Origin of the sequence: Sphingopyxis italica, from assembly GCF_011926545.1 — a bacterium.
Lineage (GTDB): Bacteria > Pseudomonadota > Alphaproteobacteria > Sphingomonadales > Sphingomonadaceae > Sphingopyxis > Sphingopyxis italica.
The window spans coordinates 1-405,870 of sequence record NZ_JAATIT010000001.1; the positions used below are offsets into that span (position 1 = coordinate 1).

Genomic DNA, 405,870 nt, shown 5'->3' on the forward strand with positions numbered 1-405,870 from the left:
TCGAATTGAAGACTAAGCGTTCGCTCGCACGCGATTCAGGGGCATCATAGTCGCCAGCCAACGACGAGGACAACGTCCGCTCCCCACCCCAAAGCGGCCATGCCTTCCGCGTGGAGGGCATGGCTTGGGCGACGCCAACAGATTCTGATACCGTAACCGATAACGACGGCCCACGGATCAGGGCTGCAACAGCGCCGGAATGATCCATACGGCCGACAGCACGATGATCACAGCGATCAGCGAAATAGCCAGTACATAGCGGACATTATGTCCTTTTACCCCGCTGCTTGCCTCGGTCTCGGTCACTTCGACATGGTCATCGACGACTTTCATGGGTTCGCTCCCTTTCTGGTTCCTTCAGAACGCGGCCCGTGCACGGGCGTTCCCGCACGCGGGGCTGGAGAGAGTTGCCAGAGGGTCTGTAAGCCGGGTTCTGTCCACCCCGTTGCCGGGGATAGGCGATCATTCCTCTAGGCGAACGGTTACCCGAACGCTCGAGCAGTCAACCCGGACGGCGGGGCCGGAACCGACCCTGGATTTCTCCGTGCCATCCCTATTCGACCTTGCTCCCGGTGGGGTTTGCCATGCCGCGTCCGTTACCGTCCGCGCGGTGCGCTCTTACCGCACCCTTTCACCTTTCGCCGGGCCGAAGCCTTTGGCGGTCTGCTCTCTGTGGCACTTTCCCTGAACCGGTCCGAGGACCGGCCCGCCGGACGTTATCCGGCACCGTAGTTTCCGTGGAGCCCGGACTTTCCTCCCCCGCTTGCGCGGCGGCGATCGCCCGACCCTCTGGCAAGGATGATTATAAGCCTTCCGGCCGGGTTTGACGAGTCAATTGCCCTCGGGCTGCGGCAGCAGCAGCGCGAGCAGGATCGCGCGGCATTCGCCGTCGATCGTGCCGTCGATCAGTTCGGGGCGGAAACGCCGCTGAAAGGCCACCGTCGCGGCGAAGCCGTCGGTCACGTCATAGCCGAAACGTTCGAGCGCGAGCAGGAAGCCCGCGTCGGTCCACAAGGGGTCGGTGAGCTTCCGGGTCGGGCGCGGCAACGCGAGGCGGCGGCGCGCGAGTTCTTCCCACGGAAAAAGCTCGCCCGGATCCTGCTTGCGTGTCGGGGCGATATCCGAATGGCCGACGACGTTGCCGCGGGTGATCGCGTGGGCGTCCTTGATCATGTGGACGAGGCGGACGACCGAGGCGACCTGCGGGTCGGGAAAGGGGACATAGCCCCATTCATGCCCCGGATTGACGATCTCGATCCCGACGCTCGCGGAATTGATGTCGCTGACCCCGCGCCAATGCGATTTGCCCGCGTGCCAGGCGCGCTTGTCCTCGGGCACCATATGGGTGATCTGGCCGTCCTCGCTGACGACATAGTGTGCCGACACCTTCGCCTCGGGATCGGCAAGCCGATCAATGGCTTCGGCACCGGTCTTCATACCGGTATAGTGGAGAATGATCATCGAAACGGGCAGCGAACGCTCGTCGAAATTGGGAGACCAGCGTTCGATAAAATCGCTCATGCGCTTTGCGGGCCCGTCCTGTTCTTGCCAGTCCGTCGATTGCGCCAGCGGGGCGCAAAAAGCAAGGCGGAGCCTGTTCTCTAGGACGGATCGACATTCAGGAGATGGCGAGTCGAAAATGGTGGTTTTCCGTGACCCGGAGCGCAGCGTGCTTTCTGCACGTGAGCACCGGAAGCGCGGAAGGCCGCCATTTGCAGGCCGCCAGAACTGAATGTCGATCCGTCCTAGGCCGCGGCTGCGCTGCGCACCTGCTGATCGGCGGGTTCGTAAAGGCCGCGCAGGCGCGGGCTGGCAACGAACTGGTCGGTCTGCCCAAGCACCGTTTCGCCCGCGCCGAGCACGAGGAAGCTTTGCGGCGCAGCCATCGCGCGCAGCCGCGCGAACGCCTTCTGCCGCATCGGCGCCGAAAAATAGAGAAGCAGGTTGCGGCAGAAGATGAGGTCGGCGGGGCTTGCCAGCGGCGGCCGGTCGATAAGCATATTCTGCACCGAAAAATCGATCCGGCGCCTGATGTCCGCCTTGGCAAGCCAGCCGCCCTCGGTCTGGTCGAACCAGCGCACCATGCGCTGCACGGGCAGCCCGCGCTGGATCTCGAACTGGGTGTAGAGGCCGACGCGCGCGCGGCCGATCGCATGATGGCTGACGTCGGTGCCGACGATGTCGACCTGCCACCCTGCCCATTTCGCGCCCTGTTCGGCGATCAGCATCGCCATCGAATAGGCTTCCTGCCCCGTCGACACGCCGCAATGCCAGATCGTCAGCCGCCGGCGCAGCTTGTTGATCTCGCGAATTCGTTCGAGCGCGGTCGCAGCTATCTCGTCGAAAACGCTGTATTCGCGATAGAAATAGGTTTCGTTATTGAGCATCGCATCGACCGTGTCGTCGAGCAATTGCCGGCTGTTCGACGTGACGAGCGCGGCGACCAGCGCGTCGAGATCGGCGATGCCGTGACGCTGCATCACGGGTTTGAGCGACATTTCGATCCGCCATATGCGGCTGGGCGAAAGCGTCTGGCCGGTGCGCGATTCGAGCACGCCCATCAGGACGCGATACGCCGATTCGCTGGCGCTGCTCCCCATCATGGCTTGCGTCGCCCCGGCCCGCGACCTTGCAGGAAACTGCCGAGCATCAGCGCGATCGCATCGGGGTTGAGCGTCGCCGCGGCGATGCCCGACTTCGCCACCGCGCCCGGCATCCCCCAGATCACACAGCTTTCGGGCGCCTGCGCGAAGATCGTGCCGCCCGCCTGCTTCAGCCGCGCCGCGCCGATCGCGCCGTCGCGGCCCATGCCGCTGAGGACCACCGCAATGCCGCCCTTGCCATAGACGTCGGCGACCGAATCGAGCATCGGGTCGGCCGACGGGCAGCAGCCATTGTCGACCGCGCGGCGGTCGAGCGCGATTTCGCGGCGCCGTCGGCCCTCGACGACGATCAGATGCGCGTCGCCGGGGGCGAGATAGATGGCGTTCGGTTCGATCGCCATCCCCGCTTCGGCGACGCGCACGCGGCGCGTGGTCATCGTCCCGATCTGCTTGGCGTAAAATTCCATGAACGCGCCGGGCAGATGCTGGGTCAGCAGGATCGGCGCGCTGATCCTGGGATCGAGGTGGGCGAGGAAGTTGGTGAAGGCGGGAATGCCGCCGGTCGAGGCCGCGACCGCGATACACTCGATCGGCTGGTCGGTGTCGATCGCGAGCGCGGCGGGCGCCGGTACGCGGCGTTCGGCGACCGGCAGCGGCACCGGATGATCCTGCTGATGGCCGAGCGACATGATCCGCTCGGTCAGCACCTCGGCAAAGCGCCCCGAAAAGCTGCCGCGTCCCGGCTTGGCGAGCGTGTCGCTGGCACCGAGCGCGAGGGCTTCGATCGCCGCGGGGCCGCCCTCGACGCAGTTGGACGAGAGGATGAGGACGCGGGCCTTTTCGGCGCGTTCCAATATATGCGGCAACGCGTCGAGGCCGTTCATGCCCGGCATCTCGACGTCGAGCACGACGACATCGACGGGCTCGCGCGAGAGATAGTCGAGCGCATCCTGCGCCGAGGCGACCGAGGCGCAGATCTTGAGCCCCGCGCGCTGGTCGACGATCCGTTCGAGGATGCTGCGAACGACGAGGCTGTCGTCGACGAGCATCACGCGCAGCGTGCGCGCGGTTGGCTCGCTGTCCGGTATCAGAGGCTGCGGCTGGGCCACGGAAAGAACCTCAGGCGATGCCGACGAGCTGCAATTTTCCTTCGAGCGTCTCGCGGTCGAACGGCTTCATCACATATTCGTCGGCGCCCGCCTCGATCGCGGCGCGGATATGGTCGATGCTGTTTTCGGTGGTGCAGAAAACGACGCGCGGCCGTTCCTGATGCCCATAATCGAGATCGTTGAACGCGCCGAGAAACTCCATGCCGCTCATCACCGGCATGTTCCAGTCGAGCAGGATGACGTCGGGACGATTGGCGCGGCAGAAGGTTAGCGCCTCCTGCCCGTCGGCCGCTTCATCGACGGCAAAGGCCATGCTTTCAAGGATATGGCGCGCGACCTTACGAATGACTTTGCTGTCATCGACGACCAGACAAGATTTCGACATGCAATTAACTCCGACCCCCGGGAATTTGGGATACTTACCGCCAAGGCGTGTGCAGCCCGTTAATAGACGGCCAGATTCATGCCGCCTTTAAGGGTCGGGACCGATTAAATGCGCGATCGAGGCGTCGAAATGGCGAAGATATCGGGTGCGGGTGGCCGCCGCAGGTAGCATCGCTACCCGCAAGGTCACGCGGGCCCGAGATCGAAGCCATTTCGGCGTCCCTTCGGGATTTGATCGATTTTGCCCATGGCGTCGTCAGCAAGTCTTGAAATATCGACATATTCCTACGCCTTGCTTCCTCGCCCTGAGCAAAATCGCTTCAAACCTCGACCGCGCATTTAATCGGTCCCGACCCTGAGGCTGGCAGCATGATAAAGTTGGACGGGTCGACGACGAGCAGCGAGGCGCCCCGATATTCGATCATCGCATCGGCGACGCGCGCCCAGCCGGGAAGCAGCTTTCCGGCGATGCGCGTCTCGGGCGCCTCGATGAAGCAGACATCCTCGATCTCGTCGGCGATCAGCGCATAGCCATGCTCGGCGACCTCGACGACGATCACCCGCTGGCCGGGCGCGACGGGCACATCGGAAAGGCCGATGACGACATGCGGGTCGATGAGGGTGAAGACGCGGCTGCGCAGCGCGAAGAGCCCCGCGACATGCGGCGGCGCGCCTGGCACCTCGACCGGCGTTCCGACGGTGACCACCGAATGGATCGCGCGGCTGCGCAGCGCGACCCGCGTATCGGCGATGCGCGCGACGAGATAGAGGTTTTCCATCATGCGGCTTCTCCCCCGACGCTGCGGCGCATCGCGTCGAGCAGCGCCTGGCGATCGTAACGATAGACGCTTTCGTCCTCCGGCCCCGTCGCTGCGATCGCTGCGCGCAGCCGGATCACCGGCACCCCGCCGCCGATATGCGAGCAAGCCTCGCCGTCACCCGTAAGGCAGAGCAAGACGTCGGGCGCCTCGTCGGACGGATCACCGTCCGCGATCACCCGGTAGCCGGCACCGCGCAGGATCGGCGCCAGGAAATTGTCGCCCCAGCCGTCGCGATCGTCGGCGAGGCGGCAGATCGGCTGGCGCTGTGCCGGCGCAGCGACCGCGGCATATTGCTCCATCAACCAGAAGGGATCGAGGAGCTCGACCGGCTCGCCGCCGACGAGCACGACACCCGCGATCAGCCCGGGCGCGGCCGAAGGCTGCACCGCGTCGGGCAGGCGCACGATGTCGATCACCTCGGCGATCGGATAGCAGAGCACCGCCTGGCCGTCGTAGAGGCGAAGGAGCTTCAGCGTTCCCTCGCCCCCCGGCAGCGCCGCGGCGTGAACGGGGAAGATATCCTCACCGACCCGGACCTGTATCCGTCCCGCGCTTTCGAACAGGCTCGATACCGGCACCTCCTCGACCCGCTCGATCACCGACAGGCGGACGCCGCGAATGCGGGCGTTCGTGTCGCGGAAGAGGAGCAACTGCGCGGCATTGCGCGCCGCCACCGTCTCGGCTTCGGCCTCGGCGGCTTGGCCCTGGCTGCGGCCCGCTTCGTTCGCGTCGATCGCCGCGGCGGCGAGCAGGCCCTGAACGTCGAGCAGCAGCACCGGGCGGCCGTTATCGGGAAGCGTCGTGCCCGCATAAAGCCCCGTCGCCATGATCATCGGCGCGGCGGGCTTGATCACCAATTCCTCCTGATCGTGGATCGCGGAGACGCTCAGCGCATAGCTTTGCCCCTGCCCCGGCCGGACGATGACGAGCGCGCGGTCGTCGACGTCGTCGTCCTGATGGCGCTCGCGACCGAGCACCGCTTCGAGGCGAAGCAGCGGATATTGCTTGCCGCGCACCGTGGCCAACTCGCCGCCGCCGACCCGGTCGATCCGCACCGTATCGGCGCCCTCGAGCAGGATTTCGCGCACGGCGCCACGCGGCACCGCGAAATATTGTCCCGCCGCGCGCACCATCAGGCCCGATATGATCGTCAGCGTCATCGGCACGCGCAGCAGGATCGCCAGCCCCCGACCCTCATCATTGCGCAGTTCGACGACCCCGCCGATCTTTTCGACATTCGCCTTGACGATATCCATGCCGACGCCGCGGCCCGAGATGGCGGTAACCTTTGCAGCGGTGGAAAATCCGGGCCGGAAGATCAGCTCGAGCTTTTCCTTCGGCCCCAGCGCCCGCGCTTCGGCCGCGGTCACAAGGCGCGCCGCAACGGCTTTCGCGACGAGCGCATCGGGAGAGAGCCCGCGGCCGTCATCGCGGATTTCGATTTCGATCTGATTGCCCGACTGGCGCGCCGACACCGAAATCGTCGCGGTAATCTCCTTGCCCGCCGCGACGCGATCCTCGAGCGGCTCGACGCCGTGATCGATCGCGTTGCGGACGATATGGATCAGCGGATCGCGGATATTCTCCATCATTTCGCGGTCGAGTTCGACCTCGCCGCCGCTCGTCTGAAAGGCGATCTTTTTGCCCATGTCCTGCGCGAGGTCGCGGACGACGCGCGGCAGCGGCGCGAACAGCTTGTCGATCCGCTGCATCCGCATCTGGCTGACCGACTGGCGCATGCCGGCGATCGAATCGGACAGGCGGTCGAACGAGGCGATCAGCGACAGGTCCGCACCCGATTCGCGGAGCATCCGGGCGAATTCGTTGCGCGCGAGCACGATGTCGGTGACACCCGTCATCACGCTGTCGAGCAGCGGCAGCGGCACGCGGATCGAACGCCAGCCCTGCAGATCGGCGCCGAGATCATCCTCCCGGCGCAGCGGAACCCCCGCGATTTCGAGCGACGCATTCTCCTCGCCCGCGCGTTCGGCAAGCGCGCCGATCACGTCGCGGTCGTCACCCGCCGGCTCGGTGCCATCGCGGCCCAGCGCGGCGCACAACTCGTTCAGCCGGTCGACGATGCCGAGCACCCCGGTGACGAGCGCGGCGTTGGCGACGCGGTTGCCGCGGCGCACCTGATCGAGCGCGTCTTCGGCGGCGTGCGACAGCGCCGTCACCCGCGGCAAGGCGAGGAATCCCGAGCTGCCCTTGATCGTGTGCACGAAGCGGAAAATGGCGTCGAGCTGCGCGCGGTCGGCGGGATCGGCCTCCCACGCCACGATCGCCCCGCCCGCTTCGGCGAGGATTTCCGCCGTTTCGGCCAAAAAGTCGTTCAGCAGATCGTCCATCGCCGTATCGGTGCGCCCCAAAAAACAGAGGCTCCACCATGGCCGACAATGGTTAAGTTTGGCTTTACTTGCGCCAGTCCGGCGGCGGGAAAGCGGGGCAAACCCTTCTTTCGCGGCCGCTTGGCGCGGCGGGCTGGCCGCGTGCGGAACCCTGCCCGCGGCCGCGCGTATTCGGCAGGAGCTGATCGGGAGGAATTTCATGCAATCGAAGATGTTTACGCTGGCGGGCGCGGCGGCTTTGGCGCTGGCTGCATGCACGGCGAAGGAAAAGCCGACGCAAGACAGCACCGCAGACGCCCCCACCGGCGGCGTGACGCGCGAGGAGGCCAAAGCCGAACCCGATGCGCCGCCGGTCACCCCGATGCCCGCCGCGACAGTGATCCAGTCCCAGCCTGGACCGGACGGATCGCAGGTCGACCTGCTTTCGGTCAAGGTCACCGGCGACATCCTGACCGTCGCCATGCGCTGTTCGAGCCCCGAGCGATATAATCGGGAATCGATCCGGGTCGCCCAGATCAGCGTGATCGACGATGCCACGTCGCAGCGCATCGGCGTGCTGAAAGACAATGAAGGCAATGCGATGGTGTCGAACCTCGTCCGCAGCAGCAGTCCGGACAACGACAATATGATGGTCGATTGCACATCCAAACCCGGGGTGATGTGGGCCAAATTCCCCGCACCGCCGGCCACCAGCGCGACCGTTTCGATCAACCTTCCCGGGGTCGCGCCCTTCGACGGCATTCCCGTCCAGCGATGAGGTGGTCGCTCCTGTCCGTCGCCGCGGCCGCTGCGATCGGCGGCTGTTCGGCGGACGCGCCGACCGACGCCGCCAACCAGGATGCCGCCAACCGGGACGAGAGCCCGATCGCGCCGTCACGCTCCGCGGGCGACACCGCCTCGCCGCCCGCCGCCGCCGGTATGAGCGCAAAGGTCAGTTCGCTCACGGGCGCAGTCAGCGGACTCAATACGCGGGTCACCGACATGGGCACGATCATCGACCTGCCCGCCGACGCCTTGTTCGAATATGACAAGGCGGTGCTCACGCAGGCGGCCGAGGTGGAACTGCGCAAGGCGGCCGAGATGATCCGCAGCGGCCCTCCCGGCGCGATCCGGGTGATCGGGCATACCGACAGCAAGGGCGACGACGCCTATAACCAGACGCTTTCCGAAGCGCGCGCGAACAGCGTCGCGGACTGGCTCCGCGAGCAAGTCGGCGTTCGTCAGCGCGAATTGCTGGTGTCGGGCCGGGGCGAAGCCGCGCCGATCGCGCCCAACGAAAATGCCGCGGGCGACGACGATCCCGCGGGGCGCGCAAAGAACCGGCGGGTGGAACTGGTTGTCCCGACGACGGACGGCCAATCGTCGGCTTCCGCCGGCTGACAGCTATCGCCGTCGCGGGAAACGCCGGTCAGCGCCCTCTCAGCACCGCACCGACGAGCAGCGAGGTCGGCGTCTCGCGCGCCAGCATCACCGTGCCGTCGCTTTGCCGCGCCACGGCTTGCACGAGCACGGCGGGCGCGGTGCGCGAGGTCATCGGGCTTGCGCCTTCGCCTTCGGCGAGGATGCGTTCGACATCGGCATCGAGGAAAATCCGCTCCGCCTCGACGTGCAGCGCGATTTCGACGCCTTCCGCCTGCTTCTCGCAGCCGATATCGAGCCGGCCGCCGCGCACCAGCGCATCGACGAGCAGCAGCGCGAGGTTGAGGATGATCTTCACCGCCGGCTTCGGCAGCGGTTCGGCCCCGATCATCCAGTTGAGGGTGATCGCGCGGTCGCCGATAATGCCCTGGATCGCCGATTTGGCTTCGTCGGCGGGCACAAGCTCGCCGAAACCGCCCGCCGATCCGAAGGCGAGGCGAAAGAATTTGAGCTTGTTCGCCGAGGTCCGCGCGCTCTGTTCGAGCAGGTCGATGCAGCGCGCCCGCATTTCCGGGTCTTTTTCGTCGGCGAGCAGTTCGAGGCCGTTGGCGAAGGCGCCGACCGGGCTCAAGAGGTCGTGACACAGGCGCGAGGCCAGCATCGAGGCGAAATCGACGCGATCGTCGGACATTTACAAACAGGCTCCCCAGCGCAGTGGCCAGATATTTCCGGCGTGGGTCGCTCCTAGGGCAGGCATGGGTCGAAGAGCAAGCGCGATCCCCTTTTCCCAGAGCCCGCTTCTTGAAATTGCGCGCTACAGAACCATATCCCCGTCAATGTTGGGGGACGACGAGATACTGACCGTGACGCTTCAGGACAGCGCGGCCGGGCTGCGGCTCGACCGGGCGCTGGCCGAGGCGCTTCCATCCCTTTCGCGCGAACGGTTGAAGACGCTGATCAAGGGCGGACGCGTCGCCGATGCGAGTGGTGCGGTCTTGTGGGATCCGTCGGCGAAGGCCGCGGCGCCCGCGACGATCGAGGTTCGCCTGCCCGCCGCTGCGCCCGCGCATAATGTCGCGCAGGACATGGACCTCGTCATCGCGTTCGAGGACGAGCATCTGATCGTCGTCGACAAGCCTGCCGGGATGGTCGTTCACCCCGCCGCTGGCAATCTCGACGGCACAATGGTCAATGCCCTACTCCACCATTGCGCGGGTCAGCTTTCTGGGATCGGCGGCGTCGCGCGCCCCGGGATCGTCCACCGCATCGACAAGGACACCAGCGGGCTGATCGTCGCCGCCAAGCACGACAAGGCGCATGAAGGGCTCGCGAAGCAGTTCGCCGCGCACAGTATCGACCGCCGCTATCTCGCGATCGCGACCGGACGCCCGCTGCCCGCGAACGGCACCGTCGACGCCGCGCTCGGCCGGTCGAGTACCAATCGCAAGAAAATGGCGGTCGTCGCCGAAGGACGCGGCAAGCGTGCGGTCACCCATTACCGGACGATCGAGCCGCTGAAAAATGCGGCTTTGGTCGAATGCCGGCTCGAAACCGGACGCACCCACCAGGTCCGCGTCCATATGGCGCATATCGGTCATCCGCTCGCCGGCGATCCGGTCTATGGCCGCGCCAGAAAACCGCTGTCGGACGTGCTGAAAGCGCGGAATTTCGCGCGGCAGGCATTGCACGCGGCCCATTTGGGCTTTATTCATCCGGTGACCGGTAACAGGATCGCGCTCGACAGCGAACTCCCCCAGGATATGCGGGAACTGATCGATGAACTGCGCGTTTAGGTTTCGAATGAAAATCTATTTTGACCGTGGATGTCAACCGCGGCATATCTCTCCTCTGGAATTTTAGGGAAGACGCTATGGCTAACAAAAGCAACGTTCCGGCAGTGGTGCCCGCGCTCGGCGGTGAGGCGAGCCTGAACCGCTATCTGGCCGAAATCCGCAAGTTTCCGCTTCTGACGCCCGAGCAGGAATATATGCTCGCGAAACGTTTTCAGGAGCATGAAGACAGCGAGGCGGCGGCGCAGCTCGTCACCTCCCACCTCCGCCTCGTCGCGAAGATCGCGATGGGTTATCGCGGCTATGGCCTGCCGGTCAGCGAGCTGATCAGCGAAGGCAATATCGGATTGATGCAGGGCGTGAAGAAGTTCGACCCCGAACGCGGCTTCCGCCTCGCAACCTATGCGATGTGGTGGATCCGCGCCTCGATCCAGGAATTCATCCTGCGGTCGTGGAGCCTCGTCAAGATGGGCACCACCGCGGCGCAGAAGAAGCTGTTCTTCAACCTCCGCCGGATGAAGAACAACCTCGAAGCCTTCGAGGACGGCGACCTGACGCCCGAACATCTCACCAAGATCGCGACCGACCTCGGCGTCACCGAGGAAGAGGTTACCAGCATGAACCGCCGCATGGCGATGGGCGGCGACACGTCGCTCAACGTCCCGATGGGCGAGGACGGCGACAGCCAGTGGCAGGATTTGCTCGGCGACGAAGGCCCGTTGCAGGACGAGCGCGTTGCCGAGGCGCAGGAACGCGACGTGCGGCATTCGCTGCTCAACGAGGCGCTCGAAACGCTCAACGACCGCGAGCGCCACATCCTGACCGAGCGCCGCCTGACCGACGATCCGAAAACGCTCGAGGATCTGAGCCAGGTTTACGACGTCAGCCGCGAGCGTGTGCGCCAGATCGAAGTGCGCGCGTTCGAAAAGCTGCAAAAGGCGATGCTGAAGCTGGCCGGCGAACGGCGGCTGATCAACGCCTGAATCACGGGCAGCGCGGCTGTTTCTGTCGCATAATCCCCGCGCATGGAGCGCGGCCATCGTAGCTGGCTGGGCGCTCGTCGCGCTGGCGCAGGCGATGCAGGGCTATTTTGTCGCCACGTATCGCGGGGTTCCGCAAGAATGGTGGCCGACGTTCGGCTACACTGCGGCGATCTATTCGATCTGGGCGATACTGAGTTGGCCGATTATCGGCGCGGTGATCGCGATCGAGCGGCGCATCCGATCGGGCTGGCGCCGCGTCGCCGCCTATATCCTGCTATGGCCGGTCGTGGTCAGCGCCCATGTGCTGCTGTTCGCCATCATCTATTGGCCGTTCTATCGGAGCGAGAATGTCGCGACGCGATGGGACATGACGTCGATCATGTTCGTCCGCAATCTCGACACCAACAGCCTTTTCTACCTCGCTGTCGCCGCGCTGACGATCGCCTGGATACGCTGGCCGCGGCGCCAGACGAAGCGCGCAGAGGTCATGCGGCCTGCCGACGACGATGCGGTGATCGTTCGCAGTCGCGGGACGATCCACCGCCTTCCCTTTGATATGATCGACTGGATCGGCGCTGCGGGCGATTATGCCGAAATCCACAGCGCGGGGCGCACCCATCTGATCGAGCAATCGCTGACCGCGTTGGCGCAGCGGCTGCCCGCCGAAGATTTCGCGCGCATCCATCGCGGCGCGCTGATCCGCATCGACCGCGTTCGCGAAATCGAACCGATCGGGCGCGGCGACGCCCATGTCCGGCTGATCGGCGGTCAGGAGTTACGGCTGAGCCGTCGCTATCGCACGAATTTGGCCGCGCTGCTCGCGCCGTCACCGCGGCCCGCCGAACCGGCGCCATAGTCCCGCCCACAGATCGGCGCTCGATCGCAGGCACCCTTTGGCGGAAAAGCGCGGCCCCTTTTCCGCTTTTTTGAGGTGCGCCGATGTTTTTCGCGATTCTTGCCCTTCTCGCCCCCGTCACCGCCACCGTTCCCGCGCCTGCCGCCGGAGTACGTCCCTATCAGTCGCTCCACCTTGAGCTTCCCTATACGCCGACGATCGCGCGGATCGATGGCGAGGACCGGCTGGTTTACGAACTGCATGCGACCAATTTTGCCCGCGAGCCTCTGTCGGTCACGGCCATCGACCTCTGCGACGCGGTGAGCGGCGCGCAGGTGGCGCGGATCGACCCCGCCGGCCCGATGCGCCGGATCGGCGCGCAGGCGGGCGGCGCCACCGAAATCGCGCCGGGTGGCCGGGCGATCTTTTATCTATCCATCTCGTGGACAGGGGGTGATCCCAAGCCGCTCGTTCACCGCATCACGTTGACCCCGGCGCGATCGGGCCAAAGACCCGCGAGCGCGGTGATCGCGGGCGGGGAATTTACCGCCACCCGGCCCTTCGTCGCCGCGCTCGGCGCACCGCTGCGCGGCGGTCCGTGGACGGCGGTGGCGCTGCCCGACATCGATAACGGCCATCGCCGCTTTCCCTATGCGGTCAGCGGCCGCGTTCGCCTGCCGGGTCGCCACGCGATCGACTGGATGCCGGCACGTGGCTTTGTCCCCGGCACCGCGGGGCGCGACGTCGCCGCCGATGGATCGGGCGCCGACGTCCTCGCGGTTGCCGATGGCGAGGTGGTTACGGTCAAAAACGCCCCCGCCCCCGGCGCCCCCGCCAGCGTCGAGGACGAAACGGGGGCGATGATCGTGCTGCGCCTGCCCGATGGCCGCTTCGCCTTTTACCAGCATCTGGCGCCCGGCATCGACATTCGCGTCGGCACGCGGGTGCGCCGCGGGCAGGTGATCGGGCGCGTCGGATCGTCGGGGCATGTCACCCAACCGCACCTGCATTTCCACGTCGCCGACCGCGCGGCGCCGCTCGATGGTGAAGGCCTGCCCTATCGCTTTGGCGCCGGACGCATCGTCGGACGCTATGCAAGCCATGCCGATTTCAAGGGGAATGAAGGCTGGCAATCCGCGGTCCCCCGGCCGATCGACGGCTTGCCCCCCGCCCACGCGGTCGTCCTTTTTGCCGCGGCGCCGATTTGACTCGGCACCGCAATCGACTAGCCTTCGGGCGGGTTGACCGAAGGGGGGAAATCTTATGTGGAAATGGATCCGTATTCCCAAGGGTATCGCGCTGCTGGCGTTCCTGTTGCCGTGGATGACCATCAGCTGTTCCAACCAGAAAATCGCCGAAGCGAGCGGTTTCGGCCTCGCCTTTGGGCGTATCTCCGCGATGGGTCAGGCCGCCAGCGCCAGCGACGGGGCATCGATGAACCTCTGGCTGATCCTGGCACTGGTCGCGATCGCGGGCGGGTTGTTTCTGCTGTTCACCAAGGGCCGCGAGGCGGCGAAGCTGGTGCTCGGCACCTCGGTCGCGGCGCTCGTGCTGATCCTCGTCGGCACCTGGCGCTACAGTAAGGATGCAATCATGGCCGAGGCGGCCAAGGACGGATCGAACGGCGGCATGGATCAGGCGGCGCTCGCGATGATTCAGGTCAATTGGCATTTCGGCTATTGGCTCGTACTGCTGGCGCTGATCGCCGCCGCGGTGATGGCGTGGCTGGTGATGAGCGGCAAAGAGGCCGAGGCCGAAGCCAGGATGCGGTCGCTTGCCGCCGACGCCGCCGATGCTGCGAAGGGCGCCGCGGCCAAAGCCAGCGAAGCGATCGACACCGCCACCGACAAGAAGGACGACGAGCCGCCCAAAGCGCCGTGAGACGGCTTTACATGACAATCAGCCGCTTGCCGACCGGCGGCAAGCGGCTATGAAACCTGCATGAGTAGAGCCGCAACGAAACGCCTCGAACGCCGCAAGCTCGCCTGGTATCTGCGGCCGTTCAAATGGCTGCTATGGTTCATCACGATCTCGGTGCTGTGGGTGCTGGTTTACGTCGTCGTCCCGCCGCCGGTGACCTTTACGATGCTGGCCGACAGCAAGGGGATTACCAAGGACTGGACCGGCCTGTCCGGGATCGATCGCAACATGGTGCGCGCGGTGATCGCGGCCGAGGACGGCAAATTCTGTAGCCACGACGGTTTCGACCGCGAGGCGATCGAAGAGGCGATCGAGCGCAACGCCAAGGGCAAGAAGCTGCGCGGCGGATCGACGGTCAGCCAGCAGACCGCGAAGAATGTCTTTCTGTGGCAGGGCAGCGGCTGGACGCGTTATGTCCGCAAGGTGCCCGAAGTGTGGTTCACTTTCCTGATCGAGACGATCTGGGGCAAAAGACGGATCATGGAAGTGTATCTCAACGTCGCCGAAACCGGCATCGGCACCTATGGCGTCGAGGCGGGAGCGCAGCGTTATTTCAAGCATGGTGCGGCCCAGCTGACCCCGCGCGAAGCGGCGCGCATCGCCGCGATTCTGCCGTTGCCGAAGAAGCGCGAAGCGATCAGCCCGTCGGGCTTCACGCGCCGTTACGGCCGCACGATCACCGCGCGCATCGGCGTGGTGAGGCGCGACGGGCTGGATGCGTGTGTTTATGAATAGCGGCAGCTTTGGGGTGGGGAGCGGTCGTATATTTTTCGTCATGCTGAACTTGTTTCAGCATCCATGGCCTGGCCTCCAATCCCGCGCGGCGCCAAAGGAAACGGCTGGGCCATGGACCCTGAAACAAGTTCAGGGTGACGAGATATAAAATGTCGTGTTCCGGCCGGAACCGGCCCAGCCCCCGACCGGATCGCCGCTAAGCCGGCTTCCAGCTCTTCCGCTCCTCGGCCTGCTTCAGCACCTCGAATGCCGCCTGCCCTGCGGCGAAGCGCTTTGCGGCCTCGGCGTCGCCGGGCTTGACGTCAGGGTGGCACTCCTTCGCCAGATTGCGCCACGCCTTTTTCGTCGCCTCGAAATCGGCGTCGGGTTCGAGGTCGAGCACTTCGAGCGCGCGCATTTCATCGGCGCTGCGGCTGCCATCGCCCGACCCGCCCCAGGCATAATGTTGCGCGCGGGCGTAACTGTTCGCGCCGCGGGCTTCCTCGGCGGCGCGTTCGGCGGCGTCCTCGGCGCTGAGGCCCTCGAAATAGTCCCAGCCGCGATTATATTCGGCCGCGTGGGTTTCACAGAAATACCAGCGTTCGGGGCTGTTCGGCGACTTGGGCGCCGGGCAATTTCCGGGATTGGTGCAGCCGTGCCGGTCGCAGAGGCGCATCTTCTGCGTCTCGCGCGACGAGCCATAGGGGCGCCAGCGGGGAAAACCCCAGTCATCGGATCTCTTGGCGCGGCTCATTCCGTCCCATCTAGCGGCTGGAGGCCGAAATTGCTAGCCGAGCGAGCCGAAAAACCTAGTCCTTGGGCTTGTAGCCGAACGCTTTGCCCGCGAGTTTGACCACGGCGGGATCGAGATCGGGCGGGGTCATCGGCACCGCGGCCTCGAGCGTTTCGACGATATGGGTCAGCGCCGCGATGCGTGCGGTCTTCTTGTGGTTGCCATCGACCACCTTCCACGGCGCCCAGCGCGTGTTCGTCTGCGCGAACATCTCCTCCATCGCCGCGAGATACTCCTTGCGCTTCGAGCGGTTGCGGTAATCCTCGGGCCCTGTCTTCCAGCGTTTCCAGGGATCGTCGAGCCGCGCGGCGAAACGCTCGTCCTGCTCGTCCTGCGTGATATGGACGAACAGCTTGACGAGGTTCGTGCGGCTGCCGGTCAGCTGCGCCTCGAACTCGTTGATCTCGTCATAGCCCTTGCGCCATTCGGCCTCGCTCGCATAGCCCTCGACGCGCTCGACGAGGACGCGGCCGTACCAGCTGCGATCGAAGACCGAGATTTCGCGGTTGCCGGGCAGGCGTTTCCAGAAACGCCAGAGGAAATGGCGCGCCTTTTCCTCCTCGGTCGGCGCGCTGATCGGCCACACCTCGAAAAAGCGCGGGTCGAGCGACGCGGTCAGCCGCCGGATGATCCCGCCCTTCCCCGCCGCGTCCCAGCCTTCGAACATGATGACGCTGCGCTGGCCGTGGATGATATGCGCCGCCTGCAGCCGTTCGAGCCGGTCCTCCAGCACCGCGAGATCGTCGGAATAGTCGCCGTCATATTTGGCGCCGGTTTCATAGTCGGAAAGCGAGATCGTCATCGGTCCACCCTAGCGCAAGCCGGGGGGTCCTACCAAGGCCGATGCGCCGATGTCATTATCTGGCACAGCGCGCGCAAGCTTTCTTACCCATGGGCGATTTCAAAGCAGCCCGGCAAGCAGCGCGGCAACGCGCGCGGGCGCTTCCATCGGGATGAAATGACTATGTTCCGCCCAAAGTTCGTCGCGCTCGGCGCCGATCGCAGGACCCAGCCCGATCCACGTCGGGCTCAGCGAAAAGTCGAGCGCGCTGCCACGCTCGCCGGTCGGCGCGCGGATGACGGTCGAGGGAGTTGCAAGATAGTGCAACCACTCGTGCGGGCTGGTGCGCAGCGCATTCTGATAGACCGATGCTTCGAGCGCCGGGGGGCAGGCAAGCTCCAGTCCCGCCCCGTCGGCGGGGGGAAGCAGGCCATGCGTGCAATAGTCGGCGAGCACGCGCGGATCCCAGTTCGCATAGGGCGGCCGGTCGGCGAAGCGCGCGCGCATCTCCTCGACGTCGGTCCAGACGTTGCGCCGCCGCGCAACGGGATGGTCGGCAGGGTCGGGAATCACTTTCGCAGCCTCGCCCTCGTAAAAGGCCGGGTCCATGATCACCGGGTCGATCAGCACGAGGTGGCGAAAGGCCGCGGGCCGCTGCGACGCGAGACGCGTCAGGATATAGGCGCCCATGCTGTGGCCGCAACCGACGATCGGATGCCCGCCGAGCCCGTCGAGCAGCGGCAGCAACACATCGGCGGTCGCCGTCCAGTTAGCGAGCGTCGCAGGGCGGAAGCTTCGCCCATGGCCGCGGTGGTCGGGTGCGATGACGTGCGTTCCCGCGGGAAGCGCCGCGACGACCTGATCCCAGAGCCGCGCGTGAAAGCCGGTCGCGTGGAGCAGGAGTAGCGAGGGTCGCTCACCCCGCTCACCCCATTCGAACCAGCAGATGTCGCCGTCCGGCGTTTCCAGCCGGTGCTCCCGGGGTTCGCTCACGCCTTAGCTCTTCGGACCGTCGACGATACGGATGCCGAGTTCCTTGAGCTGCTTGTCGCTGACCGGCGCCGGGGCGCCCATCATCAAATCCTCGGCCTTCTGATTCATCGGAAAGACGACGACCTCGCGGATGTTCGGCTCGTCGGCGAGCAGCATCACGATGCGGTCGACACCCGGCGCCGAACCGCCATGCGGCGGCGCGCCGAACTTGAACGCGTTGATCATGCCGCTGAAGTTCGAGTCGACTTCGGCTTGGGAATAGCCAGCAATTTCGAACGCCTTGTACATGATGTCCGGGCGGTGGTTCCGGATCGCGCCCGACGACAGTTCGACGCCGTTGCAAACGATGTCGTACTGCCAGGCGAGGATGTCGAGCGGATCCTTGGTTTCCAAGGCTTCGAGCTCGCCCTGCGGCATCGAGAAGGGGTTGTGGCTGAAGTCGATCTTGCCGGTGTCCTCGTCGGCCTCGAACATCGGGAAGTCGACGATCCAGCACATCTCGAACTTGTTCGGATCGATCAGATCGAGCTGCTCGGCGACGCGGGTGCGCGCCAGCCCCGCGAGCTTCGCGGCGACCGCTTCTTTGCCCGCCGCGAAAAACAGCCCGTCGTCGGGACCGATGCCGAGTTCGGCGGCGAGCGCGTCCATCTTCTCCGGCCCATGGTTCTTGGCGATCGGACCGCCCCATTCGCCGCCCTTGCGCGTCGCATAGCCGAGGCCGGCAAAGCCCTCGCCCTGCGCCCAGCTGTTCATGTCGTCGAAGAATTTGCGGCTCTTCTCGGCGGTCGCGGGCGCGGGGATCGCGCGCACCACGTCGCCCGCGGCGACGATGTCGGCGAAGCGGCCGAAGCCCGAGCCGGTGAAGTGCGACGAGACGTCGGTGATGATCAGCGGGTTGCGAAGGTCGGGCTTGTCGTTGCCGTATTTCAGCATCGATTCGCGGTAGGGGATGCGCGGGAACGAGCCGGCCGGGGTCACCGACTTGCCGTTCGCAAACTCCTCGAACACGCCCGCGAGCACGGGTTCGATCGCGTTGAAGACGTCATCTTGCGTGACGAAGCTCATCTCGAAGTCGAGCTGGTAGAATTCGCCGGGCGAACGGTCGGCGCGCGCGTCTTCGTCGCGGAAACAGGGCGCGATCTGGAAATAGCGGTCGAAACCCGCGACCATCAGCAACTGCTTGAACATCTGCGGCGCCTGCGGCAGCGCATAGAATTTGCCGGGGTGGACGCGGCTCGGTACCAGATAGTCGCGTGCGCCTTCGGGCGACGAGGCGGTGAGGATCGGCGTCTGATATTCGGTGAAGCCCTGATCGACCATGCGGCGACGCAGGCTGGCGATCACGTTCGAGCGCAGCAGAATGTTCGCGTGCAGGCGGTCACGGCGGAGGTCGAGGAAGCGGTATTTAAGACGGATATCCTCGGGATATTCCTGCTCGCCCGCGACCGGCATCGGCAGCTCGATCGCCGCCGACTGAACGGATACGTCACGCGCGCGGACTTCGATCGCGCCGGTCGGCAGGTTGACGTTGGTTGTCTCCGCCGAACGCGCGACGACGTCGCCGGTGATCGTCACGACGCTTTCGGCGCGCAGGCCGTCGAGCGTGGCGAACGCCGCGTCGCTGCTGTCGGCCACGATCTGGGTCAGGCCATAATGATCGCGCAGATCAACGAAGAGCAGTCCGCCATGGTCGCGCTTGCGATGGACCCAGCCCGAAACGCGGACATTCTGGCCGACATCCTCGGCGCGAAGCTGGCCACAATTATGGGTGCGATAGGCGTGCATTTCGTCGTCTTTCGATGAATGAGGAAATCAACTTTAACGTGATTTGTGGCCGCGCCTAAGGCAGGTCGGCGCGCCATTTGTCAAGAGTCGAGGCGGTTTCAGCAGGTCAATCCCAGCCCATCGAGTACCTCGCTGCCGAACAGCGCGCGGTGGACGGGATCGGGCATCAACCGGTCGCGCGCAGCACACCAGCGGCGGAAATCCTCGCTATAGTCGGACGCGACGCGCGCGGCATCGAGACGGCAGCTTTTCGCCCAGTGGCGGGTAAAGACAATCCCCTCTGCATCGAGGCATTCGACGACGCGCGCATAGGCATCGGCGGTACGCTGGCTGCGCGGGCCGTCGAAATCGATCACCGCATTGTGCGGAAAACGCGCGGGAGCGAGAAGGCCCTGCGCCCGCTCCATGAAGCGCACGGTAACGACGGTCGAACCGCCGTGGCGCGCATAGACGGCGCAGATGCGTTCGAAGGCGCGCGCAAGGTCGGCGCGGTCGATGGTGACCGAGGCGTTGAACAGGTCCGCCATGGGGCGGTGCGTGTCGAGCCCTTCGCCCCAGCTGCCGTAGACGGGCGGATCTTCGATGTCGGGGCCGGCGGCGTAGCCGAGCTTCATGGCGAATTGCAGCAGCGCGCCCCGCGCCCACGGATAATCGTCGAGCAGCCGGCCGAGCAGGCTGAGCGCATCATAGCCCGCGCCGAGCTGGCCGGGCGTCGCGCGCGGATAATCGTCGCGCCACGGCTCGCAATAAAGGAAGCGCAGCATCGCGGGCCGCTTGAACGGCTTGTAGGGATTGACGATCATCTGGACGAAATCGGGGTCGCGGTCGAGCGCATAGGTAGCGGAGAAGCGCCGGAAATCGCCCGAGGCAAGCCAGTCGAGCGCGGCGCGGTCGACCTTGCGCAGATTCTGGATCGGGCGAACGAGGAATTTGGGCACGCTGTCGACGACAAGCGCGGTGACGATGCCAAGCGAGCCGACGGGAAGCTGCGCCGCGGCGAAAACATCATCGTCGCGCAGCGGCGCCGAGCCCGTCGCGGCGATGAAGGCGTCGCTCATCACGCCCGCGCCCGGCTCGATCCAGTGGATGCCGCCGGGCGTGACGATCTGCACCGCGCGGATATGATCCTGAACGCCGCCGCGCGCGATCATCGAACCGTGGGTTCCCGTCGCGGCGGCGCCCGCAAAGGTCTGACCGTTGCCCGCGCCGCTGGTCCACAGCGAGCGGCCCTGCGCCTCGAACTTGTCGGAGACCTCATCGACGAGCGCCCCGGCTTCGACGAGCATCAACGCGCTCGCATCGACGCCGGGACGGACATCTTCGGCGCCGAGCCGGAAACAGCGGTTGAAGCGGCGCGTGTGAAGCAGCCAGCTTTGCGAAGCGATGTTGACGTTCGACGGCGACCAGCCCGCGCCGAGCGGACGGACGCGGCGCTGGGCCGTTTGTGCCTGCACAAGCCAGTCCTGCACGGATTTCGCGGCAATCGCGATCTCGTCGCGCCCGCGTTCCGCGTCGCCGCTGCGCAAGGCAAAGCGCGTCGCCGCCTCGCACGTCCCGGTGCCGTGATAATTGGTCCAGCGGCCTTCCTCGCGGAGCTTGACGATCGGCATCACGCCTCTCCCAACGGCAGGATGCCGGCATGCGCGCGCCACGCCACAGTCACCGGGCGCAGGAATCCGGCGCTCACGATCGCGACGAGCATCTGGCGCCGCGTCGCGAATACGCGCACGTCGCACAGGCCATGGTCGGAATCGGGCGTCACGAACGGCTGCGCGGCCTCGGCGGCGAAGCCCCAGCCCTTCAGCGTCACGACGATCGATTCTTCGTCGAGCGGCCGCGGATTGGCGATCGAGACGAAAATATCCGCCTGCCCCGCGAGATATTGGCCGAAAAGCAACGCAAAACCGAGCGCGGCGAGCACCCAACCGAGCCACATCATGCCCCAAATCCCTTCGTCTTTTTCTCCGGCCGGTGTTCCGGCTCCGCGACCCGAAGAGCTACGGGAAGGCCTGTTCAATTTTTCCTGCCCGTTCCCCTCAACTAGCTGTATAGGCGCGCTATGCAAGTCCATCCGTTGATCGAAACCAACGCCGCGCTCGTCGAATTCTGCGACCTTATCGGGAACAGCGATTTCATCGCGGTCGATACCGAATTCATGCGCGAAAACACCTTCTGGCCAGAGCTTTGCCTGATCCAGGTGGCCGACCGCGAGCATGCCGCGGCGATCGACCCGATGGCGCCGGGCATCGACCTCAAGCCATTGCTCGACCTGCTCGTCGATAACGAGGACATGCTGAAAGTCTTTCACGCGGGCGGACAGGATGTCGAAATCATCTTCAACCTGACCGGCAAGACCCCGCACCCGATCTTCGACACCCAGATCGGCCAGATGGCGCTGGGTCAGGCCGAACAGGTCGGCTATTCGAACCTCGTCGAAGCGTGGATCGGGCTGCAACTCGACAAGGGCGCGCGCTTTACCGACTGGAGCCGCCGTCCGCTCGACAAGCGCCAGATCGACTATGCGATCGGCGACGTCACGCACCTCGCAAAGATTTTCCCGATGATGCTCGACAAGCTGATCAAGACCAGCCGTGGCCACTGGCTCGACGAGGAAATGGAAAAGCTTGCCGATCCGGCCAACTACAGCGTCGACCCCGACAAGGCGTGGCAACGGATCAAGATTCCGACGCGCAAGACCGACGTGCTCGGCCGGCTGCAGGCGCTCGCCGCCTGGCGCGAGCGCGAGGCGCGGAACAAGAATCTGCCCCGCGGCCGGATCGTCAAGGACGAGACGCTCGCCGACCTTGCCGCGCATCCGCCGAAGGATCAGGACGGGCTCGGCCGCGTCCGCGGATTGTCGGCGACATGGCGCACCAACGACATCGGCGGCCGGCTGATGGACGCGATCGCGAACGCCAAGCCGATGTCGAAGGACGACATGCCGGAACGCGCGCCGCGCGGCCCGGGGCTCGGCAAGGAAGGCACGTTGGTGGCCGACCTTTTGAAGCTGCTGCTCAAGATCCGGGCGCGCGAGCTCAATGTCGCGGCGCGGCTGATCGCGCGCAGCGACGATCTCGAGGCGCTGGCCGCCGGGGCGCGGAACGGCATCCAGATGATGGAGGGCTGGCGCTACGACGTGTTCGGCCACGCCGCGCTCGATCTTGTCGAGGGACGCATGGGCTTTGCCGTCGTCAACGGCAAGCTGGTGATGAGCGAGATCGACGCGGCGACCGCGGCCGCGGTTTAAACCAGCACCAGTTCCGGTTTCGCATCGAGTGCCTGCGCGAGGACGCGGAGGCGGCGCTCGACCGATTCGCCCGCCAGATGATGCCAGCCGGCGTCGAGGGACAGCCGCAACCTGCCATCGACGAGCGCGATCCCGCTCGCCTTGAGCGGCGCCTCGACCCCGCCGGTCAGCCGCTGGGCGAGGCGGATCGCGAGACCCCATTGCCGCGCGCGCGCCAGTCTTTCCGGCGAAACGAGCGTGCCCATCGCGGGAAATTCGGCGTCGGCGCCGCCGAAGCCGGCGTAAAGCGCGCGCGCGAGGAGGATACGTCCCGGAATGTCGATGCTGCGCCAGTTGCCGTGCAGGCCGATCTCGGTGCCGCGTTCGGCGCGGAAATCGGGGTTCGCCGACCAGGCGACGTCGCTGAGCAGGCTCGCCGCGAGGCGGACGCGGCTGTCGGCCGGCGCTTCATCGGCAAAGAGCGGCGCGATCCAGTCGGCGATCGCGCGGCCGTGCGGCGCGAAACGCGCAAGGCGGCGACCCTCGAATTCGGCGGCGACGATCAGAGGATCCTGCGCGCGCGTCTCGGCATCGAGCGCTTGATAGAGCAATCCTTCGCGAAGGCCCGATGACGAAACGGTCATTTCGGGGACCTCGAGGATGTTGACGAGCGCCGCAAGCAGCGCCGCGGCATCGGGCAAGGCGGCCGCGCGGTTCGACGCCATGCCGGGAATCGCGCGCAATTCCTCGAAATTCAGCCTTTTGGTCGCGCGGATCAGGCGGCGGAGCGCGCTGCGTGGCAGCGTGTGCTGGTCGAGCACCGCGAGCGGGTCCTTGGTGAGTTCGAGGTCGAGGCGCGAGAGCGCACGCCACGAACCGCCAACGAGGTAGAGCGGCAGCCCGGTCAGCCCCTCGCCGGGCCAGCCGGCGGTGCGGAGCATCTTGCGGATCGCGCGCTCGAACGCCTGCTCGCCACCCTGGCGCAGCGCCGGCAAGCGGAGCACGCCGAGCGGAAAGGACGCGCAGCGGCCGACCCGGCCATCCGACACTTCGGCCAGTTCGAGGCTGCCGCCCCCCAAATCGACCGCGATGCCATGCGCGTCGGGAATCGCCGAAAGCACGCCATGCCCGGCGGCTTCGGCCTCCTCCTCGCCCGAGAGCAGCCGGATGTCGAGCCCGGCCTCGGCCGCGGCGGCGATGAAGTCGGGGCCGTTCGCCGCGTCGCGCACAGCAGCGGTGGCGACGCACTGGACCGACTTCACGTCCATATGCTGCGCGAGCAGCGCGTAGCGGCGGAGCGCGACGAGGCCGCGTGTCGCATCCTCGGGCGCGATGCGGCCGTCGATCGCGAGGCCGCGGCCGAGGCCGGCGGCGACCTTTTCGTTGAAGATCACCGCGGGCGCGCGCGCCGGGCCTTCATAGACGACAATCCGCACCGAGTTGGAGCCGATGTCGATGACGGCGGATCGGCTGACCGCTTGTTTGGTGCGCAGGAAATTCAACCTCTTCTCAATCTTCACGCATATCGAAGGCGAGCGTGGGGACGTCCTGGCGCTTGTGGAGCGCGGTGCCGCGGCCCGACAGCGACGGGTTGTTCATAAAATAATGGTGTAAATTGAAAGGCTTGTCTCCAGGTTCCACACGCTCGGAGGTGCCGTCGGGCTGCAGGATCCAGCTTTGTTCATTGTCGATGAGGTTCGCGACGAGCACCTGATCCAATATCTGATCGTGGACGGTCGGATTGTCGATCGGGATCATATATTCGACGCGGCGGTCGAAGTTGCGTGGCATCCAGTCCGCGCTTGAGATATAGAGCTTCGCCGCGCGGTGCGGCAATAGCGCGCCGTTGGCGAAAGCCCAGACGCGGCTATGTTCGAGGAAGCGGCCGACGACCGATTTGACGCGGATCGTTTCGGAAAGCCCGGCCACGCCGGGGCGCAGGCAGCAGATGCCGCGCACGATCAGCTCGATCGGCACCCCCGCCGCGCTGGCTTCGTACAGCTTGTCGATGATGTCGGGATCGACGAGGCTGTTCATCTTGGCCCAGACGCCCGACGGCCGCCCCGACCTCGCCGCCGCGGTTTCGGCGTCGATCAGATCGCAAAGATGCGCGCGCATGTTGAGCGGCGACATGGTGACGAGGTCGAGCCGTTCGGGTTCGACATAGCCGGTGATATAGTTGAAGAGCTGCGCCGCATCGCGCCCCGCACGCGGATCGGCGGTGAAGAAGCTGAGATCGGTATAGATGCGCGCGGTGACCGGGTGATAATTGCCCGTGCCGAAGTGGCAATAGGTGCGATAGCCCTGCCCTTCGCGGCGCACGACCATCGAAATCTTGGCGTGCGTCTTCCACTCGATGAAGCCGTAGACGACCTGCACGCCCGCGCGTTCGAGCTGGTTCGCCCAGAGGAGATTCTGCTCCTCGTCGAAACGCGCCTTGAGTTCGACGACCGCGGTCACCGACTTGCCCGCTTCGGCCGCCTCGATCAGCGCGCGGATTACGGGCGACTGGTCGCCGGCGCGATAGAGCGTCTGCTTGATCGCGACGACTTCGGGATCGGCCGCGGCCTGGCGGAGGAAGGAGAGAACGACGTCGAAGCTCTCATAGGGGTGATGGACGAGGATGTCCTTCGAGCGGATCGCCGCGAAACAATCGCCGCCATGTTCGCGGATTCGTTCGGGGAAGCGCGGCGAGTAAGCGGGGAATTTGAGGTCGGGGCGGTCGACGTCGACGAGCGCCGACAGCGCCGCGAGGCCGATGAAACCGCCGATCTTGGCAACGATCGCCTCATGCCCCTGAATATCGGAGCCCAGCACCTCGGCGATTTCGGCCGGCATATCGGCTTCGAGTTCCATCAGGATCACGCGGCCGCGGCGGCGACGGCGGATCGCGGTGCGGAACAGGCGGACGAGATCCTCGGCCTCTTCCTCAAGCTCGATGTCGCTGTCGCGGATGATGCGGAACACGCCGAGCGAGCGAATCGTGAAACCAGGGAACAGCAGGTCGCCGAACAGTTCGATCAGATATTCGATCGGCACGAAGGCGCGCGGCTCGCCGGGAACCGGCACGAAGCGCGCCAGCGAGGCCGGGATCATCACCAGTTCGCGCACCGTGTCCCCGCTCGCCTTGCGCTGAAGGTCGAAGATAACGCCAAGGCCGCGGTTGGGGATGAAGGGAAAGGGGTGCGCCGGATCGAGCACCTGCGGGGTCAGGATCGGAAAAATCTGATCGATGAAATATTGGCGCAGCGCCCTGCGAAGCGCCTCCTTGTCCGACCCCGCGCCGTGAACGACGATGCCCTGTTCGGCGAGCTGACGGTGGAGCAGCTGCCATTCGCTCTGCTGCTGGTCGACGAGGCGGTGCACCTCGGCCTCGATCTCGGCAAGCTGCTGTCCCGGCGAGCGGCCGTCGGCCGAGGGATCGTCGATCCCCTGCAACTGCTGGCCCTTCAGACCCGCGACGCGGACCATGAAGAATTCGTCGAGGTTGCTGCCCGAAATCGACAGGAAGCGGAGGCGTTCGAGCAGCGGATGCGCGGGATTGCGCGCTTCCTCCATCACCCGCCGGTTGAAGGCGAGCCACGAGAGTTCGCGGTTGAAGAAGCGTTCGGGACCGAAGGAAGGGGCCGTCGTATCGGCGTCATTATCTGCGCGTAAGGAGCCGCCGGCTATCGACATTGTGCTTCATCCTGCCTTTCGAGCAAATCGGGATCGATCAGCCCCTGTGACAGTAATGTTTCACGCGTAAGACGAATGGTGATGCCGCCCTTTTTTTCGAGCGAGGCGGCGTCGAGCGCCGCGACGACGCGATGGATCATCGCATAGCTGCGTTCCATCCGCGGTACGATATAGGCGGCAACGCCCGGTGCCAATGCCACGCCGCGCTGCGCGAACAGTGCCTCGATCAGGTCGCGGGCAAGGCAGTCGTCGGGCTCGCCGATCGCGAGCACGGGGACGGCGGCGAGGCGCGAACGGAGGTCGGGAAGCGCGACATTCCAGTCGGACGGCGGGGCATCGGCGATGATCAGCAGCGGCGTGCCGCTCGCCTGCGCAGCATTCCAGGCGTGGAAAATCTCTTCTTCGGAAACGCTGTCGTGCCCGTCGATGACGCGGCCGCCGGTTTCGCGCGCGAAAAGGCGGCCCATCAGGCTGCGCCCCGAGCCGCGTGGCCCGGTGAGCACCGCCGTGCGAACGGGCCACGTCGCGACGTGGCGCAAATAGCGCACGGCGTCGGCGTTGCTGGTGCCGACGATCAGCGGGCCGTCGTTCGAGCCGCCCGCACTCCAGTCGAGCGGTAGCGCGATCTGTCCCATCAGCGGCTGATCCTGAGCTGACCGCCGCCTTCCTGCACGTTGAACCCGCGCGCCGCGAGCGCCGCGCTCAGCGCCGCGATGTCACCGCGGAAGGTCACGCGCATCACCGACATGCCGCCGAGCGCGAGGCTGGTGGTCGAAGCCGACTGGACGCCCGCGGCGCCGGCGACGGCGCGTTCGGTCGCGGTGACCGAATCGACGTCGGGCGAGCTGTATTGAATGGTGAAGCTTTGCACGCCTGCGGCGAGGGTGACCGGCACGCTGCCGTCGATCTCGCTGGGCAGTATCTCTTCTTCGGTCGCAACCTCTTCGGGCAAATCTTCCCTTTCGACCGGTTTTTCGAGGACGAGATAGGTATCGGTCTTGAGGACGCCGGCGGTGAGCGCGTCGGTATAGATGCGGTCCATCCGCGCGACCGCCTTTTCCATCATGTCGGGCAGCGCCGCAGGGCTCGGCCCCGTCATGGTGAAGCTGGAAATCAGCTTGCTGTCGGGGCCGAAGCGCGCGGTGAAAATGCCTTTGATCGGCCCGCCGGGATAGGAATATTCGACGCGCGCCATCGGCACGAGCACGTCGGCGGCGCCATATTGATCGAGGATCACGCGCCACCAGACGCGGCCGCGGCGGCCGGTCTGTCCCGCGTTGATCAGCAGCGTGTCGGCGCCGGTGCCCGCGGTGCGGACATAGTCGATCGCGCTCTGCCCCGTATTATATTCGGCCCAGGCGCGCTGCCAGGCGCTGCGCTGTTCGAACACCTGCCGGATGCCGTCGATCGAATAGACCGGAATCACGAGCAAGGGCGGCGAACGGAGCGTGCGGCCGCTGACCCCCAATATCTGCCCCGCACGAACGCGGTCGAACTGGATACCGAGCCTGGCGACATAGCGGCGCGGGCCGATCTGTTCTTCCTCGATGACGATCGAGGTGACGATGCCGTCGAGCACCGAATCGGTGAGCGCGGGGCCGTCGGTGCCGTTCAGCCTGCGATAGAGCTGCGCCCAGCCCTTGCGCTGCGCCTCGCGCCAGCCCTTTGAGCGCGCGTCGTCGGCATTGTCGCCGGTGACGTCGACGAGGATACCGCTGGCGAGGAAATCGCCGCTGCTGTTGATCGGAGTGATGCCGCGGTCGCCGCGGGTGATCTGTCCGTCGACGATGCCGGCGAGCAGGATGGCGAAGAAAAGGCCGAAGAGCGCGGCCCAGCGCCAATCGCGCGGGCGAAAGGCATCGAGGGTCAGACGGGGCGCGAAGCGGGGGAAAGCAGCCGAAATCATATCTTCTCTATGCTTTGCCCAAAAGCGCGGGCCCCGACAAGGAAATCATGGCATTTGTCGGCCGGAAGCGTTAGTCGCGCGGGCCATGGATTCCAAGCACAACCAACCCGGCTCCTACACTTATGCGCAGGCCGGCGTATCGATCGAGACCGGCAACGCGCTGGTCCGTGCCATTGCCCCGCTCGCCCGTGCGACGCGCCGCCCCGGCGCCGACGCCGATCTGGGCGGGTTCGGCGGCTTTTTCGACCTGAAGGCGGCGGGGTTCAACGATCCCCTGCTCGTCGCGGCGAATGACGGCGTCGGCACCAAGCTCAAACTCGCGATCGAATCGGGCAAGCATGACGGGGTCGGCATCGATCTTGTCGCGATGTGCGCGAACGATCTGATCGTGCAGGGTGCCGAGCCTTTGTTCTTCCTCGATTATTATGCGACGGGCAAGCTCGACAACGACGTCGCGACCGAAGTCGTCGCGAGCATCGCCGAGGGATGCAAGCAAGCCGGCTGCGCATTGATCGGCGGCGAGACCGCCGAGATGCCGGGCATGTATTCGGACGGCGATTACGATCTTGCCGGATTCTGCGTCGGTGCGGTCGAGCGCGATCAGGTGCTGACCGCCGACAAACTCGCGGCGGGCGACGTGATTCTCGGCCTCGCCTCGTCGGGGGTGCATTCGAACGGCTTTTCGCTCGTGCGCCGGCTCGCGGCCGACAAAGGGTGGAAGCTCGATCGCCCCGCCCTGTTCGACCAGACTATCCTGCTGATCGACGCGCTGATGGCGCCGACGCGTATCTATGTGAAGAGCCTGCTGCCGCTGGTGAAGACCGGCCAGATCCATGCGCTGGCGCATATCACCGGCGGCGGGCTGCTCGAGAATATTCCGCGCATCCTGCCGAAGACCTTGCACGCGCATGTCGATGCCGACGCGTGGGAGCAGCCGCGGCTGATGGCGTATCTGCAGGCGCAGGGGAATATCGAGCCCGAGGAAATGGCGCGCACGTTCAATTGCGGGATCGGCATGGCGGTGGTGGTTGCCGAGGGCGATGTCGCCGAGGTTACGGCGGCGCTCGAAGCCGCGGGCGAGACGGTGTTCCGCATCGGCCATATCGCCGAGGGCGAAAAGGGCTGCACCGTGACCGGCAGCGCCGAAACGTGGAGCGCGATGGGCGCATGGAGCGCGACGCATGCGGGGTGAGCTAAAAATAGGGACAGTCCCTATTTATTGGGCATGTGCCGTTTTCGAGAATCGCCGACGGACGACAATAAATAGGGACTGTCCCTATTTTTCGGCGGCGTCTCTGTGAAAGCCAAGGTCGCCGTCCTGGTTTCGGGTGCCGGCACCAATATGGCGGCGCTGCTTTATGCGGCGAAGGCCGAAACCTGCCCCTATGAACTGGTGCTCGTCGCGAGCAACGACCCCGACGCGGCGGGGCTGAAGATCGCCGAGGCCGAGGGCATCGCGACGTGGGCGCGCACGCACAAGGGCATTAACCGCGACGCGTTCGACATGCTGGTCGATGAGCAGTTGCGCGCGGCGGGCGCCGAGTTCATCGCGCTCGCCGGCTATATGCGTATTCTTTCGGATGATTTCGTCGGCCGCTGGACGGGCAAGATGATCAATATCCACCCGAGCCTGCTGCCGCTCTACAAAGGGCTGAACACGCACAGCCAAGCCATCGAGGCGGGCGACCGCTTCGGCGGGTGCAGCGTGCACATCGTGACGCCGGGCGTCGATGAAGGGCCGGTTCTCGCCCAGACGCCGGTCGCGATCATCCCCGGCGATACGGTCGAGAGCCTCGCGCGGCGGGTGCAGTTCGCCGAGCATCAGCTTTATCCCGCCACGCTCGCGGCGTTCGTGATGCGCGAGCGGTCGCCCGAGTTCTTGCGCGGCCGGGTGCGCGAACTCGCGATGGCATTGCCCGAGGCCGATGAGGTGGTGTCGCACGGCATGCCCTGCTTCGGGATCGCGAAGGGAAAGAAATTCGCCTATTTCACCGAGGATCATCATGGCCCAAATAGTAAAGAGGGGGGCAAGGTCGCAATCCTCGTCAAGATCAGCGGCGCCGACGAGCAGGCGGCGCTGATCGAGCTCGACGAAGATCGCTATTACCGGCCGGCCTATTTCGGCGACGGCTGGATCGGCATCCGCCTCGATCTGGGCGACACCGACTGGGACGCGGTCGGCGAATGGCTGCGCAAGAGCTGGCTCGCGGTCGCGCCGAAGAAGCTCGCGGGGCTGATGGGCGTGGCGGACGAGTTTTGACAAAAAAAGGCCGCCGGATCGCTCCGGCGGCCTCTTCTTTTCGGTTTTGCCTATTGGCTTAGCCGACGATTTCTTCGGGCTTGAAGAAATAGGCGATTTCGATCGCGGCATTCTCGTCGCTGTCCGAACCGTGGACGCTGTTCGCTTCGATGCTTTCGGCGAGTTCCTTGCGGATCGTGCCGGGAGCTGCGTCCTTGGGGTTGGTCGCGCCCATGATGTCGCGGTTCGCCTGCATCGCGTTTTCGCCTTCCAGGACCTGGACGACGACGGGGCCGCTGATCATGAAATCGACGAGTTCGCCGAAGAAGGGGCGTTCCTTGTGAACCGCGTAGAAGCCTTCGGCCTGCTCGCGGGTCATGTGGATGCGCTTCGACGCGACGACGCGAAGGCCGGCGTCCTCGAGCATCTTGGTGACCGCGCCGGTCAGGTTGCGACGCGTGGCGTCGGGCTTGATGATCGAGAAGGTGCGGGTAACCGCCATGGGAAAGCTCCTGTGTGCTATGTTATATGATGCGCGCGCCTCTAGCCGCGCTTTCGCCGTATCGCAAGGATAGAGCGCGCGGGCGCTACGGCCCTTCGGACCAGCGGCCGCTTTCGTCCTGTTTCCAGAAGCGGTTGTCGACATCCTCGCGCGCGGCGAGCGCGCGCCACAAGGCGCGGGCGTCGTCGATGCGGCTGTTGTCGAAAAGCAGGAAGGTGCGCTCGAACCCCAGCGCCTCGTCGCGCCATTCGCCGTCGGCGAGGGCGAGGAGGCTGGCGCGGTTCGGCGGCGAGGGGTCGAGCGTGCCCGAAATCAGGATCGGCTCGATCGCCTCGTCGGGCGAGCCCGCGTGGCCGTGCGGCAGGAAGCTCGCGCGGTTCAGCGTCCACAGCGCCTCGTCGATCGCCTGCCGCCGCATCGCCGAGGCGGCGACCACCAGCAGGCGGTCGCCGTTCGCAAGGATGCGCGTCGCGAGCGCGGGGAGCACCCGTTCGACCGGGTCGCGGGTCAGCCGGTAGAAGTCGATGCGCGGCATCGTTTAATCGACCTTCGTCATTGCGAGCGGAGCGAAGCAATCCAGAGCGGGTTCATGCCGCCCCTGGATCGCCGCGTCGCTTCGCTCCTCGCAATGACGAGCATTGGAAAACATCATCCCTCGTGATTGGCGGCGATATAGCGGTCGAGCAGGCGGACGCCGTAGCCCGTCGCGCCCTTGGCATAGACCGGGCCGTCCTTGTCGCCCCACGCCATGCCCGCGATGTCGAGATGCGCCCAGGCGACGCCGTCCTCGACATAGCGCTTGAGGAACTGTGCCGCAGTGATCGAACCGCCTTCGCGCGGGCCGATATTCTTCATGTCGGCGATCGGGCTGTCGATCAGCTTGTCGTAGGCGGGCGAGAGCGGGAAGCGCCAGAGCTTGTTATCGCTCGCGTCGCCCGCGGCGAGCAGGTCGGCGGCGAGCTTGTCGTCGTTGGCGAAGATGCCCGCATATTCGTGGCCGAGCGAGATCACCATCGCGCCGGTCAGCGTCGCGAGATCGACGATCACCTTGGGATCATAGGCCTTTTGCGCCCAGCTGATCGCGTCGCAAAGGACAAGGCGGCCCTCGGCGTCGGTGTTGAGCACCTCGACCGTCTGGCCCGACATGGTGGTGACGATGTCGCCCGGGCGCATCGCATTGCCGTCGGGCATATTCTCGACGAGGCCGACGACGCCGACGACATTCGCCTTCGCCTTGCGGCCGGCGATCGCCTTGATCGCGCCCGCGACGGCGCCCGCGCCGCCCATGTCCCACTTCATCATGTCCATGCCCGCGCCGGGCTTGAGGCTGATGCCGCCGGTGTCGAAGGTGACGCCCTTGCCGATGAAGACGACGGGCGCGTCGCCCGGATTGCCGCCGTTCCAGCGCATCGCGAGCAGCCGCGGCGGGCGCGTCGAGCCCTGCGCGACGCCGAGCAGCGCGCCCATGCCGAGCGCCTTCATCTGGCGTTCGTCGAGTATTTCCAATTCGACGCCGAGGTCGGCGAGGTGCTGGCAGCGTTCGACGAAACTTTCGGGATAGAGGATGTTCGGCGGCTCGGCGACGAGCGTCTGAGTGAGGGCCACGCCCTCGGCGATCGCTTCGTTCGCCGCCCAGCGATCCGAAAGGTCGCCGTGCGGCGAGGCGATCGTCACCGTCTTGAGGCTCGGCTTCGCCTTGTCGGCGAGGCGCGTGCGATAGGTGTCGAGGCGCCAGTTGCGCAGCCGCGCGCCCATCGCGAAGGCGAGGACATCGTCGGGGTCGCTCTGCCCCGTGCTCGCGAAATCGACATGGACCTCGGCAACGCCGCTCGTCTGGAGCTTCGCCGTCAGCGCCGCGCCGCCGCGTTCGAGATCCTGCTCGCCACCCTCGCCGATGCCGACGAGCAGCAGGCGTTTCGCCTGCGCGCCGTCGATCGCCGCGGTCTCCGCGATCGTGCCCGCCGCGCCGTCGAAGCGCGCTTGCGCCGCGGCCGCACCGAGCAGTGCGCCGAGCGCCCCGGCTTCGCCCTTGCGGACCGGAAATGCGACGACGTCGGCAGACGCATCGATTTGCGCGACAAACTGAATGTCCATGCCTTAACTTTCTTATGCGATGATTGATTGGAACGTGGCGGACCGATAGGGGTTTCGCCTGCGAGTTGCAAAAACAAAGCGGCCGGTCCAAGCCGGGACGCATCAATTCAAGGTTCGGGACAAAGGGATTAAATGAGCTGGGCTTTGTTCCAACAAACGGCGCGTGCGCGGCCGTTCTGGCTCGCGACTGCGAGCGGCGTCGCGCTGGCCACCTGTCCGGTGATGGCCCAGACCAGCGAAGAATCGACCCCGACCGAAGAGGCGGCGGGAACGCCCGACCTCCAGACCCCCGACGTCGTCCCGACGACATCCGACGCGCCCGATACCGCGAGCGAGCAGCAAATCGGTTTTGCCGCGGACAACCTCAATTACGACGGCGACAGCGAGGTCGTCGTCGCCGAGGGCAATGTCCAGATGAACCGCGAAGCGATCGAGATGCGCGCGGACAAGGTGACGTGGAACCGGCAGACGGGGCAAGTGTTCGCCGAGGGTAATGTCATGATCAAGAACCCCGAAGGCGACATCGCCTATGGGGACAAGATCGAACTGACTGATACTCTGCGCGACGGCGTCGTCGAAAATCTGCTCGTCGTGCTCGACAACGGATCGCGCCTCGCCGCGGTCAAGGGCACGCGCTTCGACAACGGCAATATCGAGCTGGAGAATGCCGCCTATACCCCCTGCCCGGTCGAGGACGACGAAGGCTGCCCGAAGAATCCGAGCTGGCAGGTCCGCGCCGTTCGCGTGCTTTACGACAGGGCGAAAAACAAGGTTCGCTACAAGGGCGCGCGGATCGAGATTTTCGGCCTGCCGCTGATCCCGCTGCCCGGCCTCAGCCATTCGATCAACAACGAACCGAGCAGCGGCATCCTGGTCCCCGAAATCCGGCTCGACCGCAGCAACGGCTTCGAGATCGCGGTCCCCTATTATCTGCGCATCGCCCCCGATCGCGATATGACGATCACGCCGCACGTCTACACCGACGCGGCGCCGATGCTGGAAGGCGAGTTCCGCGCGCTGACCGATATCGGGTCGTTCCGGATCAACGGCTATGCGACCTATGGCTCGCTCGTCCCGTTGGTCGGCGAGGCCCCCGATACACAGAAACGGTTTCGCGGCTATCTGGAGAGCGCGGGCAAGTTCCAGTTCGACCCGCGCTGGAGCCTTACCTATTCGGGGCGCGTCGCGACCGACCGCACTTTCATGCGCCGCTATGACATCAGCCGCGACGACCGGCTGCGCTCGACCTTCGAGCTCGAACGGATCGGCAGCAATTCCTATCTCTCGATCGCCGGCTGGGCGACGCAGACGCTGCGCGTCAACGATATTCAGGGCCAGCAGCCGATCGCGCTGCCGATCATCGATTACCGCCAGCGGCTCGACGATCCGATCTTCGGCGGCCAGTTCGAACTGCAACTGAACACGCTCGCGATCGGCCGCACCGCGGGGCAGGATACGCAGCGCGCCTTTGCCGGCGCGCAATGGAATTTGCGCGGGCTGACCGGGCTGGGGCAAGAAGTCACCCTGACCGCGCTGGTGCGCGGCGACGTCTATCACAGCGACGAGAATCTGCTGACCGCGATCCCCGGCTATCGCGGCAAGTCGGGCTGGCAGGCGCGCGCGATCGCCGCGGTGGCCGCCGATATGCGCTGGCCGTTCATCGGCGAATTCGCCGGCGGCACGCAGACGCTGACCCCGCGCGTCCAGGTGGTGGCGACCCCGCCGATCAAGAATCTCGACATTCCGAACGAGGATTCGCGCGCCTTCGACCTCGAGGACAGCAACCTCTTCGCGATCAACCGCTTTAACGGTCACGACCGGTTCGAGGATGGCGCGCGCATCACCTATGGCCTCGAATGGAATTACAGCCGGCCGGGGTTCAACATCAACAGCATCGTCGGGCAAAGCTATCGCCTGACCGACAAGCCCAGCCTGTTCCCCGACGGCACCGGCCTGACCGACCGCTCGTCGGACATCGTCGGGCGAACGACGATCGCCTACAGGGATTTCCTGCGCCTCACCCACCGCTACCGGCTCGACAAGGATAATCTCGCGGTCCGCCGCAACGAATTCGACGCGACGATCGGCAGCCGATCGACCTATGCCGTGGTCGGCTATTCGCGGCTGAACCGCGACATCTTGCTGCTCGGCGAAGATTTGCAGGACCGCGAGGAAGTGCGGGCGGGCGGGCGCGTCGCGTTCGCGAAACATTGGTCGCTGTTCGGCTCGGCGATCGTCGATCTGACGCAGCAGCGCGACGATCCGCTGAGCGGTGCCGACGGGTTCGAGCCGATTCGACACCGGCTCGGCCTCGCCTATGACGACGATTGCCTGTCGATCGCGCTGACCTGGCGCCGCGACTATGCCGACACCGGCGACGCGCGGCGGGGGAACAGCTTTTCGTTCCGGATCGCGTTCCGGAATCTGGGGTTCTGAGGGCGGGGACCGGCCGATATTTGCCCTTGCGAAATATGCGTCGGCCCCTCCTCTTCAGAGGAGGGGTAGCGAGCCTTGCGAACTTGCTCGCTAGTCGCAGCGGGGTGGTGCGCGCGGCCAGGCGTGCGCGTGCCGCCACCACCACCCCGTTCGACTAAAGGCCCGGCTGCGCTGGACCAAGTCTCACTACCCCTCCTCTGAAGAGGAGGGGTTAGCGTTCGCCCGCTCCACCCCAAAGCCTCGCATTCGCTCACCCTAGGTTCAGCGTCCGCGACGTATCTACGGGCATCAAATGGCTCCGATGGCGGATTGCGCTGGACCATCGGGCGTGTCCGCTGATACGGAGCGTCCGGACTTTCTCGAATAGGGTAAAGATGACCAAATTTTCGACCATGACCGGCCTGATCGCCTTGGCCGCCGTCGGCGCCGTGCCCGTGCTGGCGCAGACCGTCCCCGACAGCGAAGTGCCGACGACCAGCCTCAACATTCCCGGCAATGTACAGCTTTACGGCGATGCGACACCGAACGTCTATCGCCCGTCGGCGACGGTGAACGGCGAAATCATCACGTCGACCGACATCGCACAGCGCATGGCGCTGATCCGCATCGCGAACAACAACGTCGAGCTGCCGCCCGAGGAAATCGAGCGGCTGCGCAATCAGGTGTTCAGCAACCTGATCGACGAGAAGTTGCAGATTCAGGAAGCCAAGGCGGCCGAGATCACGATCGACGAGAATGTCGTCAACGACCAGTTCGCCCGGCTCGCGACGCGCTTCAAGCAGACGCCCGAACAGTTTTCGGAGTATCTGGCGTCGAAAGGCTCGTCCGCCGCGGCGGTGAAGCAGCAGATCCGCGGCGAATTCGCGTGGGACCGCCTGTTGTCGCGCAATATCCAGTCGACGACCAACGTGTCGACCGACGAGGTCGACCTGATCGTCAAGCAGCTGGAAGCGTCCAAGGGGCAGGATGAATTCCACCTTGGCGAAATCTATCTGTCGGCGACCCCCGACAATATCGCCGCGGTCACCGAAAACGCCAGGAAGATCATCCAGGCGTTGCAGGCGGGCGGCAGCTTTGCCGCCTATGCGCGCCAGTTTTCCGAAGCGTCGACCGCGGTCGTCGGCGGCGACCTCGGCTGGGTGAAGGCCGCGCAACTGCCAGGGTCGATGGGCGAGGCGGCGACGCAGATGCAGCCCGGCCAGCTCGTCGGCCCGGTCGAGGTGCCCGGCGGCATTTCGATCATGCTGATGATCGACCGGCGCCAGGTGCTCACCGCCGACCCGCGCGACGCGGTGCTCAGCCTGAAGCAGATTTCACTCGATTTCCCGGCCGGGACGACGCAGGAAAAGGCATCCGAGCTCGCCGGCAAGTTCGCCGAAGCGACACGCGCCATCGCCGGCTGCGGCGGCGCCGACGCGGTGGCGCAGCAATTGGGGGCGAGCGTCGTGTCGCGCGACAATATCGAGATGCGCGCGCTGCCCGCGCCGCTTCAGGCGACGCTCGTCAACCTCCAGGTCGGCCAGACGACGCAGCCGTTCGGCGCCGCGAACGAAGGCGTCAGCGTCCTTGTCCTTTGCGGCCGCGACATGCCGCAGACCGCGACGGCACCGAACCTCGAACAGATCGAGCAGAAACTGCTGGAGGAAAAGGTCAACAAGCGGGCCCAGCGCTATCTGCGCGACCTGCGCCGGGATGCCGTGATCGAATATAGCTGATGTCCGAGTTGAGCATTCGGCGTCCGATCACGGTTACCATGGGTGACCCGGCCGGGGTCGGCCCCGAAGTCACGGCACGCGCATGGGCCGCGCGCCGCGAAAATAACCTGCCACCCTTTGTCGCGATCGGCGACATCGCCGCGATCGAAGCGGTATGGGACGGGCCCGTGGCGCGCGTCGGCGATATGGACGAGGTCGTGCGGACCTTTGGCGAGGCGCTGCCGGTATGGCACCTCGAGGACAGCGGCCCGCTGACCCCCGGATCGCCGACGCCGGCCGGTGCGACCTGCGCGCTCCACGCGCTGGAGACTGGCATCGGGCTGACGCGCAATCAGGCGAGTTCGGCGCTGGTCACCGGATCGGTATCGAAACATGCGTTGCACGGCATCGGCTACACCCATCCCGGGCAGACCGAATTCATCGCCGAACGCTGCGGCGTGACCGCGACCAATGCGGTGATGATGCTTGCCGGGCCGTCGCTGCGCGTCGTGCCGCTGACCGTGCATATCCCGCTCGCCGAGGTGCCCGAGCGGCTGACGAGCGAGCTCATCGTCGCCAAGACGCGGATCGTCGTGCGCGGGCTGCGCCGCAATTTCGGCATCGATACGCCGCGCATCGCGCTTGCCGGGCTCAACCCGCACGCGGGCGAGAGCGGCCAGCTCGGCAGCGAGGAGGAGCGGATCATGAAACCCGCGATCGCCCAGCTGGCCGAGGACGGGATCATCGTCGATGGTCCGCTCGCCGCCGACGCGCTGTTCGCCCCCGGCATCCGCGACCAATATGACGCGCTGCTCTGCGGCTATCACGATCAGGCGCTGGCGCCGTTCAAGGCGCTGCATTTCCACGACGGGGTCAATCTGACGCTCGGGCTGCCGATCATCCGTACCTCCCCCGACCATGGCACCGCCTTCAATATCGCGGGCACCGGCCGGGCCGACGCCGGGCCGACGATCGCGGCGATTGCGATGGCCGAGCGCATGGCGACGGCGCGCGAGCGCAACTGCGCGCCGGCGAAGTGACGGTTCAGCCGCGCACGCCGCTGCCGCCGCTGCGCGAGACGGTGCGCGCCCACGGCCTGTCGGCGAGCAAGGCGCTGGGGCAGAATTTCCTGTTCGACGAGCAATTGCTCGGCCGGATCGCGGCGCTGCCGGGCGATCTGGACGGCGCGACGGTGTTCGAGGTCGGGCCGGGGCCAGGCGGACTGACGCGCGCGCTGCTGCGCGCCGGGGCGAAGGTGATCGCGGTCGAGCGCGACGATCGCTGCCTGCCGCTGCTCGCCGAGCTGGCGGAGGCGTTTCCGGGGCAGCTGACGGTGATCGCCGACGATGCGATGGCGGTCGACGTCGACGCGCTGACCGGCGGCGCGCCCTATCATATCGTCGCCAACCTGCCCTATAATGTCGGCACCGCGCTGTTCACGCGCTGGCTCGAGCCCGCGGCGTGGCCGCCGCGCTGGCTGTCGCTGACCCTGATGTTCCAGCTCGAGGTCGCCGAACGCATCGTCGCGCCGGTGGGGACGAACGCCTATGGCCGGCTCGCGGTGCTCGCGCAGTGGCGGTCGCACGCGAAGATCGCGATGAAGGTGCATCGCTCGGCCTTCACCCCGCCGCCCAAGGTGATGTCGGCGATCGTCCATGTGACGCCGGGCGATCAGCCCGCGGGCGTCGAGCCGAAATTACTGTCGAAGCTCACCGAGAAAGGTTTCGGGCAGCGGCGCAAGATGCTGCGGCAGAGTCTGAAGGGTGTCGAGGGCGCGGTCGTTGCGGCGGAGGCGTTGGGGATCGACCCGACGCGGCGCGCGGAGACGGTCGGCGTCGGCGAATGGGTCGCGCTGGCGCGCGCGCTCGGCGCGTAGCTTCTCAGTTCTGGCCGGTGGCGGGCTTGACCGTCGCGACGACCGGCGTCGGCACCAGCGCCTCGGCGGCGACGACGCGTTTCGAGGCGCTCAATGCGATCGTCTTTTCGAGCGCGGCGACCTGCGGGCATTTGGCGCCGCAAACGCGCTCGGCCTCGGCGAGCTTTTCGCGCGCCAGTTCGAACGCGCCCTTGTCGGCGAGCGCCGCGCCCTGCCCGGTCAGCGCGACAATGTCCTTGGGCTCGAGGATCAGCGCCTCGCGATAGAGGCCGATCGCCTTGCCAGGCAGCCCCTGTGCGCGCGCGACCTGCGCCAGTGCGATGATCGCCGACCGGTTGCGAGGATCGGCGGCGAGCGCCGATTCATAGAAATCGATCGCAAGGTCGAGGTCGCCGGCTTCCTGCGCCTGATGTCCTTCCTGCTGGAGCGCGATCGAGCGGGGGAAGATGTCGTTGTCGGCGCGCTGGGCATCGGAGGCGGTCGGCAGGCTGGCCAGAACAAGACCGGCGCCAACGGCCAGAAAACTGATGCGCATCGCATTCTCCCATCGCTTCATCGGAGGGGATGCTAACATGGCGATGTCAACCGTGCGAGAAAAAATCCGTCGGAATGGTCGTGCGCCGGGGTCAGCAGGAAACCCGCGCCCGCGGCGCGTCCGATACCATCGGGGAGATAGCCGGCGTCGGCCGTCCAGCCCGGATGCCGGTTGAGAAAATCGTCCACCTGTGCCCGCCCCTCGCGCGTGATGATCGAGCAGACAGCATAGAGAAGTTTGCCGCCGGGCGCCACCAGATCGGCGGCTATGTCCAACAGCTTGGCCTGATCGGCGCGATGGCGTTCAAGGCGCGCGGGGGTGAGCCGCCAGCGCAGTTCAGGACTGCGGCGCCAGGTGCCGCTGCCCGAACAAGGCGCATCGACGAAGACGCGCGCCGCCCTGCCCCGCCAGTCGGCGAGCATGTCGGTTTCCTGCCCGGGATTGAGCAGCCGCGTTTCGATGCGCGTCGCGCCGGCGCGTTCGGCGCGCGGGGCGAGTTGCTGGAGGCGGGCGCGGTTGGTGTCGCAGGCGAGGATGTCGGCGTCGTTTCCGGTGAGCGAAGCGATGGCGAGCGTCTTGCCGCCCCCGCCCGCGCAGAGATCGACGATCGGCTGCCCAAGCGCGGCGTCCAAAGCGGCCGAGGCAAATTGGCTCGCGGCGTCCTGCACCTCGAAGCGGCCTTCGGCGTAAGCCGGATGCTGGATGGCCGGTGTTTCGGGCGGCAGCCGCCAGCCATCGGGCGCGCCGGGAATCGCCTCGCCCTCGGGAAACAGCGTAGCGAAATCGGCGCCTTCCGCCTTGATCCGGTTGGCGCGGAGATCGAGCGGCGCGCGCGTCAGCATCGCGCCATATTCGCCATCGCCTACCAGCGGATCGAAAAGGTCGATCAGCGCCTGCGCGGCGAGGCCGGTTTCGGCGCGCGGTTCGTCGGCGGCGATCGGTGCGGGGCCGTAGGGCGAGCCATCGAAAAGCGCCGCGAGTTCGGGCTGCGGGTCGGCGAGCGCGAGCATCGCCGCGCGGCCCGAGACAGGCGCCGAGCGCACCGCACGGATCGCGTCATAGACGTGGGAGCGGATCGCGCGGCGGTCCTTCGACCCCGCGTAGCGGCGCGCGCGCATCGCCTCGGCGAAGATCGCGTCGGCCGGCGCCCCGCCCTCGCGCGCGGCGGCGGCGATGGCGTCGAGGATTTCGATCGCGGTCTGGATGCGGGCGGCGGGGGTCACCGGCCGGCCTCAACCCGCCGGATAGTTCGGGGCCTCGCGGGTGATCGCGACGTCGTGGACATGGCTTTCGCGCAGCCCCGCATTGGTGATGCGCACGAATTTGGCGCGCTCGCGGAAATCCTTGAGGGTGCGGCTGCCGGTATAGCCCATCGCGGCCTTCACGCCGCCGACCATCTGGTGGATGACGTCCTTCGCCGGCCCCTTGAAGGGGACCTGGCCCTCGATGCCCTCGGGGACCAGCTTCATCTGGTCCTTGATGTCCTGCTGGAAATAGCGGTCGGCGCTGCCGCGCGCCATCGCGCCGACGCTGCCCATGCCGCGATAGCTTTTGTAGGTGCGTCCCTGATAGAGGAAGGTCTCGCCCGGCGCCTCGGCGGTGCCCGCGAGCATCGAGCCGACCATGACGCTCGACGCGCCCGCCGCGAGCGCCTTGGCGACGTCGCCCGAGGTACGGAGGCCGCCGTCGGCGATCACGGGAACACCGAGTTTCGAGGCGGCCTCGACGCTGTCGAGGATCGCGGTGAGCTGCGGCACGCCGACGCCCGCGACGATGCGCGTCGTGCAGATCGAGCCGGGACCGATGCCGACCTTCACGCCGTCGGCGCCCGCGTCGATCAACGCGCGCGTCGCATCGCCGGTCGCGACGTTGCCCGCGAGCACCTGGACACGGTTCGACAATTTCTTGATCCGGGCGACGGTCTCGCCGACGCCCTTGCTGTGGCCGTGCGCGGTATCGACGACGATCAGGTCGCATTCGGCCTCGAGCAATGCTTCGGCGCGCTCGACACCGCTATCGCCGGTGTTCGTCGCCGCCGCGACGCGCAGGCGGCCGTTCCCGTCCTTGGTGGCGTCGGGGAAATTGACCGCCTTTTCCATGTCCTTGACGGTGATCAGGCCGGTGCAGTGATAATCGTCATCGACGACGAGCAATTTTTCGATGCGGCGCTGATGGAGCAATTTGCGCGCTTCATCCTGCCCGACCCCGGCGCGCACCGTCGCCAGATTTTCGGCGGTCATCAGCTCGCGCACCGGCTGCCCCGGATTGTCGGCGAAGCGCACGTCGCGGTGCGTCAGGATGCCGACGAGCTTGCCGCCGGGCTCCACCACCGGAATGCCCGAAATCCGGTGCTGGTCCATCAGCGCGGTCGCAAAGGATAGCGGCGCGTCGGGGGTGATGGTGATCGGGTTGACGATCATGCCACTTTCGAAACGCTTGACCTGCCGCACCGCGGCCGCCTGTTCCTCGACGGTCAGGTTGCGGTGAAGCACGCCGATGCCGCCGATCTGCGCCATCAATATCGCCATGTCGGCCTCGGTCACCGTGTCCATCGCCGACGACAGGACCGGGATGTTGAGGCTGATCTCGCTGGTCAGCTGGGTCGACAGATTGGCATCCGAGGGCAGGATGTCCGATGGACCGGGCACCAGCAGCACGTCGTCGAAGGTCAGGCCGGTGATGATTTCCATGGGTGCCACTTTCTGGTGCGGGCGGCGCCTGCCCCGGATTTCGGGGCGGCACACGCGAATCATTTGGTGGCGGCCCATGTAACCAGTCGCGCCCGCGCGCGCCAGTGGGGGACGAACGATTATTTCACGCGATTCCGAAGGGCAGTCGGTGAGCCGCGAGGACGCTTACCACCGGCACCGGTGTAACCGGTTGCGTTGCCTCCGGCCGCTCGTTAGACCGCTGCGCATAACATAGTTCCGGCGAAGAGGATATTCCGAATGAACCTGCCCAGCCAGGCGGCCGCCAACCCCGGCGGCCGGTCGAATGCCATGGCGGCCTTCGCCGCGGTGACCGTGCTGTTCTTCGCCTGGGGCTTCATCACCTCGCTGATCGACCCGCTCGTTGCCGCGGTGAAGGGAATCTTCACGTTGAGCGATGCCGAGGCGCAGTTGTCGGCATCGGCCTTCTTCATCGCCTATGGCCTGATGTCCTTTCCCGCCGCGGCGCTGATCGCGCGCTTTCATTCGGTGCCGTCGATCCTGACCGCGCTGTCGACGATGGTCGCCGGCTGCCTCGTCATGCTCGCGGCGGCGAACCTCGCCGTCTATCCGCTCGTGCTCGCGGGCCTGTTCATCCTCGCGAGCGGCATCACCATCTTGCAGGTCGCGGCGAACCCGCTCGCGGCGGCCCTCGGCGACCCGAAACGCAGCCATTTCCGCCTGACCTTCAGCCAGACCTTCAACAGCTTCGGCACCTTCCTCGGCCCCCTGATCGGCGCGCACCTGTTCCTTGAAGGCGTCGAGGTCAAGGAAGGCACGGTGGTGACCGAGGCGGTGCGCGCGCAGGCGCTCGGCGGGATCGACGCGGCCTATTTCTGGATCTGCGGCCTCATCATCGCGCTGCTGTTCTTCTTCTGGTTCAGCCGGCGCATCGTCAACGAAGCGGTGCCGCCCGCGCCGATCGGCGAGCGCGCCGGGATGGGCGAGCTGATCCGCGAGGCCTTTTCGTCGCGCTGGGCGCTGCTCGGCGGGCTCGCCATCTTCCTCTATGTCGGCGCCGAGGTCGCGATCGGGACGCAGATGGCGCTGTTCCTCAACAGCGATGCGATCTGGGGCCAGTCGGACGCCGCCTTCGGCACGTTCGGCTGGATCATGGGCAATGACGGCGTGCCCGGCGTGTCGTTGCAGGAAGCCGGCAAAGCCGTCGCGCTTTACTGGGGCGGCGCGATGATCGGCCGCGCGATCGGGTCGGTGCTGCTCGCGCGTTTCTCGGCATCGAAGCTGCTCGTCATCTTCACCGCCGTCGCGGCGCTGCTCTGCCTCTATATCATATTCGTCGGCGGGGTGAGCGCGGGCTTCGTCGCGCTGTCGATCGGCCTGTTCAATTCGATCATGTTCCCGGTGATCTTCACCCTGACGCTCGAGCGTTCGACCGCACGCGCCGAAGCGACGTCGGGGCTGCTGTGTACCGCGATCGTCGGCGGCGCGGCGATCCCCTATCTCGCGGGGCAATTGTCCGACGCGGTCGGCTATACCGCCGCGCTGGCCCTGCCCGCCGCCTGCTATGTCGCGCTGTGCATCTTCGCGGTCGCCGCGGGGCGCGCGCCCGCGCGGCAGGCGAGCACAGGCGTGACGGTCCACTGAGGAGCCGGAAACGCGGGCGGGGGATCATGGCCGGATTGTCGATCAAGGACGCGCGCAAGCACTTCGGGACGACCGAGGTCCTGAAGGGCGTGTCGATCGACGTCGCCGACGGCGAGTTCACGGTGATCGTCGGCCCGTCGGGATGCGGTAAATCGACGCTTTTGCGGTCGGTCGCCGGGCTTGAGGAACTGACGAACGGCCGCATCCGCATCGGCGACCGCGACGTCACCGGCCTCGCGCCGTCGGAACGCGGGATCGCGATGGTGTTCCAATCCTATGCGCTCTACCCGCACCTGACTGTCTATGAGAATATGGCGTTCGCCCTGCGCATCGCGAAGGCCGACAAGGTCGCGATCGATGCGGCGGTGCGGCGGGCGGCGGCGATTTTGAACATCGAGCCGCTGCTCGATCGCAAGCCGGCGGCGCTGTCGGGCGGACAGCGCCAGCGCGTCGCGATCGGTCGCGCGATCGTGCGCCAGCCGCAAATCTTCCTGTTCGACGAACCGCTGTCGAACCTCGACGCCGACCTGCGCGTGCGGATGCGGTATGAATTTGCCGAGCTTCACCGCCAGCTCGGCACGACGACGCTCTATGTGACGCACGATCAGGTCGAGGCGATGACATTGGCCGATCGCATCATCGTGATGCGCGACGGGCGGATCGAACAGGTCGGCACCCCGCGCGAACTCTATGCGCGGCCGGCGAATATCTTTGTCGCGCAATTCCTCGGCACGCCGCGGATGAACATTCTGGCGGCGACGATGGCCGAAAACGGCCGCGCGACGCTGGCGGGCGGGCGCAGCATCGCCCTGCCCTCGCTTACGACGCCACAGCCGGCCGGAACGCCGCTGTCGATCGGTATCCGGCCCGAGGATATCGCGATCGGGGAGGCGCCGGGCGCGCTGCCCTTCACCATCAGCTTTATCGAGCGGCTCGGCGGGCTGGCGACGCTGCATCTGGGCGGCCGCGAAGGCGAGGAACCCGTCGCGTGCCAGTTGCGCGACGACGGCAGCCTTGAGGAAGGCGACACGGTCGCCGCGTCCTTCGCGTCCGGACATCTGCACCTGTTCGACTCCACCGGCGAAGTGTTGGAGACGACAGGCAAATGACCTTGCATTTCGCCATTGTAACCGGTTACGCTGTCGCCGTTTCCGCGCCCGGCGAGAGAGGAACGGAGTCGCGAAAGCGGCCCGTCGCCATATGAGGGAAAGGGGGCCAGCGGCATGGCAACATTGAGGGACGTCGCCCGCGAAGCGGGGGTTTCGGTCGCGACGGCATCGCGCGCGATCAACGGGCTCGGCAATGTCACCGCGCCGACGCGGGCGGCGGTGATGGCGGCGGTCAAGAAGCTGAATTTCGTCCCCCACAGCGGCGCGCGGAGCCTGACGCGGCGCAAGACCGACACCGTCGGGGTCATCCTGCCCGACCTGTTCGGCGAATTCTTCTCCGAAATCATTCGCGGCATCGACCTGGTCGCGCATGAATCGGGGATGCACCTGCTGCTGGGCAATATGCACGGCAGCACGCACGAGACCGCGGCGGCGATCGCCGCGATGCGCGGGCGCGTCGACGGGCTGCTCGTCATGCCGCCCGATCTGAAGCCCGAACTGCTGGCGGACTATCTCGACCCGGCGCTGCCCACGGTGCTGCTCAATTACGACGCCGGACCGCTCGACCTGCCTTTCGTCGCGGTCGACAATTATCGCGGCGCCTATGCGATGACCGAAGCGCTGCTGACGGCCGGCGCGCGGCAGGTGGTCCATATCGCGGGACCCAAGCACAACCGCGACGCGCGCGACCGCCAGCGCGGCTTCGTCGAGGCGATGGCGAAGATCGCGGGGGAACGCAGCCCGGTGATCCTGCCCGGCGACTTTTCGGAGGAAAGCGGCGAAAAGGCGGCGCGCCTGTTCGTCGAGGGACAGCTTCCCGCCGACGCGGTCTTCGCCGCGAACGACCAGATGGCGGTCGGGCTGATCGCCGAGCTGGCGCGCGCGGGCGTATCGGTGCCCGGCGACGTGATGGTCGCGGGCTTCGACGACATCCCGCTCGCGCGGCATCTGAGCCCGGGGTTGACGACGATGCAGGTCAATATCGACCGGCTGGGGTCGACGGGCATGATGCTGCTGCTCCGCCTGCTGCGCGGCGACGCGCTGGGCGCGGCGAGCGCAACGATCCTGAACCCCAACCTCATCGCGCGCGGCACCACCGCGAGCCTGCCCGGCGCCGCACGAGCGAGTGCCGCAGCGGGAGCGTCGCCGACGTGAGCCGACTGGCGCGCCTTTGCCGATGCAGCTGACGCGCCGCCATATGACCGGCGCGCTCGCCGCGCTGCCCCTCGCCCCGCTGCTCGGCGGCTGCGGCGCGCGCGCGGACGATACGCTGACGATCTGGGCGATGGGCAATGAGGCGGCGAGCCTGCCCGCGCTGCTGGGGGGCATCGCCTGGCCCGCTGACGCGCCGCCGATCGCGGTCCAGCCGCTGCCGTGGACCGCGGCGCACGAGAAATTGCTCACAGGCTTTGCGGGCGGATCGCTGCCGAGCGTCGGGCAGGTCGGCAACAGCTGGATCGCCGAATTGGCCGCCATCGGGGCGATCGAGCCGGTTCCTCCATATGCGAGGCGGTTGCTCGCCGACCAGTTCGGCGCGGTGATCGACACCAATCGTATTGCTGGCAAGACGTGGGGCGTCCCCTGGTATGTCGACACGCGGCTGCAATTTTATCGCAAGGATCTGTTCGCGCGCGCGGGTTATGGTGCGCCACCGCCCGAGTGGACCGAGTGGAAGGCGGCGCTGCATAAGGTGAAAAAGCAGGCGGGCGACGGCAATTATGCGCTGCTCTATCCGCTCAACGAATATGAGCAGTTGACGACGCTGGCGCTGTCGGCCGGGGCGCGGATGCTGCGCGACGAGGGCGGCCGCGGCGCCTTTTCGGAACCCGAGTTCAAGGCCGCACTCGCTTTTTACAAATCGCTATTCGATGAGGAGCTCGCGCCCAAGGTCTCGATGGCGCAGATTTCCAATGTCTGGACCGAATTCGGGCGCGGCCATTTCAGCCTGTTCCTGTCGGGCCCGTGGACGATCGGCGACATGAAGAAGCGCCTCGCGCCGGCATTGCAGGACGATTGGGGCACCGCCGTGAACCCGGGGCCCGACGGGATCGGGTCGGCGGCGCCGGGCGGGTCGAGCCTCGTCGTTTTTGCGGGCGGCGCGCATGACAAGGCATCGTGGGATCTGGTGGCGCGGCTGACGGCGTCGGTCGCGCAGCTCGCGCTCCACGAAGCGACGGGCGATCTGCCCGCGCGGCGCTCGGTGTGGACCGCGGCGGGGTTGATGCACGACCCGGCGGTTGCGCCGTTCCGCGTCCAGCTCGAGCGCGCGACCGCGCTGCCCAAAGTGCCCGAATGGGAGCGCATCGTCACCGAGATGCAAGTCGTCGCCGAACGCATGGTGCGCGGGCAATATAGCGTCGATGCGGCCGCGAAGGAGATCGACGCGCGCGCGGACCGCCTGCTCGAAAAGCGGCGCTGGATGCTGAGCCAAGGACGCGCGCTTTGAGTGCGGTCGGCCGGGTGGGCGAGGCGCGCGCGGGCTGGGCGATGTCGTCGCCGGCGCTCGCGGCGATCCTGCTTTTCTTCGTCCTTCCCGCGATCGCGTCGCTGTTTCTGAGCTTCACCGATTTCGACATTTATGCGCTCGCCGACATCGGAAATTTACGCTTCGTCGGCCTGCAAAATTACGAACGCCTGCTCGAGAACCCGCTGTTCTGGAAGGCTATCACGAACAGCTTGCTGTTCGTCGCGGTGGGCACGCCCTTCATCGTCGCGCTGTCGCTGTTGGCGGCGATGCTCGTCAATTCGCGCTGGCTGACATGGCGGCCGGTGTGGCGCGTCGCCTTGTTCGCGCCCTATGTGACGACGCTCGTCGCGACCGCGGTCGTCTGGCGCTATCTGCTCCACACGCGCTACGGGTTGCTCAACTATCTCCTCTCCTTCTTCGGGATGCCGCCGATCGACTGGCTCGGCAGCCCGACCGCGTCGCTGCCCGCGATCCTGCTCTTCGTCGGGTGGAAGACCTTCGGCTATAATATGATCATCTTCCTCGCCGCGTTGCAGACGGTGCCGCGCGAGCTCGACGAGGCGGCGCGGATCGACGGCGCGGGTTGGTTCACGCGGCTGCGCCACGTCACCCTGCCCGCGATCGCGCCGACGCTGCTGCTCGTCTCGGTGCTCACCGTCGCGGGCATGTTCCAGCTCTTCGCCGAACCCTATGTGATGACGCAGGGCGGCCCCGCGCAGTCGACCGTCACCATCCTCTATTTCATGTATGAGGAGGGGTTCAAATGGTGGAACCTCGGTTCGGGGGCGGCGGTCGCCTTCCTGCTCTTCCTCTGCATCCTCGCGGTGACGCTGGTGCAGCTCAGGCTCGCCAAGCGGAGCGGCGCGATATGAGCCTGCGCCGCTGGTCCGTCACCCTGCTCGCCGCGCTCGTCGCGCTGGTCACGATCGCGCCCCTCATCTGGATGGTGTCGGTCAGCTTGATGGCGCGCGGCGAAGCGGCGCAATTCCCGCCGCCGCTGTGGCCCACGAGCCCGACACTCGAAAATTACCGCCTGCTCTTCGGCAGTTTCGGCGTCGGTCGCTTCCTGCTCAACAGCATTCTCATCTCGACGCTCGCGACGGGGCTCGCGCTGCTCTTCACGATTCCGGCGGGCTATGCCTTCGCCAAGCTGCGCTTCAAAGGCCGCGACGCGACCTTCCGCCTGCTCGTCGCGGCGCTCGTCGTGCCGGGGCAGATCGGGATGCTGCCGCTGTTCCTCGAACTCAAGGCGATGGGGCTCGTCAACAGCTATGCCGGCGCGCTCGTGCCGTGGCTTGCGGGGATTTTCGGCATCTTCCTCGTCCGCCAATATTGCCTGTCGATCCCCGACGAGATGCTCGAAGCGGCGCGCATCGACGGCGCGAGCGAGGGGCAGATATTGCGCCGTATCGTGCTGCCGGTCCTGGCGCCGATCATCGTCACGCTGGCGCTCTATGTCTTCCTGTCGAGCTGGAACGATTTCATGTGGCCGCTGATCATTCTCGCCGATCAGGATCTCTACACGCTGCCCGTCGCGCTCGCCGCCCACAGCCGCCAGAATGTCCAGGATTATGAGATAATGATGGCCGGCGCGGTCGTCACCACCCTCCCCGTCCTCATCCTCTTCCTCGCGCTCCAGCGTTACTATCTGAGCGAGCTTCTGACCGGGAGCGTGAAGGGATGATCCGATTTCTCTCCCCAGTCCAAGGAACGATCATGTCGCCACCTTCCACTCCGTTCGCCCTGAGCTTGTCGAAAGGCTGTCCTTTATTTTGGGCCCAGCGAAGAAAGAACGGTGCTTCGACAAGCTCAGCACGAACGGGGCGCGGGTCGGCGAACGCAGTGCTCACGGCACTCGCGCTCGCCTTTTCCTTTCCCGCCACGGCCCAAGCGGCCGACGGACAAACTCCGCAACCCGCGATCGCGGTGGACAATTACCCCTATCAGCTCTTCCTGCCGCGCGGCTACAATGCCGATTCCAAGGTGAACTGGCCGCTGCTGATCTTCCTCCACGGATCGGGCGAGCGCGGCGACGATGTCGCCAAGGTCAAGGTCCACGGCCCGCCGAAGATCGCCGACCGCAGCCCCGATTTCCCCTTCGTCACCGTCTCGCCGCTGCTCGGCGCCGATCAGGACTGGGACGTCGCGAAGCTCGACCGGTTGCTTGATCATGTGACGAAGACGCTGCGCATCGACCCCACGCGCATCTATCTGACCGGGCTCAGCCGCGGCGGCCATGCGAGCTGGCGCTGGGCCGCGGCCGAGCCGCACCGCTTCGCGGCGGTCGCGCCGGTCGCGGGGCGCGGCGAGACGGCGACCGCTTGCGCACTCAAAGACACGCCGATCTGGGCCTTTCACGGAGACCGCGACGATGTCGTCGTGCCCGAGGGCAGCTTCGATATGGCGCGCGCGATCCGCGCCTGCGGCGGACGACTCTCGCGGCTGACCATCTACCCCGACCTCGGACATAATAGTTGGGACCCGGCCTATGACGATCCCGCGCTTTATCTCTGGCTGCTCTCTCACCGCCTCCCCACGCCGCCCGACGCGGCGACAAACAAGAAAACCAAGGAAAGAAAATGACGCAGACGATTTTCCCCGACGATTTCCTGTGGGGCGCGGCGACCGCCGCCTATCAGATCGAGGGGTCGCCGCTCGCCGACGGCGCGGGGGCGAGCATCTGGCAACGCTTCAGCCACGATCCGCGGCTGATGGCGGCGAAGGGCGACACCGGTGACGTCGCGTGCGACCATTATAACCGCATGCCCGCCGACGTCGCCTTGATGAAGGAATTGGGGCTGAAAGCCTATCGCTTCAGCGTCAATTGGGGCCGCGTGCTGCCCGAGGGGATCGGGCGCGTGAACGAGCCCGGACTCGACTTCTACGAGCGCCTTGTCGACGAGCTGCTCAAGCACGACATCGAACCGCTCTTGACGCTCCACCATTGGGACCTGCCCGCCGCGCTCGACGACAAGGGCGGCTGGCTGAACCGGGATAGTGCGGACTGGTTCGCCGAATATGGATCGGTGATGTACCGCCGCCTCGATGGGCAGGTGAAGAAATGGGTGACGCTGAACGAGCCCTGGGTGATCACCGACGGCGGCTATCTCCACGGCGCGCTGGCGCCCGGTCACCGCAATCTGTTCGAGACGCCGATCGCGAGCCACAATCTGATGCGCGCGCACGGCGCCGCGGTGCGGGCCTATCGCAGCGAGGGCGCGCACGAAATCGGCCTCGTCGTCAACATCGAGCCCAAATATCCAGCGAGCGACAGCCCCGACGATGTCGCCGCGACCGCGCGCGCGCACGCCTATATGAACCGCCAATATCTCGACCCGGCGCTCAAAGGCGCTTATCCCGAAGAACTGGCCGAGATATTCGGCGAAGCCTGGCCCAAATGGTCCGCCGAGGACCTTCAGGACATCTGCCAGCCGGTCGATTTCATCGGCATCAACTATTACACGCGCAACGTCGTGAAGGCCGACCCACACCAGTGGCCCGTCGGCGCGTCCCCGGTGCGGCAGGTCGCGACGCACACCACGACCGACTGGGAAGTCTATCCGCCCGCGCTCACCGACATGCTGGTCTGGTTCCGCGACACCTATGGCGATATTCCCGTCTATATCACCGAAAATGGCGCCGCCTTTTACGATCCGCCCAAGGCCGGTCCCGACGGGATCGACGACCCGCTGCGCTGCGATTACCTGCGCACCCATATCTCGGCGATCGGCGACGCGATCCGGCAGGGGGTCGATGTGCGCGGCTATATGGCCTGGTCGCTGCTCGACAATCTCGAATGGTCCTTGGGCTTTTCGAAGCGGTTCGGTATCGTCCATGTCGATTATGAAACGCAGGCGCGCACGCCGAAACGCAGCGCGCGTTTCTATAGCGGCGTGATCGCCGCCAATGGAGGAAATCTCGGATGACCCGCAAAGTCCTGCTGCTCGCCGCGGCGCTGCTCGCGCTGCCCGCCGCCGCGAAAGAGCGCGCCGATCATTATGAAGCGATGACCTATAATATCCGGCTCGACGTCGCGTCGGATGGGGACAATGCCTGGCCGCACCGGCGGAGCGCACTGACCGCGCTCGTCGCCTATCAGGCGCCCGACCTCGTCGGAATGCAGGAGGTGCTGCAGCATCAGAAACAGGCGGTCGAGGCCGATCTGCCCGCCTATCAATTCGTTGGCGTCGCGCGCGACGACGGCAAGGCGAAGGGCGAATATTCGATGCTGGGGTTCCGCCGCGACCGCTTCGCTCTCGTCGGATCGGGCACCTTCTGGCTGTCGCCGACGCCCGATGTGCCGAGCAAGGGCTGGGACGCCGCGCTGCCGCGGATCGCGACCTGGGCGCGGCTGCACGACCGGACGGCGAAGCGCGATTTGCTCGTCGTGAACACCCATTTCGACCATATCGGCGAGGTCGCGCGGCAGGAAAGCGCGCGCCAGATCCGCCGCTGGATCGACGGCGAGCGCAAGCCGGGCGAGAGTGCGGTGCTGATGGGCGATTTCAACAGCCCGGCGACGAGCAAGGGCTATGCCGCGATCGTCGCGCCGGGCCAGGGCGCACTGCGCGACAGCCGCACGGTCAGCCGCACGCCGCATTATGGCCCGCTCGGCACCTTCACCGGATTCGACATCGCGCGGACGGACGCGAGCCCGATCGATCATATCTTCGTCAGCGACGATGTGGCGGTGCTGAGCCACGCGACGCTGACCGACCAGAATGGCGGCAAGCTGCCGTCGGATCATTATCCGGTGGTTGCTGATCTGTGCATTGGCGAGGCTTGTTAAGCGCGATCGGATTGGACTGAAAACACCGCCTCCCTAATGCCGTCATCCCGGCGAAGGCCGGGATCTCACCCTCTCGTCCTAACGCACCGGCGAGATCCCGGCCTTCGCCGGGATGACGGAGTTGTTCACTCTGGCCTGGCCCGATCCAGCCAGCCGCCGGTGAAGCCGATGCGCTTCAAGCCGCGGACGATATGCGGATTCTTGCGCATCACCTTCCACACCAGCCCGCTGCGGTGATTCTCGATCATCGCGAGGATTGGTCCCTGATCGATGCCGAGATAGTCGTTCGCGACCCAGCCGTGGACGGGATCGACGGCGCCCGATTTCGATCCGAAATCGGAGAAGGTGAAGCTGGGATTGAACGCGTCCTTGAAACCATAGCGCGTATAGAGCCTGGGCCCATATTGCGCGCGCATCGCCATCAGCGCGGGGATCGCCACTTCGGGCGCGAAGGCGACCGAGCCGCCCGCCGCGGTCGGGACGATCGTGCCGTCGTCGACGACGCGGACCGCGCTGACGCCGCGCGCCATATAACCGTTGAAGCTGCGCGGCGTGCCGTTGACACTATATTTGCCCTTCGAATAGCCCGGCCCGTCGGACGCGGTCCAGCCCCAGATGTCGGCGCTGTAACCCGACCATTTGTTCGGATTGTCGGTGCCATAGGCGCGCTGCGCCAGCGTCGCGCGGCGGCTGTTCTCGAAATAGTCGATGCCCTTGCCGCGCATGAAATCGTCGCGGATGCCGCGGAAATCGACCCAGACATGGCTGTATTGGTGCCCGAACATCGGTTCGAACTGCAGATGCTCTTGCCCGTAGTAGCTGCCCCAATCCTTTTCGAGGTCGGCTGCCCAGCCCTTGTCCCACGCATCCTTGCCGACGGGGTGCGTCGGCGAACCGAGCGCGAGGATGTAAACGAGCATCCCCTCATTATAACCGACCCAATCGTGCGTGCCGAAATCGCCGCCTTCGCCGCGTTCGGGATACCAGCCCATCGCGATCGCCTTTTGCCCGCCGCCATTGGCCGACGGAATCCGGCTGTTTTCGCGCTGGACGAAGGTCCAATCGACCCGGGCGTAAATTTTCTCCGCGAGGTCGCGAATCTCGGCCTCGACGGGCGTGTCGGCGTCGTAATAGCTTTGCGCGAACAGCACGCCGCCGAGCAGCAGCGAGGTGTCGACGGTCGACAGCTCGGTCTTGCCGCGGCGCGTCCCGTCCTCATTGTTCAGGAAATGGTAGAAGAAGCCCTTGTGGCCCGCCATCCCGGTCAGGGCCGGCCCCTGCGGCGCGGTCCAGTAGAAGCGCAGGCAATCGCGCGTGCGCTCCGCCGCCTCGGCGCGCGTGACATAGCCGCGCTCGGCGCCGATGCCATAAGCGGTGAGCGCGAAGCCGGTCGCGGCGATCGACGAAAAGGGATTGCTCGGCCAGCGATCGGGCGCAAGGCATTTTTCGGTATCGGTGGTGTCCCAGAAATAGCGGAACGTGCGCTCGGTCAGCTCTTCCGAAAAGGCGGCCTCGGTCATCGGGGCCAGCGTGGGCGCAGGGGCGGCGGCGGTGGGCGCCGGACCGGGGGTGCAGGCGGTGGCCAGCGCGATCAGGGGCAGAAAAAGGACCCCGCTGCGAAACGACATGAACTACTCCAGAAAAAATGAGACGCCCGGCCCGCGGGAGGGGGTGCGAAGCCGGGCGCCTGGTCAGCCGGTCAGAAAGAGAAACCGGCCGAAAGCTTTACCGTTCGCGGCGGGTTTCCGCCAACGCCATTGCCCGAAATGCTCAGATAGTCAGGCGACGTCGGATCATTGTTATAATCGACATAATTGCGGTCGTTGAACAGGTTCAGAATGTCGACGCGAAGCCGCAGACGCGATTCCTCGCTGATGAAGCGGAACGGGATATATTTGGTGATCGCGATGTCCATCTGGCGGAAACCCCAGCGATCGCCGTTGCCGTCGGCCTCGTTCGAAATGACGTTGCGCGACGGATTGGCGCCGCCGACGTCGATGAAGCGTTTCAGGTACGGCGGCGACGCGATCTGGAATTTGCCCGACAGCGTGACGCCGATCGGCAGATCGACCGACCCCGTCGCGACGAGGCGATGCTTGCGCACCCCGCTCGACCGCGTGATCGGATAATCGTCGAGCGACGGGAAATCGAGGCTGAAAACCTCGCCAAAGTTCCGATTCTCCTCGGCCTCGGTATAGGTATAGGTCGCCGCAAAGCTCCACGGCGACGCCGCCGTGTAATTTTTCACGAGCTTGAGATAGCCCGAATCCGCGCTTGTTTTGAGGCCATTCGTCCCGATGATGATCGACCCGAAACCCGGAGGGGCGAAGCCGAAGGGTGAACCCGGCGACGCCGGCGCGGGCGGGAAGAAGGTGCCGTCGGGGCGGCGGTTGCCGAGCAAATAGGCGAAACCATCCTTGCTTTCGATGTGGCTATAGCCGACTTCGGCTTCGAACAGCGGGGTCACGCGAGCACGGAAACCCAAGCTGAACTGGTCCGAATAGGGCACCTTGAGGTCGTTGTCGATGAAACGCAGTTCGCGCCCGCCGCCCGGCCCGGCACCCGCGAGCAATTGCTGGCGACCCGCCTCGGTCAGGTAGATCGGATCCCAGGCAACACAGGTCGGGCCGGGCACGCAGCTGTTCTCGGGATCGCCGGTAATGAAGTTGAATGTGCGGGTAGTATAGGAACCGACGCTGATTTCCTGTTGCAGGAAGTCGAACTGGTTGCGGTCGTACGAGCGGCCGAAGCCGCCGAACAGGACATAGCGCGCCTCGTCGTCGAGTTCGTAGCTGAAGCCGATGCGCGGTTGCCAAGCCCCCATGAACGCCTTGCGCTCCGATCCCGTGGAGATGAAATCGTTGATGCTGTAATTGGCGTTGATCAGGTTCGGATAATTGGCCGGTGACACCGCATTCACCGCATCGGTGGGGTGGACGAAATCGAGATAGGCCGGAGTCCGCTCATAATCCCAGCGCACGCCAAGGTTGAGCGTCAGCCGGTCGGTAACCTCCCAGTCATCCTGGATATAGATGCCGAACTGGAAATTCTTCGAATTGACGATCGGGCTGCCGTTGCCGGTCTGGGCGCCGAACTGAAGGCGATACGGGACATCGTCGTTGAAGCCGCCGCCGGGGTCGAATGCGGTATTATAGGTATAGAGCGGGTTGAAATTGCCGAGCTGGAGTGTGTTGAGCTCCACCCATTTGGCCTTTGCGCCGACCTTGATCGTATGGCCTTCGAACCCGGTCCAGGTGAAATCGTTCTGGACGCCCCAGCCTTTCTGGCCCTTGTTCTGATAGTTGCCGCCGCCGCCGATGCGCAGCAAATCGCCGCGGACGACCACGCCGGGCTGCGGATTGGTCGGCGACGGGCCCGCATAGGCGAAGAGGAAGGCATTACCGAATTCGACCGGTGTGGGCGCCCATTTGACGTCCTCATAGGTCAGTTTGAAATCATTGATCCAATTGTCCGCCGTATGCTCCCAGCGGCCGGTCACGCGCAGTTCCTCGACATCCTGCGCGCTGATCGTGCTGCGCGCATTGATGCCGCTCGACAGAAATTCGCCGCTTTCCTTGCGATATTTGCCCGACACCTCGATCAGGTCGCTGTTCGACGGCTGGAAACTGAGCTTGCCGAAATAGAGATCCTCATTGAAGGTCGCGTTGGTCGGCCCGAAAACCCCCTGATATTCCGACGGGAAATAGCTGACCGGCAGGTTGAGGCCCGGCCGGACATCGACCGGATTTTCCTGCCGCTTGCCTTCATAGGTCACGAAGAAGTGCAGCATATCCTTGATGATCGGACCGCCGAGCGCGCCGCCGAACTGGAAATCCTTGGTCTTGACCTTCGACGTTGTCAGTTCGTTCGGTCGCGCGTCGCGCAGGCTCTGGTCGGTATAGTCGATGAAGGCTTCGCCGTGGAATTCGTTGGTGCCCGATTTGGTCACCGCGGTGATCGCCACCGAGCTCACCTGGTCGAATTCGGCCTTGTAGTTCGACGAGAGAACCCGGTACTCGCCGACCGCGAGTTGGGGAAAGGGGTTGCCCTGCGTCGAATCCTGGCCGGTGACGCCGTTCTTCAGGACATAGTCTTTTTGCCCGACGCCATCGATGAAGATGTTGACGCTGCGGCTGTCCTGCGCGCCGCCCTGCAGGCGCGACTGCCCATTACCGCCGGTGACGAACTGCACGCCGGGCGCGAGGTCGGCGAAGGCGAGGAAGTTGCGGTTGTTCTGCGGCAGCACCTCGATCTGGCGCTGGGTGATGTTGGAGCCGACCTCGCCGCCTTCCAGCGACCGGATGCGCGTGCCGGTGACGATGATCGCGTCGCTTTCGGCCGAGGCGATGTCGGGCTGAGAGAAGTCGAAATCGAGCACCGCGCTCTGCCCCACCGATAGCGTGAACTCATCGGTCCGCCGCACGCCGTCCGGCGTCGTCAGTTCGAGGCGATAGGTGCCGACCGGAAGCGACGCGATATTGTAGCTGCCGTTCGCGCTCACCGCGACGCTACGCGTCAGGCCGGTGTTGACGTTGATCGCGGTGACTTGGGACACGCCGCCTTCGGCTTTCACCGTGCCGCGAAGCGAGGCGTTCGAAACCTGGGCGTGCGCAGGAGTTGCGACACCGATCGCCAGCGCGGCGCCGGCACTGCTCCATGCGAGCGCCGCGGCGAGCCGGCGCGTGCGCGACCGGCGCGTGGTCATGGTCTCAAATTCATGCGAAAGCTTCACGGCATCCTCCCTTTTTGTGCCCCCGACTGTTTCCGCCCTCGCCTGATTCGCCGACCGGCCTTGCCTCCGGTGCAGCGACGAGTCGCGGGAAATCGCGTCGTTGTTTTTTGATTTGTAACCGGTTTCACGATAGCTGTATAGGGGGAAGCGACACAGATGGATATGATCGGGGACCGGCCGGTTTTCAGTCGAAATTCGGCCAATCCGCGTGACAATGTATAAGCAAACCCGACCGGGAAGGACGAATCATGCCGCCGATGCCGCGCAACCTCACATCCCTTACACTCGCCACCCTGATGGTGGCCGGGCAGCTTGCCCCCGCGCCGCTGCTCGCGAAGCCGGCGGCGAGCGCGAGCGCGCAGGCGCCGGTCGATGCCGCGGGATGGATGCGCCCCGATCCGAAGATGGACCGCTTCATCGCCGAGCTGATCGCGAAGATGACGCTCGACGAGAAGGTGGGGCAGCTCAACCTGCTCACCAGCGACTGGGAATCGACCGGTCCGACGATGCGCGAAGGCTATAAGGACGATATTGCCGCCGGCCGGGTCGGCGCGATCTTCAACGCCTATACCGCCAAATATACGCGCGAGTTGCAGCGCATGGCGGTCGAGGGCACGCGGCTCAAAATCCCGCTGATCTTCGGCTATGACGTCATTCACGGCCACCGCACCATATTCCCCATCTCGCTAGGCGAAGCGGCAAGCTGGGACCTTCAGGCAATTGAAAAGGCGGCACGAATATCGGCAGCCGAAGCGTCGGCCGAGGGCATTCACTGGACCTTTTCGCCGATGGTCGACATCGCTCGCGACGCGCGCTGGGGCCGCGTGTCGGAGGGCGCCGGCGAGGATGTCTATCTGGGCAGCCTGATCGCCGCGGCGCGCGTGCGCGGATATCAGGGCGACGATCTGTCGCGCCCCGACACGATCCTGGCGACCGCCAAGCATTTCGCCGCCTATGGCGCGGCGCAGGCCGGGCGCGATTATCACACGGTCGATATTTCGGAACGCACGCTGCGCGACGTCTATCTGCCGCCGTTCAAGGCCGCGGCCGATGCGGGCGCCGCGACCTTCATGACCAGCTTCAACGAATATGACGGGATCCCGGCATCGGGCAACCGCTACCTGCTTACCGAGGTGTTGCGCGACAAATGGGGGTTCAAGGGCTTTGTCGTAACCGATTACACGTCGATCAACGAAATGGTCCCGCACGGTTATTCGAAGGATCTGAAACAGGCGGGCGAGCAGGCGATCAACGCCGGGGTCGATATGGACATGCAGGGCGCGGTCTATATGGAAAATCTCGCCAAATCGGTCACCGAGGGCAAGGTCGACATCAAGAAGATCGACGCCGCGGTCAAGGCGATCCTCGAGATGAAATACCGCCTCGGCCTGTTCGAGGACCCCTATCGCTATTCCAACGAGGCGCGCGAGAAGGCGACGGTCTACAAGCCCGAGTTCCTCGAGGCCGCGCGCGACGTCGCGCGCAAGTCGATCGTTCTCCTGAAGAATAAGGACAATGTTCTTCCCCTCGCCGCGGGGGCGAAGTCGATCGCGGTGATCGGCCCGCTCGGCAACAGCAAGGAGGATATGATCGGCAGCTGGTCGGCGGCGGGCGACCGCAAGACGCGGCCGGCGACCCTGCTCGAGGGGCTGCAGGCGGGCGCGCCAAAGGGGACGAGCGTCACCTATGCCAAGGGCGCGAGCTATGCGTTCGCGGACGCGGGCAAGACCGAGGGGTTCGCCGAAGCGATCGCGCTGGCGCAGAAATCGGACGTGATCATCGCGGCGATGGGGGAACGCTGGGACATGACGGGCGAGGCGGCGAGCCGCACATCGCTCGACCTGCCCGGCAACCAGCAGGCGCTGCTTGAGGAACTCGAGAAGACCGGCAAGCCGATCATCCTCGTGCTGATGAGCGGGCGGCCGAACAGCATCGAATGGGCCGACGCCCATGTCGATGCGATATTGGAGGCCTGGTATCCCGGCACGATGGGCGGCCACGCGATCGCCGATGTCCTCTATGGCCGCTATAATCCGTCGGGCAAGCTGCCCGTCACCTTCCCGCGCACCGTCGGGCAGGTGCCGATCCATTACGACATGAAGAACACCGGGCGGCCGATCAATCCGGCGGACCCCAATGCGAAATATGTATCGCGCTACCTCAATACGCCTAACACGCCGCTCTATCCGTTCGGCTATGGCCTCAGCTATACGAGCTTTTCCTATTCGCCGGTGACGCTCGACAGAGCGAAGATCCGCCCCGGCGAGACACTGACGGCGAGCGTTACCGTGACGAACAGCGGCGCGCGCGACGGCGAGGAGGTCGTACAGCTCTATGTCCGCGATCTCGTCGGATCGGTGACGCGGCCGGTCAAGGAACTGAAAGGGTTCGAGAAGATCAGCCTCAAGAAGGGCGAAAAGCGGACGGTCCGCTTCACGCTGACCGACGCCGACCTCGCCTTCACGCGCGCCGACATGAGCCGGGGCAGCGAGCCCGGCCAGTTCAAGCTGTGGATCGGGCCGTCGTCGGCCGAGGGGCACGAAGCCAGCTTCGAGCTGACCGAATGACGATACGGTTTCGCCTTCCCGTCGCGCTCGCGCTCCCGCTCGCCTATGTCGCCGCAGCGGGCGCGCAGCCGGCCGCACGCCCGAACATCGTCTACATCATGTCGGACGACCACGCCTATCAGGCGATCTCGGCCTATGGCTCGCCGCTGTCGAAGCTCGCGCCGACGCCCAATATCGACCGCATCGCGAAAAATGGCGCGATTTTCACGCAGAGCTTCGTCGGCAATTCGCTTTGCGGCCCCAGCCGCGCGACGCTGCTGACCGGGCGCCAGAGCCACGCGCACGGCTTTACGCAGAACGGCCAGCGGTTCGACAACAAGGTCTGGGTCTGGCCGCGCGCGCTCGGCCAAGCGGGCTATGCGACCGCGATGTTCGGCAAATGGCACATCAACCGCTCGCCCGAAGGCATCGGCTTCGACGACTGGAAGGTCCTCGACGATCAGGGCGAATATTATAACCCCGACATCATCACGCCGAAGGGGCGCAGCATCGCCCAAGGCTATGCGACCGACCTGATCACGCAGTACAGCCTCGACTGGCTGAAGACCGGGCGCGACAAATCGAAGCCCTTCGCGATCCTGATCCACCACAAGGCGCCGCACCGCAATTTCATGCCCGCGCTGCGCCATGTGCGGAAATATCAGGGCGTGACCTTTCCCGTGCCGGGCAATTATTTCGACGATTACCGCGGCCGCATCGCCGCCGGCACGCAGGAAATGAATATCTATCGCGACATGTATGAGGGGCACGACCTCAAGATGACGGTCGCGAAAGGGTCGGCGCAGCTGCGTTATAATCGCTGGCCCGGCGCGTTCGACCGGATGACGCACGCGCAGCAGGCCGAGTGGGACGCGGCGATGCAGGCCGACAACGACCGGCTGAACGACGCAAAGCTTTCGGATCGCGACCTCGCGCTGTGGAAATATCAGCGTTACATGCAGCAATATCTGGGCACGATCGCGGCGGTCGACGAAGGCGTCGGCGCGGTGCTCGACTATCTGGAGGAAAGCGGCCTCGATCGGAACACGATCGTCGTCTACACCTCCGACCAGGGCTTTTACCTGGGCGAGCATGGCTGGTTCGACAAGCGCTTCATCTATGAAGAATCGATGCGCACGCCGTTCCTGATCCAGTATCCGGGGCATATCCGCCCGGGCACGCGCGTCGCGGCGCCGATCCAGAATATCGATTATGCGCCGACCTTCCTCGACTATGCCGGCGTGAAGGGCCCGGCGACGATCCAGGGCCGTTCGATGACGCCGCTGCTCGCCGGCCGCACCCCGCGCGACTGGCGCACGGACGTTTATTATCATTATTACGAGTTTCCGGGATTCCACTCGGTGCGCGCGCATTACGGCGTGCGCGGCGAGCGGTACAAACTTGTGCGCTTCTATGGCGAGGGGCTCGACGCGTGGGAGTTTTACGACCTCAAGAGTGATCCGCACGAGATGGACAACCGGATCGGCGACCCGGCGATGAAGGCGCCGATCGCGGCGATGAAGCGGCGGCTCGTCGAGCTGCGCCGCGAATATGAAGATACGAGCGGGCCCGCCATCTCCTGACCCGGTTGCGATGAGGACTGATGGGCGGTAGGCGGAACGGAGTGAGCCCCGAACCGCCATCCGCGTTTACGCCCTTTCGCTACCCGGCATTTCGCGCGATCTGGATCGCCAACCTCGCGTCGAACATGGGATCGATGATCCAGTCGGTCGCGGCGGCGTGGCTGATGACCGAGCTGACCAGCTCGCACCTCCTGATCGCGCTGGTGGCGGCGAGCACGACGATTCCGGTGATGCTGCTCGGCATCTTCGCGGGGGCGATCGCCGACAATTTCGACCGGCGGCGCGTGATGCTCGCGGCGCAGACGGGGATGCTGATCGTCTCGGCGGCGCTGACGCTTACGACCTATATGGATGCGATCACGCCGCTCACCCTGCTCTTCTTCACGCTGGCGGTCGGGTGCGGCACCGCGCTCAACGGCCCGGCTTGGCAGGCGTCGGTGCGCTTGCAGGTCGGGCCTAGGGATTTGCCGCAGGCGATCGCGCTCAACACCATCGCGTTCAACCTCGCGCGCAGCGTCGGGCCCGCGCTCGGCGGGATGCTGGTCGCGATCGTCGGCACCGCGGCGGCCTTCGGGCTCAACGCGCTGAGCTATGTCGCGCTGATCGTCGTGCTGCTGCGCTGGCATCCCGAAACGGCGCCGCCACGCCGGACGCCGATGCTGACCGCGATCGCGGCGGGCATAAGTTTCTGCGCGCATTCGAACCCGGTGCGCCGCGTGTTGATCCGCGGCTTCGCTTTCGGCTTCGGCGCGGCGGGGTTTCAGGCGCTGCTTCCATCGCTCGTCCGCGACCGGCTGCACGGGACCGAAATCGTCTATGGCCTGTGCCTCGCCGCTTTCGGGGCGGGATCGATTTTTGCCGCGCTGTGGGTCGGTTCGTCGCGGCGGCGCTGGGGCAGCGACCGCGTGGTGACCACCGCCTCGCTGATCTTCGCCGCCGCGATGCTGCCGGTCGCGGTCGCGACCGGCCTCCCCGCGCTGATGATCGCCGCCTTCGTGGCGGGCGGCGCATGGGTGTCGACGCTGACGACGCTCAACGTCGCGATGCAGCTCCGCTCACCCGAGGAGATCCTCGGGCGCTGCCTGTCGATCTATCAGGCGGTGACCTTCGGCGCGATGGCGCTCGGCGCCTATACGCTCGGGCTGGTCGCCGACCTCAGCAGCTTGCCCGCGGCGATCCTCGGCTCCGCCGGCTGGCTTCTGCTCTCCGCGCTCGTGCTGCGCTTCGTCGCGCCCATGCCGCGCCGCGACGAGGGCCGCTTGCTGCCCTGAGCGTCATCCCGCCCCTTCGATCGTGAAGCGGCTGTTCGACAGCTCGAGTTCGTCGCCGCAATGGCTGCACGCCGCGACCATGTGGAGGTCGTGGCCGCACGGGCGATGCGTCAGCAACACCGGCGGCCCGCGCTCGTCGGAAAACCATTTATCGCCCCATTGCAACAGCGCGAGCAGGACGGGATAAAGATCGCGGCCCTTGGCGGTCAGGCGATATTCGACCCGGTCGGCGTGGCTCGAATAGGGCACGGTTTTCAAAATGCCCTGTCGCACGAGCCGTTCGAGGCGGCCGGTCAATATGTTCGTCGCCATCAGCGTATCGCGCTGGATGTCGTCGAAGCGATTGATGTGCGTGAACATCGCGCGGACGACGAGCGTCGCCCAGCGATCGCCGAACAGCTCGATCATCGTATCGACGAGCGGGCGGCCGCCGGGACGGCCTGCGCCGACCTCGCCGTTGAAGCGGCGGCGCTCGTAATGCGGAACGACCTGCGCGAGCCCCGGCCCCTCGCGCCAGTCGACGTCGCGCGGGTCGATCTCGGCGTGGCAATGCGCACATGCGGGCACCGGTTCGGTCGCATGGCCGCAGGTGGCGTGGTGGAGCCGGACCTGGAAATCACGGCTGTCGGCTTCCCACTCATGCTGCCAGCGCAGCATCATCAGGCCGTTCGGGAACTGGTCGCGACCCTTTTGGGTGAGCACATAATGAAAGCCGCGCCCACCCTTCTTGGGCACCTTGGCGAGACAGTCCTCTTCGACGAGCTTCTTGAGCCGGCCGTTGACCACCGAGCGCGCGAGGCCGGTGCGCGCGACGAATTCGTCGAAGCTGTGAATGCCAAGGAATGCCTGTTCCATGAGCAAGAGGACGGGCACGTCGCCGACGATATCGAGCGCGCGCCAGATCGAGCAGGCTCTGATGGTGCGGTCGTGTTTCAAAGGCTACCCCGGCTCCATACGGTCATCCCGGCTTTCGCCGGGATGACGTCTTTAGGACAAAGCCCGCCGGAATTGAAACGGCATTCGACGCGCTCGGTCCGTCAGAAACGGCCCGTCAACTGCACCGCGATCGTACGCGGGCGGTCGACGATGCCATTATAGGCGTTGCCCGCATTGCCGGTGATCGTGGTCGCGAGCGGCATCGAGCTCCCCGTTTGCAGGATGCGCTGGTTGGTAAGGTTGCGGCCGATCAGCGCGACCTCCCAGCGATCGTCGACCTCGGCCAGTGCGAGGCGCGCGCCGAGCTTCACATAGCCGTCCTGGTGCGTACGCGGGTCGAGGTTCGCCGCGGCGATATAGGAGGAGGAGAAGTCGGCATTGACGTTGAACGCGACCTTCATGTCGCTCGTCACCGGCGTGGTGTAATCGACATTGAGGTTGCCCGACCATTTGGGGCTCAATGCGTTGCGCTTGCCCGAATAGTCGCAGAAGCCGTTCGCGCCCGGCGTCTGCAGATAATAGCATTGCCCGTCGGTGAAGTTGCTGAACTTGAAGTCGAGATAGGCGACCGCGCCGCTGACCGTCAGCCCGGGCGCGAGCGCGGCGCGGAAGTCGGCCTCGACCCCCTGCGTGCGCGCTTCGGCGGCGTTGCGGACGTTGAAGTTGAGCGTGCCGTCGAAGATATTGACCTGAAGATCCTTGTAATCGGTGCGATAGACCGAGAGGTTGAACGCGACGTTGCGGCCCTTGTATTTGAGGCCGGCCTCGAAATTGTCGGCGCTTTCATCTTCGAATTCGAACGCGCCCGGCTTGGCGACGGTGGTCGAGGTCGGCAGCGAGTTCGACCGGATGTCGAAGCCGCCCGCCTTGGTGCCTTTGGCGTAGGAAGCGTAGAGCATCAGGTCATCGGTCGCGTCATATTGGATGTTGACCATCGGATTGAAGCTGTCCTCGCTGATCTTGCCCGATATGCTGTGCGCTTCGATATTGAGCGCGCGGAACACCGCCGCGACGACCGGCGCGGGCGCGGTGCTGAGCGGTCCCTGCACGATCGCGAGGCTACGACTGCCGCTCTTCTTCTCATGGTTGAAGCGCGCGCCCGCCGTAACGCGAAGCTGGTCGGTGACCGACAATTCGCCCTGCGCGAAAGCCGAGACCAGGTCCGATTTCTGCGCATAATCGCGGTCGTTGCTGGTATCGCCGAGCGCACTGAACGGCGGTCCCAGCGCGAGAAAGGTCGGGTTGAACAGGGTGAAGTCCTGAACGTCGAGCTTGGCGTGCTGATAATAGACACCCGCGATATAATTGAACGCCTCGCCGCCGGGCGACGCCAGCCGCAGTTCCTGACTGAACTGGCGATAATCTTCGCGCAAATTGGTGCCGTCGAGAAAGCTGATCCCCGAAAAATCGACGTCGACGATCTCGCGCGTCTTGTAATCGAGCAGCGACGAGACCGAGGTCAGCGTGTGCTCGCCGATTTCGAGGTCGGCGTTGAGCGTCGCGCCGAACACCTTGTTCTTGCTCTCATACCCATTGTCCTCGCGGACATAATCGGGGTCGGTGCTGACGAAGAAGGGCCCCTGGAAGACGGCGTTATAATTGCCGACCGCGCCGAACACGTCGCGCGGCTGCCCCTTCATTTCGAAGTCGGCATATTCGAGTTTCAATTCGGCCGCGAACGGTCCCCCGCGATCGAGTTCGAGCTTGCCGCGAAAATAATATTCATCGACGTTCGGCTCGTTGCGATCGAGTTCCTGGTTGTAGAAATAGCCGTCCATCGAGCGGTGATAGCCGACGACGCGCGCCTCGATGCCGTCGCTGAGCGGTCCCGACAGCACGCCGGTGAGCTGGAATTCCTTGTGGTTGAATTCATAGAGGCCCGACACCGAGCCTTCGAACTCGTCGGTCGGGCTGCGCGTCGTGATGTTGACCGCGCCCGCGATCGCATTTTTGCCGAACAAGGTCGGCTGGGGCCCGCGCAGCACTTCAACGCGCTCCATGTCGACGAGCGGCAGGCGCGACAGCTGGTCGCGGCCGTAATAGACGCCGTCGACGAACATCGCGACCGACTGTTCGAAACCCTTGTTGTCGCCCGAGGCGATGCCGCGGATCGCGATGCGGTTGGCGATCGCGGTCTGAGTGATCTTGAGGTTCGGCACCGACGAGGAGATTTGTTCGAGATTGGTCTGGCCATAGCTTTCGACCTGCTTGCCGCTGACCGCCGAGATCGAGATCGGCACGTCGGAGAGACCCTCGGCGCGTTTTTGCGCGGTGACGATGATTTCTTCGAGCCCGCCCTGATCCTTGTTAGCACTCTCGGCGGACGCGGCATCCTGTGCGGAAGCAATTCCCGGCGTAGCGAGCGCACTCGCGGCGAACAGCACGGCAAAGCTGGTCTTCATAATCTCTCTCCCTCCCACCATCGTCGGGTTTGCCCCGCGATGTTTTTCTGGCCTTGCGACTCTTATCGTCTTTAAGTATCGTTATGCAAGTGAGATAATTCAGGAGAGCACAACAGTGCCGAAAAACGGCCTTCCACGAGCGTTGACGCGCAATTTGCGGCTGCCGGCAATCGCCGCGCCGATGTTCCTCGTCTCGGGTCCCGAAATGGTGATCGCCGCATCGCGCTCGGGCGTGATCGGCAGCTTTCCATCGCCCAATGCGCGGACGTCGGCCGACCTCGATGATTGGGTGAGCCGGATCGACGCGGCGCTGTCGAACGATCCCGAAGCTGCGGCGTGGGCGGTCAACCTTGTCGTCCATCCGTCGAATAGCCGCCTGCCAGAAGACCTCGCCTGCGTCGTGCGCCACAAGGTGCCGCTGGTGATTACCGCGCTCGGCAGTCCGGCGCGCGTCGTCGAGGAAATCCATGCCTATGGCGGACTGGTGTTCGCCGACGTCAATTCGGTCGGCTTCGCGCGCAAGGCAGCTACCGCCGGGGTCGACGGGCTCGTGCTCGTCGCTGCGGGCGCGGGCGGGCATACCGGCGCAACCGCAGGTTTCGCCTTCGTGGAAGAAGTACGGCAGTTCTGGGACGGGCCGCTCGTTCTCGGCGGCGCGATCTCGACCGGCCATGCGGTCCGCGCCGCCGAAATTCTGGGAGCCGATCTCGCTTATCTTGGAACCTCGCTGATCGCCTGCGCCGAAAGCATGGCCGTGCCGGCGTATAAGGCGATGGTCGTCGCGGCGGGCGCCGAGGACATTGTGCCTTCAAAAGGTATCACCGGTGTGACCGCCAACTGGTTGAAATCGAGCCTGATCGCCGCGGGCTATAACCCCGCAAACATGCCCGAGGACAAGCGGCCGAATTTCTCGGACGCGCAGGACGATGCGAAGGCGTGGAAAAATGTCTGGTCCGCCGGACAGGGCGTCGGCGCGGTTCGCGGCATCGAGCCTGTTGCGGATATCGTTTCCCGACTCGTTAGAGAATATGATGCGGCCGCAACGCGGCCGCGCTTTGCCCCCACCGAAGGAGTCATCGCATGACCGCCGAACTCGTCGAAACGATCCGGACCACGATCGAGCCGAATGACCACCCCTATATGAAGGACGCGTGGCGTCCGACGTACAATGAGTGGAACGCGATCTTCGCCGATGGCGATGCCGAGGTCATCGGCAATATCCCGACCGACATCGACGGTGTTTATGTACGCACCGGCGAAAACCAAATCCACGAGCCGATCGGCCGCTATCATCCTTTCGACGGCGACGGTTTCATCCATGCGATAAGCTTCAAGGACGGCCGCGCGAGCTATCGCAGCCGCTTCGTTCGCACCAAGGGGTTCGAGGCCGAAAAGGAAGCAGGCCGCTCGCTGTGGGCGGGGCTAATGGAGCCGCCGCACAAATCGACGCGCCACGGCTGGGGCGCGCAGGAGTGGCTGAAGGATTCAAGCTCGACCGACGTCGCGATCCATGCGGGCAAGATCATCTCGACCTTCTACCAGTGCGGCGAGGCGTACCGGCTCGACCCCTTCACACTCGAACAGTTCGGCACCGAAAGCTGGGTACCGCTCGACGGGATTTCGGCGCATTGCAAGGTCGACCTCGCGACCGGCGAGCTGATGTTCTTCAACTATTCGAAGCACGCGCCCTACATGCACTATGGCGTCGTGGGCGCGGACAACCGGCTGAAGCATTATATCCCCGTCCCGCTCGCCGGCCCGCGGCTGCCGCACGACATGGCGTTCACCGAAAATTACACGATCCTCAACGACATGCCGCTCTACTGGAACGAGGAGCTGCTCGAGCGGAACCTGCACGTCGTCCAGTTCCATCCCGACGAAAAGACGCGCTTCGCGATCATCCCGCGGCACGGCCAGCCCGAGGACATCCGCTGGTTTACGGCCGAGGCGACTTACACGCTGCACTGGCTCAACGCGTGGGAGGAAGGAGACGAGATCATCCTCGACGGCTATTATCAGGAAGAGCCGATGCCGAAGTCCTATCCCAATGCCCCAGAGGGCTTGGAGCGGATGATGGCCTATCTCGACCAAGGGCTGCTCAAGCCGCGCCTTCACCGCTGGCGCTTCAATTTGAAGACCGGCGAGACGAGAGAAGAGCGGCTCGACGACCGCGACCTCGAATTCGGCATGTTCAACCACCGCTATGCGGGCAAGCCCTATCGCTACGCGTACAGCGCGATCCCCGAGCCGGGCTGGTTCCTGTTCCGCGGGCTGGTCAAACACGACCTGAATGCTGGCACCAGCGAATCCTATGAATTCGGTCCCGGCCGCTTCGGCAGCGAGGCGCCCTTCGCGCCGCGCATCGACGCCAAGGACGAGGACGACGGCTATCTCGTCTCCTTCATCGCCGACCTCGAAACCGACCGCTCCGAATGCGTGCTGATCGACGCGAAGAATGTTGCGGCAGGACCGGTGTGCCGGATCATCCTGCCCGAACGCATCTGCTCGGGCACGCACACGGTCTGGGCGAACGGCGACGATATCGGCATGGGTGCAAACTGCGTGCTGGCCACCTGAGATGATCGTCGCGGGAGAGGATAAAAGGCGGCGACATCGGGAGAGCGGCTGGTGGGGCGACGAGACGTTCGCCAGCCTGTTCGCGGCCAATGCGACGGCGCATCCCGAACGGCTCTCGCTGGTAGATGCGCCGAACCGCGATGACTTCGCCTTCGGCGAACCGCAGCGGCTGAGCTATGCCGAGCTGGCGGCCGAGATCGACCGGCTCGCGGGGGCGCTCGTGAAGGCGGGGATCGGCAAGGACGATGTGATGCTCGTCCAGCTTCCCAACATCAGCGAGTTCGTCGCGCTCTATTTCGCCGCCGCGAAGATCGGCGCGGTCCTTAGCCCCGCGGCGGTGCAGTATCGCAGCCATGAATTGAAGGGCATGATCGGCGTCGTCGAACCTAAGGCGTTCGTATGCGCGACCGCGGTCAAGGGCTGCGACCATGTCGGCGTCGCGGCGCCCCTGCTCGATGGCATCGCTCTAATGACCTTCGGCCCCGATGCGCCCGCAGATTCGCTCGATCTCTCGACAGCGGAGGGCGACGCCGATGCGCTCGCCGCGCATGTCGCGGCCAACCCGGTCGATGCCGACGATCTCTTCACCATCTGCTGGACCTCAGGCACCACCGGCGTTCCCAAGGGCGTGCCGCGCAGCCATAACCACTGGATCGCTGTGGCCGGCGCGGGTTACGAGGCGATGAAGGTCGGGCCGGGCGATGTTCTGCTCAACCCCTTCCCGCTGATCAACATGGCGAGCATCGGCGGCATCACCATGTGCTGGCTGACCAGCGCGGGGACGATGGTGCTCCACCATCCGTTCGACCCCGGCGTCTACCTCAAGCAAATCGCGACCGAACGGCCGAGCCTGACGATCGCGCCCCCCGCGGTGCTCAACATGCTGCTGCAGAATGAGGCGCTGCTCGCGTCGGTCGACCTTTCGAGCCTGCGCGTCATCGCGTCGGGCTCGGCGCCGCTCGCGCCTGCGATGGTGCGCGATTTCCAGGAAAAACTCGGCATCATCATCGTCAACGTCTTCGGATCGAACGAGGGGATGAGCTTCATCACCGGCGAGGGCGACATGCCCGACCCCGACAAACGCGCGAACCTCTTCCCGCGCCGCGGCACCTATCGGCGCCCCTATGGCGAAGGCCGCGCGCCCAACATCGAAAGCCGGCTCGTCCCGCCCGGCGGCGGCGATCCGATCGAAGCCGACGGCGTATCGGGCGAACTCCAGATTCGCGGGCCGACCTTGTTCGAGGGCTATCGCAACGCCCCCGACCGCACCGCCGAGGCCTTCACCGACGATGGCTGGTTCCGCACCGGCGACCTGTTCGAAATCGCCGAAGACGGCGACTTCTACCGCTTCGTCGGGCGCTGCAAGGATCTGATCATCCGCGGCGGGGTGAATATCTCACCCGAGGAGATCGACCAGTTGCTCGGCGGCCATCCGCTGCTCGCCGAGGCCTGCACCTTCTCGCTCCCCGACCCGACGATGGGCGAGCGCATCGGCCTCGCCTATGTCCCGCGCGGCGCGGAGGATGTGGGGATCGGTGAGGTCACCGACTATCTACGCGGGCACGATCTCGCGGTGTTCAAACTGCCCGAGCGCCTGTTCCGCTTCGACGCGCTGCCGCGCAACGTTACCAACAAGGTCATGCGCAGCGAAGCGCGCGAACGGGCGCTCGCAACCCTCGAAAAGGAAGCCTGATATGGCAAAGGACGTCTTCATCCTCGGCGGCGCGCAGAGCGACTTTGCGCGCAATATGGAACGCGAGGGCGGCGGGCTGTTCGAGCTGTTCCGCGACGTCGCTGAAGCCGCCTTCGCCGCGACGGGCATCGAACCCAAGGAGGTCGAAACCGCCCACGTCGGCAATTTCGTCGGCGAGCTGTTTGCGGGGCAAGGCCAGCTCGGCGGCTTCTTCGGTCATGTCCACCCCGACCTCGCGGGCATCCCAGCCGCGCGCCACGAGGCCGCGTGCGCGTCGGGCAGCATCGCGATCCTCGCCGCCGCTGCCGAGATCGAGGCCGAACGCTACGGCCTCGCGCTCGTGCTCGGGATCGAGCTGATGCGCAACGTCCCCGGGCAGCGCGCCGCCGAATATCTCGGCGCCGCGGCGTGGGCGGGGCGCGAGGCGCAGGAGGCGCGCTACCTCTGGCCATACATGTTCGCGCGCGTTGCCGAGGAATATGAGGAGCGCTTCGGGCTCGACCGCGCGCATCTGCGCGGGATTTCGGCGAATAATTTCGCCAACGCCAGGAAAAACCCCAACTCGCAGACGCGCGGCTGGGCGGTGACCGACGATCATCTGGGCGAGAATGACGAGGTCAATCCGTTGATCGAAGGGAGTTTGCGCAAGTCCGACTGCGGACAGGTCACCGACGGCGCCGCCGCGATCTTCCTCGCCTCGCGCGAGGTCGCCGAAGCCTATGCCAAGCGGCGCGGCATTTCGATCGACTCCATTCCGCGCATAAAAGGCTGGGGCCACGCCACCGCGCCGCTGCTCTATTCGACCAAGGTTCGGGACAGCCGCGGCGGCGATTATGTCTTCCCGAGCGTGCGCAAGGCGATGATGGACGCCCTGCGCCGGGCGGAGATGCCCGACATCTATGCCTGCGACGGGGTCGAGGTGCATGACTGTTTTTCGATCACCGAATATATGGCGATCGATCATTTCGGGATCACCAAACCGGGCGAAAGCTGGCGCGCGGTCGAGGACGGGACGATTGCCCTCGGCGGCAAGCTGCCGGTCAATCCGTCGGGCGGGCTGATCGGGCTCGGCCATCCCGTAGGTGCCACGGGGGTGCGGATGCTGCTCGACGGCTGGCGGCAGGTCACCGGAAATGCGGGAGACTATCAGGTCGAAGGCGCGCGAAACTTCGCGACCTTCAACGTCGGGGGCAGCGCGACGACGGCGGTCAGCTTCGTCGTCGGCACCTGATTTGACCGAAGTCTATCTTTACGACGCGGTGCGCACGCCGCGCGGCAAGGCGCGCGAAGGCGGTGGGCTCGCGGCGCTGAGCCCGCAGGAATTGGTGCGCAGCCAAGCGGCAGCGCTGGCGGACCGGTGCGGCGACGCGGCGCGAAACCCCGACGCACTGCTGCTGGGCTGCGTCACGCAGGCCGGCGCGCAGGGTGGACATATCGCACTGGTATCGAAGCTGTACGCGCAGCTGCCCGACACGACGGCGGCGCACAGCATCAACAATTATTGCGCATCGGGGCTGTCGGCGATCGGACAGGCGGTCGCGAAGGTCGCGAGCGGCGAAGCGTCGCATATCCTTGCGGGCGGGGTCGAGTCGATGAGCGCGAGCCAATTCCTGAGCGACCGCGCGGGTTTCTACATCAATGATGAATTGCCGCCCCGTGCGCGCTTCGTGCCGCCCGTGCTCGGCGCCGACCGGCTCGCGCACGCCGAAGGCATCACACGCGCCGAGCTCGACGCGGTCGCGCTTGCTTCGCAGCAGAAAGCGGCAGCGGCGGAAGGCGACCCGGTCCTGCAAGCCTCGCGCATCGCAACCGGCGCGCTCGACGGTGAGGAATGTATCCGGCCGCAGACGAGCGCGGAATCGCTCGCCGCCGCGCCCGCGGCGTTCGGCGATTTGCAGACGCAATATGCGGACGCGCTGGGGGGTGCGACCTTCGCGCCGCTGCACAGCATCGCGCATGCGCCGCCGATCTGCGACGGCGCGGGGCTGGCGCTCGTCGGCGGCGAAGGGCTCGATATCGCGCCGCGCGCGCGGGTCGTCGCCTTTGCCGAAAGCGGCGGCGATCCGGCGGCGTCGTTGACCGCGGGGTTCGCGGCGATGGACAAGGTGCTGACGCGCGCCGGGCTGACGCTCGGCGATATCGACCGGATCGAATTCATGGAGGCGTTCGCCGTCACCATCGCCAAATTCCTGCGTGACCGCGATCCCGACCCGACGCGCGTCAATGTGTCGGGCGGGCATGTCGCCAAGGGGCACCCGATGGGCGCGAGCGGCGCGATCCTGACCTCGACCTTGCTCGATGCGCTCGATGCGTGCGGCGGGCGATACGGGCTGGTCGTGCTGACCGGCGCGATGGGGGTCGGTGCGGCGATGATCGTCGAGCGGCAATAAGCATTGCGAAAAAGCGCGGCTGCGCTATGGGCGGCGGGTGCGGGGCGTGCCCCGCGCATGATCGCGCCGGTGCCCGAAAGGGCTTAAAATGGGAACGCGGTAACGGGGTTCGTCCTGAACCCCCGAAGCCGAGGCTGTCCCTGCAACTGTAAGCGGCGAGCAAGATGCACCGGTCCGGATTTGCGGATCAGCCACTGGGGTCACCTGGGAAGGCGTGCATCGAGCCCTGACCCGCGAGCCAGGAGACCTGCCGGCGTGGGTCGCTCAATGCCATGGCCCAGGGAGAGGCCGCGGCACGGAGGTTTCCGTCGAGCGACGACCAGGCGGCTGGAGCCGCCTCGGTGCCGGGGTCGCGGGCTTTACGCCGCTTGCGCCGCCGGCATCGGCCGGTCGCGTCCGCGCATCGGCAGGCTCCGCCTTCGTTGCCGGCGTGCGGGGACCTTCCCATGTTGAAGTTTGCAAGCATCTCCCTTTTGGCACTGGCTACGGCAACGCCGGCCTTTGCAGAGGCCATCGACGGCGAGCCTGGCGACGATATTGTCGTCACCGCGTCGGGCATCGAGCAATCGCGCGACGAGGTCGGTCAGGCGATCACCATCATCGATGCCGACACGATCGGGCGGCGCCAGGCGGTCGATGTCGTCGACCTGCTCGCCACCACCCCCGGCGTGCGCTTCAGCCGGTCGGGCAGCATCGGCTCGGTAGCCAGCCTGTCCTTGCGCGGCGCCGAGACGACGCAGACTTTGGTGCTGATCGACGGGGTGAAGGTCAACGATCCGAGCGGCATCGGCGACGGATATGATTTCGGTCATCTGCTGACGGGCAATATCAGCCGGATCGAGGTGCTGCGCGGATCGAACTCGGTCGTGCATGGCAGCCAGGCGATCGGCGGCGTGGTGAGCCTGATGACCGCGACCCCGGCCGAAGGTTTCGCGGCCAATGCGTCGGCCGACTATGGCTATAGTGACAGTTTGACCGCCAAGGCCGATGTGTCGGGCACTGCCGGGGCGATTTCCGGCGGGATCGGCGGCGTTTATTTTCGCACCGACGGCATTTCTTCGGCGGCGGTCGGCACCGAGAAGGACGGATACAAGAATATCGCGGGCAATGCGCGGCTGAAGGTCGTGTTCAGCGACGCCCTCAGCCTCGACCTGCGCGGTTATTATATCAACGCCGACCTCGATTATGACAGCTTCTTCGGCACGCCCGCCGACAGCGCCGATGCTGCCAAGCTCGACCAATATATCGGCTATGCCGGGCTGAACCTGGGGCTGTTCGACGACAATTTCACCAGCCGCGCGGCGGTGACGTGGATGCGCAACGAGCGCGATTACTATTTCGTGCGCGGGACCGCGCCCGATTACGGCTATTCGGGCACCAATTTGCGCTTCGAATATCAGGGCGTTGTGACGCCGGCGCGGCAGGCGAAGTTGATCTTCGGTTACGAGCATGAGCGCCCCGATTATGACTTCTTCGGTTTTGGATCGACCGACAGCCAGCGCGCGAACATCGACAGCGTCTATGCGCTGGGGATCGTCCAGCCGTTCACGGGACTGTCGCTGACCGGCGGCGTCCGCCACGACGATCACAGCCAGTTCGGCGGCGCGACGACGCTTGGCGCCAATGCCAATTATTCGCCGAACGATGGCGCGACCAATTTCCGGCTGAGCTATGGCGAAGGCTTCAAGGCACCGTCGCTCTATCAACTGTACGATGCGTTCAGCGGCAATGCGGCGCTGCGCCCCGAACGGTCGAAAAGCTATGACATCGGCATCGACCAGAACCTCGCGGACGGCCGCGCGCTGATCTCGCTCACGGCGTTCCTGCGCAACACGGTCGACCAGATCAATTACGACAATGCCACTTTCACCTATGGCAATATCGACCGCACCCGCGCCAAGGGGATCGAGGCGACGCTGGCGCTGAGGCCAGTCGACGCGCTCAACGTCACCGCGTCCTACAGCTATATCGACGCGCGCGACCGGTCGGGACGGCCCGCGTTCGACAGCAAGCGCCTGCCCCGCCGCGCCGCGCACGCGGTCAGCCTGTCGGCTGACTATGACTGGTCGTTCGGGCTGTCGACGGGCGCGACGCTGACGATGGTCGGCGACAGTTTCGACGATGCGGCGAATGCGGTGCCGCTCGACGGCTATGCGCTCGCCGGCATCCGCGCCTCCTTCCCGGTCGGCAGCAATTTCGAGATTACCGGCCGCGTCGACAATCTGTTCGGCGCCGATTATGCGACCGTCTCGGGCTATGGCACCTATGGCCGCGCGGCCTATGGCGGCGTGCGGGCGCGCTTCTGATGAAGGCGCGCAGCGACGCCGAACATGCGGCGAAGATGAAGAAGATCCAGGCGGCGCAGGCGAAGAAGGTCGCGGCGAAGACGGTCGAAAAGGGGCTGGTCATCGTCCACACCGGCCCCGGCAAGGGCAAGACGTCGGCGGCGCTCGGTATGGCGGTGCGCGCGATCGGGCACGGGATGAAGGTCGGCGTCGTCCAGTTCGTCAAGGGCGCGATGGCCACAGGCGAGAAAGTGGTGTTCGACCGCTTTCCCGAGCTGATCGAATTCAAGCCGATGGGCGAAGGCTTCACCTGGGACACGCAGGACCGCAGCCGCGACATCGCGGTGGCGCGCGCGGCGTGGGACGAGGTGAAACGTATGATCGCCGATCCGTCTTATGCGATGGTGATCGCTGACGAACTCAATATCGTGCTGCGCTATGACTATCTGCCGGTCGATGAAGTGCTGGAGGTTCTGGGGGACAAGCCGCACATGACGCATGTCATCATCACCGGCCGCAATGCGCCCGAGGCGCTGATCGACGCCGCCGATCTGGTCACCGAGATGGCGCAGGTGAAGCATCCGTTCCGCGAGCAGAATGTGAAGGCGCAGCGGGGGATCGAGTTCTGATGCGGCCACGCGTTCTTTTGGCGGCGGCCGCTCTGCTTGGCGGTGCCGGCCTGCTGTGGGCGGCCTCCCCTGCCCCGCCGGTCAAAGCGCCGGCGGTCCCGCAGCGTATCGTTTCGATCAACCTGTGCGCCGACCAGCTCGTGCTCGCGCTCGCCGACCGGGGGCAGATTGCGGGGTTGACGAAGAATGCAACCGATCCCGAAATGTCGGGCGAGGCGGCAAAAGCGCATGGAATAGCGTTGCTGAGCAATTCGGCCGAGCAGATTCTGGCGATCGAACCCGACCTGATCGTCGGGATGCCCGCGAGCCGCAGCGCGGCGCTGGCGGCCTTGCCCGGGCAGACCTACCCGCTGCTCGACCTCGCTACCGCGAACAGGCTCGACGAGATATATGCGTCGATCCGCGAGACCGCCGCGGCGGTCGGCCACCCCGAGCGCGGCGCGGCGTTGATCGCGCGAATGGAAGGCGAACTCGCCGGGCTTCCCAAGCCCGGCAAAGGCCGCGTTGCCGCCTATTATCAACGGCGCGGCTATATGACCGGCACGGGAACGCTGATCGACGAGTTGATGACGCGCGTCGGGCTGGTCAACCTCGCCGGCCAGCTCGACAAGCCGCCGCTGTCGCAATTGAGCCTTGAGGAGATGGTCGCGGCCGAGCCCGATTTCCTGATCGTCGAGAGCGCGACCGACGTGGTGACCGACCAGGGGAGCGAAATGCTGCACCATCCGGCGATCGCCGGTATTCCGCGCATCAGCATTCCGCAGGCGTGGACGGTGTGCGGCAGCCCCGCCTATACGACGGCGGCGCGCAGCATGGCGGCGCAGATCGCGCGCATCGACAGAGGCCGTTCGTGAGCCGCCTTGCCCTGCCCCGCTGGTCGCTGATCGCGGCGCTGTCGCTGTTGACGCTCGCCGCCGCGGTCGGGTCGCTACTGTTCGGCGCGGTCGACCTGTCGGTCGCGCGGCTGTTCGGCGCGGCAATCGGAGAGGGCGACAGGGTCGCGTCGATCATCCTCCTCGACCTGCGCCTGCCGCGCACCTTGCTGGCGCTGGCGGTGGGCGCGATGCTCGGGCTCGCGGGGGCGGCGCTGCAAGGCTATCTGCGCAACCCGCTCGCCGAACCGTCGGTGCTCGGCACGTCGAACGCCGCCGCGCTCGGCGGGGTCGCGGCGCTCTATTTCGGGATCGCCGAGCTGCATCCGGTGATGCTGCCTTTGCTCGCGACGGGCGGTGCGCTGCTCTCGCTCGCGCTGCTGTTCATCTTGTCGGGCAAGGCCGAAAGCCCGCTGACCTTGATCCTCGCGGGGATCGCCGTGGGCACGCTGGCGGTCGCGGGGACGAGCCTCGCGCTCAACCTGTCGCCCAATCCGTTCGCGGCGATGGAGATCATGACCTGGCTGCTCGGCAGCCTCGAGAACCGGTCGTTCGATCATGTGTGGATCGCGCTGCCGTGCATCGCGGCCGGGGCCATGATGCTGCTGTGGAACGGGCGGGCACTCGACGCGCTGACGCTCGGCGAGGATGCGGCGCAGGCGCTGGGCACCGACCTGCGGCGGACGCGATTGCGGCTGCTGGTGGGCACCGCGATCGGGGTCGGCGGCGCGGTCGCGGTGTCGGGGGCGATCGGCTTCGTCGGACTGATCGTCCCGCATCTGATCCGCCCGCTCACTGACCGCAGCCCGTCGGCGATCCTGCTGCCCTCGGCGATCGGCGGCGCTGCCTTGCTGACGCTCGCCGATCTGGGCGTGCGGATTGTCCCGACGACGACCGAACTGAAGCTGGGCGTCGTCACCGCCTTTCTCGGCGTCCCGGTCTTCCTCCTCCACCTGATGCGGGAGCGGCGGTTATGGTGAACATCACGCTCAACGACGTCGACGTCACGCTCGGTCGTCGGACGGTCGTGCAAGGCGTGAACGCGGCCTTCGGCGCGGGCACGCTGACCGGGATCGTCGGCCCCAATGGTGCGGGCAAATCGACGCTGGCGCGCGCGATGCTGGCGCTGGTGCCCGCGCACGGGATGGTCGAAGTCGATGGCGTCGATGCGGCGGCGATGCCGCGCGGCGAGCTGGCGCGGCGCATCGCCTATGTGCCGCAGGGGCAGACCTTGCATTGGCCGCTGACCGTCGAGCGGCTCGTCGGGCTGGGGCGGTTGCCGCACCTCGCGCCGATGTCGCGGGTTGCCGATGTCGACACGGCGGCGATCGAGCGTGCGATGGCGCGCGCCGATGTGCTCGAATTGCGCGACCGGATCGCGACCGAGCTGTCGGGCGGCGAACGCGCGCGGGTGCTGTTCGCGCGGGCGCTGGCGGTCGAAGCGCCGGCGCTGATTGCCGACGAGCCGCTCGCAAGCCTCGATCCCGGGCACCAGATCGATGTCATGGACATGCTGCGCGCCGAGGCGGCGGGCGGCGCGCTGGTGATCGCGGTGCTGCACGATCTGACGCTCGCGGCGCGATACTGCGACCGGCTGCTGCTGATCGACGGCGGGCGGATCGTCGCCGACGGCACGCCCGCCGAGGTGCTGACCGCCGAGCGGCTGCGCGCGGTCTATGGCATCGATGCGCGGATCGAGACGAGCGGCGAATGGCCGACGATCACGCTGTTCGGGCGGGCGTCGGCCTAGCCGCTGCCGCCGCTGCGGCAGAAGCCGACGACATAGTCGATGACCATCCGGTCGCGCTGCGGCGACGGCGGGCCGAGCACGCCTTGCGCGTGCGGCGGGAGATGGTCGACGGCGTGCACCGCGCCGTCGCCGAAGACATAATGGTCGAACCAGGTCCGCCACGCCCCACGCTCGCTGTCGGGCAACTCGCGGATCGAGTGCATCGCCAGCATCAGCGCCGCGAAAGGAAAACGGTCCTGCCGCTGGCCAAACCAGTAATTGACGAGAACATTCAGCGCGCCGTCCGATCGCACATGATGCCACCACATCGGCGGCATATAGATCGCATCGCCGGGGGCGAGATCGGCGACGAGCTTGTGCCGCTCGGCCTCGGCATAGAGCGGGTAACGCGCGTGATCGGGATGATCGGGATCGACCATGCTCGTCGGCTGGCCCGCGATCGTGCGCTCGACGGGGCCAACGTAGAGGTTCGCGATCTGTGCGGGCGGGAAGAGGGTGAAGCGACGGCGACCCGCGACGACGACCGCGATGTTCGCCGCCATGTCGTAATGCGGGGCGATACGGCTGGCGTTGCCGACCCAGATGCGGGGGTCGACGCCGGTATCGACGGGGAGCGGGTTTTCGGTCGCGAAGCTCGCGACGCTTTCGGGAGTCGGGGTCGACCCGGCGTAGAGGCTCGGCGCGTCGGCCGCGCCGCGCAGCGCCAGTAATCGCTCGACGAGCGCCGCCATCGGCATCTTTTCGCTACGGAAATTCACCCCGCGCATATCGTCGGTGTAGAAATAGCGCCCGCCGGTTTCGGGCGGGCCGACGAGCACGGTGAGCGGGTTGCCATTGTCGCGCGCCGAAAGATAGGCGGCGATCGCTTCGTCGCCCGCGCGGGCGGCGGCGACGGCGGGCCAGTCGGCCGCGATGCCGCGGACGATCGCGGGGCGCTCGGCGGCTTCGACCCAGCGCGCGAGCGCGGCATGATCGCTGCCGGCGATTTCTTCCAACGTCCCGCTCACTTCGTCTCCCCTGCCCCTTAGCGGGCCGGTTCGACCCGCACCGTCCGGCTGGCGCGCTTGCCGTCGGCCGAGCGGCTGCGCAGCTCTGCCGCGCCGCTGACCGCGACCGGCCCGGCATAGCGCGTCCACGCGCCTTCGCCGACCCGATATTCGATCGCGGTGCCGGGGAACATGCTGTTCGCCTCGAGCTTGCCGTTCCTAATGCGCGCGCCCGGCGGCGCGACGCGGTAGGCAACGCCGATCCGTTCGAGCACCGGCCATTGCGCGGCGACGCGCCCGGCGAAATCCTGCCAGCCGGCCTTCAGCTTCGCGGCATCGACGCGGCTGTCGCCCCATTCATAGCTGACGCCCGCCCGATAGGCGGGGGTCCACGGCGCGGGGGCCCAGGCCCGCTCGGAGAGCGCGAGCAGGCGCGGGAAGAGCATATAATCGACCTGCGCGTCGGTGCGGATCGTCTCGCTCCACAGCTGCGCCTGAAGCCCTGCGACGCGGTGCCCGGCCTCAAGGACCGGCTTGTCCTCGATCGGCTTGCCCTCGGCATGGATGTTGCGGATCGTCGCGGCGTTGGCGGGCAGATTGTCGGGCATGAAGCCGTAGACCTGATATGGATCGACGCCGCGCGAGGCCCAGTCGTAGCCGCCCTCTTCGGGATGCGGGGCATAGGGCATGTCGAAATAGCCGAGGTCGGGGATCGACAGCACGACGTCCCAGCCGCGACCCAGCTGATCGTGCGCCTCGCGGATCGCGCCGGTGTGGAGCACGCCCCAGATGTTGGTTTGCACCAGATGCGGCTGTTTCGGCATGTTCGCGGTTTCGGTATGCCCCATGCCGTCGCTCCAGCCGCCGGTGCGTAGCCCCTTCGCGGCAAGGCTCGCCGTCACGCGCTCGATGAAGCGCGGGGTGAGCTTGCCGGCGTCGCCGCCATTCTCGGCTATCATCGCCTGGCACGCGGGCGACTTGACCCACGCGCCCGCGGTCTCGTCGGCGCCGAGGTGGAAGGTTTTGAGCGGTACGCCCGCCTGTTTGTGCATCGCTGCGAGCGCATCGACGACGGTATCGACGAAGCGATAGGTCGCGGGGATGCAGACGTTGAGCGTATTGTCGTCGTAATTCTGGATGCTGCGATATTCGGTCGTGTCGGCGGGATCGATCAGGCGATATTGCTCGGCTTCGGCCGTCTTGCCCGCGGCCGTCAGGCGCGCGTGGCGGACCTCCATCGCCTTGATCGCCGCGCGGCTGTGGCCGGGCATGTCGATCGAGGGGATGACCTCGATCTGGCGCGCGGCGGCCGCCTTGACGATCGCAATATAGTCGGCGGTGGTGAGGTAGCCGTTGACCCCGCTCGTCCCGTCCGGCCCGGCGCCGAGCTGCGGCAGGAGGCACGTCCGCTCGGACGGATCGTGGCAGCGTTTCGAGCCGATTTCGGCGAGTTCGGGAAGCGCCGGGATTTCGATGCGCCAGCCCTCATCCTCGGCGAGGTGGAGGTGGAGCTTGTTGAGCTTGTACGCCGCCATCGCCTCGACGAGCTTCAAAATTTCGTCGCGGCCGTGAAAGTTGCGCCCGAGGTCGATGTGGAGGCCGCGAAAACCATATTCGGGGGCGTCCTCGACGTGCAGCGGCGTCAGCTTGCCCTTTTCGAATGCCGCCTGCTGCGCGAGCGAGCGCAGGGCATGGCTCGCGCCCGCGGCATCGTGCGCGGTGATCGCGATTCCCGACGCCTTGGCGTCGAGAATATAGGATTCGGGCTTTGCCGTGGCAGCGGGATCGATGCGGATCGTCAGCGGCAGCGCGCCCTCGGGAGCGCCGAGCGCCGCGAGCGCGGGTGCGACCGTGCCGCGATCGATGCCGGTCAGCGCCAGCGCGACGCCGCGGCCGAGGTCGACCGGCTGGCCCTTGCCCTGCACCGCCTTTGCGGGCTTGGGCAGGATTACGATGCCGGTGGCTTCGGGCGCGAGCCGGCCGGCCTGAAGGTCGAAGGCGCGTTCGGCGGTCAGCCAGCGCGTCTTGTCGGCCTCGCTCTTGGTCGCGAGCTTCGCCTCGTCGGTCATCGGCGCGACGAAGGGCAAGGTTTCGAGGCCCGTTTCGGGGTCGATCACCGGGCGCGTCGCGGCGATCGTGCGCGGTTCGAGCCCGTCGGCGACGAGATAGGCGTTGGGCATGCCGAACGCCTTCGAGAAATTCGAACCGACGCCCCACAGCTTGATCTCGTGCTTCGCGCCGGGGCGCAGCGTGGCGCCGGGCTTGAGCGTCAGTTGCTGGAGGTCGCCGTTGATCAGCCGGTGGGTGAAGATGTCGCTCTCGACGAGCGGCAGGCGGTTGACGAAGCTGAAATAGAGCGAGAGCCCCTTGGTCGGCACGTCGGCCGGCAGCGTTTCGGGCATGGTCAGCGTGATCGTCGAAAGGAAACAGCCGTCGATCCCGGCGGGACATTCGGGACCATTATCGACCATTGCATATTGGTAGCCGAGCGTGTCGGCGAGGCCGTCGAGCGACGCCTGCGATCCCGTCTCCGCCGCCAGCGCCTGCGGCGCGGCGAGCGCCATCATGGTCATCGTGATCCACCCCGCAGCCCGCATCATTTTTCTCCCGTCGACAATTTGTATCTAATTTGTCATGTAGTCGCGGACGGGTCAACGCCTTTCGGATCGGGCGGAATTAAGGGGGAAACTGATAAAATGGCAAATATTCACGCTTTTCGCCTCATCGCCTCGATCCTGATTGGTTTTACATTGATATTGTCGTTGTCCGCCCGAGCGGACGAGCGACGCCCCGTTGTGGTCGGCTATCTCGCGGCGTTCAAGGGGCTCGACCTGTCGATCGCGCGCACCGACCTTGCGGCCTTCACGCATTACAACCTGTCCTTCGCCAACCCCGACGCCGAGGGGCGCTTCGTCCGCGACGGGCGGATGACGTGCATGGAGGACGAGACGGGCGCGAACCTGTCGGTCGCGGCGTTGCGAGGGACGGTCGCGCGGCTGCAAGCGAGCGGCGGCAAGGTGCTGATCTCGACCGCCGGCGGCGTGATCCCCGGCTGCTCGGGCGACTGGAAGGCCTTGCTGACGCCCGAGCGGCGCGCGGCCACCGTCGCGGCGCTGGTCGAGCTTGCCGATACGCTCGGGCTCGACGGGATCGATATCGACATCGAAGGGGCGCTGCTCACCGAAATAGACCGCGCGGGCGACTATACGCCCTTCATCGCGGCGCTGTCGGACGCGATGAAGGCGCGCGGCAAGCTGCTGACCTGCGCCACCGCGTCGTACGAGGGCGGGATGATCCCGGTCGCCTCGATCCCCTATTTCGACCTCGTCAACGTCATGTCCTATGACGCGATCGGACCGAGCTGGGGCGAAGCGGGCGCCGAGCACAGCAGCTATGCGATGGCGGCGCGCGACCTCGACCTGTGGCTCGCGCGCGGGGTGGCGCGCGAGCGACTCGTCCTCGGCGTGCCCTTTTACGGCTATGGTTTCGGCGGCGAGAAGGCGAATTGGTCCTATCGCGAGCTTGCCGCCGCACATGGCCTAAATGCGACCAAAGCCGATGTCATCGGCGAGTTGTGCGCGGGATGCCGCTACATCACCCACAACAGCCCCGCGACGATCGCGAAGAAAGCACGGCTTGCGGCCGAAAAGGCGGGCGGGGTGATGGTGTGGGAATTGTCGCAGGACAGCCCCGACCATGCCCTGACGAAGGCGATCACGCGCGGGCTTTTGCGCGAATAATTCGCAACAAGGTTGACGCGACGATACCAATGCAACACATGGGAAGCTGGCGCTGGTCCTATCCGGCCGGTGTGCCGGGCAATCAGGTGGAGCATCGTCCTTGTCACTGATCGAACGCGTGGGTCCGCTCCAGAAGGACGATCCGACACCGCTTTACCTGCAACTGCAGAAAATCCTGCGCGACGCGATCGAGGGACAGGTCGTGAAGGCCGAGGAAGCGATCCCGACCGAACGCGACCTCGCCGAGGAATTCGAAGTGTCGCGCATCACGGTGCGCAAGGCGATCGACGGGCTGGTCGCCGACGGCATCGTCACGCGCCGCCGCGGCGCCGGCACCTTCGTCACCCGGCCGCGCGTCGAGAAAAGCTTTTCGAAGCTCACCTCCTTTTCGGAGGATATGGTGTCGCGCGGACGCAAGCCGCACAGCCGATGGGTGAGCAAGACCGCGGGCGCGGTGACGCCCGAGGAGGCGCTGTCGCTGGGGCTGTCGCCGGGGTCGCTCGTCTATCGTTTCCACCGCATCCGCTATGCCGACGACACGTCGATGGCGCTCGAGATCGCGACGATCCCCGCCTATTGCCTGCCGTCGGTCGAGGCCGTCGGCGCGTCGCTTTATGAAGCACTGGAGGCGGCGGGGCATTTGCCCGTTCGCGCGCTCCAGCGGCTGCGCGCGATCGCGGCGACGGCGGACCAGGCCGAGATGCTCGAGATCGAGCCTGGCACGCCAGGGCTGTTCATCGAACGCCGCGGCTTCCTCGCCGACGGGCGCACGGCGGAGTTCACGCAGAGCTTTTATCGCGGCGATGCCTATGATGTGGTGGCGGAGCTCAACGGGTAGCCGCCCTCCCTCCGTCCGTTTGTGCTGAGCTTGTCGAAGCACCGTTCTTCTTGCGGCGTCAAAAGAAAGAGCGGCCCTTCGACAAGCTCAGGGCGAACGGAATCGGAAGACGAGGACGTTAGAGCTTTCGCAGAAATTCGACGTGCGGCGGTAGCTCCGCGAGTTGTTCCGCCACCCGTCCGCGCAGCGTCGCGAGGCGTGAAGCCAGTTCGGCGTCGGACAGACCATCGGCGATCGGGTGCCAGCTTTTCGGGCGAACCCCCTGCCCCGTCAGCACCGCATACCAGTTCGTCGGGCCGAACAGGTCGCCGGGTTCGAAGAGGATATTGCCGGTGGCGCGGAACGCCTCGATCCGCTCGGCGAGGCTGTCGGGCATGCCCGCCGCGGCGACGTCGCGCCAGAAGGACGTGTCGTCGCGGCCCGCGAGCGCATAATGCGCGATCACGAAATCGCGGATCACCTCATATTCGCGGAGCGCGTCGCGGTTGAAGCGTGCGACGACGTTCGGATCGATCGCATCGCGCGGCAGCAGCGCGAGCAGGCGGACGATCGTCGTCTGGATCAGATGGATCGAGGTCGATTCGAGCGGTTCGAGGAAGCCGCCCGCGAGCCCGATCGCGACGCAATTGCGGTTCCAGATCGCCTTGCGATGCCCCGCGACGAAGCGCAGCCGGTTGGCGTCCGCGAGCGGCGCGCCGGGCAGCCGCGCGCGCAGCAAAGCCTCGGCTTCGTCATGCTCCAGATGCGCGCTCGAATAGACATGGCCGTTGCCGGTGCGGTGCTGGAGCGGGATGCGCCATTGCCACCCCGCCTCGCGCGCGGTTGCACGCGTGAAGGGGGCCGGGTCGCCCGCGCTTTCGCACGGCATCGCGACCGCGCTGTCGCACGGGAGCCAGTGGCTCCATTCACAATAGCCGGTGCGGAGCGCGCCTTCGATGAGCAGGCCGCGAAAGCCCGAGCAGTCGACGAAGAGGTCGCCTTCGATGACGCGGCCGTCGTCGAGCGCGAGCGAGGTGATGAAGCCGTCTTCGGGATCGAGGCGGACGTCGGCGACCCTGCCCTCGAGGCGGCTCACGCCCTTTTCCTCGGCGTAACCGCGCAGGAGACGCGCGTAGGCGGCGGCGTCGAAATGGACCGCATGATGCACCGGACCATGGCGGGTTGCGGGCGCGAAACGGCCTTCGCGCGCGGCCATCGTTTCGAGATTATAGGGGCCGTGATCGGCGTCGCCGCCCGCCGCGAGATGGCGCAACCAATGATGGTGGAAATGGATGCCCGACATTTCGATGCCGAGATAGCCGAAGGGGTGAAAATAGCGGTGGTCGGCGCCGCCCCAGCCCTCGAATTCGATGCCGAGCTTGATCGTGCCGTGCGTCGCGCGGAGGAACTCGGCCGGATCGAGGCGGAGGTAACGGTTGAAATCGTGAATCGGCGGCACGGTCGCTTCGCCGACGCCGATCGTGCCGATCGCGTCGGATTCGACGAGGGTGATGCTGTGCGGCTGTCCGGCGAGCGCGCGGCCGAGCGCCGCGGCGGTCATCCAGCCTGCGGTGCCGCCGCCGACGATGACGATGCGCCGCACGGGGCGCGCCCGCGCGCTCATCCGCGCATCCGCCGCAGCGCGTCGGCGTGGCTTTCCATCGCGTGGACGTCGCTCGCGACGGCGCGCAGCTGGCGCTGGAATTCGGCCATCAGCGCCTGGTCTTCGGTCAGCAGCGCCTGCGGGTCGAAGCTGCGCGGCGTCACGCCGTGGCCCGCCATGACGAGCGCCCAGCTGTCCTCGACATGCGCCTCGTGATTATAATGCGCGAACATGCCGCGCGCGGCGAAGAGATCGATCTTGGCGGCGAGTTCGGCCGAGACCGGCGCGGCGCGCGCGGCGTCCCAATAGAGCTCGCCGGTGCGGGCGTTGAGGCGGAAATGCTGCGCGGTGAAGTCGGCGACGCGCGCGCGGGTTCCGGCCATTTCCTCATTATAGATGTCGGCCTCGGGCATCGCGGCGCGGTCGATCGGCCAGAGCAGGACAAGCTGCGCGATGCCAAGCTGGAGCAGGAGCAGTTCGGCGCCGTCGAGCGGCGGCGCGGCGCCCGCCGCGGGGCCGACCGCGACGACATTGCCGACCCACGGGCGCGGGCGGGCGGCGGCGGCGAGCGGTGCGGGCGGCGCGGCGTCGACGGCGCGTCCTAGGGCCGATGCGAGCGCGGCGGGGGCGTCGGCGTCGGCCAAGGATGCGCTGTCGTAGGCGAACTCGATCGCGGTGCGGTTCGCGAGCGGGATCATCGTCAGCCACCCCGCCGGGTGCGCGGCGACGCGGCTGTAGAGCGGCAGCGGGTCGAAGGCGGGCGCCGACGCGCGGATGATGCGGTCGCAGAAGGCGGGGCGCGCGGCGGTGCCGGGGTCGAGCGCGGCGATCAGCGTGCCGTCGGTGTCGATGAACAGGTCGGCGGCGAGTTGCTCGCCGTCCGCGAGGTCGATGCGGTCGAGGCCTGCGCCCCCTCGGTGCGGAACGGCGCCCGCGCCCGGGACGATGCGGATGTCGGCCTGCTCGCACGCGGCGCGGAGCAGCCGGGCATAGCCGGCGGCGTCGAGGTGCCAGCCCGCCTTGACCGCCTGCCGCGTCGCCGCCTCGCGCGGCGCGCCGGTGCGGCCCTGCTTGGCGGCGGCGGCGGCGAGGCAGAAATCCTCGAGCGCGACGCCGAGACCCGCTGCGCGCGCGCGCGTCCAGTGCTGGACGAAGGGCAGCGAGGCGAAGGCGCTGCCCGCGTCGCCATAAGCGTGTAGGAAAGCATCGTCGCCGCCCGACCAGCCGGCGAATTGCTGGCCCATGTTGATCGTTGCGGCGGCGTGGCGAACGAGCGTGGCCTCGTCGATGCCGAGTAGGCGGTGGAAGGTCGAAAGGTCGGGTGGCGCGATGAGCGCGGCGTGCGGCGCGAACGCTTCGCCGGTATCGACCCAGACGACGTCGGTCCCGAGCCGCGCATAGGCGCGGCTGACCGCGAGCGCCGCCATCGCCGCCGCGACGCCGCCGCCGTGGACGACGACCCGCTGCACCGAGTTCGTCACGGCGCGGGCGCCGGGCAATAGCGCGCGATGAAATCGGCGTGCGAGGGCGCGGTTGCCGCCGCGTCGGCGATCGTCGCGGCGAGGCTCGCCAGCCGCTCCTCCACCGTCGCGGCGGGCAGCACGTCGGCGAGGCGGTCGGCGGCTTGCGGCTCGATGCCCTGCCCGACGAACACCGCCTGCCAACTCGGCGGGCCGAACAGCCCGTCGCGATAGGCCTGGACATGGCCGCGGTGGCGGAATCGATCGATCTTGTCGGCGAGCGTATCGGGCACAGCCATCGTCGTCACGCGCTCCCAGAGCGGCGCGTCGGGCTCGTTCGCGATATAATGGAGGATCAGGAAATCGCGGATGCGGTCATATTCCACGTCCATCACACGATTGAGTTCGGCAGGTAGCGCCGGGTCGATCCCGGGCCCCGACGGCAGCAGCGTCAGCATGTGCATGATCGCCATCTGGACGAGATAGATGCTGGTCGATTCAAGCGGTTCGAGGAAGCCGCTCGCCAGCCCCATGGCGATGCAATTATGCGCCCAGGCCTTCTCGCGCTTGCACGCCTTGAAACGCAGCACGCGCGGTTCGGCCATCGCTTCGCCGTCGAGGTTGGCGAGCAAGGTCGCCGCCGCCTCGTCGTCCGAAATATCGGCGCCGGAATAGACATAGCCGTTGCCGGTGCGGTGCTGAAGCGGGATGCGCCATTGCCAACCCGCCGTGCGCCGCGTCGATCGCGTATAGGGATGAAAGTCCGCCGAGCGCGCCGACGGCACCGCCGCCGCGCTGTCGCACGGCAGCCAGTGCGACCAGTCCTCGATCCCTACCCCCAGCGTCTGCGCCATCAGCAGCCCGCGAAAGCCCGAGCAGTCGACGAACAGGTCGCCGGCGATACGCGCGCCCGACGCGAGCTTCACCGCGGCGATATCGCCGGTCCCGCCATCCTGCTCGACCTCGACGATCCGCCCTTCGACGCGCTCGATCCCGCGCGCTTCGGCCCATTGCCGAAGGTAACGGGCATAAAGGAAGGCGTCGAATTGATAGGCGTAGGCGAAGGCGTTGCGCACATCGTTCGCATCGCCGCTGGGCAGCATGAAGCGGTTTTGCAGCGCGGCGACGATCGGGAAGCAATAGTCGGAGAGCGATGCTGCTGTGCCGGCGCGATGCGCGCGGATCCAGTAGCTGAAGAAATCGGCCTCGCCGATCGGGCGGCCGAAGGTGCCGAAAGGGTGGACGTAGCGGTCGCCCTGACGCCCCCAGTTGATGAATTCGATGCCGAGTTTGAAGGTCGCCTGTGTCGCCTGCATGAACTCGGCTTCGTCGAGCCCGAGGAAGTCGTTGAAATCCTTCATCTGCGGCAGCGTCGCCTCGCCGACGCCGACGGTGCCGATCTCTTCGGATTCGACGAGGCGGACGCGGAAGCGCGCGGGGTCGAGCTTGGCGGCGCAGGCGGCGGCGCACATCCACCCCGCGGTCCCGCCGCCGACGATTACGATTTCGAATTTATCCCCCATCGCGGTCCAGCTTAACGTGGAAGAAAGCGGGCGCCAGCCCCAAAGGGCCGACGCCCCTTCCCCCTTTTAGAAGTTGAGCCGCACGCCGAGCTGGTAGCGGCGGTCGTTCCTGAACCAGGCGTTCGGCTTGAGCGTACCGTCGCCGTCGACCTGCTGCATCAGCACGGTGTCGGTGCCGAGCAGGTTGGTGCCCTCCAGAACGAACTCGATATTCGCCGTCGCGCGCAGGCGAAGCGAGGCATCGAGATAGCCCGTGCTCTTTTGCCAGATCGGAAAGCCGACACAGCAATCGATCGCGGTCACCAGATATTTGGAGCGCCAGTTATAGGCGACGCGCGCCGATACCGGGCCTTTCTCATACATGCCGACAAGGTTGTAGCTGTGCTTCGAAATGCCCTCGAGCGCTTTGGCCTTTACCGTGCTGTCCTCATAGGTCAGGCCGCCGCCCGCCGTTCCGCCCGCGGTTTCGTTGGTCAAATTGACCGTCTCGATCCCGTCGTTCTTCACATAGGTGTAGTTCGCCTGCACCCCGAAGCCGTCGAACGGGGCCGGCAGGAAGTCGAAGAAGGTCTGGAAAGCGAATTCGGCGCCATAGATGCTCGCGCCATCGCCATTGACCGGCCGGTTGACGCGGACGTCCTCGGTCACCCCGTTGTTCGTCACCTCGAGGTTGAATTGGCCCGCCTGAATATAATCGTAGAATTTCTTGTAGAAGCCTGTCGCGGTGAACGAACTCGACCGGCCGAAATAATATTCAAGCGTGAGGTCGAACTGGTCGGCCGTCATCGGCTTGAGCCCCGGATTGCCCGATTGGCCGGTATATTGCCAGTCATAGGCGATCGCATTGCCATCCTCGTCGCGCGTGACATTCGGGTCCGAAAAATCATTGAGGTTCGGCGTCAGCCGGTTCACCGTCAGGAAGTTGCGGAGCAAGCCGAAATCGGGGCGCGACATCGCTCGCGAATAAGCGAAGCGCGATACCAGCTTGTCGGTCAGGTCGAACTTGATGTTGAAGCTGGGCAAAGCGTGGAAATGGTTGACCTTGGTCGTGTCGGCAACGGTCGCGCCGTTGCCGAAATCAATCTCCTGCTGCGTGACGACGCAGCCCGATGATGCCGTTGGGCGCGGCGGCGGGCCGGGATCGGTCCCTTCCTCGCAAAGAAGCCCGGTCGGCGTGAAGGGAACGGGCAAGGTGGTCGCGCCCACCGTATCGTCGCGCGTCCAGATCAGGCGGACGCCGACGTTGCCCGAGACGGGGATACCCCCGATGGCGAGGCTGTCGCCGCCGAACTTCGCCATCGCATAGGTGGCGATGGTGCGCTCGCTGACCCGGTGGACTTCGCTCGGGAAATAGCAGCCGAAGGCCTTTTCGATCGTTTCAGCGCCGCGATAGCCCTCGCCCGAACAGACGGGATAATAATCGCCGACACCGATCGACGGACGCCCGAGCGCCGCCGCAAGCTGTTCGCGGTTCGACAGCATGTCCATGTTGAAAAAGGCGAAGCTGTTGTGATTGATCTGGTTGCCGGCGAAAAAATCGCCGCCGAAGGTGTGGAGCCCGTTGGTGCCCGGCGCATAGGCGGGGCTGTCGATGTTGAAATAGGGCGCCTGCGTATAGGTCCAGTTGTTCGAAATATTCGCCCAGTTATAGGCGCCCCAGCGCACCGTCTGGTCACGGTCGGCGTAGCGTGCGCCGACCTTGATCGCGTCGAGCCAGCCCGAATCGACGTCATATTCGACGTCGGCGCGGAAGGCGACTTCCTGACCGTCGCTGTCCTCGGTGTGATCGGTGACCGCGTAATAATGGTAGTTGTTGGGGTTGTTCAGCCCGCCGTCCGACAGATTGATATTTTCGGCCTGGTTGGGCAGGAATTCGAGGCGCGGATATTTGCCCGTCAGGTCGACAAAGGTGTCGGCATAGGTGCGCGAAGTGACCGACGCGTTGTAGTTGCTGACGCTGGCGTCGACATATTGACCGTCGAGCGTGACGCGCAGCCGGTCCGAAACATCCCAGCGGAAATTGAGGCCGAAATCCTGTGTGATCTGCTTGTTCTTGAGCGCGTTCGCGGCGGTGTCGACCTGCGGCGCGCGTTGTTGCGGGACGCAGCCCTCCCACCCGTAGCAGCGATTGAAGAAGGCCTCGCCATCCTCGTTGACGCCCAACCCCAGATTGGCGTCGCCTTCGCCGACATAGGGACGCGGCGCCGACCACCAGCCGCTGAGGAAATTGCCGTCGTCGTCGAACTGGAAGGGCGCGGTGCCGGTCAACGGGTTCACAAGCGTCGGGTCGGTGACCTGATAGTCGCTCGGCTGGCCGTAGATGCTGAACGCGCTCGAGTAGATCGCATGTTCGCGCCAGCTGTTGTTATATTGCGAGCGCAGATACTGGCCGGTCAGTTCCATGTCGCCATCGTTCGAGCGCCACTGGAAGGCGGCCGAGACGCCGTAGCGTTTGCGGTCATATTCATTGTCGCGCATGTAGATGCCGCTGGGGATATATTGCTTCCCCGGGCCGAACACGCCGTCGAAGATCGCCATACGGTCGAACTGGATGCCCTGGCTCGCGGTGACCGCGTGCGAATAGGCGCCGCTGAGCATCAGCCCGATCTCGCCGATCCCGGTCTGCCAGCGATCCGAAATGATCCCCGAGATTTCGGGCGTCGATTTCTCGGCGATGTCGCCATAGGTGTTCTTGATCGAGATCGAAATGAGGCGGCCGTCCTGATCGAAGGGCACGCGCGTGCGAAGATTGACCGTGCCGGCGATGCCACCCTCGATCATGTCGGCGGTCTGGTTCTTGTAGGTGTCGATGCCGCCCAAGAGTTCGGGCGAGATGTCCTGCCACGACAGGCCGCGCGAGCTGTTCGCGCTGAAGGTATCGCGGCCGTTGAATTCGGAACGCACCTGGTTGAGGCCGCGGATGACGACCCCCGACGGCTCGGCGGAAAAGTGCGACGTGTCGTCGGTGCCCGCGAAGCGGATGACGGTGATGCCGGGAACGCGCTGCAGCGCTTCGGCGACCGACTTGTCGGGGAAGGAGCCGATATCCTCCGCCGTGATCGAATCGACGACGGTGTCGGCGTTGCGTTTACGGTTCTGCGCCGATTCGAGGTTGGCGCGGATGCCGGTGACGACGATGTCATCGGGTTTTTCCTCATCCGCCGATACCGGCACGGTGCTTTCCTGCGCCGCGGCGGGAAGGATCATCGCGCTCGCCAATGCCGCCCCGCAGATCCCCTGGAGCAGGCTATGGCGAATCCGATATGTCTTGGCAGGCCCCTTAAGCATTTTATTTTTCCCCCATCCCAATCCGGTCCAGATTGCCTTCCCACAATCTTTATAAGACCAATTGCGTCCTTAGACTATTACCAATAGACTACAAATCCAACGCGCTGTCCATGGCGAATTTATGGCAGCGCCCAAATGTTGCCCGAGGGGGCGATGGCGACCGGGGAGGAAAAGCCATGCGATTGATTTCACTCGACGTGCTGCGGGGGCTGACCGTCGCCGGGATGATTTTGGTGAATTCGGCCGCAGCGATGAAATATGGCGCCGAAGCCGATGTCGCGCCGATCCTGCTGCATGTGAGCTGGGACGGGCTCACTCTCGCCGACCTGGTTTTTCCGGGCTTTTTGACGATGGTCGGCATCGCCATCCCCTTTTCGATGCGTGATGCGAAATTCGATTCGGCGCAGCGCAGCCACATCTTTGGCCGCACCGGCCGTCTGCTGCTGCTGGGCTTCATCCTCAGCAATCTTTACTGGTTCACCAGCTTCGCCTCGGGCGACTGGCGCCTGTTCGGCGTGCTCCAGCGGATCGGGCTCGTCTATTGCGCGTGCGCACTGCTGTTCCTGCTCGCGGGGCCGCGCGCGCGGCTGATCCTCGCGGCGGCGATCCTCGCGCTCTATTGGCCGCTCGCGCTGCTCCCGTCGCTTGACGGGCTCGCGACCGACATCTGGGTGCGCGGGCATAATTTCGTCGCCTCGGTCGACCGGCTGATGCTCGGCAACCATCTCTATGTGAAGGGGCCCGAAGGCTATGATCCGGAGGGGATTTTGGGCACCTTGCCAGCAATCGCCCAAGGCCTGATCGGGGTCGCGATCGGCGAGTTGCTGATCCGCCGACAAGGGCCGGCGGCGCGGCAACTCGCGATGATCGGCGCGGCGATGCTGATCATCGGCGGCATCTGGAGCCTTGCCTTCCCGATCGTGAAGGACATCTGGTCGAGCAGCTTCGTGCTCGTCACCAGCGGCATCACCGTCCTCGCGCTCGCGCTGCTGCATCACTGGCTCGACCGCGAAGGCCGCAAGGCCGGGATCGCCGCGACCGCGATGCTGGCGTTCGGCGCCAATGCGATCGCGGCCTATACGCTGCATCAGGTGACGGCGGGCGTGGTGACGTGGGATCTGCTGCTCCTGCCCTTTCGCGCGCTGCGCGAGACGCTGGGCGATCCGGTCGCCTCGCTGTTGCCCATCCTCCTTTATATGCTGTTGATCTGGGGCGCGATGGAATGGCTGCGCCGCAAGGGCTGGATCATCAAAATCTGATCCGCCCAAACATACCTCTTGATGAGACATATATAACCTATATAATACCAATGACCGGATGGCTTCACGTCGTCCGATCCGGAGACAGATCGACGATGCCGAACGCCGCAATAGACGGACGAACGACGCTGATGGAGCGGGAAGCCGGAGAGGCGGCGGCGGCGGTCGCCGCGATGCTGGCGGCGAATCGCGACGCGTTCATCGCCATCGGACGGCGCCTGCGCGCCTCGCCCCCCGTCGCGGTCGTGACCTGCGCGCGCGGGTCGTCGGACCATGCGGCGACCTATGCCAAATATCTGATCGAGACGATGACGGGGACGCCGACCGCGTCGGCCGCGCTGTCGATCGCGTCGCTTTACGATGCGCCCGCGGTCGCCGGGAATCGCCTGTGCCTCGCCGTATCACAGTCGGGGAAAAGCCCCGACCTGCTAGCGGCGGTCGAACAGCAGCGCGATGCCGGCGCCTTTGTCGTCGCGCTCGTCAATGCCGAGGGTTCGCCGCTCGCGGCCCTCGCCGATGTGGTGATCCCGCTCTCCGCCGGCGTCGAACGCTCGGTCGCTGCAACCAAATCCTATATCGCCTCTCTGGCGGCAATCGCCGCGCTCGTCGCCGCATGGGCCGAGGACGACGCGCTCGAAGCGGCGCTGACCGCCCTGCCCGGCCAGCTCGAGCAGGCGTTCGCACTCGACTGGTTGCCGGCGGTCGCGGCGTTTCGGGGCGCGACCAATTTGTTCGTGCTCGGCCGGGGCTATGGGCTCGGCGTCGCGCAGGAGGCCGCGCTCAAGTTCAAGGAAACCTCGGCGCTGCATGCCGAAAGCTTCAGCGCCGCCGAAGTGCGCCACGGGCCGATGGCGATCGTCGGCGACGCCTTTCACGTGCTGGCGTTCGGCGGCACCGACCGCGCGGCCGCCAGCGTGCGCGAAGCGGCGGCCGAGTTTCGCGGGCGCGGCGCGACGGTGCTGCTCGCCGATGGCGACGGCGACCTGCCCGTCATCGCCGCGCACCCCGCGATCGAACCCGTGCTGATGATCCAGAGCTTTTATCGCATGGCGAGCGCGCTGGCGCTCGCGCGCGGCCAGGACCCCGACTCGCCACCGCACCTCAACAAGGTTACCGAGACTTTATGATCGTTCGTTTCCACAACGGCCGGATCGCGCTGCCGGGCGGCGCCGTCGAGGCTGCGGATCTGACCGTGACCGACGGCGTTCTCGCTGCGGTCTCGGATGCCGGCGGTGCGCCCGCCGACCGCGAGGTCGACCTGGAGGGCGGCTGGTTGCTGCCCGGCTTCGTCGATACGCAGGTCAACGGCGGCGGCGGGGTGCTGTTCAACGATCAGGTCGATGTCGCAGCCATCGCGGCGATCGGCGCTGCGCACGCGCGCTTCGGCACCACCGCCTTCCTGCCGACGCTGATCAGCGACACGCCCATGCAGATCGCCGCCGCGCTCGCCGCGGTCGACGCGGCGATCGAACAAGGCGTGCCGGGGGTCGTCGGCATCCATATCGAAGGCCCGTTCATCAACGAGGTGAAGCGCGGCATTCACGAAGCGCATCGCATCCGGCGGCTCGATACCGAGATATTGGCGACGCTCACCGCGCCGCATCGCGGGCGCGTGATGCTGACGCTCGCGCCCGAATTGTGCGACGAGGAGGATATTCGCACCCTCGTCCGGCACGGCGTGATCGTCAGCGCGGGGCATAGCGACGCCACCTATGACGAAGCGCAGCGCGCGATCGGCGCGGGGCTGACCGGTTTCACGCACCTGTTCAATGCGATGTCGCCGCTGCACCACCGCAATCCCGGCGCGGTCGGCGCGGCGTTCGATTCGGACAGCTATTGCGGGCTGATCGTCGACGACGTCCATCTGCATCCCGCCGTCGTGCGGCTCGCGGTGCACGCCAAGGGCAAGGACCGCATCATGCTGGTCACCGACGCGATGCCGAGCGTCGGCACCGACGTCAGCGAATTCACGCTGCAGGGCAAGCGCATCGCGGTGAAGGACGGCGTCTGCATATTCGAGGACGGCACGCTCGCGGGCACGCATCTCGACATGGCGTCGGCGCTGCGCAAGACGGTCGAAGTGACCGGTCTGCCGGTAACCGACGTGTCGGCGATGGCGAGCGCGACACCCGCCGCCTTCCTGTCGCTGCACGACCGCATCGGGTCGATCGCGCCGGGACAGCGCGCCGACTGGGTATGGCTGGATGCCGGCCTCGCCCCGCGCGCGACGTGGATTGGCGGCGGGATTGTTTCGGAATCGGCGCGGGATATGATCCAAGCCGCACAATGACAAAGAAGCCGCGGGGAAGCGGCGGAAGTTTTGGGGATTAAATCGATGAGCCTGATCATCACCTCTCCGCTCAGAGGGTGGGCGACGACGCTGGACGACGTTCCCGATCCGGTCTTTGCCCAGCGGATGATGGGCGACGGGGTCGCGATCCAGCCGCTCGGCGATACCGTCGTCGCGCCGTTCGACGGCGAGGTGGTGACGCTGCACGAAGCCGGCCACGCGGTTTCGCTGCGCAGCGCCGAGGGCGCCGAAGTGCTGATCCATGTCGGGCTCGATACGGTGATGCTGAAGGGCGAAGGCTTTACCCCGCTCGTCGTCGCCGGCGACACGGTATCGCGCGGCGACCCGCTGATCCGTTTCGACCTCGATGCCGTAGCCCTCGCCGCGACCAGTCTGATCACCCCGGTGATCGTCACCAATGCCGAAGCCTTTGCAATCAGCCGCCGCACGACCGACGCCGCGATCGGCGCGTGCGAGGCGTTGATGACGCTGGTGCCGGTGCAGGCCGAAGCGCGCCGCCGGTCGGATGACGGGACGCTGGTCGAGCAGGCGGTAACGCTGTCGTTGCCGCACGGCATCCACGCGCGGCCGGCCGCGCGGATCGGCGAAGCGGCGCGCGGTTTCGAGGCCGACGTGCATCTGGTGAAGGGCGACAAGCGCGGCGATGCGCGGAGCACCGTCGCGCTGCTCGCGCTTGGCACCGCTTTCGGCGACGAGGTGGTCGTGCAAGCGCGCGGCGACGATGCCGAAGCGGCACTGGCGGCGATCGTCGCGCTGCTCGCGACCGACATGGGTGAGGCGCCGGCTGCGGCGACACCCGCCCCCTTGGCCGCGACCAATCCGCTGCGCGCGGGACAGATCGGCGGCGTGATCGCTTCGCCCGGCCTTGCCATGGGGCCGGCGGCGCGGCTGCGGCAAGCGGAGATTTCCGTCGTGCGCGAGGGCAACGGAGCTGCCGAAGAGCGCGCGGCGCTACTCGCGGCACGAAACGCGGTTCGCGCGCGGATCGCCGCGCGTGCCGACAGCGCGAGCGGCAGCATTGCGTCGGTGATGCAGGCGCATCTGGCGCTGATCGACGATCCCGAACTGCTCGCAGGCGCGGAGAAGCGCATCGCCGAGGGATGCAGCGCCGGTTTCGCGTGGCGCGGCGCGATCCACAACCAGATCGACGCGATCCGCGCAACGGGCAACGCCCATCTGATCGAACGCACCGACGACCTGATCGACATCGAGCGGCAGATGCTCGCGACGCTGACCGGCACGGCGCTGGGCGAAGCGGCGGTTCCGGCGGGCGCGATCGTCGTGGCCGAGGATTTGTTGCCGTCGCAGCTCGTGACGCTGGCGGCGGCGAAGCCCGCAGGGCTGTGCCTCGCGCGCGGCGGTCCGACGTCGCATGTCGCGATCCTCTGCGCGGGGATGGGCTTGCCTGCGCTCGTCGCGATGGGCGATGCGCTCGACGGCGTCGAAGACGGCACGCCGCTGCTGCTCGATGCTGAACTGGGCAACGCCACGGTGGCGCCCTCGCCCGCCGACACCGACGCTTTCGCGGCGCGGCTCGCGAAGCGCGACGCGCGGCGCGAAGCGGCGCGGGCGGCGGCGAAGGACGCGTGTCACAGCGCCGACGGCACGCGCATCGAAATTTTCGCCAACATCGGCAGCGTCGACGAAGCGCAGGCCGCCACCGCGCAGGGCGCCGAAGGATCGGGCCTCGTGCGCAGCGAGTTCCTGTTTCTGGGGCGCGAGACCGCGCCGTCGGAGGAGGAGCAGCACGCCGCCTACCAAGGGATCGCCGACGCGCTGGCGGAGAGGCCGGTGATCGTCCGGCTGCTCGACATCGGCGGCGACAAGCCCGCCGCCTATATTCCGATCGACGCCGAGGAAAATCCGGCGCTCGGCCAGCGCGGCGTTCGCATCGCGCTCGCCCGGCCCGACCTCCTCGAAACGCAGCTTCGCGCGATCCTGCGCGTCGAACCCGCCGGGCAATGCAAGATCATGATCCCGATGGTCGCCAGCGTCGACGAGCTGCGGCAAGTGCGCGCCGTGGTCGAGCGGCTGCGCGGCGCGATGGGGATCGCGACGCCGGTCGAGGTCGGAGTAATGGTCGAAACCCCCGCCGCGGCGATGACCGCCGACCTGCTCGCCGCCGAGGCCGATTTCCTGTCGATCGGCACCAACGACCTGACCCAATATGTGCTGGCGATGGATCGCGGCAATCCGACGGTCGCCGCCGGGGTCGACGCGATGCACCCCGCGGTGCTGCGGATGATCGGCGAGACCTGCCGCCTCGCCGCCGTTCACGGGCGCTGGGTGGGCGTCTGCGGCGGCCTTGCCTCCGACCCCGCGGCGCTGCCGATCCTGATCGGGCTGGGCGTCACCGAATTGTCGGCGGTGCCCGGATTCGTCGCCGAGGCGAAGCAGATCGTGCGCGGCCTGACCCTGGTCGAGGCGCGCGCGCACGCCGAGTTGGCGCTGCAATGCAAGTCGGCGGCGGAGGTTCGCGCGCTCGCCCGCGCGTTCGAGGAGACACGATGATGCGGAAGATTCTCGAAACGCTCCAGCCATTGGGCCGCGCGCTGATGCTGCCGATCGCGGTGCTGCCGATCGCCGGCCTGCTGCTGCGCATCGGGCAGCCCGACCTGCTCGACATCGCCTTCATCTCGGCGGCGGGCGCCGCGATCTTCGACAATCTCGGCATCCTGTTCGCGATCGGCGTCGCGGTCGGCTTCGCGCGCGACGGCAATGGCGCCGCGGCGCTCGCGGGGGTCGTCTGTTATCTCGTGACGACGACGGGAGCGCAGACCTTTCTGACCGCCCCGGCCGACGTCGGCGCCGGATGGCCGGAGGCGGCGGCGGCATTGGCGGGCAAGAATTGGGCGCTGGCGCAGATCGACAAGCTCGAGGTGCCGATCGGCATATTGTCGGGGCTGATCGGCGGCAATTTCTATAACCGGTTCGCGGCGATCGCCCTGCCCGAATATCTCGCTTTCTTCGGCGGGCGGCGTTTCGTGCCGATCGCGAGCGGGGTCGCGGGGCTGCTGCTCGCGGCGGTGATCGGTTACGGTTATGCGCATATCAGCGGCGCGATCGACGCCGCGAGCCGCACCGTGGTCGAAAGCGGCGGCGCGGGCCTGTTCGTCTATGGCGTGCTCAACCGGCTGCTGATCGTCACCGGGCTGCATCATATCATCAACAATGCGGCGTGGTTCGTCGTCGGCGATTTCGCGGGCGCAACGGGCGACCTTCGCCGTTTCTTCGCGGGCGACCCCAATGCCGGGGCGTTCATGTCGGGTTTCTTCCCGGTGATGATGTTCGGCCTGCCCGCCGCGTGCCTCGCCATGTATCACGAGGCGCGGCCCGAACGGAAGAAGGCGGTCGGGGGAATGCTTTTCAGCCTCGCCTTCACCAGCTTCCTCACCGGGGTGACCGAGCCGATCGAGTTCACCTTCATGTTCGTCGCGCCGCTCCTCTATGCGATCCACGCGCTGCTCACCGGCGTGTCGATGGCGTTGATGAACGCGCTCGATGTGAAGCTCGGTTTCGGCTTTTCGGCGGGGCTGTTCGATTATGTGCTCAACTTCAGCCTCGCGACGCGGCCGTGGCTGCTGCTGCCGATCGGGGCCGTCTATGCGCTGCTCTATTACGGGCTGTTCCGCTTCTTCATCCGCCGCTTCGATCTGACAACGCCGGGGCGCGAAAGGGGCGAGGTCGCCGAGGCCGCATCCGCTTCGGCCGGCGGCACACGCGGCGAAGCCTTTGTCGCGGCGCTCGGCGGGGCCGCCAATTTGGTGAGCGTCGATGCCTGCACGACGCGCCTGCGCCTGATCGTCGCCGATCAGGGCGCGGTCGACGACGCCGCGCTGTCGGCGCTGGGTGCGCGCGGCATCATCCGCCCGTCGGAAAATGCGGCGCAGGTCGTGCTCGGGCCGGTCGCCGATCTGGTCGCCGAGGAAATTCGCGGCGCGTTGGCGGGCGGCGGCGGCGTGGTCGCGCTGGCCCCGCAAGCGAACCGAGCCAGCGAAGATGCGACGCTGCCGGGCGACATTGCGGGCGCGCTCGGGGGCGCCGCGAACCTCCGTTCGGTCCGCGCGCTCCACGGCCGCTACCGGGTCGAACTCGCCGATGCGGCAAAAGTCGACGAAGGCGCGCTCGCGCGGCTGACGCGTGGGCTCGTCCGGCCGCAGCCCGATGTCTGCCATATCCTGATCTGAACAGGGCGGCGGTCTTCCCGCCGTTTGCCCTTGGCGCTCGCCGTGGCTTCTTCGCGAACCCGGCGAGCGCCGCTCAGGCGGGCGACGACAGCTTCATCAGGATGAGCCCGCTGACGATCAGCAGCGCGGCGGCGATCCGCATCGCGTTCGCCTGTTCGCCGAGAATGAAGATACCGACGAGGAAGGCGCCGACCGCGCCGATGCCGGTCCAGATCGTATAGGCGGTGCCGAGCGGGAGCGATCTCATCGCCAGCGCGAGCAGCGCGAAGCTCACGATCATCGCCACGATGGTGATGGCGGTCGAGCCGGGGCGCGTGAAGCCGTCCGACTGCTTCATCGCGAAAGCCCACACCACTTCGAAAATTCCGGCGATCGTCAGGTAAATCCAGGCCATGGCAGCCCTCCTTCAAGTGCCGCCGGGCCGTCCCGGACTTGAAGACCCGCAATAACGGGCGAGGACGTGGCCCCTAGCGCGAAATATCCTGCGCGGCGCTGGACACGCGGTCAAGCATCGAACGCGAAAAGGGCGCGAAATCGCCGTGGATGCCGTGCTTGAGCGCCGCCAGCGCAAGGCCGTGCTTCGCCGCATCGGTCAGGTTCTTGCCACTCCACAAGCCGTCGAGAACGCCCGCCGCGAAAGCATCGCCGGTCCCCACGCGATCGATCACCGGGGTGACGAGGGTGGGATCGCTCGCGCCCCGCTCGTCGCGGGTATCGACGCGCGCGGTAATGCGGTGGGCGTCGGGGCCGATGATTTCGCGCGCGGTCGAGGCGATATGTTCGAGCGCGGGGAAATGATCGAACAGCGCCAGCGCCGCCTCACGCCGCCGGTCTTCGCCTTCCCCCGAAAAATCGCGGCCGAGAAGCAGCCCCGCATCGCGATGATTGCCGAAGAGCAAGGTCGCCTGCGCGACGATCGGTTTCAGGATCGCCGCCGGATCGGGCTGCCACCTGTCCCACAAGCGTCCGCGCCAATTGCCGTCGAACGACACGCCGATCCCGGCCGCGCGGGCGCGCGTGACGGCTTCGAGCGTGGCGGCGGCGCTGTCCGGCCCGAGCGCGGGGGTGACGCCCGAAACGTGCAGCCAGCCGGCGCCATCAAGCAAGTGGTCCCAATCCCATTCCTCGGGCCCCGCCAGGGCAAAGGCCGATCCGGCGCGGTCATAGACGACCTCGGCGGGGCGCATCGAACCGCCGGGGATGTGATAATAGAGGCCCATGCGGCCGGCGGGGCGGCGCACCGAGGCGGTATCGACGCCGTGGCGGCGCAGTTCGCCCATAACGCCGTCGCCGATCGGGCCTTCGGGAACCGCGCTGATCATGGCCGTGCGGCGGCCGAGCGCGGCGAGCGCGACGGCGACATTCGCCTCGGCGCCGCCGGCATGCGCGCCGAACCCCGCCGACTGCAACGGCAACTCGCCTTCGGGGATGGAGACGCGCATGACGATTTCGCCGAAACAGGCGATGGTTCGGGGCGGAGCGATCATATGCTAGACTCTAAATCCGGTTTCCGCGGCGGCGGTGCAGGAAATGACGGCGCCGGAGCCGAAGCGGGCCGTCGCGGTCTGGCCGATCGCGATCGGGTGGACTCCAGTGATCGCGCCGGCCGAAATCCACTGCCCCGGCTTCAGCTCGATCACGCCGCGGCGATGAAGATCGACGAGGAAATCGAGCGCGCCCCACGGACCGTCGAGGACGTCGATCGCACGTCCGCTGCCGACCGGCGCGCCGTCGATCGACGTTTCGACCGCGAGCGCAGCGAAATCGCCGATGGCGAGCCGCGGGCCGAGCAAAAGACCGTTGTTGATGCCGATGTCGGCGACGATGCCATAGGGGGCATGGTCGTGGACGTCGGGCGCGGGCGAGCTTGCGACCTCGAACCCCGCGCGAATCTCGTCGATCCAGCGAGCGCCGTTGTCCGCCGTCACGCGGTCGTCCGGCACCGCGCGCAGGCGCAGCATCACCTCGGACTCGATCGCGCCCGCGCCGTCGCTGAAGACCAGGGCGTCGCCCGGCGCATCGCCGTCGAGTTCGGCGACCCGCAGCACCGGCCCCGCGACGCGCTCGGCGCCGAGCGTCTCGATCAGCGCGGGCGGAATCCGACCGACCTTCCAGCCGAGCACCGGCGCGCCGAGCGCGGCGGTCAGGCGCCGTTGCACATCATAAGCATCCGCCAGCGTCGTGGGCACGGGCGCGGGAAAGGCCGGAAGCGCCCGCCCCGAAAGGCGCGCGGCAAGCAGCGCCGCGACCGGATCGGGCGCATCGCGCATCAAGCGAGCTTTACGCTCAGCAAATAACGCTCGCGGCTTTCGGCCGACTGGCGGCGCAGTTCGACCATCGCGCGTTCCTCGGTCTCGTCGAGCATCGATTCGAGCAGGCGGTTGAAATGGCGGCGCATCGCGAGCCGCGCGGCGGAGGCGTCGCGATTGCGCAGCGCGGCGACGACGTCGGCATGTTCGGCCTGACGCGCGGCGCCATCCTTGCGGCAGACGAGCGAGTGGCTGCTCCGCACCTCGGGCAATTCCATGCGCATCCGCCACAGGCTCTCGATCACATGGATGATCGCCTTGTTGCTCGATGCGGCGGCGATCGTCATGTGAAATTCGCGGTCGATCGCGCTGATTTCCTCCTCGCTCTTGCTGTCGTCGGCCATCAGGGCGAGCAATTCGTTGAGTTTGGCGAGCGTTTCGGCCGAGATCGTCGGCGCGGCGAGCGCCGCGGCCTCGGCCTCGAACAGCGAGCGCGCCTCGGTCAGTTCGAACGCGCTGACCTTGGGCAATATCGCATTGTCGCCGGGCAGCACCGCCTCGACATAGGCGCCCGCACCGGTGCGGATGTGAATCCACCCCGTCGCCTGCAGCGCGATCTCGGCCTCGCGGATCGTCACCCGGCTGACCTCGAACCGTTCGGACAGCTCGCGCTCGCCGGGCAGCCGGGTTCCGGGCGGATAGGTTCCGTCCAGAATCAGGCGCCGGATCGTGTCGACGACATCCTCGAAAAGGCGGCGTTCGGCCATGGTCAGTCTTCTCCCCACATAGGCGTATGGAAGTCCATACAATCAGGTAGGACAAGTTTGAAGCCCATGACCGAAGTTAGTTTCCGTTCCGCCTAAATTCGCGCCCGCAGGCCGACGAAATATTTGGCGCCATAGTAATGATATTGGCGGCTGCTGCCATAGACCGGCATGTAGGTCGCCTTGGGCTCGTTGAAGAGGTTGAGCGCCTCGAACCGCAGCGACACGCCAGGCATCAGCGCGAGCGAGGCGCGGAAATCGACGGTTTCGCTGGGCCCGACGTAGCGCAGCTGGCTGTTGCCGCCGACGAAGTCCTGGAAATATTTGCTGCGGTAATTGTAGATCGCCTGCAGCGATACCGGGCCGAGTTCGTAATAGGCCTGCGCCGACAGCACATGTTTCGAATAGCCCGACAGGCCGGCGGGCGCGATGAGGCCTTCGCGAACATCTTCGGTTACCGGATCATATTCGTCGCCGAGACGGATGTCCTGCGTCTCGAAGTTCGAATCGGCATAATTGTAGCTGACCTTGGCGCCGAGGCCGTCCAGCGGCTTGGGCAGGAAGCTGAAGCGCGTCGCGGCGGTCAATTCGAGGCCGTAGATGCGCGACTTGTCGGGGCTGTTGCGCGTCTGGGTGACCGGAACGGTGACCTGTTCGCCGTTGATCGTGAAAGTCTCGTCATAGACGACCGGCTGGAAGCCGCCGTTGAACTGTTTGTAGTAGACGGTCGCCGAGAGGAGGCTGTCCTTGTTCGGATACCATTCGATCGCGGCGTCCGCGTTCCACGACATCAAAGGCTTGAGGCCCGGGCTGCCGTTGGCGCGAACATTGTCGATCGCCTCTTCGATCGAGGTGAAGCCGCCGTCGTCGCCGTCGCCGAGCGTGAAGGTGCGCCCGGCGCCGAGCGCGCTGGGATTGGGGCGCGACATTGCGCGATAGCCCGCGATGCGCACCAACGTGTCGGGCGCGACCTCGAAGATCGCGTTGACGCTCGGCAGGATGCGCGTGCTGCTGCTCTCGATCCGCACCGTCTGGAAATCGCTGGTCTCTTCGAGCGTAAACCGGCCGGGGTCGGTGTCGTCGGGGACGAGGATGAGGTCGCTGCGCAGCCCGTTCGAGGTGACGTCGGTCTTGACGACGCGAACGCCGAAATTGCCGCGGACCGGCATGGCGCCGAGATCGGCGTCATATTCGGCCATCACATAGCCCGCGAGCGTGCGTTCGGTGACATCGCGGTTCGCGGCCGCGCGCAGCTCGTCGGGCAGGCCCGGATCGACCGTGCCCAGATACCCCCCGAATATGCAATCGACGTCGAAGGTCGCCCAGCTGTGGATGCTGTTGCCCTCGGCCGCCGACAGATAGCCGGTCTGCGGAAAGGCCTGGCGGCACTGGTTGTTGATCGCCCGTTCTTCGTCGATATCCGACGTCAGTTCGAAAGCCTCGTTGCGCAGGTCATAGTCGCGAAAGGTGAGTTCGGACCAGCGCGCGCCCGCCGAAATCCGGCTGAGGAAGCCGTCGAGTTCGTATGCGGCGTCGAAGCGGCCCGCGATGATCTCGTTGCGGCGCTTGCTCTCGTCGCGGCGCAGGCGGGCGTCGTCCCAGAAGAGATCGTGGTTGCCCAAGTCGAAGCGCGGGTCGATCGTGATCGTCGGGACGAAGCTGCCCGGCGCGAGTTCGTAGATATAGGGAACGCGCTGGTTGCCCACTTCGGTGCGGTCCCCGTTGATGTCGTCCCGGTCGGTGCGCAGGCGGAAATTGCGTTCGATTTCCTTGCGGATCGTGCGCGAATAGCTGCCGTCGACGGTCAGCGTCAGCCGGTCGGTCGGCATCCATTCGACCGACAGGCCGCCGCCCAGATATTCCTCCGAGCGCGACAGTTCGGAGCCGTTCGATTCGAGCGAGCTTGATCCTTCGAGATAGCGGACGATGCCGTTCTCGTCATATTCGACGTTGGTCAGGCCGCGCCGCGCTTCCGAAATCGTGAGGTCGCGGCGGCTTTCGACGAAGGTGCGGTCCGAATATTGGACGTCGAGGTTGATGTTGAGCCGGTCCGAAGGGCGCCACTGGATCGCGCCGAACGCCGCATCGCGCTTGTCGGTCTCGCTGATCTGGCGGAAAATATAGGAGTTGGGGACGAGGTAATAGGGATCCTGGCCGTAATCCTCGCGCTGGAGTTCGTCGCAATTGCCGCTGGCTGCGTTATCGGCGCGGCACGCGACCCAGGTGCTGCTCGCGGCGTAGGTTTCCTCGGGATTATTGGTGTCGTTGCGCTGGACGCCGATCGCGATGCCGATCGTGTCGTTCGCGAACTGGTCGACATAGCTGAGCGTCCCGCGCCAGCCGATGCCCCCCGACCCGACGATGCGGTCGCCATAGGGATTATATTGCGCTTTGACCTCGCCCTGGATGCGGCGCTTGCCGAAATCGAGCGGGCGCAGCGTCCCGATCTCGATCGTGCCGGCGACGCCGCCTTCGACGAGGTCCGCCTGCTGGCTCTTGTAGATCTTGATATTGTTCACGAGTTCGGACGGGAACTGGTTGAAGTTCACCGAACGGTCGCCGCTGCCGTTCGTCGCGTCGCGGCCGTTGAACGTGGCGTTCGACAGGAAGGGGCCGAGGCCGCGCAGCGCGATTTCGGAGGCGTCGCCCTTTTCGCGGTGCGTCGTCGCGCCGGTGATCGTCTGGATCGCCTGACCGACCGACAGCGCGGGGAGGTCGCCGATGTCGTCGGCCGACAGCGCGTCGACGATCGCGGTCTCTTCGCGCTTGGTGTTGATCGAATTCTGGATCGTCTCGCGGATCCCGGTGACGACGATCGCGTCTTCCTCTTCCCGCGCGGCGGGCGCGGCGGCGTCCTGCGCGATCGCGGGCACCGCGGCGACCAGCAGCGTCGTGCCGGCGCCGGCCAGCAAGGCGGCGCGGAGCGTGCGCGCGCGGAACTGATTACGAGAATTCACTTCGTCTCTCCCAATATCGATTCTGTTCTGACCAATGCTGTCGAACATCGCAGCATGATTGTCAACCAATGTGTATGGCAGATTGGTCACACCACTTTGCCATACATTGCTTCAGCGGAGCAACTGGCTCCGGAGGCTGGGCACCGCGCGGGCGAGCGCCTGCGTGACGAGCTTCGCGGTAACCTCGGCGCCGACATTACCCAGATGCGTGTAGTCGAACTTGCGCGTGACCTGCCCGCGCGCGCCGTTGCCCTCGATCGGCGGCGGGGGCGGTGGTGCCGGGCGCGCCGGCAGCGTCGTACCGGTCCTCGCCGCGGCGAGCTCCTCGGCCGTCGGCGGTTCCTGCGCGAGCTTGGTCGCCGTCTCGGCGCCCATTTCCTGCGTCTGCGCGGCGCTGAGCGCGTTCAGATCGACAAGCGGCACGTCCATTGCCTTCGCGACACCGCGGATCTGGTCGGACCAGCTCGCGAGCGTGTTCTTAAGCTTGCCGTCGCGGAACTCGCGCCGCGTCAGCGGGGTGACGAGCACCGGGGTGGCGCCCGCCGCCCTCACCTCTTCGACGAAGCGGCGGAGGTTGGCGGGAAACTCGGTCGTCTCGTCGGTCCAGCGTTCGGATTTGCTCGACTGGTCGTTGTGCGCGAACTGGATCAATACCCAGGTGCCGCGATAGCCCGGCACCTTCGCCTCGGCGAGCGCGATGTCCCAGCTGCCTTCCTGCCGATAGCTGCGCGTCGAGCGCCCGCCCCGCCCCGCGTTGAGGCACGCGACCGACGATTTGACGTGGTGCGCGCAAAACGCCCCGCCCCAGCCGCTGTGCGGCGCCATCGTCGAATCGCCGACGAGGATGATCTTGTAGGGATCGAGCGGCGGGGCATCGGTGCGTTCGCGCGGCGCGGCCTGCGCCCCGCTCGCGAGCAGGGCGCAGGCGGCAATGGCGACAAGCCGGCGCATCAGGAGAAGCCTAGTCCGCCGTTGATGTCGAGGCAGACGCCGGCGAGGAAGCTCGCGGCGGGCGACGCGAGATAGACGATCGTGTCGGCGACCTCGTCGGGATGACCTTCGCGGCGCAGCGGCGTGTTGCCGGCGGTCGCGGCGCGCCCTTCGGGCTTCGAGAAGATGTCGTGGAAGCTCGTGCCGATCAGGCCCGGGCAGACGGCGTTGACGCGGATGCCCTGCGGCCCGAGTTCCTTTGCCATCGCGCGGGTGTAGGTCATCAGCGCGCCCTTTGCGGTCGCATAGACCGAGGCGCCGGGACCGCCGCCGTCGCGGCCGGCGAGCGACGACACGTTCACCACCGCCGATCCCTCGCCGAGGAAGGGCTGCGACGCCTGGAGAACGAGGAAGGCCGATTTGAGGTTGAGCGTCATCACATGGTCGAAGAAATCCTCGTCCATCTCGCTCAGCGTCTTGCGCGCGATCATGCCGCCCGCGAGGTTGACGAGGATGTCGAGCCGGCCGCTGAACGCGACGCCGACCTCGTCGAGCATCGCCCTGACGGCACCGCTGTCGGTGACGTCGGCCTGGACCAGAAAGGCGTCGCCGCCGGCATCCTTGATCGTCTTCAGCGTCTCTTCGGCGGCTTCGCGGCCGCTGTTATAGTTGATCGCGACGCGAACGCCGGCGCGCGCGAGCGCGATCGAGACCGATCGGCCGATGTCGCGTCCGCCGCCGGTGACGAGCGCGGTTTTGCCCTGGAGAGTCATGTGATGCAGTTCCTTATTCTTGATTGTTGGTGGGTTTGGTGACGACCGGTTCGACGCGTCCGCCGATCAGCCAGAAACAGAGGAAGGAGACCGGCACGATCGCCGCGCTGAGCGCGAAAATCGGCGCGTAGCTCGTCTTGGTGAGCACGGGGACGAGCCAGGTGGTGATCAGCGTGCCCGCGACCGCGGCGGTGCCGCTGATCCCCGCGAGGCTGCCGACCGCGCCGCCGCCGAAATAGTCGCTCGGCAGCGTCTGGATATTACCGATCGCCATCTGGAAGCCGAACAGGATGCAGGCGATCAGCAGCACGGCGGTCAAGGGATCGCCCGCGCCGATCGTCAGCAGCAACGCGGGCAGCATGATCGCGCAGCCGATCGCGATGGTCAGCGTGCGCGCCTTGTGAACGCCGCCGCCCTTGCTGATGATCCGCCCCGCGAACCAGCCGCCGAACAGGCTGCCGAGCATCGCGCCGACGAAGGGCACCCAGGCGAAAAGCCCGATCTGCTTGACGTCGAAGCCGAAGGTTTCGGCGAGATAGATCGGCAGCCACGACACGAAGAGCCACCAGACGGGATCGAGGAAGAAGCGCGACAGGATGACGCCCCAGCTCTGCCGATAGCGCAGCAGTTCGCCGAGCGGCACGCGGCGGCTGTCGTCACGGCCGGCCTCGGTGCGGCCAGTCAGGATATAGTCGCGCTCTTCTTCGCTGAGACCGGGATGCTTTTCGGGATCGGCCTTGTAGAACCAGAGCCAGGGGACGAGCCAGATGAAGCCGAGCACGCCGATGAGCAGGAAGGTGCCGTGCCAGCCGAACTGGACGAAGAGCAGCGCGATCAGCGGCGCCGAGATGATCCCGCCGAGCGAGGCGCCGGCGTTGAAGATGCCCTGCGCCAGCGCGCGTTCGCGCGAGGGGAACCAGAGCGCGTTCGCCTTTGCGGCGCCGGGCCAATTGCCCGCCTCGCTGACCCCGAGCGTCGCGCGCAGCACCATTAGCAGCGGCATCGTACGCACCAGCGCGTGCGCGGCGATCGACAGCGACCAGACGACGATCGAGATGGTGAAACCCATCCGCGTGCCGATCGCGTCGAAAATGCGCCCGAAGAGCGACTGGCCGAAGGCGTAGAAGATCATGAAGATCGTCACGAGCAGCGCGTAATCTTCCTTGGTGGCGCCGATTTCCTTCGACACCTCGGGCCACATCACCGCGAGCGCGTTGCGGTCGATATAGTTGATCACGGTGGCGAGCGCGATCAGCGAGATCACGCCCCAGCGGAAGCGGCCTTTGATATTGCTCATTTCTTCGCTCCGGTCTTGGCGAGGTCGAGACGGCCGACGGGGCCGGTCCATGTCATGGTGCGGCCGTCGACGGTGAGGCTGTGCTTCGCATCTGCGGTCGTATCGTCGGCGACCGCGAGTGCGACGCGGCGACCGTCGACGAGGGTGATGAGGACGAGATCGGCGCCCTTTTCCTGGCGATGCTCGAGCGCCGCGACGCGCGCGCTGCTCGCGACCACCGTCTCGGCCGCGGCGTCATAGGCACCGTGCGGTTCGAGCAGGCTGACGAAGGTTGCGTCCGCCGCACCCTCGACGCGCTGGATCAGCGCGGGTTCGCGGCGCAGGTTGAACTCGGGATCGTTCGCGCCGCTTTCGGCGACGATGAAGCGCGCACCGGCGGGCGGCAGCATATGGTAGCTATAGAAGCGGCTGCCCTGCATCCACGTCAGCCGCGCCTTGCCGGCCTTGGTCCCGGTGCCGTCGACCCACAGATGCTGGTAGCCGTTCGCCTTGCCGAGCACCGGCCGCTCGGCGAGGTTGCGGTCGAACGCGATGTCGCTGTCGATGATATGCCCGGAAAAATGCAGCGGCAGGTCATAGATATGCCTGCCGCTGCCAGTTCCGTGGAGGATATCGAGCGTCAGAGGATTGGCGAGGCCGTCGACCTCGACCAGCAGCAGCGCGCGCCGGATTTTCACGTCCTTATACGCGCTGTCGATTTCGGCGATCGTGTAACGGGTCGGACCTTCGAGCGACGCGGCGAGCTGGCGCGTTCCGTGTTTTTCACCGGCTTTCCAGTCACCTGCGAAGTGGCTTTGCTCATCGACGACAAGCGTGTTGTGCGCGATCGTCGCGCTGGCCCAGCTGTCGTTTTCGGGCAGGTAACGCCCGCCGTGCTTCGCCTCGACATTGAGGAAGCGCGCCGCGCCATAGTCGGTCACGACCGCGCCGGTCTCGTCATAATAGAGCCAGCCGAGCCGGTCGAAATGGCCGTGGCCCATGCCTTGCACGGTGTTCTTGGCGACGAGCAGCGGGCCTGCCGGATCGGCGTTGGTGCGCAGCAGGACGAGCGCGCCGCCCTTGCCGTCGGGACCGTCGGAGAGGAGCCGCGAGCCGAACGGCCAGGGCTTTGCCTTGCCCGCCGCGAGGTCGGCGGCCATCGCCTGCCCTGCCGGGGTCAGCACGGTGCGCCCCTGCCAGTCGGCGATCGACAGGAAGGCCGGGTCCTTGGTGGCGCCATAGGCGATGGCGACCGCGTGATAGAGTTCCTCGGTGCGCAGGCTCTTGTCGGGCATCGCGTCGTTGATCGGCAGGAAATAGCCGTCGTGTGTCAGGTCGATCGCGGTGCGGATCGCCTTGAGCACGATGCCGTCACGATATTCGAAAATCTTGCGGCCCGGATCATTCGCGGCGATCGCGGCTGCGAAGACGACGAAAGGTTGCAGCGCATAGCGTTGATAATAGGGCCCTTCGGCATAATAGCCGTCGGGCGAGAAGAGCAGATCGAGCTGGCGGAGGAAGCCGGCCTTGCCGCTCTTGTCGAGCCCGAGCAGCGCCTTGTCGACGAGGTCGCGGTCGCCGAGCAGATAGCCCGAGAGGCCGACGCCGGCGGCCGCCCAGGTCGCGTGATTGTGGATGCGGTTGATGACCTGGGGCGAACCGTCCGACAGGAAGCGCGCCATCAGGCGGATCACATTGTCGTCGATCCGCTTGCGGTCGGCGGCGGGCAGCGCGTCGCGGATCTGGGCATAGCCCTGCACCGCGTTGACGAGGAAGACGCTGTCGTTGAGGCTCTGCCAGAACAGGCGGCCCGCGTTCTGGTTGGCCTTTGCGGGATGCGGCCCGAGCCCCGGATAAAGATCGGCATAGGCGAGCAGCATGTCGCGGACATGGTCGCGGTAGCGCGCTTCGCCGGTGAGGCGGAAAAGCTGGCCGCCCTCGAAAATGATGCGGTAATTGCGCTTGTGCTGTTCGTGGGTGAAGCCGCCGCCGGGATCCTTCGGCACCGGGACATTGATGCCCGCCTTGATCGACGCATCGACGTCACGCCGCGCGCGCTCGACCTCGGCAGCGAAGAGCGGCGCGAACGTCTGCGATGAAGCGGCGGGCGGGGTCTGCGCCGCGGTTGGGACGGCGGGCAGCGTGGCGGCGGCGAGCAGGAGCGCGATCGTGCGGGTCATGGGCGCGCCTCCACGACATTGCCGACAAGCTGCCCACGCGGCGGGCCTTTCCACGCCAGTTCCTCGATGCGCGGCGCGGGGGTCGCGGCAAAGGCGTTCGACGCGATGCGCGTTTCGGGCGCGCCGACCGAATGGATGACGAGGATGCCGTCCGACTTGGCGAAGCTGTTCCGCGCGATGTCGGTATGCTGGGCGCCCGAGATGCGCAGCGACGCGCCGCCCGCCCCGCTGTCGGCGACACTCGATCCGGCCATCGCGAACCAGGGGCCGAAGGTGCTTTCGTCGGTGCCCTTGCGCAAGATGTCGGCGACCATCGCGACGCCGGCGAAGCGGCTGCCGCTGATCGTCAGCCGTTCCATCGGATACCAGCCCTTCGGTTGCTGCTCGCCGGTCGCGGCGACGACGACGCCCATGGAAGAAAAATCGCTGTTGGTGATCGTCACATCGTCGGCGAAGGTGCCGGGCGCCATCGTAATGCCGTCGAGACGGCCCTTGCCCGGGCCGCGCACCGATACGCGGTCGAGCGCGATGCTGTAGTTGGGCGCGACTCCGGCGCCGACCGCGATCAGCGCGCCGTTGCCGGGCGATGCACTTGCGTCGATTGCCAGATTTTCGAGCCGCAGCCCGCCGCCCCCCTCGATCCGCGCAAGGCTCGACGCGACGCGCAGCACGGGCTTCGCATCCTTCGCCCCGGCGATGGTCAGCCGGCGTTGCACCGTCAGCGGCGCGGCGATGTCATAGGTGCCGGTGGCGAGCGCCAGCGTGTCGCCGGCCTTCGCATCGGCGACCGCCTGTGTGAGCGAGGCGTTCGCCGCGATCGGTCGCGTGACGCCGGTGCCGAACGCCGCCTCCGGCGTATCGCCGCGATACCAGCTCGCGCCGACCTCTTCGCGGGTAACGGGTTTGAGGTCGCGCGGCGCGCCGACGGCGGCGAGCGCGGCGTCGGCCGGATAGAGCAGGCCGTTGGCGGCGCGTTCGAGCTTGACCTCGCGCTGCTCGACGCCCGCGCCCAGAAGCGGTTTTGCGACCTTCGCTTGAACATTGCCCGCGAAGGCGATGCCGCCGATTTCGCCCTCCGCGCGGAACGGGTCCTGCCCTTTCGCGCCGACGATCAGATTGCGTTCGAACTTGCTGCCCACGGGGGGTGCCGAACGTTCGGCGTCGGCGCCCGCCGCAAGGGTGATGCGCGCGACGTCGATGAGGCTGTTGCCCTCGATCCGCGCGTTCGCGACCTGATGATAGCGGTTGATCACCGAATTGGGCACGCCGTTCATCACGGTGATCGCGCTTTTGAACGAGCTGCCCGCGAGCCCTTCGAAATAATTGTCGCGCACGATCTGGTCGCGGTTGATGATGCGCACGCCGCCGGTGTCGGGCACGCCCTTGCCGAAGAAGATGTTGCGTTCGACGAGGTTGCCGTTGCCGTGACGCAGCACGAAGGCGCCTTGCGATGCCAGCACCAGATTTTCGCGGACGATATTGCCGCCCGATTTGACCGAGACGATCTCGACCTCGCCGCTCGTCCGGTCGAAAATGTTGCGCTCGACGATCGTGTGACTGTCGGACAGCGATTCCTCGCTGGTCCCGATGCGGATCGTCTCGCCGCCGTTCGAGCCCAAGGGCGGGCGCGGGCCGAAATAATTGTGATCGATGCGATGGCCGTTATCGAGCGGATCGCCGGCGCGGCGGATCACCGCGAGCGTCACGCCGGCGTTAGTCTTGCCCTCGAAATGCGAATGATCGACGCGGTTGCCGGTGCCGTAAAGCGCGACCCAGATATCCTCGGCGCGGCGGTCGGTCTTGCTATAGCCGTCGATGACCACCTCGGTGACACGGCTGTCGCTCGCGAGCGTTCTGGAATCGCGGCGGAAGCTGATCACCTGATCGGTCGGGCTGGCGCCGTCCTTGAAGACAAGGCCTGAAACGAGCAGAAACTTTCCGGCGATGCGCAAGTTCGACTGGCCGGTTACGAGCACCTTGCCCTTGGTCTGCGCGGTCAGCGCGATCGGCTTGGCGGCGGTGCCGGCTCCGGTGAAGACGATCTGGAAATCGCGCCATTCGCCGTCGGCGAGGATGATCGTGTCGCCCGGCTGCGCCTTTTTCACCGCGGCCTTATATTGCGCCTGATCGGTCACGAGCAGGTCGCGCGCCAGCGCCGGATGCGCGGCCGAGACCAGCATCGCTACCATTAGAATCGCCTTTTTCTGCACCGCGCCTCACCCTTTTTATGATTCTTGGCCATTGGACTATACAAGAGGTAGGACAATATCAACCCGCTTATGGTATGAATCATGGGTTGACATATTGGTGTGACAAGAGGAATTTCTCTCCAAACAAAGGCAAACAGGGAGAGTGGGATGATTCGGGGCAGCCTCGTGCGCGTTTCGCGCGGTAAAATGAATTTCGCGGCGACGCTGCTGGGCACGACGGCCATCGCGATGCTCGCCGTTCCCGTATTCGCGCAGGATACGGCGTCGGCCGATGCTGCCGCCGACGATGCGGGCGATGATGCGATCGTCGTCACCGGTATCCGCAGCTCCCTTGCCACAGCGCTGGGCGAAAAGCGCACCTCCGACAATATCGTCGAAGTCATCCAGGCCGAAGATATCGGCAAGCTGCCCGACCAGAACCTCGCCGAAGTGCTGGAGAATGTCACCGGGGTTCAGATCACGCGGCAGGCCGGCGTCGGCAATGCGGTGCAGATCCGCGGCACCGACGCCAACCGCACCGAAATCAACGGCGTGTCGACCATCGGGTCGGGCGCGGGCCGATCGGGCATCAGTTTCGAGGATTTGCCCGCCGCCTTGATCGCATCGGTCGAGGTGACCAAGGTGCCGACCGCGCAGACGATCGAGGGATCGGTCGGCGGCACGATCAACCTGCGGACGATCCGCCCGCTCGACCTCAAGGAACCGCTGATCGCCGCGCGCGCGCAGATGGAAAACAGCGACCTGTCGAAGTCCACCCTGCCCCGGCTGTCGGCGACGCTCGGCAACAATTGGGATACCGGCATCGGCGAAATCGGCATCGTGATGAGCGGGAGTTATGCCCGCCAGGACGTCGCCGCGTTCAAGCCGCGCGTCGATCGCGACGCGGTCGTCCTCCCCGGCTCGGGCCCGAGCGCCGAGGCCTTTCCTTTCCTGCGCATCCAGTTCCTTCAGCAGGGATTGGAGAATTACGAATATGAAACCTACAACGGCACCGCCGCGCTGGAGTGGAAGCCGAACGACGATCTGAAATTCTATTTCGACGCGACGCTCAACAACCAGACGCGCGGGCAGCAGAGCCACCGCGTGCAGATTTCGGGCACGGCGACACCGTCGGTCGTCGACGCGACGGACAATACAGCATTCGAAACGGTCGACTGGGGCACGCTCGACGGTCCCGACGGCCCGATCGACCTTGGCAGCGTCGACGCCACCGTTGCCGGCACGCTCGGCATCGGCGGCGCCACCGGAACGGTGATCGACCCGAATATGCGCACGTCGAGCGACACCGGCGCGCGCGTCACGAAGAGCCGGGTGTTCGACCTTGGCAGCGAATGGCAGGTGACCGACAAGCTGAGGATGCGTGCGGAAGTGGCGCTGTCGACCTCGAAATCGGACTTCCCGAACTTCTCGACGACGCTCGATTTCATCAACCCCAACGGGCCGCAGCCGCAAATCGGGCGCAGCATCGACAATGGCGTGCCGATCGAATTCGATCTGCGCGGCGGCACGCTGCAGTTCGGCATCGATCAGGCGAACCCCTTTGCCCCGACCGCGGCGCAATTGCTCGATCCCGCGAACTACCAGCTGCAACAGGTCGCTCAGGGCGCCAACACGACCGACAATCAGGAACGGGCGGCGCGGCTCGATTTTTCCTATGACACGACCGATCTCAACCCTTTCGTCACCTCGGTCGACTTCGGCTACCGCTGGAACCGGACGTCGGCGGAAAACAGCGAATTTTCACGGAATGTCAGCCTGACCAACACGACGAATGCGTGGAACCGGCCGTCGGGCGACCTGTTTTCCGACATATTGATCCCGGGGCCGAACAACTTCAACGCGGCCGACGGGCGCCGGCTCTATTTCTCCGACTTCCTGCTGATCGACGGCGGGCTGGCGTTCGACGATCCGGCAAAGGTGCTGGACGCGCTCAATGCCGCGATCGACGCGAGCAACGCCGCGGCGACCGAGGGTCCGCCGGTCGCCTCGCTGGTGACGCCAACCGAATCCTTCGCGGGATTCTTCAAGATCAAGGAAACGACGAACGCCGCCTATTTCCAGGCGAATATGGAGGGCGAAATCGCCGGCATGCCGGTGCGCGGCAACGCCGGTGTGCGCTGGCTGCACACCAGCCTGTCCTCGACCGGCAACAATATCGCGAACGGCGAGGTCACGGGGCAGACGGTTGCCAAAAGCTCGTATAATTTCCTGCTGCCGCGCTTCAACCTGGTGCTCGAACCCGCCGACCGCTTCCTCCTCCGCGCCGGGATCGCGCGCGACATCCGCCGCCCGGATTTCGACACGCTGTCGACCTCCTTTTCCTTCGGCACCGGCGCGAACACGCCCGTCGCGGTGGGCAATCCCGGCCTCGTTCCGGAAGCGGTGTGGTCGTTCGACCTGTCCGGCGAATATTATTTCGCGCCGTCGAGCCTGATCAGCATCGGTTTCTTCCACAAGAGCCGCACCAATTTGTTCGCGCAGCGGCAGGAAGACCCAGCGCCCAATCTCGACGCCGACGGCAACCTCAATATCTCGATCGACCCGTCATGCCCCGACGGCGGCATCTATAATCCGATCGCCAACCGCAACATCAACAACCCGATCCAGGGCGTCGGCATCTGCGTCCCGCGCAGTTCGACCTTCAACGTTCCCGGAACGACGACGCAGACGGGTGTCGAGATCGCGTTCCAGCACGACCTGTCGGCTTGGGAAGATGTGCTCGGCTTCGCTTCGGGTTTCGGCTTTATCGGCAATTTCACCTATCAGAAGGCGGGCGGTTCGGCGCGCGAATATCGGGACGCCGACGGGCCGCGGACGGTGTTCACCCAGCTCGGCTATCCGGGTTCGCAGGACCTGATCTCGCTGACCAACCTGTCGAAATATTCTTATAATACAACGCTGTTCTACGACAAATACGGGCTCAACGCGCGCGTGCGCTATACGTGGCGGTCGAGCTATGTGTCGGACGACCCCTTCTTCTTTGGCCTGCCGCTGATCAACGGCGCACGGGGACAGCTCAACGCCAGCATCAATTACGACATCAACGATCATATCAATGTCGGTGTCGAGGGCATCAACCTGCTGCGCGGCGACCAGAACCAATATTGCGTGAACAACAAGGCGCTGCTGTGCTTCCAGGGCCTGACCGATCGCCGGATCACCGCGGGATTGAGCGTGAAATTCTAGTGAGCGGAACAGACTGAAACACCGTCGTTATTAGGCCCGTCATCCCGGCGAAGCCTGTCCTGAGCGCCTGCAAGGCAGTCGAAGGGGCCGGGATCTCGCCGGTGCGTCAGGTCGAGAGGGTGAGATCCCGGCCTTCGCCGGGATGACGATTCAATCAGAATGAGGCCGAGGCAACATGTGTTGCCTCGGCCTCAAACTGCGCACGCATTACTTCCGACCGGGTCGCTGTCAGAAGGCGATGCGCGCGGTCACCCGTGCACCATGGGCGCTGCGATCCGACGCCAGCGTGCCGGTGTAGGCAGCGCCGAGGCGGAAGGCCCCCGTGGTGAATTCGAAGCCGGCTTCGACCTCCGCCGAATTTTTGGGGATCGCGATGCCGACGATGTCGAACGCCGGCCCGCCCGCGACGAAGCGCGAGACGATCGGGGCGCCGCGATCACCCATCGCGCGGTTCCACGCCGCCGACAGATAGGGCTGGAAGCCCGGCTGTCCGGCGTTGAACTGCGCCCGCGCGCCCAGGCTGAGGAAGGTCGTCTTCTGGTCGGCCTTGCCCACCGCCAGCGCCGCGGTGCCGCCGGTTTCGGTGAAGGCGTCGCTGCCGGTGTCGACATGCGCCAGCCGGGCAAAGGGCGTGACCGCCGTGTTGCCGGCGGCGATGTCATAGCCGATCTCGCCGAAGATCTGCATCGTGTCGGCGTCGCGCTTCGACGTCAGCGTCTGGGCCAGCGGCGCGCCGCCGATACCGCGGCGGGTGTCGATGTCGTGCCAAGCATAGCTGACGCCGACCGTGCCGCGCAGCCCCTCGCCGCCGCCATAGGTGGCGTGCGCGGCGAGATATTTGCTGTCGACCTCGGCGCGATCGTTACGTCCGTCGAAGCGGAAGTCCGAACTGCCGATCCCCGCCGAGAGCGCCGCGGCGAAGCCGTTGCCGCCGAAGCCGACTCCGGCGACCAGCCCCTTGTTGTCGGTATCCATCGCGAAATTGCCGCGATTGGCGTCGAAATCGCCCCAGCCGCCAAAGGCCGAGCCCCAGACGAACGCGCCGCTTTCCTCGGGCGCCTTCATCCCCATCAGGCTGTTACGCAGATGCCGGCTGTCGTCGGTCAGACCGCTCAGCGCGCTTGCGAGGATTTCGCCCGACAGGTCGCCGAAGCTCGCCTGCGCGGTCGCCGCATTCTGTACCAGCACCGCTTCGTAAAGCGGGTTGTCGACCCCGAGCGCCTGCACCGCGGTCGCGACGCTCGCCTGGTTGAAGCCGACCGCGATGTCGGCGAAGTCGATGTCGTTGCGATAGAGCGACAGGATCACCGAATTGACGTCGTAGCGCAGCAGCGGATCCAGGAAGGCGAGATCGCTCGTCACCGTCCCGAAGGTGCCGGTGATGCCGCCCGCGCCGGTCAGGATCACATAGTCGGTCCGGCCGTCGTATTCGCCGTCTTCGGCGAGGACGGCGACGCTCGCGGTGCTGTCGATCGTCACCGCGCCGGTGGCGTCGAGGCGGTCGGCTTCGCCCGCGGCGTTGACTTCGACCTCATAGGTCGAGCCGGCAGCGAAGGCGAGGTCGCCGTTGACGGTCAGCCGCCCGATCGAGTTGCCCGGCGCGAGCGTGCCGCCGCCGCCGACCGTGGTCGAACCGACGCTGCCGTTGCCGCCGAGGGTGCCGCCGCTATTGACGGTGACCGGCGAGACGATCGAGCCGTTGACCGCGAGGGTGCCGCCGTTGACCGAGGTCGGGCCGGTGTAGCTGCTGTCGCCGGTCAGGTTGAGCGTGCCCTCGCCTTGCTTGACGAAGCTGCCGGTGCCCGAGAGTTCGCCGCCGAAGGAGCTATTCTCCGGCTGGTCGACCGTCAGCTCGCTGTCGCCGAGTTCGACGTTCGAACCTTCCTCGCCCTCGAGGCCGCCGATCGTCTGGTCCTTGCCCGTGATGTCGAGCGAGCCGCCGTCGCCGAGGTTGAAATCGGTCGTTGGGTCGATCGTCCCGCCGATACGCACCGAACCGCCGAGGATGTTCGTCACGCCGTCAAAGGCATAATCGCCCATGAAGGTCAGCGCGCCCTCGCCCTTCTTGTCGAGCACGCCATTGCCCGAGAAGTCGCCGAGGAAGTCGTAATCGTCCGAACGATTGAAGACGAAGCGCCCGTCGTTGACGATATTGCCGGCAAAGCTGCCCTCGGTCCCGCCCGCGCCGAGTTCGAAAGTGCCGTCGCCCTCGGTCCGCACGTCGCCCTGCAGCACGCCGGTCAGCACCAGCCCGCCGTTCGAGATGATCGTGCCGCCGGTGTGCGCGATATTCGCGGTATCGACGGTGAACACCGCATCGCCGATCAGCTGGAGCTGTCCGGCCCCGTCGATCGTCAGATCGTCGAGCGCCGAGACGGTTTCGTCCTCACCGAAGTTGAGCACGAGCAGGCCGTCGGTCCGCACCGCCGAGGTAAGGATCGGCGACGAAGTGCCTTCCTCGCCCAAGTCGACCTCGTTGACCTGGAGCGACGCGCCTTCGCCCACCGTCACGTTGCCGAATTCGCCGACGAAGCCCGAGGTCGACCAATAGCCCGCCGCGACGTCGAGCGCCTCGAAGCCGTTGGCGGCAGTGAGCTGCTGCGCCTCGGTCAGTTCGAGGACGTCGCCGTCGAGCGTCAGCGTGTCGATCCCCGCGCCCGCATCGACCACGCCGGTGATCGCGCTGCCGGTGCGCAGTGTCACGCCGTCGTCGAACGCGCCGAGCTGTACCGCCACACCCGATCCACCCGACAGGACGCCCGAATTGTCGAGGCTGGTCTGGGTCAGCGCGGTGAAGGCCGCGCCGGTCTCACCCGAAATCGTCCCGCTGTTCACCAGCGTCACCGAACCGCCCGCGTCGCTTTCCACGCCGGTCACCCCGCCGGCGATCGTGCCGCTGTTGGTCAGCGCCATCGTGCCGGTCGTGCCATGGCCAAGGCCGATGGTCGCGCCATCGATCGCGCCGCTGTTGTCGACGACGACCGATGCCAGGCCGGCGCTGAACTGGACCCCGGCTTCGACGCCGCCGCTGATCGTGCCGCTGTTCGTCAGTGTCCCGGTCAAGCCGGCGTCCTCGCCGTCGAACTGGCTCTGGATGACGACGCCGCCAAGCTCGCCGCCGATCGCGCCAGCGTTATCGACGCTGCCGCCGCCCGACAGGATGATGCCGAAGCGCGCGCCGTCGATCGTGCCCTCGGCGCCGTTCGCCACCGTCGCCGCATAGCCTTCGGCCAGTTGCCCTTCGCCGCGGAACATCGAAATACCGTCCGCCGACGGCGCACCGCTGCCCGAAATCGCGCCGCTGTTGGTGACGCTGCCGCCGCCGATCAATCGCACGCCGTCGTTCGATTCGCCCGCGATCGTGCCGCTGTTTTCGACCGTGGTCCCGACGGCGAGAAGCACGAGTTGGTTGATCTCTTCATCGAACAGATAGGCGGTGGTGATCCCGGCGCCCGCGCCACTGATCGTGCCGCTGTTGGTCACGCTCGAACTGGCGGTGCCGATCGTGATGCCCGCGTCGGGCGGCGCGTCGAAGCCGTCATAGGCGCCGTTGCCACGGATCGTTCCGGCATTGTCGATGGTCAGCGTGCCGTTCGCGTAGGAATAGATGCCCGACGTCGCGCCGGTAATCATCCCGTCCGCGGCATTGGTCACGACGACATCGGCCAGCGTTCCCAAGCTGACGCCGGCGCCGAATTCACTGTCGATCGTGCCGCTGTTATCGAGCGTCGCCGATTCGAGGTCGCTGCCGAACCCGACGCCATAACCGTCGCCGCCGCTGCCGCCGAAGTCGCCGGTGCCGCGGATGCTTCCCGAATTGACGACGCTGGCGGTCAGCCCGCTGCGCTCCTCGCTGTCGAGGCCCGTGCCCTGAAGATAGACGCCGCCCGAAACGCCGGTGATCGTGCCCGCGTTGGCGACATCGCCGCCGCCCGACAGGATGACGCCGAAACGGTTGCCGTCGATCTGCCCTTCGACCTCGTTGGTGACCAGCGCGCTGTAACTTTCGTTCGCCTGATCGGTGAAGGCGAACATCGACACGCCGTCGGCAAAGGCTTCGGTCCGGCCGGAGATGATCCCGCTGTTGGTGACGCTGCCGCCACCGATCAGGCGCACGCCATCATCGTTGTCGCCGACGATGGTCCCGCTGTTCACGACCGTCGTATCGACCGCCAGACTTTCGAGCAGCCCCGTCTCGGGATTGAAACGACCCGCCGTGGTGATGCCGAAGCGATTGCCCGAAATCGTGCCGCTGTTGGTGACGCTGCTGACCCCGCCCGACAGGGTGATGCCCGCGTCGGGCGGCGCGTCGAAGCCGAGGTTGCCGCCATTGCCGCGGATCGTGCCGGCGTTGGTGATCGTCGCCGCGCCGTTTTCGACATGGATGCCCGATTCACTTCCCTCGATCGTCGCATCGGCGGCGTTGTCTATGACGGCGGCCTCTGTGGCGGTAAGGTTCAGATAGACGCCGTCGCCGCCTTCGCCGGCGATCGCGCCGCTGTTGGCGACCGCGAAACCCTCCAGATTGCCAAAACCGACGATGCCGCTTCCGGCACTGCCGGTGATCGCGCCGCTGTTTGTGACCGCCGCAGTCAGGGGCGCTTCGCCGTTCTGGATCAGCACGCCCATGCTGTTGCCGTCGATGGCGCCGGCGTTGTCGACCGTGCCCCCCGCCGACAGCGCGACGCCGGCGCGAACGCCGATGATCTGCCCCTCGGCGCTGTTCGTGACACTCGACACATAGGTGGCCGGATCCTGCCCCTCGTCGGCGAACATGTTGACGCCATCGGCCTGCACGAAGTTTTGACCGTTGATGACGCCGCTGTTGACGACCGTGCCGCCGCCGACGAGCCGTATCGCGTCATTATTCTGCCCGACGATGATGCCCGAATTGACGATGTCGGTGCCGACGGCACGAAGAACCGGCGCGGTGTCGCCCGGCAACTGGACGGCGCCGGAGAGGATACCGAAGCTGCCCCCTTCGATCAGGCCCGAATTGGCGATCTGGGCATCAGCGGTCCCGACCATGATGGCGACATTATTGTCGCTGCGGATCAGCCCGGCATTGTCGATCGTCAGCGTGCCATCGGCGGAGTTGATCGCGATAAAGCCATTGGCGGTGATCTCGCCGCCTTCGGCATTGTTGACGACGAGATCGCCCGACAGGTTGGCGAAAATCGCGGTCGTGACGGCGTTGATCGTGCCGCTGTTGTTGATGACCGCCGCATCGAGCGAGCCGCCCGCGAGTATGCCGAGGAAGCCCGAGATGGCGCCGCCGTTGTCGACGGTGGCGGTGCGGCCGATCTGTTCGGGCGAAGCGGTGAGGATGACACCGAACGGGCTGGTCCCCGGCGTTGCGGGATTGGGATTGCCGGTGCTGCGGATGATACCCGCATTTTCGATCGTGCCGCCGCCCTGCAGCAGCGCGCCGAAGACCGTCCCTTCGATCAGGCCGGTTTCGCTGTTGGTGATGGTCCCTATGCCCGTCACGCCTTCGGCGATGCGGTCGGGGAATTCGGTGATCGCAACGCCGATGCCCTGCGCGCCGTTGCCGGCATTGCCGGTGAGGCCCTGGATCGTGCCGCTGTTGGTGACGCTGCCGCCGCCGGCCAGGCCGACGCCGGTGCCCGCTTGGCCGATGATCGTTCCGGCGTTGGTGACGCTGGTGTTCGCCGCGAGCGGCTGCGGCGGCAGTTCGTCGCCGTTCGCATCCTCGCTGAAGAAATAGGAGGTCGCGATGCCGTTCGAGCCGCCGGTGATTTCGCCGCTGTTGCGGTTGGTGACGCTCGATCCGGGTTGCGCGATAACGATACCGCCGCTGGGGCGGCTTTGGGCGCTGCCGATGCTGGTGCCAAGGCCGCGAATCTCGCCGGCATTGTCGACGGTGACAGGGCCATTGTCCGCATAGATGCCAATGTCGAGCCCCTCGACATCGGCATCGTCCTCTTCGATCACAATTTCCAGCGATTCGGGCTGGTCGTTATGAATGCCGAAGGATTCCTGCGCTGCTGCGGGCGCCACGATCTGACCGATCGACAGGCCGACGATCGCGCTGGTGGCCAGCAGGCGGGATTTCGAAATACGCGACATGATTGTGACTCCCCTCGACATTGCAGATGGCAAGGGGTTCGCCGGAGGACGTCCTGGTCCTCCGGCTGGTCACCCCCACCTCGAAATGTGCGTCCCCCAGCTGATTGGATGTCCGGCATCGTTCAGCTTTGTGGGCGTTGACTAGGGCGGGGGTGCCCCGAGCGTCTACCCAATGTTATTTTGGGTGAATTTGCGACGGAGTGTCGACGCCATGCTTGCACATCCGGCCCTAAGGCCATTACGGTGGCCCCGTCACCGGGGGGTGGGTCGCTGATATTCGAGGGGGAGCGCCGGATTTGCGCGCCTTCCCCCGTGAACATGATGACACCGCTGGCCCCGCAACGAACCACGGGTGCCAATGATGCGAAGCCTGCTTGCGGTCTTGATTTTCACGCTGCTCGCGGTGATGCAGCCGGCGCGGCTCGCCGCCGCCGAATTGCCGGTGCTCGACCTGCATGCCGGCGAGGATGCGCCGCCGCTCGCGCCCTTCGTCCGGTTCACGCGCCAGGCGGAAAATGCCGGCACGCCCGATCCCGGCGCGCTGCTGGGTGCGCCGCTGCAACGAATCGAGGGACCGACGATCCATTTCGGGCCGCCCGGTTCGCAAACCGCGGTGCTGCTCAAAATTCGCAACGCCAGCGCCGAGCAGGGAAGCTGGATTCTGACCACCGGCCGCGGCTCGCTCAAATATTTCCGCCTGTACCGGCTGGAGGGCGGCGCGTTCGACCTGCTCGTCGATGCGACCGACCCGGAGGCGGCGCGGCGGAACCTTGGCACCTATCAGGCCTTCAGCACCGAACTGGTTCTCGACCCGGCAGAAGAGGATGTGGTGCTGATCGAATTCCTGTCGGAAAATTCGACCTATATGCCGCTCAGGATCAACAGCTACGGCACCTTCTTCAAGGAGCGGCGCGCGAATATCTCGATGGTGTCGGGTGTCGTGGTCGGCGCGCTGACGCTGCTGCTGCTCAACTTCCTCTTCTTCTCGATCACGGGTTTCAGGGAATTTCTGTGGCTGGCGGTCGCCGAGGCCTTTTTCGCGCTGAACACGGTCCACTCCGAGGGCTATATCACGATCTTCTTCCTCTATGACAAACCGCTGACCGGGCTGGCGGTCGAGGATTTCATCAAATGCGGCTTTGCCGCGTCGATGGCGCAATTCTGCCGGGTCTTCGTCAAGACCTCGGCCCATTTTCCGCGGCGCGACACTGTCCTGAAGGCGCTGATCTGGTTCGCGGCCGCGATAATGATCCTGCTGCCGGGCCTCGCCTATTACCCGCCCGAGCTGCGCTTCCTGCTCCACATCGCAACGTGGCTTGTCACCGTCGCGGTCGCGCTGTTCCTGCCCTTCGTCGGCTATGCCGCGATGAAACAGCTCGGCTTCCAGCTCTGGCCGCTCTTCGTCGGCTGGGCCAGCCTGGCGCTCTTCATCATCTATGCGGCGATCGCATCGATGGGCATTTTCGCGTGGCTGCCCGTCAACTGGCACCTCGCCGGGCCGGTCGGGCTGTTCGAATCGATCATGGTGACGATCGCGCTGGGGCTGAACCTCAGGAAAATCCAGCGCGACAAGGTCGTCGCCGACTGGAAATATGCGCAGTCGCTGACCGAAAGGCTGGAAATCAGCGAGCGCGCGGCCCGGCTTGCCGAGGAAAAGGCTTTCGCGATGGAGACGGTCAACAGCCAGAATGCGCTGCTTCATGCCTCGGGGCACGACAGCCGTCAGGTGATCCTCGCGCTCAACAGCGCGGTCGAGGTTCTGAAACGCCAGAACCGACCGGGCGCCGACGATCAGCTGGTCGAAATGCTCGAAAGCTCGGCCGACTATCTCAATGAAATCGTGTCGACGACGATCTCCGGCGCCAATATCGCGGCGAGCGATTCGGGCTTCGTCGCGCTCAGCAGCTTTCGCGCCGAGGCGCTCGTCGAACCCTTGTCGATGATGTTCAAGACGCCTTTCGCGGGCAAGAAATTGGCACTCGATGTCCGTGTCATGGGCCGGGTGACGATCATTTCCGACCGGCCCTTGCTGATGCGCGCGCTCGCCAACCTGCTGAGCAACAGTTACAAATATACCGATAGCGGCGGAGCGAGCATCACACTCGCGCTCGAAGAGGGGCGCGCCGTCATCACGGTCAGCGATAGCGGCGGCGGCATGCCGGCCGACCTCGTCGCCGCACTGAACGACGGCACCGCCACCCGAATCCGCTCCGACGAAAACGATCAAGGCACCGGATCCGGCTTCGGGTCGGCGCGGCGCATCATCGAAACGCTGCGCGGGTCGCTGAAGATCGTCGCGTCCAGCGCCGCAGGGACCGAAATCCGGGTCGTGCTGCCGGCCGCCTTTGCGTCGGTCACACCGGTATCGGCCGAGGCCCTGCAGTCGCGGCTCGATGGCTGGACTTTGCTCGATTTCGACGACCGCGCGGCTTTCGAAGCCGGGTTGAAGGCCGGCGCCGCGCCCGACCGGACGATCGCGCTGACCTATGACGACACGACGGTCACGCGCGGCCGGCTCAGCCAGCTGGTCGCGATGATCGCGATCAAGCCCGCGTGCCGCGAAATGGCGCTGCACCCGCTTTTCGGCGGACGATCAGAGCAGGTTTAGCTCATTCGCGCGTTCGACGATCTTGCGGTTGTGCGGAACGTCGAGTTTGCGCCGCAATTCGGCGATATGGAAGGACACCGTCGGCGGCGCGATCGCCAGCCGATAGGCGATTTCCTTGTTCGTTTCGCCCTGCGCCAGATAGTGAAGAATCGCCATTTGCCGCGACGACAGCGCGACCGGCGGCTGCTGGAACTTGCCGAGCGCTTCGCCGATGTGCGGCGAGACATAGATTTCGCCGGCCAGCGCCGCGTCGCAGGCGGCGACGATATGGTCGAGCGAGTCCGACTTGCTGACGATCGCGCGCGCGCCGAGCTTCAGCGCCGAATGAATCTCGTTCACATGCGTCTCGCCGGTCAGGATGATGACAGTCATGTCGCGCGAGCCGACGATTTCGGCGAGCACATTGATCCCGCGCACGTCGGGCAGATTGAGGTCGAGGATCACGAGGTCGACGGGCTGCGACTGGACGAAGGCGCCCACCGTCGCGCCGCGATCGAGCGCGCCGACGACCGTATAGCGGTCGAGCGAGCCGAACAGGAACCGCAACCCGCTCTGCGTGATGCGGTGATCGTCGACGATCAGGATATTATGCTTCGCCACCATGCCCACGCCCCGCCTCCCCGATGCGGGGTGATCGGCAGATTTTGCGGCCGCCGCAACCCGAATAATATTGGGGGTGCCGACGGAGTTGCGGACGATCCGTCCAGCGAAGGGACAGCGGCTAGCTTGCTCCGGCCCTCCAGGATCGATCACAGACCTGGCCGGCGTCTATCGGCCTCGCGCAGACGCGCTTTCGCCGCTTCGTCTTCCTGCGCGGCGATCTTGTTCGAAAGGGTAACCGCAGCGTCATAGGCCAGCTTCAAATCGATCGCGCCGACGCGCAGTTCGGTCAGCACGCCGTCCTGGTTCCAGAAGAGCGCGGCGTGGATCACGCGGCCGCAACCGGCGCGGCGGCCCGCCTGCCAGTGACGTTTGGTCAGCGAACTTTCGAGCGTGACCCCATTATATAGGCCGACATCGGGGCCGCCCAGTCCGACGAAGCTGTTGTCGAGCGCCCCGAAGCAGGTTTCGCTCAGTTTTCGGTCCATCGGCGCGCCGGCGTCGGTCCAGTACCAGATCATCGTGCCGCTCGATGTTCGCTGTCCCGCGGGAACGCCGCGGATGAAATTGGCGGTGCTCAGCCCCTTGTGGACCTGGGGCTCGCCATATTTGTCCACCAGCGCCTCGATCGTATTGGCGACCGACGGCGCCTCGGCAAGGCGGTAGGTCCGGCTATGACCGATGCCCCACACGCGCTCGCGCCCCGGATCGGGCAGGAAACTGACCGACAGAATCCGGCGCCCGATCCGATTGCCACCGGTATAGGAAGGCGGATCGCCCATAATCTCCGACCGGAGGGCGGACACGAAGACCATGTCGTCGCGGTTGTTGAAGCGGACCTTGTCGATGAAGAAATCCCGGCCGCCGCGGTGGATATTCGGCATGCCGGTCGCGCCGATCGCCGCCGTCGCCTCGGCTGGTGACATGCCGATCCGGACGCCGTTGATGTCGATGACCTGCGGCGGTTTGCCGGCGGGCTGAGCCAGCGCCGCGGCCGCGAAGCCGATCGACGCCGCGAACAGGAAGGGGATGCCGGTCTTCATCGCCCCGCCCCCTTGTAGAAGCGCGCTTTCGCCGGAAGCCGCGCGGCGGGGCACCAGGTCCAGTCTTCGCTGTAGGTTTCGACCGCGAAAGACCGCGGCCCGGTGACGCTATAGTTGGTCGTCCCCGTGGTCGGCCGCCCGTCCTCGTCGGAACATATCACGGTCTGCTGGAAGTTTCGGCCATCGACCATCTTGAGGCTGGCGAACTTGCAGCTGCTGTAGGGCGACTCGAGGCGATCCTCGGCGAGATAGAGCGTCCCGTTGCCGAAGGGTTTGGCGCAGCTGCCGATACGCATATCGACATAATAGCCGACGGGCAGCGGCACGACGCCCGACTGGCCGGATGTTGCAGCCCGCGAAGCGCCGGCCGCCTGCGGACATTGCTTTTCGAGCGAGCGGATCGCCGCGGTCGACCCGGCGAGCGACAAATAGGTGACTTCCCGCCATTCGTCGCCGCCGTCGGTGCTGGCATAGACGGCGAGGTCGGTGTCGGCGCCGGTCAGCAGCGCCTTCGTCGCCGGGTCGAGCGGGCCGCTGAAATCGGGCTTGCCCGGCTCGAGCATCAGTGGCTGCGTCGTTTCGGTAAATTCCGCATGGCTTCTGAACCCGATCAGGAGCGGCCGGCCGGCGGGCGGCAGACGCAGCGCCTTCGTCGGCACGACGCTCATATAGAGGCCGCCGCCCGGCTGGCAGCGCAGCCCGAGCGCCGCGAATTGAGGATGTCCCGTCACCGCCGCGACAGCGCCGGCGCCGCTGCCGCCGAACTGCCAGCGCGCGTCATGCCCCGGTGACGGCGGCAGCGCCGGCTCGCCGCCGTCGGTGCCGATATCCTCCGCCGTCCCGCGCCGCCGCCCGGCGAGCGCCCATTTGCGCCCGTCCCAACGCAGCACCTCGAGGCACATGTCGGCGCCGACGCTGCCGCAGACCGTACCATGCACCGAAAGGCCGAGCCCGGTGCGACCGCCGTCGAGCTTCACGGCTTCCCAGCCACGGACATTGTTGCTGAAGATTTCGGTGAGACCGCCGCGTCCCGACCCGAGGATGGTGATCATGCAGCCCGCGGTGCCGCACCACGCCGAATAGCCTTGATTGGAGCAGTGCGCCGCGCCATATTCGACGACCCAATCGGGCTTGCCGTCGCCGGTCACCTCGGTCTCGACCGCGAAATTGGCGCGATCGGGGACAAACTTCCCGCCGCCCGCGCGGCATTCGGCCTTGAACTCGTCATAGAGAGTCTGCACCTCGCGCGGCCAGACTTTGGGCTGCGGCTGCGACTGGACGAGCGCGGCGACCGGCAGCAGCGCCGACGCGAGTGTGAACAGCGAACGGATCATGAATAATCCTCCGGCGAAACTTCCCACGGCTTCCAGCTCTGTGCGGACGAGCACCAGGTGTAGCCGCCGCTCCACCAATTGCCCTCCACCACGATGATGAACTTGGGATCGTTCATGTCGATGACCTGCCGCTCATGCTCCCCGGCGGTCTGATAACGCCCGTCACCGAGCGCCTTGAACGGCGTGACGCTGTAATAATCCTGCGGGCCAAGCATCGCCTTGCCGTCGAAGATGAAATCGGGATCGCCCTGCCCGCGTCCGAGCGCATCGCATGCAGCGTGGTTGCGCGCCCAGAGGCCGGTCGCCATCGGCAGACCGCCCTTGCGCACCTGTACCTTTGGAGCAAGTTCGCAGATCCGCCCTTCGAGCGAGCGCCCGCCATAAGCATATTTGCGGCCGTCCCAGCGCAGGAAAGGGAAACAGTCGGATCCCGCCCCGCCGATCTCGATGTCGGGCCATGCGATGCCCTTGCGCCGATGGAAGGCGGGAATTCCCATGCTGTCGGCGATCAGCTTCCAGCCCGATCCCGATTTGGCGAGCAGCTTGAACGAGAGGCCGGTATTGCCGAAGCAATAGCTGCTGCCGCCGCTGATCACCGCCTCGGCGGTGCCGTCGCCGTTGAGGTCGCGCATCTCCGCGCTTTCAAGGCCGTACCAGCTGTCCTTCGGCACTGGTTTGATGTCGGCTTCGCAGCTCGCCATCCAAAACCCGCCGCGCTGCCGATAGCCCGCGGCGCGAAGCGCGCCCTCGCGGTCCTGTTCGATCGATCCGTCCTTGGGGAGTGAGGTATCGGGGACGACCGCGCCAGCCTTTTCCGGCCCGGCCGTCCCCGCCCCGCCCCCCGAAGGCGCTTCGCCGCCGCCGCAGGCCGCGAGGAGCAGCGCGGGCAGCAGGGCATGATGTTTCCAGTTCCGACGCATCCCTATGCCCCCGTTCATGCGGCTTCGCTTTCGTTCGCGCCGCGGGTCCGGCCGTGCTCGGCCTTGGCTTCGGCGACGAGTTCGTCGACGCGCTGGCGCACGGCGGCCTTCAACCGCCGATATTCGCCGTTCTTCTGGCTATAGGCGTAGAGCGCCCAACCGAAGGCGCCCAAGGCGAAGAACCACCATAGATCGAGCATCACGACCGCCCCCAATATGGCGCCGATGATCGGGGCGAACAGCATCATCTTGCGCGACGGGCGCTTGGTGAGCGGCCATTCGAGCCGATTGTCCGGCGCAAAGGTCGAACCCATATTATGGTTGTGATAGGCGACATTATAGCCCCAGCCGGGGCGCGAACCGATGCGGACGACGGTGACCCGCTGCCCCTCGCGCGCGGCGAAGCCGCCGCCCTTGATCGTCACTTCATCCTCGTCGTCGTCAGCATATTCGAGGAAAAAGCGCATCACTTCGGTGTTCGTCGACGACACCGTTACCCGGGGCGCCGATATGTGGCCCGTTCCGTTGTGGACATAGCCGCCGCCGCCGCTGCTCGACGAACTCACATGCGTTTCGGACCAGTTGCCGACGCCGCGGACAATGCCGGTGCGGAAAAAGCCGTGTATGTCCTCGGCGCGCCGGATCGGCTGCTCGTTATTGCTCATCATAACCTCCCCGAAATGCAATCATGGGGAATTGCTCGCACATCCTTGAATTCGCGTCCTGATCCTGTTCTAAAGCTTTTCTAAAGAATGGTCGGGGGGCTGTGATTTCTATGTCGGGAACCCATTCGTCGCGGCGGAGGCGCCGGCTGTGGCATTTCGCCAACGCCGATTTCGACGAGGCGAGCTGGGCGCTGCGCGTCGACGGGCACGCCGTCGCGCTCGAAGGCAAGCCGCTCGAAGTGCTGCACGAACTGCTGCTGCGCGCGGGCGAGGTCGTCACCAAGGACGAGATACTCGATGCCGTCTGGCCGGGCCTCACCGTCGTCGAAGGATCGCTCGCAACCGCCATATCGAAATTGCGCAAGGCGCTGGGCGGCGAAGCCGATGCGATCATCGCGACCGTACCGCGCGTCGGATACCGGCTGGTCGCGCCCGTCGCGGTCAATAGCATCGACACCCCGCTCGCGCCGCGCTTCGCCTTTGCGCCGGGCGACAGCGTGCCCGGCCGCAAGCTGTGGCAGCTCGACCGCCCGCTCGGCGACACCGGCAGCGAGGATGTCTGGTGCGCGCGGCAGGCGAAAACCGGCGAGGCGCGCGTCTTCAAATTCGCCGACGCGCCCGACCGGCTGCGCAGCCTGAAGCGCGAGGCGGCGCTGTCGCGCCTGCTGTTCGCCGGGCTGGGCAAGTCGGCGCCGATCCCGGCGCTCCACGAATGGAATTTCGACACCGCGCCCTTTTTCCTCGAATATGCGTGGGGCGGCGACGACCTGCTGGCGTGGGCGGAAGCGGCGGGCGGCCTATCCGCGATCGCGCCCGAGCAGCGGCTGGCGGTCGCCGCGATGATCGCGCGCGCGCTCGCCGCGGTGCATGGCATGGGCGTCCTGCACAAGGATCTGAAGCCCGCGAACATATTGATCGAGCGGGTCGATGACGAGCCGGTGGTGCGGCTGGTCGACTTCGGCAGCGGGCGGCTGCTCGACGACGCGGTCCTCGCGAATTACCACATCACCGATCCGGGATCGCTCGACGCCGACCTTGGCAAGGACGAACCGCGATCGGGAACGCTGGCGTATCGCGCGCCCGAACTCGCGGGCGAAGCCGTGCCCACGGTGAAGAGCGACATCTATGCCCTCGGGCTCATCGTCTATCAGCTCGTCATCGGCGATTTCTCGGCAGCGCTGGCGCCGGGTTGGGAAGCGCGCGTCGCCGACCCGTTGCTGCGCGATGACATTGCGCGCGCTGCGGCGGGCGTGCCCGCCGAGCGGCTCGCGAGCGCCGAAGAACTGGCCGAGCGGCTCGATCGCCTGCCGCAACGCCGCGCCGAAGCCGAGGCCGAGGCCGAACGGTCGGCGCGGCTCGCCGAACAGCAAAGACTGGACGAGCAGCGCGCCGCGCGGCGCCCGTGGGTTCGCGCCGCCTTCGCCAGCCTGACGGTTGGGCTGCTGACCGCGTCGGCGCTCGCCGCCTATGCCTGGCATCAGCGCAACGAAGCGGTCGCGGCGCGCGAACTGGCCGAAACCAGCTACGCCTTCATCGCCGAGGATGTGCTCGGTAGCCCCGATCCGGCGAAATCGAGCGCCGACGAGACGGTGATCGACGCGATCAAGCGCGCGAGCCAGCAGATCGACCAGCGTTTTGCCGGGGCGCCGCATGTCGCCGCGCGGCTCCATCTCGCGGTCGCGCGCGCGTTTCACCAACGGTCCGATTTCGATACCGCGCGCGCCGAATATACGCGCGCCGACGCGCTGTTCAGCAACGCGGGCGAGGCGTCGGGCGACGATGCCGTCGTCGGCCGGCTCGGACGTATCCACATGGAATCGACGTCGGGCCAGCCCGACCGGCTCGAAGTGGCGGGCAAGCTGCTCGCGGCCGAACGCGAGCGGCTGGGCGCACGCGGCGAGGCCGGGCGAGTTGGCTTTGCCCTCGCCTCGGCGGAGGGCGCCTATGGCTATATGGCCGACATCGAAGCCGCCGAGCGCGCGTTTCAGCGCGCGGTGAAGATCGGCGAGGCGCCGGACAGCGGGGTGCCGCCGGGGCAATTGCTCAAGGCGCGCTCGTCGCTCGCACTGACGCTGATGCGGCTCGGCCGCGCCGACGAGGCCGAACCGATCGCGCGCGCGATCGTGCGCGATTCGACGCGCATCCGCGGCGCCGACCACCCCGACACGCTCGTTACCCGGCAGCATTGGTTGAACAGCCTGTCGATGACCGGACGGCACGACGAGGCGCTGAAGGCCAGCGCCCCGCTCCTCGCCGCGATGCAAAAGCGGTTCGGACCCGACCACCGCTTTACGCTGGCGCTGCATTCGGCGCGGTTCGAGAGTTTCGCCGCGCTCGGCCAATATGACGCCGCGGCGCGCGAAACCGAGCGCGTCTGGCGGGGCGCGGCGGCGCTGGCAGGGCCGCAATCACACCAAGCCTTGGTCGGACAGACCGACTATGCCTCCGCGCTGTGCCAGACGGCCCGCCGCAACCAGGCGATGGGAATCGCGAACGACGCCCTGTCGACGACCCGTGCCGCCTTTGGCCCCGACTATCCGCTTACGCATGTGGTGCGGTATTTCACCGCCGAATGCCTGATCGCCAACGACCGCTTCGCCGACGCGCAGGCGTTGCTCCGCGGCCTCGATCGGCAGAAAATGGCGCAATTGCTGGGCAATCCGGATATCGGCGCGGCCATCGACCTGGCGCTCGCCGAAGCCGCGCTGGGCAGCGGCGACAAAGCCGAAGCGCGGCGGTTGCTCGCGGCCGCGGCGCCGGCGTTCGCGGACGCGAAAGATCCAGCGGCGAAAGCGCGCGCCAAGAAGCTGGAGGCACAGTTGGCCCGGGGCGGCGGTTGATCATCGGACATCGGTCGCTTGGAAAGCGATCGGACGGCCTGGCAGGGGCAGTAGGACTCGAACCTACGACCCTCGGTTTTGGAGACCGATGCTCTACCAACTGAGCTATACCCCTAGGCCGGAGTGGGCCACTAGCCGGATTGGAGGAGCGGGGCAAGAGGGATGACGGGTTGCGCGCGCGAGCCGGGCTGATATGCGCAATTTCGCATGAGCGACGCCCCGCCCCCCACCTCGTCCCCCACCCTCCCCCTCCACGGCGCCCCGCAGCATTATCTGGGCGGGATCGCGTTGCGGCTGCTGGCGATGGTCAGCCTGTCGCTGATGTTCGTGCTTGTCAAAAAGATCGACGCGGCGGGCATCCACGTCGTCGAAAGCCTGTTCTGGCGGCAAGCGTTGGTCCTGCCTTTCCTGCTGGCATGGGTGATGGCGACCAGCGGCCTGTCGTCGCTGAAGACGCGGCGGATCGGGGCGCACGCGCGGCGGATGCTGATGGGCCTGACCGGCATGGCATGCAATTTCGGCGCGATGATCCTGCTGCCGATGGCCGAGGCGACCACGATCAGCCTGTCGGTGCCGATCTTTGCCGTCATCTTCGCCGCCATCCTGCTCGGCGAGGCGACGGGGTGGCAGCGGTGGAGCGCCGTGATCCTCGGCTTCGTCGGGGTGCTCGTCGTGCTCGACCCGCTTGCAAGCTTCGCGGGCGGATTCGGGGGCACGCACGGCGTCGGTACATTAGTCGCCCTCAGCGGCGCGATAATGACCGCGCTCATCACCATTGCCGTGCGCGACTTGGGCCGCACCGAAAATGCCGCGACGATCGTCTTCTGGTTCAGCCTGCTGTCGATGATCCCGCTCGGCATCGCCCTGCCTTTCGTCATCACCCCGCACAGCGGCCATGAGTGGCTGTTGCTGATCGGGCTCGGCTTCCTCGGCGCGGTGGTCCAGATGTCGCTGACCGGCGCTTTGCGCCTCGCACCGGTGTCGGTCGTGATCCCGATGGATTATTCGAGCCTGCTCTGGGCGATCGCCGCCGGTTGGTGGTTCTTCGGCACCCTGCCCGCCGATACGACCTGGGTCGGCGCCCCGCTGATCATCGCGTCGGGGCTGTTCATCGCCTGGCGCGAGCATCGCCGCCATATCGACCGGCCGAAGGAGGTTGCTGCATGACGTTACCGATCCTTTACCACTGCCCCGACGCCCGCTCGCTGCGCTGCCTGTGGGCGGTCGAGGAGGCCGGGATCGACGTCGACCTCAAGCTGCTCAAATTCCCGCCGCGCGCGTTCGAGCCCGATTATCGCGCGGTGAACCCGCTGATGACCATCCCCGGCTGGGTCGAGAATGGACGGCTGATGACCGAATCCGCCGCGATCTGCGAGCGGATTGCCGAAAGAACCCCGCTCGAAGTCCGCCGGGGCGAAGGTGATTATTGGGATTATCGCAACTGGCTCCACCGCAGCGACGCGACGCTGACCTTTCCGCTCGCCATCATGCTCCGCTACACGCGCGTCGAGCCCGAGGAGCGGCGGCTCGCGCAGGCGGTCGAGGACTATAAAGCGTTCTTCGGCGGCCGGGCGAAGAGCATCGAGGCGGCGCTCGCCGACGGGCGCGAGTGGCTTGTCGCGGGGCGCTTCACCATCGCCGACATCGCGATCGGCTATGCCGCCTTCCTCGCGACGACGCTCGGCGCCGATGATTCGCTGGGCGAAGCAACGAAGGCATGGCTCGATCGCTGCATGGCGCGCGAGGGGTTCCGGCGCGCCCGCGCCCGTCAGAAGGCCGCCGCGTGACGAAAAAGGGCTCCACCATCCGGTGAAGCCCTTCGTGCCCCCCGTGCATGGCAGTGCCAACGAGGAAAACGCATCGGCCTTTCGGGGTGTAGGTCGCGTGAAAGGCCGTATGTGGGGCCAATTTATGGTGCGGCGGATAGGTTGGCTTTCACATTCTCACGTATGCGCACGGCGGATATGGGGCGGGGAATTGCCCTCCCTATTTTGTCATCCCGGCGCAGGCCGGGATCTCGCCGATGCGTGAATCCGATGCGGTGAGATCCCGGCCTGCACCGGGATGACGATGAAAGGAATGTCGTGTTTCAGACGAAACCCCCCGCTCAATTCACCATCCGCTCATAGCCTTCCCAATAGGGCGCGCGCAGGTCCTTGCGCAAAATCTTGCCGCTGGCGTTCCTCGGCAGCGCCTCGATCACGTCGATGCTGCGCGGACATTTGAACGGTGCGATGCGCTCTCGCGCCCACGCGATGATGTCGGCTTCCTCGACGCTGCTCCCCGGCTTGGCGACGACGACCGCCTTCACCGTCTCGCCCCATTTCGCGTCGGGGATGCCGATCACCGCGACCTCCTGCACCGCCGGATGGCCGAAGATCGCGCTTTCGACCTCGGCCGGATAGACATTCTCGCCGCCGGTGATGATCATGTCCTTCATCCGGTCGTGGATGAAGAGATAGCCGTCGGCGTCGAGATAGCCCGCGTCGCCGGTGCGGATCCAGCCGTCGTCGGTCATCGTCTTCGCGGTCGCGTCGGGCAGGTTCCAGTAACCGAGCATATTGTTCGACGAGCGGGTGACGACCTCGCCCACCTCGCCGATCGGGACGGAATTGCCGTCGGGCCCGAGGATGACGATTTCGACGCCGGGAAGCGCCTTGCCCGCCGAGCGCATCCGCGCATTGCCCGCGGGATCATGGTCCTCGGGCGGCAGCATCGAGATCGTGCCCGTGGTTTCGGTCATCCCATAGGCCTGAATGAAATCGGCCCCGAAGACCTGGATGCACTGGCGCAGCAGCTCGAGCGGGATCGGCGCGGCGCCATAGAGGATATATTTGAGGCGGCTGTAATCGACGCTGGCGCAGCGCGGGTGCATCAGCAGCATCTGGAGCGCCGCGGGCACCATGAAGAAGCGCGTCACGCCATGCTGTTCGACCGCGTCGAACACGCCATCGGGATTGAATTCCGCGAGCACGACGCCGGGCAGCCCCGCCGCGAGCGCCATGATGCCAAGCCCGGTGCCGCCGATATGCGCGCAGGGCATCGCGACGAGCACCGCCTCGTCATCGTCCCATTTGGTGTAGGGCATGTCGAGGGTGCTCGAATGTTTGCGGAGCGCGAAGAGATTGCGGTTCGACAGCACCGCGCCCTTGGGATTGCCCGTGGTGCCCGAGGTGTAGAGCTGGAGCACCGCGTCGTTCGCGTCCGAGGGTTCGAAAGAGGTACGCTGAGCGCCCTCGATCATCGCCCACGCCTCCGCCGCGCCGACGATGGCGGGATCGTTTGGGAGCTTGCCCGCGAGCTGATCGGCCAGTCCTTCGAAGCCTGGTCCGGCGAAGACAATTTTCGCCTCTGTGTCGCCCACGATGAACGCCCATTCGTTCGGCGACAGGCGCCAGCCGATCGGCGCCATCACGATGCCCGCGCGCGCCGCGCCGTAGAAAAGGGTGAAATAAAGGTCGCTGTTCTTGCCGATCCACGCGATGCGGTCGCCCTTTTTCAGCCCCGCCGCGATCAACGCCGAGGCGGCGCGCGCCGTGAGGTCATCGAGTTCGGCATAGGAATAGACGCGATCCTCTTCGCGCATCGCCACCCGGTCGGGGCGCTCGGCGGCCCAATGGGTCAGGAATTCGTCGAACGTAAACAGCTCCGAAACGTCGCGGCCCATCGCCTCTCTCTCCTCGAATCGCGTCGTTTGCGCGCAATTGATGAGAAAGCTAACGGTTCTGCCAGCGAGGTAAAGCGCCGATCGCCGGACCTGTCAGGTGCGTCAGGTGCGGCGGAAGAGCAGCATCAGGTTGTTGGCGGGCATCGCGCGGCGCTCGGCGAAGCTTAGTCCGGCGTCGCGGGCGGCCGACCTGACCGTATCGGCGTCGCGCAGCCCCCATGCGGGATCGCGGCTGCGCAAGCTCGCATCGAAGGCGAGGTTGCTCTCCGCAGTCGGCTCATCGGCTTCGATATAAGGCCCGTAGAGGATCAGTGGCGCGCCGGGCGCGAGCAGGCGTGCAGCGCCGGCGAACAGGCCGAGCGTGGCTTCCCACGGGCTGATATGGACCATGTTGATACAGAGGATCGCATCGGCGCGTTCGGTGGGCCAGTCGGGTTCTGCTGCGTCGAGCGCCCGCGGCGGCGCGATGTTCGTGCGTCCCGCCTCGACGCGCCAGGCCGCGATCGAGGCGAGGCCGGCAGGGTCGGGGTCGCTCGGTTGCCAGTCGAGGTGCGGGAAGGCCGCGGCGAAATGCACCACATGCTCGCCCGATCCGCTCGCGACTTCGAGCACCGTGCCCGACGGCGGCAGCCAGCCCGCGAGCACGGCGGCGATCGCGTCGCGGTTGCGCAGCGTCGCGGGGGCGTGGCGCTTTTCCGCTTCACCGCTGTCGCCGGGCATCCAGGGTTGCGGCGTCACTTTTTCGTCTGCGCCCGCGCGCGACGCTCGCGTATGATCAGCCAGGCGAAGAGGCCGACCGGGCCGGCCATCAGCGTCAGGAACAGGAAGGGGAATTGCACCGCCCGGCTGAATCCCTTCTGATCGGCATCGCGCGCGATCCACATGCCGGTGAACAGGTCGAACGCCAGATAATGGATCCACCCCATCGTCGCCCCGCCCGGGCTGTCGAACAGCTTCATCACGCCTTTCAGCGTCGTGAAATCGGCCCCGCTCGCGCCGCCCGGGTCGATGCCGCCGGTCAGGAAACCGACGATCAATATGGTGTAGGCGAGGCACAGCAGGAACACGCCGACATAGAGGATAGCCGCGAGGATTTTGGGCCCGCGCGGCAGGAAGGCGAGCGCGATCCAGGCGGCGAAGGCCCAATAATTGGCCAGCAGAAAGACATTGTCCCAGCTCATATCGTCTCCCCCTTTCCGTCATCCCGGCAAAGGCCGGGATCTCGCCGTTGGCAACCAACCCACCGATGAGATCCCGACCTACGTCGGGATGACGGTTAAAGCTAGACTAGCTCGATCCGCGCCGGCCGCTTTCGATGGGCTTTGATCAACCCTCCCAGGCGAGCACGGGTTTGCGCGCCGCGAGCGTTTCGTCGAGGCGCGCGCGCGGCGCGAAATGCGGCGCCGATTTGAGCGCCGGGTCGCCGTTCTTCGCGCGCAAGGCAATGCTGCGCAGCGCGCCGATGAACTGGTCGAGCACCGCCTTGGACTCGGTCTCGGTCGGTTCGACGAGCATCGCGCCGTGGACGACGAGCGGGAAATAGACCGTCATCGGGTGATAGCCCTCGTCGATCAGCCCCTTGGCGATGTCGAGCGTCGAGAAGCCTTCGGCGAGGCCCTTGTCGCTGAACAGTGCCTCGTGCATGCACGGACCCGATGCCGCGAAGGGCGCGTCGAGCACGTCCTCGAGGCTGCGCAGCACATAATTGGCGTTGAGCACCGCATCCTCGGCGACCTGCTTGAGCCCGTCGGCACCGTGGCTGAGGATATAGGTCAGCGCGCGGGTGAACATGCCCATCTGGCCGTGGAAGGCGGTCATGCGGCCGAAGGTCTGCGGATGATCTTCGCTCGCATTTTCCTCCTCGATCAAGCGGAAGTCATCGCCCTGCCTGGTGACGAAAGGCAGCGGTGCGAACGGAGCCAAAGCTTCGGACAGCACGACGGGACCCGAGCCGGGCCCGCCGCCGCCATGCGGGGTCGAGAAGGTCTTGTGCAGGTTGATGTGCATCGCATCGACGCCGAGGTCGCCGGGGCGCACGCGGCCGACGATCGCGTTGAAGTTCGCGCCGTCGCAATAGACATAGCCGCCCGCCGCATGGACCGCGTCCGAAATCGCCTTCATGTCGCGCTCGAACAGGCCGCAGGTGTTCGGGTTGGTGATCATCACCCCCGCGACATCGGGACCAAGGCGCGCCTTCAGCGCCGCCAGATCGACGCGACCTTCGGGCGTCGCGGGAATGTCCTCGACCGTAAAGCCCGCGAAGGCCGCGGTCGCGGGGTTGGTACCGTGCGCGCTTTCGGGAACCAGAATAACGCGGCGGTCCTCGCCGCGCGCTTCGAGCGCCGCCTTGATGCAGAGAATGCCGCAAAGCTCGCCATGGGCGCCCGCCTTTGGCGACATGGCGACGCTGTGCATGCCCGTCAGCTTGATCAGCCATTCGGCGAGTTCGTGGATCACCGCATAGGCGCCCTGCACCGTTTCCTGCGGCTGGAGCGGGTGGGCGTCGGCAAAGCCGGGCATCCGCGCGACCTTTTCGTTGAGGCGCGGATTGTGCTTCATTGTGCAACTGCCGAGCGGGAAGAGGCCGAGGTCGATGGCGTAATTCTGCCGCGACAGGCGCGTGTAATGGCGCACCGTTTCGGATTCGCTGAGGCCCGGGAGGCCGATCGGCGCGGTCCGTGCGAGCGCGCCGAGGTCGGCGGCGGGCGCGTCCTCGTCGAAATCGACGCCGGTGGTCTCGCTGCCGCCGATTTCGAAGATCAGCGGTTCCTCGAGCATCAGCGCGCGATTGCCGGTGAAGGTGACAGTGTCGTCGGCGCCGCCGGCGCTGTTCATTTCGGGGCGCCAGCCGGCGCGGTTGAGCGCGGTCATGCCAGCACCTCCTTCAGGGCCGCGGCGAAGGCGGAAATATCCGCTTCGGTCACGGTTTCGGTTACGGCGACGACGAGGCCGTTTTCCAGGCCGGCGTTGTCGGGATAGAGACGGCCGAGCGAGACGCCGCCGAGGATGTCCTTTTCGGCGAGCTTGTGGATCACCGGCCGCGCGGCGGTCGGGAGCAGCAAAGTGAATTCGTTGAAGAAGCTGGCGTTCAGCACCGACACGCCCGGCACCTTCGCCAGTTCGGCGGCGGCCGCCTTTGCCCGGCCATGGTTGATCGCGGCAAGCTGGCGGAGGCCGGCTTCGCCGAGCAGGGTCATATGAATGCTGAAGGCCAGCGCACAAAGACCTGAATTGGTGCAGATATTGCTCGTCGCCTTTTCGCGGCGGATATGCTGTTCGCGCGTCGAGAGCGTCAGCACGAAGCCGCGCTTGCCGTTGGCGTCGACGGTCTCGCCGCACAAACGCCCCGGCATCTGGCGGACATATTTGGTCTTGCACGCGAAGAGGCCAACGTAAGGCCCGCCGAACTGGAGGCCGACGCCGAGCGACTGTCCCTCGCCCACCACGATGTCGGCGCCCATTTCGCCGGGCGACTTGATCAGGCCGAGCGCCACGGGCTCGGTCACCACCGCGATCAGCAACGCGCCCGCGGCCTGACAGGCTTCAGCGAGCTTCGTCATGTCGTCGATGCGGCCGAGGATGTCGGGATATTGGACGACGACGCAGCTCACCTCCTTGTCGATGCTGCCCGCCAGTGCGGCCCAGTCGGTGCCCGCTTCGAGGGTCGGATCGCCATCGACCAGCACATCGCCGGTATATTTCGCCATCGTGCGCGCGACGCTGCGGTAATGCGGGTGGAGGCCGGTCGAGAGCAGGGCCTTGGCGCGCTTGGTGATGCGGCGCGCCATCACGATCGCTTCCCAGCAAGCGGTCGAACCGTCGTACATCGACGCGTTGGCGACGTCGGTGCCCAGCAGCCGCGCGACCTGCGACTGAAATTCGAACAGCATCTGCAGCGTGCCCTGCGCGATTTCGGGCTGGTAAGGCGTATAGGCGGTGAGGAATTCGCCGCGCTGGATCAGATGATCGACGCTCGCCGGAACATGGTGGCGATAGGCACCGGCACCGAGGAAGAAGGGGCCTTCGCCCGCAGCGCGGCTGCGGCGCGCGAGGGCCCCCATGTGGCGCTCGACCGCGAGTTCGCTCGCATGGTTCGGCAGGCCCGCGATCGGGCCGTCGAGCCGCGCCTCGGCGGGCACATCGGCGAACAGGTCGTCGATCGACGACGCGCCGATGGTGTCGAGCATCGCCGCGCGGTCATCGGGAGTGAGAGGGAGATAACGCATGAAATACTCCGGTCAGCTATCGGAAGAAGAAGCAAAAAGCGGTGCGAGATCTGCCAGCGATCCGCGAAAAATGGCGGGGCCGCTGTGCGTCGTGCGGACCCAGGGCGCGAGCCAGATGCGAAAACCCGCATCGCGCGCGCGGCGGCAGAAAGCATAATCCTCGGACAGCATCAGGCCGCTGCTCGGGTCGATCTCGGGCAGGAAGAGCGCGTGGACGCTTTCGCCCACCCCCGTTCCCTGCCGGTCGCGCGCATCGGTGCGGAAGGCGAGTTCGGGGTGCCGCGCGCCGAGCGTTTCGACGACGTCGCGGCGGATCAGCATCAGTCCGGTGCCAAGCTGCGACAATTCGACAAGATCGGTCAGCGCAAAGCGTTGGTCGGCGTGCAGGAAACTCAATGCGAAATCGCCCGCATAGCGAGCAAGGTCGGCCGCATTGTCCTTCCCAAGTCCGCGCTCGGCGGCGCGCGCGACCTGCGGCCAGTTGACCGTGCGGCGCGGCACCGCGGCGCCGAGGATCGCGCAGTCGGGCCGGGCCATCATCGCCGCGATCATCGCGAAAATATCGGCGGCGGCGAAATCGATATCGGCATCGACGAAGAGCAGATGCGTGCAATCGCTCTGCACGAACAGGTCGGCAAGCAGGCTGCGCGCGCGGTGGATCTGCGCTTCGTGGAGAATGAACTCGAACCGCACCGGCACACCCTCTGCCTGCGCCGCCAACGCGAGACCCAGCGCCGCGCGGACATAGGTGCCCTGCGCGCCGTCATAGATCGGCGTCGCCACCATCAGGCGGCAATTGGCTGGCGCGGCGTCGGTCATCGCATCCCTCCCCCTCCCGCCCGCGGGAGGGGCGATCGGTTACAGGGCGTCGCAGAAGGCCTTGTAGCCCTTTGCGTCCATCAGGCCGTCGAGCTGGCCCTTGTCGGACAGCGTCATGCGAAAGAACCAGCCTCCACCTTCGGGGTCCGAATTGACGAGCGCGGGGTCGTCTTCGAGCTGACCATTGCCTTCGGTCACGGTGCCATCGACGGGGGCAAAGACGTCGCTGGCGGCCTTCACCGATTCGACCACCGCGGCATCGCCGCCCGCGGTCAGTTCGGCGCCGGTGTCGGGAACTTCGACGAAGACGATGTCGCCGAGCTGGCCCTGCGCGAAGTCGGTGATGCCGACCGTCGCGACGTCGCCGTCGACGTCGATCCATTCATGTTCTTCGGTGTAATAACGCGGCATCGATCAGGCTCCCTGTTTGCGCACATAGCGGTGCGGAATGAATGGCATGGCGGTGACGGTGCAATGGACCAGCTTGCCGCGCACTTCGGCGGCGACGGCGGTGCCCGGCACGGCGTGATCGCGCGGGACATAACCCATGGCGATCGGCGCGCCGACGCTGGGGGCGAAACCGCCCGAGGTCACGACGCCGATCTCGTCCTCGCCGTCGAACAGCTTGGCGCCCTCGCGCACCGGCAGCTTGCCGTCGACGGTGAGACCGACGCGCTTGCGGGGCGGGCCGTCCTCAAGATGACCGAGGATGCGCGCGGCGCCGGGGAAATTCTCCTCTGCGCGGCGGCGCTTGCTGATCGCGAAGCCGAGGTCGGCTTCGGCGGGGTCGATTTCGGGGGTCATGTCGTGCCCGTAGAGCGGCAGGCCCGCTTCGAGCCGCAGCGAATCGCGCGCGCCGAGGCCGATCGGCTTTACTTCTTCCATTGCGCAGAGCGCGTCGGCGAAGGCGGTGAGCGCCTCACCCGGCAGCGAAATCTCGAAGCCGTCCTCGCCGGTGTAGCCCGAGCGGCTGACGCTGACCGGCACGCCGTTCCAATCATAGGGACTTGCCTGCATGAAGACGAGTTCGCTCACCGCCGGCCAGCCGGGCTGGAGCGGCGTCAGGCCCATTCGCGTCAGAACATCGACCGCCTTTGGACCCTGCAGCGCGAGCAAACCATGATCGTCCATATGATTGAGCGTGATCTCGTCGGACAGATTGTCGCGCAAATGGGCGATATCGTCCCATTTCACCGCGCCATTGACGACAAGGTAGAAGCTGTGGCCGCTGTTGGTGACCATCAGGTCGTCGAGGATGCCGCCGTCTTCGTCCAGCAGCAGCGAATAGCGCATGCGGCCGGGTTTCAGCGCCGAGATGTCGCCGGGGACGAGCGTTTCGAGCGCCTCGGCGACATTGTCGCCGGTGAGGACCAATTGTCCCATGTGGCTGACGTCGAACAGGCCGGCGCTTTCGCGCGTCCAGAGATGTTCGGCCATGATGCCTTCATATTGGATCGGCATCCAATAGCCGGCGAATTCGACCATGCGGCCGCCCTTCGCGCGGTGCCAGGCGTCGAGGGGCAGGGTGGCCGTTTCGATCGGAATTTCTTCATCTTCGCGCATATCGCACTCCCGTCGTTGACACGGCAAGTTGCGGCCCGGTGCCGCCCTGTCGCCATGCCCCCTCTGTCACGGGAACCTGAGAGTTTTCCTCCATATATCATGGAGTTACCCCTTCGGTGGTTCCGGCAGAATCGGCCGGAACGCTTTCCAGAGTGTCCGTTCCAGCCTGCGCGGTCCTGCTGACCTGAGAGTTTCCGGGGCGGTTGCTCCTTCGGTGGCGGGGTTGCCCCCGCGCTCTCCCGCGCGGCCGGTCGAATCCCTTGGTGGAACCCGACAGACGCCGCGAGCCTTGGCGCCGCGCCTTTGCAGAGTCAATCGGCGAGCGCGCCGAGCGCGTCGTTTTCGTGGATATATACGCCCGGACCATCTTGCCCCGCGAGCGCGACGATCGCGGCGGCGACGGTATCGCCCGAAATCGAGCGATAGCGGCGGAAGCGGCCGTGGAGCAGCGCGTCGGTCAGCGGCGCGGCGATCGTCGCCAGCCCCTCGGCGAGGCGTTGGGGTCCCGGCCGGTCGCCGCGGAGCAGGCCGGGGCGGATGAGATCGAGGCGGCCGAAGCCGAGCGCGCGAAGGTCGTCCTCGGTCTCGCCCTTGGTGCGCAGGTAGAAATTGCCGCTCTTTGCCGCGGCGCCGACCGAGCTGACCGCGATCATATGCGGCGTGCCGCCCGCCCTCGCCCCGCGCGCGGCGGCAAGTATGAGGTCGTGATCGACCGCGCGGAACGCCGCCTGCGATCCCGCCTGGCGGATCGTCGTGCCGAGGCAGGAAATGAGGACGGCGGGCCGCTCGGCGGCGATGATGTCGGCCCAGCGTTCGGACGGAGCGACCAGTTCGCGGTGATGCGGGGCCAGACTCTCGACCTCGCGCCGCGCGAGAACGGTGACGGACGTGGAACCGAAATGCCCGATCACCGCGCGTCCGACCATCCCGGTCGCGCCGACGATCAGCGCGTCAGGCATGCGCCAGCGCGGCGGGCACCGCGTCGCGGCCGAAGATGTCGGCGTAGCGGTCGATGGCGAAGCGATCGGTCATGCCCGCGATATAATCACCGATATGGCGGTTTGTCGCGCATGTTTCGCCGGGCAACCGCGCCGACCAGTCGGCGCCCATCAGCGCGGGATCGGCGGCATAGGCGGCGAAGAGGTCGGCGACCACCCGGTTCGCGGCCTCGGCGGCGGCGAGCTGTTCGGGGTGGTGATAGAGGTTCGTGTACATGAAGCGTTTGAGTTCGCGTTCCTGTGCCGCCAATTCGGGCGAAAAACCGCCGAGCGTGCGGCCCGCGGCGCGAACCTCCTCGGCGCTGGCGACCCCAACGTCGGCGACGTTGGCGGCGGTCGCGGCGATCACGTCGTTGACCATCACGCCGATCTGGTCGCGGACGAGTTCGCGCAGCAGCCGGTCACGCGGCGCGCCGGGGAAACGCCCCTCGACCGCGCGATAATTGGCGGCGACGAAGGGCTGTGCCATCAACTGGTCGAGGTCGAGCAGGCCCGCGCGCAGCCCGTCGTCGATGTCGTGATTGTCGTAAGCGATGTCGTCGGCAATCGCCGCCACCTGCGCCTCGAGACTGGCATGGCTGGCGAGGTCGAGCCCGAAGTCGCCGTCGATTTCGGCGAGCGCCCAGCCCGGATTCGCAACGGGGCCGTTATGCTTGGCGAGCCCTTCCAATGTCTCCCACGTCAGGTTGATGCCGTCGAACAGCGGATAGGGACATTCGAGGCGCGCGAGCGTGCGCAGCGTGTGACCATTGTGATCGAAGCCGCCATGCGCCGCCATCGCGGCCTTCAACGCATCCTCGCCCGCGTGACCGAAGGGCGGATGGCCGATGTCGTGCGCAAGGCACAGGGCTTCGGTCAGATCCTCGTTGAGCCCGAGCGCGCGCGCGATACCGCGGCCGATCTGCGCGACCTCGATGCTGTGGGTCAGGCGGACGCGATAATGGTCGCCGTCGGGGGCGACGAACACCTGCGTCTTGTGGCGCAGGCGGCGAAACGCGATCGAATGGATGATGCGGTCGCGGTCGCGCTGGAAATCGTCGCGCGGCCCGCGCACGACGCGGCCGAGTTCGGGATGGCGGCGGCCGCGGCTGCGCGCGGGGTCGCTGGCGCAGCCGGCCAAACTCACTTGATCGGGTCGACGGTTTCGCCCGCCTCGCTGTCGAAGAGGAAACCGTCGCCTTCGGCCTTTTTATAGTCGCCGAGCCAGTCCTGCGCCGCCTTGCGGTTGGCGAACGGCCCGACGAGCAGGCGCCGCGTCTGGCCCCATTCGGCGGTCGACCCCGATTTGCCCTTGAACAGCGCGGCGTTGCGTTTGGCGAAACGATTATAGTCGAAGGCGAGCGCCTTGAGGTTCGCGCCGGTCGCGATCTGGACCCACAGGCGCGCGGGGTTCGCCTTTTTCTTTGCGGCCTCCTCCTTCGCCTTGGCATCCGCGTCGGCTTTCGCCTTGGCGGCGGCCTCTTCCTTCTCGCGCTTCGCCGCCTCGGCCGCTTCGGCCTTGCGCTTGTCTTCGAGCAGTCGGGCGAGCGTGTCGGCGCCGATGGCATTGTCGGGCCGGCTCAGCTCTTCGGGCGGGATTTCGATCGAGCCGACGATCTCGGCGAGCGATGCGAGCGGGGCCGAGGCGGCGGTGGCTGGCGCGGGCGAAGAAGCGGCTGGCGTCGAACGGCCCACATCGGCGATCGAAAATCCGGGGCCGATCGGGCCCTTGTTCGCATCGACGGCCGCGCGGATCGGGCGCGGCGCCGCGGCGGTGGGAGTGGGAGTGGGAGTGGGAGCCGGTGCGGGACGGCTCGCCTCCGGCAGCGCGGCAGCCGGCGGCGCTGGCGTCGGCGCCGGCAACCGCGCGGCGGACGCCGGATCGGGTTTGCGCGCGGTGGGCGCGGACGTCCGCGACGGCGTCGTCGCTGCAACCGGCGGCCGCCGGTCGGCGGCGGCAGGCTGGCGCGTCGCGGTCGAGGCGGCCACCTGAACAGGCGCGCGTTTCGGGCCGGGCTGTCCGCTGGGGAAGCGGCCGAAATGCGCCGCCGCGGCCTGTTGCGCGGGATTGAGCCGGTCCATCTGGAGCAGATAGGGCGTGATATTCCGCGCCATCGCGGGCGGCATCGTCGCGTTGAGGATTTCAGTCGCTTCCTTGTCGCGGCCGTTCATCGCGAGGATCATCGCGCGCAGCCGCCACGCGCCGCGATCCTGCGCGCGCAGTTGCGGGGTCAGCATGGCGATTCCGCGATCGGCGTCGCCGCTGATCCCGAGCGACAGCGCGTAACGCCGCGTCAGTTCGTTATTGGGAGAAACCGACAGCGCGAGTTGATAGTCGCGCTGCGCCGCATCCTGTTGCCCCAGCAGGTCGCGCGCGAGGCCGCGGTCGGCGAGGAACAGCCGTTCAGGGGCGCCCAGCAGCTGCGCCTCGCCGAAATAGTCGAGCGCGCGCGTCGGATTTTCCATATGGACCATCGCCGATCCGAGCGCCGCCTTGATCGCGCCGTCGCGCGGGCGGGCCTGTTCGGCGCGGACGAGGAAACCGAGCGCGGCGCGATAATCCTCGAGGTCGATCGACGCACGGCCGGCATCGAGCAGCGCCGCCGTGTCGCTGCTGTTCGCCGCGATGCGGGCGAGCGACGACGACAGCAAGGTGCGCGCGGCGGTCCGCTTTTCCATCGCCGCCTTGGTCGCGGGGTCGGGCGGCGTCACCTGAGCCTGTACGGGCGCCAGCGCGGGGGCGAGTGTCACCGACCCAAGCAACAGCACGCCGAGAGCGCGAACAAGGTAGCGCGCGCGCGCCGGCTTCGCCGTCCATTTCACCTGCCGCATGGGCACATCATCCCGATTTCCGGCCTGCCGTGCCCGGCGGGCGGCCGCTCGATAGCCCCGTTACTGGTTGTTCTGACGTCCCAGGAAACGCGGAATATCGACCCCGTCGTCCTTGCCGCCCTCTTCGGCATCGGGGGTCGATGCCCCGCGCGAGAGCCGCGACATGCGTTCGAACAAGGTGCCGCCGCCGACCGAGCGCGCGGGCGATTCGGCCGCGTCCGCAGCGCCTGCCGAACGATGGTCGGCAGCCGGAGCCTCGGGCGCGTCGAGGACGAGTTCGCCGGCGGTATCGTCATAGGTCGCGGCGACCTGCGACAACTCCATCGGCTCTTCTTCCGCGGCCGGGACCGCGGCTTCGGGTTCGGCATCGCCGAGCGAGAAGCCGGGCGCCGGGTCATTGTCCTGCGCCAGCGGCGCTTCGGCGACGGGCTCTTCCTGCACAGCGGGTTCGACCACTTCTTCGGCCACCGGAGCGGGCGCAGCCGTACGGGCAGGGGCGAAGGAGAAGCTGCGCGTCGCGGGCGCGGCCTGCGCGGCTTCGCCCGTCCCGTCGATACCCGTGGCGACGACCGAGACGCGAATCTTGCCGTCGAGGCTGTCGTTGAAGGCGCTGCCCCAGATGATGTTGGCGTCGGGGTCGACCAGCTCGCGAATGTGGTTCGCGGCCTCGTCGACTTCCATCAGGCGCATATCCTCGCCGCCGGTGATCGAGATGATGACGCCCTTTGCGCCCGCCATCGACACGCCGTCGAGCAGCGGGTTGGCGATGGCTTTCTGGGCGGCTTCGAGCGCGCGGCCGTCGCCTTCGGCTTCGCCGGTGCCCATCATCGCCTTGCCCATTTCGCGCATCACGCTGCGCACGTCGGCGAAGTCGAGGTTGATCAGGCCGGGCATGACCATCAGGTCGGTGATGCCGCGGACGCCCTGCTGGAGCACTTCGTCGGCCATCGAAAAGGCTTCTTTGAAGGTCGTGTTGGGGTTGGCGACAAGGAAGAGGTTCTGATTGGGAATGATGATCAGCGTGTCGACATGTTCCTGAAGCTCGGCGATGCCGGCGTCGGCGGAGCGCATACGCCGCGCGCCTTCGAACATGAAGGGCTTGGTCACGACGCCGACGGTCAGGATGCCGCGGTCGCGCGCCGCCTTGGCGATGACGGGAGCCGCGCCGGTGCCGGTGCCGCCGCCCATGCCCGCCGCGACGAAGCACATATGCGCGCCGTTGAGCGCCTCTTCGACCTGCGCGATGCTTTCCTCGGCAGCCGCGCGGCCGACCTCGGGCCGCGAGCCCGCGCCCAGTCCCTGGGTGATCTGCGTCCCCAGCTGGATACGCCGTTCGGCCGGCGAAGCGTTGAGCGCCTGCGCGTCGGTGTTGGCGACGACGAAATCGACGCCCTCGACGCGCGCCGCGATCATGTTTGCGATGGCATTGCCGCCCGCGCCGCCGACGCCGATCACCGCGATGCGCGGCTTCAGCTCGTCGACCTGCGGCGGGCCAATATTGATGCTCATCAAATAGTCTCCCTGCAGCGGCGGACAGATGCCGCTTCCCCAACCTTGCGACCCATCCGGGCGGTAGTCCGGCCGCCCGGTTTTCTGCACCCGCATTGCACTATTGTGACGTGGGAATCATCCAAAAAATTAACCTTTTCGACACTCGTCATTCAAAAACTACTCTTAAGAGCCGCCATCAGGCGGTGGAGGATCGAGGTTCCCGCCGGCTTGTACACATCCTGCGCCATCATCGGCAGGTCGCGAAGGTCGACGGGGTCCGACGCGGCATAGAGAACCAGACCCGCGAGCGTCGCGAAAGCGGGGCCGCCATGCGCATCGGGCAGGCCGTGCAAGCCGCGCGGTCGCCCGACGCGCGCGGCGCGGCCGAGGGCGGCCTGCGTGTAATCGGCGATCCCTTTGAGGTCGGCGCCGCCGCCGACGAGCACGACCTGCCGCCCGATCGGGCCGACGAAATGCAGATCCTTCAATGTCCGGCCGATCTCTCCCATCATCGCGTCGAGCCGCTGGCGGATCACCGCCACCAGCTGCGCGCGCGTGATGCGCGGGGAATCGCCGCCCGACGGCGCGCCGGGGTCGAGTTCGATAATCTCATTATTGTCGCGCGGGCTGGCGGAGGCCGAGCCGTAGAAGCTCTGGAGCCGCTGCGCTTGGCTTCGCCTTATTCCGAAGGCCGAGGCGATGTCGTCGGTGATGTCGCTCGCGCCGAAGGGTAGCGACGCCATTTCGACGAGCATGCCGCCGGCATAGAGCGAAACGGTGGTGACCGCGGCGCCAAGTTCCACGAGCGCGACGCCGAGGTCGCGCTCTTCCTCCGACAAACAGGCGAGCCCCGCGGCGATCGGCGAGGCGACGACGGCGTTGACGTCGAGATGCGCCTGACGCACCGCGGACTCGAGGTTCCGCACCGGCGCGCCGTCGGCCATGATGATGTGGATGTCGACGCCGAGGCGGTCGGCGTGGAGGCCGATCGGATTCTTGACCCCGTTGAGCCCGTCGAGCGTGTAGAGCGCGGGCTGGGCGTGGAGGATCATCCGCCCTTCGGGATCGATGCCGGCGCGGCCCGCGGCGAGCAGGTCGTCGACATCCTCCTGCTCGATGCGGTGCCCGCCGAGCTCGCTTTCGATCGGCGCGACATCGCTCAAGAGGCTGCCCGCCGAGAAGCTGACCCAGACGTCGTCGATGTTGAGGCCCGCGATGCGCTCGGCCTGCTCGATCGCCTCGCGCACGACATGTTCGGTCTGTTCCATATCGGCGACATAGCCGCGCTGGACCCCGCGGCTCTCGCGCTGGCCGGTGCCGAGGACATGGAGTTGGCCGTCGGCGGTCTGGCCCGCGATCAGCGCGCAGACCTTCCACGACCCGACGTCGAGCGCGGTGATGATCTTTTCGATGCGCGGCGGCGGCATGGCCCTACCCTTCGTTCGCGGTGCTGGCGGCGACGGCGTCGACCGCGGCGCGCATGTCGTCGAGCTTGGCGGGCGCCACCTGTCCCTCGTGCGGCAGGCGGAGGACGAAGCGTTCGGGATCGCGCATGTCGAAGCGGAGGATGCCGCGGCCGAGCAGGCGATTGGCGCCGTCCATATGCGCGAATTTGGCGAGCGCGGCCTTCGCCTCGTCCTCGCCTTCGGGCAGCGACAGCGTCTCGCCGCTGCGGAAGCGGAGGTCCCAGCGGCGGTTGCCGACCCAAGTCGCGCCGGCGAGCAATTCCTTGAGGCTGCTCGCCGAGGCGAGCAGGCGCGCGAGATCCTGCGACCGCTGGTTCGCGCGCGGGCCGATGACGAGCGGCAGGTCGGGCATCGTCGCGACGGTGACGGGTTCGAGCACGACGCCCTTTTCGTCGATCAGCGACAGGCGGTTGTTGTGCTGCCAGATCGCTGCGGGGGTGCGCTCGACGATGTCGACGACGAGCGTGTCGGGCAGGCGGCGCGACACGCGCGCATCCTTGATCCAGCCATATTTCATCAGGTCCGCGCGGACATCCTCGAGGTCGACCGCCGCCATCGAGCGGTCCTTCTGCGCGAGCGCGATGTCATAGAGTTTGAGCCGGTCGATGCGGTCGGCGCCGACGACCTCGACCTTTTTGACCTGAAACCCCGCGCGGCCGACGACCTGGGCATATTCCTCGTGGATCTTGGCGGTGACGCCGGTCGCGTGCGCGGCGATCGCGGCGACGGCGCACAGGCTGAGGCCGATCGTCCAGTTGGCGACCTTCTGCAACCGCTGCGGGCTGATCGGCAGCGCGTTGATGATCGCGTTGAGGCGCGATTGCTGGATCTTGCGCCGCTTTTTCGGCGCGCGCGCGGGCCGCCTTGGCGGTGCTTTTCCGCGCTTGATCTGAGTCTTGCTCATAACAACGCTTCCCCCACGAGGCGTTCGACGAGTTCGGCATAATCCATGCCGACGGCGCGCCCCTGTTCGGGCACGAGGCTGAGCGGCGTCATGCCGGGCTGGGTATTGACCTCAAGCAGATAGATACCCGCCAGCCCATGTTCGTCGTCCCAGCGAAAATCGGAGCGCGAGGCGCCCTTGCAGCCAAGCAGGCGGTGCGATTGCAGCGCCAGATCCTTCATCCGCCGCGCGACGTCGGCGGGGACGTCGGCGGGGCAGACATGTTCGGTGAGGCCCTCGGTATATTTGGCGTCATAGTCGTAGAAGCCCGATTTGACGCGCAGCTCGGTGACCGCGAGCGCCTGATCGCCGAGCACCGCGACGGTCAGCTCGCGGCCCTTGATGAAAGGTTCGGCGAGCAGGCGGTCGAACTCCTGCCACGGACCGACGGCGTCGCGCGCGATCGGGTTGCCGTAATTGCTGTCGTCCTTGACGATCGCGACGCCGACCGACGAGCCTTCGTTGACGGGTTTCAGCACATAGGGGCGCGGCAAGGGGTCGATGGAAAAGAGACTTTCGCTGTCGACCATCGTCCCCGTCGGCATCGGGATGCCATGCGGGACGAGCGCCTGTTTCGTCAATTCCTTGTCGATCGCGATCACCGATGTGACGAGGCCGCTGTGCGTATATTTGAGCCCCATCAGGTCGAGCAGGCCCTGCACCGTCCCGTCTTCGCCCGGGACGCCGTGGAGCGCGTTGAAGACGACGTCGGGCTTCGCCTCGGCGAGCCGCAGCGCGACGTCGCGGTCCATGTCGATACGCGTGACTTTGTGGCCCCGCGATTCGAGCGCGTCGGCGACGCCGCCCCCGCTCATCAGCGACACTTCGCGTTCGGCGGACCAGCCGCCCATCAGGACGGCGACATGCCACGGACCCCGGCTCATACGGGCTTACCCACGCGTTGAATCTCCCATTGCAGTTCGATGCCGCTCTTGTCCTTCACCCGGCGGCGGACTTCTTCGCCGAGTGCCTCGATGTCGGCGCTCGTCGCGTCGCCGCTATTGATCAGGAAATTGGTGTGCTTCTCGCTGACCTGCGCGCCGCCGACGGCGAAACCGCGGCAGCCCGCATCGTCGACCAATTGCCAGGCCTTGTGTCCGTCGGGGTTCTTGAAGGTCGAGCCGCCGGTTTTCGAGCGCAGCGGCTGCGAGGCTTCGCGGCTCGCCGAGATGCGGTCCATTTCGGCCTGGATCGCTTGCGCTTCTCCCGGACGGCCGCGGAAGGTCGCACCGATCACCACCGCACCTTCGGGCAGTTCGCTGTGGCGATAGGTGTAGCCTAAATCGGCGAGCGGCAGCGCCTTGCGTTCGCCCGAGCGAAGCACGACGTCGCAGTCGACGAGGATGTCCTTGACCTCGCCGCCATAGGCGCCGCCGTTCATGCGCACGAAGCCGCCGACGGTGCCGGGGATCGAGCGGAGGAATTCCATGCCGGCGATACCCGCGTCGCGCGCGGTCGAAGAGACGAGGATGCCCGACGCACCGCCGCCGCAGCGCAGCGTCGTCGCGTCGATGGCTTCGACTTTCGCGAAGGCCTTGCCGAGCCGGACCACGACGCCCGGGAAACCGCCGTCGCGGACGATGAGGTTCGAGCCGAGGCCGAGCGCCATCACGGGGGTGGCGGGATCGAGATCGCGGAGGAAATCGGCGAGGTCGTCGGCGTCCTTCGGTTCGAACAGCCAGTCGGCGGGGCCGCCCGACTTGAACCAGACGAGGGGGGCGAGCGGCGCCCGCGGGGTGAGTTTGCCGCGGACGGTTGGGAGGGTTGCGGTGGCGGTCATGCGCCGATCCTCCCCCAACGGGGGAGGGGGACCACCCGTAGGGTGGTGGAGGGGCACAGGATGTCGGGCGCTGCGTTCGAATGCGCGTGCCCCTCCACCATGCTTCGCATGGTCCCCCTCCCCGTTCCGGGGAGGATCTGGCACGGGCCGCTCACTTCGCGCTCTCCACCGCCGCCGCCAGCCCCGCCGCCATCTTCGTGATGTCGCCCGCACCCAAGCAGATGATCATGTCGCCCGCGCCGAGTTCGCCCGTCCGAATGCTCGCGGCGAGGCTCGCGGCGAGCGCGTTCGCGTCGGCGACGACTTGTGCGTGACGGTGGCCGCGGTCGCGCAGCCCCGCGGTGAGCGTATCGGACGAAACGCCGTCGATCGGGCTTTCGCCCGCGGCGTAGACGGGGAGCGCGAGGACGATGTCGGCGTCGTTAAACGCCTGCTGGAAATCGTCCATATGATCGCGAAGGCGCGTGAAGCGGTGCGGCTGGACGACGCCGACGACGCGCCCCGCCCCCGCCCCTTCGCGCGCGGCCGACAGCACGGCGCGAATCTCGACGGGGTGGTGGGCATAGTCGTCGATGACGGTCACGATGCCCTCACCCGCCGCGATCTCGCCGACCTTGGTGAAGCGGCGCTTGACCCCCGCGAAGCCGTTGAAGCCGGTGGCGATCTTCGCGTCGCTGACGCCCATGTGGAGCGCGACCGCAATCGCCGCGAGCGCGTTCTGGACATTGTGGCGGCCCGACATCGGCAGGTGGATGCCCTCGATCGTGCGGCTATTCCCATCGCGGTCGCGCACGACGACGTCGAAGCGGTTGCCGTCGGGGCCCGGCATCACATTGGTGCCGCGCACGTCCGCTTGGGCAGAGAAACCATAGGTGATGATCCGGCGGTCGCGGATGCGCGGGATGATCGCCTGCACCTCGGGATGGTCGAGGCAGAGCATCGCGGCGCCATAGAAAGGCACATTCTCGATGAACTCGACGAAAGCGTCCTTGATCGCGTCGAAGCTGCCATAATGGTCGAGATGTTCGGGATCGATGTTGGTGACGACCGCGATCGTGCCGTCGAGGCGCAGGAAGCTGCCGTCGCTCTCGTCGGCCTCGACCACCATCCAGTCGCTGGCGCCGAGGCGCGCGTTCGAACCATAATTGTTGATGATGCCGCCGTTGATCACGGTCGGGTCGATCCCGCCCGCGTCGAGCAGCGCCGCGACGAGGCTGGTCGTCGTCGTCTTGCCGTGAGTGCCCGCGATCGCGACGGTCGATTTGAGCCGCATCAGCTCGGCGAGCATTTCGGCGCGGCGGACGAGCGGGATGCGGTGCGCGAGCGCCGCCTCGACCTCAGGATTGCCGCGCTTGACCGCGGTCGAGGTGACGACGACGGCGACGCCGTCGACATTCTCGGGGGCGTGGCCGATCGCGACGTTGATGCCGCGCCCTCGAAGGCCCTCGACGACATAGCTATCGGCGATGTCGCTGCCCTGCACCTGATAGCCGAGATTGTGCATCACCTCGGCGATCCCCGACATGCCGATGCCGCCGATGCCGATGAAGTGGATGGTGCCGATGTCGGTCGCAACGCCGCGCATCAGCGATCTCCCGCACGGGTGGCGGCGACGCCGCCCGCGACCGCGGCGGAGCGCGACGGGGTGCCGACGCGGATCACGTCCATCATCGGCGGCGCGGTGAGCGATTCGACGAGGTCGGCGAGGTCGCGCGTCGCGTCGGGAAGTCCGCAGCTCGCCGCGCGCGTCGCGGCTTCTTCGAGCGCGCCGGGCTCGAGCGCCATGCGCTGGATATGCTTCGCGACCTCGGCGGGGGTGAAAGCGGACTGCTGAAAGGCGATCGCCCCGCCCGCTTCGACGAGGTCGACGACATTCCACGTCTGATGATCGTCCATCGCGCTCGGATAGGGGACGAAGATCGCGGGGCGCCCCGCGCATGCGAGTTCGGCGACGGTCGAGGCGCCGGCGCGCGCGATGACCATATGCGCCCAGCGCAGCCGATCGGGGAAATCCTTGATATAGGACGCGCATTCGGCGGCGACGCCGAGTTCGGCATAGCGGGCGCGCACCGCTTCCAGATCATCCTCGCGGCACTGCTGGACGACCTGCAGCCGGTCGAGCAAGGCGCGCGGCAGCATCGCGATCGCGGCGGGGACGACTTCGCTGAGCACGGTGGCGCCAAGGCTGCCGCCGACGACGAGCAGGCGGAAGATGCCGTCCTCGGGCAAAGGCGGAAAACCGTCCTCGCGGATCGCGATGATCTCGTCGCGCACGGGATTGCCGGTGATGTGAAGCTTTGCCTCGTGCCCGACCGGATAACGCTGGATGTTGCGATAGGCGACCGCGACCGCGTCGACGCGCGGCGCCATCATGCGGTTGACGCGGCCGAGCACGGCATTCTGCTCGTGGAGCACGCGCGGCCGCCTGGTCGCGCCCGCAGCGAGCAGGCTGGGGAGCGAGGGATAGCCGCCGAAGCCGACGACGACCGCGGGGTCGAACTCGCGGATCAGGTCGATCGCCTGCCGCCGCCCCTTGCGGATCGCGAGCGCGGCCTTGAGCCAGCCGACGGGGCCGCCATGGACGCGCCCGGCGGGCAGGACATGCGTTTCCATCTCGGCGGGCGCACCCGGAATCTTGAGCCCGCGGTCGTCGCTGACCAGCGCGACGCGGTGGCCTCGCGCGATCAGTTCGCCCGCCAAAGCGTAGGCGGGCAACATATGTCCCCCCGTCCCGCCGGCGGCGAGAAGGAAGTGGCGAGTTGCGCTCATTTCTTGTTCCAGTTGCGGGTCATCGACACCCGAGCCGCATAGGGGTTTCGCCGGGTCAGCGACAAGAGCAAACCCATGCCGATCGACAGAGCGATGAAAGACGAGCCGCCGTAGGAGATGAAAGGCAGCGTCATCCCCTTTGACGGGAATATCTGCGTGTTCACCCCCATGTTGATCACCGCCTGTCCGCCGAACTGCGCGATCAGCCCGGCGACCGCGAGGATCAGGAAGCTGTCCTCCTCATCGAGCAGGCGGACGAGGACGCGGACGATGATCGCGAGATAGAGCGCGGCGATCGCGATGCACGCGATCATCCCGAACTCCTCGCCGATCACCGAAAAGATATAGTCGGTATGCGCCTCGGGCAGCTGGAACTTGGCGAGGCCGGCGCCGGGGCCGGTGCCGATCAGCCCGCCGGCGGTCAGCGTCGCATGCGCCTTGTCGACCTGAAAGCTGTCGCCCTTGTCGAACAGCCAGATGTTGATGCGCTGCTGCGCCACGGGGTAGAAGAAATAGGCGAGGATGAGGCCGGCGACGCCGGTGCCCGCGAGCATCCCCATGATCCGCATCGACAGACCCGCGACGAGCACGAGCACGAACCAGGTCGCGGCGAAGATGACCGTCTGTCCAAGGTCGGGCTGGCCCATCAACAGCAGCGCGATGACGCCGGTCAGCGCCGCGGCGAGCGGGACGACGGGCAGGCTCTGGTCGTGGAGGCGCAGCGACAGCACCCAGGCGAGCGACACCGCGAAGAAGGGTTTGAGGAATTCGGACGGCTGGAGGCGGAGCACGCCGCTGCCGAGCCAACGCTGCGCTCCGTTCACCGAGGCGCCGACGAGCGGGACGAGGAAGAGCAGGAAGAGAAAGACGATCGTGCCGTAGATAGCGAAGCGCCGCGCCTGCGGCTTGGGCAGCATCGACACCATCAGCATCACGGGGACGCCGACGATCACCCACATCAGCTGGCGATAGAAATAATAGAGCGGGTCGAGCGACGCGGTCGAGGTCGATAGCTTCTGCGCCGCGACGGGCGACGCGGCCGCGACCGCGACGAGCCCGACCGCGACGAGGATCGAGACGAGCAGCAGCAGGACGCGGTCGATTTCCCAGAACCAGAGGCCGAGCGGGGTGCGGTCGGCGCGGCTGAGGCGCGGGCCGCGGCGTTTGGTCGTACGCGTGGCCGCGATCACCGGGCGTTCGGTCGCGTCCATATTGTCCCCCCCACTCATGCCCCGAGCGCCTGTACGGCGGCGCGAAACGCATCGCCGCGCTGTTCATAATCCTTATACTGGTCGAACGAGGCGCAGGCGGGCGACAGCAGGACGATGTCGCCGGGCTCTGCCGCCGCCGCCGCCTGCTTCACCGCGGTCGCCAGATCGCCCAACTTTTCGACGGGACAAGCGTCGCCGATCTCGGCCGCGAACGTCTCCATCGCCTCGCCGATCAGATAGGCGCGCTTGACGTGGCCGAACCAGGGGCGGCAGGCGGCGAGCCCGTCGCCCTTCGCCTGCCCGCCGGCGATCCAGTGCAAACGCTGGTCCGGCGCCGGCGGGAATGCCGCCAGCGCCGGTGCAGCGGAAGCCGCGTTGGTGGCCTTGCTGTCGTTGAACCAGCGGACACCATCGGCTTCGCCGACCAATTCCATACGGTGCGGCAGCGACTTGTAGGTCGCGAGGCCGCGTTCGATCTGTTCGTCGTTCAATCCCAGCACGCGGCATACGGCGATCGCGCAGACGGCGTTCTGCGCGTTGTGCGGGCCTTGAAGTGCGGGCCAACGGGCTTGATCGACGGGGTCGATGTCCTTGCCCGAGACGCGGTGGAGGCGATGGTTGATGCGGCTGGCGATCATCTTCGACGGATCGTCGTCGACCGCGACGATCGCGACCTGATCGCGGTGCTGAAGGCTGAACAGCCGCGCTTTCGACGCCGAATAGCCGGCGAAGCCGTCGTAGCGATCGAGGTGATCGGGGCTGAGGTTGGTGAGTAGCGCGACGTCGCACGCGAGACTGTGCGAAAGGTCGATCTGGTAGCTCGACAGTTCGAGGACGTAAACGCCGCCTTCGGGCAAAGGCTCGCGCGTCAGGATCGGCAGGCCGATGTTGCCGCCCATCAGCGTCGGCACGCCGGCACTTTCGAGCATGTGGGCGACGAGCGCGGTGACGGTCGACTTGCCGTTGGTGCCGGTGATGCCGACGGTCTTGTGCGGCGGCAGGTCGCCCTCGGCTTCGGCAAAAAGTTCGATGTCGCCGATGACGGGAACATGGGCTTCGCGCGCGTGCGCGGCGATCGGGTGGCGGTTGAGCGGCACGCCGGGCGAGACGACGACCCCCGCGAAACCGACGAGGTCGATCTCGAGCGGGTTGCCGATGTCGGCGCCCAATGCCATCGCATCGTCGCGCGCCTCCTCGCGCTCGTCCCAGGCGGTGACGCCCGCGCCGCTGGCCACGAGCGCCTCGACCGTCGCGAGCCCCGAGCGCGCCAGCCCCAGCACCGCATAGCGGCGACCGGCAAAGGCGCGCGAGGTGATCACCGGAGCTTCAAGGTCGCGAGCCCGGCCAGCGCGAGGACGATCGAGACGATCCAGAAGCGGATGACGACGGTCGATTCGGGCCAGCCCAATTGCTCGAAATGATGGTGGATAGGCGCCATGCGAAAGACGCGCTTGCCGGTGCGCTTGTACCAGAAGACCTGGATGATCACCGACAAGGCCTCGACCACGAACAGCCCGCCGACGAGGACGAGGACGAGTTCGTGCTGCGCGGTCACCGCGATCGTCGCGAGCGCGCCGCCGAGCGCAAGGCTGCCGGTATCGCCCATGAAGACGGCGGCGGGGGGCGCGTTGAACCACAGGAAGGCGAGGCAGGCGCCGATGATCGCGGCGGCGAACACAGCAAGCTCGCCCGCGCCGGGGACGTGCGGGATGCCGAGATAGCCCGCGAACTTCGCATTGCCCGAGAGGTAGACGATGACGAGGAAGGTCAGGCTGGCGATGATCACCGGGAAGGTCGCGAGCCCGTCGAGCCCGTCGGTGAGGTTCACCGCGTTACCGAAGCCGACGATCAGCACCATCGCGAAGACATAATAGAGCGGTCCGAGCGGGATATAGACGTCGGTAAAAAAGGGCAGATAGAGGTCGGTGCCGGTGCGCGAGACGATCAGCAGAACCGCGACCCCCGCGATCAGGAATTCGATAAGCAGGCGAATGCGGCCCGGAATGCCGCGGTGGCTGGCCTTGGTCACCTTGTCATAATCGTCGAGAAAGCCGACGACCGCGAAACCCGCGGTGACGAAGAGACATGCCCAGACGAAGCGGTTGGAGAGATCCATCCACAGAAGCGCCGAGATCATCAGCGAAATGAGGATCATCAGCCCGCCCATCGTCGGTGTGCCCTTTTTGGCGAGGTGGCTTTGCGGGCCATCGTCGCGGATCGGCTGCCCCTTCCCCTGCCGCGTCCGCAGCATCAGGATGAAGCGCGGGCCAATCCACAGGCCGAGGATCAGCGCGGTCGCGACCGCCGCGCCCGAGCGGAAGCTCAGGTAGCGAATGAGGTTGAGCGCCCCCGGAAAGCCTAGCCATTCCGCCAGCCAATAAAGCATCAATAATCCCCGCTGGTCAGCGCCGTCACGACATGCGACAGCCCGACGCTGTTCGACCCCTTGACCAGCACGGCGTCGCCGGCGCGGATCAGGTCACCGAGCCGCCCTACCGCGGCCGATTGCGCGGGCACATGCTCGAAATCGACGCGGCCCTCAAGCGCTTTGGCGAGCGGCGCCATCTCTTCGCCGACAAGCAGGGCGAATTGCACTCCGGCCGCGACGAGCGGAGCCGCGAGGCCCGCATGCCAGGCCTCTCCGCCCGCCCCGAGTTCCTTCATCGCGCCGAGAATCGCGACCTTGCGGTCCGCGGATTCGGTGCCGAGTTGATCGATCGTCGCCGCCATCGACGCGGGGTTGGCGTTATAGCTTTCGTCGATGACGAGGATCTGGCCGCCGGGCACGTCGACGCGGTGGCGCGCGCCGCGGCCCGCGAGCCCGCCCATTTCGGCGAAGGCGAGCCCCGCCGCGGGCAGGTCGCCGCCGACCGCCTTCACCGCGGCGAGCACCGCGAGCGAATTGGCGACCCAATGCGCGCCGGCCTGCGCGATGGTGAAGCAGAGGAGCGATTCCTGCACCTGCGCGGTGACGAGCGAGCCGCCCTGCCCGTCGGGCAGCCAGTCGACCGCGCGGACGTCGGCGCCCTCGTTCAGCCCGAAGCTGACGATGTGCGCGGCATGCCGTTCGGCCTTGGCGCGCAGGCGCGCATAATGCGGGCTGTCGAAGGGAATGATCGCGGTGCCGCTGGGCTCGAGCCCTTCGAAAATCTCGGCCTTGGCGTCGGCGATCGCTTCTTCGCTGCCGAAAAATTCCATATGTGCCGGCGCAATCGTCGTGACGATCGCGACGTGCGGGCGCACCATGCGCGTCAGCGCGGCAAGCTCGCCCGCGTGGTTCATGCCCATTTCGAAGATGCCGTAATCGGCGCTGCTCGGCATGCGCGCGAGGCTGAGCGGCACGCCGACATGATTATTGTAGCTTTTGACCGAGCGGTGCGCCTTGCCGGGACGGAAGCGATCGAGCGCGGCGAACAGCGCCTCCTTCGTCCCCGTCTTGCCCGCCGATCCGGTGACGCCGATGATGCGGCCATGGCTGCGCGCGCGCGACGCGATGCCGAGCGCGTTCAGGGCGGCGGCGCTGTCGGCGACGCGGACATGCGGATGGTCGATTAAGGTTTCGCAGATGATGCCCGCGGCGCTCGCCGCGATCGCCTTGTCGATGAAATCATGCCCGTCGGCGCTCTCGCCCTTCATCGCGATGAAGAGATCGCCCTTCGTCACCTCGCGCGAGTCGAAGGCGACGCCCTGCACGGTGAAGTCGGCGCTGGCGGTGCCTCCGCAAGCCGTCGCGATGGCGCGCGCGGTCCAGAGCGGGTTCATGCGGCCTCCTCGCGTGCGACGGTGACGTCGTCGAAGGGAATGACGCGCATCGCGTCGCCGCGTCCGACGATCTGGCCCTGTTCGTGCCCCTTGCCCGCGATGCAGACGATGTCGTCGGCGCGCGCCTCGGCGATCGCGGCGGCGATCGCGGCGCGGCGGTCGCCGATCACCCGCGCATCGGGTGCGGCGGCGGCGATCGCATCGCGGATGAAGGCGGGATCTTCGCCGCGCGGATTGTCGTCGGTAATGACGAGCACATCGGCCTTGGCGGCGGCGACCCTGCCCATTTCGGGCCGCTTCGCCTGGTCGCGGTCGCCGCCGGCGCCGAAGACGAGGATCAGGCGGCCGCTCGCGTGCGGGCGCAGCGCGTCGAGCGCCGCCTCGATCGCGTCGGGGGTGTGCGCGTAATCGACATAGACCGGCGCGCCCGCGCGGGTGATGGCGGCGCGTTCGAGCCGCCCGCGCACCGGCTGGAGCCGCGCGAGATTGGCGAGCGTTTGCGCCGCGTCGCCGCCGGTCGCGATGACGAGCCCGGCGGATACCAAAGCATTGGCGACCTGATAGGCGCCGATCAGCGGCAGATCGACCTTTTGGGTGAGGTCGCCTGCGGCGATGACGAGCGACTGGCCGAGCTGGGTCGGCGCGCGCGAGACGAGGCGGAGCCTTTCGCCCTGCGTGCCGACGGTCAGCAGGCGGATGCCGCGGGCCGCCACCGCGTCGATCACGGCGGGCGAATAGTCATCGTCGGCCCAGACCACCGCCGCGCCGCCCCCCTCGACCACTTCGGCGAAGAGGCGGAGCTTGGCCTGAAGATAAGCTTCCATCGTGCCGTGATAGTCGAGATGATCGTGGCTGAGGTTGGTGAAGGCGGCGGCCTTCACCGACAGCCCCTCGGTGCGATACTGGTCGAGGCCGTGGCTCGACGCCTCGAAAGCCGCATGGGTGACGCCCTCGGCAGCAAGACCCGACATGTTCGACAGGAAGGTGACGACGTCGGGCGTCGTCAGCCCGGTCGAGGCGCTCTCCAGCGAGGTCGTGATGCCGAGCGTGCCGATCGATGCGGCGTTGAAGCCGGCCATGCGCCACAGCTGGCGCGTCATTTCGACGGTCGAGGTCTTGCCGTTGGTCCCCGTCACCGCGACGCAAGTCGCCGGGAAACGGTGAAAGAAGCGCGCGGCGATATGCGCGAAGGCGCGGCGCGGATTGGCGTCGGCGACATGTACCGCCCCCTCGACCTTCGCTTCGGCGCGCGCGACGACCGCAACCGCGCCCGATGCGACCGCAGCCGGGATGAAATCCTCGCCGTTGAATTTTTCGCCGACGAAGGCACCGAAAATCGTGCCCGGCGCGACCTTGCGATGATCGATCGCGAGCCCCGTCACCACGGGATCGCTGCCCTCCAGCGCCTGATCGTCGAGCAGCGCGGCGAGCCGCATCAGTGCGTTTCCTCGCCTCTGCGCAGCAGCGGGAGGAGTTCGGAGACGTCGACGTCGCGGCTTTCGTCGGGGAAGACGCCGAGCATCGGACCCGCACGCGTCACGACCTTGCGCACCACCGGTGCCGCAGTCCAGCCCGCGGTGCGCTGGCCCGAACTATAGGCATTGCCCTTGGGCTCGTCGATCATCACGAGCACGATATAGCGCGGATTGTCCATCGGGAAGGCCGCGGCGAAGGTCGAGACGAGTGAATGGCGACGATAGCCGCCCGCGCCCGGCTTTTCGGCCGATCCGGTCTTGCCCCCGACGCGAAAGCCCGGGGCGTCCGCCTGCTTGCCGGTGCCATCCGAAACGATCAGGCGCAGCAACTGGCGCATCCGCGCGCTGGTCGACGCCTTGAACACGCGGCGCCCCTGCGGCGGCGGCTTGTCGCCGAGCTTGAGCATCGTCGCGGGACGATAAAGGCCGCCGTTGACGAGCGCGGCATAGGCGCTCGCGAGATGCAGCGGCGTCACCGCGATGCCGTGCCCATAGCTGGTCGTCATCGTCGTCACCCGGCCCCAATTCTTGGGCCAGAGCGGGAAGGCGCGTTCGTGGAGTTCGATTTCGGGGCGCTTGTCGAAATCGAGGCTGCGGAACAGCGCTTCCAGCTTTTCGCGCCCCAGCTCGTCGGCGATGCGCGCGGTCGCGATGTTCGAGCTTTCGATCAGCGTCTCGGGCACATTATACCAGCGGCCGGGGTGGCTGTCGCGAATGCGGAAGCCCGCGATCGGGAGCGGCGCCGTCGCGTCGTAGCGGCGCGCCATGCTCGTCACCGTGCCGGCGTCGATCGCGGCGCCGATCGACAGCGGCTTGAAGGTCGAGCCCAGCTCGTAGAGATTATAGGTGACGGCGTTGCGGCGCGTCGTCGGGTCGCTGCCCGTCAGCTTGTTCGGATTATAGGTCGGCAGCGAGGTCATCGCGGCGACTTCGCCGGTGTGAACGTCGAGGATGATGCCCGCGCCGCCGATCGCTTCCAGATTGGTGACCGCCGCGCTCAGCTCGCTTTCAAGCACGCCTTGCACGCGCGCGTCGATCGACAGCGCCAGCGGCTCGCCGCGCGTCGCCTCGTCGATCAGCCGCTGGTCGAACGCGCCTTCCACCCCCGTCACGCCATGGCCGTCGGCGTTGATGAAGCCGAGCACATGCGCCGCGAGGGTCAGCTGGGGATAGAGGCGTTCCTTTTCGCGCGGGAAGTCGAAGCCAACGTCGCCGATCGCGTTCACCGCCGCGACCTGATCGGGCAGCGCGCGGCGGCGGATATAGGTCGGACGCGGCCCGGTCAGCTTTGCCAGCAAGTCCTGGCGCGTCATGTCGGGAAAGATCTTGTGCAGTTCGGCCGCCAGATATTGCCGGTCGTTGAGCAGTTTCGACGGCACGACGCGGATCGAATAGCCGTCGATCGTGCGCGCGAGCGGCACGCCGTTGCGGTCGACGATGTCGGCGCGCGCCGGGACGAAGGCCGTCGCCGCCGAACGGCCCGACGAGGGATCGAACAGCGCGAAATAAAGGAGGCGCACCGACACAACCAAAAATGCCGCCATGAACAGCAGCATCAGGATCATCAAACGTTGCTGCGCGGTCAGCAATATCTGCTGCCGCACCCCAGCGGTTCGAACCCGGGTCGGACGGACGACCAGCGTGTTCATCGGCCGGGCTTTCCTCCCGCCGCTTCAATGGCGGCCGCGCGCTTCAAATCGGCGAGCGTCGATTCGGCGAGCAGCTGGTCCTCGATCATCTTGAGCTGTTCGCGGCGGCGCGTCGGCGCCATGCGCGGGGTGACGTCGCTGCGCACGCCGGTATCGGCCTGCGCGAGCTGGACGGGCTTCGCGGCGACGGGCTTTGCTGCCGCGGGCTTCGTCACGGCAGGCTCGCTTGCGACCGGGCTTTCCTTCGGCGCGGCCGGCACCGCGACCGGCGAGACCATCGCCATCAGCACCGGCGCCACCTCGTTGGCGCCGCGCGCGCGCGGCAGCCGGTCGAGCGAGGCGAGCTGGCGTTCGTTTTCCAGATATTGCGCGGCGTCGGGCGCCGAATAGCCGAAGGTATCGGCGTTCCACTGTTCGAGCTGGCGCATCGAGGCGCGCACCGCGAGTTCGGATTCGAGGTAGCGGATATTGTCGCGCGCCCGGATGATGTCGCGCTCGATGCGCGTCAGTTCGCTGCGCGTCGCCGCGACCTTGAGCGACACGGGATAGAGCATCATCGCGAAGATGAGCACGAGCAGGACCAGGCCGATTCCCTGGAGCTTGCGGGCCGCCATCAGCATGACATCGCCTCCTTCATCGAACTATCCGGCCCTGAATTTCCGTGCCAGGCGGGTGCCGCGGTGCGGACCGCGCTGCGCAGCGTCGCCGAACGGGCGCGCGGATTGCGCGCTTCCTCTTCCTTGCCGGGGCGTATCTTGCGCGCCGGCGTCTCGAAGGTTGCGGCCCGCGCCAGAGGGATCGGCGCGGGCCGGTGACGCGAACCCGCGGCATCGCCACCGCTGCGTTCGCGCAGGAAATTCTTCACGATACGGTCCTCGGTACTGTGAAAGCTGACGACGGCGAGCCGGCCACCGGGGCGCAGCAGCCGTTCGGCGGCGGAAAGGCCCGCGACCAGCTCGTCGAGTTCGCTATTGATGTGGATGCGGATCGCCTGAAAGCTCTTGGTCGAGGGATCCTTCGGCGCGCCGGGCGGATGGCGCAGCGCCTTGCGGATCACGGTCGCGAGTTCGGCGGTGCGGGTCAGCGGGCGCGCGGCGACGATCGCGCGCGCGACGCGGCGCGACTGGCGCTCGTCGCCATAGTGGAAGAGGACGTCGGCGATCTCGGTCTCGTCGGCGCGGTTGAGCCAGTCGGCGGCGCTTTCGCCCTCCTGCGCCATGCGCATGTCGAGCGGGCCGTCCTTCTGGAACGAAAAGCCGCGCTCGCCCTGGTCGAGCTGCATCGACGAGACGCCGATGTCGAAAGTGATGCCGTCGACCGCGTCGATCCCGCGCTCGGCGAGCAGCCGGTCGATCTCGCCGAAGCGGCCGTGGACCAGCGTCAGATGACCAGCGGCTTCGGCGACAAGCGCCTGCCCTTCGGCGATCGCGTCGGGGTCGCGGTCGCAGGCGACGACGTCGGCGCCCGCGGCGAGCATCGCGCGGGTGTAGCCGCCGGCGCCGAAGGTCGCATCGACGTGGCGCTCACCCGGGGCAATGGCGAGCGCGGCGATGACTTCTGAGCGGAGGACCGGATCGTGGCGCGGATCGCGGGGGAGGCCGGGGATAAGGTCGGTCACTTGCGCCCTTTCCCTTTCGCCTGATCCCACGAGGCGGCGAGGCGCTGGAGCACCGGATCGGCCTCGGCGCATTCGGCGAGCGTCGGCAGCCACCAGATTTCGAGGCGGCGGCCCGACCCCACAAAAGCCGTCGCGCCGGCATCGCCGACGCGGTCGCGGTGGATGAAGCTGGGAAGGAAACGACCGCTATCGTCGAGCGTGTAGGGCTCGGTATAGCTGAACCGCTTCTTGAACTCGGTATCCTCGTCGAAGTCGAGGTTGCGCAGCCGCGCGGTTTCGCGGTCGCGCTCGATCTCGCCGTTCAGCCGGTCATACTGATCCTGGCCATAGGCGACGAGACAGGGCAGTTTTTCGTGGAAACCGACCCAAAGCACGCGCTGGCCGTCCGCATTGAGGGGCACATTGTTGCGGAACTGAGAGGGGACGGCGATGCGCCCCTTGCCATCGATCGCGGCGAAATTGGTGCCCGCATACTGGCCGGGCGTCACAATCGCCATCGCTCTGCCCCCCGTATCCGCGCCACCGGGCAAAACTTCCCCGGCCCCGGAATCGCAGGATTCCAGCTGGTTCGGCGCGGGTGGAGAATGCCCCTCTCCGATTCCTGAGTATCAACTATAGATCGGGGTGGAAAGGGGTATTTTAGGGTAAAATAGGGAATCCAACCCCTATCGGCCGCAAAAACCGCTCGGAATTGGGTAAATAGGGTCGCGCGGCGCCGCAGCGGCACCGTCGGGCGGCTTCGATCGGGGTGAATATGGGCGAAAACGCCGACTCAGTCGGCGCGGGCGCGAATCCAGAGCGGACGGAGCACACCGGTGCCAGCGCCGGGCCACAGGCGCGCGGCGAGCCACTCCATCGTGTCGGCCCGCCGCAGATGGTCGGCGCCGGGCACGAGCGGCTGCCAGAGCGGCGCGAAGAGGAGGTCGGCGTCGCCGACGAGCCAGACCTCGCCCTCGCCGATCGGGCAGCGGGCGACGCGGCGCCCGGCGAATATCTGGCATTGCGGAGGGAGCCGATCGAAGCGGCCGGCGCTGAACAGGCGGAGGCGCGCGCCGTCGACATCGATCGCGAGCGCCGCGCCCTCGGCGCCGGGCGCCGGAGCAAGCGTGACGCCCCAATGATCGAGCAAAGGGGTGAGCAGGCTCGTCACCGGCGGGTTGCGCGGATCGCCGAGCGGATGGCGCGCCGGCCAGCCCGACAGCGCGTCGGCGAGGACGACCGCCCGCCCGCCGCCGCGCACGAAGGCGTTGATCGCGACCAGTTCCTGCGGCGCGAGCGCGCGCGGATGCGCGAGCAGCAGCGTTCCGCCGGGGGGCGGGACATGATCGGCGAGGCTGTCGACGAGCGACACCGGGCCGGCCGCGGTCAGCCGCGCGAGCGCCGGGTCGTCATTCGTCCCCTCGGCGATCATCGCTGCGATGCCGCCGCCGCCCGACCAGCGCAAAGGCAGGCCGGTAAGCATGGTGACGGCGGGCGCACCCGCGCGTGCGGCGGCGGGGCGATAGAGGGCGGCGAGCAGCGCGTGTCCCGCCGCGAACCAGCCAGCGACGAGCGCGAACGCGGCGAGCCACGGCAGGAATGTCGGACGCGGACGCCACTGGACGACAAGATCGGTGAGCGACGCGGCAACCCCCGCCGCGACGATGATCAGCAGCAGTTGCGGCCAGCCGGCCGATCCCGCGAGCGCAAGCCCGAGCAGCGCCTGCGCCGCAACCAGAAACGCCAACATCACGAGCCAGCTACGGCGCCGCGCCGCGACGGGCTCGCGGCGCTGCCACCAGGCGAGAAGCAGCATCGGGGGCACAAGCAAGGGGACGGCGAGCGCGGGGTCGATGCGGCCGAGCAGCGCCTGCCCGCCCGCGATCCACGCGAGGGCGACGACCGTGATGGCGATAGTGAAAGCGCGCAGCACCGGCCCGCGCGATACCGCGATCACTGTTTCGACTGGCGCGCGCGCTGGAGTTCGGGGTCGGGTTCGAGATCGGGAACAGTCGCCGCCGGCGCCACCGCCTGCGGGATCTTGACCGAGGTCGCCGCATTTTCATCCTTCGACGACGACGGCGACACCGGCTGGACGCCGAGTTCCTCGAGCGGCGCGCCGACGGCGGGCTCCTCGCCGGGCATCTTCACCTCGGTCGTTGCCGCGACCTCGCCTTCGGCCCGTTCACGCGCGCGCTCGCCGATGAGCCCCGCCATACCGACGAGCAGCAATACGGTGAGCACCCCGGCGATGCCGATCTGAAGCCGCCGCATCGTGTCGTTGACGGGCGCCGTCGGCGTTGGCGGCGCGGCCTGCGGCTTGGGTGCCGAGGGGGTGTCGATCCGAACGCTCATGCCGCCTCCAGTCCTTTGCTCGCCAGCCATTCGGGGTTGTAGAGTGTCGAGAGATAGCGAAACCCGCTGTCGCAGAGGATCGTTGCGATGCGTTTACCCGAACCCAATTGCCGCGCGAGCGCCATCGCGCCGGCGACGTTGATGCCGGACGAGAGGCCGAGGCACAGCCCCTCTTCGCCCAGCAGGCGGCGAACGACGTCCAGCCCTTCGGCGTCGGAGATGCGGAACTGCGTATCGATCGGCGCGCCCTCGAGATTGGCGGTGATGCGGTTCTGCCCGATGCCCTCGGCGACGCTCGACCCTTCGGGTTTCAGTTCGCCGCACTGATAATAATTATAGAGCCCGGCGCCGTGCGGATCGGTGAGCGCGACGGTGATGTCGGGATTTTTCGCTTTCAACCCGAGCCCGGTGCCGGCGATCGTGCCGCCGGTGCCCGCGGCGCAGGTGAAGCCGTCGATGCGCCCATCCATCTGCTCCCAGATTTCCTCGGCGGTGCCGAAGATATGCGCCTTGCGGTTGGCGATATTGTCGAACTGGTTCGCCCAGATCGCATTGTCGGTTTCCTCGGCGATGCGGCGCGAGGTGTGGACGAAATGACCCGGGTTGGCGAAAGGCGCCGGCGGGACGAGCACCAGCTCGGCGCCGAGTGCGCGGATCGTCGCCATTTTTTCGGCGCTCTGATTGTCGGGCATGACGATGATCGTCTTGTAACCCAAGGCGTTGGCGACGAGCGCCAGTCCGATGCCGGTGTTGCCCGCCGTCCCCTCGACGATCGTACCGCCGGGGCGCAGGCTGCCGTTCGCTTCGGCGTCGCGGACGATATAGAGCGCGGCGCGGTCCTTCACCGATCCGCCGGGATTGGCATATTCGCACTTGCCCCAGATTTCGCAGCCGGTGGCTTCGCTCGGCCCTTTCAGCAACACCAGGGGCGTATTACCGATGAGGTCGAGGCTGTTTGCAGCAATAGTCATGCCCATGATCTAGGGCGGCGCCCGCGGCCCCGCAAGACAGCTTCGCTTGCGCCGCCGATGATCGGCCTTGTCGACCAACGGGCCCCGCGGCCCGACGAACGACAGGTTTGGCGAGCGTCGGGGGTTGCGACTGTGACAGTATATCATTACTGACGCGCCATCTGGTCGCCATAATTACAGGACTCTCTCCCCATGCGTTTGCTTTGTTCCGCCGGTTTTACCTTTGCCCTCTTCCTGGCCGCCCCGGCCTTTGCACAGGACAGCGCGGCGGCCAGCAGCGACGACGATGTGCATTCCGGCGGGCCGATCGTCGTCACCGCGCCCTATGTCCGCAGCCTCGACATCCTCGGCAATGTATCGGTGCTCGAGGGTGACGAACTGGCGCGCGACATTCGCGGTCAGATCGGCGACACTTTGACGCGCCAGCCGGGCGTATCGGCGACGAGCTTCTCCCCCGGCGCGTCGCGCCCCGTCCTCCGCGGCTTTTCGGGCGAGCGCGTCAAGATCCTGACCGACGGTATCGGATCGATCGACGCATCGAACACGTCGGCGGATCACGCCGTGACGATCGACCCGCTGACCGTCGAGCGCATCGAAATCCTGCGCGGCCCCGCCGTGCTGCTGTTCGGCAGCCAGGCGATCGGCGGCGCGGTGAACATGTTCGACCGCCGCATCCCGCGCAAAGTCCCCGCCGACCATGTCCATATCGACGCGATCGGCGGCTATGCGACCGCGGCGAACGACCGCAATGTCGGCGGCTCGATCGACGTCGCGCTGAGCCCGCAGATCGTCGCGCATCTCGACGGCAGCTGGCGCAAGACGGGCGACACGCGCTCGGGCGGCTTCGTCTATGCCCCCGATATTCGCGGCGACCTGCTCCACCTGGCGGAACATGAAGTCGAAGAGGGGCATCTCGACGAAGCGGCCGAGCTGACCGAACAGGCGGGCAAGCGCGGCAAGATCGACAATACGCAAAGCGAGACCTGGACCGCCGGCGGCGGGATTTCGCTGATCAACGACGGCGGCCAGCTTGGCATTTCGATCGGCTATTTCGACACCAATTATGGCGTTCCCGCGCGTCCGAACACCGCGCACGATCATGGCGGCGAAGAGGAAGAGGGCGGCCACGATCATGGCGAAGGCCCCGTCACCATCGGCATGAAGCAATGGCGCGCCGACCTGCGCGGTGAAGTCGAGCTCGGCGACGGATTTTTCGACAAGCTGCGCATCCGCGCGGGCTTCGCCGATTACAAGCACACCGAGTTCGAAGGCGACGAGATCGGCACGATCTTCACCAACCAGGGCGTCGAAGGCCGGCTGGAGCTGGCACAGAACGACCGCGGCGGCTGGCGCGGCGCGAGCGGCGTGCAGTACAGCCACCGCGATTTCAACGCGGTCGGCGCCGAAGCCTTTGTGCCGCGCAATCTGACCGACCAGTTCGCGCTCTTCACGCTGCAGGAATATACCGCGGGTCCACTCGGCCTCGAGGCCGCGGCGCGGTATGAAAAGACCAATGTGCGCGCGCAGACGCTGGGCTTCGAACGCAATTTCGATAGCTTCTCGGGCGCGCTCGGCGCGACATACGACATCTTCGAAGGCGCGAAATTCGGCGTCTCGGTATCGCGCGCGGTGCGCGCGCCGTCGGCCGAGGAGTTGCTGTCGAACGGCCCGCACATCGCGACGCAGAGCTTCGAACTCGGCGATCCCAATTTGAAGCGCGAATCGAACTGGGGCGCCGAAGCCTCGTTTAAGATCAAGACCGACGGCTTCAACCTCAGCCTCACCGGCTATTCGAACTGGTTCGACAATTTCATCTATTCGGCCGCGACGGGCGCGGAAGAAGATGAATTGCCCGTCTTCCAATATTTTCAGCGCGACGCGCGCGTCTATGGCTTCGAGGCCGAGGCGAGCGCGCGGCTGGCGCAAATCGGCGGTTTCAACATCGTCGGCGACGTGACCGCCGATATGACGCGCGCCAAGATCAAGAATGCCGGGCTCGACCGCAATATCCCGCGCATTCCGGCGCTGCGCGTGCTCGGCGGGCTCGAAGCGCAGGGCGAGCGCGTCGATGCGCGCGTCGAGGTCGAATGGACCGACGATCAGGCGCGCGTCGCGCAGTTCGAGACGCCGACCGACGGCTTCACCTTGGTCAACGCCTCGCTCAGCTGGCGCCCGCTGCCCGATACGAAGAATCTGACGCTCATGCTCTCGGCGAACAATATCTTCGACGTCGAGGCGCGCCGCCACGCGAGCTTCACCAAGGATTATGTGCCGCTGGCGGGACGCGATTTCCGTCTGACGGCGCGGGCGAGTTTCTAAACCCCGATCGTCTTTGACCGAAAATGTCGTGTGCTCCCGCGAAGGCGGGAGCCCATCTCCGGTCGGTGCCAGTTTGAACCGGCAGGAGATGGGTCAGCATCGGGTTGAACATGCCCCGCATGTTCAAGGATCGTCCGGGGGACGATCCGACCCGATGCTCCTTCGCGGGGACACGGCGTTTCATTCAAAGTGATGATGTTTATGCTCCGTCGACCCCGATCAGGGCGCGAGCAGCTTGCGCTTGTTCCAGTAGATCGAGGTTGCGGCGGCATAGGCACCGACCTTTTCCCAGACCGCGCCGTCGACCTTGTCGATGTCGACCCCGGCTTCGACATAGGCCTGAACGATCTCCATGATCTGCTCTTCGGTCATGCCGGTCGAGAGGTCCGGATTCGCGCCGATGGGTCCGAAATCGAGCGCCTTGTCGGCGACCGCCGGCGACAGGCCGAGCTTGGCGATGTCGTTCGCCAGCCATTCGCGCGAAACGCGCGCGAGGTTATAGTCGAAATAAGGACCCTTTTGTTCGGCGGTGACGCCGTGGCGCGCGACGCAGGCGTCGGCAATGCTCGCGAGCTGCTTGAAAAGGGCTTCGCGCGACGCCTCATCGCCGCCGCCCGCCATCGCCTCGCCGATTGCCTCTTTCGTGTCACCTGGCACCGACAGGGCGACGCAATCGAGCTTCTCACCCTCCTGCGCCGCGGCCGCGCCGGGCAAGGCCGCGAGCATAAATGCGACGCCCGCCATCAAAGCCTTGATCATCGACTCGTCTTTCTATCGGGAGGGATCGCCCCTCAGGACAGCATGGCCATGCCGCCGTTCACATGCAACGTCTGGCCGGTGACATAGCCCGCTTCCTTCGACGCGAGATAGACGACGGCGGCGGCGATGTCGCTGCCCTCACCCATCCGGCCCGCCGGAATGCGCTGGTTGAGCGCCTCCTTCTGCGCGTCGGGCAGGTCGTCGGTCATCGCGGTGGCGATGAAGCCCGGCGCGACGCAGTTGGCGGTGACGCCGCGACTGGCGAGTTCCTGCGCCAGCGCCTTGGTCATGCCGGTGACGCCCGCCTTCGACGCGGCATAATTGGCCTGCCCCGGATTGCCGGTCGCGCCGACGACGCTGGTGATCGAGATGATGCGCCCGAAGCGCGCTTTCATCATCGGTTTGGCCGCAGCGCGCGCGAGGCGGAAATTGGCTTCGAGGTTGATGCGGATAACGTCCATCCATTCCTCGTCCTTCATCCGCATGATCAGATTGTCGCGGGTGACGCCGGCATTGTTGACGAGAATATCGAGTTGCCCCAGCGCCTCGACCGCCGACGGCACGAGCGCATCGACCGCGGCGCCGTCGCCAAGATTGCACGGCAGCGCGACATGATCGCCGCCGAGCGTATCGCGGAAGGCGCTGAGCTTGTCGGCGTTGGACCCCGACACCGCAAGCCGCGCACCCTGCGCCGCGAGCGCCTGCGCGATGGCCGAGCCGATGCCCCCCGAAGCGCCGGTGACGAGGGCGGTCATGCCGGTGAGATCGAACATGTCTATTCTCCTGATGATTACCGGTTCACGCGGAGACGCGGAGACGCGGAGGGTTTATGATCGTTAACAATGCGACGGACGCCTTCCTTGAGCGTGGCGCCCCCGAAGTTGATGAGAAGACCAACAGATTGGCCAGTCAGACGAAGATAGGTCAACAGCTGCTTGCCATGAGCCGGGTTCAACTGTTCGACAGATTTGACCTCCACCAGCAAACAGCCGTCCACGAGCAAATCGATACGAAAAGCCGCATCGAAGCGCGCACCTTCGAAATGTATATCGATCGGCATTTGCCGATCGACCCGATATCCAAGCTCGATCAGCTTTCCGGCAAGGACCGTCTCATAGACGCTTTCCAATAAGCCCGGCCCCAAATCCCTGTGCAAGCGGAGGGACAAGTCGAGCACATCACCGCTCACGACATCTATATCCCGCACAATTCCTCCGCGTCTCCGCGTGAACTTCTTCCTTCGTAGCCTCTGCGCCTCTGCGCGAATCTATTAAAGCGTCTTCAGCAAAGCCTCGATGTCATCCATCGAAATCACGCTGACCGTCTCGACTTCGCCGCTCGCGCTGCGCTTGACCATCGGCGAGAGCACTTTGCCGCCGAATTCGACGAAGTGCGTGACGCCGATGTCTTCCATCGACGCGACGCTTTCGCGCCAGCGGACGCGGCCGGTGACTTGTTGGACGAGCAGGTCGCGGATCGTGTCGGCGTCGCTGACCGGGCTCGCGGTGACGTTGGCGACTACCGGTACCAGCGGCGGCGCGGGGGGGCTGGCGCCGAGCGCCTCGGCCATCGCATCCGCCGCCGCCTGCATCAGCGGGCAGTGGAAGGGCGCCGAGACGGGGAGCAGCACGCCGCGCTTGATACCATAGTCCTTGACCAGCGCGACCGCGCGCTCGACCGCGCCTTTGTGGCCCGAGATCACGACCTGCGACGGATCATTGTCGTTGGCGACGGTGCAGACCTCGCCCTCGGCGGCCGCATCGGCGAGCTTTTGCGCGGTGTCGATGTCGGCGCCGAGCAGCGCCGCCATCGCGCCGACGCCGACGGGGACCGCCGCCTGCATCGCCTGCCCGCGCGTCTTCAAAAGCCGCGCGGTGGTCGCGAGGTCGAAGGCGCCGGCGGCGCAGAGCGCGCTATATTCGCCGAGGCTGTGGCCCGCGACATAATCGGCCTTGGCGGCGAGCGTCACGCCGCCTTCCTTTTCAAGCACGCGCAGCGTCGCGATCGCGTTCGCCATGATCGCCGGCTGGGCATTTTCGGTGAGGGTGAGCTGGTCCTCGGGGCCTTCGCTCATCAGCTGGAACAGCTTCTGGCCGAGCGCGTCGTCGACTTCCTGAAACACTTCGCGCGCGACCGGCGAGGCGTCGAACAGCGCCTTGCCCATGCCGACCGACTGGCTGCCCTGACCCGGAAAGATGAATGCACGCATATTGCGTCCCCTAGCGTAATATTGGAATGGGCCGCGCCTATTCCTTCACCCTGCGCGATGCAAGCCGAACGGCACGACCTTATTGTCCCCATCGTGGCCGATGTCGGCGCGGCCCAGCCAGGGGATCCCGTTGCGCTCGCACCAGTAGCGCGCAATCGCTTCGGCCTCGATGCCGAATGGCCGGTCGTTCTCGGGAACATCGCTGACCCGTCCCAGTCGCAACCCCGCCAGCCCGCGCCCGGCAAGGACGCTGGTGACATGGAAAAACACGCGATCGAAGGCATAGAGATATTCGCTGACCTCCTCGACCAGCAGAATATGGCCCGACAGGTCGGGTTCGAGGGGGGTGCCGAGCATCATCGACAGCGTCATCAGGTTGAACGCCGCGTGGCGCGCGCCATGCTGCAATCCCGCCTCGCACGCCCCCGGGTCGCGGGCGACGAGCCAGTCGAGCGCGCGCTGCACCGTCACGTCGCCGCCCTCGCGCCGGATGTCGGCGACCATCGGCCCGTGCGCGACATGGTCGAAACCCTCGCGATAAAGGCAGCCCAGCAAATTGCCCTGATCCGAATAGCCGAGAAAAGCCTTGCCGCGCGCCACCGGCTCCATCGCGGCGACGGCCCTCTCCGCGATCCGGCACGCGCCATAGCCGCCGCGCGCGAACCAGATCGCATCGATGTCGGCGCGGTTCGCCATCGCCACCAGCGCGGCGAGCCGCTGCGCATCCTCGCTCGCAAAATGGCCGGCGACGGCGAAGCATTGCGGGTCGAATTCCAGTTCGACGCCGGGATAGCCGAGGCTGACGACCGCACGGACGGCCTCGGCATCGTCGGGCAATATGGGGGTGCTGGGGGCGACGATTCCGATGCGCATGGACAGGACTCTGATTTTCCGTTCGTGTCGAGCGAAGTCGAGACACCCATCGCTATGGCGCCAAGCCGAGGGGCATCTCGACTTCGCTCGATGCGAACGGGAAAGGGAATGTCGCTCCGGTTGCAAACCCTTCGCCAAAGCCATATCGCGCCGCCATGTCGGAAAACAAATCCTATTTCTTCTGCGGCATCGGCGGGTCGGGCATGTTGCCGCTCGCGATGATCGTCGCGGCGCGCGGCGCGGCGGTTGCGGGCTCGGATCGCAGCCGCGATCAGGGCCGGACGCCCGAGAAATTCGCCTGGCTGGAAGATCAGGGCATCGAATTTTTCCCGCAGGATGGCAGCGGACCGAAGGCGGGGCAGATCCTCGTCGCATCGGCCGCGATCGAGGACAGCGTTCCCGATGTCGCCGCGGCGAACGCGCTCGGGCTCGCGCGGATGACGCGCGCCGACCTGAACGCGGAGCTGTTCAACGCCGCCGACAAGGCGATCGGGGTCGGCGGCACGAGCGGCAAATCGACGGTCACGGGGATGATCGGCTGGATCCTCGAATGCACGGGCGCCAGGCCGACGGTGATGAACGGCGCGGTGATGCGCAACTTTGCGGGGGCGGAGATGCCCTTCGCGAGCGCGCTGGTCGGCGACGCCGCCATTTATGTCAGCGAGGTCGACGAAAGCGACGGGTCGATCGCGCTTTACACGCCCGACGTCGCGGTCGTGACCAACATCAGCCTCGATCACAAGAGCCTCGCCGAATTGCACGGTCTGTTCGGCGACTTCGCGGGCAAGGCGCGGGTCGCGGTCGTGAATGCCGACGACCCGGAATCGGCACCGCTGCTGCCGGCCGGCAATGTCGTGACGTTCGGCTTCGGCGATGCGGCGACGGTGCGCGGCAGCGATTTCGAGGCGCTGCCCGACGGATGCCGCTTCGCCGTCCATGCCGACGGCACCGCCTATCAGGTGAAGCTTCGTATGCCGGGCCGCCACAATGCCGCCAATGCGCTCGCGGCGATCGCGGCGGCGCACGCGGCGGGCGCAACCGTCGCGCAGGCGGTCGAGGCGCTCGCCGATTTCGCCGGCCTCGCGCGCCGTTACGAAGTGCTGGGCCAGGCGGGCGGCGTCACCGTGATCGACGATTTCGCGCATAATCCGGATAAAGTCGCCGCGACGCTCGCCGCCGTCGCCGAGTTGCCGGGTCGCGCCCTGCTCTTCTTCCAACCGCACGGCTATGGCCCGCTGCGCCAGATGGGCAAGGAACTCGCCGCCAGCTTCGCGTCGGGTATGCGCGAAGGCGATAAGCTCTATGTGTGCGATCCCGTCTATTTCGGCGGCACCGTCGACCGCAGCATCGGCAGCGAGGCGTTGGTCGCCGACATCGTCGCCGGCGGCGGTGATGCCGTCCATATGACGACCCGCGCGAACTGCGGCGCCGCGATGCTCGACGAAGCGAAACCGGGCGACCGCATCCTGATCCTCGGCGCGCGCGACGACACGCTGACCGAATTCGGGAGGGAGTTGCTCGCCCGGCTTGGCGGTTAGCCGAACGTATCTTCGATGTTGCTGATGCCCGCCTTGCGCGCCCGATAACGCCCGATACCGAAACCGACGAAGAAGACGATCGTTTCGAGGACCAGCTCGAACGCAATCGTGAAGATTATGGCGACGCTCACCGGAACCTCTCCCCCGCCCGCAATCAGGCCACCCAGTCCGCCGAACAGGCACGAAAGCAGCAGGATGACACCAGCGTGCTTCCACGCAAGCCGATCGCTGTTCATCCCCCAGCTAAACAGACCGATCAGCGCAGCAATTTCCAACATCTCATTCCCCCTCAATCCCGGCAGGGATGTTGCGCGTCACAGCAGGAGGAGCAAGCCTTTTCGGGCGTAGCCTTGCTTTCTCTCCGCGAATCTGTATAGGCGCGCTCATTCGGGGCGAGGCCACGTGCCTGTCGCCCCGTTTGTTTTGCACCAATACGCAAGACTTGACGACAGCCGGAGGGGTTTCGCGATTGGCGCGGAACCAGCGATCGGCCAAATCGAAGGAAGCGCACCATGCCGTTTTACGAGCATGTCTTTATCGCGCGTCAGGACCTGAGCCAAGCTCAGGTCGACGCGCTGGCGGAAACCGTCACCAACGTCATCGGCGAATATAAGGGCCAGGTTCACAAGACCGAGACCTGGGGCCTCAAGCAGCTCGCCTACAAGATCCAGAAGAACCGCAAGGGTCATTATGTGATGCTGTCGGCCGAAGTGTCGGGCGAAGCGATCGCAGAGATCGAGCGTCAGGCTGCGATCAACGAAGATATCATCCGCTGGCTCACCATCAAGGTCGACGAACTCGAAAAGGGTCCGTCGGTGATGATGCGCAAGCAGGAACGCCGCGGCGGCCGTGGCCGTGACCGCGACGGCGAAGAATAAGGAACAGTAGCATGGCACGACCCTTTTTTCGCCGCCGCAAGACCTGCCCCTTCACCGCGAAGGACGCACCGGTCATCGATTACAAGGACGTCCGCCTGCTCCAGGGTTACCTGTCGGAGCGCGGCAAGATCGTCCCGTCGCGGATCACCGCGGTGTCCACCAAGAAGCAGCGTGAGCTGGCGAAGGCGATCAAGCGTTCGCGCCACATCGGCCTGCTCCCCTACATCGTGAAGTAAGGAGGGCGGACCGATGGAAATCATCCTGCTCGAACGCATCGAGAAACTCGGCGGCATCGGCGATGTCGTCAACGTCAAGAACGGCTTTGCCCGCAATTACCTGTTGCCCAACAACAAGGCGCTGCGCGCGAACGACACCAACCGCAAGCTGTTCGAAGCCAACCGCGCGAAGATCGAATCCGACAACGCGGAACGCCGCGGCGAAGCCGAAGTCCGTTCCAAGGACATCGACGGCAAGCAGATCGTCCTGATCCGCCAGGCGTCGAACACCGGCCAGCTTTATGGCTCGGTTTCGGTGCGCGACATCATCGACGCGCTGGTCGAAGACGGCGTCGAAGGCGTGACCAAGTCGATGGTCGAACTCGAACGCCCGATCAAGGCGCTCGGCGTGGTCGACGTCAAGGTCAAGCTGCACCCCGAGGTCGCGGTGACCGTCGGCGTCAACGTCGCGCGTTCGCCCGACGAAGCCGAAATGCAAAGCCAGGGCATCGACGTCATCGCGGCGATGTTCGAGGAAGAACAGGCCGAGGCCGTCGCCACGGCGCTGGAACCCGACAGCGAAGACGAATTCGAAGATGCTACGGCGCCTTCGGAACTCGCTGCCGAGGAAGCTCCCGCTGCGGGCGAGGATGAAGAGGGCGAGAAGGAGTAAGCTCCTTTCCTCTCTACGAGACAGAAGAGGCTCCGGAACCCAGCGTTCCGGAGCCTTTTTCTATGGATATGGATATTCGCCCGATGACGATGTCGGCTTAGGGGTCCGGAGCTCTCGTCGCGATCCTATTAAACCCCTCGAGGGGCTTTCATCCCCTATGACCGCTACCGGTCGAATGCCGCCGATCAATAGCCCATCAGGCTCAGCACTTCCTTGCGGCTGCGCTCGTCGTCGAGGAAGCAGCCCAAGAGTCGGCTCGTCACCATGCCGACGCCCGGAGTACGCACGCCGCGTCCGGTCATGCAGCCATGCTGCGCGTCGATGACCACCGCGACGCCATGCGGGTGGAGGTTGTCCCAGATGCAGCGCGCGACTTCGGCGGTCAGCCGCTCCTGCACCTGCAACCGCCGCGCATAACCGCCCAGCACGCGCGCGAGTTTGGAAATGCCGACGACGCGGTCGCGCGGCAGATAGGCGATCGACGCCTTGCCGGTGATCGGCGCCATATGGTGCTCGCAATGCGACTGGAACGGAATGTCGCGCAGCAGCACGATCTCGTCATAGCCGCCGACCTCTTCGAAGGTGCGCGACAGATGGACCGAAGGATCCTCGTTATAGCCCTGGCAATATTCCTTCCACGCGCGCGCGACGCGGCGCGGCGTGTCGCGCAGCCCCTCGCGCGCCGGGTCGTCGCCCGCCCACTCGATCAAGGTCCGCACCGCGTCGGCGACATGGTCCGGAACCAACACCTTGCCATCCGGCCCCAACTCGACTTTGTCGCTCATCGCCCCGCTTTCACTGTTGCCATCTTGTCGCACATTTCGACGTGCCGGTGCCGATAAGCAAGGGCCGGGCGAAAAGAAATTGTCCTCCCCCGTCAACTTTACGTTGCGGAATCTTGGCTTTTTCTCTTTCCGGAGAGGCGCGGTTTCGCGTCCTTTTTTGGACTTAACAAGTGACTTGACGCTTTCGTCAACTCGGCGCACCCTTAGGCCATACAGAACTCGCTTGAGCGGGTCGTATTCCGGAGAGGCCGGCGTTTTTCCCCGACGCCGGTGGGAGAGGACGATGACCAGCGCAGCTGGCAAGTGGGATACACGAGGGCACATGGCCGCTTTGGCCCGGTGCCCTTTGCCATGTCTGGTCAATTCCGCTCCCCTTACCACAATTTGAAGTTGGGCGGCCCCGCACTGCGCGGGGTCGAAAAAGGGAGGCTTAGATGAAGTTCAAGGCACTGATCGGAACGTCGATCCTTGCGATGACGGTGGCGACGCCGGCATATGCGCAGGACGCGGCGGATGAAGTGGAACGCGATGCTTTCGGCGGCGAAATCGTCGTCACGGCGCAGCGCCAGTCGGAACGGCTGCAGGACGTGCCGATCGCGGTCAGCGCCTTTTCGACCGAGGCATTGGAAGCGCAGCAGATCAAGACCCCGTCCGATCTTCAGCTGACCCTGCCCAACGTCACCTTCACCAAGACCAACTTCACCGGCGCGAGCTTCACGATCCGCGGCATCGGCGATCTGTGCGTCGGCGCCACTTGTGACAGCGCGACCGCGATCCATCTGAACGGCAGTCCGCTGTTTGCGACCCGTCTGTTCGAAACCGAATTCTTCGACCTCGAGCGGGTCGAAGTGCTGCGCGGTCCACAGGGCACATTGTTCGGGCGCAATGCGACGTCGGGCGTGGTCAATGTCATCACCGCCAAGCCAAAGCTGGGCGTGTTCGAAGCGGCAGCCGAGGCCGAATATGGCAATTATAATTCGATAAAGGGCAAGGGGATGATCAACATCCCGCTGGGTGATACACTGGGCCTGCGCGTTGCCGGGATATATTTGAACCGTGACGGCTATACCAAAAACACCTTCCTCAACACCCGCATCGACGACCGCGACCTTTATTCGGTGCGTGGCTCGCTGCGCTGGGAACCGACCGACGACACGACGATCGATTTTCTCGCCTCTTATTTTCACGAACGCGACAAACGCACCCGCATCCAGAAACAACAGTGCCAGCGTGACCCGACCGGTATCCTCGGCTGTTTGAACACCCGCCGCGACAATTCACCGTTCAACGGCAATGCGACGTTCACGGCTGCGCTGACCTCGCGCGAATTCCTGGGCATTCGCGGCATCCCCAACGGGATCAACTCGCCGCTCGATTTCTCGCTGGGCAGCCTTTACGGCCCTGATGTATATGCGGGCACGACGATCCCGTCCGACCCGCGTGTCGTCAACACCGCCTATACGCCCAGCTATTTTACCAGCGAACTGACGCTGCGGGGCGAGATCGAGCATAATTTCGGGCCGGTCTCCCTGGCGGTTTCGGGCCAGTATCAAAAGGTCAAGCTCGACGCATCGCAGGATTATAACAGCAATGTCGGCAACCGGGCGCTTTACGGCACCGGGCTGGCGAACCTGCAGGCAGCGGCCAGCGGCGCATTCGGCCCCGGACTCCAAGCCTATCTGGGGCCGGTAGCGGCGGCAATCATCCCCAACGGACCGGCCGGCGTGCTCTGCACCTCGCAGGCTGAGGAAAGCGGCCTCGGCGGCTTCGGCGGCAACAGCATCTGTAGCGACCAGTCGTTACAGTTCGACCGGTCAAACTCCTACACCTCAAGCTGGTCGGCCGAAGCGATTTTGAGCAGCGATCTCGACGGACCGTTCAACTTCCTGGTTGGCGGCATCTATGCCGATTCGCACCTGACCGAAAACAGCTATTATGTGAACGCCTTTCCGATCGACTATCTGACCGGTGTGCTGGGCGCGTTTACCGCGCTCGGCGGCGGCTTGCCGCCCTCCTTTCTGGGCACGCCGTTTTTCCGCAACCACACCGATGATCTGAAGATCAGATCCTACGGAATTTTCGGCGAAGCCTATTTTGAGGTCAACGACCGGCTGAAACTGACGGCAGGTCTGCGCTATAATAATGACAAAAAAGAGGTGATTGCCCGGTCTACCCTCGCCAGCTTCCTGGTGCCCTTTGGCCAGACCGGCTCGGCGTTTGATTCGCCCACTGCGGCTGGTTTCGATGCCGATCCGGGGTCGCTTTGCACGACACCGGGCAGCGCTATCCCCGGCGCGATCGGTTCTGTGGTCGGCTGCGAAGCATTCCAGGTGCGCAACGTCGGGTTCAACAAGATGACCGGCCGTGCGGTGCTCGACTATAAAGTGACCGAGGACAATCTGGTCTATATCTCCTATTCGCGCGGCTATAAATCGGGCGGCATCAACCCGCCGCTCCAGCCGATCTTCGCGGTCCCCGAAACCTTCGCCCCCGAACAGGTCGATGCCTTTGAAATCGGGTCCAAGAACAGCTTTGGCAACGGCGCGCTCCAGCTCAACCTGACGGCTTTTTATTATAAGTATAAAAGCCTGCAACTAAGCAAGATCGTTGCCCGCACCGCAGTCAACGACAATGTCGATGCCGACATCTATGGCGTCGAGGCCGAAGCCATCGTGCGGCCCGACCCCAATATGGTGATCAACCTGGGCTTCAGCTATCTGCATACCAAGGTAACCGAGGACAAATTCACGAGCAACCCGCGTGACTTTGGTGGCGGCCGCGCCGATGCGGTAATCATCAAGGACATCACCAACGCCGCAAACTGTGCGGTGGCATCGACCAGCGGCAGCGTTGCGGGGGTCAATGGCTATGTCAATCAGATCCAGACACTGATCAACGGCGGCGCCATTCCAGGTGTCGTCGCGGGTGCCGGTTTGCAACCGACCACCGCCTTCCCCGCCGACGGAGGCATCGCTTCGACCGGGGCTTTCAGCATCTGTTCGGTGATGGAAGCGACGGCAGGAACCGTTGGTCAGGCCTTCGGCGGAATCGAGTATTTCTCGGCCGGCATCCCCGTCAACATCAAGGGCAACCAATTGCCGCAGGCACCGAATTATAAATTCTCGGCCGGCGTACAATATACGATCGACTTCGACAACGACATGTCGCTCGTCCCACGCCTCGACCTGGCTTATACCGGCGAGAGCTATGGCAGCATCTTCAACGGCAATGTGAACCGGATCAAGGGCTATGCCCAGGTCAATGCCCAGCTGCAGCTGAACGGTCCCGACGACAAATGGTATGTGAAGGGGTTCATCCAGAATGTCTTCGACGCCAACAGCGTCACCGGCCTTTACATCACCGACCAGTCGTCGGGAAATTACACCAATATCTTCACCCTCGAGCCGCGCCGCTATGGCATCGCGGCGGGCGTGCGCTTCTGACGACCCATCAGCAGTAACGCCAAACAAGAAAGCCCCGGTCTCTCAAACGAGAGACCGGGGCTTTCTTTTGGGAATTGTATCGATTGCAAACGGGCCTGTTTCGACGCACCCCAACCCCCTCACATCTCGTCACCCTGAACTTGTTTCAGGGTCCATGGCCTGCTCTCGAATGGAACGCAGCGTGGCGGGAGAGACTTGGTCATGGATGCTGAAACAAGTTCAGCATGACGAAGAGAAGGGCGTCGGCTTTTCGTTTGCCCCGATGGTGGGACGGAGCGCGATGACCGCCCCGCCCCTGCCCCATCAGAATTTGTAGCGGATGGTTCCGCCATAGGTGCGCGGCTGGCTCGGATAGCCAGAAACGCTGCCCGCCTGCGCCACCGCCGGGAAGATCGTCGTCAGATATTGCGCGCCCGTCAGGTTGCGGCCCCACACGCCGACGTCGATCCCGTTGGTCAGGCGGACCGTGAACGACGCGTTGAGCGAGTTGACTTCGCGCTTCAGGTTCTGCGCGACGCTCGCCGGGAAGCCCGACAGGCCCTCGACGATCTGGACCGGGCTTTCATAGCTGTAGTCGAGGTGCGCGATCGCCTTGGTCCCGCCCGCGAACTCGTGCGTATAGGTGCCGCCCATCGACAGCGACAGTTCGGGAATGCCGGCGGGCGTGGCGCCCGAGATGTCGCCGAACGCCGAATTGACGAAGCTGTCATACTTCGCGTCGAGATAGGTCGCCGCCAGCGTCAGGTTGAGCCCATCGACCGGACGCACCGAACCATCGAACTCGATCCCGAAGGTCGACTGCTTGCCCGCGTTGGCGAGCGCGAAGCCGGTGCCGGTGAAGACGTTCGACTGGAAGCCCTTGATCGACTGCTTGAACACCGCGACGTTCACCGCGGCGACGTCCCATTGACCCTTCAGACCGAATTCATAGACGGTCGATTCCTCGGGATTCGCGAAGCGCGAGCCCGAAACCAGGTTCGGAAGGCCGAGGCCGCCGGAGATGATCGCCGGCAGGTCTTCCGCGGTCGGACGGCTGTCACGCGACAGGTTGATCGAGCTCGCCTTGAAGCCCGTCGCATAGGTCGCATAGATATTGACCGTGTCGGTGAGCTCATAGGCGGCGCGGACGCTGTACGAGAAGTCGCCGTCGTTGGTCTTGCCGCTTTCGACCGCGTTCGGGACGTTGAGGAACGGCGGCAGGAACTGCAGCGGTCGGAGTGCCAATAGCGGGTTTCCGACGGTAAAGTCATTTCCGTCATCCGCGACATCGGCGGGGTTTAGCGTCGAATTTAACTGACCAAATTGCGTGCCGACGGTCGCAATCTGCTGGAATACGGCGGGCTGCGCCTGTGCGAATGCCTGAACCTGCTCCGCGCTGGCCATGCCGCCCGGAACACCGAGAATTCCGCCGACCTGCGTCGAGACGAATTGTTGCGTCAGCGCGCGGCCGCCCGTCGCGGTCAGGTCGATTCCCGAAAAGACGTCGCTGCTGACGACATTGGTGGAAAAGCGCTTGCGGTCCTTGGTGTAGTTTCCGCCCAATGTGAGCGTCAGCCGGTCAGTGACTTCGAAATCGACGGTGCCGAAGATCGAGAAGGCTTCGTTCTTCATCTTATAGGCTTCGTCGAGCCCGTCGCCGGCGCGGAAGAACTGGCCGCTATAATCCGTGCCGTTGGCGCTGCCCATGACCGCTTCGAGTTGGGCGGCGTTGAAGGCGCCTCCGCTCGCCTGGCTGATCAGCGCGCTCGCATAAGGACGGAAGTCGTCGCCGAACTTGATCGCGCTCTGCTGATTGACCTTCTCGTTGAAATAATAGCCGCCGAGCAGGAAGTTGATCGGGCCGTCGAAGTCCGAGGTCAGGCGGATTTCCTGCGTGAAGGTGTCGATGTCGACATAGTCGCTCTTCTCGCCGATCAGGTCGGCGGCGGTGAAGTCCGAATCCTGGTTGGTATCGGCACGCACCTGGCGATAGGCGGTGATCGAGGTCAGCGCGAGGTTGCCGAGATCATAGTCGATCTGCGCCGAACCGCCGTAATTCTCGATCTTATTCGACGACAGGAAATTATTGTAGACGTCGTAGGAGAAGGGATTTTCGCGGTCGATGCTGGTGCCGCCGGCGAGTGCGTCGGTGATCGCCACCGTCGGGCCGGCGATGACATTGCCCGCGATGCAGCAATTCTCGTCGATCTTGTCATAGTCGCCGATCAGGCGGATCGACAGCGCGTCGGTCGGTTCGAACAAAAGCTGGCCGCGCACGCCCCAGCGGTTGCGGTCGTTGACGTCGGTGTCGAGGTTGAGGTCCTGCGCATAGCCGTCGCGGCGGTTGTAGCTGCCGCCGATCGAGAAGGCGACGGTGTCGCTGATCGGGCCGGTGACGTCGCCCTTGACGGTGATTGCATTGTAGTTGCCGTAAGTGACTTCGGCCGAGCCGCCGAATTCATACTGCGGCTTTTGCGTGACGATGCTGATGACGCCGGCGCTCGCATTCTTGCCGAACAGCGTCGACTGCGGACCGCGCAGCACTTCGATGCGCTCGACGTTCGGAAGGTCGCCGATCTGGGCGGCCGAGCGCGAGCGGTAGACGCCGTCGATGAAGACGCCGACCGACGGTTCGATGCCCGCATTGTTCGCGCCGTTGCCGAAGCCGCGGATGATGAAGTTGGTGTTCGCGCTCGACTGGAGCTGCGAGACGCGCAGGCTGGGCACCGCGGTCTGCAGGTCGATGAGGTCGCGGATCTGCGCGTCTTCAAGCTGCGCCGCCGACGTCACCGAAACGGCAACCGGCGTGTCCTGCAGCGTCTGCGACCGCTTGCTCGCGGTGACGATGATGTCGTTGCCATAATCGGTGTCGTCGACGGCCGTCCCGGCATCCGCCGGCGCGGCGGCATCCTGGGCGAAAGCATAAGCGGGGGTGGTGGCGGCGCACAGCATGGTGGCGCCCAACAGGATGTTGCGCAAAGTCATGATGATGTCTCTCTCTCCAAAACCACCGAAGCGCAGCCAAAGGCTTGTCGGGAGATGCCCGGCAGTAACTGATCGGTCTAACGCACCGCCCCGCCGCGTCAACGCGCGCGCATGCGAACGCCCGGATTTTCCGTCCATTAGTGGCACAAAAGCAACAGTTTACGCTACGGAAGGCGTAACCGGGCTGTCACAAAAACGCCGAACGACGATGGAGAGAAGATGGTGCCTGGGGACGGGATCGAACCGCCGACACTGCGATTTTCAGTCGCATGCTCTACCAACTGAGCTACCCAGGCGAACCGCGGCGGCCGGTCGGCCGCGCTGGCGAGCGGCGGCTATAGGCAGGGCTTTGCGTCCTGTCCAGTGGCTTTCTCGGCGATTTATCCCTCGTCGAAACGATCGTCTTCGGCGGTGCCGTCGGGCGCCTGATCGACCGGCACGCGATAGCCTTCGCCGAACCAATTGAGCAGGTCGCGGTCGCGGCAGCCGCGGCTGCAAAAGGGCTTGTATTCGGGGTCGCGCGGCTTGCCGCAGAGCGGGCAGCGCGGGGATTTACTGGGCATGTCCCGCTCCTTTGACGGCCGGGTCCGGGGCAAGACGGACGGCGCGGCCAGTGCACATCTGCAATGTTTCGATCCAGACTTTGCGCGCGGCGATATGGTCGATCACGCTGGCGCGCGCGGTCAGCGTCAAGTCGCCCGTCCCGACCGCGCGTTCGGCCCGGCGCAGCAGCAGCGCGGCATCGGTCGCGACCGGATCGAGACGGACCTGTTCGATCAGCGACGGCCGCTCGCGGCGGCGGACGATCTGCATGAAGCCGAAGCCATTGACCGCGGTGCGCTCGAACGGCGGCGGCAGCGCGGCGTCGACCGCGGCGTCGATCGCCTGCCGCCCCGCGCGATCGGGCACAGACGGGAAGTCGATGCCGATCGATCCGCCGATGTCGCAGCGGCGGATCAGTGCCGCGGCTTCGCGGGCGCCCGCCTGGGCAAGCGCCAGCGCGTGCCCTTCGCCGTCGATGTCGATCAGCAGCATCGCCGGGGTCGCATCGACCCACAGCGCGCCGCCCGCAAAGGGCCAGTGCCCGGTGCGGACATGGTCGATCAGTTCGGACCAACCCGCCTGTTCGAGGCGGTCGGGACCGGCCGGATGCAGGTCGGCAACGGCGATGCCGGTTGCGGCGATGCGCGCGCGCAGGCCAGGGCCGTCGCCAAGCGCGGCGTCCGCCTCCGCCATCCGCGCCCGCGCGGGCTTGTCGCGGCCGCGTTCGCGCAGCGCCATGCGGGTGATTTCGACGATGAGCCGCGCCCCGGTAGAGGTCGACGGCGGCAGGCCGGCCAGCGTCGCCTGCGGCGCGCCCGGCCAGTCGAGCGCGATCAGCGCGCCCTTGCCGCCCCTGCCCGCCTCGACCAGTTTCGCGGCGACGATCGCGCCGACGCGCGGACCGTCCGCGTCACGCTCGATCCGCGCCTCGACGATGTCGCCGTCCTCGATCAGCGCCGCGCGTGCTTCGCCGATCCCGGCTTCGTAGAGCCACTCAGCCAAGCGGGATTCCGGTGCTCGTCAGGAGCGCGCGCGTTTCGAAAAGCGGCAGGCCGACGACATTCGAATGGCTACCCGACAGGAAGCGCACGAAGGTTTCGGCGCGGCCCTGGATCGCATAGCCGCCCGCCTTGCCCATCCCTTCGCCGCATTCGACATAAAGGTCGATCTCGGCGGCGCTCAGCGCCTTGAAGGCGACGATCGTGTCGACGACGCGGATGCGCGGACGGTCATCCGCCCCCACGACGCACACGCCCGACCAGACATGGTGGCGCCGCCCCGACAGCAGGGCAAGCATCCGGCGCAGGTCGGCTTCGTCGGCGGGCTTTTCGAGGATGCGGCGCCCGACCGCCACCGTCGTATCGCCCGCGAGGACGACTTCGTCCGGCGCACGCTCGACCGCGAGCGCCTTGCCCCGCGCCAGCCGGGCGACATAGTCACGCGGCAGCTCGCCCTTCAGCGGCGTCTCGTCGATTTCGGGGGCCGCGAAACGGGCGGGTACGAGCCCGATCCGCGCCAGCAATTCGCGCCGGCGCGGCGAGGTCGAAGCGAGCACCAACGCGGGAATGGTCGCCGCGCCGCTCACTTGAAGCGATAGGTGATCCGACCCTTGGTCAGGTCATAGGGGGTGAGTTCGACGAGCACTTCGTCGCCCACGAGGACGCGGATGCGATTCTTGCGCATCTTGCCGGCCGTGTGGCCCAATATCTCGTGATCATTTTCCAGTTTGACGCGAAACATCGCGTTGGGCAGCAGTTCGACCACTTGGCCGCGCATTTCCAGAAGTTCTTCTTTCGCCATCAGTCCTCTTATTGGCTCGAATTCGAAGGATGCGCGCCCATAACCGCAATTTGCGGCAATTGAAAGCAATCTGTCATGGAGCGCGGTTCGGGCGGCGTGGAAGGCCGCGAACTCGGTTCTTTTTGACTCACGCGGAGACGCGGAGGCGCGGAGATGTCGTGCCAACCGCGAAGCGGCCTGTCTTTTCCACGCTTCGGCACGACGCGCCGTAGATGGAGAAAAGGGGCCTGCCGGCCCGCCCGAACTCCTCCGCGCCTCCGCGTCTCCGCGTGAACCAGAATATCACGACACCAGCTTGACCTTCCGCGCGATACGCCAGCCGACGGTCTTCATCCACGCATAGCTCGGCCAGCGCGGCGGCATCGCGGGGTCGAGCCCCATGCGGCGCAGCGCGGCGTTGGCGGCATGCGCTTCGGATTCGCGATAGCTCCATTCGCTGCGCCAGGTGATCGACAGCGAAATCGACGGCGCATCGCCGTTGGCGACGAAATGCGGCGCCATCACCGGTATCAGCACCGCGTCGCCGGGGCCGAGCGGCACCTGCTGCGCGTCGTCCTTATATGCGTCTTCCCACGGCAGGTTGCGGTGGCCGCCGGTGTGATAGCGTTCGTGCTCGCGGCGGTGCGCGAAGCGTTCGTCGCCCGCGGGCCAGACGTTCATCACCTTGCGCCCCTTGAGCTGGAGCAGGATATTGTGTTCGGGATCGAAATGGAACGGCGTGATCGATCCCGGCGAAGAGATGAAGATGAAGCCCTGCGGCGTCAGCATCGCGCCGGTGCGGGGAATCACGACGGGTTCGAGTTCGCCGAGCAGGTCCATCAACAGGGTGCGATAGGCCGCGACATTCTCGATATTCTTGAGCACCGCCCAGCTGCCGTTGCTGTCGATCCTGCGGATCGTCTCGCCGATCGACAGGCCGTTGGAGGGCACATCCTCGGGCCGGATACCGATCGGCACATTGCCCGGATTATATTCGACCTCGCTTGCGGGCAGGCTTTCGCCAAGCTGTGCCAGCGCCTCGATCGACAGGAGGGGATGGTCGGGAAGGCGGTGATGGAGCAGCCCCGCCTGCTGCGGATAAAGCGACGCCATCCGTTCCAGCATCTCGGCGGGGAATATGGCGCGATCGATCGGCTGGTGGGCGGTCATAGCGGGCTTTCTACCTCATTTGCGGGCGCCGCGGCACCCTTCCAGCGCCGCCACAGGCGTTCGGCCTTGTCCAGCATCGCAAAGCGCAGCCGGTCGGCGGGCGCCGACAGCGGCGCGTTGACCCAGACCAGCGCGCGGCGCTCGCGCCAGACGCTGTCGATCATCGGATGGCCCGGCGCGGCGCAGCTGTCGACCCACGCGACCTTTGGGTCGTCGAGCAGATCGAGATTCGCCTGTTGCAGCAGCACCCCGGGCGAGAAGCGGGCATAATGTTCGTCGAATGCGGTCTTGAACGAAAAACCGCCGGGCGGGCAGAGGAAATTGACCAGCATCGCCAGTGGACGGCCGTCCAGATCGAGCGCGCGCATGTCGAGCTTGCCCGCGTTGGCCGCGCCGGTCAGCACCGCGCGGAACCACGCCTCGGTCTCGCCATGGCTCGCGAGCGCCGATCCCGCGCGCCCCTTCCAGCCGCGCGCTTCGAGGGTGAGGAAGGCGTCGATCCACGGATCGATCTCCTCGCCCGCCTGCCAGCGGCGGAAACCGACCGCGCCCTGTTCGGCGAGCCGGTTCGCCTGGCGGCGCAATTCCTTGCGTTTCTTGGCGCGCACCGCGCCATCCCAATAATCGTCCGGCGACAGCGGGCTTTCGAGCAGCGCGCGTTCTTCGCGGTGCACGACGTTCGCCTCGCCGCCGCGCACCCGCGCGACGTCGACGAGCGCGCGGTGGAGCGGGCCGTTTTCGGTCAGCCGCGGCACATGCAGCAGCGTGTGCGCCCAGGGCGCCGCGTCGCACCAGCCGAGCAGGATCGACCAGAACAGGCTTTCGAAGCCGGCGCGCACCAATGGCGCGCCGTGGAAATGATTGGGATGCGCCCAGCCGGTAACGTGCCGCAGCGGCAAGCGGCCATAATGGCGCGCGGACGCGACCGGCATGACGCCGATCACCGGCCCGTCGCTGCCGTCGCGCACCATGACCAGCCGCGCTCGGCGTTCGGGATCGAGCAGGTGCAGTGCCGATTGCAGGCACCAGCGTTCGGCGAACGGATTGGGTTCGCTCGCCTCGCCCGCGAGCCGGTCCCACGCCGCAGCAAGATCGGGCGACAACGCGAGCGGATCGACGATGCGCACGGTGAGCGGGGAAACTTCGCCGGCACTCGTCGGAAAGGCGGGATGGACCGTCATCGGCGAGAGGTTAGCAGCGAAGCGTTAAGATGGCGTGGCGATTCTACTAAGCCCCTCCCGCAAGCGGGAGGGGAGAAGAAAGCCTATATCCCGAACAGCTTCGCCAGCGACTTCTCCAGCATGAAGAATTGCCAGATCAACCGGCCGTGATCGCGGCGGCCCGACTGGTGCGCGGCGACGATGCGTTCAATCTCGGCCATGTCGAACCAGCCCGAGCGCGCAAGCGTCGATGAGGTCGCGAGCGCCTTCGCCTGCTCGACCAGCGGGCCGCGGAACCACGCCGAAACCGGCGTCACGAACCCCATCTTGGGGCGGTAGAGAATGTCGTGCGGCAGATAGCGTTCCATCGCCTGCTTCATAATCGCCTTCCCCGTCCCGCGCTTGACGCGCATCGACGCGGGCAGGCTCGCGGCGAATTCGATCAGGCGGTAATCGAGCAAAGGCTCGCGCGCCTCGAGGCTGACCGCCATGCTCATCCGGTCGGTCTTGGTCAATATGTCGCCGGGCAGCCAGATCATCAGGTCGGCATATTGCGCGCGGTCGAGCGGCTCGCGCGCGGGCGCGTCCGCCATCGCTTTCCAATAGCGCGCTTCGGCGACATGATCGCCGAGCGCGTGGTGCGCCGCATCGTTGAAAAGCCTCGCGCGCTGCGCCGGCCCCGTCACGCCGACCGCCTCGGCATAGCCCTCGGCGCCGCTCTTCGACAGGCTGGCGAGCGTCGCGCGCGCGCGCAGCGGGCGCGGCGCCCAGTCCATCTGCGGCCAGACATGCGACAGCGGGCCAAGCACGCCGCGGCGGAGGAAACCGGGGATGAGCCCGCGCAGCCGCTCTTCCTGATGCTGAAAGACCAGGCGGCGATAGCCCGCGAACGCTTCGTCGGCGCCGTCGCCCGAGAGCGCGACCGTCACCTCCTCGCGCGCGAGTTCGCAGACGCGATAGGTCGGGAGCGCGCTCGCGTCGGCAAAGGGTTCGTCGAACATGTCGGCGATTTTGTCGACCAGCGCGAAATCGCCCGGCGAGACGGTGCGCGTGCGGTGGTCGGTTGCGAAGCGTTCGGCGATCTGCTGCGCGTAAGCCGTTTCATCGAGCGCCGCCTGGTCGAAGCCGATCGTGCAGGTCTTGACCGCCTTCGGGCTCGCCTCGGCCATCAGCGCGACGACCGCGCTCGAATCGACCCCGCCCGACAGGAAGGCGCCGAGCGGGACGTCGGCGACCATGCGGTCGGTCACCGCGGCGCGCATCAGGTGGACGAGATGTTCGGCCGCTTCGCCTTCGGACGCGCGGATGCGCTTCGAAAAATCGGGCGCCCACCAGCGTGTCGGAGCCGGCACCGGCTTGCCGCGCTCGAGCATCAGATAATGGCCGGCGGGCAGCTTCTCTACGCCGGCGACGATGCAATTGTCGTCGGGGACATAGCCGAAGGCGAGGAAATCCTCGATCGCGGTGAGGTTCGCTTCCTGCCGCAGCAGCGGATTGCGGAGCAGCCCCTTCAGTTCCGATGCGAACGCCACCGAGCCGTCGGAGAGGCGGACATGGTGAAGCGGCTTCACCCCCAGCCGGTCGCGCGCGAGGAACAGGCAGCCGCGCTGATGATCGTGGATCGCGAAAGCGAACATGCCGTTGAGCCGCGACAGGCAATCGGGGCCCCACTGGCGCCACGCGGCGATGATGACCTCAGTATCGCCGCTGGTGCGGAAACGATGCCCGCGATCCTCCAGCTCGGCGCGCAGTTCGCGGAAATTATAGATTTCACCGTTGTAGGTGAGCGTGACGGCTTCGTCGTCGCTCGCCATCGGCTGCGGGCTACCCGCGATGTCGATGATCGAGAGGCGAAGATGCGCCAGACCGACGCCGGGGGCGGTCCATTCGCCCGACCCGTCGGGGCCGCGGTGCTGCATCGGTTGCAGCATCGCGCGCAGGCGGGCCGGGTCGACCGGTTTCGCCGTGTCCAGATGATAGATGCCGGCGATCCCACACATATAGGAACCGCCTTTAACGCGTTTTCAGCGCGCGGTCAGCCATCGCTTTGACTCCACCCGACGCGGAAACGAAATCGGTGATCGCATCGAGGCCGCCGTGCCGCTCCTCGCTCGATATGATCAAGGATAGCGCGCGCGGATCGCCGCCCAGCAACCGCGCCTGAAGCCCGGCGAGTTTCGCGCGGCGCGGATCGCCGGTCACGGTGCCGCCGACGACATACCAGGTGGCGGCGTCGCGCAGCACCGGGCCGGGGTGGAGCAGCCGCTCGGCCTTTGCGTCTTCGATGGCAGGCAGCGCGGCGCTCCACGCCCATTTGCTGTCGGGGTCGACCGCCCCCTGCCCGAAGGCGACGACTTCGCGCCCTTCGGCCTGACGTTCGTAAGCTCCGACCGCCACCGTCACCATCTGTCCCTTGTCGTTCGCGAACTGGCGGAGCAGCCGCTGGTCGGCGCCGTCGAACCGCGGTGTCCAGGCGGTGCCGTCCACGCGCGCATCGCGCCAGCCCGGCGGCGCCTCCACCGCCATGGTTTCGGGCAGCGGCGCGCTGCGCCCGCCAGCGAGCATCCCCCAACCGGCAAAAAGCAGCGGGACCGCGAGCGCGGCGGGGAGAACCGCCTTCGCCGGACCCGCGAAGCGCGGCACCCCCGTCAGTCCGCTTACATCGACCGCGACATCATTCGCCGGCCGGTCGAACCAGCGCAGCGCGACGAGCATGACGATCAGGATGACGAGGCCGAAGAAGATCCAGCCATAGAAGATATGGTCGATCCCCCCCGCCGCCTCGATCCCCCAGATGTCGGCGGCGACCATCGTGCCATAGGCGCGCAGCGCATTGGCGAGGATCGTCGTCGCGAGCGCCGCGGCGACAAAGACGATGCGCCGCGTCCAGCTTTTGAAGCAGAGATGCGCCGCGAACACCGAGTAAGCGAGCATCGCGATGAGGAAATTGACCCCCGAACATTCCTCGGCGACCTCGAAGAAGCCCGCTTTCGTCGTGATGAACACGCCTTGCATCTCAGCGGCGATGCCCGAGAGGTGGAGCAGGACGACGCTGATATGCGCGGTGAAGGTCTGGAGCAGCGGCACCAGCTCCTCGCCAAACGGCACGAGCAGGAGCGCATAGCCGAGCGGGAAGAGCAGTCCGCGCACCAGCTTTTCGCCGAGCGCCGCGCCGACCGCCCCCTGCAGCATCAGGATCAGGCCGAGCTGGCGGAAGAGGCCGACGCCCGCCGCCTCACCGATAAGCCATGTCAGCCCCGCCCCCGCCATCCAGACGAGCGCGGGCCACCAGAAGACGGGTGTCAGCGGGCGCAGCAGCGCCACGCGCTGCGACACCAGCCAACCGATCATCGGCACCATCAGCAGGCAATGGGTGAAGGTCGAACTATTCCACCAGATGCCCGCCATGTCGGCGGCATCGCGCCAGAAGAGCGCAAGGATGACGGCCGCGAGTAGGCCAAGCGCAGCGAGATGGCGCTGCCAGAGCGTCATGCGGGCAATCCCAGCAACTCGCCGAGCGGCGCCATGCGCGCGTCCCAGCCGTAACGCGCGATCATCCGTGCGCGGGCGGCACGCCCCATCGCCGCTGCGGCAGGATGATCGTCAAAGAGCGCGCAAACGGCGTCGGCCATCTTGTCTGTCCCGTCGGTGACGAGCAGATGCTCGCCCGGCACCGCGTCGATGCCCGTCGCGGCGGCGGCGCTCGCCACCACCGGGCGCGCCATCGCCATCGCTTCGAGCAGCTTGTTCTGCACCCCGCGCGCGAGCAGCAGCGGCGCGACCACCGCATCGGCGGCGGCGAGCCACGGGCGCACATCGGGCACCTCGCCGGTCACGATCACGCCGGGCAGCTTTTCGAGCGCGCGGACCTCTGCGGTGGGCGCGCGGCCGACGATCGCGAAGCGCGCCGACGGATGACGCGCGCGAACCAGCGGCAATATGTCGGTCGCGAACCAGCGCACCGCGTCGATATTGGGGCGGTAATCCATCTGACCGGTGAAGACCGCGAGCGGCCCCTCGCCCGCGCCGACCGCATCCGATGGAAGCGCCGGATCGAACCGATCGGTGTCGATGCCATTCTCGACCGCGCGCACCCGGTCCGCATCCAACCCGCTCTGCGCTCGAAACAGCGCCGCCTCCGCTTCGCTGACGAACAGGCTCGCGTCGGCGCGGCGCGCGACCTTCGCCTCATAGGCGGCGAGCATCAGCGCTTCGCGCTTATGCACCCAGTTGAGCGGCTGACGCTTGTCCTGTTCGGCGTAGGTCTTGAATTTGGCCGAATCGACGTCGACAAAGTCCATCAAGACCGGCCCGCCGAACCGCGTGGGAAGATATTGCGCCATCTGGCCCGAAAAGGCGACGATATGGCTCACACCGCCCTGCCCGATCAGCGCCTCGACTTGACGCGCGAGTGCGGCGCTCCGGAACAGACGGTTCGATACCGGCTCGCCGGTCAAGACGGCCTGCATTAGCGCCATCGGACGCGACGCCTTGCGCACTTCGATCGCCAGGCTCTTGCAAAGCGGTGCCATCTTGTCGCGCGCGCGCGCGGCGTCGGCTTCATTGTCGGCGAGCGCGGCGACATGCACCGGCGCCAGCTTCGCCAGCGCCTCGAACATATGCCAGCTGCGGATGCGGTCGCCGCGGTCGGGTGGCCATGGCGCGCGATGAACGAGGAACAGGATTTCGGCCATTAGCCCAAAAACCTAACCAAGCCCGCGCGCGATCAGCGGCCCGATCCGGTTCGCCGCCCACAGCGGCAGCTTTTTCCAGAGATCGACCTGGAGGCGGTATCGGGCGCTATTGGGATTGGTGTCGCGCGGCCTCTCACCCGACGCGAGCCAGCGCGCGTAGACGAGCGGCTGCGGCTCGAAACCCCAATTCTTCTTGTAAGCGAAGGGGCCGGTTCCGACCTTCGACCGGCCGAAATCGAAACGCGTGCAGCCCTTTTCGCGCGCGTGGCGCATCAACGCGAAATACATGAGTTCGTTGGCGCGCAGGCGGCGGGCATCGGCGGTGCCGCCGCCCCAATAGGGCATCACCGTGCCGCGCCAAGTGAGGCTGAGCACGCTTGCGACCGGACGCCCGCCCTCGCGCACGGTCAATATATCGGCATCGCCTTCGAACGCATCGAGCACGGCGTCGAAAAGTGCCTTCGGAAAAACCGGGGTGCCGAGGTTGCGGACGCTGGTGGCGTAGATGCGATAATGGTCGCGGCGCTCGGCGGCGTCGCGGCCGGTCGTGACGGTCAGGCCGCTTTCGAGCGCCTTGCGTACCTCAGCGCGCTGTTTGCGCGGGATGGCGAGGAGTTCGGCGTCGTCGGCGGCGGCGAGGTCGCGCGCAAAGCCGGCGTAGACGCCTTCCTCACGGGCCCAGCCCTCGCCTTCGGGCAAAGGGCCGCCGCGCAGTTCGACCGAGGGGACGCCGAGCGAGCGCGCCATTGCGGCCGCGCCCTGCGCGAGCGTTGCCGCCACCGCCGGATCGTCGGCCAATATACCGCCATCGACCGCGAAGCCGCTGCCGACGAGCGCCTGACCGAAGAGCGGCGAACGGACATGATGAAGCGGCAGGATGCCGGTCAGCGCGCCGTTCGCGTCGCGCGCGGTGACAAGATGGCACTGATGTCCGGTGGCGCGGGTGATCGCCTCGCACCACGCGCGGCTGTGGAAGGGCGTCGCTTGCGCGTGCGCGGCGACATAGGCGTCCCATTCGCCCGCGCAGGGTAGCGGCACGCCGGAAAACCCGTCCTGCACGGCAAGCGTCGGCGCATTCACGCGGCGGTGCGCCACGACTGCGCGCGCTGCTGCTGCACGGGGAGCAGGGCGTCGGCGCGCGTCCATTCGAAGTCGGCGAGCAGCTTCTTCAGCTTGCCAGCCATGGCGGACAAGCCGCTGTAATGGCGTATTTTCGATTTGATCGGCGCATCGGCGACGCGCGGCTGGCCGGGGTCGATTTCCCAAGGGTGGAAATAGAGGATCGCCGGATGCCCCTCTTCATTCATCCGCGCGATCGCCCAGCGCGTGAAGCCATAGGGGAGCATCCGCATGAAGCCGCCGCCACCCGCCGCCAGCGTGCGCCCCGCAAAACGCGCGGTCGTGACCGGCCATTCGACGAGGTCGCTGCCCGCCACCGGCCGCCACGCGTGACGCGGGCTTTGCGGCCAGCCATAATGATCGTGGACGACCGGCGCGACGCTGCTCGAATAAGCATAGCCCTGTTCGGCGAGCACCGCATGCGCCCAAGGCGTGCGCGTATCGATCGAGAAGCTCGGCGCGCGATAACCGCGCACCGCGACGCCGCCGAGGTCTTCGAGGATGGCGCGCGTCTGCTTGAGATCGGCGGCGAATTCGTCGGCCGTCATGTTGAAGACGCGCTTGTGATCATAGCCGTGGCTGGCGAGCTCGTGCCCCGCCGCGACGATGCGCTTGATCAGTGCGGGATAGCGTTCGGCGACCCAGCCGAGCGTAAAGAAGGTTCCCGTCGCGTCCGCCTCGGCGAAAATCCGCAGCACCGCGTCGCAATTCGCCTCGACGCGGCATTCGAGCGTCGGCCAGTCGGCACGGTCGATCGTGCGCTCAAAGGCGCCGACCTGGAACCAGTCCTCGACATCGACCGACAAGCCGTTCTGCATTTCCTTCGCCCTTATCGCCCTTAAGCCCCTCCCCTTTAGGGGAGGGGTTGGGGTGGGGTCCATCGAGATTGCGCAAGGTCGATGGACCCCACCCCGCTACGCCTAGGGAGCAAGCTCCCAAGTCTCGCTGCCCCTCCCCTGAAGGGGAGGGGTGATTGTTTCGTCAGGCGGCCCAGGTTCGCGACGTCGCCGGGTTGGGTGCGTTTTCGGGATCGCGCTCGACCCATTCGATGAGCAGGTCGAGCACGCGGCGCAACGCCGCATCCTGTTCGACGAGACGTTCCTCGAGCGACGCGACTTGCGCTTCGAGCGCGGCGAGATGTTCGGGGTCTACCGCCGGGACGGCGGGCGCCTCTGGTGCCGGTTCGAGCACATCCTCTGCGGCGGCGGGCGGGGTCAGGGTGATGACCTGCGCCGGTTCGGCGGCCACAGCGAAAGGGACCGGACCGTCAGCACGCTGCGGCCATTCGACCGGCGCCTCGTTCGCGGGCGTCGGGGCGGCGAAGGGAGCGGGGGTCGGCGCGACGGCGGCCGCGGCGGCCGCGACGACCTCTTCGACCGGCAGCGGCGCGAGCGTCGAGGCGTCGAGCCCGCGATCGGCCTCGATCTCGGCGACGACCGAGCGCACATTCTGCGCGGTGATGCGGTTCATCTGTTCGACCGCGCCATAAAGCAGAAGCCGGCTGACGAGGACGTTCAATTTGCGCGGCACGCCTTCGCTATAATCGAAGATTTCCTCGAACGCGTCGGGGCTGAAGCTGGGGTTGCCCGTCCATCCGACCTTGCCGAGGCGGTGCAGGATATAGGGTTCGACCTCCTCGGGCTCCATCGGATCGAGGTGGTGCGTCGCGATCACGCGCTGGCGCAATTGTTCGAGCGTCGGCGAGTGGAAGAGGGTCTGGCGGAACTCGGGCTGGCCGAGCAGGAAAATTTGCAGCAGCGAGTGGCCGCCGAGCTGAAAGTTCGAGAGCATGCGCAGCTCTTCGAGCGCCGAGATCGCGAGATTCTGCCCTTCGTCGACGATCAGCAGCGTGCGCTTGCCCGCGCGCGCCTGTTCGCGCAGATATTGTTCCATCGACCGCAGCAGTTCGGCCTTGCTCTCGCCTTCCCATTCGATGCCGAACTGTTCGGCGACGAGGCGGAGCAGATCGTCGCCCTCGACCTGCGTCGACACCAGCTTGACCGCGGTCAGGCGATTGGGGTCGATCGTGTTCATCAAATGGCCGACGAGCGTCGTCTTGCCCGCGCCGACGTCGCCGGTGATGACGATGAAGCCTTCACCCTGCGCGAGGCCATAGCCAAGGTAGGACATCGCTTTGCGGTGCGTGCCGCTTTCGAAATAGAAATGCGGGTCAGGCGTCAGCTGGAACGGACGTCCGGTGAAACCGTAGAATTGATCGTACATCGCTTATATTCCCGTTCGACTGGTCAGAAGTTGTAACGCAGTCCCACCAAAGCTGAGCCGATAAGCTGGCTGTTGAAGCCTTCCTGATCGAAGGCGTTGAGGCTGGCCGCCGCGGTCCCGGTGAGGCCGCGCCAGAAGCGCCGCGAGTAAGCGGCCGACAAACCGGCCGACTGGACATCGCTCGCCCCCGGCGCACCATTGTCGAAATAATTGACATAGCCCGAGAGGCTGAGGTCCGAATCCACGTCGAGCTGGCGGCCCGCCGAGACGAAGAGATAATAGCTCTCGTCCTTGATCCCGTTCAGCCCGCCGATCGGCGACAGCTGCGGCGCGAGCAGCTTGCGCTGGTCGTAACCGATGCCGACGCCGTAAGCCCAGCCGGAGAAGCGCGAAGCGAGCGTCGCCTGGACGCCGCGGCTGCGATATTGCGCCGAGGTCGCGTTGCCGAGCTGGTTGTTCAGGCAGCCGCCGCCCTCCTGGCCGAACACGCACGGGTTGATATTGCCGCCGATCGGATTGCGCGTCGGGTCGAACTGCGTTGGCAGCGCGGCGAGCCCGCCCGACAGGCCGCGGCCGAGGCTCGACAGCCCGTCATAGACGCCGACCTGGATCGTCGTCGCATGGTCGGCTCGATAGGCGAAGCTGCCGGTATAGATGGTATCGCCATAGCGGCGGCCGACTCTTGCCGTAAGGGAGGTGCGGCGGCTCGGCCGCCACATCACCCCGGCGTCCCAGATCAGCCCGTCGGTGTCGAACGACAGGCGGCGCGGGGTCGATTTGTCGGTGATGAAGCGGCCATTGGCGTCGCGCACGGGAACGCCATCGGCGTCGAGCAGCGGGTCGCGCTGGCCGATCTCGATATCCTCGTAACCGACGCCGCCGAGCAGCGCGACCGTCGGACCGATCGGCATGGTGACGTCGGCGCGGGCGTATTTGCCCTCATATCGCTGGTCGAGCTGGCTCGCATCCTCGCGCTCGTAACCGCCCGACACCTGCCAGCCGAACGGCAGGTCGCCGGGACGCGCGCCGAGGCTGGCCCAGGCGACATGGTTGGTCGAGCTGTCGAAAATATCCTGCGGCTGCACATCGGGCGACAGGATCGCGGGCTGGTCGATGTCGACCTTGGTATAGCCGAAGCGATAGCCGGCGCCGAAGTCGAGCCCGCCGATCCGCCGCGTCAGCGTTGGGCCGGCGTAGATCGAATAGAGGTTGGCGACGTTGCTGGCGTCGCCGATGAACAGGCCGCTGTCGGCGCCCTGCCCGTCGGCGCGGGTGCGCGTCGCGAGCGCACCGCCTTCGAGGTTGAGGCCGCGTGCGACCTCGATCCGCCCGCGTGCAAGGCCGCTGATCGTATCCGAATCGCCGAGATCGCCGTTCCAGCCGAAGCGGTGCTCGTAACGCAAGGTCGCGGCGAGTTCGGCGCGGCGCGTCACGATCGCTGCATCGATGCCGGCCGCGACGGTCGTGTAAGTGAGCACGTCGCCGCCATTTTTGAGGTCGGCGGTCAGCACCTGACCGACCTCGAGATAGGGGCTGACGTCGATCTGACGCCGGGGACGCTGGCGTTCGCCGCGCCCCGCCGCGCCGCCGGATTCGGCCGCAGGCGCGCTCGAAGACGCCTCGCCGGCGCCCGAGCCCGGGTCGCCCGAAAATTGCGCGTGCGCGCCCGTCGCGGTCCCGGCGAGCAGGAGGGCCGCCAGCGCCGCGACGGGACGCATGGTGGTTGCGGTGCGCATCACGCGCCTCCCTGCCCGTAATAGGTGCCGAAGCGGCGACCGCCCGGCGAGAATTTCACGCCGTTCAAAAGCAGCTGGATATGCGGGCACGCGCCCATCAGCCCGATCGCGTCGCGGAGCGCCGATTCCAATGTTTCGTCGGCGCGCACGACCATGATCGTCTGGCCGACGTGACCCGCGAGAACCGCGGCGGGCGAGGCGGCGAGCACCGGCGGCGAATCCAGGATCAGGATGCGGCCCGGCGCGCCCGCCTCGAGCTGCGCGAGCAACGCCTCGGTCCGCGCCGACGCGAGAAGCTCGGTATCGTGCATATGTCCGGTGCCCGCGGGCATGACCTTCAGCCCCGGAATGTCGGTTTGGATCAGGCAGTCGCCTACGGCCAAGCGCGAATCGGCGAGCGCGTCCATCAGGCCCGGGCCATCCTCCAGCCCCAGCGCCTCGATTACGCTCGGCTTCGCAATGTCGGCGTCGATCAGCAGCACGTCGTGATCGGCCTCGACCGCGAGACTGAGGGCCAGATTGACCGCCGAAAAGGTCTTGCCCTCGCCGGGGTTCGCCGAAGCGATCAGCACCCGGTGCCCGCGCGGCAGGATCGGACGGTTGCCGGCGCCGCCGAAATTACGGATCAGCTCGCGCTTCACGATGCGATATTCTTCGGCGATGCCGGTGACGGGCGTGCCGGGCACGATCATGCCGCGCGCCGCAAGCCGCTCGCGGTCGATGCTTCCCTGCCGCGCCGGGACGATCGCGGGCGCCGCCTTCGCGACATCCTTGCGCGGTGACGGCTTGGGCGCCGGGGCGGGTTCGACGGCGGGCGCAGCCTCGACCACCGGCTCCAGGATTTCGGGCTGCGACGCTGCGGCGGGTTCAGCGGGCTTCGCCTTCTTCGCCTTTTTCTCGGGTTCGGGCGGCAGGTTCGACACATCGATCGTCGGCGCGTTGGCGGCGGGATCGATACCGAACATGTCGGCGGCGCGTTCGAGGAGCGAGGGCGGGCGCTTGACTTTGCGTTGATCGTTCATGTCATCGTCCCCCGTCACGCAACCATGCCGCGCTGGATGAATTCGGCGACGAGCAGCAGCGCGTAGAGCCCGACGAGCGCGCCGCCTCCGCTGGCCAGCCAGACGAGCTTCTTGCGCCGTTCGACATGGCGTTCGGGCGTCACCACCTCGGTGATCGAGCCGATCACAGGCAGCCCGCTCGCGCGTTCGAGCTTCGCCGCGGTCGCATAGCTTGTCCGCACCTGGCCGAGGCCGAAGGCGGCAGCGATGCCGCCGCCGATGCCCGCGAGCAGGACAAGGGTCAGGAACAGCGGCCGGTTGGGCGCCGCGGGGCTCGTCGGCTTCGACGGCGGGTCGAGCAGCTCGATCTTGATCGCGTCGGTTTCGGTCTGCACCTCGCCGCGCAGCCGCACCTGCTCGCGCTGCCCGAGCAGCTTGTCATATTGCGCCTTGAAAGCGGTATATTCGCCGTTGATCCGGTCATATTCGGCCGCGATGCCGGGGTTCTGGATCTGTTGTGCGGTGATCTTCGCTATGTCGCCCATCAACTGGCTCTTGCGCGCCGACAGCGCGCTCACCGTCGCCTGACGCTCGGCGCGCATCGCGGCGAGCGTGGCATAGGCGGGGTTCTGGATGCCGCCGCCGCCCGCGCCTTCGCGATCGGCGATGGCTTTCAGCGAGACGATCTGGCTTTTGATCGCGATCATGTCGGGATGCGCGTCGGTCAGGCCGCGCGCGCGCATCGCCGACAGCTCGTTCTGCGCCCCCGCAAGCTGCTGGCGGGCGACACCGCCGCCGACGCCGCCCCCGCCGGGGATCGACTGCGGGGTCGAGGCGAGCTGGCCGTTCGCCGCCGCGAGCTGCGCCTGCGCCGATACGAGCTGCGAATCGATCTGGCCGAGTTCGGCGCGCGCCGCATCGACGCGCTGCGCGGGCGAGCCTGCGCCGCCGCCGATCAGCCCGATATTCTGCGCCTCGAACGCCGCGCGGCGCGCCTCGACCTCGCGCAGCGCCTTTTCGCGGTCGGCGATCTGCGAATCGAGGAATTTCAGGCTCTCGCGCGCGTTCATCCGGCCGCCGCGCAGCTGGGCGTCGCGAACCACGGTGATCAGGCTGTCGAGCACCCCCGACGCGAGCTTGGCATTGTCGGCGTCGGAAAGGCTGCCGACCGCGATGCTCGAGGTGATTTCGAAGATATTGTCCTGCTGCGGAACGACCTTGATATTTTTTTGCAGCATCGCGACCGTACCGGCCTTTTCGCGTTCGTTCGCGCCGGCAGGGAGCAGACCCGTCGTCGCCGCGACCTTTTCCATGTTGCGCGCGCTGGTCAGCGTCTCGCGGATCTGGTCGATCCGCGGCCCCCGAGCGCCGCCCGCGTCATCGGGCAGGATCTGGTTGATGTTGACGAGCAGGCGCGCGCGGCTGTCATAGCGGTTCGGGATCGACGCGATGGCGAGCCAGCCGAGGATGCAGATGCCCCACGCGACCGCGAGCACGAGCCAGCGGCGCGTCCAGACGCTGTGCACTGCCACCCGGAATTCGTCGTAGAGGCTGTTCATCGCTCGAATTGATCCTTGGGAGATGGGTGGGTGGCCGCCGGTCGATATCAGAACATGCTTTCGGGGATGATGATCACATCGCCCGGCTGGAGCCGCACGTTCGCCTTGATATCGCCGCGCTTGATCAGGTCATTAAGCCGCAGGGAGAATTCCTGCTGCTTCCCACTGCCCTTGTCGAAACGGACGAGTCGCGCCTTGTTCCCAGCGGCATATTCGCCCAGGCCGCCGACTGCAATCATCGCGTCGAGCACGGTCATATTGGCGCGGAACGGGATCGAGGCCGGTTTCTCGGTCGCGCCGACGATCCGCACCTGTTGCGAGAAGGTGCTGTTGAAGCTGGTGACGATCACGCTGACGATCGGGTCGGTGATATATTGGCTGAGCTGGAGCTTGATGTCCTGTTGCAGCATCGTGGGGGTTTTCCCCACGGCGGGCATGTCGGTGATCAGCGGCGTGGTGATGCGTCCGTCGGGGCGCACCTGCACTTTGCCGCCGAGTTCGGGGTTGCGCCACACGAAGATCTGGAGCTCGTCGAGCGGGCCGATGATATATCCCTCGCCCGGCCCTTCCTGATTCGCGACGAAATTCGCGCTGGGAAGCTGCGGCGCGCTGCCCGCCCCCATGCAGCCGGTGAGCGCGGTCGCGGCGATGCCGGAGACGAGCGCGGCGCGCGCGATGCGGAGCGAGGAAAACGAAGTCATAATCATCAACCTTTCGAGCCGCCGGGGGAGCCGCGGTCAGAACTTAAGCGGCGACAGCCATATCGTCAGCGTCCGTCCTTGCTCGAAAAGGGTGAACATAATGTTAGTATTGACATAAGTCTGGACCGCGGCCGCGCCAAACTGTCCCGATAGGGAACAGATCGCGCCGCGTCAGACGAGCATTTCGCGCGCCGGCCCCTGCCCGAGGAACGTCGCCGGGCTCGCGCTCGCGCCATAAGCGCCCGCCTGGAAGATCGCGATCAGGTCGCCGACGTCGGCGCGCGGCAGCGCGACCTGATCGCCAAGCCGGTCAAGCGGCGTGCAGAGGCAGCCGACGACCGACACGGTTTCGGCGGGCTCGCGGTCAAAGGCATTGGCCACGGCGATCGGATAGTTGCGGCGGATCACCGTGCCGAAATTGCCGCTCGCGGCGAGCTGGTGATGGAGGCCGCCGTCGGTGACGAGGAAGGTCTCGCCATGGCTGGTTTTGCGATCGACGACGCGCGTCAGATAGACCCCCGCCTCGGCGACCAGCCAGCGGCCGAGTTCCATCGCGAAGCGGCTGTCCGTGAGGATCGGGTCGCGCGCGCCCAGCGTTTCGCCGAGCGCCTGTCCGACCGCGGTCGCATCGACGGCGGTATCGCCGGGAAAATAGGGCACCCCCATGCCGCCGCCCAAGTTGACGAGCGGCGGCGCCCTGCCGATTTCATTCGCCAGCCGCGCGGCGAGCGCGACGGTCTGCGCCTGCGTGTCGGCGATGGCGCCGGCGTCAAGCGCCTGCGATCCCGCGAAAATATGGAAGCCCCGCCAGTCGGCGCCGGCATCGAGCAGACGGCGAACCAGCGTTGGAACGTCGGCGGCGTCGACCCCGAAGGGTTTGGCGCCGCCGCCCATCTTCATGCCCGACCCCTTGAGGTCGAAGTCGGGATTGACCCGCACCGCTAGACGCGGCGTGAGGCCGAGATGGTCCGCGATCGACAGCGCGCGTTCCGCCTCGCCCGCCGATTCGAGGTTGAGCGTCGCGCCGGCGATGATTGCCGCCTCGAGCTCGCGGTCGCGCTTGCCGGGGCCGGCGAAGCTGATGGCGGCCGCCGCCATGCCGCTCGCAAGCGCCGCCTTGAGCTCGCCCCCCGAGGCGACGTCGAACCCGTCGACGAGCCCCGCCATGAAGGCGAGCAGCGGCGCATAGGGGTTCGCCTTCATCGCGTAATGAAGCTGCACTTCGGCGGGCATCGCGGCGCGCCATTCGGCGGCGCGCGCGGCGAGCATCGCGCTGTCATAGACAAAGAGCGGCGTGTCGCCCGCGACGTCGGCGAGCGTTTCGGCGCGGTCACCGCCGATCAGCAGCATGCCGCTGACATCGGCCGCGAAGCCGGGCGGGATCGGACCGTGCGGCTTCATGCCATTCCTCCCGATCCCGGGCACAAATTCCATCTTCCGAACCCGCTCGTGTCGAGCGTAGTCGAGACACCCATCGGGGCAGCGCTCGGCCGAAGGGCATCTCGACTACGCTCGATGCGAACGGATTTATTGGGCATCATCATGCTCCTGCGTCCAGCCCGCGGCGATGGCGACGCGATCGAGCTTGCCGTTCGGGTTTCGCGGCAGTTCATCCCGCCATTCGACGGTCTGCGGCTGCATGAAATTGGGGAGGTTCTGGCGGAGATAGACGGCGAGCCCCTCTTCGTCCGCAGCGCCGCCCCTCCCGCGCACGATCAGCACGATCGCGGCGCCGAGCCGCGGATCGGGCACGCCGAAGGCGACGGCTTCATAGATCAGCCCCGACGCGACCGCGACATCCTCGACCTCGGTCGGGCTGACGCGGTTGCCCGCGGTCTTGATCATCGCATCGTCGCGGCCGACGAAAGTGAGGAGTCCCGACGCGTCGCGGCGGACGGTGTCGCCCGACCAGACCGCGGTGCCGCCATAGCGCGAGGCGGCAGGGGCGGGTTTGAAGCGCTGCACGGTGCGTTCTTTGTCGCGCCAATAACCCTGCGCTACCAGCGGCCCGGTATGGACGAGTTCGCCCGGCTCGTCGTCGGCGGTGATGCTACCGTCGGGGCGGCAGACGAGGATTTCGGCGTGCGGGATCGCGCGGCCCATCGAGGTCGGATGATCGGCGACGAGCGCGGGGTCGAGATAGGTCGAGCGGAACGCCTCGGTGAGGCCGTACATCGGGTAGATGTCGGCTTTGGGGAAAGTCCGGCGCATCGCGTCGATCAGCGACGGGGTCAGCGCGCCCCCGCTGTTGGTCAGGCGTTTCAGATGGGCCGCGGTGTCGGCGGGCCATTCGGCCTCGACGAGCTGCACCCAGAGCGGCGGCACCCCCGCGAGCGTCGTTGCCTTGTGCCGCCCCACCGCCTTCACGACATCCCGCGCGGTCAGATAGTCGAGTGGGGCGAGTGCAGCCCCCGCATACCAGCTCGAAAGCAGCTGGTTCTGGCCATAATCGAAGCTCAATGGCAGCACGCCGAGCACGCGGTCCTCGGGAATGATCTTGAGATAGGAAGCGACGCTCTCCGCTCCGAGCCACAGGTTCGCGTGGCTCAGCATCACCCCCTTCGGCCGCCCGGTCGAACCGCTGGTGTAGAGGATGGCGGCGAGGTCGCCCGGCTCGGCCATCGAGAGCGGCAGCCCCCCCCCGCCCGAATCGATCACCTCTTCGGCGATTTTCAGGTCCTGCAGCGCGCAATCCTCCGGACGCGCATCGCCGAGCATATCGGCGCGCGCGCCGTTCGTGATAAGCAGCTTCGCGCCGCTGTCGCCAAGAATATGCGCGACCTGCGGACCCTTGAGCAGCGGATTGACCGGCACATGGATCAGCCCCGCGCGCGCCGCGGCAAGCGGCATCAGGCAGGCCGCCCTTGTCTTCGCGCTCCAGCTCGCGACGCGCTCGCCGGGGCCGCCCGCCTGATCGAGCAGCCATGATGCAAGCCGGCCGACCCCGGCGTCGAGGTCGGCAAAGCTCGTGACCCGGTCGCCGATCAGCAGCGCAGCCGCATCCGCCGCGCCGCGCAGGGCGAGATGGTCGATCGGACGCGAAGATGGGTTTTCGGCTTTGGTCATCGGCTGTTAGGAGTGAGGTGATAGAGGGCCGCACCATGCAAGGGAACGGTGAACATCACGCTAATGATGAGCGGCTGCCCGCCACAGCGCGCGCGGTCGGCTTTGCGTCGCCGTTCGACCGGCCGGAATGGTTCGACCTTTTGGAAGCCCACGGCTTCGCGGGCCGAGGCCGTTTCGATGCGCATGGCAGCGCCGGTTCGACGGCGGCATGGCTGCCGCTGCGGACTGAAAAGCCCGGTGTCTTCGCCGGACTCACCAACTGGTACAGCTTTTCGATCCGTCCGCTTTTTACCGGCGAAGACCAGCGAGTCGACGCCGCGCGTGCGCTCTTCGCCGATCTTCGCCGAAACGCCGCACGCCTCACACTCTACCCTGTCTCCGAAACTGCGGAGGTTGCCGTCGCGCTCCGTGACGCGGGCTGGTGGGTCAAGGAAACGCCCGCCGGCGACCGCCATTGGCTCGACCTCGGCGATATGGACCATGACGCTTGGTGGGCGAGCCGGCCCGGCGCGCTGCGCAATACCGTCCAGCGCAAGGCCAAAAAGGGCATCGTCGACATCCAGCTACTCACCGATTTCGATCCGGGAAGCTGGGCGGCGTATGAGCAAATCTATGCCGCGAGCTGGAAACCCGAAGAGGGTCATCCTGCGCTGCTCCGCGCCTTTGCGGAGGCCGAGGGTGCGGGCGGACGCCTCCGCATGGGGATCGCGCGGATCGAAGGCGTGCCGGTCGCGGCGCAATATTGGACGGTCGAGGACGGCACCGCCTTCATCCACAAGCTCGCGCATGTCGAGGACAGCCTGAAAGCCTCGCCCGGCACATTGCTCTCGGCAGCGCTGTTCCGTCATGTCATCGAGGTCGACGGCGTGAAACGCGTCGATTTCGGCACCGGCAACGACGCCTATAAGCGCGACTGGATGAACCGGCACGAGCCGCTGTGGCGTATCGAGGCTTTCAATCCGTCGCGGCTCGCGGCATGGGGGCCGGCATTGAAGGCTTTTGCCCGTTCGCTGCTGAGGAAAGAAAAGTGACCGAACCCGCCCATGAAGCATCCGGCGTCGATGCCGCCCTCCGCGCCCTGCTCGCCGACGTGCTCGGGCTCGGCGAAGCGCGGGCGGCCGCGCTGACCGAAGACAGCGGCTTGTTCGGCGAGCTGCCCGAATTCGATTCGATGGCGGTCGCGACGGTGCTGACCGAGATGGAAGACCGGCTTGGCATCGTCATCGACGATGATGAGGTCGACGGCGAAATCTTTGAAACCTATGGCAATTTGCTCGCATTTTCGCTGCGCAAGGTTGCCGATTGAGGGCGATGCTTATCCCTCCTTACCGTCATCCCGGCGAAGGCCGGGATGACGATTGGGAGAAGACGAATGGTCGCACTCTCGGCCGAACATCAACTGCGCATCGACCCTACCGGCGCGCCCCGCGCCACCGTCGTCATCGTCCCGCCGCTGTTCGAAGAAGCGAACCGTACGCGCCGCACCTTGGTGCTCGCGATGCGCGCGCTCGCGGCCGACGGCTTTGCGGCGGTGCTGCCCGACCTGCCGGGGCAGAATGAAAGCCTCGTGCCGCTCGCCGATGTCGATCTCGAACGATGGCAGGACGCATTGGTCGAGGTCGTCGCGACGATCGATGGACCGGCGATCGTTGCATCGGTGCGCGGCGGGGCGCTGATCGATCACCGGGTCAAAGCCGCGGCATGGTGGCGGCTCGCGCCCACCGGCGGCGCGTCGCTGCTCCGCACCCTGCTCCGCGCCCGCGTCACGGCGGATCGCGAGTCGGGTGTGACCTCGTCGCTCGAAAGCCTTCAAGCCGCGGCGCAGTCCGAAGTCCTGCTGCTCGCGGGCAATGCGTTATCGCCCGCGATGGTCGCGCAACTGAGCGCCGCCGAAGCGCAACCGGTCGAACCGCTGCGCAGCATTGGCGTAGGCAACGACGGCATTGCGGGAACCCCGCTCTGGCTGCGCGCCGAACCCGGCGAGGATGCCGCGATGGCGCGCGCCGTCGCCACCGACATCGCCGTGTGGAGCAAGACATGCGGCATCAGCTGACCTTCGACTGCGAAGGCGCCGCGCTCGCCGCGTCGCTCGACGATGCGCCCGCCAGCACCGGGCTGTTGATCGTGTCGGGCGGCAATGAAATCCGCAGCGGCGCGCATCGCGGCATGGCGACGCTGGCGCAGCGCGTCGCGGCGGCGGGCCATCCGGTGTTCCGCTTCGACCGGCGCGGGATCGGCGACAGCGAAGGAGAAAACCGCGGGTTCGAAAACGGCGGTCCCGATATCAGCGCGGCGATTGCGGCGTTTCGCGGGGCGGCACCCCACGTGACGCGCATCATCGGCTTCGGCAATTGCGATGCGGCGAGCGCGCTGTTGCTTCACCAGCCGCTTGCAATTGACGCGCTGGTCCTCGCCAATCCCTGGACCTATGACGGCGACGAGGCGAAGCCATCGGACGAGCCCGCGCTGCCGCCCGCCGCCGCGATCCGCGCGCGCTACTTGGCGCGGCTGAAGGACCCGAAGAGCCTGCTCCGCCTGTTCAGGGGCGAGATCGATTTCCGCAAGCTTTTTCGCGGCCTGTCCGCACTCGGGACGCCCGCGACACCGGCCGCGCCTGACAGCCTGGCCGCGCGGATCGACCGCGCGATCGCCGAACTGGGCGCACCCGCGACGATCTTGCTCGCGACAGGTGATCGAACGGCGCAGGCCTTTGTCGAAAATTGCCAAGCGGCGCTGAACCGCGTGAAGATCGAGAAGCTCGCAAGCGCCTCGCACAGCTTCGCGGGGGACGATGGTGCGTGGCTGGCGGATTGGATTCTCGGAATATTGAGGTGATTATGTCGCTGACCTCGATGCCGAGGGCGGCTTTGGGGTGGGGAGCGGCCGTTCCTCTGTTTCCGTTCGTGTCGAGCGAAGTCGAGACACCCATCGACGCAACGCCCAGCCCGAGGAGCATCTCGAGCTGAAGTTTATCCTGAGCGCCTGCCAAGGCCGTCGAAGGGCTCGATGCGAACGGAGTTGGGAGTGCATGTTCCTATCGGTTAGCGAACATGCGACAAAATTGCTGCATCGCACAATTATTATTCCCTCCATCTTTAAATCTTCATATTTGCCCATCACATAGCGGCTCGCCGTCACCATCGGCGGCTTCATGGTCGGTTCAGGCGTCACCCATCAAATGGTGACACTTCCCATTCAATGGGAATCGATTCACGAACAATATCGTCGCCGAAGGCGGTGAAAACGGGAAAAAGCCCGGAAATTCGAGGGACTGCGGAAATTGGCACGGCCTTTGCGATGCAGCCTGCATCTGCGCGGGGCGATGCCCGCAGCCAAAGGGAAAGACGAAAAAATGGACAGTGAAACCACCAACATCTTCCGCCGCCGCGACACCTTCTTCGGTATCTGCGAGGCCGTGGGCCAGGATTTCGGCTTCAACCCGCTGTATCTGCGCCTGGCGTTCATCGCGCCGCTCTTTTTCTTCCCCGTCCAGACCTTTGCGGCCTATTTCGCGCTCGGTCTCGTCGTGCTCGCATCGCGGTTGTTCTTCCCCGCGAAGACCGCCGGCCAGCCCGCGCTGACCACGATCGAAGCCGACGCACCGAAAGCCGACAAGGCTGAAGAACTCGCACTCGCGGCTTGAGCGGTCCCGGCCGGGCATCCCTCTCCCCGTCTGGCCCCTCCGCTCCGATGGCGCCCCGGCGCCATAGCATGGGACCGGCAATCTTCTCCCCGGGGCTTGCCGGTCCCTTTGGTTTCCGCTCGACTTGTTCCTGACTGACACAGGCTCACCGCAAATCAAAACGCCGCTTATAAACGCGTCGTTTACGACGTTGCCCTATGACCGATCGCTGACATTCCATCGGCTTGGGCCTCCGCGCCCCTGCCACAGCGAGGATCGAGCGTTGAGCCAGTCGCCCCAGCCCAAAACGCAGACGCGCGGCGCCGCCGAAATGCTCGATACGCTCGTCGCCAGCGACGGCACCGGCGCGCACCCGCACGTCCGCTCGGGCGCCCTGTCAAGCGGGCCCGAGGCGATGCGCAATCTCGCCGACGCGGTGCATTTCCTTTGCCTTCTCCACGGCCGCCACCCCGGCGTCATCGACAATGCCGCGCGCAAGGCGGTCGATCCAGCGTCGCGCCGGTGGATGGACGAAGCCGCCGAAGCTTTCGTCCTTGAGCGCGCCTTCCTGTCGAAAATCGCCTCGGCGGTCGGCCCCGTGCCGAGCACCCAGGGTCAGGCGCAGTGCGAGGCCGCGGTCGCCGCGCAGCGCAAGGCGCTCGACATGCTCGCCGAATCGGATCGCCACGGCTGCGCGCTCGGCGCCGCGATCGCGCTGACGCTCGACTGGCGGACGATCCGCGTGCTGCTCGACATCAGCGCGCTGCGGCTCGACCTGATGCCGCCGACCTGCACCCTGCCCGATTTGCCGGGAACCGCGCGGCTCGCCGCTACGGTCGCCGACACCCCCGCGATCGAGCGCGCGATGCTGTTTGGTGCGCAGCAGCTCGTCACGCAGCACAGCGGCCTGTGGGACCTGATGGCCGCGCGCGCCGCAAGCCGCGCGCATCCCTGATCGCCTTCCCGCGCGGGCGGGAGGGAAGAAAACTCACGCCTTCAACCGCTCCGCATGCCACGCGACATGCTCGGCCATAAAGGTCGAGATGAAATAATAGCTGTGGTCATAGCCCGGCTGCATCCGGATGTCCGCCTTCTGCCCGTTGCGTTCGCACGCCTCGACCAGCAATTCGGTCTTGAGCTGCTCGGCGCGGAAATTGTCGGCGTCGCCCTGATCGACGAGCAGGTCGGGCACGCGCAGCCCCTGATCGAGCAGCGCGCACGCGTCATAGGCGTGCCAATCCTCGCGGTCGTCGCCAAGATAGCCCGTCAGCGCCTTTTCGCCCCACGGGCACCTCGACGGTGCGACGATCGGCGAGAAGGCCGACACCGACCGGAAGCGATCCTGACCCCGCAGGCCGATGGTCAGCGCGCCATGCCCGCCCATCGAATGGCCGGTGATCGCCTGCCGCTTCAGATCGGCGCTCGCGAAATTGCGCAGGATCAGCGAGGGCAGCTCATCCTCGATGTACGAGCGCATCCGGTAATTCTTCGCCCACGGCTCGGCGGTCGCATCGACATAGAAACCCGCGCCCAGCCCGAAATCATAGGCCGCATCGGGATCGTCCGGCACGCCTTCACCGCGCGGGCTGGTGTCGGGCGCGATGAAGATCACGCCATGCTCGGCGCACGCGGCGCGATATTCGCCTTTCTCCACGACATTGGCGTGGGTGCAGGTCAGCCCGGAGAGATACCAAAGCACGGGCAGCTTCGCGCCATCTTCATGGTCGGGGACGAACACCGCGAAACTCATGTCGGTGCCGGTCGTGGTGCTGGCATGCTTGTACACGCCCTGCGTCCCGCCATGGCTGCGAACGGTGGAAAGGGTTTCGATGGTCATGCGGGTTCCTGAACGGGGATGGCCGCGACGAGCGGCCGATGTCCCCAATGACGCAAGAGGTCGAGGATCGTTGCGCCGGCGAGTCCAAGCGTGCCGGTGTTGCGAAGCGGGTGGACGTTCACCGTCTCCGCGGCCGCCAGCCCTGCGTCGAGCACCACCGCGATGCTTCCCGGCGCCGCGTTGATCGCGGCGAGCGGGGTTACCGATCCGGGCGCAATGCCGAGCAACCGCTCCATATCCTCCGCCTTGCCGAAGCTGACCCGCTTGCTGCCGATCGCGGCGGGCAGCGCCTTCAGGTCGACGCGCGCCTCCGACGGCACCGTGACGAGCCAGAAGGCGCCGCCCTTGTCCTTCAGGAACAGATTCTTGGTGTGCGCGCCCGGCATCGCGGCATGCACCGCGTCGCTCTCGGCAACGGTAAACACCGCCTCATGTTCGTGCGCGGCAAAGGGGATCGCGAGCACGCCCAAATCGGCCAGCAATCCCGCTTCGCCTCGCATCATATTATCGGCTCAGACGACGCGGTGTAGCGCGCAAAGCTTGTTGCCCGACGGATCGCGCAGATAGGCGAGATAGAGCTGGCCGAAACCGCCTTCGCGCACGCCCGGCGGGTCTTCGATCGACGTACCGCCCGCGGCGATGCCGGCGTCGTGCCACGCATTTGCCTGCTCGGGATTTTCCATCGCGAAGCCGATCGTGCAGCCGTTGCCGATCGACGCGGGTTCGCCGTCGATCGGCGCGCCGACGAGGAACAGCCCGCCCTTGTGCATATAGATCAGACGTCCCTTGTCGTCGACGATCGCCGGCTTGCCGCCGATCGCCTGAAAGGTCGCGTCATAGAATTTCTTCGACGCCTCGATGTCGTTCGATCCGACCATATTGTGACTGTACATGGCTTTATGCTCCTCCTGATTCTGGTTGCGATTCGATACCTACCCTGCCCCGCCGGTCAGGACCAGCTGCCATCATGTTCGCGGGTTCCCCGAAAATGACGAACGCGCAAGCAGCGCACGCCCTAACGAAAGACCACCGTCTTGCGGCCATCGATCAGCACGCGCTGTTCGGCGACCCAGCGCACCGCCCTCGCGAGTACCTGCGCCTCGGTATCGCGGCCGATGCGGATCAGTTCGTCGACGCCGTCGCGGTGATCGACGCGCTCGACCGCCTGTTCGATGATCGGCCCCTCGTCGAGGTCGCTCGTCACGAAATGCGCGGTCGCGCCGATCAGCTTGACCCCGCGCTCCTGCGCGCGATGATAGGGCTTGGCGCCCTTGAAGCCGGGCAGGAAGCTGTGGTGGATATTGATGCAGCGCCCGGCGAGCCGATCTGACAGGCCGGTCGACAGCACCTGCATATAGCGCGCGAGCACCAGATATTCGGCGCCACCCCGTTCCATGACGTCAAGAATCGCCGCTTCCTGTTCGGCGCGGTTCGCATCGCTCACCGGCAGATAATGGAAGGGCACGCCGTGCCATTCGGAGAGCCGCCGCTGCGCCTCGTGATTCGACACGACGCCGGCCACGTCGATCGCGAGGTTGCCCGTCGACCAGCGGTGAAGCAGATCGTTGAGGCAATGGCTGCCCTGCGACACCGCGATCACGAAGCGCGGCTTCGCGGTCCGGTCGCTGATCCGCGCGTCCATCTGGAACCGCTCGACGATCGGCGCGAACGCCGCCTGCACCCCCGCCAGCCCCTCGGGAAAACGCGGCCCTTCGCCGCGAAATTCGACGCGCATAAAGAAGCGCCCGGAATCGAGATCGGCATATTGCTGGCTGTCGAGGATGAAGCCGTCGCGCTCCGCGAGCAGCCCGGTCACCGCCGCGACGATCCCGACCGCATCGACGCAGCTGAAGGTCAGCACATAGGCGGGTGCGCGATCGTCCGCCATCTCAGCCCGAAATCTTGTGCGTCGCGCACAGCTTGTTGCCGGCGGGATCGCGCAGATAGGCGAGATAGACGGTGCGTCCCTCGGTGGCATGGCGGATACCCGGCGGATTCTCCGCCGTGGTGCCGCCATTCGCGACCCCGGCGGCGTGCCAGGCATCGACCGCATCGGTCGATGGCGCGAGGAATCCCAAGGTATGCCCGTTGCCGCAGGCGGCGGTTTCGCCGTTGACCGGATGGGTGAGGATCAGCCGGCCGCCGGCGTGCATGTAGATCAGCCGCCCGCGCTCATCGATCACGCCCTCGGGCGCGCCGAACACGCCGAGAACCGCGTCGTAAAACCGCTTGCTCGCCGCGATGTCGTTCGACCCCAGCGCCACATGGCTGAACATGAAGTGCCTTCCCTCAGTAAACGACGACGCTGCGGATGCTTTCCCCCGCGTGCATCAGGTCGAAGCCCTTGTTGATCTCTTCCAGCCCCATGACGTGGGTGATCATCGGATCGATCTCGATCTTGCCGGTCATATACATGTCGACGATCTTGGGCACGTCGGTGCGCCCCTTCGCCCCGCCGAACGCGGTGCCGCGCCAGTTGCGCCCGGTAACGAGCTGAAACGGCCGCGTCGCGATTTCCTTGCCGGCCTCGGCGACGCCGATGATGATCGAGGTGCCCCAGCCGCGGTGGCAGGCCTCGAGCGCGGTGCGCATCACCTCGGTGTTACCCGTTGCATCGAAGGTGTAATCGGCGCCGCCGTCGGTCAGCTGCACGATCGCCGCGACGGTCTCTTCGCGGCTCATGCCCTTGGTATTGAGGAAGTCGGTCATCCCGAACTTGCGGCCCCACTCTTCGCGGTCGGGGTTGATGTCGACGCCGATGATCTGGTTCGCGCCGGCAAGCCGCGCGCCCTGGATCACGTTGAGCCCGATGCCGCCGAGCCCGAACACCACGACATTGTCGCCGACCTGCACCTTCGCGGTATTGATCACCGCGCCCACGCCCGTGGTGACGCCGCAGCCGATGTAGCAGGCGGGCTGGAAGGGCGCGTCCTCGCGGATCTTCGCGACCGCAATCTCGGGCAACACGGTGAAGTTCGCGAAGGTCGAGCAGCCCATATAATGGAAGATCGGCTGCCCCTTGTAGCTGAAGCGCGTCGTGCCGTCGGGCATCAGCCCCTTGCCCTGTGTCGCGCGGATCGCGGTGCAGAGGTTGGTCTTGCCCGAAAGGCAGCTTTTGCACTGGCGGCATTCGGGGGTATAGAGCGGGATCACATGGTCGCCGGGCTTCACCGACGTGACGCCCGCGCCGACCTCGCGCACCACGCCTGCGCCCTCATGCCCCAGCACGCTCGGGAAGATGCCCTCGCTGTCGAAGCCGTCGAGCGTATAGGCGTCGGTGTGGCAGATGCCCGTCGCCATGATCTCGACCAGCACCTCGCCCGCCTTCGGGCCTTCCAGATCGAGTTCGACGATCTCGAGCGGCTTCTTCGCTTCGAAGGCAACGGCGGCACGGGTCTTCATGGCACGAGTCTCCTTAGGTCTGCTCGCGCTATCAGCACTCCACGACGCTGACCGCAAGCCCGCCCTTCGACGTTTCTTTATATTTGTCGCGCATGTCGCGCCCCGTCTGCAGCATCGTCGCGATCACCGTGTCGAGGCTCACCACATGCGTACCGTCGCCGATCATCGCGATGCGGCTGGCGTCGATCGCCTTGATCGCGCCCATCGCGTTGCGCTCGATGCACGGGATCTGGACGAGGCCGCCAATGGGATCACAGGTCAGGCCGAGATTATGCTCCATGCCGATCTCGGCGGCGTTCTCGACCTGCGCGTTGGTGCCGCCCAAGGCCGCCGTCAGCCCGGCCGCCGCCATCGAGCAGGCGACTCCGACCTCGCCTTGGCAGCCGACCTCGGCGCCCGAGATGCTGGCGTTGCGCTTGTACAATGCGCCGACCGCGCCCGCGGCGAGCAGGAAGGTGCGCACGCCCTTCGCATCGCCGCGATAGCCGCGCCGGTAAAAGCGGATCACCGCCGGGATGATCCCCGCGGCGCCGTTCGTCGGCGCGGTGACGACCTTGCCGCCCGCGGCATTCTCCTCGTTCACCGCCATCGCCCACAGGTTGATCCAGTCCATCATCGCGAGCGGATCGGTCAGATTGGCTTCGTGGCGGTTGCGGATGTCGTCGGCGATCTGCGGCGCGCGGCGCTTGACCTTGAGACCGCCGGGCAGCACGCCCGTGCTGGAACAGCCGGCGTCGATCGACGCGTCCATCGCATCGGCGATCGCATCGATACCCGCCGTCACCTCGTTCGGCGGGCGGTGACGAACTTCGTTGGCGAACATCATTTCGGCAAAGCTGAGGCTCGACGCCTTGCCCATCTCGATCAGGTCGGCGCCCGAAGTGAAGGGATAGGGCAGTTCAACTTCGTCCTCGGCGCCGCGGCTGTTGCGCCCCGCCTCGTCCTCGTCGACGACGAAGCCGCCACCGATCGAGAAATACATGCGCTTCGCGAGGATCTCGCCGTCACCGTCGCGCGCGGTGAAGCTCAGGGCATTGCTGTGAAACGGCTGGCGCTGCTTCATCTGGAAATGCAGGTCGCTTGCCGGCTGGAAGCGCACGCGCTGGCGGCCGAGCAGGGTGAGGAAACCTTCACTCGTGGCGCGGTCCCAATGCGCCTTGATCGCGGCGAGGCTGGTCGAGGCGGGGATTTCGCCCGCGAGCCCCGCGACCACCGCGGTATCGGCAGCGTGGCCCTTGCCGGTCAGCGCCAGCGAGCCGTAAAGGTCGGCTTCGACATGCACGGTTTTCGCGAGCAGCGCCCGCTCGTCCAGCCAGACGGTGAAGCGCCGCGCCGCGACCATGGGGCCGACGGTATGCGAGCTCGAGGGGCCGACACCGATTTTGAAAAGTTCGAACAGGCTGATCGTCATGGCGGCGCTATAGGAGAAGGCGGACGATCCCGATAGGGGCGCGCGGGCCAATTTTCGTTACGGATTACACGAGCCGCAGAACCTGAACGCCCTGCTTCAAAAGAAAAGCGCGTGCTCCCGCGAAGGCGGGAGCCCATCTCCGGTCGGCGCCATTTTGAACCGTCAGGAGATGGGTCCCCGCCTTCGCGGGGACACACGGCATTTTCCTGAAAGCAAAGATATTACGCCGGGTAGGTCCACGTCCCGTCGCGCGCGAAATTCTCGGCGGCGAAATCCCAATTGAGCAGTTCGTCGACCACCGCGTCGACATAGGCCGGACGCAGATTCTTGCGGTCGATATAATAGGCATGTTCCCACACGTCGATCACGAGGATCGGCTTGATGCCCGCGACCAGTTCGGTGCCCGCGTCATGCGTGTCGGTGACCGACAGCGTGCCGTCGCGCGAGACGAGCCAGGCCCAGCCCGACGCGAAATGATTGACCGCGGTTTCCTTGAGCTTCTTCTTGAGGTCGCCCAGCGAACCGAAATCGCGCTCGATCGCGGCGAGCAGATCGCCCGTGGGCTCGGTCTTCGCGGGGCTCAGGCTTTCCCAATAGAAAGCGTGGTTCCACGACTGCGCGGCATTGTTGAACAGGCCCTTGTTGCCCGAACCTTCGGCGTGGTGGACGATTTCCTCGAGCGGCTTCGACGCGAGGTCGGTGCCCTCGATCGCGGCGTTGGTCTTGTCGACATAGGCCTTGTGGTGCTTGCCATGGTGCGTCGCCAGCGTGTCGGCCGAGATATGCGGCTCCAGCGCGTCCTGGGCATAGGGGAGAGGAGGATGGGCGATCGTCATGGCAGTCTCCTTTTTTATGGATTCGGGCCTTTAACTCGGTATCGCGCCGCCGAGTTGCAAGCCCGGGACGAGGAATTTTTCCCAAATCGCGACCTTTCCGAATCGCGACTTAAAGAGGTGCGTGTGTCCCCGCGAAGGCGGGGACCCATCTCCCGCCGGTTCGAAATCGCGCCGACCGGAGATGGACCCCCGCCTTCGCGGGGGCACACTCGTCGGGTTTGACGTCAGGTCACCATCGCTTGCAGCGTCGCGATCCGGTCGGCTTCCTCGGCGGGCTTGTCGCGGCGAATGCGCGATATGCGCGGGAAGCGCATCGCGAGCCCCGACTTGTGGCGCTTGGACGCGTGGATCGAATCGAAGGCGACCTCAAGCACAAGCGACTTCTCGACCTCGCGCACCGGGCCGAAACGGTTCAGCGTGTTGTCGCGCACGAACTTGTCGAGCCACTTCAATTCCTCGTCGGTGAACCCCGAATAGGCCTTCCCCACCGGGAGCAGCTCGCCCCCATCGGTCCAGCATCCGAAAGTATAGTCCGAATAGAAGCTCGCGCGGCGGCCGTTGCCGCGCTGCGCATACATCATCACGCAATCGGCGGTGAGCGGGTCGCGCTTCCATTTATACCAGAGCCCCGCGCGCCGCCCCGCGACATATGGCGCATCGCGGCGCTTGAGCATCACCCCCTCGATCGCGGCATCGCGCGCACCGGCGCGGCGCGTGGCGAGGTCGTCGAAATCGGCCGCGTCGATCACCTGCGACAGGTCGAAATGACTGTCGGCGAGCCGCGGCACGAACGCCTCCAACTGCCTGCGCCGTTCGCTCCACGGCAGGCCGCGCAGATCGTTGCCGTCAACCGCAAGCAGGTCATAGACACGCACGAAGGCGGGATAATCGGCGAGCATCTTCTTCGACACGACCTTGCGGCCGAGGCGCTGCTGCAAGGCGTTAAAGCTGGCCGCTTCACCCCCCTGCACCTCGCCGCGCACAAGCAGTTCGCCATCGATCACCGCGTCCTGATCGAACGCCGCGACGAGTTCGGGAAACGCCCCGCTGATCTCTTCGCCGCCGCGGCTGTAGATGCGCGTCTCGCCGCCACCGCCCACGATCTGGACGCGAATGCCGTCCCATTTCCACTCGGCGGCATAGTCGGCAAGGTCGACGCTGCCGTCCTCCAACGGGTGCGCAAGCATGAAGGGACGAAAGAAGGCGACGTCGGCAAGATCGGGCCGCTCCGCCCTACCCTCGCCCCACGCGAACAGCGGCGCATAGGGCGGCGCGATCGCGTGCCACAGCTCCTCGACATCGTCGACGGGCACGTCGAACGCCTGCGCGAACGCCTGTTTGGCGAGCCGCGCCGACACCCCGACGCGCATCCCGCCGAGTGCGAGCTTGAGCAAAGCATAACGTCCGTCGGCGTCGAGCCGGTCGAGCAGCGAGGCGACCACTGCGGGGGCGTCGCTGCGGCTGGTGGCAGCGAGCGCATCGACCGCCTCCGACACGCTAAGATCCGCCTTCTTCCCCTGCGCATCGGGCCACAACAGCGCCGCCGTCTCCGCCGTGTCCCCGACGAAATGCCGCGACAGACGAAACAATTCCTCGTCGACCCGCGTCGCGAGCAACGTCCGCACCGTCCCCGCCTTCACCGCCGGAAAGTCGAGGCTCTCGGTCAGCGCCGCGATCGCCCAGCCGCGATCGGGATTGGGCGTGTGGCGGAGATAATCGACGATCAGCGCGAGCTTGCTGTTACGCGAGCGCGTGTAGATCAGCCGGTCGATCAGGGCCGCAAAGCGCTTCACGCTTCCTCCTCCAGATCGCGGCCGACCAGATGCAGCGCGCGGGCTTTCCGCTGATGCAGCTCGCACCAGCGGAGCAGGCCGTCCTCGCTACCGTGGGTGATCCAGCTCTCCTTCGGGTTAACTTCGGCGATCGTCGCCGTCAGTTCGTCCCAGTCGGCGTGATCCGAGATCACCAGCGGCAGTTCGACCATCCGCTGCCGCGCCCGCTGGCGCACACGCATCCAGCCCGACGCCATCGCGGTGACCGGATCGGGCAGCCGCCGCGACCAGCGATCATTGAGCGCCGAGGGCGGCGCGAGGACGATCTGCCCCGCCATCTCGGCCTTGTCGGTTTCCGACACGAGCCGCAGTTCGCCGAGGTCGACCCCATGGATCGCGTAGAGCTGGCACATCTTCTCGAGCGCGCCATGGATATAGATCGGCGCATCCCACCCCGCACCGCGCAGCTCTGCAATCACCCGCTGCGCCTTGCCAAGCGCATAGGCGCCGACGAGCACCGCACGGTCAGGTTCGGCGCGCACCGCGCCGATCAGCTTGGCGATCTCGTCGCCGGTCGGGGGATGGCGGAACACCGGCAGGCCGAACGTCGCCTCGGTGACGAAGATGTCGCACGGCACGACCTCGAAGCGTGCGCAGGTCGGGTCGGGCCGCCGCTTGTAATCGCCGGTCACGACGATCCGTTCGCCCTGATATTCCATCAAAATCTGCGCGCTGCCGAGCACATGTCCCGCCGGGTGAAAGCTGAAGCGCACCCCGCCGCGCTCGAAGCCGTCGCCATATTCATACGCCTGATTATGGCTCGCCTCGGCATCGACGCCATAGCGCAGCGCCATGATCGCGAGCGTTTCGGGCGTCGCAAACACCGCGCCATGGCCGCTGCGCGCATGGTCGGCGTGGCCATGCGTCACCGCAGCGCGCTCGACGGGGCGCGACGGATCGATCCACAGGTCGGCGGGCTTGACGTAAATGCCGCTCGGATGCGGCTCGATCCAGGTCTTGGCCTTCGCCATCAGGCGGCGAGTTTCCGTGCGCGGATCAGGTCGGCGACGAACGCCTTGCGCTCCTCGGCGGCGCGTGTCCGGTCGGGCATCCGCAGCAGGAAGGACGGATGAATCGTCGCCACCAGCTTCGCACCGCCTTCCAGCTCGTGCGCCGCGCCGCGCATCGACTTGATGCTCGCGCTCTTGCCCGTCACGCCGCGCAGCGCGCTAGCGCCCAAGGTGACGATCAGCTCGGGCTGGACGAAGGCGCGTTCCTTGTCGAGCCACCAGCGGCAGATGTCGATCTCGCCGGTCGTCGGATTTTGATGCAGCCGCCTTTTGCCGCGCGGCTCGAATTTGAAATGCTTGACCGCGTTGGTGAGGAACAGCCGTTTGCGGTCGAGCCCCGCCTCCTCCAGCGCCTCGTTCAGCACCTGTCCCGCCGGCCCGACGAACGGCCGGCCCTGCAAATCCTCCTGATCGCCGGGCTGCTCGCCGACGAGCATGATCCGCGCCGCCTTCGGCCCCTCGCCCGCCACGCCCTGCGTCGCGTGGCAATAGAGCGGGCAGCGTTTGCACTTGTCGACCGCGCGCGCCAGTTCATCCAGCGTCTTCACATCGTTATCGAGGGCCAATTCGTCGGGCACGCGCGTCCGCCATTTCTCGGTCAACGGGTTTGCCAGAGAAACGGCGGTCTCGCGCATGCGTTCCACCCGCGCCTCCGCCCCCGCGAGCAGCGGCGCGATATCCTGCGCCTCGGGCAGATTCTTCCAATATTTTTTCGGCATCTCGGCGCGCATCGCGTCGACCTTGACCCGCGCGGGATTGAAGATCGCGCCATAATAGGTGCGCCACTGATCCTCGACGACATCGCTATCGGGCACCTCGTCCTTCGTCCCCCCAGGGCCGTAGGTGAGCGTCTCGTCCTGCCAGATCGCGCGCGCGTCGGGGGTGACAATCGCCCAGTCCATCCCGGTAAAGCGCCGCTGAAAAAAGGGTGCGGTCAGCCGGAGGATGCGATGCGACGGTTCGAACCAAGCCGCGAAACGCTCGCGCCCCGCCGCTTCGCCTACGCGCCGGAAACGCACGAAGGCGTGCATCTTGTGGACATCGCGGCGGATCGCCTTGTCGGCCCCCCGCAGCCAATCAACCTCGGCGTCGGTCGTCCGCGCGAGCAATTGCCGGTCGCGCGCCGCGCGCCAGATCACGCGATAGAGCCGCGCCGGGACTTCGGGGTCGCGGTGGCAGATCACGCGCTCGGCAATTTCGAGCAGTTCGCGCGGCAGCGACACCGCGGCGCCGGGCGCAGCCACCACCGCGTCGCCGAACAGCGACGCACCTTCGCCGCCGCCGCGCCAGCTCACATCCTCGGGCGCGACCCCGCCCGCGAGCAATCCTCGCGCCGCGCTCCGCCACTCGGCAAAGTCGCCGGCTGTTTTGAGGACGACCTCCCTCACAGCGCCAGCGCCAATTGCTCGGGCGGCGGCGCAAAGCGCGCGCGCAGATCGGCGCTGTCGGTGAGTTTGCCGGGTCGCCAGTCGGGCGTGACGATGAAGGGCAACAGCTTCTTCACCGACGCGGTCAGCTTTGCCAGATCGCCGAGCCCGAGCTTCCCCAGCCGCCGCGCCGCGACGATGCGGTCGACCGCGCGCGTCCCCAGCCCCGGCACGCGCAGCAGCAATTCGCGCGGCGCGCGGTTGATGTCGACCGGAAAGGCCTCGCGCCGCTGCAGCGCCCAGGCGAGCTTGGGATCGATGGTCAGGTCGAGCATCCCTCCGCTCGCCCCCTCCATGATCTCGGCGCGCTCGAAGCCATAGAAGCGCAGCAGCCAGTCGGCCTGGTAGAGCCGGTGCTCGCGCATCAGCGGCGGCCGCACCGGCGGCAGGTCGCTGCTCGCGTCGGGGATCGGGCTGTACGCCGAATAATAGACGCGGCGGAGCTGATAGCCCGAATAAAGGTTGCTCGCGGTCTTCAATATATCGTCGTCGCGCGCGGCATCGGCGCCGACGATCATCTGCGTCGATTGCCCTGCGGGCGCGAAGCGCGGCGGCCTCGCCTTGCCGATCAACCGACTCTTCGCCGCATCGATCGCGTCGTCGGCGCCGATGCGCACCGACGCCATCGTCTTGCGGATCGTCTCGGGCTTCTTTTCGGGCGCGAAGCTCGACAGGCCCGCCTCGGTCGGCAACTCGACATTGGTCGACAACCGGTCGGCATAAAGCCCGGCCAGTGCGATCAACCCGGGGTCGGCGCCCGCGATCGTCTTCAGATGGATATAGCCCTGAAAGCGATGCTCCTCGCGCAATATGCGCGCGACCTCGACCAGCTGCTCCATCGTATAATCCTCGGAGCGGATGATGCCCGACGAGAGAAACAGCCCCTCGATATAGTTGCGCTTGTAGAAATCGAGCGTCAGCCGCACGACTTCCTGCGGGCTGAAGCGCGCGCGTTCGACATTGCTCGACGCGCGGTTGATGCAGAAGCGGCAGTCATAGATGCAGAAGTTGGTGAGCAATATCTTGAGCAGCGAGATGCACCGTCCGTCGGGCGCATAGCTGTGACAAATGCCCATGCCCTCGGTCGATCCGATGCCTTTCGTTTCGGTCGAGTCGCGTTTCACCGTCCCCGACGAGGCGCACGACGCGTCATATTTCGCCGCGTCGGCGAGCACGGCCAGCTTTTCGAGAATCGCTTTGGCGGACATGACCCATGACTAGCATGGGAACATAGAGAGAACAAATAATCCAGGTTAAGTGCGCTTAAGCCTCGCGCCACCGCGCGGGCAGCGTGATGTCGACGACCAGCCCGCCGGGCTCCCAATGCCGTTCGATCGTGCCGCCGAGATTATTCTTGACGCTGCGCTCCATCAGCAACGTGCCGAAACTGGTGCGCTCGGGCACGGCGACTTCGCGGTCACCGCCGCTTTCGGCCCAGGTCAGGCGGAACCTGCGATCGTCGCTGCCCTCGGCCTCCTGCGTCCAGCTCACCTCGACCCGGCCGTTCGCGCCGGTCAACGCGCCATGCTTCGCGGCATTGGTCGCGAGTTCGTTGAAGAAAAGCGCCATCGCGACGAGCGCATTTTCGGGAAGCAGCAGGTCGGGCCCCGACCAGCGGATGCGCGGGAAGGCGGCCTCGACCTCGCGCAACAGCGCGTGCATCGACCCCGTCATGAAATTGGCGCCGAGCAGCACATTCTGCGCGCGGTTGAGCGCGTCGAGCCGGCTGCTGATCCGCTCGACATAATCGTCGACATCGCGCGCCGCGTGACGGGTGAGCGAGATGATCGCGCTCACCGTCGCGAACAGGTTGCGCATCCGGTGGTGCAGTTCGCGCATCAGCAGATTGGCGTTTTCCTGGCGGCTCTTCTGCTCGGTGATGTCGATGCTGATCCCGGTCAGCCGCGCGTCGTTCGACCATACGTCCCAGTCACCGCGCGACGCGATCCAGCGCATGCCGCGCTCGGGATGCTGGAGACGATGCTCGACCGAATAGGGAAGGCCGCCGTCGCGCGATTCCTCCAGCGCGGCGGTCACCCGGTCGCGATCCTCGGGCGGCATGTGCGCCAGCAGGTCGTCGGCGGTGAACAGCGCACTTTCATAGTCGGCGCCGAACAATTCGGCGACCGCGCCGTGCCACGACATCTCGCCGCTCTGCGGATGCAGCTGCCACGTCGCGATCCCCGAAAAATCGAGCGCGCGTTCGAGCATTCGCCGCGCCTCGTCGCGCTCGACGCCAATGCGGCGCAGGTCGGCTTCGGCCATGATAATGCCGGCGAAATCCTCCAGCCGCTCGAGCTCGGCGGCGGTGAGCGGCGCGCGTTCTTCGCGGTCGATCAGGCACAGCGTCCCGAGGATCGCGCCATTATAGGCGCGCAGCGGCACTCCGGCATAGAAACGGATATGAAGATCGCCGGTGACGAGCGGATTGTCGCGAAAGCGCGGGTCGCTCGTCACGTCGGTCACCACGACGGGCCGGCCCTCGGCAATGACATATTGGCAAAAGCTGATCCCGCGCGGCGTTTCCGCGGTGTCGAGACCATGGCTCGACTTGAACCACTGGCGGCATTCGTCGACGAGCGACACCAGCGCGATCGGCACGCCGAAAAGGTCGGCGACCATCTTGGTCACACGATCGAATGCCGGTTCGGGCGGAGTATCCATGATGCGATATTCGCGAAGCGTGTCGAGGCGCAGCCGCTCGGCCCGTTTCGCCTCTTCGCTGCCCCCATCCGACACTTGCCGTCCCCCGCCGTCGTGCGATGGCGCCCCATCGCTATATTCCCCGGGCCGCCGCTCTGCCATGGATATGGTCCCTACAAAAGCATCCTTGCCGCGCAACAAGAAAGTGGTGACATTCCACCAACTTACACCGCAGCTCTCTGGCGTCCCGGCTGAATCTACGCTTTAGTGCGCGACAAGTTGCAGTCGAACCTGTCGCTTTTTCGGCGTCCGTCAAGGGAACCGACCCGCACGGACACGCGTATGACTGCTCTCAAGAGGGAGGTGTTTTAATGACGTTGGGTGAGGAAATTCGGGGCCATCTGCCTTATCTGCGACGCTACGCGCGCGCGCTGACGGGGAGCCAGCAGCATGGCGACAATTTCGTTCACACCACCCTCGAAGTCATCGTCGCCGCTCCGCACGAATTCCACACCGGCGACGGCACGCGGATCGACCTCTACCGCAATTTTCACCGCATCTGGGAAAGCGCCTATATCGACGATGGCGAAGGCCGCGACGATGACGAGCATCCGCTGGTCCATGCCGCGCACCGGCGCCTCGTGCAGTTGACCCCGCTCGGCCGCCAGATCCTGCTGCTTACAGCGCTCGAGGGGTTTTCGGTCGAGGAGGCGGGGCTGATCACCGGCACCGACCGGCCGACGGTCGAGGCGCTGCTGACCGACGCGGTCGGCGAACTCGACCGCGAATCGCGCACCTCGGTGCTGATCATCGAGGACGAGCCGCTGATCGCGATGGAACTCGAACAGATCGTCCGCGACCTCGGCCACCGCGTCGCGGGAATCGCGACGACGCATGCGGACGCGGTCGCGGCGTTCGAGGAAACCGACGCCGGCCTCGTGCTCGCCGACATTCAGCTCGCCGACGGATCGTCGGGCATCGATGCGGTGCAGGACATCCTCGCGATCGCGCCGGTGCCGGCGATCTTCATCACCGCCTTTCCCGAACGGCTGCTCACCGGCGGGCGGGTCGAGCCGACCTTCCTGATCTCCAAGCCGTTCCGCGAAAATACGGTGCGCGCCGCGATCAGCCAGAGCCTGCTCTTTACCCCGCAGCTTGCGGCGTAACCCATAAGGGCGGCTCCGGCTTCCGGCGCCTCACCCGAAATTAAACCTCAATCCGGCGAAGGCCCGTTCGCGGTCAGATGGTCAACATTGTCCATGATCGACCGGAATATCTCGCTCGACGGTATCTCGTCGGTGCTGCGCCGCGGCATCTCGCCGCTTTCGAGGATCGCCTGCAACGCGGCGCGGCCGCGCGAGACGCGGCTCTTCATCGTGCCGACCGCGCAGCCGCAGATCGCCGCGCCTTCCTCATAGGATAATTGCCCGGCGCCGATCAGCACGAGCGCCTCGCGCTGATCGACGGGCAGCAGCAAGAGCGCGCGCTGCACGTCGGCAAGGTGCAGGCTGTCGTCCTGATCGTCGGGCGCGACGAGCAGCCGCTCGGCCGCCAGCTCGTCATAATCGGCGGTGAATTTCTTGCGCCGCATCTGCGACAGGAAACAGTTGCGCAGGATGACGAAGGCCCAGCTCTTCATGCTGGCGGGACCCGGAATATATTGCGCGCGCGCCTTCCACGCCTTCAGCATCGTTTCCTGCACCAGATCGTCGGCCAGGTCGGCGTTGCCGCACAGGCTGCGCCCGAACGCGCGCAGATGCGGCAACATCGCGGCGAGTTCGCGCTTGAAGCTGGCATCGTCGAGCGGCTGAGGCGTTACGGTGCTGATATGATGGCCTTTGTCTGAACGCCCAATGTCACAGGCTTGCTATGGGCTTAACGTGCTGGGATTTCATTGCAAGAGCGCCAACCGCCGGGCGGACGTCCGCCGGGCACGATGAAGTCGCCGACGCGACATGATGACGGAGAGCAAGTCGCCACGCTCCTGAACGGCGGCCACAGGCCGGGCATGCTGTGACCCCTCACACGCTTCGATTAGGGCCGGTGTGGCTTCTTGGCAACGCATTCGTCGCAAAATACGATCGAGGCGGGAACTCGCGCGTTCTTTCCTCGTTGCTCCCGCATGGCTACGCAAGGCAACAACAGGATGAACGGCAAGGACGCCCCGCCCCCCTCGACCGGAGCGCCCCGCCGCGCGAACGGCGGCTTCCCCGGCACCGGCGGCGACCAGTGGCACCGAACGCTGACCGGGCGCCAGGCGCCCGAGCCGGTGAGCGCGAAGCTGCGCATGATCTATGGCAATATCGTTTCCGAACGGCTGCCCGAAAACATGCTCGATCTTCTGTCCCAGCTCGATCAGAAAAGCCCGAAGCAATAATGACCCGAACCCCCGCCGCTGCGTCGCAGCCGCAGGCCGACACCCTGTCGGACAGCGAATTCAAGGCGTTGCTCGCTGGCGTCATTCCGCATCTGCGCGCTTATGGCCGCAGCCTGTCGGGCAATCCCGACCTTGCCGACGACCTGACGCAGGACACGATGGTCAAGGCGTGGGCTTCGCGCGAGCGGTTCGAGCGCGGCACGTCGATCAAGGCGTGGACCTTCGTCATCCTGCGCAACACCTTCCTGTCGCAGATGCGCCGCAACAAGTTCGTCGGCGAATATGACGAGACCGCGGTCGAGCGCACCATGTCGACCCCCGCGAACCAGGAGGACAGCGGCGAAATGGCCGACCTTCAGCGCGGGCTGATGGAATTGCCGCAGGATCAGCGCGAGGCGCTGATCCTCGTCGGCGCTGGCGGCCTGTCCTACGAAGAGGCGGCGAGCATCTGCGACTGCGCGCTCGGCACGATGAAGAGCCGCGTGTCGCGCGCGCGCGCCGCGCTCGAAGAGATTATGAACAGCGGTCAATTCTCGCAAAAACGCGCCGACGCGCCGCCGTCGAGCGAAGCGGTCGATGCGATCATGGACAGCGTCGAAACGATCACCGCGCGGCGCGAGGCGGCAAACCGCTAAGGACCCTCGACTTCGCGGCGCGGCGCGGCCAGAACAGGTTGTTCTTCCCCAGCCAAGCGAGCCTTTTCCGATGAAAAATCTCCCGTCCCTCGCCCTCATCGCCGCGCTGGCCGTCGCCGCCTGCTCGGCGCCCGCCGCCACCGAGGCCGCCCCCGCCGATACGGCGAAGCTCGACGCGTCGGGCGACCATCCCGCGACGCCGCTCGCCGATGCGCCCTTCACGGTCAAGGAGATCGCGAGCTTCAACGAACCCTGGGCGATGACCTTCATCCCCGGCACCCGCGCCGCGCTGATCACCGAGAAATCGGGCAAGCTGAAACTCTGGCAGGAAAATGGCGCGACGCAGGACGTCGCGGGCGTGCCCGCCGTCGCCTATGGCGGTCAGGGCGGCTTCGGCGACGTGATCGTCGCGCCCGATTTCGCGACGAGCGGCACCATTTACCTCAGCTGGGTCGAAGCCGGGGACGGCGACACCGCCGGCGCGGTCGTCGGCAGGGCGAAGCTCGTTCAGGGCGCCGCGCCGCGGATCGAGGGCTTGCAGATCATCTGGAAACAGGATCCCAAGGTCACGGGCCGCGGCCATTATTCGCACCGCCTCCTCTTCTCGCCCGACGGCAAATATCTGTTCATCGGATCGGGCGAGCGCCAGAAATTCGATCCGGCGCAGGACATGAAAGCCAATCTCGGCAAGATCGTCCGCCTCAACCCCGACGGCAGCATCCCCGCCGACAATCCTTTCGCCGACGCTTCAAAATCTGATGGGGGCGGCGTCACCGCGCAAATCTGGTCGCTCGGCCACCGCAATATCCTGGGGCTGGCGTTCGACAGCGCGGGCAAATTCTGGAATCAGGAAATGGGGCCGAAGGGCGGCGACGAGGTCAATCTCGTCGCGGCGAAGGCCAATTACGGCTATCCGATCGTCTCGAACGGCGACCATTATGACGGCAAGGATATTCCCGATCATCCGACCCGCCCCGAATTCGCCGCGCCGAAACTATGGTGGAACCCCGCGGTCTCGCCCGCCGGTCTCGCCTTCTATGGCGGCGACCTTTATCCGGGCTGGAACAACAGCCTGCTGATGGGCGCGCTCTCGGGCGAAGGCCTCATCCGCATGGCCATCGACGGCGACACGCTCCACAAGTCCGGCCGCTGGGACTTCGGCCAGCGCATCCGCGAGGTCGAGGTGCGCGATGACGGATCGGTCTGGCTGCTCACCGACGGCGAGGACGGCAAGCTGGTGAAGCTGGTGCCGAAGAAGTAGCGGCGGTCCGGCTTTCGCCGCGGCGCAAGCATCACTATATCGTCCCCATGATCCGCGGCTTCCTCACCCGACGCGCCGAATGGCCCGCGCGCGTTCCCGATCCCGACGCGCTACCGCCGCTGACGCTGCTGTGGCGCGAGGTCGGTTCGCTCGCGCAAGCGATCGGCGGCCGCATCCGCCCGCTGCCGCCCGAGCCCAATCCCGACAGCGAACATCCGCCGGTGATGGTGCTCCCCGGATTCCTGTCGGGCGACTGGGCGACCAAGGCCTTGCGCGCCGACCTCCGCCGCGCGGGCTTTCGCTGCTATGCGTGGGGCCTCGGCTTCAATCGCGGCGCGACCGCCGACATCATCGATCGCATCGACACCCGCGTCCAGTGGATCATCGACCGCACCGGCTATGCCCCCGCGCTGGTGGGATGGTCGCTCGGCGGCATCTACGCCCGCGAATATGCCAAGCATCATCCGGACAAGGTCGCGCGCGTCGTCACCCTCGGCTCGCCCTTTTCGGGCAGCCGCCGCGCCAACCGCGCGTGGCGCCTCTATCATCTGATCGCGCGCCATCCGGTCGACAATCCGCCGATCGATTTCCACCCCGCGCCGCGCCCCGAAATGCCGACCTTCGCGCTATGGTCGAAACACGACGGCGTCGTCGCGATCGCCAGCGCGCGCGGGCTGCCGCACGAAAGCGACCGGCAGGTCGAGGTCGACTGCGGTCATATGGGCTTCGCCTACGCCCCGACCTCGGTCGCGGCGATCGTCAAGGCGCTTACCGAGGAAGTATCAGAGCCGGATTGATCCTCCCTGTGGCGAAGCCATGGGGAGGACTTCCGAACTGCTCAGCACACATCGATGCGCCAGGCCGGCGCCGCGCGCCACGCCATGAGCATCCGCCCCGGCCGCTTCCCCGCCCGCCCCGTCGACACGAAACCGATCCGACGCAGCAGCGCGCGCGACCGCTCATTGTCGGGGTGGCATTCGGCGACGATCGAACAGCCCGGCCGCGACGCGGCGAGCGCCTCGACCACCGCGCGCACCGCCTCGGTCGCGATGCCCTTCCCCCGCACCCGCGCCGCGAACCAGTAGCCGATCTCATATTCGCCGCCCGGCCGGCGATGGACGCCGATCACGCCATTGAGGTCGAGTCCCCGTTCGTCGCGCACCGCATGAAAGACGTCGCCGCCGCCCGATCCGGCGATCAGCGCACGCGCGTCGGCCTCGGTGAAGGGTGCGGGCAGGAAATGGACTTGCGAGGTCACCGTCTCGTCGGTGATCGCGGCGAGCGCGCGCGCATCATCGGCAAAGAGCGGCGTGATGCGGCAATGGTCGGTCGACAGGGCAAGCAAGGTATCGGTCATGTCGCGTCTTCTTCAAAAAGCGCACGCCGTGACCGGGGGGTAGTGATGTGATGATGACCATTCGCCTGTCCGAACACGGCGGCGATGGTCACAGGTGATGCCATGCCGCTCCTATGTAAAGGAGCGCCAATACGCCTTGAATCGGAGAGATTGGTCGTTGGTCATCGTCGGCGTGGCTAACCGCTTCATCGTCGGCGGTCAATCCCGCGTCTTGACGTTCGCGTTTCACGCACTATTTAAAGTTACATGAAACGCGACAGCCGACTCTCGGGCGTGCTCCACGTCCTCCTCCACATGGCCGAGCAGCGCGCGCCGATGACCTCGGACCAGCTCGCCAAGGCGATGCAGACGCACGCGGTCGTGATCCGCCGCATCCTCGGCGGGCTGCGCGATGCGGGCTTCGTCCACAGCGAAAAGGGCCATGGCGGCGGTTGGACGATCGCGAAGGACCTTTCCGCCATCACGATGCGCAACGTCTATGACGCGATCGGCCGCCCCAGCCTGATGGCGATGGGCAACCGCACCGAAGCGCCCGGCTGCCTCGTCGAACAGGCGGTCAACGCCGCGCTCGACACGAGCTTTCGCGACGCCGAGGCGCTGCTCCTCGCGCGCTTCGGCGAAGTGACGCTCGCGGCGCTCGCCGCCGATTTCCACGCGCGCATGGCCGCGCGATCCCCCTCCCCCACCACGCAGGAGCATATTCATGGCTGAAGGCGCCCAACATTTCCTCGACAGCTTCAAGGACCCCGAAGCGGTCGCGCGCTACACCGAAGGGCCGCGGCGTTTCGTCCCCGGCCTCGACGGTCTCCACCGTATGGCCGGGCTGTTGCTCGCCGAGCGCGTGCCCGATGACGCGCATATCCTCGTCCTCGGCGCCGGCGGCGGCAGCGAGATGAAGGCGATGGCCGAAGCGCACCCCGGTTGGCGCTTCGCCGGCGTCGACCCCGCCGGGCCGATGCTCGACCTCGCCGCCAAGGTCATGGGCCCGAACGCCCACCGTGCCGATCTCGTCGAAGGCTATATCGACGACGCCCCCATGGGTCCGTTCGACGGCGCGACCTGCCTGCTCACGCTCCACTTCCTCGACACCGAGGAACGCATCCGCACCGCCGCCGAAATCCGCGCCCGCCTCAAACCCGGCGCGCCTTTCGTGGCCGCGCACGGCAGCTTTCCGCAAGGCGCGGGCGACCGCGAACGCTGGCTCGACCGCTACGCATCCTACGCCATCGCCTCGGGCGGCGACCCCGACCAGGTCGCCAAGGGCCGCGAGGCCGTCGCCACCCATGTCGCGATGCTCAGCCCCGAAGCCGACGAAGAAATACTCCGCGCCGCGGGCTTCACCGGCGTCGAGCAATTCTACGCCGCCTTCACCTGGCGCGGCTGGGTGGGTTATGCGTGAGGGCCGTCGGCTTCGGTGGCGGGGGGATGATCATCGAAACGGCGCGAGTATCGCGTCGGTCACCCGCAGCGGCCGTCCGCTCGCTTTGTCGAGCAGCGCCCACACGGTCCGCGCCCGCACATGCACGCGCCCGTCGGCGCCGGTGAATTCCATGAAGCGGTCGAACTTCGCGCCCTGCGCCTTGTCGGCAACCCAGGTCCGCGCGGCCACCGTCTCGTCGGGGCCGAGCGCGCGCAGATAATCGATTTCATGCCGCACCACGACCCAGATATAGGCGTCCTTATGCGCCTCAGGCGCGGCCGCCTCCCAATGCCCCGTCGCGACCTGCTGGATCCACTGGACCCAGACCGCATTGTTGACATGGCCGAGCTCGTCGATGCTATCGGGCGTCGCCGTGAGTTCGAGCGTGAACGCCTTCATGCCAGCTCGACGGTGGTCACCATATAGCCCGCATCGCGCAGCGCCGCGACGAGGCTGTCGAGATGCTCGCGGTCGCGCGCCTCGCATTCGATGTCGGTGATCAGCCCCTTCGCCGGCAAGGTGGTGAAGATGCGCTGGTGATAGATTTCGATGATGTTGACCTGCTTCTCGTCGAACAGCTTCATCACCTTGAACAGCGCGCCCGGTCGGTCCTGCAGCCGGATGCGCAGCCGCGCGATGCGGCCCGAACGCGCGAGGTCGCGCAGCAGCACATTGGCGAGCAGCCGCGTGTCGATATTGCCGCCCGTCAGCACCAGACCCACTTTCCGCCCTGCAAACTCCTCGGGATGCGCGAGCATCGCCGCGAGCCCCGCGGCGCCCGCGCCCTCGACCACCGTCTTTTCGATCTGGAGCAGCAGGCTGACCGCGCGTTCCAGATGCCGTTCGGCGACAAGCACGATGTCGTCGTTGAGTTCGGCGACGATCCGCCTTGTATAAGCGCCCGGTTCCTTGACCGCGATGCCCTCGGCGAGCGTGTCGCCCTCGCACGCCATGTCGACGCCGTTGAGTTCGGCATACATCGACGGATAAAGCTCGGCCTGCACGCCGATCAGCCGCATGTCGTTCTTCACCCCGCGCGCCGCGGTGCCCATGCCGGTGAGCAGCCCGCCGCCGCCGATCGGCACGATCAGCGTGTCGAGTTCGGGCACATCCTCGAGCATTTCGAGCGCGACCGTCCCCTGCCCCGCGGCGATATGCGGATGGTCGAACGGATGGACAAAGGTCAGCCCGCGCTCTTTTTCCAGCACGCGCGCATGCGCGGAGGCGTCGTCGAATTTTTCGCCGAACAGCACGATCTCGGCGCCGTGGCTCGCGGTCTGCGACACCTTCACCTGCGGCGTCGTCTTCGGCATCACGATCGTGACCGGTACGCCGAGGCGCTTGCCATGATAGGCGAGCCCCTGCGCATGATTGCCCGCCGACGCCGCGATCACGCCGCGCGCGCGCGCTTCCTCATCCATCAGCAGGAGCGCGTTCAAGGCGCCGCGCTCCTTATACGCCGCGGTGAATTGCAGATTTTCGAACTTCAGCCACACTTCGGCGCCGACCATTTCGGACAAGGTCAACGAATGGAGCGTCGGCGTCCGCACGACCGCGCCATTAATTCGCCCCGCCGCCGCGCGCACATCGTCCAATGTGATCGCCGGAAAATCGGCGGCGGGGGTCAGGGTGCGTTGATCGGTCATAGAGTGCGGCCCTAACGGCATGAAAGCCGCAGGGGAAGGCCCTCGATAAATAGGGACAGTCCCTATTTATCGAGGGGTATGCTTCCGGCCGCGCGCGGGGATGCCGGATAAATAGGGACTGTCCCTATTTATCGGTAACGTCGCAGCATCGCCCTCCCCATCTGGCGCGCCGGACAAACCACCGTTATGACCTCTCGCCATGAGCGAACGAAAATTGCGTATCAGCTTCATCGGCACCGGCGTCATGGGCGGGCCGATGGCGGGCCACCTCGTCAAGGCGGGCCACCACCTCACCGTCTATAACCGCACCCGCGCCAAGGCCGACGCGTGGGTGGCGCAGCATGGCGGCGCCGCGGCCGCGACCCCCGCGGAAGCGGCACGCGACGCCGACGTCGTCCTCACCTGCGTCGGCAACGACGACGATCTCGCGCAAGTGACGCTCGGCCGCGACGGCGCGTTCAAGGCGATGCGCGAAGGGGCGCTGTTCGTTGACCATACCACCGTTTCCGCGCGCATCGCGCGCCAGCTCTCGGTCGAGGCGGACGGACTCGGCCTGCTCTGCGTCGACGCCCCCGTTTCCGGCGGCGAGGCGGGCGCGCAGAACGGTACGCTCGCGATCATGTGCGGCGGCAGCAAGGCAGCGTTCGAAGCCGCCGCGCCGGTGATGCAGGCCTATGCCGCGCGCATGGTGCATATCGGCGGCCCCGGCGCGGGACAGACGACCAAGATGGTCAACCAGATCGCGATAGCCGGGGTGGTCCAGGGCCTCTCCGAGGCACTGCGTTTCGCGCAGGCGTCGAAGCTCGACACCGACAAGATATTCGAGGCCGTCTCGGGCGGCGCCGCGGCGAGCTGGCAGATGCTCAACCGCTGGGGCACGATGGCGAAGGACGAATTCGACTTCGGCTTCGCGGTCGACTGGATGCGCAAGGACCTCGGCCTCGCGCTCGACGAAGCGCGCGTCAACGGCGCGACGTTGCCGGTCGCCAGCCTCGTCGACCAATTCTACGCCGATGTGCAAAAGGCGGGCGGCGGGCGCAAGGATACCAGCTCGCTCGTGACGAGGCTGCCGAAATGAAGCGTCTCCTGCTGGCCGCGCTCGCCCTCACCCTCGCCGCCCCAGCGCACGCCGACACGCTGATCGACAATGTCAACGGCATCACGCTCGACAAGGACGGCAAGCTCGTCCGCTTCACCGGCCTTCTCATCGGCACCGACGGCAAGGTGAAACAGCTCCTCGACCGCAAGGACAAGCGCCCCGAACGCCCCGATTTCAAGCAGGACGGCAGGGGCAAGACCCTCATCCCCGGGCTGATCGACGCGCACGGCCATGTCATGGGGCTGGGCTTCAAGCTGATGCTGCTCGACCTCTCGGACACCGGCAGCCTCGCCGAAGCGCAGGCGGCGATCCGCAAATATGCGGCCGAGAATCCCGAAATGCCGTGGATCATCGGAACGGGCTGGAATCAGGAGAAGTGGGGCCTCGGCCGCTTTCCCACCGCCGCCGATCTCGACGCCGCGGTGCCGGGCCGCCCGGTCTGGCTCGAACGTGTCGACGGCCACGCCGGCTGGGCGAATACGGCCGCGATGGCGGCGGCGAAGATCACCCCCGCGAGCAAATCGCCCGAGGGCGGCCGCATCGAGGGGGCTGGCGGCAAGCCGTCGGGCGTCTTCGTCGATGCGGCGATGCGCCTCGTCGACAGCGCCAAGCCCAAGCCGCTCGCGCGCGACCTCGACCGCGCGCTCTATCTGGCGCAGCAGAAATTGCTCGAACAGGGGATCACGGCGATCGCCGACATGGGCACGACGATCGAGGAATGGCAGGCCTACCGCCGCGCCGGCGACAAGAAACAGCTCGCCGTCCGCATCATCAGCTATGGCGGCGACATCGACAATATGGCGATCATCGCCGGGTCCGAACCGACGCCGTGGCTCTATGACGACCGGCTGCGCATGGTCGGGGTGAAGCTCTACCTCGACGGCGCGCTGGGCTCGCGCGGCGCGTGGCTGAAAGCGCCCTACAGCGACGCGCCGGGGCAAAAGGGGCTGCCTTTGCTCACCCCCGCGCAGCTTCGCAACAAGATGGTGCGCGCGTCGATGGACAAGTTTCAGGTCGCGATCCACGCGATTGGAGATGCGGCGAATGCCGAGGCGCTCGCCGCCATCGCCGACCTCACCGCCGACCTGGCCACCAACGTTCCCGGCGAGCGGCGCTGGCGCATCGAACATGCGCAGATCATCGACCCCGCCGACATCGCGCGCTTCGCCGAGCTGAAGGTCATCGCCTCGATGCAGCCCATCCACCAGCCGAGCGACCGCATCATGGCCGAAGCGCGGCTCGGCCCCGATCGCCTCAAGGGCGCCTATGCGTGGCGCAGCCTCCAGAATGCGGGGGTCCGCCTCGCCTTCGGCTCCGACGTGCCGGTCGAGAGCGCCAATCCCTTCGCCGGCATCGCCGCCGCCATCTCGCGCACCGATGCCAGGGGCGAGCCCTTTGGCGGCTGGCGCCCCGAGGAAGCGGTCAGCCGCGAGACCGCGCTCGACGGCTTCACGCGCACTGCGGCCTATGCCGGCTTTGCCGAGGACCGCATCGGCACGCTGATGCCCGGGATGCGCGCCGACTTCCTGATCGTCGATGCCGACCCGATGCTCGCGAGCCCCGACGAGATCCGCCGCATGACCCCGCTCGAAACCTGGATCGGCGGCTATCGCTATTACAAACAGAAGGATGGGGCGACCGTTGGCCGCTGACACGCCCCCGAAAAACGTGCCGACGCGCCGCGCGCTCCTGACCGGCCTCGCCGCCCTCCCCGTCGCGGCGAGCGCGGCGGCGGCCGACCGCAAGGAGCGCCGCTCGAAAAAGCGCAAACCGCCAAAGCCCAAGGTCCAGCATGTCGACGTCGCGATCATCGGCGCGGGCGTGTTCGGCGCGTGGACCGCCTGGCATCTGCTGCGCGCGGGCAAGTCGGTGCGGCTGTTCGACGCCTATGGCGCGGGCAACGCGCGCAGCTCGTCGGGCGGGGCGAGCCGCGTCATCCGCATGGGATACGGCGCCGACGCGCTTTATTCGGAGATGGCGCGCGATTCGCTCAAATATTGGAAAGACCTCTCCGATACCGCGAGCGCGCCGATCTTCCACAACACGGGTGTGCTCTGGTTCGCGCCGCAGGGCGAGACCTACACCGCGCAATCGCTCGCCTGGCTGCAGGCGAACCGCATCGGCCACGAACATGGAGATGTCAGCTGGCTCCAGAATAAATATCGCCAGATTCAATTCTATCAGGGCGAGACCGGCATCCTCGAGACCGAAGCGGGCGCGCTGATCGCCGCGCGCGGCGTGCAGGAACTGATCGCCGACGCGCAGATCGCGGTCGAGCGCGTCGTCATGCCCGCGCCGCTCTTTTCGAAGCGGATCCGCAAGCATCGGCTCCCCGACGGCGGCACCGCCGACCATCTCGTCTATGCCGCCGGCCCGTGGATCGCCGAGCTTTTCCCGCAGCAGCTGATGCACAGGATCGTCGCGACCCGGCAGGAGGTTTATCATTTCGGCGCGCCGCAGGGCGACACGCGCTTCGCCCCGCCCGAGCTGCCGGTGTGGGCCGATTTCAACAACGGCCGCATCGTTTACGGCATCCCCGACCTCGAAGGCGCCGGGTTCAAGATCGCGATCGACGTCCATGGTCCCGTGGTCGACCCCGATACGATGGAGCGCCAGCTTTCTCCCGCGGGTATCGCCGAGGCGCGCGCCTATATGCAGCGTCGCTTCCCCGGCCTCGCCAATGCGCCGCTGCTCGGCGGGCGCGTCTGCCAATATGAGAATAGCGCGAACGGCGATTATCTGATCGACCGCTTTCCGGGGCAGGAGCATGTCTGGCTCGTCGGCGGCGGATCGGGGCACGGCTTCAAGAACGGCCCCGCAGTGGGCAAACGCGTCGCCGCACATATCCTCGATGAGGACTTAGCGGTCGAACCGCGCTTCGCCTTCGCGACCAAGGGCACGGTCGCGGCGCGGACGGTGTTTTGATGAGCCACCGCCTCCTCATTCGTCATCCCGGCGAAGGCCGGGATCTCGCCGGCGCGTCAGGGCGAGAGGGTGAGATCCCGGCCTTCGCCGGGATGACGATTTGAGGGGGTAAGTGTAGCGTGCGCCTGACCGACTGCCATAACATCGACGATTTCCGCGCGCTCGCGAAGCGCCGCCTGCCTTGGCCGGTGTTCGACTATATCGACGGCGCCGCCGACGACGAAGTCACCCGCCGCCGCAACCGCACCGCGTTCGACGGCTGCGACCTCATCCCGCGCGTGCTCGCCGGGGTTGAAAGCGTCGACATGAAGACGACTCTCTTCGGACGCGAGATCGCGATGCCGCTCTTCCTCGCGCCGACCGCGCTCCAGCGGCTCTTCCACTGGCAGGGCGAGCGCGCGGTGCTCCGCGCCGCGGCGAATGCCGGCACCGTCGCGGGCATTTCGAGCCTCGCGACGATCGGCCTCGCCGAAGCGGGCGCGCTCACCACCGGCCCCAAGCTGTTCCAACTCTACGTCCACCACGACGAGGGGCTCAACCGGGCGATGCTCGACGCCGCGCGCGAGGCGAAGTTCGACGCGGTCGCGCTCACCGTGGATACGATCGTCGGCGGCAACCGCGAACGCTGCCTGCGCTCGGGCTTCACCTCGCCGCCGCGCTTTACCGCGTCGAACATGCTGAGCTACGCCGCCAAGCCCGGCTGGGGGCTCAACTATATGCTCCGCGAAAAGTTCAGCCTGCCCAATCTCGCGACGCATGTCTCCGAAGGATCGAGCGTCCCCAAATCGGTCGCCGAATATTTCACCTCGATGCTCGACCAGAGCCTCGACTGGAAACGCGCCGAGGCGATCCGCAAGAAATGGGACGGCCCCTTCTGTTTGAAAGGCATCGTCGCGGTCGAGGATGCGAAGCGCGCCGCCGACATCGGCGCCACCGCGATCATGGTGTCGAACCACGGCGGGCGCCAACTCGACGGCAGCATCGCCCCCTTCGACGCGCTCGCCGCGATCGTCGATGCCGTCGGCGACAGGGTCGAAGTGATCTGCGACGGCGGCATCACGCGCGGCACCCATGTGCTCAAGGCGCTGTCGGTCGGCGCCAAGGCCTGCTCGGGCGGCCGCCTCTATCTCTACGCGCTCGCCGCGGCGGGCGAGCAGGGCGTCGCGCGCGCGATCGCGCAGCTCCGCGCCGAAATCGAGCGCGGCATGAAATTGATGGGGGCCAAGACCCTCGCGGATCTCGGCCCCCATAATCTGCGCTGGCGGTAAAAAATCCTCCCCATCGCTGCGCGACAGGGAGGATCGTCCGACCAGACGATCAGAAAGATGCGCCGAGCGTGAAGACCACGGTCGGATCGTAAAGCGTATCGACCGCCTTCACCCCCGTCTTCTTGACATCGGTATCGATATATTGCGCCGAAAGGGTCAGCGGCCCGGCGGCGAAGGACGCACCCACCGACCAGTCGACATATTGGCCGTCGGGCGACACGAGCCCAAGCGAGCCGTCATTATAGCCGATCCCGGCGGTCAGCGTGACCGGGGTGCCGGGAATGCCGTATCCGGCGCCCAAGTTCAGATAGATATTGTCCTGATCGCCGAGCGAATCCTGCTTGGGCGCATAGGCGACCATGCCGGTGACCGAGACCGGGCCGATGTCGTGCGACAGCTTGCCGATGCCTTCGAAATAGTCGGTCGGCGCGCCGCCGTCGTCGCTGCCCGGATAGGTGTACCAGGTGACGCCGATGTCGGCCGTCGTGCCCGGCGCGATTTCGGTGTTGAAGCCGCCATAGACGTCGAGCTCGAACTTGCCATAGGCGGGGCTGTCGGGAAGCGACGATCCCCAGACCCCGGCATAGAAGCCGCTTTCGTGGCTGACGGTCAGCGTCGGCTGCACCGCGACCTTTTCGTTCGACAGCGAAATGCCGCGGAACCGATAGTCGCTCGTCACCGCGATGCCGCCCGACAGCGTGAGCGGGCCGGCGGCTTCTTCTTCCTGGGCAAAGGCCGGGGTGGACATCGCCGTCGCGGCGACAAGCGCGCCAAGGCACGCGCGTACGAGAATTTTCATGGACAGATCCCTGTTAGTGGATGGATCGTCCCTGCCTGCCGCACGGCTGCCGGCCTCTGTTCGGGCTAGTCCCGTCGTGCGTGCGTCGATCTTCACCAGATTGGTGCGGCGCACAAACGAAAAAGCCGCATCCGCCGCGTTAAAACGGCGCCATGCGACTTTTGTGCAACAGATGATTAGGAATATATGCGGCGGATGAAATTATGTTACGCGAAATTCCCCGCCCGACGCGCGATCAGAAGGCAAGGCCGAGCGTGAATACGACCGTCGGGTCGTAAAGCGTGTCGACCGCTCTCACCCCCGTCTTCGCAATATCGGTGTCGATATAGCGCGCCGATAGCGTCGCCGGGCCGACGACATAGGACGCGCCGAGCGACCAGTCGACATAGTCGCCCGGGGGCGCGGTCAGCGCGAGCGAGCCGTCGGAATAGCCGACCCCGGCGTGGACCGTGACCGGCGTATTGGGGATGCCCGACGAAACGCCGAGGTTATAATACCAGCTGTCGCCCATCGACCGCTGCGCGGGCGCATAGGCGACGGTCCCGGTCGCCGAAAGCGGGCCGATGTCGTGCGACAGCTTGCCGCTGAACTCGACATAGTCGGCAGGTCCGGCCCAGCTCCGGTTGCCGGGATAGCCGTACCAGATCACTCCGGCATCGACCGAAGTGCCGGGCGCGATCTCGGTCGCATAGCCGCCATAGAGGTCGAGCTCGAACTTTCCCGACAGCGGATTGTCGGGCATCGTCGACCCCCAGACGCCGGCGTAAAAGCCGCTTTCGTGGCTGAGCGTCAGGCTCGGTTGCAGCGCGATTTCCTCGTCCGACAGCGAAATTCCGCGGAAACGATAGTCGCTGACGACCGCGACCTCGCCCGACAGCGAAAGCGGGCCGCCGCCGCCGGTAATCGGGTCATCCTGGGCAAAAGCGGGGGCCGACATGGCCGCGGCCGCGAACAGCAGGCCAGCGCCGGCCGTGTCGAAAAAACGCATCAATAGTCTCTCATGCCTGGCCGGAAACCGCCGATCGCGCCGCGCAGCGCAACAAAGCCGTCGCCTCATATCGGTTCAGCATAGGGGCGCGGCGGTCCCGCCACAAGCCGCACGCCGTGGCTTGGCTTTGCCAATCGGGCGCCGGGCGGCTAAAGAGCGGCGCATATCTCCCTCTCGACCGAGCCCCAACCATGAGCGATCACAATCCCGGCCTGCGCCCTTGGCGCGATATTGCACGGCGCGAATGCCGTCAGATCATGGTCGGCAACGTCCCCGTCGGCGGCGGCGCGCCGATCAGCGTCCAGACGATGACCAACACGCTGACGTCCGACCCCGTCGCGACGATCGACCAGATCCGCCGCTGCGAGGAAGCGGGCGCCGACCTGATCCGCGTCTCCTGCCCCGATACCGATTCGACCGCCGCGCTTGGGGCAATCGTCCGCGCGGCGCGCATCCCGATCATCGCCGACATCCATTTCCACTATAAGCGCGCGCTCGAAGCCGCCGACGCCGGCGCCGCGTGCCTGCGCATCAACCCCGGCAATATCGGCAGCAGCGAGCGCGTCGGCGAGGTCGTGCGCGCCGCCAAGGCGAACGGCTGCGCGATCCGCATCGGCGTCAACGCGGGGTCGCTCGAGAAAGACCTGCTCGAAAAATATGGCGAACCCTGCCCCGAGGCGCTCGTCGAAAGCGCGCTCGACCATATCAAGCTGCTCCAGGACCATGATTTCCACGACTATAAGGTGGCGGTGAAGGCGAGCGACGTCTTCCTCGCGGTCGCCGCCTATGCGCAGCTCGCCGACGCGGTCGACTGCCCGCTCCACCTCGGCATCACCGAAGCCGGCGGGCTGATCGGCGGCACCGTCAAGAGCGCGCTCGGCATCGGCAACCTGCTCTGGGCGGGCATCGGCGACACGATCCGCGTCAGCCTCTCGGCCGAGCCCGAAGAGGAAGTGCGCGTCGGCTATGAAATCCTGAAATCGCTGGGCCTCCGCACCCGCGGCGTCCGCGTCGTCTCCTGCCCCAGCTGCGCGCGCCAGGGCTTCGACGTCATCCGCACCGTCCAGGCGCTCGAGGATGCGCTGAGCCACATCAAGACCCCGATGTCGCTCTCGGTCCTCGGCTGCGTCGTCAACGGCCCCGGCGAGGCGCGCGAAACCGACATCGGCATCACCGGCGGCGGCAACGGCAAGCATATGGTCTTCCTGTCGGGCGTCACCGACCATCATGTCGAGGACGCCGACATGATCGGCCATATCGTCAAGCTCGTCGAAGCGAAGGCGGCCGAGATCGACGCGGGCAGCGCGGTGAGCATGGACGTGGCGCACGGCAAGGCGGCGTAAAGCGTCGCGGCGATCAGATTGGTCGGGGTGGGGAGCGGACGTTAGGCATTCCTGATCCTCCCCATCGCTGCGCGACGGGGAGGATCAGGGTCCGCAGTCGGTCGTTAGCGGCCGTTTCGCTCCTTAGGCGTCCACCATCGCGTGATATTCGGCTTCGGCCAAAAAGCGTTCGGCGTCGAGCGCGGCCATGCAGCCCATGCCCGCGGCGGTCACCGCCTGACGATAGATTTTGTCGGTCACGTCGCCGGCCGCGAAGACGCCGGGGATCGCGGTCAACGACGTGCCCGGGGTCACTTCCAGATAGCCGTCGGCGTCGAGCGGCAGCTTGTCCTTGAACAATTCGGTCGACGGGCTGTGGCCGATCGCGACGAAGCCGCCGTCGGTGGGCTCAAAGCTCGCCTCGCCGGTGACGGTGTCGATCAGGTCGACGCCGACGAGCCCCGACACGCCTTCGCCCGCGACGAAGCGGTCGACCTTCTTGTTCCACAAGACCTTGATCTTGGGATTGGCGTGCAGCCGGTCCTGCAGGATCTTTTCGGCGCGCAAGCTGTCGCGGCGGTGGATCAGCGTCACATCGTCGCTATGGTTCGTCAGGTACAGCGCCTCCTCGACCGCGGTGTTGCCGCCACCGATCACGACGACCTTCTTGCCGCGATAGAAGAAGCCGTCGCAGGTGGCACAGGCCGAGACGCCCTTGCCGCCGAGCTCCTGTTCGCCCGGAACGCCGAGCCATTTCGCCTGCGCACCCGTCGCGATCACCAGCGTTTCGGCCATATAGACGTCGCCGCCGTCGCCGGTCAGCTTGAACGGGCGGCGCGACAGGTCGACGTCGACGATCGTGTCCCAGATCATGCTGGTGCCGACGTGCGTCGCCTGCGCGGTCATCTGTTCCATCAGCCACGGGCCCTGGATCACTTCGGCGAAACCCGGATAATTTTCGACGTCGGTGGTGATCGTCAACTGGCCGCCGGGCTGGAGCCCCTGCACCACGATCGGCATCATGCCCGCGCGCGCGGCATAGATGGCGGCCGAGAGACCGGCGGGGCCGGAGCCGAGGATGAGCATCTTGGTATGATGGACGGCGGGCATGGCGATCTTTCGTTGGCGGTGCGGGTAGGCACAGATGGGTGTTGCCAAGTGCGCTAGCAAGGGTCACCTTCCGCGCCAAGGGGAGACTGGCGAATGGCAAGCTGGTGGGAACGTCATGGAGTACCGCGCCTGATCAAATGCGCCTGTTCGCAGGGGCAGATCATGAAGGTCAGGAGCAAGGTCGTGCCGCGCGCGCGCGGGCATGTGCTCGAACTCGGCTGCGGCGGCGGGATCAACATGGAATTCTATCGTCCGGGGCAGATCGAGAGCTTCAGCGGGCTCGATCCCTCGCCCGAACTGCTCGCGATGAGCGTCGCCGCTGCGGCGGCGCACGGGATCGAGGCCGATATCCGCGAAGGCGTCGGCGAGGCGATGCCGTTCGCGAGCGGGTCGTTCGATACCGTCGTCACGACCTTCACCCTCTGTTCGGTCACCGATCAGGCGGCCGTGCTCGCCGAAATCCGCCGCGTGCTGAAGCCCGGCGGGACGGCGCTGTTCCTCGAACATGGCGCCGCGCCCGATGCGGGGGTCGCGAAATGGCAGCGGCGAATCGAGCCGGTCTGGAAGCGCATCGGCGGCAACTGCCACCTGACCCGCCCGATCGGCGACGCGTATGAAAAGGCGGGCTTCGCGGTCGACCGGCAGGCCGCCGCCTATATCCCGAAGACACCGCGACCGTTCGGCTGGTACGAATATGGGGCCGCGCGCGTGCTGAGCTGACGGCTCAATCCTTCTCGCCCACCTCGACCAATCCGTGCCCGACGCTCACGCGCTCGTCGAAAACAAAGCAGCTGCCGTGCCAGCGGCTGTCACCCTCGGGCACCTGTTCGAGATAGGCCAATATGCCGCCCTTCAGGTGAACGACGTCCTCGACGCCCTCGTGGCGGAGGAAAGCGGTCGATTTTTCGCAGCGAATGCCGCCGGTGCAGAACATCGCGATCCGCTTGCCCGCGAAACGTTCGGCGTTGGCGCGCCACCAGTCGGGAAAGTCGCCGAAGCTTTTGGTTTCGGGATCGACCGCGCCCGCGAAGCTGCCGTAACCGACCTCGAACCCGTTGCGCGTGTCGATAAGTACCGTGTCCGGATCGTCGACGAGCGCGTTCCAGTCGGCGGGATCGACATAGGGCGCGGCACTCCGCGCGGGGTCGAGCCCGGGCACCTTGAGCGTGACGATTTCCTTTTTCAGCCGCACCTTCATCCGCTGGAACGGCATATCGGCGGCGGTCGAATATTTGACGTCGAGCGCGGCGCAATCGGGGAGCGCGCGGATATGGTCGATGACGACGGCGATCCCGGTTTCGCTCCCGGCGATGGTGCCGTTAATCCCTTCGCGCGCGAGCAGCAGCGTTCCTTTGATGTCGTGCGCGGTGCAGAGGTCGAGTAGCGGCTGGCGCAACATGGCGGGATCGTCGAACGAAGCGAAGCGGTAGAGGGCGGCGACGGTGTAGGTCATTTCTGCCGCCCCTTAAACAAAAGCCGCGGCCAAGGGAATAATCCTCCCTGCCGCGGAGCGGTGGGGAGGGGGACCATGCGAAGCATGGTGGAGGGGAGCGACGGTGCGCCATGGCCCCCTCCGTCAGCGCTCCGCGCTGCCACCTCCCCATGGCTTCGCCACAGGGAGGATCGGAAGCTCAGCGAAACGGATCGCCGCGCGCGGTCGCGTAATGCGCCATCGCCATCGTGGTCCATTGCGCGTTGACGCGGATGCAGCTGGGAAACACGCTCGCGTCGGTGACGAGCACATTGGTCGTTCCGTGCACGCGGCAATCGAGGTCGACGACGCCGTGCTGCGAATTCTCGTTGATCGCATTGCCGCCGTGCGGATGGCTGCTCGACAGGGTGACATCATCCTGTTCGCGGATCGCGTCGCGGAAAAAGGCGTCGACATCCATATCGGGCGTGACCTTCTGCCCCTTCGCCAGCGCGGGATAGCATTCGAGCGCGCCGGCGGCGAAATGCACCTTGGTCAGCGTCGCCATCGCGTCGCGCAGCACGGGAAGATCGTCGCTGGCGTCGAGCCGGAATTCGAGCTTGCCGTCCTTCACGCGCCCGCGGCGGTCGGCCGGAAACAATATGCCCGCCGAATGGACGCGGCCGAAATTCCTCATGCGCTCCGCATGATCGCCGAACCAGCCGGGCATCAGCGACGCCATCGACATCGGCGGCTGAAAATGGCTTTCAAGCAGATAGTCGCCGCAATCGACATAGCTCGACATCTGATCCTCGTCCCACGCGTCGCCGCCGACGCCGTCGGGCATCAGCGCGACGACCGGCGAAGCGACGTTCAGGGAAATCTGATAGCCGGTGCGGTCGATGTCGCTGCGATCGAGCAGCTTCGACGATGCGATCGTGCCCGCCGCGACCACCACCCCGACGCGGGCGCGGACGAGCCGCTTCGATCCGTCGGGCAAGACCAGCTTCACCGCTTCCGCCTCGCGGCGGCCGTCATAGGCGGTCTGCCAGACGATTCGCTCGGCCTTGGTGTCCGGCAGGATGCGCGCCCCGAAATCGCGGCACGCCTCGGGCAAATAGGTCTGGGCGATCCCCATGCGGCGGCCATAGGCGCAGCCCGAATTGCAATAGCCGCAATAGGCACAGGCATTGACCGTGTTCGGCGGGCCGAAATTCTTGGCAAACCAGTCGGCGACGGCGCGCCGGTCGCGCGGGTTGCTCGACGTCGCGGCATAGCTGGTCCAGCCGTTGATCAGATGCGGGCCGTTGTGGCGCCCGCTGCGCGGTTCGATCGGCGCGATGCCGAGCCTCGCCTGCACCGCGTCATAGCTCGCGTGAAAGGCGGCGGCGTCGATCGGCGCGCCGATGCTCGCCCATTTGGCGAGCACGTCCGGCGCGTCGGGATGCGTGCGCCCGGCTTCGTTGACGCGCAAGCATATCCCATTGTTGATCGTCGACGACCCCCCGACGCAGCGTCCCTGAAACACGACGAAATCGCGGTTGGTCGAGGTTTGCAGCGCGCCATGTTTGTAAAGCCGCGCGATCATGTCGAGTTCGTGATGGGTGATCGCGGGACTGGGATAGAAAGGCCCCGCCTCGACGATCAGCACCTTGTAACCCTGCGCCGCGATGTTCCGCGCGGCGACCCCGCCCCCCGCGCCCGAACCGATGACGACGACGTCATATTCCTGCCCGACGCTGTCGGCGTCGAGGATATGCGCGGGGTCGATTTCGCGTCCGTGGACCGGCGCCAGCGGCACGTCATAGTCGCCGCGCTGACGGAATTGGGGCAGCGTGAAACCGATCTGGCGGTGCACCGGATTGGCGGCGTTTGCGCCCTGGTCGCCGGGTGTCAGCCCCGGCTGCCAATGGCCGTAATAGCAGGCGTAGATGATGCCGCGCAGCCGCGCCATATCCTGGAACAGGTCGATCTGGCTGTTCTTGAGGCGATCGGTCAGCCGCTCGACGCGGTCCGCGACGTCATTTTCGGTAAAGAAAGGTCCGCCGAGCACCAACTCGGTCGCGGTTAGCGACAGCCGGATCTCGTCGAGCTTGGTTCCCCCGATTTTTTCGAACAGGTCGCAGACATTGGCGACGACCTGATCGGCCGAGATCATCATCTCGGCTTCGTGAAAAAGCGCCTCGGTCAGCGCCTTCAGAAATTTGAGCTGCCCGAAATTGAACGGTGCCGTCATCGCCCTGCCCCCATTGCCCTGTGCCGCAAAATGCCGCGTTATAGGGGGGTGGAGCAAGCTGTATTGTATGGGATCGCCAACTATGCGGTACGCGCGCGAGCCTCCACGGGCAGGAACGCCCGCACCGCCGCCATCGCACGCTCGACATAATCGGCCTTTTCGCCGACCGGCGCGACATAGTGCAGCGCCTCTTCGGCGGCCGCGACGCCCGCCAGCCGCGCGATGATCCACGCGGCAAGATATTGCGACGCGAGGCAGCCGCCAGCCGTCGCGACATTGCCGTGCGCGACGAAGGGCGCGTCGAGCACTTCGACGCCCGCCTCGATCACCCACGGCTTGGTGGTGAGGTCGGTGCAGGCGGGGAGATCGCCGATCAGCCCGAGCCTGGCGAGCAGCAGCGTCCCCGAACATTGCGCGCCGATGAGCTGGCGCGCCGAGTCGAGCCGGATGCGGCCGAGCATCAGCGGATCGGCGGCGATCTCGCGCGTCTTGATCCCGCTGCCGATGATCACCGCATCGGCCTTTGCCGCGAAGTCGAGCGGTTGCTGGCGTTCGATCGTCACGCCGTTCATCGAGGTGACGTGCGGCGTCGGCGCGGTGATATGCGCTTCCCAGCCCTGCCCGCGGAGGCGGTTCAATATGGCCGCGGCGACGAACGAATCGAGTTCGTTGAAGCCATCGAAGGTCAGCACCGCGATCTGCACACAAAAAACTCCTGCGAAAAACGAGGGACCAAAAAGGCCCGCGCCTATACAGCGCCTTCGAAGATATCATCAACCCGGCGCGACCGCGCGGCGTCAGCCGAAAGCGATCAGCGCAGCGCAATCGTCAGATGCGCGACCGTCACGATGTCCTTCAGCCGATCGCGAAGTTCCTCGTACGCCACATCGCCTTTCACTTCGACGATCGCCGCGCGCGCCTGTGGGCCAACGCGCCAGACGTGGAGATCGGTGACGACCGCCCCCGCCGCCTCGACCCGCGAGCGGATCGCCGCCGCGGCGTCATCATCGTTGGTGTCGAGCAGGATCGCCGCGGTATCGCGCATCAGCCCCGACGACCAGCGCGCGATGACGAGCGCGCCGACGATGCCCATGGCGGGGTCCATCCAGTAAAGCCCGAGATAGCGCCCCGCGAGCAATGCGCCGATCGCGAGCAGCGAGGTCAGCGCGTCGGCGAGGACATGGAAATAGGCCGAGCGGAGATTATTGTCGTGACCGGGATGGTGGTGGGCGTGATCCTGGTCATGCCCATGATCATCGCCATGCCCGTGATGGTGGCGCCCGCCCATCAGGAGCAGCGCGCTGACGATATTGACCGCGAGGCCGAGCACCGCGACAAGCGTCGCGCTCGCGAAATCGACACGCACCGGATCGATCAGGCGCAGGAAGGATTCGACCGCGATGCCGATCGCGAAGATGCCGAGGATCAGCGCCGAGGCGAAGCCGGTCAGATCGCCGACCTTGCCGGTGCCGAAGCTGTAGCGCGGATCGTGGCGATGTTGCTTGGCGTAGCGATAGGCGAGCGCGGCCAGGCCGAGCGCGCCGGCGTGGGTCGCCATATGAAAGCCGTCGGCGAGCAGCGCCATCGACCCGGTCCAGTAACCCGCCGCGATCTCCGCAACCATCATCACCGCGGTCAGCGCGACCACCCACAGCGTGCGCTTCGCATTCTCGTCGTGCGAGGCACCGAGGAAATCGTGCAGATGTTGGGTGGGGACGGATTCGGACATCAGCGCACCTTATTTGGCGTAGCGGCGGATGACCGCCAGCAGCTCGTCGGCGCCGACGGCGCGTTCTTCGTCGCTGAGACCGGGCAAGGCGACATGGTCGTTGAGATGCTCGGCGATAATTTCATCGAGCAATCCGTTCACCGCGCCGCGCACGGCGGCGACGCGATGGAGCACCGTCGCACAGGAGGCGTCCGAGCTCAGCGCTTTTTCCACCGCGGCGACCTGTCCCGCGATCCGATGAACGCGTGCGAGGAGATCGGGCCGGGAGGAGAGATGGCTCATACTATACCCCCCTACCCTATTTCACTTCCTATCTCAACATTCTTCGGACGTTCAAGCCGCGAGCAAGCAATCGGACGGTGACGTTCAGGCCGCCTTCTTCATCTGCCGATATTTGTGGAGTAGCGGCTCGGTATAGCCCGACGGCTGCGTCACGCCGTCGAAGATCAGAGCGCGCGCCGCCTGATACGCGATGCCGCCCGGCGTCAGCGTCTCGTAGAGCGGATCACCCGCGTTCTGCGCGTCGACCTTGGCCGCCATGCGCGCGAGCGCGGCGTCGACCTGGGATTCGGTGCAGACGCCGTGGAGCAGCCAGTTGGCGAGCGCCTGGCTCGAAATGCGCAAGGTCGCGCGGTCCTCCATCAGGCCGACGTCGTCGATGTCGGGGACCTTCGAGCAGCCGACGCCCTGATCGATCCAGCGCACGACATAGCCCAAAATGCCCTGGCAATTATTGTCGAGCTCGCGGGTGATTTCGGCTTCGCTCCAGTTGCGCCCGGTGGCGACGGGGATGGCGAGAAGCCGGTCCAGCGACGGCACCGCCTCGCCCCCGATCTCGCGCTGGCGGGCGAAGACGTCGACCGCATGATAGTGCAGCGCGTGCAGCGTCGCGGCGGTCGGCGACGGCACCCAGGCGGTGTTCGCGCCCGACTTCGGATGGCCGATCTTGGCGTCGAGCATCGCTTTCATCAGGTCGGGCATCGCCCACATGCCCTTGCCGATCTGCGCCTTGCCCGAAAGCCCGCAGGCGAGGCCGATGCGGACGTTGCGGTCCTCGTAGCTGGTGATCCAGTCGCTCGCCTTCATCTCACCCTTGGGGATCATCGGCCCCGCGCGCATCGAGGTGTGAATCTCATCGCCGGTGCGGTCGAGGAAGCCGGTGTTGATGAAGACGATGCGGTCCTTCACCGCGTGGATGCACGCGGCGAGGTTGGCACTGGTGCGGCGTTCCTCGTCCATGACGCCGACCTTGATCGTGTGGCGCGCGAGACCGAGCATATCCTCGACGGCATTGAAAACACGATCGGTGAAGCCGCATTCCTCGGGCCCGTGCTGCTTGGGCTTGACGATATAGATGCTGCCCGCGCAGCTGTTCTTGAGGCTGCCGAGCCCCTTGACGTCGTGGAGCGAGCAAAGGCTGGTGATGACCGCATCGCAGAGGCCTTCGGGGGCTTCGGCGCCGTCCGCCAGCTTGATCATCGGCGTCGTCATCAGATGGCCGACGTTGCGGACGAACATCACGCTGCGGCCGTGGAGCGCGAACGCCTCGCCCGACGGCGAGGTCCATTCGCGGTCGGCTTCCATCGCGCGCGTGACGGTCCTGCCGCCCTTGGCAAAGCTCGCGGTCAAATCGCCGCGCATCAAGCCGAGCCAGTTCGAATAGCCGAGCACCTTGTCTTCGCCATCGACCGCGGCGACCGAGTCCTCAAGGTCGATGATCGTCGTGAGCGCGGCTTCGAGGATGACGTCGGCGATGCCGGCGGGGTCGGTCCTGCCGATCGCGCTGGCGGGGTCGACTACAAGTTCGACGTGCAGGCCGTTGTGGCGGAGCAGGATTCCGCCGGGCTTGCTGCCGACCCATTGCGCGGGGTCGGCGAGGATGAGATCTCCGCCCCGCCAGTCGGCCCAGCTTCCTGATGCGAGCGGCACCGCTTCGTCGAGGAACGCCTTGGCGCGCGCAATCACCGCCGCGCCGCGGTCGCCGTCGTAGCCGCCGGGCTTCGCGGGCGGCGCATCGAGCGCGTCGGTGCCGTAAAACGCGTCGTAAAGGCTGCCCCAGCGCGCATTGGCGGCGTTGAGAGCGAAGCGGGCGTTGAGCGCGGGCACGACGAGCTGCGGCCCCGCCATCGTCGCGATCTCGGGGTCGACATTTTGGGTGCCGACGCTGAACGGCGCGGGTTCTGGGACGAGATAGCCGATGTCGCGGAGGAACGCCTGATAAGCTGCGGGGTCGTGCGCCTGTCCGGTGCGTGCCTCGTGCCAGGCATCGATCTGTGCCTGCAAATCCTCGCGCTTTGCCAGCAATGCGGCATTCTCGGGCGCGAACGTGCCGAGCAAGCCCGCGAAATCGCTCCAGAATTTATCGGCGTCGAGCCCGGTCCCCGGCAGCGCGCGCTGTTCGATGAAATCGGCCAGTCGCGAATCGACGGACAGGCCGGAGCGGTCGAGAAATTCGGTCATGCAAGCACCCTCTGGTCGGCGCGGCTGCGCCAGTGGACCCGGGGAGGAAAGGGCCAGCGCGCTATGCCGCGATTGGATTCGATTGGCAATGGGCGCTTTCCAATGGGGGCGGCGTAGGTTACGTTGCAACGCACAACGAAAATAGACACCTCCCCAAACGACCCGGATCCATGGACGACACACGACTGAAATTGATGGAAGCCATCGCCCGCAAAAAGCTGGTGACGGCGCAATATAACGGCCAGACGCTGACGCTGGCGCCGCATCTGCTGTTCGAACGCCGCGGCGACCTGTTCATCAGCGCGCTCAATCTGGGCAAGAGCTGGCGCTCGGACGAGGAACCGCGGCTTGGCCATTTCAAGCTCGGCGGCCTCGCGTCGATCGAACTCAGCGAAGAAGGCTTCGAACCCATCCCCGGTTTTGAACCCGCGCCGCCGCGTGAGGAAGACACGCCGCTGCTCGGGGTCTAGGATCAGGCGACGCCCAGCGCCGCCACTGGCGGCATTTCCCCGAGCGCGACCCGAACCTGGTTCCGTCCCGCGGCCTTGGCCCGATAGAGCGCGGCATCGGCGCGGCGCGCCAATTCGAACAGCGAATGGTCCGACGTTCGCTGGGCGACGCCGAAGGACGCCGTGAAGCTGCGATCGACTCCGAAAACCGGCAACCGCGCCGAGGCGAACGCGACGCGCACAGATTCGGCATAAAGCCGTCCGTCGGACAGTAAGGCGTCGGGAAGCAGGACCGCGAACTCCTCGCCGCCGATGCGGCCGACGATCGCGTTCGCAGGCGCCGCATCGGCCAGCATCGCCGCGAAATGCGCGATCACGCCGTCGCCCGCCGCGTGGCCGAAACTGTCGTTGATTTTTTTGAAATCGTCGAGATCGGCGGTGATCAGCACCGCCCCCCCCGCCACGCAGAAACGCCAGTTCGGCGTGATGTTCGAAGCCGCGCCGGTTGAGCACGCTCGAAAGCGGATCGGTTTCCGAGCGCGTGACCATTTCCGCCGTCGTGTCGCGCATCATCACTAGCAGCATCACGAGCGCGATCGCCATGAGGGTCACGACGCTGCCGCTCTGCGAGATCGCGGCGTAGGTCGTCGCCATATAGCCTTGCGGCGAACTCGCCGTTCCGATCTGGGCGGCGATGAAGGGCTTGACGACATAGATGATCGCCGCGACCACCTGCAGCGCGATCAGCAGCAGGTCGAGCGGCTGGCGGCGACCCGAGCGCCAGATCACCAGACCGATCAGGACCTGCATCGCGAAATAGGGCAGCTGATAGAGCATGAGCCGCAGCGTCGAGCCATAAGTCATGCTGAAAATCACGGGGACGGCGAGGATCGTGAGTACCCATATCACCGCCATCGCGGCCAAAGGTGGCCGCGCGCTATAATGACCCGCAACGCCGACCAGCGCGAAGCTGACCGCGAGCAGAAAGACAAGAAAGATGCCGATGCCTACGGGGGTCGGGTCGACCTGCCGCGTCAACAGAAATTCGAGGCCGACGTAGACGATGCCCATGCCATAGCCGAGCGCGAGCCACCACGCGCCGCGCGCGGTCCGGTTGGTCGCCGCGACCACGGCGAACGCGACGGCAAAAATGCCGGCCACGGACATGTTGATCCCAAGCACGAAAGCTGCAGTCATCGACCCACTCTTCATCGGTCCGGTCACGTAGCCGGGCGGTCCCGAACTTTCGGTTAATGGTTTGCAATTCGGGACGATTCGCGTGCGTTCTTAGCCGATCGGCGCGCCCGCCGCAGCGACTTACGGTATCGCAGCGACAAAATAGCGGGCGGGGGTGCAAAAGCCCCGCGTCGCCCGCTATAGCCGGGCGATGACCAGCCTTACCGCAACCGAAAATGCCGCGATCGAACGCGCCGCCGACGCGCCGATGCTGTCGCAGGTCGAACAATGGGCGGCGATCAACAGCGGCACCGGCAATCTGGCGGGATTGAAGCGTGTCGCGGGCGAACTCGCCGACGCCTTTTCCGTCCTGCCCGGCGAGGTGCGGCTCGTCGCGGCCGACCCGGTCGAGAGCGTCGATGCGGCGGGCCAGGTCAACATCGTCCAGCGCGGCGACCATCTGCACCTCCGCGTCCGGCCCGACGCGCCGGTGCAGCTGCTCCTGACCGGGCATATGGACACGGTGTTTGCCGCCGACCATCCGTTCCAGACGCTCAAATGGCTCGAACCCGGGGTGCTCAACGGCCCCGGCACCGCGGACATGAAGGCGGGCATTTCGGTGATCCTCGCCGCGCTCTCGGCGCTCGAAGCGTCGCCGCTCGCGGAGCGCGTCGGCTATGACGTGATGATCAACAGCGACGAGGAAACGGGGAGCCAGGCGTCGGCGCGGCTGATCGCCGAGCTCGCGAAAGGCAAGACCGCGGCACTGACTTACGAACCCGCCCTCCCCGACGGCACGCTCGCGGGCGCGCGGCCGGGGAGCGGCAATTTTTCGGTCGTCGTCCACGGTCTCTCGGCGCACGCGGGGCGCAATCCCGACGACGGACGCAACGCGCTGCTCGCCGCGGCCGATCTCGCGCTGCGGCTCGCCACGCTCAAATCCCCTACGCTGAAGGTCAACCCGGCGAAGATCGACGGCGGCGGACCGAACAATGTCGTGCCCGACAGCGCGATCCTGCGCGTCAACATGCGCCCCGCGACCCCCGAAGCGATGGTCGAAGCCGAAGCGGCGCTGCGCGATGCCATCGCGGCGGTGTCGCGCGAGCATGATGTGCATTGCCATGTCCATGGCGGCTTCAACCGGCCGCCGAAACCGCTCGACCCCGCCGCGACGCGTTTGTTCGAGCTGGTGCAGGGCTGCGGTGCTGCGCTCGGCCTCCCGCCGATCGGCTGGAACGCGACCGGCGGCGTGTGTGACGGCAACAATATCGCGGCGTGCGGGATTCCGGTGGTCGACACGATGGGCCCGCGCGGCGGCGCGATTCATAGCGCGGACGAATTTCTGATCGTCGACAGCCTCGCCGAGCGCGCGCGGCTGTCGGCGCTGACCCTGATGAGAATAGCGGAACGGGGGACTGTGTGAATTATGTGATCCGGGCGGCCAAACCGGGCGATCTGCAAAGCATTTACGAGATGGCGAAGCTGACCGGCGGCGGCTTCACCAACCTGCCCCCCGACAGGCAAGCGCTGCGCGCCAAGCTGGAGCGTGCCGAAGCGGGCTTTGCGTCGGAAAAGGAATATCCCGGCGACGAGCTCTATCTGATGGTGCTCGAGGATTTGGACAGCGGCGAAGTGCGCGGCACCTGCCAGATCTTCGGGCAGGTCGGCCAGCGCTGGCCCTTTTATAGCTACCGCATCGGCACCGACAGCAAGCATAGCGAGCAGCTCGGCCGCACCTTCCACGCGCAGGTGCTGATGCTCAGCAACGACCTCAACGGCGCATCCGAAGTCGGCGGGCTGTTCCTGCACCCCGCGGCGCGCGCCGGCGGGCTCGGACTGCTGCTCGCGCGCTCGCGCTACCTGTTTATCGCGCGCCACCGCGCGCGTTTCGGCGACCGTATCCTCGCCGAGCTGCGCGGGGTGATCGACGAGGCGGGCGGATCGCCCTTCTGGGACGGGGTCGCGGGCAAGTTTTTCGGGATGAATTTCCAGGAAGCCGACCAATTCAACGCGGTCCACGGCAACCAGTTCATCGCCGACCTGATGCCCAAGCACCCGGTCTATATCGCGATGCTGGGCGACCATGCGCGCAGCGTCATCGGCGTCCCGCATCCGACCGGGCGCGCGGCGATGCGGATGCTGGAGAATGAAGGGTTCGCGTTCGAAAATTACGTCGACATATTCGACGGCGGCCCGACGATGACCGCGCGCACCGATCAGGTCGCGAGCATCCGCGATGCGAAACATGTCGAGGTGACGGGCATCGCCGAAAGCGGCGACGACGCGCTGATCGCGACCGGGCGGCTCGGTGATTTCCGCTGCTGTTTCGGAAAGGTCGGCGCCGGCGCGACGATCGATGCCGAGGCGGCGCGCATTTTGGGCGTCGGCAAGGGCGACGCGATCAGTTGGATCGGACGATAATTAGTTAAGCCCCTCCGCTTCAGAGGAGGGGTTGGGGTGGTGGACGCCGGTGCGCCTATCACCACCCCGCTGCGACTAGCGAGCAAGCTCGCAAGTCTCGCTGCCCCTCCTCTGAAGAGGAGGGGTTTGAACAGGAATAAGGCTTTCTACATGCTCACCGAAATCAACTTCGACGGGATCATCGGCCCCAGCCATAATTACGCCGGACTCAGCCGCGGCAATATCGCGTCGGCGAGCCATGCCGGCGACGTGTCGCAGCCGCGCGCCGCCGCGCTGCAGGGCATCGAGAAGATGCGCCACAATCTGGCGCTTGGGCTGCCGCAAGGCTTTTTCGTCCCGCTCGATCGCCCCGATGCGCCCTGGCTCCGGGCGCTCGGCACGACGCTGGAGGACGCCGAAGGCCATTTGCGCGCGCAAGCCTGGTCGGCATCGTCGATGTGGGCGGCGAACGCCGCGACCGTCTCGCCCGCGCCCGACAGCGCCGACGGCAAATGCCACCTCACCGTCGCCAACCTCGTCACCATGCCGCACCGCAGCCACGAATGGCCGGGCACGCTCGCGCAGCTCCGCCTTGCGTTCGCCAATCCGGCCTTTCAGGTTCATGCCCCCATCCCCGCCCCCTTCGGCGACGAGGGCGCGGCGAACCATATGCGGCTGTGCAGCGGGCATGACGGGCAAGGCGTCGAGATTTTCGTCCATGGCGTTGGCGGCGGGCGCTTCCCCGCGCGCCAGCATCTCGACGCGTCGAAGGCGATCGCGCGGAAGCACCGGCTCGACCCGGCGCGCACGCTGTTCATCCGCCAGTCGGACAGCGCGATCCAGAGCGGCGCTTTCCACAACGACGTCGTCGCGGTCGCGAACGAGCATGTGCTGTTCACCCACGAGAGTGCGTTCGAGGACCGCGAGGCGGCGCACGCCGAAATCCGTTCCGCCTTCCCCGCGGTCGAGATCGTCGAAGTCCCCGCGACCGCGGTGAGTCTGCCCGACGCGATCAAATCCTATCTGTTCAACGCCCAGCTCGTCAGCCTGCCCGATGGCGGCGGCCCTTCGACTGGGCTCAGGACAGGCATGGGGCTGGTGCTGCCGACCGAGGCGCAGGCCACGCCCGCCGTCTGGAACTGGCTGGAGGGCATGATCGCAGGCAATGGCCCGATCCGCAAACTGCTGCCCGTCGATGTCCGTCAGTCGATGGCGAACGGCGGCGGCCCCGCCTGCCTGCGCCTGCGCGTCGTCGCCGATCCAGCGACCGTCGATCCGCGCTTCCTTGCCGACGAGGCGAAGCTCGACCGGATCGCGGGCGTCGTCGCGAAACATTGGCCGGAAGCGATCGCGCCCGGCGATCTCGCGTCCGCGCCGCTGGCGAGTGACGTGCGCAAGGCGCGCAGTGCCCTCCTCGCCGAGCTTGGCCTCGGCGAACTGGACTGATCTTCTTGAAGATACGCGAACTGATCGACACGGCGCGGATTCCCGGCGGCGACGAGCTGCGTCTTTACCGGCGCGGCGATGACTTCATCATCGCGATCGGCGGCAATGAATTGATGAACAGCCGGATGAGCGGGTCCGAAGAGGCGCTCGCGGTGATGAGCTGCGCGCGGTTGCGCAAGCCCGAGACGGCGCAGCTGCTGATCGGCGGCTATGGCATGGGCTTCACGCTGCGCGCGGCGCTGGCGGCGCTGGGACCGGATGCGAAGATCATCGTCGCCGAGCTGGTGCCCGAAATCATCGACTGGGCGCGCGGGCCGATGGCGGGACTGGCGGCGGGGTGTCTCGACGATCCGCGCGTCGAGCTGGTCATCGGCGATGTCGCGGCGGCGATCGCGGCCGGGCGCGGACGTTACGACGCGATCCTGCTCGATGTCGACAATGGCCCCGACGGACTGGTGCGCGCGGCGAACGACGGCATTTATTCGGCGGCGGGGCTCGCGTCGGCCAAGGCGGCACTGCGGCCGGGCGGCGTCCTCGCCATCTGGTCGGCGGCGCCCGACGCGCGCTTCACGCGCCGGCTGGCGGCGGCGGGCTTTCGCGTCGAGGAAGTCGCCGTCCGCGCGCGGACGGGGGGCAAGGGCGCGCGGCACATGATCTGGTTTGCGCGGGTGGGATAAGCAGGAGCCGGATGTGGCGGCCTTCGACCGGTAGCTGCCATCTCTTACATCGTCATCCCCGCGAAAGCGGGGACCCGGAGCGCGCGTAGGCTGATCCCGCACTGGGTTCCCGCTTTCGCGGGAATGACAAATGTTGGTGTTGGTTCCCGCCCAAAGCCGCCACCGCTTGCCTTGCCCTGTCGGATTAACTTACAATTTACCATAAGCTCGGCGCGCCGAGTCCCCGATTTGCGCCGCTGGCACGGCGCTTGCTTGGGATAGGGTGATGCTGAAAAAGATCGGACGCCTGTTCGTCATCAAGACGCGCCTGGAAGCGTGCCTGATCATTTACGCCCTCGCCGTCGGCGCGATGGCGCGGGGTGCGGCCTATCTTCACGAATATCCGGGCTATGGCGGCAAGCTGCTGCTGCTCGCCTGCACCGGGTCGGTCTTCCTCGCCGGCGCGAAGATTTTCGACTGTCTGCGCTACGAGCAGGCGGCGGAGGCCGCGAGGCAGTCGGGCTAGCGCACCGGTCTTTCGCCGGTCATCAGGATATGCCAAGGCACAGACCATGAGCAGGATCAGCGGCCGGCCGGCCATCAGCACCGAGCATGTTTACGGCCTGAGCCTCCGCGTCGCGCGCTGGCGCGAGGGCGCGCCCGGCACGCCGCTCTTGTTCCTCAACGGGATCGGCGCCGACATCGCCGCCGCCGCGCCGCTGCTCGCGCAAATCGATGGCCGCGAGGTGTGGACGCTCGACATGCCCGGCGTCGGCGGCTCGCCCGACGCGCTGCTGCCCTATGGCGCGCCGACGATCGCGGCGGTGGTGATGGAGATAGCGGACCGGCTCGGTCACAAGGTGATCGACGTCGCCGGGTTCAGCTGGGGCGGCGCGCTGGCGCAACAGGTCGCGATCCAGTTCCCGGGACACGTGCGGCGGCTGGTGCTGATGGCGACGACGCCGACGGTGAGCGCGCCGGGGATCGGCTGGGCGGCTTTGCTCGACGACGATATGCTGGCGAGCGGGCTCAAGCTGCCGACCGCGACCCCGCTCGGCCTCGCCTATCAGTCGCTGGCGATGGCGGGATGGACGAGCGCGGCGATGCTGCCGCAGCTCAAAGACACACCCGTGCTGATCCTGATGGGTGAGCGCGACGGGGTCGTGCCCGCGTGCCACGGTCAGGCGATCGCCGACCTGATCGACGGCGCGGTGCTCGAGGTGGTGCCGGGATCGCACCTCTTCCCCTTCACCCATGCGGCGGCGATTTCGGCGCGGATCAGCGCGTTTCTGGATCAGCCGGAGCGGGCGCAAGCCGCCGCTTGAGAAAATCGGCGATCGCGGCCGCGGTCGCATCGGGGGCTTCCTCCATCGGCAGGTGGCCGATGCCGGGCAGGATCACGACCTCCGACCCCGCGATCCGCTCGTTGAACGTCTTCGCCGCGCTGGGATTGATCACGCGGTCCCTGTCGCCGAACAGGATCAGCGTCGGCGCCTCGATCTCGCCGACGCGCGCCGCCACTTCGGGCTCGCGGTCCATTCGCGCGCGCAGCACGGTGGCTTCGCGATTGCCGGGGAAGAGGAGCAGTTCCCAATAGCGGTCGATCATCGCGTCATCGACGATGTCCTGCTTTTCGACCGAGCCGCGCAGCGACTGTTCGACGAGCATCCGCGGCGTCACCCGCGTCGCCAGCCAGCGGCCGAAGGGATATTCGAGGATGCGAAAGCCGACGTTCGATTCGGGGCGCTTCTCTCCCTTGCGCAGCGGCATGCCGGCGGCGTCGATCAGCAGCAGCGCATCGACGCGCGCGGGCTGCGCGAGCGCATAGCGCCAAGCGACCCAGCCGCCCATCGAATTGCCGCCGAGAATGAAATGATCGAGCCCGAGCTTCGCCGCGACGACGTCGACCGCGTTCATCATGCCCTCGGCCGAATAATCGGTGTCGGGCGTCGCGCCGGTCAGTCCGTGGCCGGGCAGGTCGAGCGTGACGATGCGATAGGTGGCGCCGAGCCGCTTTGCCAGCGGTTCCCACGTGTGGAGGCTGGCATTGGCGCCGTGGATCAGGATGATCGGCGGACCATCGGCCCGGCCCTGATCGCGGTAATGGATACGCTGGCCGGCCGGCCCCGCGACGAAGGTGGCGTCCGGGCCGCCATATTTGGTGATCATCGCGTCGCGATCGGTGTCGGGGGTCAACAGCAGCAGGAAACCGACGACAATCGCAAGCACGACGCCAAGCGGAAGCAGCACCCGCTTGCGCCGGAACAAGGAACGCCGCGGCGGCGGCTGCTCGTCGAAATCTACATCAATCATCATGCGCCCCCCCTGAAGGCTGGCACGACCCTAGCGCGCGAGGGCGCAGGGTCAATCTATGCCCAAGGTCAGGATCCTATGGATGGAGCGACCGACGAAAAGTCTCGGGCAGGAACAACAGCCCGATCACCAGGGTGATCGCCGCGACGACGACCGGATACCAGAGCCCGTAATAGATGTTGCCCGTCGCCGCGACCATCGCGAACGCTGTCGTCGGCAGGAAACCGCCGAACCAGCCGTTGCCGATATGATAGGGCAGCGACATCGCGGTATAGCGAATGCGGCTCGGGAACAGTTCGACGAGCAAGGCCGCGATCGGGCCGTAAACCATCGTCACGAGCAGCACGAGGTAGAAGAGGATCGCGACGACGAGCGGCTTGTTGATCGCGGCGGGGTCGGCCTTGGCGGGATAGCCCGCAGCAGCGAGCGCCGCGTCCATCTCGGCGAGCTTGGCGGGCGTGCTGGCGGCGCTCCGCCAGGGGCCGATACCGCCCGACGGATTGGCGATCGTGATCGCCTTTCGTCCGATGGAGACCGTCGCCCAGTCGCTCCCCGCATCTTGCGAGGCATAGGGCACACCGGCCTTGGCCAGATGGGATTTCGCGACGTCGCAGGCGGTTCGATCGAACCGGTTCTTGCCGATCGGATCGAACTGGAACGAGCAGAGGGCGGGGTTGGCGATCACCGTCACCGGCGCCCTCGCCTGCGCTTCGGCAAGCGCCGGATTGGCAGCCTGCGTCAGCATCTGGAACGCCGGAAAATAGGTGAGCGCGGCGAGCGCACAGCCCGCGAGGATGATCGGCTTGCGCCCGATCTTGTCGCTGAGCCAGCCGAAAAGGATGAAGAAGGGCGTGCCCAGCATCAGCGCGATGGCGATCAATATGTTCGCGGTCGCGCCGTCGACCTTCAGCGTCTTTTCGAGGAAAAAGAGCGCATAAAATTGTCCCGAATACCAGACGACCGCCTGCCCCGCGACCGCGCCAAACAGCGCAACGAGCACCCATTTGAGGTTCTCCCAGCGCCCGAAGGCTTCGGTCAGCGGCGCTTTAGAGGTCGTGCCCTCCTCCTTCATCTGTTTGAAGACCGGGCTTTCCTCGAGCTGGAGGCGAATCCACAGCGACACGCCGAGCAGGATGATCGAAATCAGGAAGGGGATGCGCCAGCCCCAGTCGGCGAACGCCGCCTCGCCCATCGCCGAACGGATGGCGATGACGACGCCGAGCGCCGCGAACAGGCCCAATGTCGCGGTGGTCTGGATGAAGCTGGTGAAGAGTCCGCGTTTGCCGTCGGGCGCATGTTCGGCAACATAAGTGGCCGCCCCGCCATATTCGCCGCCGAGCGCGAGCCCCTGAACGAGACGCAGCACCACCAGCAGGATCGGCGCCGCGACGCCGATCGAGGCGTAGCTGGGCAGAACGCCAACGAGGAAGGTCGATGCACCCATCAGGCCCATGGTGACGAGGAAGGTGTTCTTGCGCCCGACGAGGTCGCCGATGCGCCCGAACACGAGCGCGCCGAACGGCCTTACCGCAAAGCCCGCCGCGAAGGCCGCGAGCGCGAAAATGAAGCCGGTGGTTTCGTTGACGCCCGAAAAGAATTGCGCCGAGATGATCGTCGCGAGCAGACCGTAGAGGTAGAAATCATACCATTCGAACACCGTGCCGAGCGACGAGGCGAGGATGACCTTGCGCTCGCTCTGGCGGGTGCCGGTTGCTGTTGTCGCTACGCCTGCGCCGTCCGTCATTTACCACTCCCCTTATTTCCGGAAGTGGTCCATTCCAACATCCGCTCGCCCTGAGCCCGTGGAAGGGCCGTTCTTCCTTTTGCGCGACGCTAGAGGAAAAAACGGTACTTCGACAAGCTCAGCACGAACGGAATTGATGACGGTTCGAGATTTAGCCGACGCGCGTCACCGCACCCTTGTGCGCGCCGACGCTCTTGTTGCGCGGGCGGAAACGGCGCTTGCGCTGGCCTTCGGCGCCTTCGCCGGCGGCTCCATCGCGGCGCGGACCACGCTCGCCTTGCGGCTTGCCGCCATTGCGCCCGCGATTGGCGTCCTGACGCTGGCGGTTCGGGTCGCGGCCCTTGCTGCCGGTGTCACGCGGCGGCTGCGCCGGCTTGGGCAGGTTACGCACCAGTTCGTTGAAATTCTCGGGCAGCGGCATCGGCTCGGCCTTGGACCGGGTGACGCGCTCGATATCGCGCATGTACGGACGCTCGTCGGGCGCGATGAAGCTGATCGCCTTGCCCTCGGCGCCGGCGCGCGCGGTGCGGCCGATGCGGTGGACATATTGCTCGGGAACGTTCGGGATTTCGAAATTGATCACATGGCTGACGCCCGACACGTCGATGCCGCGCGCGGCGATGTCGGTCGCGACGAGCAATTTGATCTCGCCCGAACGAAACGCCTGCAAAGCGTGGGTGCGCTGCGACTGGCTCTTGTTGCCATGGATCGCCATCGCCTTGATGCCCGCGCCCGCAAGGTGGCGCACGACGCGATCGGCGCCATGCTTGGTGCGGGTGAAGATCAGCGCGCGGTCGATATCTTCGCTGGCGATGACCGAATGGAGCAGCGCCTGCTTTTCCTTCTGTTCGACGAAGGTCGAATATTGGCTGATCTTTTCGACGGTCGTCGCCGCCGGCGTCACCGACACGGTCACCGGATCCTCGAGGAACTGTTCGGCGAGGTGCGCGATTTCCTTCGGCATCGTCGCCGAGAAGAAAAGATTCTGGCGGCGCGAGGGCAGCAGCTTGGCGACGCGGCGCAGCGAGTGGATGAAGCCCATGTCCATCATCTGGTCGGCTTCGTCGAGGACGAAGATTTCGACGTCGTCGAGGCGCAGCGCGCGCTGGTCGATCAGATCGAGCAGGCGGCCCGGGGTGGCGACGAGGATGTCGACGCCGCCCGAAAGGTCGCGGATCTGCTTGTTGATCGGCACGCCGCCGAAGACGGTCGAAACGCTGAGCTTGGTAAAGCGGCCATAGTCGCGGCAGCTCTGCGCGATCTGCGCGGCGAGTTCGCGCGTCGGCGCGAGGACGAGCATGCGGCAGCTGCGCGGATTGGCGCGGTGCGGATAGGTCAGAAGATGATGGATCGACGGCAGCGAGAAGCCGGCCGTCTTGCCGGTGCCCGTCTGCGCGATACCGCACAGGTCGCGGCCCTTCATCAGCGGCGGGATCGCCTGCGTCTGGATCGGGGTCGGCTGGGTATAATCCTTGGCGGCAAGCGCGCGATTGATGTCGGCGTGCAGGCCAAAGTCGTTGAAAGTCGTCATAAAATACTCACAGTGGGCGACGCGCAGGCGCATCCGTTCGCATCGAACGGACGGCGCACGGCCGCGGGTTCGAAACGACCCGCGTGAAAGGGTGCCTCTGGGGACAAAGCGCGGTTCCGGCTCGTCCCGCGCCTGAAACGGGCGGGAAAATCACGCTGCCGGTGGTTGCGGCGGGTGGTCCCGCCATGCTGCGCTGCACAATCATATGGCACGGGTTGCGCGGGTTTGCAAGATAATTGCGTGGCATTCGTTAACCCACGCTCTTCTTCCGTTCGCCTGAGCTTGTCGAAGGGCCGTTCTTTCTTCATCACCAGGACAAAGAAGAACGGTGCTTCGACAAGCTCGGCACGAACGGATGGGGGTAACGCTTTGGCCAAGAAAATCATCGTCATCGACGAGGGCACGACCTCGACCCGCACGATGCTGTTCGCCGCCGACGGCACCCCGCTCGGCAGCGCGCAGCGCGAGATACGGCAGCATTATCCCGGCCCCGGGCTTGTCGAGCATGACGCCGCCGAAATCTGGGAGGCGACGCTCGCCTGCACGCGCGAGATGATCGCGCGCGCGGGCGGCGCCGAACAGATCGCGGCGATCGGCATCACCAACCAGCGCGAGACGGTGGTGTTCTGGGACCGCCAGACCGGACAGCCGCTCGCGCGCGCGATCGTCTGGCAGGACCGGCGCACCGCCGCCGATTGCGCCGCGCTGAAGGACGCAGGGCACGAGGAAGCGGTTCAGGCCAAGAGCGGCCTGCTGCTCGATCCCTATTTTTCGGGGAGCAAGATCGGCTGGGCGCTGAAGAACTGGCCGCAGCTCACGGAAGCCGGAGAGCGGCTCGCGGTGGGGACGATCGAATCCTACCTCGTCTATCGCCTGACCGGCGGCGCGCATGTCACCGACGCGAGCAACGCGTCGCGTACCTCGCTGATGGACATCGAGGGCAATGGGGGCTGGGACGACGAGCTTTGCGACCTGCTCGGCGTGCCGATGGCGCTGCTCCCCGAAATCACCGGCTGCACGACGACGGTGGGCACGACCGATCCGGCGCTGTTCGGGGGCGCGATTCCGATCTCGGGCATGGCGGGCGACCAGCAGGCGGCGACGGTCGGGCAGGCGTGCCTCGCGCCGGGGCAGACCAAGGCGACTTTCGGCACCGGCGCCTTCATCCTCTCGGCCAGCGGCACGACGCGCCCGACATCGGCGAACCGCCTGCTCGCGACGGTGTTGGTGCAGGAGGACGATGTGCGAAGCTATGCGCTCGAGGGGTCGGTGTTCGTCGCGGGGAGCCTGATCAAATGGCTGCGCGACGGGCTCGGCCTGCTCGCCAGTGCGGGTGAGAGCGAGGGGCTCGCGCGGTCGGTGGCCGACAATGGCGGGGTCTATCTGGTCCCCGCGCTCGCGGGGCTCGGCGCACCGCATTGGCGGCCCGATGCGCTCGCGGCGCTCTCCGGGCTGAGTTTCGCGAGCAGCAAAGCGCATGTCGCGCGCGCGGCGCTGGAGGCGCAGGCCTATCAGGCGCATGATTTGAAATCGGCCTTCGCCGCCGACGGGGTCGACTGGGCCGAGGTACGCATCGACGGCGGCATGGCGGCGAACGACTGGATGGCGCAGGACCTATCCGACATGCTGGGCCTGACCGTCGAGCGGCCCGACTTCGTCGAAAGCACCGCGCTCGGCGCCGCGATGCTGGCGGCGACGGGGGCGGGTCTTTATCCCGATCTCGCGAGCGCCGCCGCCGCGATGCGCGGCACGGCGACGCGCTTCACCCCGGCGATCGACGCCGCAAAACGCAAAACGCGCCTTGCCGGGTGGCAAAGCGCGCTTGCAAAGGTTTTGGTTTCTTAAGCCCCTCCTCTTCAGAGGAGGGGTAAACAGCTCAACGCTTGAGCGTAAGCCCACCGAAACGCTTGTTGAACTTCGCGACCTGGCCGCCGGCGTCGAGCAGGCGTCCGGTGCCGCCGGTCCACGCCGGGTGCGCGGTGGGATCGATTTCGAGCGTCATCACGTCGCCCTCTTTGCCCCAGGTCGAGCGCGTCTGATATTCGGTGCCATCGGTCATCTTGACCGTGATCATGTGATAGGCGGGGTGAATGTCTTTTTTCATGTCTGGGCTCCTGTGCCACTGGTTACCGACCAGCGGCTGAGTCTGTGCGTCCGGAGACGCGAAGTGGCGGCCTTTAGTCGGCAATGGGGACAAATGCAACACCCGCCCCAACATCGTCATCCCGGCGAAAGCCGGGATCTCGCCGGTGCGTAGCAACGAGAAGATGAGATCCCGGCCTTCGCCGGGATGACGTATAAGGGAAGGTCCGCAGTCTAATCGCCCGGCGGATCGGCGATCATCGCGGTGAACTGGCATTCGGTCGCCAGCTGTCCGTCCAGCATCGCCTTGCCTTCGAACTTGCAGATGTTCCGCTTTGCCTGAAGGATCGTGACGTGGAGGTCGAGCAGCACGCCGGGTTCGACGGGCTTGCGGAACTTCACCCCGTCGATGCCCATGAAATAGACGAGCTTGCCCGAACCGCCGAGGCCGAGCGACTCGACCGCCAAAATGCCGCCGGCCTGCGCCAGCGCCTCGACGATGAGGACACCGGGCATGATCGGCCGACCGGGGAAATGCCCCTGGAAAAAGGGCTCGTTCATCGTCACCGCCTTGACCGCGTGGATCGAGGTGTCCTTCACCATCGAAACCACCCGGTCGACGAGCAGCATCGGATAACGATGCGGCAGCAGCGTCAGGATCCGGCGGATATCCACCGGGCCCAATGCCCCTGCCCCATTTTCCCCTTCCGCCATCGGACTTAGCGGCTGGTCGGCTGGGTGCCGGTCGGTGCGGGTGCCGGGGTCGCGGTGCCCTGCGCGGCGCGCGCCGCTTCCATCAGCTGCTGGTTGCGCTGCTGGACGAGCTGGCCCGGCTGGTAGCCGGCCGGGACCGCGGTCGACACGTTCGGCAGGATGCGGTTGAGTTCGGTCACCACCGCGTCGGTGATGTCGACATTGTTCTCACGCGCGAGCACCGCGTCGGGGTTGAGCAGCAGGTCGACCTTCTTCGCGGTCATCGCGGCCTTGATCGCCTCGTTCATGCGAACGCTGATCTGGTCTTCGACATAGGCGATGGCGAGGTCGACCGGCGCGCCGATGCGGCCGAGTTCCTGCTGAGCCGCCTGGCGCTTGTCCTGCACCGCCTTGGCTGCGGCCTGGAGCGCGGCCTGGTTCTGCGGGGTCTTTTTCGCTTCTTCGTTATATTTCGCGATCAGGACGTTGATTTCGGCCTGCAGCGTCTGGCCGCGCGACTGCTGCTGATCGATCTGCGCCTTATAGGTCGTCTCGATCTGCTTCGACGCGGTCTGGAAGGCGTTCGAACGCGCGGCGGCGACGCGGACGTCGGCGACGCCGACGCCCTTGGCCTGCGCGATGGCGGGGACCGACATCATGGGCGAGACCGACAGCGCGGCGATCGCCAGCGCGGAAGCGGCAAGAATTTTCTTCATCAGAATTGGGTTCCTACATTGAATGAGAAGCGTTTGGTGTCATCGCCCTCTTCTTTGCGAAGGGCGTAAGCGAAGTCGATCCGGAAGGGACCGAAAGGAGAGTTCCAGTTGACCCCGGCGCCGATCGCGACGCGCGGCATCCAGGTGTCGCCGAAGAAGCGTTCCTCGAACGGCGCGAGCGACGAGAAGCCGGTCGGACAGGTGGTGTATTGGCCCGTTCCGGTCGGGACGCCGCCCTCCGGCGTCGTTATCGTTTCGGTCGCGAACTGGCTTTGGCCCGTAGTCGCGTTGCGGCACAGGAATTTATAGAGACCGCTCCCGGGAACGCCGTCGCGCGTGTCGCGGAAATCTTCGAGCGTCGTCAGCGTCGGGCGCTTCACGCTGAACACCGACCCGACATCGAGGAAGATCGACGGCCGCAGCCCCAGTTCCTTCGCGCCGGTACCGAGCGGGATATCGAGTTCGATCCGCCCCTGATAATAAGCGCGCCCGCCGAGCGCGTCGTCGATCTGGCCGCGATTGTCGTTGCTCGTGTCGATCACCGGGTTGAGCGGGTCATAGACGGCGGCATAGCGGATGACGCGCGGACCGACGCCGCGAATGTCGAAACCGCGCATCTGCGGTTCGCCGAGGAAAAAGCGGTCGGTCAGGCGGACCTTGTCGCTGGTCGGGGTCGGGCGCGCGCCGAACGGATAGATATAGCCGCCCTCGGCCGAGATGTTGAGGATGAAGCGGCTGCCGAGGTTGAAGTGCTTCGACCCCTGAAGGCGCGTGCGGACATATTTGACGCTACCGCCGAGCCCGGCGAAATCCTGGCTCAAGGACAGCGACTGGCCACGCGTCGGACGAATGCGGTTGTCGCGGTCATCGTAAGCCAGCGTGTAGCCGAGCAGCGAGGTCGTACGATTGCCGATGGCGTCGCACAGATAGCGGCCGGCGACGAGCGGGTCGCACTCGTCGCCGAAATAATAAATCCCCTTATCGAGCGTCACATCGTCGAAGTTGATGCTGTAGCGGCCGAAGAAGGACATGAATTCGGTCAGCGGCACGCCGACGTTGATCTGCGCGCCGGTCGTGACCTGTTCGAAGGTCGTACGGCGATCATTGTCGATGAAGTTGAACGAATTGAGGTCGCGGCGATAGACGCTGCCGCCGATCGAGATGTTGCGGTCGAACAGATAGGGCTCGGTGAAGCCGAGTTCGATCGACTTCGAATAGCTCGAATAGTTGACCGAGGCCTGGAGCTGCTGGCCGAGGCCGCGAAAGTTGCGCTGGCGGATCGAGGCCTGGAGCAGGAAATTCTCGATTGACGAGAAACCGGCCGACAGCGACAGTTCGCCGGTCGGCTTTTCCTCGACATTGGTTTCGAGGATGATGCGGTCGGGGGCGCTGCCTTCCTTGCGCTCGATTTCCAGATTTTCCTGGAAATAACCGAGGCTGTTGATGCGGCTCTCGGTCCGCTTGACGCCAAAGCTGTTGAACGCGTCGCCTTCGTTCAGGCGGAATTCGCGACGCACCACTTTGTCGTGGGTCAGCGTGTTGCCGTTGACGTCGATGCGCTCGACATAGGTACGCGGGCTTTCGCCGACGTTGAAAGTGATCGCCATCGTCCGGTCTTCGGGATTGCGGCGGAATTCGGGATTGATGTCGGCAAAGGCGTAGCCGAACAGGCCGGCGGTCTCGCTGAGACTTTCGACCGTATCCTCGACCAGCTTGGCGTCGTACCAGTCGCCGGTCTTCATCGGCAGCAGCTTCTTCAGCATCTCGGGCTGGAAGTCGCGAATCTCGCTCTGCACGTCGACATCGCCGAACTTGTAGCGTTCGCCCTCCTCGACGACATAGGTGATGATGAAGTCCTGCTTGTTGCTCGTCAGTTCGGCCACCGCCGAGATGACGCGGAAGTCGGCGTAGCCGTTGGTCAGGTAGAAGAGACGCACCTTCTGCTGGTCATAGGCGAGACGATCGGGATCGTAGCTGGTGTTCGACGACAGGATCGTCAGCAGGCCCGACTCCTTGGTCGCCATCTCATCCTTGAGGTCGCCGTCGCTGAACTTCTCGTTGCCGATGATGTTGATCTGGCGGACCTTCGACTTCGGTCCTTCGGTGATTTCGAAGACGACGTCGACGCGGTTCTGGTCGAGCGAGACCATCTTGGGCTCGACGGTCGCGGCGAAGCGGCCCTGCCGCTTGTAGAGCTCGATGATGCGCGCGACGTCGGCGCGGACTTTCGATCGCGTGTAGATCTGGCGCGGCGCCATCTTGATCTCGGGACGGATCTTGTCTTCCTTGAGGCGCTTGTTGCCCTCCAGGATCACGCGGTTGATCACCGGGTTTTCGGCGACCTGGATTGTCAGCGCGCCATTGTTGTCGGTGATCTGGAAATCCTTGAACAGCTCGGTCGCGGCCAGGTCCTTCAGCGCCTGGTCGAGCACCGCGCGGTCATATGGCTGGCCGACGCGCAGCCGCAGATACGACAGGATCGTCTGCGCCTCGAGCCGCTGGTTGCCGACGACGGTGATCGACTGGATCGTCGTCGCGGCCGGAACCGCTTCGGGTGCCGGCGCCGGAACGGTCGGAGCGGGGACGCGCGGCGGCGCAACGTCCTGCGCCATCAACGGCGTCGCGAGCATCGTGCCGGCCAGCAAAACCACCGACAGCTGCGTCCGGCCCAAGAGTTTGTGTGAAGCCACGCTGTTCATCCCGAAAAAATAACTCAAAAGCGACAAACCCGCCTGACCGCGGGCTTGCGCGCCACTCCCTGCCCCAGACTCGCTAGCCAATCAAGCGGGCGATCCTGTCCCACACGCCAATTGAGCCCAAATCGTTGAAAGTCACGACCAGCATAAGGGTCACGATGGCCGCAAAGCCGAATCGGAACGCCCATTCCTGCGCCGCTGGGGGCGCGGGACGCCGGCGGATCGCCTCATAGGCGTAAAAGGCCAGATGACCGCCATCGAGCATCGGCAATGGCAAGAGGTTGATGAACCCCAGATTGATGGAAATGAAGGCCGCGAAGAAGATCAGCGTGCCAATCCCCAGCGCCGCCATCTCGCCCGACTGCTTGGCGATCTTGACCGGTCCGCCCATGTCCTTGATCGAACGCTGGCCGGTCACGAACTGGCCGAGGATGCTCCCCGTCAGCCGCACCATTTCCCAAGTCTGCGCGGCGCTTGTCTGTATCGCCATTACGGGCCCCACGGCCGTATAGACCGGCGCATCCGAGCGGATCCCGATAACCGCGCGCTCGCTTTTGTTGCCGAACGGGTCGCGTTCGGAAATGATACGCGGTCGCAAAGTGACGTTCAGCCGCTCGCTACCCCGCGCAATCTCGATGCTGGCGGGTTTGCCGAGGTTGAACGCCACGGCGCCCTGAATATCGTTGAACGTGTCCATCGTCCGGCCGTCGATGCGGACGATCCGGTCGCCAGCTCGCAGCCCCGCTTCCTGCGCGGCGCTGTCCGCTTCTACCGCGCCGATCACCGGCGGCGTCTGCGGAACGCCATATGCCATGTTGAAGGCGGCGAAGATCAGAATCGCGAACAGGAAATTCGTGACCGGTCCCGCGAGCACGATCAGTGCGCGCTTCCACACAGGCTGCGCGGGGAAGGTATGCGATTTCTGCTCGGCGGGCAGCTGCTGCCAGTCGGCGTCGGGCTGGCTGACCGCATCGCGGTCGCCGGCGAACTGGACATAGCCGCCGAGCGGCAGCCAGCCGATCTTCCATTCGGTGCCGCGCTTGTCGGTCCAGCCGAGAATCTTGCGTCCGAAGCCGATCGAGAAGGTATCAGCCTTCACCCCGCACCAGCGGCCGACGATATAATGGCCATATTCATGCACGAAAACGAGCGGTCCGAGGACAGCGAGAAAGGCGACGAAATAGAGCCAGATAGGCACGTTAGGCATGTTCGAGCTGGTCCACAAAATGCTGCGCGGCCGCGCGGGATGCGGCATCGACGCTGAATATGTCCTGAAGCGATGCGGGCACGGCCGGCGCATCGGTATCGATCACGCGGCGAACCGTATCGACGATCGCGGGGAAGGAAATGCGGCCGGCAAGGAAAGCGGCGACCGCCACTTCGTTGGCGGCGTTGAGCTGCGCCGGGCGCGCGCCGCCCTCGGCGATCGCGGCGCGGCAAAGCGCGGTCGCGGGAAAACGCACCTCGTCGGGCGCCTCGAAATCGAGCCGCGCGATGCTGGCGAGGTCGAGCGGGGTGCACGGCGTCGCCATCCGCTGCGGCCAGGCGAGCGCGCTGCTGATCGGGATGCGCATGTCGGGCGAGCCGAGCTGCGCGAGCGTCGAGCAATCGATATATTCGACAAGGCTGTGGATCACCGATTGCGGATGGACGAGGATCTCGATCCGGTCGAGCCCCACCGGGAACAGGTGATGCGCCTCGATCAGTTCGAGCCCCTTGTTCATCATCGTCGCCGAATCGACGCTGATCTTCGCGCCCATCGACCAATTGGGATGCGCGACCGCCTGTGCGGGCGTGACGCGCGCCATGTCGTCGGCGCGCATCGTGCGGAACGGGCCGCCGCTGGCGGTGAGGATGATGCGGCGCACCTGGTCGATACGGCCGCCCGCTAGGCACTGGAAGATCGCATTATGCTCGCTGTCGACGGGCAGGATCGTCGCGCGCGTCGCGCGCGCGGCGGCGGTCATCAGCTCGCCCGCGGAAACCAGAGCTTCCTTGTTGGCGAGCGCGACGTCGTGGCCCGCTTCGAGAGCGGCCATCGTCGGCGCGAGGCCCGCGGTGCCGACGATCGCCGCCATGACGAGGTCGGTCGGCTGCCGCGCGACCGCGACGAGCGCCTCGGCGCCCGCAGCGGTTTCGATGCCGGTGCCCGCCAGCGCGCCTTTCAGCGCGCCGTGAAGCGTTTCGTCGGCGATCACCGCGACGTCGGGGCGGAATTCCTTCGCGAGCTTCGCGAGTTCGGCAACGTCGCTGTTCGCGGTCAGCACGCCGACAGCCCAGGCCTCGCCATCGCGGCGCACGAGATCGAGAGTCGATTGCCCGACCGATCCCGTCGCACCGAATAGCGAGAGGCGGCGCGTCATGTCAGCCCGCCGCCCGCACGGCGATCTGCCCCGCGAACGCGAGCGCGCCGAGCAGCAGCGCCACCGGCAGGACGCCGTCGACGCGGTCGAACAGCCCGCCATGCCCCGGAATGAGCTTGCCCGAATCCTTGACCCCGGCGCGGCGTTTCATCCAGCTTTGCGCGAGGTCACCGAGTTGCGCGAGCAGGCCCATGAACAGGCCGATCCACAGCGGCACGCCGATGATGCCCGCGCGATCGCCGATCGTCGCGCTGGCGATCAGCGCCGCGACCATGCCGCCGATCAGCCCCGACCAGGTTTTCGACGGGCTGATCGTCGGCGCGAGGCGCGCGCCGCCAAAGGCGCGGCCGGCGAAATAGGCGCCGATGTCGGTGGCCCAGACCATGCCGAAGACCCACAGCGCCGCGGTCATGCCGAGATGATCGCGGACGAACCACAGCCCCGCCATCGCGCCGAACACGAGGATCGGGCCGAGGATATGGAGCGCGATCTTGGCGCCGCCGCCGAGCGTCATCGCCTTCACGAGCTGGAACCATTCGACGAGGACGAGCGCCCCGCCGACGAGCAGGAACAGACCGAAGGCGATGCCGCCGAACCACAGCGCGGTCCCCGCGATCGCGAACAGGATGAGCGCCGAGGCGATCCGCACCCAGACGTCCGATTTCGTCGCTGCCGCCATGCCCTTAAAGTCCCCCGTAACGGCGATCGCGGCGCGCGAAATGGTCAAGCGCCGCTTTCAGATCGGCCGGCTTGAAGTCCGGCCACAAAATGTCGGTGAAATACAGCTCGGCATAAGCCGACTGCCACAGCAGGAAGTTCGACAGCCGCACCTCGCCCGAGGTGCGGATGAGCAGGTCGAGCGGCGGCATGTCGGCGGTGTCGAGATGCGCCTCGATCGCCGCCTCGCTGATCTCTCCGGCTTCGGCCGCAGCCTTTGCCGCGCGGACCAGCTCGTCCTGCGCGCCATAGTTGAGCGCGACCGCGAGCGTCGTGCGCTTGTTGCCCGCGGTGCGTTCGAGCGCATTCTCGATCAGCGCGACGACGTCGGGCGCGAGCGCGCGCCAGTTGCCGATCACCTTCAGCTTCACGTCGTTCGCGGCGAATTCGTCGAGGTCGGACAGGATGAAGCGCTTCATCAGCCCCATCAGGTCGCTGACCTCTTCCTCGGGCCGCTTCCAGTTTTCGGAACTGAAGGCATAGAGCGTCATCGCCTCGATACCGAGATCGCCCGCCGCGCGCACGATCGTGCGCACCGCCTCGACCCCGGCCTTGTGGCCGGCGACGCGCGGCAGCAGGCGCTTCTTGGCCCAGCGGCCGTTGCCGTCCATGATGATGGCGACATGGCGTGCGCCGTGATCAGTTGCCGGCATAGAAAAACCTCAAATCCCGTTCGCATCGAGCGAAGTCGAGATGCCCATCGGCGTAGCGTAAGGTCGACGGGTGTCTCGACTTCGCTCGACACGAACGGGTCGAGAGGACGGAATCACTCTTCACTAGCCCAGGATTTCCTTTTCCTTGGCGGTCGCCGCGGCGTCGAGTTCGGCGATCGTCGCGTCGGTCAGCTTCTGCACCTCGGTCTCGTGGCGCTTGCGCTCGTCCTCGCTGATTTCCTTCTTGTTCTCGTCGGCCTTCAGATTGTCCATGCCGTCGCGGCGAACATTGCGTACCGCGACGCGCGCCTTTTCAGCGTACTGGCCGGCGAGCTTCGACAGCTCCTTGCGGCGTTCCTGCGTCATTTCGGGGATCGGCAGGCGCAGCATCTGGCCGTCGACGATCGGGTTGAGCCCCAGCCCCGCCGAGCGGATCGCCTTGTCGACGGGGCCGACGTTCGACTTGTCCCACACCTGCACCGACAGCATACGCGGTTCGGGCGCGCTGACCGAGGCGACCTGGTTCAGCGGCATATGGCTGCCATAAACCTCGACCGTCACCGGATCGAGCAGCGCGGTGTGCGCGCGGCCGGTACGCAGGCCCGCGAGGTCGCTCTTGAGCGATTCGACCGCGCCGTGCATGCGGCGCTCGAGATCGGCCTTATCATATTTCGCCATCTGTCTTTCCTCTCTTGATTCTGTCAGCCCGCGGCATCGCCGACGACGGTCGAAACGCCCTCGCCCGCCAGCACGCGCGCCAGATTGCCGGGCTCGCGGATGTTGAACACGACGATCGGGATATGATTGTCACGGCAGAGCGCCACCGCGCTCGCATCCATTACCTTCAGATTGTCGGCGAGCACGCGGTCGTAGCTGAGCGTGTCATAACGCACCGCGCTCGGATCCTTCTTGGGGTCGGCGTTATAGACGCCGTCGACGCTGGTACCCTTGAGCAGCGCGTCGCACTTCATCTCGGCGGCACGCAGCGCGGCGCCGCTGTCGGTGGTAAAGTAAGGCGCGCCGACGCCGGCGGCGAAGATCACGACGCGGCCCTTTTCCATGTGGCGTTCGGCGCGGCGGCGGATGACGGGTTCGCACACCTTGTCCATCTCGATCGCCGACTGGACGCGCGTTTCGACCCCGAGCTGCTCAAGCGCGTTCTGCATCGCGAGCGCGTTCATCACGGTGGCGAGCATGCCCATATAGTCGGCCTGCGCGCGGTCCATGCCCTTGGCGGCACCCGCCATGCCGCGGAAGATATTGCCGCCGCCGATGACGAGGCAGATTTCGAGCCCGCGATCCTTGGCTTCCTTGACCTCGGCCGCCATGCTCGCGACGGTTTCGGGGTCGATGCCGAACGGGCTGGAACCCATCAACGCCTCGCCCGACAATTTCAGCAAGATGCGTTTCATGCCGGGCAGAGCCATGATCGGAGGAACCTTATGTAATCGATGAATAAGCGAATGGCGCGCACCCTAGAGCGGGCACGCGCCATTGCCAAGCGGACTGCGGCGCGAGAGGCGCAGCAATCGCGCGTTTCTTTTTAGACGCCGGCGACCGCCGCGACTTCCGCCGCGAAATCGCTTTCTTCCTTCTCGATGCCTTCGCCGAGCTGGAAGCGGACGAAGCCCTTGAGCGTGATCGTCGCGCCGACATCCTTGCCGGCGGCGGCGACGACTTCGGCGACCGGGGTCTTGCCGTCCATCACGAAGAGCTGCGACAGCAGCGCGTTTTCCTTGCGATACTTGGCGATCGCGCCGTCGACCATCTTGCCGACGATTTCGGCGGGCTTGCCCGACTGGGCGGCCTTTTCCTCGGCGATCGCGCGTTCGCGCGCGACGAGGTCGGCGTCGAGATCGTCGCCGTTCAGCGCGAGCGGGTTCGCGGCGGCGACGTGCATCGCAAGCTGCTTGCCGAGCGGTTCGAGAACGTCGGCGCCGGCGGTCGATTCGAGCGCGACGAGCACGCCGATCTTGCCCATGCCGGGCGCGGCGGCGTTGTGGACATAACCCGTGACGACGCCCGAGTTCACCGAGACGATGACGCTGCGGCGCAGCGACTGGTTTTCACCGATCGTCGCGATGTTGCTCGTCAGCTTCTCGGCGACGGTGCCGCCGCTCGGATAAGTTGCAGCGGCTAGCGCTTCGATGTCCGAGATGCCGCCGGTCAGCGCGACCTGCGTCACGTCGCGGACGAAGCCCTGGAACTGCTCGTTCTTGCCGACGAAGTCGGTTTCGCTGTTCACTTCGACCATCGCGCCACGATTGCCGTCGGTGGCGACGCCCACGAGACCTTCGGCGGCGACGCGCCCGGCCTTCTTGGCGGCGGCGGCGAGACCCTTGGTGCGCAGCCAGTCGATCGACGCTTCGATGTCACCGTTGTTTTCGGCGAGCGCCTTTTTACAATCCATCATGCCTGCGCCCGTGCGGTCGCGCAGTTCCTTGACGAGAGCGGCCGTAATTTCAGCCATGGAATATTCCTTTCAAAAGGGCGAGCCCATCCGGCCCGCGAGACGCCCGCGCGCATGGCGGGGCGATAAGTCAAAGGGATGACAGGGACGGCGCGAACCCTCGCGGCGCCGTCCCGTCATGCCCGCAGGCGATCAGGCGTCGCTCTGGCGTTCGGTTTCGGCAGCCGCTTCGGGCGGGACCTGTTCATCTTCGGTCACCGGAGCAGCGTCGACAGCCGGAGCGGCTTCGACGGCCGGAGCGGCTTCGACGGCCGGGGCAGCTTCGACGGCCGGGGCTTCTTCAGCAACCGGAGCGGCGGCTTCTTCGGTCAGTGCCGCTTCGGCAACGGGCTCGACAGCCGCGCCAAGGTCTTCGCCGCGGTTCGCGCGGGCCTGCTGGCCGCCACGCGTCGCGGCCTGGGCCACCGCATCGCAGTAAAGGCGGATGGCGCGCGCGGCGTCATCGTTCGCCGGAACCGGGAAAGCGATGCCATCGGGCGAGACGTTCGAATCGAGGATCGCGACGACGGGAATGCCAAGGACGTTGGCTTCCTTGATCGCCAACTCTTCCTTGTTCGCGTCGATCACGAACATCACGTCGGGAATGCCGCCCATGTCGCGGATGCCGCCAAGCGACATTTCGAGCTTGTCGCGCTCGCGCGTCTTGTTGAGCACTTCCTTCTTGGTGAGGCCCGAGGTGTCGCCCGAGAGCTGTTCTTCGAGCGTCTTGAGGCGCTTGATCGAACCCGAGATCGTCTTCCAGTTGGTGAGCATGCCGCCCAGCCAGCGGTGGTTGACGAAGTGCTGACCCGAAGCGCGCGCGGCGTCGGCGATCGGACCCTGCGCCTGGCGCTTGGTGCCGACGAACAGGACCTTGCCACCGGCGGCCGACGAGGACGCGATGAAGTCGAGGGCGCGCGCGAAGAGCGGCACGGTCTGCGACAGGTCGAGAATGTGGATGCCGTTGCGCGCGCCGAAGATATACGGCTTCATGCGCGGGTTCCAACGGTGGGTCTGGTGGCCGAAGTGGGCGCCAGCTTCGATAAGATTCTGCATCGTGACGACAGGTGCCGCCATAGTCTTTCTCCTTCCGGTTGGTCCTCTGGAAAGCAAGAACCGAAGGCCCGCAAGCGGACGATCCGGCACCGGTTTATGTGCGCCTTCCATGTGGAATGGGCGGGCCGTTAGCCGCCTTGGCCGCCAAAAGCAAGGGGCGTCCGCACCTTTCGCGCTCGGCCGAGCGTGCGCGCCAGCCTCCACTCGACGACAAAGCAACTCCGTTCGTCGCAAAAGCGTTGAGAACAAAACGAGAACATGGAATGGAACGGCCATGAAATCGTCGCTGGTCGACGAGGGGTTTCGCATAAGAAAACCGAAAGGACAAGGTCATGGTTCAGGTCGCTGCCGCTCTCCTCTTCGCCCTCGCCGCCGGACTCGGCGTCACGATGATCCTGGTCATGCTCCGGAATAATGAAGACGCGATTCTGTCGGCCCTGCTGGGCGAAGGCGCGTTCCCGGCCGACGCCGCGCCGCAATCCGGCCCCGCACCGCAGAAGGTGACGCTGCGCCGCTCGCCGGCACGCCGCGAAGCCCCGCGCCCGATCCGCGCCGCGGCCCGAATGCAGCCGGCAATCAGCCGCGCCGCCTGACCTTCGCATAGCTCGCCATCCCGAAGGGCAGCGTCGCGGCATAGAGTGCGCAGACCGCGAGCAGGGTCAGCCAGGGCGCGGTAACGAGCGCAGCGCCGAGGAGGCCGACCCCCGCCAAAGCGAACAGGCGCCACGAACGGCGCAACCGGATCGACGACCAGCTGTAGGTGGGGATCGCCGAAATCATCAGCATCGCAATGCCCAGCGCCCACGGCATCACGACATACCATTCGCGAAACAGATCATTGTCTGTCGCCAGCCACAGATAGACGGGCACGAACGACATACCCGCCCCCGCCGGTGCGGGAATGCCGGTGTTGAAGCCCGCCGACTTGTGCGGCTGAAACTCGGCATCCATGCGCGAATTGAAACGCGCGAGACGAAGCGCGCAGCACACCGCCAGCGCGAGAGCGGCGGTCCATCCGAATTTCGGCGCTTCGGCGAGCGACCAGAAGAAGAGGATCATCGCCGGCGCGACGCCAAAGGCGATTACGTCGGAGAGCGAATCGAGTTCGGCGCCGAACCTGCTTTGCGCGCGGAGCAGCCGCGCGATCCGCCCGTCCATCCCGTCGAGCACCCCGGCGACGATGATCATCGTTATCGCCGCCGCCCAGTCGCCATCGATCGCGAACCGGACCCCGGTCAATCCCGAACAGAGCGCCAGTAGCGTGATCGCGTTCGGCGCAAAGGCGCGCAGCGGAATTCCGCCGATGCGGCGATGCTCGGCGTCGATCGAAGCCGGGGCTTCCTCCGCCATGCTTATTGCCCGACGCCTTCGATCGTCTCGGCGGTGCCGATCCGCGCGATGACGGTCTCGCCCGCCAGCGTGCGCTGGCCGAGCAGCACCTGCGGCGCGGTGCCCGCGGGCAGATAGACATCGACGCGGCTGCCGAAACGAATGAGGCCGACGCGCTGACCGGTCACGAGTTCATTACCCATCGACACGAAGGGCATGATGCGCCGCGCGACGAGGCCCGCGATCTGGGTGAAGCCGACGCGCACACCGTCGGCGCGCTCGACGACGAAATGCTGGCGCTCATTTTCCTCGCTCGCCTTGTCGAGATCGGCGTTGACGAACTTGCCGGGGATATAGACGAGCTTGCGCAAAATGCCCGCGACGGGGGTGCGGTTGATGTGGACGTCGAAGACGCTCATAAAGATCGATACGCGCAGCATCGGCGTGGCGCCGAGCCCGTCGGGACCCGCGATTTCGGGCGGCGGCGGAACCTCGGCTATCTGGGTGATCAGCCCATCGGCGGGCGCGACGATCAGGTCGCCGCTCGCCGGGGTGATGCGCACCGGGTCGCGGAAGAAGGCACCGACCCAGATTGTCACGCCGAGCATCAGCCAGCCGAACAGGCTCCAGATGGGGAGTAACCACAGGCAGAGGGTGATGATGCCCGAGATCAGCAGGAATTTCCGGCCTTCGGGATGAACCGAGGGCCATTGCCATTTGATGCCGCCGCCGGGCCGGTTCGATGAGATGATTATGGACATGACCATTCTTCTAGGGTGCGGCTTCTACACTGACAATGGATAAGGCGGCCCGATCGTTGCCGCCCCGGACCATCCGCGACGCACGACGGGCGGTTGATCAATCGCGCCGCTTTGCCTAAGGCCCGCTGCAACTCCGACTCCCCTAGGAAAAAGGCTGAAAGCATGGGCAAGATCAAGGTAGCCAACCCGGTCGTCGAACTCGACGGCGACGAAATGACCCGGATCATCTGGCAGTGGATCCGTGAGCGGCTGATCCTTCCCTATCTCGACGTCGACCTTCACTATTACGACCTTGGTATCGAGGAGCGCGACCGCACGGACGACAAGATCACCGTCGATGCCGCGAACGCGATCAAGAAATATGGCGTCGGCGTGAAATGCGCGACGATCACCCCCGACGAAGCGCGCGTCGAGGAATTCGGCCTCAAGAAGATGTGGAAGTCGCCCAATGGCACGATCCGCAATATTCTGGGCGGCGTCGTCTTCCGCGAACCGATCGTGATGAAGAATGTCCCGCGCCTCGTCCCCGGCTGGACCGACCCGATCGTCGTCGGCCGTCACGCGTTCGGCGACCAGTATAAGGCGACCGACTTCCGCGTCCCCGGCCCCGGCAAGCTGCGCCTGGTCTTCGAAGGCGAAGACGGCACGCTGATCGACGAGGAAGTGTTCCAGTTCCCGTCGGCCGGCGTCGCGATGGGCATGTACAATCTCGACGATTCGATCCGCGACTTCGCTCGCGCCAGCCTGAACTATGGCCTCGCGCGCGAATGGCCGGTGTATCTGTCGACCAAGAACACGATCCTGAAGGCCTATGACGGCCGCTTCAAGGATCTGTTCGAAGAAGTGTTCCAGGCCGAATTCAAGGCGAAGTTCGACGCGGTCGGCATCGTCTACGAACACCGCCTGATCGACGACATGGTCGCCTCGGCGCTCAAATGGTCGGGCAAGTTCGTCTGGGCCTGCAAAAATTACGATGGCGACGTCCAGTCGGACACGGTCGCGCAGGGCTTCGGCTCGCTGGGCCTGATGACCAGCGTGCTGATGACCCCCGACGGCCAGACGGTGGAATCCGAAGCCGCGCACGGCACGGTCACCCGCCACTATCGCATGCACCAGCAGGGCAAGGCGACCTCGACCAACCCGATCGCCTCGATCTTCGCCTGGACCGGCGGCCTCAAGCATCGCGGCAAGCTCGACGACAATGCCGCGCTGATCAAGTTCGCCGACGACCTCGAAAAAATCTGCGTCGCGACGGTCGAAAGCGGCAAGATGACGAAGGATCTCGCGCTCCTCATCGGTCCCGACCAGAACTGGTTGACGACCGAAGGCTTCTTCGAGGCGATCGTCGAAAACCTCGACAAGAAGATGGGTAGCTGAAAACAACCAAAAAGGTTGGGTTAGACATCTAGCCAATCGGGGCCGGCCTGCATAAGGTCGGCCCTTATGGTATCCGAAACAGAAACCTCCGCCATCGGCAACGCGCTGGTGGTGCTCGGCGCGGCGGGCATTGTGATCCCCGCCTTCGCGCGCTTCCGCCTCCCGCCCGTGATCGGCTTCATCCTCGTCGGGCTGCTCGTCGGCCCGTCGGGGCTCGGCGCGCTCGCCGCCGATTATCCGTGGCTGAAGCATGTCACGATCGCCTCGACCGAGGACATCGCGCTCTTTGGCGAGCTCGGGATCATCCTGCTGCTCTTCTCGATCGGGCTCGAGCTGTCGTTCCGCCGCCTCTGGCAACTCCGCAACCTCGTATTCGGGATCGGCGCGGCGGAGCTTTTCATCGCGGGCGCGATCTTCGGCACCGTCCTCTTGTTCCTCGGCAATCTTTCGACCCCCGCCGCCTATGGTCTCGGAATCGCGCTCGCGCTGTCGTCGACGGCGCTGGTGCTGCCGATCGCCGGCACCAAGTCCGCCGTCGGCCGCGCTTCTTTTTCGATGCTGTTGTTCGAGGATCTCGCGCTCGTCCCGATCATCTTCGTTCTCGCCGCCCTGTCGCCTGCGGCCTCGGGCGACAGCGCCGAGCTGCTGCTCACGACATTGTGGCAGGGCGGGCTCGTCGTCGCCGCTCTGGCGATCGGCGGCTGGTTCCTGCTGCCAAAGATCTTCGCACAGGCGGCGCGGGCGAAAGACCCCGAACTCTTCCTCGCGGCCAGCCTGCTCGTCGTTATCGTCGCGGCACTGGCGACGGCGGCGGCCGGCCTCTCGCCGATCGTCGGCGCGCTGCTCGCGGGGCTGATGATCGCCGAGACCGAATATCATGGCGAGGTCGAGGCGATCACCGCGCCGTTCAAGGGACTCGCGCTCGGGGTGTTCCTGATCAGCGTCGGCATGGGGCTCAACCTCAAGACGATCGCCGAACAATGGCCCGCACTCGCCGTCGCGGTCGTCGGCGTCGTGCTCGTCAAGGCGTCCGTCACCGCCGCGCTGCTGCGCTTTTCGGGCGCGGCGCGGCGCGGAACGGCGGCCGAGGTCGGCCTGTTGATGGCGAGCCCGTCGGAGACGACGCTGATCGTGCTGACAGCCGCGCTGCAGGCGCAGCTCATCAGCCGCGCCACCGCCGAATTCTGGCAGCTCGTCACCGCGATCGGGCTGACGATCACGCCGTTGCTCGCGCGGATCGGCCATGACATCGCACGGCGGATCGAGATGGGCAGCGACGATGAAGAAGCGGAAGAGACGGCGCTACGGCGCACCGTCGTCGTCGGCTTTGGCCGCGTCGGGCGCGTCGTCGCCGAACTGCTGCGCGAGCACGACCGGCCCTATATCGCGGTCGATGCCGACATCGACACGGTGGCGGCGGCGCGGCGCGACGGCTTCCTCGTCCGCTACGCCGACGTCGGCCGGCCCGGCAGCCTCAGCAAGCTGGGGATAGAGAATGCCGATGCGGTCGTTCTGACGATGGACGATCCGGTCCAGCAATTGCGCATGACGCGGCGGCTGCGCGGCAAATATCCCGACCTGCCGATCATTTCGCGCGCGCGGAGCGCCGAGCACGCGGGCGCGCTGTATCAGGCGGGGGCCAGCGACGCGGTTCCGGAGACGCTCGAAAGCTCGCTGCAACTTGCCGAAGCGGTGCTGATCGACCTCGGTGTCGCGATGGGACCGGTGATCGCGTCGATCCACGACGTCCGCGCCAAGATGCGCCACGACATTATGACGAAGGGCCAGCTCGACCACGAGCCGCGAATCAGGCGGACGCGCCGGCACGCGCCCGACGGCGAAGCCGCCTAGCGCCCTCCGATCGCCGCCGCCGGCGAACCGTCCAGCGCCGACGCATCAGCCAGCGTCATCCCCTTGGGCAGGATCGCCAGCGACCATTGCCGCTCGGGCGTAAGATACTGCCGCGCGAGCCGCTGCACATCGGCGGCGGTGACGGCTGAAATATCGTCCTGGATCGACAGCGCGGCGGCGGCGACGCGCGGATCGCGCGTCGCGCCTTCGAGCAGGAACATCCAATAGACATTGCCCGTCGAGGCGCGCGCGACCTGTTCGCGGATCGGCCCCGCGTTCCGCGCGAGTTCGTCGGCGCTGACCGGTTTGGTCACCAGATCGGCGGCGATCTCCTTCGCGATCGAATAGAAACGGTCGAGGTCCTTGGGCGCGAGCAGGCTGCCGACGAGCAGATAGCCGCCGCTGTCGAACCCGGTCGGCCAATGGCTGTCGACGACGGGGCCATAGCTGGCGCCCTGTTCGGCGCGCAGCCGGTCGAACAGCCGGTCGTTGAAGATCGCCGCGAGGATTTCGAGCCCGCGCGCATCGCGCGGGCTGGCAAGGCCGCCGCCGGTGGGCCATGCCGTCATCGCCGCGGCCTGTCCCTGCTCGCCGCGGTGATAGGCGATGTCGGGTTCGGTCACATGCTTGGCGAAGGCGACCTGCCGGCCGCTCGGCGGCGCGAGGACCTTGCGCGGCGGCAGCGCGCCGAGCGTTTCGGCGAGGATCTTCTTATAATCGACCGTTTCGAGGTCGCCGAAAATCTGCACCTCGATCGGTCCGCTCGCGAGGCGCGGTTCCCAAAAGGCGCGGAAGGCGGCCGGGGTCAGCGCCTCGATCTGCGCCTTGTCGGGCGCCGCCCAGCGCGCGTCATTGTCGGTGAGCCAGCCGCGCAGATTGCGATCGAGCACCGCATTCGGCGTCGCGTCGTTGAGGTCATATCCGGTGAGATAGCCGATGCGCAGCCGCTCGACCGGCGCCGGGTCCCAGCGGGGAACCGCGAGCTTGCCCGCGATCAGCCGCATCTGGTCGGCGAGGTCGGCGGGCCGGCTTTCGGCCGACAGTTCGAACGCATCGTCGTCGATCGCGAAATTCATCTGGATCTGGCGCCCGTTGGTCAGCTTGTCGATCTCGTTCTGGCCCCAGGGCCCGATCCCGCTCGCAACCAGCGCATAGTCGCCGGTCCACAGAAGATTGGGTGCGTCGGCGGAGACGCTGCGGTTGCCCGTGCCGAAGCGCACATTGACGCGAACCTTGCCCGGTTCGACCTTGTTGTTCGAAACCAGCGCGGTCACGCCGTTGGCGAATTCGATCCGCTCGGCGCGCAGGCCGAGGATGGGGTTGGTCGAGGTGATCGTCCCCGGCGGGCCAAACGCGGGCAGCTCCTTGAAATCGGCCTTCACCGCCGCCAGCCGGTCGTCGCGCGCGGTCACCGGCGCCTTCAGCGCGGCGAGCACCGCGGCATTGCCGCCCGCCGTCGTCGGCGTCGTCAGCACGACGCGCGTGACCGGCGCGGCGAAGATCGCCTTGCTGATGTCGAGCATCACCTGCGGCGTCGCCGAGGCGCGGATCGCCTTGAACATGTCGACCTGCCCCTGCGGGCTCGTCACCACCTCGCCGATGTCGACCGCGCGCACCATGTCGTCGGCAAGTCGCGCGCCGGGTTCGTTGCGGGCGTTCTCCAGCTCCTTCAACAGAAACGCCTCGATCTCGTTCATCTCGCGGTCGATGTCGGCCTGCGACGGCGGCGTCTTGACGGCGTCGGCGATCACCCCGCGGACATCGGCGAGTGCCGCCTTCCAGTCGCTCAAGGGAACGATCGACGCCATCGTCACATCGGCGCTGCGGCTGACATATTGCTGCTCGACCGTCGCGACCAGATAGCTGCCCCCGGCGCGCGCGCTGTTTTCGAGGCGGCGGTTGACGAGCGCCTGGGCGAGATATTCGAGATAGAGCCGCCGCGTGTTTGCGACCGTGTCGATGCGCTTCTTCCACGGCCGCACCATCGCGAGCGTGATCGCGAGCGGCTGGCTGGCCTCGACGATCTCGAGCGCGGCGGGCTGCTTCGGGTCGGGCTTGCCGAAATCGGGCGTGGCGGGGTTCGGGCCATCCACCTGCCAATCACCGTAATATTTGGCGATCAGCCGGGCGAATTCGGCCGGGTCGCCGTCGCCGGAGATGACGACCACCGCCCGGTCGGGGCGATACCAGCGATCGTGAAAGGCGCCGACCGAGGTTGCGCTCGCCTTGCCGAGCGATGCCGTCGTGCCGATCGGCGAGCGGTCGCCGAGCAGCTGGCCCGCGAAAAGATGCGCGTTGGTCGCATCGGCGATCCGCTTTTGCGGACCGTTGGATTCGCGCAGTTCGGCCATCACGACGCCGCGTTCGGCGGCAACCGCAAGTTCGGAGATGCGCGGCGCGCGGATCATGCCCGACAGCAATTTCATGCCTTCGTCGAGATTGGCCGGCGTGACGCTGGGCAGGTCGAGTTGATAGACCGTCTGCGTCGGCGTCGTCTGCGCGTTCGAATCGCTGCCGAAAGTCACGCCGAACCGCTGCCAGATGCGCTTCGCTTCGCCGTCGGGGATATGCTCCGATCCGCGGAAGGTCAGATGTTCGAGCAAATGCGCATAGCCGCGCTCTTCCTCGGTTTCGAACATCGAGCCGACGTCCATGCGCACGCGGATCGACACCTGCCCCGGCGGCACGCCATTGTTGCGCACGGCATAGCGCACGCCGTTGGGGAGCACGCCGAACTGCCACGCGGTGTCGCGCGGAATATCGCTGCCGGCATAGAGCCAGTCGGCGTTCTTCGCCTGGCTCCGCGCCGTCGCGGCCGAGCCCCCGTCCTGCGCGCTTGCGACAAGCGGCGACAGAAGCAGCGCGGCGACACCGGACAGGAAAAACGAACGGGCGAAACGAAGGGGTCGCCGTGGGGGAGAGTAGGACATTGGCCCATCTTATCGCTTCCAAACCTTGCTGGCCACTGAACTGTCATGCTTGCCGCGGGCGCGGGACACGCTTAGCCAGACAGCATGAACGCTTCCCCGCCCGCTCCGCTCGCCGCACTGATCCAGATGACGAGCGGCATCGATCCCGCCGCGAATCTGGCGACGATCGATCGCGCGCTGGCCGAGGCCGCGGCGCAGGGCGCGGCCGTGGCGTTCCTTCCCGAAATGTCGCTGCTGCTCGATCGCGACCGCGCGCGCTCGGGCGGGCATATCGCCCGCGAAGCCGACAGCCCCTGGCCTTCCGCCCTCCAGGCGATGGCGCAAAAACACAGGATATGGCTGCATTCGGGATCAATGCCCTTGCTCGCCGACGATGGCGAGCGGCGCGTCAACCGTAGCCATGTCATCGCCGCCGACGGCGACATCCGCGCGCGCTACGACAAGATCCACATGTTCGACGTTAGCCTGCCGTCGGGGGAGAACTGGCGGGAATCGGCGACCTATGTCGGCGGGGACGCGCTGGCGGTCGTCGAAACGCCGCTCGGCCGAATGGGCCTCAGCATCTGTTATGATCTCCGATTTCCCGAACTTTATCGGGCGCTCGCCGATCGCGGCGCGGCGGTCATCGCGATTCCAGCCGCTTTCACCGTATCGACCGGCGAAGCGCACTGGCATGTGCTGATGCGCGCGCGGGCGATCGAAACCCAGTGCCATGTGTTGGCGGCAGCGCAGTGCGGCACGCATGGCGACGGCCGGCAGACCTTTGGCCATAGCCTCGCGATCGATCCGTGGGGAGCGATCCTTGCCGATGCGGAAGGCGAGGAGGCGATGGCCGGAAAGGGCTATAGGATGGCGCTGGCCCTCGTCGATCCGGCGGCGGTCGAGCGAGCCCGTCAGGCGATCCCGTTGGAGCGATCCCGCGCCGCGCGAAACATCATGCCCTGATCGAAGGGTCGCGCAGCTTCACCCGTGACCATCGATATTCGAAACTCCCAAACGCACAAAAGGCCCCGAGCGATGCTCGGAGCCTTTTGGTATTGGTATCGATCAGCCGATATTACGGGCTGGTCGGTTCGTCGCTGTCGTTGTCCGACGCGATGATGATGCCGCCAACGACGGCAACGAGAGCGAGGACAGCGATGATCCAGCTCGTGCTGCCTTCGAGTTCGCTCTGGCCGTCAACAGCCGAAGCTGCGCGAGCCGCGGGGGCTGCCGATGCGGCGACCGGAGCCGCGAGCATCGAGGTCGCTGCGAGAGAGATCGCAGCCTTCTTAAGCAGGTTCATCTTATTCTCCGTCCACTGGATTACTTTTGTCGAATCACACCAGGGGAACCTCCCCCGGTCTGCTTCTGCAGCGCCTTCTTAGGCATGGCCTTCAGCAATTGCAACGACGTTTTGCCCTAGCCCGGCAAATGTTAGTAAATAATAAATAGGGAAAAACTTGCCGCATAGAATAGCGCTTATCCGCGTCGCACGCGGTCGAAGACTTCGCTCGTCACGGGATAGCCGAGGTGCGCCGGGATGCACAGATGGCTCTGCCCATCGCGATCTTCGATCCACGGCGTGACAAGCTCGACCGGAAATTGCCGCGAATGGGCAGAGAAATCCGTAAAATCAGCCGCTTGCGCGAGGCGTTCCAGATTGCGCCGGGTCGGAAAGATCACCGACAGCTCGCCGCGATCGGCCATCGCCAGCGTCGCCTCGGCGCTCGCCCAGAAGATATGGCTGTGCTCGGCCTCTTCGACTGTCAGTTCGTGGCTGTGCGGCGGGGCGGCGACCGCATAGAATCGCGTGTCGAACGTCCGGGCTTCCTTGAAGTTCGGGCACCAGCGCGCGAACGGAACGAAAGATTCGAGCGCGATTCGGTCGCCGCGCGCGGCCAATATGTCGGAAAGCAGCGTGCCGCCGAGCAACGCCCGCCGCACGTCCGCCACCTCCTCTTCCGCCAATCCCGGCCAACCGACCGCAAGCCCCGTTTCCTCCAGCGTCTCGCGCAGCGCGGCGACGCGCGCCGCGCCATCGGCTTCGTCGATCCCGAAGCCATAGAGGCGCGCGACGCGATAATCGTCGGGGTCGACGCGCCCCCCCGGGAACACGACGGCGCCCGCCGCGAAGACCATCTTCGCCGACCGTTTGACCATCAATATCTCGTCGGCGCCGCCGCTGTCCGACGGACGCATGATGACCAGCGTCGCAGCGGGAATGGCGCCGTCGGGCAACACTTCGGGCGGTGCGGTCGGCGAAGTTGCGTCGGTCATGGTCCGAGCGATAACCGGGCCGCGCCGCCCTGTCATCTCGGCATTTCACCCCGGCATTGCGGGCGCGCGCGGACGGGTGCAAGATGACGCGCGATCGCGCGATCCGGGACGGGGAGCAGGACATTGGGAATCGTCGAGATTTTGGGCGTCGCCGGCAGCCTCAGCCTCCTCGCCGGCTGGCGGCTCTACCTCACCATATTGGCGACCGGCGTCGCGATGCGTTTCGGCTGGCTGCCGCTCCCCGAACATCTCGCGGCGTTGCAGATCCTCGCCGACCCGTGGGTGCTGGGCGTCGCGGCGGTCGGCACGCTCGCCGAGTTCCTTGCCGACAAGATCGCCTGGGTCGATACGATCTGGGACACGGTTCACAGCATCGTCCGGCCCTTGGGCGGCGCCCTGCTCGCGCTCGCGCTCGTCGATTCCTCCGACCCCGCGTGGCAAGTCGTCGCCTTCCTGCTCGGCGGCGGCGGCGCGCTGCTCAGCCACGGAGCGAAGGCGACGACGCGCGCCGTCGTCAACGTCAGTCCCGAACCCTTCAGCAACGCCGCGGTATCGACCGGCGAGGATGTCGCGACCGGCGGGCTGCTCGCGCTCGCCATCGCCTATCCGCCGCTCGCGATCGTCATCGCGGTCCTGCTCGCGGTCGCCGCGGTCGTCGTGATCATCGCGCTGCGCCGCCTGCTCCGCAATATCAAGGCGACGCTGAAGCGTGCGCTGGGCGACGAGCCGCCGCCGCCAATCGATGCTTAACAGTTTGGTAATATTCGGTTAATAGACCTCGACGAACAGGGGGGCACACCGACCCGAAATGGGAGCGATGTCCTATGTCCCCGAAAAATGCCCTCGCGCCGATGCTTTTGTCCTCCGTCGCGATCGCCGCGCTGGGACAGGCTTCCCCCGCCCTCGCGCAATGCGTCTTCGCGCCCACCGCCGGTGACGACGCCTATATCTGCGATAGCGGCACCTCCCCGGGCGGCCTCGACGACCCGGACGGCAACAATCAGCTCACTCTCCCCGCCGGCGGGACCGGCACCGTCGCGGGCAACGTCAGCTTCGGCGACGGCGCCGACATCGTCGTTATCGATTCCGGCCGGATCGAGGGCGCGGTCGATCAGGGCAATGGCGACGACAGCTTCGCGATCAGCGCCGGGACCGTCACCGGACCGGTGCAGCAGGGCGAAGGTATCGACGATTTCGCCATGACAGGCGGCGAGCTGGACCGGCTGAACCAGGGCGGGTCGATGGACACATTCCTGATGACCGGCGGCCGCATCGTCGATGCCTTCGACGACGGCGACACCGCGCGGATGACCGGCGGCCGCATCGGGCGCGTCAATATGAAGCTCGCCGACAATCTCTTCGACATGTCGGGCGGCGTCATCGACCGCAACCTCGTCGCGGGGTTCGGCGACGACACCATCATCCTTTCGGACGGGACGATCGGCGGCAATATCAGCGTGTCGGGCGGCACCGACAGCGTGACGATCACCGGCGGGTCCGTGGGCGGCGACGTGCTGCTCAGCGCCGGCACCGACAGCTTCGTCTGGGACGGCGGCGGCGTCGTGCATGGCATGGTCGACATGGGCGGCGACGACGACAGCGCGCGGCTTGCCAATCTGACCAATGCGAACCTCGGCGGCTCGCCGCGGATCACCGGCGGGGCGGGCACCGACGCGCTGGTCTTCGACAATGTCACCACGGACGGCGTCGCGCGCTTCGATGGCTGGGAAAATATCCGGGCGACGAACGACAGCGAACTGACGTTCGACGGCCTGCTGACGCTCGGCGACGCCGGGACGGGCACCGGGCGCTTCGAACTCGATGCGTCGAGCACGATCTTTGGCGGCGGCCAGCAGGGCGGCATCGCGGCATTCGCCGCCGACCAGCGCGCGACGCTGGTCAATGCCGGACGGATCGACCTGACCAATGGCGGCAATATGCCGGGCGACAGTTTCACCGTGCGCGGCGACTATATCGGCAATGACGGGCTGCTGCTGATCGACACTGTTCTCGGCGACGACGCCTCGCTCTCCGACAAGCTCGTGATCGACGGCGGCAACGCGTCGGGCACGACCGGCGTCACCGTGCTCAACGCGGGCGGCACCGGCGCCGTCACGCGGCAGAACGGCATTCTCGTGATTGAAGCGATCAATGGCGCGACGACCGCGAGCGCCGCCTTTGCGCTCAATCATCGCGTCGCCGTCGGCGCCTATGAATATTTCCTGTTCCGCGGCGGCGCGACGACCGGCACCGACGAAAATTGGTATCTCCGCTCGACGCTGCCGCCACCGCCCGAGCCGACACCGGAGCCCGAAACCCCGCCGCCGCCCGCGCCCGCCCCCGCGCCGCCGGTGCTGACGCCGCCGGCGCCTGAACCCGCGCCCGTGCCGCTGCCTCCCGAACCTCCGGCACCGCCCCCCGCCCCGGCGCCCGAGCCGCCCCCGCCGCCGCCCGAACCGACGCCGGACAATCCCGATCCGGTCGATCCCGCGCCGCCGGTGACCGAGACCGACCCGCCCCCGCCGCCGACGCCCGCGCCCGAGCCGGCACCCGAACCCGAAGCGCCGCCGCCGCCGCCCGAACCGCCGGCCGAGCCTGCACCGCTCCCCTCGCCCGACCCCGAGGTCGTCGCCGAACCGCCGACCCCCGGTGCGACACCGGTGATTGCAGAGGTCGTGCCGCTCTATCGCCCCGAAGTCGCGGCCTTCGTCGCGTCGGTGCCGGTCGCGCATCATCTGGCGAGCGCAACGCTCGGAACCTTTCACGAACGGCGCGGCGAACAGGCACTGCTGCGCGGCGGCGGCGCGCTGCCCGCGACCTGGGGCCGCGTCTTCGCCGAGAATAGCGAGATCAAATGGGACGGCGACGTCGCCCCGTCGCTCGACGGCGACCTCTCGGGCTTTCAGATCGGCCAGGATTTTGCCGGTTTCGGCGACGAGGGCGGCACGAATATCCGCCTCGGCGCCTTTGTCGGGCGCTCGTCGACCGACGGCACCGTCCGCGGCGGCGCGCTCGGCTGGAACGACCTGATCGTCGGCCAGATCAACGTCAAGGCGACGAGCCTTGCCGGCTATGCGACGCTCGTCGGCGAGAACGGCTGGTATGTCGATGCCGTCGTCATGCACAGCTGGTTCGAGGGCGAAGCCGGCGCCAGTTCGGGCGAAGCGATCGACATCGACGGCAAGGGATGGACCGCCTCGCTCGAAGCGGGCTATCCGCTCGCGCTCTCGGCCAACTGGACGCTCGAGCCGCAGGCGCAGCTCTTGTGGCAGCAGGTGAAGCTCGACGACCGCGCCGACAGTTTTTCGACGATCGACTTCGCGACCGGCGATGTGCTGACCGGCCGCGCCGGGCTGCGCTTGCAGGGCGAATATGGCGGTTTTCAGCCCTATCTTCACGCCAGCCTGTGGCACGGTTTTTCGGGCGACCAGACGACGCGTTTCGGGACCGACCCGATCGGCACCGACCTCGGCCGCACCGAGGCGGAGGTCGGCGCCGGTCTGATCGCGCGGCTGGGGACAAGCGTCGCGGTGCATGTGAAGGGCGACTATGGGCTCGACGCCGACGGGCCGCGCAGCCGGCGCTATGGCGGCACGGTCGGGGTAACGATCAGTTGGTAACCCTCAGGCGGGCAGCAGCGCCTTCAGCGGCGTTTCGGTGTCGGCGAGCTGCTCCGCCGTCGCGCGAAGCCCCGCGGTGACGATCATGCGTCCCTGGACATAGTCCTTGGTCGCATTGACGCAGTCGATCGCGATCACGCTGCCCGCTTTGAGGTAAACGACCGAGAAGCTGCGGTTCGCCGGGTCGCCGCGCAGCACCGCCTGATCGTGCCCTGTCGAGAGGCCCGCGGTCTGGAGCTTGAGGTCGTACTGGTTCGACCAGAACCAGGGGATCGCATGATAGGGCGCCTCGTCGCCGACGATGCCCTTGGCGACGACATTCGCCTGATCATTGGCGTTCTGCACCGATTCGAGCCGGATCTCGGCGCCCTCGGCAAAGTCGTTCACATGCGAAGCGCAGTCGCCGATCGCATAGATGTCGGGCAGGCTCGTCTTGCAGAGCGGATCGACGCGCACCCCGTTGGCGCAATCGGCGCCGGCCGCGATCAGCGGCTCGACCGCCGGAACGATGCCGATGCCGACGATCACGAGATCGGCCTGAATGACCTCACCGTCCGACAAACGCACGCCGGTGACATGATCCTCGCCCTCGATCGCATCGACGCACACGCCGAGCCGCAGGTCGACGCCATGCTCGCGATGCTCCTTCTCGTAGAAGCGCGACAGGTCCGCACCCGCGACGCGCGCGAGGACGCGGTCGAGGGCTTCCAATAGCACGACCTTCTTGCCCGCCTTGGTGAGCACCGCCGCCGCCTCGAGCCCGATATAGCCGCCGCCGATAACGACGATCTGTTTCGCGGTTTCGGACGCAGCCTTCATCGCGTCGGCATCGGCGCGGGTGCGCACCCCCTGCACACCGGGGAGGTCGCCGCCGGGGATCGGCAACATGCGCGGATGTCCGCCGGTCGCCCAGACGAGCTTGCCGTAACCGACCGTCTCGCCGCTGTCGGTGGTGACCGTATGCGCGATCGGGTCCACCGATACGACGCGCTTGCCGAGCAGCATCGTCACTTCGCGCTCGCCCCAATATTTGGCGGGGCGCAGCTGGATGCGTTCGAATTCCTTCTCGCCCGCGAAATATTCCTTCGACAGCGGCGGGCGTTCGTAAGGCAGCTCGGGCTCTTCGCCGATGATCGCGATCGACCCCGAGAATTTTTGCGTGCGCAGCATCACCGCGACCTGCGCGCCGCCATGTCCCGCGCCCACAATCACCACGTCGAATTGCATCGCATTCGTCTCCCGCTGCTCGTCGGTGCGGCCCTTGCACGCGCGGCGGAGCGAGGCAAGCCGCGCCCGCCTCGCCGATGCGAAAGAAAAAGTTGACGCTCAACCTACCATAGTCAGCGCCGGTTTTAACCGATCGGTGACAACCGCCGGTTCGATTTCCTCAATTTCGGATCGCAGAACCGCAACCACCTCGCCAAGCTTCGCTGCGATGATCGCGGCCTGCCCCGCCGCCAGCCCGGCGACGGTCACCTCGATCGCCATATGCGTCGGCAGCACCCGCATCGCCATCGCGCTCGGCACGATCGCGCGCTGCGCGAAGAAATTGGCGACGCGCGGCAAGGATTGCGGGTCGAGGATCGCGTCGATCCGGAAGCGGTGCATCACGCCGCTTCGCGCTGCGCGCCGGCGATGACCTCCTCGGCCATTTCGTCGGCGACGGCGGCCGGCGATCGCCCTTCGCGCGCCGCACGCTCTAGCAGGTCGCCGACCCGCGGCGCGATCTGGCCAACGCGCAGTTCGACATCGCTTTCGTCCTCGCCCAGATATTCGGCCGACACGTTGATGATGCCGCCCGCGTTGACGACATAGTCGGGCGCATAGGCGATCCCGCGGTCGAGCAGCAGCGCCGCCACATCGGGCGTCGCGAGCTGGTTGTTCGCGGCGCCGCAGACGAGCTTCGCCTTCAGCGCCGCGACCGTCTCGCGGTCGAGCGCGCCGCCGAGCGCGCACGGCGCGAAGATGTCGGCATCGACCGACGCGATCTTCGCTACATCGACGATCTCGGCCCCATGCACCGCCGCAAGCCGGTCGCGGCGCACCGGGTTGACGTCGGCGATCACGAGCCGTGCGCCGGCTTCGGCGAGGCGGCGGCACAGGTCGGCGCCGACATTGCCGGTGCCCTGAACGGCGACAGTCAGCCCATCGAGCCCCCGGCCCAGCGCGAACTCGGCCGCGACCTGCATCGATTCGAAGACGCCCTTCGCGGTCCATGGCGACGGATCGCCGCCCGCGCGCCCTTGGGCCGACGGCAGACCCGCGACATGGCGCGAGACCGTAGCGACCTCCTGCATATCCTCGACCGACGTTCCGACGTCTTCGGCGGTCACGTAGAGGCCACCGAGCGCCTCGACAGCGCGGCCGAACGCGCGGAACAATGCGACACGGTCCCATTCGCCTTCGGGCCGCCGCAGCACCGCCTTCGCCCCGCCGAGCGGCAGGCCGGCGAGCGCATTCTTGTAACTCATGCCCTCGGCCAGCCGCACGGCATCGGCAAGCGCGTGGCTCGCATCGGGATAGGACCACAGCCGGCACCCCCCGGCGCCCGGCCCGAGCGCGGTCGAGTGAATCGCGATAAATCCGTCGAGCCCCGCTTCGAGATCGTAAAGCCGCACGCATTCGAGCGGCGGGGCCAGGCGGGCAAGACGGACGACCATGACATATACTCCTTGGATTGATGGGAGCTTGTCGCATTTTCCCGCCGGGCAAACTTGATCGATTACCGGCCGCGCAGGATGGTTTTCGGATTTTCCGATCGGCATTATTCGTGTATCGGGTCGAAATGACCGATCTGGACCCGTTCGAGATAAAAATTCTCCGCGAATTGCAGCGCGACGCGAATCAAACGACGGCCGAGGTCGCCGAGCGCGTCGGCCTGTCGGTCTCGCCCTGCTGGCGCCGCATCGACCGCCTCGAACGCGACGGCTTCATCAAGAAACGCGTCGCGATCATCGACCGGCGCAAGGTCGGGCTCAACGCGCATGTCTTCGCGCAGGTGAAGCTCAACGCGCATGGCCGCGCCAATCTCGACGAGTTCAGCGCGGCGATCCGCGGCTTTCCCGAAGTGCTCGACGCCTATGTGCTGATGGGCACGACCGATTTCATGCTGCGCATCGTCGCGCGCGACATCGACGCCTATGAAAGCTTCTTCTTCGACCAGCTGAGCAAATTGCCGGGGGTGCAGGAAATCAACTCGACGGTGGCGCTGTCCGAAATCAAGGCGACGACCGAACTGCCGCTCGGTCAGGATTGAACCCCGCTCGCGGCCCCATCCCGCAAACCCGAAAGCGACCGCCCGAATCTTGCGCGAAGGACGCTTGTTTTCATTCCAAGGCGCTGCTAGTGGCGCCCCTCGTTGCCGCTTTAGCTCAGTTGGTAGAGCACATCATTCGTAATGATGGGGTCACAGGTTCGAGTCCTGTAAGCGGCACCAGTCCCCGAAAATGTGAAGACGAACGCCGAGCGAAGCTCTGGCGAGCCGCCGTTCGCGCCATCGGCGGCGCCGGAGCAAATATTCGCCGAATTCTCGTGATTTTCCCCGAAGGGTGAATGGTGCCCAGAAGAGGACTCGAACCTCCACGACCTTGCGATCGCCAGCACCTGAAGCTGGTGCGTCTACCAATTCCGCCATCTGGGCACGGGGTAGGAGCGGGCGCTTAGCGGCGCGGCCATCGGCTTGTCAACCGCGTCGCGGTGGCCAAGGCGCATTTTATCGCAAAGCCGCGGGTTTTGCGTCCTATCGCCGCCTCGCCCCTTGCTCCCCTTCCCGCTTCGCGGCATGGGGAAGGCCGTCGGCGCGCCCTGCGCCATTCAGAGAATCGATACAGGCGGACCCCATGCAGAAACTCGACGGGCAATTGATCACGGTGCTGGGCGGCGGGGGCTTTCTCGGCCGCTATGTCGTGCAGCGGCTGCTCGCGCGCGGCGCTCGCGTCCGCATCGCCCAGCGCGAGCCGCGCGCCGCGACCTTTCTGAAGCCCTTGGGCGGCCTCGGCCAGACGCAGTTCGTCGCGGCCGACGTCCGCGACGCGGCGAGCGTCGCGCGCGCCGTGCAGGGCAGCGATGCGGTGATCAACCTCGCCGGCGCCTTCGCCGATATGCAGGCGGTGCAGGCCGACGGCGCGGGCCATGTCGCGGCGGCGGCGAAGGCGGCGGGCGCCCGCGCGCTCGTCCATGTCTCGGCAATCGGCGCCGATCCCGAATGCGCCTCGGCCTATGGCCGCAGCAAGGGCGATGGCGAGGCGGCGGTGCGCGCGGCCTTTGCCGATGCCGCGATCCTCCGTCCGTCGATCCTGTTCGGCCGCGAGGATCATTTCATCAACCGCTTCGCCACGATGATGCGCCTGTCGCCGGTCGTTCCGGTGATCGCGCCGGGTGCGAAGTTCCAGCCCGTCTATGTCGGCGACGTCGCCGATGCCGTCGTCGCGGCGCTCGGCAGCGCCGCCGCGGGCCGGACATTCGAGCTTGGCGGGCCGCAGGTGCTGACGATGGGCGAATTGCTCCGCTGGATCGCCGATGCGACCGGCCGCTCGCCCTTGTTCGTCGATGTTCCCGACGTCGCCGCCTCGGCGCTCGCGACCGGCTTTGGCTGGGCCCCCGGCGCGCCGATCACCAAGGATCAATGGCTGATGCTCCAGCACGACAATGTCGTCGCGGACGGCGTGGCGGGGCTCGCCGAGCTCGGCATCACGCCGGCCTCGCTCGCGTCGGTCGCCGAGGGCTGGCTCGTCCAATATCGCCGCCACGGCCGCTTCGCGCAGACCGCCTGACATATATGGGCATCTGGCTGACCGCGATCATCCTCGGCATCGTCGAGGGCTTGACCGAATTCCTGCCCGTTTCCTCGACGGGGCACCTGATTCTTGCGACGGAACTTCTCGGCTATGACGCCGCGCGCTGGGCGATCTTCAACATCGCGATCCAGCCGGGGGCGATCCTCGCGATCGTCGTGCTGTACCGGAAGCTGTTCTGGGAGATGTTCACCGGCTTCTTCCGCCGCGATCCCGTCGCGATCGCCTTTGTGCGCAACTTGCTGCTCGCCTTCTTCCCGGCGGTCGTCCTCGGGCTCGCCTTCGGCGACTATATCGAGTTGATGCTCGAAAATGCCGTCATCGTCGCCTGGGCGCTGGTCATCGGCGGCTTTGCGATCCTGCTCGTCGAGCGGTTCGCGAAGACCCGCGACGTTGGCGGGGTCGCGAATGTGTCGGCGCGCCAGTCGATCCTCGTCGGGCTCGTCCAGTGCATCGCGATGATCCCGGGGGTCAGCCGCTCGGGCGCGACGATCCTCGGCGCGATGTCGTTCGGCGTCGATCGCAAGACCGCCGCCGAATTCAGCTTCTTCCTCGCGCTTCCGACGCTGACCGGCGCGACCGTGCTCCAGCTGTTCAAGCATCGCGACGCGATCACCACGAACGATCTCGGCCTGATCGCGGTCGGCTCGCTCGTGTCTTTCGTGGTCGCCTGGGCGGTGATCAAGGCCTTCCTCGCCGTCGTCACGCGCTATGGCTTCGCGCCTTTCGCCTGGTATCGAATCATTGTCGGCGTCGCCGCGCTGATCTGGCTTGGCACGAGATAGGTCCGAATCAATACTAAATTGCGTAAGATAGTTGCGCACGCTCCCGCAAGGGGAGTTTGCGCATTCATTTTAGGTTAGCATTACTGTCCTAACTGGCAATTGGCCCGTGACAGGGCTTTTCGGGCCATGCAATTCCGCCTTCAACGAAGGGGATACTGCATGGCTTCCGAACGCATGCTCCAGTTTGTGGGGCGTGAACAATCCTATCCGGACAAGCGCTCCGCTAACGAACGCGCGCGCGACTTTCGCGAGATCGCCGAGCGTTACGCGGCGCCCGACGCCGACGAACAGGCGGCGCGCTGTTCGCAGTGCGGCGTGCCTTATTGCTCGGTGCATTGCCCGCTCCACAATCATATCCCCGACTGGCTGCGCCTGACCGCCGAGGGCCGGCTGCGCGAGGCCTATGAGCTTTCGAACGCGACCTCGACGATGCCCGAGATCTGCGGCCGCATCTGCCCGCAGGATCGCCTGTGCGAAGGCAATTGCGTCATCGAATTTTCGGGCCATGGCGCGGTGACGATCGGTAGCGTCGAGAAATATATCACCGACACCGCTTGGGCCGAGGGCTGGGTCGAACCGCTGCATCCCGGTCGTCCGACCGGCCAGTCGGTCGGTGTGATCGGCGCGGGTCCGGCGGGCCTGACCGCGGCCGAATATCTGCGCGCGCAGGGGCATGAGGTCCATGTCTATGACCGCCACGACCGGGCGGGCGGGCTCCTCACCTATGGCATCCCGGGCTTCAAGCTCGAGAAGGAAGTCGTGATGCGCCGCATCGACCGGCTCGTCGAGGGTGGCATCCACTTCCATCTGGGCTTCGCGGTCGGCGAGGATGCGACGCTCGACGCGCTCCGGCAAAAGCATGACGCGATCCTGATCGCCACCGGCGTCTATAAGGCGCGCGAGATCAACGTCCCCGGCAATGCGGCCGAAGGCGTGATCGCCGCGCTCGACTATCTGATCGCATCGAACCGCAAGAGCTTTGGCGACGCGGTTCCGGCGTTCGACGACGGCCGCCTCGATGCCAAGGGCAAACATGTCGTCGTCATCGGCGGCGGCGACACCGCGATGGACTGCGTCCGCACCGCCGTCCGTCAGGGCGCCAAGTCGGTGAAGTGCCTCTATCGCCGCGACCGCGAGAATATGCCGGGATCGCAGCGCGAGGTCGCCAATGCCGAGGAGGAAGGCGTCGAGTTCGTCTGGCTCTCGGCGCCCGAAAGCTTCACCGCCGACAAGCATGTGAAGCAAGTCGCGGTCGCGGGCATGCGCCTCGGCGCCCCCGACGCGAGCGGCCGCCGCAGCCCCGAGGCCGACCCGGGCCGCAAGTTCGATGTGCCCGCCGACATGGTGATCAAGGCGCTGGGCTTCGATCCCGAGGAACTGCCGCACCTGTTCGGCTCGCCCGACCTGTCGGTCACGCGCTGGGGCACTTTGCGCGTCGATCACCAGACGATGATGACCAGCCTGCCGGGTGTCTTTGCGGCGGGCGACATCGTGCGCGGCGCGAGCCTGGTCGTCTGGGGCATCCGCGACGGCCGCGATGTCAGCGAGCAGATGGCAAAGTGGTTGAAGGCGAAGGCGAAAAGCGAAAAGAAGGCGGCATGACCAACAGGGGAAGGAATATATGATGCCGTCGTTCAAATCGATCCTGCTTGCCGGAGCGGTGGCGATGCTGCCGCTCGGCGCGCCCGCCCATGCCGCGCCGGAGGAAGCGCCGGTTGCCGAAGTCGTTGCCGCACCGGAAACCGAGACCGCCGAACCGTACGACAGCACCGCCTCTGCCGAAGCGCAGAAGGCCAAGATGCAGCGTGAAATGGACGAGGCGATCGCGCTCATTGAAAAGATGTTCGACACGAGCGACCTCCCGCCGATCGACCCGGCGCGCCTGGCGCTGGCGCAGCAGACGACCGCCGCGCTGATCCCGGCCGGCAGCATCGAGAAGATGGTCGACAATCTCTACGGCAAGATGTTCAAGACGTTCATGGGCGAGTTCGGCGGCCAGTCGGACCTGCTGCTCTCGATCAAGACCGGGGTCGAAACTGAACAGATCGCCGCGCTCGACGAGGTGACCAAGGGCCAGGTCGCCGACATGTTCGACCCGCATCGCAAGGAACGCGACGAACAGATCACGCGCGTCATCAAGCCGCTGATCAGCGAGGCGCTGGGCGACATGGAGCCGCCGATGCGCGACGGGCTCGCGAAAGCCTATGCGCGCAAGTTCACCGGCGCGCAGCTTACCGACCTCAACCGCTTCCTCGCGACGCCAACGGGCAATCTTTACGCCAGCGAATGGATGGCGCTGCAGGCCGACCCCGAAGTGATGGTCGCGGTGATCAAGGCGGTGCCGCCGCTGGTCACCAAATTCATCGACCGCGCGCCCGCGATCGAGAAGGATTTGAAGGAGCTGCCCAAGGAAAAGCAGCTTTCGGACTTCGACGACAAGGAACTCGGCAAGCTCGCCAAGCTGATGAAGGTCGATGTGAGCGTGCTGAAGGAACAGCGCGACATGTGGAACAGCGACGTGGTCGAAGAGACCGAGGCCGCCGATGCGATCGACGCCGCGACCGATGCCGCCACTGCGGAAGCGGCCGCCGATGCGGCAGAGGCGGCCGCGGATGCCGCCGCCGCGGTCGAGGTATCAGACGAGGCAATGGAAGCGGGAGAAGCCGCCGTTGCAGCAGCGGCGGAAGAAGCGACGGTCCAAGATCGCGAAAACTGGTCGGAGACCGATCGCCAACGGGTCGAGGCGCTTGAAGAGGCCGCCCGCAACGCTTGGTCGGCCGCCGATGACGCGCGGGAGCAGGCGAAAGCCAACGCCCGCAAAAAACGACCCGATTGATGATTCCGTCATCCCGGCGAAGGCCGGGATGACGAGTTGGAAAACAGACCATCAGGACGAAGATGATGACCCATTACCCCACCCCCGATCACGCGCGGCTCGAAGCCGAAGGCATGTATCGCCCCGACATGGAATCCGATGCCTGCGGCGTCGGCATGGTCGCGGCGACCGACGGCAAGCCGTCGCGCCGCGTCGTCGAGGCGGCGATCGAGGCCTTGCGTGCCGTGTGGCACCGCGGCGCGGTCGACGCCGACGGCAAGACCGGGGACGGAGCGGGCATCCATGTCGACCTGCCGGTGCGTTTCTTCGACGATGCGATCGCGGCGTCGGGCCACAAGGTGCGCCCGAACCGCCTCGCCGTCGGCATGATCTTCCTCCCGCGCACCGACCTCGATGCGCAGGAACATTGCCGCACGATCGTCGAGTCCGAGATCATCGACGCCGGCTTCACCATCTATGGCTGGCGCCAGGTGCCCGTCGATGTGTCGGTGATCGGCGACAAGGCGCAGCGCACGCGCCCCGAGATCGAGCAGATCATGATCGCGGGGCCGCCCATGCCGCAAAGCGGCAAAGACTTTGGGCCCGACGAAGCGTCGATCGACGAGTTCGAAAAGCAGCTCTACCTCGTCCGCCGCCGCATCGAGAAAAAGGTGATCGCGGCGCAGATCGCCGATTTTTACGTCTGCAGCCTGTCGGCGCGCTCGATCATCTACAAGGGCCTGTTCCTCGCCGAAAGCCTCGCGGACTTCTTCCCCGACCTTACGAACAAGCTGTTCGAAAGCCGCGTCGCGATCTTTCACCAGCGTTATTCGACCAACACTTTCCCGCAATGGTGGTTGGCGCAGCCCTTCCGCTGCCTCGCGCATAATGGCGAAATCAACACGATCCGCGGCAACAAGAACTGGATGAAGAGCCACGAGATCAAGATGGCGAGCCTCGCGTTCGGCGAGCATAGCGAGGACATCAAGCCGGTGATCCCCGCGGGCGCGTCGGACACCGCCGCGCTCGACGCGGTGTTCGAAGCGCTGTGCCGCGCCGGCCGCGACGCGCCGACCGCGAAGCTGATCCTCGTCCCCGAAGCATGGGGCAGCGAGAGCGACGTCCCCGACAACCACCGGGCGCTCTACTCCTATCTCGCGAGCGTGATGGAGCCGTGGGACGGCCCCGCCGCGCTCGCGATGACCGACGGCCGCTGGGCGGTCGCGGGGATGGACCGCAACGCGCTGCGCCCGCTGCGCTATACGCTGACCGCCGACAATCTGCTCGTCGTCGGCTCCGAAAGCGGCATGGTGCTTCTGCCCGAGGCGAGTGTGCGCAAGAAGGGCCGCCTCGGCCCGGGTCAGATGATCGCGGTCGATCTCGACGAAGGCACGCTCTATGAAGACCTCGCGATCAAGGACAAGATCGCCGACGCACAGGATTATCCCTCGCGCGTCAAGGGCTTCCGCACGATGGCCGACCTGCCCAAGGGCGGCAAGTCGAGCCTGCCTGGGTGGGATCGTCAGGAACTGCTGCGCCGCCAGGTCGCCGCAGGGCTGACCATGGAGGATATGGAGCTGATCCTCAGCCCGATGGTCGAGGATGCCAAGGAAGCGATCGGGTCGATGGGCGACGACACGCCGCTCGCCGTCATCTCCGACAAGCCGCGCCACGTCGCGCAATTCTTCCGCCAGAATTTCAGCCAGGTCACCAATCCGCCGATCGACAGCTTGCGCGAACGGCATGTGATGAGCCTGAAGACGCGCTTCGCCAACCTCGCGAACATCCTCGATGAAAAGGGCCAGAGCGACCACGTCCTCGCGATCGACAGTCCGGTGCTCGTCGGCGACGACTGGGATCGCCTCCGCGCCTATTTCGGCGATGCGGTCGCCGACATCGATTGCACCTTTGCCGTCGGCGGCGATGCCTCGACGCTGCGCGATGCGATCGCGCGCGTCCGCCGCGAGGCCGAGGATGCGGTGCGCGCGGGCCGCTCCGAACTCTTCCTCTCGGACCAGACTATCGGCGAAAACCGCGTCGGCATGGCGATGGTGCTCGCCGCCGCCGCGGTCCACACCCACCTCGTCCGCAAGGGCCTGCGCAGCTACGCCTCGATCAACGTCCGCTCGGCCGAGGTGCTCGACACGCACGCCTTCGCGGTGCTCGTCGGCGTCGGCGCGACGACGGTCCACGCCTATCTGGCCGAAGCGGCGATCGCCGATCGCCAGTCGCGCGGCCTGTTCGGCGAGCTGAGCCTCGACGACTGCCGCCTGCGTTTCCGCAAAGCGATCGACGACGGTCTTTTGAAGATCCTCGCCAAGATGGGGATCGCGGTGATCTCCTCCTATCGCGGCGGTTACAATTTCGAGGCGGTGGGCCTGTCGCGCGCGCTCGTCAACGACCTCTTCCCGGGGATGCCGGCGAAGATTTCGGGCGAGGGCTATCAGTCGCTGTTCATCAACGCGACCGAGAAGCACGAGGCGGCCTTCGACGGGCGCGTCACCACCCTGCCGATCGGCGGTTTCTATCGCCAGCGCGCGGGGGGCGAGGCGCACGCCTATTCGGCGCAGCTGATGCACCTGCTCCAGACCGCGGTCGCGACCGACAGCTATTCGACCTATCTGCAATTCGCGCGCGGGGTCGCCGACCTGCCGCCGATTTACCTCCGCGACCTGATGGAGTTCAACTATCCCGCCCAAGGCGTTGCGCTCGACAGCGTCGAGGCGATCACCGAAATCCGCAAGCGTTTCGTCACCCCGGGCATGTCGCTCGGCGCGCTTTCGCCGGAAGCGCATGAGACGCTGGCGATCGCGATGAACCGCATCGGCGCCAAGGCGGTGTCGGGCGAAGGCGGCGAAGCGAGCGAACGCTATCGCCCCTATGCCAATGGCGACAATGCCAACAGCAACATCAAGCAGATCGCATCGGGCCGCTTTGGCGTCACCGCCGAATATCTCGGCGCGTGCGACGAGATCGAGATCAAGGTCGCACAGGGCGCCAAGCCCGGCGAGGGGGGCCAGCTTCCGGGCTTCAAGGTCACCGAGTTCATCGCCCGCCTGCGCCATGCGACGCCCGGCGTGACGCTGATTTCGCCGCCGCCGCACCACGACATCTATTCGATCGAGGATCTCGCGCAGCTCATCTATGACCTGAAGCAGATCAACCCGAAAGCGCGCGTCTGCGTCAAGCTCGTGAGCTCGGCGGGCATCGGCACGGTTGCTGCCGGCGTCGCGAAGGCGCACGCCGACGTCATCCTTGTCGCCGGCAACACCGGCGGCACCGGCGCCTCGCCGCAAACCAGCGTCAAATATGCCGGCACGCCGTGGGAAATGGGCCTCTCCGAAGTCAATCAGGTGCTGACGCTCAATGGCCTGCGCCATCGCATCCGCCTCCGCACCGACGGCGGACTCAAGACCGGGCGCGACATCGTGATCGCCGCGATCCTCGGAGCCGAGGAGTTCGGTATCGGGACTTTGAGCCTCGTCGCGATGGGCTGCATCATGGTGCGCCAGTGCCATTCGAACACCTGCCCCGTCGGCGTCTGCACGCAGGACGAAAAGCTGCGCCAGAAGTTCACCGGATCGCCCGAGAAGGTGATCAACCTGATGACCTTCATCGCCGAGGAAGTGCGCGAAATCCTCGCGAAACTGGGCGTAACGAGCCTCGACGAGGTGATCGGCCGCACCGAATTGCTGCGTCAGGTCAGCCGCGGCGCCGAGCATCTCGACGACCTCGACCTCAACCCGATCCTCGCCAAAGTCGATGCGCCCGACGATCAGCGCCGCTCGCAGGGGCCGAACTTCCGCAACCCGGTGCCCGACAGCCTCGACGCGCAAATCCTCAGCGACGCCAAGCCGCTGTTCGAGCGCGGCGAGCGGATGCAGCTCACCTATAATGTCCGCAACACGCACCGCGCCGTCGGCACGCGCCTGTCGGCGGAAGTCACGGCACGCTTCGGAATGAAGGGCCTCGCCGACGACCATGTGCAGGTGCGGCTGCGCGGCACCGCGGGCCAGTCCTTGGGCGCCTTTCTTTGCCAGGGCATCACGCTCGAAGTGTTCGGCGATGCGAACGACTATGTCGGCAAGGGCCTGTCGGGCGGCCGCATCGTCGTGCGCCCGACCGTGTCGAGCCCGCTCGTCAGCCAGCACAACAGCATCGTCGGCAACACCGTCCTCTATGGCGCGACCGCGGGCACCCTGCTCGCTGCGGGTCAGGCGGGCGAGCGTTTCGCGGTCCGCAACTCGGGCGCGAAGGTCGTCGTCGAGGGTTGCGGCGCCAATGGCTGCGAATATATGACCGGCGGCACCGCGGTGATCCTCGGCCCCGTGGGTTCGAACTTCGGCGCGGGCATGACCGGCGGCATGGCGTTCATCCTCGACACCGACGAGCAGTTCGAACGCCGCGCGAATGGCGAATCGATCGTCTGGCAGCGGCTCGCGAGCAGCCATTGGGAGGCGGTGCTCAAGGAGCTCGTCGAAGACCACGCCAAGGCGACGGGCAGCAAATGGTCGGCCGAAGTGCTCGCCGACTGGGACCGCTGGCGGACGCGTTTCTGGCAGGTGTGCCCGAAGGAAATGCTGAGCCGCCTGACGCACTCGTTGAACGAGGAAGAGGTCGAGGTGGTTGCGGCGGAGTGAACCGTCGCGGCGGCGGTGCGTTTCGTCGCATCGCCGCCGCCGTTCAGCGCAGCGAAAGCGTCGTCCGGCTATAGCCCCGCATCGATTTTTCGCATCCCGAAAGGATGAAATCATGCGCTCGACCGCAAAACTGGCCTTCGCCGCTCTTCCCCTCATCGCGCTCGCGGCGCCGCTGCCCGCGGCCGCCAACGAGATGCAGGGCGCCGTCGCGACGCTCAACGACCCCGTGGCGCAGGACCGGATGGCCGACACGATCACCGCAATCGTCGGCGCGCTGATGCAGATGCAGGTGGGCCCGCTCGCCAATGCGGTGGCCGACATCGATCCCGAATCCGACGCCGCCTATATTCCGCCCGACGCAACGCTCGGCGAAGTCACAGGGAGCGACCCCTATTACGCTGAACGGATGGGCGACGATGTCCGCGCCACCACGCGCATGGCGGGCCACGCCGCATCGGCGCTCGCGGCTTACGCGCCCGTGCTCAAGGACATGGCGCGCGACCTTGCGGCACAGTGGGAACGCGAGCGCGCCGACGCGCGCCGCTGACGCTTAATCCACAACCGCTGTTTTGCTACGCGCCATAGCCGTTGCGCGCGGCGCCCCGCTGCCGCTATGCCAAGCGCATGTGGCAACTCTATCAATTCCCGCTCTGTCCCTTTTCGCGCAAGGTCCGCCTTTTGCTGGGCGAAAAGGGCGTGGGTTATGAATTGGTGCGCGAATCGCCATGGGAGCGCCGCGACGAGTTCATCGATTTGAACCCGGCGGGACGCACCCCCGTGATGGTCGATCAGACGCGCGGTCAGGTGCTGATGGACAGCATGGCGATCGCGGAATATTTCGAGGAAACCGTCGAAGGCAAGGCGATGATCAACGGCACCGCGGCCAACCGCGCCGAGATCCGCCGGCTGACCGCCTGGTTCGATCACGACTTCTACTATGAAGTCACCGGGCCTTTGCTGTTCGAGCGGATGCAGAAACGCATCGTCCACCGCCAGCCGCCCGACGGCGGCGCGCTGCGCGAGGCGATGAAGGCGGCGAACAACCATCTCGACTATGTCGACTATCTTATCGATCACCGCACCTGGCTCGCCGGCGCGACGATGAGCCTCGCCGACCTGACCGCCGCGGCGCATATCTCGGTCGCCGACTATCTCGGCGGGATCGACTGGACCGGGCACGAGCAGACCAAGGGCTGGTATTCGGGCCTGAAGTCGCGCCCGAGTTTCAGGCCGTTGCTCGCCGAGCGGATGGAGATCGTGACGCCGCCGAAATATTATGAGGACGTGGATTTTTGACGCGCCACGGAATGCGAAGCGTTCCGAAGCGTCATCCCCCGCGAAGGCGGGGGCCGCTGGCGACCTCGCTCGGCAGCGTTGCGTAAACCGACGGTGGCCCCCGCCTTCGCGGGGCGACGGGTTATGGGCGCCGGTTTATTCGATCGGCCACCGCGCCGCGACCAGATAGTTGAGCGCCTCGCTGCCGCCGAGCTTGAAACCTTTCGCCGCCGACGGCGACAGGCCGGTGCGGTCGATGACCTCCAGCCCCGCGCCTTCGAGCAATTCCGTCAGTTCCTCGGGCTTCAGAAACTGGTCCCAGTCGTGCGTCCCGCGCGGCACCGCACCGACGCGCTCGGCCGCCTCGACGAGCAGCAGCTTCGACAGCATCGTCCGGTTCGGCGTCGACAGGATCATCAACCCGCCGGGCGCCAGCCGCGCCGCGAGTTCACCGATGAAAGCCGCGGGATCCGCGACATGCTCGACCACTTCCATCGAGGTGACGAGGTCGAAGGTCGCCGGTGGAAGCGCCGCGAGTTCGCCGGCGAAATAGGCGATCGCCAGTCCCTGCCCCGCGGCATGATCGCGCGCGGCGGCGATATTCTCCGGCGCCGCATCAACGCCGGTGACCTTCGCGCCCATCCGCGCCAGCGGCTCGGCGAGCAATCCCGCGCCGCAACCGACGTCGATCGCGCTCCGCCCGGCCAATGCGTAACGCTCGCGCGCATCGACCTGCCAATGCGCGTCGATCTGGTCGCGGATATAGGCTAGCCGCACCGGGTTCAGCTTGTGCAACATCGCCGACGACCCGTGCGGGTCCCACCAGTCGGCGGCGAGCGCCCCGAAATGGGCGGCTTCCTGCGGATTGATCGTAGCGGCACTCATGTCTCGCGATGTGGCACCGTGCCTCGCGCCATGCAAGAAATTCTATCCCGCGCATACGCCGCCGGTCTTGCCATCGCCCTCCCCCTTCCGTAACGACGCGGGCGCCGCGGAAATCCTAGGAAAAGTTGCGGCCGAAACCAGATTCAGGAAAGCGGGGCGACATGGCGCGGATCGTGATGAAATTCGGAGGCACGTCGATGGCGGGCACCGAGCGGATTCGCACCGTCGCGAAACTTGTCGCGCGCGAAGTCGCGAATGGCAACGAAGTCGCGGTCGTCGTCTCCGCGATGGCGGGCGAGACCGACCGGCTGGTGGGTTTCTGCCGCGAGGCGAACCCGCGCTACGACCCCGCCGAATATGACGTCGTCGTTGCGGCGGGCGAACAGATCACCTCGGGCCTGCTCGCGCTCACCCTGCAAGCGATGGGCACGCCCGCGCGCAGCTGGCTCGGCTGGCAGCTCCCGATCCGCACCGAGGAAGCGCACGCCCGCGCGCGTATCATCGACATCGACACCGGCGCGCTGACCGCCGCGATGGCGAAGGGCGAGGTCGCGGTGATCCCGGGTTTTCAGGGCATGATGGACGACGGCCGCGTCGCGACGCTCGGCCGCGGCGGATCGGACACCAGCGCGGTGGCCGTGGCGGCGGCGGTGAAGGCCGATCGCTGCGACATCTATACCGACGTCGACGGCGTCTATACCACCGACCCGCGCATCGTCGCGCGCGCGCGCAAGCTCGACTATGTGACCTATGAGGAAATGCTCGAACTCGCGAGCGTCGGCGCCAAGGTGCTCCAGACGCGCTCGGTCGGGCTCGCGATGAAGATGGGCGTGCGCGTGCAGGTCCTCTCCAGTTTCGTCGAGGGCGACGAGGCTCCCGCAAAAGGCACGATGATCGTCAGCGACGAGGAAATAGAGGAACATCAGATGGAACGGCAGCTGATCACCGGCATCGCCCACGACAAGAATGAAGCGAAGATCATCGTCACCCGCGTCCCCGACAAGCCGGGCGCGGTCGCGAACATCTTCGGCCCGCTCGCCGCGGCCGGAATCAACGTCGACATGATCATCCAGAATGTCGGCCGCGAAAAGGGCGAGACCGACGTGACCTTCACCGTTCCCGCCACCGACCTCCTGCGCTCGATCGATCTGCTCGAAGGCGCGAAGGACAAGATCGGTTTCAACCGCATCATCAGCGACGACAAGGTCGCCAAGGTCAGCGTCGTCGGCGTCGGCATGAAGAGCCACGCCGGGGTTGCGAGCACGATGTTCCGCGCGCTGGCCGACCGCGGCATCAACATCCAGGCGATCTCGACCAGCGAGATCAAGGTCAGCGTGCTGATCGACGAGGACGAAACCGAACTCGCGGTGCGCGTGCTGCACACCGCCTACGGGCTCGACGCCGAGTAAAGCCCCCCCCCCCGGACCACCCCACTCCGTTCGCCCTGAACTTGTCGAAGGGCCGTTCTTTCTTTTGGGCGACGCACGAAGAAGGACGGTGCTTCGACAAGCTCAGCACGAACGGGTGGGAATATGTGATCCGCTATTCGGCGGCGGCCGGCTGCAAACCGCTCGCGCGGCGGCGCAGCCGCGCCTGCGTGATGACATGCACGACCGCTATGTGGATCGCGAACAGGCCGAATTTCGACGCGAGCGGAAAGATGCCGATGAACAGCGGCCACCAAGCGGTGAAGAAGAGCGCTATGACGAGGTTCAGCGCCGCGCTGGTGAACATCAGCGCCGCCCAGATCATCCCGAAACGGTCCATCACGTCGCCGACGATCGCGAGCTGCTCGGGCGGGATATAGCGATTGAGCCAGCCCTTGCGCAGCATCACGCTGCCGACGATCAGATAGACGATCGTCGGTTTCGCCATCACGAAGCGCGGATCGCCGGTGAACAAGGTCGCCGCCGCGGTGAAGAGCACCGAGGCAAGGCTGATCCATTGTAGCGCCGCGACCTTCTTGCCGCGCGCGAGTTCGTAACCGACGACGCCGAGCGCGACGACGGTGCCCGCGATCGTCGCGGGAACGATCCCCGCCCCCACAACGAGCAGCACCGCAAAAACGAGGACGCCGAGCGAATCGAACAGCATCGGCCCGATGGCATAGAGCAAGGTTTTCATCCGCCTGTCCTTTCCGACTCAATGTTATCGACGTAAACATTGCTCGCAGATCGGATTGACGTCAAGGACAAATTGACGTTGTTAACATTACTTGCGGTAAAACGTCGTGTCGCAGCGATCAGCTACAAAGCCGCCCCTTCGCAAAAAAAAGACCCGCCCCCAGGCCCATGTCCCCGGGGGCGGGTCGCGACCCGTCGTCTTTTGCGGCCGCCGCCGGTCCTGCGGCATGATGCGGGACCGGCGGCGCCGGATCAGGCGAGGTCGAAACGGTCGGCGTTCATCACCTTGGTCCACGCCTTGACGAAGTCGCGCACGAACTTCTCTTCATGGCCGCTCTCGGCATAGACCTCGGCGACCGCGCGCAGTTCCGAGTTCGAGCCGAAGATCAGGTCGGCACGCGTCGCGCGCCAGGTCTCGCCGCCGCCCTTGCGGTCGGTTGCGATATATTCCTGGTCGTCCGAGCCATCGACCGCCTTCCAGACATTGGTCATGTCGAGCAGGTTGACGAAAAAGTCGTTCGTCAGTTGCCCCGACCGTTTGGTGAAGTGGCCGTGGCCCCGCTCGCCATGGTTGGCGCCGAGGACGCGGAGGCCGCCGATCAGCACCGTCATCTCGGGCACCGACAGGCCGAGCAGCGAAGCGCGATCGAGCATCATTTCCTCGATCTTCACCGCGAGCTTCTTTTTACCGACATAGTTGCGGAACGCGTCGGCCTCGGGCTCCATCACCGCGAAGCTGTCGGCGTCGGTCTGTTCGGCCGTCGCGTCGCCGCGGCCGCCGGTGAAGGGCACCGCGACGTTCAAGCCCGCATCCTTGATCGCCTTTTCGAGGCCGACGACGCCGCCGAGGACGATCGCATCGGCCAGCGACAGATTGCCGCGCAGGCCGCCCAGCGTATCGAGCACTTTCGCCAGCATCGCGGGCTCGTTGACTTCCCAGTCCTTTTGCGGCGACAGGCGGACGCGTGCGCCATTGGCGCCGCCGCGATAGTCGGACTTGCGATAGGTGCTGGCCGAGGCCCAGGCGGTCTTGATCAGCTGGCTGACGGTCAGGCCCGACGCGGCGATCTTGTCCTTCACCGCCTTGACGTCGGCGTCCGACGGCGTGGTGCCGGCGGGAACCGGGTCCTGCCAGATCAGGTCTTCGGCGGGCACTTCGGGCCCGAGGTAGCGGACCTTCGGCCCCATGTCGCGGTGCGTCAGCTTGAACCAGGCGCGCGCGAAGGCGTCCTTGAACGCCTCATGGTCGCTGCGGAATTTCTCGCTGATCTTGCGAAGCTCGGGATCGACCTTCAACGCCATGTCGGCGGTCGTCATCATCGTCGGGACCTTTTTGGAAGCGTCCCAGGCCGCGGGGGCCATATCCTCTTCCTTCTGGTTCACCGGCTGCCATTGCTGCGCGCCGGCGGGCGATTTCACCAGTTCATATTCATAGTCGAGCAGCAGGCGGAAATAATTCTCGCTCCATTCGGTCGGGGTGTTGACCCAGGCCCCTTCGAGACCGCTGGTCACCGCATGTTCGCCGACGCCGCTTTCGTTGCTGCTGACCCAGCCGAAGCCCTGCGCGACGAGATCGCCGCCCGCGGGCGCGTTGCCGAGTTTGGACGCATCGCCATTGCCGTGGGCCTTGCCGAACGTATGGCCGCCGGCGGTCAGCGCGACGGTCTCTTCATAGTCCATCGCCATCCGCTCGAACGTCGCCTTGATGTCGCGCGCCGACTGAAGCGGATCGGGATTGCCGCCCGGCCCTTCGGGATTGACGTAGATCAAGCCCATCTGGATCGCGGCGAGCGGGCCTTCGAGTTCGTGCATGCCATGTTCGGGAGCGATGCGCGTCTGCACGCCTTCGTTCACCCATTTGTCTTCGCTGCCCCAATAGATGTCGCGCTCGGGCTCGAACACGTCGGCGCGGCCGCCGCCGAAGCCGAACACCGGGCCGCCCATCGATTCGATCGCGACATTGCCGGTCAGGATGAACAGGTCGGCCCAGCTGATCTTGTTGCCATATTTCTGCTTGATCGGCCACAGGAGGCGCCGCGCCTTGTCGAGATTGCCGTTGTCGGGCCAGCTGTCGAGCGGCGCGAAACGCTGTTGCCCGCTGTTGGCGCCGCCACGGCCGTCGGCGGTGCGATAGGTGCCTGCGGCGTGCCACGCCATGCGGATGAAGAAGGGGCCGTAATGACCATAGTCGGCGGGCCACCAGGGCTGGCTGTCGGTCATCAGCGCGGTGAGGTCATCCTTCAGCGCCTGATAGTCGAGCGACTTGAACGCCTTCGCATAGTCGAAGTCGTCGCCGAGCGGGTTCGAGGTGCCGTTGGGGTTGAGGATCTCGGTCGCCAGCATTTCGGGCCACCAGTCCTTGTTGGTGCGGCCGAGCAGCGCGCGCACGCCGCCGTTGACCGGGCATCCACCCGCAGCGTCGATGGGGGTCGGGTCGTTCATGCAGTCTCTCCTCTTATGGTTTGGAAACAGCGAGATAGGTCAATAAGCCGGCCCATGCGGGCAAGCGGCGCCGACGCGCCGGATGGCGGGTGATGCGGGGCGCGGGGCGAGTCGATGCCGTCATCCTTTCGCTCTGACCGGGGGAGGATAGGCCCGCCCGCCCTGTCGACCAAACCGAATAAGCTGAATTCAGTGATTGAGTGGTCCGATTACAACGCTGTCCGCTTTCATCGCGGAACCGCACCACCCCGGCGAAAGGCCGAGGCATATCGGAACATAGTGGCGTCTCGGCGTGTTTCTCCGGTGCCGCATCACGATATTATGCGCGGCAAAAAGGAGATGGAAAGTGGCTAACAACCCCAACCAGCAGAACCAGAAGAACCCGCAGGCTGACCGCGACGAGGAACAACGTCGCCAACAGCAACAGCAGGGCGGCCAGGATCGCCAGCAGGGCGGTCAGCGGTCCGATCAGGAGGATCGCAACAAAAACCCGCAGCAGCGCTGACCAGCAGCCTGCATGAGAAAGGGCGGCCCCCCATATCTTTTTGGGCGGGCCGCCCTTTTCATTTACCGACAGGCGAAGATCAGAAGCTGGCCTTGATCGTCCCGCCCCAGGTTCGCGGATCGCCCGGCAGGCCGGTAATCAGGCCGGTATTGCCCGGTCCGACGCTCAGTTGCTCGAGATAATTCTGGTCGAACGCGTTGCGCACCCAGCCGAAGATGTCGAGCCCGCTCTCGGTCCGGAACCCGGCGCGGAAGTTCGAAAGCGAATAACCCTCGATCCAGGTGTAGGCCGACGGCGACGGGTTCGACGACCAGTCCGACCGATAGCTGCCGTCATAACCCAGATAGAATTGCCCATCCTGTCCGAACAGGCTGGATTCGGCATTGGCTTCCGCCCCGAACGAAAAGGCCCATTTCGACACGCCGGGCAAGCGCTGCCCCGAAATGTCGCAGTTCGGCGCGCTGGCGGACCCGCCCGACAGTTCGGGTGGGCACGGCGCGTCGACGAAGCGTTCATATTTGGCATCGGTATAAGCGCCATTGGCATAGGCGCGAAACCGCTCGCTCGGCCGCACTGAGAAGTCGAATTCGACGCCCTGCGTGCGGACCTTGCCCGCATTGGCCAGATAGCCGCGGAGCACGCCGAACTGCCCATTATTCACATTGGCCTGAAAATTCTTGATGTCGGTGCGAAACGCGCTGAGATTGAAGGTCGCCCGCCGATCCCAATATTCGGCTTTCACCCCCGCCTCAACATGATCGACCGATTCGGGTTTCACCGTCGCGGCGGCGAGGATCGGGTCGCCGTCGGCGCCGTTCGGCACGCCATTCTGGTTGATGCCCCCCGATTTGAACGTCTTCGCATAGGTCGCATAGAGGAGCAGGTCGCGCGCCGCCTTCCATGTCGCGGTCAGGTCGTAGCTGAAATTCCAGTCGCTGAACGAGGGCGCATATTCCTGCGGCGTGAACACGGCGAGCCGGGCGGCCGACACCGCATCTGTCAGGTCCGCCGTCACCGGCGAGCCGTCGCCGGCAAAGACGAGACGCCGGTAATAGCCGTCCTTCTTGTCATAATTCACCCGGACGCCGGGCTGGATCGTCAGCTGGTCGGTGATTTTCCAGCTCAGCTGCCCGAACAGCGCCGCGCTGGTGTTCTTGAGATATTGCGTGTTGATCGCGGTCAGGCCGCCCAGCACCGATGGATCGTTCGACAGCGGGTTCGACGGATTGATCGTCCAGCGGCTCGACGCGGGGCCATGGCCTTCGGTGCCCTGCGTGTCGATGCGCTGGTAATAATAGAAGCCCCCGATGACGAAATCGAAGCGATCGCCGGTGTAATTATAGCGCAGTTCCTGCGTATATTGATCCTGCTGCGACGGGTTCTGCGATCTGGTGACGATCGGCAGGCCGGTGAAGTCGCGATCGTTTTCGGGCTGCCAGTCCCAATAGCGCCAGGCGGTCACCGAGGTCAGCGTGCCCGGCCCGACGTCCCATTTGACGCGCAGCGACGCACCGCCGATCTCATTCCCAGCGTTCAGATTGGCATCGAGGTCGGTGAGCCGGTCATAGGGATTCTCGCTCGGGAAGGCATATCCCTGCGCTGCGGCGAGCGCGGCAAACTGGCGGTTCAGCGGCCGCTGCGTTTCGCCGGTGCGAACGAAGACCGAGCCGCAGCACACCGCCTCTTGCTTGTTCCAGTCGCCGGCGAGCGTAATGTCGAGATTGTCGGCCGGCCGCCAGAGCAATTGGCCGCGGATGCCGATATTGTCCTGGCTCTGGATATAGCGGTCGGTCACGACATTGTAGATCGTGCCGCGGCGGCTGGTCGACGAGACCGCGATGCGCGCCGCGAGCTGATCGGACAGCGGACCCGAGATCGCGGCCTTCGCCTGTTTGAAATCGAGATTGCCGATGCTGACCTCGGCCTTGCCCTCGAAATCGAAGGTCGGCTGGTTGGTCGTGATGTTGATCGCGCCGGCGGTCGTATTCTTGCCGTAGAGCGTCCCCTGCGGCCCGCGCAGCACTTCGATCTGCGCGACGTCGAGGAAGTCGAAGGTCGAGGAAGCGACGCGCGAATAATAGACGTCGTCGACATAGATGCCGACGCCCTGTTCGATGCCGTCGTTGGTCAGACCGAACGGCGCGCCGATACCGCGGATATTGACCGCCGTGTTGCGCGGGTTCGACGAGTAGAATTGCAGCGTCGGCGTGAGCTGGGTCAGCCGGCCGACGTTGAAGCTGCCGGTATTGTCGATCTGTTCGCCGTCAACGACCGAGATGGCGATCGGCACGTCCTGCGCGGTTTCGCTGCGCCGCCGCGCGGTGACGATGATCTCGCCGCCGTAGCTTCCGCCTTCGACCTGCGCAGCGTCATCGGCGGCGGCGGTGTCGTCGGCAGTTTCCAATGCGGCGGCGGGGTCCGCGGCGATCGCCAAGGCGAGGGAAAGCGTGAAGAGGCCAGCCGGAACGCGCCGGCGGACAGACGGATATTTTGCGGTCATGACAATTTTCCTGTTGCTTTGAAGATGCAAGAAAATTGCCACATCCGGTGGTCCGGTCTGCGGCATGAGGTGGGGAATATCCCCGTTGGGAGCAGTTGGAGCCTGAAACCTAAATCAGTTGGGGTAGCGGTGCCGCTCGGTCACATCGACTTGCACCAGCCGTCCTTCGTGCACGGTCAACTGGATAGCGCCGAACTTAAGCTTGTCGAGGGCATCGAGCACCGTCTGGATGGCGCGGGGCACCTCTTCGGAGCCGCCTTTGGCGACCTCCTTGATAGCGCTCATGATCATTCCTTTCGCTTCTGGATTCGCCGCCAAAGCATATGCCAAGTGATTTAGTTGACAATGGTTGATTTGCTTTCTGCGCCGAAAGGTTCGGTTGTCGCGCCCAATCGATTCAAGCGTGCGGCGGGTCGACGGGCGCTATCACGCCAGGGGATGACGCTAGGGATTGCGCGCGAGTCCCAGTGCTGGCAAAGGCGCTCTCAATGAGCAAAATAAACGATCTGATGGCCCGCGGCACCGAACTTCTCGGCAGCGACTATGCCATCCTGTGCGGCGCGATGAGCTGGGTTTCCGAACGCCATCTGGTCAGCGCCATCAGCAATGCCGGCGGGTTCGGCGTGATCGCGTGCGGCGCGATGACGCCCGCGTTGCTCGACGCCGAAATCGCCGGGACCAAGGCGCTCGCGACGCGCAATTTCGGCGTCAACCTGATCACGATGCACCCGCAATTGTTCGACCTGATCGAGGTGTGCGCCAAGCATCGCGTCGGCCATGTCGTGCTCGCGGGCGGGCTGCCGCCCAAAGGCAGCCTCGAGGCGATCAAGGCCTCGGGTGCGAAGGTGATCTGTTTCGCGCCGACGCTGGCGCTCGCCAAAAAGCTCGTGCGTTCGGGCGTCGATGCGCTGGTGATCGAGGGGATGGAGGCCGGCGGGCATATCGGCCCGGTGTCGACGAGCGTGCTGGCGCAGGAGATCCTGCCGACGCTGGCCGACGAGGTGCCCGTTTTCGTCGCCGGCGGCATCGGCCGCGGCGAGGCGATCGCCGCCTATCTGGAGATGGGTGCGTCGGGGGTTCAGCTCGGCACGCGCTTCGTCTGCGCGACCGAAAGCATCGCGCATCCCAATTTCAAGAAGGCCTTCCTGCGCGCATCGGCGCGCGAAGCGGTCGCGAGCGTCCAGATCGACCCTCGCCTACCCGTCATCCCGGTCCGCGCGCTCAAAAATGCGGGAACCGAAGCCTTCACCGTGAAGCAGCGCGAAGTCGCGAACAAGCTCGACAAGGGTGACGTCGATATGATGGAAGCCCAGCTCGAAATCGAGCATTATTGGGCGGGTGCGCTGCGCCGCGCCGTGATCGACGGCGACGTCGAAAATGGCTCGTTAATGGCGGGGCAATCTGTCGGTATGGTATCCGAAGAGGAGAGCGCGGCAGCGATCGTCGCATCTCTGGTGCAACAGGCCGAAGCGGCGTTGCACGCTCGGGGTTGATGCCGCATGGTGATGCGGTTGGGGAGTGGGTCATGAATTTGTCGCGTAAGATCATCGTAGCCGGCCTGCTGGCGAGCGTCGCCGCCTGTGCGCCGAAACCGCCCCCGCCGCCCCCGCCGCCGCCTCCCCCGCCGGTCGTCGTCACCATCCCGCCACGGCCGCTGCCGCCGGGCAATGCTGCTCTGACGCAGATTCTTCCCGGCCGCGGGATCGACGGTGGCTTCGTCACCGCGAACAGCGGCGTGACGGGCGACCGTGCGTTCTGGCAGCTCAAGATCGGGCTGAACGTCGCCGCCATCGGGTGCCGCGGCATCGAGGAAACGACGCTGGTTTCGGCCTATAACAATATCATCAAGACGCACGGCAAGGTGATCCGGTCGACCGAAAAATCGGTGATCAAGGAGCTTGGCAAGGAAAACAAGAATAATGGCATCGCGCCGCGCGATCGCCTATCGACGCAGATGTTCAACTATTTCGCGCAGCCGCCCGCGCAGCGCGCTTTCTGCGCGCGCGCCAACGAGATCGCGCAGGTCGTTTCGACGACGCCGACCGAGCAACTCGTCGCACAGGCGCCCGCGCACCTCGCGCGGCTCGACCAGCCGTTCAAGGATTTTTACGAAGCCTATGCCCAATATCAAACCGACGTGATCGCCTGGGACGCGAAATATGCGCCGCCGCCGGCGGTGATGACGACGCCGGTGCAGTCGACGCCCATCGGCCCCGCCATCACGACCGGCACCACGCCGGTCGCGCCGACGACGGCCCCGGCCAGTCCGACCGGAAATCCCTGAAGGTTTTTTCGCGCCTCGGGACAATAGAATAAACAATCGCGCGCGGGGTATTGGCGCGCGCCGCATCCTTCTGTTAGCAGGATTGCGATGACCAACGCCCCGCCCCCGCCCTCTTCGGCCGCCCAGTCGGCGCGCACCATATTGACCCGGCTGCACGAGGTCATGCCATCGCGCGTCAATGCGCAGGGCAAGCTCAATCAGGTCGTCGGCATCATCGGCGAATGCCTCGATAGCGAGGTCTGCTCGATCTATCTGCTGCGCGACGGCTCGCTCGAACTTTATGCGACGCGCGGGCTGAAGCAGGAGGCGGTGCATGTCACCCGGCTCGGGCTTGGCGAAGGGCTGGTCGGCATGATCGCCGACCAGATCGAGACGCTCAACCTCGACGAAGCCGCGGCGCACCCCGACTTTTCCTACCGCCCCGAAACGGGCGAGGAATTGTTCCACAGCTTTGCCGGCGTGCCGATCATCCGGCGCGAGCGCGCCGTCGGCGTGCTGTGCGTCCAGCATGCCGAGCCTCGCCGCTATGACGATATCGAGATCGAGACGCTACAAACCGTCGCAATGGTGTTGTCCGAGCTGATCGCGAACGCGGATCTGGTCGATACCGCCGCGCGCACCGACGCGGCGGCGACCGACCAGTCGGCGCAGCGGCTGAACGGGCAGAAGCTGGTCGACGGCATGGGCGCCGGCGTCGCGGTGTTCCACCAGCCGCGCATCACGATCGAGCATACGGTCGCCGACGATACCGAAGCCGAGCGCCACCGCGTCTATGCCGCGTTCGACAAGATGCGCGAGCAGATCGACCGCATGGCGAGTTCGGCCGATTTCGGCATCGGCGGCGAACATGAGGAGGTCATCGAGACCTACAAGATGTTCGCCTATGACGAGGGATGGTCGCGGCGGATCAACGAAGCGATCGACAGCGGCCTGACCGCCGAGGCGGCGATCGAGCGCGTCCAGCAGCGCACCCGGATGCGGATGCGCCAGATCGACGATCCGCTGCTGCGCGACCGCATGCACGATCTTGAGGATCTGTCGAACCGGCTGATCCGCATCGTGTCGGGGCAGATGGGCACCGCGGCGCAGATGGGCCTCCGCCAGGATTCGATTCTGATCGCGCGCAACCTCGGCCCCGCCGAACTGCTCGAATATGACCGCCGCCGTCTGAAGGGCGTCGTGCTCGAGGAAGGATCGCTGACGGCCCACGTCATCATCGTCGCGCGCGCGATGGGGGTGCCGGTGATCGGCCGCGTGAGCGACGTGCGCGCATCGATCCGCGAAGGCGACCTGCTGCTGCTCGATGCCGCTGCGGGCCAGCTGCACGTCCGCCCGACGCAGGCGGTGCAGGATGCGTTCGACGCCAAGCTCGAGATTTCGCAGAAGCGCCGCGCGAACCTCGCGGCGCTCCGCGACCTGCCCGCCGTCACCAAGGACGGCGTTCCGATCGAGCTGATGATCAATGCGGGCCTGCGCGAAGATGTCGCCGCACTCGACCTGACCGGCGCGCGCGGCATCGGGCTGTTCCGCACCGAATTCCAGTTCCTCGTCTCGGCGACGCTGCCGTCGCGCGATCGCCAGCAGCGCCTCTATCGCGACGTTCTCGACGCCGCAGGCGATCGGCCGGTGATCTTCCGCACCGTCGACATCGGCGGCGACAAGGCGCTGCCCTATATGAACGTCGAGGGCAGCGCGCAGGAGGAAAATCCGGCGATGGGCTGGCGCGCGCTGCGCCTGGCGCTCGAACGCGAAGGGCTGCTCAAGGTTCAGGCGCGCGCGCTGATGGAAGCCGCCGCCGGCCGCACGCTGAACGTCATGTTTCCGATGGTGTCCGAGCCGTGGGAATATGAAGCGGCGCGGAGCCTCTTCGTCGGCCAGCGCGCGTGGCTCGCGAGCCACAACAAGAAATTGCCTGTCGCGATCCGCTATGGCGCGATGCTCGAGGTGCCGGGCCTCCTCGAAACGCTCGACCTGATGCTCCCGCACCTCGACTTCCTGTCGGTCGGCACCAACGACCTCACCCAGTTCCTGTTCGCCGCCGACCGCGCGCATCCGCGGCTAGCCGAGCGTTACGACTGGCTCTCTCCGATCGTCATGCGCTACCTCGCGCGCGTCGTCCGCACCGTATCCGGATCGAAAGTCGCCCTCGGCGTCTGCGGCGAAATGGGCGGACGGCCGTTGGAGGCGATGGCGCTGCTCGGCGTCGGGATCGAGCGGCTCTCGATCACGCCCGCGGGCGTCGGACCGGTAAAGGCGATGATCCGCTCGCTCGACCTCGGCGCGCTGCGCGCCGACATGGCGGCGATCCTCGCCCAGCCCACGGCCGACCCGCGGGGTCAGTATGCCGAATGGGCCCAGCGGCATCAGGTCGATCTGGGCGATTGAGCAATAAGCCAGCAACCGGTCAGGAAAGCGGCAGATTATAAGCGCCCAAGGTGTCGCGCGCGACCCGGTCCCATGAATAAAAGGTGCGGCAGTGTGCCATTGACCGTTCGGCAAATGACCGCCGCGCGTGGCGATCCCAATCGGCGACGCCGGCGATGGCGCGTAGCCATTCGGCGCTGTCGCCCGCGGGAACAAGGAACCCCGTGAGATCATCGGTGACCGCCTGAACAAGACCGTCGATGCGTGACGCGATCACGATACCACCCGCCGCCGCCGCCTCGGTTGCGACCAGCCCGAAGCCTTCAATCTCCTTCGAGCGCGTTTCGATGTTCGGCACTACAACGCAAAGCGCGTGACGATAGGCATCGACAAGTACCGATCCATCGAGGCTGCCGACAAAATCAACCCGCGGATCGCGAAGCGCAGCCCGTTCCTCCTCGTCCCATATGGTTCCCGCGATCCGCAGCCGGACCGACGGCGGCAGATGGGGCAGCACTTCGCGAATGAACCACCGGCACCCTTTGCGTTCGACCAGGCGGCCCGCGAACAGGATGTAGTGCTCAAAGTGACCCGTGGGGGCAGGACCGGCGAGGTCGGTTGCCAACGGAATGACCTCGTCGCAACTCCACCCGGATTCGCGAGCGACCGCGCGCGTCGCTTCTGAATTGGCGATCACCGTGGCGGATGGCAACAAGCGCGCTCCGAGCCGCAGATAAAGACCATAGACCCGCCCTTTCACGCCACCACGCCGGGGATAAGCGACGTCGGTGCCGTGCGCCGACAGGATCAGGCGTGATTTTCGTGAACGGAGCCGCGCAGCAATACCGAGCGGCCACAGCGCCATGTCGCCGAGATGGACCACCGCTGCAGGCCTGCGTTGCGCGGCAATCCGAATGATCGAGGTCAGGGCAAAGAAGACTAGGCTGATTGCACGCGGCGGCGAACCACCGCGTCGGCCCGCAAGCCGATGGATGCGCACTGGCAACAAGGCTCGCAATGCTTCGCTGAGCTTGTGTGAATACGTTTCCATGCCCCCCACGGCGGGAGTCCATTTGCGGGTGATAAACAGGAGGTTGGCCATCGCTCTATGGGACGTTCACGCGATGATGTGGATCGACGACCGCGCGGGCATTGTCGCCCCGATCGCCGATGCGCGAAGCCTCCATTCGGCAAAGCACAACAAACGTAGGATAGATCGGCTTGGCCGCCGCTTTCAGCCAATCGGGAACAAGAGACAATATCCGGCGCGGCAGGGGACTTAATTCATTGTTCACCACCCATGAAAGCGCATCCGAGGTCCGGTCTTCAAGCGCAGGAAAATATTCTGCCAGAAGCGCAGCCAGCTCGGCGCGTGTCAAAGGATAGCAGTCATATCCGGCCGCCTTACGAAAATGCCGAACGAGATAATCCGCCGCTCGCCGCGGCAGCGCGCCGAGCAACGGAAGGCGGAAATGCGGCTCGATCAGCGCCCATTTGTTGGGAACCGCAATATAGAGGCGGCCGCCTGGCCTCAAGACGCGGCGAATTTCCGACAAGATGGCGCGCTGCCGCGAGGCGTCGCCAACATGTTCGATAACGTGATTGAATATGACGATGTCGAATTGCACATCGGCAAAGGGCAATGTCTCGCCCTCGATTGGCGTCAACGGAACCTTGCCACGATAGGCTTTGGCATCGCGATCCGCCGCAGTCACGCTGGCGCCGCGAGCGAGAAAATGATCGGCGAGAAATCCAGCTCCAGCTCCAAGATCAAGCAGGTCGCGACCGGCGACATCGCATCCTAGCAGTGCCTCGATTTTGCGCGCCTTCATCAATCGCGAACAGCGATCGGTCGCAGCATAGCCATTGAGCTCGGTCATTACCGCGTCCCTATCTGAAACCAGATGAATCCTGCAAGCGCCGCCAAGCCGTCAACGACAGCGGTTAAAATGCGGTGAAGCAGAACACAGGCGATTGCAGTGCCCGCGCCAACGAGCGGCCCGAGCCAAGCCATCAGCACCGCTTCGCGCACGCCAAGGCCCGCGGGGGCGCCCGGTATGACGTAGCCCACCGCCCAAGCGACAGCGAATATTCCGATCGTCGCCGCAGGCGACAGCGGGACGGGCGCGAGTGCAGCGACAAGGAAATGGAATGACAGGCCGGTGAGCAGAAAACTGGCCGCGAGGCACAGCGATGCCGCAAAAAACGCGCGTGCCGGAACCTTCATCCAAGACAAGACGACGGCGATCGCAAGCGTCGCGCCGCCGCCGGCCGCCAATTGCAGCAAACCATTGTCCGCGAGTGCCCCGCTGATCACCGCTATAGGGGCGGGATCAAGCGACAGGGCCATGACCGTAACCGCAGTCGCGGCTATCAAGGTCGCAAGTATCTCGACAAGCGTCGCCAGGCCGCTGCCCGCGAAGCGAATCCCTGCCGACGCGGCCAAGCCCGCGCGGCCGAGAAAATGGGCGACATTGCCCGGCAGATACTTGCCGATCTGGGCGACAAGATTGATCCGCAGACCCAAGGCAAGGGGCATGGCGTACCCCATGGCTCGCAAACCGGCAATCCAGGCGATCGCCGAGCTGACCTGGGTCAGCGCATAGAGCGCAGCCGCGGCAGCCAACGTTCCGCCGCCGATGGCGAGCTCCGTCGCGTCCGCAGGCCAATGGCGAAGAATGAATTGCCCCGCATAACCGATGCTGAGCAGGAACAGCAGCATTCCAGCCATCCATAGAAGCCGCTGCGTTCTCGGATCGATGTGTGGCCAGGCTTGGGGCTTTGACATGCGAGTCCGATCAAAAAGGCATGAACAAAGGGCCACCCTCATCGGGTTGGGCCGGCGGACGGATGCCGTTGCCCCAGATGAGGCGGGCCGCGCGGGCACCCGGCACCGAAGCGGCGTGAAGCCCGCGGTCGAGATGAACGACCTGGCCCGGGGAGACCGCACGGCCGTTCAGGACCACCCCCGCGTCACGCACCGTATAATCGCCAGGCACCCTGACGCGGAACCGATGCTCGCCGGCGCCAGCGGGAATCGCCTCTCCCGCCACCCAGAAAGGACCCCACAAGGGGATATAGGTATCGCGGATCGCCGCGAGGTCGCCGGGCAGAAACTGGGGCACCGGACCGGTGCCGTTCAGCGCCGCCTCGAACATATAATCGTCGTTGACCACGAGCGGCACCGGTGTCGCCGCCATGGTTGCTTCCATACTGGGAAAGGCGCCGGCCAGATATTGTTCGGTGCCCCACGGGGTCATGAACACATTGGCTTTCGGAAAGCGGCCGAGCAGCGCGCAACTGTCGAAATAGGCTATGGGGCGCGCGAACATCCGGTCGGCCGCGCGCAAAATGTCGCGTTGGCGGTCGATCGGATTATATGGCTCGACGAGCAACATAAATCCGGCACCGAGCAAAAAGACCAGCGCAGCCAAGCGCCCGCCATAGTGCTGGATCGTCCACGACATCGACAGGCCGCAGGCAACGACGGCGGGCGCCAGTATATAGACGTAAAAATAAGGCGCCGTATTATGGTAGAAGAGGAAACTGGAAAGCGGCGCGAGATAGCCCGCGAGACAGATTTTCTCCGCTTTCGACAAGCTCGCGGCGCGCCAGATCGCGAACGGTGCCGACAGGATCAGCAGCGTCAGCGGCAAGGAGAACAGGGCACCGCCGAGCAGATACCGGCCGTAGGAGATCGAACCCAGATTGAACATCTTGTCGCCCGCGCGCGACACGACCGAGATGGCCTCGCCGCCGCTTCCCGCCGCCAGCGATGCGGCATGCAACAGAAAGATCGCCGCGAAAATCGCGGCCGTGACGACAGCGGTGAGCGCAAGCCGGACGGCGACTTGCCCCTTGCCGGTCGCTTCCGACCAGCGCAACCACGCGATACCCACGAAGAGCGGCGCATAGAGCGCCGTCTTGATCGTCAGCACCGCCGCGGTGCCCGCGAGAGCCGCCGCGCCCAGGATCGCCCAGGCGTCGAGCCGCGACCGCAGCATGATCCACGCCGAGGTCATCAGCAGGGCGGTGGCCGGAGCGTCGAAGCGGAACGATGTTCCGTGCTGCAACACATAGATGGCGGTCAGATAGGCGAGCGCGCAGCAGGCGGCAGTGGTCCGGTCGACAAAGCGCGCCGCCGACCCGGCGATCGCCGCCGCGGTCAGCAGGACGCAAAAAAGCATGAACAGCCGGATCAGGATGATATGGTCGACCCCCGTGCCCGGCAGGTCGACGACCCAGAGGAATGCCCGCGTATAGAGCGTCTGCAACGGCTGCGACAGCGTGCCCCGCGCCAGCGCGTGAATCTGGCTGTAGTGATAGAATTCGTCCCAGTTGACGGCGCGCGTCAGGGCGATGTGGAGGTGCAGCAAAAGCGCGGCCCCGATCGCGAAACACGCCCACGCAAAAGGCCCGGAACCGACCTGCCCTTCGCCGCGCCCCGCGACGAACGGGCGACCGACGAGCGCCCCTGTCACGCCGCACCCTTGCGCGGAGCGCGCTCGGACGGCGCGGGCATTGCCGCGGCGTCGATCCGCCCCTCGATCTCGCGTAGCCGTGTCAGGCTCTCTTCTATCAGTTTGCGGTTCGTCGCGATCAGATCGGCGAGAATGCCGAAGGTGGCGGTGAGCGCGCCCAGCACCAGCAGCGCGCCGCCGATGACCAGCGACTGGACATGGCCGTCGCCGTCGCCGCCCGCCCAGAACCACAGGAAGCGCAGCATCGGCAGCAGACCGGCGAACGTCATCGCCAGCCCAAGCCCGACGAAGACGCGCAGCGGGTTATAGGTCGTATAGGCGCGCGCCATCGTGATGCCGGTGTTGACGATGAAGCGCGGGATCGATTTGAACAGGCGCGACGGGCGAAGCGTGGCATTGGTACGGACCGGCACGCTGAGGATCGACAGCCGCTTGCGGCCGGCCTGGATCAGCATGTCGGTCGTATAGCTGAACTCGGTGGTGATGTTGATGCGCTGTGCCGCTTCGCGGCTGATCGCGCGAAAGCCGCTGACCGCATCCGAAATCCGCACATTGGCGAGGCGCTGGACGATCGCGCTGCCCAGTTCTTGCAGCCGGCGCTTGACCGGACCGAAATGCGCATTGTCGGCGACCCCGCGGTCGCCGACGACGATGTCGGCGCGGCCGTCGAGGATCGGCGCGACGATCCGAGCGATGTCCTCGCCGACATATTGGCCGTCGGCGTCGGTGTTGACGATGATGTCGGCTCCCGCCGCGAGCGCGGCATCGACGCCCGAACGGAACGCGGCGGCGAGACCGCGGTTGGTGCGGTGGCGCACGACATGATGCACGCCCCACATCCGCGCGACCTGCGCCGTATTGTCGGTGCTGCCGTCGTCGATGACGAGGATTTCGATCGTGTCGATGCCGTCGATCTTGCGGGGCAAGGCCGCGAGCGTCGCGGGGAGGTCTTCGGCCTCGTTCAGGCAGGGAATCTGGATGACCAGCTTCATTGTGCCGCCCTCCGGCTCACCGCCCATTCGCCCATTCCGCTCTGATCCATGGAAATCCCCAACATTCCGTGTCCTCGCGGCCTAGGGGCTTGTGGTTAATATCGCACTAACGCGTGCATTCGGGGCCATTGCTCCCGCGGTCATGTTTATGTTATGTTCTCCACCCGATTCCCCGAGGAGCGAACGATGACCGACGAAGCCCCCCGCGCCAGCGGCCAGTGCCATTGTGGCGAAATCCGCTATTCGATGAGCACCGCGGTGCAACACCATGCGCTGTGCCATTGCAGCGATTGCCGCCGTCATTCGGGCGCGCCGCTCGTCGGCTGGGCGCTCGTCGGCAACGACGAGATCGAGATCAGCGGCACCGCGAAAATCTATGCTTCGTCGGAGCATGGCCGCCGCCATTTCTGCGGCAATTGCGGCACCGGGCTCTTCTATACCAACGAGACGATCTTTCCGGGGCAGATCGACGTGCAGAGCGCGACGCTCGACGATCCCGACCTGATCCCGGCGCAGGCGCAGATCCAGACCGCCGAGCGCATCGGCTGGATGGAGAAGCTGGGCGACATGCCCGCCTTCGAACGCTACCCGCCCTTCGAATAGCGGCGATCATCGTCGTCGGCGGCGACGACCGCCGCGACGAGCTTCGCGATGTCGAGCCGGACCTTGCCGTCGTCATAGCCCTGGCGGACGATCACGAGATCGCGCGACGGGATGACGACCATATATTGGCCGCGGTTGCCGAAACCGCCGAAGGCGTCGGCGGGCACGCCTTCCGACTTGGCGAGCAGCCAGAAGCCGGCGCCATAGCCGAAATCCCGGTCGGGCTGCGGCCCGCTGGGCGTTGTGACGAAGCGCCGCCAGCTTTCGGGAAGCAGGCGCTCGCCGCGCCACATGCCGTCATTCTGGTAGAGCAGTCCGAGCCGGGCGAGATCGCGCGCGCTGGTCCAGACCTGACTCGAGAGGATATAATCGCCGTTTTTGTCATGCTCGGCAAAGGTGCGTGTCATGCCGAGCCGGTCGAAGAAAGCGGCGGGATCGAGCGGCGCCCCCGCCTTTTCGAGCGCGGCCTTCAGCGACAGCGTCGCGAGCAACGTGTCGTTGTTGGCATAGCGGTAGCGGCTGTTCGGCGGATTCAGCATCGGCCATTGCGTCGTCCACTGGCGCACCGATGCGCCGCCCATATAGATGGCATCGCTGCGGTTGCCCGCGGTATCGCTGGTGAGGCCGCTCGCCATGCGCATCAACTGTTCGGTGGTGATCGCGGCGCGCGGGTCGCCCGGCGTCTGCCACTCGGCGATCATCGCGGGCTTCGTCACATCGATCCGGCGCTGCTCGACCGCATGGCCGATCAAGGTCACGGCCATCGACTTGGCGACCGAAAAGGTCCGCTGCGCGGTGTGAATATCATGGCCGCCCCAATAGCGTTCATGCGCGATGCGGCCATTCTTGACGATCAAAAGCGAACTGGTGCGGCCGCCGAAGCGGGCCATATCCGCCGTCGCTTGCTCGAACTTCGTCTGCCCCTTGGACACCGGCCAGCGTGCGTCCTTGTCGCCCATCGGCCAGGGCTGGGCATCAAGATCGGGGCGGCGTTCAACGGGGCGAGCTGCCTCCGCGGGCTGCGCTCCGATCGGTAGCGTGACGCAGCCTTCGCGCCCGCTCCATTCGGCAATGCGCGGCGGCATATCGTCGCGCCAGGTCACGCTGACCCGTTTCGCTCCTTCATCGACCTCCGCCTTGAGCGCGCGGACGTCGGCTTCGATCTCGGGATAGATGCCGGTGAGTTCGTCGCGCTCGATCGCCTCGATCGGCTTGCCCGCGCCGTTCCACAGCGACGAGCAGGTGAAGGCGGCGCGATAGCCCGCCGCCCATGCGCGCGCCAGTTCGGCGTCAGGCTTCGGCGCCTGCGCCGCTGCGGGCACCGCCCCCGCGAAGAGCGCGGCACCGACGAGCCACAGCAAATCAGGGCCGATCGCCGAACGCCTGCCGCTGCGCCTTTTTCGCGCGATCCCACCAGGCGCGGCGCAGGACATCGGCGACGCGTTCGGGGTCGTCGGAGCCGTAGCGGACGAGCAGCGCGTGCCAGCCTTCATAATGCGGAGTCTGCCAAAAGGTGTCGGGATCGGTTTCAAGCAGGATTTCCTTTTCATCGGGCTTGCACATCACGGCGAAGCTGCCGGGCTCGCGCCCCGGCGATGCGAGCGCCTTGCCGTTGAGCTTGGGACAGGGGGTGCCGTAAAAGGACAGCATCTCGACATCGGGAAGCGCGCACGCGAACGCGACCACATCGTCCCAGCTGTCGAATATCAGCGCCATCTTGCCGGTGCAGCTCAGTCTTCCAATGTCCCGGCGGTGACCTCTATGTCGCGCCCCAAGGGCTGCATGGGCTGGAAGCGCAGGCGCGTCAACACCAGCCGGTCGTCCTGGATGTCGAAGTCGAACAATGCGTTACCGCCGCGCGGGCAGCATTCACCGTCGCCCTCGCGCGCGACGGGGGCGGATGCGAACATCTCGTCGAACGCGAATCGCGCCGGACCGCGCAGCCAATAGCCCGTCGGCAGCAGCTTGCCGCCCTGCTCCGCCCAGTCGGACAGGTCGACGCGGCGCCATTTGGCCGTGGCGGCGTCACTGACGAACAGCGCATCGGCATTGCCGCCGCCGCTGCCGGCAAGTGAGCCGCCGACGTGCACGAGCCGGCGCTTGTCGTTATCGACGACCAGATCGGGCGTGCCGATCGACCCCGAGCTTTCGGCGAAACCCGCGAGCGACGCCTTGCCCGCCTTGTCCTGCGACACGAGCACCAGCATTCGCGCTTGGGCGCCGTCGCGCGGGGCGAGCAGCATCTTTTGCCAAAGCAAGGTCGTGCCGCGGTCCGCGGTGTTGATCCGCCCGCTCGCCTCGACGCTGCATTTGCCGCCGAAATCATAGAGGCATCGCTGCGCGATACTGCCGACGCGCGCGCGGGTCAGCGCGATCTTCGCGGTCACCTCCGCGGCGGTGCACGGGATTTCGATGGTGCCGCCTGGACAGGACAGGATCGGTGTCGCTGCGGCGGCAAGGACAAGCGCCAATGCCATGATGACTACCCCAGTTCCGGCGCGACCCGACGGGGCGAAATTATACCCTCGCGGCACACGGAGCAAGGCTCGGAAAGACCCCAGGGTCAGTCCTTCGCGCGGCGCCTTTCGTCCCACCAGGCGAGGCGTTCGGCGATACGCTTTTCGAAGCCGCGATCGACGGGGCGGTAGAAGTCCGCGGGCGCCATGCCGTCGGGCCAGTAATTATCGCCCGAGAAACCGTCGGGCGCGTCATGGTCGTAGCTATAGCCGGCGCCATAACCCAAATCTTTCATCAGCTTGGTCGGGGCGTTGAGGATGTTCGCGGGCGGGGCTAGGCTGCCCGTCTCGCGCGCCGAGGCCCACGCGGCTTTTTGCGCCGCATAGGCCGCGTTCGACTTGGGCGCGGTCGCGAGGTAGAGGCACGCTTGGACGATCGCGAGTTCGCCCTCGGGCGAGCCGAGGAACTGATAGGCGTCCTTTGCGGCGAGGCATTGCACCAGCGCCTGCGGGTCGGCGAGGCCGATGTCCTCACTCGCGAAGCGGGTGAGTCGGCGGAGGACGTAGAGCGGTTCCTCGCCCGCGACGAGCATCCGCGCGAGCCAGTAGAGCGACGCCTGCGGGTCCGACCCGCGCAGCGCCTTGTGGAGCGCCGAGATCAGATTGTAATGGCCGTCGCCGCCCTTGTCGTAGACCGGCATCCGGCGGTGAAGAAATTGCGCGAGTTCGTCCGGACCCAGCGGTTGTTCGATCGTCACCGAGAACAGCGTTTCGACCTGGTTGAGCAGAAAGCGCCCGTCGCCATCGGCGCTGACGATCAGCGCCGCGCGCGCCGCGTCGGTCACCGGCAGGCGCTGCCCGATCTCGGCCTCGGCGCGCTCGATCAGCGTGCCGAGCGCCTCCTCTCCGAGCCGATTGAGGACGAGCACCTGCGCGCGGCTGAGCAGCGCGGCGTTGAGCGCGAAGCTGGGATTCTCGGTCGTCGCGCCGACAAGCACCACGGTGCCGCGCTCGACATAGGGCAGGAAGCCGTCCTGCTGCGCGCGGTTGAAGCGGTGAATCTCGTCGACAAACAACAGGGTGCGCTTGCCCGCCGCCGCCATCTTCTCGGCATCGGCGAAGGCTTGCCGCAAGTCGGCGACGCCCGAAAAGACAGCCGAAAGCGGCGCGAAGCGCATCCCGACGGCTTCGGCAAGCAGCCGCGCGATCGTCGTCTTGCCGGTCCCGGGCGGACCCCAGAGGATGATCGACGACAATTGCCCCGCCGCGACCATGCGGCCGATCGCGCCTTCGGGGCCGGTCAGATGCTCCTGCCCGACGACTTCGGCGAGGGTGCGCGGGCGCAGCCGTTCGGCGAGCGGCGCGGCGCCGCTTGCGCCGCTGTCGCGCTGGGCCGGTGCATCCTCGCCGAACAAATCCCCGGCCATCGTCAGGATCGCCGCTGTTTCTGGCGGATCAGGCGGATATAGGTATCGGCGACCGCCTGGTTGATCGCATCCCATTGGTAGGCGCCGCTTTCGCGCACCGCCGCGGCGCCATGTTCGGCGCGAAGCGGGATGTCGCGGCAATAGCGCTGGAGATGATCGGCAAAGCCGGTGATCGATCCGGGCGCGACGAGATAGCCCGTCTGTCCATGTTTGACGATGCTCGCGCTGCCGGTGGCGCGCGCGGCAACGACGGGCAGCCCGCACGCCATTGCTTCGAGCGTCACATTGCCGAAGGTTTCGGTGACCGACGGATTGAAGAAGATGTCGCACGAAGCAAGCGCATGGGCGAGATCCTCGCCGCCCTGAAAGCCGACGAAATTGGCGTCGGGGAGGCGCGATTCGAACCAATCGCGCGCCGGCCCCTCGCCGATCACGACGACCTTGTGCGGCACGCCGCGCCGCTGGAGCACGTCGACGGCGTCGGCAAAGACGTCGAGCCCCTTTTCCATCACCAGCCGGCCGAGAAAGGCAATCGCGGGAACATCGTCGTCGATCCCGAGCGAGCGGCGCCACGCCATGTCGCGCCGGCCGGGATTGAAGACCGCCTGCTCGACCCCGCGCGTCCAGATGCCGATGTCGTAATTCATCCGCTGGTCGCGCAGCACCTGCGCGAAGCTTTCCGACGGCGCGATCAGCGCGTCGCACTTGCGGTAAAGCTTGCGCAGCCAGGCGACCATGACGGGTTCGAGGAACGACAGATTATAGTAGCGGACATAGGTTTCGAAGCGCGTGTGTACCGAGCAGGCGACCGGGAGCCGCCGGCGCCGCGCCCATGCCGCCGCCTGCCGCGACACGCGGTCGGGACTGGAGATATGGACGATATTGGGCGCGAAATTGACGATGTCCTCGCGAACCCGCGACGAGAAGGACACCGGAACGCGATATTCGCTGCGTCCCGGAATCGCCATCGACGGCACGCTGACAAGGTCGCCGGTCGGTTCGAAATCGGGGTTGGCGACGGTCGGCGAATAGACGCGCACCGCCGCGCCGTGCGCCAGCAGAAAACCGACCAGACGGTTGAGCGCCTTGTTCGCGCCATCGGTGGTCATGTTGTAATTGCCGCTGAACAGGGCGATGCGAAGGTCGGAAACTTCCATCGGGCTTCGCCTAATCCTTTAACCCCGCAAAGGCAATTGCATCAGAACTCCTCGGTCCGTTCCGAGGGCGCCTCGAGATCGACTTCGACGGGCGGGTGCAGCCGCAGGCGATGGACGCGGCGCTCATCGGCCTCGGTTATCTCGATGCGCCATCCGCTCGGATGGACAAGGATCTCGCCGACCTCGGGCACATGCCCTGCAAGCACGGCTGCGAGCCCGCCCAAAGTGTCGACATCCTCGTCGACTTCGGCGAGGCGCGGGTCGATCGCCTCGCCGACATCATCGAGCTCGGCGCGCGCGTCGGCATTCCAACAGCCGTTTTCGCCCGCGACGATCAGCGGCTCGGGCTCGTCGTCATGCTCGTCCTCGATCTCGCCGACGATTTCCTCGACCAAATCCTCGATCGTCAGCAGACCTTCGGTGCCCGAATATTCGTCGATGACGATCGCCAGATGAGTACGCTTCGCGCGCATTTCGGCGAGCAGGTCGAGCACGCCCATCGATTGCGGGACATAGAGCGGCTGGCGGATCAGGTCGATCAGCGGCGGCGGCGGTCGCCCCTCGGCGAGCACGGCGAACACGTCCTTGACGTGGATCATGCCGACGACCTCATCGAGATTTTCGCGATAGACCGGCAGGCGGCTGTGCCCCGCTTCGGCGAAGAGCGCGACGATTTCGGCGAAGGGCGCACTTTCGGAAATGGCGATGATGTCGGCGCGCGGCACCGCGACATCGTCGACGGTCTGCTCGCCGAAATGGAGGAGATTGCGCAGCATCTTGCGCTCGATCTGCGACAGGTCGCCGACGATATTGCTGCCGCGCCGGTCCTCGCCCTCTTCCTCGGCCTCGTCGATGACCTCTTCGATCTGTTCGCGCAGCGACGGTTCCTTGTCGCCCCCGAACAGCAGGTTTCGCAGTCCGGACAGCAGCCCGGACCTGCTACTGTCCTCTTCCGATCGGTTCGAAGATCCCTGGTCGTCGGGCATTTTTCCGGCTTTTCCTGTTAATCCTGATCCGCATATGGATTGGCGATGCCCAGCGATGCAAGGGCTTTCACCTCGAGCGCCTCCATCGCGGTCGCCGAGGCGTCGTCCATATGGTCGTATCCGACGAGGTGCAGCGTGCCGTGGATGATCAGGTGCGTCGCGTGATCGACGACCGAAACGCCCTTTTCTTCGGCCTCGCGCATACAGGTTTCGCGCGCGAGCACGATATCGCCGAGCAAGATCTCGCCGTCATCGCTGTTGGCGAGCCCTTCGAGCAGGTCGTCCTGCACCTGCGGAAAGGAAAGGACGTTGGTCGGCTTGTCCTTGCCCCGGAAATCGCGGTTGAGCGCCTGCACTTCGATATCGTCGGTCAGACGCACCGCGATTTCGACCAACGGCGCGGCGTCGGCGAGGCTCGCGAAGGGCGTCAGCGCCAGCGCCGCCGCGGCGGCCTCCGCCGCGCGCGCGTCCCAGTCGAGGGTGTCGGGCCACGGGGTCGCGGTGTGGGTTTCGATCGAAAGCATGATGGCGCAACTACCGGCAGCGACCGACGTTGCACAGCGTTAATGCACATGCCGCAGCTTGTCGGGATTGCGCATCACATAGATCGCGACGACCTTGCCGTCCTCGATATCGAGTGCGGTGGTCTGCATCTCGCCGTCGGCTTCGCGCGTGACGAAGCCCGGCAGGCCGTTGATCATGCCCGTGTGCACGAGCGTCGAGCCATATTTGCCGAACAGTACGGCAAGGCCGCGGTGCAGCTTGAGCACGATGTCGTAACCCAGCACCGGTTCCATCGCGGCCGGGCGCTTGCCGCCGCCATCGGCCCACATGCCGACATCGGCCGCGAGCAGCGCGCCGAGCGCGCCCATGTCGCCGCTGCGCGAGGCGGCGAAAAAGGCGTCGGCGATCGCGAGCCCCTTTTCCTTTTCGAGCTTGTAGCGCGGGCGCGCGTCGCGGACGTGGGTGCGGGCGCGCGCGGCGAGCTGACGCGTCGCGGCCGGATCGCGGTCGATCGTCTTCGCGACCTCGTCGAACCCGACGCCGAAGACATCGTGGAGGAGGAAGGCCGCGCGCTCCAAGGGGGAGAGCCGTTCGAGCGCGAGCATCAGCGGCAGCGTGACGTCATCCTCTTCCTCCTCCTCGACCAGCGGGTCGGGAAGCCAGGGACCGATATAGGTCTCGCGCTGCCGGCGCGCCGACTTGATCTGGTCGAGACAGAGCCGCGTCACGGTGCGGCGAAGGAAAGCCGCGGGCTCGCGCACCGCATCGCGGTCGGTGCCGAGCCAGCGGATGAAGGCGTCCTGCACCACATCCTCGGCATCGGCGACCGAGCCGAGCATGCGGTAGGCGACGCGGGTGAGCAGCGGGCGCAGCGGGTCGAAACTGACCGCCGCGTCCGCCGCAGCGACGCCGTCCCGGACGCCTTCGGGGGTCATCAGGCCGCCTTCGCCGGCGCGCCGCCTTCGTACCAGAGGTCGAAGCCGACCGCGATCCGGTTCCAGCCGTTGATGACGTTGATCATCACGGTCAGGTTCATCTGTTCCTCCGCGGTGAAATGCGCGTCGAGTGCTGCGCGCGCCTCCTTCTGTGTGTGCCCTTGCGACAGGCGGGTCAAGGCGTCGGTCCAGGCGAGCGCGGCGCGTTCGCGATCGGTATAGACCGGCGCTTCGTGCCAGGCCGCCACGAGGTAGATGCGTTGCTCGGTTTCGCCCTTCGCACGAGCCTCGGCGGTGTGCATGTTGATGCAGTTGGCGCAGCCGTTGAGGATCGACGAGCGGATTTTCACCAGTTCGACCAGGCTCGGCTCGAGGCTGTTTTGCGCCGCGAGGCTGACCGCCATCCACTGCTTCATCAGCTGCGGCGAGGCGGCAAAGGGGTCGGTTACCTTGGACATATCGTGTCTCCTTCGGGGGGGTGTACCGGTATGACGAGACGGGAATGCCGGATGTGACATGACGCGCGAGAAATTTTCCTCAGCTCGTCATTGCGAGCGAAGCGAAGCAATCCAGAGCACGCGCAGACCGCCCTGGATTGCTTCGCTTCGCTCGCAATGACGGCTTGATAATCGGCGGGCAAGGCGTAGCATCGCGCTGTTTTTCGGCAGTGGAGGGGTAAGCTAATGAAATTTCTGAATGGTTTCGGCGAGCAAGCCTATGCGCTGCTGCGCGTCGTCGCGGGGCTGCTGTTTCTGGCGCATGGCGTGCAGAAATTCTTCAATTTCCCGGTCGCCTTCCCGATGCCGCTGAACCCGATGCTCCACGCCGCGGGAATCATCGAACTGGTCGCGGGCGGCCTGATCGTCATCGGCCTGTTCACGCGTCCGGCGGCCTTCGTCGCCAGCGGCATGGCGGCGGTCGGCTATTGGATGATGCACGGGAGCAAGGGGCTGTACCCGATCGTCAACGGCGGCGAGACGATCATCCTCTACTGCTTCATCTTCCTGTTCATCGCGACGCGCGGCGCGGGGATATGGAGTGTCGACGGGGCGAAGAAATAGGCTTCGGCAAGACTATATGCAGAGGTCATTCCTGTGGGGTCTGGCGCTGGGTGCAACGCTGGCGTTAGGTGGCGTCGCCGTTGCCCGCGTCTGGATAAAAGATCGCCCTGAACCGCTCTATCTGCGGATTGCCGATGACAACTTTCACGAGACATTCGACACCGAAAATCCGGAGTTCCAACCCGAGGACGGTCCAACCAGCATGAGGTTGATCAGGGGCTGCAAAATAGCGACCTTTATGATCGATACCATGGGTTTGGATCACACAGGATCGTCGTTCGTCAGGATCGACTCGACGCCAAAAGCCAAACTGAATTGTCTGATTGGCGAAGCGCGCGCGCATTCGATGTCGCTAGCGATCACGCGAGGATTGGACACCACTGAGATAGTCTGTGTTCCCGGTTGGCCCACACGATTCAGGGATGATCCCCCAGCTGAGCCATGCCCTCGCGGCAACCCAGACCCGATATTCCGGGAACGGCACAAGGAAACAACCGAAACAGCTCAAACAAAATAGGGGACGGCCCTTTCGAGCCGCCCCCAGTTTCGGGCTTCACATGGTGAAGGTCGTCAAAGCCCCCGCGTATTCGTCTCGATCAGCTTCTTCGCCTCGGCGATCGCCTTGGCGGTGGTCAGCTTCTTTTCCTGAACCTCGTCGGCCATTTCGAGCAGGCGGCCGCTGATCACGGTGCCCGTGTCGGCCTTTTCCTCGATCGCGATGCCACCCTTGGTCTGTGCCACGCGGTCCCATTCGGCGCGCACCGCAGCCCAATAGTCCTTGGTTGCCGCCCAATAATCGTCGGCGGCCTTCACGTCATATTGGTCGTATTTGATATAGGTATTGAGGACATATTCCTGGACGATCGGCACCAGCTTGCCGTCCTTGGTTCCCATCTTGGTATTGTCCTGCCAGTGGATCCAGCCGTCGGGGCTGGGCTGGTGGCGGTTGATCGAAAGGTAGCGGTCGTAGACGGGGCTCCGCACGGCGTCGCGTCGCGCGAGGGGGCGCCACGTCCAGCTCGAGCGCCAGCGGCGGATGCCGCCCTGCGTTTCGAACTGGCCCCAGCCGGCGTATCTGGGGGAATCGTCGACCTGGTAGACGGTCTGCGACCAACGGCCGGTGCGCATCCGTTCGGGGACGTCTTCCCACGCCCATATATTGCGATCCGAATAGGCGAGGATTTTCGCGGGCTCATATTCCCAGTCCTGCCGCCAATGCTTGATGACGAAGCTCTTGTCGTCGTCGCCGGTGATGACGAGCATGTGCTGGAGTATGATCTTGCGCCCCGTGTCCTCGACCACGCGCACGACCTCGTTGCCGCCCGAACGCTTGGGTTCGAGCACTTCGTAATCGGGATCCCAGCGCGTCGATTCCTGCATGTTGAAGCTGACGCGGTAATTGCCCGCCATCGCGAGGATGTCGGCGCGGTCCTGCTTGAAATTGGCGGCGGCTGCCTCGGCGGCGATCGGCGGGTGGGCGGAGGCGGTGACGGGAAGCGCGGCGGTGAGCATGAGCAGCGCGGCGGCGATCTTGCGACAGGTTTTCATCGGTGCAGTCCTTCTTTGGTTCAGAAACGGAAGCTGAGCGACGCGCTCGCGTTGCGGCCGGGCTGGGTATAGGCATCGGTGATGGTCGAAGTGGAGGCGAGCCCGCGCACATCGCTCCACCACGCATATTTCTCGTCGAGGATGTTGAAGACGCCGGCGCGCAGCGTCAGCCCTTGGGCAACCCGCACGAAGGCGGTCGCGTCGAGGATGGTGAAGCCGTCGGGGCGGAAACATTCGGGAGCGCAAAGCCCCTCGGTCCGCGACGCTTCCTTGCGCGCGCTGTGCGTCATGATCAGCTGGCCGCCGAACCGGCCCGCAGGCTCGCGATAGCCGACGCCCGCGACGAGTTTCAGCGGATCGACCGTCGACAGCGGCACGCGCGTGCCGTCGGGCAATATCTCGTTGCCCTTCGCATAGGATAGGGCGAGCGTCGTATACAGGCCGGACGACGCTCGCCCCTCGAACCGCGCTTCGGCGCCTTTGACCCGGGCGCGGTCGAGATTCACGAATTGATAGACGGCGGGATCGGCGGGCGTGAAGCTGCCGCTCACCACTTCCTGGCTGATGAAATCCTTGTAGCGCGCCGAAAAGGCGGTGACGTCGAGGCTGACATGATCGCTGGAAAAGCGGATGCCGCCCTCAAAGCTTTCACTGCGCTCGGGGCCGAGGTCGGGGTTCGGCGCCGAGGTGTAGCCGAAGGCGAAATTCTCGAAAAACTGGTTGACCTGCCCGGGCTCGGGCGCCTTGAAGCCCGTCGCATAATTGGCGAACAGCCGCACGCTGTCGGTGATCTTCCACAGCGCGCCGAATTTGGGCGACAGACGCGACCCGTCCTGCCCCGCGCCGCTGAAGGCGGGAAGCAGCGGATCGTCGTCGGGCGACAGATCGTACCAGTCGAAGCGCAGCGCCGGATAGAGGATCAGCCGGCCGTCGGCGATGCTGATCTCGTCGCCCGCGAACAGGCCGGCACGCGTGAAGTCGGTGCTCGGGAAGGCGCGGGTCGGAAAGACTTCGCCGAAGGGCGGAACGGTGCCGTCGCGCAAACCCCGCTGGCGCGTCTTGCTGATGTCGCCGCCGAAGACGAGGCGGTGTGCGATCGCGCCGGTCGCAAAATCGGCACGCGCATCGGCCGAGGCGCCGATGACGCGGTTTTCGAAGGTGTTGAGGCGCGTGCGGTCGGCGGCGGGGGTGCGGTCTTCCTCGGTATATTGATTGTCCTCGCCATCCTGCCAGTAAAGCGCGACGCGCGCGAAATCGATCGCACCCTCGCCTTCCCAGCTCCAGTCGAGCGAGACGCGCTTGCGTGTCCCGCTGTCGAAACCCTCGAGCCGATCGACCGACGCGCTGAGGCCCGTCAGGCCGTTAGTGTAAAGATGCGTATCGAGATATTCGCCCGTCAGGCGCAGCTTGTGGCCGTTCGCGGGGTCATAGACGATGCGCGCGAGCGCGGCGTTCGAGCGGCCGTCCTGCGGATTGGGTTCGGTCCGCGCCGCGCCCGTTCCGCCGACGTGGCCCTTGTTGTCGAGCTCCTGCCAGTCGCGGCGGGTGTAAGCGGCCATCAGCGACCAGTCGCCGCTGCGGCCCGCGAGGATCGCGGTCTCGCTATACTCCTCGTCGGCGCTGCTGTAGCCCGCGCGGAGGAGGCCGCCGACATTCTTGCCCGTTTCGAGAAAATCGACGGGATCGGCGGTGATGAAGCTGACCGCGCCGGCAAGCCCGTCGCTGCCGTAGAGCGCCGACGAGGGGCCGCGCAGGATTTCGACCGACTTGATGAGGCCGAGGTCGACATAGTCGCCGCGCCCCGACGCCTGCGCACCGAAGCTGAAGCCATCGGGAACGCGCACGCCATCGACCTGGATCAGCACGCGGTTGCCGCCGATGCCGCGAATGTTGAAGCTTTCGTTGCCGGCGCGGCCGGTGGCGCCCAATGCAGCGCCGAAGCGCGCGGGTTGCCGCTGGACGCTGACGCCGGGTTCGAAGCGGACGAGGTCGCGAATGTCGGTGACGAGTTCGTCGGCGATCTGCTCGTCACTCTTGACGCTGACGGTGACCGGCAGGTCCTCGGCCCGCACCGCGGTGCGCGTCGCGGTAATGACGAGTTGGTTCTTGCGCGCCAGCCAATATTCGCCGTCATTGTCCTGCGCAAAGGCCGGCGCGGCGCTTGCGGCGAGCGCAAGGCCCAGCGCGCTGCCGACGGCAAGGCGGGATACGGACGGCGAACGATGGCTGGTCAATTTTCTTCCCCTGATTAAATTGCGATTGACTCGCAATAGCGGCGCTCTAGGCGCGCCAAATCAGAGGGTCAAGATGCTATTGCGAATCACTCTCGAAAATCGGTAGCATTTGTAGCCGATCATCCCGGCGAAGCCTGTCCTGAGCGCCTGCAAGGCAGTCGAAGGGGCCGGGATCTCGCCGGTGCGGTACGATGCGAGGTAGAGATCCCGGCCTTCGCCGGGATGACGGATGGACGGGAGAAGGCTTTAAGCGCCCGGCCCCTCATAGGCTTCGACGATCCGCCCGACGATCGGATGCCGGACGACGTCGGCGCTGGTGAAGCGGCTGACGTTGATCCCTTCGAGCCCCTCGAGCCGCGCGACCGCGTCGGCGAGGCCCGAGGTCGCGGGGATCGGCAAGTCGACCTGCTTCGGGTCGCCGCAGACCACCATGCGGCTGTTCATGCCGAAGCGCGTCAGAAACATCTTCATCTGCGGGATCGTCGTGTTCTGCGCCTCGTCGAGGATGATGAAGGCGTCGGCGAGGGTGCGGCCGCGCATGAAGGCGAGCGGCGCGATCTCGATTTCACCGCTCGCGATGCGGCGCTCGACCTGCTCGGCGGGCAGGCAGTCGTGCAAGGCGTCATAGAGCGGCCGCAGATAGGGATCGACCTTTTCCTTCATGTCGCCGGGCAGGAAGCCGAGCTTTTCGCCCGCCTCGACCGCCGGGCGCGAGAGGATAAGGCGCTGGACGCTGCCCGTGATGAGCTGCGCCACCGCCTGCGCGACCGCAAGATAGGTCTTGCCGGTGCCCGCGGGACCGAGCGCGAAAATCACCTCGTCGCGCGCGAGCGCCTGCATATAAGGAACCTGCGACGGCGCGCGCGGAACGATCGTCTTCTTGCGCGTCCGGATCATCACCGCCGGCGCTTCGTCCTTGTCGTGGCGGATGATGCCGTCGAGCGTCGGCTGCGCCTGCATCGCGATCACCCCGTCGACCATGCCGGCGTCGACCTCCTGCCCCTTTTCGATGCGGTCATACAGGTCGGTAAGCACATCGCGCGCGCGCGCCGCGGCTTCGGCCTCGCCCTCGATCTGCACCCGATTGCCGCGCGCCGAGATATAGACGCCCAGACGGTTTTCGATCGCGACGAGGTTGCGGTCGAACTCGCCGAAAAGAATGCCCAAAAGCTGCGTTCGCTCGAATTCCGCCGTCAATCGGACGCGGTCGCCGGGTTCGGCGGGGGTGGAGGCGGTCAGCGGGCGTTTGGACATATGGGCAGGGCTCCTTCGATCGACGGCATGACTCTACTCCCGCCAAGACGGGAGTCCATCACTTGCAGGGTGCGAATGCGACGGAAGGAGGCGGAGTGTGTCTTCGAGGAGACAGCTTCCGTCCGTCGCACTAGGCGACCTCTTCCGTCAAGGCTTCGGCGCCGACGCTGTTGGCACCGGCCGAAGTGATACGCACATCGACCATGTCGCCGATCTTGAGCCCCGGCGCGATGACATGCGCCGACTGGAGCCACGGCGATTTGCCGATAAGCTGGCCTTCGAGCTTACCCTTGCGTTCGAGGAGCAGGCGCGTCGTGCGGCCGACGGTGGCCGCGTTGAACGTTTGCTGCTGTTCGTTGAGCAGCGCCTGCAAGCGCTGGAGCCGCTCGTGCATCAGCTCTTCGGCGATCTGGCCGTCCATCGTCGCGGCGGGCGTGCCGGGGCGGCGCGAATATTTGAAACTGTACGCCATCGCGTAATTGGTCGCGCGGACGATATCGAGCGTCGCCTGAAAATCCGCCTCGGTTTCGCCGGGGAAGCCGACGATGAAGTCGCCCGAGACCGCTATGTCGGGGCGCACCGCGCGGACGCGTTCGATGACCTTGAGATAGCTTTCGACCGAATGGCTGCGGTTCATCGCCGCGAGAATGCGGTCGCTGCCCGCCTGCACCGGCAGGTGGAGGAAGGGCATCAGCTTGTCGATCTCGCCGTGCGCGGCGATCAGCCCGTCGGTCATGTCGTTCGGGTGGCTCGTCGTGTAGCGAATGCGTTCGAGCCCATCCTCGCGCGCCAGTTCGCGGATCAGCCCGTCGAGCCCGATCGCTCGGCCCCTCTCATCCTCGCCGTCCCACGCATTGACGTTCTGCCCGAGCAGCGTGATCTCGCGCACCCCGCCCGCGACGAGCGCGCGCGCCTCGGCGATCAGCTCGGCGAACGGCCGGCTGATTTCGGCGCCGCGCGTGTAGGGGACGACGCAGTAAGTGCAGAATTTGTCGCAGCCTTCCTGCACGGTCAGGAAAGCGGTCGGGCGCTGGCCGCCCGCGCGTTTCGGCAGCGCGCCGAACTTGCTTTCGAGCGGCATGTCGAGGTCGATCGCCTTCTCGCCCCTTTCGGCGCGCGCGATCAGGTCGGGCAAACGGTGATAAGCCTGCGGACCGACGACGACATCGACGCTGGGCGCACGGCGCGCGATCTCGGCGCCTTCGGCCTGTGCGACGCAGCCGGCGACCGCGATCGTCGGCGTGCTGCCGTCGGCGCGCTTCAGCCGGCCGATGTCCGAATAGACTTTTTCGGCCGCCCTTTCGCGGATGTGACAAGTGTTGAGCACGACGAGATCGGCGTCGGCGCTGTCGGCGGCGGGTACATAGCCCTCTGCCCCGAGCATCTCCGCCATACGCTCGCCGTCATAGACGTTCATCTGGCAGCCGAAGGATTTGACGTGGAATGTTTTGCCGGAATTCTTGGATGAGTCGGATTTCATCGGCGCGCTATAGGCGATGCGGCGCGCCGGCGGAAGACCGTGCGATTTCCGCCGCGATCGCCGCGCGCGCCGCCTCGGCGAGCAGCTTGCGATCGCCCTCGACGGTATCGGGGAGCGGATCGAGATAATGGATTGTCAAGTGAATCGGGCGCGCCCGCGCCAGCAGCCGCTTGAAATTGTCGAGCCCCGACTCCGGGTCGAGCCACGCGATATCGTTCGCCTCATGCCCGTAATCGAGAAACACCGGCTGCACCCGCAGCTTCGGCGGCGTCGGGATCACCGCCTGGAACAGCGAGGCGCGGAAGGGCAGCAGCCCGTCGCCCGGCCCCGTCGTGCCTTCGGGGAACAAAGTCACCGGCCGCCCGCGCGCGAGCGCATTCCTGAGGTCGTTCGCCTGATTGTGAATCTCGCGCCGCGCCTCGCGCTGGACATAGACGGTGTGATTCTGGTCGGCGAGCCAGCCGACGAGCGGCGCCGAGCCGATCTCCGCCTTCGACACGAAAGCCGAACGCGCCGCACCGCCCAGCGCGAGGATGTCGAGCCAGCTGACATGGTTGGAGACGAAAAGCACGTCGCGCCGGAGCCTCGTGCCCGTCGTGCGGATGCGCAGCCCCGCGATCCAGCCGGCGGCGTTGAGGAAGGCCATGACCATCGGCGACGGGCGACGGGCGGCACGGTAGAGCAGGTGCGGGACGATCAGGAAAAGCAGCGTCAGCACCATCAGGCCGAGACGGGCGACCGTCCGCCAGGTAATCGCACTGCGATCAGTCGCGCTTGCGATCGATGGCGACACCATAAAGCTCCATGCGATGGTCGACGAGGCGGAAGCCCAGCCGTTCGGCGATCACCTTCTGCAACGCCTCAAGCTCGGGATCGACGAACTCGATCACATTGCCCGTTTCGACGTCGATCAGATGGTCGTGATGCGCTTCAGGCGCCGCTTCGTAGCGCGAGCGCCCGTCGCCGAAATCGTGGCGGTCGAGGATGCCCGCTTCTTCGAACAGACGCACGGTGCGGTAAACGGTCGCGATCGAGATGCCGCTGTCGACCTTCGACGCGCGCTCATAGAGGGTCTCGACATCGGGATGATCCTCCGAATCCGAGATGACGCGCGCGATGATGCGGCGCTGTTCGGTGATGCGGAGGCCCTTTTCGTGGCACAGGGCTTCGAGATCGATATTACCGGACATGCTTGCCTTTCCTGCAGATGCAGCCGCGTCTGTCTTTGTCACAAACTGTATAGGGATGCCCCGCGAATAGGACAAGGGCGGCGCCCCTGCGAACACCGCCCTTCCCTGCCCGCGCGGGGCGTCATTTACGAAACGTCACGCCTTGGCTTTGCGCTTGCGCCCGCCGCCGCGGCCCTTGGTGCCGAGGCCGATTTCCTTTGCCAACGCGCGCCGCTTTTCGGCATAGTTGGGTGCAACCATCGGATAGTCCGCGGCGAGGCCCCATTTGGCGCGATAGTCGTCGGGGGTCATGCCATAATGCGTCATCAGGTGGCGGCGCAGCATCTTCAGCTTCTTGCCGTCCTCGAGGCAGGTGATGTAGTCGGGCTTGACCGAGGCGCGGATCGACACCGCCGGCACCAGCTTTTCCTCGACGACCGGCTCGCTCCCGAGGCCCGACAGTGCGGCGTGGACATTGTTGATCAAAATGGAGAGATCGGAAATGGCGACGCTGTTGTTGCTGACGTGCGCCGCGACAATGTCGGCGGTCAGCGTAACGAGCATCTCATTGGTGTCGGCTTGATCGGACATGAGACTATTCCTTGTTGTCGATTACCCAGAAGCATAGCGGCGAATATTGGATTTTTTCTTTCGCCGCACGGATTAGTGCCACTTTGGATGTAAAACCGCAATGACGGATCAGTCGGCTCGACTCTCCCCCGCCGGACGCCGCATCGTAATGGCATCGCGAAGCTTGCCGTCGTTGCCGCGATAATAGGCGGGCCGCCGTCCGCACTCCGTAAAGCCGGCGCGTTCATAAAGATGAACCGCGTCATTGTCGGCCCGCATTTCAAGAAAATAGTCTTCGGCGCCCTGTTCTGTAGCCCAGGCGCGCCAGTCGTCGATCAATAATCGGCCAATCCCGCGGCCGCGAAACTGCGGGTCGACCGCCAGCAACAATAATTCGCTTTCGGGGCCCGCGATCCGCGCCGCGGAAAAGCCGTACGCATGGTCGCCGTCCCACGCCAGGCACACGCGCGCCGAGGGCAGCGCGAACAGGGTCAAGAGCTGCGCACCGGTCCATGCCTCGCCATAGGCGGGCTCGAACGCCGCATCCATCACGCGCATGACGGCGGCGAGATCGCCGACGCGCGCGGTGGCGAGGCGGACGCCGCTCGTCATGCCCGCGCCGCCATCGGCTTGGCATCGGGCGCCCGGCCATAGATCGGGCTCGGCCGGTCGAGCATCGCGCCCGCGGGCAAGCGCAGAAAGGCGCGCGCGTCGGGCAGCATCGCCAACGCGCGTCCCGAGCCGCGTTTCGCGACAAAGGCCTCGGCGCGATTGCCGACGACCAGCGCGTCGCCGAGCCCGACGGCCTCCTCCGGAAGCAGCGATCGAAGCTCGGCGCGCGGCGCAAGGTCGGCCGCGAAAGGCTGGACGAACCATTGGCCGTGGCCGCCCTCCATCACCACGAGCGCGCCCTCCGCCGCGGCGATGTCGTCCGCCGCGGCGGCGGCGACGAGCGCGAGCGTCGAAAAGCCGTGCACCGGCACCTGCCAGCCGAGCGCGAAGGCGCGCGCCGCCGCGACGCCGATGCGCACCCCGGCAAAGCTGCCCGGGCCGCAGCCGACGGCGATGACGTCGGCGCGGCCGCCATTCACGAGTTCGGCAATCAGCGGGACGAGACGCTCGGCATGACCGCGCCCGATGACTTCGTGACGATAATCGACGACCGCGCCCGCCTCGATCAACGCCACCGAACAGGCCTCACTCGCCGAATCGATGATCAGATGGCGCATGGGATGGAGCGCGCGCCGTTCAGGCGATGCGGTTGAAGCGCGCGAAATCGGGGCGCGGGCTGCGCTCGAAAATGCTCGCGGGATCGCCATAGCCGAGCGTCGAGATGAAATTGCTCTTCACCTTCGGCTGGTCGGCGAAGAAGGCCTGATCGACCGCGGCATTGTCGAAACCCGACATCGGCCCGGTGTCGAGGCCGAGCGCGCGCGCGGCGAGAATGAAATAGGCGCCCTGCAGGCTCGAGTTGCGGAACGCCGTCGTCTCCGCGAGCGCCTCGTTGCCGGCGAACCAGCTCCGCGCGTCGGTATGCGGGAAAAATTCGGGCAGATGCTCGTAAAATTCTGTGTCCATCGCGATGATCGCGGTGACGGGCGCCGCGCGGATCTTTTCCCCATTCCCCGGGATGGCGTGCGCCGCGAGCTTTGCCTTCGCTTCATCCGACACGCACCAGACGATCCGCGCCGGCAGGCTGTTCGCGCTGGTCGGGCCGAATTTCATCAGGTCCCAGATCGCGTGCAACCGGGTTTCGGAGACGGGCTTGTCGAGATAGCCATTATACGTGCGCGCGGTGCGAAACAGCTGGTCGAGAGCGCTGTCGGAAAGCGGCTCGCTCATTGGGCTAACTCCTCGAGGTAAAAATAATCAGACGGCGTGAACTGCCGTTACCTCGGGAACATAATGTTTCAAGAGGGACTCGATGCCATTCTTCAGCGTCGCGGTCGAGGATGGGCATCCCGCGCACGCGCCCTGCATCTTCAGATAAACATTGCCCTTGTCGAAACCGCGATAGATGATGTCGCCGCCGTCGTTGGCGACCGCGGGGCGGACGCGCGTTTCAATGAGCTCCTTGATCTGTTCGATGATGTCGGCGTCGGCGGGATCGTCGGCGAAGCCCGCATCCTCGGCCGGAACCGAAAAACCCGCGCTCGCAGCGTTGAACAGCGGCACGTCGGCGAGGAAGTGATCCATCATAATGCCCAGCACGTCGGGCTTCGCATCGGCCCATTCGGCGCCGGGAGCGATCGTCACCGAGACAAAATCGCGGCCGAAGAACACGCCCGTCACGTCGCCGAGCGAAAAAAGCGCGCTCGCGAGCGGCGACGCCTCGGCCTCTTCGGGGCTGGCGAAGTCGCGGGTCCCCGTCTCCATCACCGCCCGGCCGGGCAGGAATTTCAGCGTCGCGGGATTGGGCGTCGATTCGGTTTCGATCAGCATGGGGCGCATGTGGGGCCGAGCGAGGCTTTGTGCAAGACTCGTGGGCTGCGCTATGGCCCGCCGATGCGCCGTTTCACCCATTTCGCCGCCCTCGACTGGTCGGGCGCCCGCGGCGAGCGCCAGCGCGGGATCGCGCTCGCGGTCGCCAGCGGCACGGCGGCGCCCGCGCTCGTACGGCCCGGCCATATCTGGTCGCGCGCCGAAATCCTCGCGTGGCTGGAGGGCGTCGCGGCGGCGCGCGAGAATATGCTGATCGGTTTCGACTTTTCGGCTGCCTTCGCCTTCGCCGACCACGGTGCCTATTTTCCTGAGTGGAGCGAGAGCCCGTCCGACATGCAAGCGTTGTGGGGGCTTGTCGAACTGCTGGCTCGCGGCGATCCGCATTATGAGGCCGGCGGATTCCTGGCGCATCCGGAAGCGCGGCGGCATTTCCGCCACCGTGGCGAAGCGGGCGACCTGTTCGAAGCGGGCGCGGGGCGGCTGCGCGTCGTTGAGCGGCACCAGCGGATGACAAAGCAGGCGGCAAGCGTCAGCAATTTCAATCTGGTCGGCGCGGCGCAGGTCGGCAAGGCGAGCCTGTCGGGCATGCGCCTGCTCCACCGGCTGTCGGGCCGGATCCCGCTGTGGCCGCTCGATCCGGTCCCCGCGCGGGGTCCGCTGCTCGTCGAAATCTATACGAGCCTTGCCGCGCGCGCGGCCAGCCTGCCGCCCGGACGCAGCAAGATCCGCGACGGCGCGGCGCTCGACGCGGCGCTTGCCGCGCTGGGATCTTCGCCCGCCGGCCTCATCGGCCCCGTCAGCGACCATGCCAGCGACGCGCTGCTGACCGCGGCATGGCTGCGCGCGATCGCCAGCGAGGCACGCCCCTGGTCGCCGCCGCCGCTGACCGACGCGCTGGCCGAAACCGAAGGCTGGACTTTCGGCATCGTTTGACGAGTTTCCCGAATGTCCGCTGTTTCCATCGCGCCGAAAAATGCTTAGGGGAGCCGAAGCGCCGGCTTAGCTCAGTTGGTAGAGCACCTGATTTGTAATCAGGGGGCCACGGGTTCGAATCCTGTAGCCGGCACCACCTGCGCTTCAACTCGATTCACGGGCGCGAGCTGCCGGCTGTAGAGCCAGCCTATGCCGATCAGGCTGAACCCCAGCGCCACGAACGACCCGATGCGAAGCAGACCTTCGAGGCCCGAGGCGTCGAACAGAAATACCTTTCCTGCCGCCGCGAGCATCAGGACGAGCGACGCGAGGCGCCAGTCGCGGCGGCCGACCCGAATGCCCCACAACAGGAATCCGATCGCGAGCAGCAGCAGGAGCAGCGAGCGCAATATATTCTCCGCGGGCGCGGCTCCGGCATCGATCAACAGGCTGCCGTGGAAGGCATGGCGAAGTGTCGCCCAAGCGAAAAGCGCGACGAGCGCCATGGTGGCGATCTCGCCCGCGCGTTCGAATGTCGCGGGCGTCGGCGCGAAAAGCGTCCCGAGCAGCCGGATCGCAAGCCAGGGTAGTAGAAACAGCGGCAACAGCAGATTGACGAGCGGCCATCCGCCGACCGCCTGTTCGGCCCACAACGGATTGTGGAGGATGACGCCATAGCAGACGGCGTGCGCGGTGCCGGCGATCGCGAGCGCCCGGGCTCCGTTCGGCACGCCGCCACGCCATAGCAGCCACGCGAGGCCGATGAGCAGCCCTTCCCAGACGAGGCGCTGGACAATCCCCGTCGAGACGAAATCAGCGCCTGCGACCCCGGCGAAACCGAGGCGGTAAAGGCCGTGAACGGCGATCAGGCCGACCACTCCCGCGAGGCCGAAGCTGGCAATCGACGCCCAGCGCGGCAGCTTGCCTCCCAGCAGCCAGAGCGGCGCCCCCAAAAGCAGCGCCGGGATCGCCAGGCGGCGAAGCAATTCGGCCGCCGCCAGCATCGCCCCGTCGACCTGCATCGGCACCCCGCCGAGCGACTGCGCCGCCTTCATGGTCCACAGCGCCATCGGCGCGGCGGCCCAGGCGAGGCTGATGGCGGCGAACGCCGCGGCTCCGGCATCGATACGTGCCGGGGCAATTCGCCGCGCGGCGAGAAGCAGGGCGGCCCCACCGATCGCCGGGACGAGCACGAGCATCGTGTCCGGCAGCAATTGCGCCGCGGCTCCGTAAAGGAGCGCCGCCGCAAATCCCTGTCCCAGACGGCGAACCACCGGACGCTCGGCGCGCAACGCGAGGAAGAGCGCGGCGAGCGCGACCGCCCCCCAGCGCAGCGCGGCATATCCCGAACCCTCGGCGGCTCCGTCGATGAGCCGCGGGATTTCATCGAATGCACGCGGCGTTGCGATCAGCGCGCATAGCGCCGCGCCGAAAAAGCCTGTCGCGACCCATTCGATCCGCCTGTCATCGGCGGCCCGGCCGAACGGCAGCAAGGCCGCCGCGACGCCCGCAACCGCCGCCGGAGCGAGCCCCGCGGGCAGCAAAAGGACCAGTGCAAGCGCGATCAGCGCCGCCGCGGTCGCCGTCAGCCAGGCGAAACGGCCGTCCGCGCCGCGTCCCTCGGCGCGCCAGCCGCGCGCGATCCCCGCCGCCGGCAGGACCGCCGCGCCGAGCGCGACAATCGCCAAGGCGAGGTCGGACAGCCCCCACACTTGCCACTTCGTCAGCGGAACGATCATAAGCCCTAGCACGCAAAGCTCGATCGTCCGGCGCAGGGCGGGCGGCGCGGTCCACAGGCGGGCAAGCAGGGGCAACGCATGGATCGACAACAATATGATGCCGATCAACGCGAACCAGAAAGCGGACGCATCAGGCCATAGCGCGATCAGCACGATGGAGAGCGCGAGGCTGGTCGTCGGGACGATCGCGAGGCGGCGCTCACGCCACGCGAGCCATTGTCCCGCCGCCGCGAGCAGCGCGAAAAGTCCCCAGTGCAGCGGCGCATAGCCCGCCTGGGCGACGAGCAGCGCGAGTTGCAGCGTGCCGACCACCGCCGCCGCCGCGCGGAGCAGCGTGACGCGCGGCCCTTCATAGGCGAGAAGCGGGATGGCGACGCCGAGCAGCAGGACATAGACGCCGATCGAAAGCGAACCGAGCGTATCGAGCGCGCCGCCGACGAAGATCATCCAGACGCTCCAGCCCGCGCCGCCCGCGAGCGCCGCGACCGCGAGCCACGGCCAGCGGCGCATCCGCGCAACGCCGGTCATCGCCGCGATCGTCAGCGCCAGATAGATCGCGAGCAGCGGCACATCGGGTTCGAGCGCCCCGACGAGCGCCGGCGCCGCAAGGCCGCCCGCGAGCCCGAGGAGCGCGCTCGGCGGGCCGAAGCGAAGCGACAGCGCGAGCGCCGCCGCGGTCACCAGCGCGAGCGCCACGAATGCGAAGAGCGGTCCGATCAATCCATAGGCATTGGCCGCGACCATGATGGCGGCGTAGAGCGTCGCGATGCCCGCACCGGACAGCGCCTGCGGCACGCGGACATCGCGCAGCTTCGCCTCATTGCGCCACGCATATTCAGCGCCGCCGATCAGGAGAAGACCGAAGAATATTCCCGCGATCACCTGAACGCCCGGCGTGAAAACGCGCGCAAAGAAGCCGAGATCGATCGCGTAGCGGACGATCAGAACGCCCGCGATCGCCAGCGTGATGCCGCCGGCCCAGATCGGCAGCGTCTTGCCGAACAGATTTTCGAAGCGCGCCGACAGATTGGCGGCCTCGGGGGCCGTCGATCCGGCCCGATTGGACTTTGGAGCGACAGCCGCGCCGCCTTCGGCAGCGTCGGCCACCTTTCGTGTGAGCACCGGAGCGGGAGCCGCCGTCAAAGCCGCAGCGCGCGCCGCCTCCTGCGCTGGAACGGCTTTCGGACCAGCGGCTGGCGCCGTGGGCGAAGGAGAGGCTGGCACAGTGGCAGGCCCCTGCGCTTCGGAAATGGGAAACGCGGCGTGGCGCTGAAGCGCGCCGATATGTTTCGCCGTTTCCGCGAGGCTTGTCTCCGCGCGCTTGAGCCGGCTCCGCGCGTCCGCGAGCAGGACACCGAGAATGAGGATCGCCAGGAAGGCGATAGATTCGAACACCAAAGCCCTTTCGCGCCACTTTACCTATCAGGTGAGCCAGAAAGGCCGGCGATGCAAGGGAATGCCCAGCCGTTGCCGCTTCGCGCATGCGATCGCGCCATTCACCGCGCCGATGACGATGATGCGATCGAGGCACAATCGTCCAATTGACAACGAAGGACAATGTCGCCACGAGTTGCAGGCATGGCTCATGGAGAAAAACGTTCGACAAGCATTGACGTCGCCAAATTGGCCCAGGTGTCCCCCAAAAGCGTATCGCGCGTTTTCAACAATGAACCGCATATCTCGCCCGCCTTGCGCAAAAAGGTGCTCCGCGCGGCAAAGGAACTCAACTACCATCCCAATGTTCTGGCGCAGGGTCTGGTCCGGCGACAATCATACCTCATCGGTTTGATCTATGAAAAGCCGAGCCCAAGCTATGTCGTCGAATTGCAGCGGGGCGCGCTCGAACGATTGCATGGCGGACGCTACCGCCTGATCGTGCTGCCGGTGGAATCGGTCATGGACCGCCCGCTCGAGGTGGTCGGCCTCGTACGCTCCGCCGCACTGGACGGGGTGATCCTCGCGCCGCCGGCGTCGGACCACCCTGATATTCTCGACGGGCTTTTGGACGCGCGCATTCCTTTCGCCCGAATTGCGCCCCAGTCGCGCCTCGACGTCGGCCTGTCGACGGCGATGGACGATGTTGCGGCGGCGCGCGAGATCGCGGAGCATGTTGTCGGGCTGGGCCACCGGACAATCGCGATCATCATGGGCGATCCGGCCCACGCGGCCAGCGCCCAGCGCCTTGCCGGCTATCGCCAGGCATTCGACGCTATCGGGCTGTCGCAGCGTCCCGAACTGGTCGAAACCGGCGACTTCAGTTTTGAATCGGGATATGAAGCGACCAAGCGCCTCCTGTCGCGCAAACTGCGGCCGACGGCCATATTGGCGCAGAATGACGATATGGCGGTGGGCGCCATGTCGGCGGCGCGCGAATTGGGCTTCGACGTTCCCGCCGACCTGACGGTCGTCGGCTTCGACGATTCGGAGATCGCCCGCGTGGTGTGGCCGCGCCTCACGACGATCCGCCAGCCGGTCATGGAAATGGCGAAGACGGCGACCGACATGCTGCTTCGCGAACTCGCGGGCGAGGATCCGGGGGCGATGGTCGTCCATGCGCATGCGTTCGTCGACCGGCTGACCGCCGCGCCGCCCCCGACTTCGTCATAGCCGCAGAGCAGGTTTGCGCGCCATCGAGCAGGGCTCGACGGGCGTCGCGCAAAAAGGAGCAGCGGCTCTTATGAGAAGAGCCGCTGCCATTTTCGCGGGGGACGCGGTATCAGAAGTTGAATTTCATCCCGCCATAGAACCGCCGCGAACCCGATTCATAGCGGAAGGGCAGTTCGGGAAATTGCAGATAGACGCTGGTATCGGCCTTGGTGATGTTGATCGCCTCTGCGAAGACCTCGAAATTGTCGGTGATCTTGTAACTGATCTGACCATCGAGCTGACCATAGGATTTTTGGTAGATGCCAAGCGTCCGCGTCGTCGTCCCGTCGGCGAAGCCGAAATTCCCGAGATATTGCTTCGAGCGCCAGCTGTACGAAGCGCGCGCGGCAAATCCATATTTCTCGAAATAGATTTGCCCGTTCGCCGAATGTTTCGACACGCCCGGCAAGGGCAGGTTGTCGGTGAAGTCGGTGCTGAAATCGGTGCTGGTGTCCGAGAAGGTGTAGTTGGCGGTAAAGCCGAGGCCGAAGTCGAACGCATATTGCCCGGCGAGCTCGAACCCCTTGACCCGGCCGCCCGATCCGTTCGCCGGCTGCGATACGGGCCCAAGCCGGCCGCCGGCCTGGTCGTTCACGAAAACGGCGACGGTTTCGTTGACGATGAAACTGTCGACCTCCTTCCAGAACAGCCCGGCGGAGAGCAGCCCCTGATTTCCGAAATAATGCTCGAAACCGAGGTCGAACTGATAGGCGCGGAACGGATCGAGGTCGGCGTTGCCGCGGCTGCCGTTGGTGAATTTGAACAGATCGTCCGCCGGGTCGCGGGTAAATTGGGTGGCGAAACCCTGCCCCAGCGAAACGAGCGGCTGGCGCGCGACGACCCGCGCCGCCGAGAAGCGGACCTTGTCGCCTTCGCTGAGGTCGAAGACGGCATTCACGCTGGGCAGGAAGTCGGTGTAGCGGCGAACGACCCTGTCGGTGGTGAAGTCGCGCAGCACCCCGTTCCAGCTGTCGGTTCCCCAATAGCTGGGATCGGCGCTGGCCGGTTGATTCTGGTCGACGGTCAGACTGGTGTTGACGATGCGAAGCCCGACGTTGAGGTGATAGGGATCGTCGAGTCCGCCCATATCGGCCATGACATATCCCGATTTCGTCTCTTCCTTGACCCGATAGGTCTGCAAGGGGTCGGCGAAGAAGGTGAACGGCGTGTCGGGATAGAGCGACTGGATCCATTGCAGGGCGTTGGTCATCTGCGACCGGTCGGCCACGAGGACGGTATCGCCCGCGACATGGCCGCCGCCCGCGAAATTGTCGATCGTCTCGACCCGCTCGGGATTGCTCGTCAAGGTCTGATAGGGCGTGATCAGCGCTGGCGAATTGCCGAAGCGGGTGCATCCGGCAAAGGCCGCGGGCTTGTTCGCTTCGGGCAGGTCGCAGATCTTGTAGCCGATCGCGCCGTCCTGAAAATAGCCGTAGGGCGTCCAGTTATAGGAGTAGCCGGGGACGCGCTCGGCCTCGGGAATCGCGGTCGCGTCGAGTTCGCCCTTGCCGCTGTAATCGGCGAGATAGCGGCCCGAGGTGAAGTCGACCGTGCGCTGGCCATAGCGGAAACCCGCGCTCAGCGTGATCGTGTTGGTGTCGCTGTCATCGACGTCATAGCCGAAATCGGCGCGGATCGAATGCCCCTTGATGTCGGAGCGGTCGCCAAAGGCCCAGTGCGATTTGAAGAAGCCGTATGCCGGATTGCTGAACAGGTCCTGCGGACTGCCCGGCGCGATGCCGAAGCTGGGGAAATCGCCGTTCTTGTACGTGAAATCGAAGGTCGCCGGCGCCGCCGGATTGGGAATGAACCCCGGCTGCGGTCCCGACGTGCCCGGACCGCGGACGCCATAGGCGGTGTAGCGCACGTCGTTGTTCGCGACTTCGCGGCCCATCTTGGACGATGAATAATCGGCCATGATCGACGCGCGGAAATTGGTGTCATTGTCCCAGTCGATCCCGAACTGGAGATTGTCCGACTTGATCTTCGAGACGTCGACGAACGAAATGACCTCGGCCGACTGCGCGCGCACGGTCCCATCGGTCAGGACGCCGTTTTCGTTGATATTGTAGCTGCCCACCAGACCCTGCGATTCGCCCTGCCCGAACGGGAATTTGACCGAAGCCTCGCGCGTGTCGATCTTCAGATCCGAATGGAAATATTGGGCGCTGACCTCGAGTTCGTCGGTCGGTCGGAAGTTGACCCCGAGCGAGGCGCCCCAACGCCGGCGATACTGGTCGCGGTCGGTGATATAACGATATTCGGGGGCATAATAGTTGGTGGGGACGGTCGCGGTGTCGCGGCGTCCGTCGGCGAAGGCCCAGTTGCCGCGATTGTCGCCGCCCAGCACATTGACGTGATTGTTCGTCTGTTCATAGCTGAACGACGCGATGATCCCGAGGCGGTCGTTGAAATTATAGCCGAGCACCGCCGCGCCGGCGGGTTCCCAGCCGCCGATTTCGCTGCCCTTGCTCATCTTGAAATTGCCGGCGGCCGTGAGGCCGTCCTGAAGATCGAGCGGGTTGCGGGTCTTGAGGTTGACGATGCCGCCGAGGCCGCCTTCGAGGAGCGAGGCGTTGGGCGACTTGAAAACCTCGATGCCGCCGATCAGTTCGGAGGGAACGCCTTCGAGGCTGTCGTTGCGGTTATAATTTCCCTCGCCAACCTTATAGACTTCGAGCCCGCTGACAAAAAGCTCGCCGTTCAACAGCGTCACATTCTGTTCGAGGCCGCGAATGCGGACCTTCGACCCCTGCCCGTTTTCGCGGTCGATCTGAATCCCGGGAAGGCGTTGCAGCGATTCGGCGACATTCTGGTCGGGAAATTTCCCGATATCCTCGGCCGTCACCGATTCGATGATCAGGTTCGAATCGCGCTTGGCATTCAGCGCATTTTCCAGCGACGCGCGAAAGCCGGTGACGACGATTTCGCTTTCCGTGCCTTCGTCGGCCGCCGGTTCGGACTGCGCGGACGCAGGCGAAGCGGCCAATCCCATTGCCACGACCGATGCCGCCGCAAACAACATCCTCCGATGGCGCAAAGTCCTGCTGATCATATCCATCCCTCCCAAACCGCATCTGATGTGCGGACAATGAAAATCCTTATTGCGCGAGGGGACCGGCAAGCAGACTCGAAGGACGATCGGCCTCGCGCTTCCATTTTTGTTGCATAATCCTGTCAACGTTGTCAAACGATGTTTCGAAATCGTCGATATTCGGGCATATATATGTCAAGGTTGACATACGGAAGCCGGGCAAGTTTCGGCGAAAAGCACCGCATCCAAGAGGGAATTTATGCTTTTAAAAACAATTATATACACTACGGCGATCGCCGCGACGGCCCTTCCCGCGCTCGCGGCGCCGGCGGTGCACGGGGCCGTCGTTCCCGATGCGCCGTCCAGCGCGGTCCATCCCCAGCAATGGCCCGAAGTCGCCTATCCGCAAGTGCTGACCGCGAGCGGCGAAGCCCATGTCCGGGCGCTCCTCGCCCGCATGTCGGTCGAGCAGAAGGTCGGCCAGATCATCCAGGCCGACATCGGCAGCGTGACGCCGCGGGATGTGCGCGAATATCATCTGGGCTCGGTGCTCAACGGCGGGAATTCGGGACCCGGCGGCAATGACCTCGCTCCCGCGCGCGACTGGCTCGCCCTCGCCGACGCCTTTTACGCCGCGTCGATGGAGAATACGCCCGCGATCCCGGTCATGTGGGGCACCGATGCCGTGCACGGGCACAGCAATATCGTCGGCGCCACGCTATTCCCGCACAATGTCGGCCTCGGCGCCGCGCGCGATCCCGACCTGATCGAGCGTATCGGCCGGATCACGGCGATCGAGATCCGCGTGACCGGTCAGGAATGGACCTTCGCGCCGACGGTGACCGTCCCGCAGGATTATCGCTGGGGGCGCGCCTATGAAGGATATTCGTCGGACCCCGCGCTCGTCGCTTCCTATGTCGGAAGCATGATCCGCGGGTTGCAGGGGCCGCCGTCGATCGCGCCCATCCTTGCGGGACCGCATGTTGCCGCGAGCACCAAGCATTTCCTTGCCGACGGCGCCACCGTGGACGGCAAGGACCAGGGCGACGCGACCGTGTCCGAACTCGAACTGCGCCTGATCCACGGCGCGCCCTATATTCCCGCGATGGAAAATGGCGTCGCGACCGTGATGACCAGCTTTTCGAGCTGGCAGGGCGTGAAGATCGCCGGGCACAAGGGGCTGATCACCGACATATTGAAAGACCGGATGAACTTCGGCGGTTTCGTCGTCACCGACTGGAACGCGCATGGCCAGGTCGCGGGTTGCAGCAACGCCAGCTGCCCCGTCGCCGCCAACGCCGGGATCGACATGTTCATGGCGCCCGACAGCTGGCGCGCGCTTTACGCGAGCACGCTGGCCCAGGTGAAGGACGGCACGATCCCGATGGCGCGGCTCGACGACGCCGTGCTGCGCGTCCTGCGCGTCAAGCAGCGTCTGGGCCTGTTCGACGCGGGCAAGCCGTCGGCACGCGCCTATTCGGGCCGCTACGAGCTGCTCGGCGCGCCCGAGCACCGGGCCGTGGCCCGCGAAGCGGTTCGCAAGTCGCTCGTCCTCCTCAAAAACACCGGCGTCCTGCCGCTCAAGCCGCGGGCGCATATCCTCGTCGCGGGCGACGGCGCCGACGACATCGCCCGCCAGTCGGGCGGCTGGACGCTGAGCTGGCAGGGCACCGGGCTCGACAACAGCGATTTTCCCGGCGCGACCTCGCTGTGGCACGGTATCGAGCAAAATGTCACGGCGGCGGGGGGCAGCGCCGAACTGGCCCCCGATGGCGCCTATAAGCAGCGCCCCGATGCGGCGATCGTCGTCTTCGGCGAAACCCCCTATGCCGAATTCCAGGGCGACATCCCCTCGCTCCAGCTGCGCCCCGAACTGCGCCGCCCGTTCGCGACGATGCGCAAGCTGAAAGCGGCGGGGATCCCAGTGGTCGCGGTGATGATCACCGGCCGGCCGCTCTTCGTCAACGAGGCGCTGAACGAGGCCGACGCCTTTGTCACCGCCTGGCTCCCGGGTTCCGAAGGCGGCGGCGTCGCCGACCTGCTGTTCGCGCGCAAGGACGGCACGATGGCGTTCGACTTTCAGGGGCGCCTGCCGACGGCCTGGCCAGCGACGGCAAAACATGGCGGGCCGACGCTGTTTCCCTTCGGCTATGGCCTGACCTATGCCGATGGACCGCAGCCCTGGACGGCGCTTTCGCAAGACAGCCAGGTTGCCGACGACGGCAGCGGCGGCGGCGTCTTTTTCGACAAGGGACAGCCCGCAACCTCCTGGTCGCTGACCGTGTCGGAAGCCGATGGCGGCGATCCGCTGCGCGTGACGACGGTTCCCGCCACCGGCCTGTCGGGACGGGCGACCGTCCAGGCGGCCGACCACAGCGTCCAGGAAGGCGCACGGCAATTCGTCATCGCCGCCGGTCCCGACGGCGCCGCGATCGAGATCAACGCGCAGAATGCCGTCGACCTGTCGCGCGAAACCAATGGCGACGTCCTGCTGCTTGCGACCTTGCGCCTCGATGCGCCGCCCTCGGCGCCCGTTTCGATGTCGGTTCGCTGCGACGGTGTGGATTGCGGCCGGGCGCTTCGCCTGCCCGAGTTGACGGCGCTGACGCCCGGCCAATGGCGCGTGCTGGGAGTGCCGCTCAAATGTTTCGCGGCGACGGGCGCCGACATGACCCGCATCACCGCGCCATTTCGTGTGAGCACAGGCGGCAGCCTGAACATCAGCCTGTCGCGAGTCGCGCTGGGCAGCGGCGCGGAAGCCGGCGTCGTCGCGAAATGCGCGCTGGATTGACGAATCGACTTCTCGTCCTCGTCCCGGTCGTTTGACGACCGGGACGAGGATCGAGAAGCCGGCGCCGCCTTTCAGCCGTTAGAATTTGGCGGTTATCCCGACAAAGATCATGCGCCCGAGCGGGTCATAAACGCCCGGATAGGTGTTGCCGTTTCCGAACGAACTGAGCAGCCCCTGCGCGATCGCGGGCGGATCCTTGTCGAACAGGTTGTTGATGCCCGCGCGCACCGTGAAATTCTCCAGCAAGTCGACCGTGCCGGCAAGGTCGAAATAGCTGTAAGCGTCGATCTTGCTGTTGATGACATAGGGCGTGCCCTGAAGGAATTCATTGTCGGTGTTGCTCGACAATTTGGCGCTGCCGAAATAGCGCCAGTTGAGCGAGAGCGTCGCATTCGACCACGGCATCTGCCAGGTGGTGCGCAGCTGATGCCGCCAGCGCGGCGTCGGCTGGCCGCAGGTCGGCCCGAACAGCCCCGCGCAGTCATAGGTGCCGAGCCCCGGAAGCGGCTGGACCTGATGCTTGTCGAGATAGGTGCCGACAAGTTCGAAATTGAGCTTGCCGCCATCGTTCAGGCCCAGCGTGTCGAGCCCAAAGCTGTAGCTTGCCGTCGCATCGATACCCGCCGATTTCAGATAGCCGGTGTTGAGTGTGGTCGCGGTGATATAGCCGTTGGTTCCAAAGATCACCCCCGTGGCGGGGTCGCGGTTGAACAGGTCGCAGAAGAACGGATTACCCGTCTGGATACACTGGTTGATCGTCAGGAACGGATCGACGGTCCCGATATAATTGTCGACCTTGATGTTGTAATAATCGACCGAGACCAGCAGGTTGGGAATGGCTTGGGGCGTCAGGATCAGACCCGCGGTATAGGTGTCCGCTTCTTCGGGCTTGAGCGCGGGATTGCCGCCACCCTGGGTGACGCAGGTTTCCGCCGGACATTCGGGGATGTTGCCATATTGCGCCTGCGTCACGCCGGTGAGCGCGCAGCGATCGAACGAGGCGATCGGCGAAGCGCCCGAGCATGGATCCTGCCCCTGCACATTGCCCAGCCCGCGCGCCGCGAACAGTTCGGCGACGTTGGGCGCGCGGATCGCGTGGTTGTAGCTGGCCCGGAAGCGAATGTCGCGCGATGGTGCATAGTCGAGCTCGGCCTTGTAGGTCGTCGCGCCATAGCTGGTTTTCGTGCCTTCGAGGCTGTCGTTCGTATAGTCCGAATAGCGCAGGCCGAGATTGATGCTCAGCGAATGGGCAAGGGGCATGTCGGACAGGATCGGCAGTTCGAGTTCGCCATAGACTTCCCTGACCTTGATGCGGCCCTGCGATTCGAGAATTCCCTTTTGCTGCGCCAGCGCGTCGGCCCGGAAGTCGAGCGTCTCGATCCGCTGCTCGACGCCGATCGCGAACCCGATCGCCTGCGACGCCCAGGGGCTCTGGATGCCATAGGCGCTAAGTTCGCCGCTGATGCCCGCGTTGAGCACCGTGAGTTTCTGCTCGCCGCGCGTGAAGGTCGGCGCATAGATATAGTCATAGACGCCGGGGTCGATCGTGCCGAAACCGAACACGTCCATCGGCACGCAGTCCGGATCGCTGCCGTCGATGACCGATTTACACGTCGCCACGCCGTCGACATCGACGACCTGAAGCGCCTTCTTCGCCTTTACCGGGTCGATATCGTTCTGATAATTTTCGTTGAAGATCGCGACCGCGCGTAGCGCGCCGACATCATAGCGGATTCCCGGGGCGATCTCGCCGCGCACGCCGCCCTGAAAGCGATAGTCGGTATGGCGCAGGTCGTCGCGGCGCGGCGCGCTGCCCTCGCCGGTCATGCGATAGCCAATGAAGGTATTGCGGCTGGTGTCGGTACCCGCCGCGGCGCCGCAGAGCGCTCCCGCCTGCTGCGCGCTCAGGAAGGGATTGTCGCAGTTGATCGAATAGACCTCGCCCTGGAACAGGGCCGAGGGAGCGGCCTGTGAAAAGCTGTGGTCGTCCATGAACATGAAGCTGCCATAGAGTTCGGCGGCCGAGGACAGTTCGTAATGCGCGAAGGCGCCCGCGGTATAGCGGCGGTCCGAGCGTTGAATATAATTGGTCGGCGCATAATTATAGCGGAAGCTGCTGTCGTACGGCACCCAGGTCTTTTGGCCGTCCTTGGTGTTGTTGTAAGTGACGGGCGATCCCGACACCGGGTCGGCGAGCACGGTGAACAAGCCGAATTCATTGTTGCTCGAACCGCCGCAGACAAAGCCGGTGCGGTCGCCATTGGGGTCGAGCGCGCAGGCCGAATAGTCGCGCGAGCCCTGCAGCACCGGATTGACGCGCCGATATCCCGCATAGGCGGTGACATTGCCGCGGCCTTCGGCAAAATTGGTGCCGACGGCGAAATTGACGTCGAGCTTTTCGCCATCGGTGACCGATTTAGGGGCGTTCTGATAACCGTTGCTGTCGATGAGATCGCGGAGCGATCCGTTGTTATTGTTGTGTTGATAGAAACTATATTGCCCATCGACGCGGACGCCGTCGAGATTCTTGCGCAGGATGAAATTCACCACGCCCGAAATCGCGTCCGACCCGTAAACCGCCGATGCGCCGCCGGTGACGACATCGACGCGCTCGACCAGCGACGACGGCACGAAATTGACGTTGATGGCCTGCGTCGGCAGCATACGCTGGCCGTCGACGAGGACGAGCACGCGGTTCGAACCAAGGTCGCGAAGATTGACGTTCGACGTGCCGTCCGACCCGTTCGAGACGTTTTCGTTGGCGTCGGCGGTGAATTGAGGAAGCCGGTTGAGCACCGATTCCACCGTCGTCGCGCCCTGATAGCGGAACTCCTCGTCGCTCACGACGGTCATGGGGCTGTTGCTGTCGAGATTGGGCCGCCGGATGCGGGTGCCGGTAACGACGATCGCTTCGCCTGCGTCGCTCGTCGCAGCCGGGGCGCCGCCCGTCTCGCTCTGCGCCATGACCGGCGTGGAGAGAAAGATCGTCGCTATCGCGCCGGCGCTGACGCCCCGCAGATAGAGGGTGAGTCTGTCCTTCATTGCAACCTCCCGAAAAGCTCTATGCGGCCCTTTGCCCATTGGTGAGCATGTCGGACAATTTAAGCATGTCGGACAATTAAAAGTCAAATACATTATACGATTTACTATATACGTACCAATCTGCATGGTTTTTGAGATGCTTCGATGCAGGCCCGGGCGTGCCGGCGAACCGCGAGAGGCACGAATCGGAACGAGGGGCGGGGCGAATCATCCGCCCATGCCCGACTGGCGCATCGGCCGCGGACAGATTTCCGGCAGAAAAGGACAAGGGGCCAGCAAGCGCCGAGCATTTGTTCGCCGCATCGCATCGGCGTTCACCCGATCACGCCGGCGCCCCGCTTTTCGCGCTCTATCGTTGAAGAAGAAAGGCTCCGGTCAAATCGACTCGCCATGGACCCGAAGCATCACCGCGCCATGCGCGGGCACAGTGAAATGCAAATCGTCGACGGCGACCGCCGCGCCGCGCCACAGGTCGCGGACCCGGGTCAACCGCGCCAGATTGGCGTCGGCCGCCGTCGGCGTCATTTGCGCCGCCACCTCGCCGCGGTTGAAGAGCGCCAGCGCGACCGACCCGTCCGCCAGTTCCTTGCGCCATATCTCCAGCGGGCCTTCCTCGCGGACCACCCGGCCCTGCACGCCCCTGGCGTCCTGATCGATGGCGATGACGTCCCGGTTCTTGAGAAGGCGCAGCGCGCTCGCGGAAGTCTGCCGCAAGTCGTGCCCCATGATCAGCGGCGCGGCCTGGATCGCCCACAAGGTCATATGCGTGACATATTCGTCTTCGCTCATGCCGCCATTGCCGACCTCCAGCATATCGGGATCATTCCATCCTCCCGGCCCGGCATGGCCGAATGTCGGGTTCCGCTCGAAACCGATGTCCGACATGGTTTTATAATCGTCGGTGATATCGCCCGTCGTGCGCCACAGATGGCCGCCGACCGATCGCCCCCATTCGGACACGTGGAAGCGGCCATATTGGCACAGGGAATAGAGCATCGGCCGCCCCGTCGCTTTCAGCGCCAGCCCCATTTCATAATAGCTGCGCTTCACCTCGTCGGCATCGTCGTAGAACCATTCACCCGAGCATAAATCATGTTTCAGATAGTCGAATCCCCAATCGGCAAACGTCTGGGCATCTGTCTGGATATGCCCGTAGCTTCCTTCATAGCCGGCGCAGGTCCGGGGACCTTGCGACGTGTAAATGCCGATCTTCAGCCCCTTTGAATGGACATAATCGGTGAGCGCCTTCATGTCGGGAAACTTCGCATTGGATTGCAGCACGCCGTTCGCGTCGCGCTGGCCCTGCCAGCCATCGTCGATGTTGACATAAAGATAGCCGGCGTCGCGCAGGCCGGTCGCGACCAGCGCGTCGGCCATCGCGCGAACCGTCGCATCGTCGATCTTGTCGCCGAACTTGTTCCAGCTCGACCAGCCCATCGGCGGCGTCGCGGCGAGATTGTCGGGCGCGATGCTTCCCAGCGGCGGAAGGTCGGGAGCGAAATCAAACGCGCGGGCCTCGGCGTCCTTTACGCCGCCGCGGCGGCCATCCTGCTCGACGTGCGCGTACCAGATATCGCCGGTCAGCTTGACGCCGGCCGGGGTGAACCTTGCCGTCCAGCGGCGCGTGGGATGCGCCTTGTCGTTGAGATTGCGCAGGTCGAAGCTCAGCGTGTCGCCCTCGATACGGGCATTTTCCAATCTGATCGGCCCATACCATTCAGTCGTTACGCTGCCGCTGATCACCCCGGCGTCGTCCGCCACTTCGAGCATAGTGACACCGGGATAGCTCGGCGCGTCGTCGAACAGCCAGACGCCTTCGACCGCGGAACGCGCGTGGACGGGAAGTTGCAGCGTCAAAGACAGGCACAGCGCGGCCAGCATCAATCGCATGGGATTTTCCTTTGAACCGGGAAGGATGGCGGGGATCAGGCCGCGACAGTCGCCCGCTGCGCCGCGCTGCGCCACCGGCCATAGGCGAAATAGATTGCAAGACCCGCGATGTTCCAGATGACGAACCGGACGATGGTCGACGACGGAAGGCTGATGAGCAGATAGACGCAGCCGAGCACAGCGGCGGTCCCGACGACATAGGGCGCGGGGCAGCGGAAAAGCCGCTCGATCTGCGGCGCGGTCCGGCGCAGGACCATCAGGCACACGCCAACCGCGATGAAGGCCAGCAGGGTTCCGGCATTGGCGAGCTCGGCGATTTCGTCGAGGCGGAAGATGCCCGCGACCGCGGCGATCGACAGGCCGGTCAGAATGGTGATCAGCGTCGGCGCGCCGGTCCGCGGACTGACGGTCGCCAGTCGCTTGGGCAAAAGTCCGTCGCGCGCCATCACAAAGAAGATACGGCTTTGACCATACATCATCACAAGAATGACCGAGGGCAGCGCGATAATCGCCGCGAGCGCGACAAGATGCGCGGCGACGGGCTGGTCGAGCGCGCGCAGGACGAGCGCCAGCGGCTCGGCCGAATTGGCGAGCTGCTGAAAGGGCAGCGCGCCGACCGCCGTGATCGCGACCCCCATATAAATGAAGGTGCAGACCAGCATCGAACCGATGATGCCGATGGTCAGGTCCCGCTTCGGATTCTTGGCCTCTTCGGCCGATGTCGCGACCGCGTCGAAGCCATAAAAGGCGAAAAACACGATGGCGGCGGCCGCCATCACGCCGCGCTTCTCGCCGCCGCTTTCGACCGATCCAAAGCCATAGGGCATGAAGGGTTGCAGGTTGTCGGGATCGAACGCCGGAAGCGCGAAGGCGATGAACGCGCCCAGCGCCAATAATTTGATGATGACGAGAATGATGTTGAGGGTCGCGCTCTCCCGCGTCCCCGCAACCAGCATCCCCATGACCGCGAGCGAGACGAGCACCGCCGGCAGGTTGACGATGCCCCCGTCATGGGGCCCGGACAGCAATGCCTGTGGCAGCGTGACACCCGCGGACTGTATCCAGCCCACCAGATAGCCCGACCAGCCGACGGCTACCGTCGAGCAGGCAAGCGAATATTCGAGGATCAGGCTCCATCCGACGATCCATGCGATGGTCTCGCCCAGTGCGACATAGCTGAAGGTATAGGCGCTCCCGGCCGCGGGAATCATCGTAGCAAGCTCGGTATAGGCGAGCGCGGCGCAGGCGCAGACCATGCCGGCGATCGCGAAGGCGAGGATCACCGCCGGCCCCGCGCGCTCCGCCCCGACCCCGGTCAGCGTATAGATGCCCGTCCCCACGATCGCACCGACGCCCAACGCGATCAGATGCGGCCAGCTCAGCGTCTTGGCCAAGGACTGGCTCGCCTCGTGCGACCGGATGTCGTCGAGCGACTTGCGCGGACCGAACATTCACTTCTCCCCGTTCGTCGCCGGCTCAGACCGCGACTTTTAATTGTGCTTTCAAATCGGCGAGCGTCGCCTTGATATGCTCGGTCAACAGATGCTCGACGGTATCGCCATCGCGCGCCATCCACGCGTCGAGTAGTTGCCGGTGTTCGAGGTGCGCCCGCGATTCTCGGCCCGACGGTTCCAGATGGGCGACCACATAACGCTCCGAGAGGATCGAAAGCCGTTCGACCATCTGGGTCGTGAGCAACCGGCCGCCGACGCGGACGAGCGCGGTGTGGAAATCGCGATTGCGCACCGCGACATCGGCAAGATTGTCGCTGGCGGCAGCATCGAGGCGCTCATACACGCGCTGCGCCTCTTCGCGGTCCGCGTCGTCGGCATGGACCGCCGCGAAAGCGGCGGCGGCGGGTTCGAGCGCCAGCCGCAGCGCATAGATTTCGTCCGCCTCGGCCGCCGACATCGGCCGCACGAGATAACCGCGGTTCGGGTGGCTGATCAGCAACCCTTCCTGTTCCAACCGGGCCAGCGCCTCGCGCACCGGAATCTTGCTGACCCCCAATTCGGCGGCCAGCGCGTCCTGACGGATCGGCATGTCGGTCGCCAGTTCGCCGACGACGATCTGCTCGCGAACGATATCGAACACGCGTTCGGACAGGGTTCGGACCACTATACTCATTTCAAATACTCCAAAGCGGGGTGGAACGCCGGACAGCCCGGGCGCCCCCCACGCTATTTGACCTGAAATCCGTCCCAGAAGCGATCGCTGCGATCAATCCAAATCATATTGAAACCGGTGGCGACCGCGGAACCCGTGATCGAGGGAATGATCGCCGGCTGTCCGGCGATCGTCGTTTCGGATTCGACGCGCCCGGTAAAAAGACTGCCGATATAGCTTTCGTGAACGAAGCGGTCGCCGACCGCCAGCTGGCCGGACCCGGCAAGATGCGCCAGGCGTGCCGAGGTGCCGGTGCCGCAAGGGCTGCGGTCGATCGCCTTGTCGCCATAGAATACCGCGTTGCGGCCATCGGCGCCGTCGGCGCGCGGTTTATCGGCCCACAGAACATGGCTGACCCCGCGGATCGTCGGGTCGAGCGGATGCACCGGTTCGAATTTGGCCTGCACGGCCTGCCGGATCAGCCCGCCCAGTTCGATCAGGCGGGCGGCGCCCATGTCGTCGAGCCCGGTATAGCCGCCCTGCGGCTCGACGATCGCGTAATAATTGCCGCCATAAGCGACGTCGACCGAGAGCGCGCCGATGCCCTCGACCTCGACTTTGATATCGCGCGCGGCGACATAGGCGGGAACGTTGACGATGCTCACCGCCGTCACCTTGTCGCCATCGGCTTCATAGGCGATGTCGATGACGCCGGCCGGAACCTCGACCTTGAGCCGCCCGGGCGTCGCCGGCAGGATCAGGCCGTGCTCGAGCGCGAAGGTGATGATGCCGATCGTGCCGTGACCGCACATCGGCAGACAGCCCGATGTTTCGATGAACAATATGCCGACGTCGCTATCGTCCCGGGTCGGCGGATACAGAAATCCGCCCGACATCATGTCATGGCCGCGCGGCTCGAAACAGAGGCCGGTCCGGATCCAGTCGAACCGGGCCAGGAAATCCTGCCGCCGCGCCGACATCGAATCGCCCTTCAACAACGGGGCGCCGCCGACGATCAGGCGAACCGGATTTCCCGCCGTATGACCATCGATGCAGAAGAAGCTGTGACGCATCGCCAGCCGGCCTCAGGCCGCTTTCGCGCTGACCGCGGCCGGACGGGTGGCAGCCGCCTGTTCCACCATCGCGATCACCTCGGCCCGGCGCTCGCCGACGAGCGGCAGGCGCGGCGGCAGCACCCGCTCCGAACCGCGGCCCATGACCTGTTCGGCGAGCTTGATCGACTGAACGAGGTCATGCTCGGCATCAAGGTGGAGCAGCGGCATGAACCAGCGATAGATTTCCAGCGCCCGCGCATGATCGCCGCGTTCGAACGCCGCGACCAGTTCGACCGACTCCTTCGGGAACGCGTTGGTCAGGCCCGAAACCCAGCCCTGCGCGCCAAGATACAGTCCCTCGAGCGCGACGTCGTCGAGCCCCGCGAACAGGACATAGCGATCGCCGAACGCGTTGCGGAAATCGGTGAAGCGGCGCGTGTCGGGAGCCGATTCCTTGACCGCGACGATATTTTCGACGTCGACCAGTGCTTCGAGCACCGCCTTGTCGATCACCGTGCGATAGGCGGGAGGGTTGTTATAGAGCATGATCGGCAGCCCGGTCCGCTCCGCCACCCCTTTGAAATGGGCGACCAGTTCGTGCGCCTGCGGGACATAGACCATCGGCGGCAACAGCATCAGGCCGTCGGCCCCCGCCTGTTCCGCCGCCGCGGCATAACGCACCGCGCGGCGCGTATCATATTCGGATACGCCGGTGATCACCGGCACGCGCCCCGCCACCACTTCGACGATGGCCGACAGAACGGCGATCTTTTCGTCATATTCCAGCGAGTTATTCTCGCCCACCGTGCCCAGCGCGATGATGCCGGTCACTCCGTCGCGAATAAGATCGTCGACCACGCGCTGCGTATCCGCCAGATCGATCGACAAATCTTCGCGCAGCTGCGTCGTCACTGCCGGAAAAACGCCCTTCCAACCAATCGTCATGTGAAATCCTGCTCTTGAACCTGAATATCGTATACGGTACACAATATCGCATTGCAAGAGAGGATCGTTGTGCGCATCAATATCATCGGCGGCGGTATCGTGGGACTCTGTTCGGCCGTGGCGCTGGCCGAGGCTGGCCACCGCGTCACGATCATCGACGACGATGCGAGCCGCCATGCCGCCTCATGGGGCAACGCCGGCCATATCGCGACCGAGCAGGTGGCGCCGCTCGCCTCGCCGGCTTCCTTGCGCACCGCCTTTCGGCGCCGGTTCGCGGCGGGTGGGCCGCTCGACCTGCCATTGTCGGGCGTTCGCCACTGGCTCGGCTTTCTTCCCCGCTTCCTCGCCGCGGCAAGGCCTTCGGCATTTCGCAGCGGCAGCGCCGCGCTCGGGTCCCTGCTCTATCCGGCGTTGCCCGCCTGGCGACGCATGGTCGGGCTGGCCGGCAAGCCGATGCTGCTTCGCGCCGACGGCCATTATGTCTTGTGGGAAAGCGCCGCGACCGCGCAGGCCGGCGCCGCCGCCTGGCATGCAGCCGAGATCGGCACCGCCAGCCTTCACGCAATGGAAGCGGCCGAGATGGCGCGCCTAGCGTCGCTGGTCGGCGTGCCGATCGCGTACGCGGTGCGATTTAACGGCAGCGGGCAAATCGCCGACCTCGGGGCGCTGGCCGACGCACTGGAGGAAGCGTTTCGCGCGCGAGGCGGAACGATCGAGCGGTCACCGGCACGGCTTGCGATCGATGACGGCCGGGCGCGCGTCGAGGGACATGATGCCGACATCATCGTCGTCGCGGCGGGGGTGCGCAGTCGCGCCTTGATGGAACAGGCCGGCCATGTCGCCCCGCTGATCGCCGAGCGCGGTTATCATATCCGCGCCGCGGCGGGAGAATGGCCGGCCGACCTTCCGCCGCTGGTGTTCGAAGACCGCGCGATGATCGTCACGCGCTTCGCCGACACGGTGCAGGCCGCGAGCTTCGTCGAATATCATTCTCCCGATGCGCCGCCCGATCCGCGCAAATGGGACCGGCTGGAACAGCATGTCCGCGAACTTGGATTGCCGCTCGCCCCGCCCTTCACCCGCTGGATGGGCGCCCGTCCGACGCTGCCCGATTATCTGCCCGCGATCGGCCGGTCGCGGCGCGTCGGCAATCTGGTTTATGCCTTTGGCCACCAGCATCTGGGTTTGACGCTCGCAGCGGTGACCGGCGAACTGGTGCGAACCCTGATCGAACAGGAAACCCCGATGGTCGACCTGACGCCATTCGACCTCGCCCGCTTTGGAGAATGAAGACGATGACGATTGGATGTTCGACGACCGAGATCGAGCTCGCGAGCCTTGCGCCATGGGCGTCGCCCGCGCCTCCGGTCGGCGCCGCCGAACGGCGCACACGCATAGCGTCAGCGCAAGCGCGGATGGCGGAGATCGGCGCGGACGCCCTGCTCGTCAACGCGGGGGCGAGCCTGCGTTATTTCACCGGCGTCGCGTGGTCGCCATCCGAGCGACTGGTGGCGATGCTGCTCCCCGTAGCGGGCGAGCCGAGAATCATCTGCCCCGCGTTCGAACAGGGATCGCTGGTCGCCGAACTCGCGATCGCCGCCGATCTGCTGCTTTGGGAGGAGGATGAGGATCCCGTCCAACTGGCCGGCAAGCTGCTGGCGCCGGGCGACACGCTCGCGATCGATCCCTTATTGCCTTTCGCCGTCGGCGAACGGCTGCGGCGTTCCTTCGCGCTCGTCGACGGCTCGCCCGCCATCGACGGGCTGCGCATGATCAAATCGCCGTCCGAACTCGCACTGATGCGACAGGCAAAGGTAATGACGCTGGAGGTCCACCGGCGCGCGGCGCGGATATTGGCGCCCGGGATTCGGGCCAGCGAGGTCAAGCTTTTCATCGACCGGGCCCACCGCGCACTGGGCGCCGGCGGATCGAGTTTTTGCGCCGTACAGTTCGGGCGCGCGACCGCCTTTCCCCATGGATTGCCCGAGGATCAGGCGCTGCAGGAGGATGAGCTCGTCCTGATCGATACGGGCTGCACGGTCGACGGCTATCACAGCGACATTACCCGCACCTATGCCTTTGGCGCCGTCGAACCCGAAATCCGTGAGATGTGGGATCTCGAAAAGGAGGCCCAGGCGGCCGCCTTCGACGCCGCGCGGCCGGGCGCGTCATGCGAAAGCGTCGATGCCGCCGCACGTCAGGTACTGGAGCGCGCGGGACTCGGTCCCGATTATCGATTGCCCGGCCTGCCGCACCGCACCGGGCATGGGATCGGCCTTTCGATCCACGAGCCCGCCTACCTCGTGCGCGGCGACCGGACGCCGCTGGCGCCGGGCATGTGCTTTTCGAACGAGCCCATGATCGTCGTCCCCGACCGCTACGGCATCCGGCTCGAAGATCATTTCCACGTCACCGAGACGGGCGCCGCCTGGTTCACCGAGCCCCAGCATTCGATCGATCGGCCGTTCGCATGAAGCGCCTGCTCATCGCCGGTTGCCTGCTCGTTGCGGGCTGCACCGAAGCGCGCCCGGTCATCGGCCCGCCACCGCCCGCGCTCGCGCTCGACCCCTTCTACACCAAGTCGGTAACCGCGGCCGGCATTCCGATCAGCGCGTCGGACGCGGTGCCCGACGAGGCCCTGTTCATCGCCCGCCGGATCGTGCTGGCGATGCTCGAAAAGCGTCCCGATCTGGCGCGGGCGCTCGTATCGGCCGGGCAGCGCGTGATGATCATGGGCGTCGACGAGCGGACCACCGACGTGCCCGAACAGCGCGATTGGAAAAAGCCGGCGATCGACGATCCGCGGCTTACGCTTTGCGAACGCAAATATTATGCGGAACGGATCGGGCGGCTGTCCGACAGCGAATATTGGAACAAGCGCGCGCGGGGCATGGGCGGCCTGCTGACCAGTGGGGCGACCGAAAATCTTCTGGCCATGCCCGGCACCCGCTATTTTGGCGAAACCATCTTGGTCCACGAATTCTCGCACGCGATCTTCGACGCGATGGAAACCGCCGACCCCGAATTGTTCGCGCAAGTCCGGAAAGCCTATGCACAGGCCATGGCCAAACATCTTTGGGACGGCCAATATGGCGCGACGACGGCGCATGAATATTGGGCCGAGGGCACGCAATTCTGGTTCAATTCGAACAAGCTCGCCGTCATCGACAGCAAGCAAATCCTGTCCGACGCCGACCTCAGCCGACACGATCCCGCGCTCGCGGCGGCGCTGAGGGCGGTTTATGGCGATCGGCATCGCTTGCCGGGCGATCCCTTCTATCGCCACCCGGCCCGCGTTCCGGGCGGCCCGCCATCGCAAAGCACCGGCGAGGCCTGCTAGGGTTCATCCTTCGCAGGGCGCGGCACGTTCGTCCGGTTCGGCGGATGGCGCCGCTGCGCGGGGCGCGAGGGCTTCCCACTCCTGCACGCCGACACCGGCATGGGTGTCGCCCTCGCCCGACGCATCGAACACCGCGCGCACGCAGCGTGTCGTGACTGCCGCGAATTCGACCGCCTGAAATTGTCCGGGCACGGCGCCATAGGGGCCGGCGCCGCGAACGCGCTTCCATCCCTTGTCCCAATATTCCAGGTGCCACGCGCGCGGCGGCGCCACGCCGACGCTCGCGCCCGCCGGCTGGTCGGCAAAGAACCAGATCCGACTGCCGGTCAACGTCACCGGGCGGTGCCAGCGATATTCGATCCACGGCCGCGCGGGATTCTTGCCGGTCCAGCTGCCCCACATTTCGGGGGGCAGCGGATTTTTCCGGACCTTGCCGTCATTCAGCGCCCGGATCCAATATTGCACCGGAATCGGCTCGTTCGACGCGGCGGCGCCCGCGGCGCCCGCGACGTTGCGCGTCGGCGCTGCCGCGGGCATCGGCGCGCGGGTCTGTGCGACGGGCCGGATCGCCGCGGGCGAAACGCTGTCGTCCCATTCGAGCCGGTCGAGCGCGACCGACCGGCGGAAATGGCCGCCATCCCTGGCGTCGGCGGTATGATAGGCCAGATACCATTGCCCGTCGAATTCGACCGCGCCGGCATGGCTGGTGGTCGACGAAACGGGTTTCAGGACCACCCCCCGCCACGTCCACGGCCCCAAGGGCGAGGGGGCGGTGCCATAGGCCTGACAGGCGTGATAGACGGCGGGCGTGCACGGGCTGTCGGGACCGGCATTGTTGCCTGCGTAGAGCATGTAGTAAACGCCCTTGCGCTTCATCAGCCACGGCGCCTCGAAGAAACCCATCAGCCCTTCGATGATATGCTCGGGGCTTGCGGGCGTTACCATGTCGCGCGCCAATTCCATGCCGCGCAGCTGCCCGAAGGTGCCCCAATAAATATAGACCCGGCCGTCGTCGTCGACCAGCACGGTCGGGTCGATATTCTGAATATCGTTCGCTTGCGGCACCCGCTGCGAGATGATCGGGCCCGCGGGATGCGCGTCGCGCCAGGGGCCGAGCGGCGTATCGGCGACCGCGACGCCGATCGCGAAGCGGTCTTTCGCGCCGCTGTCCTCTTCGATGACCGAGGCATAGAAATAGAAGCGCCCGTCGCCGCCCTCGACCACCTGCCCGGCATAGGCGCGGCCGGGTTCCGCCCAGGCGAATATGGCGTCGGGCCGCATCGTTGCCGGATAATGCCGCCATTGCCCCGAAGCGGGGCTCTGCGTCGCCAGCATCTGCCACTCGTTCATTATGAAGTCGTTGACGTCGGGCGGCGCTTCGTCGCGTCCCGCCAGGATGTAGAGCGTATCCCCGACCACCAGCGGCGCGGGGTCGGTCGAATAATAGCGCCCGTCGGCAAGGATCGGATTGCCCTTGCTGACGATCGCTTCCGGCTCCGGCGCGTCTTGCGCGAGGCTGGCCGAAGGCAGGATGAAGGCCAGAGCGACGAGGCTTGCTCCCCTCACCTCACCCTTCCTCGTCGTCATAGGGGCCTTTTCCGCCGTCGGCGATCAGCTGGTCGACGCGGCGATCGATCTCGGAAATCGGCACCGATCCGAGCGACAGCACGGCATCGTGAAAGGCTTTCAGGTCGAACTTCGACCCCAGCCGCTGTTCGGCGCGCCGGCGTGCGTCGATAAAGGCGAGTTCGCCGATATAATAGCTGAGCGCCTGTCCGGGCCACGCGATGTAGCGATCGACTTCGGTCTCGATCTCATGCTCGGCGAGCGCGGTGTTGTCGTGGAGATAGCGCTGCGCCTGTTCGCGGCTCCACCCCTTCGCATGAAGCCCGGTATCGACGACCAGCCGCGACGCGCGCCATGCCTGATAGGACAGCATGCCGAAGAGCTCATACGGCGTTTCATACATCCCCATTTCCTCGCCCAGCGTTTCGGAATAGAGCGCCCACCCCTCGCCATAGACCGACAGATAGGTGTCGCGCCGGAACGCGGGCAGATCCTTGTTCTCCGCGGCGAGCGGCATCTGGAAGGCGTGGCCCGGGGCGCTTTCGTGGAGCGTCAGCGCGGGCAGCGAATAGAGCGGCCGCGATGGCAGGTTCCATGTGTTCACCAGATAGATGCCGGGGCCCCCGCGACCGCCGGTATAGAAGGGCGCAAGCTCGTCGGGCACGGGCTCGATCGCGAACCGGCTGCGCGGCAGACGCCCGAAATATTGCGCGGCCTTGCCGTCGAACCGCTTCGCGATCCACGCCGCGCGATTGAGCAGCTCTTGCGGCGTCTTCGCGTAAAATTGCGGGTCGGTGCGCAGGAAGTGCAGAAAAGCGGGGAGATCGCCCTTGAACCCGACCTCGTCCATGACGGCCTGCATCCGCGCCCGGATTTTCTTCACTTCCGCAAGGCCGATGGCATGGACCTGATCGGGCGTCAGGTCGCGGGTGGTGAATTCGGCGATCTTCGACTGATAATAAGCGCGGCCGTCGGGCAGGTCATAGGCTGCCAGGCTTTTGCGCGCGCCGGGAATATATTCGTCGCGCAGGAAGACCAGCAGTCTGGCATGAGCCGGCACCACCGCCTCGCGGATCGCCGCCGCGCCCTCGGCCGTCAAGGCGGCGCGCCGTTCCGGTGAAATCGACACGGGCCATTCGCGGAAGGGCGCATAGAAGGGCGATTCTTCGACCGACTTCGCGCGGGCGACCTCGGCGACGCCGATGTCGCGCCCTTTCAATGTGATTTGCGAAGGGGTGAAACCGCGCTTCAGCCCGGCGCGCATATTGACCATCTGCTGATCGAAATAGCGCGGCATGTCGCGCAGCATCGCGATATATTCGCGGTAATCCGCCTCATCCTCAAACGTCGCGCGCGCCCAGCCGGCGACGCCGCCCCAGAAGCTGGAATCCGAATTCAGCGGCTTTTCGAACTCGCGATATGTCTGGGCATCGAGCAGCGCGGCGATCTGCCCCTTGTAGACCACATAATTGACCCGCTGCTCCGCCGACAGCGCGCCGGGGTCGATCGCATCCAGCGCCGCCGCGGTCCGGGTCCAGCGTTGCAGCCGTTCGGCCTGCGCCGCCGGACCGACATCGGGAAGCCGGCGCGGCGCGCCCTCCGCATCGTCTTCGCCCGGTGCGAACTGCGCCCGGCGCCACTCATATTCCGCGCTGGAAAGCGCCTCGAACCGTTCGTCGGCGCTGGTTTCCGCCGCCTTTACGCCCATTGTCGCCGCCATCGTTATCACCATCAGGATCACCAACCGCCAATATTTCACATCACTCTCCAATCCGCATGATGTCGTCATAGAGCCGCGCGGGAATCGTCACCCCGTTCGCGAGACTCTCCCGCCGCGCCGCGTAGCGACGCGACGACGGCAGGCGGGCGCCCTGCGCCTCGATCGCGGCGAACATCGCCTCCGCCCGCGCCATATGGTCCGATAGCGCCGCACCCAGAAAGGCGGCGGGGTCGATCGCAAGGATCAACTCCCCGCCCATCGGCGACCCGCCGCGCCCGCCGTCGAGCGCGATCGATTCGGCGCTCGTCAGGTCGCCGATCAATGGGCCGGCGAGCAGTTCAACCATCGCCGCGAGCGCCGACCCCTTGTGCCCCCCGAAGGTCCGCATCGCGCCGTCCAGCACCGCGGCGGCGTCGGTCGTCGGCCGCCCTTCGCTATCGACGCCCCAGTCACCCGGCACGGGCTCACCCGCCCGGCGGCGCAGTTCGATCTCGCCGCGCGCCGCCGCGCTGGTCGCGAAATCGAACACGAACGCCTCACGCCCGGGACGCGGCCATCCGAATGCGATCGGATTGGTGCCGAAAACCGGTTTTGCGCCCCCCGCCGGCGCGACCCAGGCGTGGCTGGGCGTGAAGGCGAGCGCGACCAAGCCATGATCCGCAAGCCGCTCGACCTCCGGCCAAAGCGCCGCGAAGTGGACCACATGATTGAGCGCGAGCGCCGCGATGCCCTGATCGCGCGCTTTTTGCACGAGCAGTGGAAGCCCGCGCTCGAAGGCGAGTTGCGCGAAGCCCCCGCCGCCATCGACGCGGACGACGCCCTTCGCGGGTTCGCTCGCCACCGGCACCGCATCCGGCACAACGACACCCCGGCTTATGCTGCTGGCTGCGACCAGCAGCCGATAGATGCCGTGACTGGTACAGCCATCGCGCTCGCCCGCGACCATCGTTTCGGCGACCGCGTCGGCGTGGTCGGTCGACAGACCCACCGCGCGCAGCTTTTTTCGCGCCAGCTCGCGCAGTTCGTCCAGCGTCATCCGCACGCCGTCGCCGGCGGCGGCGATGTTCATGCCGCGATGCCGGGTTTGGCGGTGACGAGGCGGATGCCGAAGACCGGCCCCGCGGTGCTGCGATCGTGCGGCACGACGCGGACGCGGACCGACGCCTTGCCCTGGGTCAGCGCGGTCGGCACCGGATATTCGACGTCGAAGAATTTGCCCGGTGCATCATGGCCGAGCCGCTGGGTCGCGATCCGCTGCCCATCGATCAATATATCGAAGGCGCGCGGCCGCTCGTCGCCCCAATAGGTCGCCTGAAGGACCAGCGGCCCCGGCTTCACCTTCATGTTGAATTCGAAGAAGCCGCCCGACCGGGCGTCGCGTCCCTGACGGCCACGATAGGTCACGGGGTAGCTGATGTCGCTCGTCAGGTCATGGTCGCGCTCGGGCTGCATTTCGCCGAGGAACATGACGTCGACCGAGCGGGCGGCGAGATCCTTCAGCCGCGCCTGTTCCGCATTATAGCTCGCTTCCTCGCTTTGCCACGCCGCTTCGGTGAAACGCTTGAAATAGACGGCGCTGCGGCGTTCATACTGGCGATAGAAGGGCACGAAACCGAGGTCGGCGGGCCGAACCACACCGCGCGTTCCATAGATCGCCCGGTCGGCCGCGACCGGCGAAAAGCCGGTGAGCAAGTCGGCGCCGACGAGCGCGGGGTCGGCGCGCTCCCATTTCTGTTCATTGGGCCCCAGATCGGCGGCGAGCACCAGCGGGCCGCGCAGCACCGACACGACGCTGTCGTCGCCCGGCGTCGCTTCGAGCCGCAAGTCGAGCGGCAGCGTGATCGCGACGATGTCGCCCGCCTTCCAGCGGCGGGACACCACGGCATAGCCGCGCGTGAAGGCGGGCGTCGCCGCCTCGCCGTTCACCGTCACCTCGGCCTTGCCGGCGGCCCAGCCGGGCACGCGCAGCGCGACCGGGAAGGTTCCCGAACGCAGCGTGTCGAACCGGAGCGTCGACGTAGCCCCATAGGGGTAGCTGGTATCGAGCGTCACGCCCGCCTTGCGCGCGGCCCAATCCACCGTCGCGGGGATATAGAGATTGACGTAGAAGGTCCCGTCCTCGCCTTCCCAAAAGATCGAATCGCCATGCTTGGCATGGCTTTCCATCCCCGAACCGACACAACACCAGAAAGCGTCGTCGTCGGTCGTCGAATAGCCGCGCTCGGTCCCCGACATCAGTGGGGTCATATAGGTAAAGCCGCCGGTCGCCGGGTTCTGCGCCGCCATGACATGGTTGAGATGCGCGCGTTCATAATAGTCGAAGAAGGCGCCTTCGGGCTCCCACGTCCACAAATGCCGCGTCAGTTTCAGCATATTATAGGTGTTGCAATGCTCGCACGTCGCCTCGGTGATATGCCGGGCGGTCGTGTCGGGTTCGAAGAAATATTCGCGGTCGGCATTGCCCCCGATCACATAGCTGTGATGGTGGACGACGCGGTCCCAGAAGAAGGAGGCGGCGGTCGCCTTCGCCGGTTCGCCCGTCAGTTCGTGAATCCGCGCGAGGCCGATCAGCTTGGGCACCTGGGTGTTGGCGTGGAAATTGGCGAGCTTGTCCTCGCGCGCGGCGAGCGGACCCAGAACGCGCTTGTCATAGAAAAGCTCGGCCATCGCGAGCCACCGCTTGTCGTTGGTGCGCGCATAAAGTTCGGCGAAGCTTTCGTTGATCCCGCCATATTCGCAGGCGAGAACCTCCTGAACCTGCGCGGGGGTCAGCGCGGTCATCACGCCCTCGAAATAGCCGGCGAATCCGGTCGCGACGTCCAGCGCCTTGCGACTGCCCCACGCGCCATGGATGTCGAGCAGGCCCGCGAACAATTTGTGGATGGTATAGAATGGCGCCCACGACCCGTTGAGATCGAAGCCGCCCGAGCGGATATCGCCCTTTTTGATTTCGTCGAAAATCTCGACGCCATCGACGATCGTGCCGTCCTTGCGCTTGCGTCCGAGACCGCCGAAATAACCATTGCCGCGCGCCGCCTGGGTCGCGGCAAGCTCATCGACGATATAGTCGGCGCGGCGGCGCATTTCGGCATCGCCCGTCTGTTGCCAGGTCAGCACCAGCGCGGTCATATAATGGCCCAGCGTATGCCCCGCGATCGTGTCGCTTTCCCAGCCGCCATAGATCGGCGCCTTTGGCTCCATCCCCGCATAGGCGCGGAAATTGTGGAGCAGGCGATCGGGGTCGAGGCGGTGGAGGTAGTTGCGGTTCACTTCGACCGCCGTCGCGAAATCGGACGGTTTCAGGCGCACCGCGCCAAGGGGGAGCGGCCGCGCCTTGCCGTGCAGATTGACCTTGCCACCCGCCGCGAGGGCGCCCGTCGCATGCGCAAGGATGGCGAAGGTGCCGACGCCGAACATCAGCTGCCGGCGACTGGTTTCCCGAAATAACATAACCGCTCCCATTTTGAATATCGTATACCATCATACAGGAACGCGGCTGTCAATCCTCAAATGGCGCCGCGCCGATCCGGCGGCAACGCATGAAGGCGTCGGCCACAAGGCGGAGCGGGGTCCGGTCCACATCGCTGCGCGCTTCGCGGATCAGGCGCGCAAAGCGGGCGTAAATCTCGGGATATTCGCGCTCGGCGCCGACGTCGTGCCCGGTGCCGTCGATCGCCAGCCGCGCGCCTCCGGCGCCGAGGCACAGCGTGCCGGCGTCGGTTTCGGCGGTGATGTCCCAGGTTTGCGGCCCCTGTTGGCGCCAATCGAAAACGGCATGCACCGGGGCGCCGTCGATGCCGACCATCTCGAGCTGCGCGGCGATCGGCGCCGCGCGGTTGGATGGAATTTCCAGCCGCCCATCGCGCAAATGGAAATGCCGCGGCAGGACGTGGGTGGCGATCGACAGCGCGTTGATGCCGGGATCGAACACGCCGAAGCCGCCGGGCTCCCATATCCATTGCTGGCCCGGATGCCACCGGCGGACATCCTCTTTCCAGACGATATCGACGCGATGGATATGGCGTTCGGCGAGCCAGGCGCGCGCTGGAGCGACGCCGGGGGCGTAGCGCGAATGCCACGCGGCGAAGAGTGTCGTATCGGACGCTTCGGCGAGCCGCGTCAGCGCCTCGACCTCCGCCAGCGTCGCCCCGGGCGGTTTTTCCAGCAGCACATGCTTGCCGGCGCGGATCGCTTTTGCCGCCGCCTCGAAACGGGCCTGCGGCGGCTGGCACATGGCGATGGCGTCGATTGCTACACCGGCACCCAGCAGCGCATCCACCGTCTCGAAGACCGGTATCCCGTCGATCGTGCCGGAAAGGCTCGCCGCCGCGACCAGTTCGAATTCGTCCGACGCCGCGATGGCCGGAATATGCTGGTCATGCGCGATCTTACCGAGACCGACGATGGCGACCCGAACGGCCATCTAGAGTGCTTTCACCGCGGCGGCCGGCGACGCCGCCCGGACGATCGGGTTGCGGACCGGCAGCGTGAACGGCGCCGCCTCGATCTCGAACACATCGCCCTCGCGCGTTTCGATCCCGTCGCTGCATGACAGGGTCGCGGTGCCGAAGAAATGGACATGCACGTCGCCGGGACGGCGGAACAGGCCATATTTGAAATGATGGCGCTCGAGGTTGGCGATGCTGTGCGACATATTGTCTTCGCCCGACAGAAAGGGCTTTTCCCACAGCGTCCGGCCCTCGCGTACGATGCGGCTGACCCCCTCGACATGCGCGGGCAATTCGCCGACGAGCAGTTCGGGACCCAGCGCCGCAGGGCGCAGCTTCGAATGGGCGAGCCACAGATAATTGCCGCGCTCGGTCACATGGTCCGAAAATTCATTGGCGAGTGCATAGCCGAGACGGACCGGCGTGCCGTCGCCGGCGATCAGATAGATGCCGGCGATCTCCGGCTCTTCGCCCGCGTCGAGCGCGAAATCGGGCGACAGCAGCGGCGCGCCCGGGGCGACGAGCGAGGATCCGTCGCCCTTATAGAACCATTCGGGCTGGGCCCCTTGGGCCCCGTCGGCGGGCTTGCCGCCTTCGACCCCCATCAGGAACATCTTCATCGAATCGGTCTGATGCGCCGCATCGTCCAGCGCCCGGTGCATCTTGTCGCGGCCCTCGGCCGAACCGAGATGGGTGAGGCCGGTGCCGCTGAGCAGCAGATGGGCGGAATCCTCATGGTCGATCGGCGCGAGCAGTTCGACCGCCGCGAGATCGACCGGCGGCCCGTCGCCGAGCGCCCGGGTCAACGCATCCAGAGTGGTTCCTTCGGCCAGCGCACGGCGGGCGAGCGCGAGCGTGCTCGACACACCGGGAAGCCTCGACGCCGCTCGCCCGTCGCGGATCACCGCGACCCCCCGGTCGCCGTCGGCGCCGCGAAATTGCACCAAAGAAATCATCAGCTTGCTCTCCTTATCGCCTTCCCTTGCCGCCTCAGGCGAGCGTCAGCACGCCATCGACGCGCCGCGGGGCGCCATATGGATTGTCCTGCCGCAGCGCCGCGGGCAGCAGGTGGTCGGGCAGATTCTGGTAACAGACGGGCCGCAGGAACCGCATGATCGCCAACGCCCCGACCGATGTGGTGCGACTGTCGCTGGTGGCGGGAAACGGACCGCCGTGAACCATCGCGTGGCAGACTTCGACGCCCGTCGGCCACCCGTTGGCGAGGATTCGCCCGGCTTTGCGCGCGAGCAACGGAATCAGCGGAGCGACCAGTTCCTCATCGGCCTCGTCGAACAACAGCGTCGCGGTCAATTGACCTTCAAGACCGCCGACAAGCTGTGCGATCTCGGCCGGATCGGCCGCGCGAACCACGATCGACGACGAACCGAACACTTCGTCGCCGAGCGCCGGGTCGCGCGCGAAAGCGGCGGCGTCGGTGCCGAAAAGCGCCGCCTGCGCCTGATTTTCACCCTCTCCCGCCGGACCGCGCGCCACGGTTTCGACCGCGTCATTCGCGCGCAATGCGTCAACGCCCCGCCCGAAGGCCGAATGAATAGCCGGGGTCAGCATCTGCTGCGCGGGCGACTGGCCAAGCGTCGCGGCCGCCGCACCGACGAAGGCGTCGAGGTCGCTTCCGTCGAGCGCGATCACCAGACCGGGGTTCGTGCAGAATTGGCCCGCTCCCATCGTCAGCGACGCCGCATAGGCTTCGCCGAGCGCAGCGCCCCGCGCCTTCGCGGCGGCGGGAAACAGGACGACCGGATTGATGCTCGACATTTCGGCATAGACCGGGATCGGCTCGGCGCGCTCGCTCGCGATGCGCACCAGTGCGAGGCCGCCGCCGCGCGATCCGGTGAAGCCCACCGCCTTGACGCGCGGATCGGCGACCAGCGCGGCGCCGAGTTCGTTGGTCGTGCCAGGCAGATAGGAAAATACGCCTTCGGGCATGCCGCAACGCTCCGCGGCCCGGCGAATCGCGCGGGCGACCAGTTCGCCGGTTCCCGGATGCGCGGGGTGCCCCTTCACGATCACCGGGCAGCCCGCCGCAAAGGCCGAGGCCGTGTCGCCGCCCGCGACCGAGAAGGCGAGCGGGAAATTCGACGCGCCGAACACCGCAACCGGCCCGAGCGCAACGTTGCGGCGGCGCAAATCGGGGCGGGGCAGCGGAGCGCGGTCGGGCTGGGCCGGGTCGATGGTGACGTCGAGCCATCCGCCTTCGCGCACGACCGAGGCGAACAGGCGGAGCTGGCCGATCGTGCGTCCGCGCTCACCCTCCAGCCGCGCGCGCGGCAACCCGCTTTCGCGCATCGCGCGTTCGATCAGCGCATCCCCGATGGCGGCGATTTCTTCGGCGATGGTTTCAAGGAACAGCGCGCGCGCTTCGGGCGCGGTTTCGCTGAAGATCGCAAAAGCCCCGTCCGCCAGCGCGGCGGCATCGGCGACGTCGGCGGCCCCGGCTTCGTGGAAGTCCGGGCCGATATTCCGTCCGGTTGCCGGATCGACCGCGGCGAAGCCCGCCTCGCCGACGCGGTCCGCGGATCCCACAAGGATGGCGCCTGTAATTTCCATGATGCACTCCAATAAGTCTGACAGTATACTATTATGCCCCGATTGCAGATTGCCGGCGCAGCGTCAAGGAGAGGATAATGATAATCACGGCCGTTTCACCTGCCGGAGCGACGCTTGGCGAAGGCGCGCTATGGGATCCCGATCGCGAAATCCTGTGGTGGATCGACATCAAGGCGCCGGCTCTGCACGCGCATCATGTCGCCAGCGGCGCCAACCACCGGCAGTCCCTGCCTTTCCGCCTGACCGCGCTCGGGCTGACGCAGGACGGGATGCTGGTCGCGAGCGGCGACCCGGGTTTCGTACGGCTTTCCATCGCCGACGATCTCTCGGTTTCCGTTTGCGACATCCTTGCGACGGTCGATGAACCCGCCGGCAATCGTTTCAACGACGGCAAGGTCGATGGCGCGGGCCGCTTCTGGGCCGGAACGATGGACGATGCCGAAGCGGCGGCGCGCGGGTCGCTCTACCGGCTCGACCCGGACGGAAGCGTTACGCGGGTCCGCAGCGGCATGATGGTGCCCAACGGACCGACGTTCCTCGCCGATGGCACCATGCTCGTCACCGACTCGGCGGCGCGGCACATCGCCGCGGTCACGCTCGACGCCAGCGGTAACCCCGTCACCGAACGGCCTTTCGCCGCCTTCACCCCCGAACAGGGCTATCCCGACGGCATGACGGTCGATGCCGAGGATCATGTCTGGATCGCCTTTTGGGACGGATGGTGCCTGCGCCGCCCGTCGCCCGAAGGCCGGATCGTGCGCGAGATCCCCCTGCCCGTTCAGCGCCCGACCTGTCCGGCATTCGGCGGGCGCGACCTCGACCGCCTCTATGTCACCAGCGCCACGGTCAGCCTGACGCCCGGGGCGCTCGCCCGGCAACCGCTGGCGGGGGCGCTGCTATGCCTCACCGGCGTAACAACCGGTCGCAGCCCCACCCGCTTCGCCGGTTAGGCCGCGTCGGAGGATGCCATTTCGGGGCGCCCCGGTTCGACAGCAGCCGGGGCATCGCCCGACACGAAGGGCTTTGCCCCCCACAGAGCATAGAAGAGAATATAAAGCTCGCACGCCGCGGTGAGCAGGAAGGACATCTGCAAGCCATAAAGATCGGCGAGCCAGCCCTGCACGATGACGAGCGCGCCGCCCGCGATCGCCATGATGAGCAGGCCCGACCCCTCTTCGGTCAGCGGGCCGAGGCCGCGAATGCCGAGCGCGAAAATGGTCGGGAACATGATCGAATGGAACAACCCCACGAGGATCAATGACCACATGGCGACGGGGCCGTGGGCGAAGACCGTCACCAGCATCACGATGAACGCCCCGATCGAGAAGGCCGCGAGCAAGGCTTCGGCGCTGACCCGCTGCATGATCGCCGCTCCCAAAAAGCGTCCGACCATCATCCCCGCCCACAGGAAGGTCAGATAATTGCCGGCCTGCTCATGCGTCAGGTTCGCGATGTCGGGCTGGCTGACGAAGTTGACGAACAGGTTGGCGACGCCGATTTCGGCGATCAGATAGATGAAGATGGCCGGGACACCCCACACGAGGTTGCGGTGCCGCCACAGCGAATGATTCTTGCGCTCTTCGCGGCTGACCCGGCTGGACGCCGCACCCATCGCGGGGAGCGGGAAGCGCGCGATGATGACCGCGAGCACGAGCAGCGCTACCGCCACAAGGCCGTAGGGAAGAATCACCGAATGCGCGTCGGCCAGCCGCTCCGCCTGGGTCAGCACCGTGCCGGCTTCCGCCGTGCCGCCCTTCGACCGGCCCAGAATCAGATAGGCGCCGAACATGGGCGCGAGCATCGTGCCGGCCGAGTTCATCGCCTGCACGAGGTTGAGGCGCGACGAGGCCGTTTCGGGGGCGCCCACCACGACGACATAGGGATTGGCGGCGACCTGAAGCAGACTGATGCCGCAGGCGATGATGAACAGCATGACCAGCGTCACGCCATAGGACGGAAGGCTCGCCGCCAGCATCATGCCCAGCGAGCCGGCCGCCATGATCAAAAGCCCGACCACCAGCGCCTTTTGATATCCGATGCGCTCGATCAGTTTCGCCGACGGGATCGAGGCGACGAAATAGGCGATGAACCACACCGATTCGATCAGCGTCGTTTGCGTGTAGCTGAGGTCGAACACGCTGCGCAGATGCGGCAGCAGCGTGTTGTTGATGACGGTGATGAACCCCCACATGAAAAAAAGGCTCGCCAGCAGCGTCAGCGCCGCCGTGTAGCTCTGCGCCGGGCCGACCGACGGGCTCCCGCTGTTTATGGGGGCACCGGATGGAACGGGCATGAACGACTTCTCCCTTTTTTATGCCGGCAGCGAAGCGGCTCCTTTACAACTTGTCTGACTGTATACTATCTGAAGTAATCGTCAATCGGTGAGGAGATAGCCCATGCGCGTCGTCAACAGCAGGAAGAAGATGGCGAAACTGTTCGCGACATGCGCCGCCTTCACCGCGACGACCGTCGCGGCGAACGCCCATGCGGCGACCGCCGAGCGGTCCGAACTCGGCAAATTGGCTGACGGCCGGACCGTCGAGACGATCACGCTCGCCAATGAAGCGGGGGTGAAGGCGCGTATCATCACCTATGGCGCGACGCTTCAATCGCTCGAAGCCCCCGACCGCACGGGGGCGGTCGCGGACATCATACTCGGCTATGACGACCTTGCGGGCTATGTCGACAAGCCCAATTATTTCGGCGTCACCGTCGGCCGCTATGCCAATCGTATCGCGGGCGGCCGCTTTGTGCTCGATGGCCGGTCCTTCCAGCTTCCGCTCAACAACGGCCCCAACTCGCTGCACGGCGGCACGAAGGGTTTCGACAAGAATTTGTGGACGATCGCATCGGTCGAGAGCGGACCGACCGCCAGCGTCACGCTGACGCTGACCAGCCCGGCGGGCGATCAGGGTTATCCGGGCACGCTCGACGTCATCGTCACCTATTCGCTCGATCGGGCGGGGGCGCTGACGATCGATTTCGGCGCGAAGACCGATGCGCCGACGATCGTCAATCTGACCAATCACGCGATTTTCAATCTGGCGGGCGAAGGCGCGGCGCGCGGTATCCTCGATCACAAGCTGACCGTCGCGGCGCAGCGTTACACGCCGGTGAACGATGCGCTGATCCCGACGGGCGCGTTGAAGCCGGTCGCGGGCGGCGTGTTCGACTTCACCGGCGGGCGGATCATCGGCGACGGCATCCGCGACGGCCGCGATCCGCAGATCGTCGCGGGCCGCGGATATGATCATAATTTCGTGCTCGACAAGGGCGTCACCGGCCAGCCCGAATTCGCCGCCCGGCTCGAAGACCCGGTATCGGGCCGCGTGCTCGAGGTGTTGACCACCGAGCCGGGCCTGCAGGTCTACACCGGCAACTTCCTCGACGGCACGCTCGTCGGCAAGCGCGGCCATCTCTACCGCATGGGCGACGGCATCGCGCTGGAACCCCAGAAATTTCCCGACACGCCCAACCAGCCCGCCTTCGGATCGGCGCGGGTCGACCCCGGCAAACCCTATCATCACCGCATGATCTACCGCGTCTCGACGACGCGCTGATCGCAGGAGCAAGAGTCCATGTCCGACGCCCCGGTCCCCCCGCAGCTGCGTAGCCGCGCCTGGTTCGCGAACGACGAGAATATCGACATGACGTCGCTGTATCTCGAACGCTACCTGAACTTCGGGCTCAGCCTCGACGAACTGCGCTCGGGCAAGCCGATCATCGGCATCGCGCAGACCGGATCGGACCTGTCGCCGTGCAACCGGCATCATCTGGTGCTGGCCGAACGCGTCCGCGAAGGCATTCGCGAAGCGGGCGGGATCGCGCTGGAATTCCCGGTCCATCCGATTCAGGAAACGGGAAAGCGCCCGACGGCGGGGCTCGACCGCAACCTCGCCTATCTGGGGCTTGTCGAAGCCTTATACGGCTATCCGATCGACGGCGTGGTGCTGACGACGGGATGCGACAAGACGACGCCCGCGTGCCTGATGGCGGCGGCGACGGTGAACCTGCCCGCCATCGCGCTGTCGGTCGGCCCGATGCTCAACGGATGGCACAAGGGCGAGCGGACCGGATCGGGCACCATCGTCTGGAAGGGCCGGCAGATGCTGGCGGCCGGAGAGATCGACGAGGAGGGCTTTATCAAGCTCGTGGCTTCGTCGGCGCCATCGACGGGCTATTGCAACACGATGGGCACCGCGACGACGATGAACTCGCTGGCCGAGGCGCTGGGCATGATGCTTCCCGGATCGGCGGCGATCCCGGCGCCCTATCGCGACCGGCAGGAAGTCGCTTACCTCACCGGCAAGCGCATCGTCGAAATGGTGGCCGAGGATCTGAAGCCGTCGGATATTATGATGCGCGAGGCGTTTTTGAATGCGATCGTCGTCAACAGCGCGATCGGCGGATCGACCAACGCCCCGATCCATCTCGCCGCCATCGCCCGGCATATCGGCGTCGAGCTGACGTTGAACGACTGGCAGGAGCATGGGCACAAGATCCCGCTGCTCGTCAATTTGCAACCCGCCGGCGAATATCTGGGCGAGGATTATTATCGCGCGGGCGGGGTGCCCGCGGTGGTCGCGCAGTTGATCGGGCAAGGGCTGATCCACGAAAATACGATGACCGTGAACGGCCGCACCATCGGCGAAAATTGCCGCGGCGCCGAGATCGAGGACGAAAGGGTCATCCGCCAATTCGATCGGCCACTGGTCGCCGATGCCGGCTTCATCGTGCTCAAGGGAAATTTGTTCGACGCCGCGATTATGAAGACCAGCGTCATCGGCGACGAGTTTCGGACTCGCTACCTTTCGAATCCCGACGATCCCGACGCTTTCGAGGGGCCGGCGATGGTGTTCGAGGGTCCCGAGGATTATCACCGCCGTATCGATGACCCCGCGCTCGGCATCACCCCCGACACTTTGCTGTTCATGCGCGGCGCCGGTCCGATCGGATATCCCGGCGCGGCGGAGGTCGTGAACATGCGCCCGCCCGCCTATCTGATCCGCGAAGGCATCGGCGCCCTGCCCTGCATCGGCGATGGTCGTCAGTCGGGCACATCGGGTTCGCCGTCGATCCTGAACGCCTCGCCCGAAGCGGCGGTGGGCGGCGGCCTCGCGCTGCTGCGCACCGGCGACCGGGTCCGCATCGACCTCAGCCGCGGTACGGTCGATGTGCTGATCGATCCGGAGGAGCTGGAGCGGCGGCGGCAGGATCTCGCCGATGCCGGCGGCTTCGCTTATCCCGCGTCGCAGACGCCGTGGCAGGAGATTCAGCGCCGGCTCGTCGGGCAGATGGATAGCGGTGCCATCCTCGAGGGCGCCGAAAAATATCAGCGCATCGCCCAGACCGCGGGGCTGCCGCGCGACAGCCATTGAGGCCCTCTCAGTCCGACTGCAATGAAATTTCCGTATCGATCAGCGCGAGCCGGATAAGCTCCGCCATGGCCGCGCGGGCGGCGCGCGGATCGCCCGCGGCCACCGCGTCGAACAGGGCGCGGTGGTCGGGAATGGGGTCGCGGGGCAGCTCGCGTTTGCGCTGCTTGTAGATGGTGGTCCACGCGATCGCCGCCATGATCGAACTGGCCAGCGCGATCACCGCATCGTTGCGGCTCGCCTCCAGCATGATCATGTGGAACTGCTGGTCGGCGAGACGCCCGGCGTCGGTCGCCAGCCCGTGGCGCGCCATCGCGTCGAGCGCGCTGCGCATCGCCTGCACCTGCTCCTCGGTGCGGCGCTCCGCCGCCAGTTCGGCGGCGCTCGGTTCGACGATCATCCGCAGTTCGAACAGGTCGTGAAGGAATTTCAGGCTCGGCTCGGCCTCGAACTGCCAGGCGAGCAGGTCGGGGTCGAGGAGGCTCCACTGGCGCCGCGGGCTGACCCGCGTCCCCGCCTTGGGGCGACTGTCCACCAATCCCTTCGCCGACAAGGTGCGGAACGCCTCGCGCAGCGCCGAGCGCGAAATGCCGATCTGTTCGGCATATTCGATTTCGCCCGGGAACATATGCCCTTCGGGCAGCTCGCCGGTGAGGATCTGGACCGCCAATTGCTGCGCCAGTGAGCCCCGCAATCGCTTGCCATTGCCTTGCTGGATAAGCGCTCCCGCGACGGGCTTGAGCGCAAAACTCTTGATCTGTCTGTCCATTGCCACGTCTTCCAACTCCCCGGCCATCCTGTCCAGCGTCATTTTGCAATCAAGTCTTACAATATACCGTATATTATCCCTTGAAGTCTGACTATCCTTTGCTATGCCCGATGAAGCGGGAGAGAAGCAGTGAATCAGGACAGAGTGACAAAATGGCGCCGCGGCAAGGCGGCTTTTTCGGCGGCACTGCTCGCGAGCGGCGGACTCGCGCTGGTCGCCGCCACCCCCGCGCTGATCGCGCAGGAGCCGCCGAAGCCCCAGCCCAAGCCGATCGCGACGAGCGAATATCGGGTCGGGGATTTTGTCGTCGCGCTGCGCACCGACACGCAGACGCTGGCGCGGCTTTCGCCGGGCGCCGAGCCGGGGTTCAGCTTCGTCCCGACCGCGCGCGAGGCCGAAAGGGCCGGCGACGGCTATAATCATATCGGCGACCTCAACCTGCGCGTGCGAACGCCCGGCGGGACATGGCGCGACTTCGCATCTGCCCAGACGCGCCGCGCGATCCGTCCGCTGCCCGCGGGCGGAACGACGATCGCGGCGGCCGACATCACCGCGAGCATGGGCCGCGACGCGCCGTTCAGCGTCGAGCGGCGCTGGTTCGACGACAAGGGGCTGCTCGGGCTCTCCTTCCGCATCGCGAACCGGTCGGATCGACCGCTCGAGATCGGAGCGCTCGGGATGCCGATGGTCTTCGACAATATCTTGATCGATCGAAGCCTCGACCAGGCGCATACCCAGGCAAGCTTCGTCGATCCCTATATCGGCCGCGACGCCGGCTATCTGCAGGTCACGCGCCTCAACGGCCACGGCCCCGCGCTGCTCGTCCTGCCGCGCGGCAAGGGCAGCGCGCTCGAGGCCTATAGCCCGCTCAAGAACCCGCGCGAAGCCGAACCCGGTTCGATCTTCACCGACAAAAGCCCGCGCGGGCAGACGTCCGAAGGCTTCTATGACTGGACGGTCCATTCGGCGGGTCTTGCCGAACGCGAATGGAAAGATGTCGGCGAGCAGTGGAATATGCCGACCAGTCGCACCCTTGCCCCGGGCGAAGCGATCGAGGTGGGCGTCCGGCTGGTCCAGGCGCCGTCGATCCGCGCGATCGAATCCACGCTGATCGCCAACAAACGCCCGGTGGCCATCGGCATACCCGGCTATGTCGTGCCGATGGACCAGCAGGCGAGCCTGTTCGTCAAGGCGCCGAGCCGGATCGTATCGATCAAGAGCCATCCCGCGGGTGCGGTCGAAGCCACAAGCGCGGGCAGCGTCAAGGGCTGGGCGCGTCTGGCGATCCGCGGGCGGCAGTGGGGCCCGGTCCGGCTGACCATCGCCTATGCCGACGGCACCAAACAGACCGTCAGCTATTATGTCACCAAGCCCGCGGACGAGGCGGTCGCCGATCTCGGCCGTTTCGCGACCACCAAGCAATGGTATGAGGGCCGGAACGATCCGTTCGGCCGGTCGCCGGCGATCCTGACCTATGACAAGGAGGCCAAGAAGATCGTCGATGTCGAACCGCGCGTCTGGATCGCGGGGATGAGCGACGAAGGCGGCGGCGGCAGTTGGGTCGCGGCGGCGATCAAGCAGCTCGACAATCCCGATGCCGCCGAGGTTGCGAAAATCGAACGGCTTGTCGATGAAACGGTGGTCGGCAATTTGCAGGTCGCCGACGGGCCCAAGGCCGGGGCGGTCAAGAAGAGCCTCTTTTACTATGACCCGGCAAAATTCCCCGAGGCATATGACGCGTTTCCCGCCGATAAATGGAAAAGCTGGACCTCATGGGACGCCAAGGGCGCCGGCGACCTTGGCCGCGCCTATAATTATCCGCATGTCGCGATCGGCCACTGGGTGCTGTACCGGACGGCGCGCAACCACCCCGGCCTCGTCAAGCGGCACGACTGGCGCTGGTATCTGGAAAAGGCGCATCAGACCACGGTCGCGATGATGCGCGATGCGCCCTATTATGCCGAATTCGGCCTGATGGAAGGCGACGTCTTCGTCGATATATTAAAGGATCTGAAGCGCGAGGGGATGACGGCCGAGGCGGCCGAGATGGAAGCGCTGATGAAGAAGCGCGCCGACCATTGGCGTACGCTCAAATATCCCTTCGGGTCCGAAATGCCCTGGGACTCGACCGGACAACCCGAAGTCTATGCCTGGATGCGCTATTTCGGCTTCGCGCCGCAGGCCGAGGCGACGCGCGAGGTGATCCTGGGCTATGATCCGACCATCCCGAGCTGGGCCTATAATGGCAACGCCCGCCGCTATTGGGATTTCCTCTATGGCGGCAAATATGCGCGGATCGAGCGGCAGATCCATCATTATGGTTCGGCGCTGAACGCGGTGCCGCTGTTCGACGCCTTCCGGCGCGATCCCGCCGATCTTCACCTGCTGCGCGTCGCCTATGGCGGAATGATGGGCGGCATCACCAACATCGACCAGGAGGGCTTTTCCTCCGCGGCGTTCCATGCCTGGCCCGATATGATGAAATGGGATCCTTATAGCGGCGATTATGGGATGGGATTTTACGGCCATGCGATCGCGTCGGCGACCTATGTCGTCGATGACCCGACGTTCGGCTGGCTGGGCTTTGGCGGCGACGTGACCGCGGCGAAGGGCAGCATATCCATCACCCCCAAAGACAGCGCGCGGGCGCGGCTGTTCATCGCGCCGGCCGGACAGTGGATCACGCTGGAAGCGGGCAAGATCGCGCGTGCGACCTATACGCCCGCGACGGGACGGATCGAGCTGACGCTCGACCCCGCCAACCGGCATACGCCGCACGCCCGCCTGTTCGTCGAGGCGACGACCGAGGCGGCACGGCCCATGACCGTCGCCGGGGCGAAGGCGGAGCGCGGAGGCTTCACCATCCCGCTCGCGGCGGAGCCCGTTACCATCGCGCTGACCCCGCGCTAGGGGCGTCTATTAGGGCTTTGTCGATCAGCCGGCGGCGGACGATCGCGCGCGCGGCGCCGGCCTGACGGAGCCCGTCCCGGCTTCACCAGATTCAGGCCGCGCCGCCCCGCGCCGAACCCGCGACCAAGTTCATTACCAGCTTGGGCAGGCTTTCATAATTCGCGCCATGATATTGCGAATCCGCCGGCAGCGCGTCCTTCAGTCGGCGGTGCGCCTCCGCGAGCGAATGATAGGGTACGCCCGGCAACAAATGATGCAGCGCATGATAGCGCAGCCCCACCGGCGCCCACAGCTCGGGCAGCAGACCCGGCGGCGGGACGTTGACGCTGTCGAGGAACTGGCCGGTCACCGTCAGCACTTCGCCGTCATTTTCCCAAAGATGCGCGACGAGCGTGCGGATCTGGTTGAGCACCAGGGTAGCAGCCGCAATCGCGCCGAAGATGATCAATGCGCGCAGCGGCACCCAGCCGAAGACGCCCGCGGCGATCAGCAGCGTCGACCACGCCCAGGCCCCGCCTTCCTGCCACGCCCACTGGCGGCGGAACTCGCCTTCGGGCGGCTTGCGGCGGAACAAAGGGTTGATGATCATCCCCGAATAGCGTTCGACGACGATCCGGCGCAGCGGCGGGATCAGGAAGGAGAGCGGGGTGAGCACCGCATAGCGGAAGACGAGCGCGAGCGGCGCGAAGGCCGCGGCGACGACGAACAGCGGCACCGTCCACGGCTTCATCAGCGCGAGCGGCAGATATTCGGGATCCTCGACCGTGCCATATTTGGTGCGGTTGTGGTGCAGACTGTGGATGCCCTCATACATGAAGGACGGGATGAGCAGCGGCACGCCGACGAGGATGTTCCAGCCGAGGCGGAACCCCGGCAGCGCGTTCTTGCGGATATGCGTCAGTTCGTGGATGAAGCTGCCGGCGCGGTAGAGCGCGACCACCGCAATGGCCGCCGCGACCAGCATCCACGCCGCCCCCGGCGCGAGGATCGCCGCCGCGATGCCCGCATAGCCGATCAAGGTCGAGGCGAGGAAGTCGGTCCAATAGATGCGCGCGCTCGGCTGCACGAGATCGCGCGTCAGCTCCGACGCCGCGCGGATCATCGCCATATCATCGGCGATTGCGGACTTTGCAACCGGCGCCGCGGCGGGCACCGACAGGCGGTCGACAAGGGTGTTCATCGCTAACATAGACCGCTCTTCATCATATTTTCATGGCAGCAAAATGGCCGAAAGCGGGTCGCCAGCGCCATTTCTATGCCCTAATGCGTCGCCACAAATATAGGCTCGGCTTTTCAGGAAACCACCCCATGAGCGGACATTCGCACGGCCCGATCACGATCCACCCGGTCAAGAACAAGAGCGACCTGCGCGAATTCGTCGAGCTCGCCTATCGCCTCAACCGCGGCGATCCGGCGTGGGTGCCGCCGCTGAAGGGCGAGGTTTACGGCCTGCTCACCCCCGGCAAGAATCCGTGGTTCGAACATGGCAAGGCGCAATTTTTCCTCGCGCGGCAGGACGGCCGCACGATCGGCCGCATTTCCGCGCATATCGACGAACTCGCGCTTGCGCAGCCCGCCGAACAGGGCATGGGCCCCGGCACCGGCAATTGGGGACTGCTCGAGGCCGAGGATCAGGATTGCGCGCGCGCGCTGCTCGCCGCCGCCGAGGAGTGGTTGCGCGGACAAGGCATGACGCGCGCGCTCGGCCCGCTGTCGATTTCGATCTGGGACGAGCCGGGGCTGTTGATCGAGGGGTTCGACAACGCGCCGACGGTGATGATGGGGCATAACAGCCCGCTCTATCGCGGGTGGATCGAGGGCACCGGATACGCGCCGGCGAAGCAGCTGCTGAACTATGACGTCGCGATTCGCGACGGTTTTCCGCCGATCGTCGACCGCATCGTCGCGGCGGGCGCGAAGAATGCGCGCATCCGCATTCGCAAGGTCGACAAGCGCCGTTTCGATGCCGAAGCGACGCTGATCATGGGCCTGCTCAACGACGCATGGTCCGACAATTGGGGCTTCGTGCCGCTGACCGACAGCGAGATCGCCTATGTCGGCAAGAAGCTGAAGGATATCGTCTTCGAGGATCTGATCCGCGTCGCCGAAGTCGACGGCGAACCCGTCGCTTTTATGATCGTGCTGCCGAACATCAACCAGCTCTTGATCGACATGGAAGGGTCGCTGTTGCCCTTCAACTGGGCGCGGCTGCTCTGGTGGCTGCGCAGACCCAAGAGCCGCATCCTGCGCGTACCGCTGATGGGCGTCGCCAAAAAGCTGCAGAACAGCCGCATGGCGAGCACGCTGGCCTTTATGATGATCGAATATATCCGCCGCGACGCGGTGCGCGATTACGGGACCGAACGCGGCGACATCGGCTGGGTGCTCGACGACAACCAGGGGATGAACGCGGTCGCCGAGGCGATCGGGGCGAAGGTCAACCGCGTGTATCAGATCTACGACAAATCGCTCTGATCGCTGGGACAGCTTTGCGACAAATGACGGCCATCGTGCGTTTCGAAGGCACGAAAGGGTTTGTCATGGCAGTCCAGTATCTTGCCGCCCATCGCTTCGGGCTCGGCCGCCGCTTCGACGATCCGGCGATCGAGGACCCGAAAGACTGGCTGGTGCGCCAGATCGGCGACTATGATCCCGCCCCCGCGGCGATCGCGGGGCTGGCGGGGCGCGAGGCGATCGCGACCGCCTATGCCGAATATCAGAGCGAGCGGCAGGCGATGCGCCGCGAAGCGAAGAATGCCAAAATGCGCGACGATGACGGCGCGGAGGTCCAGACGATGCGCCGCATGGCGCGTGCCGGTTTCCGCCGCCACTATGGCGAGGCGGCGCGCGCGCGCTTGACCGCCGCGGTCGCGACGCGCACCCCCTTCCCCGAACGCCTCGTCCATTTCTGGTCCAATCATTTCGCGATTTCGGCCGACAAGCAGACCGTCGTCGGCTTTGCCGGAAATTACGAGAATGAAGCGATCCGCCCGCATGTCATGGGCAAATTTTCGGACCTGCTGACCGCCGCGGTCTATCATCCCGCGATGCTGCTCTTCCTCGATCAGGCGCAGAGCTTCGGCCCTGACAGCCAGTTCGCGACGCGCGTGCGGAACCGGGGGCGGCGGCAGGCGCCGGGGCTCAACGAAAATCTGGCGCGCGAGATCATGGAGCTGCACACGCTGGGCGTGCGCGCCGGCTATACGCAGGCCGATGTGACGAACTTCGCCAAGGCGCTCACCGGGCTCACCGTGGCCGGGCTCGGCCGCGGCGCGGGCCAGCGGCTGATGCCCGCCGACGCGCGGACGGGCGAGACGATATTCGTCGACCGGCTGCACCAACCCGGTCCGCTGACGATCCTCGGCAAACTTTATGACCAGCCCGGAGCGAAACAGGCCGAAGCGGTGCTGCGCGACCTTGCCGTCCATCCCGCCACCGCGCGCCATGTCGCGACCAAGCTCGCGCGCCATTTTACGTCGGACGAGCCGCCCGCAACGCTCGTCGACCGGCTGACAGAGGATTTCGAACGAACCGGCGGCGACCTGCCCTCGCTCTATCGCACCCTCATCGCCTCGCCCGAACCCTGGGCCGCCGCACCGACGATGTTCAAGTCGCCGTGGGACTGGACGGTGTCGATGCTGCGCGCGCTGAAGACACCGGGGCTAGGCGAACGGCAGAATATCGCCGCGATGTTCACCCAGCTCGGCCAGCCGGTGTGGCGCCCCGGATCACCCAAGGGCTATGACGATATGGTCGCGACCTGGGCGGGATCGGCGGCGCTGATGCAGCGCGTCGAACTCGCGAGCCGCATCGCAGGCCGGATCGGCGACCGTGCCGACGCGCGCGCGCTCGCCCCCCTCGTCCTCGCCGACGCGCTCACCCCCGAAACCGCGCAGGCGATCGCGCGCGCCGACAGTCCGGGCCAAGGCATCGCGATGCTGTTCGCCAGCCCGGCCTTTTTGCGGAGATAGTCTTGTGATCCTCTCACGCCGCTCGATCATCCTGTCGGGAATCACCGTCGCCGCGGCGGGGGCGCTGCCCGGTTTCGCCTATGCCGCCGCGGGCACGCCAAAGCGCCTCGTCTTCGTCATCCAGCGCGGCGCCGCCGACGGCCTCGCCACCGTCGCGCCGACCGGCGACCCCGCCTTCGCCGCCGCGCGCCGCGCGCTGGCCGACGAGACGGCCGGCGGGGCAAAGCTCGACGGGATGTTCACGCTGCACCCGTCGCTCACGCAAACCGCCGGCCTCTACACCAGCAAGCAGGCGCATTTCGCGCACGCCGTCGCGACGGCCTATCGCGACCGGTCGCATTTCGACGGACAGAATATGCTCGAGGGCGGCGGGTCGCGACCCTACGGCCGCGACACCGGCTGGGTCGGACGCCTGCTCACGTTACTCCCCGCCGCCGAGCGCGACGCGATCGCCATTGCGCCCGCGGTTCCGCTCGCGCTGCGCGGATCGGTGCAGGTTGGCACCTATGCGCCGAGCCGCCTGCCGCAGGCCGACGCGGACCTGATCGCGCGGCTGACCGCGATGTATGCCGACGACCCGCTGCTCCATCCGCTGTGGGATAGCGCGGTCAAGACGCAGGAGCTGGCGAGCGACATCGGCGGCAACAACGGCCGCAACGGCGCCGACCTCGGCAAGCTCGCGGCGTCGCTGATGCTCCCCGCCGACGGCGCGCGCGTGATGATGGTCGAAACCGGCGGCTGGGACACGCACAGCGGCCAGCGCGGGCGGCTGGCGGCGCAACTTCGCGGGCTCGACCAGCTGATCGGCGCGCTTCAGGCCGGGCTCGGTCCCGCATGGAACGATACGCTCGTCATCGTCGCGACCGAATTCGGGCGCACCGTAGAGGTCAACGGCACCGGCGGCACCGATCACGGCACCGCATCGACCGCGATGCTGCTCGGCGGCGGACTGGCGATGGGCGGCAAGGTGTCGGCCGACTGGCCGGGGCTTGGCGCCAGCGCCCGCTATGAGGGCCGCGACCTCAAACCGACGCGCAGCCTCGAAAGCGTGATCGCGGGCGCGGTCGCGCATCATTATGCGCTCGACCCGAAGCGGGTGATGGCGACGCTCTATCCCGACGCTTGAGTGTCAGGCCAGCACCGCCCAGGTCGGCGCATGGTCGCTCGCCTTCTCGCGCCCGCGATGATCCTTGTCGACGCCCGCATCGACGAGCCGGTCGGCGAGCGCCGGGCTCAAGAGCAGGTGATCGATGCGGAAACCGTGGTCGCGCTGCCAGCCGCCCGCCTGATAGTCCCAGAATGTCCAGACGCCGCCCGCCGGATGGCGGCTGCGGATCGCGTCGGTCCATCCGTCGCCGAGCAGCCGGAACCAGGCATCGCGCGAATCGGGCTGCATCAGCGCGTCGGTCGCCATCGCGCGCGGGTCCCACACATCGTCGTCGTGCGGGATGACATTATAGTCGCCGGTCAGGATCGTCGGAATTTCGGCGGCGAGGAGGAATTTCGCCCGCTCGCGCAGCCGCGCCATCCAGCGCAGCTTGTAATCGAACTTGGGCCCCGGCTGCGGATTGCCGTTGGGAAGGTAGATCGACGCGACGCGCAGGCCGTGAACATCGGCTTCCAGATAGCGCGACTGCTCGTCCTCGGCTTCGCCGGCAAGGCCGCGCTGGATTTCGACGGGCTGCGTGCCCTTGGCGAGGATCGCGACGCCGTTGAAGCCCTTTTGTCCATGATAGAGAAAGCCGTAACCCGCCGCCTCGATCTCCTTGGTCGGCATCGTTTCGTCGCTCGACTTCAGTTCCTGAAGGCAGGCGACATCGGGCTGCGTTTCCTCGAGCCATTCGACGAGGCGCGGCAAACGGGCCTTGATCCCGTTGATATTGAATGTCGCGATTTTCATGGCGCACCTATGCCAGCAAGCACCGCGCTGTGAAAGGCGTCAGATCGAGAAGCTCGACCCGCAGCCGCAGCCCGAGGCCGCATTGGGATTTTCGACCTTGAACGACGATCCGCCGAGCGAATCGACGAAATCGACGATGCAGCCGCGCACCAGGTCGATGCTCACCGGGTCGACCACCAGCTTCACTCCATCGGTTTCGGTGACAATGTCATCGGCGTCGATGTCTTCGGCCAAACCGAAGCGATAGGTGAAGCCCGAGCAGCCCCCGCCATCGACCGCGAGGCGCAGCGCCGCATCGGCGTTGCCCTTGCGGTCGGCGATCCAGCGGACGCGCGCCGCGGCGGCGGGCGAGAGGGTGATATCGGAAAGCTGCGTGGCCATGACCGCTAGATAGGCGCCCCGGGCTCAAATAAAAAGGGCGCCTCGACGGTATTCCGCCTGGCGCCCCTTCCTCTCCGACCCGGGAAAACTGTTATTCGGGACCGCCCATCGCGACATTCTTGCCGGTGATCGCGGCGATCGCCATCTGGTCCGAACGGACGAAGGGCAACGGATTGACCGGCGCGCCTTCGATGCGGACTTCATAATGGAGGTGATTGCCGGTCGAACGGCCGGTGGAGCCGACATAGCCGAGGATGTCGCCCCGCTTCACCTGCTGCCCGGAGCGCACGATGTAGGAGGACATATGGCCGTAGCGCGTCTGGATCGCATTGCCATGTTCGACCTCGACATAATTTCCATAGCCGCCGAGGCGCTGGGCGCGGCCGACGATGCCGTCGGCGGTCGCATAGATGGGGGTGCCGCGCGGCGCCGGAATATCGATGCCGTTGTGGCGCGCGACCCGGCCGGTGACGGGGTGGACGCGCATGCCGTAGGACGACGACAGCGACATCTGGTCGATCGGGCGGCGCGACGGGATCGCGACGCCGATCGAGGCGGTCAGGCCGGTGTCGAGGCGCTTCCACGCCTGAAAGATCGCGCGCGCTTCGCTGTCTTCGCTTGCCGAGGGAACGCCAGCATCGAAGCTGTCGTCATCGGGTTCGTCGGGAGCGACAATGCCGGCGTCGGCGCTGGTGTCGGCGGCGTGGGCGGCCGGAGTGGCCACTCCGAAACATGCTGCCGCGCAAATGATTGCGACTTGGTGCAACTTCTGCGCCAGAAGAGTGTTGATCAAAACGACGACCCCGCGTTTGCCATGTCGCCAAAGTCCGAAAATGGGCCTTGGCGCCGGTGTTTCTTGGTTCGGATGATTGCTCATCCCCCGCGGAAGCCTGTGTGCTGTTCCAATCCTTACGAAGCAATAACGGCGTAGAATTCTTGCGTTAAACCGGCGTCGTGGCGCGCCGAGTCGTTGAACGGTGGCTTCAAACTGCCCCGAAAGCGCGATTTTACCAGGGCGTGCCACGTTTCGACGGCGTTGAATCCCATTTCGTCGCACTTTTGCCGGAACCAGAGTGTGCCGACGCTCACATGCCGGATTTCATCCTTGTAAATACGCGACAAAATCTTCGCGGACGCCTCGTCCCCGGCGGCTTGAAAGCGTTCGACCGTCGCCGGGGTGACGTCGAGCCCGCGCGCTTCGAGCACCATCGGCACGATCGCGAGCCGCGCGAGCGCATCGTCGGCGGTCGCCTCCGCCGCCTCCCACAATTCGGCGTGCGCCGGCAGCGCGCCATAATGGCTGCCGAGTTGGCGCAGACGCCGGTCGAGCAGCGCGAAGTGCATCGCCTCGTCGGCGGCGACGCCGATCCAGTCGTCGACGAACGCCCGCGGAAATTCGCCGCCAAAACGCCCGACCAGATCAACCGCGAGGTCGATCGCCACAAACTCGATATGCGCGAGCGCATGGAGCAGCGCGATACGGCCGCGCTCCGAACCGCCCTTGCCGCGCTTGGGCATCCGGTTCGGTGCGAGCAGCTCGGGCTCCGCGGGCCACGCCGGCTGGTCGGGCATCGGCGTATCGCAGCGATGTTCGAGTTGGCCGCGCCGCCACGCCCGCGCCAGACCGCGCGCCGCGCGCCGCTTGTCGTGCGGGTCCGCCGTCAGCAGAACCGCGCGCGCCGCTTCGCCCAGCGTCTGCATCAGAGGGCCTTGGCGGCCTCCAGCACGGCGTCGGCATGGCCCTTGACGCGCACCTTGCGCCATTCCTTCGCCAGCTTGCCGTCGCGGCCGAACAGGAAGGTCGAACGCTCGATTCCCATATAGGTGCGGCCGTAATTCTGCTTTTCCACCCAGGTGCCGAACGCCTCGCACACCGCGCCCTCCTCGTCCGAGGCAAGGCGGACGGTCAGGCCATATTTGTCGCGGAACTTGCAGAGCTTTGCGGGCGCATCGCGCGATACCGCCAGCACCTGCGCATCCAGATGCGCGAATTCGGGCGCCAAGCGCGTGAAATCCTGCGCTTCGGTCGTGCAGCCCGGCGTATCGGCCTTCGGATAGAAATAGACGACCAGCGGCGCCCCTTTCATCGCGACAAGGTCGATCGCCGCGCCGTCGGCATCGAGAAGCTTCACATTGGGAATCGGGTCGCCGATCGCGGGTGCGCTCATGTCTGTATCTCCTGCTGTGCCGAGGCGGCGGGCCGAATCGACGCCCACCAGTTCGCGATCTCCTGCCGCGCCATATCGTGCGCGGCAAGCAGTTGCGGCCAGCCGGGCTCGCCGCACGCGGCCGCGACGAGCCCCCGCGCCGCCGCCGTCGCCGGTTCCCCGTCGGGCGCCGTGAGGCGCAGCATGACGAGCATCCGCGCGAGCAGCCCGTGCGCGTCGCACACCTCGGGCGGCGCCAGCCCCGCCGCCTTCATGCACGCGAGCGCCGCCGAAATATTCGGGTGGTGACATTGCCCGCTCACCAGCTGCGTCACCTGCATCGCGAATTCGAGATCGACGAGCCCGCCCGGCCCGCCCTTGATGTCGAGCGCGCCCTTCGCCGGCTTGTGCGCGGCGATCTTGTCGCGCATTTCGGCGGCGTCGGCGGCCAATTTCGCGGGATCGCGCGGGATCGCAAGCAGGTCATCGACGATACGCTGCACCTCCGCCTTCGCCGCGTCCGAGCCATAGACCGGCCGCGCGCGGAGCAGCGCCATATGCTCCCACGTCCACGCTTCCTCGCGCTGATAGCGTTCGAAGCTGTCGAGCGTGACGACGAGCGGCCCCTGTGCGCCCTGCGGCCGCAGGCGCGTATCGACGTCATAGAGCTTGCCCGCCGCGGTCGGCACCGACATCGCGCCGGTCACGCGCTGCGCGAGGCGGTTGTAATAGGTCGTCGCGCCCAGCGGACGCGGCCCGTCCGATTCGGCGAGATGGTCGCCGGTGAACAGATAGATGAGGTCGAGGTCCGACGCGTGCGTCAGCGCGCTGCCCCCGAGCCGCCCGAGCGCGAGGATAACAAGCTCACTGTCCGGAACGCGGCCATGCGCGGCAACGAATTCGGCGACCGTCGCATCGGCGAGCACCCGCAGCGCGGCCTCCGCGAGTTCCGCATAGCCGCTCGCGACGACGAGCGGATCGTTCGCCCCCGCGATCAGCTGCACGCCATAAGCGAAGCGCCGCTCGCCGACGCGGTCGCGCACGCGGTCGAGCAGCCGCTCATAGTCGAGCCCCGCCAGCCCCGGCGCCCATTCGGCGAGCAGCTCGGCCTTCGTCGCCGGCGCCTCGAACGCGCGCTTGTCGATCAGCCCTTCGATCAGCTCGACCCGCGCGCCGAGCGCCTCGGCCAGCGTCGGGGCGAGCGACAGCGTGCGCGTCGCGATCTTCGCGAGTTCGGGCTGCGCCGCGAGCAGGTGAAAGAAACCCACCGCGCTCGGCAACCCGCCGACGAGCTTGTCGAAGCGCAGCAGCGTCGCGTGCGGATCGGGCGCGGCGCCGATCGCCTTGATCAGCTCGGGCAGCACCGTCTCGAGCGCGCCCTGCGCCGCCGGGCTGCGCAGCGCGCGCAGCTTGCCGCCGCGCCATTCGGCGATCGTGCGCAATGCCGCATCGGGCGGATCGAACCCCGCCGCGATCAATTGCGCCGTCAGCCCGTCCTCGTCGCGCGACAGGCCCTTGGTCACCGCGCGCTCGGCAACGAGCCGGTCGTAGCAACTGCCGACGTCGGCGACGACGGGTTCCAGCGCCGCGAGCAACGCTGCGCCGTCGGCCTTGCCATCGAGCCGCGCGACGCAGTCGAGCGCCGCTTCTTGGATAGGCAGGCTATGCGTCTGCTGGTCCTCGATCATTTGCAACCGGTGCTCGATGCGGCGAAGCGTCGCGTAATGATCGGACAAGCGCGTCGCGACATCGGGTTCGATCCGCCCCGCCGCCGCGAGCGCGGCGAGCGCGTCGACGGTCGCGGGAACGCGCAGCGACGGGTCGCGCCCGCCATAGATGAGCTGGTGGACTTGCGCGAAAAACTCGATCTCGCGAATGCCGCCGCGCCCGCGCTTCAGGTCGAAGCCGGGGCCGAACGCCTGCCCTTGTGCGAAATGGTCGCGGATCCGGTCGCTCATCGCGCCGATTTCCTTGAGCTGCCGGAAATCGAGGCTGCGGCGCCAGATGAAAGGCTGGATCGCGGCGAGGAAATTCTCGCCAAGCGCGCGGTCGCCCGCCGAGGCGCGCGAGCGGATGAAGGCCGCCTGCTCCCATGCCAGCGCCTCGGACTCATAATAGGAGATCGCCGCGCTTTCGGGCAGCACGATCGGCGTAACTTCGGGATGCGGGCGAAGACGCAGGTCGACGCGCAGCACATGCCCGTCGCCGGTGCGCGCCGACAAAATCTCGGTCATCCGCCGCGCGATCCGCACCGCCGCTTCGCCCGGATCGTCGCGCGACCGGCGGGGAAGGGTTTCGGGGTCGAAGATCAGGATCGGGTCGATGTCCGACGAATAGTTGAGCTCAAAGCTGCCGAGCTTGCCGAGCGCGATCACCGCGAGCCCGCGCGGTTCCTCGCCCGGCACACGCTCGGCGAAGGCGGCGGCGAGCGCCGCGTCGCACGCCGCGTCGGCGAAACCGGACAGCAGCCGCGTCGTCGTCGCCACATCATGCTCGCCCGACAGGTCGCCGAGCGCGAGCAGCAGCGCCATCCGCCCGCGCCATTGGCGCAGCGTGCGCATGATATCGTCGCCAGCCGGCGGTGGGGCGACATCGGCCAGCGCCGCGTCGGTTCCGTCCGCAAGGAAGCGCGACACATCGTCGGGGTTCAGTTCGGCGAGCCGGGCGAGGAAGGGCGCGTGCGCGGCAAGCCGGTCGAGCGCCGACTGGCGGCTGGAAGCGTCGGATGCGGTCATCGCGCGCTGCTATCGCCCGCGATCTGGCGCGAGGCAAGGCGGTTCCGCCGCCCCGTGTTCGCGGGGCGACGGCAAAGCTCAGGCCGGAATCGTGCTTTCGTCGAAGAACAGCACCTGCGAGATCGCCGCGCGCAACGTCGCGGGCTGATACGGCTTGGTAAGCAGGAAGGCGGGTTCGGGCCGGTCGCCGGTGAGCAGCCGTTCGGGAAAGGCGGTGACGAAGATGACCGGCACTTTGAGGTCGGCCAGGATTTCCTGCACCGCCTCGATCCCCGAACTGTTGTCGGCGAGCTGGATGTCGGCGAGCACGAGGCCGGGCTGGTGCTTCTGCGCCTCGTCGACCGCCTCGCGGTGCGTCGTCGCGACGGCGACGACGTCATGGCCCAGCTCGCGGACGATCATTTCGATGTCCATCGCGATGATCGGCTCATCCTCGATGATCAGGATGCGCGCGCGCGTCTGGCGATCGATCTCGTCGGTCGCGTCGACGATCAGCGAGCGCACCGCCTCGGCATCGCGGCCGATGATGCGCCCCGTGTCTTCGGCGCTGAACCCCTCGACCGCGGTGAGCAGCAACGCCTGCCGCGCGAGCGAGGGAATGCGGCGGAGCCGCGCATCGGCGATCGCGATGTCGGTCAGCGCGCCGGCGTCGGTCGCCGCGGCCTGCTGGGCCATCAAGCCGAAATTGTCATGCACCATCCGGTACAGCTGGATGCGCAGGTCGGCTCCCGTATCGATCGCACCCGGGTCGGCCACCAGCGTCTGAAGCAGCCGGGCGACCAGCGCATCCCCGTTCTGCTGGCTTCCGGAAATGGACCGGCCATAACGCCGCAGATAGGGAAGATGCGGCGCAACCGACTGACCCAATGACATATTTTACCTCCTGATAACCCAAAAAACCGGGGCGGACGCGTCCGGAAAAGGGACAACGCCCCATGCTTCCCCGCCACCATCCGATATATTTCAACCTTTGGGAACGATTTAGCCCCAAAATAGTTTCATGGCGAAGGACAAACGCGCCATTGCGCTTTGGTGTATGCGCGGTTAGCAAAAGGCCCCATGTTCAGCGGATGCTTCGATAATGTCGTCTAAAACCGGTTCGCCACGCAGCGAGGCTTCCGGGAAGAATGCCGATAAAAAATCGTCCGCCAAGGGGCAGGACGTCAATGGCGCGCTGCGCCGCGCCTATGAATCGACCGTCGATGAGACGATCCCCCAGAATTTGCTGGATTTGCTGAGCAAACTCGACTGAGTCAGCGCTTGTAGCGGGCGTCGAAATCGCGCTGGAACGCCGCGAATGTCCCCGCGCCGATCGCATCGCGCATGCCCTGCATCAAATCCTGATAATGGTGCAGATTATGCTGGGTCATCAGCATCGCGCCGAGCATCTCGCCCGAGCGGACGAGGTGATGCAGATAGGCGCGCGACCAGGTCGTGCAGACGGGGCAAGAACAGTCGGCGTCGAGCGGCGCCTGATCCTCGGCGAATTTCGCGTTGCGGATGTTGATCGGTCCGTCGCGCGTAAACGCCTGCCCGTTGCGGCCCGACCGCGTCGGCAGCACGCAATCGAACATGTCGACCCCGCGCGCGACCGCCCCGACCAGATCGTCGGGCTTGCCGACCCCCATCAGGTAACGCGGTTTGTCGGCGGGAAGCTGGCCGGGCGCATAGTCGAGCACCCCGAACATCGCCTCCTGCCCCTCGCCCACCGCGAGCCCGCCGATCGCATAGCCGTCGAAGCCGATATCGGTGAGCGCCGCGGCCGACCGCGCGCGCAATGTCTCGTCGAGCGATCCCTGCTGGATGCCGAACAGCGCCGATCGCGCGGCGTGCTCCTCGCCCGCGTCGAAGCCCGCGCGGCTACGCGCCGCCCAGCGCATCGAGCGTTCCATGCTCGCCTCGGCGCGCTTCGCATCGACGCCGTTTGGCGGGCATTCGTCGAACGCCATCACGATGTCGCTGCCGAGCAGGCGCTGGATCTCCATCGAACGTTCGGGGGTGAGCATGTGGCGCGAGCCGTCGAGGTGGCTCCGGAACGCGACCCCTTCCTCGCTCTGCTTGGTCAATGCCGACAGGCTCATCACCTGATAGCCGCCGCTGTCGGTCAGGATCGGCCGGTCCCAGCCCATGAATTTGTGAAGCCCCCCCAGCCGCGCCATGCGCTCGGCGGTCGGGCGCAGCATCAGGTGATAGGTGTTGCCGAGGATGATGTCGGCGCCGGTGGCGCGGACCTCGGCGGGACGAATCGCCTTCACCGTCGCGGCGGTGCCGACGGGCATGAAGGCGGGCGTGCGAATCTCGCCGCGCTGCATGGCGATCACGCCCGTGCGCGCAGCACCGTCGGTCGCGCCGATCTGAAAAGCGAATCTGTCGGCCATGGCGCGCGCCTATGGCGAGGGCCGCGCCAAAAGTCGAGGGCGGCGACTAATCCCGCGCCTCTTCGCTCGACGGCTCTTCCGCCGCCGCCTTCGCCTTTTCCTTCGGCTTTTCCTTTTCGAAGATCTTGATCAGCTCTTTCTTGCGCTCGTCGGAAAGCTCCTTTTCGGCCGCCGGGAACATCTCCTCCTCTTCCTCGTCGATATGGTGGAGATAGCGGTCCTTCATCGTCCGGAACCGCGTCAGCCAGCCGCTCGACGCAAAATCCATCTCGTATAATTCGGTCAGATAATCCTCGATTTCCTTATGCTCGGCGACGCTGTGCTGCGCCTCGTCGCGCAGGTCGGGGTTCGCGAGCATCGTCGCATAGAGCGACATTTCTTCGGACGCGGCATGCGCGGTCACGTCGATGCGGAACGCCTCGAACAAGTCGCGGCGCTCGGCGCTGTCGCCATGGGTCGCGTCGATCCGCTCGAGCAACGCGCGGTGGCGATCGTGATCGGCCTTCAGCCGCGCGAAAATTCTGGTTTCGGTCATGTCTGCCTCCGTCCGTTGGCGGTTCGAAGACAAAACGGGGCAGGCCGCGACGGGTTCCGGCGTCAGGCTGCTTTCCAGTCGCCCGTCGTCGTAAAGGTCGGCAGCGCGGGCGCGTTCGTCTGCTGCGCCGCGGCGGCGATCAGATAGGGCGAGACGCGGTGGCGCGTGCACAGCCCGCCATTGCCGTCGCTGACCATCGTCTGTTCGAATTCGATGCCCTGCTGGTGCTTTGCCGAGCGACGGACGGTCGCGGTGACGAGCTGCCCCTCGCCGAAATCGATGACGAAGCGCGTGCCGACGGGCACGTCCAAAATGCCCTCGATCAAGGCGCCGGTGGTCGACAGATTGCGGATGACGACGGCGTAGCGGTGATTGTCGTGGATCGCGCCGACCTTGCGGAACAGCGAGAAACGGTCGTTGCGCTGGCGCGCGGGGCCCGACGGCTTGATCGTCCACGATCCCGCCTCGGCATGATCGAGCAGTTCGGCCTGCGGCACGGGCTTGCTATAGATATAGCCCTGGACATGGCTGACGTTAAGCCCCCGGATCAGGTCGAGCTGGTCGAGCGATTCGATGCCCTCGGCGGTCGTTTCCATCTCGAGCGCCTCGGCCAGCGCGACGATCGCGGCGATGATCGCGCCGTTGCGCGATCCGGGCACGGTGGCGTCGCGAACGAAGCTCTGGTCGATCTTGATCTTGTCGAACGGCGCCGATTGCAGATAGCCGAGCGACGAATAGCCGGTCCCGAAATCGTCGAGCGCGAGGCGCACGCCGAGTTCCTTCAGCGCCTTGAACATCCGGTTCGTTTCGGCTGAATCGCCCAGAAAGACGCTTTCGGTGATCTCGAGCTCGAGCCGGTCGGGCGAAAGTCCCGTCGCGGCGAGCGCGCCCGCGACGACCTTCGGCAGGTCGGGGTTCGCGAACTGGATCGGCGACACATTGACCGCGACGCGCATCTCGCCGGGCCAGCGCGACGCGTCCTCGCAGGCCTTGCGCAGCACCCATCCGCCGAGTTGCCAGATCATATTGGCTTCCTCGGCGATCGGGATGAACAGCGCGGGCGAGATCGGCCCGCGTTCGGGATGCGTCCAGCGAATGAGCGCCTCGACCCCCGTCACCATGTTCGACTTCGACTGGACGACGGGCTGGTAGCATAGCTCCATTTCGCCGCGTGCCAACGCGTCTCGCAGATCCTCTTCGAGCACACGGCGCTGTTCGGCCGCCTGATGCAAGTCGCTCGAATAGAAACTGAAGCGCCCGCGCCCGTTGCCCTTGGCCGCATAAAGCGCCAGGTCGGCGTTGCGGACAAGGTCGTCGCTGCCCCGCCCGTCGAAGGGTGCGATCGCGACGCCGACCGAGGCGCCGATGATGCAGCGGCTGCCCTCGACCGAATAGGGTTGCGACAGGCTGGCGATGATATCGGTCGCCATATCGCCCAATTTGCCGCGATCCTCGACGTCGGGAAGAATGATCTGGAATTCGTCGCCGCCAAGACGACTGACCATTTCGCGGTCGCCGACGATCTTGAGCAGGCGCTGCGCGACCTGTTTCAGCAGCGCGTCGCCCGCCGGATGGCCGAGCGTGTCGTTGACCTGCTTGAAACGGTCGAGGTCGATCAGCATGATCGCGCACGCGCGTTGCTGCTGCGCGAACGCCGCGAGCGTCCCGTCGAGCTTTTTCGAAATGTTGAAGCGGTTGGCGAGCCCGGTCAGCGAGTCATAGAGCGCGAGCCGCGAGGCGTCCTCGGCCGAGCGGCGCTGTTCGGTGACGTCGGCGCCGCTGCCCCGGTAACCGGCGAATTTTCCCGCGCCGTCGAACTGCGGCCGCCCCGATATCGCCCACCAGCGATCGTCGCCTTCGAAGGCGCTGCGCAGCGGCAGCTCGTGGAATTTCGACTGTTTGGTCAGCAGAAAGGGCAAGGTGCGCTGGCGCTCGCCTTGGCTATCGGCGGGCAGGAACAGGTCGGTGAAGGCGGTGCCGTGCAGCGCGCGGCCGGTTCGCCCCATCAGCCGCGCCACCGAATCGGTGATATAGGTCAGCCGTCCCTCGGCGTCGGTGGACCAGAACCAGCCCTGCCCGCTGTCTTCGTAATTGCGCAGCAGCAACAGCGCGTCGCGGGTGTGCAGAATGGACGCGGCCTCGCCGCGCTGTTTGCCGATCCGCGAGCCGAGCATGCCGAAAAAGCCGCGCTGGGCTTCATCGACGTCCTCCTGTCCCCCGTCCCCGGAATCGATCCGCGATGGCCCGTCCATCCAACAACTCTTTATCTGATCCCCATTGTGCGATCGCTATGCGCGGCAACAGATTGCGATAGTGTAAATATCCAAGGCTTTGCCCCGAAGCGAGACATCCGGGCGATTGGAAGCGATTTGGAGTGGCCCCGCGCCGGCGCGTCGCCGCGCTCGCGACTTTCACTCATCCTGCCTCATTAACCTTTCCACGAAGCCAAATGTTAATATGGGCCTCGCGATGGATACGCGCATGGCAATGACTGTATATCTGAACGAAGTTCCGCGGTCGGCGGGCAAGGGCCGCGCGTCGCGGCGGCAATTGCGGCTGCCGCTGCACGGGTCGAAGGCGACCGGCGCCGAGATCGAAGCGCTGGTCCATAATATTTCGGCGACGGGAATGCTCGTCGAAAGCGGCGCGCCGCTGGAAATCGGCGAGGTGATCGAGGTCAACCTGCCACACAGCGGCAAGACCGCGACCAAGGTCATCTGGACCAGCGGCCGCCTCGCCGGATGCCAGTTCGAAATGCCGATCTCGCCCGCGACGCTCAGCGCGGCGCAGCTCCGCAGCGTGGTGGTCGAGGGCGAGCCCGATGCGGCCCAAAATCGACCGGCGGCATCCGCCGAGAGTTTCGGAGCCCGCTTGCAGCGGCTGCGAACCGCGAAAGGGCTGACGCAGGGGCAGCTTGCCGTGCGGCTGGGCGTCAGCGAACCGTCGATCTCGGCGTGGGAACTCGACAAGGCCCGACCCAAGGCCGGTCGGGTGGAAGTGCTGGCGAATATGCTCGGCGTCGAAATTCACGAGCTTCTCGGGCTGGAGGAGACCGAAAACCTGCGCGATCTCGTCGCGCGCGCGAAAGAGCAGATCGCGAAGGCGGCTGGCGTCGCTCCCGACAATATCAAGCTGACGATCGAGATATAGTCACCCCGCCACGCGGCGGCAGAGCTCGCTGCCCGGAAGTTCGATGCGTCAGAAGATGACCGACGTCAGGCCGGAATGATCCGCAATTCGAAACGATCGGTGTCGAAACCCTGTTCGCCGGGGATTGCCGCGATCGGCCGCTCCCTGACCCGCGGTCCCATCGCGCGGCTGAGCACGGCCTGGCCCGAACCGTTGAGAATGATCTCGTCGCTCCCCGCGATGATCCGCGCGCCTTCCAGCGAACCCGGCGTGTAGTTGATCACCAGATTATAACCCGCCGGCGCGTTGCAATATTCGCGGAAGGTGCCGAGCGACACCGCGTCGCCGCTGACGATACCGAAACCGGTCGCCTGATGCTGCACGGTGCACTGCACCGCGACCGTCAGGCGCAGGTTGAAACCGTACGACGCCGCCATGGCAGTCGTCGGTGCCGCAACGAGCACAACACTCGCGATGCCGAGCGAGAATTTCCTGATCATCCGTAACCTTTCCGCCGGTTGGCCGAAGCTTTGGATGATTATCTAGGCTCGCGAATCTAACATTCAGTTAAGGGCGTCAGAAAATTGACAATGGGGCCGGGCGAAGCAGGCCGCGTCAGCGAGCGGTCACCGAGATCGAGACGACGTCGCTATACACTCCGGCGCGCCGATCGGACGTGTCGCCGATCAGGAAGTGGATCGGCAGCGCCTCGCGGCGCAGCCCGCCATTCGTCGCCCCGGATATCGTGCGCACGCCCGTCAGATTGACCGAATTGCTGCCGATCGCGAGGCTGTACGGCACATACCAATCGCTCGAACCGAGCCGCAGGCGCCCCGAATTGGCCGAGGTGACGTTCAGGTCGTAGGAACCGGTACTGGCGACGCGAAGCTGGAGCGGCACCGGCGCGACACCGGGCCGCAGTTCGCCAAGATCGACCACCGCGTGCCCGTCGTTCATGGTGTAAGCGCCGGCGAGACCGATCCGTGCCGAGGGCAGGACATTGATCCCGAGGACGAGTTGTGTGCCGCCGAGCGAACGGAAGCTACCGTCCTGCGCCTCGATCGTCACATCCTGGGTAAAAATACCCGAATCCTTCACGTCGTCGGCGTCGGCCACGAGTTTGTACAACAGGGTGCGCGACCCGTTCGCCCCGAGCGTCACCATCTTCTGCGACGGCGCGAGTTGCGTTCGCCCGACGCGCGGCGTCACATCCTGCGTATCGGTCAGGTTGAGCAGCGCGTAGCCGATCCGCTTTCCGCTGCCCTTCGACAGGCCGAACGGCGGCTGGCCGAGTTCGAATGTCGGGGTGAAACGGCATTCGCCCGTACCCTCGTTTACGAACGTGACACCGAACGTCCCTTCGGGAATGGCCCCGTCGAACGGGTCATATCCCTGAATCAGCCAACTTTGCGGCGTCGCATTGATCCGGACAAGACATTCGGCACCGGGAATGGCGGCCCCCGGCGTCGGCGCCTGTGCATAAAGCGGCATGGCCAGCACCGCCGCGGCGAGAAACAGGGTTTTGCGCAGCATAATGCCTCCTAATTTTTCGTACCGGGGCGAACCGTACCGAGGTTCAACAGACCATCGGTGTCCGCCGGCACCGTGAATTCGAAGCTCCGGTCGATTGTACCATTGGGACCGTAGGTTTCCACCAGATAGCGCCGCCCCGGCAGCAGGTTGGTGATCGCGAAACGTCCGATCGAATTGGTGAAGAAGGGAATCGGCTTCGGCGCTTCGGTTGACTGCACATCGAGCAAGGTGACGCGACCGCCGATCAGCGACACGGGCTTGTCCGGCGCCAGAATCAGGGTGCCCATCGCGCTGGCGAACGCATCGGTGCCGACGCGCGCCGCATAGCCGCTCTTGTACGGCGGATGGACGCGGAACACGCCCGGACCGGTGTCATAGCCCGTCGGCGGGTCTTCGACGTCATATTGCACCGACTGGGTGGCATAGGAGCCGAGGAAGTTGTTGACCGCCGCCCCCAGTACGCCGCTCTTGCTGATATAATTATTCTCGGCCAGCGACTGGCCGGCAACCACGCTGCGCTTGCCGAGGTTTTTGTGCGGCGACAACAACATGAAGCTGTCGTTGATTCGCCGCCCGACGCCGAAGCTGCCGTCGGCGAAGGCCAGCGAGGTGCCGACGCGGACCGTCGTGACGTTGAGATCGGCGACGTCCGACAAATTGGGCCCGAACGTCGCGTGGCTGACCGACGCATCGAAACGGTTGGCGGAATAGGTCGCATAGCCGAGCGCGCGCGCGCTGTTGTCGTCGCGCGTGACGACCCCGCCAAAGCCGACGCTGTCGAGTTGGTTCAGGCCGCTCTGGTTGTAGGAAATCTCGCTCAGATTGTCGCGGCTCTCATATCGTGCCTCGGCGCGGCGACGATAGTCGGGCTGGAACACGATGCCGATATTGAAGCTGACCCCGTTCCCGCGTGAGAAGGCCGACGGGAATTTGGCGTAATCGACTCCGGCGCGAAGGGTCCAGCGCCGGTCGAGCCGATAAAAGCCCGTCGCCCCGACGCGATAGCTATCGCCGACGTCCCCGCGCCCCTTGAGATAGGAGGCCGAAGCCGTCGCGGTCAGGCGCATGGTGAATTGCCGCGAATATTGCCCCGTCGCCGTCGCCGACGTGGTGTTGATCCCGTCAATGTTGCCGAGATTGGCGAAACGGGGCGACAGATAATCGGCGCGCAGCGTGAAGCTGTCGGACAGTCCGTCGCGATCGATGAAATGTTCATAGCTGACCCCGCCGGCGAAACCCGTTCCGGCCGTCTTCGAATTGCTGCCGCCGGCATCGAGCAACAGGCGGCCGCCGTTGGGAAGAACGAACTGGGTCTGTCCGGTCAGCGTCTGGACATCCTTGCTCGCTTGAAGGCCGACGCCGATAGCAGGGCGGTTGAAAAAGGCTTTGCGGAAGAATCCGGAGAAGGCGACGGGGCCGCTATAATCGGGCGCACCGCCGAAGGTCCGGCTGGTCGGACCGAAAAAGGCGCCATATTCATAATCGCCGGGATCGAGGTCGATCGGGTCGAGATATTGCTGATACGACAGGTTCTGAACCGCGCCGCTGTTGTCGGTGACCTGAATGTCGACGTCGTTGCTGCCCGCGATCAGCGGCAGCGAACTGAAATCGTAACGGCCGGGCTGCAGCCGGACCTCGCGATAGAGCGACCCGTTGCGCAGGAAGCGGACGGTCGATTCGCGTTGCAGGATGAGCTGGCGATTGGCCTGAAGGATCGCCGAGCGGAAACTGTTGAAGCGGCGGCGCTGACGCAGCACGCCGATGCCGCCCATTTCGACGAAGGATTGCTGGCCGCGAATTTCAGGGTCGAGATCGCCCAGATACCAGCGCCGGAAATCCTCCGGTTCGTCGTAAACGAGGCGCGCATAGTTGCGCGTGAATTTGTAGCTGTCTCCGGTCAGGCCGAACTGTTGCCCCAGTTGCGCGTCGCCCTCGAAAACGAACCGGCCGAGCCGCACCGCACCGTCGAAGTTGATCGTCGGCGGATCGGCCTGGTCGCCCTCCCACAAATAGCTCTGGATCGCGCTGAGGTTCAGAAAGGCCGAAAACCCCGCGGGCTGCAACGTCACATCGTTCGCATCTTCGCGCGGCGGCGCGAAAATATCCTTGATGGCGCGCTGCTCGGCCGACACCTCGACCACGACCACCGCCAGCGTGCTGGGGTCATATGTCAGCTGAACCCCGGTCTTGCCGAGATCATCGGGACCGAAATTGGGCAACGACACGAGGCGCGACGACAGCTCGGCATGCGCCTCTTCGTTCAGCACCGGCTGCATCAAGCGCAGAAAGGTCGCCGATTCGATCAGAAAGCGGTCGTCGGCGGTGAGCAGCATCGGGACATCGCCCAGGCTGCTGCTCTGAAATGTCAACGGCACCGTCATTTCGATGTCGCGGTCGTAAGGATTGATGTCCGGACGACCATGAGGCCCGATCGGAAGCTGCGACATCACCGGCGTCCGGTTCGGGATCGGCGGGATCTGCGTGCCCGGCAACGGAATGGTCGTTGGTGCGCCCGGATCCTGCGCCGGCGACGCGGACCGCGGCCCCTGCGGCAACGGAATCGACACCTGCGCGGTTGCGCTGCCCGCGCACAGCGCGGGCAGCGCAACCGCGCACAGGGCGAAGCCGGCTTTCACTGTTTGAACGAGAGCTTGATCGGGCCGGGACCGAAGCCGGGAACGGGCACGCGGAAGACGCGTTCACCCTGAGCGGGCACATAGCCGGTACCGACCGCCTGATTGAGTTCCTCGGGCGAGATATCGACGCGCAGCCATTTGCCGTCGGTGCCCGTGCCTTCCAGCTGCCAGCCGAAATTCGACATCATCGCGTGACGGCGGCCGTCGTTGCGCAGGGTGATTTCCACCCCGTCCTGCATCGGCGGCAGCTCCTTCGATCCCGGCGGCGCGGGCGGTTGGTACATGATCTGCTTGACCGTGGTCGCCTTCACGTCGGGTTTCGCCCCGGGCGGCGCGACGACCACCAGCGCGCGCATGTTGTAGAGCACTTGCACCTGTGCCCCGACCGCGTCGGCGGCGCCGGGTTCGAAAGCGACCGGTAATTGCTCGACCGAAACATAATAGGCTTGCGATGCCGCCAATTCGGCGCCGCCCACCCACTGCAGGCGGACGACCTGACGACCGCCGGCCGGCAGCACGCCCTGCGGCGGGAAAACAAGGAAATCCTGATCGGCGGGCGTTTCGACGATATTCCCGTCCTTGTCGATTTCCATTCGGAAAACGCGCGTCTGGAACGCCAGGTTGCCGGGATTGATGTTCTGGACCTCGATCCGCGCCACGGCGTTGGTGCCGCGCGATTCCATTTCGACGACCATCGGCGACACGCGCATCGCCAGCGCCGGAGTGACAATCAATGTCAGTGCCGCGAGCGCAGCCAACAGCACGCGCGCGTGACGCTTCATCGTCGCCAAAGCGGTCATGATCCCATCCCCCTGTCCCGATCTGCGGACATAATCGCATTAAACCATAAAGAAAGGGGAAAGATCGCTCTTTCCCCTTTCCTTATTCAGCTACGCTTAGAGAGCGCGCAGCGTCAGCGTGGTGGTGCCGGTGTAGTCACCAGCGACCAGGCCCTTGTTCGTCACGGCCGGAGCGACAATGTCGATGTCCATGCGCGAACGCCATGCGCCCTGCTGCTTCTGGCCAGCGTTGCCGGTGGTCGGAACGTTGAGCGTCTGAGCCGAACCGGTCGTCTGCGCGTTCAGCGCAACGCCCGTCCACGAAGCGGTCACTTCATACGGG

The 405,870-nt window shown here is 66.1% G+C and carries 340 protein-coding genes, 5 tRNA genes, 1 other RNA gene, 2 pseudogenes and 3 riboswitches; of the genes and pseudogenes, 123 read left to right on the top strand and 225 right to left on the bottom strand.

Annotated features, from left to right (window positions below):
• Positions 1-177: 177 nt before the first annotated feature.
• From GGR90_RS00005 to GGR90_RS00040, 8 genes are all read right to left on the bottom strand, one after another.
• On the bottom strand, positions 178-333 hold the full coding sequence (locus tag GGR90_RS00005) for a hypothetical protein (protein WP_167918259.1): 156 nt from the start codon (positions 331-333) through the stop codon (positions 178-180).
• 73 nt (positions 334-406) lie between these two features.
• An RNA gene (gene rnpB / locus GGR90_RS00010) (RNase P RNA component class A) lies at positions 407-793 on the bottom strand.
• A 38-nt stretch (positions 794-831) separates the two neighbouring features.
• A complete protein-coding gene (locus tag GGR90_RS00015; RefSeq protein ID WP_167918261.1) occupies positions 832-1,521 on the bottom strand; it encodes an N-acetylmuramoyl-L-alanine amidase in 690 nt (229 codons plus the stop codon).
• A gap of 224 nt (positions 1,522-1,745) precedes the next feature.
• A complete protein-coding gene (locus GGR90_RS00020; RefSeq protein ID WP_167918263.1) occupies positions 1,746-2,603 on the bottom strand; it encodes a CheR family methyltransferase in 858 nt (285 codons plus the stop codon).
• Complete coding sequence (gene cheB, locus GGR90_RS00025; RefSeq protein WP_167918265.1) at positions 2,600-3,712, bottom strand: chemotaxis-specific protein-glutamate methyltransferase CheB; 1,113 nt, start codon at positions 3,710-3,712, stop codon at positions 2,600-2,602. Before cheB ends, GGR90_RS00020 begins: the two co-directional genes overlap by 4 nt.
• Positions 3,713-3,722: 10 nt before the next feature.
• Entirely contained in the window at positions 3,723-4,097 is a 375-nt protein-coding gene (locus GGR90_RS00030; RefSeq protein ID WP_167918267.1) for a response regulator, read from the bottom strand.
• 319 nt (positions 4,098-4,416) lie between these two features.
• Positions 4,417-4,878: a chemotaxis protein CheW gene (locus GGR90_RS00035; RefSeq protein ID WP_167918269.1), complete on the bottom strand. Its 462-nt coding sequence runs from the start codon at positions 4,876-4,878 to the stop codon at positions 4,417-4,419.
• Positions 4,875-7,286: a chemotaxis protein CheA gene (locus GGR90_RS00040; protein ID WP_245198312.1), complete on the bottom strand. Its 2,412-nt coding sequence runs from the start codon at positions 7,284-7,286 to the stop codon at positions 4,875-4,877. Before GGR90_RS00040 ends, GGR90_RS00035 begins: the two co-directional genes overlap by 4 nt.
• Positions 7,287-7,464: 178 nt before the next feature.
• Between GGR90_RS00040 and GGR90_RS00045 the strand changes: the two genes are divergently transcribed.
• Together GGR90_RS00045 and GGR90_RS19575 are read left to right on the top strand one after the other, a co-directional pair.
• On the top strand, positions 7,465-8,022 hold the full coding sequence (locus GGR90_RS00045) for a hypothetical protein (protein WP_167918271.1): 558 nt from the start codon (positions 7,465-7,467) through the stop codon (positions 8,020-8,022).
• Positions 8,019-8,645: an OmpA family protein gene (locus tag GGR90_RS19575; protein WP_209023514.1), complete on the top strand. Its 627-nt coding sequence runs from the start codon at positions 8,019-8,021 to the stop codon at positions 8,643-8,645. Before GGR90_RS00045 ends, GGR90_RS19575 begins: the two co-directional genes overlap by 4 nt.
• A gap of 28 nt (positions 8,646-8,673) precedes the next feature.
• On the opposite strand, the gene GGR90_RS00055 is transcribed toward GGR90_RS19575, so the two are convergent.
• Positions 8,674-9,315, bottom strand: coding sequence for a histidine phosphotransferase family protein (locus GGR90_RS00055; protein ID WP_167918272.1), 642 nt, complete (start codon positions 9,313-9,315; stop codon positions 8,674-8,676).
• A gap of 145 nt (positions 9,316-9,460) precedes the next feature.
• Here GGR90_RS00055 and GGR90_RS00060 point away from each other — a divergent pair, with 145 nt between their 5' ends.
• The 6 genes from GGR90_RS00060 (at position 9,461) to mtgA (ending at position 14,887) form a co-directional block, all read left to right on the top strand.
• Complete coding sequence (locus GGR90_RS00060; protein WP_167918274.1) at positions 9,461-10,417, top strand: RluA family pseudouridine synthase; 957 nt, start codon at positions 9,461-9,463, stop codon at positions 10,415-10,417.
• Positions 10,418-10,494: 77 nt separating this feature from the next.
• A complete protein-coding gene (gene rpoH / locus GGR90_RS00065) occupies positions 10,495-11,397 on the top strand; it encodes an RNA polymerase sigma factor RpoH (protein WP_167918276.1) in 903 nt (300 codons plus the stop codon).
• 94 nt (positions 11,398-11,491) lie between these two features.
• Positions 11,492-12,253: a LytTR family DNA-binding domain-containing protein gene (locus GGR90_RS00070; RefSeq protein WP_167918278.1), complete on the top strand. Its 762-nt coding sequence runs from the start codon at positions 11,492-11,494 to the stop codon at positions 12,251-12,253.
• Positions 12,254-12,336: 83 nt separating this feature from the next.
• Positions 12,337-13,440 carry a M23 family metallopeptidase gene (locus tag GGR90_RS00075; RefSeq protein WP_167918281.1) on the top strand — a complete coding sequence of 368 codons (1,104 nt, stop codon included), beginning with the start codon at positions 12,337-12,339 and terminating at the stop codon, positions 13,438-13,440.
• Positions 13,441-13,495: 55 nt separating this feature from the next.
• Positions 13,496-14,113, top strand: coding sequence for a hypothetical protein (locus tag GGR90_RS00080; protein ID WP_167918283.1), 618 nt, complete (start codon positions 13,496-13,498; stop codon positions 14,111-14,113).
• 60 nt (positions 14,114-14,173) lie between these two features.
• Positions 14,174-14,887, top strand: a complete 714-nt coding sequence (gene mtgA / locus GGR90_RS00085) for a monofunctional biosynthetic peptidoglycan transglycosylase (protein ID WP_167918285.1) — start codon at positions 14,174-14,176, stop codon at positions 14,885-14,887.
• A gap of 196 nt (positions 14,888-15,083) precedes the next feature.
• Here mtgA and GGR90_RS00090 read toward each other — a convergent pair whose 3' ends face one another.
• From GGR90_RS00090 to GGR90_RS00115, 6 genes are all read right to left on the bottom strand, one after another.
• Complete coding sequence (locus GGR90_RS00090; RefSeq protein WP_167918287.1) at positions 15,084-15,620, bottom strand: J domain-containing protein; 537 nt, start codon at positions 15,618-15,620, stop codon at positions 15,084-15,086.
• 55 nt (positions 15,621-15,675) lie between these two features.
• A complete protein-coding gene (locus tag GGR90_RS00095) occupies positions 15,676-16,461 on the bottom strand; it encodes a polyphosphate kinase 2 family protein (RefSeq protein WP_167918289.1) in 786 nt (261 codons plus the stop codon).
• 99 nt (positions 16,462-16,560) lie between these two features.
• The gene (locus GGR90_RS00100; protein ID WP_167918291.1) at positions 16,561-17,433 is read right to left on the bottom strand and encodes an alpha/beta fold hydrolase; all 873 of its coding nucleotides are present in this window, start codon (positions 17,431-17,433) and stop codon (positions 16,561-16,563) included.
• A gap of 3 nt (positions 17,434-17,436) precedes the next feature.
• Positions 17,437-19,218: an aspartate--tRNA ligase gene (gene aspS, locus GGR90_RS00105; protein WP_167918293.1), complete on the bottom strand. Its 1,782-nt coding sequence runs from the start codon at positions 19,216-19,218 to the stop codon at positions 17,437-17,439.
• A 98-nt stretch (positions 19,219-19,316) separates the two neighbouring features.
• Entirely contained in the window at positions 19,317-20,828 is a 1,512-nt protein-coding gene (locus tag GGR90_RS00110; protein WP_167918295.1) for an FAD-binding protein, read from the bottom strand.
• Entirely contained in the window at positions 20,828-21,157 is a 330-nt protein-coding gene (locus tag GGR90_RS00115; protein ID WP_167918297.1) for a hypothetical protein, read from the bottom strand. The genes GGR90_RS00110 and GGR90_RS00115 overlap by 1 nt, the downstream gene beginning before the upstream one ends.
• Positions 21,158-21,277: 120 nt before the next feature.
• On the opposite strand from GGR90_RS00115, the gene rnd reads away from it, so the two are divergent.
• Complete coding sequence (rnd, locus tag GGR90_RS00120; protein ID WP_167918299.1) at positions 21,278-22,465, top strand: ribonuclease D; 1,188 nt, start codon at positions 21,278-21,280, stop codon at positions 22,463-22,465.
• Here the strand turns inward: rnd and GGR90_RS00125 are convergent.
• Genes GGR90_RS00125 through GGR90_RS00140 form a run of 4 tightly spaced genes read right to left on the bottom strand, consistent with a single transcriptional unit; the run spans position 22,462 to position 28,028 of the window.
• Complete coding sequence (locus GGR90_RS00125; RefSeq protein WP_209023515.1) at positions 22,462-23,946, bottom strand: Ppx/GppA family phosphatase; 1,485 nt, start codon at positions 23,944-23,946, stop codon at positions 22,462-22,464. The genes rnd and GGR90_RS00125 overlap by 4 nt on opposite strands.
• Positions 23,947-23,953: 7 nt before the next feature.
• Complete coding sequence (locus GGR90_RS00130; RefSeq protein ID WP_167918301.1) at positions 23,954-26,122, bottom strand: RNA degradosome polyphosphate kinase; 2,169 nt, start codon at positions 26,120-26,122, stop codon at positions 23,954-23,956.
• Positions 26,113-26,757 carry an HdaA/DnaA family protein gene (locus GGR90_RS00135; protein WP_167918303.1) on the bottom strand — a complete coding sequence of 215 codons (645 nt, stop codon included), beginning with the start codon at positions 26,755-26,757 and terminating at the stop codon, positions 26,113-26,115. Before GGR90_RS00135 ends, GGR90_RS00130 begins: the two co-directional genes overlap by 10 nt.
• Positions 26,757-28,028, bottom strand: coding sequence for a heavy-metal-associated domain-containing protein (locus GGR90_RS00140; protein ID WP_167918305.1), 1,272 nt, complete (start codon positions 28,026-28,028; stop codon positions 26,757-26,759). The genes GGR90_RS00135 and GGR90_RS00140 overlap by 1 nt, the downstream gene beginning before the upstream one ends.
• A gap of 85 nt (positions 28,029-28,113) precedes the next feature.
• Between GGR90_RS00140 and purM the strand changes: the two genes are divergently transcribed.
• Together purM and purN are read left to right on the top strand one after the other, a co-directional pair.
• Positions 28,114-29,220 (top strand): phosphoribosylformylglycinamidine cyclo-ligase, encoded by a 1,107-nt coding sequence (gene purM / locus GGR90_RS00145; protein WP_167918307.1) that lies wholly within the window; start codon positions 28,114-28,116, stop codon positions 29,218-29,220.
• Positions 29,221-29,325: 105 nt separating this feature from the next.
• On the top strand, positions 29,326-30,288 hold the full coding sequence (purN, locus tag GGR90_RS00150) for a phosphoribosylglycinamide formyltransferase (protein ID WP_167918309.1): 963 nt from the start codon (positions 29,326-29,328) through the stop codon (positions 30,286-30,288).
• Positions 30,289-30,346: 58 nt separating this feature from the next.
• Here the strand turns inward: purN and ndk are convergent, their stop codons facing one another.
• From ndk to GGR90_RS00165, 3 genes are all read right to left on the bottom strand, one after another.
• Positions 30,347-30,769 (bottom strand): nucleoside-diphosphate kinase, encoded by a 423-nt coding sequence (ndk, locus tag GGR90_RS00155; protein WP_167918311.1) that lies wholly within the window; start codon positions 30,767-30,769, stop codon positions 30,347-30,349.
• A gap of 85 nt (positions 30,770-30,854) precedes the next feature.
• Positions 30,855-31,304, bottom strand: coding sequence for a DNA polymerase III subunit chi (locus tag GGR90_RS00160; protein WP_167918313.1), 450 nt, complete (start codon positions 31,302-31,304; stop codon positions 30,855-30,857).
• Positions 31,305-31,417: 113 nt separating this feature from the next.
• Positions 31,418-32,863: a leucyl aminopeptidase gene (locus GGR90_RS00165; RefSeq protein WP_167918315.1), complete on the bottom strand. Its 1,446-nt coding sequence runs from the start codon at positions 32,861-32,863 to the stop codon at positions 31,418-31,420.
• 222 nt (positions 32,864-33,085) lie between these two features.
• On the opposite strand from GGR90_RS00165, the gene GGR90_RS00170 reads away from it, so the two are divergent.
• The 4 genes from GGR90_RS00170 to rsmA all read left to right on the top strand — a co-directional run bounded on the left by GGR90_RS00170 (position 33,086) and on the right by rsmA (position 38,869).
• Positions 33,086-35,299 carry an LPS-assembly protein LptD gene (locus GGR90_RS00170; protein WP_167920725.1) on the top strand — a complete coding sequence of 738 codons (2,214 nt, stop codon included), beginning with the start codon at positions 33,086-33,088 and terminating at the stop codon, positions 35,297-35,299.
• 374 nt (positions 35,300-35,673) lie between these two features.
• On the top strand, positions 35,674-37,014 hold the full coding sequence (locus GGR90_RS00175; RefSeq protein ID WP_167918317.1) for a peptidylprolyl isomerase: 1,341 nt from the start codon (positions 35,674-35,676) through the stop codon (positions 37,012-37,014).
• Complete coding sequence (gene pdxA / locus GGR90_RS00180) at positions 37,014-38,033, top strand: 4-hydroxythreonine-4-phosphate dehydrogenase PdxA (protein ID WP_167918319.1); 1,020 nt, start codon at positions 37,014-37,016, stop codon at positions 38,031-38,033. Before GGR90_RS00175 ends, pdxA begins: the two co-directional genes overlap by 1 nt.
• Positions 38,030-38,869, top strand: a complete 840-nt coding sequence (rsmA, locus tag GGR90_RS00185) for a 16S rRNA (adenine(1518)-N(6)/adenine(1519)-N(6))-dimethyltransferase RsmA (RefSeq protein ID WP_342449859.1) — start codon at positions 38,030-38,032, stop codon at positions 38,867-38,869. The genes pdxA and rsmA overlap by 4 nt, the downstream gene beginning before the upstream one ends.
• A gap of 4 nt (positions 38,870-38,873) precedes the next feature.
• Here rsmA and GGR90_RS00190 read toward each other — a convergent pair whose 3' ends face one another.
• Genes GGR90_RS00190 through guaB form a run of 3 tightly spaced genes read right to left on the bottom strand, consistent with a single transcriptional unit; the run spans position 38,874 to position 42,094 of the window.
• Positions 38,874-39,404, bottom strand: coding sequence for a tetratricopeptide repeat protein (locus GGR90_RS00190; RefSeq protein ID WP_167918321.1), 531 nt, complete (start codon positions 39,402-39,404; stop codon positions 38,874-38,876).
• 32 nt (positions 39,405-39,436) lie between these two features.
• The gene (locus GGR90_RS00195) at positions 39,437-40,627 is read right to left on the bottom strand and encodes an RsmB/NOP family class I SAM-dependent RNA methyltransferase (protein ID WP_167918323.1); all 1,191 of its coding nucleotides are present in this window, start codon (positions 40,625-40,627) and stop codon (positions 39,437-39,439) included.
• 9 nt (positions 40,628-40,636) lie between these two features.
• Positions 40,637-42,094, bottom strand: a complete 1,458-nt coding sequence (gene guaB / locus GGR90_RS00200; protein ID WP_167918325.1) for an IMP dehydrogenase — start codon at positions 42,092-42,094, stop codon at positions 40,637-40,639.
• A gap of 258 nt (positions 42,095-42,352) precedes the next feature.
• On the opposite strand from guaB, the gene GGR90_RS00205 reads away from it, so the two are divergent.
• From GGR90_RS00205 to GGR90_RS00245, 9 genes are all read left to right on the top strand, one after another.
• Positions 42,353-43,717 (top strand): sugar MFS transporter, encoded by a 1,365-nt coding sequence (locus GGR90_RS00205; RefSeq protein ID WP_245198317.1) that lies wholly within the window; start codon positions 42,353-42,355, stop codon positions 43,715-43,717.
• Between the two features lie 26 nt (positions 43,718-43,743).
• The gene (locus GGR90_RS00210) at positions 43,744-44,826 is read left to right on the top strand and encodes an ABC transporter ATP-binding protein (RefSeq protein ID WP_167918327.1); all 1,083 of its coding nucleotides are present in this window, start codon (positions 43,744-43,746) and stop codon (positions 44,824-44,826) included.
• Positions 44,827-44,940: 114 nt separating this feature from the next.
• Positions 44,941-45,981, top strand: a complete 1,041-nt coding sequence (locus GGR90_RS00215; RefSeq protein ID WP_167918329.1) for a LacI family DNA-binding transcriptional regulator — start codon at positions 44,941-44,943, stop codon at positions 45,979-45,981.
• 22 nt (positions 45,982-46,003) lie between these two features.
• The gene (locus GGR90_RS00220; RefSeq protein ID WP_167918331.1) at positions 46,004-47,272 is read left to right on the top strand and encodes an extracellular solute-binding protein; all 1,269 of its coding nucleotides are present in this window, start codon (positions 46,004-46,006) and stop codon (positions 47,270-47,272) included.
• Positions 47,269-48,165 carry a carbohydrate ABC transporter permease gene (locus GGR90_RS00225; RefSeq protein ID WP_245198319.1) on the top strand — a complete coding sequence of 299 codons (897 nt, stop codon included), beginning with the start codon at positions 47,269-47,271 and terminating at the stop codon, positions 48,163-48,165. Before GGR90_RS00220 ends, GGR90_RS00225 begins: the two co-directional genes overlap by 4 nt.
• Positions 48,162-48,977, top strand: coding sequence for a carbohydrate ABC transporter permease (locus tag GGR90_RS00230; RefSeq protein ID WP_167918334.1), 816 nt, complete (start codon positions 48,162-48,164; stop codon positions 48,975-48,977). Before GGR90_RS00225 ends, GGR90_RS00230 begins: the two co-directional genes overlap by 4 nt.
• 158 nt (positions 48,978-49,135) lie before the next feature.
• Positions 49,136-49,876 (top strand): carboxylesterase family protein, encoded by a 741-nt coding sequence (locus GGR90_RS00235; RefSeq protein ID WP_167918336.1) that lies wholly within the window; start codon positions 49,136-49,138, stop codon positions 49,874-49,876.
• Positions 49,873-51,219, top strand: a complete 1,347-nt coding sequence (locus GGR90_RS00240; RefSeq protein WP_167918338.1) for a GH1 family beta-glucosidase — start codon at positions 49,873-49,875, stop codon at positions 51,217-51,219. The genes GGR90_RS00235 and GGR90_RS00240 overlap by 4 nt, the downstream gene beginning before the upstream one ends.
• Complete coding sequence (locus GGR90_RS00245; protein ID WP_167918340.1) at positions 51,216-52,082, top strand: endonuclease/exonuclease/phosphatase family protein; 867 nt, start codon at positions 51,216-51,218, stop codon at positions 52,080-52,082. Before GGR90_RS00240 ends, GGR90_RS00245 begins: the two co-directional genes overlap by 4 nt.
• 125 nt (positions 52,083-52,207) lie before the next feature.
• Here the strand turns inward: GGR90_RS00245 and GGR90_RS00250 are convergent, their stop codons facing one another.
• Both GGR90_RS00250 and GGR90_RS00255 read right to left on the bottom strand, forming a co-directional pair.
• Entirely contained in the window at positions 52,208-53,710 is a 1,503-nt protein-coding gene (locus GGR90_RS00250) for a glucoamylase family protein (protein WP_167918342.1), read from the bottom strand.
• A 71-nt stretch (positions 53,711-53,781) separates the two neighbouring features.
• Positions 53,782-56,787, bottom strand: coding sequence for a TonB-dependent receptor (locus GGR90_RS00255; RefSeq protein ID WP_167920729.1), 3,006 nt, complete (start codon positions 56,785-56,787; stop codon positions 53,782-53,784).
• 275 nt (positions 56,788-57,062) lie between these two features.
• Between GGR90_RS00255 and bglX the strand changes: the two genes are divergently transcribed.
• The 3 genes from bglX to GGR90_RS00270 are packed head-to-tail and all read left to right on the top strand — an operon-like array spanning position 57,063 to position 62,214.
• Positions 57,063-59,381: a beta-glucosidase BglX gene (gene bglX / locus GGR90_RS00260; protein WP_167918344.1), complete on the top strand. Its 2,319-nt coding sequence runs from the start codon at positions 57,063-57,065 to the stop codon at positions 59,379-59,381.
• Positions 59,378-60,943, top strand: a complete 1,566-nt coding sequence (locus GGR90_RS00265) for a sulfatase family protein (protein ID WP_167918346.1) — start codon at positions 59,378-59,380, stop codon at positions 60,941-60,943. The genes bglX and GGR90_RS00265 overlap by 4 nt, the downstream gene beginning before the upstream one ends.
• Positions 60,944-60,984: 41 nt before the next feature.
• Positions 60,985-62,214: an MFS transporter gene (locus GGR90_RS00270; protein WP_342449860.1), complete on the top strand. Its 1,230-nt coding sequence runs from the start codon at positions 60,985-60,987 to the stop codon at positions 62,212-62,214.
• Between the two features lie 3 nt (positions 62,215-62,217).
• Here the strand turns inward: GGR90_RS00270 and GGR90_RS00275 are convergent, their stop codons facing one another.
• A complete protein-coding gene (locus GGR90_RS00275) occupies positions 62,218-63,150 on the bottom strand; it encodes a winged helix-turn-helix transcriptional regulator (RefSeq protein WP_167918350.1) in 933 nt (310 codons plus the stop codon).
• A 101-nt stretch (positions 63,151-63,251) separates the two neighbouring features.
• The gene (locus GGR90_RS00280; protein WP_245198320.1) at positions 63,252-65,552 is read right to left on the bottom strand and encodes a TonB-dependent receptor; all 2,301 of its coding nucleotides are present in this window, start codon (positions 65,550-65,552) and stop codon (positions 63,252-63,254) included.
• Between the two features lie 154 nt (positions 65,553-65,706).
• Between GGR90_RS00280 and GGR90_RS00285 the strand changes: the two genes are divergently transcribed.
• From GGR90_RS00285 to GGR90_RS00330, 10 genes are all read left to right on the top strand, one after another.
• Positions 65,707-66,636 carry an NAD(P)H-dependent flavin oxidoreductase gene (locus GGR90_RS00285; RefSeq protein WP_245198321.1) on the top strand — a complete coding sequence of 310 codons (930 nt, stop codon included), beginning with the start codon at positions 65,707-65,709 and terminating at the stop codon, positions 66,634-66,636.
• Positions 66,633-68,129: a carotenoid oxygenase family protein gene (locus tag GGR90_RS00290; RefSeq protein ID WP_167918356.1), complete on the top strand. Its 1,497-nt coding sequence runs from the start codon at positions 66,633-66,635 to the stop codon at positions 68,127-68,129. Before GGR90_RS00285 ends, GGR90_RS00290 begins: the two co-directional genes overlap by 4 nt.
• Position 68,130: 1 nt before the next feature.
• Positions 68,131-69,822, top strand: coding sequence for a class I adenylate-forming enzyme family protein (locus GGR90_RS00295; protein ID WP_167918358.1), 1,692 nt, complete (start codon positions 68,131-68,133; stop codon positions 69,820-69,822).
• A gap of 1 nt (position 69,823) precedes the next feature.
• The gene (locus GGR90_RS00300) at positions 69,824-71,053 is read left to right on the top strand and encodes an acetyl-CoA acetyltransferase (protein WP_167918361.1); all 1,230 of its coding nucleotides are present in this window, start codon (positions 69,824-69,826) and stop codon (positions 71,051-71,053) included.
• A gap of 1 nt (position 71,054) precedes the next feature.
• Positions 71,055-72,212 (top strand): acetyl-CoA C-acyltransferase, encoded by a 1,158-nt coding sequence (locus GGR90_RS00305; protein ID WP_167918363.1) that lies wholly within the window; start codon positions 71,055-71,057, stop codon positions 72,210-72,212.
• Between the two features lie 51 nt (positions 72,213-72,263).
• Positions 72,264-72,481, top strand: a riboswitch (cobalamin riboswitch).
• A gap of 177 nt (positions 72,482-72,658) precedes the next feature.
• Positions 72,659-74,518, top strand: coding sequence for a TonB-dependent receptor plug domain-containing protein (locus GGR90_RS00310; RefSeq protein WP_167918365.1), 1,860 nt, complete (start codon positions 72,659-72,661; stop codon positions 74,516-74,518).
• Positions 74,518-75,126, top strand: a complete 609-nt coding sequence (cobO, locus tag GGR90_RS00315) for a cob(I)yrinic acid a,c-diamide adenosyltransferase (protein ID WP_167918367.1) — start codon at positions 74,518-74,520, stop codon at positions 75,124-75,126. The genes GGR90_RS00310 and cobO overlap by 1 nt, the downstream gene beginning before the upstream one ends.
• Complete coding sequence (locus GGR90_RS00320; RefSeq protein ID WP_167918369.1) at positions 75,126-75,980, top strand: ABC transporter substrate-binding protein; 855 nt, start codon at positions 75,126-75,128, stop codon at positions 75,978-75,980. The genes cobO and GGR90_RS00320 overlap by 1 nt, the downstream gene beginning before the upstream one ends.
• A complete protein-coding gene (locus GGR90_RS00325; RefSeq protein ID WP_342449861.1) occupies positions 75,977-76,978 on the top strand; it encodes a FecCD family ABC transporter permease in 1,002 nt (333 codons plus the stop codon). The genes GGR90_RS00320 and GGR90_RS00325 overlap by 4 nt, the downstream gene beginning before the upstream one ends.
• Positions 76,972-77,748: an ABC transporter ATP-binding protein gene (locus GGR90_RS00330; protein ID WP_167918371.1), complete on the top strand. Its 777-nt coding sequence runs from the start codon at positions 76,972-76,974 to the stop codon at positions 77,746-77,748. The genes GGR90_RS00325 and GGR90_RS00330 overlap by 7 nt, the downstream gene beginning before the upstream one ends.
• Here the strand turns inward: GGR90_RS00330 and GGR90_RS00335 are convergent.
• Together GGR90_RS00335 and GGR90_RS00340 are read right to left on the bottom strand one after the other, a co-directional pair.
• Positions 77,745-78,755 carry a cupin-like domain-containing protein gene (locus GGR90_RS00335; protein ID WP_342449862.1) on the bottom strand — a complete coding sequence of 337 codons (1,011 nt, stop codon included), beginning with the start codon at positions 78,753-78,755 and terminating at the stop codon, positions 77,745-77,747. The two genes, GGR90_RS00330 and GGR90_RS00335, sit on opposite strands and share 4 nt — an antisense overlap.
• 17 nt (positions 78,756-78,772) lie before the next feature.
• A complete protein-coding gene (locus GGR90_RS00340) occupies positions 78,773-81,334 on the bottom strand; it encodes a family 20 glycosylhydrolase (RefSeq protein WP_245198322.1) in 2,562 nt (853 codons plus the stop codon).
• Positions 81,335-81,496: 162 nt separating this feature from the next.
• Between GGR90_RS00340 and GGR90_RS00345 the strand changes: the two genes are divergently transcribed.
• Complete coding sequence (locus GGR90_RS00345) at positions 81,497-82,474, top strand: glycosyl hydrolase family 18 protein (RefSeq protein WP_167918373.1); 978 nt, start codon at positions 81,497-81,499, stop codon at positions 82,472-82,474.
• Between the two features lie 100 nt (positions 82,475-82,574).
• Positions 82,575-83,312 carry a GntR family transcriptional regulator gene (locus tag GGR90_RS00350; RefSeq protein WP_167918375.1) on the top strand — a complete coding sequence of 246 codons (738 nt, stop codon included), beginning with the start codon at positions 82,575-82,577 and terminating at the stop codon, positions 83,310-83,312.
• A 118-nt stretch (positions 83,313-83,430) separates the two neighbouring features.
• Here GGR90_RS00350 and GGR90_RS00355 read toward each other — a convergent pair whose 3' ends face one another.
• The 4 genes from GGR90_RS00355 to GGR90_RS00370 form a co-directional block, all read right to left on the bottom strand.
• Positions 83,431-84,915 (bottom strand): tryptophan halogenase family protein, encoded by a 1,485-nt coding sequence (locus GGR90_RS00355; RefSeq protein WP_167918377.1) that lies wholly within the window; start codon positions 84,913-84,915, stop codon positions 83,431-83,433.
• The gene (locus GGR90_RS00360; protein WP_167918379.1) at positions 84,912-86,375 is read right to left on the bottom strand and encodes a tryptophan 7-halogenase; all 1,464 of its coding nucleotides are present in this window, start codon (positions 86,373-86,375) and stop codon (positions 84,912-84,914) included. Before GGR90_RS00360 ends, GGR90_RS00355 begins: the two co-directional genes overlap by 4 nt.
• Positions 86,372-87,877: a tryptophan halogenase family protein gene (locus GGR90_RS00365; protein ID WP_167918381.1), complete on the bottom strand. Its 1,506-nt coding sequence runs from the start codon at positions 87,875-87,877 to the stop codon at positions 86,372-86,374. The genes GGR90_RS00360 and GGR90_RS00365 overlap by 4 nt, the downstream gene beginning before the upstream one ends.
• Before the next feature lie 66 nt (positions 87,878-87,943).
• Positions 87,944-91,084: a TonB-dependent receptor gene (locus GGR90_RS00370; RefSeq protein WP_167918384.1), complete on the bottom strand. Its 3,141-nt coding sequence runs from the start codon at positions 91,082-91,084 to the stop codon at positions 87,944-87,946.
• Positions 91,085-91,341: 257 nt separating this feature from the next.
• On the opposite strand from GGR90_RS00370, the gene GGR90_RS00375 reads away from it, so the two are divergent.
• The 5 genes from GGR90_RS00375 to nagE all read left to right on the top strand — a co-directional run bounded on the left by GGR90_RS00375 (position 91,342) and on the right by nagE (position 98,922).
• Entirely contained in the window at positions 91,342-92,424 is a 1,083-nt protein-coding gene (locus GGR90_RS00375) for an acyltransferase family protein (protein WP_167918386.1), read from the top strand.
• Positions 92,425-92,519: 95 nt separating this feature from the next.
• The gene (locus tag GGR90_RS00380) at positions 92,520-93,551 is read left to right on the top strand and encodes an SIS domain-containing protein (protein WP_209023518.1); all 1,032 of its coding nucleotides are present in this window, start codon (positions 92,520-92,522) and stop codon (positions 93,549-93,551) included.
• Positions 93,548-94,714, top strand: a complete 1,167-nt coding sequence (gene nagA / locus GGR90_RS00385) for an N-acetylglucosamine-6-phosphate deacetylase (RefSeq protein ID WP_167918388.1) — start codon at positions 93,548-93,550, stop codon at positions 94,712-94,714. The genes GGR90_RS00380 and nagA overlap by 4 nt, the downstream gene beginning before the upstream one ends.
• A gap of 45 nt (positions 94,715-94,759) precedes the next feature.
• A complete protein-coding gene (gene ptsP, locus GGR90_RS00390; RefSeq protein ID WP_209023519.1) occupies positions 94,760-97,246 on the top strand; it encodes a phosphoenolpyruvate--protein phosphotransferase in 2,487 nt (828 codons plus the stop codon).
• The gene (gene nagE / locus GGR90_RS00395) at positions 97,246-98,922 is read left to right on the top strand and encodes an N-acetylglucosamine-specific PTS transporter subunit IIBC (protein ID WP_167920735.1); all 1,677 of its coding nucleotides are present in this window, start codon (positions 97,246-97,248) and stop codon (positions 98,920-98,922) included. Before ptsP (GGR90_RS00390) ends, nagE begins: the two co-directional genes overlap by 1 nt.
• Before the next feature lie 73 nt (positions 98,923-98,995).
• Here the strand turns inward: nagE and GGR90_RS00400 are convergent, their stop codons facing one another.
• From GGR90_RS00400 to GGR90_RS00445, 10 genes are all read right to left on the bottom strand, one after another.
• On the bottom strand, positions 98,996-99,316 hold the full coding sequence (locus GGR90_RS00400) for a DMT family transporter (protein ID WP_167918390.1): 321 nt from the start codon (positions 99,314-99,316) through the stop codon (positions 98,996-98,998).
• Between the two features lie 73 nt (positions 99,317-99,389).
• On the bottom strand, positions 99,390-100,409 hold the full coding sequence (locus tag GGR90_RS00405) for a sugar kinase (protein WP_167918392.1): 1,020 nt from the start codon (positions 100,407-100,409) through the stop codon (positions 99,390-99,392).
• A gap of 3 nt (positions 100,410-100,412) precedes the next feature.
• Entirely contained in the window at positions 100,413-101,192 is a 780-nt protein-coding gene (locus GGR90_RS00410) for a 2-keto-4-pentenoate hydratase (RefSeq protein ID WP_167918394.1), read from the bottom strand.
• The gene (locus GGR90_RS00415; RefSeq protein ID WP_167918396.1) at positions 101,192-101,938 is read right to left on the bottom strand and encodes a FadR/GntR family transcriptional regulator; all 747 of its coding nucleotides are present in this window, start codon (positions 101,936-101,938) and stop codon (positions 101,192-101,194) included. The genes GGR90_RS00410 and GGR90_RS00415 overlap by 1 nt, the downstream gene beginning before the upstream one ends.
• A 92-nt stretch (positions 101,939-102,030) precedes the next feature.
• Entirely contained in the window at positions 102,031-104,892 is a 2,862-nt protein-coding gene (locus tag GGR90_RS00420; protein ID WP_342449863.1) for a TonB-dependent receptor, read from the bottom strand.
• A gap of 111 nt (positions 104,893-105,003) precedes the next feature.
• Positions 105,004-105,843 (bottom strand): rhamnogalacturonan acetylesterase, encoded by an 840-nt coding sequence (locus GGR90_RS00425; RefSeq protein ID WP_167918400.1) that lies wholly within the window; start codon positions 105,841-105,843, stop codon positions 105,004-105,006.
• Entirely contained in the window at positions 105,843-106,595 is a 753-nt protein-coding gene (locus tag GGR90_RS00430; protein ID WP_167918402.1) for an SDR family NAD(P)-dependent oxidoreductase, read from the bottom strand. The genes GGR90_RS00425 and GGR90_RS00430 overlap by 1 nt, the downstream gene beginning before the upstream one ends.
• A 13-nt stretch (positions 106,596-106,608) precedes the next feature.
• A complete protein-coding gene (locus GGR90_RS00435) occupies positions 106,609-107,892 on the bottom strand; it encodes an MFS transporter (RefSeq protein WP_167918404.1) in 1,284 nt (427 codons plus the stop codon).
• Positions 107,889-110,051, bottom strand: a complete 2,163-nt coding sequence (locus GGR90_RS00440) for a heparinase II/III domain-containing protein (protein WP_167918406.1) — start codon at positions 110,049-110,051, stop codon at positions 107,889-107,891. Before GGR90_RS00440 ends, GGR90_RS00435 begins: the two co-directional genes overlap by 4 nt.
• Positions 110,048-112,240: a chondroitinase-B domain-containing protein gene (locus GGR90_RS00445; RefSeq protein WP_245198323.1), complete on the bottom strand. Its 2,193-nt coding sequence runs from the start codon at positions 112,238-112,240 to the stop codon at positions 110,048-110,050. The genes GGR90_RS00440 and GGR90_RS00445 overlap by 4 nt, the downstream gene beginning before the upstream one ends.
• A 168-nt stretch (positions 112,241-112,408) precedes the next feature.
• Between GGR90_RS00445 and GGR90_RS00450 the strand changes: the two genes are divergently transcribed.
• Entirely contained in the window at positions 112,409-115,447 is a 3,039-nt protein-coding gene (locus GGR90_RS00450) for a TonB-dependent receptor (protein ID WP_167918408.1), read from the top strand.
• A gap of 228 nt (positions 115,448-115,675) precedes the next feature.
• Here GGR90_RS00450 and GGR90_RS00455 read toward each other — a convergent pair whose 3' ends face one another.
• Positions 115,676-121,537, bottom strand: coding sequence for an autotransporter domain-containing protein (locus GGR90_RS00455; protein WP_167918417.1), 5,862 nt, complete (start codon positions 121,535-121,537; stop codon positions 115,676-115,678).
• Positions 121,538-121,898: 361 nt separating this feature from the next.
• Between GGR90_RS00455 and GGR90_RS00460 the strand changes: the two genes are divergently transcribed.
• A complete protein-coding gene (locus GGR90_RS00460) occupies positions 121,899-124,145 on the top strand; it encodes a sensor histidine kinase (protein ID WP_167918419.1) in 2,247 nt (748 codons plus the stop codon).
• Here the strand turns inward: GGR90_RS00460 and GGR90_RS00465 are convergent.
• The 5 genes from GGR90_RS00465 to GGR90_RS00485 all read right to left on the bottom strand — a co-directional run bounded on the left by GGR90_RS00465 (position 124,131) and on the right by GGR90_RS00485 (position 128,707).
• Positions 124,131-124,748, bottom strand: a complete 618-nt coding sequence (locus GGR90_RS00465) for a response regulator transcription factor (RefSeq protein ID WP_245198437.1) — start codon at positions 124,746-124,748, stop codon at positions 124,131-124,133. The two genes, GGR90_RS00460 and GGR90_RS00465, sit on opposite strands and share 15 nt — an antisense overlap.
• A 146-nt stretch (positions 124,749-124,894) precedes the next feature.
• On the bottom strand, positions 124,895-125,788 hold the full coding sequence (locus tag GGR90_RS00470) for a hypothetical protein (protein WP_167918423.1): 894 nt from the start codon (positions 125,786-125,788) through the stop codon (positions 124,895-124,897).
• Complete coding sequence (locus tag GGR90_RS00475) at positions 125,785-127,122, bottom strand: hypothetical protein (RefSeq protein WP_167918425.1); 1,338 nt, start codon at positions 127,120-127,122, stop codon at positions 125,785-125,787. The genes GGR90_RS00470 and GGR90_RS00475 overlap by 4 nt, the downstream gene beginning before the upstream one ends.
• Positions 127,119-128,060, bottom strand: a complete 942-nt coding sequence (locus GGR90_RS00480; protein ID WP_167918427.1) for a hypothetical protein — start codon at positions 128,058-128,060, stop codon at positions 127,119-127,121. The genes GGR90_RS00475 and GGR90_RS00480 overlap by 4 nt, the downstream gene beginning before the upstream one ends.
• Positions 128,057-128,707: a hypothetical protein gene (locus GGR90_RS00485; RefSeq protein ID WP_167918429.1), complete on the bottom strand. Its 651-nt coding sequence runs from the start codon at positions 128,705-128,707 to the stop codon at positions 128,057-128,059. The genes GGR90_RS00480 and GGR90_RS00485 overlap by 4 nt, the downstream gene beginning before the upstream one ends.
• A 110-nt stretch (positions 128,708-128,817) precedes the next feature.
• On the opposite strand from GGR90_RS00485, the gene GGR90_RS00490 reads away from it, so the two are divergent.
• Positions 128,818-131,547: a protein kinase domain-containing protein gene (locus tag GGR90_RS00490; protein WP_167918431.1), complete on the top strand. Its 2,730-nt coding sequence runs from the start codon at positions 128,818-128,820 to the stop codon at positions 131,545-131,547.
• Positions 131,548-131,586: 39 nt separating this feature from the next.
• Here GGR90_RS00490 and GGR90_RS00495 read toward each other — a convergent pair.
• A tRNA-Trp gene (locus tag GGR90_RS00495) sits at positions 131,587-131,662 on the bottom strand.
• A gap of 92 nt (positions 131,663-131,754) precedes the next feature.
• Here GGR90_RS00495 and GGR90_RS00500 point away from each other — a divergent pair.
• Both GGR90_RS00500 and GGR90_RS00505 read left to right on the top strand, forming a co-directional pair.
• Positions 131,755-132,714 (top strand): DMT family transporter, encoded by a 960-nt coding sequence (locus GGR90_RS00500; RefSeq protein ID WP_209023520.1) that lies wholly within the window; start codon positions 131,755-131,757, stop codon positions 132,712-132,714.
• Positions 132,711-133,334, top strand: coding sequence for a glutathione S-transferase family protein (locus tag GGR90_RS00505; protein ID WP_167918433.1), 624 nt, complete (start codon positions 132,711-132,713; stop codon positions 133,332-133,334). Before GGR90_RS00500 ends, GGR90_RS00505 begins: the two co-directional genes overlap by 4 nt.
• 320 nt (positions 133,335-133,654) lie before the next feature.
• Here GGR90_RS00505 and GGR90_RS00510 read toward each other — a convergent pair whose 3' ends face one another.
• The 30 genes from GGR90_RS00510 to GGR90_RS00655 all read right to left on the bottom strand — a co-directional run bounded on the left by GGR90_RS00510 (position 133,655) and on the right by GGR90_RS00655 (position 167,100).
• Positions 133,655-135,214 carry a fatty acid--CoA ligase gene (locus GGR90_RS00510; protein WP_167918435.1) on the bottom strand — a complete coding sequence of 520 codons (1,560 nt, stop codon included), beginning with the start codon at positions 135,212-135,214 and terminating at the stop codon, positions 133,655-133,657.
• A 102-nt stretch (positions 135,215-135,316) separates the two neighbouring features.
• Complete coding sequence (locus GGR90_RS00515; RefSeq protein ID WP_209023590.1) at positions 135,317-135,934, bottom strand: DUF938 domain-containing protein; 618 nt, start codon at positions 135,932-135,934, stop codon at positions 135,317-135,319.
• 14 nt (positions 135,935-135,948) lie between these two features.
• Positions 135,949-136,395, bottom strand: coding sequence for an ABA4-like family protein (locus GGR90_RS00520; RefSeq protein ID WP_167918439.1), 447 nt, complete (start codon positions 136,393-136,395; stop codon positions 135,949-135,951).
• Between the two features lie 145 nt (positions 136,396-136,540).
• Positions 136,541-138,085 (bottom strand): aminomethyl-transferring glycine dehydrogenase subunit GcvPB, encoded by a 1,545-nt coding sequence (gene gcvPB / locus GGR90_RS00525; RefSeq protein WP_167918441.1) that lies wholly within the window; start codon positions 138,083-138,085, stop codon positions 136,541-136,543.
• A complete protein-coding gene (gcvPA, locus tag GGR90_RS00530) occupies positions 138,082-139,440 on the bottom strand; it encodes an aminomethyl-transferring glycine dehydrogenase subunit GcvPA (RefSeq protein ID WP_167918443.1) in 1,359 nt (452 codons plus the stop codon). The genes gcvPB and gcvPA overlap by 4 nt, the downstream gene beginning before the upstream one ends.
• 12 nt (positions 139,441-139,452) lie before the next feature.
• Positions 139,453-140,259: a glycosyltransferase family 2 protein gene (locus GGR90_RS00535; protein WP_167918445.1), complete on the bottom strand. Its 807-nt coding sequence runs from the start codon at positions 140,257-140,259 to the stop codon at positions 139,453-139,455.
• Between the two features lie 39 nt (positions 140,260-140,298).
• A complete protein-coding gene (gene gcvH, locus GGR90_RS00540) occupies positions 140,299-140,670 on the bottom strand; it encodes a glycine cleavage system protein GcvH (protein ID WP_167918447.1) in 372 nt (123 codons plus the stop codon).
• A 3-nt stretch (positions 140,671-140,673) separates the two neighbouring features.
• Complete coding sequence (gene gcvT / locus GGR90_RS00545) at positions 140,674-141,822, bottom strand: glycine cleavage system aminomethyltransferase GcvT (RefSeq protein WP_167918449.1); 1,149 nt, start codon at positions 141,820-141,822, stop codon at positions 140,674-140,676.
• A 53-nt stretch (positions 141,823-141,875) separates the two neighbouring features.
• Positions 141,876-141,983, bottom strand: a riboswitch (glycine riboswitch).
• Positions 141,984-142,074, bottom strand: a riboswitch (glycine riboswitch).
• A 59-nt stretch (positions 142,075-142,133) separates the two neighbouring features.
• Positions 142,134-142,781, bottom strand: a complete 648-nt coding sequence (locus GGR90_RS00550; protein WP_167918451.1) for a Rossmann-fold NAD(P)-binding domain-containing protein — start codon at positions 142,779-142,781, stop codon at positions 142,134-142,136.
• Positions 142,774-143,946, bottom strand: coding sequence for a deoxyguanosinetriphosphate triphosphohydrolase (locus GGR90_RS00555; RefSeq protein WP_167918453.1), 1,173 nt, complete (start codon positions 143,944-143,946; stop codon positions 142,774-142,776). Before GGR90_RS00555 ends, GGR90_RS00550 begins: the two co-directional genes overlap by 8 nt.
• A complete protein-coding gene (locus GGR90_RS00560; protein WP_167918456.1) occupies positions 143,943-145,631 on the bottom strand; it encodes a tetratricopeptide repeat protein in 1,689 nt (562 codons plus the stop codon). The genes GGR90_RS00555 and GGR90_RS00560 overlap by 4 nt, the downstream gene beginning before the upstream one ends.
• Positions 145,632-145,691: 60 nt before the next feature.
• The gene (gene ftsZ / locus GGR90_RS00565; RefSeq protein ID WP_167918458.1) at positions 145,692-147,140 is read right to left on the bottom strand and encodes a cell division protein FtsZ; all 1,449 of its coding nucleotides are present in this window, start codon (positions 147,138-147,140) and stop codon (positions 145,692-145,694) included.
• A 152-nt stretch (positions 147,141-147,292) separates the two neighbouring features.
• On the bottom strand, positions 147,293-148,549 hold the full coding sequence (gene ftsA / locus GGR90_RS00570) for a cell division protein FtsA (protein ID WP_167918460.1): 1,257 nt from the start codon (positions 148,547-148,549) through the stop codon (positions 147,293-147,295).
• Between the two features lie 4 nt (positions 148,550-148,553).
• Positions 148,554-149,492 (bottom strand): cell division protein FtsQ/DivIB, encoded by a 939-nt coding sequence (locus GGR90_RS00575; protein ID WP_167918463.1) that lies wholly within the window; start codon positions 149,490-149,492, stop codon positions 148,554-148,556.
• A complete protein-coding gene (locus GGR90_RS00580) occupies positions 149,489-150,415 on the bottom strand; it encodes a D-alanine--D-alanine ligase (protein ID WP_167918468.1) in 927 nt (308 codons plus the stop codon). The genes GGR90_RS00575 and GGR90_RS00580 overlap by 4 nt, the downstream gene beginning before the upstream one ends.
• A complete protein-coding gene (gene murB, locus GGR90_RS00585) occupies positions 150,412-151,311 on the bottom strand; it encodes a UDP-N-acetylmuramate dehydrogenase (RefSeq protein WP_167918471.1) in 900 nt (299 codons plus the stop codon). Before murB ends, GGR90_RS00580 begins: the two co-directional genes overlap by 4 nt.
• Positions 151,312-151,462: 151 nt before the next feature.
• Positions 151,463-152,896 carry a UDP-N-acetylmuramate--L-alanine ligase gene (gene murC, locus GGR90_RS00590; RefSeq protein WP_167918473.1) on the bottom strand — a complete coding sequence of 478 codons (1,434 nt, stop codon included), beginning with the start codon at positions 152,894-152,896 and terminating at the stop codon, positions 151,463-151,465.
• Positions 152,896-154,080 (bottom strand): undecaprenyldiphospho-muramoylpentapeptide beta-N-acetylglucosaminyltransferase, encoded by a 1,185-nt coding sequence (gene murG / locus GGR90_RS00595; RefSeq protein ID WP_167918475.1) that lies wholly within the window; start codon positions 154,078-154,080, stop codon positions 152,896-152,898. The genes murC and murG overlap by 1 nt, the downstream gene beginning before the upstream one ends.
• Entirely contained in the window at positions 154,077-155,309 is a 1,233-nt protein-coding gene (locus GGR90_RS00600; protein ID WP_209023521.1) for an FtsW/RodA/SpoVE family cell cycle protein, read from the bottom strand. Before GGR90_RS00600 ends, murG begins: the two co-directional genes overlap by 4 nt.
• Positions 155,306-156,610, bottom strand: coding sequence for a UDP-N-acetylmuramoyl-L-alanine--D-glutamate ligase (murD, locus tag GGR90_RS00605; protein WP_167918477.1), 1,305 nt, complete (start codon positions 156,608-156,610; stop codon positions 155,306-155,308). The genes GGR90_RS00600 and murD overlap by 4 nt, the downstream gene beginning before the upstream one ends.
• Complete coding sequence (mraY, locus tag GGR90_RS00610) at positions 156,607-157,677, bottom strand: phospho-N-acetylmuramoyl-pentapeptide-transferase (protein WP_167918479.1); 1,071 nt, start codon at positions 157,675-157,677, stop codon at positions 156,607-156,609. The genes murD and mraY overlap by 4 nt, the downstream gene beginning before the upstream one ends.
• On the bottom strand, positions 157,677-159,053 hold the full coding sequence (locus GGR90_RS00615; RefSeq protein WP_167918481.1) for a UDP-N-acetylmuramoyl-tripeptide--D-alanyl-D-alanine ligase: 1,377 nt from the start codon (positions 159,051-159,053) through the stop codon (positions 157,677-157,679). Before GGR90_RS00615 ends, mraY begins: the two co-directional genes overlap by 1 nt.
• The gene (locus GGR90_RS00620) at positions 159,050-160,489 is read right to left on the bottom strand and encodes a UDP-N-acetylmuramoyl-L-alanyl-D-glutamate--2,6-diaminopimelate ligase (protein ID WP_167918483.1); all 1,440 of its coding nucleotides are present in this window, start codon (positions 160,487-160,489) and stop codon (positions 159,050-159,052) included. Before GGR90_RS00620 ends, GGR90_RS00615 begins: the two co-directional genes overlap by 4 nt.
• Positions 160,489-162,177 (bottom strand): peptidoglycan D,D-transpeptidase FtsI family protein, encoded by a 1,689-nt coding sequence (locus tag GGR90_RS00625; RefSeq protein ID WP_167918485.1) that lies wholly within the window; start codon positions 162,175-162,177, stop codon positions 160,489-160,491. The genes GGR90_RS00620 and GGR90_RS00625 overlap by 1 nt, the downstream gene beginning before the upstream one ends.
• Positions 162,174-162,797, bottom strand: a complete 624-nt coding sequence (locus GGR90_RS00630) for a hypothetical protein (RefSeq protein WP_245198324.1) — start codon at positions 162,795-162,797, stop codon at positions 162,174-162,176. The genes GGR90_RS00625 and GGR90_RS00630 overlap by 4 nt, the downstream gene beginning before the upstream one ends.
• Positions 162,791-163,783, bottom strand: a complete 993-nt coding sequence (gene rsmH, locus GGR90_RS00635; protein WP_167920739.1) for a 16S rRNA (cytosine(1402)-N(4))-methyltransferase RsmH — start codon at positions 163,781-163,783, stop codon at positions 162,791-162,793. The genes GGR90_RS00630 and rsmH overlap by 7 nt, the downstream gene beginning before the upstream one ends.
• Before the next feature lie 8 nt (positions 163,784-163,791).
• Positions 163,792-164,292, bottom strand: a complete 501-nt coding sequence (locus tag GGR90_RS00640) for a division/cell wall cluster transcriptional repressor MraZ (RefSeq protein ID WP_167918487.1) — start codon at positions 164,290-164,292, stop codon at positions 163,792-163,794.
• A 275-nt stretch (positions 164,293-164,567) separates the two neighbouring features.
• Positions 164,568-165,731: a Gldg family protein gene (locus GGR90_RS00645; protein ID WP_342449865.1), complete on the bottom strand. Its 1,164-nt coding sequence runs from the start codon at positions 165,729-165,731 to the stop codon at positions 164,568-164,570.
• Positions 165,728-166,129 carry a hypothetical protein gene (locus tag GGR90_RS00650; protein WP_167918489.1) on the bottom strand — a complete coding sequence of 134 codons (402 nt, stop codon included), beginning with the start codon at positions 166,127-166,129 and terminating at the stop codon, positions 165,728-165,730. The genes GGR90_RS00645 and GGR90_RS00650 overlap by 4 nt, the downstream gene beginning before the upstream one ends.
• On the bottom strand, positions 166,126-167,100 hold the full coding sequence (locus GGR90_RS00655; RefSeq protein ID WP_167918491.1) for a cysteine synthase A: 975 nt from the start codon (positions 167,098-167,100) through the stop codon (positions 166,126-166,128). Before GGR90_RS00655 ends, GGR90_RS00650 begins: the two co-directional genes overlap by 4 nt.
• Before the next feature lie 192 nt (positions 167,101-167,292).
• Between GGR90_RS00655 and GGR90_RS00660 the strand changes: the two genes are divergently transcribed.
• Positions 167,293-169,419 (top strand): TonB-dependent receptor, encoded by a 2,127-nt coding sequence (locus GGR90_RS00660; protein ID WP_167918494.1) that lies wholly within the window; start codon positions 167,293-167,295, stop codon positions 169,417-169,419.
• A gap of 219 nt (positions 169,420-169,638) precedes the next feature.
• Here the strand turns inward: GGR90_RS00660 and GGR90_RS00665 are convergent, their stop codons facing one another.
• From GGR90_RS00665 to GGR90_RS00685, 5 genes are all read right to left on the bottom strand, one after another.
• Positions 169,639-170,178, bottom strand: coding sequence for a hypothetical protein (locus GGR90_RS00665; RefSeq protein WP_167918496.1), 540 nt, complete (start codon positions 170,176-170,178; stop codon positions 169,639-169,641).
• A gap of 32 nt (positions 170,179-170,210) precedes the next feature.
• Entirely contained in the window at positions 170,211-170,951 is a 741-nt protein-coding gene (fabG, locus tag GGR90_RS00670; protein WP_167918498.1) for a 3-oxoacyl-[acyl-carrier-protein] reductase, read from the bottom strand.
• Between the two features lie 17 nt (positions 170,952-170,968).
• Positions 170,969-171,385 (bottom strand): GxxExxY protein, encoded by a 417-nt coding sequence (locus GGR90_RS00675; RefSeq protein ID WP_167918500.1) that lies wholly within the window; start codon positions 171,383-171,385, stop codon positions 170,969-170,971.
• Positions 171,386-171,448: 63 nt separating this feature from the next.
• A complete protein-coding gene (fabD, locus tag GGR90_RS00680; protein WP_167918502.1) occupies positions 171,449-172,387 on the bottom strand; it encodes an ACP S-malonyltransferase in 939 nt (312 codons plus the stop codon).
• A 45-nt stretch (positions 172,388-172,432) separates the two neighbouring features.
• Positions 172,433-173,260, bottom strand: coding sequence for an LD-carboxypeptidase (locus GGR90_RS00685; protein WP_167918504.1), 828 nt, complete (start codon positions 173,258-173,260; stop codon positions 172,433-172,435).
• Between the two features lie 155 nt (positions 173,261-173,415).
• Between GGR90_RS00685 and GGR90_RS00690 the strand changes: the two genes are divergently transcribed.
• Positions 173,416-174,798 (top strand): Mur ligase family protein, encoded by a 1,383-nt coding sequence (locus GGR90_RS00690; protein ID WP_167918506.1) that lies wholly within the window; start codon positions 173,416-173,418, stop codon positions 174,796-174,798.
• On the opposite strand, the gene GGR90_RS00695 is transcribed toward GGR90_RS00690, so the two are convergent.
• Positions 174,795-175,073, bottom strand: a complete 279-nt coding sequence (locus GGR90_RS00695) for a hypothetical protein (protein ID WP_167918508.1) — start codon at positions 175,071-175,073, stop codon at positions 174,795-174,797. The two genes, GGR90_RS00690 and GGR90_RS00695, sit on opposite strands and share 4 nt — an antisense overlap.
• Positions 175,074-175,310: 237 nt before the next feature.
• Here GGR90_RS00695 and rpsF point away from each other — a divergent pair, with 237 nt between their 5' ends.
• Genes rpsF through rplI form a run of 3 tightly spaced genes read left to right on the top strand, consistent with a single transcriptional unit; the run spans position 175,311 to position 176,564 of the window.
• A complete protein-coding gene (gene rpsF, locus GGR90_RS00700; RefSeq protein WP_095386440.1) occupies positions 175,311-175,676 on the top strand; it encodes a 30S ribosomal protein S6 in 366 nt (121 codons plus the stop codon).
• Between the two features lie 11 nt (positions 175,677-175,687).
• Positions 175,688-175,912, top strand: coding sequence for a 30S ribosomal protein S18 (gene rpsR, locus GGR90_RS00705; RefSeq protein WP_056346852.1), 225 nt, complete (start codon positions 175,688-175,690; stop codon positions 175,910-175,912).
• Between the two features lie 13 nt (positions 175,913-175,925).
• Positions 175,926-176,564: a 50S ribosomal protein L9 gene (gene rplI, locus GGR90_RS00710; protein ID WP_167918510.1), complete on the top strand. Its 639-nt coding sequence runs from the start codon at positions 175,926-175,928 to the stop codon at positions 176,562-176,564.
• A 185-nt stretch (positions 176,565-176,749) separates the two neighbouring features.
• Here the strand turns inward: rplI and folE are convergent, their stop codons facing one another.
• Positions 176,750-177,349 (bottom strand): GTP cyclohydrolase I FolE, encoded by a 600-nt coding sequence (gene folE / locus GGR90_RS00715; protein WP_167918512.1) that lies wholly within the window; start codon positions 177,347-177,349, stop codon positions 176,750-176,752.
• A 434-nt stretch (positions 177,350-177,783) separates the two neighbouring features.
• Here folE and GGR90_RS00720 point away from each other — a divergent pair, with 434 nt between their 5' ends.
• Positions 177,784-180,792, top strand: coding sequence for a TonB-dependent receptor (locus GGR90_RS00720; RefSeq protein ID WP_167918515.1), 3,009 nt, complete (start codon positions 177,784-177,786; stop codon positions 180,790-180,792).
• Positions 180,793-181,095: 303 nt separating this feature from the next.
• Here the strand turns inward: GGR90_RS00720 and GGR90_RS00725 are convergent, their stop codons facing one another.
• The 20 genes from GGR90_RS00725 to GGR90_RS00820 form a co-directional block, all read right to left on the bottom strand.
• On the bottom strand, positions 181,096-183,756 hold the full coding sequence (locus tag GGR90_RS00725; protein ID WP_245198326.1) for a TonB-dependent receptor: 2,661 nt from the start codon (positions 183,754-183,756) through the stop codon (positions 181,096-181,098).
• Between the two features lie 220 nt (positions 183,757-183,976).
• Positions 183,977-184,052, bottom strand: a tRNA-Phe gene (locus GGR90_RS00730).
• Positions 184,053-184,136: 84 nt separating this feature from the next.
• Complete coding sequence (locus GGR90_RS00735; protein WP_167918516.1) at positions 184,137-184,319, bottom strand: DNA gyrase inhibitor YacG; 183 nt, start codon at positions 184,317-184,319, stop codon at positions 184,137-184,139.
• Complete coding sequence (locus GGR90_RS00740; protein ID WP_167918518.1) at positions 184,309-185,301, bottom strand: Rne/Rng family ribonuclease; 993 nt, start codon at positions 185,299-185,301, stop codon at positions 184,309-184,311. The genes GGR90_RS00735 and GGR90_RS00740 overlap by 11 nt, the downstream gene beginning before the upstream one ends.
• On the bottom strand, positions 185,294-185,884 hold the full coding sequence (locus GGR90_RS00745; RefSeq protein WP_342449866.1) for a Maf family protein: 591 nt from the start codon (positions 185,882-185,884) through the stop codon (positions 185,294-185,296). The genes GGR90_RS00740 and GGR90_RS00745 overlap by 8 nt, the downstream gene beginning before the upstream one ends.
• Positions 185,881-186,099 carry a translation initiation factor IF-1 gene (gene infA / locus GGR90_RS00750; RefSeq protein WP_010162480.1) on the bottom strand — a complete coding sequence of 73 codons (219 nt, stop codon included), beginning with the start codon at positions 186,097-186,099 and terminating at the stop codon, positions 185,881-185,883. Before infA ends, GGR90_RS00745 begins: the two co-directional genes overlap by 4 nt.
• Before the next feature lie 282 nt (positions 186,100-186,381).
• Complete coding sequence (locus tag GGR90_RS00755; RefSeq protein ID WP_167918521.1) at positions 186,382-187,248, bottom strand: cupin-like domain-containing protein; 867 nt, start codon at positions 187,246-187,248, stop codon at positions 186,382-186,384.
• Complete coding sequence (locus GGR90_RS00760) at positions 187,245-188,429, bottom strand: GNAT family N-acetyltransferase (protein ID WP_167918523.1); 1,185 nt, start codon at positions 188,427-188,429, stop codon at positions 187,245-187,247. Before GGR90_RS00760 ends, GGR90_RS00755 begins: the two co-directional genes overlap by 4 nt.
• Before the next feature lie 83 nt (positions 188,430-188,512).
• Entirely contained in the window at positions 188,513-190,408 is a 1,896-nt protein-coding gene (locus GGR90_RS00765) for an XrtA/PEP-CTERM system amidotransferase (RefSeq protein ID WP_167918525.1), read from the bottom strand.
• Positions 190,409-190,421: 13 nt separating this feature from the next.
• Positions 190,422-191,900 carry an exosortase A gene (xrtA, locus tag GGR90_RS00770; RefSeq protein WP_167918528.1) on the bottom strand — a complete coding sequence of 493 codons (1,479 nt, stop codon included), beginning with the start codon at positions 191,898-191,900 and terminating at the stop codon, positions 190,422-190,424.
• Positions 191,897-193,102, bottom strand: coding sequence for a TIGR03087 family PEP-CTERM/XrtA system glycosyltransferase (locus GGR90_RS00775; protein ID WP_167918530.1), 1,206 nt, complete (start codon positions 193,100-193,102; stop codon positions 191,897-191,899). The genes xrtA and GGR90_RS00775 overlap by 4 nt, the downstream gene beginning before the upstream one ends.
• A 12-nt stretch (positions 193,103-193,114) precedes the next feature.
• The gene (locus tag GGR90_RS00780) at positions 193,115-194,161 is read right to left on the bottom strand and encodes a FemAB family XrtA/PEP-CTERM system-associated protein (protein WP_342449905.1); all 1,047 of its coding nucleotides are present in this window, start codon (positions 194,159-194,161) and stop codon (positions 193,115-193,117) included.
• 17 nt (positions 194,162-194,178) lie between these two features.
• The gene (locus GGR90_RS00785) at positions 194,179-195,039 is read right to left on the bottom strand and encodes an XrtA system polysaccharide deacetylase (protein WP_167918534.1); all 861 of its coding nucleotides are present in this window, start codon (positions 195,037-195,039) and stop codon (positions 194,179-194,181) included.
• A gap of 163 nt (positions 195,040-195,202) precedes the next feature.
• On the bottom strand, positions 195,203-196,444 hold the full coding sequence (locus GGR90_RS00790) for an XrtA/PEP-CTERM system-associated ATPase (protein WP_167918536.1): 1,242 nt from the start codon (positions 196,442-196,444) through the stop codon (positions 195,203-195,205).
• 23 nt (positions 196,445-196,467) lie between these two features.
• A complete protein-coding gene (locus tag GGR90_RS00795) occupies positions 196,468-198,180 on the bottom strand; it encodes a hypothetical protein (protein WP_167918538.1) in 1,713 nt (570 codons plus the stop codon).
• Positions 198,180-199,202, bottom strand: a complete 1,023-nt coding sequence (locus tag GGR90_RS00800) for a P-loop NTPase (RefSeq protein ID WP_167918540.1) — start codon at positions 199,200-199,202, stop codon at positions 198,180-198,182. Before GGR90_RS00800 ends, GGR90_RS00795 begins: the two co-directional genes overlap by 1 nt.
• A gap of 14 nt (positions 199,203-199,216) precedes the next feature.
• On the bottom strand, positions 199,217-200,740 hold the full coding sequence (locus tag GGR90_RS00805; RefSeq protein ID WP_167918542.1) for an XrtA system polysaccharide chain length determinant: 1,524 nt from the start codon (positions 200,738-200,740) through the stop codon (positions 199,217-199,219).
• Positions 200,741-200,787: 47 nt separating this feature from the next.
• Positions 200,788-201,441 (bottom strand): XrtA/PEP-CTERM system exopolysaccharide export protein, encoded by a 654-nt coding sequence (locus tag GGR90_RS00810; protein ID WP_167918544.1) that lies wholly within the window; start codon positions 201,439-201,441, stop codon positions 200,788-200,790.
• A gap of 171 nt (positions 201,442-201,612) precedes the next feature.
• Positions 201,613-202,842, bottom strand: coding sequence for a pyridoxal-dependent decarboxylase, exosortase A system-associated (locus GGR90_RS00815; protein ID WP_167918546.1), 1,230 nt, complete (start codon positions 202,840-202,842; stop codon positions 201,613-201,615).
• Positions 202,843-202,968: 126 nt separating this feature from the next.
• On the bottom strand, positions 202,969-204,507 hold the full coding sequence (locus tag GGR90_RS00820; protein WP_167918548.1) for an acyl-CoA ligase (AMP-forming), exosortase A system-associated: 1,539 nt from the start codon (positions 204,505-204,507) through the stop codon (positions 202,969-202,971).
• Positions 204,508-204,542: 35 nt separating this feature from the next.
• Here GGR90_RS00820 and GGR90_RS00825 point away from each other — a divergent pair, with 35 nt between their 5' ends.
• The 6 genes from GGR90_RS00825 (at position 204,543) to GGR90_RS00850 (ending at position 209,084) form a co-directional block, all read left to right on the top strand.
• Positions 204,543-205,538 carry a GNAT family N-acetyltransferase gene (locus GGR90_RS00825; protein ID WP_167918550.1) on the top strand — a complete coding sequence of 332 codons (996 nt, stop codon included), beginning with the start codon at positions 204,543-204,545 and terminating at the stop codon, positions 205,536-205,538.
• Positions 205,535-205,813 (top strand): phosphopantetheine-binding protein, encoded by a 279-nt coding sequence (locus tag GGR90_RS00830; RefSeq protein WP_167918552.1) that lies wholly within the window; start codon positions 205,535-205,537, stop codon positions 205,811-205,813. The genes GGR90_RS00825 and GGR90_RS00830 overlap by 4 nt, the downstream gene beginning before the upstream one ends.
• Before the next feature lie 66 nt (positions 205,814-205,879).
• Entirely contained in the window at positions 205,880-206,560 is a 681-nt protein-coding gene (locus tag GGR90_RS00835) for an alpha/beta hydrolase family protein (RefSeq protein WP_245198328.1), read from the top strand.
• Entirely contained in the window at positions 206,545-207,342 is a 798-nt protein-coding gene (locus tag GGR90_RS00840; RefSeq protein WP_167918556.1) for a hydrolase 1, exosortase A system-associated, read from the top strand. The genes GGR90_RS00835 and GGR90_RS00840 overlap by 16 nt, the downstream gene beginning before the upstream one ends.
• A 517-nt stretch (positions 207,343-207,859) precedes the next feature.
• Complete coding sequence (locus GGR90_RS00845; RefSeq protein ID WP_167918558.1) at positions 207,860-208,150, top strand: PspC domain-containing protein; 291 nt, start codon at positions 207,860-207,862, stop codon at positions 208,148-208,150.
• Positions 208,151-208,412: 262 nt separating this feature from the next.
• A complete protein-coding gene (locus tag GGR90_RS00850) occupies positions 208,413-209,084 on the top strand; it encodes a DUF6975 family protein (RefSeq protein ID WP_245198330.1) in 672 nt (223 codons plus the stop codon).
• Positions 209,085-209,117: 33 nt separating this feature from the next.
• Here GGR90_RS00850 and fghA read toward each other — a convergent pair whose 3' ends face one another.
• The 13 genes from fghA to GGR90_RS00915 form a co-directional block, all read right to left on the bottom strand.
• A complete protein-coding gene (gene fghA, locus GGR90_RS00855; protein WP_167918560.1) occupies positions 209,118-209,966 on the bottom strand; it encodes an S-formylglutathione hydrolase in 849 nt (282 codons plus the stop codon).
• Positions 209,963-210,466, bottom strand: coding sequence for a prolyl-tRNA synthetase associated domain-containing protein (locus GGR90_RS00860; RefSeq protein ID WP_167920745.1), 504 nt, complete (start codon positions 210,464-210,466; stop codon positions 209,963-209,965). The genes fghA and GGR90_RS00860 overlap by 4 nt, the downstream gene beginning before the upstream one ends.
• 12 nt (positions 210,467-210,478) lie before the next feature.
• Entirely contained in the window at positions 210,479-210,859 is a 381-nt protein-coding gene (locus GGR90_RS00865) for a VOC family protein (RefSeq protein ID WP_167918562.1), read from the bottom strand.
• Between the two features lie 122 nt (positions 210,860-210,981).
• Positions 210,982-211,854 (bottom strand): formyltetrahydrofolate deformylase, encoded by an 873-nt coding sequence (gene purU / locus GGR90_RS00870; RefSeq protein ID WP_167918564.1) that lies wholly within the window; start codon positions 211,852-211,854, stop codon positions 210,982-210,984.
• Position 211,855: 1 nt separating this feature from the next.
• Positions 211,856-212,242: a VOC family protein gene (locus GGR90_RS00875; protein WP_167918566.1), complete on the bottom strand. Its 387-nt coding sequence runs from the start codon at positions 212,240-212,242 to the stop codon at positions 211,856-211,858.
• Between the two features lie 13 nt (positions 212,243-212,255).
• Positions 212,256-213,368 (bottom strand): S-(hydroxymethyl)glutathione dehydrogenase/class III alcohol dehydrogenase, encoded by a 1,113-nt coding sequence (locus GGR90_RS00880; RefSeq protein ID WP_167918568.1) that lies wholly within the window; start codon positions 213,366-213,368, stop codon positions 212,256-212,258.
• Positions 213,369-213,399: 31 nt separating this feature from the next.
• Positions 213,400-214,779 (bottom strand): L-serine ammonia-lyase, encoded by a 1,380-nt coding sequence (locus tag GGR90_RS00885; protein ID WP_167918570.1) that lies wholly within the window; start codon positions 214,777-214,779, stop codon positions 213,400-213,402.
• 221 nt (positions 214,780-215,000) lie between these two features.
• Positions 215,001-215,615, bottom strand: a complete 615-nt coding sequence (locus GGR90_RS00890) for a superoxide dismutase (protein WP_167918572.1) — start codon at positions 215,613-215,615, stop codon at positions 215,001-215,003.
• Positions 215,616-215,839: 224 nt separating this feature from the next.
• On the bottom strand, positions 215,840-217,408 hold the full coding sequence (locus tag GGR90_RS00895) for a cisplatin damage response ATP-dependent DNA ligase (RefSeq protein WP_167918574.1): 1,569 nt from the start codon (positions 217,406-217,408) through the stop codon (positions 215,840-215,842).
• Positions 217,405-218,418 (bottom strand): ligase-associated DNA damage response exonuclease, encoded by a 1,014-nt coding sequence (locus GGR90_RS00900; protein ID WP_167918576.1) that lies wholly within the window; start codon positions 218,416-218,418, stop codon positions 217,405-217,407. The genes GGR90_RS00895 and GGR90_RS00900 overlap by 4 nt, the downstream gene beginning before the upstream one ends.
• Positions 218,418-219,845 carry a UdgX family uracil-DNA binding protein gene (locus GGR90_RS00905; protein WP_167918578.1) on the bottom strand — a complete coding sequence of 476 codons (1,428 nt, stop codon included), beginning with the start codon at positions 219,843-219,845 and terminating at the stop codon, positions 218,418-218,420. The genes GGR90_RS00900 and GGR90_RS00905 overlap by 1 nt, the downstream gene beginning before the upstream one ends.
• Positions 219,842-221,092, bottom strand: a complete 1,251-nt coding sequence (locus GGR90_RS00910; protein WP_167918580.1) for a putative DNA modification/repair radical SAM protein — start codon at positions 221,090-221,092, stop codon at positions 219,842-219,844. Before GGR90_RS00910 ends, GGR90_RS00905 begins: the two co-directional genes overlap by 4 nt.
• Before the next feature lie 55 nt (positions 221,093-221,147).
• Complete coding sequence (locus tag GGR90_RS00915) at positions 221,148-222,623, bottom strand: sensor histidine kinase (RefSeq protein WP_342449867.1); 1,476 nt, start codon at positions 222,621-222,623, stop codon at positions 221,148-221,150.
• 275 nt (positions 222,624-222,898) lie between these two features.
• On the opposite strand from GGR90_RS00915, the gene GGR90_RS00920 reads away from it, so the two are divergent.
• Complete coding sequence (locus GGR90_RS00920) at positions 222,899-223,693, top strand: response regulator (RefSeq protein ID WP_167918592.1); 795 nt, start codon at positions 222,899-222,901, stop codon at positions 223,691-223,693.
• Positions 223,694-223,740: 47 nt separating this feature from the next.
• On the opposite strand, the gene GGR90_RS00925 is transcribed toward GGR90_RS00920, so the two are convergent.
• Positions 223,741-224,295, bottom strand: coding sequence for a sigma-70 family RNA polymerase sigma factor (locus tag GGR90_RS00925; protein ID WP_209023522.1), 555 nt, complete (start codon positions 224,293-224,295; stop codon positions 223,741-223,743).
• Positions 224,296-224,649: 354 nt separating this feature from the next.
• Here GGR90_RS00925 and GGR90_RS00930 point away from each other — a divergent pair, with 354 nt between their 5' ends.
• From GGR90_RS00930 to GGR90_RS00945, 4 genes are all read left to right on the top strand, one after another.
• A complete protein-coding gene (locus GGR90_RS00930) occupies positions 224,650-224,904 on the top strand; it encodes a NepR family anti-sigma factor (protein WP_167918594.1) in 255 nt (84 codons plus the stop codon).
• Positions 224,904-225,539: a sigma-70 family RNA polymerase sigma factor gene (locus GGR90_RS00935; RefSeq protein WP_167918596.1), complete on the top strand. Its 636-nt coding sequence runs from the start codon at positions 224,904-224,906 to the stop codon at positions 225,537-225,539. The genes GGR90_RS00930 and GGR90_RS00935 overlap by 1 nt, the downstream gene beginning before the upstream one ends.
• Before the next feature lie 70 nt (positions 225,540-225,609).
• Positions 225,610-226,800, top strand: coding sequence for a PQQ-dependent sugar dehydrogenase (locus tag GGR90_RS00940; RefSeq protein WP_167918598.1), 1,191 nt, complete (start codon positions 225,610-225,612; stop codon positions 226,798-226,800).
• A gap of 47 nt (positions 226,801-226,847) precedes the next feature.
• The gene (locus GGR90_RS00945) at positions 226,848-227,597 is read left to right on the top strand and encodes an esterase/lipase family protein (RefSeq protein WP_167918600.1); all 750 of its coding nucleotides are present in this window, start codon (positions 226,848-226,850) and stop codon (positions 227,595-227,597) included.
• A gap of 41 nt (positions 227,598-227,638) precedes the next feature.
• On the opposite strand, the gene GGR90_RS00950 is transcribed toward GGR90_RS00945, so the two are convergent.
• Positions 227,639-228,157, bottom strand: a complete 519-nt coding sequence (locus tag GGR90_RS00950) for a GNAT family N-acetyltransferase (RefSeq protein WP_167918602.1) — start codon at positions 228,155-228,157, stop codon at positions 227,639-227,641.
• A gap of 246 nt (positions 228,158-228,403) precedes the next feature.
• Between GGR90_RS00950 and GGR90_RS00955 the strand changes: the two genes are divergently transcribed.
• Positions 228,404-228,868: an RrF2 family transcriptional regulator gene (locus GGR90_RS00955; RefSeq protein ID WP_167918604.1), complete on the top strand. Its 465-nt coding sequence runs from the start codon at positions 228,404-228,406 to the stop codon at positions 228,866-228,868.
• Complete coding sequence (locus GGR90_RS00960) at positions 228,861-229,556, top strand: class I SAM-dependent methyltransferase (protein ID WP_167918606.1); 696 nt, start codon at positions 228,861-228,863, stop codon at positions 229,554-229,556. Before GGR90_RS00955 ends, GGR90_RS00960 begins: the two co-directional genes overlap by 8 nt.
• A gap of 30 nt (positions 229,557-229,586) precedes the next feature.
• Here the strand turns inward: GGR90_RS00960 and GGR90_RS00965 are convergent, their stop codons facing one another.
• Both GGR90_RS00965 and GGR90_RS00970 read right to left on the bottom strand, forming a co-directional pair.
• Positions 229,587-229,976 carry an acyl-CoA thioesterase gene (locus tag GGR90_RS00965; RefSeq protein WP_167918608.1) on the bottom strand — a complete coding sequence of 130 codons (390 nt, stop codon included), beginning with the start codon at positions 229,974-229,976 and terminating at the stop codon, positions 229,587-229,589.
• Positions 229,973-231,223, bottom strand: a complete 1,251-nt coding sequence (locus GGR90_RS00970; RefSeq protein WP_167918610.1) for a threonine ammonia-lyase — start codon at positions 231,221-231,223, stop codon at positions 229,973-229,975. The genes GGR90_RS00965 and GGR90_RS00970 overlap by 4 nt, the downstream gene beginning before the upstream one ends.
• A gap of 199 nt (positions 231,224-231,422) precedes the next feature.
• On the opposite strand from GGR90_RS00970, the gene GGR90_RS00975 reads away from it, so the two are divergent.
• The 4 genes from GGR90_RS00975 to GGR90_RS00990 all read left to right on the top strand — a co-directional run bounded on the left by GGR90_RS00975 (position 231,423) and on the right by GGR90_RS00990 (position 236,515).
• Positions 231,423-232,301 (top strand): NAD(P)-dependent oxidoreductase, encoded by an 879-nt coding sequence (locus GGR90_RS00975; RefSeq protein WP_167918612.1) that lies wholly within the window; start codon positions 231,423-231,425, stop codon positions 232,299-232,301.
• Positions 232,298-233,974 carry an amidohydrolase gene (locus GGR90_RS00980; RefSeq protein WP_167918614.1) on the top strand — a complete coding sequence of 559 codons (1,677 nt, stop codon included), beginning with the start codon at positions 232,298-232,300 and terminating at the stop codon, positions 233,972-233,974. Before GGR90_RS00975 ends, GGR90_RS00980 begins: the two co-directional genes overlap by 4 nt.
• Complete coding sequence (locus tag GGR90_RS00985; protein WP_167918616.1) at positions 233,964-235,247, top strand: FAD-dependent oxidoreductase; 1,284 nt, start codon at positions 233,964-233,966, stop codon at positions 235,245-235,247. The genes GGR90_RS00980 and GGR90_RS00985 overlap by 11 nt, the downstream gene beginning before the upstream one ends.
• 119 nt (positions 235,248-235,366) lie before the next feature.
• The gene (locus GGR90_RS00990; protein ID WP_167918618.1) at positions 235,367-236,515 is read left to right on the top strand and encodes an alpha-hydroxy-acid oxidizing protein; all 1,149 of its coding nucleotides are present in this window, start codon (positions 235,367-235,369) and stop codon (positions 236,513-236,515) included.
• 49 nt (positions 236,516-236,564) lie between these two features.
• On the opposite strand, the gene GGR90_RS00995 is transcribed toward GGR90_RS00990, so the two are convergent.
• Both GGR90_RS00995 and GGR90_RS01000 read right to left on the bottom strand, forming a co-directional pair.
• Positions 236,565-237,314 carry a TorF family putative porin gene (locus tag GGR90_RS00995; protein ID WP_167918620.1) on the bottom strand — a complete coding sequence of 250 codons (750 nt, stop codon included), beginning with the start codon at positions 237,312-237,314 and terminating at the stop codon, positions 236,565-236,567.
• Positions 237,315-237,549: 235 nt separating this feature from the next.
• A complete protein-coding gene (locus GGR90_RS01000; protein ID WP_167918622.1) occupies positions 237,550-238,302 on the bottom strand; it encodes a TorF family putative porin in 753 nt (250 codons plus the stop codon).
• Positions 238,303-238,493: 191 nt separating this feature from the next.
• On the opposite strand from GGR90_RS01000, the gene ispG reads away from it, so the two are divergent.
• Positions 238,494-239,645 carry a flavodoxin-dependent (E)-4-hydroxy-3-methylbut-2-enyl-diphosphate synthase gene (ispG, locus tag GGR90_RS01005; protein ID WP_167918624.1) on the top strand — a complete coding sequence of 384 codons (1,152 nt, stop codon included), beginning with the start codon at positions 238,494-238,496 and terminating at the stop codon, positions 239,643-239,645.
• A 123-nt stretch (positions 239,646-239,768) separates the two neighbouring features.
• On the opposite strand, the gene trxB is transcribed toward ispG, so the two are convergent.
• Positions 239,769-240,734 carry a thioredoxin-disulfide reductase gene (trxB, locus tag GGR90_RS01010; RefSeq protein ID WP_167918626.1) on the bottom strand — a complete coding sequence of 322 codons (966 nt, stop codon included), beginning with the start codon at positions 240,732-240,734 and terminating at the stop codon, positions 239,769-239,771.
• A 93-nt stretch (positions 240,735-240,827) separates the two neighbouring features.
• Here trxB and GGR90_RS01015 point away from each other — a divergent pair, with 93 nt between their 5' ends.
• On the top strand, positions 240,828-241,454 hold the full coding sequence (locus tag GGR90_RS01015) for a class I SAM-dependent methyltransferase (protein ID WP_167918628.1): 627 nt from the start codon (positions 240,828-240,830) through the stop codon (positions 241,452-241,454).
• 4 nt (positions 241,455-241,458) lie between these two features.
• Here GGR90_RS01015 and trhO read toward each other — a convergent pair whose 3' ends face one another.
• From trhO to GGR90_RS01045, 6 genes are all read right to left on the bottom strand, one after another.
• Positions 241,459-242,187, bottom strand: coding sequence for an oxygen-dependent tRNA uridine(34) hydroxylase TrhO (trhO, locus tag GGR90_RS01020; protein ID WP_167918630.1), 729 nt, complete (start codon positions 242,185-242,187; stop codon positions 241,459-241,461).
• Positions 242,188-242,365: 178 nt separating this feature from the next.
• Entirely contained in the window at positions 242,366-244,381 is a 2,016-nt protein-coding gene (locus GGR90_RS01025; RefSeq protein WP_167918632.1) for a GMC family oxidoreductase N-terminal domain-containing protein, read from the bottom strand.
• Between the two features lie 80 nt (positions 244,382-244,461).
• On the bottom strand, positions 244,462-245,085 hold the full coding sequence (locus GGR90_RS01030) for a DJ-1/PfpI family protein (protein ID WP_167918634.1): 624 nt from the start codon (positions 245,083-245,085) through the stop codon (positions 244,462-244,464).
• Between the two features lie 107 nt (positions 245,086-245,192).
• Entirely contained in the window at positions 245,193-246,110 is a 918-nt protein-coding gene (gene dmeF, locus GGR90_RS01035; RefSeq protein WP_167918646.1) for a CDF family Co(II)/Ni(II) efflux transporter DmeF, read from the bottom strand.
• Positions 246,111-246,119: 9 nt separating this feature from the next.
• Positions 246,120-246,392 (bottom strand): metal/formaldehyde-sensitive transcriptional repressor, encoded by a 273-nt coding sequence (locus GGR90_RS01040; protein WP_167918648.1) that lies wholly within the window; start codon positions 246,390-246,392, stop codon positions 246,120-246,122.
• 84 nt (positions 246,393-246,476) lie between these two features.
• On the bottom strand, positions 246,477-248,570 hold the full coding sequence (locus GGR90_RS01045; protein ID WP_167918650.1) for a malate synthase G: 2,094 nt from the start codon (positions 248,568-248,570) through the stop codon (positions 246,477-246,479).
• Positions 248,571-248,740: 170 nt separating this feature from the next.
• Here GGR90_RS01045 and GGR90_RS01050 point away from each other — a divergent pair, with 170 nt between their 5' ends.
• Positions 248,741-249,040: a WYL domain-containing protein gene (locus GGR90_RS01050; protein ID WP_167918652.1), complete on the top strand. Its 300-nt coding sequence runs from the start codon at positions 248,741-248,743 to the stop codon at positions 249,038-249,040.
• Between the two features lie 2 nt (positions 249,041-249,042).
• Here the strand turns inward: GGR90_RS01050 and GGR90_RS19320 are convergent, their stop codons facing one another.
• A complete protein-coding gene (locus GGR90_RS19320) occupies positions 249,043-249,483 on the bottom strand; it encodes a GGDEF domain-containing protein (protein ID WP_342449868.1) in 441 nt (146 codons plus the stop codon).
• Positions 249,484-249,524: 41 nt separating this feature from the next.
• On the opposite strand from GGR90_RS19320, the gene GGR90_RS19325 reads away from it, so the two are divergent.
• From GGR90_RS19325 to GGR90_RS01085, 8 genes are all read left to right on the top strand, one after another.
• Positions 249,525-249,662 carry a hypothetical protein gene (locus tag GGR90_RS19325; RefSeq protein WP_245198331.1) on the top strand — a complete coding sequence of 46 codons (138 nt, stop codon included), beginning with the start codon at positions 249,525-249,527 and terminating at the stop codon, positions 249,660-249,662.
• A gap of 17 nt (positions 249,663-249,679) precedes the next feature.
• The gene (locus tag GGR90_RS19330; protein WP_245198332.1) at positions 249,680-250,273 is read left to right on the top strand and encodes a hypothetical protein; all 594 of its coding nucleotides are present in this window, start codon (positions 249,680-249,682) and stop codon (positions 250,271-250,273) included.
• A gap of 133 nt (positions 250,274-250,406) precedes the next feature.
• Positions 250,407-251,618 carry a hydrolase gene (locus GGR90_RS01060; protein ID WP_167918654.1) on the top strand — a complete coding sequence of 404 codons (1,212 nt, stop codon included), beginning with the start codon at positions 250,407-250,409 and terminating at the stop codon, positions 251,616-251,618.
• Positions 251,615-252,616, top strand: coding sequence for an arginine N-succinyltransferase (locus tag GGR90_RS01065; RefSeq protein WP_167918656.1), 1,002 nt, complete (start codon positions 251,615-251,617; stop codon positions 252,614-252,616). Before GGR90_RS01060 ends, GGR90_RS01065 begins: the two co-directional genes overlap by 4 nt.
• 150 nt (positions 252,617-252,766) lie before the next feature.
• A complete protein-coding gene (locus GGR90_RS01070; RefSeq protein ID WP_167920747.1) occupies positions 252,767-254,041 on the top strand; it encodes an N-succinylarginine dihydrolase in 1,275 nt (424 codons plus the stop codon).
• A gap of 5 nt (positions 254,042-254,046) precedes the next feature.
• Complete coding sequence (locus tag GGR90_RS01075) at positions 254,047-254,718, top strand: spermine/spermidine synthase domain-containing protein (RefSeq protein WP_167918658.1); 672 nt, start codon at positions 254,047-254,049, stop codon at positions 254,716-254,718.
• A gap of 265 nt (positions 254,719-254,983) precedes the next feature.
• On the top strand, positions 254,984-255,223 hold the full coding sequence (locus GGR90_RS01080) for a hypothetical protein (RefSeq protein ID WP_167918660.1): 240 nt from the start codon (positions 254,984-254,986) through the stop codon (positions 255,221-255,223).
• 46 nt (positions 255,224-255,269) lie between these two features.
• Positions 255,270-256,022 (top strand): alpha/beta fold hydrolase, encoded by a 753-nt coding sequence (locus GGR90_RS01085; RefSeq protein WP_167918662.1) that lies wholly within the window; start codon positions 255,270-255,272, stop codon positions 256,020-256,022.
• On the opposite strand, the gene GGR90_RS01090 is transcribed toward GGR90_RS01085, so the two are convergent.
• From GGR90_RS01090 to GGR90_RS01100, 3 genes are all read right to left on the bottom strand, one after another.
• The gene (locus GGR90_RS01090; RefSeq protein WP_245198333.1) at positions 255,976-257,013 is read right to left on the bottom strand and encodes an alpha/beta fold hydrolase; all 1,038 of its coding nucleotides are present in this window, start codon (positions 257,011-257,013) and stop codon (positions 255,976-255,978) included. The two genes, GGR90_RS01085 and GGR90_RS01090, sit on opposite strands and share 47 nt — an antisense overlap.
• A gap of 73 nt (positions 257,014-257,086) precedes the next feature.
• On the bottom strand, positions 257,087-258,754 hold the full coding sequence (locus GGR90_RS01095; protein ID WP_167918664.1) for an MFS transporter: 1,668 nt from the start codon (positions 258,752-258,754) through the stop codon (positions 257,087-257,089).
• A gap of 151 nt (positions 258,755-258,905) precedes the next feature.
• Complete coding sequence (locus tag GGR90_RS01100; RefSeq protein WP_167918666.1) at positions 258,906-260,285, bottom strand: DEAD/DEAH box helicase; 1,380 nt, start codon at positions 260,283-260,285, stop codon at positions 258,906-258,908.
• Positions 260,286-260,654: 369 nt separating this feature from the next.
• Between GGR90_RS01100 and GGR90_RS01105 the strand changes: the two genes are divergently transcribed.
• Positions 260,655-262,130, top strand: a complete 1,476-nt coding sequence (locus GGR90_RS01105; protein ID WP_167918668.1) for a glycerol kinase — start codon at positions 260,655-260,657, stop codon at positions 262,128-262,130.
• A gap of 31 nt (positions 262,131-262,161) precedes the next feature.
• Here the strand turns inward: GGR90_RS01105 and rpmE are convergent, their stop codons facing one another.
• The 12 genes from rpmE to rpsB form a co-directional block, all read right to left on the bottom strand.
• Positions 262,162-262,389: a 50S ribosomal protein L31 gene (gene rpmE, locus GGR90_RS01110; protein WP_077030436.1), complete on the bottom strand. Its 228-nt coding sequence runs from the start codon at positions 262,387-262,389 to the stop codon at positions 262,162-262,164.
• A 212-nt stretch (positions 262,390-262,601) separates the two neighbouring features.
• Entirely contained in the window at positions 262,602-263,081 is a 480-nt protein-coding gene (gene fabZ, locus GGR90_RS01115) for a 3-hydroxyacyl-ACP dehydratase FabZ (RefSeq protein ID WP_167918670.1), read from the bottom strand.
• Positions 263,082-263,086: 5 nt separating this feature from the next.
• On the bottom strand, positions 263,087-263,776 hold the full coding sequence (locus tag GGR90_RS01120; protein ID WP_167918672.1) for an OmpH family outer membrane protein: 690 nt from the start codon (positions 263,774-263,776) through the stop codon (positions 263,087-263,089).
• The gene (bamA, locus tag GGR90_RS01125; RefSeq protein ID WP_167918674.1) at positions 263,776-266,475 is read right to left on the bottom strand and encodes an outer membrane protein assembly factor BamA; all 2,700 of its coding nucleotides are present in this window, start codon (positions 266,473-266,475) and stop codon (positions 263,776-263,778) included. The genes GGR90_RS01120 and bamA overlap by 1 nt, the downstream gene beginning before the upstream one ends.
• 73 nt (positions 266,476-266,548) lie before the next feature.
• Positions 266,549-267,679: an RIP metalloprotease RseP gene (gene rseP / locus GGR90_RS01130; protein WP_167918676.1), complete on the bottom strand. Its 1,131-nt coding sequence runs from the start codon at positions 267,677-267,679 to the stop codon at positions 266,549-266,551.
• The gene (locus GGR90_RS01135) at positions 267,672-268,835 is read right to left on the bottom strand and encodes a 1-deoxy-D-xylulose-5-phosphate reductoisomerase (RefSeq protein ID WP_167918678.1); all 1,164 of its coding nucleotides are present in this window, start codon (positions 268,833-268,835) and stop codon (positions 267,672-267,674) included. Before GGR90_RS01135 ends, rseP begins: the two co-directional genes overlap by 8 nt.
• A 1-nt stretch (position 268,836) precedes the next feature.
• Positions 268,837-269,514, bottom strand: coding sequence for a phosphatidate cytidylyltransferase (locus GGR90_RS01140; RefSeq protein WP_167918680.1), 678 nt, complete (start codon positions 269,512-269,514; stop codon positions 268,837-268,839).
• A gap of 4 nt (positions 269,515-269,518) precedes the next feature.
• On the bottom strand, positions 269,519-270,205 hold the full coding sequence (uppS, locus tag GGR90_RS01145) for a polyprenyl diphosphate synthase (RefSeq protein WP_167918682.1): 687 nt from the start codon (positions 270,203-270,205) through the stop codon (positions 269,519-269,521).
• Between the two features lie 123 nt (positions 270,206-270,328).
• Complete coding sequence (gene frr, locus GGR90_RS01150) at positions 270,329-270,883, bottom strand: ribosome recycling factor (RefSeq protein ID WP_167918684.1); 555 nt, start codon at positions 270,881-270,883, stop codon at positions 270,329-270,331.
• Positions 270,884-270,906: 23 nt separating this feature from the next.
• The gene (gene pyrH, locus GGR90_RS01155) at positions 270,907-271,632 is read right to left on the bottom strand and encodes a UMP kinase (RefSeq protein WP_167918686.1); all 726 of its coding nucleotides are present in this window, start codon (positions 271,630-271,632) and stop codon (positions 270,907-270,909) included.
• A gap of 116 nt (positions 271,633-271,748) precedes the next feature.
• Positions 271,749-272,675 carry a translation elongation factor Ts gene (tsf, locus tag GGR90_RS01160; protein ID WP_167918688.1) on the bottom strand — a complete coding sequence of 309 codons (927 nt, stop codon included), beginning with the start codon at positions 272,673-272,675 and terminating at the stop codon, positions 271,749-271,751.
• A gap of 132 nt (positions 272,676-272,807) precedes the next feature.
• Entirely contained in the window at positions 272,808-273,731 is a 924-nt protein-coding gene (rpsB, locus tag GGR90_RS01165; protein WP_167918690.1) for a 30S ribosomal protein S2, read from the bottom strand.
• Between the two features lie 311 nt (positions 273,732-274,042).
• On the opposite strand from rpsB, the gene GGR90_RS01170 reads away from it, so the two are divergent.
• Positions 274,043-274,303: a hypothetical protein gene (locus tag GGR90_RS01170; protein WP_167918692.1), complete on the top strand. Its 261-nt coding sequence runs from the start codon at positions 274,043-274,045 to the stop codon at positions 274,301-274,303.
• Here the strand turns inward: GGR90_RS01170 and GGR90_RS01175 are convergent.
• Together GGR90_RS01175 and GGR90_RS01180 are read right to left on the bottom strand one after the other, a co-directional pair.
• Positions 274,287-275,060: a CDP-alcohol phosphatidyltransferase family protein gene (locus GGR90_RS01175; RefSeq protein ID WP_167918698.1), complete on the bottom strand. Its 774-nt coding sequence runs from the start codon at positions 275,058-275,060 to the stop codon at positions 274,287-274,289. The two genes, GGR90_RS01170 and GGR90_RS01175, sit on opposite strands and share 17 nt — an antisense overlap.
• A gap of 2 nt (positions 275,061-275,062) precedes the next feature.
• Entirely contained in the window at positions 275,063-275,800 is a 738-nt protein-coding gene (locus GGR90_RS01180) for a phosphatidylserine decarboxylase (RefSeq protein ID WP_167918700.1), read from the bottom strand.
• Between the two features lie 162 nt (positions 275,801-275,962).
• Here GGR90_RS01180 and GGR90_RS01185 point away from each other — a divergent pair, with 162 nt between their 5' ends.
• Together GGR90_RS01185 and GGR90_RS01190 are read left to right on the top strand one after the other, a co-directional pair.
• Complete coding sequence (locus GGR90_RS01185) at positions 275,963-277,177, top strand: NADP-dependent isocitrate dehydrogenase (RefSeq protein WP_167918702.1); 1,215 nt, start codon at positions 275,963-275,965, stop codon at positions 277,175-277,177.
• A 66-nt stretch (positions 277,178-277,243) separates the two neighbouring features.
• Positions 277,244-279,028 (top strand): cation:proton antiporter domain-containing protein, encoded by a 1,785-nt coding sequence (locus GGR90_RS01190; RefSeq protein WP_167918704.1) that lies wholly within the window; start codon positions 277,244-277,246, stop codon positions 279,026-279,028.
• Here GGR90_RS01190 and GGR90_RS01195 read toward each other — a convergent pair.
• Positions 279,025-281,958 (bottom strand): M16 family metallopeptidase, encoded by a 2,934-nt coding sequence (locus GGR90_RS01195; RefSeq protein WP_167918706.1) that lies wholly within the window; start codon positions 281,956-281,958, stop codon positions 279,025-279,027. The genes GGR90_RS01190 and GGR90_RS01195 overlap by 4 nt on opposite strands.
• Positions 281,959-282,042: 84 nt before the next feature.
• Here GGR90_RS01195 and GGR90_RS01200 point away from each other — a divergent pair, with 84 nt between their 5' ends.
• Positions 282,043-282,903, top strand: coding sequence for a carbon-nitrogen hydrolase family protein (locus GGR90_RS01200; RefSeq protein WP_167918708.1), 861 nt, complete (start codon positions 282,043-282,045; stop codon positions 282,901-282,903).
• A gap of 112 nt (positions 282,904-283,015) precedes the next feature.
• Here the strand turns inward: GGR90_RS01200 and GGR90_RS01205 are convergent, their stop codons facing one another.
• The gene (locus GGR90_RS01205) at positions 283,016-283,243 is read right to left on the bottom strand and encodes a hypothetical protein (protein ID WP_167918710.1); all 228 of its coding nucleotides are present in this window, start codon (positions 283,241-283,243) and stop codon (positions 283,016-283,018) included.
• Positions 283,244-283,419: 176 nt separating this feature from the next.
• Positions 283,420-284,217, bottom strand: a complete 798-nt coding sequence (locus tag GGR90_RS01210; RefSeq protein WP_167918712.1) for an NUDIX hydrolase — start codon at positions 284,215-284,217, stop codon at positions 283,420-283,422.
• A gap of 123 nt (positions 284,218-284,340) precedes the next feature.
• On the opposite strand from GGR90_RS01210, the gene GGR90_RS01215 reads away from it, so the two are divergent.
• Positions 284,341-284,967 carry a DUF4126 domain-containing protein gene (locus GGR90_RS01215; RefSeq protein WP_167918714.1) on the top strand — a complete coding sequence of 209 codons (627 nt, stop codon included), beginning with the start codon at positions 284,341-284,343 and terminating at the stop codon, positions 284,965-284,967.
• A 101-nt stretch (positions 284,968-285,068) separates the two neighbouring features.
• Positions 285,069-287,837, top strand: a complete 2,769-nt coding sequence (locus GGR90_RS01220; protein WP_167918716.1) for an autotransporter family protein — start codon at positions 285,069-285,071, stop codon at positions 287,835-287,837.
• A 3-nt stretch (positions 287,838-287,840) separates the two neighbouring features.
• Here GGR90_RS01220 and GGR90_RS01225 read toward each other — a convergent pair whose 3' ends face one another.
• From GGR90_RS01225 to GGR90_RS01235, 3 genes are all read right to left on the bottom strand, one after another.
• Positions 287,841-289,064, bottom strand: coding sequence for an NAD(P)/FAD-dependent oxidoreductase (locus GGR90_RS01225; protein ID WP_167918718.1), 1,224 nt, complete (start codon positions 289,062-289,064; stop codon positions 287,841-287,843).
• Positions 289,065-289,163: 99 nt separating this feature from the next.
• On the bottom strand, positions 289,164-289,448 hold the full coding sequence (locus GGR90_RS01230) for a hypothetical protein (RefSeq protein ID WP_167918720.1): 285 nt from the start codon (positions 289,446-289,448) through the stop codon (positions 289,164-289,166).
• Positions 289,445-290,497, bottom strand: a complete 1,053-nt coding sequence (locus tag GGR90_RS01235) for a Leu/Phe/Val dehydrogenase (RefSeq protein ID WP_167918722.1) — start codon at positions 290,495-290,497, stop codon at positions 289,445-289,447. The genes GGR90_RS01230 and GGR90_RS01235 overlap by 4 nt, the downstream gene beginning before the upstream one ends.
• A gap of 125 nt (positions 290,498-290,622) precedes the next feature.
• On the opposite strand from GGR90_RS01235, the gene GGR90_RS01240 reads away from it, so the two are divergent.
• Positions 290,623-291,093: an Lrp/AsnC family transcriptional regulator gene (locus tag GGR90_RS01240; RefSeq protein WP_167918724.1), complete on the top strand. Its 471-nt coding sequence runs from the start codon at positions 290,623-290,625 to the stop codon at positions 291,091-291,093.
• 104 nt (positions 291,094-291,197) lie between these two features.
• A tRNA-Thr gene (locus GGR90_RS01245) sits at positions 291,198-291,273 on the top strand.
• Positions 291,274-291,390: 117 nt separating this feature from the next.
• On the opposite strand, the gene GGR90_RS01250 is transcribed toward GGR90_RS01245, so the two are convergent.
• Positions 291,391-291,477, bottom strand: a tRNA-Leu gene (locus GGR90_RS01250).
• Between the two features lie 199 nt (positions 291,478-291,676).
• Between GGR90_RS01250 and GGR90_RS01255 the strand changes: the two genes are divergently transcribed.
• The 7 genes from GGR90_RS01255 (at position 291,677) to GGR90_RS01285 (ending at position 302,166) form a co-directional block, all read left to right on the top strand.
• Entirely contained in the window at positions 291,677-292,609 is a 933-nt protein-coding gene (locus GGR90_RS01255) for a complex I NDUFA9 subunit family protein (protein WP_167918726.1), read from the top strand.
• Positions 292,610-292,614: 5 nt separating this feature from the next.
• A complete protein-coding gene (locus GGR90_RS01260) occupies positions 292,615-293,415 on the top strand; it encodes an undecaprenyl-diphosphate phosphatase (RefSeq protein WP_167918728.1) in 801 nt (266 codons plus the stop codon).
• Between the two features lie 159 nt (positions 293,416-293,574).
• A complete protein-coding gene (locus GGR90_RS01265; RefSeq protein WP_167918730.1) occupies positions 293,575-295,017 on the top strand; it encodes an NAD(P)-dependent oxidoreductase in 1,443 nt (480 codons plus the stop codon).
• 22 nt (positions 295,018-295,039) lie between these two features.
• Positions 295,040-296,251: a DUF2059 domain-containing protein gene (locus tag GGR90_RS01270; protein ID WP_245198335.1), complete on the top strand. Its 1,212-nt coding sequence runs from the start codon at positions 295,040-295,042 to the stop codon at positions 296,249-296,251.
• A gap of 62 nt (positions 296,252-296,313) precedes the next feature.
• On the top strand, positions 296,314-300,870 hold the full coding sequence (gltB, locus tag GGR90_RS01275) for a glutamate synthase large subunit (protein ID WP_167918734.1): 4,557 nt from the start codon (positions 296,314-296,316) through the stop codon (positions 300,868-300,870).
• Positions 300,871-300,982: 112 nt separating this feature from the next.
• Complete coding sequence (locus GGR90_RS01280; RefSeq protein ID WP_167918736.1) at positions 300,983-301,417, top strand: hypothetical protein; 435 nt, start codon at positions 300,983-300,985, stop codon at positions 301,415-301,417.
• 77 nt (positions 301,418-301,494) lie between these two features.
• Entirely contained in the window at positions 301,495-302,166 is a 672-nt protein-coding gene (locus GGR90_RS01285) for a glutathione S-transferase family protein (protein WP_167920749.1), read from the top strand.
• 135 nt (positions 302,167-302,301) lie between these two features.
• On the opposite strand, the gene ubiG is transcribed toward GGR90_RS01285, so the two are convergent.
• A complete protein-coding gene (gene ubiG / locus GGR90_RS01290) occupies positions 302,302-303,030 on the bottom strand; it encodes a bifunctional 2-polyprenyl-6-hydroxyphenol methylase/3-demethylubiquinol 3-O-methyltransferase UbiG (RefSeq protein WP_167918738.1) in 729 nt (242 codons plus the stop codon).
• Between the two features lie 161 nt (positions 303,031-303,191).
• On the opposite strand from ubiG, the gene GGR90_RS01295 reads away from it, so the two are divergent.
• Complete coding sequence (locus GGR90_RS01295) at positions 303,192-304,439, top strand: aspartate kinase (protein ID WP_167918740.1); 1,248 nt, start codon at positions 303,192-303,194, stop codon at positions 304,437-304,439.
• Between the two features lie 133 nt (positions 304,440-304,572).
• On the opposite strand, the gene GGR90_RS01300 is transcribed toward GGR90_RS01295, so the two are convergent.
• Positions 304,573-305,154 (bottom strand): inner membrane-spanning protein YciB, encoded by a 582-nt coding sequence (locus tag GGR90_RS01300; protein WP_167918742.1) that lies wholly within the window; start codon positions 305,152-305,154, stop codon positions 304,573-304,575.
• A gap of 251 nt (positions 305,155-305,405) precedes the next feature.
• Positions 305,406-307,595, bottom strand: coding sequence for a catalase/peroxidase HPI (gene katG / locus GGR90_RS01305; RefSeq protein ID WP_167918744.1), 2,190 nt, complete (start codon positions 307,593-307,595; stop codon positions 305,406-305,408).
• A gap of 346 nt (positions 307,596-307,941) precedes the next feature.
• Here katG and GGR90_RS01310 point away from each other — a divergent pair, with 346 nt between their 5' ends.
• Positions 307,942-308,100: a hypothetical protein gene (locus GGR90_RS01310; RefSeq protein WP_167918746.1), complete on the top strand. Its 159-nt coding sequence runs from the start codon at positions 307,942-307,944 to the stop codon at positions 308,098-308,100.
• Positions 308,101-308,179: 79 nt separating this feature from the next.
• Here the strand turns inward: GGR90_RS01310 and GGR90_RS01315 are convergent, their stop codons facing one another.
• Together GGR90_RS01315 and GGR90_RS01320 are read right to left on the bottom strand one after the other, a co-directional pair.
• Complete coding sequence (locus GGR90_RS01315; RefSeq protein ID WP_167918749.1) at positions 308,180-310,600, bottom strand: TonB-dependent receptor; 2,421 nt, start codon at positions 310,598-310,600, stop codon at positions 308,180-308,182.
• Between the two features lie 114 nt (positions 310,601-310,714).
• Positions 310,715-310,885, bottom strand: a complete 171-nt coding sequence (locus GGR90_RS01320; protein WP_167918751.1) for a YezD family protein — start codon at positions 310,883-310,885, stop codon at positions 310,715-310,717.
• A 203-nt stretch (positions 310,886-311,088) separates the two neighbouring features.
• Here GGR90_RS01320 and GGR90_RS01325 point away from each other — a divergent pair, with 203 nt between their 5' ends.
• The 3 genes from GGR90_RS01325 (at position 311,089) to ptsP (GGR90_RS01335) (ending at position 315,269) form a co-directional block, all read left to right on the top strand.
• Complete coding sequence (locus GGR90_RS01325) at positions 311,089-312,093, top strand: NAD(P)H-dependent flavin oxidoreductase (RefSeq protein WP_167918753.1); 1,005 nt, start codon at positions 311,089-311,091, stop codon at positions 312,091-312,093.
• Positions 312,094-312,125: 32 nt separating this feature from the next.
• Positions 312,126-312,884, top strand: a complete 759-nt coding sequence (locus GGR90_RS01330; RefSeq protein WP_245198337.1) for a hypothetical protein — start codon at positions 312,126-312,128, stop codon at positions 312,882-312,884.
• 87 nt (positions 312,885-312,971) lie between these two features.
• A complete protein-coding gene (ptsP, locus tag GGR90_RS01335) occupies positions 312,972-315,269 on the top strand; it encodes a phosphoenolpyruvate--protein phosphotransferase (RefSeq protein WP_167918755.1) in 2,298 nt (765 codons plus the stop codon).
• Positions 315,270-315,288: 19 nt separating this feature from the next.
• On the opposite strand, the gene GGR90_RS01340 is transcribed toward ptsP (GGR90_RS01335), so the two are convergent.
• From GGR90_RS01340 to GGR90_RS01360, 5 genes are all read right to left on the bottom strand, one after another.
• Positions 315,289-316,350: a glycosyltransferase family 4 protein gene (locus GGR90_RS01340; protein WP_167918757.1), complete on the bottom strand. Its 1,062-nt coding sequence runs from the start codon at positions 316,348-316,350 to the stop codon at positions 315,289-315,291.
• A gap of 4 nt (positions 316,351-316,354) precedes the next feature.
• Complete coding sequence (locus tag GGR90_RS01345) at positions 316,355-317,128, bottom strand: class I SAM-dependent methyltransferase (protein WP_167918759.1); 774 nt, start codon at positions 317,126-317,128, stop codon at positions 316,355-316,357.
• Positions 317,128-317,970 carry a hypothetical protein gene (locus tag GGR90_RS01350; protein ID WP_167918761.1) on the bottom strand — a complete coding sequence of 281 codons (843 nt, stop codon included), beginning with the start codon at positions 317,968-317,970 and terminating at the stop codon, positions 317,128-317,130. The genes GGR90_RS01345 and GGR90_RS01350 overlap by 1 nt, the downstream gene beginning before the upstream one ends.
• Before the next feature lie 76 nt (positions 317,971-318,046).
• Positions 318,047-319,729: a hypothetical protein gene (locus GGR90_RS01355; RefSeq protein WP_167918763.1), complete on the bottom strand. Its 1,683-nt coding sequence runs from the start codon at positions 319,727-319,729 to the stop codon at positions 318,047-318,049.
• The gene (locus GGR90_RS01360; protein WP_167918765.1) at positions 319,726-320,721 is read right to left on the bottom strand and encodes a glycosyltransferase family 2 protein; all 996 of its coding nucleotides are present in this window, start codon (positions 320,719-320,721) and stop codon (positions 319,726-319,728) included. The genes GGR90_RS01355 and GGR90_RS01360 overlap by 4 nt, the downstream gene beginning before the upstream one ends.
• 186 nt (positions 320,722-320,907) lie before the next feature.
• On the opposite strand from GGR90_RS01360, the gene GGR90_RS01365 reads away from it, so the two are divergent.
• On the top strand, positions 320,908-321,324 hold the full coding sequence (locus GGR90_RS01365) for a GFA family protein (RefSeq protein ID WP_167918767.1): 417 nt from the start codon (positions 320,908-320,910) through the stop codon (positions 321,322-321,324).
• Here the strand turns inward: GGR90_RS01365 and GGR90_RS01370 are convergent.
• The 9 genes from GGR90_RS01370 to GGR90_RS01410 form a co-directional block, all read right to left on the bottom strand.
• Positions 321,306-322,685, bottom strand: a complete 1,380-nt coding sequence (locus GGR90_RS01370; RefSeq protein ID WP_245198339.1) for a serine hydrolase domain-containing protein — start codon at positions 322,683-322,685, stop codon at positions 321,306-321,308. The two genes, GGR90_RS01365 and GGR90_RS01370, sit on opposite strands and share 19 nt — an antisense overlap.
• Position 322,686: 1 nt before the next feature.
• Positions 322,687-323,040, bottom strand: coding sequence for an MmcQ/YjbR family DNA-binding protein (locus GGR90_RS01375; protein ID WP_167918771.1), 354 nt, complete (start codon positions 323,038-323,040; stop codon positions 322,687-322,689).
• Positions 323,041-323,054: 14 nt separating this feature from the next.
• Positions 323,055-323,801 carry a hypothetical protein gene (locus GGR90_RS01380; RefSeq protein ID WP_167918773.1) on the bottom strand — a complete coding sequence of 249 codons (747 nt, stop codon included), beginning with the start codon at positions 323,799-323,801 and terminating at the stop codon, positions 323,055-323,057.
• 86 nt (positions 323,802-323,887) lie between these two features.
• Positions 323,888-325,207: a replication-associated recombination protein A gene (locus GGR90_RS01385; protein WP_167918775.1), complete on the bottom strand. Its 1,320-nt coding sequence runs from the start codon at positions 325,205-325,207 to the stop codon at positions 323,888-323,890.
• Between the two features lie 2 nt (positions 325,208-325,209).
• The gene (locus GGR90_RS01390) at positions 325,210-326,364 is read right to left on the bottom strand and encodes a glycosyltransferase family 4 protein (protein ID WP_167918777.1); all 1,155 of its coding nucleotides are present in this window, start codon (positions 326,362-326,364) and stop codon (positions 325,210-325,212) included.
• A gap of 41 nt (positions 326,365-326,405) precedes the next feature.
• Complete coding sequence (locus GGR90_RS01395; RefSeq protein WP_167918779.1) at positions 326,406-327,350, bottom strand: hemolysin family protein; 945 nt, start codon at positions 327,348-327,350, stop codon at positions 326,406-326,408.
• Between the two features lie 17 nt (positions 327,351-327,367).
• Positions 327,368-327,874, bottom strand: coding sequence for an rRNA maturation RNase YbeY (gene ybeY / locus GGR90_RS01400; RefSeq protein ID WP_167918789.1), 507 nt, complete (start codon positions 327,872-327,874; stop codon positions 327,368-327,370).
• A gap of 39 nt (positions 327,875-327,913) precedes the next feature.
• Complete coding sequence (locus tag GGR90_RS01405) at positions 327,914-328,789, bottom strand: sigma-70 family RNA polymerase sigma factor (protein WP_167918791.1); 876 nt, start codon at positions 328,787-328,789, stop codon at positions 327,914-327,916.
• Positions 328,789-329,247 (bottom strand): carboxymuconolactone decarboxylase family protein, encoded by a 459-nt coding sequence (locus GGR90_RS01410; protein ID WP_167918793.1) that lies wholly within the window; start codon positions 329,245-329,247, stop codon positions 328,789-328,791. Before GGR90_RS01410 ends, GGR90_RS01405 begins: the two co-directional genes overlap by 1 nt.
• Positions 329,248-329,472: 225 nt before the next feature.
• On the opposite strand from GGR90_RS01410, the gene GGR90_RS01415 reads away from it, so the two are divergent.
• Entirely contained in the window at positions 329,473-329,850 is a 378-nt protein-coding gene (locus GGR90_RS01415; protein ID WP_167918795.1) for a DoxX family protein, read from the top strand.
• Between the two features lie 64 nt (positions 329,851-329,914).
• On the opposite strand, the gene GGR90_RS01420 is transcribed toward GGR90_RS01415, so the two are convergent.
• The 12 genes from GGR90_RS01420 to GGR90_RS01475 all read right to left on the bottom strand — a co-directional run bounded on the left by GGR90_RS01420 (position 329,915) and on the right by GGR90_RS01475 (position 340,547).
• Positions 329,915-330,193 carry a hypothetical protein gene (locus GGR90_RS01420; protein WP_167918797.1) on the bottom strand — a complete coding sequence of 93 codons (279 nt, stop codon included), beginning with the start codon at positions 330,191-330,193 and terminating at the stop codon, positions 329,915-329,917.
• A gap of 227 nt (positions 330,194-330,420) precedes the next feature.
• Positions 330,421-331,398: a DUF6607 family protein gene (locus tag GGR90_RS01425; RefSeq protein WP_167918799.1), complete on the bottom strand. Its 978-nt coding sequence runs from the start codon at positions 331,396-331,398 to the stop codon at positions 330,421-330,423.
• A gap of 20 nt (positions 331,399-331,418) precedes the next feature.
• Complete coding sequence (locus GGR90_RS01430; protein WP_245198341.1) at positions 331,419-333,632, bottom strand: TonB-dependent hemoglobin/transferrin/lactoferrin family receptor; 2,214 nt, start codon at positions 333,630-333,632, stop codon at positions 331,419-331,421.
• A gap of 246 nt (positions 333,633-333,878) precedes the next feature.
• Positions 333,879-334,886: a PhoH family protein gene (locus GGR90_RS01435; RefSeq protein WP_167918801.1), complete on the bottom strand. Its 1,008-nt coding sequence runs from the start codon at positions 334,884-334,886 to the stop codon at positions 333,879-333,881.
• 130 nt (positions 334,887-335,016) lie between these two features.
• Positions 335,017-336,366 carry a tRNA (N6-isopentenyl adenosine(37)-C2)-methylthiotransferase MiaB gene (gene miaB, locus GGR90_RS01440; protein ID WP_167918803.1) on the bottom strand — a complete coding sequence of 450 codons (1,350 nt, stop codon included), beginning with the start codon at positions 336,364-336,366 and terminating at the stop codon, positions 335,017-335,019.
• A gap of 7 nt (positions 336,367-336,373) precedes the next feature.
• A complete protein-coding gene (locus tag GGR90_RS01445; protein ID WP_167918805.1) occupies positions 336,374-337,159 on the bottom strand; it encodes a 1-acyl-sn-glycerol-3-phosphate acyltransferase in 786 nt (261 codons plus the stop codon).
• A complete protein-coding gene (locus GGR90_RS01450) occupies positions 337,131-337,556 on the bottom strand; it encodes a Fur family transcriptional regulator (protein ID WP_167918807.1) in 426 nt (141 codons plus the stop codon). The genes GGR90_RS01445 and GGR90_RS01450 overlap by 29 nt, the downstream gene beginning before the upstream one ends.
• 135 nt (positions 337,557-337,691) lie before the next feature.
• On the bottom strand, positions 337,692-338,126 hold the full coding sequence (locus tag GGR90_RS01455) for a Ros/MucR family transcriptional regulator (RefSeq protein ID WP_167918809.1): 435 nt from the start codon (positions 338,124-338,126) through the stop codon (positions 337,692-337,694).
• A gap of 108 nt (positions 338,127-338,234) precedes the next feature.
• Positions 338,235-338,717: a GNAT family N-acetyltransferase gene (locus GGR90_RS01460; RefSeq protein WP_245198343.1), complete on the bottom strand. Its 483-nt coding sequence runs from the start codon at positions 338,715-338,717 to the stop codon at positions 338,235-338,237.
• Complete coding sequence (gene tsaB / locus GGR90_RS01465) at positions 338,714-339,334, bottom strand: tRNA (adenosine(37)-N6)-threonylcarbamoyltransferase complex dimerization subunit type 1 TsaB (protein ID WP_167918811.1); 621 nt, start codon at positions 339,332-339,334, stop codon at positions 338,714-338,716. The genes GGR90_RS01460 and tsaB overlap by 4 nt, the downstream gene beginning before the upstream one ends.
• Before the next feature lie 19 nt (positions 339,335-339,353).
• Positions 339,354-339,947 (bottom strand): malonic semialdehyde reductase, encoded by a 594-nt coding sequence (locus tag GGR90_RS01470; protein ID WP_167918813.1) that lies wholly within the window; start codon positions 339,945-339,947, stop codon positions 339,354-339,356.
• A gap of 27 nt (positions 339,948-339,974) precedes the next feature.
• Positions 339,975-340,547, bottom strand: coding sequence for a NifU family protein (locus GGR90_RS01475; RefSeq protein WP_167918815.1), 573 nt, complete (start codon positions 340,545-340,547; stop codon positions 339,975-339,977).
• A 63-nt stretch (positions 340,548-340,610) separates the two neighbouring features.
• On the opposite strand from GGR90_RS01475, the gene GGR90_RS01480 reads away from it, so the two are divergent.
• Entirely contained in the window at positions 340,611-341,480 is an 870-nt protein-coding gene (locus GGR90_RS01480) for a hypothetical protein (RefSeq protein WP_167920752.1), read from the top strand.
• A gap of 60 nt (positions 341,481-341,540) precedes the next feature.
• Positions 341,541-341,616 (top strand) — tRNA-Thr (locus tag GGR90_RS01485).
• Here GGR90_RS01485 and GGR90_RS19720 read toward each other — a convergent pair.
• Positions 341,579-342,412 carry a DUF2339 domain-containing protein gene (locus GGR90_RS19720; RefSeq protein WP_381448780.1) on the bottom strand — a complete coding sequence of 278 codons (834 nt, stop codon included), beginning with the start codon at positions 342,410-342,412 and terminating at the stop codon, positions 341,579-341,581. The genes GGR90_RS01485 and GGR90_RS19720 overlap by 38 nt on opposite strands.
• Between GGR90_RS19720 and GGR90_RS19335 the strand changes: the two genes are divergently transcribed.
• Complete coding sequence (locus tag GGR90_RS19335; protein ID WP_245198345.1) at positions 342,314-342,880, top strand: hypothetical protein; 567 nt, start codon at positions 342,314-342,316, stop codon at positions 342,878-342,880. The two genes, GGR90_RS19720 and GGR90_RS19335, sit on opposite strands and share 99 nt — an antisense overlap.
• A gap of 195 nt (positions 342,881-343,075) precedes the next feature.
• Here GGR90_RS19335 and GGR90_RS19725 read toward each other — a convergent pair.
• Positions 343,076-344,593, bottom strand: a pseudogene (locus tag GGR90_RS19725) (DUF2339 domain-containing protein); the annotation flags it as partial.
• A 183-nt stretch (positions 344,594-344,776) separates the two neighbouring features.
• On the opposite strand from GGR90_RS19725, the gene GGR90_RS01495 reads away from it, so the two are divergent.
• On the top strand, positions 344,777-345,805 hold the full coding sequence (locus GGR90_RS01495) for a LacI family DNA-binding transcriptional regulator (RefSeq protein WP_167918817.1): 1,029 nt from the start codon (positions 344,777-344,779) through the stop codon (positions 345,803-345,805).
• A gap of 109 nt (positions 345,806-345,914) precedes the next feature.
• Here GGR90_RS01495 and GGR90_RS01500 read toward each other — a convergent pair whose 3' ends face one another.
• A complete protein-coding gene (locus GGR90_RS01500; protein ID WP_245198444.1) occupies positions 345,915-348,839 on the bottom strand; it encodes a TonB-dependent receptor in 2,925 nt (974 codons plus the stop codon).
• A gap of 370 nt (positions 348,840-349,209) precedes the next feature.
• On the opposite strand from GGR90_RS01500, the gene GGR90_RS01505 reads away from it, so the two are divergent.
• Positions 349,210-351,669 carry a glycoside hydrolase family 3 protein gene (locus GGR90_RS01505; protein WP_342449869.1) on the top strand — a complete coding sequence of 820 codons (2,460 nt, stop codon included), beginning with the start codon at positions 349,210-349,212 and terminating at the stop codon, positions 351,667-351,669.
• Positions 351,670-351,747: 78 nt separating this feature from the next.
• Here the strand turns inward: GGR90_RS01505 and GGR90_RS01510 are convergent, their stop codons facing one another.
• The 6 genes from GGR90_RS01510 to GGR90_RS01535 all read right to left on the bottom strand — a co-directional run bounded on the left by GGR90_RS01510 (position 351,748) and on the right by GGR90_RS01535 (position 360,707).
• On the bottom strand, positions 351,748-354,711 hold the full coding sequence (locus tag GGR90_RS01510; protein ID WP_167918824.1) for a TonB-dependent receptor domain-containing protein: 2,964 nt from the start codon (positions 354,709-354,711) through the stop codon (positions 351,748-351,750).
• A 375-nt stretch (positions 354,712-355,086) separates the two neighbouring features.
• On the bottom strand, positions 355,087-356,601 hold the full coding sequence (locus tag GGR90_RS01515) for a glycoside hydrolase family 27 protein (protein WP_167918826.1): 1,515 nt from the start codon (positions 356,599-356,601) through the stop codon (positions 355,087-355,089).
• 35 nt (positions 356,602-356,636) lie between these two features.
• Entirely contained in the window at positions 356,637-358,052 is a 1,416-nt protein-coding gene (locus tag GGR90_RS01520) for an amino acid permease (protein ID WP_167918828.1), read from the bottom strand.
• A gap of 25 nt (positions 358,053-358,077) precedes the next feature.
• Complete coding sequence (locus GGR90_RS01525) at positions 358,078-358,728, bottom strand: GntR family transcriptional regulator (RefSeq protein ID WP_167918830.1); 651 nt, start codon at positions 358,726-358,728, stop codon at positions 358,078-358,080.
• 53 nt (positions 358,729-358,781) lie between these two features.
• Positions 358,782-359,780 carry a 4-hydroxyproline epimerase gene (locus GGR90_RS01530; protein WP_167918833.1) on the bottom strand — a complete coding sequence of 333 codons (999 nt, stop codon included), beginning with the start codon at positions 359,778-359,780 and terminating at the stop codon, positions 358,782-358,784.
• A 12-nt stretch (positions 359,781-359,792) separates the two neighbouring features.
• Positions 359,793-360,707, bottom strand: coding sequence for a dihydrodipicolinate synthase family protein (locus GGR90_RS01535; RefSeq protein ID WP_167918835.1), 915 nt, complete (start codon positions 360,705-360,707; stop codon positions 359,793-359,795).
• A 69-nt stretch (positions 360,708-360,776) separates the two neighbouring features.
• Here GGR90_RS01535 and GGR90_RS01540 point away from each other — a divergent pair, with 69 nt between their 5' ends.
• The 3 genes from GGR90_RS01540 to GGR90_RS01550 are packed head-to-tail and all read left to right on the top strand — an operon-like array spanning position 360,777 to position 364,047.
• A complete protein-coding gene (locus GGR90_RS01540) occupies positions 360,777-361,997 on the top strand; it encodes an FAD-dependent oxidoreductase (RefSeq protein WP_167918837.1) in 1,221 nt (406 codons plus the stop codon).
• Between the two features lie 5 nt (positions 361,998-362,002).
• Positions 362,003-363,181 (top strand): M24 family metallopeptidase, encoded by a 1,179-nt coding sequence (locus tag GGR90_RS01545; protein WP_167918839.1) that lies wholly within the window; start codon positions 362,003-362,005, stop codon positions 363,179-363,181.
• Complete coding sequence (locus GGR90_RS01550; protein ID WP_245198350.1) at positions 363,178-364,047, top strand: glycoside hydrolase; 870 nt, start codon at positions 363,178-363,180, stop codon at positions 364,045-364,047. The genes GGR90_RS01545 and GGR90_RS01550 overlap by 4 nt, the downstream gene beginning before the upstream one ends.
• A 3-nt stretch (positions 364,048-364,050) precedes the next feature.
• On the opposite strand, the gene GGR90_RS01555 is transcribed toward GGR90_RS01550, so the two are convergent.
• From GGR90_RS01555 to GGR90_RS01585, 7 genes are read right to left on the bottom strand one after another with little or no spacing between them, the layout of a single operon-like run.
• On the bottom strand, positions 364,051-365,634 hold the full coding sequence (locus GGR90_RS01555; protein WP_167918841.1) for a family 43 glycosylhydrolase: 1,584 nt from the start codon (positions 365,632-365,634) through the stop codon (positions 364,051-364,053).
• A complete protein-coding gene (locus GGR90_RS01560) occupies positions 365,615-367,402 on the bottom strand; it encodes a DUF885 domain-containing protein (protein WP_167918843.1) in 1,788 nt (595 codons plus the stop codon). The genes GGR90_RS01555 and GGR90_RS01560 overlap by 20 nt, the downstream gene beginning before the upstream one ends.
• The gene (locus GGR90_RS01565; protein WP_167918845.1) at positions 367,374-368,402 is read right to left on the bottom strand and encodes an Ldh family oxidoreductase; all 1,029 of its coding nucleotides are present in this window, start codon (positions 368,400-368,402) and stop codon (positions 367,374-367,376) included. Before GGR90_RS01565 ends, GGR90_RS01560 begins: the two co-directional genes overlap by 29 nt.
• Complete coding sequence (locus tag GGR90_RS01570) at positions 368,399-370,783, bottom strand: glycoside hydrolase family 127 protein (protein ID WP_167918847.1); 2,385 nt, start codon at positions 370,781-370,783, stop codon at positions 368,399-368,401. The genes GGR90_RS01565 and GGR90_RS01570 overlap by 4 nt, the downstream gene beginning before the upstream one ends.
• A 49-nt stretch (positions 370,784-370,832) precedes the next feature.
• Positions 370,833-371,756: a Gfo/Idh/MocA family protein gene (locus tag GGR90_RS01575; RefSeq protein WP_167918849.1), complete on the bottom strand. Its 924-nt coding sequence runs from the start codon at positions 371,754-371,756 to the stop codon at positions 370,833-370,835.
• Positions 371,757-372,737: an AraD1 family protein gene (gene araD1, locus GGR90_RS01580; protein ID WP_209023526.1), complete on the bottom strand. Its 981-nt coding sequence runs from the start codon at positions 372,735-372,737 to the stop codon at positions 371,757-371,759.
• Between the two features lie 34 nt (positions 372,738-372,771).
• A complete protein-coding gene (locus GGR90_RS01585; RefSeq protein ID WP_167918851.1) occupies positions 372,772-374,349 on the bottom strand; it encodes an aldehyde dehydrogenase (NADP(+)) in 1,578 nt (525 codons plus the stop codon).
• 77 nt (positions 374,350-374,426) lie between these two features.
• Here GGR90_RS01585 and GGR90_RS01590 point away from each other — a divergent pair, with 77 nt between their 5' ends.
• Complete coding sequence (locus tag GGR90_RS01590; RefSeq protein WP_167918853.1) at positions 374,427-375,299, top strand: SMP-30/gluconolactonase/LRE family protein; 873 nt, start codon at positions 374,427-374,429, stop codon at positions 375,297-375,299.
• Here GGR90_RS01590 and GGR90_RS01595 read toward each other — a convergent pair.
• Positions 375,296-376,642, bottom strand: a complete 1,347-nt coding sequence (locus tag GGR90_RS01595) for a sugar MFS transporter (RefSeq protein WP_167918855.1) — start codon at positions 376,640-376,642, stop codon at positions 375,296-375,298. The two genes, GGR90_RS01590 and GGR90_RS01595, sit on opposite strands and share 4 nt — an antisense overlap.
• 130 nt (positions 376,643-376,772) lie before the next feature.
• Here GGR90_RS01595 and GGR90_RS01600 point away from each other — a divergent pair, with 130 nt between their 5' ends.
• Complete coding sequence (locus GGR90_RS01600) at positions 376,773-377,909, top strand: aldose epimerase family protein (protein WP_167920756.1); 1,137 nt, start codon at positions 376,773-376,775, stop codon at positions 377,907-377,909.
• An 18-nt stretch (positions 377,910-377,927) separates the two neighbouring features.
• Entirely contained in the window at positions 377,928-379,727 is a 1,800-nt protein-coding gene (locus GGR90_RS01605) for an IlvD/Edd family dehydratase (protein ID WP_167918857.1), read from the top strand.
• 7 nt (positions 379,728-379,734) lie between these two features.
• On the opposite strand, the gene GGR90_RS01610 is transcribed toward GGR90_RS01605, so the two are convergent.
• On the bottom strand, positions 379,735-380,493 hold the full coding sequence (locus GGR90_RS01610; RefSeq protein ID WP_167918859.1) for a FadR/GntR family transcriptional regulator: 759 nt from the start codon (positions 380,491-380,493) through the stop codon (positions 379,735-379,737).
• 129 nt (positions 380,494-380,622) lie between these two features.
• Here GGR90_RS01610 and GGR90_RS01615 point away from each other — a divergent pair, with 129 nt between their 5' ends.
• Positions 380,623-383,403, top strand: a complete 2,781-nt coding sequence (locus tag GGR90_RS01615; protein WP_342449870.1) for a DUF5695 domain-containing protein — start codon at positions 380,623-380,625, stop codon at positions 383,401-383,403.
• Between the two features lie 91 nt (positions 383,404-383,494).
• Here the strand turns inward: GGR90_RS01615 and GGR90_RS01620 are convergent, their stop codons facing one another.
• Positions 383,495-384,592: a fatty acid desaturase family protein gene (locus tag GGR90_RS01620; RefSeq protein ID WP_167918861.1), complete on the bottom strand. Its 1,098-nt coding sequence runs from the start codon at positions 384,590-384,592 to the stop codon at positions 383,495-383,497.
• Between the two features lie 119 nt (positions 384,593-384,711).
• On the opposite strand from GGR90_RS01620, the gene GGR90_RS01625 reads away from it, so the two are divergent.
• The 3 genes from GGR90_RS01625 to GGR90_RS01635 all read left to right on the top strand — a co-directional run bounded on the left by GGR90_RS01625 (position 384,712) and on the right by GGR90_RS01635 (position 388,500).
• Positions 384,712-385,878 (top strand): N-acetyltransferase, encoded by a 1,167-nt coding sequence (locus GGR90_RS01625; protein WP_167918863.1) that lies wholly within the window; start codon positions 384,712-384,714, stop codon positions 385,876-385,878.
• 65 nt (positions 385,879-385,943) lie between these two features.
• Positions 385,944-387,374, top strand: a complete 1,431-nt coding sequence (locus GGR90_RS01630) for a DUF1800 domain-containing protein (protein WP_167918865.1) — start codon at positions 385,944-385,946, stop codon at positions 387,372-387,374.
• Positions 387,375-387,381: 7 nt separating this feature from the next.
• Complete coding sequence (locus tag GGR90_RS01635) at positions 387,382-388,500, top strand: DUF1501 domain-containing protein (RefSeq protein ID WP_167920758.1); 1,119 nt, start codon at positions 387,382-387,384, stop codon at positions 388,498-388,500.
• Positions 388,501-388,503: 3 nt separating this feature from the next.
• Here the strand turns inward: GGR90_RS01635 and xth are convergent, their stop codons facing one another.
• The 7 genes from xth to GGR90_RS01670 all read right to left on the bottom strand — a co-directional run bounded on the left by xth (position 388,504) and on the right by GGR90_RS01670 (position 395,410).
• Entirely contained in the window at positions 388,504-389,274 is a 771-nt protein-coding gene (gene xth / locus GGR90_RS01640) for an exodeoxyribonuclease III (RefSeq protein WP_167918867.1), read from the bottom strand.
• 39 nt (positions 389,275-389,313) lie between these two features.
• Entirely contained in the window at positions 389,314-389,655 is a 342-nt protein-coding gene (gene erpA / locus GGR90_RS01645; RefSeq protein ID WP_167918869.1) for an iron-sulfur cluster insertion protein ErpA, read from the bottom strand.
• Between the two features lie 91 nt (positions 389,656-389,746).
• On the bottom strand, positions 389,747-390,379 hold the full coding sequence (locus GGR90_RS01650) for a M23 family metallopeptidase (protein WP_342449872.1): 633 nt from the start codon (positions 390,377-390,379) through the stop codon (positions 389,747-389,749).
• A gap of 185 nt (positions 390,380-390,564) precedes the next feature.
• Complete coding sequence (locus tag GGR90_RS01655; protein ID WP_167918873.1) at positions 390,565-391,356, bottom strand: ferritin-like domain-containing protein; 792 nt, start codon at positions 391,354-391,356, stop codon at positions 390,565-390,567.
• Positions 391,356-391,823, bottom strand: coding sequence for a peroxiredoxin (locus GGR90_RS01660; RefSeq protein WP_167918875.1), 468 nt, complete (start codon positions 391,821-391,823; stop codon positions 391,356-391,358). The genes GGR90_RS01655 and GGR90_RS01660 overlap by 1 nt, the downstream gene beginning before the upstream one ends.
• The gene (locus tag GGR90_RS01665) at positions 391,820-394,537 is read right to left on the bottom strand and encodes a bifunctional [glutamine synthetase] adenylyltransferase/[glutamine synthetase]-adenylyl-L-tyrosine phosphorylase (RefSeq protein ID WP_167918877.1); all 2,718 of its coding nucleotides are present in this window, start codon (positions 394,535-394,537) and stop codon (positions 391,820-391,822) included. The genes GGR90_RS01660 and GGR90_RS01665 overlap by 4 nt, the downstream gene beginning before the upstream one ends.
• Positions 394,538-394,615: 78 nt before the next feature.
• Entirely contained in the window at positions 394,616-395,410 is a 795-nt protein-coding gene (locus GGR90_RS01670) for a response regulator (protein ID WP_167918879.1), read from the bottom strand.
• Positions 395,411-395,618: 208 nt separating this feature from the next.
• On the opposite strand from GGR90_RS01670, the gene GGR90_RS01675 reads away from it, so the two are divergent.
• Positions 395,619-395,789 carry a NepR family anti-sigma factor gene (locus GGR90_RS01675; RefSeq protein ID WP_167918881.1) on the top strand — a complete coding sequence of 57 codons (171 nt, stop codon included), beginning with the start codon at positions 395,619-395,621 and terminating at the stop codon, positions 395,787-395,789.
• A 1-nt stretch (position 395,790) separates the two neighbouring features.
• Here GGR90_RS01675 and tgt read toward each other — a convergent pair whose 3' ends face one another.
• The 3 genes from tgt to GGR90_RS01690 all read right to left on the bottom strand — a co-directional run bounded on the left by tgt (position 395,791) and on the right by GGR90_RS01690 (position 399,702).
• On the bottom strand, positions 395,791-396,915 hold the full coding sequence (tgt, locus tag GGR90_RS01680) for a tRNA guanosine(34) transglycosylase Tgt (protein WP_167918883.1): 1,125 nt from the start codon (positions 396,913-396,915) through the stop codon (positions 395,791-395,793).
• A 46-nt stretch (positions 396,916-396,961) separates the two neighbouring features.
• The gene (locus GGR90_RS01685; RefSeq protein WP_167918885.1) at positions 396,962-397,450 is read right to left on the bottom strand and encodes a hemerythrin domain-containing protein; all 489 of its coding nucleotides are present in this window, start codon (positions 397,448-397,450) and stop codon (positions 396,962-396,964) included.
• 62 nt (positions 397,451-397,512) lie between these two features.
• The gene (locus GGR90_RS01690) at positions 397,513-399,702 is read right to left on the bottom strand and encodes an EAL domain-containing protein (RefSeq protein ID WP_167918887.1); all 2,190 of its coding nucleotides are present in this window, start codon (positions 399,700-399,702) and stop codon (positions 397,513-397,515) included.
• Between the two features lie 229 nt (positions 399,703-399,931).
• Here GGR90_RS01690 and GGR90_RS01695 point away from each other — a divergent pair, with 229 nt between their 5' ends.
• Entirely contained in the window at positions 399,932-400,600 is a 669-nt protein-coding gene (locus GGR90_RS01695) for a helix-turn-helix domain-containing protein (RefSeq protein WP_167918889.1), read from the top strand.
• A 65-nt stretch (positions 400,601-400,665) separates the two neighbouring features.
• Here GGR90_RS01695 and GGR90_RS01700 read toward each other — a convergent pair whose 3' ends face one another.
• From GGR90_RS01700 to GGR90_RS19355, 5 genes and pseudogenes are all read right to left on the bottom strand, one after another.
• A complete protein-coding gene (locus GGR90_RS01700; protein ID WP_167918891.1) occupies positions 400,666-401,079 on the bottom strand; it encodes a hypothetical protein in 414 nt (137 codons plus the stop codon).
• 115 nt (positions 401,080-401,194) lie between these two features.
• The gene (locus GGR90_RS19350; RefSeq protein ID WP_245198353.1) at positions 401,195-402,112 is read right to left on the bottom strand and encodes a hypothetical protein; all 918 of its coding nucleotides are present in this window, start codon (positions 402,110-402,112) and stop codon (positions 401,195-401,197) included.
• Positions 402,113-402,120: 8 nt separating this feature from the next.
• Positions 402,121-404,748: a fimbria/pilus outer membrane usher protein gene (locus GGR90_RS01710; protein ID WP_342449873.1), complete on the bottom strand. Its 2,628-nt coding sequence runs from the start codon at positions 404,746-404,748 to the stop codon at positions 402,121-402,123.
• Complete coding sequence (locus GGR90_RS01715) at positions 404,745-405,548, bottom strand: fimbrial biogenesis chaperone (RefSeq protein ID WP_167918893.1); 804 nt, start codon at positions 405,546-405,548, stop codon at positions 404,745-404,747. Before GGR90_RS01715 ends, GGR90_RS01710 begins: the two co-directional genes overlap by 4 nt.
• Positions 405,549-405,644: 96 nt before the next feature.
• Positions 405,645-405,870, bottom strand: a pseudogene (locus GGR90_RS19355) (hypothetical protein); the annotation flags it as partial.

Coding starts and splice junctions, on each gene's coding strand:
- ftsA (WP_167918460.1), bottom strand. CDS start 148,549: ATGCCGCCGCCGCGCATCGAAAAGATCATCACCGCGCTCGACGTCGGG.
- folE (WP_167918512.1), bottom strand. CDS start 177,349: ATGAGCGACAAAGTCGAGTTGGGGCCGGATGGCAAGGTGTTGGTTCCG.
- GGR90_RS00875 (WP_167918566.1), bottom strand. CDS start 212,242: ATGTTCAGCCATGTGGCGCTGGGGTCGAACGACATCGCGGCGAGCAAG.
- GGR90_RS01390 (WP_167918777.1), bottom strand. CDS start 326,364: ATGGAAGTTTCCGACCTTCGCATCGCCCTGTTCAGCGGCAATTACAAC.
- GGR90_RS00255 (WP_167920729.1), bottom strand. CDS start 56,787: ATGACCACGCGCCGGTCGCGCACGCGCCGGCTCGCCGCGGCGCTCGCA.
- murB (WP_167918471.1), bottom strand. CDS start 151,311: ATGACCGCCACCGCAACCCTCCCAACCGTCCGCGGCAAACTCACCCCG.
- GGR90_RS00070 (WP_167918278.1), top strand. CDS start 11,492: ATGCAGGGCTATTTTGTCGCCACGTATCGCGGGGTTCCGCAAGAATGG.
- GGR90_RS00210 (WP_167918327.1), top strand. CDS start 43,744: ATGGCCGGATTGTCGATCAAGGACGCGCGCAAGCACTTCGGGACGACC.
- rseP (WP_167918676.1), bottom strand. CDS start 267,679: ATGCCTAACGTGCCTATCTGGCTCTATTTCGTCGCCTTTCTCGCTGTC.
- GGR90_RS00355 (WP_167918377.1), bottom strand. CDS start 84,915: ATGAGCGCGCGGGCGCGCCCCGTGCGGCGCATCGTCATCGTCGGCGGC.
- GGR90_RS00330 (WP_167918371.1), top strand. CDS start 76,972: ATGGTGAACATCACGCTCAACGACGTCGACGTCACGCTCGGTCGTCGG.
- nagE (WP_167920735.1), top strand. CDS start 97,246: ATGCGGAAGATTCTCGAAACGCTCCAGCCATTGGGCCGCGCGCTGATG.
- GGR90_RS01550 (WP_245198350.1), top strand. CDS start 363,178: ATGAAGCGCCTGCTCATCGCCGGTTGCCTGCTCGTTGCGGGCTGCACC.
- GGR90_RS01620 (WP_167918861.1), bottom strand. CDS start 384,592: ATGTTAGCGATGAACACCCTTGTCGACCGCCTGTCGGTGCCCGCCGCG.
- GGR90_RS00160 (WP_167918313.1), bottom strand. CDS start 31,304: ATGCCGCGCATCGACTTCTACCGGCTGACCCGCGACCCGGTCGAACGG.
- GGR90_RS00075 (WP_167918281.1), top strand. CDS start 12,337: ATGTTTTTCGCGATTCTTGCCCTTCTCGCCCCCGTCACCGCCACCGTT.
- GGR90_RS00090 (WP_167918287.1), bottom strand. CDS start 15,620: ATGAGCCGCGCCAAGAGATCCGATGACTGGGGTTTTCCCCGCTGGCGC.
- GGR90_RS00045 (WP_167918271.1), top strand. CDS start 7,465: ATGCAATCGAAGATGTTTACGCTGGCGGGCGCGGCGGCTTTGGCGCTG.
- bglX (WP_167918344.1), top strand. CDS start 57,063: ATGCCGCCGATGCCGCGCAACCTCACATCCCTTACACTCGCCACCCTG.
- GGR90_RS01205 (WP_167918710.1), bottom strand. CDS start 283,243: ATGAACCTGCTTAAGAAGGCTGCGATCTCTCTCGCAGCGACCTCGATG.
- GGR90_RS00600 (WP_209023521.1), bottom strand. CDS start 155,309: ATGAGTGGGGGGGACAATATGGACGCGACCGAACGCCCGGTGATCGCG.
- GGR90_RS00630 (WP_245198324.1), bottom strand. CDS start 162,797: ATGCTGATGGCGGCCCGCAAGCTCCAGGGAATCGGCCTGGTCCTGCTC.
- GGR90_RS01510 (WP_167918824.1), bottom strand. CDS start 354,711: ATGAAGGACAGACTCACCCTCTATCTGCGGGGCGTCAGCGCCGGCGCG.
- rnd (WP_167918299.1), top strand. CDS start 21,278: ATGCAAGTCCATCCGTTGATCGAAACCAACGCCGCGCTCGTCGAATTC.
- GGR90_RS00640 (WP_167918487.1), bottom strand. CDS start 164,292: ATGGCGATTGTGACGCCCGGCCAGTATGCGGGCACCAATTTCGCCGCG.
- GGR90_RS00520 (WP_167918439.1), bottom strand. CDS start 136,395: ATGAGCTGGGACAATGTCTTTCTGCTGGCCAATTATTGGGCCTTCGCC.
- GGR90_RS01295 (WP_167918740.1), top strand. CDS start 303,192: ATGGCGCGGATCGTGATGAAATTCGGAGGCACGTCGATGGCGGGCACC.
- ubiG (WP_167918738.1), bottom strand. CDS start 303,030: ATGAGTGCCGCTACGATCAATCCGCAGGAAGCCGCCCATTTCGGGGCG.
- GGR90_RS01175 (WP_167918698.1), bottom strand. CDS start 275,060: ATGGCGGAGGAAGCCCCGGCTTCGATCGACGCCGAGCATCGCCGCATC.
- GGR90_RS01610 (WP_167918859.1), bottom strand. CDS start 380,493: ATGGACAGACAGATCAAGAGTTTTGCGCTCAAGCCCGTCGCGGGAGCG.
- GGR90_RS00005 (WP_167918259.1), bottom strand. CDS start 333: ATGAAAGTCGTCGATGACCATGTCGAAGTGACCGAGACCGAGGCAAGC.
- GGR90_RS01380 (WP_167918773.1), bottom strand. CDS start 323,801: ATGGCATTGGCGCTTGTCCTTGCCGCCGCAGCGACACCGATCCTGTCC.
- GGR90_RS00515 (WP_209023590.1), bottom strand. CDS start 135,934: ATGCCCGGCGACAGCGGTGAAGCGGAAAAGCGCCACGCCCCCGCGACG.
- GGR90_RS01325 (WP_167918753.1), top strand. CDS start 311,089: ATGAGCAAAATAAACGATCTGATGGCCCGCGGCACCGAACTTCTCGGC.
- mtgA (WP_167918285.1), top strand. CDS start 14,174: ATGAGTAGAGCCGCAACGAAACGCCTCGAACGCCGCAAGCTCGCCTGG.
- xrtA (WP_167918528.1), bottom strand. CDS start 191,900: ATGACGCTCTGGCAGCGCCATCTCGCTGCGCTTGGCCTACTCGCGGCC.
- GGR90_RS00845 (WP_167918558.1), top strand. CDS start 207,860: ATGGACAGTGAAACCACCAACATCTTCCGCCGCCGCGACACCTTCTTC.
- GGR90_RS00625 (WP_167918485.1), bottom strand. CDS start 162,177: ATGAACACGCTGGTCGTCCGTCCGACCCGGGTTCGAACCGCTGGGGTG.
- mraY (WP_167918479.1), bottom strand. CDS start 157,677: ATGCTTTATTGGCTGGCGGAATGGCTAGGCTTTCCGGGGGCGCTCAAC.
- GGR90_RS00300 (WP_167918361.1), top strand. CDS start 69,824: ATGGCAAAGGACGTCTTCATCCTCGGCGGCGCGCAGAGCGACTTTGCG.
- GGR90_RS00485 (WP_167918429.1), bottom strand. CDS start 128,707: ATGAGCAATAACGAGCAGCCGATCCGGCGCGCCGAGGACATACACGGC.
- GGR90_RS01220 (WP_167918716.1), top strand. CDS start 285,069: ATGCTTTTGTCCTCCGTCGCGATCGCCGCGCTGGGACAGGCTTCCCCC.
- pdxA (WP_167918319.1), top strand. CDS start 37,014: ATGTCCGAGTTGAGCATTCGGCGTCCGATCACGGTTACCATGGGTGAC.
- GGR90_RS01570 (WP_167918847.1), bottom strand. CDS start 370,783: ATGTTATTTCGGGAAACCAGTCGCCGGCAGCTGATGTTCGGCGTCGGC.
- GGR90_RS00115 (WP_167918297.1), bottom strand. CDS start 21,157: ATGATGTGGCTCGGTTGGGTGCTCGCCGCGCTCGGTTTTGCGTTGCTT.
- GGR90_RS01300 (WP_167918742.1), bottom strand. CDS start 305,154: ATGAAAACCTTGCTCTATGCCATCGGGCCGATGCTGTTCGATTCGCTC.
- GGR90_RS00020 (WP_167918263.1), bottom strand. CDS start 2,603: ATGATGGGGAGCAGCGCCAGCGAATCGGCGTATCGCGTCCTGATGGGC.
- GGR90_RS01565 (WP_167918845.1), bottom strand. CDS start 368,402: ATGAACATCGCCGCCGCCGGCGACGGCGTGCGGATGACGCTGGACGAA.
- gcvH (WP_167918447.1), bottom strand. CDS start 140,670: ATGCCGCGTTATTACACCGAAGAACATGAATGGATCGACGTCGACGGC.
- GGR90_RS01415 (WP_167918795.1), top strand. CDS start 329,473: ATGAAATTTCTGAATGGTTTCGGCGAGCAAGCCTATGCGCTGCTGCGC.
- GGR90_RS00965 (WP_167918608.1), bottom strand. CDS start 229,976: ATGAAGGCGTTCACGCTCGAACTCACGGCGACGCCCGATAGCATCGAC.
- GGR90_RS00685 (WP_167918504.1), bottom strand. CDS start 173,260: ATGCGCATCGGAATCGTCGCCCCCAGCACCCCCATATTGCCCGACGAT.
- GGR90_RS01255 (WP_167918726.1), top strand. CDS start 291,677: ATGCAGAAACTCGACGGGCAATTGATCACGGTGCTGGGCGGCGGGGGC.
- GGR90_RS00405 (WP_167918392.1), bottom strand. CDS start 100,409: ATGATCGCTCCGCCCCGAACCATCGCCTGTTTCGGCGAAATCGTCATG.
- GGR90_RS01365 (WP_167918767.1), top strand. CDS start 320,908: ATGACCGACGAAGCCCCCCGCGCCAGCGGCCAGTGCCATTGTGGCGAA.
- GGR90_RS01045 (WP_167918650.1), bottom strand. CDS start 248,570: ATGACCGAATTTCTCGACCGCTCCGGCCTGTCCGTCGATTCGCGACTG.
- GGR90_RS01185 (WP_167918702.1), top strand. CDS start 275,963: ATGGGCAAGATCAAGGTAGCCAACCCGGTCGTCGAACTCGACGGCGAC.
- GGR90_RS00775 (WP_167918530.1), bottom strand. CDS start 193,102: ATGGCCGAAATCCTGTTCCTCGTTCATCGCGCGCCATGGCCACCCGAC.
- GGR90_RS01040 (WP_167918648.1), bottom strand. CDS start 246,392: ATGAGCCATCTCTCCTCCCGGCCCGATCTCCTCGCACGCGTTCATCGG.
- GGR90_RS01240 (WP_167918724.1), top strand. CDS start 290,623: ATGACCGATCTGGACCCGTTCGAGATAAAAATTCTCCGCGAATTGCAG.
- erpA (WP_167918869.1), bottom strand. CDS start 389,655: ATGGCCACGCAGCTTTCCGATATCACCCTCTCGCCCGCCGCCGCGGCG.
- GGR90_RS01070 (WP_167920747.1), top strand. CDS start 252,767: ATGCTCACCGAAATCAACTTCGACGGGATCATCGGCCCCAGCCATAAT.
- GGR90_RS00030 (WP_167918267.1), bottom strand. CDS start 4,097: ATGTCGAAATCTTGTCTGGTCGTCGATGACAGCAAAGTCATTCGTAAG.
- ybeY (WP_167918789.1), bottom strand. CDS start 327,874: ATGCTTTCGATCGAAACCCACACCGCGACCCCGTGGCCCGACACCCTC.
- GGR90_RS00430 (WP_167918402.1), bottom strand. CDS start 106,595: ATGACTCTCCAGGGCAAAACCGCGCTCGTCACCGGCGGCGGACGCGAC.
- GGR90_RS00835 (WP_245198328.1), top strand. CDS start 205,880: ATGGTCGCACTCTCGGCCGAACATCAACTGCGCATCGACCCTACCGGC.
- GGR90_RS00860 (WP_167920745.1), bottom strand. CDS start 210,466: ATGCGAGGCGAAGCGGGATTGCTGGCCGATTTGGGCGTGCTCGCGATC.
- GGR90_RS00500 (WP_209023520.1), top strand. CDS start 131,755: ATGAGCGACGCCCCGCCCCCCACCTCGTCCCCCACCCTCCCCCTCCAC.
- GGR90_RS00760 (WP_167918523.1), bottom strand. CDS start 188,429: ATGACGGTCCATCCCGCCTTTCCGACGAGTGCCGGCGAAGTTTCCCCG.
- GGR90_RS00825 (WP_167918550.1), top strand. CDS start 204,543: ATGCAAGGGAACGGTGAACATCACGCTAATGATGAGCGGCTGCCCGCC.
- GGR90_RS00925 (WP_209023522.1), bottom strand. CDS start 224,295: ATGTTGCCGCATCTGCGCGCGTTCGGGCGCAGCCTGTGCGGCAACGCC.
- GGR90_RS00805 (WP_167918542.1), bottom strand. CDS start 200,740: ATGAACAGCCTCTACGACGAATTCCGGGTGGCAGTGCACAGCGTCTGG.
- ispG (WP_167918624.1), top strand. CDS start 238,494: ATGAGCGATCACAATCCCGGCCTGCGCCCTTGGCGCGATATTGCACGG.
- ftsZ (WP_167918458.1), bottom strand. CDS start 147,140: ATGAGCATCAATATTGGCCCGCCGCAGGTCGACGAGCTGAAGCCGCGC.
- GGR90_RS00135 (WP_167918303.1), bottom strand. CDS start 26,757: ATGGGACAGATCGCGCTACCGCTCGACTGGAGTGCGGGCGGCTCGAAC.
- GGR90_RS01690 (WP_167918887.1), bottom strand. CDS start 399,702: ATGGACGGGCCATCGCGGATCGATTCCGGGGACGGGGGACAGGAGGAC.
- GGR90_RS01170 (WP_167918692.1), top strand. CDS start 274,043: ATGGTTCAGGTCGCTGCCGCTCTCCTCTTCGCCCTCGCCGCCGGACTC.
- GGR90_RS01575 (WP_167918849.1), bottom strand. CDS start 371,756: ATGGCCGTTCGGGTCGCCATCGTCGGTCTCGGTAAGATCGCGCATGAC.
- GGR90_RS00885 (WP_167918570.1), bottom strand. CDS start 214,779: ATGACGATCAGCCTGTTCGAACTTTTCAAAATCGGTGTCGGCCCCTCG.
- GGR90_RS00475 (WP_167918425.1), bottom strand. CDS start 127,122: ATGATCCGTTCGCTGTTCACACTCGCGTCGGCGCTGCTGCCGGTCGCC.
- GGR90_RS00575 (WP_167918463.1), bottom strand. CDS start 149,492: ATGAGCAAGACTCAGATCAAGCGCGGAAAAGCACCGCCAAGGCGGCCC.
- GGR90_RS00535 (WP_167918445.1), bottom strand. CDS start 140,259: ATGACCGACGCCGCGCCAGCCAATTGCCGCCTGATGGTGGCGACGCCG.
- GGR90_RS01195 (WP_167918706.1), bottom strand. CDS start 281,958: ATGTCCTACTCTCCCCCACGGCGACCCCTTCGTTTCGCCCGTTCGTTT.
- GGR90_RS00995 (WP_167918620.1), bottom strand. CDS start 237,314: ATGAAAATTCTCGTACGCGCGTGCCTTGGCGCGCTTGTCGCCGCGACG.
- GGR90_RS01670 (WP_167918879.1), bottom strand. CDS start 395,410: ATGTCATTGGGTCAGTCGGTTGCGCCGCATCTTCCCTATCTGCGGCGT.
- GGR90_RS01120 (WP_167918672.1), bottom strand. CDS start 263,776: ATGAAGAAAATTCTTGCCGCTTCCGCGCTGGCGATCGCCGCGCTGTCG.
- GGR90_RS00175 (WP_167918317.1), top strand. CDS start 35,674: ATGACCAAATTTTCGACCATGACCGGCCTGATCGCCTTGGCCGCCGTC.
- GGR90_RS01520 (WP_167918828.1), bottom strand. CDS start 358,052: ATGTTCGGTCCGCGCAAGTCGCTCGACGACATCCGGTCGCACGAGGCG.
- trhO (WP_167918630.1), bottom strand. CDS start 242,187: ATGACCTACACCGTCGCCGCCCTCTACCGCTTCGCTTCGTTCGACGAT.
- xth (WP_167918867.1), bottom strand. CDS start 389,274: ATGAAAATCGCGACATTCAATATCAACGGGATCAAGGCCCGTTTGCCG.
- GGR90_RS00400 (WP_167918390.1), bottom strand. CDS start 99,316: ATGGCCTGGATTTACCTGACGATCGCCGGAATTTTCGAAGTGGTGTGG.
- GGR90_RS01260 (WP_167918728.1), top strand. CDS start 292,615: ATGGGCATCTGGCTGACCGCGATCATCCTCGGCATCGTCGAGGGCTTG.
- GGR90_RS00410 (WP_167918394.1), bottom strand. CDS start 101,192: ATGCGCGATGCGCCCGATCCGGTCGCGGCGCTGCTTGCCGCGCGCCTT.
- GGR90_RS01555 (WP_167918841.1), bottom strand. CDS start 365,634: ATGACGACGAGGAAGGGTGAGGTGAGGGGAGCAAGCCTCGTCGCTCTG.
- GGR90_RS00215 (WP_167918329.1), top strand. CDS start 44,941: ATGGCAACATTGAGGGACGTCGCCCGCGAAGCGGGGGTTTCGGTCGCG.
- GGR90_RS01135 (WP_167918678.1), bottom strand. CDS start 268,835: ATGACGCGCCGCCTCTCGCTATTCGGTGCGACGGGATCGGTCGGGCAA.
- GGR90_RS00955 (WP_167918604.1), top strand. CDS start 228,404: ATGAAACGCGACAGCCGACTCTCGGGCGTGCTCCACGTCCTCCTCCAC.
- GGR90_RS00930 (WP_167918594.1), top strand. CDS start 224,650: ATGGCTACGCAAGGCAACAACAGGATGAACGGCAAGGACGCCCCGCCC.
- GGR90_RS01015 (WP_167918628.1), top strand. CDS start 240,828: ATGGCAAGCTGGTGGGAACGTCATGGAGTACCGCGCCTGATCAAATGC.
- GGR90_RS00815 (WP_167918546.1), bottom strand. CDS start 202,842: ATGAAGCCGCACGGTCCGATCCCGCCCGGCTTCGCGGCCGATGTCAGC.
- GGR90_RS00660 (WP_167918494.1), top strand. CDS start 167,293: ATGCGTTTGCTTTGTTCCGCCGGTTTTACCTTTGCCCTCTTCCTGGCC.
- GGR90_RS01700 (WP_167918891.1), bottom strand. CDS start 401,079: ATGATCAGGAAATTCTCGCTCGGCATCGCGAGTGTTGTGCTCGTTGCG.
- rplI (WP_167918510.1), top strand. CDS start 175,926: ATGGAAATCATCCTGCTCGAACGCATCGAGAAACTCGGCGGCATCGGC.
- gltB (WP_167918734.1), top strand. CDS start 296,314: ATGATGACCCATTACCCCACCCCCGATCACGCGCGGCTCGAAGCCGAA.
- tsf (WP_167918688.1), bottom strand. CDS start 272,675: ATGGCTGAAATTACGGCCGCTCTCGTCAAGGAACTGCGCGACCGCACG.
- GGR90_RS00450 (WP_167918408.1), top strand. CDS start 112,409: ATGATTCGGGGCAGCCTCGTGCGCGTTTCGCGCGGTAAAATGAATTTC.
- fghA (WP_167918560.1), bottom strand. CDS start 209,966: ATGACCATCGAAACCCTTTCCACCGTTCGCAGCCATGGCGGGACGCAG.
- GGR90_RS01560 (WP_167918843.1), bottom strand. CDS start 367,402: ATGACGACATCATGCGGATTGGAGAGTGATGTGAAATATTGGCGGTTG.
- rpsB (WP_167918690.1), bottom strand. CDS start 273,731: ATGGCGGCACCTGTCGTCACGATGCAGAATCTTATCGAAGCTGGCGCC.
- GGR90_RS01495 (WP_167918817.1), top strand. CDS start 344,777: ATGGCTCATGGAGAAAAACGTTCGACAAGCATTGACGTCGCCAAATTG.
- GGR90_RS00380 (WP_209023518.1), top strand. CDS start 92,520: ATGCCGAACGCCGCAATAGACGGACGAACGACGCTGATGGAGCGGGAA.
- GGR90_RS01350 (WP_167918761.1), bottom strand. CDS start 317,970: ATGCTGCTGTTCCTGCTCAGCATCGGTTATGCGGGGCAATTCATTCTT.
- ptsP (WP_167918755.1), top strand. CDS start 312,972: ATGACCAACGCCCCGCCCCCGCCCTCTTCGGCCGCCCAGTCGGCGCGC.
- cobO (WP_167918367.1), top strand. CDS start 74,518: ATGAAGGCGCGCAGCGACGCCGAACATGCGGCGAAGATGAAGAAGATC.
- GGR90_RS01435 (WP_167918801.1), bottom strand. CDS start 334,886: ATGTCCAAACGCCCGCTGACCGCCTCCACCCCCGCCGAACCCGGCGAC.
- GGR90_RS00280 (WP_245198320.1), bottom strand. CDS start 65,552: ATGAAGACCAGCTTTGCCGTGCTGTTCGCCGCGAGTGCGCTCGCTACG.
- GGR90_RS01470 (WP_167918813.1), bottom strand. CDS start 339,947: ATGAGCGAGCCGCTTTCCGACAGCGCTCTCGACCAGCTGTTTCGCACC.
- murC (WP_167918473.1), bottom strand. CDS start 152,896: ATGCGCGGCGTTGCGACCGACATCGGCACCATCCACTTCATCGGCATC.
- GGR90_RS01515 (WP_167918826.1), bottom strand. CDS start 356,601: ATGCGATTGATGCTGGCCGCGCTGTGCCTGTCTTTGACGCTGCAACTT.
- GGR90_RS01460 (WP_245198343.1), bottom strand. CDS start 338,717: ATGACGAGCGGCGTCCGCCTCGCCACCGCGCGCGTCGGCGATCTCGCC.
- GGR90_RS00130 (WP_167918301.1), bottom strand. CDS start 26,122: ATGTCGATAGCCGGCGGCTCCTTACGCGCAGATAATGACGCCGATACG.
- GGR90_RS19350 (WP_245198353.1), bottom strand. CDS start 402,112: ATGCTGCGCAAAACCCTGTTTCTCGCCGCGGCGGTGCTGGCCATGCCG.
- GGR90_RS00980 (WP_167918614.1), top strand. CDS start 232,298: ATGAAGCGTCTCCTGCTGGCCGCGCTCGCCCTCACCCTCGCCGCCCCA.
- uppS (WP_167918682.1), bottom strand. CDS start 270,205: ATGCCGGCAACTGATCACGGCGCACGCCATGTCGCCATCATCATGGAC.
- ptsP (WP_209023519.1), top strand. CDS start 94,760: ATGAGCCTGATCATCACCTCTCCGCTCAGAGGGTGGGCGACGACGCTG.
- GGR90_RS01525 (WP_167918830.1), bottom strand. CDS start 358,728: ATGAGTATAGTGGTCCGAACCCTGTCCGAACGCGTGTTCGATATCGTT.
- rpmE (WP_077030436.1), bottom strand. CDS start 262,389: ATGAAAAAAGACATTCACCCCGCCTATCACATGATCACGGTCAAGATG.
- infA (WP_010162480.1), bottom strand. CDS start 186,099: ATGGCGAAAGAAGAACTTCTGGAAATGCGCGGCCAAGTGGTCGAACTG.
- GGR90_RS00735 (WP_167918516.1), bottom strand. CDS start 184,319: ATGCCCAGTAAATCCCCGCGCTGCCCGCTCTGCGGCAAGCCGCGCGAC.
- GGR90_RS01190 (WP_167918704.1), top strand. CDS start 277,244: ATGGTATCCGAAACAGAAACCTCCGCCATCGGCAACGCGCTGGTGGTG.
- pyrH (WP_167918686.1), bottom strand. CDS start 271,632: ATGGCTCTGCCCGGCATGAAACGCATCTTGCTGAAATTGTCGGGCGAG.
- GGR90_RS01200 (WP_167918708.1), top strand. CDS start 282,043: ATGAACGCTTCCCCGCCCGCTCCGCTCGCCGCACTGATCCAGATGACG.
- GGR90_RS01450 (WP_167918807.1), bottom strand. CDS start 337,556: ATGTCCGGTAATATCGATCTCGAAGCCCTGTGCCACGAAAAGGGCCTC.
- GGR90_RS01090 (WP_245198333.1), bottom strand. CDS start 257,013: ATGATGATTGATGTAGATTTCGACGAGCAGCCGCCGCCGCGGCGTTCC.
- GGR90_RS01410 (WP_167918793.1), bottom strand. CDS start 329,247: ATGTCCAAGGTAACCGACCCCTTTGCCGCCTCGCCGCAGCTGATGAAG.
- GGR90_RS01455 (WP_167918809.1), bottom strand. CDS start 338,126: ATGTCCGATCAAGCCGACACCAATGAGATGCTCGTTACGCTGACCGCC.
- GGR90_RS00720 (WP_167918515.1), top strand. CDS start 177,784: ATGAAGTTCAAGGCACTGATCGGAACGTCGATCCTTGCGATGACGGTG.
- gcvT (WP_167918449.1), bottom strand. CDS start 141,822: ATGCGCGAAGATGAAGAAATTCCGATCGAAACGGCCACCCTGCCCCTC.
- GGR90_RS00960 (WP_167918606.1), top strand. CDS start 228,861: ATGGCTGAAGGCGCCCAACATTTCCTCGACAGCTTCAAGGACCCCGAA.
- gcvPB (WP_167918441.1), bottom strand. CDS start 138,085: ATGACCGCGCTCAACCGCGCCGGCTGGCGCCCCGAAATGAACAGCGCC.
- GGR90_RS00785 (WP_167918534.1), bottom strand. CDS start 195,039: ATGCAGAACGGCTTGTCGGTCGATGTCGAGGACTGGTTCCAGGTCGGC.
- GGR90_RS00230 (WP_167918334.1), top strand. CDS start 48,162: ATGAGCCTGCGCCGCTGGTCCGTCACCCTGCTCGCCGCGCTCGTCGCG.
- GGR90_RS00935 (WP_167918596.1), top strand. CDS start 224,904: ATGACCCGAACCCCCGCCGCTGCGTCGCAGCCGCAGGCCGACACCCTG.
- GGR90_RS00865 (WP_167918562.1), bottom strand. CDS start 210,859: ATGTACAGTCACAATATGGTCGGATCGAACGACATCGAGGCGTCGAAG.
- GGR90_RS01625 (WP_167918863.1), top strand. CDS start 384,712: ATGAGCGGACATTCGCACGGCCCGATCACGATCCACCCGGTCAAGAAC.
- GGR90_RS01715 (WP_167918893.1), bottom strand. CDS start 405,548: ATGACCGCTTTGGCGACGATGAAGCGTCACGCGCGCGTGCTGTTGGCT.
- frr (WP_167918684.1), bottom strand. CDS start 270,883: ATGGCGAAATATGATAAGGCCGATCTCGAGCGCCGCATGCACGGCGCG.
- GGR90_RS00240 (WP_167918338.1), top strand. CDS start 49,873: ATGACGCAGACGATTTTCCCCGACGATTTCCTGTGGGGCGCGGCGACC.
- GGR90_RS00470 (WP_167918423.1), bottom strand. CDS start 125,788: ATGAAGACCGGCATCCCCTTCCTGTTCGCGGCGTCGATCGGCTTCGCG.
- GGR90_RS00900 (WP_167918576.1), bottom strand. CDS start 218,418: ATGGCGAAGGCCAAGACCTGGATCGAGCCGCATCCGAGCGGCATTTAC.
- tsaB (WP_167918811.1), bottom strand. CDS start 339,334: ATGCGCCATCTGATCATCGATTCGGCGAGTGAGGCCTGTTCGGTGGCG.
- GGR90_RS00320 (WP_167918369.1), top strand. CDS start 75,126: ATGCGGCCACGCGTTCTTTTGGCGGCGGCCGCTCTGCTTGGCGGTGCC.
- GGR90_RS00340 (WP_245198322.1), bottom strand. CDS start 81,334: ATGATGCGGGCTGCGGGGTGGATCACGATGACCATGATGGCGCTCGCC.
- GGR90_RS00060 (WP_167918274.1), top strand. CDS start 9,461: ATGTTGGGGGACGACGAGATACTGACCGTGACGCTTCAGGACAGCGCG.
- GGR90_RS01375 (WP_167918771.1), bottom strand. CDS start 323,040: ATGGCGCTGATATTCGACAGCTGGGACGATGTGGTCGCGTTCGCGTGC.
- GGR90_RS01095 (WP_167918664.1), bottom strand. CDS start 258,754: ATGACGGACGGCGCAGGCGTAGCGACAACAGCAACCGGCACCCGCCAG.
- GGR90_RS01100 (WP_167918666.1), bottom strand. CDS start 260,285: ATGACGACTTTCAACGACTTTGGCCTGCACGCCGACATCAATCGCGCG.
- GGR90_RS00970 (WP_167918610.1), bottom strand. CDS start 231,223: ATGACCGATCAACGCACCCTGACCCCCGCCGCCGATTTTCCGGCGATC.
- GGR90_RS01345 (WP_167918759.1), bottom strand. CDS start 317,128: ATGACCGAGCTCAATGGCTATGCTGCGACCGATCGCTGTTCGCGATTG.
- GGR90_RS01330 (WP_245198337.1), top strand. CDS start 312,126: ATGAATTTGTCGCGTAAGATCATCGTAGCCGGCCTGCTGGCGAGCGTC.
- purM (WP_167918307.1), top strand. CDS start 28,114: ATGGATTCCAAGCACAACCAACCCGGCTCCTACACTTATGCGCAGGCC.
- GGR90_RS00415 (WP_167918396.1), bottom strand. CDS start 101,938: ATGGCCGAACGCCGCCTTTTCGAGGATGTCGTCGACACGATCCGGCGC.
- GGR90_RS00205 (WP_245198317.1), top strand. CDS start 42,353: ATGAACCTGCCCAGCCAGGCGGCCGCCAACCCCGGCGGCCGGTCGAAT.
- GGR90_RS01425 (WP_167918799.1), bottom strand. CDS start 331,398: ATGAAAACCTGTCGCAAGATCGCCGCCGCGCTGCTCATGCTCACCGCC.
- GGR90_RS00910 (WP_167918580.1), bottom strand. CDS start 221,092: ATGTCCGCCAAAGCGATTCTCGAAAAGCTGGCCGTGCTCGCCGACGCG.
- GGR90_RS01265 (WP_167918730.1), top strand. CDS start 293,575: ATGGCTTCCGAACGCATGCTCCAGTTTGTGGGGCGTGAACAATCCTAT.
- gcvPA (WP_167918443.1), bottom strand. CDS start 139,440: ATGCGTTATCTCCCTCTCACTCCCGATGACCGCGCGGCGATGCTCGAC.
- GGR90_RS01585 (WP_167918851.1), bottom strand. CDS start 374,349: ATGGAAATTACAGGCGCCATCCTTGTGGGATCCGCGGACCGCGTCGGC.
- GGR90_RS01545 (WP_167918839.1), top strand. CDS start 362,003: ATGACGATTGGATGTTCGACGACCGAGATCGAGCTCGCGAGCCTTGCG.
- GGR90_RS00055 (WP_167918272.1), bottom strand. CDS start 9,315: ATGTCCGACGATCGCGTCGATTTCGCCTCGATGCTGGCCTCGCGCCTG.
- GGR90_RS01210 (WP_167918712.1), bottom strand. CDS start 284,217: ATGACCGACGCAACTTCGCCGACCGCACCGCCCGAAGTGTTGCCCGAC.
- GGR90_RS01590 (WP_167918853.1), top strand. CDS start 374,427: ATGATAATCACGGCCGTTTCACCTGCCGGAGCGACGCTTGGCGAAGGC.
- GGR90_RS00755 (WP_167918521.1), bottom strand. CDS start 187,248: ATGACCGCCCACCAGCCGATCGATCGCGCCATATTCCCCGCCGAGATG.
- GGR90_RS00510 (WP_167918435.1), bottom strand. CDS start 135,214: ATGGGCCGCGACGTTTCGGAGCTGTTTACGTTCGACGAATTCCTGACC.
- GGR90_RS01320 (WP_167918751.1), bottom strand. CDS start 310,885: ATGAGCGCTATCAAGGAGGTCGCCAAAGGCGGCTCCGAAGAGGTGCCC.
- GGR90_RS01675 (WP_167918881.1), top strand. CDS start 395,619: ATGTCGTCTAAAACCGGTTCGCCACGCAGCGAGGCTTCCGGGAAGAAT.
- tgt (WP_167918883.1), bottom strand. CDS start 396,915: ATGGCCGACAGATTCGCTTTTCAGATCGGCGCGACCGACGGTGCTGCG.
- GGR90_RS00370 (WP_167918384.1), bottom strand. CDS start 91,084: ATGATCCTTCCCGCCGCGGCGCAGGAAAGCACCGTGCCGGTATCGGCG.
- GGR90_RS00170 (WP_167920725.1), top strand. CDS start 33,086: ATGGCCCAGACCAGCGAAGAATCGACCCCGACCGAAGAGGCGGCGGGA.
- GGR90_RS00940 (WP_167918598.1), top strand. CDS start 225,610: ATGAAAAATCTCCCGTCCCTCGCCCTCATCGCCGCGCTGGCCGTCGCC.
- GGR90_RS01480 (WP_167920752.1), top strand. CDS start 340,611: ATGCGCCGTTTCACCCATTTCGCCGCCCTCGACTGGTCGGGCGCCCGC.
- GGR90_RS00445 (WP_245198323.1), bottom strand. CDS start 112,240: ATGGTAGCGATGCTGGTCTCGGCCGCGCATCCGGCGCTGGCGCGCGAC.
- GGR90_RS00795 (WP_167918538.1), bottom strand. CDS start 198,180: ATGCGCACCGCAACCACCATGCGTCCCGTCGCGGCGCTGGCGGCCCTC.
- GGR90_RS00265 (WP_167918346.1), top strand. CDS start 59,378: ATGACGATACGGTTTCGCCTTCCCGTCGCGCTCGCGCTCCCGCTCGCC.
- GGR90_RS00975 (WP_167918612.1), top strand. CDS start 231,423: ATGAGCGAACGAAAATTGCGTATCAGCTTCATCGGCACCGGCGTCATG.
- GGR90_RS00165 (WP_167918315.1), bottom strand. CDS start 32,863: ATGGACATTCAGTTTGTCGCGCAAATCGATGCGTCTGCCGACGTCGTC.
- GGR90_RS00140 (WP_167918305.1), bottom strand. CDS start 28,028: ATGATTTCGGCTGCTTTCCCCCGCTTCGCGCCCCGTCTGACCCTCGAT.
- GGR90_RS00655 (WP_167918491.1), bottom strand. CDS start 167,100: ATGACTATTGCTGCAAACAGCCTCGACCTCATCGGTAATACGCCCCTG.
- GGR90_RS00295 (WP_167918358.1), top strand. CDS start 68,131: ATGATCGTCGCGGGAGAGGATAAAAGGCGGCGACATCGGGAGAGCGGC.
- GGR90_RS01280 (WP_167918736.1), top strand. CDS start 300,983: ATGCGCTCGACCGCAAAACTGGCCTTCGCCGCTCTTCCCCTCATCGCG.
- GGR90_RS00550 (WP_167918451.1), bottom strand. CDS start 142,781: ATGCCTGACGCGCTGATCGTCGGCGCGACCGGGATGGTCGGACGCGCG.
- GGR90_RS01235 (WP_167918722.1), bottom strand. CDS start 290,497: ATGGTCGTCCGTCTTGCCCGCCTGGCCCCGCCGCTCGAATGCGTGCGG.
- murG (WP_167918475.1), bottom strand. CDS start 154,080: ATGAGCGCAACTCGCCACTTCCTTCTCGCCGCCGGCGGGACGGGGGGA.
- ndk (WP_167918311.1), bottom strand. CDS start 30,769: ATGGCGGTTACCCGCACCTTCTCGATCATCAAGCCCGACGCCACGCGT.
- GGR90_RS01475 (WP_167918815.1), bottom strand. CDS start 340,547: ATGCTGATCGAAACCGAATCGACGCCCAATCCCGCGACGCTGAAATTC.
- aspS (WP_167918293.1), bottom strand. CDS start 19,218: ATGCACGCCTATCGCACCCATAATTGTGGCCAGCTTCGCGCCGAGGAT.
- GGR90_RS00620 (WP_167918483.1), bottom strand. CDS start 160,489: ATGCGGCTCGCCGCGCTGCTCGACGATCAGGCGCTGGAGGGCAGCGAT.
- GGR90_RS00250 (WP_167918342.1), bottom strand. CDS start 53,710: ATGTCGTTTCGCAGCGGGGTCCTTTTTCTGCCCCTGATCGCGCTGGCC.
- araD1 (WP_209023526.1), bottom strand. CDS start 372,737: ATGATTTCTTTGGTGCAATTTCGCGGCGCCGACGGCGACCGGGGGGTC.
- GGR90_RS00765 (WP_167918525.1), bottom strand. CDS start 190,408: ATGTGTGGGATCGCCGGCATCTATCATCTGGACACGGCGAAACCGGTC.
- rpsR (WP_056346852.1), top strand. CDS start 175,688: ATGGCACGACCCTTTTTTCGCCGCCGCAAGACCTGCCCCTTCACCGCG.
- katG (WP_167918744.1), bottom strand. CDS start 307,595: ATGAACGACCCGACCCCCATCGACGCTGCGGGTGGATGCCCGGTCAAC.
- GGR90_RS00690 (WP_167918506.1), top strand. CDS start 173,416: ATGTCGGAAAACAAATCCTATTTCTTCTGCGGCATCGGCGGGTCGGGC.
- GGR90_RS00190 (WP_167918321.1), bottom strand. CDS start 39,404: ATGCGCATCAGTTTTCTGGCCGTTGGCGCCGGTCTTGTTCTGGCCAGC.
- dmeF (WP_167918646.1), bottom strand. CDS start 246,110: ATGTCCGAATCCGTCCCCACCCAACATCTGCACGATTTCCTCGGTGCC.
- GGR90_RS01050 (WP_167918652.1), top strand. CDS start 248,741: ATGGACGACACACGACTGAAATTGATGGAAGCCATCGCCCGCAAAAAG.
- GGR90_RS00505 (WP_167918433.1), top strand. CDS start 132,711: ATGACGTTACCGATCCTTTACCACTGCCCCGACGCCCGCTCGCTGCGC.
- GGR90_RS00800 (WP_167918540.1), bottom strand. CDS start 199,202: ATGAACGATCAACGCAAAGTCAAGCGCCCGCCCTCGCTCCTCGAACGC.
- GGR90_RS01180 (WP_167918700.1), bottom strand. CDS start 275,800: ATGTCCATAATCATCTCATCGAACCGGCCCGGCGGCGGCATCAAATGG.
- GGR90_RS00455 (WP_167918417.1), bottom strand. CDS start 121,537: ATGTCGCGTATTTCGAAATCCCGCCTGCTGGCCACCAGCGCGATCGTC.
- GGR90_RS00480 (WP_167918427.1), bottom strand. CDS start 128,060: ATGAACGGGGGCATAGGGATGCGTCGGAACTGGAAACATCATGCCCTG.
- GGR90_RS01405 (WP_167918791.1), bottom strand. CDS start 328,789: ATGACCCCCGAAGGCGTCCGGGACGGCGTCGCTGCGGCGGACGCGGCG.
- GGR90_RS01500 (WP_245198444.1), bottom strand. CDS start 348,839: ATGGGATTGGCCGCTTCGCCTGCGTCCGCGCAGTCCGAACCGGCGGCC.
- fabD (WP_167918502.1), bottom strand. CDS start 172,387: ATGCGTGCATTCATCTTTCCGGGTCAGGGCAGCCAGTCGGTCGGCATG.
- GGR90_RS00035 (WP_167918269.1), bottom strand. CDS start 4,878: ATGATGGAAAACCTCTATCTCGTCGCGCGCATCGCCGATACGCGGGTC.
- GGR90_RS01000 (WP_167918622.1), bottom strand. CDS start 238,302: ATGCGTTTTTTCGACACGGCCGGCGCTGGCCTGCTGTTCGCGGCCGCG.
- GGR90_RS00365 (WP_167918381.1), bottom strand. CDS start 87,877: ATGGGGGATAAATTCGAAATCGTAATCGTCGGCGGCGGGACCGCGGGG.
- GGR90_RS01660 (WP_167918875.1), bottom strand. CDS start 391,823: ATGAGCGCACCCGCGATCGGCGACCCGATTCCCAATGTGAAGCTTCTC.
- GGR90_RS00245 (WP_167918340.1), top strand. CDS start 51,216: ATGACCCGCAAAGTCCTGCTGCTCGCCGCGGCGCTGCTCGCGCTGCCC.
- GGR90_RS01385 (WP_167918775.1), bottom strand. CDS start 325,207: ATGGCCGGGGATTTGTTCGGCGAGGATGCACCGGCCCAGCGCGACAGC.
- GGR90_RS01665 (WP_167918877.1), bottom strand. CDS start 394,537: ATGACCGCATCCGACGCTTCCAGCCGCCAGTCGGCGCTCGACCGGCTT.
- GGR90_RS00665 (WP_167918496.1), bottom strand. CDS start 170,178: ATGATCAAGGCTTTGATGGCGGGCGTCGCATTTATGCTCGCGGCCTTG.
- GGR90_RS01695 (WP_167918889.1), top strand. CDS start 399,932: ATGGCAATGACTGTATATCTGAACGAAGTTCCGCGGTCGGCGGGCAAG.
- rpsF (WP_095386440.1), top strand. CDS start 175,311: ATGCCGTTTTACGAGCATGTCTTTATCGCGCGTCAGGACCTGAGCCAA.
- GGR90_RS00950 (WP_167918602.1), bottom strand. CDS start 228,157: ATGACCGATACCTTGCTTGCCCTGTCGACCGACCATTGCCGCATCACG.
- GGR90_RS00490 (WP_167918431.1), top strand. CDS start 128,818: ATGTCGGGAACCCATTCGTCGCGGCGGAGGCGCCGGCTGTGGCATTTC.
- bamA (WP_167918674.1), bottom strand. CDS start 266,475: ATGAACAGCGTGGCTTCACACAAACTCTTGGGCCGGACGCAGCTGTCG.
- purU (WP_167918564.1), bottom strand. CDS start 211,854: ATGGCGGACGATCGCGCACCCGCCTATGTGCTGACCTTCAGCTGCGTC.
- GGR90_RS00015 (WP_167918261.1), bottom strand. CDS start 1,521: ATGAGCGATTTTATCGAACGCTGGTCTCCCAATTTCGACGAGCGTTCG.
- GGR90_RS00725 (WP_245198326.1), bottom strand. CDS start 183,756: ATGACTTTGCGCAACATCCTGTTGGGCGCCACCATGCTGTGCGCCGCC.
- GGR90_RS00460 (WP_167918419.1), top strand. CDS start 121,899: ATGCGAAGCCTGCTTGCGGTCTTGATTTTCACGCTGCTCGCGGTGATG.
- GGR90_RS01655 (WP_167918873.1), bottom strand. CDS start 391,356: ATGCAGACGCTGGGCGAAGCGGCGCGCGCGGTTCTGCTGACGGCGGAC.
- GGR90_RS00310 (WP_167918365.1), top strand. CDS start 72,659: ATGTTGAAGTTTGCAAGCATCTCCCTTTTGGCACTGGCTACGGCAACG.
- GGR90_RS01630 (WP_167918865.1), top strand. CDS start 385,944: ATGGCAGTCCAGTATCTTGCCGCCCATCGCTTCGGGCTCGGCCGCCGC.
- GGR90_RS01535 (WP_167918835.1), bottom strand. CDS start 360,707: ATGACGATTGGTTGGAAGGGCGTTTTTCCGGCAGTGACGACGCAGCTG.
- GGR90_RS00840 (WP_167918556.1), top strand. CDS start 206,545: ATGCGGCATCAGCTGACCTTCGACTGCGAAGGCGCCGCGCTCGCCGCG.
- GGR90_RS01340 (WP_167918757.1), bottom strand. CDS start 316,350: ATGGCCAACCTCCTGTTTATCACCCGCAAATGGACTCCCGCCGTGGGG.
- guaB (WP_167918325.1), bottom strand. CDS start 42,094: ATGGAAATCATCACCGGCCTGACCTTCGACGACGTGCTGCTGGTGCCC.
- GGR90_RS00465 (WP_245198437.1), bottom strand. CDS start 124,748: ATGGTGGCGAAGCATAATATCCTGATCGTCGACGATCACCGCATCACG.
- GGR90_RS00945 (WP_167918600.1), top strand. CDS start 226,848: ATGATCCGCGGCTTCCTCACCCGACGCGCCGAATGGCCCGCGCGCGTT.
- GGR90_RS01395 (WP_167918779.1), bottom strand. CDS start 327,350: ATGCCCGACGACCAGGGATCTTCGAACCGATCGGAAGAGGACAGTAGC.
- GGR90_RS00820 (WP_167918548.1), bottom strand. CDS start 204,507: ATGACCAAAGCCGAAAACCCATCTTCGCGTCCGATCGACCATCTCGCC.
- GGR90_RS00290 (WP_167918356.1), top strand. CDS start 66,633: ATGACCGCCGAACTCGTCGAAACGATCCGGACCACGATCGAGCCGAAT.
- nagA (WP_167918388.1), top strand. CDS start 93,548: ATGATCGTTCGTTTCCACAACGGCCGGATCGCGCTGCCGGGCGGCGCC.
- GGR90_RS19575 (WP_209023514.1), top strand. CDS start 8,019: ATGAGGTGGTCGCTCCTGTCCGTCGCCGCGGCCGCTGCGATCGGCGGC.
- fabG (WP_167918498.1), bottom strand. CDS start 170,951: ATGTTCGATCTCACCGGCATGACCGCCCTCGTCACCGGCGCTTCGGGG.
- GGR90_RS00440 (WP_167918406.1), bottom strand. CDS start 110,051: ATGACCCGCACGATCGCGCTCCTGCTCGCCGCCGCCACGCTGCCCGCC.
- GGR90_RS00650 (WP_167918489.1), bottom strand. CDS start 166,129: ATGAGCGTTCGGATCGACACCCCCTCGGCACCCAAGCCGCAGGCCGCG.
- GGR90_RS01085 (WP_167918662.1), top strand. CDS start 255,270: ATGAGCAGGATCAGCGGCCGGCCGGCCATCAGCACCGAGCATGTTTAC.
- GGR90_RS00375 (WP_167918386.1), top strand. CDS start 91,342: ATGCGATTGATTTCACTCGACGTGCTGCGGGGGCTGACCGTCGCCGGG.
- GGR90_RS01270 (WP_245198335.1), top strand. CDS start 295,040: ATGCCGTCGTTCAAATCGATCCTGCTTGCCGGAGCGGTGGCGATGCTG.
- GGR90_RS00880 (WP_167918568.1), bottom strand. CDS start 213,368: ATGAAGACCCGTGCCGCCGTTGCCTTCGAAGCGAAGAAGCCGCTCGAG.
- GGR90_RS00810 (WP_167918544.1), bottom strand. CDS start 201,441: ATGACTTCGTTTTCCTCGCTCCGCATCGCGCGCGCCGCGCTCGTCTCC.
- GGR90_RS01605 (WP_167918857.1), top strand. CDS start 377,928: ATGTCCGACGCCCCGGTCCCCCCGCAGCTGCGTAGCCGCGCCTGGTTC.
- GGR90_RS00425 (WP_167918400.1), bottom strand. CDS start 105,843: ATGCGCCGGCTTGTCGCCATTGCCGCCTGCGCCCTGCTCGCGAGCGGG.
- GGR90_RS00890 (WP_167918572.1), bottom strand. CDS start 215,615: ATGACGATCGCCCATCCTCCTCTCCCCTATGCCCAGGACGCGCTGGAG.
- GGR90_RS00220 (WP_167918331.1), top strand. CDS start 46,004: ATGCAGCTGACGCGCCGCCATATGACCGGCGCGCTCGCCGCGCTGCCC.
- GGR90_RS01025 (WP_167918632.1), bottom strand. CDS start 244,381: ATGACGGCACCGTTCAATTTCGGGCAGCTCAAATTTCTGAAGGCGCTG.
- GGR90_RS01225 (WP_167918718.1), bottom strand. CDS start 289,064: ATGCAATTCGACGTGGTGATTGTGGGCGCGGGACATGGCGGCGCGCAG.
- GGR90_RS00615 (WP_167918481.1), bottom strand. CDS start 159,053: ATGAACCCGCTCTGGACCGCGCGCGCCATCGCGACGGCTTGCGGAGGC.
- GGR90_RS00435 (WP_167918404.1), bottom strand. CDS start 107,892: ATGAGCAATATCAAAGGCCGCTTCCGCTGGGGCGTGATCTCGCTGATC.
- GGR90_RS01140 (WP_167918680.1), bottom strand. CDS start 269,514: ATGGCGGCAGCGACGAAATCGGACGTCTGGGTGCGGATCGCCTCGGCG.
- GGR90_RS01080 (WP_167918660.1), top strand. CDS start 254,984: ATGCTGAAAAAGATCGGACGCCTGTTCGTCATCAAGACGCGCCTGGAA.
- trxB (WP_167918626.1), bottom strand. CDS start 240,734: ATGCCCGCCGTCCATCATACCAAGATGCTCATCCTCGGCTCCGGCCCC.
- GGR90_RS01685 (WP_167918885.1), bottom strand. CDS start 397,450: ATGACCGAAACCAGAATTTTCGCGCGGCTGAAGGCCGATCACGATCGC.
- GGR90_RS01420 (WP_167918797.1), bottom strand. CDS start 330,193: ATGCGCGCGCGCTTCGCCAATCAGACAATTCAGTTTGGCTTTTGGCGT.
- GGR90_RS01060 (WP_167918654.1), top strand. CDS start 250,407: ATGACCAGCCTTACCGCAACCGAAAATGCCGCGATCGAACGCGCCGCC.
- fabZ (WP_167918670.1), bottom strand. CDS start 263,081: ATGGCGGAAGGGGAAAATGGGGCAGGGGCATTGGGCCCGGTGGATATC.
- GGR90_RS00095 (WP_167918289.1), bottom strand. CDS start 16,461: ATGACGATCTCGCTTTCCGACTATGAAACCGGCGCCAAATATGACGGC.
- GGR90_RS01530 (WP_167918833.1), bottom strand. CDS start 359,780: ATGCGTCACAGCTTCTTCTGCATCGATGGTCATACGGCGGGAAATCCG.
- rpoH (WP_167918276.1), top strand. CDS start 10,495: ATGGCTAACAAAAGCAACGTTCCGGCAGTGGTGCCCGCGCTCGGCGGT.
- GGR90_RS00110 (WP_167918295.1), bottom strand. CDS start 20,828: ATGCCGATCGTCAAGCTCCGCGAGGAAGGCCGCTGGACCAATTATCAC.
- GGR90_RS00920 (WP_167918592.1), top strand. CDS start 222,899: ATGACGTTGGGTGAGGAAATTCGGGGCCATCTGCCTTATCTGCGACGC.
- GGR90_RS01595 (WP_167918855.1), bottom strand. CDS start 376,642: ATGCCCGTTCCATCCGGTGCCCCCATAAACAGCGGGAGCCCGTCGGTC.
- GGR90_RS01315 (WP_167918749.1), bottom strand. CDS start 310,600: ATGACCGCAAAATATCCGTCTGTCCGCCGGCGCGTTCCGGCTGGCCTC.
- GGR90_RS01360 (WP_167918765.1), bottom strand. CDS start 320,721: ATGAAGCTGGTCATCCAGATTCCCTGCCTGAACGAGGCCGAAGACCTC.
- miaB (WP_167918803.1), bottom strand. CDS start 336,366: ATGAAATCCGACTCATCCAAGAATTCCGGCAAAACATTCCACGTCAAA.
- GGR90_RS00790 (WP_167918536.1), bottom strand. CDS start 196,444: ATGTACGATCAATTCTACGGTTTCACCGGACGTCCGTTCCAGCTGACG.
- GGR90_RS00580 (WP_167918468.1), bottom strand. CDS start 150,415: ATGAGCCGGGGTCCGTGGCATGTCGCCGTCCTGATGGGCGGCTGGTCC.
- GGR90_RS00560 (WP_167918456.1), bottom strand. CDS start 145,631: ATGCGGCAGGTGAAATGGACGGCGAAGCCGGCGCGCGCGCGCTACCTT.
- GGR90_RS01600 (WP_167920756.1), top strand. CDS start 376,773: ATGGCGAAACTGTTCGCGACATGCGCCGCCTTCACCGCGACGACCGTC.
- GGR90_RS00080 (WP_167918283.1), top strand. CDS start 13,496: ATGTGGAAATGGATCCGTATTCCCAAGGGTATCGCGCTGCTGGCGTTC.
- GGR90_RS01285 (WP_167920749.1), top strand. CDS start 301,495: ATGTGGCAACTCTATCAATTCCCGCTCTGTCCCTTTTCGCGCAAGGTC.